This is a genomic window from Lysinibacillus cavernae, from assembly GCF_009724685.1.
Lineage (GTDB): Bacteria > Bacillota > Bacilli > Bacillales_A > Planococcaceae > Lysinibacillus > Lysinibacillus cavernae.
This window is the reverse complement of the sequence record NZ_WMEF01000003.1, coordinates 1-461373: the sequence shown is the minus strand read 5'-3', so window position 1 is coordinate 461373 and position 461373 is coordinate 1. Positions and strand designations below refer to the sequence as shown.

The 461373-nt window shown below is 37.7% G+C and carries 454 protein-coding genes, 1 other RNA gene, 2 pseudogenes, 7 riboswitches and 7 other annotated features (1 of these 471 only partly in view); of the genes and pseudogenes, 369 read left to right on the top strand and 88 right to left on the bottom strand.

The annotated features are described in order from the left end of the window. The 22 genes from GJU32_RS09945 to GJU32_RS09840 form a co-directional block, all read left to right on the top strand. A protein-coding gene (locus GJU32_RS09945; protein ID WP_155591785.1) for a valine--tRNA ligase crosses the window boundary here: on the top strand, positions 1–667 show its 3' portion. It extends 1979 nt beyond the left edge of the window; the window shows 667 of its 2646 coding nt (coding positions 1980–2646); its start codon lies off the left edge, out of view; the stop codon is at positions 665–667. A 255-nt stretch (positions 668–922) separates the two neighbouring features. Beyond that, positions 923–1321: a hypothetical protein gene (locus GJU32_RS09940; protein ID WP_155591784.1), complete on the top strand. Its 399-nt coding sequence runs from the start codon at positions 923–925 to the stop codon at positions 1319–1321. Positions 1322–1462: 141 nt separating this feature from the next. Continuing rightward, positions 1463–2743 (top strand): bifunctional folylpolyglutamate synthase/dihydrofolate synthase, encoded by a 1281-nt coding sequence (locus GJU32_RS09935; RefSeq protein WP_196426642.1) that lies wholly within the window; start codon positions 1463–1465, stop codon positions 2741–2743. Further along, a complete protein-coding gene (locus GJU32_RS09930; RefSeq protein ID WP_155591782.1) occupies positions 2740–3999 on the top strand; it encodes a bifunctional folylpolyglutamate synthase/dihydrofolate synthase in 1260 nt (419 codons plus the stop codon). Before GJU32_RS09935 ends, GJU32_RS09930 begins: the two co-directional genes overlap by 4 nt. Positions 4000–4190: 191 nt before the next feature. Continuing rightward, entirely contained in the window at positions 4191–4835 is a 645-nt protein-coding gene (locus GJU32_RS09925) for a hypothetical protein (protein ID WP_155591781.1), read from the top strand. A gap of 98 nt (positions 4836–4933) precedes the next feature. Further along, positions 4934–5527 carry a Maf family protein gene (locus tag GJU32_RS09920; RefSeq protein ID WP_155591780.1) on the top strand — a complete coding sequence of 198 codons (594 nt, stop codon included), beginning with the start codon at positions 4934–4936 and terminating at the stop codon, positions 5525–5527. Positions 5528–5561: 34 nt separating this feature from the next. Next, positions 5562–6233, top strand: a complete 672-nt coding sequence (radC, locus tag GJU32_RS09915; protein ID WP_196426657.1) for a RadC family protein — start codon at positions 5562–5564, stop codon at positions 6231–6233. Between the two features lie 639 nt (positions 6234–6872). Then, positions 6873–7892: a rod shape-determining protein gene (locus GJU32_RS09910; RefSeq protein WP_155591778.1), complete on the top strand. Its 1020-nt coding sequence runs from the start codon at positions 6873–6875 to the stop codon at positions 7890–7892. 12 nt (positions 7893–7904) lie between these two features. After that, on the top strand, positions 7905–8819 hold the full coding sequence (gene mreC / locus GJU32_RS09905) for a rod shape-determining protein MreC (protein ID WP_155591777.1): 915 nt from the start codon (positions 7905–7907) through the stop codon (positions 8817–8819). Then, entirely contained in the window at positions 8819–9343 is a 525-nt protein-coding gene (gene mreD / locus GJU32_RS09900) for a rod shape-determining protein MreD (RefSeq protein ID WP_155591776.1), read from the top strand. Before mreC ends, mreD begins: the two co-directional genes overlap by 1 nt. A gap of 27 nt (positions 9344–9370) precedes the next feature. Continuing rightward, the gene (minC, locus tag GJU32_RS09895) at positions 9371–10039 is read left to right on the top strand and encodes a septum site-determining protein MinC (RefSeq protein ID WP_155591775.1); all 669 of its coding nucleotides are present in this window, start codon (positions 9371–9373) and stop codon (positions 10037–10039) included. Between the two features lies 1 nt (position 10040). Continuing rightward, positions 10041–10838 (top strand): septum site-determining protein MinD, encoded by a 798-nt coding sequence (minD, locus tag GJU32_RS09890; RefSeq protein ID WP_155591774.1) that lies wholly within the window; start codon positions 10041–10043, stop codon positions 10836–10838. A gap of 93 nt (positions 10839–10931) precedes the next feature. Next, on the top strand, positions 10932–11486 hold the full coding sequence (locus GJU32_RS09885; RefSeq protein WP_155591773.1) for a peptidoglycan DD-metalloendopeptidase family protein: 555 nt from the start codon (positions 10932–10934) through the stop codon (positions 11484–11486). Beyond that, entirely contained in the window at positions 11476–12087 is a 612-nt protein-coding gene (locus GJU32_RS09880) for a zinc metalloprotease (RefSeq protein WP_155591772.1), read from the top strand. The genes GJU32_RS09885 and GJU32_RS09880 overlap by 11 nt, the downstream gene beginning before the upstream one ends. A 45-nt stretch (positions 12088–12132) precedes the next feature. Continuing rightward, positions 12133–12210 (top strand) — a sequence feature (ribosomal protein L21 leader region). A 14-nt stretch (positions 12211–12224) separates the two neighbouring features. Further along, positions 12225–12533, top strand: a complete 309-nt coding sequence (rplU, locus tag GJU32_RS09875) for a 50S ribosomal protein L21 (RefSeq protein WP_012295462.1) — start codon at positions 12225–12227, stop codon at positions 12531–12533. A 16-nt stretch (positions 12534–12549) separates the two neighbouring features. Continuing rightward, entirely contained in the window at positions 12550–12906 is a 357-nt protein-coding gene (locus tag GJU32_RS09870; protein ID WP_155591771.1) for a ribosomal-processing cysteine protease Prp, read from the top strand. Further along, entirely contained in the window at positions 12903–13202 is a 300-nt protein-coding gene (gene rpmA / locus GJU32_RS09865) for a 50S ribosomal protein L27 (protein ID WP_016991892.1), read from the top strand. Before GJU32_RS09870 ends, rpmA begins: the two co-directional genes overlap by 4 nt. A gap of 156 nt (positions 13203–13358) precedes the next feature. Next, positions 13359–13886 (top strand): Spo0B domain-containing protein, encoded by a 528-nt coding sequence (locus GJU32_RS09860; RefSeq protein ID WP_155591770.1) that lies wholly within the window; start codon positions 13359–13361, stop codon positions 13884–13886. Positions 13887–13891: 5 nt separating this feature from the next. Continuing rightward, the gene (gene obgE / locus GJU32_RS09855; protein ID WP_155591769.1) at positions 13892–15181 is read left to right on the top strand and encodes a GTPase ObgE; all 1290 of its coding nucleotides are present in this window, start codon (positions 13892–13894) and stop codon (positions 15179–15181) included. Positions 15182–15205: 24 nt separating this feature from the next. Continuing rightward, entirely contained in the window at positions 15206–15661 is a 456-nt protein-coding gene (locus GJU32_RS09850; protein ID WP_004226679.1) for an ACT domain-containing protein, read from the top strand. A gap of 166 nt (positions 15662–15827) precedes the next feature. Continuing rightward, a complete protein-coding gene (pheA, locus tag GJU32_RS09845) occupies positions 15828–16706 on the top strand; it encodes a prephenate dehydratase (RefSeq protein WP_155591768.1) in 879 nt (292 codons plus the stop codon). Positions 16707–16724: 18 nt separating this feature from the next. Continuing rightward, positions 16725–17117 (top strand): thiol-disulfide oxidoreductase DCC family protein, encoded by a 393-nt coding sequence (locus tag GJU32_RS09840; protein WP_155591767.1) that lies wholly within the window; start codon positions 16725–16727, stop codon positions 17115–17117. Between the two features lie 92 nt (positions 17118–17209). Here GJU32_RS09840 and GJU32_RS09835 read toward each other — a convergent pair whose 3' ends face one another. Beyond that, positions 17210–17743 (bottom strand): transcription repressor NadR, encoded by a 534-nt coding sequence (locus GJU32_RS09835; RefSeq protein WP_155591766.1) that lies wholly within the window; start codon positions 17741–17743, stop codon positions 17210–17212. A 141-nt stretch (positions 17744–17884) separates the two neighbouring features. Between GJU32_RS09835 and GJU32_RS23585 the strand changes: the two genes are divergently transcribed. The 8 genes from GJU32_RS23585 to GJU32_RS09795 all read left to right on the top strand — a co-directional run bounded on the left by GJU32_RS23585 (position 17885) and on the right by GJU32_RS09795 (position 25338). Continuing rightward, positions 17885–18922, top strand: a complete 1038-nt coding sequence (locus GJU32_RS23585) for a LysM peptidoglycan-binding domain-containing protein (protein ID WP_155591765.1) — start codon at positions 17885–17887, stop codon at positions 18920–18922. A 13-nt stretch (positions 18923–18935) separates the two neighbouring features. Continuing rightward, positions 18936–19790: a phosphotransferase gene (locus tag GJU32_RS09825; RefSeq protein ID WP_230875000.1), complete on the top strand. Its 855-nt coding sequence runs from the start codon at positions 18936–18938 to the stop codon at positions 19788–19790. A 112-nt stretch (positions 19791–19902) separates the two neighbouring features. After that, the gene (gene ruvA / locus GJU32_RS09820) at positions 19903–20523 is read left to right on the top strand and encodes a Holliday junction branch migration protein RuvA (protein ID WP_155591764.1); all 621 of its coding nucleotides are present in this window, start codon (positions 19903–19905) and stop codon (positions 20521–20523) included. Between the two features lie 18 nt (positions 20524–20541). Next, positions 20542–21546: a Holliday junction branch migration DNA helicase RuvB gene (gene ruvB / locus GJU32_RS09815; protein WP_155591763.1), complete on the top strand. Its 1005-nt coding sequence runs from the start codon at positions 20542–20544 to the stop codon at positions 21544–21546. Positions 21547–21563: 17 nt separating this feature from the next. Further along, a complete protein-coding gene (gene queA, locus GJU32_RS09810) occupies positions 21564–22604 on the top strand; it encodes a tRNA preQ1(34) S-adenosylmethionine ribosyltransferase-isomerase QueA (protein ID WP_155591762.1) in 1041 nt (346 codons plus the stop codon). A 57-nt stretch (positions 22605–22661) separates the two neighbouring features. Continuing rightward, positions 22662–23807, top strand: a complete 1146-nt coding sequence (tgt, locus tag GJU32_RS09805) for a tRNA guanosine(34) transglycosylase Tgt (protein WP_155591761.1) — start codon at positions 22662–22664, stop codon at positions 23805–23807. A 323-nt stretch (positions 23808–24130) separates the two neighbouring features. Next, complete coding sequence (yajC, locus tag GJU32_RS09800; protein WP_155591760.1) at positions 24131–24394, top strand: preprotein translocase subunit YajC; 264 nt, start codon at positions 24131–24133, stop codon at positions 24392–24394. A 308-nt stretch (positions 24395–24702) separates the two neighbouring features. Then, positions 24703–25338, top strand: a complete 636-nt coding sequence (locus GJU32_RS09795; RefSeq protein ID WP_155591759.1) for a DUF421 domain-containing protein — start codon at positions 24703–24705, stop codon at positions 25336–25338. Here the strand turns inward: GJU32_RS09795 and GJU32_RS09790 are convergent. Further along, entirely contained in the window at positions 25335–26852 is a 1518-nt protein-coding gene (locus GJU32_RS09790; protein WP_155591758.1) for a putative polysaccharide biosynthesis protein, read from the bottom strand. The two genes, GJU32_RS09795 and GJU32_RS09790, sit on opposite strands and share 4 nt — an antisense overlap. A 93-nt stretch (positions 26853–26945) precedes the next feature. On the opposite strand from GJU32_RS09790, the gene GJU32_RS09785 reads away from it, so the two are divergent. Then, positions 26946–27254, top strand: coding sequence for a post-transcriptional regulator (locus GJU32_RS09785; protein WP_155591757.1), 309 nt, complete (start codon positions 26946–26948; stop codon positions 27252–27254). Between the two features lie 345 nt (positions 27255–27599). Further along, positions 27600–29867 carry a protein translocase subunit SecDF gene (gene secDF / locus GJU32_RS09780; RefSeq protein WP_155591756.1) on the top strand — a complete coding sequence of 756 codons (2268 nt, stop codon included), beginning with the start codon at positions 27600–27602 and terminating at the stop codon, positions 29865–29867. Between the two features lie 99 nt (positions 29868–29966). Here the strand turns inward: secDF and GJU32_RS09775 are convergent, their stop codons facing one another. Next, positions 29967–31655, bottom strand: coding sequence for a methyl-accepting chemotaxis protein (locus GJU32_RS09775; RefSeq protein WP_155591755.1), 1689 nt, complete (start codon positions 31653–31655; stop codon positions 29967–29969). Positions 31656–31975: 320 nt separating this feature from the next. Beyond that, positions 31976–32224: a binding site (T-box leader), on the top strand. A gap of 116 nt (positions 32225–32340) precedes the next feature. On the opposite strand from GJU32_RS09775, the gene GJU32_RS09770 reads away from it, so the two are divergent. From GJU32_RS09770 to GJU32_RS09735, 8 genes are all read left to right on the top strand, one after another. Further along, on the top strand, positions 32341–33705 hold the full coding sequence (locus tag GJU32_RS09770) for a chorismate-binding protein (RefSeq protein WP_155591754.1): 1365 nt from the start codon (positions 32341–32343) through the stop codon (positions 33703–33705). Then, complete coding sequence (gene trpD, locus GJU32_RS09765) at positions 33705–34736, top strand: anthranilate phosphoribosyltransferase (RefSeq protein ID WP_155591753.1); 1032 nt, start codon at positions 33705–33707, stop codon at positions 34734–34736. The genes GJU32_RS09770 and trpD overlap by 1 nt, the downstream gene beginning before the upstream one ends. After that, positions 34733–35524, top strand: coding sequence for an indole-3-glycerol phosphate synthase TrpC (gene trpC, locus GJU32_RS09760; RefSeq protein WP_155591752.1), 792 nt, complete (start codon positions 34733–34735; stop codon positions 35522–35524). The genes trpD and trpC overlap by 4 nt, the downstream gene beginning before the upstream one ends. Further along, positions 35521–36135 carry a phosphoribosylanthranilate isomerase gene (locus GJU32_RS09755; protein ID WP_155591751.1) on the top strand — a complete coding sequence of 205 codons (615 nt, stop codon included), beginning with the start codon at positions 35521–35523 and terminating at the stop codon, positions 36133–36135. Before trpC ends, GJU32_RS09755 begins: the two co-directional genes overlap by 4 nt. Further along, a complete protein-coding gene (trpB, locus tag GJU32_RS09750; protein ID WP_155591750.1) occupies positions 36135–37346 on the top strand; it encodes a tryptophan synthase subunit beta in 1212 nt (403 codons plus the stop codon). The genes GJU32_RS09755 and trpB overlap by 1 nt, the downstream gene beginning before the upstream one ends. After that, complete coding sequence (gene trpA, locus GJU32_RS09745; protein ID WP_155591749.1) at positions 37343–38134, top strand: tryptophan synthase subunit alpha; 792 nt, start codon at positions 37343–37345, stop codon at positions 38132–38134. Before trpB ends, trpA begins: the two co-directional genes overlap by 4 nt. A gap of 166 nt (positions 38135–38300) precedes the next feature. Then, the gene (gene recJ, locus GJU32_RS09740; protein ID WP_155591748.1) at positions 38301–40619 is read left to right on the top strand and encodes a single-stranded-DNA-specific exonuclease RecJ; all 2319 of its coding nucleotides are present in this window, start codon (positions 38301–38303) and stop codon (positions 40617–40619) included. A 34-nt stretch (positions 40620–40653) separates the two neighbouring features. Beyond that, entirely contained in the window at positions 40654–41166 is a 513-nt protein-coding gene (locus tag GJU32_RS09735) for an adenine phosphoribosyltransferase (RefSeq protein ID WP_155591747.1), read from the top strand. Positions 41167–41224: 58 nt separating this feature from the next. On the opposite strand, the gene GJU32_RS09730 is transcribed toward GJU32_RS09735, so the two are convergent. Beyond that, entirely contained in the window at positions 41225–41683 is a 459-nt protein-coding gene (locus GJU32_RS09730) for a MarR family winged helix-turn-helix transcriptional regulator (RefSeq protein ID WP_155591746.1), read from the bottom strand. A gap of 189 nt (positions 41684–41872) precedes the next feature. On the opposite strand from GJU32_RS09730, the gene GJU32_RS09725 reads away from it, so the two are divergent. The 8 genes from GJU32_RS09725 to GJU32_RS09690 all read left to right on the top strand — a co-directional run bounded on the left by GJU32_RS09725 (position 41873) and on the right by GJU32_RS09690 (position 51362). Then, positions 41873–43123 (top strand): MFS transporter, encoded by a 1251-nt coding sequence (locus GJU32_RS09725; protein WP_155591745.1) that lies wholly within the window; start codon positions 41873–41875, stop codon positions 43121–43123. Between the two features lie 122 nt (positions 43124–43245). Then, positions 43246–44337: a carbohydrate kinase gene (locus tag GJU32_RS09720; protein ID WP_155591744.1), complete on the top strand. Its 1092-nt coding sequence runs from the start codon at positions 43246–43248 to the stop codon at positions 44335–44337. Between the two features lie 4 nt (positions 44338–44341). After that, a complete protein-coding gene (locus tag GJU32_RS09715; protein WP_155591743.1) occupies positions 44342–45256 on the top strand; it encodes a pseudouridine-5'-phosphate glycosidase in 915 nt (304 codons plus the stop codon). Positions 45257–45461: 205 nt separating this feature from the next. Then, entirely contained in the window at positions 45462–47657 is a 2196-nt protein-coding gene (locus GJU32_RS09710) for a RelA/SpoT family protein (protein WP_155591742.1), read from the top strand. 31 nt (positions 47658–47688) lie between these two features. Beyond that, complete coding sequence (gene dtd / locus GJU32_RS09705; protein WP_155591741.1) at positions 47689–48129, top strand: D-aminoacyl-tRNA deacylase; 441 nt, start codon at positions 47689–47691, stop codon at positions 48127–48129. Positions 48130–48200: 71 nt separating this feature from the next. Further along, positions 48201–48416 carry a DUF2642 domain-containing protein gene (locus GJU32_RS09700; protein ID WP_155591740.1) on the top strand — a complete coding sequence of 72 codons (216 nt, stop codon included), beginning with the start codon at positions 48201–48203 and terminating at the stop codon, positions 48414–48416. A 112-nt stretch (positions 48417–48528) separates the two neighbouring features. Continuing rightward, positions 48529–49836: a MarR family transcriptional regulator gene (locus GJU32_RS09695; protein ID WP_230874999.1), complete on the top strand. Its 1308-nt coding sequence runs from the start codon at positions 48529–48531 to the stop codon at positions 49834–49836. 119 nt (positions 49837–49955) lie between these two features. Continuing rightward, the gene (locus GJU32_RS09690) at positions 49956–51362 is read left to right on the top strand and encodes a YfcC family protein (protein ID WP_155591738.1); all 1407 of its coding nucleotides are present in this window, start codon (positions 49956–49958) and stop codon (positions 51360–51362) included. A gap of 433 nt (positions 51363–51795) precedes the next feature. On the opposite strand, the gene GJU32_RS09685 is transcribed toward GJU32_RS09690, so the two are convergent. After that, on the bottom strand, positions 51796–52914 hold the full coding sequence (locus GJU32_RS09685) for a Gfo/Idh/MocA family protein (RefSeq protein WP_155591737.1): 1119 nt from the start codon (positions 52912–52914) through the stop codon (positions 51796–51798). A gap of 108 nt (positions 52915–53022) precedes the next feature. Here GJU32_RS09685 and GJU32_RS09680 point away from each other — a divergent pair, with 108 nt between their 5' ends. Then, positions 53023–53895, top strand: coding sequence for a LysR family transcriptional regulator (locus GJU32_RS09680; RefSeq protein WP_230874998.1), 873 nt, complete (start codon positions 53023–53025; stop codon positions 53893–53895). A 370-nt stretch (positions 53896–54265) separates the two neighbouring features. Here GJU32_RS09680 and GJU32_RS09675 read toward each other — a convergent pair whose 3' ends face one another. Continuing rightward, positions 54266–55852, bottom strand: coding sequence for an N-acetylmuramoyl-L-alanine amidase family protein (locus GJU32_RS09675; RefSeq protein ID WP_155591735.1), 1587 nt, complete (start codon positions 55850–55852; stop codon positions 54266–54268). A 164-nt stretch (positions 55853–56016) separates the two neighbouring features. Further along, positions 56017–56264, top strand: a binding site (T-box leader). Between the two features lie 210 nt (positions 56265–56474). Here GJU32_RS09675 and hisS point away from each other — a divergent pair. The 18 genes from hisS to GJU32_RS09585 all read left to right on the top strand — a co-directional run bounded on the left by hisS (position 56475) and on the right by GJU32_RS09585 (position 72422). After that, a complete protein-coding gene (gene hisS, locus GJU32_RS09670; protein WP_155591734.1) occupies positions 56475–57743 on the top strand; it encodes a histidine--tRNA ligase in 1269 nt (422 codons plus the stop codon). Positions 57744–57843: 100 nt separating this feature from the next. Next, positions 57844–59613 carry an aspartate--tRNA ligase gene (gene aspS / locus GJU32_RS09665; RefSeq protein ID WP_155591733.1) on the top strand — a complete coding sequence of 590 codons (1770 nt, stop codon included), beginning with the start codon at positions 57844–57846 and terminating at the stop codon, positions 59611–59613. A 139-nt stretch (positions 59614–59752) separates the two neighbouring features. Next, a non-coding RNA gene (gene ssrS / locus GJU32_RS09660) (6S RNA) lies at positions 59753–59952 on the top strand. 46 nt (positions 59953–59998) lie between these two features. Beyond that, positions 59999–60559, top strand: a complete 561-nt coding sequence (locus GJU32_RS09655; RefSeq protein WP_338016790.1) for a GrpB family protein — start codon at positions 59999–60001, stop codon at positions 60557–60559. 127 nt (positions 60560–60686) lie between these two features. Then, a complete protein-coding gene (gene nagA / locus GJU32_RS09650) occupies positions 60687–61847 on the top strand; it encodes an N-acetylglucosamine-6-phosphate deacetylase (protein WP_230874997.1) in 1161 nt (386 codons plus the stop codon). A gap of 25 nt (positions 61848–61872) precedes the next feature. Then, complete coding sequence (locus GJU32_RS09645; protein WP_155591730.1) at positions 61873–62595, top strand: GntR family transcriptional regulator; 723 nt, start codon at positions 61873–61875, stop codon at positions 62593–62595. Between the two features lie 4 nt (positions 62596–62599). After that, positions 62600–63319, top strand: a complete 720-nt coding sequence (locus tag GJU32_RS09640) for a sugar isomerase domain-containing protein (RefSeq protein ID WP_155591729.1) — start codon at positions 62600–62602, stop codon at positions 63317–63319. A gap of 18 nt (positions 63320–63337) precedes the next feature. After that, the gene (locus GJU32_RS09635) at positions 63338–63607 is read left to right on the top strand and encodes an HPr family phosphocarrier protein (RefSeq protein WP_155591728.1); all 270 of its coding nucleotides are present in this window, start codon (positions 63338–63340) and stop codon (positions 63605–63607) included. A 115-nt stretch (positions 63608–63722) separates the two neighbouring features. Further along, positions 63723–64898, top strand: a complete 1176-nt coding sequence (locus GJU32_RS09630) for a GNAT family N-acetyltransferase (RefSeq protein WP_155591727.1) — start codon at positions 63723–63725, stop codon at positions 64896–64898. 227 nt (positions 64899–65125) lie between these two features. Then, positions 65126–65437, top strand: a complete 312-nt coding sequence (locus tag GJU32_RS09625) for a PTS sugar transporter subunit IIB (RefSeq protein WP_155591726.1) — start codon at positions 65126–65128, stop codon at positions 65435–65437. Between the two features lie 16 nt (positions 65438–65453). Beyond that, entirely contained in the window at positions 65454–65774 is a 321-nt protein-coding gene (locus GJU32_RS09620; RefSeq protein ID WP_155591725.1) for a PTS sugar transporter subunit IIA, read from the top strand. 46 nt (positions 65775–65820) lie between these two features. Further along, positions 65821–67149, top strand: coding sequence for a PTS sugar transporter subunit IIC (locus tag GJU32_RS09615; RefSeq protein ID WP_155591724.1), 1329 nt, complete (start codon positions 65821–65823; stop codon positions 67147–67149). Between the two features lie 24 nt (positions 67150–67173). Further along, positions 67174–68256: a DUF871 domain-containing protein gene (locus tag GJU32_RS09610; RefSeq protein ID WP_155591723.1), complete on the top strand. Its 1083-nt coding sequence runs from the start codon at positions 67174–67176 to the stop codon at positions 68254–68256. A 67-nt stretch (positions 68257–68323) separates the two neighbouring features. Further along, positions 68324–69292: an N-acetylglucosamine kinase gene (locus GJU32_RS09605; RefSeq protein WP_155591722.1), complete on the top strand. Its 969-nt coding sequence runs from the start codon at positions 68324–68326 to the stop codon at positions 69290–69292. Positions 69293–69477: 185 nt separating this feature from the next. Then, complete coding sequence (locus GJU32_RS09600; RefSeq protein ID WP_155591721.1) at positions 69478–70239, top strand: tRNA threonylcarbamoyladenosine dehydratase; 762 nt, start codon at positions 69478–69480, stop codon at positions 70237–70239. A 139-nt stretch (positions 70240–70378) separates the two neighbouring features. Beyond that, on the top strand, positions 70379–70762 hold the full coding sequence (locus GJU32_RS09595; RefSeq protein WP_155591720.1) for a hypothetical protein: 384 nt from the start codon (positions 70379–70381) through the stop codon (positions 70760–70762). A gap of 143 nt (positions 70763–70905) precedes the next feature. Then, entirely contained in the window at positions 70906–71424 is a 519-nt protein-coding gene (locus GJU32_RS09590; RefSeq protein WP_155591719.1) for a hypothetical protein, read from the top strand. Positions 71425–71708: 284 nt separating this feature from the next. Further along, entirely contained in the window at positions 71709–72422 is a 714-nt protein-coding gene (locus tag GJU32_RS09585; RefSeq protein WP_155591718.1) for a hypothetical protein, read from the top strand. An 82-nt stretch (positions 72423–72504) separates the two neighbouring features. Here GJU32_RS09585 and GJU32_RS09580 read toward each other — a convergent pair whose 3' ends face one another. After that, the gene (locus tag GJU32_RS09580) at positions 72505–73794 is read right to left on the bottom strand and encodes a replication-associated recombination protein A (RefSeq protein WP_155591717.1); all 1290 of its coding nucleotides are present in this window, start codon (positions 73792–73794) and stop codon (positions 72505–72507) included. Positions 73795–73997: 203 nt separating this feature from the next. Here GJU32_RS09580 and cymR point away from each other — a divergent pair, with 203 nt between their 5' ends. The 5 genes from cymR to GJU32_RS09555 all read left to right on the top strand — a co-directional run bounded on the left by cymR (position 73998) and on the right by GJU32_RS09555 (position 79249). After that, positions 73998–74417, top strand: coding sequence for a cysteine metabolism transcriptional regulator CymR (gene cymR / locus GJU32_RS09575; protein ID WP_008181126.1), 420 nt, complete (start codon positions 73998–74000; stop codon positions 74415–74417). 110 nt (positions 74418–74527) lie between these two features. Further along, a complete protein-coding gene (locus tag GJU32_RS09570; protein WP_155591716.1) occupies positions 74528–75676 on the top strand; it encodes a cysteine desulfurase family protein in 1149 nt (382 codons plus the stop codon). Between the two features lie 76 nt (positions 75677–75752). Beyond that, complete coding sequence (mnmA, locus tag GJU32_RS09565) at positions 75753–76877, top strand: tRNA 2-thiouridine(34) synthase MnmA (protein ID WP_155591715.1); 1125 nt, start codon at positions 75753–75755, stop codon at positions 76875–76877. A gap of 74 nt (positions 76878–76951) precedes the next feature. Further along, entirely contained in the window at positions 76952–77611 is a 660-nt protein-coding gene (locus tag GJU32_RS09560; protein WP_155591714.1) for a tetratricopeptide repeat protein, read from the top strand. Between the two features lie 192 nt (positions 77612–77803). Beyond that, positions 77804–79249 carry a DHA2 family efflux MFS transporter permease subunit gene (locus GJU32_RS09555; RefSeq protein WP_155591713.1) on the top strand — a complete coding sequence of 482 codons (1446 nt, stop codon included), beginning with the start codon at positions 77804–77806 and terminating at the stop codon, positions 79247–79249. A gap of 109 nt (positions 79250–79358) precedes the next feature. Here the strand turns inward: GJU32_RS09555 and GJU32_RS09550 are convergent, their stop codons facing one another. The 3 genes from GJU32_RS09550 to hisA form a co-directional block, all read right to left on the bottom strand. Next, a complete protein-coding gene (locus GJU32_RS09550) occupies positions 79359–80084 on the bottom strand; it encodes a GTP pyrophosphokinase (protein WP_155591712.1) in 726 nt (241 codons plus the stop codon). A gap of 484 nt (positions 80085–80568) precedes the next feature. After that, positions 80569–80856 (bottom strand): hypothetical protein, encoded by a 288-nt coding sequence (locus tag GJU32_RS09545; RefSeq protein ID WP_155591711.1) that lies wholly within the window; start codon positions 80854–80856, stop codon positions 80569–80571. Beyond that, positions 80853–81620 carry a phosphoribosylformimino-5-aminoimidazole carboxamide ribotide isomerase gene (gene hisA, locus GJU32_RS09540; protein WP_155591710.1) on the bottom strand — a complete coding sequence of 256 codons (768 nt, stop codon included), beginning with the start codon at positions 81618–81620 and terminating at the stop codon, positions 80853–80855. The genes GJU32_RS09545 and hisA overlap by 4 nt, the downstream gene beginning before the upstream one ends. Positions 81621–81809: 189 nt before the next feature. On the opposite strand from hisA, the gene recD2 reads away from it, so the two are divergent. The 16 genes from recD2 to mtnN all read left to right on the top strand — a co-directional run bounded on the left by recD2 (position 81810) and on the right by mtnN (position 99490). Continuing rightward, positions 81810–84242 (top strand): SF1B family DNA helicase RecD2, encoded by a 2433-nt coding sequence (gene recD2, locus GJU32_RS09535; RefSeq protein WP_155591709.1) that lies wholly within the window; start codon positions 81810–81812, stop codon positions 84240–84242. 127 nt (positions 84243–84369) lie between these two features. After that, complete coding sequence (gene hpaB / locus GJU32_RS09530) at positions 84370–85803, top strand: 4-hydroxyphenylacetate 3-monooxygenase, oxygenase component (RefSeq protein ID WP_155591708.1); 1434 nt, start codon at positions 84370–84372, stop codon at positions 85801–85803. Between the two features lie 56 nt (positions 85804–85859). Further along, a riboswitch (M-box (ykoK) riboswitch) is annotated at positions 85860–86025 on the top strand. Between the two features lie 235 nt (positions 86026–86260). Beyond that, a complete protein-coding gene (locus tag GJU32_RS09525; protein WP_155591707.1) occupies positions 86261–87226 on the top strand; it encodes a magnesium transporter CorA family protein in 966 nt (321 codons plus the stop codon). A gap of 68 nt (positions 87227–87294) precedes the next feature. Then, positions 87295–87511: a binding site (T-box leader), on the top strand. A 159-nt stretch (positions 87512–87670) separates the two neighbouring features. After that, on the top strand, positions 87671–90331 hold the full coding sequence (gene alaS, locus GJU32_RS09520; RefSeq protein ID WP_155591706.1) for an alanine--tRNA ligase: 2661 nt from the start codon (positions 87671–87673) through the stop codon (positions 90329–90331). An 88-nt stretch (positions 90332–90419) separates the two neighbouring features. Further along, a complete protein-coding gene (locus GJU32_RS09515; RefSeq protein WP_004226839.1) occupies positions 90420–90686 on the top strand; it encodes an IreB family regulatory phosphoprotein in 267 nt (88 codons plus the stop codon). Positions 90687–90688: 2 nt separating this feature from the next. Beyond that, positions 90689–91105 (top strand): Holliday junction resolvase RuvX, encoded by a 417-nt coding sequence (gene ruvX, locus GJU32_RS09510; protein ID WP_142508949.1) that lies wholly within the window; start codon positions 90689–90691, stop codon positions 91103–91105. Between the two features lie 18 nt (positions 91106–91123). Beyond that, positions 91124–91432, top strand: coding sequence for a DUF1292 domain-containing protein (locus GJU32_RS09505; protein ID WP_155591705.1), 309 nt, complete (start codon positions 91124–91126; stop codon positions 91430–91432). Positions 91433–91640: 208 nt separating this feature from the next. Then, entirely contained in the window at positions 91641–92168 is a 528-nt protein-coding gene (locus tag GJU32_RS09500) for a DUF1292 domain-containing protein (protein WP_155591704.1), read from the top strand. A gap of 150 nt (positions 92169–92318) precedes the next feature. Next, positions 92319–93446 carry an endolytic transglycosylase MltG gene (gene mltG / locus GJU32_RS09495; protein ID WP_155591703.1) on the top strand — a complete coding sequence of 376 codons (1128 nt, stop codon included), beginning with the start codon at positions 92319–92321 and terminating at the stop codon, positions 93444–93446. Positions 93447–93733: 287 nt separating this feature from the next. Beyond that, positions 93734–94366 (top strand): O-methyltransferase, encoded by a 633-nt coding sequence (locus tag GJU32_RS09490; protein ID WP_155591702.1) that lies wholly within the window; start codon positions 93734–93736, stop codon positions 94364–94366. 5 nt (positions 94367–94371) lie between these two features. Further along, positions 94372–95304 (top strand): peptidase U32 family protein, encoded by a 933-nt coding sequence (locus tag GJU32_RS09485; protein ID WP_155591701.1) that lies wholly within the window; start codon positions 94372–94374, stop codon positions 95302–95304. Between the two features lie 14 nt (positions 95305–95318). Then, positions 95319–96599, top strand: coding sequence for a peptidase U32 family protein (locus GJU32_RS09480; RefSeq protein ID WP_155591700.1), 1281 nt, complete (start codon positions 95319–95321; stop codon positions 96597–96599). After that, positions 96599–97237 carry a uridine kinase gene (gene udk, locus GJU32_RS09475; RefSeq protein WP_155591699.1) on the top strand — a complete coding sequence of 213 codons (639 nt, stop codon included), beginning with the start codon at positions 96599–96601 and terminating at the stop codon, positions 97235–97237. Before GJU32_RS09480 ends, udk begins: the two co-directional genes overlap by 1 nt. 175 nt (positions 97238–97412) lie before the next feature. Next, positions 97413–97901, top strand: coding sequence for a transcription elongation factor GreA (gene greA / locus GJU32_RS09470; RefSeq protein ID WP_155591698.1), 489 nt, complete (start codon positions 97413–97415; stop codon positions 97899–97901). 156 nt (positions 97902–98057) lie between these two features. Then, positions 98058–98738 (top strand): YrrS family protein, encoded by a 681-nt coding sequence (locus GJU32_RS09465; RefSeq protein WP_155591697.1) that lies wholly within the window; start codon positions 98058–98060, stop codon positions 98736–98738. 59 nt (positions 98739–98797) lie between these two features. Next, positions 98798–99490 (top strand): 5'-methylthioadenosine/S-adenosylhomocysteine nucleosidase, encoded by a 693-nt coding sequence (mtnN, locus tag GJU32_RS09460; protein ID WP_155591696.1) that lies wholly within the window; start codon positions 98798–98800, stop codon positions 99488–99490. Between the two features lie 330 nt (positions 99491–99820). Here mtnN and sigK read toward each other — a convergent pair whose 3' ends face one another. Next, positions 99821–100528, bottom strand: coding sequence for an RNA polymerase sporulation sigma factor SigK (gene sigK, locus GJU32_RS09450; protein WP_155591695.1), 708 nt, complete (start codon positions 100526–100528; stop codon positions 99821–99823). 86 nt (positions 100529–100614) lie between these two features. Then, positions 100615–101115, bottom strand: a complete 501-nt coding sequence (gene pssA / locus GJU32_RS09445) for a CDP-diacylglycerol--serine O-phosphatidyltransferase (RefSeq protein WP_155591928.1) — start codon at positions 101113–101115, stop codon at positions 100615–100617. A gap of 136 nt (positions 101116–101251) precedes the next feature. Between pssA and GJU32_RS09440 the strand changes: the two genes are divergently transcribed. From GJU32_RS09440 to GJU32_RS09385, 12 genes are all read left to right on the top strand, one after another. Next, positions 101252–102034, top strand: coding sequence for a phosphatidylserine decarboxylase (locus GJU32_RS09440; protein WP_155591694.1), 783 nt, complete (start codon positions 101252–101254; stop codon positions 102032–102034). Between the two features lie 36 nt (positions 102035–102070). After that, positions 102071–102592: a YqeG family HAD IIIA-type phosphatase gene (locus GJU32_RS09435; protein ID WP_155591693.1), complete on the top strand. Its 522-nt coding sequence runs from the start codon at positions 102071–102073 to the stop codon at positions 102590–102592. After that, positions 102589–103692: a ribosome biogenesis GTPase YqeH gene (yqeH, locus tag GJU32_RS09430; protein WP_155591692.1), complete on the top strand. Its 1104-nt coding sequence runs from the start codon at positions 102589–102591 to the stop codon at positions 103690–103692. The genes GJU32_RS09435 and yqeH overlap by 4 nt, the downstream gene beginning before the upstream one ends. Positions 103693–103724: 32 nt before the next feature. Further along, on the top strand, positions 103725–104555 hold the full coding sequence (aroE, locus tag GJU32_RS09425; protein WP_155591691.1) for a shikimate dehydrogenase: 831 nt from the start codon (positions 103725–103727) through the stop codon (positions 104553–104555). Between the two features lie 5 nt (positions 104556–104560). Continuing rightward, on the top strand, positions 104561–104863 hold the full coding sequence (gene yhbY, locus GJU32_RS09420) for a ribosome assembly RNA-binding protein YhbY (RefSeq protein ID WP_155591690.1): 303 nt from the start codon (positions 104561–104563) through the stop codon (positions 104861–104863). A 9-nt stretch (positions 104864–104872) separates the two neighbouring features. Next, positions 104873–105463, top strand: coding sequence for a nicotinate-nucleotide adenylyltransferase (locus GJU32_RS09415; RefSeq protein WP_155591689.1), 591 nt, complete (start codon positions 104873–104875; stop codon positions 105461–105463). Beyond that, positions 105432–106004 carry a bis(5'-nucleosyl)-tetraphosphatase (symmetrical) YqeK gene (gene yqeK, locus GJU32_RS09410; RefSeq protein WP_155591688.1) on the top strand — a complete coding sequence of 191 codons (573 nt, stop codon included), beginning with the start codon at positions 105432–105434 and terminating at the stop codon, positions 106002–106004. Before GJU32_RS09415 ends, yqeK begins: the two co-directional genes overlap by 32 nt. Continuing rightward, positions 106001–106345, top strand: a complete 345-nt coding sequence (gene rsfS / locus GJU32_RS09405) for a ribosome silencing factor (RefSeq protein ID WP_155591687.1) — start codon at positions 106001–106003, stop codon at positions 106343–106345. The genes yqeK and rsfS overlap by 4 nt, the downstream gene beginning before the upstream one ends. Next, the gene (locus GJU32_RS09400; RefSeq protein WP_155591686.1) at positions 106346–107086 is read left to right on the top strand and encodes a class I SAM-dependent DNA methyltransferase; all 741 of its coding nucleotides are present in this window, start codon (positions 106346–106348) and stop codon (positions 107084–107086) included. It abuts the gene before it with no gap. A gap of 222 nt (positions 107087–107308) precedes the next feature. Further along, positions 107309–107938, top strand: a complete 630-nt coding sequence (locus GJU32_RS09395; RefSeq protein WP_155591685.1) for a helix-hairpin-helix domain-containing protein — start codon at positions 107309–107311, stop codon at positions 107936–107938. Between the two features lie 106 nt (positions 107939–108044). Continuing rightward, positions 108045–108614, top strand: coding sequence for a ComE operon protein 2 (locus tag GJU32_RS09390; RefSeq protein ID WP_155591684.1), 570 nt, complete (start codon positions 108045–108047; stop codon positions 108612–108614). Positions 108615–108709: 95 nt separating this feature from the next. Beyond that, positions 108710–110905, top strand: a complete 2196-nt coding sequence (locus GJU32_RS09385) for a DNA internalization-related competence protein ComEC/Rec2 (protein ID WP_230874996.1) — start codon at positions 108710–108712, stop codon at positions 110903–110905. Positions 110906–110933: 28 nt separating this feature from the next. On the opposite strand, the gene GJU32_RS09380 is transcribed toward GJU32_RS09385, so the two are convergent. Beyond that, on the bottom strand, positions 110934–111071 hold the full coding sequence (locus GJU32_RS09380; protein ID WP_004226902.1) for a YqzM family protein: 138 nt from the start codon (positions 111069–111071) through the stop codon (positions 110934–110936). A gap of 234 nt (positions 111072–111305) precedes the next feature. Between GJU32_RS09380 and holA the strand changes: the two genes are divergently transcribed. Further along, positions 111306–112316, top strand: coding sequence for a DNA polymerase III subunit delta (holA, locus tag GJU32_RS09375; protein WP_155591682.1), 1011 nt, complete (start codon positions 111306–111308; stop codon positions 112314–112316). A gap of 97 nt (positions 112317–112413) precedes the next feature. On the opposite strand, the gene rpsT is transcribed toward holA, so the two are convergent. Beyond that, complete coding sequence (gene rpsT, locus GJU32_RS09370) at positions 112414–112662, bottom strand: 30S ribosomal protein S20 (protein ID WP_155591681.1); 249 nt, start codon at positions 112660–112662, stop codon at positions 112414–112416. A gap of 163 nt (positions 112663–112825) precedes the next feature. Between rpsT and gpr the strand changes: the two genes are divergently transcribed. The 4 genes from gpr (at position 112826) to lepA (ending at position 119458) form a co-directional block, all read left to right on the top strand. After that, positions 112826–113842 (top strand): GPR endopeptidase, encoded by a 1017-nt coding sequence (gene gpr, locus GJU32_RS09365; RefSeq protein WP_155591680.1) that lies wholly within the window; start codon positions 112826–112828, stop codon positions 113840–113842. 109 nt (positions 113843–113951) lie between these two features. Further along, complete coding sequence (gene spoIIP / locus GJU32_RS09360) at positions 113952–114800, top strand: stage II sporulation protein P (protein WP_230874995.1); 849 nt, start codon at positions 113952–113954, stop codon at positions 114798–114800. 567 nt (positions 114801–115367) lie between these two features. Then, complete coding sequence (locus GJU32_RS09355; protein WP_155591678.1) at positions 115368–117266, top strand: acyltransferase family protein; 1899 nt, start codon at positions 115368–115370, stop codon at positions 117264–117266. 365 nt (positions 117267–117631) lie between these two features. Then, positions 117632–119458: a translation elongation factor 4 gene (lepA, locus tag GJU32_RS09350; RefSeq protein WP_155591677.1), complete on the top strand. Its 1827-nt coding sequence runs from the start codon at positions 117632–117634 to the stop codon at positions 119456–119458. Positions 119459–120251: 793 nt separating this feature from the next. Here lepA and GJU32_RS09345 read toward each other — a convergent pair. After that, complete coding sequence (locus tag GJU32_RS09345; RefSeq protein WP_196426656.1) at positions 120252–120848, bottom strand: Ltp family lipoprotein; 597 nt, start codon at positions 120846–120848, stop codon at positions 120252–120254. An 808-nt stretch (positions 120849–121656) separates the two neighbouring features. On the opposite strand from GJU32_RS09345, the gene GJU32_RS09340 reads away from it, so the two are divergent. The 3 genes from GJU32_RS09340 to GJU32_RS09330 all read left to right on the top strand — a co-directional run bounded on the left by GJU32_RS09340 (position 121657) and on the right by GJU32_RS09330 (position 125436). Continuing rightward, positions 121657–122301: a GntR family transcriptional regulator gene (locus tag GJU32_RS09340; RefSeq protein WP_196426640.1), complete on the top strand. Its 645-nt coding sequence runs from the start codon at positions 121657–121659 to the stop codon at positions 122299–122301. A 507-nt stretch (positions 122302–122808) separates the two neighbouring features. Continuing rightward, positions 122809–124230 carry an amino acid permease gene (locus tag GJU32_RS09335; protein WP_155591675.1) on the top strand — a complete coding sequence of 474 codons (1422 nt, stop codon included), beginning with the start codon at positions 122809–122811 and terminating at the stop codon, positions 124228–124230. 90 nt (positions 124231–124320) lie between these two features. Then, positions 124321–125436, top strand: a complete 1116-nt coding sequence (locus tag GJU32_RS09330; protein ID WP_155591674.1) for a M20 metallopeptidase family protein — start codon at positions 124321–124323, stop codon at positions 125434–125436. Between the two features lie 251 nt (positions 125437–125687). On the opposite strand, the gene GJU32_RS23580 is transcribed toward GJU32_RS09330, so the two are convergent. The 4 genes from GJU32_RS23580 to GJU32_RS09315 all read right to left on the bottom strand — a co-directional run bounded on the left by GJU32_RS23580 (position 125688) and on the right by GJU32_RS09315 (position 127348). Beyond that, on the bottom strand, positions 125688–125822 hold the full coding sequence (locus GJU32_RS23580; protein WP_274381812.1) for a hypothetical protein: 135 nt from the start codon (positions 125820–125822) through the stop codon (positions 125688–125690). Between the two features lie 172 nt (positions 125823–125994). Beyond that, on the bottom strand, positions 125995–126429 hold the full coding sequence (locus tag GJU32_RS09325; protein WP_155591673.1) for a GNAT family N-acetyltransferase: 435 nt from the start codon (positions 126427–126429) through the stop codon (positions 125995–125997). Between the two features lie 4 nt (positions 126430–126433). Next, positions 126434–126985 (bottom strand): GNAT family N-acetyltransferase, encoded by a 552-nt coding sequence (locus GJU32_RS09320; RefSeq protein ID WP_155591672.1) that lies wholly within the window; start codon positions 126983–126985, stop codon positions 126434–126436. A 24-nt stretch (positions 126986–127009) separates the two neighbouring features. Continuing rightward, the gene (locus GJU32_RS09315) at positions 127010–127348 is read right to left on the bottom strand and encodes a hypothetical protein (RefSeq protein ID WP_155591671.1); all 339 of its coding nucleotides are present in this window, start codon (positions 127346–127348) and stop codon (positions 127010–127012) included. 153 nt (positions 127349–127501) lie between these two features. Between GJU32_RS09315 and GJU32_RS09310 the strand changes: the two genes are divergently transcribed. The 5 genes from GJU32_RS09310 to GJU32_RS09290 all read left to right on the top strand — a co-directional run bounded on the left by GJU32_RS09310 (position 127502) and on the right by GJU32_RS09290 (position 131109). Further along, positions 127502–128266: an SMI1/KNR4 family protein gene (locus tag GJU32_RS09310; protein ID WP_155591670.1), complete on the top strand. Its 765-nt coding sequence runs from the start codon at positions 127502–127504 to the stop codon at positions 128264–128266. A gap of 121 nt (positions 128267–128387) precedes the next feature. Further along, on the top strand, positions 128388–129080 hold the full coding sequence (locus GJU32_RS09305) for a VOC family protein (RefSeq protein WP_155591669.1): 693 nt from the start codon (positions 128388–128390) through the stop codon (positions 129078–129080). Between the two features lie 63 nt (positions 129081–129143). Then, positions 129144–129551 carry a GNAT family N-acetyltransferase gene (locus GJU32_RS09300; protein ID WP_155591668.1) on the top strand — a complete coding sequence of 136 codons (408 nt, stop codon included), beginning with the start codon at positions 129144–129146 and terminating at the stop codon, positions 129549–129551. A 21-nt stretch (positions 129552–129572) separates the two neighbouring features. Next, positions 129573–130562 carry a zinc-dependent alcohol dehydrogenase family protein gene (locus GJU32_RS09295; protein WP_155591667.1) on the top strand — a complete coding sequence of 330 codons (990 nt, stop codon included), beginning with the start codon at positions 129573–129575 and terminating at the stop codon, positions 130560–130562. Between the two features lie 118 nt (positions 130563–130680). Next, a complete protein-coding gene (locus GJU32_RS09290) occupies positions 130681–131109 on the top strand; it encodes a GatB/YqeY domain-containing protein (protein WP_155591666.1) in 429 nt (142 codons plus the stop codon). An 81-nt stretch (positions 131110–131190) separates the two neighbouring features. Here the strand turns inward: GJU32_RS09290 and GJU32_RS09285 are convergent, their stop codons facing one another. The 3 genes from GJU32_RS09285 to GJU32_RS09275 form a co-directional block, all read right to left on the bottom strand. Further along, positions 131191–132888 (bottom strand): methyl-accepting chemotaxis protein, encoded by a 1698-nt coding sequence (locus GJU32_RS09285; protein WP_155591665.1) that lies wholly within the window; start codon positions 132886–132888, stop codon positions 131191–131193. Further along, positions 132872–134515 carry a pyridoxal phosphate-dependent decarboxylase family protein gene (locus tag GJU32_RS09280; RefSeq protein ID WP_155591926.1) on the bottom strand — a complete coding sequence of 548 codons (1644 nt, stop codon included), beginning with the start codon at positions 134513–134515 and terminating at the stop codon, positions 132872–132874. Before GJU32_RS09280 ends, GJU32_RS09285 begins: the two co-directional genes overlap by 17 nt. A 379-nt stretch (positions 134516–134894) precedes the next feature. Beyond that, the gene (locus GJU32_RS09275) at positions 134895–135599 is read right to left on the bottom strand and encodes a polysaccharide deacetylase family protein (RefSeq protein ID WP_155591664.1); all 705 of its coding nucleotides are present in this window, start codon (positions 135597–135599) and stop codon (positions 134895–134897) included. Between the two features lie 228 nt (positions 135600–135827). Here GJU32_RS09275 and GJU32_RS09270 point away from each other — a divergent pair, with 228 nt between their 5' ends. From GJU32_RS09270 to deoC, 14 genes and pseudogenes are all read left to right on the top strand, one after another. Beyond that, positions 135828–136718, top strand: a complete 891-nt coding sequence (locus tag GJU32_RS09270) for a PhzF family phenazine biosynthesis isomerase (RefSeq protein WP_155591663.1) — start codon at positions 135828–135830, stop codon at positions 136716–136718. A 293-nt stretch (positions 136719–137011) separates the two neighbouring features. Next, positions 137012–138211: a DHH family phosphoesterase gene (locus GJU32_RS09265; RefSeq protein WP_155591662.1), complete on the top strand. Its 1200-nt coding sequence runs from the start codon at positions 137012–137014 to the stop codon at positions 138209–138211. Between the two features lie 101 nt (positions 138212–138312). Further along, positions 138313–139164: a DUF4179 domain-containing protein gene (locus tag GJU32_RS09260; RefSeq protein WP_230874994.1), complete on the top strand. Its 852-nt coding sequence runs from the start codon at positions 138313–138315 to the stop codon at positions 139162–139164. Positions 139165–139212: 48 nt separating this feature from the next. Continuing rightward, positions 139213–140415, top strand: a pseudogene (gene chrA, locus GJU32_RS09255) (chromate efflux transporter). A gap of 249 nt (positions 140416–140664) precedes the next feature. Next, complete coding sequence (gene hemW / locus GJU32_RS09250) at positions 140665–141810, top strand: radical SAM family heme chaperone HemW (RefSeq protein ID WP_155591661.1); 1146 nt, start codon at positions 140665–140667, stop codon at positions 141808–141810. 89 nt (positions 141811–141899) lie between these two features. Further along, on the top strand, positions 141900–142928 hold the full coding sequence (gene hrcA / locus GJU32_RS09245) for a heat-inducible transcriptional repressor HrcA (protein WP_155591660.1): 1029 nt from the start codon (positions 141900–141902) through the stop codon (positions 142926–142928). A gap of 17 nt (positions 142929–142945) precedes the next feature. Beyond that, entirely contained in the window at positions 142946–143518 is a 573-nt protein-coding gene (gene grpE, locus GJU32_RS09240; RefSeq protein WP_155591659.1) for a nucleotide exchange factor GrpE, read from the top strand. Positions 143519–143594: 76 nt separating this feature from the next. Next, positions 143595–145436, top strand: a complete 1842-nt coding sequence (gene dnaK, locus GJU32_RS09235) for a molecular chaperone DnaK (RefSeq protein WP_155591658.1) — start codon at positions 143595–143597, stop codon at positions 145434–145436. Between the two features lie 227 nt (positions 145437–145663). After that, positions 145664–146782 (top strand): molecular chaperone DnaJ, encoded by a 1119-nt coding sequence (dnaJ, locus tag GJU32_RS09230; protein WP_155591657.1) that lies wholly within the window; start codon positions 145664–145666, stop codon positions 146780–146782. 21 nt (positions 146783–146803) lie between these two features. After that, complete coding sequence (gene prmA / locus GJU32_RS09225; protein WP_155591656.1) at positions 146804–147745, top strand: 50S ribosomal protein L11 methyltransferase; 942 nt, start codon at positions 146804–146806, stop codon at positions 147743–147745. 81 nt (positions 147746–147826) lie between these two features. After that, positions 147827–148564: a 16S rRNA (uracil(1498)-N(3))-methyltransferase gene (locus GJU32_RS09220; protein ID WP_155591655.1), complete on the top strand. Its 738-nt coding sequence runs from the start codon at positions 147827–147829 to the stop codon at positions 148562–148564. Positions 148565–148579: 15 nt separating this feature from the next. Next, positions 148580–149914, top strand: coding sequence for a tRNA (N(6)-L-threonylcarbamoyladenosine(37)-C(2))-methylthiotransferase MtaB (gene mtaB, locus GJU32_RS09215; RefSeq protein WP_155591654.1), 1335 nt, complete (start codon positions 148580–148582; stop codon positions 149912–149914). Positions 149915–150020: 106 nt separating this feature from the next. Next, complete coding sequence (locus tag GJU32_RS09210) at positions 150021–150782, top strand: hypothetical protein (protein WP_155591653.1); 762 nt, start codon at positions 150021–150023, stop codon at positions 150780–150782. Between the two features lie 104 nt (positions 150783–150886). Continuing rightward, positions 150887–151558 carry a deoxyribose-phosphate aldolase gene (gene deoC / locus GJU32_RS09205; RefSeq protein ID WP_155591652.1) on the top strand — a complete coding sequence of 224 codons (672 nt, stop codon included), beginning with the start codon at positions 150887–150889 and terminating at the stop codon, positions 151556–151558. 201 nt (positions 151559–151759) lie between these two features. Here deoC and GJU32_RS09200 read toward each other — a convergent pair whose 3' ends face one another. Together GJU32_RS09200 and GJU32_RS09195 are read right to left on the bottom strand one after the other, a co-directional pair. Continuing rightward, entirely contained in the window at positions 151760–152416 is a 657-nt protein-coding gene (locus tag GJU32_RS09200; RefSeq protein WP_155591651.1) for a potassium channel family protein, read from the bottom strand. Between the two features lie 27 nt (positions 152417–152443). Beyond that, entirely contained in the window at positions 152444–153781 is a 1338-nt protein-coding gene (locus GJU32_RS09195) for a TrkH family potassium uptake protein (protein WP_155591650.1), read from the bottom strand. 101 nt (positions 153782–153882) lie between these two features. Beyond that, positions 153883–154021, bottom strand: a riboswitch (cyclic di-AMP (ydaO/yuaA leader). A 250-nt stretch (positions 154022–154271) separates the two neighbouring features. Here GJU32_RS09195 and rpsU point away from each other — a divergent pair. The 14 genes from rpsU (at position 154272) to GJU32_RS09125 (ending at position 168201) form a co-directional block, all read left to right on the top strand. After that, positions 154272–154445: a 30S ribosomal protein S21 gene (gene rpsU / locus GJU32_RS09190; protein ID WP_004227078.1), complete on the top strand. Its 174-nt coding sequence runs from the start codon at positions 154272–154274 to the stop codon at positions 154443–154445. Positions 154446–154746: 301 nt separating this feature from the next. Further along, a complete protein-coding gene (locus GJU32_RS09185) occupies positions 154747–156075 on the top strand; it encodes an NfeD family protein (RefSeq protein ID WP_155591649.1) in 1329 nt (442 codons plus the stop codon). Between the two features lie 3 nt (positions 156076–156078). Then, positions 156079–157083: a flotillin-like protein FloA gene (gene floA / locus GJU32_RS09180; RefSeq protein WP_155591648.1), complete on the top strand. Its 1005-nt coding sequence runs from the start codon at positions 156079–156081 to the stop codon at positions 157081–157083. A 25-nt stretch (positions 157084–157108) separates the two neighbouring features. Beyond that, the gene (locus GJU32_RS09175; protein WP_155591647.1) at positions 157109–157588 is read left to right on the top strand and encodes a hypothetical protein; all 480 of its coding nucleotides are present in this window, start codon (positions 157109–157111) and stop codon (positions 157586–157588) included. Positions 157589–157642: 54 nt separating this feature from the next. After that, positions 157643–157891, top strand: coding sequence for a hypothetical protein (locus GJU32_RS09170; protein WP_155591646.1), 249 nt, complete (start codon positions 157643–157645; stop codon positions 157889–157891). Position 157892: 1 nt separating this feature from the next. Beyond that, on the top strand, positions 157893–159005 hold the full coding sequence (locus GJU32_RS09165) for a sporulation protein YqfD (RefSeq protein WP_155591645.1): 1113 nt from the start codon (positions 157893–157895) through the stop codon (positions 159003–159005). A 2-nt stretch (positions 159006–159007) separates the two neighbouring features. Then, a complete protein-coding gene (locus tag GJU32_RS09160) occupies positions 159008–159964 on the top strand; it encodes a PhoH family protein (protein ID WP_155591644.1) in 957 nt (318 codons plus the stop codon). A gap of 409 nt (positions 159965–160373) precedes the next feature. After that, positions 160374–162494 carry an HD family phosphohydrolase gene (locus GJU32_RS09155; RefSeq protein ID WP_155591643.1) on the top strand — a complete coding sequence of 707 codons (2121 nt, stop codon included), beginning with the start codon at positions 160374–160376 and terminating at the stop codon, positions 162492–162494. Positions 162495–162502: 8 nt separating this feature from the next. Further along, complete coding sequence (gene ybeY / locus GJU32_RS09150) at positions 162503–162976, top strand: rRNA maturation RNase YbeY (RefSeq protein WP_155591642.1); 474 nt, start codon at positions 162503–162505, stop codon at positions 162974–162976. Next, positions 162977–163327 carry a diacylglycerol kinase family protein gene (locus GJU32_RS09145; RefSeq protein ID WP_155591641.1) on the top strand — a complete coding sequence of 117 codons (351 nt, stop codon included), beginning with the start codon at positions 162977–162979 and terminating at the stop codon, positions 163325–163327. Positions 163328–163384: 57 nt separating this feature from the next. Next, entirely contained in the window at positions 163385–163798 is a 414-nt protein-coding gene (locus GJU32_RS09140; RefSeq protein WP_155591640.1) for a cytidine deaminase, read from the top strand. Beyond that, positions 163785–164702 carry a GTPase Era gene (gene era / locus GJU32_RS09135; RefSeq protein ID WP_155591639.1) on the top strand — a complete coding sequence of 306 codons (918 nt, stop codon included), beginning with the start codon at positions 163785–163787 and terminating at the stop codon, positions 164700–164702. The genes GJU32_RS09140 and era overlap by 14 nt, the downstream gene beginning before the upstream one ends. Positions 164703–164881: 179 nt before the next feature. Continuing rightward, positions 164882–165667, top strand: coding sequence for a DNA repair protein RecO (gene recO / locus GJU32_RS09130; RefSeq protein ID WP_155591638.1), 786 nt, complete (start codon positions 164882–164884; stop codon positions 165665–165667). A 797-nt stretch (positions 165668–166464) separates the two neighbouring features. Then, a complete protein-coding gene (locus tag GJU32_RS09125) occupies positions 166465–168201 on the top strand; it encodes an HD-GYP domain-containing protein (RefSeq protein ID WP_230874993.1) in 1737 nt (578 codons plus the stop codon). Between the two features lie 52 nt (positions 168202–168253). Here GJU32_RS09125 and GJU32_RS09120 read toward each other — a convergent pair whose 3' ends face one another. Next, entirely contained in the window at positions 168254–169639 is a 1386-nt protein-coding gene (locus GJU32_RS09120; RefSeq protein ID WP_155591636.1) for a glycine--tRNA ligase, read from the bottom strand. 113 nt (positions 169640–169752) lie between these two features. Continuing rightward, positions 169753–169930, bottom strand: a binding site (T-box leader). A gap of 137 nt (positions 169931–170067) precedes the next feature. Here GJU32_RS09120 and ccpN point away from each other — a divergent pair. The 11 genes from ccpN (at position 170068) to GJU32_RS09065 (ending at position 179806) form a co-directional block, all read left to right on the top strand. After that, positions 170068–170700 carry a transcriptional regulator CcpN gene (gene ccpN, locus GJU32_RS09115; protein ID WP_155591635.1) on the top strand — a complete coding sequence of 211 codons (633 nt, stop codon included), beginning with the start codon at positions 170068–170070 and terminating at the stop codon, positions 170698–170700. Between the two features lie 17 nt (positions 170701–170717). Further along, the gene (locus GJU32_RS09110) at positions 170718–171530 is read left to right on the top strand and encodes a pyruvate, water dikinase regulatory protein (RefSeq protein WP_155591634.1); all 813 of its coding nucleotides are present in this window, start codon (positions 170718–170720) and stop codon (positions 171528–171530) included. Positions 171531–171737: 207 nt separating this feature from the next. After that, positions 171738–173570, top strand: coding sequence for a DNA primase (gene dnaG, locus GJU32_RS09105; protein ID WP_155591924.1), 1833 nt, complete (start codon positions 171738–171740; stop codon positions 173568–173570). Between the two features lie 32 nt (positions 173571–173602). Continuing rightward, positions 173603–174730, top strand: coding sequence for an RNA polymerase sigma factor RpoD (rpoD, locus tag GJU32_RS09100; RefSeq protein WP_155591633.1), 1128 nt, complete (start codon positions 173603–173605; stop codon positions 174728–174730). Between the two features lie 232 nt (positions 174731–174962). Further along, complete coding sequence (locus GJU32_RS09095) at positions 174963–175529, top strand: hypothetical protein (RefSeq protein WP_155591632.1); 567 nt, start codon at positions 174963–174965, stop codon at positions 175527–175529. 390 nt (positions 175530–175919) lie between these two features. Further along, on the top strand, positions 175920–176279 hold the full coding sequence (cccA, locus tag GJU32_RS09090) for a cytochrome c550 (RefSeq protein WP_155591631.1): 360 nt from the start codon (positions 175920–175922) through the stop codon (positions 176277–176279). A 353-nt stretch (positions 176280–176632) separates the two neighbouring features. Beyond that, positions 176633–177325 carry a tRNA (adenine(22)-N(1))-methyltransferase gene (locus GJU32_RS09085; RefSeq protein WP_155591630.1) on the top strand — a complete coding sequence of 231 codons (693 nt, stop codon included), beginning with the start codon at positions 176633–176635 and terminating at the stop codon, positions 177323–177325. Position 177326: 1 nt separating this feature from the next. Beyond that, positions 177327–178448, top strand: a complete 1122-nt coding sequence (locus GJU32_RS09080) for a Nif3-like dinuclear metal center hexameric protein (protein WP_155591629.1) — start codon at positions 177327–177329, stop codon at positions 178446–178448. 15 nt (positions 178449–178463) lie between these two features. Further along, entirely contained in the window at positions 178464–178688 is a 225-nt protein-coding gene (locus tag GJU32_RS09075; protein ID WP_155591628.1) for a hypothetical protein, read from the top strand. Between the two features lie 114 nt (positions 178689–178802). Then, on the top strand, positions 178803–179051 hold the full coding sequence (locus tag GJU32_RS09070; RefSeq protein ID WP_155591627.1) for a DUF2164 domain-containing protein: 249 nt from the start codon (positions 178803–178805) through the stop codon (positions 179049–179051). Positions 179052–179266: 215 nt separating this feature from the next. Then, positions 179267–179806 (top strand): NADPH-dependent FMN reductase, encoded by a 540-nt coding sequence (locus tag GJU32_RS09065; RefSeq protein ID WP_155591626.1) that lies wholly within the window; start codon positions 179267–179269, stop codon positions 179804–179806. A 112-nt stretch (positions 179807–179918) separates the two neighbouring features. Here the strand turns inward: GJU32_RS09065 and GJU32_RS09060 are convergent, their stop codons facing one another. Further along, positions 179919–180098, bottom strand: coding sequence for a hypothetical protein (locus tag GJU32_RS09060; protein WP_155591625.1), 180 nt, complete (start codon positions 180096–180098; stop codon positions 179919–179921). 232 nt (positions 180099–180330) lie between these two features. On the opposite strand from GJU32_RS09060, the gene GJU32_RS09055 reads away from it, so the two are divergent. Continuing rightward, positions 180331–180957 (top strand): hypothetical protein, encoded by a 627-nt coding sequence (locus GJU32_RS09055; protein WP_155591624.1) that lies wholly within the window; start codon positions 180331–180333, stop codon positions 180955–180957. Positions 180958–181013: 56 nt separating this feature from the next. Here GJU32_RS09055 and GJU32_RS09050 read toward each other — a convergent pair whose 3' ends face one another. The 3 genes from GJU32_RS09050 to GJU32_RS09040 form a co-directional block, all read right to left on the bottom strand. After that, a complete protein-coding gene (locus GJU32_RS09050; protein ID WP_155591623.1) occupies positions 181014–181550 on the bottom strand; it encodes a tubby C-terminal domain-like protein in 537 nt (178 codons plus the stop codon). Positions 181551–181939: 389 nt separating this feature from the next. Continuing rightward, entirely contained in the window at positions 181940–183199 is a 1260-nt protein-coding gene (locus tag GJU32_RS09045) for a dicarboxylate/amino acid:cation symporter (protein WP_155591622.1), read from the bottom strand. A 265-nt stretch (positions 183200–183464) separates the two neighbouring features. Then, entirely contained in the window at positions 183465–184514 is a 1050-nt protein-coding gene (locus GJU32_RS09040) for a TRAP transporter substrate-binding protein (protein ID WP_155591621.1), read from the bottom strand. 112 nt (positions 184515–184626) lie between these two features. On the opposite strand from GJU32_RS09040, the gene GJU32_RS09035 reads away from it, so the two are divergent. Together GJU32_RS09035 and GJU32_RS09030 are read left to right on the top strand one after the other, a co-directional pair. Further along, positions 184627–186207, top strand: coding sequence for an ATP-binding protein (locus tag GJU32_RS09035; protein ID WP_476638808.1), 1581 nt, complete (start codon positions 184627–184629; stop codon positions 186205–186207). 18 nt (positions 186208–186225) lie between these two features. Further along, positions 186226–186927, top strand: coding sequence for a response regulator (locus GJU32_RS09030; protein ID WP_155591619.1), 702 nt, complete (start codon positions 186226–186228; stop codon positions 186925–186927). Positions 186928–186972: 45 nt separating this feature from the next. Here GJU32_RS09030 and GJU32_RS09025 read toward each other — a convergent pair whose 3' ends face one another. The 4 genes from GJU32_RS09025 to GJU32_RS09010 all read right to left on the bottom strand — a co-directional run bounded on the left by GJU32_RS09025 (position 186973) and on the right by GJU32_RS09010 (position 192105). Next, on the bottom strand, positions 186973–187944 hold the full coding sequence (locus GJU32_RS09025; protein ID WP_155591618.1) for a 4-hydroxy-3-methylbut-2-enyl diphosphate reductase: 972 nt from the start codon (positions 187942–187944) through the stop codon (positions 186973–186975). A 73-nt stretch (positions 187945–188017) separates the two neighbouring features. After that, positions 188018–188521: a VrrA/YqfQ family protein gene (vrrA, locus tag GJU32_RS09020; protein WP_155591617.1), complete on the bottom strand. Its 504-nt coding sequence runs from the start codon at positions 188519–188521 to the stop codon at positions 188018–188020. Positions 188522–188699: 178 nt separating this feature from the next. Then, entirely contained in the window at positions 188700–189404 is a 705-nt protein-coding gene (locus tag GJU32_RS09015; protein WP_155591616.1) for a response regulator, read from the bottom strand. After that, the gene (locus GJU32_RS09010) at positions 189397–192105 is read right to left on the bottom strand and encodes a sensor histidine kinase (RefSeq protein ID WP_155591615.1); all 2709 of its coding nucleotides are present in this window, start codon (positions 192103–192105) and stop codon (positions 189397–189399) included. The genes GJU32_RS09015 and GJU32_RS09010 overlap by 8 nt, the downstream gene beginning before the upstream one ends. 375 nt (positions 192106–192480) lie before the next feature. Between GJU32_RS09010 and kdpA the strand changes: the two genes are divergently transcribed. The 3 genes from kdpA to kdpC are packed head-to-tail and all read left to right on the top strand — an operon-like array spanning position 192481 to position 196913. Beyond that, on the top strand, positions 192481–194175 hold the full coding sequence (gene kdpA, locus GJU32_RS09005; protein ID WP_155591614.1) for a potassium-transporting ATPase subunit KdpA: 1695 nt from the start codon (positions 192481–192483) through the stop codon (positions 194173–194175). 15 nt (positions 194176–194190) lie between these two features. Further along, a complete protein-coding gene (gene kdpB / locus GJU32_RS09000) occupies positions 194191–196254 on the top strand; it encodes a potassium-transporting ATPase subunit KdpB (RefSeq protein ID WP_155591613.1) in 2064 nt (687 codons plus the stop codon). 11 nt (positions 196255–196265) lie between these two features. Continuing rightward, a complete protein-coding gene (gene kdpC, locus GJU32_RS08995; protein ID WP_155591612.1) occupies positions 196266–196913 on the top strand; it encodes a K(+)-transporting ATPase subunit C in 648 nt (215 codons plus the stop codon). A 44-nt stretch (positions 196914–196957) separates the two neighbouring features. Here kdpC and GJU32_RS08990 read toward each other — a convergent pair whose 3' ends face one another. After that, positions 196958–198013, bottom strand: a complete 1056-nt coding sequence (locus GJU32_RS08990) for a 2,3-butanediol dehydrogenase (protein ID WP_155591611.1) — start codon at positions 198011–198013, stop codon at positions 196958–196960. 293 nt (positions 198014–198306) lie between these two features. Between GJU32_RS08990 and GJU32_RS08985 the strand changes: the two genes are divergently transcribed. Both GJU32_RS08985 and GJU32_RS08980 read left to right on the top strand, forming a co-directional pair. Continuing rightward, on the top strand, positions 198307–199608 hold the full coding sequence (locus GJU32_RS08985; RefSeq protein WP_155591610.1) for a DEAD/DEAH box helicase: 1302 nt from the start codon (positions 198307–198309) through the stop codon (positions 199606–199608). A 13-nt stretch (positions 199609–199621) separates the two neighbouring features. After that, positions 199622–200515, top strand: coding sequence for a deoxyribonuclease IV (locus GJU32_RS08980; protein ID WP_155591609.1), 894 nt, complete (start codon positions 199622–199624; stop codon positions 200513–200515). Positions 200516–200565: 50 nt separating this feature from the next. On the opposite strand, the gene GJU32_RS08975 is transcribed toward GJU32_RS08980, so the two are convergent. Beyond that, the gene (locus GJU32_RS08975; protein ID WP_155591608.1) at positions 200566–200802 is read right to left on the bottom strand and encodes a Nif11 family protein; all 237 of its coding nucleotides are present in this window, start codon (positions 200800–200802) and stop codon (positions 200566–200568) included. A 165-nt stretch (positions 200803–200967) separates the two neighbouring features. Here GJU32_RS08975 and GJU32_RS08970 point away from each other — a divergent pair, with 165 nt between their 5' ends. From GJU32_RS08970 to GJU32_RS08960, 3 genes are read left to right on the top strand one after another with little or no spacing between them, the layout of a single operon-like run. After that, entirely contained in the window at positions 200968–201714 is a 747-nt protein-coding gene (locus GJU32_RS08970) for a metal ABC transporter ATP-binding protein (protein WP_155591607.1), read from the top strand. A gap of 15 nt (positions 201715–201729) precedes the next feature. Next, positions 201730–202590: a metal ABC transporter permease gene (locus GJU32_RS08965; protein WP_155591606.1), complete on the top strand. Its 861-nt coding sequence runs from the start codon at positions 201730–201732 to the stop codon at positions 202588–202590. Next, positions 202590–203018 (top strand): Fur family transcriptional regulator, encoded by a 429-nt coding sequence (locus GJU32_RS08960; protein WP_155591605.1) that lies wholly within the window; start codon positions 202590–202592, stop codon positions 203016–203018. The genes GJU32_RS08965 and GJU32_RS08960 overlap by 1 nt, the downstream gene beginning before the upstream one ends. 60 nt (positions 203019–203078) lie before the next feature. On the opposite strand, the gene GJU32_RS08955 is transcribed toward GJU32_RS08960, so the two are convergent. Both GJU32_RS08955 and serC read right to left on the bottom strand, forming a co-directional pair. Continuing rightward, positions 203079–203468, bottom strand: coding sequence for a hypothetical protein (locus GJU32_RS08955; RefSeq protein ID WP_155591604.1), 390 nt, complete (start codon positions 203466–203468; stop codon positions 203079–203081). A 276-nt stretch (positions 203469–203744) separates the two neighbouring features. Then, positions 203745–204833: a 3-phosphoserine/phosphohydroxythreonine transaminase gene (gene serC / locus GJU32_RS08950; protein WP_155591603.1), complete on the bottom strand. Its 1089-nt coding sequence runs from the start codon at positions 204831–204833 to the stop codon at positions 203745–203747. A 391-nt stretch (positions 204834–205224) separates the two neighbouring features. Between serC and GJU32_RS08945 the strand changes: the two genes are divergently transcribed. The 15 genes from GJU32_RS08945 to GJU32_RS08875 all read left to right on the top strand — a co-directional run bounded on the left by GJU32_RS08945 (position 205225) and on the right by GJU32_RS08875 (position 219302). After that, entirely contained in the window at positions 205225–205761 is a 537-nt protein-coding gene (locus GJU32_RS08945; protein WP_155591602.1) for a hydrolase, read from the top strand. A 269-nt stretch (positions 205762–206030) separates the two neighbouring features. Next, positions 206031–207101, top strand: a complete 1071-nt coding sequence (locus tag GJU32_RS08940; RefSeq protein ID WP_155591601.1) for a glycosyl hydrolase family 8 — start codon at positions 206031–206033, stop codon at positions 207099–207101. Further along, complete coding sequence (locus GJU32_RS08935) at positions 207094–207939, top strand: diguanylate cyclase domain-containing protein (RefSeq protein ID WP_230874992.1); 846 nt, start codon at positions 207094–207096, stop codon at positions 207937–207939. Before GJU32_RS08940 ends, GJU32_RS08935 begins: the two co-directional genes overlap by 8 nt. Then, entirely contained in the window at positions 207929–209371 is a 1443-nt protein-coding gene (locus tag GJU32_RS08930) for a DUF2334 domain-containing protein (protein WP_155591599.1), read from the top strand. Before GJU32_RS08935 ends, GJU32_RS08930 begins: the two co-directional genes overlap by 11 nt. After that, positions 209364–210635, top strand: a complete 1272-nt coding sequence (locus GJU32_RS08925; protein WP_155591598.1) for a glycosyltransferase family 2 protein — start codon at positions 209364–209366, stop codon at positions 210633–210635. The genes GJU32_RS08930 and GJU32_RS08925 overlap by 8 nt, the downstream gene beginning before the upstream one ends. Beyond that, positions 210635–212677 (top strand): cellulose biosynthesis cyclic di-GMP-binding regulatory protein BcsB, encoded by a 2043-nt coding sequence (locus GJU32_RS08920; protein ID WP_155591597.1) that lies wholly within the window; start codon positions 210635–210637, stop codon positions 212675–212677. Before GJU32_RS08925 ends, GJU32_RS08920 begins: the two co-directional genes overlap by 1 nt. A gap of 281 nt (positions 212678–212958) precedes the next feature. Continuing rightward, on the top strand, positions 212959–213672 hold the full coding sequence (locus GJU32_RS08915; RefSeq protein WP_155591596.1) for an MraY family glycosyltransferase: 714 nt from the start codon (positions 212959–212961) through the stop codon (positions 213670–213672). A 133-nt stretch (positions 213673–213805) separates the two neighbouring features. Next, on the top strand, positions 213806–214207 hold the full coding sequence (locus GJU32_RS08910; protein ID WP_155591595.1) for a hypothetical protein: 402 nt from the start codon (positions 213806–213808) through the stop codon (positions 214205–214207). Positions 214208–214234: 27 nt separating this feature from the next. Beyond that, positions 214235–214498: a CPCC family cysteine-rich protein gene (locus GJU32_RS08905; protein WP_155591594.1), complete on the top strand. Its 264-nt coding sequence runs from the start codon at positions 214235–214237 to the stop codon at positions 214496–214498. Positions 214499–214632: 134 nt separating this feature from the next. Next, positions 214633–215352 (top strand): GNAT family N-acetyltransferase, encoded by a 720-nt coding sequence (locus GJU32_RS08900; protein ID WP_155591593.1) that lies wholly within the window; start codon positions 214633–214635, stop codon positions 215350–215352. A gap of 145 nt (positions 215353–215497) precedes the next feature. Then, positions 215498–215986 (top strand): CDI toxin immunity protein, encoded by a 489-nt coding sequence (locus tag GJU32_RS08895; RefSeq protein ID WP_155591592.1) that lies wholly within the window; start codon positions 215498–215500, stop codon positions 215984–215986. A gap of 290 nt (positions 215987–216276) precedes the next feature. Then, entirely contained in the window at positions 216277–217293 is a 1017-nt protein-coding gene (locus GJU32_RS08890) for a S66 family peptidase (RefSeq protein WP_155591923.1), read from the top strand. A 135-nt stretch (positions 217294–217428) separates the two neighbouring features. Further along, entirely contained in the window at positions 217429–217665 is a 237-nt protein-coding gene (locus GJU32_RS08885; protein WP_155591591.1) for a hypothetical protein, read from the top strand. Positions 217666–217771: 106 nt separating this feature from the next. Then, complete coding sequence (locus GJU32_RS08880; RefSeq protein WP_155591590.1) at positions 217772–218152, top strand: hypothetical protein; 381 nt, start codon at positions 217772–217774, stop codon at positions 218150–218152. A gap of 190 nt (positions 218153–218342) precedes the next feature. Then, positions 218343–219302 (top strand): serine hydrolase domain-containing protein, encoded by a 960-nt coding sequence (locus GJU32_RS08875; RefSeq protein ID WP_155591589.1) that lies wholly within the window; start codon positions 218343–218345, stop codon positions 219300–219302. Between the two features lie 370 nt (positions 219303–219672). Here the strand turns inward: GJU32_RS08875 and GJU32_RS08870 are convergent, their stop codons facing one another. Both GJU32_RS08870 and GJU32_RS08865 read right to left on the bottom strand, forming a co-directional pair. Then, positions 219673–220179: a PCYCGC motif-containing (lipo)protein gene (locus GJU32_RS08870; protein ID WP_155591588.1), complete on the bottom strand. Its 507-nt coding sequence runs from the start codon at positions 220177–220179 to the stop codon at positions 219673–219675. Between the two features lie 80 nt (positions 220180–220259). Beyond that, positions 220260–222554 carry a YhgE/Pip domain-containing protein gene (locus tag GJU32_RS08865; protein ID WP_155591587.1) on the bottom strand — a complete coding sequence of 765 codons (2295 nt, stop codon included), beginning with the start codon at positions 222552–222554 and terminating at the stop codon, positions 220260–220262. 194 nt (positions 222555–222748) lie between these two features. Between GJU32_RS08865 and GJU32_RS08860 the strand changes: the two genes are divergently transcribed. The 5 genes from GJU32_RS08860 (at position 222749) to cyoE (ending at position 226681) form a co-directional block, all read left to right on the top strand. After that, on the top strand, positions 222749–223228 hold the full coding sequence (locus tag GJU32_RS08860; protein WP_155591586.1) for a thioredoxin family protein: 480 nt from the start codon (positions 222749–222751) through the stop codon (positions 223226–223228). 101 nt (positions 223229–223329) lie between these two features. Then, on the top strand, positions 223330–224031 hold the full coding sequence (locus GJU32_RS08855) for a tetratricopeptide repeat protein (protein ID WP_155591585.1): 702 nt from the start codon (positions 223330–223332) through the stop codon (positions 224029–224031). Positions 224032–224171: 140 nt separating this feature from the next. Then, positions 224172–224729: a hypothetical protein gene (locus tag GJU32_RS08850; protein ID WP_155591584.1), complete on the top strand. Its 558-nt coding sequence runs from the start codon at positions 224172–224174 to the stop codon at positions 224727–224729. 35 nt (positions 224730–224764) lie between these two features. Continuing rightward, on the top strand, positions 224765–225418 hold the full coding sequence (locus GJU32_RS08845; RefSeq protein ID WP_155591583.1) for an alpha/beta hydrolase: 654 nt from the start codon (positions 224765–224767) through the stop codon (positions 225416–225418). A gap of 312 nt (positions 225419–225730) precedes the next feature. After that, positions 225731–226681, top strand: coding sequence for a heme o synthase (gene cyoE, locus GJU32_RS08840; RefSeq protein ID WP_155591582.1), 951 nt, complete (start codon positions 225731–225733; stop codon positions 226679–226681). 107 nt (positions 226682–226788) lie between these two features. On the opposite strand, the gene GJU32_RS08835 is transcribed toward cyoE, so the two are convergent. The 6 genes from GJU32_RS08835 to GJU32_RS08810 form a co-directional block, all read right to left on the bottom strand. Then, positions 226789–227523, bottom strand: a complete 735-nt coding sequence (locus GJU32_RS08835) for a metallophosphoesterase (protein WP_155591581.1) — start codon at positions 227521–227523, stop codon at positions 226789–226791. 289 nt (positions 227524–227812) lie between these two features. Then, complete coding sequence (locus tag GJU32_RS08830) at positions 227813–228262, bottom strand: helix-turn-helix transcriptional regulator (protein ID WP_155591580.1); 450 nt, start codon at positions 228260–228262, stop codon at positions 227813–227815. A 132-nt stretch (positions 228263–228394) separates the two neighbouring features. Continuing rightward, positions 228395–228799, bottom strand: coding sequence for a hypothetical protein (locus tag GJU32_RS08825; protein ID WP_155591579.1), 405 nt, complete (start codon positions 228797–228799; stop codon positions 228395–228397). 92 nt (positions 228800–228891) lie between these two features. After that, on the bottom strand, positions 228892–230226 hold the full coding sequence (locus GJU32_RS08820; protein WP_155591578.1) for a hemolysin family protein: 1335 nt from the start codon (positions 230224–230226) through the stop codon (positions 228892–228894). Positions 230227–230258: 32 nt separating this feature from the next. Next, positions 230259–230642, bottom strand: coding sequence for a MerR family transcriptional regulator (locus GJU32_RS08815; RefSeq protein ID WP_155591577.1), 384 nt, complete (start codon positions 230640–230642; stop codon positions 230259–230261). A gap of 173 nt (positions 230643–230815) precedes the next feature. Further along, entirely contained in the window at positions 230816–231301 is a 486-nt protein-coding gene (locus tag GJU32_RS08810; protein WP_230875012.1) for a hypothetical protein, read from the bottom strand. 198 nt (positions 231302–231499) lie between these two features. On the opposite strand from GJU32_RS08810, the gene GJU32_RS23575 reads away from it, so the two are divergent. Further along, entirely contained in the window at positions 231500–231628 is a 129-nt protein-coding gene (locus GJU32_RS23575) for a hypothetical protein (protein ID WP_255313805.1), read from the top strand. A 50-nt stretch (positions 231629–231678) separates the two neighbouring features. Here GJU32_RS23575 and GJU32_RS08805 read toward each other — a convergent pair whose 3' ends face one another. The 4 genes from GJU32_RS08805 to GJU32_RS08790 form a co-directional block, all read right to left on the bottom strand. Then, positions 231679–232251, bottom strand: coding sequence for a 5' nucleotidase, NT5C type (locus GJU32_RS08805; protein WP_155591575.1), 573 nt, complete (start codon positions 232249–232251; stop codon positions 231679–231681). 12 nt (positions 232252–232263) lie between these two features. Continuing rightward, complete coding sequence (gene ispG / locus GJU32_RS08800) at positions 232264–233379, bottom strand: flavodoxin-dependent (E)-4-hydroxy-3-methylbut-2-enyl-diphosphate synthase (RefSeq protein WP_155591574.1); 1116 nt, start codon at positions 233377–233379, stop codon at positions 232264–232266. A 96-nt stretch (positions 233380–233475) separates the two neighbouring features. Continuing rightward, positions 233476–233820, bottom strand: a complete 345-nt coding sequence (locus GJU32_RS08795; protein WP_155591573.1) for a hypothetical protein — start codon at positions 233818–233820, stop codon at positions 233476–233478. A gap of 52 nt (positions 233821–233872) precedes the next feature. Further along, positions 233873–234391, bottom strand: a complete 519-nt coding sequence (locus tag GJU32_RS08790; protein ID WP_155591572.1) for a DUF1189 family protein — start codon at positions 234389–234391, stop codon at positions 233873–233875. A gap of 193 nt (positions 234392–234584) precedes the next feature. Between GJU32_RS08790 and GJU32_RS08785 the strand changes: the two genes are divergently transcribed. The 4 genes from GJU32_RS08785 to GJU32_RS08770 all read left to right on the top strand — a co-directional run bounded on the left by GJU32_RS08785 (position 234585) and on the right by GJU32_RS08770 (position 239987). Beyond that, positions 234585–236216 carry a Na/Pi cotransporter family protein gene (locus GJU32_RS08785; RefSeq protein WP_155591571.1) on the top strand — a complete coding sequence of 544 codons (1632 nt, stop codon included), beginning with the start codon at positions 234585–234587 and terminating at the stop codon, positions 236214–236216. A 67-nt stretch (positions 236217–236283) separates the two neighbouring features. Then, positions 236284–236763: a DUF456 domain-containing protein gene (locus GJU32_RS08780; RefSeq protein ID WP_155591570.1), complete on the top strand. Its 480-nt coding sequence runs from the start codon at positions 236284–236286 to the stop codon at positions 236761–236763. Between the two features lie 175 nt (positions 236764–236938). Next, positions 236939–237544, top strand: coding sequence for a superoxide dismutase (locus GJU32_RS08775; protein ID WP_155591569.1), 606 nt, complete (start codon positions 236939–236941; stop codon positions 237542–237544). Positions 237545–237782: 238 nt separating this feature from the next. Beyond that, positions 237783–239987, top strand: a complete 2205-nt coding sequence (locus GJU32_RS08770) for a peptidoglycan D,D-transpeptidase FtsI family protein (protein WP_155591568.1) — start codon at positions 237783–237785, stop codon at positions 239985–239987. Between the two features lie 55 nt (positions 239988–240042). On the opposite strand, the gene GJU32_RS08765 is transcribed toward GJU32_RS08770, so the two are convergent. Further along, on the bottom strand, positions 240043–240261 hold the full coding sequence (locus GJU32_RS08765; RefSeq protein WP_230874991.1) for a hypothetical protein: 219 nt from the start codon (positions 240259–240261) through the stop codon (positions 240043–240045). 580 nt (positions 240262–240841) lie between these two features. Here GJU32_RS08765 and GJU32_RS08760 point away from each other — a divergent pair. The 9 genes from GJU32_RS08760 to GJU32_RS08720 all read left to right on the top strand — a co-directional run bounded on the left by GJU32_RS08760 (position 240842) and on the right by GJU32_RS08720 (position 250261). Further along, complete coding sequence (locus tag GJU32_RS08760; protein WP_155591567.1) at positions 240842–241816, top strand: PstS family phosphate ABC transporter substrate-binding protein; 975 nt, start codon at positions 240842–240844, stop codon at positions 241814–241816. Between the two features lie 64 nt (positions 241817–241880). Continuing rightward, positions 241881–242828, top strand: coding sequence for a phosphate ABC transporter permease subunit PstC (gene pstC, locus GJU32_RS08755; RefSeq protein ID WP_155591566.1), 948 nt, complete (start codon positions 241881–241883; stop codon positions 242826–242828). 1 nt (position 242829) lies between these two features. After that, a complete protein-coding gene (gene pstA / locus GJU32_RS08750; RefSeq protein ID WP_155591565.1) occupies positions 242830–243708 on the top strand; it encodes a phosphate ABC transporter permease PstA in 879 nt (292 codons plus the stop codon). Positions 243709–243720: 12 nt separating this feature from the next. Continuing rightward, on the top strand, positions 243721–244554 hold the full coding sequence (pstB, locus tag GJU32_RS08745; RefSeq protein WP_155591564.1) for a phosphate ABC transporter ATP-binding protein PstB: 834 nt from the start codon (positions 243721–243723) through the stop codon (positions 244552–244554). Positions 244555–244567: 13 nt separating this feature from the next. Further along, positions 244568–245227, top strand: coding sequence for a phosphate signaling complex protein PhoU (gene phoU, locus GJU32_RS08740; protein WP_155591563.1), 660 nt, complete (start codon positions 244568–244570; stop codon positions 245225–245227). Positions 245228–245970: 743 nt separating this feature from the next. Continuing rightward, positions 245971–246843 carry a vWA domain-containing protein gene (locus tag GJU32_RS08735; protein WP_155591562.1) on the top strand — a complete coding sequence of 291 codons (873 nt, stop codon included), beginning with the start codon at positions 245971–245973 and terminating at the stop codon, positions 246841–246843. A 75-nt stretch (positions 246844–246918) separates the two neighbouring features. Beyond that, complete coding sequence (locus GJU32_RS08730) at positions 246919–247989, top strand: mechanosensitive ion channel family protein (RefSeq protein WP_155591561.1); 1071 nt, start codon at positions 246919–246921, stop codon at positions 247987–247989. Positions 247990–248028: 39 nt separating this feature from the next. Further along, positions 248029–248240: a binding site (T-box leader), on the top strand. A 66-nt stretch (positions 248241–248306) separates the two neighbouring features. Beyond that, complete coding sequence (gene trpE, locus GJU32_RS08725; protein WP_155591560.1) at positions 248307–249692, top strand: anthranilate synthase component I; 1386 nt, start codon at positions 248307–248309, stop codon at positions 249690–249692. Beyond that, positions 249689–250261 carry an anthranilate synthase component II gene (locus GJU32_RS08720; protein WP_155591559.1) on the top strand — a complete coding sequence of 191 codons (573 nt, stop codon included), beginning with the start codon at positions 249689–249691 and terminating at the stop codon, positions 250259–250261. The genes trpE and GJU32_RS08720 overlap by 4 nt, the downstream gene beginning before the upstream one ends. A gap of 54 nt (positions 250262–250315) precedes the next feature. Here GJU32_RS08720 and GJU32_RS08715 read toward each other — a convergent pair whose 3' ends face one another. Next, complete coding sequence (locus GJU32_RS08715) at positions 250316–250795, bottom strand: hypothetical protein (RefSeq protein WP_155591558.1); 480 nt, start codon at positions 250793–250795, stop codon at positions 250316–250318. Positions 250796–250798: 3 nt separating this feature from the next. Further along, positions 250799–251215 carry a hypothetical protein gene (locus tag GJU32_RS08710; protein ID WP_230874990.1) on the bottom strand — a complete coding sequence of 139 codons (417 nt, stop codon included), beginning with the start codon at positions 251213–251215 and terminating at the stop codon, positions 250799–250801. A gap of 180 nt (positions 251216–251395) precedes the next feature. Between GJU32_RS08710 and rpmG the strand changes: the two genes are divergently transcribed. From rpmG to tyrS, 5 genes are all read left to right on the top strand, one after another. After that, positions 251396–251545, top strand: a complete 150-nt coding sequence (rpmG, locus tag GJU32_RS08705; RefSeq protein ID WP_008408521.1) for a 50S ribosomal protein L33 — start codon at positions 251396–251398, stop codon at positions 251543–251545. Between the two features lie 105 nt (positions 251546–251650). Then, complete coding sequence (locus GJU32_RS08700; protein WP_155591556.1) at positions 251651–252244, top strand: 5-formyltetrahydrofolate cyclo-ligase; 594 nt, start codon at positions 251651–251653, stop codon at positions 252242–252244. Then, positions 252237–252446 carry a YqgQ family protein gene (locus tag GJU32_RS08695; protein WP_155591555.1) on the top strand — a complete coding sequence of 70 codons (210 nt, stop codon included), beginning with the start codon at positions 252237–252239 and terminating at the stop codon, positions 252444–252446. Before GJU32_RS08700 ends, GJU32_RS08695 begins: the two co-directional genes overlap by 8 nt. Before the next feature lie 279 nt (positions 252447–252725). Further along, positions 252726–254621 carry an LTA synthase family protein gene (locus GJU32_RS08690; RefSeq protein WP_155591554.1) on the top strand — a complete coding sequence of 632 codons (1896 nt, stop codon included), beginning with the start codon at positions 252726–252728 and terminating at the stop codon, positions 254619–254621. A gap of 348 nt (positions 254622–254969) precedes the next feature. Further along, positions 254970–255210 (top strand) — a binding site (T-box leader). Between the two features lie 126 nt (positions 255211–255336). Next, positions 255337–256551 carry a tyrosine--tRNA ligase gene (tyrS, locus tag GJU32_RS08685; protein WP_155591553.1) on the top strand — a complete coding sequence of 405 codons (1215 nt, stop codon included), beginning with the start codon at positions 255337–255339 and terminating at the stop codon, positions 256549–256551. 57 nt (positions 256552–256608) lie between these two features. On the opposite strand, the gene GJU32_RS08680 is transcribed toward tyrS, so the two are convergent. Next, a complete protein-coding gene (locus GJU32_RS08680; protein ID WP_004231029.1) occupies positions 256609–256788 on the bottom strand; it encodes a DUF2759 domain-containing protein in 180 nt (59 codons plus the stop codon). Between the two features lie 169 nt (positions 256789–256957). Here GJU32_RS08680 and GJU32_RS08675 point away from each other — a divergent pair, with 169 nt between their 5' ends. Next, positions 256958–257602, top strand: a complete 645-nt coding sequence (locus GJU32_RS08675) for an MBL fold metallo-hydrolase (RefSeq protein ID WP_155591552.1) — start codon at positions 256958–256960, stop codon at positions 257600–257602. Positions 257603–257662: 60 nt separating this feature from the next. On the opposite strand, the gene GJU32_RS08670 is transcribed toward GJU32_RS08675, so the two are convergent. Together GJU32_RS08670 and GJU32_RS08665 are read right to left on the bottom strand one after the other, a co-directional pair. Beyond that, entirely contained in the window at positions 257663–257905 is a 243-nt protein-coding gene (locus tag GJU32_RS08670) for a DUF2626 family protein (protein WP_004231035.1), read from the bottom strand. A gap of 118 nt (positions 257906–258023) precedes the next feature. Further along, complete coding sequence (locus GJU32_RS08665) at positions 258024–258734, bottom strand: helix-turn-helix transcriptional regulator (protein ID WP_155591551.1); 711 nt, start codon at positions 258732–258734, stop codon at positions 258024–258026. Between the two features lie 327 nt (positions 258735–259061). On the opposite strand from GJU32_RS08665, the gene comGA reads away from it, so the two are divergent. From comGA to GJU32_RS08495, 33 genes are all read left to right on the top strand, one after another. Next, the gene (gene comGA, locus GJU32_RS08660; protein WP_155591550.1) at positions 259062–260081 is read left to right on the top strand and encodes a competence type IV pilus ATPase ComGA; all 1020 of its coding nucleotides are present in this window, start codon (positions 259062–259064) and stop codon (positions 260079–260081) included. Then, complete coding sequence (gene comGB, locus GJU32_RS08655; RefSeq protein ID WP_155591549.1) at positions 260056–261129, top strand: competence type IV pilus assembly protein ComGB; 1074 nt, start codon at positions 260056–260058, stop codon at positions 261127–261129. The genes comGA and comGB overlap by 26 nt, the downstream gene beginning before the upstream one ends. 10 nt (positions 261130–261139) lie before the next feature. Then, positions 261140–261478, top strand: coding sequence for a competence type IV pilus major pilin ComGC (gene comGC, locus GJU32_RS08650; RefSeq protein WP_155591548.1), 339 nt, complete (start codon positions 261140–261142; stop codon positions 261476–261478). Next, the gene (gene comGD, locus GJU32_RS08645; protein WP_155591547.1) at positions 261447–261914 is read left to right on the top strand and encodes a competence type IV pilus minor pilin ComGD; all 468 of its coding nucleotides are present in this window, start codon (positions 261447–261449) and stop codon (positions 261912–261914) included. The genes comGC and comGD overlap by 32 nt, the downstream gene beginning before the upstream one ends. Beyond that, the gene (locus GJU32_RS08640) at positions 261907–262224 is read left to right on the top strand and encodes a hypothetical protein (protein ID WP_155591546.1); all 318 of its coding nucleotides are present in this window, start codon (positions 261907–261909) and stop codon (positions 262222–262224) included. Before comGD ends, GJU32_RS08640 begins: the two co-directional genes overlap by 8 nt. After that, positions 262217–262642 (top strand): competence type IV pilus minor pilin ComGF, encoded by a 426-nt coding sequence (comGF, locus tag GJU32_RS08635; RefSeq protein ID WP_155591545.1) that lies wholly within the window; start codon positions 262217–262219, stop codon positions 262640–262642. The genes GJU32_RS08640 and comGF overlap by 8 nt, the downstream gene beginning before the upstream one ends. Before the next feature lie 198 nt (positions 262643–262840). Continuing rightward, a complete protein-coding gene (locus tag GJU32_RS08625) occupies positions 262841–263356 on the top strand; it encodes a shikimate kinase (protein ID WP_155591543.1) in 516 nt (171 codons plus the stop codon). 144 nt (positions 263357–263500) lie between these two features. Next, a riboswitch (glycine riboswitch) is annotated at positions 263501–263593 on the top strand. A 260-nt stretch (positions 263594–263853) separates the two neighbouring features. Further along, on the top strand, positions 263854–264957 hold the full coding sequence (gcvT, locus tag GJU32_RS08620; RefSeq protein WP_155591542.1) for a glycine cleavage system aminomethyltransferase GcvT: 1104 nt from the start codon (positions 263854–263856) through the stop codon (positions 264955–264957). Positions 264958–264982: 25 nt separating this feature from the next. Further along, positions 264983–266329: an aminomethyl-transferring glycine dehydrogenase subunit GcvPA gene (gene gcvPA, locus GJU32_RS08615; RefSeq protein WP_155591541.1), complete on the top strand. Its 1347-nt coding sequence runs from the start codon at positions 264983–264985 to the stop codon at positions 266327–266329. After that, complete coding sequence (gene gcvPB, locus GJU32_RS08610; RefSeq protein ID WP_155591540.1) at positions 266322–267785, top strand: aminomethyl-transferring glycine dehydrogenase subunit GcvPB; 1464 nt, start codon at positions 266322–266324, stop codon at positions 267783–267785. The genes gcvPA and gcvPB overlap by 8 nt, the downstream gene beginning before the upstream one ends. A gap of 149 nt (positions 267786–267934) precedes the next feature. Then, positions 267935–268867, top strand: a complete 933-nt coding sequence (locus GJU32_RS08605) for a serine/threonine protein kinase (RefSeq protein WP_155591539.1) — start codon at positions 267935–267937, stop codon at positions 268865–268867. A 528-nt stretch (positions 268868–269395) separates the two neighbouring features. After that, on the top strand, positions 269396–271564 hold the full coding sequence (locus tag GJU32_RS08600; RefSeq protein WP_155591538.1) for a transcriptional regulator: 2169 nt from the start codon (positions 269396–269398) through the stop codon (positions 271562–271564). 232 nt (positions 271565–271796) lie between these two features. Further along, positions 271797–272222: a membrane-associated protease 1 gene (locus tag GJU32_RS08595; protein ID WP_155591537.1), complete on the top strand. Its 426-nt coding sequence runs from the start codon at positions 271797–271799 to the stop codon at positions 272220–272222. A 91-nt stretch (positions 272223–272313) separates the two neighbouring features. After that, on the top strand, positions 272314–272748 hold the full coding sequence (locus GJU32_RS08590) for a J domain-containing protein (protein ID WP_155591536.1): 435 nt from the start codon (positions 272314–272316) through the stop codon (positions 272746–272748). Between the two features lie 28 nt (positions 272749–272776). Continuing rightward, positions 272777–273352 (top strand): FHA domain-containing protein, encoded by a 576-nt coding sequence (locus GJU32_RS08585; protein ID WP_155591535.1) that lies wholly within the window; start codon positions 272777–272779, stop codon positions 273350–273352. A 36-nt stretch (positions 273353–273388) separates the two neighbouring features. Then, the gene (locus GJU32_RS08580) at positions 273389–273916 is read left to right on the top strand and encodes an FHA domain-containing protein (protein WP_155591534.1); all 528 of its coding nucleotides are present in this window, start codon (positions 273389–273391) and stop codon (positions 273914–273916) included. A 6-nt stretch (positions 273917–273922) separates the two neighbouring features. After that, positions 273923–274762, top strand: a complete 840-nt coding sequence (locus GJU32_RS08575; RefSeq protein WP_155591533.1) for a PP2C family protein-serine/threonine phosphatase — start codon at positions 273923–273925, stop codon at positions 274760–274762. Positions 274763–274794: 32 nt separating this feature from the next. Further along, positions 274795–276405 (top strand): serine/threonine protein phosphatase, encoded by a 1611-nt coding sequence (locus tag GJU32_RS08570; protein WP_230874989.1) that lies wholly within the window; start codon positions 274795–274797, stop codon positions 276403–276405. Positions 276406–276441: 36 nt separating this feature from the next. Beyond that, positions 276442–277713 carry a normocyte-binding protein gene (locus tag GJU32_RS08565; RefSeq protein WP_230874988.1) on the top strand — a complete coding sequence of 424 codons (1272 nt, stop codon included), beginning with the start codon at positions 276442–276444 and terminating at the stop codon, positions 277711–277713. Continuing rightward, positions 277704–278399, top strand: a complete 696-nt coding sequence (locus tag GJU32_RS08560) for an iron-dependent peroxidase (protein WP_155591532.1) — start codon at positions 277704–277706, stop codon at positions 278397–278399. Before GJU32_RS08565 ends, GJU32_RS08560 begins: the two co-directional genes overlap by 10 nt. A gap of 79 nt (positions 278400–278478) precedes the next feature. Beyond that, positions 278479–281067 (top strand): acetate and sugar kinases/Hsc70/actin family protein, encoded by a 2589-nt coding sequence (locus GJU32_RS08555; protein ID WP_155591919.1) that lies wholly within the window; start codon positions 278479–278481, stop codon positions 281065–281067. Between the two features lie 38 nt (positions 281068–281105). Next, on the top strand, positions 281106–281879 hold the full coding sequence (locus GJU32_RS08550) for a DNA and RNA helicase (protein WP_155591531.1): 774 nt from the start codon (positions 281106–281108) through the stop codon (positions 281877–281879). A gap of 48 nt (positions 281880–281927) precedes the next feature. Beyond that, complete coding sequence (locus tag GJU32_RS08545; protein ID WP_230874987.1) at positions 281928–282614, top strand: hypothetical protein; 687 nt, start codon at positions 281928–281930, stop codon at positions 282612–282614. Continuing rightward, the gene (locus tag GJU32_RS08540) at positions 282611–284035 is read left to right on the top strand and encodes a hypothetical protein (RefSeq protein WP_155591529.1); all 1425 of its coding nucleotides are present in this window, start codon (positions 282611–282613) and stop codon (positions 284033–284035) included. The genes GJU32_RS08545 and GJU32_RS08540 overlap by 4 nt, the downstream gene beginning before the upstream one ends. 35 nt (positions 284036–284070) lie before the next feature. After that, positions 284071–285201, top strand: a complete 1131-nt coding sequence (locus GJU32_RS08535) for a pentapeptide repeat-containing protein (RefSeq protein WP_155591528.1) — start codon at positions 284071–284073, stop codon at positions 285199–285201. A gap of 24 nt (positions 285202–285225) precedes the next feature. Then, positions 285226–285783, top strand: a complete 558-nt coding sequence (locus tag GJU32_RS08530) for a serine protease (RefSeq protein ID WP_155591527.1) — start codon at positions 285226–285228, stop codon at positions 285781–285783. A gap of 225 nt (positions 285784–286008) precedes the next feature. Beyond that, a complete protein-coding gene (locus tag GJU32_RS08525) occupies positions 286009–286416 on the top strand; it encodes a DUF4280 domain-containing protein (RefSeq protein WP_155591526.1) in 408 nt (135 codons plus the stop codon). Positions 286417–286449: 33 nt separating this feature from the next. Next, positions 286450–287976 (top strand): contractile injection system protein, VgrG/Pvc8 family, encoded by a 1527-nt coding sequence (locus tag GJU32_RS08520; RefSeq protein WP_155591525.1) that lies wholly within the window; start codon positions 286450–286452, stop codon positions 287974–287976. Further along, on the top strand, positions 287976–289466 hold the full coding sequence (locus GJU32_RS08515) for a hypothetical protein (protein ID WP_155591524.1): 1491 nt from the start codon (positions 287976–287978) through the stop codon (positions 289464–289466). The genes GJU32_RS08520 and GJU32_RS08515 overlap by 1 nt, the downstream gene beginning before the upstream one ends. Before the next feature lie 18 nt (positions 289467–289484). After that, positions 289485–289937 carry an SUKH-3 domain-containing protein gene (locus GJU32_RS08510; protein ID WP_155591523.1) on the top strand — a complete coding sequence of 151 codons (453 nt, stop codon included), beginning with the start codon at positions 289485–289487 and terminating at the stop codon, positions 289935–289937. A gap of 1066 nt (positions 289938–291003) precedes the next feature. Further along, positions 291004–291222 (top strand): hypothetical protein, encoded by a 219-nt coding sequence (locus GJU32_RS08505; protein WP_036127004.1) that lies wholly within the window; start codon positions 291004–291006, stop codon positions 291220–291222. Between the two features lie 8 nt (positions 291223–291230). After that, positions 291231–291740 (top strand): hypothetical protein, encoded by a 510-nt coding sequence (locus GJU32_RS08500; protein WP_155591522.1) that lies wholly within the window; start codon positions 291231–291233, stop codon positions 291738–291740. Positions 291741–292146: 406 nt separating this feature from the next. Further along, entirely contained in the window at positions 292147–292968 is an 822-nt protein-coding gene (locus GJU32_RS08495; RefSeq protein WP_155591521.1) for a replication initiation protein, read from the top strand. Here GJU32_RS08495 and GJU32_RS08490 read toward each other — a convergent pair. Then, positions 292965–293180, bottom strand: a complete 216-nt coding sequence (locus GJU32_RS08490) for a helix-turn-helix domain-containing protein (RefSeq protein WP_081977956.1) — start codon at positions 293178–293180, stop codon at positions 292965–292967. The two genes, GJU32_RS08495 and GJU32_RS08490, sit on opposite strands and share 4 nt — an antisense overlap. A 206-nt stretch (positions 293181–293386) precedes the next feature. Here GJU32_RS08490 and GJU32_RS08485 point away from each other — a divergent pair, with 206 nt between their 5' ends. From GJU32_RS08485 to GJU32_RS08430, 12 genes and pseudogenes are all read left to right on the top strand, one after another. Further along, on the top strand, positions 293387–294169 hold the full coding sequence (locus tag GJU32_RS08485; protein ID WP_155591918.1) for a recombinase family protein: 783 nt from the start codon (positions 293387–293389) through the stop codon (positions 294167–294169). Between the two features lie 148 nt (positions 294170–294317). After that, positions 294318–295553, top strand: a pseudogene (locus tag GJU32_RS08480) (IS110 family RNA-guided transposase). Positions 295554–295703: 150 nt separating this feature from the next. Further along, positions 295704–295862, top strand: a complete 159-nt coding sequence (locus tag GJU32_RS23350) for a hypothetical protein (RefSeq protein WP_230874986.1) — start codon at positions 295704–295706, stop codon at positions 295860–295862. Between the two features lie 287 nt (positions 295863–296149). Next, positions 296150–296806: an SMI1/KNR4 family protein gene (locus tag GJU32_RS08470; protein WP_155591520.1), complete on the top strand. Its 657-nt coding sequence runs from the start codon at positions 296150–296152 to the stop codon at positions 296804–296806. Between the two features lie 548 nt (positions 296807–297354). Next, positions 297355–297513 (top strand): competence pheromone ComX, encoded by a 159-nt coding sequence (gene comX, locus GJU32_RS08465; protein ID WP_155591519.1) that lies wholly within the window; start codon positions 297355–297357, stop codon positions 297511–297513. After that, positions 297486–299840 (top strand): sensor histidine kinase, encoded by a 2355-nt coding sequence (locus GJU32_RS08460; protein ID WP_155591518.1) that lies wholly within the window; start codon positions 297486–297488, stop codon positions 299838–299840. Before comX ends, GJU32_RS08460 begins: the two co-directional genes overlap by 28 nt. A 240-nt stretch (positions 299841–300080) precedes the next feature. Continuing rightward, positions 300081–303140, top strand: coding sequence for a hypothetical protein (locus GJU32_RS08455; protein ID WP_155591517.1), 3060 nt, complete (start codon positions 300081–300083; stop codon positions 303138–303140). A gap of 180 nt (positions 303141–303320) precedes the next feature. Then, on the top strand, positions 303321–306194 hold the full coding sequence (locus tag GJU32_RS08450) for a hypothetical protein (RefSeq protein ID WP_155591516.1): 2874 nt from the start codon (positions 303321–303323) through the stop codon (positions 306192–306194). A gap of 163 nt (positions 306195–306357) precedes the next feature. Further along, the gene (locus tag GJU32_RS08445; protein WP_155591515.1) at positions 306358–307659 is read left to right on the top strand and encodes a hypothetical protein; all 1302 of its coding nucleotides are present in this window, start codon (positions 306358–306360) and stop codon (positions 307657–307659) included. Positions 307660–307988: 329 nt separating this feature from the next. After that, entirely contained in the window at positions 307989–309212 is a 1224-nt protein-coding gene (locus GJU32_RS08440) for an MFS transporter (RefSeq protein ID WP_155591514.1), read from the top strand. Positions 309213–309231: 19 nt separating this feature from the next. Then, positions 309232–310647, top strand: coding sequence for a M20 family metallopeptidase (locus GJU32_RS08435; RefSeq protein WP_155591513.1), 1416 nt, complete (start codon positions 309232–309234; stop codon positions 310645–310647). An 86-nt stretch (positions 310648–310733) separates the two neighbouring features. Further along, the gene (locus GJU32_RS08430) at positions 310734–311699 is read left to right on the top strand and encodes a glutaminase (protein WP_155591512.1); all 966 of its coding nucleotides are present in this window, start codon (positions 310734–310736) and stop codon (positions 311697–311699) included. A gap of 46 nt (positions 311700–311745) precedes the next feature. Here GJU32_RS08430 and GJU32_RS08425 read toward each other — a convergent pair whose 3' ends face one another. Beyond that, entirely contained in the window at positions 311746–313086 is a 1341-nt protein-coding gene (locus GJU32_RS08425; RefSeq protein ID WP_155591511.1) for an amino acid permease, read from the bottom strand. Between the two features lie 162 nt (positions 313087–313248). Continuing rightward, a riboswitch (glycine riboswitch) is annotated at positions 313249–313325 on the bottom strand. A gap of 331 nt (positions 313326–313656) precedes the next feature. Further along, positions 313657–314043 (bottom strand): rhodanese-like domain-containing protein, encoded by a 387-nt coding sequence (locus GJU32_RS08420; protein WP_004231073.1) that lies wholly within the window; start codon positions 314041–314043, stop codon positions 313657–313659. A gap of 213 nt (positions 314044–314256) precedes the next feature. Between GJU32_RS08420 and GJU32_RS08415 the strand changes: the two genes are divergently transcribed. The 13 genes from GJU32_RS08415 to GJU32_RS08355 all read left to right on the top strand — a co-directional run bounded on the left by GJU32_RS08415 (position 314257) and on the right by GJU32_RS08355 (position 326565). Further along, positions 314257–315087 (top strand): lipoate--protein ligase family protein, encoded by an 831-nt coding sequence (locus GJU32_RS08415; RefSeq protein ID WP_196426639.1) that lies wholly within the window; start codon positions 314257–314259, stop codon positions 315085–315087. Between the two features lie 200 nt (positions 315088–315287). After that, the gene (locus tag GJU32_RS08410; protein WP_155591510.1) at positions 315288–317858 is read left to right on the top strand and encodes a vitamin B12-dependent ribonucleotide reductase; all 2571 of its coding nucleotides are present in this window, start codon (positions 315288–315290) and stop codon (positions 317856–317858) included. 107 nt (positions 317859–317965) lie between these two features. Continuing rightward, on the top strand, positions 317966–318811 hold the full coding sequence (locus tag GJU32_RS08405) for a DUF2785 domain-containing protein (RefSeq protein ID WP_155591916.1): 846 nt from the start codon (positions 317966–317968) through the stop codon (positions 318809–318811). Between the two features lie 249 nt (positions 318812–319060). Continuing rightward, positions 319061–320101 carry a phosphotransferase gene (locus GJU32_RS08400; protein WP_230874985.1) on the top strand — a complete coding sequence of 347 codons (1041 nt, stop codon included), beginning with the start codon at positions 319061–319063 and terminating at the stop codon, positions 320099–320101. Between the two features lie 331 nt (positions 320102–320432). After that, on the top strand, positions 320433–320750 hold the full coding sequence (locus GJU32_RS08395; RefSeq protein WP_155591509.1) for a hypothetical protein: 318 nt from the start codon (positions 320433–320435) through the stop codon (positions 320748–320750). Positions 320751–320884: 134 nt separating this feature from the next. Beyond that, complete coding sequence (locus GJU32_RS08390; RefSeq protein ID WP_155591508.1) at positions 320885–321361, top strand: hypothetical protein; 477 nt, start codon at positions 320885–320887, stop codon at positions 321359–321361. Positions 321362–322042: 681 nt separating this feature from the next. Next, complete coding sequence (locus GJU32_RS08385) at positions 322043–322981, top strand: alpha/beta hydrolase fold domain-containing protein (RefSeq protein WP_155591507.1); 939 nt, start codon at positions 322043–322045, stop codon at positions 322979–322981. A gap of 298 nt (positions 322982–323279) precedes the next feature. Beyond that, positions 323280–323486, top strand: a complete 207-nt coding sequence (locus GJU32_RS08380) for a helix-turn-helix transcriptional regulator (RefSeq protein ID WP_155591506.1) — start codon at positions 323280–323282, stop codon at positions 323484–323486. After that, positions 323486–323977 (top strand): hypothetical protein, encoded by a 492-nt coding sequence (locus tag GJU32_RS08375; RefSeq protein WP_155591914.1) that lies wholly within the window; start codon positions 323486–323488, stop codon positions 323975–323977. Before GJU32_RS08380 ends, GJU32_RS08375 begins: the two co-directional genes overlap by 1 nt. Positions 323978–324206: 229 nt before the next feature. Further along, positions 324207–324647: a LytTR family DNA-binding domain-containing protein gene (locus tag GJU32_RS08370; RefSeq protein ID WP_155591505.1), complete on the top strand. Its 441-nt coding sequence runs from the start codon at positions 324207–324209 to the stop codon at positions 324645–324647. A gap of 10 nt (positions 324648–324657) precedes the next feature. After that, positions 324658–325125, top strand: coding sequence for a DUF3021 domain-containing protein (locus tag GJU32_RS08365; RefSeq protein WP_155591504.1), 468 nt, complete (start codon positions 324658–324660; stop codon positions 325123–325125). Further along, positions 325115–325840 carry an ABC transporter ATP-binding protein gene (locus GJU32_RS08360; protein WP_155591503.1) on the top strand — a complete coding sequence of 242 codons (726 nt, stop codon included), beginning with the start codon at positions 325115–325117 and terminating at the stop codon, positions 325838–325840. Before GJU32_RS08365 ends, GJU32_RS08360 begins: the two co-directional genes overlap by 11 nt. Further along, positions 325837–326565: an ABC transporter permease gene (locus GJU32_RS08355; RefSeq protein ID WP_155591502.1), complete on the top strand. Its 729-nt coding sequence runs from the start codon at positions 325837–325839 to the stop codon at positions 326563–326565. Before GJU32_RS08360 ends, GJU32_RS08355 begins: the two co-directional genes overlap by 4 nt. Positions 326566–326633: 68 nt before the next feature. On the opposite strand, the gene GJU32_RS08350 is transcribed toward GJU32_RS08355, so the two are convergent. Further along, on the bottom strand, positions 326634–327605 hold the full coding sequence (locus tag GJU32_RS08350; RefSeq protein ID WP_196426638.1) for a DUF1385 domain-containing protein: 972 nt from the start codon (positions 327603–327605) through the stop codon (positions 326634–326636). A 111-nt stretch (positions 327606–327716) separates the two neighbouring features. Between GJU32_RS08350 and GJU32_RS08345 the strand changes: the two genes are divergently transcribed. The 12 genes from GJU32_RS08345 to accC all read left to right on the top strand — a co-directional run bounded on the left by GJU32_RS08345 (position 327717) and on the right by accC (position 336419). Then, positions 327717–328142 (top strand): hypothetical protein, encoded by a 426-nt coding sequence (locus tag GJU32_RS08345; protein ID WP_155591500.1) that lies wholly within the window; start codon positions 327717–327719, stop codon positions 328140–328142. A gap of 121 nt (positions 328143–328263) precedes the next feature. Next, the gene (gene aroQ / locus GJU32_RS08340) at positions 328264–328698 is read left to right on the top strand and encodes a type II 3-dehydroquinate dehydratase (protein WP_004231111.1); all 435 of its coding nucleotides are present in this window, start codon (positions 328264–328266) and stop codon (positions 328696–328698) included. A 2-nt stretch (positions 328699–328700) separates the two neighbouring features. Continuing rightward, positions 328701–329762, top strand: a complete 1062-nt coding sequence (locus tag GJU32_RS08335; protein ID WP_155591499.1) for a M24 family metallopeptidase — start codon at positions 328701–328703, stop codon at positions 329760–329762. A 17-nt stretch (positions 329763–329779) separates the two neighbouring features. Further along, positions 329780–330337, top strand: a complete 558-nt coding sequence (efp, locus tag GJU32_RS08330; RefSeq protein ID WP_155591498.1) for an elongation factor P — start codon at positions 329780–329782, stop codon at positions 330335–330337. Positions 330338–330540: 203 nt separating this feature from the next. Beyond that, a complete protein-coding gene (locus tag GJU32_RS08325) occupies positions 330541–331548 on the top strand; it encodes an NAD(P)H-dependent flavin oxidoreductase (RefSeq protein WP_155591497.1) in 1008 nt (335 codons plus the stop codon). 89 nt (positions 331549–331637) lie between these two features. Continuing rightward, positions 331638–331847: a hypothetical protein gene (locus GJU32_RS08320; RefSeq protein ID WP_012295089.1), complete on the top strand. Its 210-nt coding sequence runs from the start codon at positions 331638–331640 to the stop codon at positions 331845–331847. A 5-nt stretch (positions 331848–331852) separates the two neighbouring features. Then, on the top strand, positions 331853–332230 hold the full coding sequence (locus tag GJU32_RS08315; protein WP_155591496.1) for a hypothetical protein: 378 nt from the start codon (positions 331853–331855) through the stop codon (positions 332228–332230). 12 nt (positions 332231–332242) lie between these two features. Further along, a complete protein-coding gene (locus tag GJU32_RS08310; protein WP_155591495.1) occupies positions 332243–333154 on the top strand; it encodes a stage III sporulation protein AE in 912 nt (303 codons plus the stop codon). A gap of 207 nt (positions 333155–333361) precedes the next feature. Then, positions 333362–333781, top strand: a complete 420-nt coding sequence (locus GJU32_RS08305; RefSeq protein ID WP_155591494.1) for a hypothetical protein — start codon at positions 333362–333364, stop codon at positions 333779–333781. After that, positions 333782–334336: a SpoIIIAH-like family protein gene (locus GJU32_RS08300; RefSeq protein ID WP_155591493.1), complete on the top strand. Its 555-nt coding sequence runs from the start codon at positions 333782–333784 to the stop codon at positions 334334–334336. A 200-nt stretch (positions 334337–334536) separates the two neighbouring features. Beyond that, a complete protein-coding gene (gene accB / locus GJU32_RS08295; RefSeq protein ID WP_155591492.1) occupies positions 334537–335037 on the top strand; it encodes an acetyl-CoA carboxylase biotin carboxyl carrier protein in 501 nt (166 codons plus the stop codon). 14 nt (positions 335038–335051) lie between these two features. Beyond that, complete coding sequence (gene accC, locus GJU32_RS08290; protein ID WP_155591491.1) at positions 335052–336419, top strand: acetyl-CoA carboxylase biotin carboxylase subunit; 1368 nt, start codon at positions 335052–335054, stop codon at positions 336417–336419. 1249 nt (positions 336420–337668) lie between these two features. On the opposite strand, the gene GJU32_RS08285 is transcribed toward accC, so the two are convergent. Then, the gene (locus GJU32_RS08285) at positions 337669–338046 is read right to left on the bottom strand and encodes a hypothetical protein (protein ID WP_155591490.1); all 378 of its coding nucleotides are present in this window, start codon (positions 338044–338046) and stop codon (positions 337669–337671) included. A 114-nt stretch (positions 338047–338160) separates the two neighbouring features. Here GJU32_RS08285 and GJU32_RS08280 point away from each other — a divergent pair, with 114 nt between their 5' ends. Together GJU32_RS08280 and GJU32_RS08275 are read left to right on the top strand one after the other, a co-directional pair. Continuing rightward, complete coding sequence (locus GJU32_RS08280) at positions 338161–338970, top strand: alpha/beta fold hydrolase (protein WP_155591489.1); 810 nt, start codon at positions 338161–338163, stop codon at positions 338968–338970. Positions 338971–339610: 640 nt separating this feature from the next. Continuing rightward, a complete protein-coding gene (locus GJU32_RS08275) occupies positions 339611–340192 on the top strand; it encodes a hypothetical protein (protein WP_155591488.1) in 582 nt (193 codons plus the stop codon). Between the two features lie 144 nt (positions 340193–340336). Here the strand turns inward: GJU32_RS08275 and GJU32_RS08270 are convergent, their stop codons facing one another. Beyond that, positions 340337–340744 carry a hypothetical protein gene (locus tag GJU32_RS08270; protein WP_155591487.1) on the bottom strand — a complete coding sequence of 136 codons (408 nt, stop codon included), beginning with the start codon at positions 340742–340744 and terminating at the stop codon, positions 340337–340339. 105 nt (positions 340745–340849) lie between these two features. On the opposite strand from GJU32_RS08270, the gene GJU32_RS08265 reads away from it, so the two are divergent. Together GJU32_RS08265 and GJU32_RS08260 are read left to right on the top strand one after the other, a co-directional pair. Further along, positions 340850–341176: a nucleoside triphosphate pyrophosphohydrolase gene (locus GJU32_RS08265; protein WP_155591486.1), complete on the top strand. Its 327-nt coding sequence runs from the start codon at positions 340850–340852 to the stop codon at positions 341174–341176. Positions 341177–341301: 125 nt separating this feature from the next. Then, positions 341302–341712 (top strand): Asp23/Gls24 family envelope stress response protein, encoded by a 411-nt coding sequence (locus tag GJU32_RS08260; protein ID WP_155591485.1) that lies wholly within the window; start codon positions 341302–341304, stop codon positions 341710–341712. 95 nt (positions 341713–341807) lie between these two features. On the opposite strand, the gene GJU32_RS08255 is transcribed toward GJU32_RS08260, so the two are convergent. Next, positions 341808–342977 (bottom strand): MFS transporter, encoded by a 1170-nt coding sequence (locus tag GJU32_RS08255; protein WP_155591484.1) that lies wholly within the window; start codon positions 342975–342977, stop codon positions 341808–341810. A gap of 126 nt (positions 342978–343103) precedes the next feature. Then, the gene (locus GJU32_RS08250; protein ID WP_155591483.1) at positions 343104–344006 is read right to left on the bottom strand and encodes a MerR family transcriptional regulator; all 903 of its coding nucleotides are present in this window, start codon (positions 344004–344006) and stop codon (positions 343104–343106) included. Between the two features lie 398 nt (positions 344007–344404). Here GJU32_RS08250 and nusB point away from each other — a divergent pair, with 398 nt between their 5' ends. The 13 genes from nusB (at position 344405) to GJU32_RS08185 (ending at position 357128) form a co-directional block, all read left to right on the top strand. Next, positions 344405–344788 (top strand): transcription antitermination factor NusB, encoded by a 384-nt coding sequence (gene nusB / locus GJU32_RS08245; protein ID WP_155591482.1) that lies wholly within the window; start codon positions 344405–344407, stop codon positions 344786–344788. Positions 344789–344819: 31 nt separating this feature from the next. Then, positions 344820–345674 carry a bifunctional methylenetetrahydrofolate dehydrogenase/methenyltetrahydrofolate cyclohydrolase FolD gene (gene folD, locus GJU32_RS08240; protein WP_155591481.1) on the top strand — a complete coding sequence of 285 codons (855 nt, stop codon included), beginning with the start codon at positions 344820–344822 and terminating at the stop codon, positions 345672–345674. Positions 345675–345802: 128 nt separating this feature from the next. Then, a complete protein-coding gene (locus tag GJU32_RS08235) occupies positions 345803–346618 on the top strand; it encodes an undecaprenyl-diphosphate phosphatase (protein WP_155591480.1) in 816 nt (271 codons plus the stop codon). A 231-nt stretch (positions 346619–346849) separates the two neighbouring features. Then, positions 346850–348208: an exodeoxyribonuclease VII large subunit gene (gene xseA / locus GJU32_RS08230; protein ID WP_155591479.1), complete on the top strand. Its 1359-nt coding sequence runs from the start codon at positions 346850–346852 to the stop codon at positions 348206–348208. Beyond that, a complete protein-coding gene (xseB, locus tag GJU32_RS08225) occupies positions 348205–348438 on the top strand; it encodes an exodeoxyribonuclease VII small subunit (protein ID WP_155591478.1) in 234 nt (77 codons plus the stop codon). The genes xseA and xseB overlap by 4 nt, the downstream gene beginning before the upstream one ends. A 3-nt stretch (positions 348439–348441) precedes the next feature. Beyond that, positions 348442–349323, top strand: a complete 882-nt coding sequence (locus GJU32_RS08220; RefSeq protein ID WP_155591477.1) for a polyprenyl synthetase family protein — start codon at positions 348442–348444, stop codon at positions 349321–349323. Positions 349324–349486: 163 nt separating this feature from the next. Then, a complete protein-coding gene (gene dxs / locus GJU32_RS08215) occupies positions 349487–351388 on the top strand; it encodes a 1-deoxy-D-xylulose-5-phosphate synthase (protein ID WP_155591476.1) in 1902 nt (633 codons plus the stop codon). Continuing rightward, positions 351388–352206 (top strand): TlyA family RNA methyltransferase, encoded by an 819-nt coding sequence (locus GJU32_RS08210; RefSeq protein ID WP_155591475.1) that lies wholly within the window; start codon positions 351388–351390, stop codon positions 352204–352206. The genes dxs and GJU32_RS08210 overlap by 1 nt, the downstream gene beginning before the upstream one ends. Before the next feature lie 100 nt (positions 352207–352306). After that, positions 352307–352756, top strand: coding sequence for a transcriptional regulator AhrC/ArgR (ahrC, locus tag GJU32_RS08205; RefSeq protein WP_155591474.1), 450 nt, complete (start codon positions 352307–352309; stop codon positions 352754–352756). Positions 352757–352789: 33 nt separating this feature from the next. Next, positions 352790–354481 (top strand): DNA repair protein RecN, encoded by a 1692-nt coding sequence (recN, locus tag GJU32_RS08200; RefSeq protein ID WP_155591473.1) that lies wholly within the window; start codon positions 352790–352792, stop codon positions 354479–354481. A gap of 122 nt (positions 354482–354603) precedes the next feature. Continuing rightward, positions 354604–355551 carry a SpoIVB peptidase S55 domain-containing protein gene (locus GJU32_RS08195; RefSeq protein WP_155591472.1) on the top strand — a complete coding sequence of 316 codons (948 nt, stop codon included), beginning with the start codon at positions 354604–354606 and terminating at the stop codon, positions 355549–355551. A 393-nt stretch (positions 355552–355944) separates the two neighbouring features. Next, on the top strand, positions 355945–356736 hold the full coding sequence (gene spo0A, locus GJU32_RS08190) for a sporulation transcription factor Spo0A (protein WP_016993890.1): 792 nt from the start codon (positions 355945–355947) through the stop codon (positions 356734–356736). Positions 356737–356924: 188 nt separating this feature from the next. Then, the gene (locus GJU32_RS08185) at positions 356925–357128 is read left to right on the top strand and encodes a hypothetical protein (protein WP_155591471.1); all 204 of its coding nucleotides are present in this window, start codon (positions 356925–356927) and stop codon (positions 357126–357128) included. 286 nt (positions 357129–357414) lie between these two features. Here the strand turns inward: GJU32_RS08185 and GJU32_RS08180 are convergent, their stop codons facing one another. Then, positions 357415–357942: a putative periplasmic lipoprotein gene (locus GJU32_RS08180; RefSeq protein ID WP_155591470.1), complete on the bottom strand. Its 528-nt coding sequence runs from the start codon at positions 357940–357942 to the stop codon at positions 357415–357417. A 254-nt stretch (positions 357943–358196) separates the two neighbouring features. Here GJU32_RS08180 and GJU32_RS08175 point away from each other — a divergent pair, with 254 nt between their 5' ends. The 3 genes from GJU32_RS08175 (at position 358197) to GJU32_RS08165 (ending at position 361008) form a co-directional block, all read left to right on the top strand. After that, a complete protein-coding gene (locus tag GJU32_RS08175; protein WP_155591469.1) occupies positions 358197–358382 on the top strand; it encodes a hypothetical protein in 186 nt (61 codons plus the stop codon). Positions 358383–358715: 333 nt separating this feature from the next. Next, on the top strand, positions 358716–360287 hold the full coding sequence (locus tag GJU32_RS08170; protein ID WP_155591468.1) for a DUF342 domain-containing protein: 1572 nt from the start codon (positions 358716–358718) through the stop codon (positions 360285–360287). Then, complete coding sequence (locus GJU32_RS08165) at positions 360280–361008, top strand: glycerophosphodiester phosphodiesterase (RefSeq protein WP_155591467.1); 729 nt, start codon at positions 360280–360282, stop codon at positions 361006–361008. The genes GJU32_RS08170 and GJU32_RS08165 overlap by 8 nt, the downstream gene beginning before the upstream one ends. Before the next feature lie 47 nt (positions 361009–361055). Here the strand turns inward: GJU32_RS08165 and GJU32_RS08160 are convergent, their stop codons facing one another. Next, a complete protein-coding gene (locus GJU32_RS08160; RefSeq protein WP_155591466.1) occupies positions 361056–361292 on the bottom strand; it encodes a DUF2627 domain-containing protein in 237 nt (78 codons plus the stop codon). Between the two features lie 387 nt (positions 361293–361679). Here GJU32_RS08160 and GJU32_RS08155 point away from each other — a divergent pair, with 387 nt between their 5' ends. The 10 genes from GJU32_RS08155 to GJU32_RS08110 all read left to right on the top strand — a co-directional run bounded on the left by GJU32_RS08155 (position 361680) and on the right by GJU32_RS08110 (position 374811). Further along, complete coding sequence (locus GJU32_RS08155) at positions 361680–362774, top strand: Leu/Phe/Val dehydrogenase (RefSeq protein ID WP_155591465.1); 1095 nt, start codon at positions 361680–361682, stop codon at positions 362772–362774. A 181-nt stretch (positions 362775–362955) separates the two neighbouring features. Continuing rightward, positions 362956–364383 carry a dihydrolipoyl dehydrogenase gene (lpdA, locus tag GJU32_RS08150; RefSeq protein ID WP_155591464.1) on the top strand — a complete coding sequence of 476 codons (1428 nt, stop codon included), beginning with the start codon at positions 362956–362958 and terminating at the stop codon, positions 364381–364383. 86 nt (positions 364384–364469) lie between these two features. Then, positions 364470–365486 (top strand): thiamine pyrophosphate-dependent dehydrogenase E1 component subunit alpha, encoded by a 1017-nt coding sequence (locus GJU32_RS08145; RefSeq protein ID WP_155591463.1) that lies wholly within the window; start codon positions 364470–364472, stop codon positions 365484–365486. After that, complete coding sequence (locus tag GJU32_RS08140) at positions 365486–366469, top strand: alpha-ketoacid dehydrogenase subunit beta (protein ID WP_155591462.1); 984 nt, start codon at positions 365486–365488, stop codon at positions 366467–366469. The genes GJU32_RS08145 and GJU32_RS08140 overlap by 1 nt, the downstream gene beginning before the upstream one ends. Before the next feature lie 170 nt (positions 366470–366639). After that, a complete protein-coding gene (locus GJU32_RS08135; RefSeq protein WP_155591461.1) occupies positions 366640–367983 on the top strand; it encodes a dihydrolipoamide acetyltransferase family protein in 1344 nt (447 codons plus the stop codon). 133 nt (positions 367984–368116) lie between these two features. Next, complete coding sequence (locus GJU32_RS08130) at positions 368117–369808, top strand: methylmalonyl-CoA mutase family protein (protein WP_230874984.1); 1692 nt, start codon at positions 368117–368119, stop codon at positions 369806–369808. Continuing rightward, positions 369805–371958, top strand: coding sequence for a methylmalonyl-CoA mutase (gene scpA / locus GJU32_RS08125; RefSeq protein WP_155591459.1), 2154 nt, complete (start codon positions 369805–369807; stop codon positions 371956–371958). Before GJU32_RS08130 ends, scpA begins: the two co-directional genes overlap by 4 nt. Continuing rightward, positions 371958–373052, top strand: a complete 1095-nt coding sequence (meaB, locus tag GJU32_RS08120) for a methylmalonyl Co-A mutase-associated GTPase MeaB (RefSeq protein WP_155591458.1) — start codon at positions 371958–371960, stop codon at positions 373050–373052. Before scpA ends, meaB begins: the two co-directional genes overlap by 1 nt. A gap of 156 nt (positions 373053–373208) precedes the next feature. Further along, positions 373209–373649, top strand: a complete 441-nt coding sequence (locus tag GJU32_RS08115; protein ID WP_155591457.1) for a BrxA/BrxB family bacilliredoxin — start codon at positions 373209–373211, stop codon at positions 373647–373649. Between the two features lie 151 nt (positions 373650–373800). After that, on the top strand, positions 373801–374811 hold the full coding sequence (locus tag GJU32_RS08110) for an aromatic acid exporter family protein (RefSeq protein WP_155591456.1): 1011 nt from the start codon (positions 373801–373803) through the stop codon (positions 374809–374811). Positions 374812–374833: 22 nt separating this feature from the next. Here GJU32_RS08110 and prli42 read toward each other — a convergent pair whose 3' ends face one another. Then, positions 374834–374929, bottom strand: a complete 96-nt coding sequence (gene prli42 / locus GJU32_RS08105; protein ID WP_155591455.1) for a stressosome-associated protein Prli42 — start codon at positions 374927–374929, stop codon at positions 374834–374836. Between the two features lie 125 nt (positions 374930–375054). On the opposite strand from prli42, the gene mce reads away from it, so the two are divergent. From mce to GJU32_RS08075, 6 genes are all read left to right on the top strand, one after another. Then, positions 375055–375468 carry a methylmalonyl-CoA epimerase gene (gene mce, locus GJU32_RS08100; protein ID WP_155591454.1) on the top strand — a complete coding sequence of 138 codons (414 nt, stop codon included), beginning with the start codon at positions 375055–375057 and terminating at the stop codon, positions 375466–375468. Positions 375469–375473: 5 nt separating this feature from the next. Then, positions 375474–377021: an acyl-CoA carboxylase subunit beta gene (locus GJU32_RS08095; protein WP_155591453.1), complete on the top strand. Its 1548-nt coding sequence runs from the start codon at positions 375474–375476 to the stop codon at positions 377019–377021. A 107-nt stretch (positions 377022–377128) separates the two neighbouring features. Beyond that, the gene (locus tag GJU32_RS08090) at positions 377129–378082 is read left to right on the top strand and encodes a coiled-coil domain-containing protein (protein ID WP_155591452.1); all 954 of its coding nucleotides are present in this window, start codon (positions 377129–377131) and stop codon (positions 378080–378082) included. Between the two features lie 136 nt (positions 378083–378218). Beyond that, positions 378219–379334 (top strand): M20/M25/M40 family metallo-hydrolase, encoded by a 1116-nt coding sequence (locus GJU32_RS08085; protein ID WP_155591451.1) that lies wholly within the window; start codon positions 378219–378221, stop codon positions 379332–379334. A gap of 25 nt (positions 379335–379359) precedes the next feature. After that, positions 379360–379848, top strand: a complete 489-nt coding sequence (locus GJU32_RS08080) for a chemotaxis protein CheW (protein WP_155591450.1) — start codon at positions 379360–379362, stop codon at positions 379846–379848. Positions 379849–379987: 139 nt separating this feature from the next. Then, a riboswitch (cyclic di-GMP riboswitch) is annotated at positions 379988–380077 on the top strand. A gap of 45 nt (positions 380078–380122) precedes the next feature. Further along, a complete protein-coding gene (locus GJU32_RS08075; protein WP_155591449.1) occupies positions 380123–381010 on the top strand; it encodes an amidase in 888 nt (295 codons plus the stop codon). Positions 381011–381055: 45 nt separating this feature from the next. On the opposite strand, the gene nspC is transcribed toward GJU32_RS08075, so the two are convergent. The 4 genes from nspC to GJU32_RS08060 form a co-directional block, all read right to left on the bottom strand. Then, positions 381056–382195, bottom strand: coding sequence for a carboxynorspermidine decarboxylase (nspC, locus tag GJU32_RS08070; RefSeq protein WP_155591448.1), 1140 nt, complete (start codon positions 382193–382195; stop codon positions 381056–381058). Continuing rightward, positions 382192–383421 carry a saccharopine dehydrogenase family protein gene (locus tag GJU32_RS08065; RefSeq protein WP_155591447.1) on the bottom strand — a complete coding sequence of 410 codons (1230 nt, stop codon included), beginning with the start codon at positions 383419–383421 and terminating at the stop codon, positions 382192–382194. The genes nspC and GJU32_RS08065 overlap by 4 nt, the downstream gene beginning before the upstream one ends. 119 nt (positions 383422–383540) lie before the next feature. Then, positions 383541–384020, bottom strand: coding sequence for a CDI toxin immunity protein (locus tag GJU32_RS23745; RefSeq protein WP_420798377.1), 480 nt, complete (start codon positions 384018–384020; stop codon positions 383541–383543). A gap of 241 nt (positions 384021–384261) precedes the next feature. Continuing rightward, positions 384262–384468, bottom strand: coding sequence for a hypothetical protein (locus GJU32_RS08060; RefSeq protein WP_155591446.1), 207 nt, complete (start codon positions 384466–384468; stop codon positions 384262–384264). Positions 384469–384798: 330 nt separating this feature from the next. On the opposite strand from GJU32_RS08060, the gene GJU32_RS08055 reads away from it, so the two are divergent. From GJU32_RS08055 to GJU32_RS08045, 3 genes are all read left to right on the top strand, one after another. Continuing rightward, positions 384799–386514: a methyl-accepting chemotaxis protein gene (locus tag GJU32_RS08055; protein WP_155591445.1), complete on the top strand. Its 1716-nt coding sequence runs from the start codon at positions 384799–384801 to the stop codon at positions 386512–386514. 85 nt (positions 386515–386599) lie between these two features. Next, positions 386600–387343: a tetratricopeptide repeat protein gene (locus GJU32_RS08050; protein WP_155591444.1), complete on the top strand. Its 744-nt coding sequence runs from the start codon at positions 386600–386602 to the stop codon at positions 387341–387343. A gap of 118 nt (positions 387344–387461) precedes the next feature. Next, positions 387462–388094 carry a LysE family translocator gene (locus tag GJU32_RS08045; protein WP_155591443.1) on the top strand — a complete coding sequence of 211 codons (633 nt, stop codon included), beginning with the start codon at positions 387462–387464 and terminating at the stop codon, positions 388092–388094. A 29-nt stretch (positions 388095–388123) separates the two neighbouring features. Here the strand turns inward: GJU32_RS08045 and GJU32_RS08040 are convergent, their stop codons facing one another. After that, a complete protein-coding gene (locus tag GJU32_RS08040) occupies positions 388124–389173 on the bottom strand; it encodes a Cj0069 family protein (RefSeq protein WP_155591442.1) in 1050 nt (349 codons plus the stop codon). 152 nt (positions 389174–389325) lie between these two features. Next, positions 389326–390252, bottom strand: coding sequence for a DMT family transporter (locus GJU32_RS08035; RefSeq protein ID WP_155591441.1), 927 nt, complete (start codon positions 390250–390252; stop codon positions 389326–389328). Between the two features lie 107 nt (positions 390253–390359). On the opposite strand from GJU32_RS08035, the gene GJU32_RS08030 reads away from it, so the two are divergent. Further along, complete coding sequence (locus GJU32_RS08030; protein WP_155591440.1) at positions 390360–391253, top strand: AraC family transcriptional regulator; 894 nt, start codon at positions 390360–390362, stop codon at positions 391251–391253. Positions 391254–391351: 98 nt separating this feature from the next. After that, entirely contained in the window at positions 391352–392392 is a 1041-nt protein-coding gene (locus GJU32_RS08025; RefSeq protein ID WP_155591439.1) for a beta-carotene 15,15'-monooxygenase, read from the top strand. A 65-nt stretch (positions 392393–392457) separates the two neighbouring features. Here the strand turns inward: GJU32_RS08025 and GJU32_RS08020 are convergent, their stop codons facing one another. Next, on the bottom strand, positions 392458–392922 hold the full coding sequence (locus tag GJU32_RS08020; protein ID WP_155591438.1) for a hypothetical protein: 465 nt from the start codon (positions 392920–392922) through the stop codon (positions 392458–392460). Between the two features lie 261 nt (positions 392923–393183). Between GJU32_RS08020 and bioD the strand changes: the two genes are divergently transcribed. From bioD to GJU32_RS23570, 5 genes are all read left to right on the top strand, one after another. Continuing rightward, entirely contained in the window at positions 393184–393888 is a 705-nt protein-coding gene (gene bioD, locus GJU32_RS08015) for a dethiobiotin synthase (RefSeq protein WP_155591437.1), read from the top strand. Then, positions 393869–395245, top strand: coding sequence for an adenosylmethionine--8-amino-7-oxononanoate transaminase (gene bioA / locus GJU32_RS08010; RefSeq protein ID WP_155591436.1), 1377 nt, complete (start codon positions 393869–393871; stop codon positions 395243–395245). The genes bioD and bioA overlap by 20 nt, the downstream gene beginning before the upstream one ends. Next, positions 395238–395831: a biotin transporter BioY gene (locus tag GJU32_RS08005; RefSeq protein ID WP_155591435.1), complete on the top strand. Its 594-nt coding sequence runs from the start codon at positions 395238–395240 to the stop codon at positions 395829–395831. Before bioA ends, GJU32_RS08005 begins: the two co-directional genes overlap by 8 nt. Then, entirely contained in the window at positions 395828–396823 is a 996-nt protein-coding gene (gene bioB, locus GJU32_RS08000) for a biotin synthase BioB (RefSeq protein ID WP_155591434.1), read from the top strand. Before GJU32_RS08005 ends, bioB begins: the two co-directional genes overlap by 4 nt. 350 nt (positions 396824–397173) lie before the next feature. Beyond that, positions 397174–397296 carry a hypothetical protein gene (locus GJU32_RS23570; protein ID WP_274381811.1) on the top strand — a complete coding sequence of 41 codons (123 nt, stop codon included), beginning with the start codon at positions 397174–397176 and terminating at the stop codon, positions 397294–397296. A 43-nt stretch (positions 397297–397339) separates the two neighbouring features. Here the strand turns inward: GJU32_RS23570 and GJU32_RS07995 are convergent, their stop codons facing one another. Beyond that, positions 397340–397927, bottom strand: a complete 588-nt coding sequence (locus GJU32_RS07995) for a LysE family transporter (RefSeq protein ID WP_155591433.1) — start codon at positions 397925–397927, stop codon at positions 397340–397342. A 113-nt stretch (positions 397928–398040) separates the two neighbouring features. Here GJU32_RS07995 and GJU32_RS07990 point away from each other — a divergent pair, with 113 nt between their 5' ends. Next, positions 398041–398595 carry a helix-turn-helix domain-containing protein gene (locus GJU32_RS07990; RefSeq protein ID WP_155591432.1) on the top strand — a complete coding sequence of 185 codons (555 nt, stop codon included), beginning with the start codon at positions 398041–398043 and terminating at the stop codon, positions 398593–398595. A 45-nt stretch (positions 398596–398640) separates the two neighbouring features. On the opposite strand, the gene GJU32_RS07985 is transcribed toward GJU32_RS07990, so the two are convergent. After that, entirely contained in the window at positions 398641–399804 is a 1164-nt protein-coding gene (locus GJU32_RS07985; RefSeq protein WP_155591431.1) for an aminotransferase-like domain-containing protein, read from the bottom strand. Between the two features lie 129 nt (positions 399805–399933). Here GJU32_RS07985 and GJU32_RS07980 point away from each other — a divergent pair, with 129 nt between their 5' ends. From GJU32_RS07980 to GJU32_RS07970, 3 genes are read left to right on the top strand one after another with little or no spacing between them, the layout of a single operon-like run. Continuing rightward, positions 399934–401331, top strand: a complete 1398-nt coding sequence (locus GJU32_RS07980) for an aminotransferase-like domain-containing protein (RefSeq protein WP_155591430.1) — start codon at positions 399934–399936, stop codon at positions 401329–401331. A gap of 48 nt (positions 401332–401379) precedes the next feature. Then, positions 401380–402618: a DNA polymerase IV gene (locus GJU32_RS07975; RefSeq protein ID WP_155591429.1), complete on the top strand. Its 1239-nt coding sequence runs from the start codon at positions 401380–401382 to the stop codon at positions 402616–402618. Between the two features lie 24 nt (positions 402619–402642). Continuing rightward, positions 402643–403395, top strand: coding sequence for an alpha/beta fold hydrolase (locus GJU32_RS07970; RefSeq protein WP_155591428.1), 753 nt, complete (start codon positions 402643–402645; stop codon positions 403393–403395). Positions 403396–403452: 57 nt separating this feature from the next. On the opposite strand, the gene GJU32_RS07965 is transcribed toward GJU32_RS07970, so the two are convergent. Genes GJU32_RS07965 through GJU32_RS07955 form a run of 3 tightly spaced genes read right to left on the bottom strand, consistent with a single transcriptional unit; the run spans position 403453 to position 405969 of the window. Further along, complete coding sequence (locus GJU32_RS07965; RefSeq protein ID WP_155591427.1) at positions 403453–404310, bottom strand: SDR family oxidoreductase; 858 nt, start codon at positions 404308–404310, stop codon at positions 403453–403455. Continuing rightward, positions 404307–405335 (bottom strand): polysaccharide biosynthesis protein, encoded by a 1029-nt coding sequence (locus GJU32_RS07960; RefSeq protein ID WP_155591913.1) that lies wholly within the window; start codon positions 405333–405335, stop codon positions 404307–404309. The genes GJU32_RS07965 and GJU32_RS07960 overlap by 4 nt, the downstream gene beginning before the upstream one ends. A 34-nt stretch (positions 405336–405369) precedes the next feature. Continuing rightward, positions 405370–405969 carry a glycosyltransferase family 2 protein gene (locus GJU32_RS07955; protein ID WP_155591426.1) on the bottom strand — a complete coding sequence of 200 codons (600 nt, stop codon included), beginning with the start codon at positions 405967–405969 and terminating at the stop codon, positions 405370–405372. Positions 405970–406225: 256 nt separating this feature from the next. On the opposite strand from GJU32_RS07955, the gene GJU32_RS07950 reads away from it, so the two are divergent. Together GJU32_RS07950 and GJU32_RS07945 are read left to right on the top strand one after the other, a co-directional pair. After that, on the top strand, positions 406226–407314 hold the full coding sequence (locus GJU32_RS07950; protein ID WP_155591425.1) for a glycosyltransferase family 4 protein: 1089 nt from the start codon (positions 406226–406228) through the stop codon (positions 407312–407314). Positions 407315–407432: 118 nt separating this feature from the next. After that, positions 407433–407873 carry a GNAT family N-acetyltransferase gene (locus GJU32_RS07945; protein WP_155591424.1) on the top strand — a complete coding sequence of 147 codons (441 nt, stop codon included), beginning with the start codon at positions 407433–407435 and terminating at the stop codon, positions 407871–407873. 96 nt (positions 407874–407969) lie between these two features. On the opposite strand, the gene GJU32_RS07940 is transcribed toward GJU32_RS07945, so the two are convergent. From GJU32_RS07940 to GJU32_RS07920, 5 genes are all read right to left on the bottom strand, one after another. After that, a complete protein-coding gene (locus GJU32_RS07940) occupies positions 407970–411464 on the bottom strand; it encodes a S8 family serine peptidase (protein WP_155591423.1) in 3495 nt (1164 codons plus the stop codon). Positions 411465–411618: 154 nt separating this feature from the next. Beyond that, on the bottom strand, positions 411619–412455 hold the full coding sequence (locus GJU32_RS07935; protein ID WP_155591422.1) for an energy-coupling factor ABC transporter ATP-binding protein: 837 nt from the start codon (positions 412453–412455) through the stop codon (positions 411619–411621). After that, complete coding sequence (gene cbiQ / locus GJU32_RS07930) at positions 412452–413225, bottom strand: cobalt ECF transporter T component CbiQ (RefSeq protein ID WP_155591421.1); 774 nt, start codon at positions 413223–413225, stop codon at positions 412452–412454. The genes GJU32_RS07935 and cbiQ overlap by 4 nt, the downstream gene beginning before the upstream one ends. 5 nt (positions 413226–413230) lie before the next feature. Continuing rightward, entirely contained in the window at positions 413231–413503 is a 273-nt protein-coding gene (locus tag GJU32_RS07925; RefSeq protein ID WP_058844510.1) for an energy-coupling factor ABC transporter substrate-binding protein, read from the bottom strand. Positions 413504–413505: 2 nt separating this feature from the next. Continuing rightward, complete coding sequence (locus tag GJU32_RS07920) at positions 413506–414252, bottom strand: energy-coupling factor ABC transporter permease (RefSeq protein WP_155591420.1); 747 nt, start codon at positions 414250–414252, stop codon at positions 413506–413508. Between the two features lie 144 nt (positions 414253–414396). Beyond that, positions 414397–414582: riboswitch (cobalamin riboswitch) on the bottom strand. A 259-nt stretch (positions 414583–414841) separates the two neighbouring features. Further along, a riboswitch (cobalamin riboswitch) is annotated at positions 414842–415023 on the top strand. Positions 415024–415167: 144 nt separating this feature from the next. Here GJU32_RS07920 and GJU32_RS07915 point away from each other — a divergent pair. From GJU32_RS07915 to GJU32_RS07790, 26 genes are all read left to right on the top strand, one after another. Further along, positions 415168–415539 (top strand): (2Fe-2S) ferredoxin domain-containing protein, encoded by a 372-nt coding sequence (locus GJU32_RS07915; RefSeq protein ID WP_155591419.1) that lies wholly within the window; start codon positions 415168–415170, stop codon positions 415537–415539. A gap of 4 nt (positions 415540–415543) precedes the next feature. After that, on the top strand, positions 415544–417211 hold the full coding sequence (gene cobJ / locus GJU32_RS07910) for a precorrin-3B C(17)-methyltransferase (protein WP_155591418.1): 1668 nt from the start codon (positions 415544–415546) through the stop codon (positions 417209–417211). Positions 417212–417224: 13 nt separating this feature from the next. Then, positions 417225–418121: a sirohydrochlorin chelatase gene (locus tag GJU32_RS07905; RefSeq protein WP_155591417.1), complete on the top strand. Its 897-nt coding sequence runs from the start codon at positions 417225–417227 to the stop codon at positions 418119–418121. After that, positions 418118–418879 carry a precorrin-6A reductase gene (cobK, locus tag GJU32_RS07900; RefSeq protein ID WP_155591416.1) on the top strand — a complete coding sequence of 254 codons (762 nt, stop codon included), beginning with the start codon at positions 418118–418120 and terminating at the stop codon, positions 418877–418879. Before GJU32_RS07905 ends, cobK begins: the two co-directional genes overlap by 4 nt. Before the next feature lie 12 nt (positions 418880–418891). After that, on the top strand, positions 418892–419551 hold the full coding sequence (locus tag GJU32_RS07895; protein ID WP_054610530.1) for a precorrin-8X methylmutase: 660 nt from the start codon (positions 418892–418894) through the stop codon (positions 419549–419551). Continuing rightward, positions 419551–420684 (top strand): cobalt-precorrin-5B (C(1))-methyltransferase, encoded by a 1134-nt coding sequence (locus tag GJU32_RS07890; protein ID WP_155591415.1) that lies wholly within the window; start codon positions 419551–419553, stop codon positions 420682–420684. Before GJU32_RS07895 ends, GJU32_RS07890 begins: the two co-directional genes overlap by 1 nt. Continuing rightward, on the top strand, positions 420659–421861 hold the full coding sequence (cbiE, locus tag GJU32_RS07885; RefSeq protein ID WP_230874983.1) for a precorrin-6y C5,15-methyltransferase (decarboxylating) subunit CbiE: 1203 nt from the start codon (positions 420659–420661) through the stop codon (positions 421859–421861). The genes GJU32_RS07890 and cbiE overlap by 26 nt, the downstream gene beginning before the upstream one ends. Further along, complete coding sequence (cobI, locus tag GJU32_RS07880; protein WP_155591413.1) at positions 421854–422561, top strand: precorrin-2 C(20)-methyltransferase; 708 nt, start codon at positions 421854–421856, stop codon at positions 422559–422561. Before cbiE ends, cobI begins: the two co-directional genes overlap by 8 nt. Continuing rightward, positions 422561–423346 carry a precorrin-4 C(11)-methyltransferase gene (gene cobM, locus GJU32_RS07875; RefSeq protein WP_155591412.1) on the top strand — a complete coding sequence of 262 codons (786 nt, stop codon included), beginning with the start codon at positions 422561–422563 and terminating at the stop codon, positions 423344–423346. Before cobI ends, cobM begins: the two co-directional genes overlap by 1 nt. Continuing rightward, positions 423339–424460: a cobalt-precorrin 5A hydrolase gene (locus GJU32_RS07870; protein WP_155591411.1), complete on the top strand. Its 1122-nt coding sequence runs from the start codon at positions 423339–423341 to the stop codon at positions 424458–424460. Before cobM ends, GJU32_RS07870 begins: the two co-directional genes overlap by 8 nt. Before the next feature lie 11 nt (positions 424461–424471). Further along, entirely contained in the window at positions 424472–425839 is a 1368-nt protein-coding gene (locus tag GJU32_RS07865; RefSeq protein WP_155591410.1) for a cobyrinic acid a,c-diamide synthase CobB, read from the top strand. Continuing rightward, complete coding sequence (locus GJU32_RS07860; RefSeq protein WP_155591409.1) at positions 425832–426470, top strand: precorrin-2 dehydrogenase/sirohydrochlorin ferrochelatase family protein; 639 nt, start codon at positions 425832–425834, stop codon at positions 426468–426470. The genes GJU32_RS07865 and GJU32_RS07860 overlap by 8 nt, the downstream gene beginning before the upstream one ends. Continuing rightward, positions 426467–427234, top strand: coding sequence for a uroporphyrinogen-III C-methyltransferase (gene cobA, locus GJU32_RS07855; RefSeq protein ID WP_155591408.1), 768 nt, complete (start codon positions 426467–426469; stop codon positions 427232–427234). The genes GJU32_RS07860 and cobA overlap by 4 nt, the downstream gene beginning before the upstream one ends. Positions 427235–427268: 34 nt before the next feature. Continuing rightward, positions 427269–427829 carry a nitroreductase family protein gene (locus GJU32_RS07850; protein ID WP_155591407.1) on the top strand — a complete coding sequence of 187 codons (561 nt, stop codon included), beginning with the start codon at positions 427269–427271 and terminating at the stop codon, positions 427827–427829. A gap of 13 nt (positions 427830–427842) precedes the next feature. Then, positions 427843–428379, top strand: coding sequence for a cob(I)yrinic acid a,c-diamide adenosyltransferase (locus GJU32_RS07845; protein WP_155591406.1), 537 nt, complete (start codon positions 427843–427845; stop codon positions 428377–428379). A gap of 355 nt (positions 428380–428734) precedes the next feature. Further along, positions 428735–430237: a cobyric acid synthase gene (locus GJU32_RS07840; protein WP_155591405.1), complete on the top strand. Its 1503-nt coding sequence runs from the start codon at positions 428735–428737 to the stop codon at positions 430235–430237. Further along, positions 430234–431070, top strand: a complete 837-nt coding sequence (locus GJU32_RS07835) for a class I SAM-dependent methyltransferase (RefSeq protein WP_155591404.1) — start codon at positions 430234–430236, stop codon at positions 431068–431070. The genes GJU32_RS07840 and GJU32_RS07835 overlap by 4 nt, the downstream gene beginning before the upstream one ends. 98 nt (positions 431071–431168) lie before the next feature. After that, positions 431169–432101: a ribonuclease Z gene (rnz, locus tag GJU32_RS07830; protein WP_155591403.1), complete on the top strand. Its 933-nt coding sequence runs from the start codon at positions 431169–431171 to the stop codon at positions 432099–432101. 268 nt (positions 432102–432369) lie between these two features. After that, positions 432370–432600 (top strand): acyl-phosphate glycerol 3-phosphate acyltransferase, encoded by a 231-nt coding sequence (locus GJU32_RS07825; protein WP_155591402.1) that lies wholly within the window; start codon positions 432370–432372, stop codon positions 432598–432600. A gap of 117 nt (positions 432601–432717) precedes the next feature. Beyond that, complete coding sequence (locus GJU32_RS07820; RefSeq protein ID WP_155591401.1) at positions 432718–433299, top strand: TetR/AcrR family transcriptional regulator; 582 nt, start codon at positions 432718–432720, stop codon at positions 433297–433299. Positions 433300–433378: 79 nt separating this feature from the next. Continuing rightward, entirely contained in the window at positions 433379–434758 is a 1380-nt protein-coding gene (locus GJU32_RS07815) for a DHA2 family efflux MFS transporter permease subunit (RefSeq protein WP_155591400.1), read from the top strand. Between the two features lie 100 nt (positions 434759–434858). Beyond that, positions 434859–435479, top strand: coding sequence for a sporulation-specific diadenylate cyclase CdaS (gene cdaS / locus GJU32_RS07810; protein WP_155591399.1), 621 nt, complete (start codon positions 434859–434861; stop codon positions 435477–435479). A gap of 98 nt (positions 435480–435577) precedes the next feature. Next, positions 435578–436021: a MarR family winged helix-turn-helix transcriptional regulator gene (locus GJU32_RS07805; protein ID WP_155591398.1), complete on the top strand. Its 444-nt coding sequence runs from the start codon at positions 435578–435580 to the stop codon at positions 436019–436021. Positions 436022–436080: 59 nt separating this feature from the next. After that, complete coding sequence (locus tag GJU32_RS07800) at positions 436081–437022, top strand: ring-cleaving dioxygenase (protein WP_155591397.1); 942 nt, start codon at positions 436081–436083, stop codon at positions 437020–437022. A gap of 14 nt (positions 437023–437036) precedes the next feature. After that, positions 437037–438092, top strand: a complete 1056-nt coding sequence (locus GJU32_RS07795; RefSeq protein ID WP_155591396.1) for an LLM class flavin-dependent oxidoreductase — start codon at positions 437037–437039, stop codon at positions 438090–438092. 13 nt (positions 438093–438105) lie between these two features. Beyond that, positions 438106–438672, top strand: a complete 567-nt coding sequence (locus GJU32_RS07790; protein ID WP_155591395.1) for an NADPH-dependent FMN reductase — start codon at positions 438106–438108, stop codon at positions 438670–438672. Positions 438673–438729: 57 nt separating this feature from the next. Here the strand turns inward: GJU32_RS07790 and GJU32_RS07785 are convergent, their stop codons facing one another. Next, positions 438730–439755: a DUF2332 domain-containing protein gene (locus tag GJU32_RS07785; protein WP_155591394.1), complete on the bottom strand. Its 1026-nt coding sequence runs from the start codon at positions 439753–439755 to the stop codon at positions 438730–438732. A 124-nt stretch (positions 439756–439879) separates the two neighbouring features. Here GJU32_RS07785 and GJU32_RS07780 point away from each other — a divergent pair, with 124 nt between their 5' ends. Both GJU32_RS07780 and GJU32_RS07775 read left to right on the top strand, forming a co-directional pair. Continuing rightward, positions 439880–440761 (top strand): LysR family transcriptional regulator, encoded by an 882-nt coding sequence (locus GJU32_RS07780; protein WP_196426636.1) that lies wholly within the window; start codon positions 439880–439882, stop codon positions 440759–440761. Positions 440762–440874: 113 nt separating this feature from the next. After that, positions 440875–441153: a YuzB family protein gene (locus GJU32_RS07775; protein WP_155591392.1), complete on the top strand. Its 279-nt coding sequence runs from the start codon at positions 440875–440877 to the stop codon at positions 441151–441153. Between the two features lie 97 nt (positions 441154–441250). On the opposite strand, the gene namA is transcribed toward GJU32_RS07775, so the two are convergent. Beyond that, the gene (gene namA / locus GJU32_RS07770; protein ID WP_155591391.1) at positions 441251–442261 is read right to left on the bottom strand and encodes an NADPH dehydrogenase NamA; all 1011 of its coding nucleotides are present in this window, start codon (positions 442259–442261) and stop codon (positions 441251–441253) included. A 48-nt stretch (positions 442262–442309) separates the two neighbouring features. Next, complete coding sequence (proC, locus tag GJU32_RS07765) at positions 442310–443113, bottom strand: pyrroline-5-carboxylate reductase (protein WP_155591390.1); 804 nt, start codon at positions 443111–443113, stop codon at positions 442310–442312. 389 nt (positions 443114–443502) lie between these two features. On the opposite strand from proC, the gene GJU32_RS07760 reads away from it, so the two are divergent. The 16 genes from GJU32_RS07760 (at position 443503) to GJU32_RS07680 (ending at position 458399) form a co-directional block, all read left to right on the top strand. Continuing rightward, entirely contained in the window at positions 443503–444450 is a 948-nt protein-coding gene (locus tag GJU32_RS07760) for an MBL fold metallo-hydrolase (RefSeq protein ID WP_155591389.1), read from the top strand. 8 nt (positions 444451–444458) lie between these two features. Further along, positions 444459–445214 (top strand): SDR family NAD(P)-dependent oxidoreductase, encoded by a 756-nt coding sequence (locus GJU32_RS07755; RefSeq protein WP_155591388.1) that lies wholly within the window; start codon positions 444459–444461, stop codon positions 445212–445214. A gap of 109 nt (positions 445215–445323) precedes the next feature. Continuing rightward, positions 445324–446130, top strand: coding sequence for a MerR family transcriptional regulator (locus GJU32_RS07750; RefSeq protein WP_155591387.1), 807 nt, complete (start codon positions 445324–445326; stop codon positions 446128–446130). Between the two features lie 58 nt (positions 446131–446188). Then, positions 446189–446986 carry a CPBP family intramembrane glutamic endopeptidase gene (locus GJU32_RS07745; RefSeq protein ID WP_155591386.1) on the top strand — a complete coding sequence of 266 codons (798 nt, stop codon included), beginning with the start codon at positions 446189–446191 and terminating at the stop codon, positions 446984–446986. 288 nt (positions 446987–447274) lie between these two features. Then, complete coding sequence (locus GJU32_RS07740; RefSeq protein ID WP_155591385.1) at positions 447275–448468, top strand: argininosuccinate synthase; 1194 nt, start codon at positions 447275–447277, stop codon at positions 448466–448468. 80 nt (positions 448469–448548) lie between these two features. Next, positions 448549–449928, top strand: a complete 1380-nt coding sequence (gene argH / locus GJU32_RS07735) for an argininosuccinate lyase (protein WP_155591384.1) — start codon at positions 448549–448551, stop codon at positions 449926–449928. A 201-nt stretch (positions 449929–450129) separates the two neighbouring features. Beyond that, the gene (locus GJU32_RS07730; RefSeq protein ID WP_155591383.1) at positions 450130–450507 is read left to right on the top strand and encodes a carboxymuconolactone decarboxylase family protein; all 378 of its coding nucleotides are present in this window, start codon (positions 450130–450132) and stop codon (positions 450505–450507) included. A 426-nt stretch (positions 450508–450933) separates the two neighbouring features. Further along, a complete protein-coding gene (locus GJU32_RS07725; protein ID WP_155591382.1) occupies positions 450934–451311 on the top strand; it encodes a GntR family transcriptional regulator in 378 nt (125 codons plus the stop codon). A 7-nt stretch (positions 451312–451318) separates the two neighbouring features. Then, positions 451319–452398, top strand: a complete 1080-nt coding sequence (locus GJU32_RS07720; RefSeq protein WP_155591381.1) for a DUF1648 domain-containing protein — start codon at positions 451319–451321, stop codon at positions 452396–452398. Positions 452399–452411: 13 nt separating this feature from the next. Further along, positions 452412–453695: an alpha/beta hydrolase gene (locus GJU32_RS07715; RefSeq protein ID WP_155591380.1), complete on the top strand. Its 1284-nt coding sequence runs from the start codon at positions 452412–452414 to the stop codon at positions 453693–453695. 11 nt (positions 453696–453706) lie between these two features. Beyond that, positions 453707–454021, top strand: coding sequence for a DUF3784 domain-containing protein (locus tag GJU32_RS07710; protein WP_155591379.1), 315 nt, complete (start codon positions 453707–453709; stop codon positions 454019–454021). A gap of 130 nt (positions 454022–454151) precedes the next feature. After that, positions 454152–456134, top strand: coding sequence for an AraC family transcriptional regulator (locus GJU32_RS07705; protein ID WP_196426635.1), 1983 nt, complete (start codon positions 454152–454154; stop codon positions 456132–456134). Positions 456135–456351: 217 nt separating this feature from the next. Further along, positions 456352–456504, top strand: a complete 153-nt coding sequence (locus tag GJU32_RS07700) for a YpzG family protein (RefSeq protein ID WP_082389415.1) — start codon at positions 456352–456354, stop codon at positions 456502–456504. Positions 456505–456638: 134 nt separating this feature from the next. Further along, positions 456639–457175, top strand: a complete 537-nt coding sequence (locus tag GJU32_RS07695; protein WP_155591378.1) for a hypothetical protein — start codon at positions 456639–456641, stop codon at positions 457173–457175. A gap of 22 nt (positions 457176–457197) precedes the next feature. Beyond that, positions 457198–457536, top strand: a complete 339-nt coding sequence (locus GJU32_RS07690; protein WP_155591377.1) for a cupin — start codon at positions 457198–457200, stop codon at positions 457534–457536. Positions 457537–457970: 434 nt separating this feature from the next. After that, entirely contained in the window at positions 457971–458399 is a 429-nt protein-coding gene (locus GJU32_RS07680; protein ID WP_155591376.1) for an NUDIX hydrolase, read from the top strand. A gap of 58 nt (positions 458400–458457) precedes the next feature. Here GJU32_RS07680 and GJU32_RS07675 read toward each other — a convergent pair whose 3' ends face one another. Both GJU32_RS07675 and GJU32_RS07670 read right to left on the bottom strand, forming a co-directional pair. After that, a complete protein-coding gene (locus tag GJU32_RS07675; protein ID WP_155591375.1) occupies positions 458458–459618 on the bottom strand; it encodes an aminotransferase class I/II-fold pyridoxal phosphate-dependent enzyme in 1161 nt (386 codons plus the stop codon). Between the two features lie 3 nt (positions 459619–459621). Continuing rightward, on the bottom strand, positions 459622–460737 hold the full coding sequence (locus GJU32_RS07670; RefSeq protein ID WP_155591374.1) for a methionine biosynthesis PLP-dependent protein: 1116 nt from the start codon (positions 460735–460737) through the stop codon (positions 459622–459624). Between the last annotated feature and the right edge of the window lie 636 nt (positions 460738–461373).

The window sequence follows — 461373 nt, the reverse complement described above, 5'->3', positions numbered from 1 at the left end:
TGAGAATGAAGATGCTAAAAAGACAACTCGTTCTATTTTAGCTTACGTACTAGATCAAACAATGCGTCTATTACATCCATTTATGCCATTCATTACAGAAGAAATTTGGCAACATTTACCGCATTATGGTGAATCTATTACAGTGGCTGCATGGCCAACAGTACGCACGGATCTTCATTTTGCTGATGAAGCGGATAATATGAAGCTCCTAATGGATATTATACGTTCAGTACGTAATATTCGTGCGGAAGTGAACACACCAATGAGCAAAAAAGTACCGTTGTTTATTTCAGCAAAAGACACTGCTACAGTGGCTGTACTCGAAGCAAATAAAGCGTATTTAGAAAAATTCTGTAATCCTGATACACTAACAATTGGTGAGAACTTAGAGGCTCCAGGTCAATCGATGACTGCTGTTGTTACAGGTGCGCAAGTTTTCCTACCTCTTGTTGGACTTATTAACCTAGAGGAAGAAATTGCTCGACTTGAAAAAGAGTTAGAGAAATGGGCAAAAGAAGTGAAGCTAGTTACAGGTAAGCTATCAAATGAGAAGTTCGTATCGAAAGCACCTGAAGCGTTAGTAAATGTAGAACGTGAAAAATTAGCAGATTATGAAAGTAAGCATGCGATTGTTTTAAAACGTTTAGAAGAATTAAAAAATATGTAAGAATGAAGCAATGGATGGCAATAAAGTCATCCATTGCTTTTTTTATGGAGCAAAAGATATGTATTGTATTAGGAAAAAATATATAGTAACATTTAAAATAATTAGTCTTATGGAATTGTTTTATCATTGGTTTAGTAGGGGATAAAACCTAGTGTGGTAAATCCCTTAAATTCGAAAACGTTGTGTGAATGGTATGACTATTCTATATGAATGGTCTTTTTTTTGTAGTAAATGTGATCAATGGAGGTGTTGAGGATGACTGGAAACATTGCAACAATTGTCACGAAAGTCAACAAGTCATGTGATGATTTAGATTTTGTAAGTGCAAGGGTTTTGATAGAAACAAATTTATTAAAATTATCGGAAGCAAGATATTATCGTTTATTAAATACAAGTGGTCGTGTACTAATTAAGCACGTATTAGCAAATGCTCATAGGCAGACGGATAATACTAAATTATCACGCACAGATTTATTAACGATTAATAAGATTAACGAGTATTGCTCGAACTTCGATATTTCTATGTTAAAAAGAACGTTAAAAAACTCTTTTGAATTAGTACAACGTCCAGATGTTCTCCCATTGTTAAATAGTGATGCAAAAATTATTTTAGACAATATGGGTGCTTTATTAGGTGCTCACAAGGTACATTAATTGAAAAATAGATGGTCTATCACGGAGCTGCTAGCTGCGTGTTTTTTTATAGTGTTTTATAAGAAAGCTATGTTATTAAACCCCACTTGTACTAAAATAGAGGTATTGCAGTAAGAGGGAGTGTTTCTTTTGTTTAACACAATGAACGAATGTACGAATTTTATCTTTACACTAAAAGCAGTTGATCATAAACGTGCGCCACTTGTACTCATGCGAGAAGCACTAGCACATTTAGATCATCCTCACAACAAACTACGCGCTATTCATGTGGCTGGTTCAAATGGCAAAGGCTCAACGGTGAACGCACTAAGGGAAATGTTACAACATGCTGGTTACAAAGTAGGGTCATTTACGTCCCCTCATTTAGAGAGAGTCAATGAACGTATGACCATTAACGGCAAACAAATTTCTGATGAACAATTTTTATACTATTTCAATAAACTAGCAAAAATTATAGAAGAGCAATTCAATGGAGACTTTCCAAGCTTTTTTGAAGTTGTCACATTGATAATGTTTCAATATTTTGCAGATCAAGGGGTAGATATAGCACTTATCGAAACGGGGCTTGGAGGACGTCTTGACGCAACAAATGTCGTGACACCACTACTATCCATTATTACAACAATTTCGCTTGAGCATACAGCATTTTTAGGTGATACATTCGCGAAGGTTGCCTCTGAAAAAGCAGGAATAATAAAAGAAGGTGTACCTGTTGTTGTAGGAGTTAGTAATGAGGAAGCATTGGCTGTTATAAAAGCGATGGCTGATGAACGACATGCACCGTGCTTCGTTTTGGGACAAGATTTTACTGTGTCCAATATTTTGCAACGTACCGATTATCAGCAATTTACATATGAAATGGAACATGTCGTGATGACTGATGTACCATTAAAAATGGCAGGCACTCACCAAATAAATAATGCAAGTCTTGCTATTACGGGAATGCTAACTCTACGTGAAGAAGGGGCTATTGCCATTGCTGATCAATCAATCCGTCAAGGTCTACAAAGTGCACAATGGGCAGGTCGTTTCGAACAATGGCCAACTAATATTGTACTAGATGGTGCCCATAACTCAGAAGGTACAGCCGCCCTTATCAAAACACTAAAAGGTGTATATCCCAAGAATAAGTACCGATTTATATATGCAGCATTAGCAGATAAGGATCATGCGAACAGTATAAAAATAATGGATGAGGTTGCCGCCTCAATCGCTTTTACACAAATAAATTTACCAAATGTAATGCTTGCAGAAAGCTTAGCGATGTTATCAACAAATGCTCATAAATCGTTTCATGTGGAGTGGCTAGAAACCGTTCAAACTGTACTCCATGAAAGAAACGAAGAGGATGTTGTTGTGATTACAGGCTCTTTATACTTTATTGCAGAAGTTCGGCAGTGGCTACAGGGGGAAAGATCATGATTCCAAACTTTGATCATTATAAAGAAAAATGGCATGTCGACAGTGATGATGTGATTAAACCCGGCCTAGTAGCGATCAAAGAAGCTTTGTCTCTAGTTGGTAACCCTGAGCAAACACTGCATGTCGTACATTTTGCTGGCACAAATGGGAAAGGGTCAACTTTAACATTTCTGGAGGCTATTGCCCAAGAACATGGATTACGAGTGGGCAAATTTATGTCACCATGTATAGTCGATGTGCACGACCAAATTCAAATAGATGGTCAACCTATTGCAGAAGCTGAAATGGATCGAGTTTTTCAACAAATGCAAGAAGCCGGACTAAGTGGCAAACTAACAGATTTTGAACTACTGACTGTAGCTACATTTTTACATTTTATAAATGGAAAGGTAGATATTGCACTAATTGAGGCGGGCATGGGTGGATTACTGGATAGCACGAATGTGGTAACACCAATGGTATCAATTATCCCTAGTATAGCTTTAGAACATACAAAATTTTTAGGGGACACGCTTGAAAGTATAGCAACTCATAAAGCGGGCATTATTAAACAACAACGCCCAGTCATTATTGGAGATTTGCCAGATGAAGCGAAGCGTGTTGTATACGAGGAAGCTTCGCAAAAAAATGCGATTGTTTTTGAATTAGACCATCATTTTTCTGTCAAGCAAACGACTGAAGGAGAATGCTATACAAATGAAGCGCAACATTTCCAACTATCCACGTTAACACGTTCCATGAAGGGGGCCCATCAAGCGAATAATATGGCGCTTGCCATCACAGCATTTTTTGAAGTGGCATCCGTATTAGATGTGCCTATGAGTAAAACAGCCATTCGTCAAGCGGTGAAAAAAGCCTCTATTTTAGGGCGTTTTGAAGAAATAATGCCATTTGTTATTTTGGATGGTGCACATAATCCAGCAAGTGCAGAAAAATTAGTAGATACGATTAAGTGTGAGTTTCCAGGCGAACCAATAACATGTGTCATCGGCATACTAGCAGATAAGGACGTTCAGCAAATTCTTCACCTTTTAGAGCAGGTTAGTGATGATTTTTATTTCGTTGATTTTGACAATCCACGAGCAATGGCTGCTCAAAAAATGCTCGAGCTGTCCAATGCAACATCTAAAACCGTCATATTCGATTACGCTCCATTTTTACAGGCACAATCAGAAAGCAAGCAAAGAACAATTGTATCAGGCTCGTTATATTTATTAACAGCTGTTCGTAATAGATTAAACCAATTAAATGACTAGGGCTCTTGATAGGGAGCCCTAGTTTTTTTATAGATATAAGCCACTTTTTTATGGCACCTAGTTACTAATCAAATCACAATAAATTCGCATTTACACTTCGTAACCTACATATACTTATATCGTATTGAATTATAGTATGTTTGAAACGTTACTAGTCATTTAGATAGGTGGAAGGATGAGGTGATAGATGAATGAAAATTGTAGGTCGTGTGATGAAAAAACAAATATTTCGAGCGATGATTATTGGTGGATTTGTTGGTCTATTAGGTGTAGGAATTTTTTTGGGCGTTTTACAAGCAAGTACACAGCTACCTTTAAAGAAAAATGGTAGTGAAGTGGCAAATAATCAATCAGAAACAGAGACGATTCCAACTGCCGGTGAGACAACCAATACATCTAATGCATCTATGTTTTTTGCCAGCCAAGCAGGCGTGTATTCAAATTATGAGAGTGCCAGTTCATTTGTTGCGGAATACCCTGCATTAAAAGAGAGCGCAATTGTTCAGGTCGATGGGAAATTTTATGTATGGACAAGCATGGTAACGGAAGAAAGTCAGCTTGAATTTTTACAGGAACCTGCAACATTTAAAAAAGCATTTAGTGTCAGTGGCGACAGTTGTAAAGAACCCACACTTGCGGAACTGCCGGCTGTCTTAGTAGACAAAAATGCTAAAAAATTAAATTTTAAGGAAAAAGGAAAGGATTCAACACTACCAGAGGATTGGCAATCAATTGGAACGGCAGCCTCTACTATTTCCAACGATATCAACATCATCCGTTTGCATGTTTTTGCGCATTATCAATCTAAAAATACTTGCCTTCAAGTAAAATTTTAAGCATGAAAGATAGTGAAATAATCATTATCTAGATTTTTTGAAAATTTTCAAATAGTACATTCTCCGGTATCATAAAGATAGGGAGGAATGGTCAGATAATGTTGAAAACAAATTATAAACTTATACTTGCTTCTGCTTCACCAAGACGAAAGGAATTGCTTGACATGTTAGCACTTCCGTTTGAGGTTATGACAAGTGAGGTTGAAGAAACTAGTGTACAAGCAGACACAATGCAGGATTATGTAAAAGGCGTAGCTCTTTTAAAGACTCGTGATGTAGCCAAAAAAGCATCAAATGCCACGATTATTGGTGCTGATACAATCGTAGTTTACAATCATGAGCTACTACATAAGCCGACGTCTCGTGAGGAGGCTATTTCTCACTTATCACGTTTATCAGGCAACAAGCATGTTGTTATGACAGCGGTAGCTATAATCGACTCTGAAGGAAAGGAAACCATCTTTGTGGAAGAAACCACAGTTGTTTTTCACCATCTATCACAGGAACTAATCGAAGCCTATGTGGGTTCGGGAGATCCATTTGATAAAGCTGGCGGTTATGGCATTCAGACAATAGGTACACTATTAGTAAAACGAATTGAAGGAGATTATAACAATGTTGTAGGTCTACCACTTGCAGCTTTGTTTTCGCAATTGGTGGACCTACAGATAGTCCAATTTGCGAAGGAGTGAATATTTTTTGCTTGAAGAGGTTTTACCAACATTGATGATACGTGACGTCAATATGGAAGATCGTCCTCGTGAACGATTGTTACGGCAAGGTGCGGAAAGCTTATCCAATCAAGAGCTACTCGCCATTTTATTGAGGACAGGCACGAAGGAAGAATCTGTACTTGTCCTTGCAAATAGAGTATTAAATGTTTTTGAACGACTACATCATTTGAAACACGCAACCATCGAGGAAATGGTGGCTATTAAAGGAATAGGAGAGGTGAAAGCCATCCAAATAATAGCAGCCATTGAACTTGGTAGACGACTGGCTCAGAAACATAATGATGAGAAATTTACTATACGTTCTCCGCAAGATGCAGCTACCTATTTAATGCCTGATATGACTTCGCTGAACCAAGAACACTTTGTCGTTCTTTTTTTAAACATCAAAAATCAAATTATTCATAAACAGACAATTTTTATCGGTAGTTTAAACGCCTCGATTGTGCACCCAAGAGAAATTTTTCGAGAAGCTGTCAAGCGGTCTGCTGCTTCTATTATTTGTGCACATAATCATCCTAGTGGGGTACCGACCCCAAGTACAGAGGATATTGAAGTAACGAAGCGAATTGTTGAAGCTGGTTATATTATCGGCATTGAATTAATCGACCATGTCATTATTGGTGATCATCAATATATTAGTTTGAAGGAAAAAGGATATTTTTAACTCTGCATGGAATGTGCAGAGTTTTTTAACTTTATTCAGCAAATGTTTTTTTATCGAATGGGGCAGATACAGAAGACTCCTGCCTCTATAGTGGAGAACTTTTCGAGCAAGCTCGAAAAATCTTGGCGCAAGTAAGCCGAGGCGTAATTAATATGCCCCATAAAATTTTTGTATTTTTTTGTGGTTTATTGGCGAACCTTTTTCCTTACAAATCGTTAATGTATTCATACAATCTCTATTATCTTCACAAAAATTGGTAGCCTGATACACATTGTCTTATGAGAATAAAAATTATATGCTAATCTATACGTACTATTTTTAGTTTAAGAGGGAATTAAAATAGTATCTTTTCTGTGAGATGAAGTATGTGACACTATAAATTCTTGCGTTTTTCCGTTATAATGAACGGTATTGAATTTTATCTTTATTCAGGGAAGACTCCCATCGAAAATGATGGTGAGGTGAACGAGTGTGTAGTTTTTCTCTTGGTGTAACACCAACTGATGAAGATAAAAGCTTTGACAGGTGTTAAGGACTTTGAGAGGAGTTGCACAATTCAATTTCCTAAACATTGTTGTCAAAGGTAATGGATGTCAAATGTCAACGAAAGTATGGCTAAATAGAAAGGGAGTACACAAATTGTTTGGACTAGGAAGCAAAGATGTCGGGATTGACCTCGGCACAGCGAATACATTAGTGTTTATTAAAGGAAAGGGTATCGTATTACGTGAGCCCTCAGTAGTAGCAAAGAATACAAAAACAGGGGATATCGTTGCAGTTGGTAATGATGCGAAAAATATGATTGGTCGTACACCTGGCTCAATTGTAGCAATTCGTCCAATGAAAGATGGCGTTATTGCTGATTTCGATATTACGACAGCAATGATCGAGTATTATTTAAAAGAAGCATGTAAAAACTCCGGAGGCAATTGGAAAAAACCAAATGTAATGATTTGTGTGCCTTATGGTATTACTTCTGTAGAACAACGTGCAGTAATTGACGCTGCACGACAAGCAGGTGCAAAAGAGGCTTTCACAATCGAAGAGCCATTTGCAGCAGCAATCGGTTCAAATCTTCCTGTATGGGATCCTACTGGGTCAATGGTTGTTGATATCGGTGGAGGTACAACAGAGGTTGCCGTTATTTCTTTAGGTGGTATTGTAACGAGTGAATCTGTACGTGTTGGTGGGGATGCTATGGATCAATCCATCATTTCGTATATTCGTAAAACGTATAATTTAACAATTGGTGAACGTACAGCAGAAGCTATAAAAATGGAAATTGGTACTGCTTTGGCAGAAGGTCCAGAGGAAAAGATGGATATTAGAGGACGTGACCTGTTAACAGGTTTACCGAAAACAATCGAAATTTCTTCACAGGAAATTTCTGAATCATTGCGTGAAGCTGTTGCCTCTATTATTGATGGCGTTCGAAAAACATTAGAACAAACACCTCCTGAATTATCTGCTGACGTAATGGAGCGCGGTATCGTGTTAACTGGTGGTGGTGCACTATTAACGAACTTAGACAAAGTTATTAGCCAAGAAACAAACATGCCAGTGTTTATCGCAGAAGATCCTTTAGACTGTGTAGCAATTGGTACAGGTAAGGCATTAGATCATATCGACTTAATTCGTCAACAACAAGTTAAAGGATAAGGAGGTTTAGCAATGCCACACTTTTTTTTCAATAAGAAAATAATTTTGCTGCTCGTAAGCATGGTTTTTCTTGTGGCATTGATTGGCTTCTCATTACGTGATCGGACGAATGCAACTTTACCAGAGCAAATTATTAAAGATACTGTCGGCGTCGCACAATCGCTTGTTGCGAAGCCGGCGAATTATGTTAATGGTATTTTTAATAGTATTGACTCCCTCTTAAACACGTACGAAGAAAATAAACGTTTAAAAGCACGCTTAGAAGATTTTGCAGTTGTACAAGCTGAGGCTACGGATTTAAAATCAGAGAATAACAAACTCCGAGAGCTATTAAATAAAACGGAGAGCTTGAAGACATATAATCCAATTCATGCAACAGTGATTGCTAGAAATCCTGACCAGTGGGAAGAGAAAATCATTTTAGACAAAGGGTCTTCTCATGGTGTTCAAAAAAACATGGCAGTTATGACCGCGAAAGGGCTAGTCGGTAAAATTACACTAGTAACACCTTTCACATCTGAAGTAGAGCTTTTATATACAAATAATCCAAACTATCGTGTGTCTGCGATGGTGTTAGGAGAAAAAGAAGCATACGGTTTAATCGAGGGCTTTGATGAAGAACGTAATGAACTCATTATGAAGCGAATCGATTCCAGCTCGAAGGTTAAAGAAGGCGAGCAGGTAGTTTCTTCAGGTCTTGGTGGCATTTTCCCTAAGGGAGTCCCAATTGGAGAAATTACAGAGGTTAGTACGGATGATCATGGCTTAACAAAAATGGCTTATGTCAAACCATCTGCTGATTTTTCAATTTTAGAGCATGTTGTCATTGCAAAGCGTACGTCTACAGTAATTGACGGCTCAGATGGCAACGCAACGAATGAGGATTTATCGAATCCGCAAGAGGCGAGTGAAGAGGAGGCGGAGTGATGGTTCGATTTCTCATCCCCTCTGTGGCGGTTTTACTATTCTTATTAGAACCAGAGTTTGCTATGCTTTCCCCGATTGAAATAAAAGGGGAAGTCTATTATCTGGTACCACGTTTTTTAATCTTATATTTAATCTTTATATCCATCTATTACAGCCGTCAACGTGCGGTAATGTATGGACTTTTTTTTGGTGTCTTGTATGATGTGTTTTACATTGATATTATTGGATTATACTCAGTACTTTATCCACTTATTTGTTTTTTAGCAGGGTCTATCGTGAAAGTTATACATCAGCACTTAGTCGTAACAACGACAATTTCAGTTATTCTAGTAGCTATTTTAGAATTTATACTCTATCAATTCTTTTTCCTAATCGATTTTACAGCAATACCTTTAGCGGATTTCTTACGTTCACGACTACTACCAACAATCATTGCGAATGCTTTATTTTTAATGATTCTTGGTTGGGCCTTCAAATATTTAATTAATGCGCGTGTCTTACAGAGAGCACGTGAAGTTTCTTAACAAAGAACAACGTGAGGTGAGGCATTCATGAAAAAACAGTTAGTTAATATGAAGGGAACGAAGGACGGTTTTGTACTGCGTCTAGACGATCAATGTTCATACGGTGAATTAGTAGAAGAGTTAAAGAAAAAGGTTCTAGAGGGCGGTATCGATGGAAAAGTAGATGTACAATTATACTTAGGCTATCGATACTGTACCGAAGAACAGATGAATGAACTTATAAAAATTGTAGAAGAAACCGAGCAACTTTTTGTATCGAAGGTGCAAAGTGAAGTACTGACTATCCATGAAAGCAACCAGAAAATGATTGAAAGCCAACAAGATACATATATAGGTGTGGTCAGGTCAGGACAAGTTTTACGTTCGTCAGGTGACATTATCATCGTAGGAAATGTAAATCCAAACGGTCGTGTAGAGGCTGGTGGTAATGTATATATCCTAGGCAGACTCAAAGGGATTGTACATGCTGGTGTGCAAGGCAATAAAGAAGCAATCATTGCAGCATCTAGATTTGAAGCCACCCATATCATGATTGCCGATCAAGTTCAAGCAATGTCGGATGAACATGTAAAAGCGGTTAATCAAGCAGAAATGACTTGTGCATTTATTGGCTACGATGGACGCATTACGTACGATCAAATTCATGCCTTAAAAAATATTCGACCATTGTTAAATGTGTCTAAGGGAGGAAGCTAGTGTGGGAGAAGCGATCGTCATAACTTCAGGTAAAGGCGGTGTCGGTAAAACAACGACAACGGCTAACCTTGGGACTGCATTGGCTCTACAAGGTAAAAAAATATGTTTAGTTGATACAGATATAGGCCTGCGTAATTTAGATGTAATTTTAGGCCTAGAAAATCGTATCATTTATGACCTAGTTGATGTGGTGGAAGGACGCTGTAAAATCCATCAAGCATTGATTAAGGATAAGCGCGTAGATGAGAAACTATTTTTATTACCTGCTGCTCAAACAACAGACAAAAACGCTGTTACCCCTGAGCAAATGAAGAGCTTAGTAGAGGAATTGAAAAGGGATTATGATTATGTATTAATTGATTGCCCTGCTGGTATTGAACAAGGCTATCGTAATGCTGTAGCTGGTGCAGATCATGCGATTGTTGTGACAACACCTGAAATTTCAGCTGTTCGTGATGCAGATCGTATTATCGGCTTACTTGAGCAGGAAGAGATTACAGCACCTAAACTCATCATTAATCGTATTCGACAACATATGATGAAAAGCGGTGACACATTGGATGTGAATGAAATCACTACCCATCTATCTATTGATCTATTAGGGATTATTGTAGATAGTGAAGGCGTCATCTCATCTTCCAATAAAGGTGAACCAATCGTCATGGATCCTTCCAATAAAGCATCATTAGGCTATCGAAATATTGCGCGTCGTATTCTTGGTGAGTCGGTGCCACTGATGGCTATTCAAGACGAACAAAGAGGTATGTTTTCAAAACTTAAAGCGTTATTCTCAAGATAAATTAAAACCTTTTCGTGCAATTGTACGAGAAGGTTTTTTCTTGTGCATGTTTGGACATGCAATCTCATATAGTGTGGAAAAAAGGATGAGAGCTTGTTTAAAAAATGGAAATGGTTCGTCACGATACTACTTGTGGCAGCGATCATGCTTGTAATTCGTTTAGAGGATCAAGGCGTAGTGGATACGCCTGTTCGAAAGCTTGTGACAACCTCTGCAGATTTAACGTATTTAAGTGAGCTCGGACAAAGTTGGTTTGAAAAAGAAAAAGAGACTATCATGGTATCGAGTGATGTAGGGCAAGCAGATCTTTTAACTTTTGCTAATGCTCAAGTTTTTAAAGAAGGCTACTTATTGCAGTATGATGTTGGTTTACCGATTTATGCTGGTCAAAATGGGTTAGTTGTTTTTACTGGCCATACAAAGTATACGGGTAAGACCATGACCATCAGTTATGAGGATGGTACAACCGTATCGTATGGTATGTTGGATAGCTTAGCTCAGCTACCTTATACTTCAATTCAAGCAAATGATTTAATTGGCATGAAAGAAGCTGGTCAACTTTATATGTCCATTGAAAATGGAGATACTCATTATGATTTAGAGCAAATCGTACAATGGCTTGAAACGATGGAGACCAATGAGGATTAAATTACATCTTCTGTGCATCCCTCTTGTATTTGTCATGATTTTCAGTGGACAATTAGCTTATTATGCCATCATTTTATTTTCACTATTGTGGCACGAGGTAGGTCACTTAGTAGCTGCAGTACTGTGTGGAGTAAAGGTGAAATCATGCGTTATTACGCCATATGGGGGAGAAATTCAATTTGAAAATCCAGCGGTTGTGCAAGCGTCGTCACTCCTATGGATTGCATTAGGAGGACCAATCGCTACCACTATTGGGATTGGCCTCGCTTTTTTTATGCCTGGACTACTGTCCACTAAGCTTATTAGTGTACAACTAGTGTTACTGGCTGTAAATATAGTGCCCATCATACCGTTAGATGGTGGAAGGATATTTTTAGCCTGGTTATTTTTAAACTATCCGAGAGCGCAAGTGATCGAGATTTATTATTGGCTGTCCTTCATCATTGCCACTATACTATTGCTCGTCACTTTCAATTTTTTACCGCAATCTATTTTTTTAGCAATCATTAATTTATTTATTTGGCTTCAAGCATTGAAAGAATGGCGTTATCGAAAATATCGAATAGCTTTTGAAAAATATGTTATGAATAGATTGACTTAAAAAAAACGGTGTGGTAATATTTTAATGTTATTGTTTGTAGCACCCGTGCTACTACAACCGCTCTGGGAAGGTTTAAGTATCTAATAAGATCACCTTATTAAACAGGCGAGTCTGAGTCTAAGAGGAGGTGCAGTAAAATGTACGCAATTATTGAAACTGGTGGTAAACAAATCAAAGTAGAAGCTGGTCAAGAAATCTATGTTGAAAAATTAGGTGTAGAAGCTGACGAGGTTGTAACTTTTGATAAAGTTTTATTCGTAGGTGGCGAAAACGTTAAAGTTGGAGCTCCATTCGTAGATGGCGCTACTGTAACAGCTAAAGTTGTTAAAGAAGGCCGTGCGAAAAAAATCGTTGTTTTCAAATTGAAAGCTAAAAAGAACTACCGTCGTAAACAAGGTCACCGTCAACCTTACACAAAATTAGTTGTTGAAGCAATCAACGCTTAATTGTGAGGTGTAGCGAATGATACAAGTTACGATTCATCACGATGAAAATAGACATGTGTCAGCATTCGAATATTCAGGACATGCTGGTTACGATGAATCTGGTAAAGATTTAGTATGTGCTGGAGCATCTACTATTGCCATTGGTACAGTAAATGCTATCTATGCATTATTACAAATTCAACCAGAAATCGAACAAGCTGCTGAAGGTGGAGGCTATCTTAAGGTAGATTTACCATCAGATTTAGAGCCTGAGGTAGATGCAAAACTACAGTTAATTGTCCAAGTAATGACTGCCCAAGTGTATTCTATGGTGCAAAATTATGGACAATACATCCAAATCAACTACAACCAAGTAGGAGGTGGAACTCGATGAAATTATTATTAGCATTAGATCTTCAACTTTTTGCATCGAAAAAAGGGGTAGGTTCTACAAAAAACGGACGTGACTCAGAGTCTAAACGTCTTGGTGCTAAACGTGCTGATGGCCAATTCGTAACTGGTGGTTCAATTCTTTACCGTCAACGCGGTACAAAAATTTACCCTGGTACAAACGTAGGTCGCGGTGGTGACGATACACTATTTGCTAAAGTTGACGGCGTTGTTAAATTCGAACGCTTAGGTCGCGATCGCAAACAAGTATCTGTATACCCAACAACACAAGAAGCTTAATCTTTTATAAGATAACATAAAGCGGAGGACTGCATTTATTGCAGTCCTTTTTTTGGCTAAATTAATTACGCCTCGGCATAATTGATTAAAGAATTAAGGGAAAAATAGAGCAAAACTTGTTATACTAGTAAGGATAACTTTATTGGAGTGAATGGGATGAACAATCAATCACTAACCATTAGTGAAGTATTACGTTTTGCAAATCATGATTATGTGAATCAACTGCAACTGATTCGCATGAATTTAGATTTAGGTAGAATTGATGAATCAAAGAAACTTATTCAACATTATTCAGAACAATTACGAGTGTTTTCTATTCTCAATCGACTACAACTACCACAAACAATTGAATGGTTACAAACAGCAGGATGGCGTTATCCATCATTAGAATGGAAACTAAGCTGTGAGATAAAGAAGCCTATGATCCACGATATTGATCAGGAAATTGTAGATTATTTAAACAAAACAGTTATGCATGTTTATGATACATTAGATCCATTTACAGAGCAGGTCCTAACGCTTGATGTACGTGTTGACGATCATACATTTGCCGTGACATTCACGCTAAATGGGTTATGGAGTGCTGATGCATTCACCGAAAAAGGTTTGAAACAATTCGACATTCAAACAATTGAGCAGACGAATACATGCTGGCAATATGTCTTGAGTGCAAATAGGGAGTGAACTAAATGTTTGTCGATCACGTGAAGATTTATGTAAAAGGTGGCGACGGTGGCGACGGGATGGTTGCCTTCCGCCGAGAAAAATATGTACCAAATGGTGGTCCAGCTGGTGGAGATGGCGGACATGGAGGTAACGTAGTATTTGAAGTAGAAGAGGGTTTACGTACGTTAATGGATTTCCGCTATAAACGCCATTTTAAAGCACCTCGTGGTGAGCATGGTATGAGTAAAGGCATGCATGGTAAAAATGCGGAGGATTTAATTGTTAAAGTACCACCAGGCACAGTGGTGATGAATGAAGAAACAAATGCAGTTATTGCCGACTTAGTAGAACATGGTCAAAGAGCAGTTATTGCGAAAGCAGGCCGAGGTGGACGAGGAAATTCTCGTTTTGCCACTCCAGCAAACCCAGCGCCAGAACTTTCTGAAAAAGGTGAGCCAGGACAAGATTTAAATGTTATATTAGAGTTAAAAGTTTTAGCAGATGTAGGGTTAGTAGGTTTCCCAAGTGTTGGTAAATCGACGCTATTATCTGTTGTTTCTGCTGCCAAGCCAAAAATTGGTGCTTATCATTTTACAACAATCGTGCCGAATTTAGGGATGATTGAAACGGATGACCATCGTAGTTTTGCAATGGCGGATTTACCTGGGCTTATTGAAGGGGCTCATGAAGGGGTAGGATTAGGTCATCAGTTTTTACGACATATTGAACGTACACGCGTTATCGTCCATGTCATTGATATGTCAGGAATGGAAGGCCGTGATCCATACGAAGATTATTTAACAATTAATGAAGAGTTAAAACAATATAATCTTCGTTTAACAGAGCGACCACAAATTATTGTAGCTAATAAAATGGATATGCCAGATGCACAAGAAAACTTAGAGGAATTCCGCAAAAAAGTGGGAGAAGATATACAGATTTTCCCGATTTCTGCAGTTTCACGCCAAGGTTTAAAAGAGTTACTGTTTGCCATTGCTGATTTACTAGAAGTAACACCTGAATTCCTTCTATATGATGATGTAGAGGAGCAATCAGACGCAACAGTAATGTACAAACATGAAGCGAAAGGCGAAGAATTTGAAATTACTCGTGATGATGATGGTACATTTATCATTAGTGGTTATGCAATTGAACGCCTATTTAAAATGACAGACTTTAGCCGTGAGGATGGTATTCGTCGTTTCGCTCGTCAATTGCGTGCTATGGGCGTGGACGAGGCTCTCCGTGAACGTGGAGCGCAGGATGGCGATACAGTACGTCTACAAGAGTTTGAATTTGAATTTGTCGATTAAGACATGAGTTTTAGGGGGAAGCGTATGAAGAATGTTGCGAATCAGCGATATTATTTAGTTCGTGAGGATGTTTTAACGGATGCAATGCAAAAAACTTTGGAAGCGAAACACTTACTATCAAGTGGTTCAGTATCTTCCATTTGGGATGCGGTAAAGCAGGTGGATTTATCGCGAAGTGCGTTTTACAAATATCGTGATGCTGTATTTCCTTTTCATTCAATTGTGCAGGAACGCATTTTAACAGTCTTTTTACAGCTTCAAGACAGAAAAGGAACACTTGCTAAGCTTTTAGAAACTGTGACCATTACACATTGTAATGTATTGACGATTCATCAAACAATCCCTATTCAGGGACGTGCCAATGTCACATTATCATTAGATGTAACAAGCATGACGTGTGATCTTGATGACCTCATCCAGCAATTAAAGCGCTTAGATTTTGTAGAATCAGCGGAAGTAATTAGTTCGGGTGCGTTATAGTCACAGCGTAGTGTTCAATCCTTTAATTTTTGACAAAAATGACAATCATCGTGTTTCATAGGCCCAATGGGTATGAATGCGGTAACAAAGCTCAAAAAAGGAGCTGTCCCAACAGTGAACTAACACGAGGGACTGCTCCTTATTGTGCATAAAGGAGGTATTTGCAATGACAAAGCAACTATGGGAAAATCGAATTGCCTATTTAGGACCAGAAGCATCATTTACATATTTAGCAACAAAGGCTACTTTTCCAAATGAGTGGCTTGTACCGTGTGCAACGATTCCAGAATGTATTGAAGCAGTAGCAGAGGGAAAAGTAGATCTAGCCGTTGTACCGCTAGAAAATGCGTTAGAAGGTTCTGTAACGTTAACATTAGATTACTTATTCCATGAGGCAACACTTTATGTGACAGGTGAACTATTGCTTAAAATTCAACAGCATTTAATGGTCAATAAAGCACAAAAGGATCATTGGCAGTCAATCGAAGGTGTTTATTCCCATCCACATGCGCTAGCTCAATGTCACAAATATTTATTTTATCGTTTCAGTCATGTGCCATTACATCAAACAACTTCAACAGCAGCTGCGGCGAAATATGTATCAGAAAATCCAGAAGAATGTATAGCGGCAGTCGGAAATGCAGCCGCAGCCGAAAAATACGGACTTGACATAGTTGAGTCGAATATACATGATTTTCATTTTAACCATACACGTTTCTTTGTGCTGTCCAAGCAAAATAAACGATTGCCACAAGAGCTATCAGAAGGGCAAGCCAAAACAACATTTATGATTACATTACCGACTGATCGTTCAGGTGCTTTACATCAGGTGCTTTCTGTTTTTGCATGGCGCCAACTGAATTTAAGTAAAATTGAATCACGCCCACTTAAAACAGGATTAGGTGATTATTTCTTTATGATTGATGTATTAGCAGATGAAAAAGAACCGATGATGCGTGGAGCAATGGAAGAATTAGCTGCGCTAGGTTACAAGGTAAAGTCACTTGGTACATACTTTACTTATCTAACACCTGACGAGGGATAACTGTAAGGAGGTATTGTGATGGGTGGAATCATATTATTTGATGGCGTCTGTAATTTTTGTGATAGCACTGTTCAATTTATTATCAAACATGATCGAGCTGGTTATTTTCAATTTGCATCACTTCAAAGTGATGTCGGCCAAGCACTCCTCGCACAGTACAATATACCAAAGAATATAGATAGTGTGATTCTCATTGAACAAGGGAAAGCATCGATTGAATCTGCTGCAGCATTAAAAATATGCAGGAAATTGGATAGGCTGTGGCCTTGCTTCTATGTCCTCATCCTTGTGCCTCCATTTATCCGTAATGCGCTCTATCGACAATTTGCCAAGCACCGCTATCGTTTATTTGGTCAGAAACAACAATGTCTATTGCCTACACCTTCACAACGGCAAAGGTTTCTCTCCTGATAAGATAGAATTACTTGCGCTTGAGGGCACAATACTCGTAACAGACAACAAAGCACCGTATGGAGTTATTTTTCTTACGGTGCTTTTGTTATTTATTGGTCTGTCACTAAATAGCCCTTTTTGTGTAAAGCTTGCTCAATTAACGTTAATACCTCTACAGAAGGTGCCGTGATCACATGCAGATGGATGCCACCAGTGAGAGCGGATAAATAATTTGCCTGTGTATCATTGACACGTTCGATAAATTGTTTCACCTCATGGCGGTTTGACACCATGATAGAAGCAGTTAGTTCACCGTATATAGGATGCTCAACAATGACATTTTTCACTGTACCACCGCAATCTACAATCGTCATTAATTCGTCTTCAGTTTGATCTGAGGTATGCAAGCAAGGTAGTGTGCGTTCAACAGTTTGCTGTAATTGTTCCTGATGCATGTAAAGGTAACCTTGGCTTGTTGCAATAATGGGCTCATTTCTTGCCTTTAATAAAGTCATATCATTGACGATAACTTGTCTAGAAACATTGGCGAATTTAGCCAAATCTGTTCCGGTTATAGGTGCTTTATTTTTTTTTAATTGCGCTAATAGTTGCAGTCGGCGTTCTTCGCCTAACATTTTTTTCATAAGAGTTCACCCCTGCTCGTAATAAAGGAATCCGTATTCCTTATAAATTAGTGTACCATGAAGCATTTCTAACTTGCTGAAATTTTTGTATCCAAATGAAACATTGAACATATGATACGTAGAGAGGAAGGGAGGAAAAAATTGCGTATTCATATTGTTCAAAAGGGAGACACATTGTGGAAGATTGCGAAAGAGTACGGCATCTCGTTTGAAGATTTGAAGCGGCTCAATGTCCATCTTGCCAACCCAGATTATATTGTCCCAGGCATGGAAATTATATTGCCTGAAAAAATAAACAAAGAGCCGCATAGAGAGTCACATAAAGAAATGCCGAAAAAGGAAACACAAGTGCATAAGGAGACACCGACAAAGGAAAGCCCTAAAAAAGAGGTGCAGCGACCGATGCCACCACCGCAAATTGTACCACCAGCTCCTATGCCAATGCCAGAACCACAAATGATTCCGATACCAATACCGATGCCAATGCCGATGCAGATGCCACAACAACCGATGTGGGTACCGCAGCCTGTGGAAATGAATTGGCACCAACAAGTGGTCATGCCACAAATAGAACAAACAGTCACACCACCACCAGTGCAAATACAACCAGCACCGCCACCACCACCACCACCTGTAGCTAAACCGAAGCCAATGCCAATGCCACACCCAGCACCACAACAACCACCAATGCATATCATGCCACAAATGCCTGTTGTACCACATTGCTCTAGTTGCCACCAGCCGATCTATCATCATCAAATGTGGTGGCCAATGCCAATGCAACCACAGGTCGAGCATTATACGATGCCACAACAACCAATGTCCTGTGATATGCCGGATCATAAAGTTGGAGGGATGGAAGACTTTTTAGAGTCCACATCACCGTTCTTCCATACACATGATCATCAAATGAAGCCACAATATGATATGATGCCTGATATGAACATGGGTCAATCATGTGGCTGTGGTACACAACCGATGATGATGCCTGACATGAACATGGGTCAATCATGTGGCTGTAATACACAACCAATGATGATGCCAACTTGGCAAATGGATCCTTGTCATTGTCCGCCGCCCCCATGTCCGACACATTGTCCACCACCATGTCCATCGAATGTAGGACCATGGATGTCACCGCACTATTTCCCAGGCGGGATGACGCCTTATCGATGGTGAAAAAGCGTATATTGTGGAAGAGGTAAAGTCAAATATTTGGAAATATAAGTATCAATCGAATCATTATTTTGTCAAACGAGCGAAGCAAGTGGAAATTGCGGAGAAGGTGAGAACTATTCATCGCCAGTTAGGACGTATGGAGCCTTCTCTTATCTTACCTTTAGTCCAGAGTGATGATGAGCAGTTAATTGTGCAAGTATGGCAAGAAGGAAGCCACGGTGCTAACTTTGCACATAAAAAAGATCGCAAGGAATCTCTGGAGTTATTAATAGCTTTACATGACACACATAAAAAAATTGCTTGGCAGCGAGTGTCGGGCTTGCATACCTATTCACAGCTTTTAAAATGGCAAATGCGTCATATGCGTTTTAAAAGTAGAAGAAATGAGATTCGAACATTTTTAACGAAAGAGGAAATCGATCAAATCGTGCATTATAGTGAAAAATCACTACAGCTGATTGCGATGGAGGATGCACCAGAAAAAGAGATTACACTATTACATGGGGATGTTGTTCATCATAACTTTTTATGGTGCTCTGATGGATTATTACGTTTAATAGATTTTGATTTAGCGCACCTTGGTGAAGCAGATGACGAATATATTTTATGGTTGCATCGCGTATTGCCTGCTGTCGATTATGATATTGGCAAGGTTTTCGCAGAGTTACCTGAGCTAAAGCGATTGGATAAAAGAAAACTCCATCGTTTGAAATATCCGAATGAGTTATTACGTGAATGGCTTTTTGCAGTGGATTTACCATTAGAGCAACAGCTAGTATTTTTAGATTATTTAGTGCCATTTACAAAACGAGCCCTCACCTATTGGCCAAAACTGTGGTACGATATTGATAGATTTGTAAAGAAATGACCGTCATTTGACGGTCATTTTTGTCTGTGAACGCTGCATTTGACTTTACTTTTTGTCGAGCATTCGTTCGCTATATGCTATAATCGAAGACGATGATTGTGAGGGAATATAGATGTATGATTATTTAAAAGGACAAATTACTCGTATTACACCTGAATTTATTGTGCTAGAACAACAGGGCATTGGCTGGCAACTAAATACACCCAATCCGTTTGCGTTTCGAACATCTGCCCTTGGACAACAGATTTATGTTCATTTGCATGTACGAGAGGATGCCCAAGTATTATATGGTTTCCCTAATTTAGATCAACGTGAGCTATTCCGTAAGCTAATTTTAGTGTCTGGAATAGGACCAAAAGGGGCACTAGCAATTTTAGCTACTGGCAACCCGCAACAGGTTATTAGTGCAATCGAACGGGAAGACGAAGCGTTTCTAGTAAAGTTCCCTGGAGTCGGAAAAAAAACCGCTCGTCAAATGATACTAGATTTGAAGGGCAAGCTAGGCTCGTTATTAGATACAATTGAGTTACCTAGTACAGAAGATGAGCTACCGTTGTTCGGTGTTAACCCATATAAACATGAACTAGAAGAAGCAATACTTGCCTTAATGGCACTTGGTTATTCTGAAAAAGAGCTCGGAAAAATTCGTCCACAACTTGAAGACAATGATAAGCTTGAAACGACAGATGCCTTTATGAAACAAGCACTGCAACTACTTCTAAAATTAAAATAAGGAAAGGAGGGAAGGTGCATGTCTGAACGTATGATGGCAAGTGAGGCAGGTAGCTATGATGAGCAATTTGAATTATCTTTACGTCCTCAAAGGTTAGCGCAGTATATTGGGCAACATAAAGTAAAGGAAAATTTACAAATATTCATTGAAGCAGCAAAGCTTCGTCAAGAAAGTTTAGATCATGTGCTGTTATATGGACCTCCGGGACTTGGTAAAACGACATTAGCTGCTGTTATAGCTAATGAGATGAATGTCAATGTGCGCATGACAAGTGGTCCTGCGATTGAACGTCCAGGAGATTTAGCAGCTATTTTAAGTTCACTAGAGCCTGGAGACGTTTTATTTATTGATGAAATTCATCGACTCCCCCGTGCCATAGAAGAAGTGTTATATCCAGCAATGGAGGACTTCTGTTTAGATATTGTGGTTGGGAAAGGTCCTGAAGCACGTTCTGTCCGACTTGATTTGCCTCCCTTTACCCTTGTAGGTGCTACAACAAGAGCTGGCGCCTTATCAGCCCCTTTAAGGGATCGCTTTGGTGTTTTACTACGTTTAGAGTATTATGATGATCGTTCACTGGCTGAAATTGTTGTTCGAAGTGCCCAGTTATTTGATGTAGAAATTGAGCAAGTAGCCGCACAGGAAATAGCAAGACGTTCACGTGGAACACCTCGAATAGCTAATCGTCTATTGAAACGAGTACGAGATTATGCACAAGTGCTTGGAGATGGTATGATAACGGAGGGTCTTGCACAGCAAGCGTTAGAACTGTTACAAGTCGACCCTAGAGGACTTGATCATATTGACCATAAACTTGTAACCAACATGATTGAGCGCTTCCAAGGAGGTCCAGTGGGCTTAGATACACTTGCTGCATCGATTGGTGAGGAACGGGTTACGATAGAGGATGTATACGAGCCTTATTTGATGCAAATTGGCCTTATTCAACGTACACCACGAGGAAGAGTAGCCACACATTTAGCCTACGAACATTTTGGATATGAGTATCCCCAACAAACATAAAGAAGGAAGTTTTTTTCATGCGTGTAGAAGATTTTGATTTTGAATTACCAGAGGAGCTTATTGCTCAAACGCCGCTAGTCGATCGTACTGCGAGTCGATTAATGGTCGTGACACCTGGCTCCAATGAAGTAGAGCACCACCATTTTGCTCATGTTTTAGATGAGCTACATGCTGGGGATTGTCTTGTACTTAATGATACAAGAGTCTTACCTGCTCGCTTAATGGGTGTGAAAGAAGAAACAGGCGCACATATAGAAGTATTGTTATTAAAGCAATTAGCTGGTACAGATGAGTGGGAAACACTTGTAAAACCAGCAAAGCGTGTCAAAGTAGGGACAGTCATCACATTTGGTGATGGTTTATTAACAGCTACTTGTACAGGTGAGCTTGAACATGGAGGACGTACATTCGAATTTCATTACGATGGAATTTTTTATGAAATATTAGAGCAACTTGGTGAAATGCCTTTACCTCCGTATATTCGTGAAAAACTAGAGGACAAGGATCGCTACCAAACGGTTTATGCCAAAGAGCGTGGCTCAGCTGCAGCTCCAACAGCAGGACTGCATTTCACGGAGCAATTATTAGAGCAGGTAAAAGCTAAAGGTGTTGAAGTGGTCTTTATCACATTACATGTGGGTCTTGGCACTTTCCGCCCTGTCAGTGTAGATTCTATTGAAAACCACGAAATGCATGCTGAATTCTATAGTGTTACTGAAGAAGCAGCAGATACGATTAATCGAGTAAAGCGTAACGGTGGTAAGGTGATAGCTGTTGGAACAACCTCTACACGTACTTTGGAGACGATTGGCTCTAAATATGAGGGTGAGGTGCGAGCGGAACAAGGGTGGACGTCTATTTTTATTTATCCAGGCTACAACTTTACAGTGGTGGATGGTTTAATCACAAACTTCCATTTACCAAAATCAACCCTTGTGATGCTTGTTAGTACGCTAGCTACGCGAGAATCAATTTTAAGCGCCTATCAGCAAGCTGTAGAGGAAAAATATCGCTTCTTTAGTTTTGGCGATGCGATGTTTATACGTCCGAAAAAATAATAGAGGATAAAATCGGAGTACTGTTTTTACTTCAGATAAGAGAGGATTTTTAAGTTTATGACACAACCAGCAATTCGCTATGAATTACTTCATACTTGTAAACAAACAGGAGCGCGTCTTGGCATCGTGCATACACCGCACGGCTCCTTTGAAACACCAGCATTTATGCCTGTTGGGACACAAGCAACGGTTAAAACGATGTCACCAGAGGAATTAAAAGAAATGAATGCAGGTATCATTCTGTCCAATACGTACCATTTATGGCTTCGTCCGGGCAATGATATTGTCAAGGAAGCAGGCGGACTGCATAAATTTATGAACTGGGATCGTCCCATTTTAACGGATTCAGGTGGTTTCCAAGTATTCTCACTAAGTCATTTCCGTAAAATTGAGGAAGAAGGCGTTCATTTCCGTAATCATCTAAATGGGGATAAATTATTTTTAAGTCCAGAAAAGGCAATGGAAATTCAAAATGATTTAGGTTCTGACATTATGATGGCGTTCGATGAATGTCCACCATATCCAGCGACGTATGACTATATGCTGCAATCAGTAGATCGTACAACACGTTGGGCAAAACGCTGTAAAGAAGCACATAAACGTACAGAAGAGCAAGGGTTATTTGGTATCATCCAAGGCGGAGAATACGAGGAATTACGCCGTCGTTCAGCAGAAGCATTAGTGGAGTTAGATTTCCCAGGCTACGCTATTGGAGGACTATCTGTTGGTGAACCGAAAGATGTAATGAACCGAGTTTTAGAATTCACGACGCCTATGATGCCTGCAGATAAACCACGTTATTTAATGGGTGTTGGCTCACCGGATTCTTTAATCGATGGGGCAATTCGTGGCATTGATATGTTTGACTGTGTGTTGCCAACACGTATTGCACGTAATGGTACACTGATGACATCTGAAGGACGTCTAGTAGTGAAGAATGCAAAATATGCCCGTGACTTTGGTCCAATCGATCCAAATTGTGATTGCTATACATGTAAAAACTATTCACGTGCCTATATTCGTCACCTTATTCGCACGGAAGAAACGTTCGGAATTCGTTTAACATCTTACCATAACCTACACTTCCTATTGAAGCTAATGGAGCAAGTACGTGAGGCAATTCGTCAAGACCGCCTTGGTGATTTCAAAGAAGAATTTTTCGAAAAATATGGCTTCAATGGACCAAACGCAAAGAACTTCTAATCATTACGCATCGGCGTCATTGCAGCTGACATTTTGCTTTCGCGCAAATAAACAATGCGTACAGGTTTTTTCGAGAATGCTTTAACAGTTCCTTTTCAAAGATAAAAAAGGACATTTGGCACTCCCTAATGTCCTTTTACAATGGCAATAGCTTTGCAAAAACATTCAAATCTTTGTAAAAAGTGAATATTTCTAGCAAAATATTGTCAATCATAGAAAAAATAATTAGCAATAGAGAAAATTTTTGGGCTTGCCCATCGCTTTTTATTGCTGGAATGGTCTATACTAAAAAAGTGAGATTTGGAAAGGGGGCAAGATGTATTATGGATCAATTATTAGGATTAGCACCAATATTATTAATGTTCGTTGCAATGTGGTTTATCTTAATCCGCCCAGCTAAAAAAAGACAGCAGCAAACACAAAATATGCAAAGTAGTTTGCAACGTGGAGATAAAGTCATTACAATCGGTGGTCTACATGGTGTCATTGATGCTATTGAGGACACTGCAATAACATTGAAAATCGCTGACAATGTTCGTGTGAAATTTGATCGTCAAGCAATTGGACGAGTTGTCAATGACAATTAGTAACTAAAGAGAAAAGGCTTACAATAGGCAATAGCTATGTTGTAAGTCTTTTTCAATTTTCGATGAAAGCAGTAAGAGAAACATTACCTCTTCATTGATGTTACTTTCGAGCTTACCTTTTTTATTTTTATGAATGAACTCCGTACCAGTATTAAGTCCGCTTACAGTAGGTCACAGTTTAGCATTTGCTCTTTGTTATTGTGTACGAACAAGTAGAGACTATTCCTTTAATGAGCGGAATGTTGTTGGCAACATATTGTATAAAAAACAATAAGTAAGGTCACCTTGATAGTATGGGGGTGTTTTTTATGGAAGAATATTTCCATATAATTTTTAGAACTTGTTTTTTATATGTGTTTATCATCATCGTATTCCGCTTAATGGGTAAACGAGAAGTAGGTGAATTATCGGTCATCGATTTGGTTGTTTTCGTGTTAATTGCAGAAGTTGCTGCTTTTGCGCTAGATGATTTTAAAAATCCTCTCTTTAATGCCATACTACCCATTATCATTTTGCTCTTTATTCAAATATTAAGTGCTTTTTTATCGTTGAAGTACAAGAGAATACGTGATTTAGTCGATGGTGACCCAGCTTTATTAGTAAAAGACGGTGTTATTTTAGAGAGTGAAATGCGAAAACACCGCTATAATTTAGATGATTTATGTCAGCAATTACGAGAAAATGGCATTGCCTCTGTGACAGATGTTGCATTTGCATATTTAGAGCCGTCAGGCAATCTTTCCGTCTACAAAAAAGATGAAAAAGCCTTTGTCTATCCACTGATTATCGACGGTGATATTCAGGAAAGGCATTTAATAACCATGCATAAAGATGTGGAATGGTTAATGGGTGAGCTTGCTAAAAATAATATTACTAACAGTGAAACGGTATTTTTTTGTATTTGGGAAGACAATAAGCTACACATCCAATTAAAAGAATCTTAAACCTTCTTCGCTAATTTTTTAATGTAGCGGAAATCTGTGATTCGTAGCTGATTGGTAACTAATAAAAATGAAAAAAGTAAAAATAATGTGACACAGCTGCTCAAAATAAATGGTAGTGACAGTATGGGCATGAGAAAATACTGTGCTACGCAAACAGCGATAAAGCAACTATAAGGTACGACAAACATTCTGAAGCCTGCACGCAAGTTTTTCCGTTGTCTAACTGTTGCGATATGCAAGAAGGATGTCAGTAAAACGCCAAAGCCGATTGCTACAACAGCTCCTTTTTCCTGTATGCCAGGTTGAGAGGCTAGTACAAACATCACAAATAATTTACCGAGTCCACCATAGATGGAGTTCATCATAGCCGCTCTAGCTTCACCAATTGCCTGCAATATGGAGTGAAGAGGGCTTTGAATATAATAAAAATAAAAAATAGGGGCTAAAATTTTTACGTACCCACGATTTTCATCTAAATGGAAGAGCTTCATGGCTAATTCATCACCATGTACAAAGAAATACGTAGCAGCAAAGCACCCTACTAAGGAAGATAATCTTAAGGAGACCGAAATTCGCTCCTGTAACAGCGGGATGTGCTGCCGAGCGACGGCATCACTAACAGCTGGAATTAGCACAATTGATAAGGCTGTTGACACAAACGCTGGAAATAACAGTAATGGCACTAAAACACCAGAGATGACACCATATAAAATAGTAGCAGCAGAAGCGGTTAAACCTGCCACTGTTAAAGCTTTTAAAAAGATAATAGGTTCTAAAAACCAAGTGAAAGAACCAAAAAGCTTACTGCCCGCAGAGGGAAGGGCAATACGCAGCATGGGCGATGCAGGGTAGCTTTCGATTTTCGTTTTACGCGTCAATAGTCTCTTCTTCGAAACGAAATAATGCAGCCATAAATAGAGGAATGCTACAACTTCTGCAAGAAGGGTAATACCCATTGCAGCAGCGGCTGTAACCGCAGCGTTATTATAGTTTGCCACATAAGGAAGCATTAATGTAATGAAGCTAATACGTACAACTTGCTCAATCATTTGTGCCCAAGCAGTTGGTGTAATTTTAGCCACACCTTGTAAATAAGCGCGTAATAGACCAGATCCAACTGACACTGGTACAGCGAAGAGTGCAATCCATAGCGTAAATGTTGTCTGTTCATTATGTAATAGCGTCGTCGAAATATATGGTATTGTGAGTGCAACAAGTGGCATAAAAACGATCATGCCAATGAAAGACCAAAGAATGGCAGTACGCATGACACCAAAGATACCATCACGTTTATTTTTTGCTAGTAATTCAGCCACTATTTTAGCTACAGCGATAGGTAGTCCAAGTTGAATGAGTGAGATGAAGAAAATAAAAGCTGGATAGACGGTCATATAAATGCCGACAGCCTCTTCACCAGCAATACGCATAAATTGCATTCTATAAAAGAAGCCAAAAAGTTTAGATAAAAAAATCACAAACATTAAAAATAATGTACCTCGTACAAAAGAACTCATGCCATCCGTCCCTTCTCAAGCCGCAAAAATTCATTTACACTATTTGTATGCAAACATGTCTTACGTTACGACTTTGATTGGAGATGATTCAAAATGAGTATGCAATATGAGCAACTATTTGAAAAAATTCGTCCGGCAATTGATAGTAAGATAGCAGAGTTCAGGCATTTTCAATACGATGCTATTACAGCGGAGGAACTTTGGCGCTACTGTATTGAAAAAAAATGGCGTAAAAAGAAAATCGAACAGCTACGTTTACACGAAGTTATTTCTACCATTTTTGCGGTATCACCATCAGATATCGTCTCATTTAATCAAGTAGAGTTTTTACAAAGTAATAATTGGTTTGAAGAAGTTAATACTGAAGAATTGCAATTACTCCTTGGTCCAGTCAGAACGTAATGAATAATGTGTCAAATTTTACAAGAATTCAAAGAATCCTATATGTGTTGAATTGACACCAAGCGCAACCTGTTTCATAATAAGTGTGTTGCGCTTTTTTTATTTTGAATGAGTTCTTACTTACATAAGTCTCCTATGCTTTTACTGGAGCTTGGAAGACTAGTACCTTATAATACAAAGATAAACTTGCGCGTTATGAACGATTGAAATAAGTAGAGCAACCTTTTTGGAACACAAGTAACACGATTCTAAAGGAAAAGGAGGATAAACGTTTCAAAAGGTATTGCTAGTTACTTGTTTGGCGTGTAAGGACAACCCTTACACCAATTCGAGGAGGATTTATTGATGAAACTAAAAAGTCGTATAGTTGCGTTCCTATTAATTCTAGTGCTTTTTGCAGCAGGAATTAGTACGACTGTAAGCGGCGTCTTAAAGGACATTAAGCTTGGTCTTGACTTACAAGGCGGGTTTGAAGTGCTTTACGAGGTAAAAGAATTAAAAGAAGGACAAAAAATCACACCAGAAATTGTCACTGCAACATCCACTGCACTTGGTGAACGTGTAAATACTATGGGGGTAAGTGAACCGAGTATTCAGGTTGAGGATAAAAATCGTATTCGAGTGCAATTAGCTGGTGTCGAGGATCAGGAATCAGCACGTGAGTTATTGTCAACTTCTGCGAATTTAACATTCCGTGATGTTGATGATAATTTATTATTGGATGGAGACGATTTGAAAGCAAACGGTGCTAAAGACTCCTTTGACCAACAAAATCGTCCAATTGTATCATTAACTTTAAAAGATGCGAAAAAATTTGCTGACATAACAAGTAAAATTGCTGCGAAACCTGCAGGGCAAAATTTACTGGTTGTATGGTTAGACTTTGAAGAGGGTGTCGATTCCTATAAAGCAGAGTCACAAAAAGCGAAGCCTCGCTATGCATCTGCAGCAACTGTTAATCAAACATTAAATACAACAGATGTTATGATTAGCGGTAATTTCTCTGTTGAAGAAACAAAAAATTTAGCAGATATTTTAAATGCTGGGGCATTACCTGTTAAACTTGATGAAATCTACTCAACTTCTGTGGGTGCTCAGTTTGGTGATGCAGCACTGAAAAGTACCATTTTTGCTGGTATTGTCGGCGTAGTAATTATTTTCTTATTTATGCTATTCTACTATCGTTTACCAGGCTTTATTTCCATCATTACACTGGCTGTTTTCACATTCCTAGTATTGGTGGTCTTTGACTGGATTAATGCGGTATTAACGCTTCCAGGTATTGCGGCCATTGTGCTTGGTATAGGGATGGCTGTAGATGCCAATATTCTAGCGGCAGAACGTATTCGTGAAGAGCTTCGAGTAGGCTATTCTGCTAAACAAGCCTTCCAAATTGGTTCTAAACAATCTTTATCAGCGATTATCGATGCACAGTTGACAACTTTATTAGCTGCAGCAGTACTGTTTCAATGGGGAACAAGCTCTGTTAAAGGTTTTGCGACAACATTAATTATTAGTATTTTATTGAGTTTCTTAACAGCAGTTTGGGGTTCTCGTGTCCTATTAGGGCTACTTGTTAATAGTGGCTATTTCAATAATCCAGCATGGTATGGTATTGCAAAATCAAAACAACATAATCTGGATGAAAATATTGGTGCATTAGATTTATCAACGAAATTTGATCGATTTGATTTTGTTCACAACCGTAAAAAATTCTATACGTTCTCATTAGCCATTTTAGTGGCTGGTTTAGTTGTTCTTGGTATTTTCCGTCTAAACCTAGGTATTGATTTCTCAAGCGGTACTCGTGTCCAAATTGAATCTGACCAAACCTTAACACAAGAAGAAGTATCCAAATATCTAGATAGCATCGACTTTTCATCAGAAGATATCATACTCTCAGGTGAGAAAAGTAATATAGCAGTTATTCGCTATAAAGATGACCTATCACAAGCAGATATTATAAAATTCAAAAAAGAAGCTGGCGAAAAATATGGCCATGAACCGGCTGTAAGTACCGTATCACCTACAGTTGGTAAGGAACTTGTGAAAAATGCCATTAAGGCATTGTCTCTCGCAGCAATAGGGATTATCATCTATGTGGCAATTCGCTTTGAATGGCGCATGGGTATTGGTGCAATCGTTTCATTATTGCATGACGTATTCCTAATTGTTGCTGTCTTTAGCTTCATGCGTTTAGAAGTGGATATTACGTTTATTGCGGCTGTTTTAACCATTGTTGGTTACTCCATCAATGATACGATTGTTACCTTTGACCGTATGCGTGAAAACTTAGATCGTTATGATACCATTAATGACCGTGAAGTATTGGCTAATATTGTGAATAAATCGTTACGCCAAACAATGGGACGTTCTGTTAATACAGTATTAACTGTTATTATCGTTGTTGTAGCCCTATTAATTTTTGGCGCACCATCTATTCAAAACTTCTCCATCGCTTTATTGATTGGTTTAATTACAGGTATGTATTCTTCAATCTGTATTGCAGCTCAAATTTGGTATTCATTAAAAATTCGTGAAATGAAAAAATCAGATGGACAGCTACACAAGAAAGAGAAAAAACAATGGGGTACAGACGAACCTACTGTATAATTTAATAGCAGGGGTAGAAAACGAATTGTTTTCTACCCCTGCTTTTTATATTGCAAAAAAATCTGCTAGCTTTTATAAAAAGCAGCAGATTTTCTTATTTTATAATTTAAATTGCTGAAGTAATGCTTGTAGTTGCTGAGCATTCTGACTTAGTTCCTCAGCGACTGCGTTTACTTGCTGCATTGTCGCAACCTGTTCGTCGACAGATTCTGCAATGATTTGTGAGTTGCTAGCTGATTGATTCGAGACATTGGCTATTTCAGTGACTGAAGCTGCGACTTGCTCTGCACTTGCTGAAATCTCTTCTGATGTGGCAGAAATTTCTTCAATTTGCTCCGTAAAGACTGCAACTGCTGAGGTGATGGAGTAGAACGCATCTCCTGCCTCATGTATTTTAGTCACACCGTCCTGTACAGAAGCTAAGCCGTTATCGACAGCAGCTGCAACATTGCGAGTATCTGTCAGGATGTCTTTTGTTATCGCTACAATTTGACTAGCGGATTGATTTGATTCCTCTGCAAGTTTACGTACTTCATCAGCTACTACCGCAAAGCCCTTACCGTGTTCTCCAGCTCTTGCTGCTTCAATTGCAGCATTGAGTGCCAGTAGATTTGTTTGTTCTGAAATAGCTGTAATGACTGTTGTAATTTGCCCGATTTCCTCAGATTGCTTACTTAGTTTTTGAGTCAAAGTAGCAATTTCCGAAGTAGCCACTGAAATCATATCCATTTGTTCTTTCGCTGTTGTGATCGTTGTTCCTCCTGTATGGGCAAGCTGTGTCATGCTCTCGGCATTGTGAGATAGACTTTGTGTCGCCTCTGCAATACGTTGGACACCTGCAGCCGTTTCATCCATAGCTACAGCACTTTGCTGAGAGGCACTAGCGGATGAGGTGATGTGTGTTGCGTTTTCTTGAATTCGTTGTGCAATATCATCGGATGTCGCAGTCACTTCCTCCGTACTTGCAGAAAGCTCTTCAGAGACAGCTGATAGGTGAGAAGCACTATCTTGGATGTTTGTTATTAATCCAGTAAGATTTTGTTTTAATGTATTGACCGCCACGGCAAGTGTGCCAATCTCATCCTTTGATCGATGTTCAAGTTCATCGAACGATAAATCCCCTTGTGCTAATGTATCTGCTGCACCAATTACCTTACGTAATGGCTGAACAATGGATCTTTTAACAAAATACATAAAGTATACTCCGACAACTACACTAGCAATGAGTAGACTAATGGAAATAAAGATAGCTCGTGAAACCGTTTGATTCACTTCCTGATCAACCTTTTTAAGCTGTTCATCATGGTAATTTAATAAATCAGTCGTCAACGTGAAAATTTCCTTATTATATTTTGTTACGTCATTATTTATGTAAGTGAGTGCTTCATCAACATTGCCATTATTAAATGCTTGAATGGCATTCTCTGAACTAGTGAGTAATTGGTTTTGTAATTCAGAGATCTGCTGCATAATACTTTTTGTATAATCAGAACGAACAATAGTAGAAAGCTCCTCGACCGTTTCTGGTAAAAGCTTTTCATAGCGCTCTAAATTTGCTTTAGTTGTTTCATCTTTACTATTTAAAATATAGGAGCGTAAAAATAAACCTTGCGACGCTAGCTCCTGTTGTATTTGCTCTGTTAATTGGATTTGCCCGATGCGATGGTTCAGCACTTCTTCCAAATCATTTTGGGTTGCTTTGAATTGAAGAAAGGACACAATACTTGAGATGAAGAGTAAACATGTTAAAGAAATGAAGCCGAGATTTAATTTTTTGCGAACGGACATATACGTTCCTACTTTCTTTAATTATATGGAAAAAATTAATGTTCTGAAATTACTATAACTTGATATATTTACATGGTCAATACTCAAGAAATATTCAATTGTAAGGAATCTATTTCCCTTTTAAGGTTTATTAAAAGGATAATATACCTAATTGCAATGTTTCTAAAAAAATATGAACTTCAACTTTTTCTTCAGAATTGATTGACAATTATATTGGTTTGGCATAGAATTAAGGCTAACTTTTTGTTCGGTCAAGGTAGAAGGCCTCGGGAGCGAGGTCAGCCTAAGAACAGATGAGCTGAGTTTAGATGAGAATAGCTGAGAAATTGTTGAATAAGAGTAGTAGCATAAGTGTGTAATTTAGAGAGTCAGTGGACGGTGTGAACTGATTTACAGCTTGTGTGAATGGACTTATGAGAGTCGCTAATAAAAGCGAACGTGATTCCCCACGTTATAGGGGTGCTTTCGATGTGCGGTCCAAGATCCAGAAGGTCAGTCGCATCGAAGGCACAAAAGTGAGAGCATATGCTCTAATATGAGGTGGCAACGCGGTCATGATCGTCCTCTGCAATTAGGAATAATCCTTTTTGCAGAGGGCTTTTTTTATTTTCATTCAACGGAACCATTCCTTCGCATTCGTCTAGACATTAGCTAAAGAAATCTTTGGAAAAGGAGATTGAAAGCTATGGAAACAACGAGTTCAAGAACAAAAATGAAAACCATCAATGGCGATTCTTTAACACCTATTTTAATTTTTAGACGTTTACAGGGGACACATAAATTTTTGCTGGAGAGCTCCGCTCAGCATGAGGGAGCAGGACGGTTTTCATTTATTGGTGCCAATCCACGAAAAACGTATAAAGGAACGGGTCAAGAGATTCAGGAGGTTTCCTATAAAACAGGAAAAACATATGTGCATAAAGGAGAGCTCTTCGTCCTACTTAAACGACTCATGCCACGCATCTCCAATACGACACAATTTCCTTTCTCAGGCGGTGCTGTCGGTTATATAGGTCATGGCAGAACGACGATGTTCAACGACGATGAAATAGAACTTCCTGATGTTCATTTTCATATATACGAAACAATCATTGTTTTTGATCATCTTACAGATGAGGTGACATTGATCCATACAAATATTGATGCGGAAAAACAACAACCCGATCTAGAGGAAATGGCACAACAGTTGTTGAACGATCATGTCCGTGACGAAGCAAACTATCGTTATCATGCGCTTGATACGACAGCCAATGAACAATTTGCAACTGCTTTACAGACTATGCAAGCCAACTTGAATAATGGCATAGCAAGAGTAGTATTGCCAAAGCGTTATGTAGCCAACTTTCAAGGCGATGCATTCTCCTTGTACAGACAGCTACGCAAAAAGAGGCCAGCCGCCTATATGTATTATATAGAATTTGAAGATCATGTTGTGTTAGGAACTTCTCCTGAAAGTTTAATACGAGTAAAAGGAGAGAGAGTCATAGCAACCCCAACAGAGGGAATTTATCCACGGGGTGAAACAAAAAGTGAAGATCTAGCAAATGAACGCAAATTATACGATCATACGGGCATTAGAAAATCACATGCGACACTCGTTAGTGCAGTTCAGCAAGAATTACAGTCTGTTTGTTTTAGAGACTCTGTTCAGGTCATTGATGGCATGCGAATTGAGAGGTCAAAACAGGCATTGCACATGACGTCAAGGATAGAAGGTCAGCTTTTACCAATGCTTCATGCTCTTGACGTACTTAAAGCGACATTGCCACCATTGTCAGCTACGGATATACCAAAGAAACAGGCGACACGTTATGTAAAAAAATGGCCTCACACGGCTGCCATTTTTGGTGGTGCTCTCGGTTTTATTGGATTTAACGGACATTTGGATTTTGCTTTAACAGGTCAATCCATTGTGGTTGAACATGAATCCATGCATATGCAATCAACAATAACCGTTACTAAATATACAAATGTGCAGAACGTTTTACATCAAGTACAAGGGGAAGAATGTGCTTTTTTACAGTTATTGGCTAATGGAGGGCGAAACTAATGGAACATTTACACAGGAAAGTGCTACAAGGAGAGCATCTGATGTATGAGGAAATGCTGAAGGCAGCGCAATGGCTATTTCAGGATGATACAAGTAAAGACGAAATCGCAAGCTTTTTAACGGCTTTATCTGTGAAGGGAGAAACAGCACATGAGGTAGCAGCATTAGCAACAATTATGCGTTCTTTTGCTCGTAACGTGGCAGTAAAAGAAGGGGACTATATGGATAATTGTGGAACTGGTGGTGATGGTCTTCATACCTTTAATATCAGCACAGCTTCTGCTTTCGTGTTAGCTGGAGCGGGCGTCAAAATTGCCAAGCATGGAAACCGTAAAATCTCATCATCCTCTGGTAGCTCAGATGTTTTGGAGGCATTAGGCATTCATACAAATATTACTATTCCGCAAACCATTGAGTTGTTAGAAAAGGCAGGTATCACTTTTATTTATGCTCCGAATGTTCATCCGAAGTTAAAGAGAATCGGAGAAGTTCGTCGTTCCCTTGGGAAACCAACAATCTTTAATCTTGTGGGGCCTTTAACAAATCCAGTGCCACTATCCACACAATTTACGGGCATTAATCGACCTAATTTTGTCATGGAATATGCCTCGGTCTTACAAATACTTGGACGTGAGCGAGCCATTGTCGTTTCAGGACCACAGGGCTTAGACGAGGCATCGTTAGCAGGGCAAAATACGTTGGTCTTAGTAGATAAAGGGGATTTAATTCCCTTTTCCTTAACAGCTGAGGATGTCGGTCTTCCTTCTGCGCCAATGGAGACTATTCGAGGTGGCAACGCAGATGAGAATGCAGTAATTATGAAAAAAATATTGGCTGGGGAGCAGAGTGCGTATTTAGATACAGTGTTATTAAATGCAGGTATTGGCTTATTCGGATATGGTCAAACAGAAACCATTAAAGAAGGGGTAGCCATGGCAAAGGATAGTATTTTCAGCAGGCGAGCTCTACAAAAACTGGAAGCGGTTGTTTCCTACAGCGAGCAAATAAAACAAGTGGAGGTCGAGCAATGAATATACTCAATAAAATTCTTCAACAAAAGAGGATAGAGGTAGTTGCTTTATTAGAGCAGCCCGATCCTTTAGCAAATTTTTCAGAAAAGCCACGTCCATCGTTATTTGAATCGTTGCATAAAGCACATACACTACAGGTCATTGCTGAAATGAAGCGTGCTTCCCCTTCCAAGGGGCTAATCGCTGGAGGGGCAGATCCAATTGCTCAAGCACAAGTCTATGCACAGGCAGGAGCAGCAGCTATTTCTGTTTTAACTGATAAGGAATTTTTTAAAGGCTCCTTTCAAGATTTAGCAGCAGTTGCTAGAACTGTGGAAATACCTCTTCTTTGTAAGGATTTCATGATTGATCGGGTGCAGATACGCTTTGCGAAGGCTGCAGGTGCATCGATTATCTTATTAATTGTTGCGGCCTTAACAGATGAAGCTTTACGTGACTTATATAGCTATGCAACAGGTTTAGGCTTAGAGGTTTTAGTGGAAGTACACGATCGTGAAGAACTCCAACGTGCCCTTGCAGTAGATGCTAAGCTCATTGGTGTTAATAATCGAGATTTGCGTAGCTTTGAAGTCAGCCTACAACGCACAAGAGAAATTGCTGAAGCATTTCCATTTGATGAGGAACGTGTATTAATCAGTGAAAGTGGTATTTGGTCGCAAGAAGATGCGAATCAAGTAGCGATGATGGGTGCTAGTGGCGTTCTTGTAGGTGAAGCATTAATGCGCAGTGGAGATGCGGGGCAAGCACTACAACATTTACAAGTTCGAAAGGAGGGGACTTCCGTATGACAAAGGTTAAAATTTGTGGATTACAAGAACAAGAACATGTTATGACAGCTATTCACGCTGGCGCAGATGCCATTGGTTTTGTTTTCGCACCGAGTAAACGTCGTGTATCCATTGAGCAAGCACAGCTCTTAGCCAAGCAAGTACCACAAGGTGTTTTGAAAATTGGTGTCTTTGTCAATCCAACGCCAGCTGAGGTAAAGGAAGCGGTGGAGCGTGTACCTTTAGACTATGTACAATATCATGGAGAAGAAACGCCAGCATTTATTCAGGAACAAGGTTATCCAGCTATTAAAGCCTTGTCGGTACATGGAAGAGAGGATGTTGAAGCTGCTGCTGATTATCAGGTGGATTATTACTTATTTGATGCTCCTGGTACCGATTTTAAAGGTGGCAGTGGTCAAAGTTTCGATTGGGCACTTCTAGAGAAAATAGGTATCCCTCGTGAGAAATTACTATTAGCTGGTGGTCTCAACATAGACAATATTGATGCGGCTATCACAAGTGTAGCCCCTTTTATGGTAGATGTGTCGAGTGGTGTGGAAATTGATGGGATAAAGGATCATACAAAAATACAGGTATTTATAAATGCAGTAAAAAGGAGGAACATATAATGGGAATTTCGATTGCAAATAGTGTACCGACAAAGGATGGACGTTTCGGACAATTTGGCGGACAATTTGTGCCAGAAACATTAATGACAGCCTTGTTAGAACTAGAAGCAGCCTATGAGGAAGCAATAAAAGAACCAACGTTTACAGAGGAGCTAGCCTATTTTTTAGAAGAGTATGTTGGACGAGAAACCCCTCTCTATTACGCAGAAAATTTAACAAAGGAACTAGGTGGGGCAAAGATTTATTTAAAGCGCGAAGATTTGAATCATACAGGCGCTCATAAAATAAATAATGCGATCGGGCAAGCGCTTCTTGCCAAACGCATGGGTAAAAAGAAAATAGTTGCAGAAACAGGTGCCGGTCAGCATGGTGTGGCAACGGCTACTGCTTGCGCACTATTAAATCTAGAATGTGTTGTTTTTATGGGAGCAGAAGATATTAAACGTCAACAGCTAAACGTTTTTCGCATGGAGTTGCTCGGCACAAAAGTCCAATCGGTAGAAAGTGGATCAAAAACATTAAAGGATGCTGTGAATGCGGCACTGCGCTATTGGGTGACAAATGTTGAAGATACGCATTATATTTTAGGTTCTGCATTGGGTCCCCACCCATTCCCAAAAATTGTTCGAGACTTTCAGCGTGTCATCGGCGTTGAAACTAGAAAGCAAATTTTGCAAAAAGAGAGACGTTTACCAGATGCAGTTGTTGCTTGTATCGGGGGTGGCAGTAATGCGATAGGCATGTTTCATCCATTTGTTGATGATGAAACGGTTGCCTTATATGGCATTGAGGCGGCAGGGAACGGTCTTGAGTCTGGGCAACATGCTGCGGCAATTGCAGGTGGTCAGCTAGGTGTTTTACATGGTGCTTACATGTATCTATTGCAGGATGAAAACGGCTTTGTCCAAGAAGCACATTCTATTTCAGCAGGATTAGATTATCCAGGAAAAGGGCCGGAGCATTGTTATTTACACGATATTGGTCGAGCGCAGTTTGACTCAATCACAGATAATGAAGCATTAGAGGGCTTGCAATTGTTAAGTCGAACAGAGGGCATACTTCCAGCACTTGAAAGTTCCCATGCTATTGCTTATACGGCAAAGCTTGCTAAAACGATGCCGAAAGACAACATTATTGTTGTGTGTTTATCTGGTCGAGGCGATAAAGATGTACACACGGTTCGAGCAGCACTAGGAGGAGATGTCAAATGACAACATTACAACAAGCTGTTGAACAAGCGAAAGTTGCGGGGAATAAAGCTTTTATACCTTATATAATGGCAGGTGATGGAGGGCTAGAAACGATCAAACCAACTATCCTCACACTGCAACAGCTAGGTGTGACGGCTATTGAAGTAGGTATTCCCTTTACAGATCCTGTTGCAGATGGTCCTACAATTGAGCGAGCAGGTGAACGAGCGCTCGCAGTTGGTGTGACATTGAGAAAAGTGTTGCAAACCCTCGCTTCCTTTAGAGAAGAAATAACGGTACCTTTAGTAATAATGACTTATTTAAATCCTGTGTTAGCGTACGGCTTAGAGGCTTTTGCCCAAGCTTGTGTAGCAGGGGGAGTGAAAGGGTTAATCGTTCCAGATGTTCCATTAGAGGAAAGTGCGATGTTACGTGAGGCATTAAATCCTCATAACATTGATGTTGTTCAACTAGTCTCTTTAACGAGTCCTCCTGAGCGGATTGCAAGCATTGCAGCTGCGAGTCAAGGCTTTGTATATGCAGTTACCGTCAATGGGATTACAGGAGTACGGTCAAGTTTTGCCAATAATTTAGACCATCATTTTGCACGATTACGGCAAGCAAGTCCAATTCCTGTGCTTGCAGGATTTGGTATCTCAACGTCTGAGCAAATAAAAAAGATGGGAGCACTAGCGGATGGTGTTATCGTCGGTAGTGCCATTGTAACAGCATTGCATGAAGGAGATATGGCAACAGTTGAAGAATTGGTTGCCGCTTCAAAAGGTGTGATAGCAAAGTCTACTCTATAGCAGAGTAGACTTTTTTGCTGTGAGATGGATAGAAGGATTGAACTGACGGATAGATAAGGAAAAGAGATGGATAGAATTTTAAATTGATGGATAAAACTATCAATCTAACGGATAGTGCGCATTATATAGAATTTCGGTATAATAGCTTTCGTAAGGAAGTGAGAAGATGATTCTATCAAAAAAAAGATGGCAGGTGGAGCGTCCAGACGCAACACTTGTACAAACGTTACAAAATGACTTACAACTTTCCGCGATTGCAGCAAAAATTTTAGCAGCACGAGGCTGTGAAACAACCGCTGACGCAGAAAGCTTATTAAATATGACCGAAGCAAATGTCCATGATCCTTTTCTCATGCATGGTATGACTGAAGCAGTGGCACGAATTGAGCAAGCACTAGAAAATGGTGAGAAAATTTTAGTTTATGGTGATTATGACGCCGATGGTGTGACAAGCACGACTGTCATGCTAAATGTTTTACTGGATCTTGGAGCGGATGCATCATTTAAAATCCCGAATCGTTTTATCCATGGCTACGGCCCACACGAAGCGCTATTTCGTGAAGCGTATGATGAGGGTGTACAGTTAATTATTACAGTGGATAATGGGATATCTGGTATCGAACCTATTCGTGTAGCCAAGGAGCTTGGTATGGATGTCATCGTGACAGATCACCATGAGCCAGGTGAGGAGCTGCCGCCAGCAGATATTATACTGCATCCTCGTCTACCAGAAGGGCATTATCCATTTGGTGAATTAGCAGGAGTGGGCGTAGCCTTTAAGCTAGCACATGCTTTATATAGAGAACTACCAATTCATTTAATTGAATTGGTTGCGATCGGAACTGTAGCAGATTTAGTCCCTTTAGTGGATGAAAATCGCTATCTTGTTAAACGCGGCATACAGGAACTGCGTCGTTCCCTTAGTCCATGGGTGCAAGCTATGTGTGACATAGCTAGTACAGAGCAGGCAAAAATTACGGAAGAAACAATTGGTTTTTATTTTGGCCCGCGATTAAACGCTGTTGGTCGACTCGGTGAAGCTGCTCCTGGAGTAGAGTTATTAATGGCTGAGGATAGTACAAGAGCAACTGCACTGGCAAAACAGCTAAATACCTGCAATACAGAGCGCAAAGATATTGTGAAAAGTATTACAGATGAAGCCATTGCGCTTATCGAAGCAGATGAAAAGATTGGCGATTCTTTAGTCCTTGTTGTGGCAGGGGAAGGCTGGAATGCAGGGGTTGTGGGGATTGTTGCTTCACGTTTGGTTGAGCAATACTACCGTCCAACCATTGTACTCTCACTCGATCCTGAAAAAGGCACAGCAAAAGGTTCTGCTCGAAGCATCGAAGGCTTCCATTTATATAATGAGCTAGCGAAAAATCGGGATATCTTACCGCATTTTGGTGGACATCCTATGGCGGCAGGTATGACTTTATCATTAGAGCATGTGGATGAACTACGCACACGCTTGGATGCTCAGGCAAGAGCTTGTTTAACAGAGGAGCAATTAACGCCGATTGTCCATATTGATATTCCGTTAAACATTGACGAAATATCAGCAGATGCTATTGAAGAAATTTCAACACTAGGCCCATTCGGTACAGATTTTCCAAAGCCCGTTTATGTACTAGAGGAAGTTGAAATTTCATCCATGCGTAAAATTGGAGCGGCTGAGAATCATATTAAAATGGAATTAACGAATGGCTATGACAAATTAGATAGTGTCGGTTTTAATAAAGGGCATTTACATGATGAATTAACGTATGGTATAAAAGTGTCCTTTATCGGCGATTTGCAAATTAACGAATGGCAAGGGCGTAAAAAGGCTCAATTTATGATCGAGGATGTTCAGACAACAGAATGGCAACTTTTTGATATTCGTGGCATCCGTCAAACCGCTCGCTGGCTCAATACGGTGCCGAAGGACGAGGCGAAGTTTATAGCATTTCGTCCAGAAACGATGGTTTATTATCAATCATTAATTGGTGTACCTATAACAGTAGTTGACCCTGCACTTTCAAATGTTGAACAAAGTGAATATATAGTCCTTCTCGATTTGCCACAACATGTTCAAAAGCTAGAAGAGGTTTTACAGAAAACGACGCCTTCACGTATTTATGCGCACTTCTATATGCCAGATTCACAATACTTCAGTGGCTTACCTACTCGTGAGCAATTTTCTTGGTATTATAAATTCTTGAAAAATCGACCAGCCTTTCCGCTTGATATGCATATTGCAGATTTAGCAAAGCATACTGGGTGGCCATTAGATACATTAAAATTTATGACACAGGTGTTTTTTGAGCTTGGTTTTGTTAAAATGGAGAGTGGACTGACGACTGTCAACGTGAATGCCCCAAAACAAGGACTAACAGAGGCACCGTCTTACAAACAACGTTCAGAACAGATTGAAATGGAGCAAAAGCTTGTCTATGCCCCTTATATAGAATTAAAACAATGGTTTGATGAACGATTACATTAATAGACGAAAAACGTTTCGTAGGAGGAGCAATAACATGGATTTAAAGCAATACGTCACAACAGTTGAAAACTGGCCGAAAGAGGGCATTACCTTCAGAGATATTACAACAATTATGGATAACGGATCTGCATACAAATATGCAACAGATCAAATCGTAGAATACGCAAAAGAAGTAGGAGCTGAAATTGTAGTTGGCCCTGAGGCTCGTGGCTTTATTATCGGTTGCCCAGTTGCCTATGCACTTGAAATTGGCTTCGCTCCTGTTCGTAAACCTGGTAAATTACCACGTGAGGTCATTAGTGCAGACTATGGTCTTGAGTACGGCAAAGATACATTAACAATGCATCATGATGCAATTAAACCTGGTCAGAAAGTTTTAATCTGTGACGATTTACTTGCAACTGGTGGTACAGTTGAAGCAACTGTTCGCTTAGTGGAACAATTAGGTGGTCAGGTAGTAGGTTGTGCATTCCTAATCGAACTTTTAGAATTAAATGGTCGTGCAAAACTTGGCGATTTAGCTATTAAAACACTTATTCAATATTAAGATCATTGGAAAAAGCGCCCTAATATGAGACACCCCGCAAACTTTTACGGGGTGTCTTTTACTCTTCATCATATGATTGTATGATTTTTTGCATTGTTCGCAACGTATCGTAGAAATCTGCATATTTTTCAATACCGACATCATCAATTATTCTATCTTGAATTTCTTGCCAAATGGGGGCAGCTTCCTGCAACTTCTCTAACCCTTTCTCAGTGAGCGTTATATTTTTAGTACGGGCATCGTGTGCGTCTCTGTTTAATTCTACATAGCCATTTTGCTTTAATAGCGTAATATTACGTGTCACCGTAGTTTGATCGAGTAGCAAAATTTCACCTAAACGGCTAATTGAGACGGCTTGCTGAAGGTCAATATGGGCAAGCATGGAATATTGTGTAACTTTTAAACCAGTGGGGTGTAGCAACTTATCGTATAATTGCGTTACAACTCTTGTTTTTTTTCTAAGATTTGCACAAACACAGATTTGTGTATAATCGACATTTTTTAGATGATTCATCATGGCTCAGTACTCCTTTTAGGGGATTCTACTAATTTTAAGTATACACCTAAGCGCTGGAAATTACTTCTTGACAGCTATCATAACGGTTACTATCATTATATATGTATATACATGCAAAGGAAACAAATAGACTACAAAACATGTATATACATGTTTTGTAGGCAATCTCACAAGAAAGTAGGTGTTAGGATGAAACGTGTTCATTACAGTTGGGTAATTTTAATCATCACATTTTTCTCGATTATTGTAGCAGGAATTACGATGTCGTCATCTGGCGTTTTTATTGATCCCCTCGAAAAGGAGTTCCAATGGGATCGCTCGACGATTGCCTTAGCATTCGCAGTAAGTTTGTTCTTATATGGCATATCCGGCCCATTTATGGCAGCGCTGCTTGAAGTCATTGGCTTAAAGAAAATGATGCTTAGTGCAATGGCAACTTTAGTTGGAGGGATATCTTTAACATTTTTCATGAGTCAATCATGGCAGTTAATCGTTATTTGGGGAGGCATTATTGGTCTCGGTGCGAGCCTCTTTTTAACTGTGCTCAGTCCTTATGTAGCCAACCATTGGTTTGTGAAACGTAGGGGGTTAGCGGTTGGTATTCTAACAGCTAGTACAGCCACAGGTCAATTAATATTACTACCGGTTCTAGCTATTATCATTGAACACTATTCTTGGAGATGGGCAATTGGTTTAATCCTGCTCCTTAGTACGATTATGTTCATCATGATTGCTATATTTATTAAAAACAAGCCGCAAGATTTAGGTTTAACCCCTTATGGACAACAAGAGATTATAAAAGAGCAGCAAGTTCATATTAAAAAGAATCCAATTAGTATGGCCTTTCATGGCTTACTAGAGGCAGTTAAGGTCAAAGCTTTTTGGCTATTAGCAGGAAGCTTTTTCATTTGTGGGCTATCAACGAGCGGATTAATCGGCACTCATTTTGTTTCTTATTGTATTACCTTTGGTGTTCCTTTAGTAACTGCTGCATCACTCCTTTCCTTTATGGGCGTCTTTAATTTACTAGGCACCACAGTATCTGGCTGGCTGTCAGATCGCTTTGATAATCGTTGGTTATTATTTTGGTATTACTTGTTAAGAGGAGCTTCTCTACTATTGCTTCCTTATGCACTTACTCAAGGATCCTTTGTGTTACTGACGATATTTACTATCTTTTATGGACTGGATTGGATTGCCACAGTGCCACCAACTATCAGTATTACACGACAAATCTTTGGCATGCAAAAAAGCAGTATTATTTACGGATGGATATTTGCCTCACATCAAGCAGGAGCGGCAGTTGCTGCGTATGGTGGAGGGTTAATTTATAAGTTTTTCAATTCTTACACGTGGGCTTTTTTCCTTGCTGGCCTATTCTGTGCATTGGCAAGCTTATTCGTTATCATTGTAAAAAAACAAACGCCTCAGCAAGGATAAACACTCGATTGAAAAAAAATTGAACCTCAACAGAAAGAGGTTCAACTTTTTTATCAATATTTTTTTTGACATTCAATAAACAAAAGTTTATAATATAAACAAATATAATAAAAGGTGATGCTATGAATGAAAGAGAACAGGCGGTGCTTGCTTTAATTCGCCAGAATCCGTTTATGTCTCAGCAAGAGATGGCCGATACAATGAATCTGTCTCGTCCTGTACTTGCTAATTTAGTGTCTAGTTTAACGAAGCAAGGAAAAATTGTAGGTCGTGCTTATATTTTACCCGAGGAAAATGAAATTATTTGTATCGGTGGAGCCAATCTAGACCGAAAATTCCATGTGAAGGGCAATGTTCAATTTGGGACATCCAACCCTGCCAGCTCTTCTTTTAGTGTAGGTGGTGTTGGTCGAAATATTGCTGAAAACTTAGGCAGATTAAACCATCAAGTGACGTTACTGACAACGGCTGGTAAAGATGCTGATTGGCAAGTAATTCAAGAAGCTTCAGAATCCTTTATGAATCTACGTTATGTGGAGCAACTACCAGAAGCTTCTACTGGTTCCTATACAGCTGTTATGGATGAACAAGGTGAGCTAGCACTAGCTGTAGCCAATATGGAGGTTTATGACCTTCTATTGCCAAGCTTGTTAAAAAAGCATGAAACAATGCTTGTTAACGCTGGTTGCTTTATTTTGGATTTAAATTGTCCGAAAGAAACAGTGGCTTATATCCAGCAAGTAGCCATTGCACGTGATATTCCACTTGTCATTGTGCCAGTATCTTCGCCTAAAATGAATCGACTACCTGAAACATTACAAGGCGTAACTTGGTTTATTTGTAACACGGATGAAGCGGAAACAATTGTTGGACATAAAATTGAAAACGCTACCCATTATGAAAAAGCTTTACTACAGCTCCTACATCTAGGCGCTGAACATGTCATTATCACGGCTGGCAGCAAGGGTGTGTATGCAGCATCCACAACGATTTCGCCTAGTCATTTTGCTGCAAAAGTGATTGACAAAATTGAAGATGTTACGGGTGCAGGAGATGCCTTTGTTAGCGCTGTTATTCACAGTTGGTTGACAGGACAATCTTTTGCGACATGTGTTGATGCGGGGTTAACGAATGCTAAAAATACATTGGCATCTCCGTATACAGTAAGACCTGAATTATCAGTAGATTTGTTAAAAAGTGAAATGGAGGAATAATAACATGAAAGAATTCATCGTATTATCAGAAGAAGTAAAAGCAGGACAAGCAAAAGGTCTACCAATCGTTGCTTTGGAATCAACAATTATTTCACATGGTATGCCCTATCCACAAAACGTGCAAACTGCGCGTGAAGTAGAGCAAATTATTCGTGACAATGGCGCAGTACCTGCAACAATTGCGTTAATTGATGGAAAAATTAAAATTGGTTTATCAGATGAAGAGCTAGAAATGTTCGGTAATGCACAAGGTGTTGCTAAAGCTTCACGTCGTGACTTAGGCTACTTACTAGCAACGAAAAAATTAGGCGCTACAACAGTTGCCGCTACAATGATCTGTGCAGAGCTTGCAGACATTGAAATCTTTGTAACAGGTGGTATCGGTGGTGTACACCGCGGAGCTGAAACAACAATGGATATCTCTGCTGACTTAGAAGAATTAGCAGAAACAAAAGTTGCAGTTATCTGTGCTGGAGCAAAATCTATTTTAGACATCGGTCTTACACTAGAATACCTTGAAACAAAAGGTGTACCAGTTGTAGGTTACCGTACAGATGAACTACCAGCATTCTATACACGCCAAAGTGGTTTCGATGTAAACTTCCAACTTGATACACCAGAGGAAATTGCAGAAATGCTACGTGCGAAATGGCAATTAGGCTTAAAAGGCGGCGCTGTCATTGCAAATCCAATTCCTGAAGTGGAAGCACTTGAACACGCATTTATTACAAACATTATAGAAAAAGCTTTAGTAGAAGCTGAAGAGAATGGTATTCAAGGTAAAAACGTTACACCATTCTTACTAGGCAAAGTAAAAGAATTGACAGAAGGTAAAAGTCTTGATGCGAACATTGCATTAGTGAAAAACAATGCAGTAGTTGGCGCGAAAATTGCCGTAGCTTACAATCAATTACACTAATCCATTTGTCGAAACAAGGACTCTTTGTGACATGTCGTCGCAGAGGGTCTTTTTCATTAAAAAGAAGAATATTTTTTCCATTTTTCAAACTGTTCACGAGATTAACTAAACTAAATGACACAGTCTCTTTACAATAGGCTACAAAATTTTATACAATTAAGTTTATATCTAATCTGAAAAATTTGACGAGCAAGGTGGACATGTTATGGCGAAAGAGCAAATTTTGACTCCTGAGGACGTTTTTGAGTTAGTCAAATCCTACATGAATGATGAAAATGTCGCATTCGTGAAAAAAGCATATGAATTAGCAAGGGATGCCCATATTGAGCAATTCCGTAGCTCTGGTGAACCGTATATTATTCACCCAGTACAAGTGGCAGGTATTCTAGCTGAATTACAAATGGACCCGGAAACTGTAGCGGCAGGTTTTTTACATGATGTTGTCGAAGATACGGATTTTACGCGGGATGATTTGGTACGGGAATTTGGCGAAGAAGTAGCAGTGCTTGTTGATGGTGTTACAAAACTAGGGAAAATTAAATATTTATCAAAAGAGGCACAACAAGCAGAGAATCATCGAAAAATGTTTGTAGCCATGGCGCAGGATATCCGTGTCATCTTAATTAAGCTAGCAGACCGTCTCCACAATATGCGTACGCTAAAGCATTTGCCTGCTGAAAAGCAACGACGTATTTCCAAAGAGACACTAGAGATTTTTGCACCACTTGCACATCGTCTTGGAATTTCGACTGTAAAATGGGAGCTTGAAGATACAGCACTTCGCTATTTAAACCCACAGCAATATTATCGTATTGTTAGTTTGATGAAGAAAAAGCGAGATGAACGTGAGGCTTATTTAGAGAATGTCATGGCTGAGATGAAATCACAGTTGAATGAGGTTGAAATTGAAGCTGACGTATATGGCCGACCAAAACATATTTACAGTATTTATCGAAAAATGGTGCTACAAAAGAAACAGTTTAATGAAATTTATGATTTACTGGCCATTCGTGTACTTGTAGATAGTATTAAAGATTGCTATGCCGTTTTAGGGATTGTGCATACATTATGGAAACCGATGCCAGGGCGCTTTAAAGATTATATTGCTATGCCGAAACAAAACCTCTATCAATCCTTACACACGACTGTTATTGGTCCTTATGGTGATCCATTAGAGGTACAGATTCGTACAAAGGAAATGCATAAAATTGCAGAGTACGGGATTGCGGCACACTGGGCTTATAAGGAAGGTAAAAACGTAGATCATCAAAAGCAAAATGTCGATCAAAAATTAACGTGGTTCCGTGAAATTTTAGAGTTCCAAAATGAATCTTCTAACGCTGAAGAATTTATGGAATCCTTAAAATTTGATTTGTTTTCTGATATGGTTTACGTCTTTACACCTGAAGGTGATGTGATTGAATTGCCAGCGGGTTCCGTTTCAATTGATTTTGCTTATCGTGTCCATTCGGAAGTCGGAAATCGTACGATTGGGGCAAAAATCAATGGGAAAATGGTGCCACTTGATACACCACTGAAAACGGGCGATATCATTGAAATTTTAACATCTAAGCAATCCTTTGGTCCTAGCCGAGATTGGTTAAAAATAGCGCAATCCTCGCAGGCAAAGAATAAGATCAAGCAATTCTTTAAACGACATCTGCGTGAAGAAAATATTGTCAAAGGTAAAGAAATGATTGAAAAGGAAATTCGCGCTCAGGATTTTGATTTAAAGGAAACCATGTCACCAGAAAACCTTAAACGAGTGTGTGATAAATTTAACTATACGAATGAGGAAGATTTGTATGCGGCAGTTGGTGTGAATGGAATTACTGCACAGCAAGTGGTTAATCGTTTAGCAGAAAAACGCCGTAAAGAGCGTGAGCAGGAAGAAGCTTTAGAGAAAATCGAACAAAAAATGAAAAATCCAATTCCACAAAAACGTACGGAATCGGGTGTCATTGTAAAAGGCATTGATAATATGCTTATTCGACTTTCTCGCTGCTGTACGCCTGTGCCTGGAGATGATATTGTGGGCTTTATTACAAAGGGGAGAGGTGTTTCTGTACACCGTGCCGACTGTCCAAATATTCAAATCGAGGATGAGCAGGAACGTTTAATTGAAGTGGAATGGGAACATGGTGTCATCCCTGAGAAAAAAGAATACCCAGTTGATATCGAAGTATCAGCCTTTGATAGACCTGGTATTTTAAATGAGATCATGCAAATTGTTAGCGAAACAAAAACGAATATTTTAGCAGTTAGTGGTCGTGCTGATCGTGATAAAATGGCGACAATTCATTTGACGATTTCGATTTCAAACATTTCACATTTGCATAAAGTTGTCGAACGAATTAAACAAACACCAGATATTTATTCGGTGCAGCGTGTCATCAATTAGTGATAAGCAACTAGAATTGGGGTTTTAATGCATGAAAGTAGTATTACAGCGCAGTAAAGCTGCCTCTGTAACAGTGGACGGAATTGTTACAGGAGCAATTGATCGTGGTTATGTTCTTCTGGTAGGCATTACACATGAAGATACCCAGGAGGATGTAGCCTATTTAGCGAAGAAAGTAGCTAATTTACGCCTTTGGGAAGATGGTGATGGAAAAATGAATCATTCCATTATCGAGCATGGAGGCGCTATTTTGTCCGTTTCACAATTTACATTGTATGGGGATGCAAAAAAGGGAAATCGTCCAAGTTTCATAAGTGCAGCTAGACCTGAGGTAGCAGAACCGCTGTGGGAAGCATTTAATCAAGCACTGCGTGAACACGGTTTACATGTGGAAATAGGTATTTTTGGTGCAATGATGGATGTTGCATTAATTAACGATGGTCCAGTAACAATACTTCTAGAGTCAAAATAATGGAACATTTCCTATAGTTCCTTCATATACTAAAAAGTATGTTTAGTTTTATAGGAAGGGGTGTCTTGAACATGACGCAGATAGGAAGTATATCCAATCCATATTTATACGAAACTCTTAAAATGATGATTGGTCAGGCAGTTGTAGTGCAAACAGAAAATACTCTTCAGCAAGGTATTTTATTATCAATACTACCTGACCATATGATTTTAGAAATTAGTCGTACGCCTTTCTTCATTCGGATGGAGGAAATTGTATGGGTTACATTGGAAACTACAAAAAAATGAGTAAGTATGAACCTTCGAATCACAATAGAATAGAAGGTTCTTTTTTTTATGTATTTATGGTTTAATAAATAGAATTATTAGAATAATATGTTTAGTAAAGGGGTTGAAAATAATGCAAACAATTGCGATTCTCGGTTCATTGTTTTTCTGGAATAATATAAAGCAACATTTCACAATGTTTCCCAAAGCACAATTTATTCATTTTCCTTACACTTCACCTAAGCAGTGTGTAGATCTCATTGATGAAGCGGCATCATGTTCAGATATTGTACTATTTGCTGGGTCGATTCCTTATTTTTATTGCTATGAGAAAATACAAGCGTCTCAAATACAAGCAACATATATTCCTTTTGATGAATTAACATTAACGCTTTCGCTATTATCTCTACAACATAATGAAAGGGTAGAACTACCTCAACTTTCGATAGATGTACCAAGAAAGGATAGCTTCTATCAAGTAATGAAAGAGGCTGGTATTTCATCTACAGATGTATATGTAATGGATTACGCATGGGTTTATGAACAACCTGAAAAAATAGCTGAACTCAATATTTCTGATTATGTCCGCTATCATAAGGAATTATTTGAAACGGGAAAAACGTCATTGGCACTTACTAGCTTACACGCAGTTTATATTGAGTTACAAAAATTAGGGGTCCCTGCGAAGTATATGGTTGAAAGCAAACAAACATTTACAATGACGATTAATACAGCACTAGATGCTTATAAACATACATTGTTGTCTGCCTCGCAGATTGCAGTTGTCTCTATTTGTAGCAAGCAAAATTTATTGGTGAATCACCAAGCGTTTCTACATAATTTAGAAAAGATTTGCAAGCGTTTTCAAGCGAGAGTAACACAGTCACAACAAGAGCCTTATGTAATCATTTCCACTAGAGGTGTGATTGAAAAGCTTGAACCTAATTATTTAAGTTCCATAATCGAGCAATGTGAACGACAATTTGAAACCTTTTTTACGATTGGTATTGGCTATGGGTATTCATTACATGAAGCAGAAGTGCATTCTTCCCAAGCTTTATTTTTCACGTCCAAATGGAAAGATTCCTCGACAGTGATGTGCTTGGTAGATGCGGATAATCGGTTACATGGACCATTATTTGAGAATAATAAAGAAATCTCATTAAGTAGCAATAATAAAGAAATTTTAGAGATCGCTGAGAAGGTAAAAATGAGTGCCAAAAATTTAAATGTAATGAAGCAATTTATTTCAGTCACTAATAACCGCCCCTTTTCAGCAGCTGAATTAGCGCAATACATGAATTTGTCACGTAGATCTGCTGAGCGCATTATTATTCGGTTAATCGAGCAAGACTATTTTATGTTAGCGGGGGAGGAGCAACCTTATCTCCAAGGCCGTCCTAGAAAGCTTTATAAAGCAACAACCAAATGGACTTTCTGAAATGATAGAAAATTAATACTTTACAAAAAAATCGAACTCATGTATATTTATTTTCAATTAACGACATATAGCGACAATAGTTTGCTAGTGTTTAAATCTATTAAAAGGAGGGTGATGTTATGGCAAATGAACAAAGTGTAAAAAAGAAAAGTTGGCTGAAAGTACCTCATACATATACCATTATTTTTGCTATTATTTTTCTAGCAGGTATCGCAAGCTACATTATTCCAGCAGGAGAGTTTGAACGTGTAGAGGATAAGGATGGACGAATGCTCGTTGTGGATGGAAGCTACCATCAAATTGAGAGTGATCCAGTATCATTTTTCGAAATGTTTACTGCCATTCCAATGGGTCTTGAAAAAGGGGCTCAGATTATTTTCTATATTTTCTTAGTCAGTGGTGTATTTGGCATTATTCGTTCCACAGGTGCCATTGAGGCTGGTGTTTATAAAGGGGTAAAAGCTTTAGAGGGAAGGGAAAAATTACTCATTCCTTTATCGATGATTTTATTCTCTGTTGGTGGTTTTACAATGGGGATGGCTGAAGAAACGATTATTTTCGTACCGATTGGTGTAGCAATTGCCCGTGCTATGGGCTTTGATGCTGTGACAGGGACTGCCATGATCACACTTGGTGCTGCCAGTGGCTTTTTTGGAGGAATGCTTAATCCCTTTACAGTGGGGGTTGCGCAATCATTAGCAGATGTACCCTTATTTTCAGGGATTGGTTTCCGGGCAGTAGTCTATATTCTTGTTTTAGGTTTTGCTATTTTCTACGTGTCTCGCTATGCCTTCAAGGTGAAAAAGGACCCACAGGCAAGTGTTATTTATGATATCGAGCAAAAGGCTAAATCCAATGTGTCTGCGATTGACATTCCTACATTAACAGGGAAGCATAAAGTCGTATTTATTGTCATGGCTTGTGGGATTGGCTTTAATATTTATGGCGTATTTAATTGGGGTTGGTTCTTAACACAGTTAACAGCATCCTTTTTAATTATGGGATTAATTGCTGGTCTCATTGGGGGATTGAAGCCTGCCACTATTTTTGACTCCTTTATTGATGGGGCAAAGGCTGTAACCTTTGGTGCATTAATCGTAGGTTTTGCCCGTGCGATCACGGTTGTTTTAGAGCAAGGGAAAATTATTGATACAATCGTTTATGCAGCATCAGAAACTATTGGACATTTACCACACGCTATCAGTGCAATCGGCATGTTAGTTATCCAAGCACTTTTGAATTTATTTATTTCATCCGGTAGTGGACAGGCAGCCGCAACAATGCCGATTATGATTCCGATTACCGATCTATTAGGTTTAGAACGACAAGTTGCTGTTTTAGCCTTCCAATATGGAGATTCATTAACAAACTCAATTATCCCTACTTCATCGGCCTTAATGGCTTATCTAGCCGTTGCAGGTATCCCATATGAAAAGTGGATAAAATTCATTTGGAAGATGATTCTAGGCTGGGCAGTAATCGCATGTCTTGCGTTAATTGCTGCAGTAGCACTAGGGATTTCTTAAAATGTGGAAAAAGCTGTGGGCTACTCTGTAAAATTGAAGACAAGTGAATGTATTATAAATCTGTAATATTAAGAGATTGTCTTTAACGTCGCACAGTATATTAAATAATTAGTACATCACTTCTATGTAGTGGTGTACTTTTTTGTTTATTAGACCGTCAAATGACCTCATAGACTATCACAACAACCCTAAGGATAAAAATATTTACAGTAGATAAACGTTGTGAGGAAATAAAATGTACACTCTATTTGGGGAAGATAGCCTGAAGAAATGGCTGAATTTGTCCAAAGACTGATTCAAACTGAACGATAAATTGCAAAAAATGAAAACAACTAGGTTTATTCCTAATTTGTAACGTTAAGAGACAGCAATTGCTGTCTCTTATTCCACAATCTATCCCGATAATGGAAGATCATTATTGTATAGTTATAACTTAATTTGTTAGGACAATTTTTTTACCTCTCTTTGCAGATTCTCTAACTGCATCTAACAATTGGTGTAGCTTAACAGCGTCATTAAAATTAGGAATTTTACTTTTATGTTCAAATATGTCTTTCGCCAGAATAGTATAAGCACGGTCAACATACCTTCTTGGACCATCATTTTTTACTGAGGATACGTTTACTTCTTCAATGTAAACATCATCTGTTGCAGTATTTAAAGATGCATAATCAGGATGTGTAATCTTTTCGACTTTGAGATTACCAAATTGAACATGACCTGAAGAATTATTTTGTGTTAAACGAAAAATACCCTTTTCCCCTCTAATCTCCAAATTAAAATTTGGATATACGCCAGCTTGAATATGAACAGATGTTGAAGTACCATCAACGAGTGTTCCATGTATTAATATTTGATCAGCAGTATTTTTAGATGTTTTAGTTCCAGTTTCTTTTATAATTGCTTCTGTATAATTTATATTCATAGTAGCTGTTAATTCTTTAAAATCACCTAGAATATAGCAAAGAATATCGAGAGAATGCCCTCCATGAATGGTTAGTAAGTTAGCTCCATTCTCCTTTTTTAGTAGATACGCGCTTCTTTGGTCAGTCATTCTCCCCTTAGATTGAGTAGCTACTTGCATAGTGCAGGATAGTACTTTCCCTATTTCTCCCTTCTCTATCGCCTGCTTTAAATAATTAACTTCTGGAGATTGCCTAGCTTGTAGACCAATAGCATGGTGAATATTCGCTTGATTAGCTAATTTTTTCAACTCTTTAGCTTGTACAGTATCTACACCTAAAGGCCATTCACAGTAGAGATGTTTATTTTCCTCAATGGCGGCTATACAAGCTTCGTAGTGGAAAGGAACTTTTATACTAACTACTACTAAGTCAACATCTTTAGATTTAGCTAATTCCTCATAATCTGTAAAAGCCAAGGTAGCATTAACCTTTATGGCACTTTTTTTTGCAGTTTCCATTCTAGAAGTTCCAATAGCTGTGATTCTATAAGAAGGATTTTCTATAAGAGCTGGAATATGTGTTTTACTAGCCCACTGATTATTTAATGATCCACCTATAATTCCTACATTAATTACTTGTTCCTCCATCGATTATCCCTCCAAAATTTTATAGTAGTGATTATCTCTAAAGTTAGTATAATTAAAATAAAACATCATTAATAATGTTGATTTATGATGTTTATATCACTTTTTTTGATGGGAGAAGAAAATAAAGTGGATATAGAAAACATGAAAGCATTTGTTACAGTGGCAGAGTTAGAAAGCATTTCAGGTGCTGCAATTGAGCTAAATCACCTTCAATCCAATATGACTGCAAAAATAAAAAAGATTGAATCTTATTATAATCAAGAACTGTTTATCAGAAATTCAAAGGGAGTAAAATTAACAAGATATGGAGAAAAATTATATCATCAATTTAAAAAAATACTATTTCTTTGGGAAGAAACAGAAAATAAGATGAAAAAGAATGAGGAAAAAATCCGTATTGGTACGATGATATCAGGCGGTGGGATGCAATTCTCGAGTGCGTTAAATAAATTATTTGAAACCTACCCTGATTTATCGATAAACTTAAAAACTGGTTCAACAGAATATATTGAAGAACAAGTCCTTCTTGGAAATATTGATATTGCTTATACGATTGGCTCTCTAAACAATAAGCAAATAAATTATAAAAAAGTAGGACTTGAAGAAATGGTTATAATCGGGAATGCTATAGAATCAAACATGAACTTTGATGCGTATGTAAGTGGGAAAAACATACTTGTATTATCTGATAGGTGTTTGTATCTCTCCATATTAAATAGTATTTTCACAGGCTTAAATATTAAATACGGTGAAATCATTGAAGTGGGAGAACTTGAAACCTTAGTACAGTTCGCAATGATGGGTATGGGAATATCCTTAGTACCCAAGCGCATAGCAAAACGTTATAAAATCAATAATTATTTAGAAGTCCCATCATCGTATAGATACATCGACTTTTATCTAATTACTCGTCTAAGTCATGAATTACCTTTAGAAAAACAGTTTATTGAGTTAAATAACTCACTTATAAACAATATTTAATAAATATACTTCGTTGTTAAAATCCCTTATTCCATTAAATGGCCAGATTGTTGGACACAATTAAATAACATTCTTCAACTAACTTGAACCTTTAGCTGTAGAAGAAACAAGGTCATAACTAAAAGTAAAAGAACTTACCACATATTTAAATCTATTTGAATTACCACAATAAATGATTGTTGAAGGGGAGAATTAGTTGTTGTGTGAAATAGGGACATTTGTAGTATAAAAAGAGGATAGATAGAGCAAATTCCTCAAGCTCTCCTATCCTCCTTTTAATGTCTATACATATAATGTGTGACATTAAATAAGAATGCACTATTTAAAATGGTTTCAGATTATTTAAAAGATATCAACCACAGCTTTTTGTTTATTCTTCTTGCTCATTAAAGTAGTTAAGAATACCTTGATAAATACCGAGAGTCGCCTGTTCACGGAATTTTGCCGTTGTGATGACGCGCTCCTCACTTGAATTACTTAAAAATCCTAACTCGATAAGGACTGCTTTCTGACGATTTTCTCGTAGTACTAAGTAGTTACCTTGTTGTGTTCCACGATCTCTCAAATCTATTTTACTGGATAGCCCATCATGAATTGATTCAGCAAGCCCTTTCTGAGTACTATTCATATAATAGGACGTGAAGCCGTTAATAGAGCTATCGTCTGTTGCATCATAATGAAGACTAATAAAGGCATCTGCCTCATATTGATGGGCAATCGATACACGCTTACGCAATGCCACATATTCATCTGATTCCCTCGTCATGACCACGTTTGCGCCTGCAGCACTTAACTTGGAAGCAAGGAGAGTGGCTGTTTTCAAGGTAATGCCTTTTTCCTCTGTACCACGTTGACCTGTTGTACCATGGTCATTCCCACCATGACCAGCATCGACAACAATCGTCAGTCCGTTTAATGTACCTTTTTTACGAGGTTCTTCTTTTACTTTTTGTGGGGTCGTCGCTTTGTTGGAACTTGTTGTCACAACCCAGTTCGCAACAAATGCTGTCTTTTCGCCATCTAATTGTATTTCATAAAAATCATTTTTTACGCCAACAATCGGGTAATTTAGGCCAGCATCTACACGCTCGACAACTTCAGCCGCCGTTGAGGCATCAGTTCGTAGGTTTGTCCCATTATAGATAATCGTAACGGATTCCAACTCTTTGGAAGAGGAAGTTTTTGATGTACTCTTTACTTTATTGGAGAATGTGCCGTAAAAACTATAGACCCATCCAGTTTTTTTATTATTGTACTGAATTTGTACCCAGTTATGCTCATGAGCTAGTACTTTAAATGTTTCACCTTTTGTAACAGTACCGATTTTTTTAGCATTCAAGTCTGGTTTTTTACGAATGTTTAGGTTATCCACTAAAATAGTAAAGGTTGTATCTTTGTTAACAGGTGTTGTAGTTGTTGTAGTCACTTCTACAGCATTTTCTATAGGTTCTGTTTCTTTTTTTGGACTATCGTTAATCGTGACATAATCCTTCGAAACCCATCCCGTTAGTCCATTCCAATCAACTTTTGCCCATTCACCATTTTCTTCAATGAGGTTTACTTGGTTGCCCGTAGAAAGTTGACCCAGAACAGCTGAAGAAATATCAGGCTCTGTTCGAATATTTAAACGATCAACTTGTGAGATGACGGTTTTATCTATGGCTTGTTTAGCGTTTGTAGGAGCTGTCAGCCAAGAGGCAACCCATCCTTCGTAGTTCCCTGCTTTTACTTGAATCCAATCACCTTCACGACCAATAGAGGTTAAAGGATCGCCTTCTTCTAAAGTCGTAATAATTGGATAAGATAATCCAGGACCCTCACGCAAATGAAGAATCGTTCCAGCGACTTTTAGATCACTGGTGTCAGCGGAAGCTTTTTGAACAAAGTTCTTATTTGGCATCGCAATCGTTACCATTAGTACGAAGATGATTATACTATGTAAAATTGTTGTCCTCATCAGATTCCTCCTATTCCTTGTGCTATTTTACCATGCTTTTGTCATAAAATTCGTGGTAAAAAGGTAATGGAATTTGTTATTTTCTTAACAGTCTTATGAAAAATACAAAAATAGTTGACATTGTCTTGGCTAGTGACTAACATAAAGGGTAATCGAAAAATGATTAATCGCTTATGACCAAGCAAGTAGCGTATACCTCTATTGGAGAAGAGAGGGAAAGACTTAGGCTGCAATCTTTCCTACAAAAATGTAACACGCGAATAACACTTGAGAGGCTTTTTTCTGAAAAGCATTGCTTAGCTTAGTAGGAAAAAACGGAATCGGCCGTTATCCGATTACGAGGAGGACACATGTAGTAATTTGTGTCAACTAGGGTGGAACCGCGGAAGCTTATACAGCTCTCGTCCCTTGCTATGGCAAGGTGACGGGGGCTTTTTTGTTGTCCAAAAAGCTAGTGGTTTTTCTGGAGATATTGTTCGATCAATAGTGAGTGAGTATTTTATAAAAGTTGGTGAGATCCGCTCAAACCGAAGTGAAACCACGCGCCGAAGAGGTGAGACCCCTCACACAATGTGGAACGAAACCTGTTCAATCATAAGCAATCAATATAGGAGGGAATTACATGAGTTTTAAAGTACCACGAGGGACACAAGATATTTTGCCTGGTCAATCTGAAAAATGGCAAAAGGTTGAAGCGATTATTCGTGATATATGTCGTGTTTATCGCTATAACGAAATTCGTACACCGATTTTCGAACAAACTGATTTATTTGCACGTGGTGTTGGTGAAACAACAGATGTTGTGCAAAAGGAAATGTATACATTTGAGGATCGAGGGGGCCGTTCGTTAACATTACGTCCTGAAAATACAGCTGGTGTCGTGCGTGCCTATGTGGAACATAAAATGTTTGGTGCACCTGATCAGCCAGTCAAGCTTTCTTACTTAGGACCAATGTTCCGCTATGAACGTCAACAAGCTGGTCGTTATCGTCAATTTGTGCAGTTTGGTGTAGAGGCAATTGGTTCAGCAGATCCTGCAATCGATGCAGAAGTCATTGCTCTTGCGATGGACGTCTATGAATCAGCAGGATTAAAGGATTTAAAATTGGTGATCAATTCATTGGGTGACAAAGTAACACGTGATACACACCGTACAGCATTATTACAACATTTTGAGTCACATATTCATGAGTTTTGCTCAGATTGTCAAAATCGTTTGCAAAAAAACCCATTACGTATTTTAGATTGTAAGGTGGATCGTGAGCACCCATTAATGCAAACGGCACCGGCATTAACAGATTTTCTTACTGAAGAATCCGCTGCTTATTTTGCACAGGTGAAAACGTATTTAGATACATTGGGTATTTCTTATGAGGTTGATCCAAATCTTGTGCGTGGGCTTGATTATTACAATCACACAACGTTTGAAATTATGTCTACAGCATCTGGCTTTGGTTCGATTACAACACTATGTGGTGGTGGACGCTACAATGGCCTAGTGCAAGAAATTGGCGGCCCAGATGTACCAGGTATTGGTTTCGCATTAAGTATTGAACGTTTGTTATTAGCGCTTGAAGCAGAGGGCGTTGAATTAGATACAGCTTCAGGGTTAGATGTTTATATTATTGCAATGGGCGATGAAGCGAAGCAAAAGGCTGTAGAACTTACTAGTACTTTCCGTGCGAAGGGGCTAGCAACAGAGATGGATTATTTAGATCGTAAAATGAAAGCCCAAATGAAATCAGCTGATCGCCTTGGTGCAAACTATACGATTGTCCTTGGTGAAACAGAGCTTGAAGAGCAAGCGGCTGCTGTCAAGCATATGGAATCTGGTGAGCAACACAAAGTGGCATTTTCAGAGCTAGTGAACTATTTATCACAACAATCATAAAACAGGCAGTAGTTATCTTGACCTATCCTAGATAACTACTGCAAAGTCACATAGCATTTTTATGCTACATAAATTGAAGATATTTTGGAGGAATTTAACAATGGCTACAAGAACACATGCTAGTAACGAGCTTTCAGAAGCGTTACAAGGCGAAAAAGTCGTATTAAAAGGTTGGGTGCAGCGTCGTCGTGACCTTGGGGGTTTGATTTTTATTGATTTGCGTGACCGTACAGGTATTACACAAGTCGTTTTTAGTCCAGACGTTGCAGAGGCACATGCATTAGCGGATAAAGTGCGTAGTGAATACGTGATTGAAGTGGAAGGTATGGTTATCCTTCGTACAGAAGATCAAATTAACCCGAATGTACCAAACGGTAAAATCGAGGTAGAAGCAACAAAATTAGTCGTGATTAATACGGCAAAAACAACACCATTCCAAATCGAAGATCGCACAGACGTATCTGAAGACCTACGTTTAAAATATCGTTATCTTGACTTACGCCGTCCGGTGATGTTCGATACATTCAAAATGCGTTCGGACGTTACACGTACAATTCGTAACTTCTTACAAAATGAAGGCTTCTTAGAAGTAGAAACACCGATTTTAACTAAATCAACGCCAGAGGGTGCTCGTGACTATTTAGTGCCATCACGTGTACATGAAGGTGAATTTTATGCATTACCACAATCACCTCAGTTGTTTAAACAATTATTAATGGTTGCTGGATTCGAGAAATATTTCCAAATTGCACGTTGCTTCCGTGATGAAGACTTACGAGCTGACCGTCAGCCAGAGTTTACACAGGTGGACATTGAAACAAGTTTCTTAACACAAGAAGAAGTATTAGAAATGAACGAGCGCTTAATCCAAGCAGTTATGAAAGAAGTGAAAGGAATCGATATTCCTGCACCATTCCAGCGCATGAAATACCAAGAAGCAATGAATCGCTATGGTTCAGATAAACCAGACGTACGTTTTGGATTAGAATTAGTAGCGTTAAATGATATTTTTGAAGGCTGTAATTTCAAAGTATTTGCGGATACTGTTGCACAAGGGAAACAAGTGAAGAGTATCAATATTAAAGGGGCAGCAGACAACTATTCTCGTAAAGACATGGATGAATTAACAAAATTTGTTGGTATTTACGGTGCAAAAGGTCTTGCTTGGTTAAAGGTTACAGAAGAAGGCTTAAATGGCCCGATCGCGAAATTCTTTGATGAAGCGTTAGCGGCAGCATTAATCGAACGAATGGGAGCTGAAGTTGGCGATATTCTTGTATTCGTAGCAGATAAAGCATCTGTTGTAGCTGCTTCTTTAGGGGCACTTCGTACGAAATTAGGACAAGATTTAAACTTAATCGACGAATCACAATTTGCCTTCCTATGGATTACAGATTGGCCACTATTTGAATACTCTGAGGAAGATGGACGTTATTATGCAGCACACCATCCATTCACACGTCCGTTTGATGAAGATATTGCATTAATGGATACTGACCCTTCAGCTGTTCGAGCGCAAGCGTATGATATCGTATTAAACGGCTATGAGCTTGGTGGTGGTTCATTGCGTATTTATGAACGTGACCTACAAGAAAAAATGTTTGAATTACTTGGCTTCTCAGAAGAAGAGGCACAAGCACAATTCGGCTTCTTATTAGAAGCATTTGAATATGGTGTGCCACCGCATGCTGGTCTTGCATTTGGTCTTGATCGCTTTGTCATGCTATTAGCGGGTCGTCACAATTTACGTGATACCATTGCATTTCCGAAAACAGCAAGTGCAAGCTGCTTAATGACAGAAGCACCAAGTGAAGTATCATCTGAGCAATTAAGCGAGTTAAGCTTAGCCATCAAACCATTCAAAAAATAATAAATAATGCAAAATACCTGGATTTTCTAGCAAATACTGTTGGAAATCTAGGTATTTTTTGCGTTTTTTAAAGAAACTATAGATTATTAGATAAAATAGTTTGAATTATCAGAAAATCAATGATAAGATAACTGTAATACGAATCCTGATGTGTTTGTCTAACTGCTAACTGTACTTCACAGTTTTGACCGAACACTATCGAATCGGGAGCCTTCATTTTGTGGTCGCAAACATGCCCCTAAGGGAGCGGGACGTTTAAAGCTGCAAAGCGGGCACCCCCCTGCAAATTGCGGGTTCAAAACGAATGTTTCTTGGCATTACGGCACAATTGGGATTCGTCCAATACATAGGAGTGAAAAGAAGCTAGTGAATAGCTTCTTTTTTTATGCAACTATTGAAGGGAGATTTGCACATGCAACTTGGATTAAAGGGAAATGAAGTCAAACTCGTGCCATATGATCAGGAGTGGAAGTGTGAATTTCAACGAGTTCGGGCTAACATCATGGAACAATCAACTATTGAATCTGACCGTATTCAACACATTGGTAGTACATCCATTGAGGGAATACAAGCTAAACCAATAGTGGATATTTTAATCGGCGTAGATAACCTAGAGCAATCATCCGAGTCATTGTTGAAAAAATTAAGAAACATAGGTTTTTACAGATTACGTGTAAAAAGACCAAATGAAATCGTATGTGCAAAATTTACAGACGATACATTTGAAGTTAAGACACATTTTATTCATATCGTAAATTTTCAAGGGGAAAAGTGGCATGATTTATTGTTCTTTAGAGATTTTTTAAATAACAATGACTCAGTAAAAAAACAGTACGAAACATTGAAAGCATCCTTCCTTAAAAATCAATTAAATGGAATAGAAGAATATACATTGTATAAAGAACAATTTGTGCAGTCCATTGTGAATAAAAGACATTTTTTATAGAAAAATTTAGAAAATATAAAAAAATCACTTTTTAATTTTGGTAAATCAGCATATAATTGGTATAGACAACTATACCTTTTTGGATGCTGGCATAATGGCTCCTAAAAACAGGATGGGGGTAAAGCGTTTGAAGGATACACTATTAATCTCTAATGTCACAATGATTAACCCTGATGGTCAGCCATTTGAAGGTGATCTCTATTTGGAAGATGGTAAGATTATTCAAATAGGGCAAGGGTTATCCATGGAGGCAGAACAATACATTAATGGGCAAAATAAAGATTGGTTACTGCTCCCTGGTTATATTGATATGCACATTCATGGTTCAGCTGGACATGATACGATGGATGCTACTCAACTAGCCCTGCATGAAATGGCACAGTCTTTAGTACGAGAAGGTGTTACGGGTTTCCTTGCAACGACAATGACACAATTAATAGCCGAAATTGAAAGCGCTTTAGTGAATGTTGCACACTATGAACGTAGAGATGGAGAAGCCGATTTACTAGGTATACATGTGGAAGGCCCATTTGTATCGAAAAAACGTGCTGGTGCGCAACCAGTAGAGTACATGATTAGTCCGACAATTGAACAATTTGCTTATTGGCAAAAAATAAGCAACCATCGTATAAGACAGATAACTGTTGCTCCAGAAATAGAAGGTGGATTTTCATTTCTGGAAGCATTAAAGAACTTCAATGTAATCCCATCTATTGGTCATTCAGATGCTACAATAGAGGAAGTCAATAAGGCTGTAACATTAGGCATAAGCCAAGCTACTCATTTATATAATCAAATGCGTCCATTTCATCATCGAGATCCAGGTGTCGTCGGTGGTGTATTGTTGGAAGACAAGATTAAAGTTGAATTGATAGTAGATTTTGTGCATAGTCATCCTCACTCGGTCAAACTAGCCTATCGAACAAAAGGTGCGAAAGGCATCATTCTCATTACTGATGCGATGCGAGCGAAAGGCTTGCAGAATGGTGAGTATGATCTAGGTGGGCAAACTGTGCAAGTAAGTGAAAAAGGTGCTCATTTAGCGAACGGTTCCTTAGCTGGAAGCGTCTTAACTATGGAACAAGCAGTGAAAAATATGAAGGCCATTACGAATTGTTCATTACAAGAAATTGTGGCTATGTCCTCGACAAATGCCGCTGAACAATTACAGCTTTCCAAGAAGGGCCGAATTGAAGAAGGCTTTGATGCAGATTTTGTAGTGCTCGATCGACAATTAAATGTGCAAAAAACTATTTGTCGAGGTAAAGTTGTATTTGAGAAATCATAAATCGGCGATAAGGAAGGTGCAAGATTTGGTAGAGAAAAACTCTCATATACCTATTTATATACAAATAGAAGAGATTATTAAACAAAGAATTTATTTAGAAGAATACAGAATCGGTGAAACAATACCATCAGAAAGAGAGCTTTCTGCACAATTTGATGTTAGTAGAATGACTGTACGTCAATCCATTACTAATCTAGTAAATAGCGGTCTATTATACCGGGAAAAAGGGAGGGGAACTTATGTTGCCAACCCGAAATTAGAGCAACCGTTAAAGGGATTAACGAGTTTTACTGAAGATATGCGAGCCAGAGGTATGGAACCAAGCAGTAAAGTATTAAGATTTGAGAAAATCATACCACCAGTGGATATTGCCAGAGATTTAATGATAGAGCCTGGAGATGAGGTGTTCTTTGTAGTGCGAATTAGGAATGCCGATTCTCAGCCAATGGCAATTGAAAGAACGTATATCCCTGTCAAAATATACCCAGAGTTGGATGAGAAGCAAATAATGGGCTCACTCTATGCCTTAATCGAAGCAAAATTCCATCAAAAAATTGGAAATGCCGTACAGCAAATGGAAGCAGCTATTGTATCAAAAGAAGATAGTAAATTTCTACAGATTAATCAAACAGCACCTGTTTTAATTATTAAACGTACGAGTTATTTATCGGATGGAAAACCTTTTGAGCTTGTACGCAGTACCTATCGAGCTGATCGCTACAAATTTATAAGTGAAATAAAAAGGTGATTTTATGCATGCATATTTTTCTGAAATCGAAAAGTTAATCCAGGTTGTGAAGGAACAGGAGACTGCGCGAATAAATGAAGCGGCGCAAATCATTGTGCAACGCCTTCAGAGAGGGGGTATCATCCAATTATTTGGTTGCGGTCATTCTCAGCTATTAGCACAGGAGGCGTTTTATCGTGCTGGAGGTTTGGTACCTGTACGTCCTATCTTTATTGAACCTCTAGCATTACATGCTGGAGCTTTAGCCTCCTCTATTAACGAGAAGGATCCAACTATTATTTACCAACATAAGGAACAGTTTGACTTTCATGAAAATGACATTTGCATTGTGATTTCAACTTCAGGGAGAAATGCAGCACCTATTGACGCAGCTTTATTAGCTAAGGATGCTGGGGTATTCGTTGTATCCCTCCAATCGCTTGTCTATAGGGAACAGGCTACACGCCATCACAGTGGGCTACGGCTAGAAGAAGTGGTAGATTTCGTGATCAATACTCATATACCTATTGGTGATGGTGTTCTGCATATACATGAAATGCAGTATGCGCCAGCATCAACTGTTATAGGTTCACTGCTATTAAATGCTTTATTCAGTGAAATCATTGAAGCAATAGCAAAGACGTCAAAAGAGATACCCATTTTTGTAAGTAATAATGTTGATTCAGATTGGTCGCATAATGAGGCTATGATTGCCAAATATCAACATCGGATAGATTTTACATGAAAAATGGAGGCATTGTGAATGAAGAAAATGTATAAAATTACTTCACCTGAAGGCATACATGCAAGACCTGCTGCGTTACTCGTAACCGCAGTTACACCGTTCGAAAGTGATATTGAATTAATATACAATGAAAAGTATGTTAATTTAAAGTCCATTATGGGTGTCATGTCACTGGGAGTACCACCAGGTAGCCTAGTAGAAATTTCAGCAACTGGACCCGATGTTGAAAAAGTATTTCAAACAGTAACAGAAGTCATGGTGTCTAAAGAAATAGGAGAAGAATGTTAAGAGGGAAATAGATTCTTGCAGTGGTTGTTTTCATACCACTGCAAGAATGATACCCATTAAAAAGCATATTGGTAAAATAAATATCTGACTATTCTGATTTAATAGAGGTGATTACATGAACATTAACATCGTCTCGCCAAATGATTATTGGCAGGTTCATCAATTAAGGGATTATTGTTTCCCAAATAAATACACAGGAGCTCGTCGAGAGGATTTTCATTATTGGATTGAGCAAAGTACAACGCTAGGTGCCTATGATCTTAAAAAACTTGTTGGTCAGCTTTTAATATTACCGCTTAATATGGCCGTACACGGTGTTCATTACAAAATGGGAGGAATAGGTTTTGTTGCTACATATCCTGAGTATCGGCAACAGGGTATTATCAAAAGGCTAATGACAGATGCACTTCAACAAATGCGTGACAATGGGCAAACCATCTCTGTTTTAGCACCCTTTTCTGTGTCCTTCTATCGGCATTTTGGGTGGGAATTATTTTTTGAGAAGCTACATTATACGATTCCACAAGCGCTATTTCCGTCTTTAGGGAAACAACTGGATGATGTTAAAAGAATGAGCTTCGAATGGATTGATCCCGAGCTTTTTAAAGTGATTAAGGATTTTCATAATGCAATGGCCGTCGTTAATAATGGTGGCATGGTACGTGATGATGCTTGGTGGAAGAGAATTGAGAGAAGGAGCCCTGATAGTCATTTTGCAGCCTACTTTAAAGAGGATAACGTAGAGGGCTATATTCGATATACGATACAGCATGGTACGTTTGAAATTCAAGATTTTATTGTAGCTAATCACTTAGCTGAACAAGCGATATGGCGTTATATTACGTCTCATGCGGCAAGTGTCAGTAGCATTACAGGCGTTACTACCAATCATTATCCATTCGGCTTTTATTTCAAAGAGCCACAATTTAAAAAGGAAGTTGTTCAGGATGTGATGGTTAGAGTGGTAGACGTTTATGCATTCATGCAGCAATATCCATGGAGGACTATTCATGAAACGATATTTATTCGTATTGAAGATCAGTTTTGTCATTGGAATGAGCATGTCTATCAAATAAATAAAAATGGTCATGTATCAATAATTGAGACAAATTCGGTCTCTGACATGCATATGTTAACACTACCAATTAATCTTTTTTCAGCAATGATGGTAGGCTATCTTTCCGTAAAAGAGGCTGTCGTCTATGCTAATCAACCTATGGAGGAAAAGATTATTCAACATTGGCAATGGGCATTACCTACTGAAAAACCAGCATTTTATGAGTATTTTTAGGACTCGAATGGTTGGAAAATTTAAAAAATTTTTGGATTTTTTTCTGGACTATACCAGTTAGGCGGAATTGTCTATTTTGCTATAAAACAGTAATAGCCCAATTTTGTAAATACTTATATCTATAGAAAATTAATGTAAAAATTGTATTGTGGTATATACCAATAGGTGCTATTCTCAAAATAAGTAAGCGATTACACTGTTGAGAAAACAAAGGAGGAGTGTTTTATATGAAAAACATCATGTTAGTGTGTGTAGCAGGTATGAGTACTAGTTTATTAGTATCAAAGATGCAAAAAGCTGCCCAAGAGCAAAATATTGAAGCAGATATTTATGCCATTGCAGAAGGCGAGGTTGAAAAAGTATTAGCTACTAAGAAAGCTGATGTGCTTTTATTAGGGCCTCAGGTTCGCTATTTAAAGGGGTCATTTGAAAAAAAATACAAGGATAGAGGCTTTCCAATCGATGTCATTAATATGGCGGATTACGGCATGATGAATGGGGAGAATGTTCTGAAGCAAGCACTACAATTAATTGGATGAAAGAGGGTCAAGGGGAATGGGTGAAACAGCATTAATGGAATCCATTATGGGTCTTATTGTGCATAGTGGCAATACAAAAAGTGAGTGTATGGAAGCCATTCAGTTAGCAAAAAAGGGGCAGATTGAAGAAGCTAGGGAAAAAATCAATTTAGCAAATGAGTCATTAATTGAAGCACATCATTCTCAAACGGGGTTACTGTCACAAGAAGCAAGGGGAGAAAAAGTAGAGGTTTCGATGTTATTAATTCATGCACAGGATCATTTAATGAACGCTATTACATTTCGCGATTTAGCGCAAGAAATGATTGAGTTATATGAACGAATCAAAGGGGAGTAACATCAAATTTTGATGTCACAATAAAAAGCAAAGGGAGTGTATGTGAATGTTCCGTTTTTTAGAAGAAAAATTTGTACCGGTTGCTGCAAGAGTTGGAAATCAGCGTCATTTAGTTGCCATTCGTGATGGATTTATTACGATCATGCCTTTGACGATTGTTGGATCACTTGCTGTACTTATTAACAATTTGCCAATCGAATTTTATCAAAATGCACTCGATGCCATTTGGAAGCATGAGACATGGACACAATTTGGTGGTAATGTTTGGGGCGCGACATTTGGAATCATCTCATTATTATTAGCCTTTACGGTTGCCTATCATTTGACGAAAAGTTATGACAAGGATGCATTATCTGGTGGAGTAATAGGGCTTGCGAGTTATATGACATTTGGTACGTTTGGTGAAGGTGGGTTAACGGGATTAACGACAGGTACAGGAGGAATATTTGTTGCCCTCATTACTGCTTTAATTTCCGCAGAACTGTTTTCTCGTTTATCTGGCAATCCAAAGCTATTAATTAAAATGCCAAATGGTGTACCACCAGCTGTTTCAAAATCTTTTGCAGCGTTACTACCTGCCATTATTACCATTGGATTATTTGCTCTTGTTCGTACAATTATTTCGGCAGGCTTCGATATACCAGATATTATTGGTTCATTCTATACGGCTATTCAAGAGCCATTTATGGGTCTAACAAATACATGGCTTGCGGCATTAATTTTAGCATTCATTCCTACGTTTTTATGGACACTGGGCGTTCATGGAGCAAATATCATCGAACCATTTATGCAAACAATAAATTTACCAGCTATTAACGAAAACGTTGCAGCCATTTCTGCGGGTAAAGTAGCACCTTATATCGTAAATAAACCATTCTTCGACGCTTTTATTAATATGGGTGGGTCTGGTACGACAATAGCACTTATTATTGCTATTTTCATATTTGCTAGAAAGAATAAGCAATATAATACAGTTGGGAAATTATCAGCAGCACCTGGTATTTTCAATATTAATGAACCATTACTTTTTGGTTTACCGATTGTCTTAAACCCAGTTTTATTCGTTCCATTTATTTTAACGCCAATGATTAATGTAACAATTGCTTTCTTTGCAACGAAGTGGGGGTGGGTGCCAGCTGCTACAGTTGCACCACCATGGACAACACCACCGATTATTAACGGATTTTTAGCAACTCAATCTTGGCGTGGTGCTGTCTTGAGTATTGTCTTAATTGTTATCGCTGTTTGTATTTATCTTCCATTTATTTCTATGGCAAACCGTATGGCGAAGCAGAATGAACAAAAAGCTGCTTTAGCGGCACAGAGTGAAGAATCGGCTGATGTCGAATCAAAAGGGCAAAAAGTAGAAGTATAAGAGTTTACTAAATGGAGGTTTGAAGTGAGAAGATTAGGTATTTCGCTATATCCACAGCATAGTTCACTAGACGAAATGAAGCGCTATGTACAGTTTGCGCATGACAATGGCTTTGATCGTATTTTCACATGTCTGATGTCATTAAAACAGGATGAGGAACGCCAAAAATTACAGCAGATTAATCAATTTGCACAGCAGCTCGGCTTTGATATTTCAGCGGATATCGCGCCAGCAGTCTTTCAAGAATTGAATTTAACCTATAGAGATATTGGGTACTTGAAAGAGCAGTATCATTTGGCTGCCTTACGTTTAGATATGGGATTTTCAGGACAGGAAGAAGCGGCGATGTCACTTGATGCAAGTGATCTAAAAATAGAATTAAATATTAGTAATGGTACAAAGTATGTAGACAATATTTTATCTTACCAGCCCAATAAAGAGAACATTATTGGATGTCATAATTTTTATCCAAGGCGCTTCACGGGGTTATCTCGTCAGCACTTTTTACAGACATCACAACACTTTAAAGCACACAACATTCGTACTGCAGCGATGATCTCCTCACTGCATGGTAAATTTGGGCCTTGGGAGCAAACGGAGTACGGTTTACCGACATTAGAGGAACATCGGCATTTGCCAATTACTGTACAGGCGAAAGATTTTTGGCATACAGGGCTTATTGATGATTGTATTATTGGCAATATGTATGCTTCTGAAGAAGAGATTCGTGCGTTAGGTCAATTAAATCGCAATATGCTTGAGTTAAAGGTTGTTCAATCCGCAGACACTAGTATTTTAGAGGAGACAATTCTTTTAAAGGAGCCACATTTTAATCGAGGTGATGTTTCTGAATACGTGATTCGTAGTACACAATCTCGTGTTAAATATAAAAATGGAGATTTTCCTGTACATGATACACGTCCATTAAAAAAAGGTGATGTCACAATCGATAATAATCTGGATGTTCGTTATAAGGGTGAGCTACAAATTATTCTAAAGGAAATACCGAATGCTGGATCTAGTAACGTTGTCGCTAGTGTTGTCGAGGAAGAACAATTTTTATTAGCTCACATTCAACCATGGGCATCTTTTGGTTTTACGAAATAAAGATGGAAGAGGAAGGGATTGAACCATCAATCTCTTTTTCTTTCTTTTTGGGGAAGGGAACGATGTTATGTATGTTTTAGCGATTGATGGCGGAGGCACAAAAACGACAGCCGTTATTTGTGACAATAAAGGCAACATCTATGCTCAAGTAGCAACGACACGAAGCAACCCAACAGCAATGGATAGACAATATTTTGAGGCGACTATCCATTCAATCATGCAAAATCTACAACAGCAAAATCCACAAGTAGTTGCAGAAGTTGTTAGCTGTTTTGCTGGTATGGCAGGAGTTCAGGAGCTTCAAGCAGGGGAGGTTGTTGAAGCTATTTTACGGCAATATGTTGATAGCACAGCGACAATTAAGGTGGACAATGATGCGTTGATTGCTCTTTATGCTGGTACCCTTGGAAAGGAGGGTATTGTCCAAATTGCTGGAACTGGTGCCATTACGATGGGTTACGATCTTCAGCAAGGCTGTCATCGAGTAGGTGGCTGGGGCTATCTCTTTGATGATGAAGGGGGTGGTTATGATTTGGGTGTTCAGCTACTAAAGGCCGTATTCCAAAGCTATGATGGAAGAGCAATTCCAACTAGATTAACAGAAGTAGTGCTGCAGCATTTTGCTGTGGAAAATGTACCGAAATTAATAGCATGTATTTATGGTGAAGAGCATCCACGTACAGTGATCGCCCCACTGAGTACATATATTTTTGAAGCAGCTGACAAAGGGGATATCGTAGCGAAACGAATCATTGAGGATGCTTGTAAAAACTATTTTAAGGCAATTAAAGCATGCTACTCGAGTATGAATTGGGGGAAAGAAGAAGTGCCTGTTGTCTTAGTAGGTGGTGTTTTTACCAATGAAACCTATTTTGTACCAAGGCTTCAGGCTATGGCTCTGGAGGAGACATTACGATTCCGATTTACGACGCCTGTTTTACCGCCAATTGGAGGGGCGGTTATTGCGGCCTTTCAACAAATAAATGTACAGCTTAAAGGTTGTTTTGTAGAAATTTTTCACAATCATTATAGGTAATGAAGCGCGGAGCAATTGAAAACGATTCAATTGCTCTTTTTTATGGTTTCGAGTAGGCATCCTTTATTTTTTTCTTTATAATTTTATCTTGAAGAATACCATGATAAAATGTAAGATAGTGTTTGAATTTATCTTAGTATATAACTAGGTTTACTAATAAAATTTCATAGATGGAGAGTGTCAGGATGTTACATCAATTTTCGCGTAACGAGCTCGCTATAGGAACAGAGGGTCTCGAGAAATTAAAAAATACAACAGTTGCCGTACTTGGTGTAGGCGGTGTTGGTTCATTTGCTGCTGAAGCATGTGCAAGAAGTGGAATCGGTCGAATTATTTTAGTCGATAAGGATAATGTAGATATCACAAATGTGAATAGACAATTAGTGGCCTATCTATCTACAGTTGGCAAATCTAAATCAGCAATTATGAAACAGCGCATTGCAGATATTAATCCAGATTGTGAAGTCATTGATATGCATATGTTTTACACGGAAGAAACGTATGAAGAATTTTTCGCACAAGGTATTGATTATGTGATTGATGCAAGCGATACAGTGATGTATAAAATTCATATTATGAAGGAATGTTTAAAGCGTAATATTCCTATAATTTCAAGTATGGGTGCAGCAAATAAAATGGACCCTACTCGCTTCCAAATTGCTGATATATCAAAAACACACACAGATCCATTAGCTAAAATCATTCGTACAAAGCTACGTAAGGAAGGAATTCATAAAGGTGTTACCGTTGTCTTTTCAGATGAAAGCCCAATTGTTGTACGACCAGATGTTGTAGAGCATGTAGGTAAACCTGATGCGGCAATCCGTAAAGCAAAAATGCCACCTTCTTCCAATGCCTTTGTTCCGTCAGTTGCAGGTTTAATTGCTGCAAGCTGGGTAGTCAATACCATTTTAAAAGATGTGAAAATTACGCGCGTACAAGGTTAATGCCTTCCACAGGCTTGGGTAATTTTCAAAAAACAGCATAATTGATCATTTTCGTAGAAGTAGCTGCCTTCATTGTTTTGAGAGGTAGCTACTTTTTCTATGTTACAATTAGACCGTGAAAAAAAGGAGACTTATACAGATGGAAAAAATTTATCAAATGGAATATAGAGGTTTAAATCTTTTCGATGAAATTAGCACTGTAGAGTTAGCTATAGATGAAGCAAAGCAGACCATCCATATTTTTGATGTTGGACAGGTTGTCAGCCCCATTTTTAATTTTGATGTATCGGCTTATGAATTGTCAGATGGTTTTTACAAAATGGCTGATGTTTTAAGGCACAAGAAAATATTAACAAATCAACAAGCAGGTAGTGAAACATTAAGCGAATGGCTAATTAAGAACAATGCTTATTTTTATATACCTAAAAAGCGTATTAAAAAATATATGCAGGGGAGTATTATCGAAATTATTGATCAAGCAAAGGAACAATGGTTATTTGATGATTATGTACAAAGGGTATAATTTTACCAAAATAGTTCGTATTATGTACATAAAATGCTATTAATTCACGAAATTGTCTTATTTTTTTCATGTCCACACTACTTCATATAGTTTATTGCTATAATTTGAATAATCCAATAGACAACATATGGGAGAGTGGGAAAATGGAAATTCAAGTAATTCGTGATCATTTAGATATTGTCAAACTTCAAGAGAAAATGAATGCCGTTGTATTTGACTATTTGGATACCTCTAACAATTACCCGAAAGCGATGAAAGAATTAAACCCTCTATATATACAAGTAACAGCTTATTATAAGGAGTATATTGAAAATCGGTCAGGGGAATTACCAAGTGCAAATACGTATTGGCATTTGTTTATCGACTGTTGTGCAAAACTATGTTATTTTTTAGCTGCATCGACGTACTTTTCTTCGAATGCCTTGCAAAAAACACCTGAAGAAGTGGAGCAATTATTAAAAATAGCAGCTTATTCCTTACCTAGTATTGAACAGGAAGAGAATGAACTATTATTAACAGAAATCCTTGCTCTATTAACTGAAGTTCTAGCAGATGAAGAAAAAGTGACAACAATACGCAATGAAGTGCTTGCACAAAAAGGTGATGTGAAGCAGTGTCTTCAGCAATTTAAATTATTTGTTGATCAAGAACTGCTTGTATAGACAATAAAAAACTGTCTATTGTCTGAAAATAGCATATGCGACAAGAATCTACGTAACTTCTGAAATTAATTCTTGTTTTTTCTGCAATGTTTGTTGTTTGAAAAGACAGATTTAATTGATTATTTAGTTTCGTGGGTTCTTTTTTGTTCCACGGAAAGTAAAAAGACATATTTTCTTAAAAAGGTATTTATGATTTTTTGTCGAATTATAGTTTTAAAAAAATTGGTCATACATGTGCTCACTGTCTTCAACGTTGTAAGAACTTATTGGAAGGGGGCTAGGCAATGATTATAAATGGTATTGAGATAGATTTAGTAAATTTGGAAAAACCACTTTTACTAGTTAGTGAGGAAGATGAGCTATTATTTCAACGACTTATCCAGCCAACGATTGAGCATAAGCTGATTCAATGTCAATTAGCTCTCTCTACAAGGAAATCTATCTCATTGGTCAAAGATATTTGGTTGGCCATGTATAGAGATCGGGAACAATTATACATCAATAGCGACCATGCGATGCTGTATCCAATTCGTTTAATTCTTTTTGAATTAGTTACACAAGCAGAATATTTTCAACGCTTAGCAAAAAAATCACGTGGTGATGAATGTCTTTCCCTTATTTATGCAGTTATTCTTTTACAATTCGTCTTACAGTGGTTGAAAGATCGGTTTAGTGATAATCAAGAGGTATACGGTGCATTAAAGCTGTTGTATAGAGTGACGGATGATGAATTAAGTGAACGAACATCTGAAACAAGGGAACAAAAAATTGCGCAAGCAGTTGCTGTCAAGGCTATTCGCTTTGAAGTGCGAGAAAACAGTCAAGATTTCGCGAGTTTGTTGTATCAATCCTATAATTTAATTGTATTTTTGCATAGTAAGGAATGCGGGGAAAGTGAGAAGAAATCCATTTTGCCATTACTTCGAAACCTATCAGAATCATTCAATCATTTTTACAAAGAGCGATACATTTCAAACAATCCTAGCTTTACAGGATGATTGCCAGAGTAGTCAATCCTGTCTTTTTGGATAAAAAGTAAAGTCACTTTTAATACTTGAAGAGTGACTTTACTTTTGGTTATTACTTTTTATGTTGATGAAAAGATTTAAGCTTTTCGTAGATTCCAGCCATTCGCTTTTCATCACCAGCAATAACAGGTTTATAAAATTCTGTTCCGACAAGTTCGCTTGGCAAATATTGCTGATCTACCCAACCACCAAAAGTACCAATTGGCGTATTATGTGGATATTGATAGCCGACATGTCCTAGCTCTTTCGCGCCCTCGTAATGAGCATCTTTTAAATGATTTGGAATATCGCCTGTTTTCCCTTCATGAATAGCCGCGATGGCGGCGTCAATTGCAGCAATGGCAGAATTGGATTTGGAGGTTAGACACATCTCAATGACGGCACTTGCGAGTGGAATACGTGCTTCTGGTAATCCTAGACGTTCTGCTGCTTGTACTGCGGCCAACATATGTGGGCCTACATCGGGATTGGCAAGGCCGATATCTTCATAGGCCATAACAAGTAGTCGTCTGCTGACAGCTACTAAGTCGCCTGTTTCCAATAAATGCGCTAAGTAATACAATGCAGCATTGGTATCACTGCCACGTACAGATTTTTGCAAGGCAGAAAGTAAATTATAAAAATGGGAGCCTTTCTTATCCCCATAAACACCGATTCGGCTAATGAGATGCTCGATGATATGATCCTCTGCAATCGTTTGCCCATCAACCTCATCACTTGCATAATAGATGGACTCTAGCAAAGTCAATGCCTTTCGCGCATCACCGTTCGCTGCTCCTGCGATTTGTTCAACTTGAGATTTTGTTAATGCAAAATGATATTTACCTAGTCCACGTTTTTCATCAGCTAGTGCTTTTTCAATAAGCTCGATTAAATTTTCTTTAGTTAGTCTTTTTAGTTGATAAATTTCGCCACAGCGTGAACGAATAGCAGGATTGACGTCATGGTAAGGGTTTTCTGTTGTTGCACCAATTAATACAATAGAGCCATTTTCAACATGTGGTAACAAAGCATCCTGCTGTAATTTATTGAAACGATGAATCTCATCCAAAAAAAGTAATACTTTTCCTGATATTCGGGCTTCTTGTACAATATCTTCAACATCCTTTTTACCGGCTCGTGTCGCATTGAGTGCAAAGAAAGGGAGGTTGGAGCTTCCTGCAATTGCATTGGCAATAGATGTTTTGCCGATTCCGGGTTCTCCATATAGCAACATGGACGGCACATGCCCATTTTGAATCATTTTATAAAGGGCCGTGTTCGGACCGATGAAATCCTGATGACCAACAATTTCATCAAGAGTTAAAGGGCGCATTCGAAAAGCAAGTGGTTCATTGTGCAAAATAATTCCCCCTTTCATTCGTTATCATATTTGATTCGTCCAAGTTCTGGCGCTAAAATATAGCGCTGATGTAGATGTCTGAACGACTTTGAATCGCATTTATTAGTATATCATATCCTTCTAGGTGTATTTCCGAGTTCATCAAGAGGAGATTATGATATACTGTTGGTAGTATTTTGACTAGACTAATTGAGGGTGATAAAATGAAAATTTCAACAAAAGGCCGTTACGGGCTTACAATTATGATTGAATTAGCAAAGCATTATGGCGAAGGACCTATTCCTTTGCGTAAGATCGCTGCTGAAAAGGAGCTTTCTGAAGCCTATTTAGAGCAATTAGTTTCTCCGCTTCGTAATTCAGGCTTAGTAAAAAGTGTACGTGGTGCTTATGGTGGTTATATGTTAGCGAATCCACCTAGCGAAATTTCTGCAGCTCATGTTATTAGTGTCCTAGAGGGACCAATTCAACCAGTTGAGGGTATTGAAAATGAGGAAGCACCACAACGTGAGTTATGGTTACGCATTCGCGATGCTGTAAAAAATGTGTTAGATACAACGACAATTGAAGATTTAGCACAATATACAGAAGAAAATGTAGCGGAAGGCTATATGTTCTATATTTAAAATGTTCACGCTAAAGCACTGCTCCCACATCAGCATCATTCTTTTGAAAAGTTGTGAAATAAGATGAGTGATGTGGGTTTTGCGCTTTTTATCAAAAAGGAGTTTTCAACATGAATTCATATATCTATCTCGATCATGCGGCCACATCACCAATGAATGGCCAAGTAATAGAAGCGATGACGACTGCTATGCATCAGGTGTTTGGCAACGCTTCAAGTATTCATGGAGCAGGTCGAGACGCACGTAAATATTTAGACGACGCTCGTGATATATTAGCTAAATCTATCGGTGCTAAAGCAGGGGAAATCATTTTCACAAGTGGTGGTACAGAAGCCGATAATACGGCCATTTTAGGAACTGTCTATGCCCGTGCTAAAGAAGGAAAACACATCATTACAACTCAAGTCGAACATCATGCGGTGTTACATACTTGTGAAAAACTTGAACGTGATGGCTTTGAGGTGACCTATTTACCAGTTGATGACAAGGGACGTGTAGCACCTGAGGATGTTCAAAAAGCCCTGCGCAAAGATACGATTTTAGTGACAATTATGTTCGGTAATAATGAAGTTGGTACAATTCAGCCGATTGCTGAAATTGGTAAATTATTACGTGAACATAGTGCCACTTTCCATACAGATGCGGTTCAAGCTTATGGCTTAGAGAAAATAGATGTAAACCAATTACAAGTTGATTTATTGAGTGTTTCTGCTCATAAAATTAATGGTCCTAAAGGGATTGGGTACCTTTACCAAAAGACGGGAACACCTTTAGCTAGCTACGCTCTAGGTGGCGCACAAGAGAAAAAACGTCGTGCCGGTACTGAAAATATACCTGCCATTATCGGTTTTGCAACTGCTGTGCAAGTTGCAAATGAGTTGCGTGAAGAAAAGCGTTCACTATACAATCACTTTAAGCAAATAATGCTAGATGTTTTTTCACAGGAAACGTTGGCGTTCCATGTTAATGGTGATGAGGAACATTCATTGCCTCATGTATTAAATATTAGCTTTGAGGGCATGGAAGTAGAATCATTTTTAGTAAATCTTGATATGGCAGGGATTTGTGTATCAAGTGGTTCAGCATGTACGGCTGGGTCGATTGATCCATCACATGTGTTAGTAGCGATGTTCGGACAAGGCGCAGAAGAATTACGAAACTCCATTCGATTTAGCTTTGGTCAGGATTTAACGGAAAAAGATATACGAGACGCAGCGGAAAAAACGGCTCAAATTGTGCAAAAACTAGCAAAAAAATAATTTGCGAAAAATACTGTTATGTTTCACAACTTTTTGAAACATCAACTGGAATTAGATAAAAGAAAAGGTGACCACTATGAAAGAAACACGTGACCCCTCACAAATTCGCGTAGTTGTCGGCATGTCAGGTGGGGTAGATTCGTCGGTGGCTGCATACTTGTTAAAACAACAAGGTTATGAAGTAATCGGAATCTTTATGAAAAACTGGGATGATACTGACGAAAACGGTGTTTGTACAGCAACAGAAGATTATGATGATGTGATTAAAGTATGTAATCAAATTGGTATCCCCTACTACGCTGTTAATTTTGAGAAGCAATATTGGGATAAAGTTTTCACATACTTTTTAGAAGAATATAAAGCAGGACGTACACCAAACCCTGATGTTATGTGCAATAAGGAAATTAAATTCAAAGCATTTTTAGAGCATGCCATGAACCTTGGTGCTGATTACTTAGCGACAGGTCACTATGCACGTATTGATCGCAGTGGTGATGGTGAAGTGAAAATGTTACGCGGTGTAGACGAAAACAAGGATCAAACGTATTTTTTAAACCAACTATCACAAGAGCAATTAGCACATGTAATGTTCCCAATTGGCGATATTGAGAAAAAAGAAGTACGTAAAATTGCTGAGGAAGCTGGACTTGCAACTGCTAAGAAAAAGGATTCGACAGGTATTTGTTTTATTGGAGAACGTAATTTCAAAGGGTTTTTAAGTCAATTTTTACCAGCTCAACCTGGTAAAATGGAGACAATGGATGGTGTTGTCATGGGACAGCATGATGGTTTAATGTACTATACACTTGGGCAACGACACGGTCTTGGCATTGGAGGAGACGGTGAGCCATGGTTTGTACTAGGAAAAGATTTAGAGCGTAATGTGCTACTTGTTGGGCAAGGATTTGATAATGATTATTCATACTCTACGTCATTGACTGCTGTTAAGATGAACTATACTTCGACAAAAAAATTGCCTGGGAAATTTTCTTGTACAGCGAAATTCCGCTATCGTCAAACAGATACACCAGTAGAAGTTGAAATTTTACCAGATGGTCGTGCTCATATAACATTTACAGAGCCTGTTCGTGCTATTACACCAGGACAAGCTGTGGTTCTCTATAATGGAGAAGAATGTCTAGGTGGCGGAACAATTGATGAAGTCTTTAAAAGTAATGAAAAACTAACATATGTTGGATAACTTGCGTTAAGACTGCTTTTTACGGCCTCTTGGCTTCACAAAAGTAGTCTTTCGCTACATAGAGGTGAAAAATAATGAATTATAATGAACAGGGTATTCAAGCGTTTCAAGAAAAGCGTTATGAAGAGGCTGCCCAACTATTTACAAAGGCAATAGAAGCAGAGCCTGAAAATGCCATTGGGTATGTAAACTTTGGCAATTTATTAGCCGTGTTAGAGGATACAGAACGTGCAGAGCGTTTTTTCCAAAAGGCCATCACTGTGGATGAAACAACGGCTACAGCTTATTACGGTTTAGCAAATCTTTATTACAATGCGGAACGCTATGCTGAAGCGGTGAAGCTGTATGAACTAGCACTAAAACATCAAATTGAAGGTGCCGATGTCTATTATATGATGGGGAAATGCTTTGAACGTATGGAAAATCCAAAGTTAGCGTTGCCCTATTTCCAGCGTGCCGTAGAACTTGCTCCCGAGGATACTCAGATTCGTTTGGCCTACGCAATCGTGCTTTGTGCGCTAGAAATGTTTGAGGAAGGGAAAAAGGAACTGGATCACTTAATCGAGCAGGATTGGAATAATGCAGATGCCCACTATAATTTAGGTGTATTGTATGCCGTATCCACAGAACAAACAGAAGATGCGATGTATCATTTAAAACAAGCCTTTACATTACAGCCTGAATATGATCAAGCGCGTTATATTTACGATATGATAGCCCAACGATTTAACTGATAGATGAAAAGCAGCAGCAAGTGCCAATTTGCGAACTTGCTGTTTTTTTTATTGAAAGGGAACAGAAATACAATAGATCGCAAGTCAATCTATTAGTATAGTTTGTTAATTTCCATAAATTAATCCTTTCCTTTTTTATTTTCAGTTCAAACTTGGTAATGTATGTCATGCAGGAAAGGAAAAGGTGACAAGATGAATAAAGTTTTTATTGCACTCTTACTTGTAACAGCACTTGCTGCAATTGAAGGAACGATTGTTAGTACTGCTATTCCAAGTATTACAGCTGATTTATTAGGTGTAGACTTAATAAGCTGGATTTATTCTGCTTATTTACTAGCTTCTGCCATTGCTGCGATTATTTTTGGGAAGTTAGCCGATATATTTGGGCGCAAACGGATGATTATTACAGGTATTATTATTTTTTTATTAGGTTCTATGTTATGTGGTTTAGCACAATCGATGGAACAATTAATTGTCTTTCGTGCGATCCAAGGTATTGGCGCAGGTTCGATTTTACCAATTACATTAACGATGGTTGGTGAACTGTTTAAGACCGAAAAAGCACGTGCTAAAGGACAAAGCTATTTAAGTATGGTATGGGGCGTGTCTGGCGTAATTGGACCGTTATTTGGAGGATTTATTGTTGACCAAGTGTCATGGCACTTTATCTTTTTCATTAATGTACCATTTGGCTTAGCTTCTATTTATTTAATTGCTAAACATTATAAAGAACAGGTAGAAGCAGTGAAGCGTAAAATTGATTACCTAGGTGCTGGGTTATTTACGATTGGAATGGTGGCATTGTTATATGTCATTATCGAAAACAGTAAAACACAGGCTTGGTTATCGAGTCAGTCGCTACTAATGTATGGTGTTGCAGTTGTATTTTTAAGTATTTTTATCTGGGTTGAGTTACGAGCAGAAGAGCCAATTATTCCATTAACACTATTTAAAAATGGTCGTCTAATGGTCATTAATGCATTAACATTAAGTGCGATGTCTATTGTAATTGGTGTGTCGGTTTATATTCCGATATTTGCACAAAGTGTTCTTGGTAAAAATGCCACACAAGCAGGCCTATTATTAACACCAATGTCTATTTTCTGGACAGTGAACTCCATTATGGCAGGTTACTTAATTGGGCGTTTAACGAATAAAAGAATTATCCAAATGGGGACGATTTTACTGATTACTGGTACACTATTGCTTGCAAGACTATCTTCAGATTCTAGCGATTTCAGCGCGTATTTCGGTTCATCATTAATCGGACTAGGAATGGGCTTAATCATGCCTATGTTGATGATTTCCATTCAAAGGGTGGCAGATCCGAAGCAACTTGGTATTTCAATCGGTCTGAACTCTTTTACTAATACATTTAGTCAAGCGGTTGGTGCTGCACTATTTGGCATGATTTTTAACCTTGCAACGAGTGAAAAAATGGCTTCATTAGGAAAAGGTGAAATTCAATTAAACGGTGAATTTGCAAAAGATGGCTTTAGTATAAAAGAAGTAAGCTTTTTAAAGGAAATCATTGCTAATGGTGTTAGCTATGTCTATGTAGCTACCTTTGTTTTATCAATTTGTGCTCTTATTCTCTCCTTCTTTATAGCAACGAAAGCCAAAGAGAAGGCACAATAAGTTAAAAAGGTTTAAACAGCAAAAATCCACTTCACTTTCTGTGAGAAGGCACAATGGACGCTTAAGGTCCTTTGCTTTTTTCGCAGGAAGCTATGTGGATTTTTTAACATTATTTTTCATTGATAGGTAATGCTGTTAAGTATTTAGCTAGTAACGAGATAGGTGTATTATCCAGCAATGAAGGCTCGGTTTCATTTTCTTTTAAAATATTGATTTCTTTATTTAGACGCTCCATTTTTCGATCTAACTCAGCTGCTTGTAGCGCGGCTTCTTTTAATTCAACACGAATATGTTCGGGTACGGCTTTGTTGTACTTATAATAAATTTTATGTTCCAAGCTTGCCCAGAAATCCATAGCTATTGTACGGATTTGAATCTCTGTATAAACCTTTTCCATATGATCTGACATGAAAATAGGGATTTTTATAATGAGGTGTAAGCTTTGGTAACCGTTTTCTTTAGGATGGGCAATATAATCTTTAACCTCTACAACCTCAATGTCATGCTGTGCCTGTAGCATGGCGCTTACTTTATAAATATCTTCCACAAAAGAGCAAGTAATACGGGCCCCTGCTATATCACGAATGTTTTCACGAACGTCTTCCATTGATGGGAGAAGCTCTTTTTTCATCATCTTAGCTAAAATACTTTTCGGCGATTTTACACGTGTGGAAATATGCTCTATTGGATTATACTCATGAATAAGCTTAAATTCTTCTTGTAAAATATTAATTTTCGTCTCCACTTCTTGTAGAGCAAATTTATAGGCTAAAAAGAACCGTGTTAAATCAGTTTGAAATGATTTTAGAGAGTTTACTTCTAGTTCTGTTGTCATATTTTGTAAATCCTTTCTTCGTGCTTTGTTCGATTTGTATTTTCTATTACAATGAGACAGCTAATATTTTCCTAGCCTTCTGATAAAGAATGAATAGTTTATAAATAGGAGGATTACGATACCTAAAAATAAGCAAATTGATAATTTGCTCTACATATAGTACAGGAGCGAATTAATCGATAAAAATCCAAGGTGCGACTACAAACGCTGTTAATACGATTAAGATACTATATTTCACTTTAGGGTGGTCACCTATCTATCTACAAAATAAATGTGAGGCAACCTAATAGGAAGATAATGAATCCTGTTACATATTTCAGTTAACTTTCACCAATGTTTTGAAGTTTAGCCATGTGAGCCTCCTACACCTTACGCTATATAATATAGAACTCACATTACTAATAAAAGGTTTCGGAAATACTAGAATTGATTAGAGGAAAAGAAGTGAGGAGTCAAACAAAGGGGAACTAGCTGCCCCCTTTTTTTAACTAATAATTTCAGCATTTAAGTTATAACGCTTATTAAACTCATCCACAAAAACTTGTAAATCAATATATGTCCCGATATAAGGCTCTGTTTCTTGATCACGAAGGAGGCCACAAGTTGCTTTTAATGATTTTGAAAACTCGAGTAACATTTGTTCGTTGTCAAGTTGTACGTGGATCGCAAGAGAATGATCTTTTTTGTTGACTTTGAAATATTTACCATCAATAATGCGCTCTAAATTTGTTTCTTGGAAAGGAAAAACATAATCTTTATAAATTAGTTTCACATGATCCCGCCTTTTTCACAATATTTTACTACATTAGTATAAGGTAAATCTCCACCAAAAATAGAGAGCGCACTCCCTATGGTTACATGAAGTTTTCCGTTGGATAGTTCGTTAAATTTTTTTAAATCATCAATTGAACGAACGCCACCTGCATAGGTGGTTGGTATTGAAGTCCAGGTAGCTAAATCTCTTACCAAACTTTCCTGCATGCCACCTTTTTTTCCTTCTACATCAACTGCATGAATTAAAAGTTCATCACAAAAATGTTCAATATAGGCAATGGATTTCGCATTGACTTCGAAATTACTAAATTTGGTCCATTTATCTGTCACAACAAACCACTTTCCATCACGCATCTTGCAGCTGAGATCTATGACAAGATGTTTCTTGCCAATTAATTGGTTTAAATGTTCTAAACGTGATAAATCTAGCTGACCATCATGAAAAATATAGGATGTGACAATGACATGCGAAGCGCCTGCATCAATATATCTTTGTGCATTATCAGCAGTGATGCCACCACCAATTTGTAAACCTCGAGGATAGGCTGCTAAAGCTGCTAAGGCGGCTTCTTCATTTCCTGGACCAAGCATGATGACGTGTCCACCTGTTAAGTGATCGTTCGCAAACATTTGTGCATAGTAGCTAGCGTCATGATGAGAAATAAAATTTTCAACGACTGCTTGATTCGTGTACCCTAAAGTACTTCCTACAATTTGTTTTACTTTGCCATCGTGTAAATCGATGCAGGGTCTAAATTCCAATAACTTCACAATCCTTCCGTGCAACTTATTCTTATTTATCATAGCATGGAACGAATGATTAAAGCAGAGAATTATCAATTATTGAAATAGTTCGTAATTAAAGAAGGGAAAACATTTTTGTCAACGATATTTTCATAAGGCTATGGTAAAATAAAAAGATTGAAAACAATAAGAAAGGACGGACCGAACATGACAGATAGTCTAGATTTATTTGAACTCAATAAGTTTTTTATACTCGGACGTCCAATCGTCTCCATCTTTCATAATGCACAAAATATGTATTCGATTGTTCGTGTGAAAATTCAAGAGACGAACTTACAATATGAAGATAAAGAAATTATCGTTGTTGGTTATTTTCCACCATTACAAATGGATGAACAATATCGTTTTACAGGTATTTTAAAACAGCATCCTAAATATGGTGCTCAATTTCAAATTGAAACATTTACGAAAGAGGTACCTGCAACTGAGCAAGGAATTATTCATTACTTATCTAGTGACTTATTCGTAGGAATCGGAAAAAAAACGGCTGAAACCATCGTTGAAAAACTAGGTGCTAATGCACTCCGTCTTATTTTAGAAGATCCGAGTGCACTGGACGCTGTTCCACGTTTATCCGCTGAAAAAAAAGAAGTCATTCATCGTACCATCGAGCAAAATTTAGGTTTAGAGCGAGTCATGATTCAACTGAATGAGTGGGGCTTTGGTCCACAGCTCGGTATGAAAATTTATCAAACCTATCGAACGGAAGCCATTGAATTACTAACGGAAAACCCATTCCGTTTGATAGAAGATGTTGAAGGGGTAGGCTTCTTTCGAGCTGACGAGCTAGGTGCGAAATTAGGTATTACCGGCAAACATCCTGATCGAGTCAAAGCAGCGATTTTACATAGTTTAAATACTGCCGCTTTATCTGATGGACATGTATATCTAGATGCGGAACATGTATTACCACTCGTAAAGGACATGCTTGAACAAAGCCAACATCAAGACATACCATTCGAGGACATTTCTAAGGCATGTATCGAACTGCGTGAAGAAGGCAAACTTTGTGGGGAAGAAACAAGGCTATATATGCCATCACTATATTTTTCTGAGGTAGGCATTGCATCCAAAATATTGTCACTTATTGAACGAAATAACAAGGCTGAGCATTTTAGTAAAGATGAAATTCGAAAAGCTGTTGGTGAAACAGAGGAATTGCTTCATGTCACATATGCGGAGACACAAGCGAATGCCATTGAGCAGGCTTTAAATTCAGCTGTTATGATTTTAACTGGTGGCCCTGGTACGGGGAAAACGACTGTTGTACGTGGAGTCGTTGAAGTGTATGCAAAGCTACATGGCTTGTCATTAAATCCAAAAGAATATGCACAAAAAGAGGAACCTTTCCCCATCATCCTTTGTGCACCAACTGGGCGTGCAGCCAAGCGATTAGCCGAATCAACAGAGCTTCCTGCAATGACCATTCATCGTCTGCTTGGCTTTACAGGGCAAGAAAAAGAGGAAGAGACTGAGCGTGAGGTGACAGGTAAACTGATTATTGTTGATGAAATGTCTATGGTTGATACATGGCTTGCTCATCAGTTATTAAAAGCTTTACATGAGGATGTACAGGTTGTCTTTGTTGGCGATCAGGATCAGCTCCCACCAGTAGGTCCAGGACAGGTGTTAAAAGATTTATTGGCATCGAAGCAACTTCCAACTGTTGAATTAACAGATGTTTACCGACAAGCAGAAGGTTCAACTATCATTGAACTAGCCCATCAAATTAAAAAAGGAACGATTCCAAATGATTTAACAGCTAAAACATCTGATCGTTCGTTTATAAAATCTTCAGCTGATCAAGTCGCTAATGTCGTCACACAGGTTGTGAAAAGTGCTGTCGCAAAAGGCCAAGAAATTCGCAATATTCAAGTGCTTGCACCTATGTATAAAGGACCAGCCGGCATTGATAATTTAAATAAGATGATTCAAGGGCTTATTAACCCGAATGATACGGGCACAAGAAAAGAACTTGTTTTTGGTGATGTAACTTATCGAATAAAAGATAAAGTGCTTCAGTTAGTCAATCAACCTGAAAGTAATGTTTTTAATGGTGACATGGGAGAGGTCATTAGTATTATTAAGGCAAAAGAAACGATAGAAAAACAAGATTTACTAATCGTTTCCTTTGATGGTATCGAAGTGACCTATCAACGTAGTGATCTTAATCAATTGACATTAGCCTATTGTTGCTCCATCCATAAATCTCAGGGCTCTGAGTTTCAAACAGTTATTATGCCTGTTGTCAGAGGGTATTCAAAAATGTTGCGTCGCAATCTTTTATACACAGGGATTACACGAGCAAAAAACTTCCTGATTTTGTGTGGTGAACCTGATGTGCTTGCGGATGGCTTACAGCGTACAGATGATCTTCAGCGTTTCACCTCTTTACGTGCAAGACTCAATCCAATGGAAAACAATGAAGAGCTTGTTGAAGTAGAGGCGGTTTCGCTAGAGGATGAAGTGATGAACAAGCCGATATTCATTGAACAAAAGCTAACTGTAGAAACAGCTCCTTATGTTCATCCAATGATTGGTATGGATGATGTCTCACCTTATGATTTTTTGAATGACTAAAGCGTTTTAACCGATTGGACTGTCGTTCTAATCGGTTTATTCTAATTCGCCATTTCGTCACCTAATATTTGGACATTTCATATACTAGATGAGTACAAAAACATAGGAAATGTATAGGGGTGACAGCATGCCAATAATGACAGGGCAGCAGTACATTGAGCGTATTGATGCTTTAAAAACGTATATTTCGATTGATGGGGAAGTCGTGACAGGAAAGGTATCAGAACATCCTGCGTTTAAAGGGATTATGCAGAGTCAAGCGAAACTTTTTGATTTACAACATCAAGGGGCACTTCTTGAAAAAATGACTTATGAATCGCCAACTAGCAAACAGAGAGTCGGCATGTCATTTCTTCAAGTAATGACTCCAGAAGATCTTGTGAAAAGACGCCATGCGGCAAGGGAATGGGCATTGTCTTCCCATGGTTTTATGGGGAGAAGCCCAGATTACATGAATACGACATTAATGGCCTTAGCATCCGCGTCAGAATTTTTAAAAGATAAGCCAAATTGTTTTCCAGAACATTTGCTGAAGTTTTATGAGTACGCCCGTGAGAATGATATTACAATGACACATACCTTTATCGAGCCACAAGTAAATCGCAAGCGTTATTACTATGAGGATGAAGAGGTAACAATCGCTGCCAAAATTGTTGGTAAAAAGAGTGAAGGGTTAGTCATTAAAGGGGCAAGATTACTAGCAACACAGGGTGGCATAACAGATGAACTGCTCGTTTTATCAACAAATGGCTATGATGAAGGAAAAGGTTTCGGCTTTTCGATACCGAGTAACACAAAAGGCTTAAAGTTTTTATGTCGGCAATCTTTTGTAGGTGGAGACTCTACTTTTGATTATCCGTTAAGTGCTCGTTTTGAAGAAATGGATGCAATCGTTGTTTTTGATGATGTAGTTGTCCCGTGGGAACGCATTTTTTACTACGAAAATGTGGAAGTGGCCAATCAATTTATGAATGTCAGTGGCTTCCAAGCTTACAGTTTGCATCAAGTGCTTTCTCGCCAAATAGCGAAGACCGAATTTGTGCTAGGAGTAGTGCAGTCGATTGTGGACACAATTAATATTGGCGACTATCAACATGTACAACAAAAAGTGGTAGATGTGATTGTGACGTTAGAAACAATGAAAGCATTGCTGTTAAAATCAGAAATAGATGCAAAGAAGGATATATTTGGCTTTATTCGCCCAGACATTTCAACTTTACAAGTGGCTATTCAAGTCTTCCCGAAAGTTTATCCTACATTTACAGAGATTATCCAGCAACTTGGTGCAAGCGGCTTAATGTCCATTCCGAGTGCCAGAGCATTTGCTGCAGACGATGGCGATCTTAATCATTACTTGCAATCATTCCAAGACAAAGGCGAGGAGCGAGTGAAAAAATTCCGTTTAGCTTGGGACCTAACAATGAGTAATTTTGGCACAAGGCAAACACTGTATGAACGCTTTTTCTTTGGTGATCCTGTGCGTCTATCAAGTCTTCTCTATCAGTCGTATAAGCGGGAGCATTTCGTGCAAAGAGTAGAAGACTTTTTGAAAAATGATTGATTTATAGTTTGACAGTTGTGATACGATTCGATATGATTTGTAAGAATAAAAAAATAACATCCCTTCGTTAGGTGAGGCTCCTATGCTGGAGAAACGCTACTACCCAAAAATGTCGAGAGACGCCAATGGGTCAACAGAAATCATCGAAATAAGGTGTTTTTTAACGTAGCTGGACATATTCCTATGCCGCATAGTGCTAAAACTCAACGTCTGAAGGTAACAAGTATGCAAAAAATTTTTATTGCTATTTTTTGATATGTGTATTCAACACGCCTTCATTCGTAGAAGGCGTGTTTTTGTTATGAAAGGAAGGTGATGAGAAATGGATAGTAGCCCTGAACCGGATAAGCAATATTTAGGCAGAAAGCGTCGTCGATTTCTGATCACCGACGATGGCAAAAGGTGATAACGATTGACCTTTTGTTTCCTTCTATAACAAAACACGAGGTGAAGTATAATGATTAAAATAGACTATTTTGATAGTATTAGCAAGACAATCCAACATAATATCACTATGAATGAATTACAACTACCCATTCGTAGTGAGGATTTATTATGGGTGGATTTATATGCGTATAGTTATAACGAATTAAATAATATAGCAGATATATTTGGCTTTCATCCATTAGCAGTTGAAGATTGCTTACATGAAGGCTCACGCCCGAAAATGGATAGTTATGGTGAGTATAAATTTTTTGTTTTACATGCACCAATTTACAATGAAAAAAGCAACAATGAAATCACAATGGTTGAGTTAAATATTTTTATGGGACCAAACTATATTGTCACTGTTCACAAACGGAAATTGCAATGGCTTGGTCATATGGAAAATGTTTGTTTCAATAGTTCAAAATATATGGAGAAGGGCACTGATTTTTTATTGCACACCATTATTGATGGAATTACAGATGAGTATTTTCCTGTACTAGAGCGTATTCGAACTCGTGTAGATGAATTGGAAGAAGAAATTTATGATTTTCAACCTAAAGAGGTTACAGAAGAATTCCTTGCGCTAAAACGAACAATTATTTTAATTCGTCAGGCCATCATGCCACAAAGAAGAATTTTTTCAACAACGAATGGCCAGTGGCATTTTGATATACAAGAAGAAAATATCCCATTCTATAAAGATTTAAATGATCATTTAGAAAGAATTGTCGATTCTACCGAGACTTATCGAGATTTAGTCAACAGTACGCTTGACACGTATTTTTCAATTATTAGTGGTAAATCTATTGAAAAGCTGAATTTATTAACGGTCATTTCAACGATCATGTTGCCATTGTCTGTGATTACTAGCTTTTTTGGCATGAATGTACCTTTACCCTATCAAGATTCTCCAATCACAACGATCACAATTAGTGCCTTTTTAGTCCTCTTTACTTGGGGAATGTGGGCATATTTCAAAAAAATGATTGCTTAGTTAGGATTAGCAATACTAGTGCTAATTGACAGCAGGACATATTTTTTTTATAATTTTCGATAGAAAAAGTAAAAACGATGATGGAAAAAGTACGTATTTGTGCGTGGATAAGAAAGGGATTTCTAGGCTGAAAAAATCCTCACGACAATAAATACCGAAAGCTACTCCAGAGTGCAGCTAATCCCTGCCGTTCACTGACGTTACAAGTGCTAAAGAGGTAAGTAAGATCTTTTACTTACAACTAGGGTGGTACCGCGAGACAAATGACTAGTCCTCGTCCCTTTTTTGGGATGAGGGCTTTTTGTATTTTCTTTTTGTAGACCACGTCCACCTCTACATGTGGTGATTGTGATTCCCAAACGCCACAGAATGCATGGTGTAATGGATGTAAATCGCAGGATTCGTATCGTGATTTTACAATATAAATTAGGAGGAATTTATCCAATGAAAGCAGTAGATATTCGCCGTATGTATTTGGAATTTTTTAAAGAAAAGGGGCATCACCACGAGCCATCAGCACCACTTGTGCCAATAAATGACCCATCACTACTTTGGATTAACTCAGGTGTTGCAACACTTAAACCATATTTCGATGGTCGTATTATTCCTGACAATCCACGTATTACAAATGCACAAAAATCAATTCGTACCAACGATATTGAGAATGTAGGGAAAACAGCTCGCCACCATACTTTCTTTGAAATGTTAGGGAACTTCTCTATTGGGGACTACTTTAAAAAAGAAGCTATCCATTATGCTTGGGAGTTTTTGACTGATAAAAAGTGGATGGGCTTTGATCCAGCGTTATTATCTATCACTATTCACCCTGAAGATCAAGAAGCATATGATGTTTGGCATCAAGAAATTGGTATTCCAGAAGAACGTCTAATTCGTTTAGAAGGGAATTTCTGGGATATTGGTGAAGGTCCATCTGGTCCAAACTCAGAGATTTTTTATGATCGTGGAGTAGAATATGGCTCAGATGAAAATGATCCAGAAATGTATCCAGGTGGGGAGAACGAACGTTATCTTGAAGTTTGGAACCTAGTGTTCTCTCAATTCAACCACAATCCTGATGGCACCTATACACCACTACCAAAGCAAAATATTGATACAGGTATGGGGTTAGAGCGTATTGTATCGGTTGTTCAAAATGTACCAACAAACTTTGATACAGATTTATTTATGCCAATCATTGAAAAAATCGAGGAATTTGCCAACCGTAAATACAAGCGTCCAGGTGAAGTAAACTTAAATGAAATCTTCGGCTCAGAAGAAGATATTAATACACCATTTAAAGTCATTGCAGATCATATTCGTACAGTAGCATTTGCTATTGGTGATGGTGCACTTCCTTCAAACGAAGGTCGAGGTTATGTATTACGTCGTTTATTACGTCGTGCTGTTCGTTATGCAAAACAAATCGGCATTGAAAAACCATTTATGTTTGAATTAGTACCAACTGTAGGCAAAATCATGGAAGACTTTTATACAGAAGTAACGGAAAAATGTGAATTTATTCAACGTGTTATTAAAAATGAAGAAATTCGTTTCCATGAAACATTAGATGGTGGTCTATCAATCTTTAATGAAGTGGTTGAATCACAAAAAGAAGCAGGACATGATTATATTCCTGGTGCAGATGCCTTCCGTTTATATGATACTTATGGCTTCCCAATCGAATTAACAGAGGAATATGCTGAAGAAGTAGGCATGAAGGTTGATCATGAAGGCTTCGAGACTGCAATGGAAGAACAACGTGAGCGTGCACGTTCAGCTCGTCAAGATGTTGATTCCATGCAAGTACAAAATGAAGTATTAGCAAACTTAACTGTTGCAAGTGAATTTGTTGGTTATGATACGCTAACAGCCGATACTGAAATCGCTGCAATGATTGTCAATGGTCAAGTAGCAAAAGTAGCTTCTGAGGGGCAAGAAGCATTAGTTATTCTAGCTAAAACACCTTTCTACACTGAAATGGGTGGTCAAATTGCTGATAGTGGTACTATTTCAAATGATAGCTTTACAGCTGTAGTTAAAGATGTTCAAAAGGCACCAAATGGGCAACCGCTTCATACTGTAGTAGTTGAATCAGGTGAAATGCATGTCGAAGATGCTGTGCAAGCAGTTGTTAATCGTGATGACCGCAATTTAATTATTAAAAACCATACAGCGACACATATTATGCAACGTGCATTAAAGGATGTTCTAGGCGATCACGTTAACCAAGCTGGTTCATATGTAGGTCCTGACCGTTTACGTTTTGACTTCTCGCACTTTGGTCAAGTCACAAAAGAAGAATTACAACAAATAGAACGTATTGTAAATGAAAAAGTGTGGGATGATATAGAGGTCGTTATTGAAGAAAAAGGCATCGATGAAGCAAAAGTAATGGGTGCAATGGCATTATTCGGTGAAAAATATGGCGATGTTGTACGCGTAGTTTCAATCGGAGATTATTCTATTGAACTATGTGGTGGTATCCATGTAAAACGCTCTTCTGAAATTGGTTTCTTCAAAATTGTTTCAGAAGGTGGTATCGGTGCAGGTACACGCCGTATCGAAGCTGTTACAGGGAAAGTTGCTTATGAAGCAGTAAAAGAAGAAGAAGCTTTATTAAATGATGCAGCGGCATTATTAAAAGCAAATTCTAAAGATATTGTGACAAAAGTACAGGCATTACAAGCTGACTATAAAGAATTACAACGTGAAAATGAGGCATTATCACAAAAAATTGCAAATGCTCAAGCAGGGGCAATTGTTGATGCAGCACAAACAATTGGAGATGTAACGGTTCTATCTACAAAAGTGGAAGCGAAGGATAATAATCAATTACGTCAAATGATGGATGACCTAAAAGCAAAAATTCCAAAAGCGATTATTGTTCTTGGAGCGGTTGATGGCGAAAAAGTCATGTTATGTGCAGGGGTATCAAAAGATTTAGTTGGTGGCAATTACCATGCGGGGAATATTGTGAAAATGGTTGCAGAAGCATGTGGTGGTAAAGGTGGCGGTCGTCCAGACATGGCGATGGCAGGTGCAAAAGATGCATCAAAACTTGATGAAGCACTACTTTCTGTGTATGATTATGTTAAATCCATTTAATTAATTCACCAAAACATGTTATAATAAAGAGAAATTGGAGATGAGCTTGTTTGCACATCTCCTTATTTCTGAAAGCGAGGTGCTGGTCATGAGTTCATTTGATCAAACGATGAAATTTAATTTTCCAGAAGAATCAATGGAACAGGAAGTCAAGCAGGTAATGTTGAAAGTACATTCTTCATTAGAGGAAAAGGGATATAATCCTATCAATCAGATTGTTGGTTACTTACTTTCTGGTGATCCGGCGTATATTCCTCGCCATCAGGATGCTCGTAATTTAATTCGCAAGCTTGAGCGTGATGAAATTCTAGAGGAGCTTGTTAAATTTTATATCAAAAAGAATAACGAGGACTAGAAATGAGAATTATGGGATTAGACGTTGGGTCGAAAACCGTTGGTGTCGCTGTCAGTGATGCACTAGGGTGGACTGCCCAAGGTATTGAAACCGTAAAAATTGATGAAGCTAACGGTGAGTTCGGCATTGACCGCATCGCCGAGCTAGTAAAGGAATATGCTATAACAGAATTTGTTGTAGGGTACCCTAAAAACATGAATAATACGGTGGGACCGCGTGGCGAAGCTTCTGAAAACTATAAAAAGTTATTGGAAGAAACATTTTCACTACCGGTTAAGTTATGGGATGAGCGTTTAACAACGATGGCTGCTGAACGCATGCTGATCGAAGCGGACGTGAGTCGCAAAAAACGCAAGCAGGTCATTGATAAAATGGCTGCTGTGATGATTTTACAAGGCTACTTAGATAGCAAAAATTAATTGATGAGGTGACTATACATGGCACACGAGCATAACCATGAAGAAGAATTACACGTTCAACACATTACAGTGATTGACGAAAACGGAAACGAGCAGCTTTGTGAAGTGATTCACGTTCATGAATCTCCAGAGTTTGGAAAATCATACGTATTTTACTCAATGGTAGGCGCAGAAGAAGATGAAGATGGCTCAGTTGAAATTTTCGTATCTTCATTCGTACCATCTGAAAATGGTGAAGATGGTGAATTAACACCAATCGAAACTGAAGCAGAGTGGGATATGGTAGAGAACGTTTTAAACGCTTTAGAGGATGAATCCGAAGAATAATCTTCTTACTTAAAGCTTGGAACAAGGATCGCGGCTTGCAGTCCTTGTTCCTTTTTTTTTGAGACTCTATCTTCTTCTTAGGAGAGGAACATTCATAATTTTGGTATGAAAATGATCAAATACTATGGGAACCCACTGGAAGAACTCACACAACAAAAAGTAGGAAAATAAAAAAATGACATCAAATTGTCAAAAAGGAGGAAATCAAATGAATGAAGAAACGCAAGAATTTATCATAATCGGAGAAGATGGTAAGGAACAACATTGCCATGTGGTCTTTACATTTGATGCAGAGGACAAGTCTTATGTGCTATTTTCAATGGTAGATGAAAATGGTCAAGAAATCCCAGGGGATCTTTCGGCGATGACATTCGATTACGATGATAATAGTGGTGAGATGACAAATTTACAGCCTGTTGAATCAGACGCTGAATGGGAAATGATCAATGAGGTGGTGTTAACCCTTCTTGATGAATTTGAGGAAGAGCCACAGCTTATTACAGTGACAGACGAAGATGGAACAGATCAAGTTTGTGAGGTAGTTCATACGTTTTCATCTGAGCAATTTAGTAAATCCTATGTTTTATATGTTCCAGCGACAGACGAGCCTATCGACGAACGAGATATTTTTGCTGCCCAATATATTGCGGGTAATGATGGTACTATTGAACAATTATTACCGATTGAATCGGAAGAAGAGTGGGAGTTTGTCGAAGAAGTATTAAACACGTTATAGTTTGAATTAATTCAATTAAAGCTCAAAAATCTGCTAATGAAAGTTGTTGGCAGATTTTTTACATATGCAATTTCTCCTGAATTGTCGATTTCTGTTTGTCGTGAAAGTTGATTTCTAGTATGATATTGATTAGTGATAGGGGGGAAACCCGTGGATAACGGTTCTAAAAAACAGGAAATGTTTACAAAAATGCAAGAAAGAAAATCTGAGGTAAAAATCGTGAGAAAAGTTGTTGCAATTATAGCAATTGTTTTCGTGCTAATCATAGCTGTTGTTGGTTTACTTGGATACAATTATGTAAAGGGTGCATTAAAGCCACTAGATCCTAATGCAACGAAGGCAATTGCGGTGGAAGTACCAATTGGTTCTAGTTTGTCTTCCATTTCAACGCTACTAGAGAAAAAAGATGTCATAAAAGATGCGCGTGTTTTTAAATACTATGCAAAATTTAAAAATGAATCTCAATTCCAAGCAGGAAATTATGATTTAACACAAGCAATGACATTTGATGAACTCATTGAAAGCTTAAAAACAGGGAAAGTATACCGTAAGCCTGTCTTTACGATGACGGTTCCAGAAGGCTTAACACTTGAACAAATTGGTAAAGTGATTGAAAAGAAAACACCATATACAGAAAAAGAATTTATGGATCTTGTGACGAGTGACACATTTGTACAGCAAATGATGGCAAATTATCCTGAGCTTGTAACGGAGGCTGTTTTAGCTGACAACATTCGTTATGATTTAGAGGGTTATTTATATCCAGCTACTTACTCTTATTATGAAGAGAAACCATCTTTACAAGCGATTGTAGAAGAGATGATAGCGGCTATGAATAACGTAGTTAAGAACTATAGTGATGTTTTAGCAGAAAAACAAATGTCAGTACATCAGCTATTAACATTCTCGTCATTACTGGAAGAAGAAGCGACTGCTCAAACAGATCGAGAGACAATCGCGAGTGTCTTCTATAATCGAATAAATGAAGGTATGCCACTACAAACAGACCCAACTGTTTTATATGCACTTGGTGATCATAAAGATCGTGTCCTGTTTGAAGATTTAGAAGTTGATAATGCTTACAATACTTACAAAAATAAAGGCTTACCACCAGGTCCAATTGCAGGTGCAGGAAAAACTTCGATTGAGGCATCATTAAATCCAAGTAAAACAGATTATTTCTATTTCTTAGCAGATAAAGAGGGTGTAAACCACTTCTCGAAAACATATGATGAGCATTTACAGAAAATAGCAAAATATTTACAAAAAGTAGAGTAAGCGTATGTGAAGAGCAAAAAGCATATAGCAAACATATGGATAGAAGGAAAGAAAAATAGCTTTCCTTCTATTTTCATGCTATTATAAAGTGTGATTTTTGATCAATCCGTTCATTTATGCGGGACAAATATGCGTGGTGGCAATTGTTTGAGCATATCTAAAACAATTGCTCATTTTTGTATGGCAAAGTACCAAGACATCACGTTTGGTCTTTTTCTTTTTGTTGATAAATGATGAAGTACAGACAACGGCAAAGTGCTCGTTGCCTTTTAAATGAGGGTGAAACAATGGAATTATCAGATGCATATATACAATCATTTATACAGCCACGTAACGAATTGCTTTTAGAAATGGAAGCGTATGCGGAGGACAATCATGTACCGATTATGCAACTATCAGGTATTGATGCATTAAATCAATTGTTGCGTATTCAAAATCCGTCAAAAATTTTAGAGATAGGTACAGCAATTGGTTATTCTGCTATTCGAATGGCAGAGGCATTGCCTCAGGTCCATATTGTTACAATTGAACGTGATCAAGAGCGTGTAACAAGGGCTAAAGCCTATATCGAACGTTCAACCGTATCAAATCGAATTACGGTCATTGAAGGTGACGCTTTAGAGGTGGACGATGAGGCCATCCACACTGCATTCGATGCAGTTTTTATCGATGCTGCAAAAGGACAATATCAACGCTTTTTTGAAAAATACGCCCCTTTAGTGAAATCAGGTGGGGTTTTGTATATCGATAATATGTACATGCATGGCTTGTCTGACTTAGAGTTGAAGGATGTTCCACGTCGTAAGCGTACAATGATTCGCAATTTAAAAAACTTCACGGAATGGATAATGCAGCACCCAGATTATACAAGTGCTTTTTTACCAGTCGGTGATGGTTTATTACTATGTTTGAAGAGGTGACTACTATGAAAAAACCAGAATTGCTTGTGACACCACAATCATTAGAACATATAAAAGCACTATTAGAAGCTGGAGCGGATGCTTTTATTATTGGTGAACAACAATTTGGTCTACGTCTAGCAGGAGAATTTTCTGTTAATGAAGTGGAAGAAGCAACAAAGCTTATTCACGCAGCAGGAAAAAAAGTTTATGTTGCAGTCAATGCACTTTTCCATAATGAAAAAATAGAGGCACTTGCGGACTATTTAAAAGAAATGCAACGTATTGGTGTGGATCGTTTAATTTACGGTGATCCAGCGGTATTAATTATTCGTCGAGAGCAGGGCGTAACGATCCCATTACATTGGAATCCAGAAACGACTGCTACAAACTGGTTTACAGCTAATTATTGGGGGAAACGTGGTGCGACTCGTGCCGTGTTAGCGCGTGAGCTTTCTCTTGACGAAGTATTAGAAATTAAAGAAAATACCGAAATGGAAATTGAAGTACAAGTCCACGGTATGACATGTATGTTCCAATCAAAACGCTCGTTACTTGGTCATTATTTCTTATATCAAGATAAAGTAATGGCTATTGAAAATCGTACTGAAAATCGTAACATGTTCCTTCATGACGATGAGCGAAATAATAAATATCCTATATATGAGGATGTCAATGGTACACATATTTTTAGTCCAAATGATATGTGTATAATAGATGAGCTTGGCGAATTATTTGAAGGTGGCATTGATGCCCTTAAAATTGAGGGCGTACTACAATCACTAGATTATGTGGTAACTGTAACAGAGGCATATCGCAAAGCCATCGATACGTATTTTGATGAGTCGGAAGAAGCCTATGAAGAGATAAAAGATGATTTATTAGCAAAAATTGAAGATATTCAGCCAGCCATTAGACCATTAGATACAGGCTTTATCTTCAAGGAAACGGTTTACTAGGAGGAGGCAATACCATGGCATTAGCGTTAGAACAAAATGACAAAATCCGTGAGATTGTCGACGGTAAACGTGTCATTACTAAAAAACCAGAGCTACTTGCCCCAGCAGGTAGCTTAGAGAAATTAAAAGTAGCTGTTCATTACGGAGCAGATGCAGTATTTATCGGTGGACGTGAGTTTGGTCTACGTTCCAATGCGGATAACTTCTCGATTGATGATATGCGTGAAGGTGTAGAGTTTGCGAATCGATATGGTGCGAAAATTTATGTTACTACAAATATCTTTGCCCACAATGAAAATATGGATGGCTTAGAGCGGTACTTAAAGGATATTGAATCCGCTGGCGTAACAGGCATTATCGTAGCAGACCCACTCATTATTGAAACATGCCGTACAGCAGCACCGAAGCTTGAAATTCACCTGTCTACACAGCAATCACTGTCCAATTGGAAAGCAGTGCAGTACTGGAAAGAAGAAGGCTTACATCGTGTTGTTTTAGCACGTGAAGTAGGCGGAGAAGAAATGAAGCTCATGAAGGAAAAGGTCGATATTGAAATCGAGGCCTTCGTTCATGGTGCAATGTGTATTGCTTATTCTGGTCGTTGTGTTCTGTCTAATCATATGACTGCTCGTGACTCGAACCGTGGAGGTTGTTGCCAATCATGTCGTTGGGACTACGATTTATATGAATTAGAAGATGGAGAGGAAAAAGCGCTTTTCGATGACAACCATGCCCCTTTTGCTATGAGTCCAAAAGATTTAAAATTAATTGAAGCGATTCCTCATATGATTGAGCTTGGTATCGACTCTTTAAAAGTGGAAGGTCGTATGAAATCCATTCACTATGTTGCGACAGTTGTTTCTGTGTACCGTAAAGTGATTGATGCTTACTGTGCGGATCCAGATAACTTTAAAATTAAACGTGAATGGCTAGAGGAGCTAGACAAATGTGCAAATCGTGATACGGCTGAAGCATTCTTCCATGATGCACCTGGTTTTGGAGAACAGATGTTTGGTGTGCATGGTCGTAAAACAACGTATGAATTTGCTGGGCTAATTTTAGAGCATAATCCAGAAACAAAAATAGTAACGATGCAACAACGAAATTATTTTAAAACTGGTGACGTAGTAGAGTTCTTTGGTCCTGAAATCGAAAATTTCCGTTTGACAATGGGAGAAATTTGGGATGAGGATGGCAATAGTCTAGATGCAGCTCGCCATCCATTACAAATTGTTAAATTTAAATGTGACACACCGTTAAAACCGCATAACATGATGCGAAAGGAGAATAACTAATGGCAGTGAAGCGTCCAGTTGTCATCGGAATCGCTGGTGGCTCATGCTCGGGTAAAACGAGTGTGACGCGCGCCATTTATGAAGTTTTCCGTGAGCATTCAGTTGTTGTGATTGAACAAGATTTTTATTACAAAGATCAAAGTCATTTAACATTCGAAGAACGCTTAGGAACAAACTATGATCATCCGTTAGCATTCGATAATGATTTATTAATTGAGCACATAAAAAAACTATTAGTGCGTCAACCAATTGAGAAGCCTGTTTATGATTACGTGCAGCATACGAGAGCAAAAGAAGTCATCCATGTTGAACCAGTAGATGTTATTATACTGGAAGGTATTCTTGTGTTAGAGGATGCTGACTTACGTGATTTAATGGATATCAAATTATTTGTGGATACAGATTCAGACTTACGTATTATCCGTCGTATCATGCGTGATATTAAAGAGCGTGGACGTACAACTGATTCTGTTATCGAGCAGTATTTAACAGCGGTTCGACCTATGCATAATTTATTTATTGAACCAACAAAACGTTATGCTGATATCATTATTCCTGAAGGTGGGGATAATGAGGTGGCAATTGATTTAATGGTAACGAAAATTAAAACTATTCTTGAAACCGACAACGTATTGTAATAAGATAGAGTGGTATTGACAATATTTTCATGCATATTTTAAAAAGGTATGCATACTATTAGGTCAAAGCGTAATTTGAAAACGTTTAAAAATAATAAAATTCGATTAAATGCATTTTCCATGCATTTAATCGAGTTTTATGTTTTTATATTGAAGAAACAAGGAGTGAAGGACTTTGGCAAATGAAAAACAGTACCCTATGACAGCTGAGGGAAAACGTAAATTAGAAGAAGAATTAGTGAAATTAGAAACTGAAACACGTAAAGAGATTGTGGAGCGTATTAAAATAGCACGTGATTTTGGTGATCTTTCTGAAAACGCTGAGTATGATTCTGCAAAAGAAGAGCAAGCCTTTTTAGAAGGTCGTATTTCTACATTAAAATCAATGATTCGTAATGCGGTCATTATTTCTGAGGATGAGACGGATAACAGTGTAGTTTCACTTGGGAAAACGGTTACATTTGTAGAAATCATTAATGGTAAACCATCAACTGAACAAGAATCTTATACAATTGTAGGTTCAGCTGAGGCAGACCCTATGGAGTTCCGTATTTCAAATGAATCACCAATTGCAAAAGGTTTACTTGGTCGTGCTGAAGGCGAAGAAGTAGCCGTACAAACTCCTGGTGGCGAAATGAAAGTGAAAATTCTTTCAATTAAATAAAGTGTAAGTGTACAAGCAGTTAGCTTTTCTGTTAAAGAAAGGCTGGCTGCTTTTACCATTTGTAGATTGAAAAGCTTTCAACGTAAAATAGTGAGTATATTTATTTGCAAGTGCTGTCGAACTTGATAGAATATTTGCTAGAGAGGGGGAGATATTATGGGTGATCGACAAACTCGAAGTAGTCGTCATTTGCAGCCATCTCGTAATAAAAAATTCGATAAACTATTGAATGTTTTAATTGGTGTAGTTGTAGTACTAATTATTATCACAGCAACCTATGTGTTTAAATGGCAAGATGATGCAGATCAAGCAGTGAAAGATGAACCAGCTCAAGAGGAAAAGAGCGGTGATAAAGAAAAAGAAGTAGATAAAGAAAAAGAAGACGGAGATAAAGAACCTACGAAAGAAGAAGATAAAGATCTCGCTGTAGAAGAAGACAAACCTTCAGAGGAAGTATCAGAACCAGAGACATCTCAGGAAGAACAAGGTACACCAGAAGAATCAACATCAGATAATCCAATTGTTGATAAGGTCATTACGAATAAAAATTGGCAGCCAACACCTACAACACAAACAGGTCAGCATGTGTCTTCATATGATGACAAGTCTGTTGACTGGGCTGAGAAGGTAGCAACCGTAACAAGTGCTACAGGCATCGATCAAAACAATATGATTATCTGGCGTATGCAAAATAACGGTGGTCCTAATTCTGCAATTGCTACGGTTTCAACAAATGATAAATCCCAAATGTACCGTGTAAGCATGGAATGGGTTGATAATGAAGGATGGATGCCTGTGAAGGTAGAGCAACTGAACACATTAGAGGGCGCCTATTGACGAATATCACTCTTTTTATTATTTTTAATAGAGTTGATAAAGAAGGGAAGTAACATTACATGAAAATTGCAGTAATTGGCGCAATGGAAGAGGAAGTAGAGCTACTAAGAGCAGCATTAGATAATGCACAAAGTACAACGATTGCAGGTAGTGAGTATACAACAGGAACATATGAAGGTAAGGAAATCGTGTTATTAAAAAGTGGGATTGGTAAAGTTAATGCTGCTATGTCTACTACAATCCTTTTACATGAGTTTAAGCCAGATGTAGTCATTAATACAGGATCTGCAGGTGGATATGATGAAGCCCTTGAGGTAGGTGCTGTAGTTATTTCTGATGAAGTTCGCCACCATGATGTAGATGTCACTATTTTTGGCTATGAAATCGGACAAATGGCTGGAATGCCAGCAGCTTATAAATCCGATGAGAAATTGATGAAAGTAGCTGAGGAGGCTGTTAAGGCAGTTGGAGAGCATCAATATGGCATTGGTTTAATTTGCTCTGGAGATGCTTTTATGAATGATCCTGAACGCGTTGAAGCTGTTCGTCATCATTTCCCTCAAATGAAGGCTGTAGAAATGGAAGCAGCTGCGGTTGCGCAAGTTTGCTATCAATTTGGTACACCTTTTGTTGTCATTCGCGCATTATCAGATATTGCAGGTAAAGAATCGAACATAAGCTTTGATGAGTTTTTACCAGTTGCAGCAAAGCATTCTACACAAGTAGTATTAAAAGCAATTGCATCTCTTTAAATTACACAAATTGGTCAAAATGTGCTGTTCATTATGTGAGAAAAATCACAGTTAATACATGGGACAAATGCTACACTGTCATTAATAAATCTCTTCATAATAAAAGGGAGGCATTCATGATGTTATTATTAACAGTAGGTGTAGTGATGATTACAACGCTAATAGGTACGCTGATTTCAGCAGAACTATCGGAATCAGCACATTAGTATGACTTAGAAAAGCTCCTTTGCGACATAGCGATGTCGCAAGGGGCTTTTTTGTATGCCATGAAATAGGCACATCTTCCGCCAAAGATGCATTGAATTTTTCTATCGTACATTTTACAATATACTACTCAACAGATTTTTGGTCTCGTTTGTACAGTTGATAGAGTTTAATAAGTGCGCGTTTTTCAATGCGAGATACATAACTACGAGAAATATTTAATCGGGCTGCAATTTCTTTTTGTGTAAGTGCGTCGTGTTGATTTAATCCATAACGGAGTGTCACAATCTCGAGTTCACGTTCATCAAGCATATGCAAATAATGATATAACTGCGCAACATGCTCCTTATGCTCTAACTTTTCTGTTGCACTTTCTTCATCGCACTGAAGTAAATCTCTAATCTGTAGCGCATTACCATCTTTATCCGTTCCGATTGGCTCAAACAAAGAAACATCTTTTTGCACTTTTTTTTGTGTTCGCAGATGCATTAATATTTCATTTTCAATACAACGAGCTGCATATGTGGCAAGTCTTGTTTTTTTGTCAGGAGTATAGCTCTCTACAGCTTTCATTAGACCGATTGTTCCAATGGAAATATAATCATCGAGTTGCTCATGTTTTGGATGGAATTTTTTAACGACATGCGCGACAAGCCTCATGTTGCGTTCTATCAGGTCAAGACGCGCTTGTTCATCGCCACCTAAAAATCGTTCAATACAAGCAGCTTCCTCTTCTTTTGAAAAGGGTTTATGGAATGTTTGCCCCTTTAAATAGCCAAGCAACGCAGGGATCTCAAGCCATAACTGCAACATTGATGTAAAAATTCCGCTCATTGAATGATTTCATCCTTTCCCCATTTTTCGACAGTATATGTTTAAAAACTGAGGGAAATGAAAAAAGTGCAACAGCAAATGTGCTGCTACACTTTTTTTAGCGTAAATGTACTAATCATGAGTAAAGCTAAAATGGGGAAAAGGAAAAGATAAAATGCCGGATGGAACGTATTAGCGCCGAAATACGTTAAAGTTAAGAACGTACCTGCAGCTGTAATTGGTAAACCTGTGAAATAACCATTCGTTTCACTAATGTTGAAGCGAGCTAAACGCATCGCACCACAGACGATAAATAATACGGCCATCATCATGCCGGCAAAACCAAAATCAACTAGAACAACTTCATACATTAATAATGCAGGAGCCACACCAAATGATATAATATCACTCATAGAATCTAATTGTTTACCTAACTCAGACACTTGTCCGAGCGCTCTCGCTACCTTACCGTCGTAGCGATCTAGAAGAGCTGCAATAAAGATAAACAAGACACTATAGCTATAATATTCATGTAAAGTGGCCATAATAGCCGCGCCTCCAAAGGACATATTACTAATTGTTATGAAGTTAGCTGCGTGCGATTTCATTTTCTTAACCGTGGTATCCACCAACTTGTGATAAAAAAACAAGGGGGATCACTCCTTTGCACTTAAGATATTGTACCATTATACTTCGAATGCGAAAAAATTGACAGTCTAAATTAATGGATAGGGGTTTTACTGTATGAAAGAAAAACTATATCAACGCTTGATAGAACTAACGAATGGCAAGCAATCTTCCCATCTTTTGCAGGCATTTGCAAAAGCGAAGTGGAGTAAACGTATAATTCCAAGCTACATGAAGTTATACGATATTAACATTGAAGAAGTTTCAAAAAAACAGCAACAATTTTCATGTTTACATGAATTTTTTACAAGAGAGCTTTTAGAGGATGCTCGACCTATTGAAAAAAACCCAACTATTTATGCAAGTCCTGTGGATGCCAAAGTAGAATCTTTTGGACGTATTGAATGGGATATGACATTTCTTGTGAAAGGTAAGCCTTATGCATTACAAGATTTACTCGGTAATACAGAACGAGCAGCACAATATGCGGATGGACATTTTATTGTATTTTATTTAAGCCCTGCTGATTATCATCGTATCCACAGCCCAATAGATGGAGAAGTGTTACGACAATATACACTTGGTCAGAAATCTTATCCTGTAAATCAGCTAGGTCTTACATACGGTAAAAAACCAATTTCTCATAATTATCGTTTAGTGACAGAGTTGAAAGCAAAAAATAATCAGCATGTAGCTTTTATTAAAGTGGGTGCGACCTTTGTGAACTCCATTGTGCTTACGAATACAACAACTAAATGGCGTAAGGGGCAGGAAGTTGGTTATTTTTCATTTGGTTCTACAGTAGTTATGCTGTTCGAAAAGGGTGCTATTGAATTTACGGATAATGTTGTTAAAGGGAGCCCAATTCGAATGGGTGAAGCTTTTGCAAATATGCTATAATGGTCGAATAATACGTTAAGATTAGGGGTCGCTATTTTGTATAATTTTTTATTACCGAACGAATTTGTGACGAATATTTTTGAAATTACGCCAGAAAAGCTGCAAGAATTAGGTATTAGAGGCATCATTACGGATTTAGATAATACGCTTGTTGAATGGGATCGTGCAGATGCAACAGAAGAGTTGATTATTTGGTTACGCATTATGAAGGAATCCGGTATTCGTGTTATTATTGCGTCAAATAACAATGAAGTACGTGTGAAACATTTTGCTGAACCATTAGGTATTCCGTATATTCACAAGGCAAAAAAGCCACTTCGTAATGCTTTTTATAATGCACTAATTCAACTAGGTTTGCGCCCAAACGAAGTAGTAATGGTAGGAGATCAACTTCTTACTGATGTGATGGGCGCGAATCGCTTAGGCTTGCATACAGTGTTAGTAAAGCCTGTTGCGCAATCAGATGGGCTTGTAACAAAATTAAATCGTTTCATTGAACGTCGCGTATTCAATGATTTGAAACGAAAAGGAATTATAACTTGGGAGGAACAAGAATGATTGAAATGCCAAATTGTATTGGCTGTGGTACAACAATTCAAACAGAAGATAAAACAGCAGTTGGGTATGCACCCTCATCATCATTAGAAAAGGATGCGGTCATTTGCCAACGTTGCTTCCGTTTGAAAAATTACAATGAAATTCAACCAGTGTCATTAACAGATGACGATTTTTTACGTATTTTAAATGGTCTTGGCACACAGCAAGGCTTAATCGTAAAAATTGTTGATATTTTTGACTTCAATGGGAGCTGGCTACCTGGGCTACACCGTTTTGTAGGGAAGAATCCTGTGCTATTGGTCGCTAACAAGGCAGATTTATTACCAAAATCGGTGAAACCAAAAAAAGTAATCAACTGGCTTAAACGTGAAGCAAAGGCTCTTGGACTTCAGCCAGTCGATGTCCTGTTAGTAAGTGCTCATAAAGGCAAAGGAATGGCAGAAGCAATGGAAGCCATCGACGAGTATCGTGAAGGGCAAAATGTGTACGTTGTTGGTTGTACGAATGTTGGGAAATCTACTTTCATTAACCGTATTATTAAGCAGGCAACAGGTGAAGGTGAAGTCATTACTACTTCTCATTTCCCAGGGACAACTTTAGACATGATTGAAATTCCATTGGATGATGGTAGTGCATTATATGATACGCCAGGTATTATTAATCACCACCAAATGGCTCATCATATCGATTCAAGTGAATTAAAATATATTATGCCCAAGAAAGAAATTAAGCCGAAAGTCTACCAGCAAAATGCTGGACAAACCTTATTTATTGGAGCATTGGCGAGATTTGATTTTATTCAGGGAGACCGTTCTGCTTTTACGATCCATGTGGCAAATGATTTACCGATTCATCGTACAAAGATGGAAAAGGCAGATACATTGTATGCAGAACATAAAGGAGAACTTCTGGCACCACCAACAGCGGAATTTATCGACCAATTACCGCCATTGGTTCGTCATGAGTTTTCAATTAAAGAAGCGAAAACAGATGTTGTATTCTCTGGGCTAGGCTGGATTACAGTACAGCATGCCAATGTAGTAGTAGCAGCATACGCGCCAAAAGGTGTACAAGTTTCAATTCGTCCTTCACTTATTTAAATGAAGGATACAGTAGAGAGAGGGACTAGAAAATGAAGAAGTGGTTTGCAGTTATGGGTGATCCAATTGAACATTCAAAATCACCAGCCATGCATAATGCTTGGTTTGAGGGCATGTCAATCGATGCGACATACATTCCTTTACATGTAACCTCTGATCAATTAGAGTCAGCAGTTGCTGGTTTGAAAACATTAGGAGCAAGTGGCTGGAACGTTACAATTCCTCATAAAACAGCAATCCTTCCATATTTAGATGAGCTAGATGAGCTGGCGCAAAAAATGGGCGCAGTGAATACAGTAGTTAAAACAAAAGAAGGCAAGCTGAAAGGCTATAATACAGACGGTATCGGGTTTGTTCGTTCACTAGAAGAAGCAGTAGGTTTGTCTCATAAAGACAAGCCTGTGCTACTCATAGGTGCTGGTGGAGCTGCTCGTGGCATTGCCTTTGCCATGCAGCAACAAGGCTATCACCATTTAACCATTGCCAATCGTACTGTGGCGAATGCACAAACGATTATCGATGAAATGGGTATTGGTCATGCGATTTCATTACAAGAAGCGGAAGAGACATTAGCTGATTTCAGCATCATTGTGCAAATGACATCGGCTGGTCTTGCTACGGGCAATTTTTCTATGCCATTTTCATTAGATCGGCTTACGAAAGGAGCAATTGTTGCGGATATTGTGTATAATCCATTAATGACGCCTTTTTTACAAGCGGCTGAAGAAAAAGGGGCAACGATTGTTACAGGCTTAGGGATGTTTGTGCATCAAGGAGCCATTGCTTTTGAACACTGGTTAGGCAACTATCCAAATACAAATTCAATGATTGCGCAGCTTAAGGCGCAATTAGGAGGAAACTAATTTTTATGTTAACAGGTAAACAGAAACGTTTTTTACGTGCAGAAGCACACCATTTGACACCAATTTTCCAAGTAGGAAAAGGTGGCGTTAATGACGAAATGACAAAACAAATTCGTGAGGCATTAGAAGTACGTGAACTGATTAAAGTGCGTATTTTAGATAATTGTGAAGAGGATAAACATGAAGTCGCTGAAGCACTGGCAAAAGGTGCACATGCAGAGCTTGTACAATTGATTGGCCTAACAGTTGTTTTATATAAAGAGTCACGCAATCATAAAAAGATTGTATTACCAAAAGCAACGAAATAAGGTGAGACGATGAAAAGGGTCGGTTTACTAGGGGGCACATTTAATCCACCTCATATGGGACATTTAATGATGGCGAATGAAATTTTTCATGCGTTAGAGCTCGATGAAATCCGCTTTATGCCTAATGCCATACCACCACATAAGCATGCACGTTTTGATGCCAGTAATGTTGAACGACTTGAAATGGTCAAGCGTGCGATTCATCCATTTTCTTATTTTTCAGTGGAGTCGTATGAGGTAGAGAAGGGTGGCGTATCCTATTCCTATGAGACACTATCCGCATTATGTAGAAGAGAACCTAATGTAAAATTTTACTTTATCATTGGTGGCGATATGATTGATTCGTTACATACATGGCATTGTATAGATGACTTAGTGAGACTTGTGCAATTTGTAGGAGTAAAGCGTCCAGGAACAGCGGCTAAAACAGAGTACCCTATATGTATGGTGGAAGTGCCTCAAATCGATTTATCGTCAACACTGATTCGTGAACGCCTTGCGACTGGAGGAACGGTGACATTTTTACTACCAGAAGCGGTAGAGTCGTTCATACGAGAGGAAGGTCTTTATGGAACGCGAACAGTATTTAGCGACGATTAAGACAAGAATGCCTGAAAAACGTTATATTCATACACTTGGTGTAATGGAAACAGCCATCAACTTAGCACAAAAGTATGGCGAGGATGTGAAAAAAGCTGAAACAGCAGCAATCCTTCATGATATTGCTAAATATGCAGATATTGAGTGGATGGAGAGCATCGTTCGTGATGAAAATCTAGATCCACGACTGGTGGGCTGGGGTAGTGAATTACTACATGGACCAGTTGGTGCATATATAGCAGAAAGTGAGTTTGGCATCACAGATGAAGAGTTGTTGAATGCTATTCGTTTCCATACAACAGGACGTGCTAGTATGAGCCGTTTAGAAAAAATCATTTTTGTTGCTGATATGATTGAACCGAATCGTCAATTTGACGGTGTAGACCGTCTAAGAAAAAATGCGCAAAAAAATTTGGATAAGGCAATGATTGCATGTGTACGCCATACATTGGCATTTTTAATTGACACAAAGCAACCAATTTATCCTTTATCAATAGAATGTTATAACGATATGATGAACAGAGAGGATAGTGAAGGATGACTTCAACTTTATTACAAGCAGCTTACAAAGCAATCGACGACAAACATGGTGAGGATATTGTCGTTTTAAATATGCAAGGAATTTCCCTTTTAGCGGATTATTTTATCATAGCTCACGGTAACTCAGATCGCCAAGTGCAAGCTATCGCGCGCGAGTTACAGGATATAGCTGAAAAAGAGGGATATGAAATCCGCCGTGTCGAAGGTTTCGATGCAGCTCGTTGGGTTCTTGTAGACTTAGGAGATGTAGTAGCACACGTATTCCATAAGGATGAGCGTGCTTATTATAATTTAGAGCGTCTATGGGGCGATGCTCCTCAACTAGACATACCAGAGGCTTAAGTGAGTAGTTACGAACGCTTTGCCCATGTCTATGATGAGCTACAAACGGATATTCCTTACAATCTTTATGTAGATTGGGTTGTACAGCATGCACCAAGCAGCCAATACCCGACACTATTAGATATTGGTTGTGGCACTGGTGTGCTTAGCTTGTTATTTGCACAGGCTGGCTACAATGTCAGTGGAATTGATTTATCAGAAGAGATGCTATCCATTGCAGCAGAACGCTTTGCTGGTGCAGGATACCATGCCCCATTATATTGTATGTCCATGGACGAACTAGACGGCTTTGAGGCATTGGATGTTATTACTATTACCATTGATTCTCTTAATTATGTTGTAAAGGACCAAGCTGTCTATACAACATTAGAACGTATCCATCACGCTTTACGTGATGGGGGTCAGCTGTTTTTTGATGTTCACTCGTTATTTAAAATGGAAGTTATCTTTTTAGATGGGCCGTTTACGTATGATGATGGTGATATAAGTTATATATGGCATACAGAGCCTGCTGACTTCGAGCATTCTGTGACCCATCAAATGACCTTTTATGTGCGAGATGCCGCAAGTGGTTTATATGAACGTTTTGATGAGGAGCATGTTCAACGTACTTTCTCTATCGAGCAGTATATAACTTGGCTTCGTGCAATTGGCTTTAGCGATGTGGAAATCACAGCAGATTTTACGGACGAAGCACCTGAAAATGAAAGTGAACGCATCTTTATTCGTGCGGTGAAATAATGAAGAAAGGAGCCACACTGTCCAAATAGGCAGTGTGGCTCTTCTGCTGGTAGTGACGGATAGCGTGCTTAAATCGCTAGATAGAAAGGCTAAAGTGACGGATAGTTCTTTTAAACAAGTAAATAAAACTCCTGATACTTTTTATCATTTTCAATCAACCAGTCATAGTGTATGATGTAGATAACTCCATATGATGACCTTTTGCAAGGAAAGGATGGTGCTATGCTCCAATCTTTATGGCAAAAGTATAAAAAAAGTATGTTATTCCCCAGCATACTGGTAGTCAGTGGACTTTGTTACTTCTATTTTTCGAGTTCAGACTCTTCACCTCCCCAAGAAGAGCTCTTCGAGACAATCCAACCTAAGAAAGAAATAAATACGATTGAATCTGCTGAGGAGGCGGTTATCCAGCAGGTATTTGTTGATATAAAGGGTGCTGTGGTGTATCCAGGCGTTTATGAACTCCAGCAAGACCAACGCATTAAAGATGCTGTACAGCTTGCAGGTGGCTATACAGAGCATGCAGACACACAGCTCATCAATCATGCGCAAAAAGTGCAGGACGAAATGGTGATTTATATTCCTATAAAGGGTGAACTACTAGACGAAGGATCTACTAATCTTTTCATGATGCCTTCTGAAAGTAGTCAACAAGAACAAAAGATTAACATCAATAAAGCTGATATCGAAACGCTGTCAACATTGCCAGGTATCGGTCCCTCTAAAGCGCAAAGCATCCTTACTTATCGAGAGGAAAATGGACACTTTCAAACAATTGATGATTTAAAAAATGTTAGTGGTATTGGTGACAAAACGTTTGAGAAGCTGAAAGACGCTATTACTGCAAACTAAACGCTTTTATATTTTGTAATATTGACGCCCCTTTTCTAAAAGGGCTACACTATAGTAGAAAAGTAAGAGAAATATAATTTGTAAGGCATATTTTGGAGGTAGTCATATGGAGCGAATTACTTGGGATCAATTTTTTATGGCACAAAGCCATCTACTCGCATTACGCAGTACATGTACAAGACTAGCAGTAGGCGCAACCGTTGTGCGTGATAAACGCATCATTGCAGGTGGTTATAACGGTTCAATTATAGGAGACGAACATTGTATCGAAAATGGTTGCTATGTTGTAGACAACCATTGTGTACGTACCGTGCATGCTGAAATGAATGCATTGCTACAATGTGCTAAATATGGAACACCGACAAGAGGTGCTGATTTATATGTGACACATTTCCCGTGTTTACCATGTACAAAGTCCATTATTCAAGCAGGTATTGAACGTGTGTATTATGCAACAGATTATAAAAACAGCCCATATGCTCAGGAATTATTTGCAAAAGCAGGAGTGGAAGTCGTTCATGTACCGTTTGATGAACGTAAGATTGATTTTTTAAGAAATGAAAAATTAGCCTTGTACACAGAGATGCTTCATGAGCTTCGCGAGAGTGGGATGCCAGTAGAAAAATTGCTCCCATACGAACAGAAGGTGAGCGCATTATTCGGCATAAAGCTTTAAAGCATAAATGGATCATTGTAGCGCTTGCTGTACTTGTAGCTTCCATTGCGGCACACAAGACAGCATGGCTACTCCTTTTTTTACTTTTATTAGCCATGTGGCTCATCATAAAAGGTGAGTCACATGCCCTTGCAACGTTTGTGATGACTAGTGGTTTATTATCGTATTTTTTTATCTCCACCTATCAACTGACAGACCCTTCCCCTTTACCGTCAACTTTCCCTTTAACATGGTCAAATGAATACAAAATAAATGGTCAAAAACTCCGTGGTTTTGCTACAACAACGAATGGTCAAAAGCTTTACGTAGTTTATACATTTTCTTCTGAGCAAGAAAAAATCCTTTATGAAAAAACATCATTAACTGGAATGACTTATTTTGCACAAGGTGAGCTTGTGGCACCATCTCCTCCTGCCCATACTTTTGCATTTTCAATGGCAGACTACTTAACAAGTAAAGGAGCAATAGGCATTGTTGAAATTACCAATTGGACGTATGTTGAAAAACGAAACTCACTCGGGACATTTCTTGCCAAGCAAAGACACAGCATGAAAAAGCATATTGAGACGACCTTTCCAAAATCCCTTGTAGCAGAAGCACAGGCGCTTCTAATCGGGGTACAAGATCAGGTGGATGAAGAACTTCAGCGTGCCTATCAAAAGCTCGGTATAACCCATTTATTTGCGATTTCTGGTTTACATGTTGCGCTGATGTCTTGGCTATTTTTTGAAGGATTCTTGCGAGTAGGCATCCGCAAAGAAATGGGTACTATCGTTTTACTGATTTTATTACCGATTTACGGAGTCATTGCAGGAGGCGCACCTTCTGTATGGCGCGCAGTTTCTCTAGTCGAATTAATGATGCTGCTACGTTTTTTGAAGTGGACTCTTTCGATGGATGATGCACTTGCGATTAGCTTTATAGGCTTTGTTTTGCTTGAACCAGGAGTTATTTTTCAAATTGGCTTTCAACTGTCCTATTTAGCAGCTGTAGCTCTTGTTTATTCTGGTATCATTTTTAAACAGGCGAGGAATTGGCTAAGTCGTTCTTTTTTTATCACATTTGTGTGCCAGCTCCTTGTTTACCCTCTATTACTGCATCATTTTTATGAACTCTCCTTGTCCTCGTTTATCGTAAATATTATCTTTGTACCATTGTTTTCCTTTGTTATATTACCTTTTAACATGGTGGTATTAGTTCTAACCTATATCTCAATACCACTAGCAAACAGGCTATTTGCTATGTACGAACCGCTTCGTAATTGGCTGACCGATGTGATTTTTTATATGCAGGAGCTGCCTTTACAACTATGGTCACCAGGTAAACCACCTATTTGGCTTAGTTGTCTAGCGATGTTAAGTGTTCTAGTAAGCTTTTATTTCTTAGAAACAAGACGTTTTAGAAAAGCTACTGCGGTACTTATAATACCGGTACTTTGGATTCAGCTGTTACCAATATTATATAACGAAACAAAGATAACGTTCTTAAATGTGGGACAGGGAGACAGTATCGTAATTGAATTACCATTTAGGAAGGCTGTGTATGTCATTGATGCTGGGGGCTTGTTGCGCTTTGAGCAGGAGCAATGGAAGAAAACAAATCGTCCTTATGAGGTAGGGAAGCAAGTTGTAGTGCCATTTTTAAAAGGCAAGGGCATACGAACAATCGACCTTTTTATTGCCACTCATGCAGACGCAGACCATGTAGAAGGCGCAGAGGAAGTTTTACAAGAGATTAAGATGAAGGAAATTCATGTTACACCTGGTTCTTCTGATCAGCCAATGATGAGGGAATTATTGACAGAAGCAAACAAGCGCAATGTTCCTGTCAAAGAAAAAATGAAGGGGACAGCATGGCAAATAGGAGAGACTTATTTTTATTATTTATGGCCTCATGACACCTTTTATGAAGGAAACAATGATTCGCTTGTTTTGTACATGCAGCAGAAAGAGTTTACAGCGCTTTTTACAGGTGATTTGGAGCATGATGGAGAACAACAGCTGATCAATCGTTATGGACATTTATTAGCCAATCTAACGCTGCTGAAGGCAGGTCACCATGGTAGTAAAACATCTAGTATTGAATCATTTGTTGAGCTGCTCCAGCCCCGATTAACGGTATTCAGTGCAGGTCTCCATAATCGGTATGGTCATCCACATGAAGAAGTAGTACAACGTTTTGTCAGCCGGAATTTAGCGACGTTAACAACAGGGGGGGATGGGACAATCGAAATTCGTATTCGAGGAAATAGTTGGACAACTGCAGTAAATGAAAAAGGCCTTGTCCAATGACCAAGGCCCTTTTCCTGCATAAGTCCAATTACTGTGATACGAATTCTACTATAGTTGCAATAATAAACATAAGTGTGAAAACGCCAAATGATACACCGAAACCAACTCCAGAATCGATAGCATCGTTACGTCGACATTGTATGTTTTTTCCTTCAAATGGATTCATTGTTATCCCTCCAATTCTGTTATTTATTATAAGACAACATGTTCATAAAAGCTATATCGAAAAGGAGAATTCCCCGTCTGGCAAGGAATCGACACATTTCGGTCAAAGACACGAAGTCATTCTAATTAGCAGAAATAGAATCTCATTCATCTCCCCATTAACGAAGTGGGAGTCTTCTGCTATATCAAGATAAAATCATGTATACTAATAGTATTGCTAGATGGAGGGAAAATTATGATTTCAACGGTTTGGAATACAATAAAAAAAGGTGAGCTGGCACCAGTATATTTACTTGTTGGTGAAGAAAGCTATTTTATAGATGAGACCATTAGGCGTTTAAAAGAAGCAATGGGCTCGGAAGAAGAGCTGGAGATGATGGCATTCGATTTGGATGAGGTGCCTGTAGATGCTGTCATGGATGAGGCAGATACAATCCCTTTTTTCTCGGAACGCAAATTGATTATTGCTAAAAATGCTTCATTTTTAAAGGCAACAGAAAAGGGGAAGGAAAAAATCGATCATGATGTAAAGCGTTTGGAAACGTGGTTAGCCAATCCATCCGATTTTTCTGTCACTGTTTTTATTGCCCCTTATGAAAAATTAGATGAACGTAAAAAAGTGACTAAAATGATGAAAGAGCATGCGCTACTTGTACAAGCAGAAACACCGAAAGAGCAAGATTTAGTCGTATGGATTAAAAGTATTGTCAAGGCACAAGGCACCAGTATTACACAAGATGCTATTGAACTGCTTGTTACGATGGTCGGAGCCAACATGCTACAATTACAAATGGAAATTGACAAGCTAACCCTTTATTTAGGTGAGGGTGGTGAAATTACGGCTTCATTAGTGGAGGATTTAGTGGCCAAAACATTGGAGCAGGATGCCTTTAAAATGCTCAATGCTTATTTGGCAAATGATTCTGTCGGAGCCTTGACCATCTATCATGATTTATTACGACAAAAGCAAGAGCCCATTATGTTAGTTGGATTGCTCGCTTCCAATGTTCGTACTATGTCGAATGTTTTTTATTTGTTGAAGAAAGGATACCACCCACAACAAATTGCTAAAAATTTAAAAATCCATCCATATCGTGTCAAACTAATGGTTGAACAGCGTAATCGACCTTCGGAGGAAAGTTTGTTGAGGGCATTGTATCAGTTAGCTGAAGTTGATTTACAGCTGAAATCGACTGGTGGTAATCGAGAGCGTTATTTAGAACTATTTTTATTACGTCAACTTTAATAAAACAAGCTGTCCCAATAAAGGACAGCTTGTTGTATTATCTATCAAAATTAAAAAGATCAGCTACTCCTAATAGAGTACCTGATCCTTTAAACAATTACGCTTTTTTAGCAAGGCGAGACTTTTTACGAGCCGCCGCGTTTTTGTGGATAAGTCCTTTTGAAGCTGCTTTATCTAAAGATTTGAAAGCTGCTTGTAAAAGTTCTTGTTTGTTTTCAGCGTTTTCAACAACAGCGTTTTCAGCTTTTTTCACTGTAGTACGCATTGCAGATTTAGCTTGAGAATTAGCAAGGTTTGCTTTTTCGTTAACTTTTACGCGTTTAATCGCAGATTTAATGTTTGGCATATATTTCACCTCCTAAATTAGGTACGAGATGATATCTTCTCATTGATTTCTTGTGTTAATACAACAAAAATCATTTTAACAAACGCTTGACCAAATTGCAATAGATAAATGCAAAGAATATTTACTTGACAGTTTGAACAAACTACAGCTTGAGGTGAATTGTATGCAAAATTTTAATTGGCAACGAACAGATTTAATTGATGAATCGGAAGAGGTAGTTGTCCATCAGACGAGAGAGCAAAAAGAAAAACTAGAACAATCGAATGGCGTTCAAATTGAAGATCGGAATGCTGGTCGAGTAAAAATCACGGATGTTCTTGTAGATGGTAAAGGTGAAAAGCAAATTGGTAAAAAAGAAGGGCAGTATATTACACTTTCTGTACCTACACTGACTTTAGAGGATCAAGATGGATTTGCACAATTGGAGCAAGAATTGCTTTTGAATTTCAAAAAAATGCATGAATCACTTTCTTGGCAAGAAGACGATAAAATTTTGATAGTAGGTTTAGGAAATCGTACCATTACACCCGATGCGATTGGTCCATATTTAATCGATCATCTGCATAGTTTAGATGTAATTGATGAAAAATTTGTCATGTATGCTCCAGGTGTAACAGGACAAACTGGCTACGAAACAGGAGAATTTGTGGCTGCCATTGCTGAGCGTCTACAGCCAAAATTAATCATTGTGGTTGACGCACTTGCTACAAGAGCGAGTAATCGACTTTGTAAAACGATTCAGTTAACAAATACGGGCATACATCCTGGCTCAGGCGTAGGCAATCAGCGGCAAGAAATTTCCTATGAAATGCTTGGTATTCCAGTAACAGCAATTGGTGTTCCGACAGTGGTGGATGCACCAGTATTAATTGCTGACGCCGTAGAAACAATGCTTCGTTCGATAGCAGCTCGTGTGTCTGAGCGAAGTAAACCATCATCGAAGTTATCGTTATCCTCCTGGCAACCAGATATCAATAAAGAACTTGATATGTCTTTAGTACAACCTATTTTCGGAGAATGGGCGACTTGGACGAAGGAGGAACGCCAGCAGCTTTTTGAAGAAACATTTGCAGGCTCACATACACAATTGATGGTAACGCCAAAAGAAGCAGACTATTGGATTGATCGCTATGCTAAATTAGTGGCTTCTATGCTCATGAATTGGGCAGATGATTTATAAAAATTAGGGCGTTATAGGCCTCCCGAAACACGACAATTTATGCGAAAAACAAGTAAAATTTTTTCGTTCTAAAAGACACACCCCCTCCATACGATATGGGGAGGAGGGTGTGACTTTGCTAAAAAAACTACAATGGTCATTTGGTATATTATTGTTCTTTTTCGTATTACCTGTCATTGCTGGGCAACTTCCGTTCAACAAGCAAGCATCGACTCCGATTAAACAACCAGAAGATAAGCAAGTCGTGTTTGCTGCTACCAATTTAGCTGAACAAAGTGTACTTGAACAAACGAAAGAGCCTGAACCAGACCCAGATCCAGATCCTTATAAAGTGTTAGTGTTATTTACTCATTCCCATGAAGCATACGAACCGATGGTGAAAGCTGTGAGTGGTAAGGTAGCGACTTCTCATGAATCGGTCAATATTATGAGTATGAAGGATAAGATTATTAATCATTTTAATGTAAATGGCTTGAAGACTGATGTTCTTGATGTAGATATTATGAAGAAATTACAAGTAGAGGGTAAGGGGTATCACGAATCCTATAATGTGATGAGACCTTATCTAAGTAAGCATTTAGAATCCAATAATTATGATTTAATTCTAGATTTACATCGCGATTCATTAAAACATGATCTTACAACGATCTCATATAATGGGGAAAACTATGCGAAAATCGCTATCGTTGTTGGGGCAGAGCATGCTAATTTCCGCTGGAATACAGCCTATGCAGAAAGTTTATCATCAACATTAAATGCACTTGTTCCGAAAATATCAAAAGGCGTTATTTCTAAAAGTGGTGATGGTGTCGATGGACGTTACAATCAAGATTTAGCAAAACAAATGATGATTATTGAAATTGGTGGAATTGGCAATACTGAAGATGAGGTTAATCGTACAATTGCTGTAATAGGTAAGGCCATATCAAAAGCATTTGTAAATGATTCGAAAAAATAAAGAAAATGATTAAAAAGTGAGACTCTTGTAGGCTCACTTTTTTAATATTTTATTATAATAAAATTTCCAGAAAAAAATCTAATTATTTGTCTTTCCATTGATCCATTCTTGTCTTATAATTTTCAAGTTGGCTCATGATTTTAATGATAAAACGTTAATGAAGGCATATGCAAGTAAGGCAAAACATACTTTTGAAGCATCTACCATTTATGGAAATGCCTTTTTAAAGACTATAGCAAACATACATATGAATTTTATAAAAGACAAAAAAGTGATAACGTTCCACTTTTCTCTAAAACTTTTATCGTATCTCAAACGTCAAACATATAAGTGCACAAACAGAAAAAATTAAAGGAAGGAGATGATTTCCAATCGAAGTGTGCTGTTATTCGACAGCAAAGCGTCGAGGATGTCACAGATTTTTAAGTAAGGCCTGCACGATGCAGTTTAGTTAAACGTTGTCACAGGACGTGACGGCTTTAGGTTAACTTCTACTCGTCAGCTCGAAAAATTCTAGACTCAATGACGTCGAGGCGTCATAGATAGATTATTGAAGGAAGGAATAGTATGTCAGGCAAGTCATTAAATCATCGTTATATTCCTGGACTAGACGGGATTCGAGCATTAGCAGTATTAGCAGTTATTGCTTACCATTTTAACTTCAGCTGGGCTAGAGGTGGCTTTTTAGGAGTAGATATCTTTTTTGTGTTATCAGGCTATTTAATCACCTCTACCATCTTACCTTTAAGGGGCAACCAATTAACAGTCAGTCTTAAGAAATTTTGGATTGGACGTTTTAGACGTTTACTACCAGCTGCCTACGTTATGATTGTTACAACTTTTGTTTGGGTAATGCTTTTTCAAAAAGAACTTCTCCATACATTACGTGGAGATGCGGTGTCCTCTATTTTTTATTCAAGTAATTGGTGGTTCATTTTTCATAAACTTTCTTATTTTGATAGTTTCGGTTCACCATCGCCAATAAAAAATTTATGGTCATTAGCCATTGAAGAGCAATTTTATATTATATGGCCATTACTTTTAATGATTGGATTATTTGTTGTCCAAAAACAAAGTAAACTTGCAATGGTTGTCTTTATAGGTGCCATTTGTTCAGCACTATTAATGGCGATGCTTTACCAGCCAGGAGCTGATCCGAGTCGTGTTTATTATGGAACGGATACACGCTGTTTTGAATTATTAATTGGCTGTTGGCTAGCGCTTGTTTGGCCAATGAAAAGACTATCTTCACAAAAATTATCGACAAATCACGTGAAGAAACTAAATAGTATAAGTTTCATCACTTTTACTGTTTTTATAATCAGTATTATTTATGTCGATGAATATCAAACGTTCCTCTATAGAGGGGGCATGTTCCTATTTTGCTTAAACGCAGCGGTTTTAATTGCGTGTATTTGTCATCCAGTAAGTATTTTAGGGAAAATACTATCGTGGAAGCCACTTTGTTGGGTTGGTTCACGATCCTATGGCATTTATCTATGGCACTATCCTGTCATGGTGTTAGGTACTCCTACTCACGAAATTGGTAACCCCTCCTATTGGCGAATTGTACTTCAAATCGTATTAATCTTGACAATTGCTGAGCTATCCTATCGCTTTATTGAAATGCCCATCCGTAAAGAAGGATTCAGCGCCTATTATAAAAAGCATTTTGTCTTCAATAAAAATAAATGGGGAAGTTACTCATTCCAACGCAAACTATCAACGGTAATGGTTCCACTTTCTCTTCTTGTGTTTTTCACTGGGATTACAGGAGTCGTGGGTGAAGGACAGCAAAGTTCATCGGATTTGTATCCATCAACCATAAAAATTAATGGTGATGAGCCTACAGTAAATCAAAACGAGCATGACAGGCAGCCAGACACATCAATTAATGATCCTTCGATTAAGAAGAAAGAGGAAGTAGAAGATGTTCCGCCTATAGAAACGCCTAAACAAGAGGAAAATGAATCAAGTGTAGTGCCTGAAAAAGATGAATTTTATAGTGGCATACTAGCTATTGGAGATTCGGTAATGATCGATATTGCACCAAGCTTACATAATATTTATCCAAATATTACAATCGATGGAAAAATAGGTCGCCAGGTTTCACAAGCTGTTAAGTTAGCGCCAAATTATGCGAGTTTTAACCAACCCAATAATGCAGTCATTATCCAATTGGGGACAAACGGTTACTTTACGCACGACCAAATGGACACCCTCCTTAGCGCATTTTCAAATGCGGACATTTATTTAGTAAATACACGTGTACCGCGTTCATGGGAAGCGAAAGTAAATGAAGCTTTACTTCAAAAAGCGCAGGAACATGAGCATATTACACTGATTGACTGGCATACAGCAGCACTCAAGCATCCAGAATACTTCGCCCCAGATGGTGTTCATTTAGAGAAAAAAGGGGTAGAAGTTTTAACAAACCTTATTCAACAATCCCTAAATAATAATTGAAATGACTAGAAAAAGTCAGTATGCACAGCTTAGATTGGCTGCGTATCTGACTTTTTTTATGCACTATAATTTTAAAATGGGGAGATTTCTATGAAAGACTGCTTTATTGCAATAAACATGCGGGGAATATGGAGACTTCTAGCATGATGACTTATGAAGATGAATACGTTTATGTGAATTATTATTACCTCACCATTACCTGCTTTCGTCACTTCACTACATTTATATACTTAATACTGTAAAATTTAATAACGGATAGTAAACACTGAAAGTATTGATAGTATAGGCTTTCTAGTCTAGTTGCTGTTGTACTTTGCGTAACGTTCATAGTATAATTCATTATAGTTTAATTAGGAGTGGAAAAGATGAACCGAGAAGCACGTTTAAAACGACAAGAGAATATTCGAAATTTCTCTATTATTGCACATATTGACCATGGGAAATCAACGCTTGCTGACCGTATTTTAGAGCAAACAAAGTCTTTAACTTCCCGTGAAATGAAAGCACAGCTCCTCGACTCAATGGATTTAGAGCGTGAGCGAGGTATTACAATCAAATTAAATGCAGTTCAATTAAAGTACGAAGCAAAAGACGGCGAAGTGTATACATTCCATTTAATCGACACACCAGGACATGTCGATTTCACATATGAAGTATCCCGTAGTTTAGCTGCTTGTGAGGGTGCCATTTTAGTTGTGGACGCTGCACAAGGTATTGAAGCGCAAACACTAGCAAATGTTTACTTAGCACTTGATAATGATTTAGAAATTTTACCTGTTATTAATAAAATTGATTTACCTGCAGCTGATCCTGAACGCGTACGTCAAGAAGTAGAGGATGTAATCGGATTAGATGCATCTGAAGCGGTATTAGCTTCCGCTAAAGCAGGTATAGGTATTGAGGATATTTTAGAGCAAATCGTTGAGAAGGTGCCAGCACCAACAGGCGATCCTGATGCACCACTACAAGCTCTAATTTTTGACTCTGTGTACGATGCCTATAAAGGTGTCATCATTTCAATTCGTGTGATCAATGGTACTGTAAAACCTGGCGATAAAATTCGTATGATGGCAACCGGAGCGGAATTTGAAGTTATTGAAGTTGGGGTACATACACCGAAAGTTGTACCACAGACTGAATTAACAGTCGGTGATGTAGGCTATTTAACAGCCTCCATTAAAAATGTCGGTGATACGCGTGTAGGGGATACAGTAACATATGCCAATCGTCCAGCTGCTGAACCATTAGCGGGTTATCGTCGCTTGAACCCAATGGTTTATTGTGGTTTATACCCAATTGATACAGCAAAATATAATGATTTACGTGATGCGTTAGAAAAACTAGAGTTAAATGACTCTGCTCTACAATATGAGCCTGAGACATCTCAAGCACTTGGTTTTGGTTTCCGTTGTGGTTTCTTAGGATTACTACATATGGAAATTATTCAGGAACGTATTGAGCGTGAATTTAACATTGATTTAATTACAACAGCACCTTCTGTAATTTACAATGTTCATATGACAGATGGCACTGACCTTAAAGTAGATAACCCATCCTTTATGCCAGACCCACAAAAAATTGAACGTGTCGAGGAACCATATGTAAAAGCAACAATCATGGTGCCAAACGATTACGTAGGGGCTGTTATGGAGCTTTGTCAAATGAAACGTGGTAATTTCATGACAATGGATTATATTGATACATCTCGTGTAAGTATTATTTATGAAATGCCTTTATCAGAAATTGTCTATGATTTCTTTGATTATTTAAAATCAAATACGAAGGGCTATGCATCATTCGACTATGAACTCATCGGTTACCAGACATCTAAATTAGTAAAAATGGATATTTTACTAAATGGTGAGCAAGTCGATGCACTTAGCTTCATCGTTCACCGTGACTTTGCTTACGAGCGTGGTAAAGTAATCGTAGAAAAACTAAAAGAATTAATCCCTCGTCAACAATTCGAAGTACCAATTCAAGCAGCAATTGGTCAAAAAATTGTAGCACGTTCAACAATTAAATCAATGGGTAAAAACGTACTTGCAAAATGTTACGGTGGTGACATTTCGCGTAAACGTAAATTACTTGAAAAACAAAAAGCGGGTAAGAAACGTATGAAACAAGTAGGTTCGGTTGAAGTACCACAAGAAGCATTCATGGCTGTACTGAAAATGGATGATACGAAGTAAGGTTGATGTAAAAGCGTTTATAGGGTTTTAAGCAAATAGTTTTGTATAAATTGGGTGTAGATTGAGACCGATTTGCCACCGCATTGAAATTGTGCAGCAATTTATAAAACTTTAGCGATGGAATCAATGATATCGGCAGCATCTTGTTTACCTTCAGACCCTACAAAAGTTTTAAGCGTAACAGTACAAGTTGCACCATAATCTTATTATTTTTTTATTCAATGGTTAGGGGACACGTCATTATGATATGTCCTTTTTCCTTTGCATTCCACAGGATAATTGTGGAGGGCTATTTTTATACAACAAGACCTAAGCAATACACTGTGCCGAGCGTTGTTATTTTTATTGGTGAGGTGTTGACATGGACAGTCAAACAGTAGCTTTAATCGGTATTAGGTGCCATTAACGTTGTACTTACAACAACCATAATCGTGACAAAGATGTAAAAAACGACGCATCTGATTCGGCTGTAATACGCACGAAATTAGACAATATTAATGCTGGGGTAGAATCGATTCGGATTGATATTAAAGCACAAGAGATGCGTGTTACAGGTTTATCAGAGAGTGTAATTCGTGAGAGGAATCAAGTAAACAAGCTCATAAAGGTTTATATAAATGGAGGGAATTACACATGAAAATTAACTGGGAAGTACGTTTAAAACATCATATCTACATACTTGAGTAAAAGATATTTTGTTTTATTTTCCTGTTTAGATAAAAATTTTCATTAAAAAAGCCACTCGCCTGAGTGACCTTGATGTGCCTCCCACAGAGATATTGTGGGGTTTCGTTTATTTTAAATTATCAATAGCAAATTGCGCTTCTTCAGGAGTAAATTTTTCTCCGTACTCTGAAACCAATTGCTCGTAAATAGCCGAATCTGACATGCTCATCATTTCCGCGTATGATTGGGCTTTTTTCAACGCGTTTTCTTTCCAATCAAATACAATGTTATCAATAGCATATTGAGCGGCTTCTGCTGGGAATTTCTCACCGTATTCAGATGTTAATTGGTCATAAATACCTGCCTTAGACATTTGCATAGTTTTCGCATATTGTTCTGCTTTTTTTAATGCAGATTTATATTCTCTTGGGACACTTTCCTCTTTAGCCTTAGCTTCGGCTTTAGCTTTGGCTTCTGCATCTGCTTTAGCTTTCGCCTCCGCTTTTTCTTTTGCTTTCTGTTCTGCTACCACTTTTTCCTCAGCCTCTTTAGCTTCACGTGTAGCCTTTTCTTCAGGTGTTTCTTCTACCTTCTCTTCAACTTTAGATACAGTTTCTACTTTTTCTTTATCCTTGTTTGATGTTTCTGTAGGTTCAAAAGTAGCTCCAACACCTATAGTCATAACAATTATGGCAGCAAAAGAAATACCGCTAAATTTCAGCATTTTTTTACCTTTCAATCCATCTTTTCTTACAAAAGCAATAACTGAACTAATGACAAACACAAATAAAGCCAACAAGCTAACTAACAATAAAATCATAAATAAATCATCCATATACAAATCTCCCTTCATATCCATTGTAGGAAATTCTAACCATTTTGTACATACAAAAAACAGACAACCTTATTAAGTTATCTGTTTTATTAATGATATAAACAAATTTATCTAATTTTAATTAAGGGAAAATTATTTTTAACCATATTATAAAGTATTTTCCAACTAGATGGGTGGTTACAGTCGTATATTAAAGACTTACAAGCGATAAAATTTAATAGGAAATAAGTTACTTAATACTGTTAGATTTTGGTATATGCATTAATAATAATGTTAACATCTTTTAAATTATTATATTTACTAAAAAGTTTGTTGATAATCTTTTGATTGCCAAATTAAAATTGTTTATATAGATTTGAATTGGCATTTATACATCATGCCTTACAATGTTGTCCGACCGTGAAAAGGTTGAAAAGCCTTGAGAGTGAATTTGCCCTCCACAATCTGAAGACCTAGCATCTAGTTCGATTAATTTTTAAGTTCTAACTTCTTTGAATCGTTTATTATTTACCAAATGAATGGGATTAGCTTTTTAGTTTTCTTTTCAGTAATAGCTCAACGGCTATGTCCTTTTCATTTTGTACATAAAACTTTATAAATTGGCGTAATGATTTAATTGAGAAAAATTAGGTAATATTATAAAATCAATTTATAAATACAATATATTGTATTAAATGACGGTATTGGAGAATTAATGATGGAGTATTTATCGCTAAAAGATCATGTTTATAATTATATTGTGGAACAAATTAACAATGGGAGCTTACTTGCAGGTAAGAAGGTGAATGAAAATCATATTAGTGAAAGCCTCAATGTGAGTAGAACGCCAGTGAGGGAAGCGCTTATTCAGCTTACATCTGAGGGCTTACTTGAGAACATCCCACGTAAAGGATTCGTGATTAAAAGCCTAACGAAGGAAGAAGCGAAAGAAACTTATTTTATTATTGGTGCTTTAGACGGTTTAGCTGCTTCCCTTGCCTTGCCATTTTTAACGGAAAAAGATTTGAAGGAAATGGAGTTTTATATTCAAAGTATTGATTTGGCTATTAATACAGAGAATTACAGAATGTATGATAAAATGCAGGAAGCATTTCATGGCGTTTATCATAAGCTATGTCCGAATAAGAGTCTGATTGAACTTTTACTACAGTTAGAAAAAAAATTTATGAAAAATATAGGTGAAAACGATTCGTCAGATCGCGTAAAGGAGACGTTAACGGAGCTTAACGATGAACACAGAGAAATATTAGCCTTTTTCAAAAATGGAGAGGGTGTTGAATTGGAAAAATTCCTGAAGGAAGTACACTGGAATATGGAAAGAGCAGAGAAAGTTTTGTTATAAACACTAGAAAAAATGGAAAAAGTAAGAATCTGTTTCGTATAGAGCAGATTCTTTTTTTGTTGACATATAAAATAAAATATATAATATATAGAATAAAAGACTGAATATTATATATTGTCTTTTAACAGAGAAGAAAGGGGATTTATCTTGATTCAGTGGAAGCTCCCTTCTCTAAAGAGGGAGAAGAATATTTTTTGGGCTTTTTACAGCGGATGTTCAAACGGTCAATGAAATAAGGGAACGTTGTCAAAAGCGCCTCATCCTACAGTAATGATGGTGTGATTAACACCAAATAGGCTCACAACTATCGGCGGATGTTACAGGTTTTAAGAGCGGCCTGCACGACACAGGTCAGATAACCGTTGTCACAGGACGTGACGGTGTCAGCTCGAAAAAATCTGGACGCATTGTTTATCTGTGGGAAAGCGTAGCATCAGTGGCAATTACGCCGAGGCATAGTGAATTGAGTAGAAAGCTTATGATTTGAAAGGTTTAGGGGGATTTACAGTGGAGAATAATGAATACGATTTACATCGTGGGTTAAAACGCAGACATCTTACAATGATCTCGATTGGCGGAACAATTGGGACAGGATTATTTCTTGCTTCTGGGAATGTCGTTTCAAATGCTGGAGCTCTTGGGGGTCCAATAGCATTTTTAGTGATAGGTATTTTAGTGTTTGTTTTAATGAAAGGTCTTGGGGAAATGTCAACCTTTATGCCGATTCCTGGTGCATATACCACCTATTCCGGATTATTTGTACATCCAGTGTTAGGCTTTATGGTTGGTTGGAATTTGTATATTAATGGATTTCTTGGACTTGGTGCTGAAATTGTCGGAGGCGGGATGATCCTTAATCAATTTTTCCCAAATACGCCTACTTTTATGTTTTGTATTGTCATTTCAGCGATTGTCCTGTTTTTGAACTTAATCGATGTGAAGTCCTATGGAGAAGCAGAGTATTGGTTTGCAGGCATTAAAGTACTTGCCATCATCGTATTTCTAATCGTTGGTGTTCTTATGGTATTTGGTGTTATTGGGGAACAAGGATTTATCGGTTTTTCAAATTGGAACAGTGAATCGATGTTTCCAAATGGTCTTTCAGCGGTAATCATTATGATGACAGGGGTTATATGGTCATATCTAGGTGTGGAAACAGTTGTTTCAGCTGCAGGTGAAGCTGAAAATCCGCAGAAAAACGTACCTAGAGCAATTAATACGATTTTTCTACGTATTTTAATTTTCTATGTTGGATCCATTACAATCATCGGTTTAGTTGTGCCATATCAAAATGTAAGCGTTCTAAGTAATGGCTATGCGGGTCTTTTAGGATTAGCAGGAATTCCTGGCGCGGCAACGATTATGAATATTATTATTCTGACATCATTGGTGTCAGCAGCTAACTCGATTGTCTATTTTTTAAGTAGAACACTGATTGCACTATCAAAAGAAGGAAAAGCACCAAAAGCATTAGGGAAGGTCAATAAACGTGGTATTCCAATGAATGCGGTTATCTTAACGTTATTCCTTGGACAAGTTTCTCTTATTACAAACTTTATTTCACCAGATAAAGTATTCATTTGGTTAACATCCATTGCAGGTTTTAATACATTACTTGGATGGTTCGGTAGCTATCTTTCTCATTATAAATTTAGAAAATGGTTAGTGAAAAATGGTGGATCTGTAGACAAGCTAAAATTCAAAATGCGGACATATCCAATCCCGACTCTTCTTTGTCTTGCAGCATTAATAGCGATTGCGATATACACAGCCTATAGTCCAGATACGAGATTTTCATTCTATATTGGCGTTCCGATGTTAATAATGTACTTCATTATCGGTACATATTTGCATAAAAAAGGGAAAATACATGACCCTAGTTACAAACCATTTTTAGAAGCACATATAAATGATAAAGAAATAAAATAGTCAACTCATGTATAGTTGATTGCATCCATTTTTCTAGTAAACAATCAGCGTGTTGAGAGATTTGCGATGAGTCAAAGGAGATACAGAATAATGGAAAATAAAAATTTACAATTGGTCGTTCAATTGCGACATGAATTACATGCGCATCCTGAATTATCAAATAATGAAATTTGGACAAAACAACATTTGATGAACTTTCTTAAAGCACATACAAAACTTGAAATTGTAGACAGAGGCCGTTGGTTTTATGCTGTTTATCATTCCAAAGTAGGCACAAGGAATATAGCTTTTCGAGCTGATTTTGATGCACTTCCGATTGAAGAAACAATTGATCTTCCGTACGGCTCAAAATGCCCTGGCGTTTCTCATAAATGTGGTCATGATGGACATTCTGCAACTTTGTGCGGCTTTGCCCTTGAAATAGATCAAAAGGGTTCTGACAATAATATATACTTTTTATTTCAGCATGCTGAAGAAACAGGTGATGGTGCTACTGAATGTGCTGTTCTGATTGAAGAAAAGAACATTGATGAGATTTTTGGTTGGCATAACATGAGCGGTATTCAAGAGAAAACGGTCTATGTCATCAATGGAACAGCGCAGTATGCATCAAAAGGGATGTCTATCTATATGGAGGGAACACCTTCACATGCAAGTGAACCAGAAAAAGGCATAAATCCAGCCTTTGCAATAGCAAAAATAATCGATAGCATTCCTAATTTTACGCATTCAGCAGTTAATAGAGGCAATGTTTTATGCACTGTCGTTCAAGTAGATATCGGTACAAAAGCATTTGGTGTCAATGCCAGTAAAGGTACACTAAGAATGACGATTCGAGCACTTTATGAAGAAGAGATGGATAGACTTCAACATAACTTAGAAAAATTAGCTCAAGCAGAGGCACAAAAGTATGGATTGAAGGTCCGCTTCGACTATCAAGATGAATTCCCAGAAACCTCAAATCATACAGAAAGCTCCGATAAAATACGTCAAGTTTGTGCGGAAAAAAATATGCCCATGATAGAGTTAGAAGAGGCATTCCGCGCTTCTGAAGATTTTGGCCATTACACAAAAATGACAAAAGGTTCTTACTGTTATATAGGGAATGGAGAAGATTATCCTAACATACATACCATTGAGTATGATTTTAAAGATGATTTGATTGAAACAGGAGTCGAACTGTTTAAAGGGCTAGCAGAGTTGTAAAGTAAAGTAATCTTGTTGAGCGAATTTCATAGAAAATGGTTAGGATTTGCAAGCAAAAGTTTGTAGTATCCTAACCATTTTTATTTATGCACAGGGATGAATAGATGGATATATTAATACTATGCAATTAATAAATAATATAAAATTAGCGATATAGCATAGTTTCTTTGAGAAACAACAATGTCAGCCTTCACATTATTACGTCTCGAGCTGCTGTTGAATGTTAAAAGTCCTTTTATCTTGTGTGATATTTAGAGAAACAGTTGGAACAGCTTAGCCAATAAAAAGAGAGGGACACCTACCATTATTACGCCTGCAAAGAAATAACAAAATAACATAAAAACATCGAAAATCGCACCGGCTAAATCATCAATGAATTTTAACATTTCATTTCCCTCCAAACCTAAGAAGTATTGGCCCTACTATAACTATTATTTATTTTTTGAAAAGCATTAAAACATAGTGTATCAAACCTATGGAATAGGCCCTCCAAAATCAGGTTTTAAAGATACTGACCAATAATACTTGTTTATTAAAGACTTTCATATTATCGCCACTTTAAAGATCATATCGTAAAGTCTTTTTTAAAAAGAAATGTTTAAAATCTCTTCCTACATTATCCAGTGTCCCATAAATTTCGTAATCATGATTTTCATAAAATGGTAACGCTTGAAAGCTAAGTGTGTCAACTTTAATGAAATCACACTTATTGTCCAAAGCAATTTGTTCAATCGATTTCAACAGTTTTGAGCCATATCCTAAACCATGAAGCTTTTCGTCGACCATCAGTGTATGGATTTCTAACCAGTTCCAACAAATTTCCCCGAGTACACCACCATAAACTTGACCGTTGTGATCGGTTAGAAATAAATTAATTTCCTGATATCGTCCTTGTAAATCCTTAGGAAAGTGCTTTACATTATATTCATAAAGCATGTTATTGACAAAAGATCTGTTTGTGGTATTTAGTTGTTGTGTTATTTGATAGGTCATTTTTTTACTCCTTTAATCGAAATGGTAATTGTCGGTTCCAAATCATATGGTGATTATTTGTTCCCCAATAATGTTCAAGTATAAAGTCAGGCTGTCCCAATTTTTTCTGCCAAATGATTTGTGCTTGTTTATATCCACTATCTAAACAAAAGCAGTGCATACTTTGCTTTTCCAACGTCATTAAGATTTTTTGCAGAAGCAACGTGCCAATACCACGATTTTGGTAGTTTGGATGAACAAAAACAGTACCGATTTCTGGACAATTGGTTAGGTCTTCTTTTACTGTTTGTTGAATCAATTCATTCGCCTCACCATATTCGATTGTACCAATGATTTCATTTGTTTCTTCGTCCACAGCTAACCAAAAATATCTTTTTTCCCCTTGACTTTCTAAATCCATTGCTAAATACTGTTTTTTCGTTTCCCATTCAAGCTTTTGATCGCTTACTAGCTCTGCAAGTCCTTCTTTTGCATAAGTATCCTGAATGACATGCAAAAAGAACTGATGTAACGCTTGTATATCCGATTGCTTTGGACGTCGTATAATTAATTTCAAATTGGTCTGCTCCTCTTAGCCCTTTCACAATGAATGTTGTATTTGTTTTAACAAGGAACGAGCTTTTTGTACGTCAACTTCTACTGAATGTTTCGAATCTGCTTGCACTTTGCTAAATCGATTAATCGCAAGCTGCAGCCAATGTTTGGAGGCATCATATTTTTCAATATGCCACAGTAAATCCCCATAGCAAATCGCCGCTCGGATAAAAGTTGTTTGGTCATCAGCCATATTTGCTAATTGAATAGCTAGTTTAAGACATTTTCCCCCTTGTGCTACCTTGCCATAGTCCAAATAGTGAAGAGCTTTTAAAAATTCCATTTTGGCCTGATTTATTGTCTGTTCGTTCGCATGATGTGACATGACAGATCGCTCCCATCCGTTTTTTCTGTGCACTTTATGCATACTACCAGTCTATTTAAATAATTATAACATGTTCTCCTTAAAATTGGTTAATGATGGAATGTGATAAAATGCAAAGACAGGAACTTAGTGATGAAAGGGAGAGTGAAATAATTGAATGCTTCACAAAGAGAGCTAGATGCTGTAATAGAGAAAATGCGTAGTTTTATTCAAGAGATACAAAAGCAAGATCCAGATTTTTATAATGCATATCCGGTGGTTTTTCACAATCATATAGAAGATGAAATTAGCCATTTTGTGGATTGTCATTGGCGTTTACCAGAAGAATATTTATATTTTTTACAGCGGTATATTGTTGAAGGTGTTACATGGAACACAGGCGACTATATTAATCTACAAATATATGGAGCAAAGGATTTAGTGCGAGGACAGGAAGGTTACAACTATAATCCTGTGACAGATGAGGTCATTTTAGAATGGCCGCATGATTATTTGGTCATTGCGACAGATGAGGGTGATCCTTATTGTCTCGATTTATCAAGAGGAGATACCGCTATTTTTAGCGCATATCACGGGACAGGGAGTTGGAATTTTTCAATGGCTTACGATAACCTCGTCATGTTTCTTGAAAGTGTACTGATTCCACCTGGATTGGATGAAGAACTATCCGTAGATAGTTCATCCGAGTACTATGAACTGTATATTACCGGCAAGGGGAAGGATAAGATAAAGACTTTATTGCTGCTTAAAAAAATACTATCCTGTGATTATTCACAAGCAAAAATGTCTTTAGAACAAGCGCCGTTATTAGTTTATAGGGGAGTTGAGACAGGTGCCTTACGATTAGAAGGCGAATTACAGCGTATCAGTGCAGACTATGAAAAAACGAAAATCAGCTTGGCTGAATTTTTAAAGTAGTATGAGACTGTCCTGGGGGGCGAGCATTGCTTAAATAGTCGAAACTGAACTTCATTCTTTAGGATGAAGCAATAGTTGCCATTCGCTTGTATAGTGGGGATAAGTAAAGGGGTGCTTAAAAATGCAAATTACGAAGGCCAAATTATTTATTCACGATATGAAAGAGATGCAGGAATTTTATTGCAATCAGTTAGGATTTACATTATTAGAGAAAACAGATGATTATTTTACAATTGCGGTTGGCGAAAGTGCGATGACTTTTGAAAGGGTTCCTTCTAGTATAAATAAGCAGTATCATTTTGCACTCAATATACCTAGTAATTTATTTCAACAGGCAAAAATTTGGGCAAAGGAGCGTGTAGGCTTACTGGAATCAGAGGGACAGGATGAGGTCTATTTTGAATTTTTAAAGGCGTACTCATGTTATTTTTACGATCCTGAAGGCAATATATTGGAATTAATAGCAAGACAGGAAGTAAATCAACAACATCATCATACAGCGATTTTTTCTATTGAGCATGTGTTACATATAGGTGAGATCAATTTAACGACAGATGAAATTTCAACAGTAGCTAAACAGTTAAATGAATATGCTATAAAGCCTATTGAAAACAAAGAGCTTCAACCGGATGCCCTTAATTTTCTAGGTAACTATGAAGACGGAGCCAATATTCTTTTAGGGCCAAGTAAACGACTTTGGTATTTTTCTGATAAGAAAGCAATAATCAGTCCAATTTGCATTGAAATAGATGAAGTTTTACAAATAATTATGGATGAAAAAGGTCAGCTGACAATTGTACAAAAAATATCCTAAATTTACGGTTGAATAACTAACCTTTATTTTGTATGTTTATACAAAAATAAGGAGGAGTATTGGATGGACATAATAAGGGATTTAAATCCAACATTGGAGCAATATAAAGCGCTACATCAAACAACTGGCTGGAATGCAAAAGGACTTTATACGTATGAACAATTATACAATGCCATTTGTAATAGTTGGTTCAGCACATCCATTTATCATGATGGGGATTTAATTGGATATGGCCGAATTATTTCCGATGGTATTTATCAAACCTTTATCTGCGATGTCATGGTACATCCTGATTATCAACGAAAAGGAATTGGCTCGATGGTGATGGAAAATTTGTTAACACATTGTCAAAAAGAAAATATAAAGTGGGTACAATTATTTTGTGCTAAAGGGAAACAATCTTTTTATCAAAAGCTTGGGTTTAATGAACGTGCAGCTGATGCCCCAGGTATGATGTTGTTTTATACCTAATCAATAAAGGAGCTAGAATCGTTGAAAGCAAAATGTCTTAGAATTTATGAATTTGGAAATCCGACAGAGGTGTTAAGGATTGAAAATAAAACGATCGTACCGCCACAAGGTCAAGAAATTCTTGTTCGCATGTTAGCAAGACCTATCAACCCTTCTGATTTAATACCGATATGGGGGAAATATGCCCATCGAATCACTTTACCGACAGTTCCTGGTTATGAGGGCGTTGGGATTGTAGAAGAAGTAGGACCACTTGTTTCTCCTGGGCTTATTGGACAGCGCGTATTGCCTTTAAGAGGAGAGGGAACATGGCAGGAAGTGGTGAAAACGCAGACTGAATTTGCGGTACCTATTCCTTCCACAATGGATGATTTTACTGCAGCACAAATGTATATTAATCCGATAACAGCCTTCATAACCTGTACAGAGGTCCTCAAATTGCGAGCAACTGATGTTTTATTAGTCAATGCATGCGGCTCTGCTATTGGACATATCTATGCTCAATTATCAAAATTGTTAGGGTTTCAGCTTATTGCTGTTACACGAAGTAGTAAGCATACAAAAGAATTACAACAACTTGGAGCAGACCTTGTTATTGATGCTTCTCAAATGCCACTCAATGAAACGGTGAAGGCAATAACAAATGGTAGAGGTGCCGACGCAGCCATTGATTCCATTGGAGGGGATGCTGGTAATCAACTTGCTTATTGCGTGAAGCCTGGTGGAAAATTTTTAGCTATTGGTCTTTTATCCGGTGTACAGGTAAATTGGACAAACATTGTGAAGGAAGCGAAAGTACAAGCCACATTGTTTCACTTACGTCACTGGCAGCGTCAAACGCCAATAAAAAAATGGCAGCAAATTATGCAACAGCTCATAAACCTTGTACAAAACGATTCGTTAAAAATGATGAAGGTAAATGCCGGTTTTCCATTACTAGATTTTCATAAGGCGATAGATGCTGTTGAATCATCCAAAAAAGGAAAACTTTTTTTAACAAGCTATGAATAACAAACTTACTAACATTGATTGTACAAACAATAGCCTTCGTTTGAGCTACACATGCAACGAACCTTAATCCTCAATGATTTTTTTATGTTATAATCTTTTTTGATAAGGAGTGAGATCAATGTTAAAAACAGAAGTATTTGAACAATTAAAAACAGCAATGAGAGAGAAGGATACTTTAGCAAAGGGTGTATTATCTCTATTAAAAGCAGCCTTAGATTCAGCTGAAAAAGAAAAGGGAGAGGCTCTAACATCTGAAGAAGAAATGGGTATTATTAATCGAGAGGTCAAACAAACGAATCAGGCTCTTGAAGGTGCTCAAACTGCAGGGCGAGCAGACTTGATTGAAAAAGAGGAAGCAAAGTTAATACTCTTAAAATCATTTTTACCAAAGCAATTATCAGAAGAAGAGATTGCTGAGAAGTTAATGGCAGCGGGTGTTGGAAAAGGAATGAACATGGGTGAAGCCATGAAAATTGCTAAACCACTGCTTACTGGTCAAGCTGAAGGCGCAGTTATTTCAAAAGTTGTGAAAAGTATTATTGCCTAATCTTCTATCACTTTGGTAGGAGATTTTTTTTGAAAAGAAAAATCCGCTAGGCTTGTTTAAAGCATAGCGGATTTGTTCAATTTATAGCTTGAATTTTTGAGTGATATTACGAAGTTGCTGTGCCATTTCAGCTAAGTTATTCGAGGAAGCGGTGATTTCTTCGATACTTGCAGATTGTTCCTCAGAGGCAGCAGCTACGTTTTGAATGTTGCCAGAAGCTTGAACTGCTACAACGCCAACTTGTTCAACAGAGATAGCTATACTGCTAACACCCTCATTGATATTGGACATAATATTATGAACATGGTCCATTTCCTTCGTAAGTGCAGTGACATGACTATAGATGTCAGCAAATGCCTCTCCTGAAGCATTAAACGTTGTTGAACTTTCGGCAAGGTTACTACTACTGATAGCCATTGATTTTACGGCTTGTGCCGACTCCTCTTTAATGGTTTCAATGCGAGTACGAATACTGTTTGTTGCATCTAAAGACTGATCTGCCAGTTTACGTACTTCTTCAGCAACAACTGCAAAGCCCTTACCATGTTCGCCTGCGCGAGCTGCCTCAATAGAAGCATTTAAAGCAAGTAAGTTGGTTTGATCCGTAATCTGGGTAATCAATGTTACAATATCCCCGATTTCATTTGTGTATGTGCTTAAACGCTCCACGACAGTTGCAGACTCTTGAATAGCTTTAGATGTTACGGCCATTTTTTCTGTGGCATCTTGAATCGTTGTATTGCCTTTTTCTGAAATCGCAGATGCCTGGAATGCTTTACCTGTCACATCGGTTACGCTTGTTACAACCTCTGTCATTTTGCTAGAGATGGTTGTAATATGACTTTCCACTTCTTCAATCGAAGAGGTTTGTTTTTCTGAGCCTGCTGCAACCTCTTGCATAGAAGATGTAATTTGCTGAATGGACGCACTTGTCTGCTCGGAGCTTGCAGTAAGTTCCTCTGACATCGCAGCCACTTGCTCAGCGTTTTGAGCTATTTGTTGAATCAATGAACGTAAATCTTCTGTCATATTTTCAATACCTGATGACAGCTGGGCAATTTCATTGGAACCTTTTATTTGTAGCGGTTCTACTGCTAAATCACCCTGCGCTACCTGACCAACATAGTGAGTCATTTTTTTTATTGGTTTCGTAATGCCCACACTAATAAAGTAGGCAACGATAGTACCAAGAATCACAAAAACAACTGTTAGAATAATGCAAATCCATAGTGTTTCCGTTTGTAGCTTAGAGATGAAGGATGCATCCATATCTAAACCGAAAATAATATCAGTATCTTTAAATGGGATGAAAATGGATTTATGGATACCATATTCATCTTTGTATATATCACTTGTTTGAATGGTCTCTGTGTCGACGGCTTTTCGCATTTCATCGCTAAACTCGTAGTCTTGCTGATGATTGTCGGTATTACTTAACGCCACGATATGCTCCTTACCATTGGCTGTTGAAAGCACATAGGCATTTTCTACATCAAACTTTTTAACCGTTGCATTCAATTGATCTAATAATTTTTTATATTTGTCAGGACTGCCGTTATCCGCTGCTTTTACATCATTTTTCTCAATATCTTCGAAAATAGTAGTCGAAGTAATTTCTAAAGTAGATTCGAATTGTTTAATAACAAAATTGTCAATAATGCGATAAGAAACCGCGAATAAAACAATACTAAATAGCAATGAAATAATGACTATTGGAATAGTAAAGCTAGCAATTAATTTATAGAGTAAAGAACTTTTAAACTTAGTGACGATACGCAATGTGTGACGCCTCCAGTACTTTAAGCTTGTGCTGTAGGAAATGAATCATATCAAGGATATGGTCTGTCTCCGTATAAGGTGAAATAGAGAAGAATTTTGCTGCTGCAACCGGTACATGTTGTGTTGTATCGCTCGTGCTTACCGTGCAGACACGCGTTGTGTCACCAAAGAATACTTCGTCTCGACCTTCTCCAATAATTTCAAAGAATGAAGCATTGAGTCCATTAATATGTTCAATTTGATCTTGCGTATAGCGACCAGCTTGTTCAGCTTGCCAATTTAAGCCATCAGGATACAAACGGAATGCTGTAACAGGACCAATATTTGCTTCATTAACCACTTGTAGCATTGGCGTTTTCTCAGCTAATTGTGCACGGAATGCTAAATTAACACGTACATAATTGGCTAGTATTTGCTGATAGCCTTCCTTACCAAACGCTTGTAATGCTGCAAAAATAGCAATAGAGCTACCCATACGAGAGCACTCTAGTGTATAGCCCGTGTGATAAGAGCCATACCCACGATTGCCAACATAAGGTGTATCAAAGTCCTCGATATCTAACAACTGTAAACTTTTACCGTCTTTAATTAAGAATAAGCTTGTTAAATAAGGTGTTTGACCGAGTTTTTGGAAATCAAAGCACATGCTATCTGCAAGTGCTAGATGCTGCATACGTTCATGGATTTGTACTAAACCTTGTAAGACATTGTCTTCAAATTGAAGTGGATTTTTCTTGAAATCATAATCATTAAAGAAAGCATAAAAACCGCCTAAAGCCGAATCAGCATGGATATGTACTGGCTGTAAGTCATACTTTTTCTCAAGAGTTGTTGTGATTTCCTTGATGGCTTGAACATCATCAATACCAAATTGATCAGTAGCACCTGTTGTTGCTACTACGTACACTGGAATACCGCCGTTTTCAATAACTTCCGTCATACGAATACGTAAGTCTTCCACATCCATTGAATGATCTTTCCCAGCTTTTACACGTACTAAATGTTTACTACCGATACCCACTGCTTCTACAGATTTTAAAAGGCTGTAATGGGCGTTTTCTGAAGCAAAGCAATATAAATTATTAGGAACACCATCTTCCTTTGCATGTGGGAATTGCTTTGCAATGGCAAGACGTAGTCCGCTGAAAACAGCACCTTGCCCACCCCATGTTGTATAGCCAAAGCTTTTTGTATAATCATAGCCTACTAATTTAGACATCATCGCTACTACTTTTACTTCACACTCAGCAGCAGCAGGGCCATATACATCCCATAAATTATTGCCATTCAGTAGAGCATTTGTAAACTGACCTAATACACCAGGAATACTTGCCATCGGTAAAACATTGGTAACAAAGTTATGTGTATGATAAGGATGTCCTTGCATCAATTGTGTTAATTCTTCGACCACTTGATCGAGCCCAACTCCTGTAGATGGCACTTGATGCTCTTGCATAAGCTCTTGATAAAAATTAGCAGAACGTTCTTTCATTGGACCAAGTGTTGTTTTGTTAGGATCCTTTAACTCATCTAGTGAGGAAACAATTTTCTCTAATAGGGATAAAAAATTCTCTCTTTGTTGAATATTTCCATCTTCACTCTGGAATAATTGTTGGATATTTTGCATCATCATCATCCTTCTTTAGTTCATATTTCCTCTATTTTCAGTTAAATGAAAATAGGTCCTTATACTAAAAGTATAATAGCATATTTTAGCAGAGATGGTGATTATATTTTACTGAAAAAATATTTATTAACATTTCTGAAGAATCTAACTTCGGTTGGCGAAATTTAACTATGTTGTATTTTTGTTTAAAATAGGAAGAATAGTCTATTTTTAATGTGTATAATACGGAGAAATGACGATTGGAAGGGGATTTTAAAGTTATACTAATCATAATGATAATGTTATATGAATAGCGTGAATAATTATTACTTTATAACTATCGTGATATGTAAGAGAATCTGCACGAAGGAAGGTGCAGATTCTTGACGACATGTCAAGGTTACTTTTGAAATTTTAGAAGTTCATCCACCGTAACCATTGCATAGCCTTCGTCAGTAAGAGTCTGTAAAATACCTGCTATGGCCTGTAATTCATTGTCAGTTTGATCGTACATAGGATGCATTAAAATGATGGAACCTGGTTGAATATTTTCTTTTACGTAATTGATTTTTTCATCTACTTTTGTAAAATACGTATCTGGCTCTAAGTTCCATGTAATGGTCTTACGTTGATGTTTATTTAAGTAATAAGGAAAACCAATTAATTTTTTACCATATGGTGGTCTAACCATTGGGGTTTCTTGATAGCCAATACGTGCAATAAGCGCATCAGTTTTTTCTATTTCTTTTTTGATAAAGGATGTGCTTTTCAATACCATACGCTTGTGCGAATACGTATGATTGCCAATTTGATGTCCTGCTTCCGCAATCTTTTTAGCCTCCTCAGGATTTTCCTCAATGTCCTTACCAATTAGAAAAAATGTTGCTTTTACTTGGTAGTCGTCTAGTAACGATAGAAGAGCGTCAGTATTTTCAGTTGGTCCATCATCGAATGTTAGGGCAACAACCTTTTCGTGTGTTTCAACATGAGAGGTAATGTTACCAAATAATTGATAGTTGCGAGCATTCATTAATTTATAAGCTGAAAATGCTAAGACAAAAAACAATAGGACGCCAATTCCGATATAAGCTAATTTCTTTTTCATTGACAGACCCCTCTCTTTATAGATAACGATGTTTTTTTAAAAATGTATGTTATCAGGTTTCATCATAATATAGTTGTTAAAAAAATAAGCCGCTACTTCAAAATGAATAGTGTCGGCTCTTTTCATTTACGATACAATATATAGTAATAATTTTCATTCAATAAAAGAATTGATTTTCTAATAGGTAAAACAAGGCATGATTTTTACGATTAAAGGGGGGTACGTATTTTGGCAAAGGTAAGTATAAAGCACATTGATGCGTTTAGTTCCATTCCAGAGAAAGGGAATCCAGCTGGTGTCGTATTGAACGGCGAGGATTATACAGAAATACAAATGCGCACTATTGCTGCAGCAGTTGGATTTAATGAAACAGCTTTTGTTGTTCCTTCGAATGTTGCTGATTTTCGCATTCGTTACTTTACACCCGGACATGAAATGAATTTATGTGGTCATGCGACAATGGGAACGATTTATGCTCTAAGAATGAATGGATCATTAGAAAAATCAGCTTTTACAATTGAAACAAATGCAGGTGTATTGCCGATACAGATTCGTGAAGAAAATAATCAATTACTTATAACTATGCAACATGCGAAACCACAGTTTCAATCATTTGGTGGTTCAAAGTCTGATTTAGCAGCTTCCATTGGATTACGAGAAGAAGATTTACATTCAGAATATCCGGTTGTATATGGAAGTACAGGTATTTGGACCTTAATTATCCCAATTAAAGAGTTATCAAGCTTTTCAAAAATGACACCAAACACCGAAGAATTTCCGAAGGTTTTATTAGAGATGCCAAAAGCTTCTATACACCCAATCTGTTTTGAAGTGCGCGATCATGAAAACGATCTGCATGCTCGTCATTTTTCATCTCCTTATTCGGGAACTATTGAAGATGCAATTACAGGAACAGCTTCAGGCGTGATGGGAGCGTATTATAAAAAGTATGTAAATAAAGATATTAGTTTACCTACGACACTTATTGTTGAGCAAGGACATGAAATCAATAAAGATGGACGAGTATATGTGCATGTAAAAGAAGAAAAAGAGCAACTAGACATCTCTATTTCAGGTACTGCTGTTTTTGTGAAGAATATTGAGATTGAAATAGAATAATTCTACATTTGGGGCATTCTTTAAAGATTTACCTACCAAATAAACAACTTTATTATCCATTTTGGAATAGCCACGTTTCAATAGATTGAAATTTAAAAAACTTTAAAGAGCCTTTCTACAATTTTATGTAGGAAGGCTCTAACTTCTTAAGTCGAAAACTAAACGACTTTATTATCTTGATACATTATCTCGAAGACAATATCAACGACGCAATGTCTACGTCTCAACTATTTTAATGTTATTTATCTGTTTGAAAAACAAAAAAATAACCATACTACGTTTGAGGTGAAGATATGTATAAATTATTATCACATAACGATTTAGATGGAGTAGGGTGTGGGATTTTAGCAAAGCTTGCTTTTAACGATAAGGTGAAGATACGCTACAATTCTATTAATGCACTTGACCGCGAAATAGAGTTCTTTTTAGAGAATGACCAACAAAAAACATTTTTGTTTATTACCGATCTTTCTCCAAATGAAGTAAATGAAGAAAGAATTAATGATTATTATCAAGCAACTGGTAATGTGCAATTGCTAGACCATCATAAAACAGCACTTCATTTAAACCAGTATGAATGGGGTAAGGTTTTAATTGAAAATGAGCAAGGCTTTTTAACGTCAGCGACATCTTTATTTTATCAGTACCTTGTGACACATGGGTTAATAGAAAAAACAGAGGCCATTTCACAATTTGTAGAGTTGGTGAGACAGTACGATACATGGGAATGGGAAAAGAACGGAAATTTTCAGGCACAACGATTAAATGCGCTCTTTTTTTTAGTGTCCATTGAAGAATTTGAAGAGAAAATGCTTGATCGATTAAAAACAAATGATCATTTTGATTTTGATGAATTCGAAAAGAAAATTTTAAGTATGGAAGAAGAAAAAATAGAGCGTTACATTCGTCGAAAAAAACGAGAGTTAGTGCAAACAAATTTGGGTGATTTCTATGCTGGCGTCGTCTATGCGGAATCCTATCATTCTGAGCTTGGCAATGAATTAGGTAAGGAAAATGTCCATCTTGATTATATTGCGATGATGAATATGGGAAGCAAAAAGATTTCCTTTCGGACAATTCATGACCATATCGATGTGTCATCCATTGCAGGGTTATATGGTGGAGGAGGGCATCAAAAGGCTGCTGGCTGCTCTTTAACAGAGGAAGCATACAAACAGTTTGTGTTAAAAACATTCCCTATAGAACCTATTCCTGAGGATGCGAAAAGAAATCGCTATAACATAAAGGGCTCATCATTTGGAACTTTCTATAAAAATCAGCAAGATGAATTGTTTATTATTTATTCAAGCGACGAAATTGACTGGCTGATTGAAAAAAATAACACACCATTGGAACATATCTTTCAAAGTTTTAATAATGCGGAGTGGTTTTTGAAACGAAATTATCAAGCATGGCTAGTAAGGGATGATGTCTTTGTAGACTATTTAATGCAGGAAGCCAATAAAGTTCGTCATCAAAATAAAGGAATGTAATGATTCCTTTTATACATAATGAACCTTACTTTCAATCAAGGTTATATAATGCATCGTCACTAACTACAATAAAACATAACTATTTTTAAAATGAGGTGTACATGTTGTCCGGTGATATGCTTCGTGTTGTGGATTTGAATAAGGAAAAACGAGGGCGTAACAAGTGGGGTATTTTTGTCTTCCTTTTATTGATGGTAGGTAGTGGATTAGTGGTGCTGTATTTGTGGTGGGATAAGGATGTGGATTTTGAAGCCTATAAAACAGAGGTAGGGAAAACAGCTAACAATAGTTTAGGACGTTTAACGTTAAATGAAGTGATTATTGATGACAATCAAATTTTACTAAAAGCAACCTTCGAGCCTGTGAAAGAGTTTACGCCAGATCATCAAGTATTTTTCTTTCCGCAAATACTTGTCAATGGCAAAGACTATATGGTCCGTAATGGAGGTCAGTCCATTGCACAGTCTGCCAATGTTTATACCATATACAATAGCATAAAAATGGATGATTTCCCGACAGACAAAAATGTAGCATTAGATATCCGTTATAAGGATTGGAACGTGGAGACACCAATTGACAAGCCATGGGAATTTCAACTTGAGGCTTCCCAAGAGCAATTACAAGAAGACCGAGAAGTCTTTACTGTAGATAAAAAAATGAAACATGTCGATCAGCAGGAAATAATGATAGACAAAGTTGTGTCAACACCCATCTCGACAACGATTTATTTTCATTCTGAACAACGTATTGTTAATGATGCTTTGCATTTTAAAATCCAGTCAAAATCTGGAAAATTATGGAGCTTTGAAACACCTTATCCATTAAATAAAGAGGGTACAAAATGGGGAAGTCGAGTAGACGCGCTTTATTTAACAGAGAGAAATTATAAGTTAATCCCTGTTAATCGTGACGGTCGTAAACTAGGTGCTGCTATTACAATGAAGAAAGATTAATGATGAGGTAAACTTTACAAACTCTTAATCTGAAAAAATCTCTTTTTCATGTATGATGAAAAAAAGATATGGAAAGTAGTTGAGAGTTTGCGAACGCTGTGGGAAATTTTTATCGTTGCTTTAAAACTAGGCTGTACCTCATTTGGGGGACCAACAGCTCATTTAGGTTATTTTCAACAAGAATATGTACAAAAACGTTAATGGCTGTCTGCGCATGACTATGGTCAGCTTGTTATCTTAAGCCAATTTTTACCTGGACCAGCATCAAGTCAGGTGGGGATGGGGATAGGTTTACTTAGAGGTGGACTAGTAGGAAGTGTGGTATCATTCCTTGGTTTTACATTACCATCCGTAGTAATACTCATGGTTTTTGCCTATCTCTCGATATATACAGAACTAAAAATGGATTGGATTCATGGTTTGAAGTTAGTGGCAGTTGCAATCGTTGCGAATGCTATTATTGATATGAGCAAAAAATTACTTCCTTCAAAAATTTATTGGTTTATTGCCTTGTTGGCGCTAATTATTGTGTTGTTTTGGGTGCATCCGCTTGCACAGATTATGGCAATTATCGTGGCAGCTTTTATTGGGTTTCAATGGATAAGAAACAGCGACGAGGGCAATATGTCAATAACGTTCAATATACCGATATCTAAAACAACCGGCATTGTTTTATTAATAATTTTTTTGTTATTGCTCCTCGGCTTACCGATGATAAGTGTTTTATGGGATCATGAATGGTTAACCATGATTGAAAAATTTTATTTTGCGGGTGCTTTAGTATTTGGCGGCGGCCATGTTGTTTTACCTTTACTGGAGACACAGTTTGTTCAAAGTGGCCAAATAAGTACATCAGATTTTTTAGCGGGCTATGGGATGACACAGGCAGTTCCTGGGCCATTATTTACCTTCGCAGCTTATATCGGTATGGTCATAGCTGGCATTCCGGGAGCAGTTATTGCCACTTTAGCGATTTTTCTACCGGCATTTTTGCTAGTGATAGGGGCTCTTCCATTTTGGTTCAGTCTTAGTCGAATTTCTAAGCTCAAAGGTGCAATGGCAGGAGCCAATGCTGCAGTCGTTGGTATGTTAGCTGCTGCCTTTATCCATCCTATTGTGACAGAAACCATTCAAAGTGGGTTAGATATTTTCATCATCGCTCTATTTTTATGGTGCTTAATGCGCTGGAAAATGCAGCCATATTTGCTTGTACTTCTTGGTATTGCAGTAGGTTTTATTGGATATACATGAGAAAATCAAAACCAATATTTGATGGTTTTGATTTTTTTAGGCCATTATATAGGTTAGTTCTTCGAGATTCTAAGTATATAAGGCTAAGTGAACGAGTATGCTAGTAGTTTTTTTCTAGCGTACTCATTTTTGTTTATAGAAAGAGTTCAAAAACATATGTTTATTCTATTATAGGGTTTCATAGCGTTCCTTCTATTGATTCGCTATAATGTAGAAATGAAAAGACTTAACGAGAAAGAAGGGATTGCTATGGCACGAGGTGTTTACATTCATATTCCTTTCTGTCATCAAATCTGTAATTATTGTGATTTCAATAAATTTTACTTTAAAAATCAACCAGTGGATGAGTATATAGAAGCACTTGGCAAGGAGATGGAACTTGCTACAAAAAAATATCCAGCAAGTTTTAGCCAAGTTGAAACAATTTTTCTTGGTGGCGGTACACCGACAGCATTATCGGCACTGCAATTAGAAAAACTTCTTACATTGATTCGTACGTATATTCCAATGCATAGTGAGAAAGAATTTACATCAGAGGCTAATCCAGATGAATTGTCTGCTGCAAAATTGCAAGTGTTGTTTGATGGCGGTGTCAATCGTCTTAGCATGGGTGTGCAATCTTTTGACCAAGGGCTGCTACAGAAAATTGGTCGTACGCATAGTAACGAACATGTCTATGAAACAATCGCTTTGGCTAAAAAAATTGGCTTTCAAAATATTAGCATTGATTTAATGTATGGCTTACCGGGTCAAACGATGGCACAATGGGAGGATTCATTAGAAAAAGCTTTTGCTCTTGATTTGCCACATTTTTCAGCATACTCCCTTATAGTGGAGCCAAAAACGATTTTTTATAATCAGTACACAAAAGGAAACCTACATTTACCAACGGAAGATCTAGAGGCAGATATGTATGATGTGCTGATGCGCCAGATGGCGATACATGGTCTTCAACAATACGAAATTAGTAATTTTGCAAAACCAGGTTATCATTCAGAGCATAACAAGATTTATTGGGATAATGATGAATATGCGGGGTTTGGTGCAGGTGCTCATGGTTATCTAGCTGGTATACGTTATTCCAATCATGGCCCATTAAAAAAGTATATGGACACCGTTTTAGCTAATGAGCTACCAATTGTTCATGAACATGAAGTATCACAAGCTGAAAAAAGAGAAGAACAAATGTTTTTAGGTCTGCGAAAAACAGAGGGTGTTATGCACACTATATATGAAGAAAAATTTAAAGCACCAATGTCTGCTCATTATGAAGTGGTTTTAAAAGATTTAGTTTCAAAGGATCTTTTAGAACAAGATGAGGTTGGTGTTCGCCTGACTAGAAAAGGACGTTTTGTGGGCAATGAGGTATTTCAACAATTTTTGCTAGAAGATTGAGCGATATCGTTGACATAAAATGTGGGATTTGATAACTTAATAATAGTATTAGCACTCCTCTTAGTCGAGTGCTAACAGAGGTGATAATCATGCTAACAAATCGGCAGTTACAGATATTGCAAGTCATTGTAGACGACTTTATTGTGTCTGCACAGCCGGTAGGTTCTCGCCAAATCTCCAAAAAACAAGGGATTACATTTAGTCCAGCCACTATTCGAAATGAAATGGCGGATTTAGAGGAATTAGGTTTTTTAGAAAAAACGCACACTTCCTCTGGTCGAGTGCCTTCAGAAAAGGGTTACAGATTTTATGTAGATCATTTGCTGAGTCCGCAAGGCATTAATTCCAAGGACATTCAGCAAATCCAATCAATTTTTAATGATCGTTTAGTAGAGGTAGAGCATATTATCCGAAAGTCAGCCAATATTTTATCGGAGCTGACATCGTATACTTCCATACTTTTAGGACCTGATGTCCAAAGACATCGTGTTAAACGTTTTTCGATTGTACCACTTTCTAGCGATACAGCAGTAGCGATTATCGTGACGAATAATGGTCATGTAGAAAATCGAATGTTCAACTTACCGCCGGATTTTACGGCTTCTGATTTAGAAAAAATGGTCAATATCTTAAATGATCGTTTAATTGGTGTGTCATTAGAGGATCTTCATAAAAGCCTTGAAGCTGAAGTGCTGGCAGTGTTACAGCAACATATTCGATCAGCGGATGATTTTATTCACGCACTCGTGACCGCAACAATGCATAATTCAGAAAGTAAAATTTTCTATGGTGGGAAAACGAATATGTTCAACCAACCTGAATTCCATGATTTAAATAAAGTCCGCATGATTTTGGACTTAATGGAGACGACTAGCCAAGTGCAGTCCCTTTTCCATCCGAACGAAGCAGGTATTCACATTCGGATAGGTTCAGAAAATAAACAGTTAGAAATGGAAAATTGCAGTGTCATTACCACTACCTATTCCATTGGTGATGATCAACAGGGAGCCATTGCTATTATTGGCCCAACACGCATGGATTATAAGCGTGTCGTGGCTTTATTAGACGTAATGCGCTTGGATTTAACACAGGCCTTTACGAAGAATCGTAGTGAGTGATAATGAGGAGGATTCAAGTGACGGAAACAACTGAAAACAAAGATCTAGTACAAGAAGATGTACAAGCTGAGACGACAACAGAGGAAGTAGCACAATCAGAAGTTCAAGAAAAAGTTGAATTATCAATTGAAGAACAATACGAGGCGAAGCTTGCTGACCTACAAGCAAAACTTGCTGACGAGGAGAATCGTCATCTTCGCTTACGTGCTGACTTCGATAATATGCGTCGTCGTCATCAGCTAGACCGTGAGGCTGCTGAAAAGTACCGTGCGCAAAACTTACTTTCTGATTTATTGCCAGTCCTTGATAATTTTGAGCGTGCTCTACAAGTAGAGACAACTTCTGAAGAGACTGCATCGATCATCAAAGGAATTGAAATGGTGTACCGCTCTTTAATTGAAGCGACAGAAAAAGAAGGACTGCAAGTGATTAAAGCAGAAGGTGAGACATTTGATCCAACTATTCACCAAGCTGTAATGCAGGAACAGGATAGTGAAAAAGAAAATGGTGTTGTCTTACGCGAGCTACAAAAAGGGTATATCTTAAAGGATCGTGTACTACGCCCAACAATGGTATCTGTGAACGAATAGTCCATGCACTATTTAATCAATTAAAAATTAGTTAGAAAACGCATCCCTTGCGTTGAAATAATAGGAGGAAATTTTAATGAGCAAAATTATTGGTATTGACTTAGGAACAACAAACTCTTGCGTTTCTGTACTTGAAGGTGGAGAACCAAAAGTAATTCCAAACCCAGAAGGTAACCGTACGACACCATCTGTAGTGGCATTTAAAAATGGTGAACGTCAAGTTGGTGAAGTGGCGAAACGTCAATCAGTAACAAACCCTAACACAATCATCTCTATTAAATCAAAAATAGGTACAGCTGAGAAAGTAACTGTGGAAGATAAAGAATACACGCCACAAGAAGTATCTGCTATGATTCTTCAATACTTAAAAGGCTATGCAGAAGATTACTTAGGGGAAAAAGTAACAAAAGCAGTTATTACAGTTCCTGCATACTTCAATGATGCTCAACGCCAAGCGACAAAAGATGCTGGTAAAATCGCAGGCCTTGAAGTAGAGCGTATCATCAACGAACCAACTGCTGCTGCACTTGCTTATGGTTTAGACAAACAAGACCAAGACCAAAAAGTATTAGTATTTGACCTTGGTGGTGGTACGTTTGACGTATCTATCCTTGAGTTAGGTGACGGTGTCTTTGAAGTATTAGCTACAGCTGGTGATAACAAACTAGGTGGGGATGATTTCGATGACGCAGTTATCGAATATCTAGTAGCTGAATTCAAAAAAGAAAACGGTATTGATTTATCAAAAGATAAAATGGCGATGCAACGTTTAAAAGATGCAGCTGAAAAAGCGAAAAAAGATTTATCTGGTGTAACATCAACACAAATCTCTTTACCATTCATTACAGCTGGTGAAGCAGGTCCTTTACACTTAGAAATTTCTTTAACTCGTGCAAAATTCGACGAAATTACATTATCATTAGTAAATCGTACAGTTGGACCAGTACGTCAAGCATTATCTGATGCAGGTCTTTCAACGTCTGAAATCGACCAAGTTATTTTAGTTGGTGGTTCTACACGTATTCCAGCAGTACAAGAAGCAGTACGTAAAGAAACTGGTAAAGAGCCTCACCGTGGTGTAAACCCTGACGAAGTAGTAGCTATGGGTGCTGCTGTACAAGGTGGCGTATTAACAGGTGATGTAAAAGACGTTGTATTACTTGACGTAACACCACTTTCACTTGGTATCGAAACAATGGGTGGCGTGTTCACAAAATTAATTGACCGTAACACAACAATTCCTACTTCAAAATCACAAGTATTCTCTACAGCAGCTGATAACCAACCAGCAGTAGATATTCATGTTCTACAAGGTGAGCGTTCAATGGCAGCTGACAATAAAACATTAGGTCGCTTCCAATTAGCAGATATTCCACCAGCACCACGTGGTGTACCTCAAATCGAAGTAACATTCGATATTGATAAAAACGGTATCGTATCTGTAAAAGCGAAAGACCTTGGTACAAACAAAGAGCAAACAATTGTGATTCAATCTGATTCTGGTTTATCAGAGGAAGAAATTGAACGTATGGTAAAAGACGCAGAGTCTAATGCTGAAGCGGATGCTAAACGTAAAGAAGAAGCAGATCTTCGCAACGAAGCAGACCAATTAGTATTCCAAGTGGATAAAACGATTGCTGACTTAGGTGAGCAAATTACAGAAGACGAGAAAAAAACTGTTGAAGATGCTCGTGATGAATTGAAAAAAGCGCTTGAAGCAGGTGAATTAGAAGGCATTAAAGCAGCAAAAGAAAAATTAGAAGGCGTATTACAACCATTAGTGATGAAAGTTTATGAACAAGCGGCAGCAGCTGCTCAAGCAGCTCAAGGTGGCGATGCAGGTGCAGACGCTGGAGCTGATAAAAAAGATGATGGTGTTGTAGACGCTGAATTCGAAGAAGTAAAAGACGATAAATAAGAATTAACACAGTTTAGTGAAAAAGCCAAAGACCGCTTGCGGCTTTGGCTTTTGTCATGATGTAAGGTCACTTCACGTAAAAAGGCACCGTTTGTGGAATGGATGCATACGTTAGCTGCTAGGAAGTGAAAACCTCAATTTTATGAAATGATTAATCGAAAAAATGAAGCAGTTTTATCAACTGCATGTTACAATAGATTTTATGCAAACAGAGCGGAGTGTGAATCATGGAGAAACGCGATTATTACGAGGTGCTTGGTTTAACAAAATCGGCAACGAAAGATGAGATTAAAAAAGCATACCGTAAATTATCAAAACAATATCACCCTGACATTAATAAAGAGCCGGGTTCAGATGAAAAATTCAAAGAAATCGCAGAAGCATATGAAGTATTAAGTGACGACCAGAAAAAAGCACGTTATGACCAATTCGGTCATGAAGATCCAAATGCAGGCTTTGGTGGTGGTTTTGGAGGCGGTGGCTTTGGCGGCTTCGAGGATATTTTCAGCTCATTTTTTGGCGGTGGTGGACGTCGTCAAGATCCAAATGCGCCACGCAAAGGTGATGATCTGCAATATCGCATGAATATCAAATTTGAGGAAGCTATTTTTGGGAAAGAGACAGAAATTGAAATTCCTAAAGATGAAACTTGTGATACGTGTCATGGCTCAGGAGCGAAACCAGGTACGCAACCTGAAACATGTTCGACATGTAAAGGTGCTGGACAAATCAATCAGGCAGTGGATACACCATTTGGTCGTATGATGAACCGACGTGCATGTTCGACATGTCATGGTACAGGTAAGATCATCCAAGAAAAATGTTCAACTTGTCGTGGAGAAGGAAAAGTTCAAAAACGCAAGAAAATTAAAGTGACAATTCCAGCAGGTGTTGATGATGGACAACAAATTCGTGTATCTGGTCAAGGTGAACCAGGTATAAACGGTGGGCCTGCAGGGGATTTATATATTATGTTCCGTGTTCAAGGTCACAATGATTTTGAACGTGATGGGGATGATATTTACTATGAACTGAGACTAACATTCCCACAAGCGGCGCTTGGCGATGAAATTGAAGTACCAACCGTTCACGGTAAAGTTAAGCTTCGTATCCCAGCCGGGACACAGTCAGGTGCTCAATTCCGTCTAAAGGATAAAGGTGTTAAAAATGTTCATGGTTATGGTATGGGTAATCAGTATGTAACGGTGAAAGTCATGACACCAGAAAAATTAACTGAAAGACAAAAGCAATTATTACGAGAGTTTGCCGAAATTAGTGGAGATATCCCTGAAGAACAAGGTAGTTCACTATTCGATAAAATTAAGAAAAAATTTCAAGGTGAATAATTAGAGGAGCTGAAGAGCTACGTGAAGTGGTCAGAATTATCCATTCATACAAAAAATGAAGCGGTAGAAGCAATTTCGAATATTTTGCATGAAGCAGGTGCAAGTGGTGTTGTCATTGAAGATTCCGCAGAATTTGCGAAGCCACGTGAAGATCAATATGGTGAAATTTATGCACTAAATGAAGATGATTTTCCGAAAGATGGCGTTATTGTTAAAGCTTATTTATCGGAGTCTAGCTTTTTAAATGAAACAGTCGAAGAAATTAAAGCAGCCATTACAAATCTAACGAATTTTAACATTGATATTGGTGAAAATGTCGTATCCATTGTTGAAGTCAATGAGGAAGATTGGGCAACTGCCTGGAAGCAATACTACCATCCTGTCAAGATTTCCGAACGCTTTACGATTGTTCCGACATGGGAGGACTATACACCCGTCTCAACAGATGAATTGATTATCGAATTAGATCCTGGTATGGCATTCGGTACAGGTACACACCCAACTACTGTAATGTGTTTACAAGGACTTGAAAAGGTCATCAAAGAAGGAGATACGGTTGTCGATATAGGCACAGGCTCAGGTGTATTGTCTATTGGTGCAGCATTACTCGGTGCCAAAAATGTGCATGCTCTCGATTTAGATGAGGTAGCTGTTCGTTCAGCACAAGAAAATGTTGCATTAAATAAAGTGGAAGACAAAGTAGCTGTATTCCATGGCAACTTATTGGATACTGTAAAAGAACCAGCGGATGTGGTTGTAGCTAATATTTTGGCAGAAATCATTATGTCTTTCACTGACGACGCGTATACAATTGTGAAACCAGGTGGATTATATGTCACTTCAGGCATCATTGGGGCGAAACGCGATGATGTTAAAGCAGCACTGGAAGCTTCAGGCTTTGTGATTGAAGAAGTATTATTAATGGAAGATTGGGTAGCTATCATTGCCCGTCGTCCACTATAACTTGACTGAGGAAGCGCCAAGTCGTGAGCCGTGTGCTTGTGATTTGGCGTTTTCTATTCCTACAAGAAAGGACTGTGTAACTTGCAACGTTATTTTATTGAAACAGCCATAGAAAATGCACGTATTAGTGGAGAAGATGCACGGCATATTGAGCGAGTGATGCGCATGAAGCAGGGCGACAAAATCGTTGTTGTTGCACAAAACACCGCTCATATTTGCACAATTGAAGCATTTGAAGGTGATGAGGTAGTGATTGAGGCAACAGGACAAACCATCCCTTCACCAGAGCTACCTATTCAAGTAACGGTAGCTTGTGGCTTGCCCAAGGGTGATAAGCTTGAGCTGATAACACAAAAAGCGACAGAGCTTGGAATGTTTGCCTTACTGCCATTTGAAGCTGAGCGTTCTATTGTAAAATGGGACAAGAAAAAAGGGGCGAAAAAGCAAGAGAGATTACAAAAAATTGCCAAAGAGGCAGCCGAACAAGCCCATCGCACACATATTCCTAAAATTTATGAGCCAGTTACATGTAAACAGTTGTTACAACAAATAGATCATTTCGATGCCGTTTTTATTGCAGATGAAGAGGATGCAAAGGCAGAAAAACGCACAAGGTTTGCGGAGAAGCTAAAAAACGTGTATGATAAGAAGTCGAAATCAATGCTTATTATCTTTGGTCCAGAGGGGGGCATTTCTCGTCAAGAGTCAGAGGCTCTGCTACAAGCAGGCGCTCAAACGATGTCATTAGGACCAAGAATTTTACGAGCAGAAACAGCGCCACTCTATGCGCTATCTGCCATATCCTATGAATTTGAATGAAAGAGGTGTTCAGCCTTGTCAAAAGTGGCTTTTCACACACTTGGCTGTAAAGTAAATCATTACGAAACAGAAGCAATCTGGCAACTGTTCAAGGAAGAAGGCTATGATCGTACAGAATTTGATCATCAAGCAGACGTTTATGTCATTAATACTTGTACAGTTACCAATACTGGAGATAAGAAATCACGTCAGGTGATTCGTCGTGCAATTCGTCAAAATCCTGATGCAGTTATTTGTGTAACGGGATGCTATGCACAGACATCCCCTGCGGAAATTATGGCGATTCCTGGAGTTGATATTGTTGTAGGCACGCAGGATCGTACAAAATTACTTGGTTTTATCGATGAATATCGTACAGAGCGTCAACCAATTAATGCTGTACGTAATATAATGAAAAATCGTGTATATGAAGAATTAGATGTACCCGCATTTACAGACCGTACACGTGCTTCATTAAAAATACAAGAAGGCTGTAACAACTTCTGTACATTTTGTATTATTCCATGGGCACGAGGCTTAATGCGTTCTCGTGATCCACAAGAAGTATTACATCAAGCACAGCAACTAGTAGACGCTGGTTATCTTGAAATAGTATTAACAGGTATTCATACAGGTGGTTATGGACAAGACTTAAAAGATTATAATCTTGCCCAGTTACTACGCGATTTAGAGGCTAATGTAAAAGGCTTAAAACGTCTTCGTATTTCGTCCATTGAGGCAAGTCAATTGACGGATGAAGTCATTGAAGTACTACGTGAATCGAAAATTGTCGTTAACCATTTACACATTCCGATTCAATCTGGTTCTGATACGGTGTTAAAACGTATGCGTCGTAAATATACAATGGAATTTTTCGGTGAACGTTTAACGAAATTACATGAAGCATTACCTGATTTAGCTGTAACATCTGACGTCATTGTTGGCTTCCCAGGTGAGACAGAGGAAGAGTTTATGGAAACATACAACTTTATTCGTGATCATAAATTCTCGGAGCTACATGTTTTCCCATTCTCTCCACGCACAGGCACACCAGCTGCACGTATGGAGGATCAAATTGATGAAGACATTAAAAACGAGCGCGTACATCGACTTATCTCTTTAAACGATCAACTGGCAAAAGAATATGCCTCTCGTTTTGAAGATCGAGTATTAGAAGTGATCCCTGAAGAATTTGTCCAAGATGGCAGTGAAGAGGAAGGTCTTCTAACGGGCTATACAGATAATTACTTAAAAATAGTGTTTGAAGGTCCAGAAAGTCTGATTGGACAGCTTGTAAAGGTAAAAATAACGCAAGCAGGTTATCCACATTCACAAGGACAATTTGTACGAGTTTTAGAAACAGTTAATTAATATGAAAAAGGGTTGCCTGCTTTTGTAGGCAACCTTTTTTGTTGGATGATAGTTCCAATTTCAATGTTATAATAATGAGACAAAAAAAGTCAGAAGGTGACAGAGTATGAAGCAAATTTTTGCCTATGAAACTAGAGAGGAAATGGAACAGAACATACCAGCTATTGATCAACTTACTGAACGATTAAAGGAGTACAAGAAAATATTGGAAGAAAACTATGGATTAACGGAACTTCCAAAAGCTATTATATGGACATCAAAAGAAATAGCTACCAATATTTTTTCAAGTATTTCAATCCCTGCTTACACAAACAAAGATGTTATTTACATGAGTCCAAATGTAAATGAATGGCGCCAATTTTATTTAAAACAATTGGATGGTAAACAAAATAAAAGGGTAGAACAATATTACAGGTCAATTGATATTGAGCACATTTCATGTATTTTAGCGCATGAATTAACCCATCACTCAGATTTATTTATAGATGAGTTTGGAGATGAAAGAAATGATAGTATTTGGTTTGAAGAAGGTATGTGTGAATATTTATCTAAAAAGTTACTATTGTCTCCCAAACAATTCAATGAAGAGCTTGAGATAGAGCGTGAGATGATCAACCTGTATAAAAAACAATATGGTAACTACTCACTAGATGATTTTGGTGCAGCGAGTTACTTAGAAAAGAGTTTAACTGCCGTTATGTTTGATTATTGGCGTAGCTTACAATGCATCTACTATCTAGTTGAAAGGTGTCATAATGGCGACATCCATACCGTTTTTCATCTTTATCACCAGTGGCATAAAGATGGGCGAAAAAAGCCATTAACAGCGTATTTTAATTTAGCTGAGTTTCTAAGAACGTTATCATAGCATTTCATAAATGTTTATCGAAGAAAGAAATTAGACGCCAACGTGAAAAAATGGTATGATTCGAAGAGGTACGTACATCTTGCTTGGAGAAGGAGCGTTTAACAATGGAACAAAATTTTGCGCGTATGATTGATCATACATTATTAAAGGCTGAAACAACAAAGGAACAAATTGAAAAACTATGTGCTGAAGCAAAACAATTTAACTTTGCTTCTGTTTGTGTAAATCCAACATGGGTGAAGCGCAGTAGCGAGTTATTACAAGGTTCAGACGTTTTAGTTTGTACGGTTATTGGTTTCCCACTTGGTGCTAACACGCCAGCATTGAAAGCATTTGAAGTAAAAGATGCGATTGCTAACGGTGCACAAGAAGTAGATATGGTTATTAATATCGGTGCCTTAAAAGATAAAAACTATGAACTTGTACAAGCAGATATTGCGGCAGTAGTGGAAGCAGCTAAAGGTAGCGCACTTGTCAAAGTCATTATTGAAGCATGCTTATTAACAGACGAAGAAAAAGTGAAAGCATGTGAGTTGGCTGTGGCAGCAGGTGCTGACTATGTGAAAACATCTACTGGTTTTTCTACTGGTGGGGCAACAGCAGAAGATATTTCCCTTATGCGTAAAACAGTAGGTCCTGAGCTTGGTGTAAAAGCTTCAGGTGGCGTTCGTAGCTTAGAGGACATGAAAAAAATGGTTGAAGCTGGTGCCACTCGTATTGGAGCAAGCTCTGGCGTTGCTATTATGAATGGTTTAATTGCTGATTCTAATTATTAAATATTGACTTAACTTTAGAAGCCATCCGCTCAAGCAATGATTTGCATGAGCGGATGGCTTCTTTATGTCGAATCAGAATAAAAATGTGAATACAGAAAGGAGGATGCTACGTTTACACAATATAAGTATTGAAAGCCTATTAGTGGATTCGACCCCTGTAATCGATTTATAATAGACTGAAGTTTTTATACCTTTTTGTTGTTATTGTAAATTTGAAAATAAATTAAGATCTTTTCGGTGACCAATCATCACTAATAAATCTTCCTTTTCAATATTCTGCTCAGGAGAAGGAGAAATAATAATTTCACCTTCACGTACAATGGCAATCACACTGACGTTATATTTTGCACGCAAATCTAAATCTCGAAGATTATGCCCAGCCATATTGCTAGGAATCATAATTTCTTCAATACTATATTCCTTAGATAATTCGATATAATTCAGCATATTTGGGGACAGTAGCTGATTTGCCACACGCTCTCCCATATCTCGCTCAGGATAAATTATCCAATCAGCACCTACTTTATCTAACACTTGCCCATGTCTTTTACCTAGTGCCTTAGCAATAACTTTTTTAATACCTAGCTCTTTTAATAAGGATACAGTTAAAATACTAGACTGCATATCGTTACCTATGGCCACGATGACACAATCAAAATTACCAATACCTAATGAAGTTAATGCTTTTTCTTCTGTTGTGTCAGCTACCACTGCATGGGTCACATAGGGCTCTGCATCCTCCACTCTCTCTTCATTAATGTCAATTCCCAATATTTCCTGTCCAGCTTCATGCAATCTGCGAGCGACACTTGTTCCAAATCTTCCTAAACCTATTACAGCATATTGTTTGATAGCCATGGTGTATAGCACACTCCTTTAATTTGGTTACCCAATCATTATATTTCCTTTTGGATGGCGGAAAGCCTCTTTTTTTCGTCGTTTTGTTATGGCAAAAGCAATGGTTAGTGGCCCAACTCTTCCTGCGAACATTGTTAAAATAATGAGAAGACGACCAGCAGATGATAGCTCTGGAGTCAGTCCCATCGAAAGACCGACAGTCCCAAATGCAGAAGTAGCCTCAAATAAATACATCATGAAGCTATGATGTTGTTCCGTAATGCTAAGAAGAATCGTCACGACAACAACGATCATTCCCCCACACATTGTAACCGTCAACGCTTTTAAAATGGTTTCATTGACCATTCTACGTTTAAATAGAACGACATCTTCTTTCCCTCTGATTTGTGACCACATTGTAGCAACTAATACAGCGAAGGTCGTTATTTTAATACCACCAGCAGTAGAACCAGATCCAGCTCCAATAAACATTAAGAGAATGATCAAAAATAATGTGGAATGTGTTAAGTCACCAATAGCAAGTGTATTGGAACCAGCTGTTCTTGGTGTAACAGCTTGGTAAAGAGAACCTAACACTTTACCCCATTCTGATAATGGGCCGAGTGTTTTATGATTGCCATATTCAAACATAAATATCAAAATCGTGGCACTAACAGTTAATAATAATGTTGTGGCTAAGACAATTTTTGTATGAACGGAAAGCCGTTTTGTCACTCGATATTCATACAATTCATTCATCACAATAAATCCTAGGCCACCCAATGTAATGAGAGCACAAATTGTGAAAACAACAAATGGGTCATCTACATAGGCTGTCATTCCGTTAAAGCCACCCATTAAATCAAAGCCTGCATTGTTGAAATTGGAAATGGCATGAAAAAACCCAAAATAAATGGCTTTTCCCATAGGCATATCAAAGGAAAAACGAATCGACAAGATTAGACCACCGATTATTTCAATAAATGCTGTAAAGAGCAATATTCTCTTCACTAATTTCACAAGACCAGCAATGGAGATATTATTGAATGCTTCTTTTAACAACAATCTCTCTTTTAAAGAAATTTTCTTTCCAAGAAGTAAAAATAAAAATGTTGCAAACGTCATAAATCCTAAACCGCCAATTTGGATTAATGATAAAATGACTACTTCTCCAAAAACAGTAAATGTATCACCTGTATCGACAACAATTAACCCTGTCACACAAGTTGCTGACGTAGCGGTGAATAATGCATCTAAAAACGATAGTCCCTTCCCGTCTTCCGTGGCAAGAGGCATCGTTAAAAGAAATGTCCCGATTACAATAATTAGTGCAAAACCAAGTACGAGAATTTTGGGAGGATTTAATGTGTTTCTAATTGTGTTCATTTTGTTCTCCTCTATGTAGATAATAAATGGCATAATAAAAAGACCTACTTTACAAGCATACAATGGCATAGAAAATATGCTTAACATGGTGGTCTATTTATGACCTCCTTCGCTTTAGCCGACGAAGTTAGCTGACGGGTAGGATGGCGAAAGAGATTCTCATCCTTTCTGCAATTGCAGAATTAACCCCAAAAATTGGGTCCTCCGTTCTCAACGTTTGAGATTTGGCCGATATAAAATTGGATGTGATTATTCTACGCCCATATTCTATTTTTTGTAAACCCCTTAATTAATAGGAAAATGTAATTGTTTTAGTGTGAGCTAATTGTGCTTAAATAATTCAATTAAAATAAAACCAAAAATTCACTTGATAATTTCGCACACTTTCTATTGACCATTATTAGACAATACGATATAATTTTTTAGTACACAACAGAAGGTAATTTGCCTAATTGTGTATTGACGTGTGTTCGGAGGGAGGGAAAGAGAGATGTCAAAAACTGTCGTTCGCAAAAACGAATCGCTTGAAGATGCTCTTCGCCGCTTCAAACGTACTGTATCAAAAAGTGGTACAATTCAAGAAGTTAGAAAGCGCGAGTTCTACGAAAAACCTAGCGTTAAACGTAAAAAGAAATCAGAAGCTGCACGTAAACGTAAGTGGTAATTTAATTTCCCATTAAAAATCCCTACGTTCATAACACGCAATTGTATGATTCACTGAGCAGACAAAATTATACCTGAAATTAATCACATTATGGATTAATTTCAGGTATTTTACATTGCTCACACTTACGTACATATGAAAAAGCCGAATGGTATCTTTGATTCATTCGGCTTTTTTGCACATACTAATAGTCGGTAATGAGATTGACCATGAAATCTTAAAAAATTATAAGATTTGTGAAACTTTTCGCATGATCGTCCGTATATACAAGGGAGAAGCATGTTAGAAGGGAGGGAAAAAGGTGCGAAAACGGAGAATCCTCAGCTATTTACTAGTAATATGGATGACTTTTTTGTTAGCGTTTCCATTAACTTCGGCGTTTGCAAGCAGTAAGGTCTATCATGTTCCTATTCAAAATGAAGTAGAACGAGGACTTCATGCATTTTTAGAACGAGCTTTTAAAGAGGCTGAAGAAAACAATGCAGAGGCGATTATCTTAGATATACATACGCCTGGCGGTTTCGTGAATGCTGCAAGTGATATCGCCATGCTTATGGATGCGACGAATATACGTACGATTGCTTATATTAATAAGGATGCGCATTCAGCAGGTGCTTTTTTAGCCTTACATGCGGATGAAATCTACATGGTGCCAAATGGAACAATCGGTGCAGCAGCAGTCATTGATTCGGCAGGTAATGCAGCTGATTTAAAAGCTAATAGTGCCTGGCTTGCTCAAATGAAGGCAGCGGCAGAAACATCAGGTCGTGACCCTAAGTATGCATTGGCAATGGCTGATACCAATTATGAACTACCTGAATACCGTGCAGGTGGAAAGAACCTGTTAACCTTATCAGCATCAGAGGCATTTAAGGTTCACTATTCTGAAGGGACAGTTAATAATTTTCAGGAGCTATTAAAGCTAACAAACCTAAATGGTAGTGATGTTGTTCCAATCGAACCAACTTTTTCTGAAAAATTAGCTCGTTTCATTACGAATCCAATCATTGTACCCATTTTATTGTCCATAGCAAGTCTAGGGCTTGTCATGGAGCTATATTCGCCAGGATTTGGCGTTCCAGGTATAATGGGGTTATCAGCACTTGGTTTATTTTTCTTTGGACATATGGTTGCAGGTTTTGCTGGTTATGAAACATTATTGTTATTTATTATTGGTCTAGCCCTTGTAATTGCAGAGTTTTTTGTCCCCGGTGGGATTGTTGGTATTTTAGGTGGCTTATTAATAGTACTAAGTCTGATACTGGCAGGTGCGAATATGATGCAAATGATAATAGCAATTCTCATTGCGCTTGTAATAGCGATTATAGGAATGGTGATTCTGATGAAATTTTTCGGAAAAAAACTGCATGTCTTAAACAGGCTTGTGTTGATGGATGCAACTTCTACAGAAGAAGGGTATGTGTCCAATGTTAATCGTACAGAACTGTTAGGAAAAGTGGGGAAAACGCTTACACCACTACGTCCGTCAGGTACAATGGTATTTGGTAGTGAACGCATTGATGTTGTTTCAGAAGGTGGCTATATTGATGTGAATCGACATGTAGAAATTATTAAAGTTGAAGGCTCACGCATTGTTGTGAGACAAACAGATAAAGAGATGGAGGAATAGGAAATGGGTTTTGATTTAGCTTTAATTGGTCCTATAGCTGGACTGGTTATTTTATTCATTGTTCTCGCGGTATTCTTTACCTTTGTACCAGTAGCACTGTGGATTTCTGCACTTGCTGCAGGCGTTCGTGTTAGTATTTTCACATTAATTGGGATGCGTTTACGTCGTGTAATTCCTTCTCGAATTGTTAATCCGTTAATTAAAGCACATAAAGCAGGTTTACCTGTTACGATTAACCAATTAGAGAGTCACTACTTAGCAGGTGGTAATGTAGACCGCGTTGTCAATGCATTAATAGCGGCTCACCGTGCTAATATTGAGCTTTCGTTTGAACGTTGTGCTGCGATTGATTTAGCTGGGCGAGATGTATTAGAAGCGGTTCAAATGTCTGTTAATCCAAAAGTAATTGAAACACCGTTTATTTCAGGTGTAGCGATGAACGGGATTGAGGTTAAAGCAAAGGCACGTATTACGGTACGTGCAAATATCGAACGTTTAGTCGGTGGTGCTGGTGAAGAAACAGTTATTGCCCGTGTAGGTGAAGGGATCGTTTCTACAATCGGTTCGGCTGTTCACCATACAGAAGTATTAGAAAATCCTGATATGATTTCACAAACAGTATTATCAAAAGGCCTGGATTCAGGAACAGCCTTTGAAATCTTATCCATCGATATTGCCGACGTAGATATCGGTAAAAACATTGGTGCAGAATTACAAATTGAACAAGCGCAAGCCGATAAAAACATTGCTCAAGCAAAAGCTGAGGAACGCCGTGCGATGGCTGTTGCGAATGAGCAGGAAATGATTGCTCGTGTTCAAGAAATGAAAGCGAAAGTAGTAGAAGCAGAGGCAGAAGTACCACAAGCAATGGCTGAAGCGTTACGTTCTGGTAATCTTGGGATTATGGATTACATGAATTATCGTAACATTCAAGCTGATACTGCTATGCGCGACTCGATTTCAAAAGTAGGCACTGATAAGTCTGAAAAAAATGAACCAAATGCCTAAAAACGGAAAGGAGCAGAACTAACATATGGAACAATTAATTATCTTTGTCATAATTGCCATAGTCAGCTCTATTTTCGGAAAATCAAAAAATAAAAAGCCACAGAAGCAAATGCCTCCTTTTAATAAAGATACAGCGGTAGAGCCCCCAGTAATGGAGGGAACAACGCCGAATCGTACAGGAAGAGCGCAAAGTTTTGAAGATTTTGCACGAGAGTTTATAGGTGATTGGATTCCTGAAAATGAGAAAGTCGAAGAGTCTAAAAAGTTTATCGAAGAACAGGTAAAGAAGGAAATACCGAGCTATATTGCTCCGCCAGTCATTCCAGCTGATGTTTCTAGCCGTTCTTCTAATCGAGAAAGTAGAGGACGTCTAGCTGCTGGGAAAAAAGAAGTGGAAACAGTCGCCACTACATCGACTTTTCAACTACCTCAATCAAAAAATGATCTCATGCAAGCAATCGTAGTGGCTGAAATATTAGGACCACCGAAAACAAAAAGAAAATAACTAGCATGTCCTCCTTTTTCGATGCATATATTGCCGAAGAAGGAGGCATTTTTTATGAAAAAATTATTTCAATTAACGCCACTACTTGAATTGTTAGAATATGAATCATTAAAAATAATCGGACCCTATCGTTTTATCCATGCAGATGCTACGACATGTTCCTTTGCTTATGCAGATTATCATATTACTGTATGTGCAGATTCAGTGAAGATAAACGCTCTTAAAGAAGAGATGCTTCATCTCACTGTTGATAATTTACAGGAGCTTCATATGAAAAAGATAAAGAATATGGGTGTGAGCTAAGATGTGGAATAATCGGCCAATTGTTATACGTATAAAGCGCCATGAAAATGTTCATCCTTTTATTCAAGCATTGCACGCTCAACAAATTCCGTTAAAGCGTGTTGTCTTTCGTGAGCAAGAAGTTTCTTTTGAAACGACTATGCATTATTTATCAAAAATTCGCCGTATTCGTCGCCGTTTTCACTTAAAAATGGCTGTTTTTTATGGAGATGAACAGCAAGTTTTTCGAGCACAGCTTTGGACTTTACTTGGATTAGCTTTAATGGTCGTCATCCCCATCATATGTGCTCAAGTAATTTGGCGAGTGGACATTGAAGCAGCGACGCCGGAGTTAGAAGAACGGCTCGGTAAGACATTTCAAGATACTTTTCAATTAGAAACACCACTCTCTAAAAAAAAATTACCTTCTAATACCATCATCAGACAAAAGCTATTAGAGCAGCACCGAGAGCTCTCATGGGTGCATATTGATAAACATGGCGGACGAGTGATACTGAGACCACAGGAGTCGCCAAAACAAACGGAGCAATCAAATGAAAAATTAGCTTCGCATCTAGTGGCTACAAAAAGCGGAGTCATTACCCACTTTAATATACAAAATGGTGAACGGAAAATTTCAGTAAACGATACGGCCTATGAAGGGGATGTCCTTGTCAGTGGCGTTATTGAAAGTGGTACTGATCAAGTCTTTGTTGGAGCAAAAGGAGAGGTCTTTGCGGATTATTGGCTTGAATGTTCGTTTAAAATTCCAACAAAAATTACGATGGAAACAGTGCAGCAAAAGCAATGGCGAGTATTGGTAAAGGGTATTCATCAAGAAAAAGTGGATTATGTACAAAAGAAAGATTTATCGAATTGGTTAGACCCCTATGTTTCAATTGTGGAGGAACAGCAGACGAAAACCATGCAAGTAGAGCTTGATGAATCGAAAATAGAGTCATTACTTATCCCTCTACTACACGAGAAAGTATTACGTTCGTTACCTGCAAAATCTATTATAAAAAAAGAAAACCTTTTACAGGTAAAGTGGGGGAATGGTACAGTTGAAGGGAAAGTTCTATTTCTAGTCAATGAAAACATTGCAAGTCCAATACAAGGCCTACAAGGAGAATGATTATGTCAGAACAGTTAACTGTATTACAAGTGGATAATCCAAACGAAGCGGTTATGCTACTTGGTATTTCAGATGCAAATATGAAATTAGTTGAAGAGGCACTAAATGTTCATATCATTACACGTGGGGAACAAATTCAACTTGCAGGTGAGGAAAATGCTAAGGAACAGGCAACATTTCTTCTGCATGCATTATTGAAGGTCATTCGTAAAGGAATTAATATTGATCAACGTGATGTCTCAACAGCTATTGAAATGACACAAAAAGGAACAATTGAATATTTTGCAGAACTTTATGATGAAGAAATAGCACGCACGACGAAAGGCAAGCCGATTCGTGCAAAAACAATTGGTCAACGAGAATACATACAAGCAATCCGTCATAAAGACGTTGTTTTTGGTATTGGTCCAGCCGGTACTGGAAAAACGTATTTAGCGGTAGTCATGGCAACACAAGCACTTAAAAATGGGCAAGTTAAACGTATAATTTTAACCCGTCCTGCTGTCGAAGCAGGAGAATCTCTAGGATTCCTTCCAGGTGATTTGAAGGAAAAGGTTGATCCTTACTTAAGACCTCTCTACGACGCTTTAAATGATATTTACGGGACAGAACAGACGCAACGACTGATTGAACGCGGAACAATTGAAATCGCTCCATTAGCCTATATGCGTGGTCGTACACTAGATGATGCCTTTGTTATTTTAGATGAAGCTCAAAATACAACTCATCAACAAATGAAAATGTTTTTAACGCGTCTAGGCTTTGGTTCTAAAATGGTCATTACTGGTGATAAAACGCAAATCGATTTACCTAAAAATACGGAATCCGGCTTGATTGTAGCGGAACGTACATTAAAATATGTGAAATCTATACATTTCCAAGTGTTAGAACAAGGCGATGTCGTAAGGCACCCAATAGTAGCCAAAATCATCCAAGCCTACGAAGAACAGCAACTTTAGAATTGCGAAGCAATTCTAAAGTCTGCCCCGAAAGCGAAGCGGCAGGGGCAACGGGTTTAAAGAAGTCTGCCCCGAAAGCGAAGCGGCAGGGGCAACGAGGTTTTAAAATTCTGCCCCGAAAGCGAAGCGATAGGGGCAACGGGTTTAAAAAAGTCTGCGCCGAAAGCGAAGCGACAGGGGCAACGAGGTTTTAAAATTCTGCCCCGAAAGCAAAGCGGCAGGGGCAACGGGTTTAAGGAAGTCTGCCCCGAAAGCAAAGCATAGTTTTAAGTTTAAAAATTAACCGAAATATGTAAAACAATGTGACAGCTATGCAAAATTGTATAGCTGTTTTTTGCTTTCTTATACATTTTTCGAGAAAAATGTATGTTGAATTGGTATGATAGAAGGTAGATAGAGGAGGTGCCAGATGGAGAAACAACTTCGGAAATTTACAGAGCTTATCGGTTTTCGCTACTTTATTATCATCATTCTCATTTTAACAGGCGGCCTGCAATTTGCGTTTATGTATGGCAATGTTAAAGGAGTTACATATGATTTCAAACCATTACAGCTTGCGCCTGAAACCGTACGATCTACTAAAACAATCGAAGACACTTATAAGACACAGCAAGAGCGGGAAAAAGCCGCCAATGCAGTGGATTCGGTCTATCAATTTTCGGAGGATGTCGCCAAGCAAAGAGCAGCGATCGTCACATCGTTATTTGATTATGTCCTTGAAGTGAAAGCGGAAGTTGCAAACAGTAAGGAACCTATTCCGATTGCCGACCAGGTTGCACAGCTTCGCAAAAAATTTGAATCCATAGACGAGGACCAGATGCCATTAATCTTTACAGATTCGCAGCTAGAAGGTCTATTAGTGCAAAGTGAAGATGATTTAAATAGAACAAGTACACAGTTATCCAAATTTGTAGAGGAATATTTACAAAAATCCATCAGACCCGAAAATGTCTTTGTGGCTCAAAATGATTTTGAGACAAAGATTCGAGGTCAACGTGGGTATCCAGATAAAATATTCAATACAGTCGTTTTAATAGGACGAACGAGTATTATTGAAAACGAAACAATCAACGAAGAACAAACGAAAATTAGAAAAGAGCAGGCGAAGGAAAGTGTAGAGCCTACACGAATTTTACAAGGACAGATCATTGTACAGGAAGGTCAAATTATTGATACTGAAGCATATCGACAATTAGAGCTATTAGGGATGGTTAGTAATAAAGCTTCCTTGAAGCCGATTGCAGGACTTATTATTCTAACGCTACTGCAAATGATATTTATGTATATTTTATTTGAGCGTTGGAACGCGGACGAACGAAAAAAACGAAATGCCCTATTAGTGACAGTAATTGTATATAGTTTGTCTATCCTGCTAATGAAATTTATTAGCTTAGTTTCTGGTGGCTTTGATGTGACAATTGCCTTTCTATTCCCAACTGCATTGGCTACGATGCTTGTGCGATTGTTAGCGGATGATCGCGCTGCTGTTTTGGTTACAGTCATGACTGCTGCTTCAGCTGGTGTTATTTTTCAAGAAGGCTATTCGTCTGTCATGCAAATGGAAATTACGCTTTATATCATCTTTGGAGGATTTGCGAGCCTTTTCTTTTTAGGTAGTGTTGAAAAGCGCTCACATATTTTACATGCAGTTGGCGTGATTTCCCTTGTTAACATGGCTTTTATCGCCTTTTATTTATTAATGACACAATCATCCTATGGTTTACCAGAATTAGTGTTTTACTTTATTGCAGCTATGTTGTCTGCCTTGCTTTCAGGGGCATTAACAATGGGGCTGTTACCATTCTTTGAATCAGCATTTAGCTTATTATCGTCTTTACGTTTAATAGAGTTATCCAATCCAAATCATCCATTGTTAAAAAAATTACTAATGGAAGCACCAGGCACATATCATCATAGTGTGATGGTAGCGAACTTAGCAGAAGCTGCATGTGAAGAAATCGGAGCAGATGGTTTATTAGCGCGTGTTGGATGCTACTATCATGATATAGGTAAAACGAAACGTCCTGCCTTTTTCATTGAAAACCAGATGTCAGGTATTAATCCGCATGATTCATTACCACCCGAAACAAGTGCAGACATTATTATTGCTCATACGACAGACGGAGCCGATATGCTAAAACGCTATAAAATGCCTCAAGAAATTATTGATATCTCTTTACAGCATCATGGAACTAGTTTATTAAAATTTTTCTTGTATAAAGCGAAGGAAGAAGGAAAAAGCATTGATGAGGCAAAATTCCGATATCCTGGTCCAAAACCGCAAACAAAGGAAGCGGCCATAATTAGTGTTGCAGACAGTGTAGAGGCGGCTGTACGTTCAATGAAAGAGCCAAACGCTGAGAAAATTCATAAGCTAGTACGAGCAATCATTGATGATCGAGTACAGGATAATCAGTTTGATGAATGCGATATTTCAATAAAAGAGTTAAAATGTATAGAGAGAGTACTTTGCGAAACGTTGAATGGGATTTTCCACTCACGTATTGAATATCCAAAGGCAGATAAGTAGGAGGATCTATGATTTTAACAATTGATTTTACAGATGAAACAAATGAAGTTTCAGCACAACATACTGAGCTTGTTGAAAAGCTATTACAGCATGCTGCGAGTATAGAAAACATTGAGCCAGAAACAGAGGTTTCTGTGACGTTTGTAACAAACGAGACAATTCAAGACATTAACCGTGAGTATCGTGGCAAGGATCAGCCAACCGATGTGATTTCCTTTGCGCTAGAGGAGCTAGGTGAAGGGGAAATAGAAGTAACTTTTGAAGGAATGCCACGAGTACTAGGCGATATTATTATTTCAACCGATCGTGCAAAAGAGCAGGCTGAAGAATTCAATCATTCCTTCGAGAGAGAACTAGGTTTTTTAGCTGTTCATGGTTTTTTACATTTACTTGGCTATGACCATATGGAGCAAGAAGACGAGAAAGTGATGTTTACAAAGCAAGATGAAATATTACAAACTTTCGGTTTAGGACGAGACTAAATGAATTTGCGCAAATACTTGCGATCTTTTGGCTATGCTTTTGAAGGCATCATAACGGCAAGTAAAGAACAAAATCTTATCTCACATGTATTAAGTGCAATCATTGTCATACTAGCAGGTTATTTCACAGGTTTAACTCGTATGGAATGGTATATTGTGCTACTATTAATAGCACTAATGTTTGCACTGGAAATGATCAATACAGCTATCGAACGGGTTGTCGATTTAGCTTCCCCAGAGATACACCCACTTGCTAAGCAGGCGAAAGATATTGCTGCGGGTGCAGTGCTTGTATTTGCGCTATTCAGTGCTATAATCGGATTACTCATCTTTCTACCAAAATGGTTTTAATGGGAATGAGTGTCTTCAATGAAAATAAACCATAGACGTGAGGGAGAATTAGTATAGATGACAGTGGATATGCAAGCTTTATTAGAAGAATCAAAAAAAGCACGTGAAAAAGCCTATGTTCCTTATTCGAAATTTAAAGTAGGAGCAGCTCTTTTAACGAAAGATGGAGAGGTTATTCACGGCTGTAATATTGAAAATGCAGGCTATAGTATGACGAATTGTGCGGAGCGTACAGCATTTTTTAAGGCAGTGTCAGAGGGCATTTACGAATTCGAAGCCATTGCTATTGTTGCTGATACGGAAGGGCCATGTGCACCATGTGGAGCATGTCGTCAGGTGATGATGGAGTTTTGCGCTCCGACTATGCCCGTTTATTTAACGAATTTAAAAGGTGATGTTACGGTAACGTCAGTGGGCGAATTACTACCGTTTGCATTTACAACGGAGGATTTAGAGAATGCAGGAAACTAACAATGGCTACAAGTCAGGCTTTATCTCCATTATTGGTCGTCCAAACGTTGGCAAATCGACATTTTTAAATCGTGTCATTGGCCAAAAAATTGCGATCATGAGTGATAAGCCGCAAACAACACGAAATAAAGTACAAGGTGTACTGACAACAAATGATAGCCAAATGATTTTTATTGATACACCAGGTATCCACAAACCAAAACATAAACTTGGCGATTTCATGCTAAAGGTTTCTAAAAACACATTGCGTGAAGTGGACGTTATTATGTTCATGGTCAATGCCGAGCAGAAACTGGGTAAAGGCGATGAATTCATTCTAGAAATGTTAGAAGGAAATACGACGCCTGTTTTCCTGGTCATCAATAAAATCGATGCCATTCATCCAGATGAACTCATAGGGATTATTGAGAGCTACAAAGATCGTTATAACTTTGCAGAAATTGTACCGATTTCGGCTCTACAAGGCAATAATGTAGAAAATTTATTAGCGACATTAGGAAAATATTTACCTGAAGGACCACAATATTATCCAGCAGACCAAGTGACAGATCACCCTGAACGATTCATCATTTCAGAGCTTATTCGTGAAAAAGTGTTACATTTAACACGTGAAGAAATTCCTCATTCTATCGCGGTAGTGATTGATAAAATTCGTCGGGATGAAGAAAATAATGATAAAATTCGTGTGGCCGCAACAATTATTGTGGAACGTGATTCACAAAAAGGCATTGTCATCGGTAAACGTGGTGCTTTATTGAAAGAAGTAGGGACACGTGCACGAAAGGATATCGAAATGCTGTTAGGTTCTAAAGTCTATTTAGAGCTTTGGGTAAAGGTACAAAAAGATTGGCGCAATAAATCAACACATTTACGTGATTTCGGATTCCGTGATGATGAATATTAAGATGCATTTAAGTTGATTCAGCAAATGTTTTTTGTACCGAAAGCGAAGTGTTAGGTACAGAAGACGTCCTCCTCTATTGGGGAGATGGGTCCGTAATTGATAGTCTTACTATTGAGCTTTCCAAAACATTTTGGAGAGCTCTATTTTCATGGACAGCTTTTAAAGAAAGGAGGAGGACTATGCTTCATAAATGGGAAGGCATTGTTTTAAAGGTGCGGGCTTATGGTGAATCCAATAAAATTGTCATTTTGCTGACACGTGAGGCTGGTAAGGTGGCTACGATGGCTCGAGGGGCAAAAAAGCCATCTAGTAGATTGGCGTCGGTAACACAACCCTTTACCTATGGCATGTTTATGGTACAGCATCATACAGGCATGGGGACACTGCAACAAGGAGAACATTTGAATTCGATGCGTCATATTCGTGAGGATATAATGGCCACTGCCTATGCTAGCTATATCATGGAGCTAGTGGAACGAGTTGTGGAGGAAGGGAAACCTGAGCCATTTGCTTTTGATGTATTACTACAAGCATTACAAGCAATAGAGGAGGGCTATGATCCTGAAGCCATAACACTCTTTGTTGAATGGAAGATGTTGCCCTATACAGGTGTACAACCTATTTTACATGCATGTGCAGCCTGTGGTGCTGTAGATGGTGAATTTGCTTTTTCCTTTGCACAAGGAGGATTTTTATGCCATCGCTGTTATCAGCATGACCCCTACATCATTCGCTTAACACCAACACAACTTAAACTTATTCGTATGTTCTATACTGTTCCAATCGATCAAATAGGAAAAATAGAACTGAAAAAGGAAACAAAATATTTTATCAAAAAAATCATTACAACCATCTATGAAGAACAAACAGGTATTCGTTTTAAAACCCGGAAATTTATTGAGCAGCTAGAGCGAACTCCTGAATTGCAAATACGTTCTAAAGAAGAAATGCCAGAAGATCTATAATGTTCTTCTGGCATTTTGCGCTATTTAAAATTCATCCTCATATAAGAAACCCCATTGGCCAGCAATTTTTTACTTTCAATATAAAGGTAGGCCGTTTCCTCTAACAGCAATGCTAACTATAATACCTTATTTATACCAACAGTTGGGACTGTGAAAAGAGGAAATTTCATCCCCCATCAAGACAACCTAGAGTAATTGCACTAACGCTTTGCTTTCGCGTATTTCGTCACGTATAGTGGGGAAGATCTATACCTCAAGCGTTACTTTCCGTACAAACAAATTTGCTGAACGATACATTCATAGAGTTATTCCATTAACTTTATTGAATCTAAGGGGTGTGCTGTAAATGAATAAAATTTCAATTTTTACAAAATAAAATTATCATATAAAATTTACTTTATTTAATAAATATATATTTCAATAATTTATTTCGAGAGTCAAAATACCTTGTTATATCATTTGATTCTGTATATGTATATTATTTTATAGGTAAAAAGATTTGTATTTTTGTTTAGTTTTCAATATATAAATGGTAGAAACTAATCACCTGAGTCCCATATACTAGTTGAAAAGGCATTTTAACCTATGATATTGTAATTGATATAGATAATCGTATTTATATTTTTTATAGATAATTTAGTCGTTTAATCCCCGTCAAGACAAATGGACGCTAGATAAAATTTAGACATACCTATGAAATGAAAAAAGCCTCTATCAGCAAAACGTATTTTTATACGTTTATCAGAATAACGCAGTCCTATGGAAGAAGGAGGGAGTCACATCTTACTTAGTACATTGTGGATGTGGCAGAAAATATGCTACGAAAAGTAACCTTAAGTATTCATGAAGTTGAAGCAAATGATATATTAGCAGAGGATATTTTCTCAGAGTATCGTTTATTGGCTAAAAAAGATTTAGTTTTAACTGAACGGATTATTGCCTTACTTAAGCTTCGTAAAGTAGATGAATTATCGGTCTATTTACCAGCTGGTTCAGTTCGCGTTGTGCATGATTTAAGTGCTCAACGGACAAGAGAATATGAAGATCTTTTCGCCCCATTAATTGAAAAAAGAGATCCAGTAGATGAATATAAAGAAACAGTTAGTCAGTTGTTTATGACAACGCTAGAGAATGTCGTACATGAATTACGATATGGACAAATACTGAAAAGCACGCAGGATACCGCCTATGTACGAGGTGTTTTTGAAAAGATTTTAGAACAAAAACATCGCTATGAGTTACTGATGCGTTTAAAGGAATGGGATGAATATTCATTTGTCCATTCATTTGATGTATTTGTATTAGGGACAATCTTTGCCAGATACCTAGGTTTAACAGACATCGAAACATTAGCAAGGGGTTATTTGTTCCACGATATTGGGAAGGTCTTTATCCCGCGGGAAATATTAAATTTAAAGCGTAAACTCTCTGAAGATGAATTTGAAATCGTGAAAACGCACACAACAAAAGGTTATGACTTACTAATAGAACATCAGGAGGAAGACATCGCCTATTTAGCACGAGATCATCATGAACGCTTTGCGGGCAAGGGCTATCCAAATCAACTTTGTGCGGATGATATGAGTGAGGGTGTACAATTATTACAAATTATAGATGTGTATTCAGCAATGACCTCCAAGAGAGTCTACCACGCTGGCTACGGTGCTACAGATGCATTAGCTGTTTTATACAGGGATCGTCATTTATATAATGAGAACTTTATGCATAAATTTGTAGAATGCTTAGGGATTTACCCAGTCAACTCGGTTGTGATGTTATCGGATAATCGTAGTGCTCAAGTAGAGCTTGTCTATGATTTATTTCCTACATTGCCAAAAGTGAGATTGCTAGATGAGCAAAAATCAATGAACTTACCTTTGAATTATAGTGTGAAAATTACGAAAATGATTGACTATCGGGCGAATAGCTTTGAAGAGATTTTTAACTTATTTGTAGAACAATTAATTCGCTGTGACGAAGAAAATCTGAGAATTCATTTTAATAAATTAATTGACCATTTACATCCTAAAGAAATTGTCTTGAAAATTTTCTTACCCGCATTTCGCATATTGCGTTTATTAACGAGAGAAATTCAAACGGATATGACGAAATATAGAAACTCTATTAAAATATTAAAAAACCTATTAGAAGAGCAATTAAATGTTTTATACATGGATTATCAGCATGAACAAACGACCATATTAGTAGTGGAAACATCACTTCGCGAGAACTTCTTCATTAAACTTGTGCAAAGTATTTTGTATATAGATAAAATCGTGCCATTTTTCATAAATCCAGATGATGAGCAACGTATTACACAATTGATGGGACATTGTGATGTTAATGTCGCCTATTTTATTGAAGATGAACAAACTGTTGACAAAAGGGTTCGTCCAATGCGAGAAGGCGCATTTCTTTATTATTCTCTAGCAGATATTGAAGAAATACTTGTGAGCTTAATTGGTATGAGTATGAAAAAGTTTTCGTTCGAGGAAAAAATGCAAGAGCGTTTATTTTCATTATATAAAGCATAAGGAAGAGGGAGCTGCCATATTGGCGTCTCCCTCTTTTTGGTCATCAAAACGATTAGAATTGAAGATGTTTTTCAATATATGCTTTTACTTCTGCAATCGGCATACGAACTTGCGTCATAGAATCACGATGACGTACTGTTACTTGGCCATCCTCTTTTGAATCAAAATCATATGTGATACAGAATGGTGTACCAATTTCATCTTGGCGACGGTAACGTTTACCGATTGATTGTGATTCGTCAAAATCAACAGGGAACGCTTTGCGAAGCTCTGCCCATACATCTGTTGCTTCATCAGATAATTTTTTAGAAAGTGGTAGAACGGCAGCTTTAAATGGTGCTAGTGCAGGGTGGAAACGTAAAACCGTACGTTTATCGTCACCTTCCAGCTCCTCTTCATCATAAGCATCACATAGGAATGCTAGTGTTACACGATCAGCTCCTAATGATGGTTCGATGCAATAAGGAACATAGCGTTCATTTGAAACAGGGTCGATATAAGTGAAATCTTCACCTGAATGTTCCATATGTTGTTTTAAGTCGTAATCCGTTCGATCAGCTACGCCCCAAAGCTCTCCCCAACCAAATGGGAATTTGAATTCGATATCTGTTGTAGCGTTAGAGTAGTGAGATAGTTCATCATCTTCATGATCACGAAGACGCATAGAGTCTTCTTTCATGCCTAAGTTTAGTAACCAATTCTTACAGAATTCTTTCCAGTATGCATGCCATTCAAGGTCTTCACCAGGTTTACAGAAGAATTCAAGCTCCATTTGTTCAAATTCACGAGTACGGAATGTGAAGTTACCAGGAGTGATTTCATTACGGAAAGATTTACCGATTTGTGCGATACCAAATGGTGTACGTTTGCGCATTGAACGTTGAACGTTTTTAAAGTTTACGAAAATACCTTGGGCAGTTTCTGGACGTAAATAAATTTCGTTTGTTGAAGACTCCGTTACACCTTGGAATGTTTTAAACATTAAGTTGAATTGGCGAATGTCTGTGAAATCCGCTTTTCCACAATCAGGGCAAACTACGTCGTATTTAATCATTGTTTCTTTCATTTGATTGAATGTCATACCATCAACAATGATTTCATCACCCTTTGCTAATGCAGCATCTTCGATAATTTTATCTGCACGATGGCGAGCTTTACACGATTTACAGTCAATCATTGGGTCATTGAAGTTACCAACGTGACCAGAAGCAACCCAAGCTTTTGGATTCATTAAGATAGCGGCATCGATACCTACATTGTACTCTGATTCTTGGACGAACTTTAGCCACCATGCTTTTTTAATATTGTTTTTTAATTCAACACCTAATGGACCATAATCCCACGTGTTCGCTAGTCCTCCATAAATTTCAGAACCAGGGAAGACAAAGCCTCGATGTTTTGCTAATGATACGATGGTTTCCATTGATTTGTTAGCCATAAAATAGCCTCCTTCAAGTTTTTCATATTGTTCTTTTAGCGGTAAAACGCCAAAGTTTTTTCATTCAGTTAAAACTAAATGAAAATAGCACCCGTCTCCGGGCACAATGTATGCCCAGGGACGAGTGCTAATACCCGCGGTTCCACCCTGATTGTTTTAAACGATATGTTTAAAACCTCTTTTAAAAAAGTTAGCTCAGGGAGTGCCTTTTCTCTGTTGCTTTGTAGACTTTCACCATCTTCTACTCGCTATTAAATGGAACAGATACTTTTTTCCCATCATCGCCTGTATAACGCAATTTTGCTCGAAAATACAGATAGAGCAAGCGTATGTGTCAATATTGTAGCATGTAGTTCTTTAATTCGCAATAATTATTAAAATAGTATATAATAATTGAGCATAAGTATAACACTATTAGATTTGAGGCGGTGAGTCCAATCGAACTCAATAAACGTCAGGAAGACATTTTACAAATTGTGAAAGAAAACGGCCCTATTACTGGGGAACATATTGCAGAACGTCTCAATCTGACAAGAGCAACTTTAAGACCAGATTTAGCGATCCTAACAATGGCAGGATTTTTAGATGCAAGACCGAGAGTAGGTTATTTTTATTCAGGTAAAAAGACATCCGTTACATTAATGGATAGTATTCACAATTTAAAAGTGAAAGATTTTCATTCAGGCCCTGTCGTTGTCCCAGAAACAATGACGGTTTATGATGCAATTTGCTTTATGTTTTCGGAAGATGTTGGTACACTCTTTGTCGTAGATAAGAATGAGTTTTTGACAGGCGTACTATCTCGCAAAGATTTACTACGTACAAGTATTGGTACGCAGGATTTAAATAAAATTCCAGTACATATTATTATGACACGTATGCCAAATATTTCGTACTGTGAAAGGTCAGATTCTTTAGTTGTTGCAGCGAACAAACTCATTGATAGAGAAGTTGATTCGCTACCAGTAGTTGAACCGCAAGAGGGTGGTTTGACCATTGTAGGTCGTCTTACAAAAACAACGATTACACGAGCTTTCTTATCTCTTGTACAAAATGACTAAATTTGAAGGAGAGCTGTATGAAAAGACTACGCGTATTTGTTGTTTCTGATTCTGTCGGTGAAACTGGTGATCAAGTTGCGAAAGCAGTTATTAGCCAGTTTCGACCAGGTCTTGAAAATACTGTGATTCGTCGATTTCCACATATTCAATCAGAGGAGCTTATTCGTAAAATTGTTTTCCTTGCAGCGCAACAGCAAGCATTTATCGTTTATACGCTTGTTCGTCAAGAAATGCGAAAATTATTACATGATTTATGTGAACAAGAAAAAATTCATGCTGTGGATATTTTAGGGTCGGCTTTACAATCCATGGCAACCTTTATGGAAGAAAACCCATTAGAAACACCAGGAATTGTACACATGCTTGATGATGATTATTTTAAAAAAATTGAAGCGATTGAATTTGCAGTAAAATATGATGATGGTAGAGATCCACGTGGATTATTACAGGCGGATATTATACTCGTAGGTGTATCAAGAACGTCCAAAACACCACTTTCACAATATTTAGCCCATAAAAAATATAAGGTGGCGAATGTACCTTTAGTTCCAGAAGTAGAACCACCAGAAGAACTTTTACAGCTAAATCCAAAAAAATGTTTTGGCTTAATCATCACTCCTGAAAAGTTAAATTCTATAAGGAAAGAAAGATTAATGTCTCTCGGATTAAATGATGATGCCATCTATGCGCAGCATGAACGGATTTTAGAAGAGATACAACACTTTGAAAAAATTGTTGGTAAAATTGGCTGTCGGGTGATTGATGTGACAAATAAAGCTGTCGAAGAGACAGCAAATACAATCATTGAACATATTTTGACCTGTAAATAAGCATGTAATTTTAAACCACCTCGGTTAGTAGAGGCGGTTTTTTTTGAGTGGATTTTGAAAATAGTATAGATAAAAACTAATTTTTGTTTTATAATAATAAAATTGTGGTAAAAATATTTATAAGAGAAAAATCCTAATTTTTTGTCGAGAAATAAAGGAATTTTAAAACGAATAGCGAATTGTGTTTCTAGAACGCAAAAATTAAAGATGGTGATGGATTTGGCAGGGAAGATTCCAGAAGAAGTAATTGAACAGATTCGTACACAATCGGATATCGTTGATGTTATTAGTGAATACATGCAGCTTACCAAGCGTGGGCGAAATTGGTTTGGCCTCTGTCCATTCCATGGAGAACAAACACCGTCTTTTTCAGTATCAACAGACAAGCAAATTTTTCATTGCTTTGGTTGTGGCGCGGGGGGAAATGCCATTACTTTTGTAATGGATATGGAAGGCATATCTTTTCCTGATGCAGTTGTGAAACTTGGAGAACGTGTTGGCATACATTTAGATGTTGAGCCAAGTTTTCCTGGGGGAACAAAAAAGATATCTAAAGCAGAAGAAAGGATGAAAGAAGCACACGCTTTTGCAGCAGATTTTTTTCACCATTTACTGTTGAATACAGAGGATGGCGAAGAACCTTTAAATTATTTGCTAGAAAGAGGATTTACAAGGGAACTTATAGAATCTAATAACATTGGTTGGTCTCTCCCAAGCTTTGATGCATTAACAATATTGCTTGAAAGAAAAGGTTATAACTTACAAGAAATTGCGGAAAGTGGCCTAATCATTAAGCGAGATGGAGAGGAACGTTATTTTGATCGTTTTAGAGGACGTATCATGTTTCCGATTCGAGATGAGAATGGTAAAATTATTGCCTTCTCAGGACGAATACTTTCATCAACGGGTGAGGAAGCGAAATATTTAAATAGTCCAGAATCACCAATCTTTCAAAAAAGTGAAGTGCTTTATAACCTAGATAAAGCACGAACTTCTATCAGAAAAAATCGTCAAGTAGTATTGATGGAAGGTTTTATGGATGTTTTAGCGGCCAACTCTGTAGGTGTAATGAATGTCGTTGCGACAATGGGTACTTCGCTAACAAATCAGCATATCACAAAGCTAAAACGCTTAGTAGAGCAGATTACGATTTGCTATGATGGTGATAATGCTGGATTTGATGCGGCGAAACGAGCGGCTCAATTACTACATACGGAGCGCATGAAAGTCAATATTGCTGTGTTGCCAGAAAAATTAGATCCTGATGAATACATTCACACTTTAGGTGGACAAGCGTTTAAGGAACAAATTTTGGAAAACCCTCATGCGTATATTGCTTTTATGATGATGCATGCTAGACGCAATAAGAACTTTCAATTTGAAAATGATACGCTTCAATATATTCAAGAAGTTCTTGAGCAACTCGTAGGTAGATCTTCACCGGTTGAACGAGATTTGTATATACGACAGCTGTCAAAAGAAACAAATATTTCGGAAGATGCCATTTATGCCCAATTCCGAAAACTGGAGGCCAATCAGGTACGTTCTACAAAAGTAGAAATGCCTACACAGACGCCTTCAATGCCAGTCACGCAGCAACAAAAGCCTATGGACGCAGCCGAACGTGCCGAACGTTTATTACTGGCTCATATGCTTCATAATATAGATGTAGTGGACAGGGTATTACGTAGTGAGCAAAAAGAGCCATTTGTACGAGATGCTTATATGGCTGTTTTTGTTCGCTTAGTAGGATTTTATGAGGAATATGGTCATCCTGATTATCAACGCTTCGTGGAAATTTTAGAAGATGCCGAATTACGGAAAATTGTCATGGAAGCGGCTTTAGTCGAGCGAGATCCTGATCAATCAGAAGCAGAGGTTATGGACTCCATCCGTCAGCTTCAAAAATATAGAATTGAGCAAGAAATTTATCAAAAGATGCATGAGTCAAAGGAAGCGGAGAAGATGCATGAGTATGCACGTGCACTTGAAATCGCCCAACAGATTATTCATTTAAGAAAATCGTTATCGGCGATTTAACCCGATTCGGTTGTTTAGAAGGAGGAAGGTTTATGGCGGACAAGTCAGAACGTTCAAAAGAGATAGAAGTAGAAATTACATTAGATGATGCAAAAAAATTCCTACAAGAAAAAGCAAAAACAGAAGGTGAAATTTCAATGAAAGAAATTTCAGAGAAACTAACACCTTATGAATTGGAAAATGAAGAAATTTTCCATTTTGCAGAGGATCTTGAAAAGAATAAAGATATTCAAATCATTGGAAAAGAAGAGTTTGAAGAAGAAAGTCTAATGAAGGAAGAAGCGAGCGAAGAGACTTTCGACTTAAATGATTTGAGTGTGCCACCAGGTGTTAAAATCAATGACCCTGTACGTATGTATTTAAAGGAAATCGGTCGAGTAGATCTACTATCTGCTGAGCAAGAAATTGCTCTTGCTGAGCGTATTGAGCAAGGAGACGAAGAAGCACGTAAACGTCTTGCAGAAGCAAATTTACGTCTTGTAGTATCGATTGCGAAGCGTTATGTTGGTCGTGGAATGCTTTTCCTTGATTTAATTCAAGAAGGAAATATGGGTCTTATTAAGGCCGTTGAAAAGTTTGATTACCGTAAAGGGTTTAAATTCTCGACTTACGCTACATGGTGGATTCGTCAGGCGATTACGCGTGCAATTGCTGACCAAGCTCGTACGATTCGTATTCCTGTTCATATGGTTGAAACCATAAATAAATTAATACGTGTACAACGTCAACTTTTACAAGATTTAGGCCGTGAACCTTCTCCAGAAGAAATTGGAGAAGAAATGGATTTAACACCTGAAAAAGTACGTGAAATTCTAAAAATTGCACAAGAACCAGTATCTCTTGAAACACCAATTGGAGAAGAAGATGATTCACATTTGGGAGACTTTATCGAAGACTCAGAAGCACAATCTCCATCCGACCATGCAGCCTATGAACTGTTAAAAGAGCAATTGGAAGATGTACTTGATACTTTAACAGACCGTGAAGAAAACGTACTTCGTTTACGTTTTGGTTTAGATGACGGTCGTACAAGAACATTAGAAGAGGTAGGAAAAGTTTTTGGCGTAACACGTGAACGTATTCGTCAAATTGAAGCGAAAGCACTTAGAAAATTACGCCATCCTTCTCGCAGTAAACGTTTAAAAGACTTCTTAGAATAATTTTAAATAGATGGAGCTATTCCAATAGGGTGAAATACCTAGCTGGTATAGCTCCTTTTTTATATATTCCAAAGGTAAATAAGCCCAGCTTTTCGCACATCGATTTTCGACAATAATAGATAATTAGAATGAAGGAAAAGAGAGATTTGCTACTTTATACAGATGTGTTTTCAAATAGTGTGAGATAAAATTGTAATACAACCATTATTAAGCAATGTTTGGAGCAAACTCTATGACAAATCCTCGAAAAAAAATAATCCTTAATGAAATTTTGTTTTGGAAGCAAAATAAACTTTTACCAGAGCACTATTGTGACTTTTTAGCAGCTCTTTATACAGAGGGAGCTGATATAGAGGAGTTAGAACCAGTGCAACATCCTAAACAAGCGATCTTGCCATCAGAAAAAAGAAGAATGGTCCTGTTAGTAGTGGGTCTATGTATCGCCATAATGGCTGTTTTGGTTATCTATTTTACAATAAAATCTTTAACATTGATTTTAACAGTTGCTGTGGGAATAGGTGCTTGTATGTTATTCATCACTGCATGGCAAATGGCACGAAATAAACATCTACTAGCGCCTATTTTTCATTTACTAGCAGCTATCCTGCTATTTAGTATGTCTATTCGCATTTGTACTACATATTTTAGTGGAAATAATATCGTTTTGTTTTGCTTGATTGCAGCAAATTGTATGATTTGGCTATGGTCAGGTATAAAAATGAAGCTGTTCTATTTCACTATCTCAGGTGCTTTAGGGTTACTGGCACTGATTGGGTATTATATCATAAGTTTATCTTGATACAGCAGATATACAAACTTCTGTTGAATGAAAGGTACATCGTTTAAAATAGCTAAGTTCTGTGTCAATTTACCTTGTAGGATAATAAAAATCTGTACGCTGAAACTAGCATACAGATTTTTTTATTTTTTCGGTATATGAATGTTTGCAAAGGGTATGATAACAACATAAACGTAATAAAACATAGAGGTTAAAGAGGATAAAAGTGACCAAATTTTGGTGTTTGCAAGACATATTTTATCCAATAGATACAGAAATGTCGAATTTGTTACAAACAAAGGAAAACTTAGCGAATAGGCTTTTCGTTTCTTTGTTAATGAAGTACAATATTAGATGTTGACTGATTCTATATTATAATAGAAGTAGACTTAAAATGAGGAGGGGAATCTTATGAAAAACAATCCAGTCGTTCCTTACATCTTAATTCTGGCATTTGGTATTGGTCTTATTTTCTTCATGTCTTTACAAGGTGCAGATAACAAGAAAGAAATTGCTGCTGAACATGAGGGCGGTGGCGAAACTACTGAAACTACAGACGCAAATGCTGATGGTTCAGCGCTAGTACAATCTTGTATCGGTTGTCACGGTGGTGATTTAACTGGAGGTATGGGTCCAAATCTACATGGCTTAGATGAAGCACATATCGTAGAAGTTTTAACAAAGGGTATCGAAGGTACTCCAATGCAACCGAACATGAAAACTGAAGATGAAGCAAAAGCGATCGCTGAATACATTTCTACTTTAGAATAGTATGACTGACAAGTAGCTGTACTGACATAGTACAGCTACTTTTATCTTGATTCAACAAATGTTATTTTGTATTCAAAGCGAAGTATCAGGTACAATAGACTCCCTTTTCTATCGGGGGAAGAGAAATACTTGTTTTACCTTTTTTCATGGGGTATTCAAATGCCTGCTGAAGTAGGGAAACACCGTCTAAGAAGCGCCAACATCCTATGGCAATGACGATAAGGCGTAATAGATCTGCAAGTACATAATAAAAATGGGGTTGTCCACATAGATATGTGAGACGACTCCATTTGTTTTTTTTCACAACATCATCCATACTATTAATGGACTCTATTTAAGATAGGCGGTATAAAATGAACGCACAAAAACTTTCAAAGCGATTAGAAACAGTAGCAAATTTTGTTCCAACAGGAGCTATAATGGCGGATATTGGTAGTGACCATGCCTATTTACCATGCTATTTAATTCATAAAGGGACAGCCTCTTCTGCAATAGCAGGAGAAGTGGTAAAAGGCCCTTATGAATCAGCGGTAGGACAAGTACAAAAGGAAGGCTTAACTGAAAAGATAACAGTACGTCTTGCTGATGGATTAGCAGCAATAGAAATGACTGACCATGTGGATACGGTGACAATAGCTGGAATGGGAGGACCTTTGATTGTTTCCATCCTAGAGAATCACCCAGAAAAACTTCAAGGTGTCACGCGTCTTATCTTACAACCAAATATTCATGCCAAGGTCATTCGTGAATGGGCTTTAGCACATCAGTGGGCTATTCTTGATGAAGAGATTTTAGAGGAAGATGATAAAATCTATGAAATTCTTGTGCTGCAAAGAGGCCAAATGAAGCTTTCTACTACAGAGATTTTATTTGGACCTAAATTGAGCCCACGTAAATCACCAGCATTTATTAAAAAATGGATGCGTGAAAAAGAGAACTGGCAACGTGTACTACAATCCATTGAAGATGCAGAACAAACACCAGAAATTGAAGAAAAACGTGCAGAATTGATGGCTCTTATTCATTTAGTGGAAGGAGTTTTATAAGATGAAAACCGTAAATGGTCAAGAAATCATTCAAGTGTTCGAATCTTGGTCGCCCAAAAAACTAGCTTGTATGGAAAATGACCCAATTGGTTTAGCTATTGGTACACTAAACAAACCTGTTAGTAAAGTGTTGGTGACATTGGATGTCAATGAAGCCGTTGCGAACGAGGCAATTGAAAAAGGCTGTGAACTAATCATTGCCCATCACCCACCAATTTTTAGACGCCTAGCGAATATCCGCACGGATCATCCAGCAGGGCGTTTATATGAAAAGCTTATCAAACATGATATTGCTGTTTACGCGGCTCATACAAATTTAGATGTAGCTGAAGGTGGAGTCAATGACTTACTAGCAGATGCCCTTCAGCTAAAAAATCGTACATTATTAGAAGAAACGTATGCAGAAAATCTGTTAAAGCTTACTGTCTTTATACCAACTGCAAATGCAGAGAATTTACGTGAGGCGCTTGCAAAGGCTGGGGCGGGCCGTATTGGTGACTATGAAGCCTGTAGTTATACGACTACTGGAGAAGGACGTTTCCGTGCATTAGCGGGTGCAAATCCGTTCGTGGGCTCTGTTGGCGAGTTACATGTTGAGGAAGAAGTAAAGGTAGAGGTCGTATTTCCTGAATCCATGAAAAACCGAGTGTTAAAGGTGATGCTCAATAGTCATCCCTATGAGGAGCCTGCCTATGATGTCATACGTCTTGAACAGCAAACAAATGTAATGGGATTAGGGCGTGTAGGTTACTTATCAGAAGAGATGACCTTACACCAATTTGCTGAGTTTGTTAAGCGGCAGTTAGATGTACCTGCAGTTCGTGTAGTTGGTGATTTACAGTCGAAAATCAGCAAGGTGGCGCTTGTTGGTGGGGACGGTAATAAATATATTTATGCGGCGAAGCGTGCTGGAGCAGATGTCTTTTTAACAGGCGATATGTATTTCCATACAGCACAGGATGCACAGACCATTGATTTGCAAATTATAGATCCTGGTCATCACGTAGAAAAGGTGATGATAGCGGGTGTAGCAAAAAAAATGGCTAAATTGTGTGAGGATAAAAAATATCTTGTTGAATTTGTACAATCAACAATCAATACAGAACCATTTTTATTTGTATAAGCGAGGGGAACGAATATGGCGAATGAAAGACCTGCTGGAAATAAAGCAGGTAAGTTATGGATTATAATAGGTTTATTCATCGCTGTGTTTGGCATTGGTATGACTTTCATGACGAATACGATCAATGATAAGAAAATAGATGCTATGACACAACAATGTGAAGATGATGGTGGACAAGCAATTGTATCAAAGGAAAAAAACTTTTTATCCACTAGTTATTCATTTGAGTGTAAACAATAATAGACAGGCTGAATACTAGTAAAACTAGTGTTCAGCCTTTTTAAATATGCAAAGAATCAACTGTTAGTGATAAGATGGATGGGAAATCAAAGAGTAGAAATGAGGAGATTTGACTTGTTTATTCGATTATCAAAAGATCAGCAAGAAATGATTGTTGCTGATATTCAACGATTTTTCTATAATCAACGTGATGAAGACATTAGTGAATTTGATGCAGAGCGTGTGTTAGATTTTATCAAGGAGTACATTGCACCGCATATTTATAATGCAGCACTTACTGATGCCAAATATGTAGTGGAAAGACAATATGCCTCTATTGAGGAAGAACTTGAGGCATTGGAGCAACCCATTAAAATGAAATAACCCTCTTTACCCCTATAGTCCGAATAATTGACAGAAAATAAAGAATTGTGGTAATTTAATCTTGAATTAAAGATGATTTAATTCTTACTATTCTTAGCTACATGGCTAGCGATGAATAAAGGGGTATCTTACTGACCAAAATGGTTAGGAGTGGCGATCGCGTACAGTGAACGATGATGGAGTCACACAGAATGGATGAAACGAGGAGGCGTCATATGTTAAAAATCGGTATTATTTTAGGAAGTACGCGAGAAGGTCGTGTTAGCCCGCAAGTTGGAACATGGGTAAAGGAAGTTGCTGAGAAACGTCGTGATGCAGAATATGAAATAATTGATATCGTTGATTTTAAATTACCCTTTTTAGGTGAGCCAGGTGGAGATACTTCTGGAGTAGCTGCATGGTCAGAAAAAGTAGCAGCATGTGACGGTTTTGTCTTTATTGTTGCTGAATACAATCACTCCATTACAGGTGCGTTAAAAAATGCATTAGATTTTTTACGGGTTGAATGGAACAATAAAGCTGCTGGTATCGTCTCCTATGGTTCAGTTGGTGGAGCACGTGCAGCAGAGCATTTACGTGGTATTCTAGGAGAATTACTAGTCGCAGACGTTCGAGTTCATCCAGCACTTTCATTATTTACAGATTTTGAAAACGGCTCTGTCTTTAAACCAAAAGAGGTGCAAGCAGATTCGGTTCATCAAATGTTAGATCAGCTAGTGCCTTGGGCAACCGCTTTAAAAACAATTCGATCATAATTTTATAGCAATAGGCACTCTCTTAGGTGCATATTGTTTTTGTTTTAGTCGACCGCTTTCAAAGGTATTATCAACATGGAAGCGGTCGAATTGTTTGATGAGACAACTACCATTAATGTTTGATTTCTTCAATGACTTTTTCTTTTAAATCAGCATCCATAGCAGATAGTTTTACCGTGTTTGTGAGACGTTCTTTTAATTCCTTTTCTGTCATAATGCCACGTTCCTTTAAAATTTGCACCAGTAGATTTAACGTCATCATATTTTTAATTTCTGTTGCTTTTGCATCCATATAAAACCCTCCAAAATGATAGAATTACTACCTTTTTAGTGTACTCCTTTTTGAGAAGCGTAACATAGAATGGACAAAACAAAGCAAATTTATTTCGTGTTCCGGAATATGTGAGGAAAAGTAAGCGATACAATGATAAGCTCTTCGATGAGGTAGCTTCTGATAGAATAGGTACATAAAAAAGTGAATATTGTTGTGAAAAGGGTCATACCCTCGTATCAGGAGGGATTAAATGGTCAAACGGATGGGGCTTGTTATAGGATTATCATTGGTGATCATATCCGTAATAATCCTGTTTGATAAATTAGTAGAAGATAACATTTCGGAAGAAAATAAAGAGGCACAACCGCTTATTACGAATGAAGAGTTGACTCTATCTCGATTGAAGGATAAGCTCCTTGAAAAGTATATCGGCATTGACGTCAAAACGACTGAAGAGAAAGAGCTGGTGATTCAAGTTGTTGGAGAGGAAGACTATTTTCAATCTGTAAAAAAAGAGATGGAATCCATCGCCAAGAGTGCTACAAAATCTTCTACATTAAAGGACTACCCAATTGTTTTTGAAAGGTGGGAGTTTACATCGTTGCTTGATGGTAACAAAATGATGGGCAGTGACATCAACCTTTTGATTGAAGATCTAATCAAAGGTTTACAAGCTTTTGATGTATACGAATATTTAGTAATTGAAAATCGAACAACCATTACGATTCAAACAACTATAAAGGGCTCCAATAGTGAAGCACTGAAGTTAGCAACTAGGATGGAAGAAACAATCAATAAAATTGTCCAAACGAATGCATTTCAAAATCAATCGTATGTTATTAATGTATTAAATGCTCAGCGAGAAAAAATAAATTAGACAAGCAATAGTAAAAGCATCGAGATATTTATGCTCGATGCTTTGTCATGTTGTAGTTATGTATTTATTGCGAATAGTGCTTGATAAAGTGTTGCGAGGATTGCAACAAAGTGCATATCATCTGCATGGAAAAGTTTAAACATTATCCCTGTGCGTACTAATTCATTTTCTATAGGACTTGCACTAGCAATTTTTTCATCATTACAATATAAATAAGCGGTAGAAGTAAAATCCTTCTCAAAACGAAAGTTTAAATCATCCATGATAAATGAGTAGGAGGATTCTAATAACTGGACAGTCTTCCGCTGAATCGGTATACAGCTACTATCTGGCATAATAATTTGATAGTCGACTCCCTTTGTAAAAAGTGTAGATTGTACTTGAAAAAGCGGTGCGCCTAATATTGTTCGTGTTTCATAACGATAGGGTAATGTTTGCTGTGCTGCTACTAACATGACAGCATTTAGTACTTTGCCGGCTGAGGAACGCTCTACCTTTTGAAGCACACATACTGTTTCATTGTAGTCATTCACAATTGGAATAGTAGTAAAGCTTTTAAAGCCTTTTGGATAGGTAAGTGTAAATGTTGTCATAAAGAAACCTCCAGTCAGTATCTATACGAGTAAGTAGTCGGAGAGGTTTCACGAAAATAACAGTAAATGGGGAAATGTTATGTAGGACAATTGCATAGGAGCAAGTACAAGGTATAACGTATAACTGGCATTATGAAGATGTCTATTCCTTTTATGATAGGGAAGCTGAAATGAAGAATTGGTCTCTTTTTTTAGTATTACGCCTGTAGCTAAACGAACATTGCCTAACAAATTATCAACTGTTATCACATCGAATCAACGAGTAGCCAAGCTTCATTGAAAAGGAAGGTTCAAGCAACAAATGATAGTGTAATTCTATTTCTAAAAATGAACTATACAAAAAGGCTGCTGAAAAGGCGAGTATCTCGCTTTCAGCAGCCTTTCTATTTTTATGGCATTGTAGTATGCCCCGAAAGTGCACGTTTTTCCTGTTCGGTATCGAATTCTTTCTCCATCTTTGACACGACCACTGTAGCCACGCCATTACCAATAAGGTTTGTGACAGCACGTGCCTCTGACATAAAGCGGTCTACTCCGATTAATAGGGCAATCCCTTCTACCGGGATCATCGGGAATGCTGCCAATGTTGCAGCAAGTGTAATAAAGCCAGAGCCGGTTACACCAGCCGCTCCTTTAGAAGTCAGCATTAAGATGGCTAGTAACGTAATTTGATGCCAAACATCTAAATCCACGCCATAAGCTTGTGCAATAAAGATAGCAGCCATTGATAAATAAATAGACGTTCCATCTAAATTAAACGAATAACCAGTTGGTACAACGAGGCCTACTACTTGCTTAGAACAACCATAGTTTTCGAGCTTACGCATCATGGAAGGTAATGCAGATTCAGATGAAGATGTCCCAATAACGATAAAAATTTCATCCTTAATGTATTTAATAAATTTCAAAATACTAAAGCCGAAGTAACGTGTAATTAATCCTAAAATCACAACAATAAAAATAAACATTGTCGTATAGACAGATAACATTAAAAATCCTAAGTTTCCAAGTGATTTTAGTCCAAAGTTTCCGATTGTATAACTCATGGCACCGAACGCACCAATAGGTGAAATTTTCATTACCATATTAACGATTTTAAAGAAAATATCTGCCACCTGTTCGAAAAATTTAATAACAGGTTTTGCTGGTTCTCCGATTGCCGCTGCAGCTAACCCAAATAAAACAGCTGAGAATAAGACAGGTAATAATTCACCATTTGCTAATGCACCTACCACATTTTCAGGTATAATTTGCATAATAAATGCACCTAAGCCATGTTCTGCAGCCGCAGCATCTGTATATTGTGAAACATCAGCTCCGCTGGCAGCATCTGTGTCAAAGCCTTTACCTGGTTGAACAATATTGACAACAATTAAGCCAATAGCAAGAGCAAAAGTTGAAACAATTTCAAAGTAAATTAAAGCCTTCCCACCAATTTTCCCAACTTTTTTGACATCCCCCATGCTACCAATGCCAATTACAACTGTTAAGAAGATAATTGGTGCAATTAACATTTTAATTAGTTTAATAAATATATCCGCTAATATTTTTAGCTTTGCACCGAATTCAGGGAATGTTGCACCAACGATGATCCCTAGTACGATGGCAATCAATACTTGTACCGTTAAGTTTTTAAAGTTTATACGCATATAGTTCTCCCCCCTACAACATCAATGAATATTGTGTGAACGCTTTCATGAGGTAATCATAGCTGAAATTTTCCGACAATAGTTTTTATGACCGTAATGTTTGTATTGTTCATTTTGTTCAATTTTCAGATGGAGGGGAGACAATGCTAGTAATAACAAGGATTTGTAGCTGTTTTATAGTAGTTTTAAGAATGTGGAATCTATTATAATACAAAAGAAAAAATCCTTACGATTCGTAAGGATCTATCATTAATGAACAAAAATATTATGGAGCAACAATTTTTTCAATCTCTGCTAAGACATCATCATTTTGGATATGGGCTCTATAAAAGTCGTAGACAGGTGCGAGCTGCTCCTTAAAGCGTTGTCTTTCATATGGGCTCATTGTATACACATCAAAATCATCTTGCTGTTTAAGTTTTTGCATATCTGTTTCATTCATGAGCGCAGCCTGTTCAAATTGCCAATCTGTTGTTTCTTTCATAGCCGCTAGCAATTGATGTTGAATTTTCACAGGTAAGGAATTCCAAAAGGTTTCGTTCATTAACACAGCATAGCCCAAAATACCATGTTGGGTGATGGTCATATGTTTCTGTACTTTGTAAAAACCTTTTGAGTAAATATTTGAGGCGGTATTTTCCTGTGCATCAATCGCATGTTTCTCTAAATCTGAAAAAACCTCGCTAAAAGAAATTGGGAAAGAGGTTGCTTTGACAACTTCAAATTGCTTTTCTAATGTTTTACTTGGCATTGTTCGAACACGTAAACCCTGTAAGTCCTCGAATGTATGAATGGGTTGATCGACTGTAGTCAAATGTTTAAAACCATTGTACCAAAAGCCAAGTCCCTTAATATGGAACGGTTCTAGCTCGTTTACTAATTGTTCGCCAATTGAACCTGTCAGAACTTCCTTTACTTCCTCATCTGTATTAAACAGATAGGGTAAATCAAGCACTTGCCAATTAGGAACATAAGCTGTCATCTTCGAAAAAGTAGGGATAATCATTTCTACATCTCCCTTTTGTAAAGCTTGAAACTCATTTTCATCATTGAATAATGAGGAATTTGAGTAGACATGCACTTTGACTTTCCCGTTCGTTTTTTCTTCTACTAACTCAGCAAATTTATTGGCAGCCTGCCCTTTAGGGGTATTTTCAGCTACTACATGACTTAAATGAATCGTAATTTGTGTGTCTAAGCCCTTTTGCTCATCATCATACGGAAGCGGCTTGGCGAAGAGTAAGCCTTGCTGAACACTGATTGTTACAATTAAAACAAAAACAGTTATGATCGTTCCAATTATAAATTTTTTCATTGAATACACCCAATTAATTCGTATTTTCTGATGTTTTTGTTATTCTAACATATGGAGTAAGTTAAAATATAGTAGGAGGGAGGCGGTCATCTTGAAATTTCAGAAGTTATCAATGCAGAGAAAAATCATGTCTCTGACTTTTTTTATTCTTATGCTGTCCTTTAGTATTGGTGGCACTTTTTTGTTAGGGTTCGTGATGAATGAACAAAAGGTCAAACTAAGTGATCAAGCATTACTTGTGGCAAAAACCGTCTCACAGCTTCCTGAAATAAAAACTTTTATTGCTCATGAAAATATTCATGAGGCGATACAACATATTAATCCTGTAGTAGAAGAAATCCGTGATATAAATGGTGCTCAGTATATTGTTGTTCTCGACATGCAGAGACGGAAATATTCTCACCCCAATAGTGAGGAACTAGGTCAAATATCGCAATCTGGTGATTTAAATGCTGCTTTTTCAGAGCATTATTATACGTCGATAGCACATGGGGAACATGGGGATATGGTTCGCGCATTTGTACCGATTATGAATAATGAGGGACGACAAATAGGTGTTACAGTAGTTGGCTATAGTGTTCTTACGGTAGTGGAAATACTACAATCGATGCAAAAAGAGCTGATGATTACAGTTATATTATCATTAATTTTTAGTGCATGGGGTGCTCGAACATTAGGGCTCCATATGAAAAAGCAAATGTTTGGATTAGAGCCACATGAAATTGCCAAAATGTATGTGGAACGAACGGAAACGTTTAATGCGATGCATGAAGGAATTATTGCCATCGACAATGATTTGACCATTACGATTTTTAATGAAAAAGCCTGTGATATATTAGGTGTACATGAAAAATCCTCAGCATTGATAGGGCAAAAAATCTTTCATGTCTTGCCCGATACACGACTTCCAGAAATTTTGGAGCTAGATCAACCATTGTTCAATCGAGAGCTATATATTAATAATCATAGTATTATGAGTAACCGTATTCCCATACAAGTCAATGGAGAAACCGTGGGAGCTGTGGCTATGTTTAAAGATCGTACAGAAGTGAAAAAGCTTGCTGAAGAACTAACAGGTGTAAGGGCATTTGTCCAAGCACTTCGCGTGCAGACACATGAGCATAAAAATAAACTGCATACGATAGCTGGACTTTTACAGCTAGGTCACCATGAACAGGCACTATCCTATTTAACACAAGTGAAGGAAGAACACGATGAAATTACCAACTTTTTAAATGAGCGTATAAAAAATGAAAATATATCTGGGCTATTGCTCAGCAAAATTTCATATGCCAAGGAACAAGGAATTCGACTGGAAATTGACCGTGAAAGTCGATTAACATCATTTCCACCTAATTTGGATCATCATGATTTCGTCATTCTCTTTGGTAATTTAATTGAAAATGCTTTTGATGCGTTAAAGGATGCACAGATTGAGGAGAAAGTGATTCATGTTTCAGTAGATGAAGATGCTGATGTTCTAGCCATTTTAGTTACGGATAACGGTGTTGGCATGACCAATGAGGTAAAGATGCATATTTTTGACAATGGCTATTCAACAAAAGAGAAGAACTATCGAGGAATAGGGCTCTTTTTAATTAAGGAAATTGTTGAAAAAGGACAGGGTGACATTGAAGTCATCAGTGAACCAAAGAAAGGTACTAGTTTTTTAATAACCTTTTATTATTCTTAATAGGATGGAGGGCTGTCGGTGGCACAGGTAAAGGTATTATTAATTGAGGATGATCCAATGGTACGAGAGGTAAATCGTCAATTTATTGAAAAAGTAGAGCATTTTGAAGTAGTTGGACAGGCATCAAATGGCTTAGAAGGGATATCGCAAATTCGTCTTCAACAGCCTGATTTGGTCTTTATGGACCTTTTCATGCCCGAGCAAGATGGCATTACGAGTCTACGCAAAATACGTGAGCTTGACCTGCCAGTGGATGTTATCACAGTAACGGCTGCAAATGATATGGAGACTGTGAAACAGGTGCTACATCTAGGTGTCTTTGATTACATTATGAAGCCATTTTCGTTTGAACGTGTCAAAGGGACGCTTGAAAATTATTTGCGCTTTAAAAAGCAAACGCAAACAAAACGTGAGCTCACACAAGGAGAATTAGATCAAATATTCCATTATCGTGATGAGCAAAACAACGTGGACCAACCGAATATAGTACGATCAGAGAAAAATCTTCCGAAAGGCTTTAATCGTACAACACTTGAGAAGGTTGTGCACTTTTTACAATCGGTAGATGGTGCATCTGCTGAAGAAGTCGCAAGTGGAATAGGGATTGCTCGAGTAACAGCAAGAAGATATTTAGATTATTTAGAGAAACAAGAGGAGATTACAATGGACGTCCATTATGGTGGAGTTGGTCGTCCGATAAACTATTATTTTAGTAAATAAAGAAAATCCTGATTGTCATGATGGCAACCAGGATTTTTTATATGTTCATTCATAAGGCATAATTTTATCAACCGGTGTCGGTGTTTTAATCTTAGGCAGAATTTTATCTAATGTCACCGTACGTTTGATGGCATGTGTAGAAGGGTCATTTTCATCAAATTCATTAAGGAAGGAAATAACCTCTTTTACAATCGGTGTTGGCGTAGAAGCACCTGCTGTTACTGCCACAATGTTAATGCCTTTTAACCATTCTACTTTAAGCTCTGAAACATCGGCAATACGGTAGGATGGCGTCCCTGCGATTTCTACAGAAACTTGTGTTAAGCGGTTTGAGTTATTTGACTTAGGATCACCTACAACAATGAGTAGATCCGCTTCGCCTGCTTGCTGAGCGACTGCTTCTTGACGGACCTGTGTAGCTAAACAAATTTCTTTGTGTACCTCAATACGTGGGAATTTTTCTTTTAAACTATCCATTAAATGGGCAACATCCCATTGACTCATTGTCGTTTGATTTGTGACAAGTAATTTATCATTCGTTAAATTTAACGCATCAATATCGTTAGATGACTGTACTAAGTGGACATGATCAGGCGCAACGCCAATAGCACCCTCTGGTTCGGGATGTCCCTTTTTTCCAATATAAATAATATCATAGCCTTCTGCAGATTTTTCACGAATTAAATCGTGGGTAACTGTTACATCAGGACATGTAGCATCAATGGACACTAAGCCTTTTCGCTTCGCAATCTCACGAATTTCCGGTGAAACACCATGGGCTGTGAAAATGACAGTACCTGTTTCAACTTGTTCAATAATTTCGAGGCGGTTATCACCATCTAATGTGATGATGCCATCCTCTTCAAACGCATCTGTGACATGTTTATTATGCACAATCATCCCTAAAATGTAGATAGGTCTTGGTAATGTTTTATCAAGTGCGGCGTTTCGTGCGATCACCATCGCATCAACAACACCGTAGCAATAGCCACGTGGATTAATTTTCAATACTTGCATGGTTGTGACTCCTTTCAAGCTTACCTATCTACATTATAACGGACAGGGACCTCGAATTCAAAGAAACGTACATTTACATAGGTGGTTGGAAAATACGTGGTTTAGATGGAAGTGGTTCAGGTGGTGTAAATGATGCGTTTTGCCTTGATGATCGTTTGCTTCCAGTAGCGGCCTTACTCCCGCTTCCTGCTTTTTCAGCTGCACCAGCCTCAGCTCCAGTGGAAGGAAGTCCTTGGAATCCTTTGTATAATTTTAAAAGTGATGGAATATTTTTCACCATTGGCATTGCTTGTTGAATATAAGGGGTATACGTTTTGGCCGTATTGAATAAACTGTTTGCTTGCTGTAAAAATGAACCTACTTTCGAAGGCTCTTGCACAGGTGGCATCTGCATTTGCCCTCCGAAAGAACCTATTCCATTAGCCATTGGAAAGCCGCCTGGAATTCGTGGTTGACCAGGGAAGCCTCCAGGCGGAAAAAAGGACTGTGGCGGCATCTGTGAAGGTGTTGGCATGGGCATGGGCATTCTCATGCCACCTGGATACATAGGGTATGGATAAGGTTGTCGAAATACCATAATGATCTCCTTTCTACTTGTTTTTCATTGATGACATACCTGACTATAGCTATGATATGCAAAGGCTAATTGGAGGGTTCGATATGGACAAATAAATCCAACATGTATGAGGGGGAAATAGATCAAAGTTAGAGCAGAAGTCTAGAGGCAACTTCTGCTACTTAACTGCTTTAGATTCTTACTCGTCTTCATGATAGCGTAGCATTCGATAGCCGACACGTACATGTGTCTGAATAAGTTTAGGCTGTGCTGGATTATCTTCTATTTTCTTTCGAAGTGTTGCCATAAATACTCGTAAGCTAGGAACATCTGATTGAAGAGCATGATGCCAAATTTCCTTTAAAATATAATTATGTGTTAGAACTTTTCCAACATTCTTAGATAAAACAACTAAAAGTTTATATTCAATAGGCGTCACATGTATTTCTTTTCCATTCACAAAAACGGTATTATCTACATAATTAATTTGAAGATTACCATTTATAAAAATGGGGTTTTCTTTTTCTAGCGGATGATCATAGGACATTCTTCTCAGTGCAACACGAATTCTTGCTAATAATTCTTCAACGCTAAATGGCTTTGTTACGTAATCATCTGCACCTGCATCTAAAGCATTAATTTTATCGTGTTCTTCCCCACGCGCACTGACCACTATAATTGGTGTTTGGGTCCAACTTCTAATTTTCATGATAAGCTCTACACCATCAATGTCTGGTAGTCCCAAATCCAAAATAAAAACATCTGGTTTCATAGTAAGAGCCTTTTGTAGTGCACTATTACCATCATGCACAATGTCGAATTCATAATGCTGTGTAGCTAAAGTCATTTTAATTAAATTGGCAATGGCTACATCATCTTCTACTACTAGAATTCGTTTACTCATCAAATTTCATTACTCCTTTTTTCAGTGAAAAGTTAAAAATCGTTCCTTGAGGTTTATTGTCTGAAACGGTTATGTCACTTCCATGTAATTTTAAAATGGTTTGGCAGAGGGCTAAACCTAATCCTAAACCTCGTCTACTATCACTACGTTGTACTTTTCCGGTTGTAAATGGCTCAAACAAGCTACTTTTTAAAGCATCATCGATTCCTGGTCCATTATCAGAAATACTAAAACATACGAATCCATCAGATTCTTTCACTGTGATTGTAATAGCACTACCTGGTGGTGTATAAGTTAAAGCGTTATCAATAATATTAATGAAAACTTGAATGATCAGTCTAGCGTCCATTAAAGCAAATAAAAACTCCGGTTCGATGTGATAGGATATTTTATGTGTATTGTTCTGACTAACAACATGGGAAAAAGCCTCTTGAATAATATCTTCAACAAGTTCAATTTGCATCTCTAACGCAAATTGTCCATCCTCTAACTTAGAAACAGCCAATAAGTTTTCAACCATTTGTACAAGCCATTTAGAATTTTTATAAATATCTTCATATAATTTATTTTTTTCAACATCTGGTATTAACGGTGCATTGTTCAGCAATATATCTGCATTGCCGGAAATAGCAGTGAGCGGTGTTCTAAGGTCATGAGAAATTGCACGTAAAAGGTTAGCGCGCATTTGTTCCATTTCAGCTTCTCGTGCTACTTCTTCATTGAGTTTCTGTAAATACCATTTATCCAATGCGAATGAAAAATCATTGATAATAGCATGCAAAATATTGCGTTCAAATGCGGGTAAAGGTGATAGTTTAGACAGTGCGATACCAATAACACCCTTAACATTGCTGTTAGAAATAACCGGAATATAATAGCCATTTACTTCAGGAAATACATCGGTGGATACACCTGCTACATGCTTATTATTCGTTACCCAGCTTACAACACCATGCTCATTTGGATTATCGAAAAGTGCAGCTATATTTTTATTTTCTGTACTAGACATTTTCTCCGTACGGAAAAATGTAGATTTCACAATCACTTGCTGTTCGATCTCAAAAAATTGCACAGGCTTTTCAACTAATTTAACAATTTGAGACATGCCTTCCGTAATAATTTCTTCAATTGACTTCGCGTGTTGAAGCCTACGGTTTGTTTCAAGGAGCACCTCCATTCGATACGATTTACGAATGGCCATAATGGTTTGCTCCTTGATTTTTTTTGTTAAGCTACTTGTAATTACGCCCGAAAGAAACATGATAAAAAAAGTCATCGGATAGTCACGATGATAAGCATCAAATGAAAACCGCGGCTCTGTAAAAAAATAATTAAACAGCAAGACGGCAACGCTGGAGCTAATAATGCTCATTATCCACCCTGACGACCAAATGGAAAGAATCAGGACGCCTAAAATATAAATGGTAATGATGTTTGACTCACTTATACCAATTGTATACAAATATAAACCGACAACTGATATTATGCCAAATACGATAAACATTTTTAGTAAATCAAGCCATTCAAATGTTAGTCCTCTATTTTTTATACTAGGAAAGTAGAATTGTTCGTTTTCTTGATCTGGCACTATGTGTATAGCTAAATTTGGTACAAATTCGTTAAGGCGATCGCTGATTTTTGTACCTGGTCGCCACCATTTTTTTCGCATGCTCGTTCGACCGATGACAAGTTTCGTGACACCACTAATTTGTGCGTAGTTGGCAAGAGCTGCTGCAACATCGTCTTCTTGAACAATTACCACATGACCACCAAGTTGTTCAACAAGTTTGATGTGCTGTTGTAAACGTTCTGAATCGGCATTATTCCTTTTATGCTCCTGCATGTTTTGGACATACAGAGCGGTAAATTTACCGTGTAATGCTTGTGCAAGTCTTGCGGTAGTTCGAATAACTTTTGCGTTCGTAGGCGAACTACTAATACCAACAAGTAAATGTTCTTCGATTTGTACAGGATGTTTGACAGATTCGGTGCTGTTTATTTGTTTATAGTTGATCGTATCTGCTGCTCTACGTAAGGCAATTTCACGTAGTGATACTAAATTTTGTTTGCGAAAAAAAGAATGCAGAGCTTTTTCGGCTTGTTGTTTTCCGTAAACCTTGCCTTCTTGTAGGCGTTGAATTAACTCATCTGGTTCAATGTCGACAACTTTTATTAGTGCTGCTTGATCAATTAAGTAATCAGGGATACGTTCTCTTACCTTAATGTCAGTAATCTCTTCTACTAAATCATGTAGGCTTTCAATATGTTGAATATTTACGGTTGTATAAACATGAATCCCCTTGGCAAGTAGTTCTTCTACATCTCCAAAACGCTTCTTATGCCGCATTGTTGGGACATTGGAATGTGCCAATTCATCGATAAGGACAATTTCTGGTTTGCGCTGCAGCACGGCATCGATATCTAATTCTTGGAAAACCTTTCCTTTATAGATTATCTTTTTTGTATGAATTTGCTCAAGCCCTTCCAGTAAAGCTAACGTTTCTGGGCGAGGATGCGGTTCTACATAACCAACTACCACATCTTTACCAAGCTTTTGTGCCTGATGTGCTGCATCTAACATAGCGTAAGTTTTACCTACCCCTGCAGCATAGCCAAGAAAAATCTTTAGTTTCCCTACGCATTGCTCCTCCTGTTGAAGCCTCGCTAAAAACGTCTCAGGAGTTGGACGTGTATTTTCCATCCTCTTTCACCTCATTTGTATTATAGCGCTAACTCCCATTAAGAAAGTGTAAAGATTTTGCCTCTTTATGTTTTCTTAATAGAAAAAAAGATTTCCTAACACTACATTAATTTGAAAGTGAGTATGATGAGAACATCCTAATTGAAGGAGGGGTGTTACGCTTGATGGATTTTTATATGATTGGCTTATTAATCATAAGCTTTGCATGTGTTTTTGCTTTAACCGCATGGTGCTTCAAACTAGTGGGAGAGAACTAAGGAGGATATGAATATGTGGATATTTATGGGGATTGTACTTGTATTCCTGTTCGGTTATCTAGGGCATGCATTACTCTATCCTGAAAACTATTAATAGATTGGTAGGAGGTACTTCAGTATGTGGCAAATAGCCATTGTGATCATTATTTATTTACCACTCGTTATCTTGACTGGTCATTATCTATTTCGGGTAACGTTGCAACAAAAAACATGGCTTGATCCTTTGTTGGATAAAGTCGACGCAGCTATTTATAAAATTTGCGGCATTAAAAAAGTAGATATGACTGGCAAAGAATATGTTCTGTCATTAATACTTTCAAATGCCATTATGGTTTTAATTGGATATATTCTATTACGTATTCAAGCTTCACTGTTTTTAAATCCAAATAATATTAGCAACATGGAAGCTACACTTTCTTTTAACACGATTATTTCTTTTATGACGAATACAAATCTTCAACATTATAGTGGTGAATCAGGACTTAGTTACTTATCTCAGATGGTAGTCATAATATTTATGATGTTTACATCTGCAGCTACTGGTTATGCAGCTTGTATGGCATTCTGTCGTCGTCTGGTTGCTAAAACAGATACTTTAGGGAATTTCTTTATTGATTTTGTACGTGTTACTACTCGTATCTTAATGCCTATTTCCATTGTAGTAGCCATTATTCTAGTATTTCAAGGTTCACCACAAACGTTAAGTGCGAATAAAACAGTACAAACAATAGAAGGTAAATTGCAAGACATAGCGCTTGGGCCTGTAGCTTCACTTGAATCTATTAAACATATAGGTACGAATGGTGGCGGTTTTAACGGAGCGAATTCAACAACACCTTTTGAAAATCCAACCGTCCTCTCCAATATAGTTGAAATGTTATCTATGATGCTGTTACCTGGTGCTTGTGTAGTCGCTTTTAGTTTGATGGTTGCCTATAGAAAAAAGAAAACCATTTTCGGGAAACAAGGCTTAGCTATTTTTGCGGCAATGAGTATATTGTTCCTAGTTGGATTAGTGACTGTGTACATAGCGGAGAAGGCTGGTAATCCAATTATTAGTGAACTCGGTATTACACAGGAGCTTGGGAGTATGGAAGGAAAGGAAATGCGTTTCGGGGTAGCGCAATCAGCCTTATTTACGACCGTCACTACTGCTTTTACAACGGGTTCTATAAACAATATGCATGATACATTAACGCCTATCGGTGGTTTAGTGCCAATGTTTAATATGATGCTAAATGTTGTATTTGGAGGTAAAGGTGTTGGTTTGATGAACATGATGATGTATGTACTGCTGACTATTTTCATTGCATGTCTCATGATTGGTCGAACACCTCAATTTTTAGGTAAAAAAATTGAAGAGAAAGAAATGAAATTAATTGCCCTCTGTATTCTAATTCATCCTGCTATTATTTTGCTATTCTCAGCACTTGCAGTTGCAACATCATCAGGGATAGCAGGAATAACGAATCCAGGAGCTCATGGATTATCACAAGTTCTGTATGAATTTGCATCTGCCTCCGCAAACAACGGCTCTGGTTTTGAAGGATTAGCGGATAATTCAACATTTTGGAATGTAACAACAGGGCTGGCTATGTTTTTTGGACGTTATTTAACAATTATTATTCAACTAGCAATAGCGTCTTTACTTGCTAAAAAAGTCTGGCACAGTGATTCAGTCGGAACATTAAAAACAGATAATACTACGTTTACTTTTTTACTTGTTGCGATCGTTTTAATGATTGGCGCACTGACATTTTTACCAGCGTTAGCACTTGGTCCAATTACAGAGCATTTACAACTTTATTCTTAAGAAGGAGAGACACATATGGATACAGCAAGAAAGAAATTTATGACTGGCAACATGGTAAAAAGTGCTTTGCTAGACGCTTTAAAGAAGTTCAGCCCCATTTACATGCTGAAAAACCCAGTTATGTTTGTCGTAGAGGTAGGGTTTCTCTTTGTACTATTACTTGTTCTTTTTCCAACTATGTTTGGTAGTGAAGTGGGAGAACATGCTCGATTATACAATGGTATAGTTGCTACCATACTTTTTGTAACGATTTTATTTGCAAATTTTGCAGAGTCAATTGCAGAAGGTCGAGGCAAAGCACAGGTTCAAACATTAAAAAAGACGAAAACAGTGACACAGGCTCGTGTTTTGCTTCAAGATGGTACTGAAGTTCTTAAACAGGCACATGAACTAAAAAAAGGCGATATGGTATTAGTGCAGGCTGGGGAGGTAATTCCAAATGACGGAGAAGTCATTGACGGAATTGCAACTGTGGATGAATCGGCAATAACAGGTGAATCTGCACCTGTTGTAAAAGAACGAGGTGGCGATTTCTCATCCGTTACGGGTGGTACGACGGTTACAAGTGATTGGCTGGTGATAGAAATCACTTCCATGCCTGGTGAATCATTTTTAGATAAAATGATTACGCTCATTGAAGGAGCTAGTCGTAAAAAAACACCAAATGAGATAGCACTTAATACGCTTCTAGTAAGTTTAACGATGATTTTCTTGTTAGTTGTCGTATCACTCTATCCAATGACCACATATTTGAATGTGCCAATTTCGATTGCAACGTTAATTGCACTAACCGTTTGTTTAATTCCTACAACGATTGGTGGATTACTATCCGCAATTGGTATTGCTGGCATGGATAGAGTTACGCAATTTAATGTTATTGCGATGTCTGGTAGAGCTGTAGAGGCATGTGGAGATGTAGATACATTAATTTTAGATAAGACGGGAACGATTACGTATGGAAATCGCATGGCAGCAGAATTCCTACCAGTAAAAGGTGTTCGCAAGGAAGAATTAATGCAAGCTGCATGGCTTAGTTCCTTAAGTGATGATACACCTGAGGGAAAATCAATCATTTCGCTAGCTTGCGAATTAGGGGTAAATACTGACGATGAAGAAAATATTATCAAGTCTAGTAAACATATTCCCTTTACAGCACAGACGCGAATGAGTGGTTTGGATAAGGTAGATGGTACAAAAGTTCGAAAAGGGGCTTATGATACGATAAAAAGAGAAAGTATGAAGGCAGGAAATAGCGTTCCTTCCGATTTAGAGCAACTGATTCAACAAATATCTTCAGTTGGTGGGACACCACTTGTCGTAACGGGTAACGATAAAATTTTAGGTGTCATTTATTTAAAGGATGTCGTTAAGGCTGGACTAAAAGAACGTTTTGAACTGCTTCGCGCGATGGGGATTAAAACCATAATGTGTACGGGAGATAATCCACTTACTGCGGCAGCCATCGCGAAGGAAGCGGGAGTCGATAGCTTTATTGCAGAAAGTAAACCAGAAGATAAGATTCAAGTTATTAAAGATGAGCAGGCACAAGGAAAAGTAGTAGCTATGACTGGTGATGGTACAAATGATGCACCAGCGTTGGCACAGGCTAATGTTGGGCTTGCAATGAATTCAGGTACAAATGCAGCAAAGGAAGCTGCTAACATGGTTGATTTAGATTCAAATCCAACTAAAATTATTGAAGTTGTAGAAATTGGAAAGCAGTTACTAATGACCCGTGGCGCGTTAACAACATTTAGTATTGCAAACGATGTAGCAAAATACTTTGCTATTATACCTGCTATGTTAATGGTTGCTGTACCAGAAATGAGCGCATTGAATTTGATGAAGCTTGATTCTCCATCAAGTGCGATTATTTCAGCATTAATTTTTAATGCGATCATCATTCCATTGTTAATCCCAGTTGCAATGAAGGGTGTAAAGTATAAACCGATGAGTGCTGCAAAATTATTAAATAAAAATTTACTTGTTTATGGTGTAGGTGGTATTATAGTTCCTTTTATTGGAATAAAGTTGATTGACTTACTAGTTGGGCCGCTATTCCGCACGTTTGGATTATAGGAGGAAGGTACATGAGAAAATTTTTTATAAACATAAAGCAAGCGTTGTTCATTACCATAACAATGTTTGTATTATGTGGGTTAATATATCCATTTGCCGTAACGGCTTTAGCTCAAGGGCTATTTCCTCATCAAGCAAATGGTAGTTTGCTAGAAATCGATGGAAAAGAAGTTGGTTCAGAATTAATTGGTCAATCATTTTCGGCACCAGAGTATTTCTGGGGACGTGTCTCATCCATTAATTACAATGTTTATACAGAAAAGGATACAATTCCAGACAAAGATGGTCAGTTGAACTATAGTGGTGTGAGCTCTGGAACGTTTAATTATGCACCATCAAATCCAGAACTGAAAAAGCGAATTGAAGCTGATATTAAGAAGTTTCTACTAGCAAATCCCACTGTAGAACGCCAAGACATTCCAGCAGATTTAATGACTGCTTCGGGTTCAGGTATGGATCCACATATTAGTGTGAAGGCTGCGCAAATACAAGTCGATCGTATTGCTCAAGCAAGTGGTCTTTCGAAGGAAGAGATTGAAAAAATCATAAATGAAAATACGGAGACACGTGAGCTAGGTATTTTTGGAGAAAATAAAGTGAACGTCCTAAAGGCTAATCTAACTATCAAGAAAACAATGGAGAAAACACAAGGAGAATAAAAAAATCAGGTAGAGAAACAAGTTGTTCTCTACCTGACAGTATTTTATGCTTGAGAATTAACAAGAATTTTAATGTGATTACGTTCCTTCATTAATGCTTCAAAACCTTCTGTTACCACTTCATCAAGCCCAATTCGTTTTGTAACAAGCTTGTCAGCAGGGAAGTAACCTTGTATCATCAGTTCCATGACTGCTGGGAAAATATCGCGGTAAGCAATAATTCCTTTTACAGTTCGCTCTGATAGAACAAGATTATTTGGTTGAATGGAAGCTGTAGACTCCCAAATGGAGACGATAATCGTTTCTCCCTCAAACGTCGTTGAATCGATAGCTTGCTGTAACACCACAGGTACACCTGTTACTTCAAAGGCAACATCTACGCCACCATTTGTTAATTCGTGGAGACGCGCAACGGCATCCTCATCCTTAGGGTTAATTACAGCTGTTGCACCTAGCTCTAAAGCTTTTGCAGCACGTTCTGCTGAAAGCTCTACAGCATAGATTTCTGCTGCGCCTGCTGCACGTAATGCTTCAATGACAAGAAGTCCGATTGGACCTGTACCAAAGACAGCTGCTTTATCACCAGCTTTTAATTTACTTTGACGTACGGCATGTAATGCTACTGCCGCTGGTTCTACGAGTGCCCCTTGCTCATAAGAAAGGCCTTCTGGCATTTTGTGAACCATTTTTTCATCTACCATTGTATATTCAGAAAATCCTCCGCCACCGCCTGAAAGACCGTGGAAACCTAGGTGTGTACAAATATTGTATTTCCCTTTTTTACAAGCAGCACATTCGCCACATGCAAGGATCGGTTCAACTACAACAGGATCTCCAACTTTGACTGTTGTAACACCGTCACCAATTTCACTAACTTCTCCTGAGAACTCATGTCCCATAACGATTGGCGCGATGTCTTGACTTACATAGTGAGGTTGTTCAACTGGAATAAAGATTGGTCCAGCTGCGTATTCATGTAAATCACTGCCACAAATCCCTGTCCAATGTACCTTTATTTTTACTTTTCCAGGTGCGATTATTGGTTCTTCAATGCTTTCTACACGGATGTCTTTTGCTTTATACCATCTTGCTGCTTTCATAATCTATCAACCTCCTATAATATCTTACAGCTCTATCATAACATGTGGGAAATCTGCTATTCATTAGTTCCCTATAAATTGACATAAAAATTACATATTACTAGCGTTTTCGAACATTGTTGCAGCGCATTTTTGATTGCATATTATTGATATTTAAAGTACCTTTGATAAGGGCTTTATTACGATGATAGTTAAAACGATAAAATTATGTTTATGCTAGTGATATTAGGACGTAAATATACCTTAAAGTTCGAATCATGGTACAATGGGAAAGATGTTAGGAGGAACGAATTATGTCAAAATATACTGATTATAATTTTCAGCCATTTTTGCAGGACGCCATTGCAAAATTAGGCTTCACAGAACCAACGCCAATTCAAAAAGAAATTATTCCCCTTTTACTAAAAGGGAAGAGTGCAATTGGACAGGCGCATACAGGGACAGGGAAGACACATAGTTTTTTAATTCCAATTGTTCAACGTATTAATGTAGAGAAACAAGAAGTGCAAGCCATCATTACTTCACCTACACGTGAGCTTGCTCAACAGATTTTTGATGCTTTAAACCAATTAATAGAAGGAACAGCGATTCAAGCCAAACTATTTATTGGGGGTACGGACAAACAACGCTCTATTGATAAGTTAAAAACACAGCCACAAATTGTTGTAGGTACACCAGGACGTATTCGTGATCTTGTTTCAGAGCAAGCGTTATTTGTGCATACGGCGCCAATTTTAGTTGTAGACGAAGCGGACTTGGCTTTCGATATGGGCTTTATAGAAGAGATTGATGGATTTGCTTCACAGATGCCAGAAAAGCTTGAAATGTATGTTTTCTCTGCAACGATTCCAGAAAAACTTCAGCCATTTTTAAAGAAATATATGGAAGCACCAACGCACATCCATATGAATGATAAACGCCCTGTTGCAGAAGGTATAGATTTTGTGCTTGTCCCAGTACGCTCTAAATCTCGTAACAAACGTTTATTAGATGTCATTGAAGGCATTAACCCGTTTTTAGCTGTTATTTTTACCAATACACGAAAAACAGCGGAGCATGTTGCTGGTTATCTAAATGAGCATGGCATCCGTTGTGGACAAATCCATGGAGATTTAAGCCCACGTGATCGCAAAAAGATGATGAAGCAAATACGTGATTTGGAATATCAATACATTGTAGCTACAGATCTTGCAGCACGTGGTATCGATATTCAAGGAATTTCTCATGTCATAAACTACGAAATTCCTGAGGACTTAGAATTCTTTATTCACCGTGTTGGACGTACAGCACGTGCAGGCAATAAAGGAACAGCTATTACTTTATTTGAACCATCAGATGAAGATGCAGTAGTGCGTGTAGAGAAAATGGGTATCCCGTTTGTACAAAAAGACATAAAAGATGGAGAATGGTCTGAGTTAAAAGATCGTCACGCTCGTAAAAATCGCGTAAAGCAAGAGAATGAGATTGACGTGAAAGCCAAAGCATTAGTGCGTAAGCCTAAAAAAGTTAAACCAGGCTATAAACGTAATATGAAATGGGAAATGGAAAAAATTAAAAAACGTGAACGTCGCCTAAAAGCGCGAGGAAAAAAATAAGGGGGCTTTTTACATGCTACTTGGCTCACATGTTTCAATGAGTGGGAAAGAAATGTTACTTGGCTCTAGTAAAGAGGCACTGTCATACGGAGCAAATACCTTTATGATTTATACAGGGGCACCGCAAAATACGCGTCGTAAAGCCATTGCTGACTTGAATATCATGAATGGTCTCCTGCACATGAAAGAGCATGGCATGACTAACATTGTTGTGCATGCACCCTATATTATCAATATCGCTAATACGGAAAAGCCGGAAACATTTCGTCTAGGGGTAGATTTTCTACAATTGGAAATTGAACGCACAGCAGCACTGGAAGCAACCCAGATTGTCTTGCACCCTGGTGCCCATGTAGGTGCTGGTGCTGATGCTGGGATTGCTAAGATTATTGAAGGTTTGAATGAGGTATTATCACAAGATTACCCCGTCCAAATTGCTTTAGAAACAATGGCAGGGAAAGGGACAGAATGTGGGCGTTCCTTTGAAGAACTGGCTAAAATAATTGATGGTGTAACACACAACGATCGTCTATCTGTGTGCTTTGATACTTGCCATACACATGATGCTGGCTATAATATTGTGGAAGATTTTGATGGTGTATTAAACGAATTTGATAAAATAATTGGTGTGGAACGCATCAAAGTATTGCATATCAATGATTCAAAAAATGTGCGAGGTGCTGGTAAAGACCGCCATGAAAATATTGGCTTTGGGCATATTGGCTTTGACGCACTAAACTATGTCGTACACCATCCACAATTAATGGATATTCCTAAAATATTAGAGACGCCATTTGTTCCTCTGAATAGTGATGCTAAATCAAAAGTGGCACCGTATAAAGTTGAAATTGACATGTTACGCAACAGTACATTTAATCCTGCGCATATTGAAGCGTTAAAAGGCTAACAATCAATAGCCCGAAATCAGATTACAGTTCTGATTTCGGGCTTCTTTTGTTATTTTGTAAACAATGCGATAAGTTGACGAGAGCGCTTTCTTCCTAATACTGCCTCAACTTCTACAAGAATGTCTTTAGGAATACCTAAAAATAGCCAAGAAAATGAGAATTGCTCCAAATAAGGTCGAAGTTTTTTTACTTCAGAAGTCGTAATGTTAAAACCTTCTTCACGAGCAATCGCGACAATTTCCTTATCAGTGCTTTGTGCCAATTGCTGTAAAAATTGAATACTCAAAGTCAATCCTCCTTTGTTATATTTATATTTTTTACGAAATCATGTACTCACTTGCAAACAGCCAATTCGAAAAGCCATCTTCTTTTCTTTACAAAAACTGCACTTTCCTTTATACTTACAATTTGTAAATCGTAATGATTTTGAATTAGAAAGAAGCGATCATGCATGAAAACAACACTTATTGACATTGAAAATGTGTCATTTCAATATGACTATACGCAAGTTTTAAAAAACATTTCTTTTCGTGTAGAAGAGGGTGATTTTTTAGCACTTCTCGGTCCGAATGGTTCGGGAAAATCAACATTATTAAAAATTATTTTAGGTTTATTGAAGCCTCTATCTGGGGAAATAAAATTATTTGGCGAACCAAGTGCAACCTTTAAGCATCGTGAATGGATTGGCTATGTCTCGCAAAAATCAAATGCCTTTAATTCCGGATTTCCAGCAACCGTGCAAGAGGTAGTGAAAAGTGGATTAACGAAAAAATTAGGGCTCTTTAAAAGACCTGGACGAGATGCTAAAGGGAAAGTCCAAGAAGCATTAAAGTCAGTTGGCATGGATGCTTTTATACATCGGAATATTGGGGAATTATCTGGTGGTCAACAACAACGTGTCTTTATTGCAAGAGCTTTAGTGAGTAATCCCAAATTACTTATCTTAGATGAACCTACTGTCGGCATTGATCACGAGAATGTCCAGTCATTTTATGATATGCTGGCGAAATTAAATCGGGAACAAGGAATTACAATGATTCTTGTCACACATGATGTCGATACCGTATCTAATCGTATCAGCCATGTGGCCTGTTTAAATCAAACGATTCACTTCCACGGCTATAAAAATGAATTTGATACTATTTCTCAGGATGCGCTTGACGCTTGGTACGGTCATTCCGTGAGAAAGATTCATTAAAAAGGAGAAGGCACTATGATTGAAGCAATTTTACACTATGAATTTTTACAAAATGCCTTTTTCTCTGGATTATTAATAGGCATCCTTGCACCTTTATTAGGTGTGTTTATTGTTGTACGCAGGCTATCATTGATTGCGGATGCTTTGTCGCATGTAACACTTGCCGGAATAGCTGGAAGCTTATATATCAGTCAATCTGTAACAGCCTTAGCTATGCTCAATCCTATTTATCTAGGGATACTAGCCTCTGTTAGTGGCTCTATTTTAATTGAGCGTCTAAGACGTTTGTATAAGCATTATGAGGAACTTGCCATTCCAATCATTATGTCAGGTGGTATTGGTATTAGTGCTATCTTTATCTCACTTGCCAGTGGCTTTAGCACAGATTTAATGAGTTATTTATTTGGCTCAGTATCTGCTGTGTCACGCCAAGACTTATGGGTAGTAACTGGAATTGCTGCTGTTGTCGTCCTCTTTTTGTTTTTATTTTTTAAAGAATTATTTGTTTTATCTTTTGATGAGGAATATGCAAAAGCTAGTGGATTACCTGCACGTTGGGTTCATCTTTTATTTATGATTGTGACAGCTCTTGTCATCGCGGCGAGCATGCGCATCGTAGGTATTTTACTTGTATCATCGCTGATGACATTACCTGTCGCGGCTGCGATGCGACTTGCAAAGGGCTTTAAGCAAACAATCATCTATGCAATCGTTTTTGGAGAAACAGCTGTATTAATTGGTCTAATCAGTGCCTTTTATTTGGATTTAGCGCCTGGAGGTACGATTGTTGTCACTTCGATTTTCATATTGCTACTTGTCATCCTAGGAAAGAAAGTAGCATTTAAAATGGCTGCAAAGCAGGGGGAGGTAGCGTAATGAATGTTTCAAGAGCGTGGGAAATATTAAAAGAAAATGGTTATAAAAAAACAGATAAACGAGAGTTACTATTAGATATGTTTGCAGCAACAGATAAATATCTAACGGCCCGTGATTTATTGGACGTTTTGAAAAAGGATTTTCCAGGGATGAGTTTTGATACCATTTATCGCAACCTTGCTACCTTTGTGAAGCTTGGGATATTAGAAGAAACCGAGCTATCTGGAGAACGTAATTTCCGTATGCATTGTGAATCAGCGCATCACCACCATCATTTCATCTGCATGGATTGCGGGAACGTCAAAGAGCTCCATCTTTGTCCAATGGAAATGCTAGGTGAAAAATTACCTGACTATGAAATTGAGAATCATAAGTTCGAAATATATGGTAAATGTCCGGATTGCAAGCATGAAACTCTGTCAAATTAATTGACAGAGTTTTTCTATGTAAAAGAGGGGAGCTCTATACAGGGCTACCCTCTAAATTTATTAAGCTACTGCCACTCTACGGATCGCAACAATTTTATTGCAATCTACAATTAAAGGTGAAGCAGGTGCAGCATCTGGCTCAAGGAAGTATGCACAACAGTTGCGAGGGTCGAAGGAAATGAAAGTCACGCCTAAGAAGCTAATACCTCCAGATAAGAAGATATCTAGTGTAGTAGCAAGCTCTAATTTTCTTAATTGGTGACAAATACAACCTCTACAGTTACCGCTCATTCTTGGCGTGCATTTTTCTTCTTTGTGACAAGAACATTTTTCTTCTCTTTCTTTATGACAAGAACATTTATCAACTTTGTGATGACAGCATTTTTCCTCTTTTTTAGGACATTTACAGCCTTGCCAGTTCGTGTGTGTCATATATCGTTTGTCTTCCATCGTCAAGACCTCCCTTCTTCTAGTTTCGTAAGGGTAACCCTTACAGTAATAATCTATGTTTGGTGAATAAAAGGAGGCTGGCAATATGTCCGATAGGCAACTTGAAAATCTATATTTTTCTCAAAATCTTTCGCATAGTATAAAGCCCTAAATTTTAAAATTGCTATAAAAAATCTAATCATGATATTTGGATGGGATAGATTTATTTGTCCCCTCGATAAACAAAAAAACGACGAGTCATTACAGAAACGTAAAACTTCGTCGTTTATCTTATAATTATTGGTGTTTTTGTTGGAAATCTACCATGAAGTCTCGTAAAGCTTCGCAAGCCTCTAGTGGTACAGCATTGTAAGTTGAAGCACGACAGCCACCTACAGATCGATGTCCATTTAGCCCTACAAATCCTGCTGCTTTTGCCTCAGCAAGGAATTGTTTTTCAAGCTCTTCATCCGTAACACGGAATGTGATGTTCATGAATGAACGGCTATCAGGTGTAGCATGTCCTTTGTAGAAACCATTACTATTGTCAATGGCATCATAAATGACATTAGCCTTGCGTTCATTATGTTTTTCAATTTCAGCTACGCCACCTTTAGCTTCTACCCATTTCAACACTTCGCCTAACATATAAATACCAAATGTCGGTGGTGTGTTATAAAGAGAATTACTATCAGCATGTGTCGTGAATTTCAGCATAGTTGGAATATTTTTATTTGCTTTTTCAAGTAAATCTTTACGAATAATCACGACCGTTACACCTGAAGGGCCAAGGTTTTTTTGAGCTCCTGCATAGATGATTCCGAACTTTGCAATATCAACTGGTTTTGACAAAATATCACTAGACATATCGGCAACTAATGGAACATTTCCTGTATCAGGATAATTTGTCCACTGTGTACCGTAAATTGTGTTATTTGAAGTGATATGCACATAGGCATCATCCTCATTGAAATGAATGTCTTCTAAAGCAGGAATATTGCGGTATTGGTTCTCTTTTGTGCTTGCAGCTTCAACGGGTGTACCAAACAATTTAGCTTCCTTGAAAGCTTTCTCAGACCATGAGCCTGATAATACATAGCTAGCTTTTTGACCAGTTGTTAAGAAGTTCATTGGTACCATTGTAAACTGGAGGCTCGCTCCACCTTGTAAGAATAGTACCTCATAGTTTTCTGGAATGGCATAAAGCTTTTTTAATAAAGCGATGGCTTCGTTATGTACTTCGTCGAAAATGGCACTACGGTGGCTCATTTCCATAATGGACATACCTGAATCACGGAAGTTTACTAATTGCTGTTGAGCTTTTTCTAATACTTCTTGTGGTAGTGCAGATGGACCTGCGTTGAAATTGTATGCACGTTGTGTCAAAGTGGTACACTCCTTGTTTGGTTAATAACAGAACTTTACTGGATTATACCCTAATTTTCAAGAGAAAAAATAAAATTCTTACTATTTGAGCAGAATAGCGACAGGCTCGCAACAAAATGTACACATTTAAGCATGTTTTTTAAACAAAACACGAACGAATTGAAGGTTGGTTTTTAAAAATAAAGTTATATTTTAGTGATTTAAACTTATTTATCTTGAATTCAAACGATAATGTTCGTGTTTATATTGTGCGAAATATTCTGTTATTTCGAAAGGAAGAACAGTATGCGATAAAATTTATTTTCTAGGAGAAAAAGGTTAGATTACTTTACGACATGTAAAGCAGATTTTTTGTATAATACTATTAGAGAAACGAAAAGGGGTGTTCATGATGTTTACAGTAGAGAAAACATGTTTAGTTGTCGTTGACGTGCAAGGAAAGTTAGCAACGATTGTTGATGATAGCGAAGTGGTGATTGACAATGTAGCAAAGTTGGTACAAGCAATGCAAGCACTTGAAGTACCTATTTTATGGCTAGAACAAAATCCAAGTCGTTTAGGTGGAACAGCACTTGATATAGCTCAGCATATAAAAGGACAACCCATTGCTAAAATGGCCTTCAGTGCGTGTCAGGAAGAGGCATTTGTAGAGGCAATGAAGGAAAGTGGACGTACCCAATTTATTGTCACAGGCATTGAAGCGCATATTTGTGTGTATCAAACAGCAAGACAACTGAAGGAACAAGGATTTGAAGTGGAGGTTGTGGTAGACGCTGTATCTTCTCGAACAAAGGCAAATAAAGAAATTGGACTGAATAAGATGAATGCACTCGGTATTTATCCAACTAGTACAGAAATGATTTTATATGAGCTTTTACAACGTGCTGATCATCCACAATTTAAAACGATTTTACAGCTTGTTAAGTAAAGCCAATCTAAATTGAAGCAATTGGTATATACCAAAAATTCTTTGTAATAACAATTTTTGTTTTTAATATAAATTTATAAAAATATATTAATTTCATCTAATTAACCAGAGGTGTTTGGTGGGTCTATAGACCTTAATCAGACATCTTTTTTTATTGAGTTTGGATAATATAGGACTCTACTCATGTAAAAGTTTAGCCAATCTATCTGATGTATACTATAATATAAAATCGGGATTTCATTATAGAAAGATAACGATTGTTGAGGATGATGACTTTGAAAAAAATTGTAAAATTCAAATGGTTTCTGTTAATCAGTAGTGTAGTCCTTCTTTCAATTAGTTGTACGGGTAAAAAAGTAGCTTTGCCAAAAGAACCTCTTTCACCGACGGAGCAATTTGTCATTCAAGATTTAATGAATGATAAAGGGTTGTTAAGCACAGATTTAACTAACCAAAATGATCTATATTTATCTGAGTCCATAGGGTTATGGCTTGCTTACTTATTAGAAAAAGATGATCAGACTCGTTTCAATGATCAAATGAGCGTCATGAAGTCCTTTTTTTTAACAAATGACTTTATTGTCTGGCGAATAGAAGGCTCAAAAAAAGCTTCTGTTAATGCATTGATTGATGATTTACGAATCATTCGTGTTTTACTAGAAGCTGGTGAAAAATGGCAGGATTCAACTTATGTACAATTGGGTAAAAAAATTGGAGATAATTTGGTTCAATATGGGATGAATCAGGAACTATTTGTAGATTTTGTAGATATTCATAGCCATCACCAAGCGAACACGTTAACAATGAGCTATATTATGCCATCAGCCTTCCAGCAGATGGAGAAACACGGACTGTTATCACAACAACAAGTTCAGCAGCAAGTAGATATTTTACAAAATGCTCCAATAGCGGAAGAAGGATTCTTTCCGAAATATTATGATATTCCCTCTAAACAATATGTGTTTGACGAAGAACTGCACATGATTGATCAATTATATACAGCTTATCATCTAGCTTCTACGAAAAGTGACACAGTACCATTTAAAGACTGGCTGTTAAATCTTCTGAAAAGAGACGGGAAATTATATGGTCGTTATAATGCACAAACGAATCAACCGACCGTTAGCTATGAGTCACCGGCCGTTTATGCAATGGCAGCGCGATATATGCTTGCAATAGGCGAGCGACAAATGGCACAGCAGTTCATTGGCAAAATGGCAGACTTGAAAGATGCTTCAACAGGCTATGTCGATAAAAATACACAGTCCACACATAGTTTTGATAATTTACTACCACTATTAGCAGAAAGGGAGGTAGAAAATGCGTACAACAATGACTAGAAATAGAGCTATTTTTGTTTACGGAACCTTACTCATTTTATTGTTACAAATACCTGCATATTTTTTACTGCGTCAAGATGTGGATGGTTTATTACTATACATTTTTTTAATGCTTTTAATTGTCCTCACACTTTGGAAAGGGACCGTGATTGGGCTAATAAGTAGCTTAGTATTTATTTTTATTACAGGTACAACCTTACTCTATACTGGCATATCCGGAACAGTGACATTTTTAAGCCCTTCCTTTTCCATGCAGATGTTTTTCGCATACGGAATTTTGTTATTGTTATTAATTCTTTGTGCAGGGAAGGTACATGAATTAATGAAGGAACAGGAAAACTATTTAAGAAAATTGCAAGCAGATGTAAGGAACTATATAGCCATTGATGTTGAAACCGGGTTTGATAATGAAACACGTATGCGAATAAGTGTCAATGAAGAGATGCGTAGGGCAGATCGTCATAAGCATACTTTTGTCTTTGTGCTATTGAAGCTTGAGAATTATGATAAATTCCAAAAGCTTTATGGGGCTAAAGAAGCGCAGCATTTATGGCAACAGCTTTCACTGAAAATTCAACAGACAGTCAGACAAACAGATAAAAAATTTCGATTTCGTGAAAATTATATTGGGTTACTGCTAATTGATACGACAGACCTCCATATGGAAGTTATTTATGACAAATTGGACCAAGCATTAAAAAATCACCAATTGTTAAACGGGAGATGGGTTACGTTAAGTTATAAAACTAGCTTCTTTACCTATCATCCACTTATGGAATCCACGTTTGATGAACGTTTAGCAGAACTGGAAAGAGAGATGAAAACAAGTGCGCTCTAAATATAGCTTTTGGCTCGCCATTGGATTGCTTTGTTTTTATACTTTCGTAAAAAGTGAAACAGTACATGCAGCAGAAGCTGAGAAGGACATTGCGTTGATCTTCGCCACAAGTACCCAACAGCCAAATAATGATGTACGAGCATTACAAGAGATACTTCAGGTCTATACGTCAGTAGATGTTTTCTCGATAGAGGAAGTAAACCAACAGATGCTTCAACCATATAAACGTATGGTCGTTTTAAATACTTATCCAACCAACATTCCACAAAATGCAAGCTCTGCAGTGGATCAATTTCAAGGGCCAGCAGTGATGATTGGTGAAAATGCTCTCCAGTTTTCCCCTTTTTCCAAATGGCAGGTAGGTCCAATCGTGGAACTTCGAGCTATAGGTGAAGAAGGTTTAAACAGTCCTGTTCAGTGGAAAAGTGTAAAACCATCTGTGGATTATGAAGTAGTAAAGATGGCTTCATCTTTAAATCAGTCCTATCCTTTTATCATGAAAAAGCACAATTGGTCTTATATCGGAGATTTCATAAATAGCGACACAATGCAGTATCAATGGCCAGCTATTATAGGTGAGCTTTTGCAATTACCAAAGCCACAAATACATCCTGCCTTTATTGTTTTAACAGATATTAATATGAAGACAGATGTACAAACGTTACAAGAGGTGGTGATGGAATTTTCTGAAAAAAGAATTCCGATTGCTCTTGAAGTAACGCCAATCCTATTGGATGAAAGTGAAAACAAATCATATTATTTACACGATAACAAAAAATTATTGAGCTATTTACAAAAATTACAAAAAGAAGGTTATCCATTCATCCTTTCTTCTGCCATTTCAACTGAAAAAAGTCTTAATTATTTAGTTCTTCGTAAAATCATTCCTACAATAAATCGTGGGGATAGTTCCCTATTTAAAGGGAATATCCAACAAGGAGATCAACAACTATATCTTTCGCAATTAGAACATCACACAATATATCCGATGACGGTGGGAACGATTGTGGATAGGGATATCTATCCTTTATATCCTGTGAAACAGAAAATAGACCTTTTATTAAAAGTTCCTAGGTCTGTCATTGGCATTCAATATCCAGCTTATCTGAATGCGACCTATGTAAAGGGTCTTGTAGATTATTTAAGTGAACATCCACAAATTGAGCTATTCAATTTCCGACAAACGAAACAACAAGTAAAATCAGAAAATATTTCCATCGTACAACATGAAAATGGTGAACAAACCATTCATCTATCGTTTTCTAAAATAGAACGTTTAAAAATTTTATTTGATGAACGACCATTTGAATTAATCTTATGGGTACTAGTCTTGATTGTTTCCATGTTTGTTACATTATTTTTTATAAGTACCTTGCGTTTACGTATTACTTTACGTAAGAGATTATTTGAGGAGAGGAAAACCAATGGCTAATACATTATTCTTTATTTCACTTTTCCTCATTTGGATAATGCTGCTATACCATATGTTTTTAATGGAAGGTGGTTATTTACACTTTCGTTCATTTGAAAAGCCCATTGATGATTGGTCTAAAAAAATGGACAAGGTTCCCTCAGTCAGTGTTTTTATACCCGCTCACAATGAAGCGATTGTGATTGAACAAACACTAAGGGCCATGTCTCGCTTATATTATCCAAAAGATCAATTAGAGGTCATTGTCATTAATGATAACTCCTCAGATGAAACTGGTGAAATCGCCTTAAAATACGCTGAAAAATTTTCATTTATTCGTGTCATTGAAACCGTAGAGCCTAACAAAGGTAAAGGTAAATCCTCGGCATTAAATTCAGCTTTAGCCGATTCTACAGGGGATATTGTAGTGGTCTATGATGCTGATAATACACCTGAGCGAATGGCAGTTTGGTATTTAGTAATGGGGCTAATGAATGATCCTAAAGCAGCTGCAACAGTAGGGAAATTTCGTGTCATCAATGCAGCTGAAACATGGTTAACACGATTTATCAATATTGAAACGATATGTTTCCAGTGGATGGCTCAAGGGGGACGTTGGAAATGGTTTAAGGTGGCAACCATTCCGGGGACCAATTTTGCTATTAGACGCTCCGTATTAGAGCGGTTAGGTGGATGGGATGTAAAAGCATTAGCCGAAGATACAGAACTGACCATTCGTGTCTATAATTTAGGCTACCACATTCGCTTTTTCCCAAAAGCTATTACTTGGGAGCAGGAGCCAGAAACTTTAAAAGTATGGTGGAAGCAACGAACAAGGTGGGCAAGGGGCAATCAATATGTAGTCCTGAAGTTTTTAAGCCAATTTTTCACACTAAAAAGAAAAAGTATTATTTTTGATTTATTTTACTTCTTCTTTACTTATTTCTTATTTTTCTTTGGCGTTATTTTATCCAATGCCTTATTTATTATTAATTTATTTTATGATATCGGCTTGACCGTTGGCGACATTGCCCTTGTTTTATGGGTTTTAGCCTTTTTACTATTCCTAGGTGAAGTGATGATTACTTTAAGTATTGAAAAAACAGAAATGAATCGAAAAAATTTCTTCTATGTCATACTTATGTATTTTACTTATTCACAAATGTGGATCGTACTAGTCGTTTGGTCATTACTGTTAGAAATAAAACGCATGTTTACTGGACAAGAAGTTCAATGGTATAAAACAGAGCGATTTTCAAAGCAATCAGATAAAGGAGCGGAATAATGAGAGCCAAATTCTTCTATTTACTTTTATTTTTTATTGGTTTTTTATGTTTAGCTAACGATGCAGTTGCGGCTACCATTACCGTGGATGACAAAACAATTGCAATTGAAGGCAATCAACAGCAGAACAAGCCTTTATTAGCACAACCAATAGAATTACAGGGACCTTCTTCGTCCAGAGATTTTTATTACAATCTAACCGAGGATGTACCGTCAAATAACCAACAAGTTACATTTCACATCCAACATTCAGAACTATTAATAGCACCATCCTCCTTCACAGTGAAAGTGGATGATGTTGCGCTCAAAACAGTACCGTTGAAAGCAGATTTACTAAAACAGACTGTTACAGTCAACCTTCCAAAAGAAGCACTCCTACAAGGTTCTCATAAAATTACAGCAAGTTTTTATGGAATTCTTAAAGAAGGGATTTGTGTTCCTCCTGGTAATGCTGGTAATTGGTTGCGGATTGAAATACTGTCATCTATTTCAGCATTTAATGAGGAACGCCAAGCCTGGTCATTAAATAGTTACCCTACAGCATTTTTGGGCTATGAGGGATATACAACAACGGTTATTTTACCAAAGCAAGCTTCTGAAGCCACTTTAAATAGTGGATACCAGCTTTCAGCCTATCTATCAGAACATGGTAACACAGATGTTCAGATTAAACGTGAAGATGCTGTTAATAAGGTGTCTGGGCCAATCGTACTCGTAGGTGCAAAAAATGAATTTAGTACAAACCTATTTAAAATTATATTAGAAAAGGTAAATGTTACAGATGATTCGATGACACTTACAATGCAAGAACTACTGAATACAGACTCTAATCAAAAGGTACCACTTTTAGCTGTGACTTCTTCACGTGCACAGACTATTCAAGATCGACTATCCTTTTTAACAGAAGCTAGACTGTTCGAGCAATTAATTGGTGATACTATAGCAATTAAAGATGTACCGAAATTAGAACATACATCTGATACAATCATTCCATTCAAACAATTTGGCTTTGAGGACAGACTTTTGTCTAGTCAAGCTACAATGACACCTCATTATTATGTTTCCTTGCCACAATTAGAGGCAAATAAAGAAGCAGTTATGCAATTGGTATTAAAAAAATCAGCTACTATACCAAGCAGTGAAGAGGATGAGGATCGAAAACTCGAATTAATTGTCTATATCAATAATGTCCCACATTCGGTAGATTTACGAAAATTAGAACAAACGACAGCAGATATGTATGAGGTAGCGATACCAATTCAAACCAATGTGTTAAATAAACAATCAATGACAGATATCCGATTTGAGGTAACGGGTTTCCAATTAGAAGATCCATGTGAAACGACCAATGAAAGATATTGGCTGTATATTGATAGTGACAGCTCGTTATCCATTACAAAAGATGCAGCCGAGCCGACCTTTACCTTACGCGATTTTCCCAATGCCTTTCATGAAAATACGTTAGTGGTTATTCCTGATAATGAAACGATTCAAGATGCCACAATGGTATCTATGTATAAAGCATTGATGATGAATGGAAAAATGGCGCAAATCACACTGAAGAAGGACAGGGATGTCTCAGAGAAAGAATTACAAAAACATGCAGTAATATTTATGGGAGATATTAATCATCTGACATGGCTTTCACAACATGCTGCAACTATTCCTCATACATCAGAACAGTTAATCCAACAAGGATTTTTACCTGAGGCGATTAATCAATATGCTTATGTGTCGAAGAACTTCTGGCAATCGAAACAACCTTTATTATGGATTCAATCGTTAGATGAGACTTCCGTAAAAGGAGATTTTTATGCACATTTAAAAGAAACTGATACACCGACAGCTGCTGCGATAGAAACGAAAGAAGGACAATTTGTAGTGGCAGTGGATCAAAACGATAATAATAGTGATGTGAAAGTGGATAAAAAAGGAGAAATATCATTTGTCTTAATTGCGGAATTTATAGGGCTTATTATGGTCATCGCAGTTATTCTATACATCATCCTTCGTAAAAGGAAGAAAAATCAATTGAAACAATAAAAAGTCGCGTGCTTTTATAAAATTCAACAATGAGTTACACAGCATTTAAATAAAGATAGAATCACAATTCGTTGTTGATTCTATCTTTTTATTTTTAAGTTATTTGGTGGGATAAGGTGAAACGAACATTGTAAAATTTCTTGTAAAAAATGTACTTATACGAACGATGTAGGATTAATTTAATAAGAATAGCCATGGTATTTGTGTTATTTTTTTACATATAATGTATAATTTAATTAAGAATATGTATTTGCTAAAGAATTATTTGAGGAGGGTAAAATTTGTTATATGTAGCTTTGTTTATTGGTATCTTTTTAATTGTAATTTCAGATAAGCTTACTCAAGCTTTTAAATTATCAAGCATTTGGGGGTTGCTTGGTGAAATTTGTGCGTCACTTGTCATAATAATGGTCGGAAAACTCGAGGTTAGTCATATTAGTTTAGGTAGTGCTATCGAATTAGGCTATTTGACGATTCCATTTACTTTACTATTTCTTGTAGGTTTTACAAATGTAATGAATATAGAAAGAGCGCAAAATCCTTCTATTTTGCTATTGCCATTCGTTTCTGTCGTTTGTTTCTCAATAGCAGCTTTCTTCATAGGCCATTCATTTGTTTTAATAACAGGAATTTGTGTTAGTTTAACGATTATGTTTATTCTGCTATACGGCTATTTTTCAGGTAAAGTACTTGTAGGAAGAATACTTACTACGTCAATAGGTTTCATAATTGCAGTGCTTTCAATAGCCCTCATAAAAATATCTATTGTAACAATTTATATTCCGGTATTTACTTTAGCACTACCATTCACGTTATATTATTTTAGTAAAGATAAATTTACGAGTGTACAAGCTATTACAGTCAGTACTTTAACAGCTATATTATTTAGTTTATTACTATTCATAGTACCTTTTAAAATAATATGGTATCTCGTTGTTGGGTTAACGATTATTTTGGTGATCATGCAATCTTCACGTAAATATCGCTTTATTTAGAAACTAAAGTTCTTCAATTAATGGGGCTTTTCGTAATATCATGAGGTTGCAGAGGTAGCACCTTTTTTATTGTTAAGCGTAATTTTAAAATGAAAAAATAAATAGTGTAAAAAGATTTTAAGGAGATAGATGATTGAAATACAATTTAAAGGACCCTTCAAAAAAATATATTGAAGTGGTAGAACAGGCTAATTCTTTCTCTGGTTTGTTTTCGAGGAAGAAAAAAATAAGAGCGATAGAGTTTATTAAAAGTAAATTAAATGATGAAGATTTCGAAGTAGAAGAGTTAGCTAGTGGATTTATATCAATAGGCTATTTATATCAAGAAATTAAAGATTATGAATCTGCAGCATTGTACTTTAATAAAGGTTTAAACTTAGGTAAAGACATCCTATTTCCTTATAATTCTAATTTTAAAAAAGTATTAAAAACTTTTCTAAAAGCAAGCCGAAAAGATTTATATGATTATTGGCGTTCAGATTTTTTAAAGCGAAGTCTTTACGACAAAAAGTTTAACAACTTGATGAATTCTTAACGCCTCTTATTCAATTGGAGAAATTATATGAAATATACTTGTCCTTGTTGTGGATATAGAACATTAGACGAAGAACCACCAGGAACTTATGCTATTTGCAAAATTTGTTTTTGGGAAGACGATGGAGTTCAATTTGATGACCCTGAATGTATAGGAGGGGCTAATATTCCATCCTTAAGGCAAGCACAAAAAAACTTTATTGTATTTGGAGCTTGTGAAGAAAGGTGTATTGAGTTTGTAAGAAAACCTAATGAAAAAGACGAGAAAGATCCTGATTGGGAACGGTTATGATAGAGGAGAGTGATTCAACAAATCAAGGGCGATTGTTCAATAGAGCAGTCGCTTTTTTTATAAAACGGAGCAGGATAGTGGAAGAAGGAAGTTGATGTAATTGAAGAATATAAAAATTAAAAGGGGTGAAATTCGTGGATAAACTGCTTCAAGATTTACAAAAAGTAGGCATACAATACCTAAAAAGTGATCGTGTAATTATTTTAGAAATTTTAGAGAATAAACTCCATCTTGCTTCCGAAATAGATGTGCTTATAAATGAACTTTTAGATGAATTACATAGTAGTAGACTGAAAAAAGTTAGGTTTGAGTGTCCAAAAATTCTATTAGATAGCTTACATTGGACTAGGACTAAAATGGATAGTATTGGTGAAAGAGTTATATATCAGAGATCTTTAATGACACCATTAAATGTTTCAATACCAGATTATGAAGTATGGTCATATTTTGAGAATAACTCTATCTTTTTTTTATCAGAAGTGATGGGTACAAGTTTTGTTGATGCAGAGAAGTTTTTAACAGGGATGGCGACCGAACTCCCCTCACAAGTAGAGGAAATGTTTACAGTATATAAAGTTAACAATGAACCTGTTGGTGTAGTTTTTCCCCATATAGAGCCCAATAGGGACAATGAAGGACGCATTTTTTGGATAGGCATTCATCCTAATTTTCTGGGAACAGGATTGGGAAAGAACTTACATTCAATAGGATTATACAGATTGAAAAAACAATTTAAAGCTATGTCTTATGTAGGGATGACTCAAGTGGACAATATACCAATGAGAAATATAATGGTTTCAAACGGATGCATTCAAAATAAAAATACAGTAATTTCGTTACAATATTCTATTTAGGAATAACTTTATTCGTTAAGTAAAATAAGTATCGTCTATTATTGTTACGATGTTTGATTTTTTATATTCAGAGATTCTTTTAGGGGGCGGGTTAGTAAAGTAATGGGATTGATATATAACTCATATAATAGTTAGGATGAATAGAGTGAAGGATAGAAAAGAACGTTTAAAAGAGTTACTAGACGAGCAAAAACAAAAAGGAAGAGAAGAAGAGGAAAAAAGAGACTACGAAACTGTTTTAGAGGAAGTTAATGAGTTATTTCCGAAATCTGAAGAAAAAGTAGAAATTTTATCAAAAGAAGAATCTAAAAAAATCATAGATGAATTATATGGAGAATTTCCATTTTGTAATAATGGAATTGAATGGACACGTATGTATTACAAAACTATATTTTCTAACTTTATTGACTATGAAAGTGCATTAGCAGAACTAGTAATTAAAAATCATAAAGTAAATAATGAAATATGTTATATTATTGACCTTAACTTTCAACATATAATTAAAACAAAACTGATTAGAATTATTCACAGAGTTGAAGAAGTTAGAAATTGGGACAGATTTATTTATTCACCACAAATTAAATTGGTTATTGAATTTACTTCCAATGATATTGCAGTAGGATGGAAGATATAATGTCTACAGCCTAAGAATGTGAATGTTTATTCTTAATCTAAAGGGAAGGATAGTGGAATAAGGAATATTTATAAAAACCAATCAAAGATTAAATGCTGATTAGAAGAGATTCTTTATAAAAGTGAATATTTTTTTAAATGAAAAAGGAAATTAACTCAATAAAATCTTTATCTTTAAGTGATGGAATGAAAGCTGAAAATATTGATGATAGTTACTATATTATGATTATGTTTGACCAAGATTTTTTAAATTCTATTTCAGAAGAGTTAACCACAATAAGGGGGATACATATGATTAAATATCCGTTTTTAGAAAGAGATGCAACTATAGGAGTCACGGCACCTTCATCTGGGGTACAAGTTGAGTTACATGGTATGTTTAAACAATCATGTGAGCGTTTGAAATCTAAAGGATTTAAAATCATTTGTGGTGATACGGTCTGGACTCAAGAAAAAGCCAAATCCGCACCTACCGAAAAACGTGCAGATGAGTTTAATGAAATGATGCGTGATGATAATATAAAAATCATTATTCCTCCATGGGGTGGAGAACTGTTAATTGAAATACTTGAAAAAATTGATTTTGAAAATATAAAAAATAAATGGGTATTAGGTTATTCAGATATAAGTGCATTATTATTAGCGATCACATTAAAAACAGGTATAGCTACTGCTCATGGTACAAATCTTGTAGATTTAAGAGGGGAATATTCAGATGACACCACTGCAATGTGGCAGTCTGTATTATCGACAAATAGTGGAGAATCTGTCCTTCAACATTCATCAGCTAAATATCAAAAAGAATGGCAACACAATTCTCCATCTCCATGTGTTTTTAATTTAACAGAACAAACCTATTGGAAAACTGTGTCAAATCAAAAAGTTAAGATACAGGGTCGTTTACTTGGTGGATGCATAGACGTGATAAGACATTTGATTGGTACACCTTATGGTGATGTACAAAACTTTAGAAAACAATATATCAGTGGAGAGCCTGTATTATGGTATTTAGAAAATTGCGAATTGAACACAACAGATTTAAGAAGGTCATTAGTACAAATGAAGTTAGCTGGTTGGTTTGAACAATGTTCAGGTATTATGTTTGGTCGAAGTGATGCGAATACGCCTGTAAATAACTACACAGTTGAAGATGTGTATAAAGACCTTTTTGATGAGCTTGGGATACCTATTATTTATGACGTGGATTGCGGTCATGTTCCACCACAAATCACTTTCATAAATGGTGCTTATGCTGAAGTAGAAGTAGAAGAAGGTAAAGGTGTTGTTTTACAATTCTTCAATCAATAAATAGATACATTTTCCTTGTTGGACTAACGGGGTGCGATTGTTCAATAGAGCAGTCGCTTTTTTTAACGAAACAGGTAGTTGAAGAAGAATGCTAAAGTAAATTTAAAGTATAGTCGCTAAATTGGAGAGAGAAACATGAAAGATTTAATCCTTTGTTTTATAAAGGCTGTTATGTTTTTTTGTGTTTGGTTGTTTGCTTCTGTTTTTCTGTCGACAGGGGATGAATGGTGGTCCTTATACATGTTAAATATGGAGGAAATGTCTCCTTTTAATGTAGATATATCTTGGTTAAAAGCCTTTATTTTCGGATTCATTTCTTTAGTAATTTCTTATTTTCTTGTAAAGATATGCTCAGAAAAGAAGAAGTTTTAATAACTTCGTCCTTCTTCAACTAACAGGGCTTTAGAAAAAAATAGTAGGGTTGCTTTAGGCAATATTTATTTCTTTTTCAAAACAACGCAGCTTTTTGGGGGGAGACATGACAATATCTATTCACGATGGTGTGATAATGGGGTACTCAGTGAATTTTCTAGAAAATGAATTAACTTTAACGATTGAAACGGTGGCAGATGAGATTGTAACGATTACATTCGAGAATTATTTAGTACATGTTTTTCATCATGTAATGGCGGGAAGTATTTTGTTGGATATTGATGAAGTCGATTTGAATGCATTTTTTGTAGAGAACAGAGAACAATTTGAGAACGATAAATTATATGCTTGGCCGATTTGGTACAGTAACACGAATGAACTCGAACAAGACTTACAAAAAGATAATTATAAATGCTATGTCATTAGCGCTTCGCTAGGATTAACAGGTTATGTATTTGCTAAAGCCCTTAAAATCAAAAGGAAATGAGAAGTTGGCTGAGACTAAACCTAAAGCAATCAATATTCTGAAAAAAGTGATTTTCCACATATATGTAAAAAAAGAATTGAAAATAATTTTATAATAAATTATTCTTTTTTACATCAATATTGATTAATCATTTTAACGAAAGGGATGATTGATATATTTGACGTCAATGTATCAATAAAAAAAGGTAAGAATGACTAATAATCCAATTTCCAACTTTGAAGAGTTAATAAAACAAGAATATTCTAATATAGCAGGCATTGTAATTAGAAAAGATGAAAGTTTGATTTATGAAAAATATTTTGATGGGTACACCAAAGATGATGTATTGCATATAGCATCTGTAACAAAAAGTATAATATCAGTTCTAATTGGTATTGCAATAGATAAAGGACATATTAAAAATATGGAGCAGAAAGTATTAGAATTTTTTCCAGAATACACAATTAGGCGTGGCGAAAAAACAATACAAAATGTCACTATAAAAAATTTGATGACAATGACTGCGCCCTATAAATACAAGTCAGAGCCATATACAAAGATTTATACAAGTGATGACTGGGTAAAAGCTACATTAGATTTGCTAGGGGGAAAAGGCGATTTTGGGAAGTTTAACTATACTACCGTTGGCACACACATTTTAGCAGGTGTTCTTACAAATGCAACTGGTCAATCTGTGATTGATTTCGCTACAGAGAGCTTGTTTAAACCTCTTGACATCAACGCTCCTAAAAATGTATCGATACGAAATAAAGAAGAACATTTCGCTTTTCTGAAGGATAAATATGTAACTGGTTGGATAGTAGACCCTAAAGGTGTAAACACCGGTGGTTGGGGACTTACTTTAACGCCACGGGATATGGCGAAAATAGGTCAGTTATATTTAAATGGTGGTGTATGGAACAGTAATCAAATTCTTTCTCCCAAATGGATAGAGGACAGCACAAAGGAAAAAAGTCGATGGGGCGAGTTGTCATATGGTTACTTGTGGTGGATTGTTGATGATTGCTATGCAGCTTTGGGGGATGGTGGAAATGTAATTTTCATAAACCCTAATAAGGAAATGGTAATTACTATTGCTTCTCGCTTTATGCCACGTGCCAAGGATAGAATTGAATTGATTAGAAAGCATATTATGCCATTGTTCGAATAGAGTCAAGAGATGGTGAAGGTTTCTACTTAAACTCTCATTGAACCTAATCATCTTTCATTTTCTATAGTGAAGTGTTGTTTATTAATCGTTAAAGAAGTAGAGGACTTGTATTCATGAATGATTTTCATGAATGCAAATCCTTTCCTCAATCACTCCTGTAATACCCAACAATACTTATAGCTTCAATCAAACTGTGGAACGAAAGTAATTTGTTGTGTCTTTTAAAACTTCTAAGAATTCAATTTGAACAAAATTAAAATGTACACCACTAAAATTGAAATTAGTCATGTACATTTTTTATCAAGTGTGCAACATTAAAAAAATCATGTCCAATTAATGGCCTCTAACGTGACAGAATAGACTTTGCTCTTTATGCAGGCATATCAGTTGGTGTTGGTTTTGCATAGCCTTCTTTATAAGTGTCATCAATCACTTGACGAATTTCTTTTAGGCTTTTTCCATCTTTATGCATTTGTGCTGATTGAACCGCAATCTCTAAGCAAACTAGACAACGTGTGCCATGATCATCCCAGACGATTGTTCCGTCCTCACGTTTTTCCTCAATAAAGCAGTTTAAATTACTTTTATGTCCAGCTGATTCACCACAACCACAATAGCAAGGCATCCATTCAAGGATCTCAGTTGATTGTCCAGCGATTTGATAGACTAAGCGAATATTTTCCTGTTGGCCCTCTAAAAAGGATGGTAGGACGTCAGCCGAAGCGGTTTCTTCCTGAATATCGCCTGAAGCATGCGTATGGCCTTCATGAGAAGTGTCATTCGCTTCTTGGGTTGTTTTAACACTTTTCTTATCTTCACCACACGCACTTAATAACATTAACGCAAAAACAACAAAAATAGAAATTGTTTTCTTCAAAAATAGCGCCTCCTACATGTTTACAATACTGCCATTATAACATCGTTTTCATAAACATTTACAGGCAGCCTCGTTGAAAATCAATGAAATATATCTAATCCACGTGTTTTGTTCATGAAATGTTCTATTTTCTCGCTCAATAATTTTTTTAAAAAAAAGCCGAACAGGATAAATAGTAACCAGAAACCTGCTAAGAAGATAAGGTCCGTCCAGACAGTTGCCCAAATAATCCCGCCAACTGCTTCGCGCATCATTTCAATTGCATACGTAAAAGGCAAAAATGGATTAATCATTTGGAAGAACCTCGGTAATAACTCGACTGGATATGTTCCACCAGAGCCAGCAATTTGTAACACTAGCATAACAATGGCTAAAGCTTTACCTACATTCCCAAAGACGGAGACCAGTGTATACACTACGGTTACAAATATGATGCTAATGAAAAGACCGAATAAGATAAAGAAAGCAGGTGCCTGAATGGAGCCATCTACTAAAAAAATATCCCCGATTGTAATGATAAGTGTTTGAATAAAAGAAAAAGTCGCAAATGTTAATAGTCGGCCAAAGTAAATTTCACGAATACTGTAAGAAGTATCCCCATGGAGATTAACGGATAATAATGAGATTAACAATAAACATCCGACCCAAATGGATAGTACTGTGTAAAAGGGTGTCATGGCCGTTCCGTAGTTCGCAATAGGGAATAATCTATGCTCATTTAGTTTAATGGGCTCCTCAAAGAAATCACGTTCGGCATTGACATCATTTTTTAGTAATTGCACAATCCCTGCAATATCAGCTTCATCTTCTAATGTTCGAAGTTTATTGGCTAATTCTTTAATTTTTGCGCTTAAAGTCGGAAACGCTGTTTGTATTTTCTGAATAGCACTATTAGCTGTTTCTAGCGTGTTTTTTGCCTGCGTCAATTTATCGGTAGCCTGAGGAATAATTTGTTTTACATCCGTCAGCATAGCAGAAGCACTTGTTAATGTATTTTTAGCACTAGACAAGGTTGAACGTATTTGCGGCTCAAGACTATCGTTATAGTACGAAAGAAACTTCTGTAAATGGGTCGTTGCATCTTGTGCGATCGTTTGGATTGCTGCGATATCTTGTTTGATTACTTCTTTATCTATAGGCTTTAATTGTTCCATTTTTTTTAGTATATCATCATGTAAAATATTCAATTGTTGTAACGCGTTAAGAGCATTTGATGTTGAATCGGTGAGGCTAGGACTATTCTGAAAGGTTTCACGGATAGCTATAAGCTGTTCAATGATTTGTTGATTCTCTTCGGTATTTCTTTGCTGTAAAGTATCGATGAGATTTGTTAGGGAATCATCTAATTGCTTACGAGTCAAAGCATCTGCTTGAATTAATTTTTGGAGTGCTTCAAGTGTTTGAATACTATTGGTAACGTTGTCTTTGGTCGACGACAACTGATTTTTTAGTGCTTCTTTTGTTTGGTTGAAAGACGTTGGGTCATTGTTGAGACTATTTAGTTTGTTAATTATAGCAGTGAAGTGCTGTGCAATATTTTGAACAGTTGCTACATCCTTTTTTATGACAGGAGAGAGCTCATTAAACAGAGCGTCCGCTTCATTAACTAGGTCTAAGCCTTTCTGAATGGTCGTTAAACCGTTTGTTGTGAGTAGTTCCACTTGGGGAACTTGTGTGATGGCCCGATTGAGTAATTGATCCGCATCTTTTCCTTGACTAGAGGCTTGCGTCAAAAATGAATTGATATCAGGTAGATGCTGTTCTATTGTAAAGACATAGTTTTCAAATTTGCGAAAATCAGGAATATCACGCTCCATCTCAATCCCAATCGTATTAAAAATCGAAAAAAGAGTGCCATTGACAGTTGACACAAACTCACTCGAGACCTGCTGTGTAAGTACACTTGCACCTTTACTTGTAATTTTAGGGGCAATAGGGTTCTTTTTTTCGTTTACATAATAATCGATATGGGCTTGCGTTGGTTGATCTGTAAGAATGGAGGTCAGCTTTTGCGAGAAATCATGGGGAATAACAAGCATGGCAAAATAGTCCCCATCTTTTAAATGCTGCATCGCTTGTTTTTCGTTTTCTAGCTCCCAAGTAAAGCTGTCGTTGGTACGTAAATTCTCTATTACCTCATTCCCGACATTGACCGCTTCATCTCTAACAGTGGTTCCTGTATCTTCGTTGACAATGGCAATCTTCATATTGGCTGTGTGGGCGTATGGGTCCATGGAGGCATAAATATTCAACCATGCATAAAGAGAAGGAAGGAAAATAAGTCCGCCTATAATGACAGCTACGACCCAGTTTGTGACAATGTTACGGATATCTTTTGAATAAATTTGAAAAACATGCTGTAAAGATTTTTTCATCTAATCACCCCACATTCAAATTTCGCATGATCTCTCATTATGTATGTTCCCAAATATACTTAAAATTATGTTATAAATGTGAAATATCTTCATTTAAAGGCAAATTAGTTTACTAGGTTTTCAAAACACTTTATAATCAATCGCGAATGCACTAAAACTAGGCTTTTAGTGTAAAAAAGGAGGTCACTACTCTAGTGAAAAAATTATTAATTATTGGTTCCGTTATTGTTGTTTTATTTGCAGCAATTATTGTGCTTACCAATGTCTCAAACAAAAGTAAATTAGAAAGCGGAAACAACCCTTATGGCGATAAAAAGCTAAAACAAGAAACAATTGATCAATTAGACGATAAAAACTATCAAAACATTATGTTACCAGATGAACTAGAAGCTAAAATTGAAGCTGGTGAAGCGGTTAATGCTTACTTCTTCAGTCCAATTTGTGTTCACTGTCAAGCATTCACACCAGTATTAATGCCAGTTGCCGATGAACTAGGCGTTGATGTTGCACAATTGAATGTCTATGAATATGAAGATTTATGGAATAAATATAATATTGAAGCAACGCCAACATTTATTCGTTTCGAAGGTGGTAAAGAAGTAAATCGTTTTGTAGGAGCTCTTAAAGAAGAGGATTTACGTACTTTTTTAAATACGGTTGTGTTAAATAAATAGAGAAGTGTGAGACTGTATCGAAAGTTATTTTGATACAGTCTCTTTCGTTTTTGTAGTGTATACTAAAAATACTGAAAAGTTGTACACTGGAGGAATCGTAAATGTCATTGGATGATTATTTTTATAATGGTGAACTGATGAAATGCTATAAATTAGCGAAGATGGATACAAACGAAGAGGAAAAAGCATTGGCACAAAAATATATCACTTTACTAGAAGAATATGAGTTTGATCGCTATCCAAAGTCAACAGCTGATGTAGAAATCCAGCATATGGAACGAGCTAATGAAAGCTATCCAGAATCTGATTTAGTTGTAGAAATTCGTGCAATTAAAGACGAAGAGACATTTGCGAATCGTATTAAGCAATTGGAAGAAGTAGCGAAAACAGGTACGCCATCTGATAAGGCGCAATCCTTTTTTACACAAGGGGAGCTGTTCTTATTTGCCCATCATTACAAGGAGAGTGTTCACTGCTTTCAACAAGCGGTAAAGGAAAATCCAAATAAGGCTGTGTATTGGGGCATAACAGGTCAAACCATGCATCGATTTGGCTGGATGCCTTTCGATGCACTTGGCTATTTAGAGCAGGCAATTGATTTAGATTCAACAAACCCTCGTTGGAAATGGAATAAAGCACTTGTGCTTATTCAATTGGCTAAGGATTTGCAAATGGCCCTATTTATGGCGAATGCCGCACTCGCATTAGAGGAGGCTCTTGCTTCTTGTGGTGAACAACAGCGATCATTAAAAGAGGCTATTCAAAATACAATTGATAATATGGATAGCTATGTTTTTTCTTAAGTTATTTTTGATGTCTCCAAATGCAATTGGAGACATCATTTTTATTGGTAAATGTATTAAGAGGGGTTCGTTGCCATATTCCACAATCATGGTATGATAAGTAAGAAAATGATTTGTAGATATAAAGGACGGATTTTTTTATGGCACAAGAAGCGGCAAATAAATTTATTGAAAACGTATGTAATCATTTAGTTCGTAATATGAATATTTCAAAGGTGGAAAAACACTTTAAAGAAACAATTGCGATGCAGCGAGATTCAGCAGCAACTTCATTTGAATTTTGGGATATGCTGATGATCAATATGCTTTATTTTACTGAAAATGAACAGGCGTGGGAGCAAGAATTTCTGAAAATGCTTCAGGCGAAAAAGTGGGTGAAGCCAGCAGCTCTTGAAGAGGAATTATTAATGCATCAGATGCGAGTTCGTCAACAGGTTGCAGAGCAAATGGATGCAGCAAAGGACTTATTCCATAGTCAATATGAAACAGAAGGCATGACAGAGGAAAATATCATTTATGATTATGCATATAGCTCTGCTGGGCATTCTATGCGTATGGATTTATTAACAGTTCTTGTATCAACGCCAGAGCAATCGAAAGTACTCTTTGACGCAGATCCTCAAGAAACGATTCGTATAGTCAATGGATATATTGCTTACCATACAGATGGATTGATTAATAAAACAAAATTACTATAACTTTGTTAAGATTTACTTGAAAGGAAATTAAATACATGAATACACCATTTACTTTTAAACATACGCAACCTACAAATATGGACCCTACGAAAAAATACCCTGCCATTTTTTTATTGCATGGTATGGGCAGTCATGAAGATGATTTACCACAATTAGTACAGGATTTTCAAGAGCAATGTCATATATTTAGCTTACGAGGGCCGATTACACAGAAACCAGGTTATGCTTTTTTCACGATTCAAGAGATAGGGCAACCGGATCGTGCAATCTTTGATAAAGTGTTAGTAGCGCTACAAAGGTTTATATTAGAGGCCGTAGATGAATATCAAATCGATCCTCATAAAGTATTTGTATTAGGCTTTAGCCAAGGTGCCGTATTAGCACAATCACTTGCTTTTGTGATGGGTAATTTAGTGACAGGAATCGTTGCATTAAGTGGTTATACACCAAAGTTTGTGACAGAGGAATATGCTATCCGCTCAGTAGAACATTTACATGCTTTTATTTCCCACGGTGATTATGATTACGTCATTCCTTCTCAATGGAGTGTAGAAAGCAGAGAAATGTTCGAACAATTTGGTGCAACTGTGACATTTAAACAATATCAGGATGGACACGGTGTAACACCTGACAATATGCGTGATCTTGTGGCATTTTTAGCACAGCAATTACAGGAAGATAGTCAATAATAGGTATACCGAGGCAAAAAATTGTCTCGGTTTTTTTGGCTACATAAGGCTATTTTTTTACCAAATTATTTTTCTTGAATAGTGATTGGAAGAATCGAGGCAAGAAGGTTCAAATTCATGCCAGTCGGTGGTATCATAGAAGATGTTGTGAATGAACGTGCTTTGTTAGATGAAAACATGTACTTTATGTGAACATAGAGACAGAACAGATCTAAAAGGGGTAAAATAATAATTTGATGTGCTAGATGCAAATTTTGTCGCTTTCTATCGACGAAAGCGAGTAGAAATTATGGAGAAAAGGAATTAAGATGAATGGAACAAAATCTGAAAACGGAGCATAAACCACAATCCTCCGAAAAATCAAGAGGGAAGTCATCACGCTCTACTATTTTAGCGCAAACAGTCAAAACAGGAATTATCAAATCAAATTTAATCCCTATGTGGGCTGGTTTAACGCTAGGAATGTACAAAAATAAAATGACGTTTATAGACAACATACCAGAAATCATTTTTTCAACAATCGGTTCTGCCCTTGTAATTGGAGCAGCAGGGGCCTTTAATAATGTCTATGACCGTGATATTGATGCGATTATGCCCCGTACAAAAAACAGACCAACTGTAACAGGGGAAATGTCAGCAAAATCGACTTTATCGTTAGCGGTTGCTTTGTTAATTATAGGGGTAGCAGTGTTGGCACTTGCCTCGCCACTAGCAGCTGCATTTGGTTTATTAGGTGTATTTTTATATGTAGTCCCTTATACAATGTGGACAAAACGTCGCACAATTTATAATACAGAAATTGGAAGTATTAGTGGTGCAGTACCTCCATTAATTGGTTGGTCAGCGGTGTCTACTGATATTACCCACCCTGCGATACTTGGTCTATTTTTTGTCATGGTTATTTGGCAAATGCCTCATTTTTATGCCATTGCTATTCGTAAACGAGTAGACTATGAAGCAGCTAGTGTGCCAATGCTTCCAGTTGTCAAAGGGATGCGTCGTACGTATTATCAAACTAATTTTTATTTGATTTTATTGATTCTATCAAGCTTTCTATTTGGCTCTATAAGTGTTGGTATTATGCTTGTTGCATTGATTTTAAGTGTTGCCTGGCTCGTGATGAGTATTTATGGCTATCATAGTAATACCGATCAAGTGAAATGGGCTACAAAAATGTTTGTCTTTTCATTGTTCCATATGACCATATTATTCTCAACAGTCATTGTGTACTCGCTAGTAGGGGTTATCTTTAAGCTATATTAATAGCACCCCCGCCTAGCTTGCTTGAAAAAAGCATGCAACTCCGCTCTGTAAATGGAGAAACTTACTTACCTCGTTACAAAACAATTGCTAAAATAAAACCAACAAGTTTACTCGTTACTTGTTGGTTTTTTATTATCCACTGAAATGATTTGGCGACTTGGCCACTCAAATGCATGTAACTTTCCGCCAAAAACAGCGCCACCATCAATGCCGATAATATTATTTTCTCCGAAGTAGACACGATAATCAGTTGGGTCATGATGTAGATTATGCGTAGGGGTATGACCAAAAATGACCGTTTTTTCCCCTCGATAGCCTGCATGAAATTCCTCGCGAATCCAAATTAACTTCATAGGGTCAGTGTCAGCCATGGCAACACCTGGTACGACACCGCCATGGACGAAAATAGCATCCTCTAATTCAATATATATTTCAAAGGTTTCAATCAACTGCAAATGTTCTTCAAGCTTTGGTAATGATTTTATAAAGCTAGGCAAGGTATTGCTTTGAATAGCCTCCTCAAAATCTGCTAATTGGTAGCCATAGCTTGCGAGTGTTGCCTCTCCACCACAAAGTCCTACCCAATGGTTCCAAGACTTAGCAAGGCCAGAACGGCAAGCCTTGAGCATAATAGCTTCGTGATTACCAAGCAAAACGCGTGCACCCTTCTCTTGTAATTCGCTAACTAAATTTAATACACCACTAGAGGCGGGGCCTCTGTCGATGTAATCACCTAGTAAAAAAAGCTGATCGTTCATTGGATCGTAGTTTGCTTTTATTAGTAATTCTTCTAAAAGCCTTAGTTCTCCATGTATATCACTGATTGCTAGTATTCGCTTCATGTACGAGCATCCTTTCTAATAGTACAGCTTCACTATTTAGTATAGAGAATTATTATACAAATTTCGACTTTTCTAGCTTCTACTGGCCTATTTGTGTAGAATTTTCGAAGAAACAATTCTCTTATTACTATTTTTTTCTTTATCATATGTGAGAGGATTTCATTTCTTTATTCATTTGTCTAGAGTGTGGAGGTTGTGGAAGAGGAAAGAGAGGGGGGTAACACATTACAGCAGAAGCAAATAGTGATGCTCCTACTGTTAGTGCGTTGGAAAGTAGCTAGCAATTACATTAAACCTTAAGTTTTTCCCATACTTGCTTAGCTATTTGTTCATCAAATGTTGAAATAAGGCGAAAGTTATTGTTGTCTAAAATGCGGAAATGCTGACTAATGACGTTTTGTTGTAGTCGAAAACCAGCAATCTCCTGTAAGTTTTTCCACCATATGTATCCACCCAGCGTTTTTTCTTTTGGCTGCAATGTTCCATTATTCGCTATTAAATCTACAACCTCTAATGGATCACCACCAAGCTCATGTTGTAAAATTGTACTGTCACGACACAAAGTGCAAATGGCAACAGTGGTTGTCCAACCAGCTAGTATACGACCTTTTTCAATTTGGACAAGTGTTTTTTTTGATAGCCCTAGTAAATCACTCATTTGATCCTGTGTAAAAGCTTTTTCTGTACGGATTAATTTCAGTTTTTCTGAAATGAGTGTGATTAATTGTTCACGATTCATCCTAAACACCCCTTTTTTCAGATTGTTATGTTTCATTATACATGAAAGTAGAAATGCGTGTTTTTGTTTCAATAGGGGGAAGGGAATTGTATAAAAAAACAGACCGCCCAAATTGGAACAGCCTGTTCGATGTTAAATTTCATATTTTTTCGTATCAGAAATGACACGGAAATGGATGCCTTTAATCTGTGCGCTTACTTTATGGCGAAGTGTATCAATATCTACGAGCTCTTCTTTATTTTTGACACACTCAGCAATCTCCTGTAATAGCTGTGTAAAAGCCTCTTTAAATAAGGAGCGCATATTATCAAAATCTAGACTACGAAAACTTCCATCAATATCGAATGCTTCAACTGAATTTAATTGCTTAGAAGCTCCTGCAAAACGGTCATCGTAAACTGTATAGTTTTCATCTGTCACTACGATAATATAGAGAACTTCTCCTGTAGTTGTTTTTAATTCAATATTTGTTTTGTGTTTTTTTACGTCGGAAATAATGTGAATACCATCTGAATGATATAGCTTAAACAATGTCATCTATATTGCCCCCTGAAACTAGAATCATATTTCTCTATTCATTATATAGCGGAATGGCTAATAATGGAATAAGGAATACCTGTTTCAGACAATTACGATTGAACTTCTGATATGACAGGAGCGCTTTTTCGTAGAGGACGAACCTCGATATAATGAATTTGATGACCTTGTTGCTCATAGACGCTAAAGATATTGGAGTCAAGCTCAATATTTTTAGATGCTTTGATGCCATTATTCACAGTTAAGAACCAACCACCTAATGTTTCCACTTCTTCAGCTTCCAGTGTAATATTTAATAGTTTTTCAACATCTTCCACAAGCATTTTTGCATTTAATATATAATGGTTATCTGTGATTTTTCGAATATCAGCAATTTCATCATCATCGAACTCATCTCGAATTTCACCAACAATTTCTTCTAAAATATCCTCAACGGTTACAAGACCGGATGTACCACCATATTCATCCATTAAAATGGCCATATGGATACGCTCTTTTTGCATGCGTACAAGTAATTCTTGAATCGGAATTGTTTCAATTACTCGAATAACAGGATTAATATAATCCTCCAGAACTAACGTTTCGTCTGTAAGTTGTTCAAGTAAGCCATGAGTAAATAGTTCCTTGGCATTGATGAAGCCTAAAATATTGTCGCGGTCACCGTCATAAATAGGGTAGCGCGTATATTTTTCAGCAGCAATGTAATGAATGATATTTGTAAACGATTCATTTCGTTCTATCCCAACAATTTCTGTTCTGGGAACCATGATTTCACGAGCAATACGTTCGTCAAATTCAAAGACGTTATTCACATATTTGAGCTCAGATTTATTGATTTCACCACTTTTAAAGCTTTCAGACAGCAATAATCGCAATTCTTCCTCTGTATGAGAAAGTTCATGTTCACTAGCGGGCTTCATTCCGAATAAACCAACCAAAACTCGTGCAGAGCCGTTCAAGAACCAAATAAACGGGTACATGATTTTATAGAAAAACATAATCGGCTTTGCGAAAAGAAGAGTAATTTTTTCCGCCTTTTGAATAGCAGCAGTTTTTGGGGCTAGTTCGCCGACAACTACGTGTAAAAATGTCGCAATGGCAAAGGCCGAACCAATAGTAAAGATCGTCATGTATTTATCCGAAATGCCGACCATGTCAAATAGTGGGTGAAGCATGAATTCAAACGTTTTTTCACCAACCATCCCGATACCAAGAGCTGTTACCGTGATGCCTAATTGACAGGCAGATAAGTATTCGTCTAAATGATTCACAACATGCTTAGCAGCAATCGCTTTTTTATTGCCCTCTGCAACCAATTGATCGAGTCTTGATGAACGTACCTTTACAATAGCGAATTCTGTTGCTACGAAAAAGCCTGTTAAAGCTAATAAAATGGTGAAAATCGATAGGTTTATTATGGTCTCCAAATAGTCGTTCTGTAAAAACAGAACGTCACCTCCTAATTATGAATGAGTAATAGTAAGGATTGCATTAAAGCAATACTTTCCGGTGAAACGTTTTTCTTAATCGTTTCAATTTTTTTATGATCTTGACTGTTTAGTTGTTCTATCAGAGAAGTTACATCATGCTCTAGGTCTTGCATCTTTAAACGAAGCATTTGTACATCGATTTCTTCAAATGGTGTGATGTTTAATTCATGCTGGATTTCCACGAGTGAAAGCCCCTGTTGTTTGCGCTGTTCAATAAATTGAAGTCGTCCAATCATGGCAGAATGATAATAGCGATAATTTGTTGCAGAACGTTCTGCATCCAACAAACCAATGTTTGTATAATAATCGATTGTTCGTTTTGTAATGCCTGTTTTTTCTGCAAGTTCGCCAATTTTTAATTTCTCTGTCCCAATGCAAACACCTCCAAACCATCACGTGATACTTTGATTATAACGTGTTGGTTTTAGTTTATTCAAATGTTAGCCCCTTATATTTCAAAATTGTAAGTTTTTTTTAAAAAAAATAACGTTTCTGCCATGGATGAATGGTAGAAACGTTAAGAGGTTTAGGGAAGTAAATAGGTATCATATAGGTGATGGAGTGCTTCCTCACCACTTTTTTGTAAGATCATTTCCTCGTTGTATGTAAGTGTTACGTTCGTGTGCTTGCTATCGATTTCATCATCAATTAATTTACAGGTAATGTTCACAATGCCTGTTTCAGCAAGCTTTTCTTTCATCTCGTCATTCCAAGGCTGGTCAGAAAATAGTGGGGTTTTCCAAGTACCTCTCACATGTAGCTCATTTTTATCAGGGTCATAATCCCAGCGTATGTCACGTAAAATAGTTTTAAATAGGTCATTAACCGTAAAAGATGTATCTTTATAGTTAATGTCTATAGCACGTATAGCATGTACATCTCGACTCACCGCACTAGCTGCGGAATTTGCCGCTGAATTGATGCCTGAAGCAGCATCTTTAATTTCAGATAATCGATCACCGCAGCCCGACAGTAGTACGCAGATGCATGCCATACAAGCTACTTTTGTCATCCATTTCACAAGTAGTCCCTCCAGTCTAGTAAGTTGTTATTACTATCTTAACGAAAAGAAAAATACGAAGAAAGGGCATGAAGGCGGCAGATTGTGACGGTTTAGCAACGATGCGACCTCCACTCGATTGTTCGGCATTTGGGAAATATAGAAGTCTGAAGATTTAGTAAAGTACAAGAGGAAAGGGAGCGGTTTGTGGTGAAAATTAATGATGAAATACTTGATCGATTAGGAACTTATTTTGTCTATCATGCTGTCTATGATAATTATGGTATTACCTTTGAAAACTTTGTGGAACGTTGGTTACGAGGGATACTTGAGGTCTAGTACTTAAATATATGAAAGAGTCGTGCTCTATATTTGAACACGACTCTCTGTTATTTGAAATAATTTGTGATAAATTGATTGGCTTCCTGCCAGTTATAAACCCGTACAACATTGTCAGGAACAGCGAGACGGTTATATGGTGTATCAAATAACACAACAGGTATTTTTAGCTCCTCTGCCAGCATAACAGCATTATCATGCTTATCCTCAAAGAAAGCTTCTACATGATGTTTTTTAGCGGCTGCTAATTTATCATGGCTACCTAGAAGTTCGATATAATCGTACGGAATAGCTTGCGTTTCAAACCAATTGACAGTGATGTCTGCTACATTTTCACCTCGTGCAGAGATATAATACAGCTCGAAATTATTTTTCCAAGCAGTTAGAATATTTTTTGCATCTTTTGCCACTTCAGAGACTTCGTACATATAAGGCTCATTTTCCTTAAACCAAGTATTAAATATACCTCGGTCAACAGGGTGAGGAAAGGCCGATAAAAAATCATACTCACAAACATCATCGAGCGTAATATTTACATCGTATTGTTTATTAATATGGGGAATAAGTGTACTTGGACAAGTCACAGTCCCATCAATATCAATACCAAAGCGAGGTTTCTTCATGCTAGCACCTCCTTAGGCATTCGCTTTTTGTGCTTCTTCCGCTGCTCGCTTTTCTTCCATTTCTGCTGCTAATTTATCAATTTCTTTTTTCAGCTCTTCAACCATTGTTTCTTCAGGGACTTTACGAACAGTTTTCCCCTTCATGAAGAGTAAGCCTTCTCCACGAGCGCCAGCAATACCGATATCTGCTTCCCGTGCCTCACCAGGACCATTTACCGCACAGCCTAGAACAGCTACTTTTAAAGGTACACTCAATTTTGAAATATATTCTTCTACTTCATTTGCAATGGAAATTAAATCAATTTCAATGCGTCCACATGTTGGACAAGAAATCAGTGTGGCCATATTAGAAGCTAAGCCAAATGATTTTAAAAGTTCTCGTGCTACTTTTATCTCTTCTACAGGGTCAGCAGAAAGTGAGATACGCAATGTGTTACCAATTCCTTTTGATAGGATGGCGCCAAGCCCTGCTGCTGATTTTACTGTACCAGCAAAAAGTGTACCTGATTCTGTAATCCCTAAATGTAATGGATAGTTAAAGGCTTTAGCCGCTTTTTCATAGGCTTCAATAGCAAGATTAACGTCAGATGCCTTCATTGACACAATAATATCGTGGAAATCCAAGTCTTCCAAAATTTTAATATGGTGTAGAGCAGACTCAACCATACCATCGGCAGTAGGATAGCCGTATTTTTCTAAAATATGACGTTCTAATGAACCGGCATTTACACCAATACGAATGGGGATACCCTTTGCTTTCGCTGCGTTCACAACAGCTTCCACTTTTTCTTTACGTCCGATATTACCTGGGTTAATACGTACTTTATCAATACCATTTTCAATGGCTTTTAATGCTAATCTATAGTCAAAATGAATATCAGCTACTAATGGAATATGAATACGTTTTTTAATTTCGGCAATCGCATCCGCTGCACGTTCATCTGGTACAGCTACACGAACAATCTGACAGCCCGCTTCCTCAAGACGAAGAATTTCTGCAACTGTTGCTTCTACATCATGTGTTTTGGTTGTACACATACTTTGAATGAATAATTCATTACTACCACCAATTGTTAAGTTACCGACACGCACGGGACGTGTATTTGAACGGTGACAAATTTCACTCATTAACTTTCTCTCCTTTTCGGGCCACTATTTTCAGCCGTCACTGTCATTTATTTTAGCAGTGTAAGAAAATAAGGACAAGGAAGAAACGCTAACTTTTCATTTTCCGCATTTGTTTTCAAGTTCAAACGAGAGAGGAAGCTTGATATTTTCACCTGGAATCAGTGCTTGTAATTGTAAGTGTGGGTTTAAGTTATAAAAAAGTTGTAAACGTTCCGGAAAGGTCATGGGTACTTTTGCAGGGTGCAGGGCAAATAAGCTATGAATGGTATCACCTTCAATTGTTTGTACCGTAATATAATTTGGCTCACGCTGTTTCTCACAAAGTTCATTTCCAGTGTTTTTTGTGGATAAGGCCGCAAGTGGAATGGATCCTTCTGTTAAATCTACTTTCACAATAAAGGCAATGACAATGATGATGGCTGTTAAGATGAATGCACGCAAAAAATCCCCTCCTTTTCTACACTATATTTAGAAGAGTGGGGATTCATGCACATTATTTTGAGATTGGTTGTTTTGGATATTTTGTAAATGCCACAATTAATAGAGTAATGGTTAAAAATAAAGAGAATACAGAGATAATGGTACTGCTAATTGGTAAATAGTCTGCTAGCATCGATAGTAAGGTTGCCCAAGTGATGGCAAAAGTAGTAGTCCTCCATATGTGGCGATATTCACCACGACGCTTCATGACTTTTAAGATAAATAAACCAGCTAAAGCATAAAGGGCAATTTGTGCAAATATAAGCATTGTTGTTACGACAAAGAGCATCAGAAAGGTGAATGGATATAAGAGCCATTTAATGCCTTCTATGTATTCCGTTAAACCATTTAAACTGTCCATATCAAACGAATCAATAGACATACCTGCTGCAAAGCGACCTAAAGAAAATACGGACACTACGGTAATGAGTAGGAAAGTATATTGAATAACTTTTCCAATAGGTAATAAACGATAGGCTGCTAGTTTTTTAGGATGAATGAGACTATCGATAAAAAGCTGTGAGTGTTTCATGCTATATCTCCTCCAATCGATAGTTTAACATGTTCGAAGCGGACAAGATATGAAAGAAGTATATTGATGAGGGGGTAGATGATAAAATGTTAACATTATGTAAAGAAGTTAAAGGATTTCTTTACTTTTTGTTTGTAATCATTTAATGATTAGAACTAGATTAGTAGAGATGTAGGAATTGGAGCGAAAACAAGTGACAATAGATTGGCAAAGCATACTCTTTCAGTTTTTAGGTGGGTTAGGAGTCTTTTTATTTTCCATTAAATTCATGGGAGATGGGCTTCAGAAATCAGCGGATGATCGATTACGTGAATGGCTAAATCGCTTTACAACAAACCCAATTATGGGCGTCTTAGTGGGCATATTTGTAACGATTTGCATTCAGTCAAGTTCTGCAACAACAGTCATAACTGTAGGGTTAGTGAGTGCCGGTTTTTTAACATTACGTCAAGCAATCGGCGTAATCATGGGGGCAAATATCGGTACAACCATTACAGCATTTATTATTGGCATCAATATTGGCATTTATTTTTATCCATTGCTAGCCATTGGTGCAGTATTTTTATTTTTCTTAAAAAAAGCAACATATCAACATATTGGTCAGATTCTATTTGGTTTTGGCGGCTTATTTTTAGGGCTAGAGTTGATGGGTGCTAGTATGCAGTCACTACACCAATTGGCAGATTTTGCATCATTAACGCTTCATTTAAGTAATCAACCGATACTAGGCATATTTTTAGGTACTATTTTCACATTACTTGTACAAAGCTCAACAGCAACGGTTGGTGTGCTTCAAGGTCTATATGCAGAACATTTAATTGGTTTAAATAGTGCTTTACCGATTTTGTTTGGCGAAAATATTGGCACGACCATTACTGCTGTATTAGCTTCACTCGGTGCTTCTATTTATGCGAAGCGTGCAGCTGCAGCACATGTACTCTTTAATGTCATTGGTACGATCATTTTCATGCTATTATTTACACCATTTATGCGATATGTACAGTGGGTGAGCGAGTTATTTCAATTAGAGCCGCGCATGCAAATTGCCTTTGCACATGGTTCTTTCAATGTCTTTAATATGATGATTCAACTTCCTTTTATAGCTGGGCTTGCAGCATTGGTTACGAAATTACTACCAGGATATGACGGCAATATAAATGTCACAACAAAGCATTTAGATCCATCTTTTATTGATTCATCTCCAGCTATTGCACTTGGTCAAGCCAAGGAGGAAGTTCTACGAATGGGTGAACACGCTTTACGTGGGTTGGAAGAAACATTTTCATATATGAAGACGGGAGAAGCGGAACATATCCCTACTGTTCTGCAATTAGAGGTCGGCCTCAACCATCTTGATAACGAAATTACTGATTATTTAGTGATGGTGTCTAAGCAGCCTCTATCACGTGCAGACTCTGTAAGACATCATACATTACTAACAAATGTGCGAGATTTCGAACGGATCGGTGACCATTTTGAAAATATATTAGAGCTCCTACAATACAAGGATCATCATGAAGTGAGCTTAAGCAAATCAGCACGACAAGATTTAATCGGGATGTTTAGTTTAGCCATAGAGGCAGTACGGAAAAGTATAGAGGCGTTGGATACGGCGAGTTTAAGTTTAGCTCAAGAAGTTACGGAGCTAGAAAGCTTGATAGACGATATGGAAGATAAACTCCGCCAAAAACATATTGCACGTTTGAATACCAATGAATGTAGTGGAGCTGCGGGAATCGTCTATATGGATATCGTTAGTAATCTAGAGCGTATTGGCGATCATGCGGTAAACATTGCTGACTCTATTTTAGGCATTCGGCATTAACAAGATGAAACTTTTCGCTTTGTTATTCCGTATGAAAGGCAATGCAAGATAAAAGGAGAGAAACTTTATGGAAGTTGTTGGCTGGATTTTAGTAATAGCCTGCTTTATTATTTCGTTTATTGGTTTAGTGTATCCGATCATCCCAGGTGTCCTGTTTATAGTCGGCGGATTTTTACTGTATGGCGTATTTTTCTCATTCGCAGAGCTAAGCTGGTGGTTCTGGGTTATTGAAATACTATTTGTAGTACTGTTGTTTGGTGCCGATACAGTGGCAAATGCTTTTGGAATAAAGAAATTTGGTGGTTCCAACGCAGGTATGTGGGGAAGTACCATAGGCTTATTGATTGGCCCATTTGTTATCCCGGTGGCAGGGATCTTAATTGGTCCATTTTTAGGTGCAATCATTGCTGAATTACTAGTTGAAAAACGCACATTTAATGAGGCCGTTAAGAGTGGTATAGGTTCCTTAATTGGCTTTTTAACCTCTACTATTGCGAAGGCTGTTATTCAAATTGTGATGATTATTGTATTTTTTATCGCGATTTAATGCTTAGCTTTTGAGGTTTAGTGTACGTGACGATAGGGTAAGATAGTAAACGTATCAGTATTTCGGTCAAAAGGCTGAAATCTTCAAATTGAAGTATTTTTCGTTGAATGGTTTGACCAATTTTGATAATCTAAGAATGTACTAAATATTTCTTATTTTAGGGAGGAACTTAACAATGGCTTTTGAATTACCACAATTAACTTACGCATATGACGCATTAGAACCACATATCGATGCAAAAACAATGGAAATTCACCATTCTAAACACCACAATACTTATGTAACAAACTTAAATGCAGCAGTAGAAGGTACTGAATTTGCAGAAAAAGATATTAACGATTTAATCGCAAACCTTGATGCTCTTCCAGCTGACAAACAAACTGCTGTACGCAACAACGGTGGCGGACATGCTAACCATACATTATTCTGGGAAGTAATCGCACCAGGCGGTTCAAATACTCCAGTTGGTGAAGTAGCAAAAGCAATCGATGCTAAATTTGGTTCTTTCGATGCTTTCAAAGAAGAATTTGCAAAAGCTGCTACAACTCGCTTCGGTTCAGGCTGGGCTTGGTTAATCGTTGATGGTGACTCAGTGGCTGTTACGTCTACTCCTAACCAAGACTCTCCAGTAATGGAAGGTAAAACGCCAGTTCTAGGCTTAGATGTTTGGGAACATGCATACTACTTAAACTACCAAAACCGTCGTCCAGATTACATCGGTGCTTTCTGGAACGTAGTAAACTGGGATGTAGTAGAAGCTAAATTCCAAGCTGCAAAATAATTACGAATGATCGGCTATGCCAAAGGTGAGCAATCACTAAGGCATAGCCTTTTTTGTTGGATAAAAAAAGTAAAAGTGAGAGAAAGTATAAAAGAAAGCAACCTTTCCTCAAAAAGTACCGTCAAATAAATGATGTTATCCATAAGAATTCGCAAGTGCATGCTTTTCTGTCATACATTCGAATGGTATACTAAATATCGTGTATTAAAATGAACTGAAGATGAGGAGGGGAATACATATGCGCAAAGCACCAGGGAAAAATCGCGCGGCGAGTGTTAAAGCAAAACATCATTCTAATTTAACATTTCGTATGAATATCCTTTTCTTTGCAATATTTATCGTATTTTCAATGTTAATTTTTAGACTTGGCTATATGCAAATCGTTAAAGGGGAAGATTATGTACGTATTTTAGAGCGTACAGAGGAAGTACCTGTTAACACAAGTGTGCCAAGGGGACGCATGTATGATCGCTATGGGCGTATTTTAGTGGATAATCACCCGGAAAATGCCATTACTTATACGAAAATGCAAACGACAACATCAGAGGAAATGCTCAATATCGCGAGAAAGTTGGCACAATTAATTGAACAGCCAACGAAGCGTGTCACGTTACGTGATAAACAGGATTTTTGGATACTACAAAATCATGATGCTGCCTATGAAAAGGTTACACAGGCAGAAGAAAATAAGATTCGAACAAAGGAAAATATTACAACAAGTCAAATCAATGCAGAGATTGATAAACTGGTACGTGAGCGTATTACGAATGATGAGCTTTTACAATTGACGGAGGCAGATTTGGAAGTATTAGCTATTTATCGAGAAATGGTGTCTGGCTATAATTTATCTCCTCAAATTATTAAAAGTGAAAATGTATCCGCGGATGAATTTGCTCGTGTATCTGAGCGTTTAACGGAATTACCAGGCGTGAATACGACAACAGACTGGAAACGTGTAAAATTGTCGTCTTTATCAATTCTAGGTCGTACAACTTTACCGACAAAAGGGATACCGAAAGAAAAGCTAAATTATTATTTAGCCCGTGACTATTCACGTAATGACCGTGTAGGGGAAAGTTATATTGAAGCACAATATGAAGAATTACTACAAGGTCAAAAAACAGTCGTCAAAAATATTACCAATAAAAAAGGACAGGTAGTCGATACGGTAACAACCTATGAAGGTGAACCAGGTAAAGATTTAATCCTGTCACTGGATAGTGAATTACAGGCGGAAACAGAGAAAATTGTGGAAGAAGAACTGCTGAACCTAAAAGCACTTCCAGGCTCGTATTTACTAGATCGTGCCTTCTTAATCATGATGGATCCTAATACAGGAGATGTCCTGTCCATGGTTGGTAAGAAAATAGAGAAAAATCCTGAAACAGGGAAAAATGAAATAGTTGACTATGCATATGGATCATTTACAACGGCTTATGAGGCAGGTTCATCTGTAAAGGCAGCAACAGTTCTTACTGGATATAATCAAGATGTTATATCGATGGGTACTTCAATGGGGGATGAACCTATTGTATTAGCTGGTACAGACCCTAAAACTTCTATTTTTAACCGCAGTGGCTATATTCCAATGAATGATTTATTGGCATTAGAACGGTCTTCCAACTCCTATATGTTTAAAATTGCGTTAATGATGAATGGAACACCTTATAGCTATGGTATGCCATTACGCTTAAAGGACGATACGTTCCCAAGAATGCGTAATAATTTTGCACAATTTGGATTGGGTGTGAAAACAGGCATTGACTTACCAAATGAATTTAGTGGGGTGCGTGGTCCATCAGGTCCAACAATGGGCGGTAAAACACTAGACTTAGCGATTGGTCAGTATGACACGTATACAACTCTGCAATTAGCACAATATATTTCAACAGTTGCCAATGGTGGTTATCGTATTCAGCCACATGTTGTGAAAGAGGTTCGTGATCCATCTCAAGATGGCAAACAATTAGGTCAGTTAGTGACAGAAGTAGGGCCAACCATTTTGAATCAAATTGACAATCCTAAAGAAGAAATCGATTATGTAAAACAAGGTCTACGCCGTGTTTATACGGGTTCACAAGGTACGGCTACAAGACAATTTGGGGATGCTCCATATACTGCGGCAGGGAAAACAGGGACGGCAGAGGTAGTGTACTATGGTCCATTACGTGAGCACTTCGGTACAAACACGATTAACTTAACACATGTCGGCTTTGCACCATATGACAACCCTGAAATTGCCTATGCAGTTGTTATCCCATGGGTGAATACAAATTTAAATACACACTACGCACATAATAATGTCATTGCTAGACGTTCCTTAGATAAATATTTTGAATTAAAAGCAAAATACCAAACTGAAAAAGTGACAGATAGCAATGTAAAACAACCAATTTTACCAGCCATTACACAAGAGAAAATTGGTGAGGATGAGCAACAATAAGAAAACCGCTAGGCACCCAGTGCCTAGCGGTTTTTCTATTGTAGAAAGATAGCCTTTACGCAGATAACTGCTGTATAGCTAATTCAAATTGTTCCTTTGGTTTTACTCCATATAGTTCTATATTGTTATAGAAATAAGAAGCCACCATAAAATCAATCGCCTCTTGAAGTGTAAATTCCCGATGTTCCATTATTAGTGATAGATAAGTTTTAAAATAATCGGCATTTTGTACGTTTGCATGTTTCATGACAAAGGTCAAACTCTCCTCATTCATTATGCCTCCACGTGATTGCCCAGATGCTTCGCTTTGGTGCAAAAAAACAATGCGTCCAAATTTTTTCGTACTTGCCTATCTGTGACAATCGCCAGAAGCTTGATTTCGATACAGTGGACGTTTGAACATCCACTGAAAAAACAAAACAAGCATTGATTTCCCTCTATAAATAAGGAAGCCTTCAACTGCATCAATATAACATTCCTGACACAAGAGCTTATTATAGCATCTTTCTAATAGGAAGCAAGTGTTAGCTTCATGCAGAAAAAGACTCGCCCCTTAAGATAATGAAAGGAATGGGGGGGGTCCCTTTTCATTGGGTGTCCAATCATCTACTGAATGCAATAAAGCCTTCGGGGGATGTCACGGATTTTGAAAGGCACAATTCAAAATCCTGACGCGATTACGCCAAGGCGAAAAATTGATTGCAATTGTAAATGCATCTTTACAATCATTTACAAAGCATTACATTCCTTTACATCTCTTTTACGAACCGTTTATACGACTTCAACAATCAGTCATTATAGTAAAGATTGTAAGACAAATAACTATAAAACAGTTAGCGACGGAGGCAAATGAGATGAAAAAGTGGAAGTACTTAACGATGACAGCAGTAATGGGTTCTGCATTAATGCTTGGTGCATGTGGTAGCGATTCTGCACAAAATGGAAACAATGCAGAAACGAACGCACCAGCAAGTTCAGGGCAAGAAGCTGCTGATGAAAAGCTACAAGGAACTGTAGCTGGAGATGGCTCATCAACAGTGGCACCAATCATTGAAGCAGTTGTTGAAGAGTATGCAGGTACACAACCAGATGTCAAAGTATCAGTGGGGGTTTCTGGTACTGGTGGTGGTTTTGAAAAATTCATCGCAGGTGAAACAGACTTTTCAAATGCGTCTCGTAATATAAAAGATGAAGAGAAAACTAAATTAGAAGAAGCGGGCATTGATTTTACAGAGCTAGCTATAGCATATGATGGTTTATCTGTAGTGGTTAACCCAGAAAATGATTGGGCGAAGGATTTAACGGTAGAACAACTACAAAAAATTTGGATTGAAGATGGTACTGAGAAAAAATGGTCTGACATTGACCCATCTTGGCCAGATGAAAAAATCGTTTACTATTCACCAGGTACTGACTCAGGCACATACGATTACTTCGATGAAGTTATCTTAGACGGTGCAGATCTAGTAAGCGCAGCGACATTATCAGAGGATGATAATATGCTAGTTCAAGGTGTTTCTGGTGACAAAAACGCTATCGGTTTCTTCGGTTATGCTTACTACTTAGAAAATAAAGATAAATTAAACATTGTAAAAGTGAATGGTGTAGAACCAACAAATGAAACAATTGAAGGAGGCGAATATACGCCACTTTCACGCCCACTATTCACATACGTGAAAAATAGTGCAATGAAAGATAATGAAGCAGCATACGATTTCATCAAATTTACACTTGAAAACGCAGGAGATATGGCTGAGGCAGTTGGCTATGTTAGCTTACCTGAAGAAAAATATACTGAAGGCTTAAAAACTTTAGAAGGCTTAAAATAAGTAGACATGCATAGAGGGAAAGAGATGTATGCTCTTTCCCTCACTTATTTGAAAGGAGCTCCCAATGGTTTCTCAAAAAGAAAATAAGACATCATCTGTGCAGCAATTAATTGCAAATTCGCGCAATCAAAAAACAAAGAAAATAGTGGAAAAAGCAATGCCAGCTCTATTATTTTCTGCAGCTATTATCTCGATTTTAACAACATTTGGCATTGTTTTCACCCTTATTTTTGAAACGTTTGAGTTCTTTAAACGTGTATCGATAACGGATTTCCTTTTTGGTACGAAGTGGTTACCGTTTTCAGGGAATGAACCGTTATTTGGAATTTTGCCATTAATCGCAGGTACATTAAAAGTGACACTTATTGCAGTTGTAGTAGCCGTACCATTTGGAATTGCTTCAGCGATCTATTTAAGTGAATATGCAAGTGAGAAAACGAGACGTACAGTGAAACCTATTTTAGAGGTATTAGCAGGTGTACCAACGATCGTTTATGGTTTCTTTGCTTTAACATTTGTCACACCTTTATTACAAGAAATTGTACCTGGACTAAAATTATTTAATGCATTAAGTCCTGGGATTGTTGTAGGAATTATGATTTTACCAATGATTACATCTTTATCAGAGGATGCTATGTCATCTGTACCAAATAGTATGCGTGAAGGAGCTTTAGCTCTAGGTGCGACGAAATTTGAGGTAGCTATCAAAGTAGTATTACCAGCTGCACTATCTGGAATTGTTGCTTCAGTCGTGTTAGCTATTTCCCGGGCAATTGGAGAAACAATGATTGTTTCGCTTGCTGGTGGATCTACACCGAAATTTGATCTCAATGTAACAGACTCTATTCAAACAATGACTGCGTACATTGTTCAAGTTTCAACAGGTGATGCAGGCTATGGAACAACGATTTATTACTCTATCTATTCAGTAGGATTTACGTTATTTATCTTTACGCTAGTAATGAATTTACTTGCTCACTATATTTCGAAACGCTTCAGGGAGGTTTACTAGCATGCGCTATATGGATGACACAGCCGTCATGAAACGAATGACAAAGCGTATTACATTTAATAAAGTTTGGAAAACCTTATTTTTCTTAGCTACTATGTTTGCGCTTGTTACATTAGCAATTTTGCTTTACCGCATTGTGACTCAGGGGATTGATTATTTAAATATCGATTTCTTAACTAACTTTGCATCACGATTTGCGGATAAGGCAGGTATCAAAGCTGCCTTAATCGGTTCGCTTTGGTTGATGGCAGTTGTTGCGCCAGTATCCATTATTTTAGGCGTAGGTACTGCAATTTATTTAGAGGAATATGCCAAGAAAAATAGAATCAACGACTTTATTCGAATGAATATATCAAATCTAGCAGGTGTACCTTCCATCGTTTTTGGATTACTTGGGTTAACAATTTTTGTACGCATGATGGGCCTAGGTAAAAGTATTTTAGCTGCTGGTTTAACAATGAGTTTATTAATTTTGCCTGTTATCATTGTGGCTGCACAGGAGGCCATTCGAGCAGTGCCAAATGAGCAACGAGAAGCTTCATATGGCATGGGTGCAACAAAATGGCAGACGATTTTGCGTGTTGTGCTACCAGCTGCAATCCCAGGAATTTTAACAGGAAGTATTTTAGCCTTGTCTCGTGCAATTGGAGAAACAGCGCCACTAGTTGTTATTGGGATTCCAGTTATCCTACAGTTTTTACCGAATGGATTATTGAGTCAATTCACAGCGTTACCGATGCAAATCTATGACTGGGCTAAACGACCACAAGAAGCATTTCAGTATGTAGCTTCAGCAGGTATTTTAGTGCTCATGACTGTTCTGTTGTTAATGAACTCTATTGCCATCTATATTCGAAATAAATTCCAAAAACGTTATTAATGAGGTGACCTTATGGTACTAGATTTAAAAGAGGAAAAAACAATTGTCAAACTGAATCAAGCGACGACTAAGTCTTCCGTTGATGTGGCGAAAAACATTGTTTATGATACAAGAAACTTAAATTTATGGTATGGCGATCACCATGGTTTAAAAGATATTAACTTAAGTATCTATGAAAATGAAGTAACGGCTATTATTGGACCATCTGGCTGTGGTAAATCAACGTATTTAAAAACATTAAACAGAATGGTAGAGCTTGTACCAAGTGTTCGTACATCAGGTGAAATTTTCTATCGCGAGCGTAATATTTTAGATAAAAACTATACGGTTGAGGAATTAAGAACACGCGTAGGGATGGTGTTCCAAAAGCCAAATCCGTTTCCAAAATCTATTTATGATAATATTGCCTATGGTCCAAGAATCCACGGCATAAAAAATAAGAAAATTCTAGATGAAATTGTGGAGAAGTCACTAAGAGGTGCAGCGATTTGGGATGAAGTAAAAGATCGTTTAAATCAAAATGCCTATGGTTTATCGGGTGGTCAGCAACAACGTATTTGTATTGCACGTTGCTTAGCGATTGAACCAGATGTCATCTTAATGGATGAGCCAACATCTGCATTAGACCCAATTTCTACGTTGAAAGTGGAAGAGCTTGTGCAAGAGCTGAAAAAAGATTATTCCATTGTTATCGTGACACATAATATGCAACAAGCGGCACGTATTTCGGATCGTACAGCATTCTTCCTTAGTGGAGAAGTTGTTGAATACGATAAAACAGATATTATCTTCCAAACACCATCAGATCAACGCACAGAAGACTATATTTCAGGACGTTTCGGTTAAGGAGGAGCAATAAATGATAGTACGTGAGCGTTTTGAACAAGAGTTAAAAGAGGTACAGGGGCAATTTATTAAACTTGCCAACAGCAGTATATTGGCACTGAAAACGGCTTTCGAAGCATTAGTTGAGCAAGATTTAGAAAAAGCCTTAAAAATTTTAGAAGATGATTTAGTCATTAATCGCCTTGAAGAGGAAATTAATGACCACGTGATTTTAATGATTGCCAAACAACAGCCAGTGGCAACGGATTTGCGACGTCTCATGGTCCTTGTAAAAGCTGCTTCAGATATGGAGAGAGTAGGCGACTATGCAGTCAATATCGCCAAGGAAGCTATTCGAATTGGCAAAGAGCCAATGGTGTTTCCGATAACAAATCTACAGACGATGTGTACTAAAACAATAGAAATGTTAGAGAGCATCATGAAGGCCTTTACAGAGGAAGATACAGTACGTGCAAAAGAAATCGCAGAATTAGATGATTATGTAGACGATTTATATGGGGCAACGATTACACTTTTGCTACGTGCAGGTGTAGAAAATCCGGCACACATATCGCAGATTACGCATCTAACATTTATTTGCCGATATTTAGAACGTTCTGCTGATCATGCCACAAATATTGCAGAGCATCTATTTTACTTAGTCAAAGGCAAACATTATGAATTAAATAATTAAGAGAGAAGAGCTACTTTTTAGCTCTTTTTTCATGTTGTTGAAAAAGTGATGTCACTAGCAGAAAAAGACCTTTTAGCAAAGCGAGGGATTGATTTCCGTTCCGCCAGCGTCCTTTCCAGGGGGCGCCCGATGAGCCGCTAAATCCCCTAAGAGTGACGCTGACTCCACTCCAATCAACCATGTGCAAAAGTATTTTTCCCTTATCTTTCATAGTAGCCGTAGTAAACAAAATGGCCCATTATTTGTATTATTAGAGAAAGGATAGGCTCTTATTTTCAATATGGAGAAGTTATTTGTTACGACACCCCTCCATACATAAAATGAGTAGTGAACACCTTTGATAAAAAGTTAGTGGATTGGAGTGGAAGGCTACTTGACTCCCGTGGAATAGCGAGACAGACGAGCCCCTGCACGGAGCGGTAGCGGAGGAAGCGGCTCGGCACTCGCCCACAGGAAGCCTTGCTCTACGCGAAAGCGAAGCGTCAGCGACAAAGCAAGTAGCCTGCAACGGAAATCCATTTTCACCTTTCACAAAAATTCTATGGATGGTTTTGTTTTTCAACGCTATGGGAGAGCTGCTTTTTAGCTCTTTTTTTCATTTGGACAAAAAAATCTCTTGAAGCAGCAACATTGTCTTTTTTCGTGGCGTCATTAGAAGAGAGCGATTTTGTATTGTCAAAAAAATTTTTTGGTTATACTATAGACATTATCCAAAAAATGTAGTGCTTAGGAGGTGCTGCTACGTGAAAGACGCAATCGAATCACTCTTAGCGAAATTTGATATACAGATGACGCTAGATCAACTTGATTATTTACATTTTCTATATGAAAACTTACACCTTGAGGAATTAAGCGACAAGGAGCAACATTATTTTATCGACTATTTTTTCAAGAGTGAACCATTACGTAATATGGCAGCATTTGCACTAGAATTGGCAGATATTATACATGAAATTCGGGAAAATATCCCTGCTATTGAGAAAGCTGAGCGCTTAGCTAATGGCAATGAACAAGGCTTGTATTATGAACGAAAATGGGCAGAGCTGAGACGTCAAAAGCTCAAGCAGCAAACAATGAAAAGTGGTAATATTTTTTATGTTCCTTTTCATGATTATAAACAAGAGCCTGGTCCGATGATTATTTGTTTAGAGCAAACTACGGGAATGGCAGCTTACTCTGAGCTTTGTAAAAGTATGATATTGCCGTTATTTATGAATGCACATCGTGAAAGTCGCGATTTATATATTGTCCCATATGATCAACAAATTCATGTTCACTATCGCTTTGAAAATGGTCATTTAAATTTAGCTGATTTTAAAAGTTTTATCGAATATAAGGCAAAGGGAGAGGCTGCTATCCTGCCAGTTTTACAATTTGTTAAAGCATTACTACAGGAAAATCAACTAGGCTCTGACGCAGAAGTTATTATTTTTACAGAAGGAACGCCTATTGATGGTCAGTATCTAGTCGGCAAGCAGGCGAAAACGATGTTAGAGGAAATGAAGCGGAAATACCACGCTGAATTTTCAGTGATTGCCATGCATGAACATAATTTTAATAAACAGCAATTTTGGTTTGCTAACAAGGCTTTTTTTGCGGATGATGCGATACAATAACAGGAAGGGGCTAACCGTTACTGAAGGTCGGCTCCTTTTTGATGGAGATACATAGGTTTTTAAAAGGAGAAATACATGAATTCATTACATTGGTTGTTACCTAAATTTACAGTCCCAACTTGGATAGACGTCTTGATTGCCGTCATGATCTGTTTGGTTGGTTGGCTTATTCAACGATTTGTTATTAAAAAAATTATTCATCGTGTTGTGACATTTTTAAGAGATCGACAGCAGAATTTTCAAGCAAATGTACTGGCACAATTTAGTAATGCCATTGGCTATGCATTTATGACTACGGTCATTGTACTAAGCTTATCCTATTTAATAGAAGTCCCTTTATTCACGCATAAATCAACGGGAAATTTTGTATTGTCTATTATGGTGTTTTTTGCCTTTAAAGGCGTATACGACGTTTTAAATTTTTATACGAAACAGCCCTTACAACTGACTAATGAAGAGGATCAAAATGTTTTATTACCGTTTTTTCTACGAATCGGTAAAGTACTCATCATGATTTTCGCGATGTTCACAATTGCTTCATTTTGGAATTTTAATCTCAATGGCTTTTTAACTGGGATTGGTTTAACGGGTGTAGCAATTGCCTTTGGGATTCGTGATACATTAGCCCATGTGTTTGGTGGTATGTCCGTAGCGTTAGATAATCCATTCCAAATAGGCGATTGGATAGCGACTGAGGATCAAAAGATTGAAGGAACGATTGAAGATATCAATCTACGAAGTACCTTAATTCAAACAGGAGATAAAGGACTTGTTTATGTGCCAAATTCCTATTTAGTCAATCGTCCCATTTATAATTTGTCGAGACGAGAAAAACGTAAATGCGAACAATTTTTATATGTCGCTTCCGACAATGATGAGGACAATTTACGTAGCGCTTTAACGGCCATTCATAAGGAAATTTACTTACATGCCAAAACCGAGAAAGACATGATTCATGTATTTATTGATGAATTTCATCATGATGCGTATCGTGTGCTTGTCCGATTCTTTGTTGCTACGAATGATACAGCGGTTATGCTGGAAGTGAGACAGGATATTTTATTTGCCATTCGTCAAATACTCGAGGAATTAGCGATTACGTTGACTACTCCTAATGAAGATGACAGTCCACGGAACAAAAAATAAATTGAATTGTGAGATAGTTTGCTTTACAATATTACCTAGAAATCAGCAATGATGAAGAATAGTAGCTATGATGATTTGTTACAGAGAGCTAGTGGTTGGTGGAAACTAGTACAAATGAATGGTGAATGGACTTCGGAGCTCTAATCCTGAATAACAGTACGGATTAGCGTATGCCCACGTTATAGGGCTTCGAGTGGGTCTTCTAAATAGGAGACCAATGAAGGTGGCACCACGGCTTTTCCGTCCTTTTGTGATGGAAAGGCCTTTTTATATATATTTGGTGTAGAAGAGCAGAGCTTAGAGAAGGAGAGAAGAGTATGACAGTTGAGCTTAGGAAGTATGCTATGAAAGTATTACAAGGGGATATGATGACCCCTATCTCTGTGTATCAATCACTTAGAGGGCAGCATAAAATGTTGTTCGAATCATCTGCCAAGCATGAGGAAAGTGGGCGCTATTCCTTTATCGCTATGAATCCAGTGGCTGAATTAAAAGGAAATCAGAGTGAATTTATTTTTTCGAAAGGAATGGAAAATAACAAGGCGAGTGGGAATGTGCTTGATCAATTAAAGCATGTGATGCCCTTTCATAAAGATAACTATCCATTTGCTTTTTTTGGCGGGGTTATTGGTTTATTTGGCTATGAAACAGCTTTTTATACAGAAAAAATCGGAGACTATTTACAGGATGATTTAGACATGCCTGACGTTCATGTTTTTTTCTATGATACATTTATTGTTTTTGATCATTTAACACAGGAAATTACATTAGCTTCAATTGATCTATTTCTGGAGGGTCGTTCATTAGAGGAGATGGAGGCAGAGATCGCGAACATGGAGCGACAGCTTTATGCAGGTACAACATTTGATGAAACGAAAGTAGATAAGCTAGATTTTAAACCTATGATTTCAAAGGAGCAGTTTGTCTCTTTAGTGGAGCGTGCTAAGCAGCATATTTTGAGAGGGGATATTTTTCAAATTGTGTTATCACAACGCTTCTCAGCACCATTTACAGGTTCACCATTTGCGCTGTACCGTCAATTACGCACATCTAACCCGTCACCCTATATGTTTTATATGGATTTTGGGTCCTATATCATTTTAGGAACATCTCCTGAAAGTCTTGTGAAGGTAAAAAATCGAATGGTTACAACAAACCCAATTGCAGGCACTAAGCCTCGAGGTGAGACAGTTGAGCAAGACCAATTGATTGCAAATGCTTTATTAGAGGATGAAAAAGAAATTGCGGAGCATCGTATGTTGGTGGATTTAGGCCGCAATGATCTAGGCCGAATTGCCAAAGTCGGTTCCGTAAAGATAATGAAATACATGAATATTGAACGCTATAAATATGTCATGCATATTGTATCAGAGGTAATTGCAGAGTTACGAGATGACCTCCATGTTTTGGATGTACTTCGTGCATGTTTACCTGCTGGAACGGTGTCTGGAGCGCCTAAAATTCGTGCCATGCAACTTATTAATGAATTAGAACCAGTAAAACGTGGCGTGTATGCTGGGGCGGTGGGCTATATTTCAACGACAGGCGATATGGACTTGGCACTTGCTATTCGTACAATGATCATTAAGGACCAGCAAGCACACGTACAGGCAGGTGCGGGTATTGTTTACGATTCCATACCGATGTCGGAGTATGAAGAAACGCTCAATAAAGCCCGTGCGCTATTGGAGGTAAAAAAATGATTTTATTAATTGATAATTATGATTCCTTTACCTATAATCTATTTCAACAAATCAGTATGCTTGGGAAAAACGTCAAAGTCGTACGAAATGATGCCATTACAATAGAAGAAATTCAAGAAATGATGCCAGAAGCTATTATTTTATCCCCTGGACCAGGAACACCTACTGAAGCGGGCATTACTGTAGATGTTATCAAGGAGCTGTATCAAAAATTTCCTATTTTAGGAATATGTCTTGGGCATCAATCAATAGGGCAGGCCTTTGGGGCAAGTATCGTGCAAGCCAAAAACATTATGCATGGCAAGCTGTCACCATTACAATACGCTCAAACGGGTTTATTTGCGCAATTAACTGGGGACATACAAGTAATGCGTTATCATTCCCTCATTATTGAAGAACAAACTTTGCACAAGGATTTTAACATTGTCGCAACAGCTGAGGACGATGGGGAGATTATGGCCATTCAACATAAGAAATATCCTCTTTATGGTCTGCAGTTTCATCCTGAATCAATCGGCACAAAAGAAGGAAGTATAATGATGCATGCCTTCCTAGAAAGTATAGCCTAATACACATAAAAAAGCTGTCGTCTAATCATATGGATTTGGCGACAGCTTTTTAAGTTATTGTTTTTTGCCTGTAATTAGCTTAGCAATTTCTTCTAGTGTCATGGAAGAATCGACCTCATAGGAGCCAATTTGTAAGCTTCGAGCATATTTTGCATTGGCCAGTAGTAATTCCATCTCAACACTATTGGTAATAATACCGCCATCTTCAAGCTTTTGTGCAACAATATACGGCGTAATACCACTGTATATTTGCAGTGTCATCGTTGTGGCATCAGAGCTTGTTTCTTCAACGGGCTGTTCAGAAGAAGCTGTTGTAGAAGTTTCTTCAGTATGTATTTGGTTTAATTGTTTCTTTAAAGAGGCAATCTCTTTATTTGCCTGCTTTAACTTATTTTGCAGTTCTTCTACATGATCCTGATTGGAAGATTCTTGAGTAGGGAGACCAATATTCACATCAAAGCGATGTGCGAGTGCTAGCAAAGCCCCAACGAGAAAAATAGCAATGCCAAATGCGCGGATGGCTGATTTGTTCATAACTTATCGCCCCCCGTTTGCAATCACTTGACGAACTTGCTCTTCTGTTAAATTTGAACGAATACTGATATCAGCTACAGAAAGACCCTGTTTATTTAATTCAAGCACCTGACTAACGATAATTTGATGGATTGGCTTTGTTTGTGTTGTCGTTTGTGCAATCTTTGAAGTTTGTGCAGCCTGTTGGACAGCTTGCATAACTTGTTGAACTTTAGGGTTTTGTACATTAGTTACTGATTTTGATTTCACTTGAAACTCAGGCTCTAATAAAAGTTCTTCCTCTACCATTTTTAGGCGACGTTTTAAATTATTCGTTTCTTGAAATATGGAGATGGATAATTCTTCGACATCTTTTTCGATTTTTTTCGAGCTATTTTTGAAAAATCCCGATACAATGATCAAAAAAATCCCGATACTCATTAATAGGATGGATAAATCCAATAGTTTCACCTCGATGTAGTATGTAATTATAAGATATTTTACCATATGCAAACTTAATATGAAATGAAGGTAGATTTTTTTTCAGTTTATGTTATAATAGGTTAGTCGTATAAATCATGCTCAAATTTAAATTCTTGATATAGAGTGGGAGGGTTAATGATGCGCGTAAACATTACTTTAGCTTGCACAGATTGCGGCGAACGTAACTACATTTCTAAAAAGAACAAGCGTAACAATCCAGAGCGTCTTGAACTTAAAAAATATTGCTCTCGCGAGAAGAAATACACTCTTCACCGTGAAACTAAGTAATCGCTCATTAAGCCAAAACCACAAGTGGTTTTGGCTTTCTACATTTTTGCAAACATTTCGTTGTAACTGTAGATACGAAGTTTTACTATATAGGAGGTAGCCTGGATGGATAAAACAACATTACGAAACAAGGTCCGAGATGCTCTCGCGATAATGAAGGAAGATTCATATCGTGGACAATCATTAGCTGTAATAAATAAAGTGCTACAGGAACCATATATAATAGAAGCAAATATAATTGGCATGACCATTTCAAATAAGCCAGAAATCGACACAATTCTCTTAATAGAAGAATTATGGAAATGTGGTAAAAAGGTCGCTGTTCCAAAATGCCATCCAAAAACAAGAGAAATGTCATTTTATGCCATTGAATCATTTGCTCAACTTGAAACTGTATATATGCATTTGCGTGAGCCTATTCCAGAAAAATGTGAGTTTGTTGACGCAAGTGAGATGGATGTCATCCTTGTGCCAGGTGTTGTTTTTGATCCCTATGGCTATCGAATCGGCTATGGCGGTGGTTATTATGACCGCTATGTATTAAACTATAAAAAGGGTAAACTGATGTCTCTGCTCTTTGATGAGCAAATCATTGATCGTGTTCCTACCGAAGAGCATGATTGCCCAGTAGACATCATTGTGACACCGACAAAACGTATTGACTGTCGAGTACAACGAGGAGCGAACGAAAATGGATAAAATGTTAGATATTTATGAACTCTTGAAAAAATATGGTACTTATATTTATACACGTGATCCGATTGGCGATTTAATGTTAATGGAGGATGAAATGCGTGAGCTCTATAAAGCAAATGTACTAGACATAAAAGACTACCAAATGGCGTTGTTACTCATTCGACAAGAAACAACAAGACTTCGTATAGAAGAGAATAAAAAGTAATGTTTGAAATATAATGTAATTGGGTATTGTAAAATTAATGTAACATGTATGTAATATTCTGAAAAACAGTGGGTTTCCGCTGTTTTTATGTTTTTGCGAAACTTTTTACAATACAAAACGTATATATAGATATCTGGTGCATAGAAGAGCGAGGAGAAAAAAATTTCCAAAAGATATGTGTTGATTATCTGTTAAAAAAGGATTAAGATATATTTTGTTTCCGTAACAAAATGTAAAAAATTATTATTTTTTTGTAAGGAAGTAGGGAGGATGTTAGGAATGAAATCAATAAAGTGGCCTAAACATTCATTTATGATACTAGCAATTATAGCAACATGGATCAAAACGGTCATTGTTTACCACACTAGCTTTGAGATGAAAATTGAAAATGCAATGCAACAATTTATTTTGTTTATTAACCCATTAAGCTTTTTGCTGTTTACGTATGGTTTATCACTATTCTTTAAATCAGCAAAGGCTAGAAATCGTTATTTGATTACGCTGAGCATAATCTTATCAATTGTCCTGTACGGGAATGTAGCGTTCTATCGATTCTATAATGACTTTATTACACTACCGGTATTATTCCAGACAAGTAATTTTGGTGATTTAGGAACTTCAATAGCAGCGATTGTTGAGCCTTGGGATGTATTATATTTCATTGATGTTCTTATTTTAATCTTAGCGAATAAGTTTTTACCAAGAATGAAAGAAGCGTTCAAAGTGAATATTGAATTCCGTCGTGCATTCTTTGTACTGGCGATTGCTATGACATTCTTAAACTTAGGATTAGCAGAAACAGAACGTCCACAATTACTAACGCGTAGTTTTGACCGTGAATTATTAGTAAAGAACATCGGTACGTACAACTACCATTTGTATGATATTTATATTCAATCTAAATCATCTGCACAGCGTGCGTTAGCGGATGGTAGTGAACTTGTAGAAGTGAACAACTATATTCGCTCTAATCAGGCAGCAGTTAACCCAGAGATGTTTGGGAAATATAAAGATCGCAACTTAATTGTTGTGTCTATGGAGTCTTTACAAAACTTTGTCATTAACAACGACATGAATGGTCATGAAATTACGCCATTCTTAAACTCTTTAACAAAAGATAAAGATACGTATTATTTCAATAACTTCTATCACCAAACGGGCCTAGGAAAAACATCTGACTCAGAGTTTATTGTAGAAAACTCATTGTTTGGATTAGGTCGAGGCGCTGTGTTCTTCACTCATGGAGGAAATACGTATAATTCAATGGCTGAACGCCTTGGAGAAAATGGATACTTTACAAATGTCATGCACCCTAATAATAAATCATTCTGGAACCGTGACATGATGTATCAATCGTTAAAAATAAATAAATTCTACGATATAGATTCATATACTGTTGAAGAAGGGCAAGCTGTAAACTGGGGAATGAAAGATACTCCATTCTTAGAGCAATCGGCTGCTTTAATGAAAGATATGCCACAGCCATTCTATTCAAGACTGATTACATTAACGAACCATTATCCATTTACATTGGACCCAGAAGATATCATGATTCCTGAATATGATTCAAACTCAGGTACATTAAATCGTTACTTCCAAACGGTACGTTATATGGATGAAGCCTTAAAAGACTTCTTCCAACAGCTAAAGGATCAAGGTGTTTATGATAACTCTATTATCGTTATGTACGGTGACCACTATGGTATTTCTGAAAACCATAATAAAGCGATGGCACAATATTTAGGAAAAGATGAAATTACACCAATGGATAATGCAATACTTCAAGAAGTACCTTTATTCATCCACATCCCAGGAGATGGAGATGGTAAAGAAATGGAAGAGATTTCAGGGCAAATGGATTTACGTCCAACAATCTTACACCTTCTTGGTATTGAAACATCAAAAGACATGCAAATGGGTGCAGATTTATTCTCTCCTGAGCATGAGGACTTTGTTGTCTTCCGTGATGGACGCTTTATCACAGATAAATATGTCTATGCTGGTGAAGCTTGCTATGACAAGGCAACAGGTGAAGAAATAGACGGTGAGCCATGTCAAACATACGCTGATCGCGCAACAATGGAACTAGAAAATTCCGATGCTATTATTAATGGAGATCTGCTTCGCTTCTATGATGAAAAGACAGGTAATTTAAAGCAGGATTCAGTCAAATAACAAAAGGGAGATCTCATTACGAGATCTCTCTTTTCATAGTGTTGAAAAACAAAACTATCCATAGAATTTTTGTGAAAGGTGAAAATGGCTTCCCGTTGCAGGCTACTGGCTTTGTCGCTGACGCTTCGCTTTCGCGTAGAGCAAGGCTTCCTGTGGGCGAGCGTCGAGCTTTCCCCCTTGGAAAGGACGCTGGTGGAACGGAAATCAACCCCACACATTGCCAAAGGTTCTTTTTCTACTATTGACATCATCTTTTCTTTTTTTGATTGACAAATTGCCATAAGCAATTATAATAAGTGTAAATATCTGCATAACGAAGATTTGTTTTCACATTTCGGAGTATAAGAGTCAAAGGCATGGAAAAGAACGAGTAACTTTAATCGAACTGACAGAGAGTAGCCGGTTGCTGAGAGGCGCAAGGAACATTAAAGTGAATACATCTTGGAGCTGCGTACCGAATTATTAGTAGGCTACGACGGGGTTGCAGCCGTAATCATTGCAAAAGTATCGCTTCGGCTGTACTTCTTGAGGAGCGCTATGTGAATAGCTCTCAAAAAAAGGTGGTAACACGTTCATCAACGTCCTTTAGGATCATTCCTAAGGGCGTTTTTTTTTATGCCTTAATAGCAACGGTGTAAATATCTTTACATCATAATCAAATACCTCTTATAGAGCTTGCCATATTAATATTTAATATTACAAGGAGATGTTTTGTATGTTTTTAACACCAAAGGAGCAATTAGCGATTATTAAGAAAGGTGCTGACAAAATCGTAGATGAGCAGGAATTACTCGAAAAATTAGAGCGATCATATAAGGAACAGAAGCCTTTAACAATTAAATTAGGGCTTGATCCATCCGCACCAGATATTCATCTAGGTCATGCAGTCGTTCTACGGAAAATAAAGCAAATGCAGGATTTAGGGCATCATGCTGTCATTGTTATAGGAGATTTCACGGGACGTATTGGTGATCCTACTGGCAAAGCCAAAGGACGTGTAGCGTTAAGTGATGACGTTGTGAAGAAAAATGCCAAAACCTACTGCGAACAAATTTTTAAAGTGTTAGATGAGAAGAAGACGACAGTTCGTTTCAATAGTGAGTGGCTAGCAAAATTAACTTTTGAAGAAGTCATTCAGCTGGCAGCTACGACATCTGTTGCTCGTATTTTAGAACGCGAAGACTTCCAAAAACGTCACCACCAACAAATACCAATTGGGATTCATGAATTTTTCTACCCGCTTATGCAAGCGTATGATTCGGTTGAGCTAGAGGCAGACATAGAGTTAGGTGGAACGGATCAAACATTCAATATTTTAATGGGACGCACCTTACAAAAGCATCGAGGGGTAGAAAAACAAATTGCTATTTTTATGCCATTACTCGAAGGGTTAGATGGCGTTGAAAAAATGAGTAAGAGCTTAGGCAATTATATTGGTGTGAATGAAGCGCCTGAGGTCATGTTTAAAAAAGTAATGGAAGTACCAGATGCTTTAATCGTAAAATATTTTGAATTAGCAACAGATGAGCATCCACAACTAGTGCAGGCAATTCAAGAAAAGCTTCAAATGGGAGAAAATCCCCGTGATCTAAAATTACAATTAGCAGAGATTATTACAGCTTTATACCATGGACATGTCGCAATGGAGGAAGCAAAATTCTATTTTGAAGCAGCTTTTCAAAGAAAGGAAATACCAAAAAATATTCCCATACTGCTCTTAGAAATTGATAAGGAAAGAATAGAGGATATTATTCCACAATTAGTGGCAATTGATTTTATTCAAAGTAAAAGTGAGTTTTTACGGTTAATCAAGCAAAATGGGGTATCCTTGAATGGAGAAAAAATAGCTATCGATGATCTATCTCAAGTATTAATGAACGATGATGTGATACAAATTGGCAAGAAACGATTCCTTAGATTAAATAAGTAGTGAAAAACAAAAAAAGAGCAATCTCCAAGGAGACTGCTCTTTTTTTTTGTCTAAATTTTAGTGTAATTTTGGTGGATAACCGCTATGAACAATTGTCATGATGACGAACCATCCGAATACGGCAGCACTTAATAAGTTGAAAACAACGCTTAATAGGTTCTTTTCTTTAATTGCTTGGAATGTACCAAATACAGCTAAAATCGCTACTAGACCAAAAATAACCATTAATAAGTTCATTAAAAATAGACACTCCTTTCGACATCAGAAAATGAATGTCGTAAACAATATTCCTCCTTAATTGTAAACGTTGTATTTGTTTTTGTCGAGAACTAATATAGCGCAAACTATGAACATTTATCGTCAAATTGTGGCAAAGCCTGTATAATAGGAAGTTGAGGTGATAGTTATGATGAACGTACGAAGTTATTCTCTTGGCCCCGTCCAAACGAATTGCTATATCGTATCGAATAAAGAAAAAGAATGTATCGTATTTGATCCAGGTGAGGAAGCGGAACGTCTAATTAAAACAATCCGTAGTAATGGCTTAAAACCATTGGCCATCTTTTTAACCCATGCACATTTTGATCATATAGGGGCTGTGGATGCCTTACGTGAAATATTTGATGTTCCTGTATGGATTCACGAAAAGGAAGTTAGTTGGCTAGGAGATCCAATTAAGAATGGTTCTAGTAAATATGCCGCTTTACCTGATTATCGGGTTGCTACACCAGCACAAGACACAATCATCAAAAAAGAACAACTATTTGAAATCAGCAATTTTGTTTTTCAAGCTGTTTTTACACCAGGCCATTCACCTGGTAGTATCTCCTATCTATTTGAAAATGATGGTTTTGCCATTGTTGGGGATACGTTATTTGAGCAAGGTGTAGGACGGACAGATTTATTAGGCGGATCAACAAAAATATTATTAGAGTCTATCCATAATAAATTGCTGACATTGCCTGAGGATACTATTATCTACCCTGGACATGGTAATTATACAACCGTAGGCGCAGAAATGGAGACAAATCCTTTTTTAAATGGATTTTAAGCTGTGATAGCACATAAAAAAGCGTATCTCAACAGTAGTGAGATACGCGATTTTTTTGTATTAATGACCGCCACCAGGTACGTGAATGAATGTTGTATAGTACGTGAAGCCAGCGAAGAATACAGTTAAATATGCTCCGAAAATGTACATGTACATACGTTCTGAAAGGTTTAAGAAGCCTAATAATAAGAACAAACCTGTATTACCTAAGAATAATAGCGATACCTCGTTCATACCACCAAGGTAGAACATAACGGCAAAAATACCTGTCCAGAATGCCATAACTTTATACATATTATCCATGAAGATTTCCCCTCCTTTTGCCCACGACACAATAATCTCTTACTCATTATAAATGATATGAAAGGTGTCTGTAAACTGGAACTTCTCCGTCTTTGTGACAAACAAATGGATTTTTAATCTAGCTTTCGATTTCTGTCACGTTTATTTCATATTTACATAAATCACAATTATGTATCATACTTTCAATTTGCACAAATTCATTATTAGAAAACAATGCATCTAATTGTCCTTTTAAATAGGATTCATGTAATGAACAAACAATATCAGAATGCGCAGTAAGTTGCTCCTGGAATGGACAATTGAAAATGGAGAAGATCACTTTTTTGCCATGTTCTGTTTGCTGAATTTGTGGAATATAGCCAATTAATGCGGCATTGTCAGTTAATAGCTGAAGTTTCTCATCGAAGGAAAGGGAGTTATTTAACGTCAATTCAGCACTGATATAATTTTTCATTTGCTGGTATCCGTCTTGATAGCTAATTTCCTGACATTTAGTTAACGCAGATGGTCCAAAGTCTTGAATTAATTGAATCGTCCATTTTAATAAACGATCTTCATCACGTCTTGGGAAAGTTAGTGATACGCCTTTTTCTGAAGCTTTATAAACACGTCCAGGTCTACCACCTTTACCTGTTTTCATATAGTCAGCAGAAATAATATTTATTTCAGAAAGCTTTGTTAAATGAAGTCGAGCAACGTTAGGGTGGATGCCAAATTTATCAGCTATATGTTGTACTGTGACTGTTTTTTTCTCTTGCAATATGTACTCATAAATAGAGTATCTTGTTTCATCGGCTAATGTACTAGTAATTTTCAATGGATGGATCATGTGCTTCACCTCTTTTAATTTTTTTAAAAATTATGTTCGTCTACCAAGTGTTAGGAAAATAATCATGTTTATTCTATTATATTGTATTATTGAAAAAGATACAGTTCATTTCGACATAAATATTAATTTTTTCATGTATTTATGTTCTTTTTTAGTGGAAAATTGCACTTTATCCACATTTTTATAGCAAAAATAATTTTTGGTAGGAAATTGTATGACAAGTTTTTATTTTCAAAAAAGGGCTTTTCTCGTGTCAACTTCCTATTTATACTAGGAAATAACGAATAGAGCGGTCATATTCGAATGAACTAGAAATGAGGTGCATGTATGCAGAGTTTTGAAACAGTTGTTGAACAAAAATGTGAGCAACTTTTACTAAAAGCTTATCATTTTGGTGCATCCGATTTATTGCTGGTTCCAGGCAACATGAAATATCGGATATTTTTTAGAAAATACGATAAGCTTCTCCAAGCTGGAGAACTGCCAAATGATCTCGCTGAAAGAGTGATTTCCTATTATAAATTTCTTGCAGAATTAGACATTAGTGAGCGTCGTAAACCTCAAAGCGGCTCCTTCCAAAAAGCAATGGAGCAAAATCCTTACGCCTTTCGAGTATCCACACTGCCTTCCGTATTTTTAAAAGAAAGCTTGATAATCCGTTTACTTCTCCAAAATCATGCATTCCCACTAACTTCCTTAAGCTTTTCCAAAAGTGCAGCACATAAATTAATGGAGCTTGTGCAAAAACGACAAGGTCTACTGTTTTTTACAGGAGCAACAGGCTCTGGCAAGTCTACCTCACTCTATTCCTTAATCCACTACTGTTCCACTGAATTAAATCGTCATGTGATTTCATTAGAAGACCCTGTAGAGAATAACCAAGCAAATTTACTTCAAATCCAAGTAAACGAACGTGCAGGCGTTACATATGCTACAGGGCTAAAAGCCATTTTACGTCACTCACCTGACGTGATTATGATTGGTGAAATTCGAGATAATGAAACTGCTAAAATCGCAATCCAAGCATCCTTAACAGGGCATTTAGTTGTCTCAACGATTCATGCAAAAGATTCAATTAGTTGTCTTTATCGTTTAATGGACTTAGGTGTGTCGATAGAGGAGCTTCGCCAAACTGTTATTGGTATTGTGGCGCAAAAACTTTTTCAGATTTCTGCTGTCCATGATGAGCGTCGAGCGGTCTATGAAATTTTATATGATGTTCATCTGGCAAGAGCTATTACTGCTATTAAGGAAAAGGGAGACTATGAACTTCCCTATGACTTAACATTAATGGGACAAAAAGAATTAGTGGAGAGCCATTATGCAGCTACAAATATACATCGATAAACTAGTTCATTCTTACAACAAAGCTACAAAATGGCGTGTAAAGGAAAAAGCTCAATTTTTTAATCGATTATGTGTGCTTATGCAGGAGGGTTATTTATTCCCGCAAGCCCTTTCAATGCTACTACCACATCATATTGAGGCACACGAGGAAATACAGCAGCAAATCGATGAAAAACTAAGACAAGGAGTAGGTGTAACAGGGATACTTGAAACATTACAGCTGGCTAAGCATTATTTAATGGCGGTTACGGTGGCAGAAAACAATGGCCATATGATAGAAGCTTTGAGAGGTGTCGCTAAGCAGATAACGGTAAGTGAAAAGACTAGGAAAAAGCTTATAAAGCTACTTATTTATCCCGTCACACTAATTATATTTTTGTTGTTGTTATTTTTTGTGTTTCGAACAATTTTTTTACCAAACATAGAAAGATTGGTAGCCACTCGTACCAATGAATCAGAGGAGACAAGTATTGCTTTGTCTAACATGTTATTACATGTTCCAGATGTAGTCATCCTGACAGCTTTCATCGTAATCGCAAGTATTTTAATTTTCCATCTTTATCTCAAACGACAGCCCACTGCTCATCAACTCACAATATTATTAAAGATCCCCTTTATTCAACTCTTTATTAGACTATCATTGACAAGACAATTTGCTGCTTATTTGGGGAGCTTACTTCAAAGTGGCTTTTCATTACAAGCTAGCCTCCAACTATTAGAGGAACAGGAACTTCAACCTTTTCTACAAGTACTTTCCCAGCGTATAAAAGAAAGGGTCATTTTTGGTGAATCATTGGCACGAGCGATAACAATGATGGCTGTTTTTCAGAAGGATTTTTCAATTTTTGTAGAGCATGGCGAGCAGAGCGGATATTTAGGAAAAGAATTAGCTTTATATAGTGAATTATTAATGGAAAAACAGGAGCAACTTTTTCAAAAAGTACTGGCGTTTGTGCAACCTAGCTTCTTTATCCTCATTGCCATCTGTATAGTAGCTGCCTATGTCAGTTTATTATTACCAATTTATCACATGATTGAATTAGTTTAGGAGGAAAAGTATGAAACGTATCACACAACAAGATGGGTTTACGCTGATAGAAATGTTAATCGTTTTACTAATCATATCGATTCTTATTTTGATTACAATTCCAAATGTGACGAAGCATTTTGCCACAATAGATGAGAAGGGTTGTACGGCTTATGTAAGCATGGTGCAAGGTCAGGTAGAGGCATATCGAGTGGATTTTATGGTATATCCAACTTTAGACGATTTAGTTGCTGAAGGTTATTTGAAAGAAAATGAAACGACATGTCCTAATAAAGAAGAAATAGTGATTACGAAAGAAGGAGAGGTACGTCTAGCCAATGCCAAATTGGAGACAGGTTCAGATAACTGATAAACGTAATAAAAATGGTGGTTTTACGATTCTTGAACTGCTTATCGTCTTATTTCTTGTTATGAGTTTAACAGCGATTGTTAGCAAATTCACATTCAAAATAGCAGAAACCAAAGAATTACAACGCTTTTTTACGCAAATGCAACTAGATATTCAGTATCTTCAAACCTATAGCATGAATGAACGGCAATATATAGCGATGAAAATAATAAGTCCCACTAATCGTTATGTTATTCAAAAGGATTTTTATACAAATTTATATGAACGTCCTTTTCCAAAGGGCGTTGAATTTTTGAACGCAGAAAGCTCGATTCATACACTCATTTATAATTACAATGGCAATGTTATGTCAGCTGGAACCTTTGCATTTAAAACACCTCAGGGAAAGAAGAAAGTAATCATAACATTAGGACGAGGGAGAGCTAGGGTTGAATGAATCGGGCTATTCTTTTGTAGAAACCATTTTAGCCATGGGCATTTTAATGTTACTTTGTACTTCATTGTCACCCATTACCTATACGATGAAAACAAATCTTTCAAATAAAAAACAGGAGATGATAGCGGCTGAAACAGCATATGAGGGCTTAAAACGATATCATATTGGACGACAAACAGAGGGATCTAGGACAATTGATCAAGTTGATTATCAATGGGTGTTTGATGGCCAAGAAGTTTGTGTACGTTTTCATAATACATGTGAACTGCGCAAAAAATGTATCCAGCTTATAGGTGAAGTACATGAATAACAAGGGCTACACATTATTAGAAGCCATGTTTCAGTTAGTCGTTTTTGTGCTTGTTTCACATCTTTTTGTCCTATTGATGCTTTGGTTTGCTGAAATGAGGTCTACCATGCTAACGGATGAGCAAACAAAGTGGGAACTTTTTGTTTACGATTTAAATCACTATCTAAAAGACCTTTCCGCATTTTCTATGCGTGAAGATCAAAAAAGGATTACGCTCCAAACAGCGGGTATACTTCGTCATATCGATTGCTATTCTAATGTTATTCGTGAGCAAGTAAATGGTGGACATGTCCCCATGCTGATAGGGGTCCATAAATGTCGATTTAACTATACAGAAAACACGCTGACGGTAGCTGTCGAAATGACTAACGGTGTTCAAAGGGAGCGGAGCTTCTATGTGCCAATTATTGAAAAATGATAGAGGGGCTATTTTTTTGATCGCAATTGCATTATTATTTTTTGTAACTACTTTTGTTCTTGCGTATTGTATGTCTTATGAAATGCAGTTTCGAACATATGATGGGCTAGAAAAATTGAATGTTCGAGCTACGATAAATTTATTGGGACAAATTTTGTCAGACAGTGTAGAATCGTAGTTATAAGAAGGTGATCCGAATTGCGAAAAATATATTTAGTTGGCTTTATGGGCAGCGGTAAAAGTGCGTTAGGAAGACGTTTAAGTTATTTATTAAAGATGCCATATTATGATATGGATCATGAGATTGTGCGACAGCAGGGAATGACAATTCCACAGATTTTTGAAAAATACGGGGAGGCCCATTTTCGAGAAATAGAAACAGAATTTTTGAAAAAATTCAGGGACGAGGCTTGTATTATTTCTACAGGTGGTGGGGTTGCTATTAATGCTGAGAATCGAAAAATTATGAGACGCAGTGGATTAGTGTTTTTTTTAGATGCGGCGTTTGAAGATATTTATAAACGAGTTCAGCACGATCCAAATAGACCTATTGTACAGAGCTCTACGAAGGAGGAACTAGAGAGTCTGTATCATTACAGAAGAAAATTCTATCGTGAAGTAGGACATATCCAGGTACTGACAGAAGGTAGAACCATTCGTCAAATTCTAGAGTATTTAGTATTTCAAGTGAAAAGATTAAAAAACGAACGATGAAACCAATAATATCATTGAATGTTCGCCTTTTATTATCTTTTAAAAAATGATTGCCTTTTCAATGCATTTAATGTTAGGATATAGACAAATAAGTAACTAAATGTTCATTGAATACTAAATAGTACCAAGATGTATCTTGGGCGGATGATTGTGCGGGGAGAGCGCGTGTAGACGCCACCGAAGGAGCAAGTAGCAATGGGCTATGAATCTCTCAGGTAAAAGGACTCGTACAAGACGCAACTCTGGAGAGAGCTGTAGTATAACAATAGCAGCCACCAAAGGGGAAAGCCGACTGATTGGCAGTGTAAAAATTTGCGAGCCAGTCTGGTGTAACTTTCAGGTGCAAGGACAGAGAATCCCGAAAAGGGGTTCGTCTGTCTTTTTTTATGTCAACAAGTACTTGATGTGAGCAATGGCAAGCATGGACTGTACTAATACAAAAAGCAGACGAACTACTACCAGTAAACATGTAATGAACAATAAGGGGGCAAAAAACAATGACGAATGAATTAAAACGTACACCTCTATTTGAAGAATATGCGAATTACGGTGCTAAAACGGTTGACTTCGGTGGATGGGAATTACCAGTTCAATTCTCTTCTATTAAAGAAGAACATGATGCAGTGCGTAATCGTGCAGGTTTATTTGATGTATCACATATGGGAGAAATTTTAGTAACTGGTCCCGATGCATTAAATTTTTTACAAAATCTTTTGTCTAACGATGTGTCAAAAATAGTTGAAGGTCAAGCGCAATACACAGCGATGTGCTATGAAGATGGTGGCGTTGTTGATGATTTATTAACATATAAACTAGCGGACAATCACTATTTACTATGCGTCAATGCAGCAAATATTGAAAAAGACTATGATTGGATGATGGAAAATCAACATCAATATGATGTGACGATTGATAACCAGTCTGATGCATATGCTCAAATCGCACTTCAAGGACCATTAGCGGAAGAAGTTCTTCAATCTTTAACTTCGACTGATGTAAGTGCTATTAAATTCTTCCGTTTCCAAGAGGGCGTTGAGGTTGCAGGTCATAAAGTCTTAGTTTCTCGTAGTGGTTACACAGGAGAAGATGGCTTTGAATTATATGGCGCTCCAGAAGATATTAAAGCACTATGGGTTAAAATTTTAGAGGTAGGTCAAGACAAGGGCGTTGTCCCTGCAGGTCTAGGATGCCGTGATACACTGCGTTTTGAAGCGGGTCTACCACTTTACGGACAAGAGCTATCAGCAACGATTTCTCCACTTGAGGCGGGTATTGGCTTTGCTGTGAAACTAAATAAAGAAGACTTTATTGGTCATGAAGCATTAGTAGCACAGAAGGAAAATGGTCTTCCACGCAAACTTGTAGGAATTGAAATGATCGATAAAGGAATTCCACGCCATGGCTACAAAGTGTTTAAAGATGGTAAGGAAATCGGTGAAGTAACAACTGGAACACAGCTTCCTTCATCTAAACGTAATGTTGGTCACGCATTAATTGACAGTCAATTCACAACAATCGGAACTGAGTTAGAAATCGAAATTCGTGGGAAGCACTTAAAGGTAATTACAGTAGAAACACCGTTTTACAAGCGTTCAAAATAATAGTTGAAAAGAGGGACCTACATTTATGAAACATCGTTATTTACCAATGACGGAGCAAGATCAAAAAGAAATGTTAGACGTAATCGGTGTATCCTCAGTAGATGAATTATTCGAGGATATTCCTGAGAAAGTCCGTTTTAAAGGCCTTTATGACATTAAGGAAGCAAAATCAGAATCGGCTTTATTAAAAGAATTATCGGCACTTGCTGCTAAAAATAAGGACACAAATGCTAATGTATCGTTTTTAGGTGCAGGCGTCTACAACCACTATAAACCAGTGATCGTGGACCATGTGATTTCTCGTTCAGAGTTCTATACAGCATATACACCATATCAACCAGAGATTTCACAAGGTGAGCTACAAGCAATCTTTGAATTCCAAACAATGATTGCAGAGCTAACGGGTATGGATCTTGCAAACTCTTCTATGTATGACGGTGGTACGGCATTAGCAGAGGCAGGTATGTTGGCAGCTGGACATACGCGTCGTAAGAAAATTTTAGTGTCTGAAACAGTGCACCCAGAATATCGCGATGTTGTTGCTACATATGCCTATGGTCAATCCATTGAAATCGTGACGATTCCTCACAAAGATGGTGTAACAGATGTGGATGCATTAAAAGAGTTAATCGATGACAACACTGCAGCTGTTATTGCTCAATATCCAAACTTCTTTGGTCAAGTAGAGGATATTCAAGTTATCGCGGATATTGCACATGAAGCGAAAAGCTTATTCGTTGTGTCTTCAAACCCACTTGCATTAGGGATATTAACGCCTCCTGGTAAACTCGGTGCTGATATTTGTGTAGGTGATGCCCAAGTATTCGGTATCTCTGAAGCATTCGGTGGTCCACACTGTGGTTTCTTTGCTGTTACAACGAAATTAATGCGTAAGGTTCCAGGTCGTCTTGTTGGTGAAACTGTGGATGGCGAAGGTCGTCGTGGTTATGTATTAACATTACAAGCGCGTGAACAACATATTCGTCGTGATAAAGCAACATCTAACATTTGTTCGAACCAAGCACTTCTTGCACTTGCAGCATCTGTAGCAATGACAGCTCTAGGTAAACAAGGTATTCGTGAAATGGCTACACACAATATTACGAAAACACGTTATGCAAAAAATGCCTTTGAAGCAGCAGGATTTACAGTAGCATTCCAAGGTGCACACTTTAACGAAATCGTTATTAAAACGAATAAATGTGTGAAGGAAATCAACAAAGGCTTAATTGAAAAAGGGATTATCGGTGGATATCCTTTAGGTCAAACTTATGACTCTCTTAAAAATCATGTGCTAATCGCAGTAACTGAATTACGCACAAAAGAAGAAATTGATGCACTTGTTGCAGAAATGGGGGCTCTTCATGCATAACGAAAATCAATCACTCATTTTTGAAATTACAAAAGAAGGTCGCGTTGGCTATAGCTTAGAAGCGCTTGACGTACCTGAAGTGGATCTAGCAGATTTATTACCTTCAAACTTAGTACGTACAGAGGCTGCCGAATTGCCAGAAGTGTCTGAGCTTGATATTATGCGTCATTACACGGCACTTTCTCGTAGAAACCATGGAGTAGACTCTGGCTTCTATCCCCTTGGCTCTTGTACGATGAAATATAATCCAAAAATTAACGAAGCGGTTGCACGACTTTCTGGTTTTGCAAATGTTCACCCATTACAGGATGAATCAACTGCACAAGGTGCAATGGAGCTTCTGTATGATCTACAAACGTCTTTAGTAGAAATTACAGGAATGGATGAAGTGACATTACAACCAGCAGCGGGTGCTCATGGTGAATGGACAGCATTAATGATGATTCGTGCATTCCATGAAGCGAATGGAGAAGGACACCGTAATAAAGTGATCGTTCCTGACTCAGCTCACGGTACAAACCCAGCATCAGCAACAGTAGCAGGCTTTGAAACAATCACTGTTAAATCTGATGAAAATGGCTTAGTAGATATCGAAGACCTGCGCAAAGTAGTAGGCTCTGATACAGCTGCTTTAATGCTAACAAACCCGAATACACTTGGTTTATTTGAAGAAAACATTATCGAAATGGCGGAGCTTATCCACTCTGTAGGCGGTAAAGTGTACTATGATGGTGCGAACTTAAATGCCGTTATGAGTAAAGCACGTCCTGGCGATATGGGCTTTGACTGTGTGCATTTAAATCTACACAAAACATTTACTGGTCCACACGGTGGTGGCGGTCCAGGTTCAGGTCCAGTAGGCGTAAAAGCCGATTTAATTCCATTCCTACCAAAACCAGTACTAGTGAGAACGGAAGACGGAACATACCACTTCGATTACGACCGTCCGCAATCAATTGGTCGCGTAAAACCTTACTATGGTAACTTTGGTATCAATGTTCGCGCATATACGTACATTCGTACAATGGGTCCAGATGGCTTAAAAGCTGTTACAGAATATGCTGTATTAAACGCTAACTATATGATGCGTCGTTTAGAGCCATTCTACGATCTACCATATAACCGTCACTGTAAACACGAATTTGTCTTATCAGGTCGTCGTCAAAAGAAATTGGGCGTTCGTACATTAGATATTGCAAAACGTCTATTAGACTTTGGCTACCATCCACCAACAACGTACTTCCCATTAAATGTGGAAGAGGCGTTAATGATTGAGCCAACAGAAACAGAATCAAAAGAAACATTAGACGCATTCTGCGATATCATGATTCAAATTGCTAAAGAAGCAGAAGAAAATCCATCTATCGTGCAAGAAGCACCACATACAACAGTCGTAACTCGTCTAGACGAAACACGCGCTGCTCGTACACCTGTACTGCGCTATCAAAAAGCATAATGTACAAAAACCGTTCACGTTATGGTGAACGGTTTTTTTATGCGAGTTTACATGTATTACAAACTATACATAAAAATATAGTAATTGATATAATGACATTAATTTGTAAATAATTATATTGTACATTCGATTTTCGAAGGGAGATTACCATGCAGGCCACAATATCTGAATTGAGCTTACCAGCAAACAGTCTATTACATAATACATATAAAATAATACGAGTTCTTGCCACTAGTAAATTATCCTTTGTCTATATTTCTGAACATATAAAAACGGGAGAGCGATTAATCATTAAGGAATTTTTCCCTATGGAACTAGCGCTACGGGATTTGGATAACAAGGCTGTAATCAATCGTTTACCTTCTACAAAGGAAAAATTTGAGGAATTAAAGGAGAGATTTCTATGTGAAGCATTCATGATCCAGCATTTACACCATCAAAATATAGTGAAGTATAGACATCATTTTATTGAAAATGGTTCTATTTATATGATTACAGATTATTATGATGGGGTATTATTGGACCAATATATACATAGATATACTATTCATGAAAGGCATCATCTATATGAAGAAATATTCCTACCGTTAATTGATGCTATCTCGTATTTACATAGTAAGGGTATTATTCATCGGGATATAAAGCCGAATAATATTATCATCGATGCGCAAGGGAAACCTCGCTTATTGGATTTTGGTTCAGCTATTTATTATAAAAAAGTCAAAGAATATCAAATATTTACTACTCCAGGGTACTCACCGATTGAGCAGTATTCCATTAAAGGGGAGCAAGGCATTTATACAGATATTTATAGTTTAACGGCAACTTTATATTACGCATTAACGAACGAAATTCCACTAGATGTTTCTCAAAGGTTAATCGAGGATAAACTTGTGAATGTGAGAAAATATAATACAAAAGTGAGTATTCCTATGTCGATAACTATTTTGTGGGGCTTGCAAGTGCAGCGTAATAAAAGATGCTCGTCCCTTTCTTTTATTAAATACATGATTATTTTGGAAGAAAAGTTCAAATGTCTAAAGAACTATTTAAAACAAATTAATTCTAAAAGACCAAAATAACTATTGGAATAATACTTTTTATCCATTTTTCTGCATAAGGTGATAAACGAAGAAAGCAGCTTTAGGCCTACTAATAATTGGACCTTTAGTTGTTTTTTTTATAAAAAAATAGGATTAATTCATTATTTACCTAAAAAATATCATAAATATTACCATGTAATATTTTTATTAATAGGACCTTAAAATGTTTTTATTTACAATATATTCTATTGTAAATATTGACATTAATTTTAGGTATTGTATAGTTACGTTTGTGATACATAAAACCATTAGTGAATTTTGTATAAAAAATGCATAAAGCTGAATTCGAGTTTCTCGTACATAAAATTAGTACATTATTGTTTTTATTGTAAAATTTTTTCTTAAATGTTTATATTATCTTAATTTAAGTGTAGGAATGTCTTTTTAGATGCTCGAATCTAGTAGTTTTACAATTCTAATCCTGTATTTTTTACTCACTAATGTTTATGCTTACTCGAAATTCGTTATCTAAAGGAGGGATGGCTGTAGAAATATACAGCCAAATGAATGGAGATTATTAGTCAAACAAACCGAACAATGCTCTTTGAAGAAATAAACCCAGAGAAATTGGATTTAATTACGCTTGTTGGCGATGTAAAAGGAATCGACAGTCTAAGTGATGAAAAGATCAAGGAAATTAGTCAACATCTTCTTGTAAAAAGCTTCGACGAATTTTTAGATAAGTTTTCTCCTACTGTTTATTCATTTTATAATGCGGCAAACCAAAAGGTTATGTATACCTTAAAAAAACCTGAAGGCATTCAAGATGATTGTATATCTGAAATAGCAATCGATCAAAATAACGATTTTTTAAAGATGCTATTTACGCTCATTGATACAAAAAGAAGCCAAGGCATCACGAATGTAGATTTTAAATTTGAAAATTTACTAGACATGATTTCTCCTAAAAAAGTCATGGATGATATTCGCCAAGTTCGTAAGGAAATTCATTACCTATACGGTGAATATGACAAGCTAGATGAGGGAGATCCGAAAAAATTAGATACGGGTGACAAGCTAAATCTTATGTTTGAAGTAGCAAGTAGAAACTACAACAATGTAATGGCGATGTTACCATTAGCAATCGAAGATATTAAAACAAGATTATTATTAGGTGCTAGTCAAGATGAGGATGAGTCAGAAAAATTACAAATCGGTACACTTACTATTGGTGATAATGGCGAATTAAAAATTATTGAGGCACCTCAAACGAATAGTTCTGAACTGATGGTCATTGAAGAAAATAGTAACTACGGCTTGAGTACTGTTTTCGAAGAAGACTATGAAGCAATTACGGAAACGCCATCTTCCTATGTGAAAGATTTAGTTGTGAGAACGTTCTCGCCTTTACCAGCTGTAATTGCCGAATTTGATGTAGAAACGGAAGTTCAAAATTACAATACATACCTTGAGTTCTATAAGGATGCAAAGGATGAATTTGTGAAAACGGTTAAGCCTTTAGTCGAAAAGCTATTAGGCGTCAAAATGTACTTCGATCAATATGCTACGAAAAATAAAGGAATGCAGCCTTCATTACTAGTTACAAACACGAAGCTCGATATGCTCGTGAAAAGTAATAACCTGCCAAGATTACGCACGTATTTAAATACGGTTAACGCTAAAAATGATTTTACAGATACAGTATGGTATGGCATTGTACCTGCTTTAGAATTAGAATCTTCTGGAAATATGAAAGTTAGCCGATCAAGATTCAAAGGGAATGAAAAGGTTACAAAGCAAGAGGGTAACACAATGGAATCTTTATCAATCCTCTTAGATACGGTAAAAGATTACAAGGTGCAAATTTTCTTCAACTTTATGGCTGAAGAAGAAACAACATTCAACGGAATCGCAACTGCCGGGATTGATCGCCTGATCGATAAATGCTCCATTCTTGTCAGAAAAGATTTTAGTGAGTTCGCAATACCATGTTTACCAAACTTTACGATTATTCCAAAAGATAAATCAGGTGTTGTCATTGATACGAGAATGCATACTACCGAAAATGGCGCTCGTTTATCGAAAGAAAAGGAAGATATTTTAAAGCTATGGATCGAAGGAGTCTATGTAGGTGCTAGTTATGTAGCAGCAGGAATCGTTTCCGCCTACCAATGTCCAGAGTATTTAAAGGAATCATTTAGAAATGTAAAACGCAATTATCCTGGCGTTCGTTTTGATATTGAAGCTGGAGACAACTCACTTAGAGCAGTAACTACGATGGCAAAAGAAATTTCAGGTTTTACGAATAATATTAAAGACGCTATTAACAGCAGAAGCTTCGGTTTTGTATTCTCTTCCGAAAATGCCCAACTACAGGATAAAGATATAAGACGAATCACTGTATATAAAGCAAGAAGTCTAGCGATGGAAGAAGATGGATTTGATTCAATCTATAAAACGCAAGTTAGTACGTATATTGAAAGAATACTTCGTTTCCAATCTGGTGACTTTAAGCACGAGAATATCGTTCGCTTCTTTAGTAATAATCCAAGTAGTCAAAAAAGTAAGTGGCTGAATGATAAAGGTCATGTCAACTCTATTATTCATGATGGAGATGATATCGGCTACATCATTGATGAGAAAACAAGCTTATGTCAGATTGATCTTGTGTTTAACGGTAATGTTAAAAATCTTGAGGTCACGATTACTAAAGGGACAAGTGCTGTTAAAGCCTAACAATTTATTTATCTCAATTTTCAAGTATTTTAGACGGATGTTTAAGATTTATCATGTATAAATCTTTTAACATAAATATGAATTGAACGACTAATTGCTACTAATGAAAAATATTACATATTTCATAGTGCCAGGATAAAATATGGCACTGTGAAATGGATAGCTGTACTTAAATTTATTTCATTAGAACAGTTAGAAGTCACGATTCAACAAATTTTAGGAGGTACTAAAAATGGGTTTTGTATTAAAAGTAGAAGGATCAGAAGCAATTGAATTAGGCTTAGAAAGCATCATGACTGTCGAATATGAGACAGATACACCGAATGATTCTAACGCTCGCTCTACAGATGTAGGTGCAACTTTAAAAGTAAAAGGTAAAATTTTAACTGCCACTGATGGTGATAATTCTGATGATACGATGAAATTAGGATTATGGTCATTAATACCAGCTGAAAAAGCTGATTGCTACCGCAAAGTAACACTTGAAGTTATTTCAGCTGATCAAGTAGTAAGAAAAATTCATTTCCCAAATGCTTTCGTAGTGGATTATACAGAAAGATATGGTGACACAGAAGGTATTGGTGAGTTCTTCTTATTTATTAAGCAAAAGAAAGACAAAACAGACTTGGCAAAAATCGAGGGTGGCTACGCTGTCTAAGATTGCAGCAGGATAAAACACTACCAATTATCTAAGGAACTTTTATAGTTCCTTAGATTATTTTTAATAATCCTAAAATGGGGTTGAAAACATGAAAACGCATTATGAAACATTAGGTATAGACCGAAATGCAACACAAGAACAAATAAAATTAGCTTACCGAAAGCTCTCTAAAACACATCACCCTGATGTGAGTGGTGGAAATCAACAATCAGAGAAGATTTTTTTAGAGGTTCAAGAGGCCTATAAGGTGCTTAAAGATCCAGCGTTGAAAGAGACGTACGATGCTCGTCTCGATGGTACAGGTACGAGCTGGCAAAATGAACAAAAGAATGAAAAGCAGTCAAACGGACATCAATCTGCAGAGAAAAAGCCAGATTTTAATATGAATAATATTGAAAAAAACTTTGAACATTTCTTTGGTTTCAATCCAAAAACAAAGGAGATGTCCTCGACTCTTCATAAAAAAACGAAGAAAAATCCATTGGATACTACGGATTTATTCGAACGCTTTTTTAATAAATAAGCCATGAAAAAGAGAGGAGCGTGATTAGATGCATGAGCCATTTTCAGCTGAAGCTTACAGTGGAAATACACGGAAAAAAATGTTTATAAAAATTATCGATATCATTATTGTCACAATCGCCTTCTTTTACATTTTATATGTTTTTGTGATGAATCAGGATGTCCTTTTGAAATTCGTTATTGGGACGGTAATGGTCATACTTGCCATTATTTACGTCTCACTCAAATACGAAGCGAAGGCAATCACACAAGTGATGGCAAAGAAGGACATTTCCAAGCTTGTTCTCCTTAATGAACGTGGAGTAGAAATCGATGAATGGGAACTTGGCGATCAAATTTCTTTACTTATTGGTAAAAGTTCAGCTGAACACAAGGCAGATATTGATTTAAGTGGAACAGAGTATGAATCACTTGTGAATTATGAGCATGCTGTACTTAATTGTGTAGCTGGTATTTGGTATGTAGAGGATATCGATTCGGTTAATGGTGTTGGCTTAAAAAAAGCAAATAAGCGCGTAAAAAATAGATTACAACATGAGATTCCTTACCCATTAGGTAATGGAGACACAATATACATAGCGAATACACGAATTTTGGTTAAATAGAGAAAAAAATTCGTAACGAAGATGGGGGATATCGAAATGAGTTTGATTAGATGTACAAATGGTCACATGTTTAGTTCAAGAAGACATCGCAATATTTGTCCATACTGTAACGTGATGGTGGAGCAGGAGCAAAGACAAAATAGTCCTTCCTTACCTGTCGTTGAAGCAGATGATAAAACATTGCCCTACTTAGGAGAAATGGATGGAATAGATCCTGTAACAGGATGGTTAGTTTGCATTGAAGGACCACAAATGGGTAGAGATTATCGCATTTTATCTGAAAAGAATTTCATAGGTAGAGCAGAAGATATGCATATCCGTATTGCTGGAGACAATTCAATTTCTAAGCGTAATCATGCAGTCATTGTGTATGATCCTAAAAAACGTAATTTTTACTTACTGCCAGGAGATGCATCAGGATTAGCTTATTTGAATAATGAGGCAGTTTATACACCAACGGAATTAGCAGCCTATGATGTGATACAGCTTGGGAGAAGCATATTTTTATTTATTCCACTTTGTGGCGTTCACTTTGAATGGGAAAACAATCAAAGTGAGGAATGATGACATATGGACCAAAAGTTAATGCCGTACATAATTACATTCATCTTTATCATTGTACTCATCTTGTTACTCCTAATAAGAGGTATACTTGCGCAAAAAATGGATAAAGGAAAAATCTATATTGGGAATGGTCAAACAATTGGAAGACGTGATGAACAGGATGATTATTTCTCAACGGTCGAAACGACGTGTGGCACAATCGCGGTGCTTGCAGATGGAATTAGTGGTTTAGCCAATGGTCGGATGGCCAGCACGATCGCAGTAACAACCTTCATTGAAGAATTTAAAAAGCTGAGTAGCTTAAGTAATCTACCAAAGTTTTTTAAGGAAACTGCTATGGCAAGTAATCATATGATTGTGGAAAACTTAAATGGCTCAAATGGAGGAACAACACTAGTCACGGCCATTATTGATAGCGAAGGCTATCTTCATTGGGGAGCCGTAGGGGATAGCGTTCTCACGATCTTTAGAAATGGTGAGTTTTTAGCGATTAACCAAAAACATATTTTTGAATCAGTTCTAACCGAACGATATATTGCGGGTGAACTATCGCAACTTGAGGTTCAGGAAAATCCTCTCAAAAAGAGATTAATCAATTATTTAGGATATGCAGGCTTTAAAAATCTAGATACAGGTAATAATCCGATTCAGCTAAATAGAGGGGACAAGGTATGTCTTTTCAGTGATGGAATCTATGATGCTATAACGGAGGTTGAAATGGAAAAAATTCTCTCTCAGCAAGCTCCACCCTATGATTTAGCACAAAGCATGATCAAAGCCGTTGAACAAAAACGCTTAAAAAATCAAGATAATGCTACCATCGTGATTTTAGAAAAAACGTGGTGACGATGAATAGGGAATAGAGAAGGAGGAGACGTATGAGAAAGGAAAATTGCGACTTTAAAACTAGCTTTTTATCTGAAGCAGGGTCCTTTCTGCAAAATAAAGACTACTTTGCCTATACAGAACTAGACGATGTAGCCTGTTGGGTAGCTGTAAAGGGCTTGGATGCAGATCAGGAAATTAGTAGTGCAGAGCTTGCTGTAAAGGCTATTTTAGAAAAATTTATGGAAAAGCCAGCTATGTCAAGAAGAGCGATCAATAAATATCTTAAGCATGCACAAAATGTACTACAAGCGCAAAGCTTACGCGTAAGATTGAAGGCTAGTATCGTCATAGTTGTTTCGGATTACTCAAAAATGATTGTTGGTGTAGCGGGTAATTCGCGATTGTATCACTTCCGTAACGGTACATTATCCTACAAAAGTACAGATCAAAGTTTAGCGCAGGAAATAGTAAACAGCCAAAGCCGTTCATTAGATATTAGCCAGCATGAAGAAAGAGGGAATTTGTTGAATTACCTTGGCAAACCAAACAAATTTCAACCCTTTGTGTCTAAAAAAATGAAGCTTACTGATGGTGATGCCCTATTACTTTGTACAGCTGGCTTTTGGGAAGATGTCAGTGAGATTGAGATGGCTGACGCGTTGGAAGGTGTTAAGGATTCTGAACAATATACAGATTTATTGGAAGAAATATTGTTGAGTAGACAGAGAAAAGTGGTCGAAAATTATACGGTTGCTGCCATATTTGTTAACAAGGTATATCAGGAAACGAACAAAAACAAGATGAAGTATATAAAAATGATTGCAGCTGCATTAGTTTTAGCCTTGGTTGTAGGTGGCGGCACAATTTTTTATCAAGTAAAACAAGCAAAAAAATTAGCAGAGTTAACTGTCGAGATGAAGGACCATGAAAAAAGTGGCAATGTTTACTTTCAAGACGGAAATTATGATGAAGCGTTACTTGCATATAGTGAGGGAAGAAATGCGGCAAAAAAATTAAAAGATCCTATACATAGAAATTTATTAGCTAGAAAGTTAAGGGTGACCCAACTGATCATCAATGGAGATAAATCAGCGGAGACAGGGGAATTTACAGAGGCATTGACGCATTATGAAAAAGCTAAAAAAGAGGGCAAGCTTATTAATGGGTTTGGTAAGGAAGAAGTAGAGCAAAGAATTGCAAACATGGATTCCGTTGTTGACATTGTTGATGCAATAAAGGATGCAGATTTTCGTTTTGAGGCAGAGGACTACAATGGTGCTTTAGCACAGTATGAAAAAGCTAGAAAAAAAGCACTTGCCATTTCATTTACTGGAGAGGCGCAAATTAAAACAAAAATTGAAGACACAGAAGAAAAAATAAATGAATTGAAAAAGGCTCAAAAAGAATTAAAGGCAGAAGGGTTAGAGAAAAATGGGGATCAGAGCTATGCCCGTCAGGAATACGTCCAAGCGATAGAATCCTATACGCTTGCGCAGGAGATTTATCAAGAAACGGAGTTACTGGCAAAAGTTCTTGGCCTAGAGAGAAAGATTATGAATGCAAATGATAAATTAAACCCTGTTCCACAAGGGCAAGCAGCAGATAATGCAGTACCTAATGAAACAGAGCCACCAATAGATGAGGTCACTGATGCCAGTTAGCATTCAAATTCTGAGTCATGAAAGAAGGAAAGTAAATTGTTAAAAGAACTCATGTTTGAACGTTTACGAAAAATAGAAAATCTCGAGCAACGTCAATTACTAAAGGATATTGTAAGTGGCGTTTTTGTAAATTTAATCGATTATCAAGAGGACATGAACAACAAGCTTGAAGAACGTATTTTCAATGAAATCGATGATTATGAGAATAGATATGATATTTACACAACGCTTAGCGCACGAGAAGAGGTTGATCCCATTCATGATTGTTTGTTTCCGATATGTCCAACAGATTTAGAAGATACAAACATAAACATGGAGAATTTGCTTGAAGCCATTAAAAATAATGAACCTGCAATGCTCATGACATTATTTTTAGCGTGTGATTCTATCGAAATTCAACATTTACTGGCACAACAACGAATTTTCAATGGTCATCTAGCTACATCGCAAGGATTGGTCGAAGTAAAGCTAAGTCTTACTAGGAATAATCGTTATTTGCAAAAAATTAAAGACCTTTATTCAATTTTCCAAATAAATGGTCTTCCTTGGAAAACAATCAATCATCCATTTGTCAATAAGTTCTTTGATGTCATACTTGTAGGCTGTCCCCCATTACATGAGGATGTAGAAGTTTTCGAAGTTACGATTGATTTAGAGGAATATGAGCAGCAAAAACGATTACATATGGTTCCACTTTGGAATATTCAACGGCACGAGGTTAAGAATAGTGGTTTTCCATTTCCAGCCATCGATAAAATTAATTATGAGCATGTCTTATCGTTACGAAAAACGGGCACTCAACATGGTTATCTCGTTGAGACGGAAGAAGAGACAATCACCTATATAAAACGTTCAGACAGTGAATTAACTATTGTTTCACCTCAGGATCAGTCAGGCGTATGGCAGCTACTTAAAATTGCTAAAGTAGAAAAAGAACAAATAGGCAAATTAACTTATGAACTAGTGTCGAATCGGCGAAATGAGCACTTTATGCACAAGCTCTCTAGTAAATATAATGTCAATGTTTCAACAAAGGGAGAAATAATTCGACTAATAAACTCCTTTGAGGCAGCAGACAATCTTGAGCTTTTGAGAATAGATATTTTGGAGGGGCATGTAAATAATCATGATTTGGTGCATCCATTTTTAAAAGACGTAACAGAAGATGCCAGCCATAAGAAGACGATGCTATTACAATTTCTATCAAAACAAGATCGAGATTTTATTACAAATGATGTCCTGAGCTTTCTCCTTGCTGAAGTTCAAAGACATTTCACTGAATATAAATGTGTAGGTAAATGGTTATGAACTATATTTGGGATTTACTTATCCAAGCCGAAGAAGAGGGCTTTTTAACAAAGGATACTTACTTTCACCTTGCCAAAACCTATTCACCCTATATGGAGCTCAGCCCACAACTATTAAATTCACAGGTAATAGAGCAACATGTGGAAGTCAATCCCTATTATCGTTACTTTCATATTTTTAAAGACCTCTTTCAACCAGATCATACGACTGATGAGGCCTTTAGAGACGCTTTATTAGACATTACATTGCACTTTTTAGCTGAAATTGATCGCATGCACGGCTTGAATAAAAAGGAATATTATATTCGCTTTATGCTGAGAGACATTGAAGCAAATGTCTTTGGGAAACTGGCTCGAGACAAAATCCAGTCTTTCTCAAAGAAAGAGCAAGAGATGATTGCGCTCAATATGCTTAGACTCTATCAAACTGGAGAGGCATTATATCTGATAAAGGACACGCTGAAAAATATATTTAAAAATTGTTTTATTTATGTGAAATCAGAGGAAAAGGATGAATTACTGCTTTACATTCATCAAAAAAAGACAATAGAAACGATCAATAAAGTGCAACTAATCCAAGAAATTTTTCTACCTGTTGGCTTTCATATGGAAGTTTACTGGCAATATCATTTTGGCATTATTGACGTAGAAGAGACCATGAAGCTAGACCAAATAGCTCTTTATTAAAAAGTGGGGAGGGTATAAATTGACAACTAAATATTCATATAAGCTTTATGCGAATAAGCGTTATACAGAAAAGAAATATATGACCTATACACGTGTAGAGTTGATGGAGATGACCACTTTTCAGCTTAGAAATATTTGTTATAAAGAAAAACTCATAACAGGCTTAATTAATACGCTGACAAGGGATGAACTAATCGAAAAGATTTTACGCTATCGAGGCGCTGAAGAACATCTTTTGATTAAAGAGCAACAAGATGGGGGCTTTGAAAGAGTCGAAGAGGCGCTACAAAAATATTTAAAAACACCACTTTCTGATAATGGTGAAATTAAAATACCTGCCAAAATGAATCTCTATAAAGGCATGAAAATAGAGAAGCCAGATCAATACCTCATTGAAACAGGTGGTTTTCTTGTCGAATCTAATGTGCTGCTAGTCAATGAGCATTTAGAATTATGTGGCATTCTATCTATTGTAAAAGACGATGAAAAAGTAAATTGCTATTACCTGGTGGCAGATCAAGCGCTAGGAATACGCGAGACAAAAAATAAAAATTATAGCTTTATTTTTTTGCGAAAGCAAGATTCAGAGTACATCTATAAAACATATTATCAGGAGACGCCGCTCCCACCAACCAATCTACATTACTACAAAGTGCCGATACCAGATTTAGAGATGAAACAAGTAGAGACAACCAATGCCATTCTTGCCATTGATTTTGGGACGACTAATACAACAGCTGGTGTATTTTTGGATAGCGATTATGTCCCATCACCTTGTAGTCATGATCTTTTAAACAAGAGAATTGCGCTCAATACTATCAATTTTGTTCAATTCCCAGACCCACTCCACCAAAACGAATGGATCGAAGTTGTGCCCACAATGGTTGCAGTTGCAGATTGCTCGAACGCCGATCATATAAACTATCATTTCGGCTATGAAGCCTTGAAGGCTATGAAAAAAAATAGTTATACATCGTTAGCCACTAAATTTCAAGGCATTAAACGCTGGGTGAGTAATTATGAAAAATTGGAGGAAGTAATGGATGCGAATGGGAATACAGCGATTATCCCACGCAGTCAAATACTAAGAGAATTTTTACTTTATATCATTCGCATGGCTGAGCATCAATTTAAATGTCGCTTCAAACATTTGCATATTTCAAGCCCTGTTAAGCTGAAAACTCAATTCTTAAATATGTTTCATGCTATTTTACCTGAATATCAAATTGAAATTGAGCACGCTCTCGATGAAGGAATGGCAGTGCTCTATAATACGATAGCCAATCAAATAGAGAATCAGAGCTTTATGGATGGCAAGGAATACAAGGCTCTCGTAATCGATTGTGGAGGGGGAACGACAGACCTCTCATCCTGTAAGTTTCGAATAGAGGACGGGCATATTTCCTACAAAATTGATATTCATACAACCTATGAAAATGGGGATACCAATTTTGGTGGTAATAATATTACCTATCGAATTTTTCAATTTATGAAAATTGTCTTTGCGAATTATTATAGTCGTGGAAAAAATGCCTATGACATCGATGCGTTAATAGATATTCCAGGGAAAGACATTTATCGGTATGTTGATGATTATGGCGTCGAAGCCGTTTACAAGCAATTTGAAAAGGCTTTTGAGGATGCTGAATCGATTATCCCTACACGTTTTAAAGAATATGAAAATCGTACGCGTGATGAATATTTAAGAGTTCGTAATAATCATTATTTCTTATGGGAAATGGCAGAGGAAATGAAGAAGGAGTTTTTCCGAAAAACTGGTATTCTTAGGAGTCGTTTTTACTCAGAAAGCGATTTACAGCAAGATAGTGATTTGAATATTACAACGGTAGATCGCTGGTGTTTATCGCTAGTAGAAAACCACCAATTTAAAGATGTCTATGACTATCCAAACGTTTATTTCAATATTAAAGAAATTAACCACCTAATCAAAGCGGATATTTATGATATTGTACGTGAGTTTTTAGAGGATTTTTATGAAAGTGGCATGCTTGGCGAATATTCCATCATTAAGCTAACAGGACAATCCTGTAGAATTGACGCTTTTCGAGAGGCATTAAAGGAATTTGTGCCAGGTCGTAGCATTGAATTTAGACAAAAGGCTGAAAATATTGGAAAAGTGCCAGAATTAAAGCTCGCCTGTTTAAGAGGCGCATTGCGCTACTTAAATGCGAAAAAGATTGGCATGATCGAAACGGCAGTAACGAATGATGCACCTATTGTCCCGTATACGGTTAGTGCATTTACACATAATCGTCAGGAAAAGCTACTTATTAGTAGCCTAGAGAGACTGAATCAAATTCACGGAACTATTTCGCGTCCATGGGGCGTCACAGAGGTTGAATTTTTCCTAACGGGAAGCGATGCTCAAACAGCCCATAAGTATACTTATATTAATCGTCAAGAAAATTTTGTCCCTGTGCTATATGAGCATATCGCGTCAAACTATGCTAATAAAATTCCGCAGGACGAAACAGATTCAATCGTTAATGGAGAGGTTAAATTCTTTGTCTTTGCAGGAGAGGATCATTGGGGCTTCCATGTCGTGCCGGTAGCTAGAAAAGAGGAGCAGCTACTAATTGGTAGCAAGGAATTCTTTGCCTTTGAAACAGATTTATCAGAGCTTGATTTCTTTGATGGATTAAAGTAAGTAGGCATCTGCCAAAAAATAAAAGAGGTGAGTGACAGATGTTTGCCAATCAATATCCACATTTTCAAAAGGGTAGAATTTTAAAAAGAGAAATGCTGGAGAACTTGCGAGATTATCCAAGGGAATTTTTAGATTTATATTTCCAGGATTATTCAAATGGTATTATCGCAGGTGCCAATATTACGATAGCGGATTCTATTATCCATATTACAAAAGGAATCGTTAAACATAATAATCAACTTTATTTGCTTCATAACAGCTATGAACTTCCATATGAGGCAACAGGACAAGAAACCATTATCAAAATAAAATTTGCTGAAGCAGTGAATAGATTAGATTTCACGGATTTTACAGCTACTATTTTTCTCGATGAGTCTCTAAATCTTGCCCTAAACGAATTAGAAATAGCTCGCTTTAAATTAAAGACTGGAGCAAGGCTGCGATCTGAGCCAAATGATTTTTTAGATTTTGCCACGGAATACAATACAGTGAATTATCTTCACTGTCAGTATGCAGGCATACAAGATAGCACGTATCACCCTAAAGTTTTACAGTATTACGCAAAGGAATTATTAAAAAATCGCCCAACTAATGTATATGATATTACCTTTGCTTTCGAGTGTTTAAATCAGGAGCGGGTACAGCGAGATGTCATTGAAATATACATTTGCAATCGATTAGAGTTAGAATTTCAAGCGTTTTCCAATAGTCAAATTCATAAATATTTGTACCGTATTTTATCTGAATCAAAGAGTGGTGGTCGTCACGTAGGACATAGTCCAGGTCGATCAAAGCGAATGATAGTCGATTAATTAAAATTCAGTTGGTGAACAACGTTTAAGAAACGGAAGGTGAGTGGGATGAAATTTTTAGATGAAAAGATTATTGCACTTAGAAATGAAATGAGAGAGCAGGAGCAACATGAGTTAGCTCAGCAAGAAGCAGCGTTAAAAAAAGAACAGGAGCCAGAGCAAGCCTCTGAGCAGGAGGAACAGGATCTACAAAAAGTAAATATTTATCGAGATTACATAATAATTGAGGATGAGAAGGTGGAAGTGATTGGGCAATCATTATTGGATGGCAAAATGTCGATTCGTATGCCAAATCTATTTTCCGTGATGTCTACTGAATTAGCATCCTTAAAGTATCCATCAGAGCGTAGACCGAATCTTATTTATACAGATGAATCATCCACGATTAATCTTGCCTTCAATCTGACCCCACATCGATTAGTGGAGGAGGGAGTCGCTGCATTTCAAGAAAATATGATTGACATTCTTGAACAAGCGCAGCCTTCAGCCGATTGGTTAGACACGGATGTCCTGACGATTGACGAAAAGACGATTGGCTTTTTAGAGATCATTACACCAGCTATTGATGGCGATATTTTTAATTTAATGTTCTTCGTCTCTATTGAAGAACTAGCACTTATTGGAACCTTTAATTGTATGGAGGACGATCTTGAAACTTGGCGTCCGATTGCGAGAGCTATGATGGAATCCTTACAATTTGCTTCAAATAGAAGGAATGGAGGGGCAGTGCTATGAGTGGGGTAGTGACAGCTTATCATAATATACAAATTAAACCTTTCGAGCTTATTAGTATTCAAGATCTTACCCTTGTAAAAAAAATGAACGAACATGCTACATTGCGTTTTACTGGTATTGTGCCTGAAGAGGCTAGAGATACATATGTAGAATTGACCGAGGTACGCTCTGCCATTGAGGTGAATCAGCTTAGTCAACTTGGTGTCCCTACGCCACTTTTTAAAGGTGTTATTTTGGATATCAAGGTAAGTTCCGTTCGCGGCATTTATTATATTGAGGTAGAGGCAGCCTCTAATACCTACCAGTTAGACATTAAAAAGAACAATCGTTCCTATCAGGATAAGGAAATGACCTACTCGTCTCTTTTTAAAATCATGAAACCCTCTTATCCCGGTCTAGATATTATAGATGAAGCTACTAAAGGAGGAAAGTTAGGAAAATTCACCCTCCAATATTTTGAAACGGATTGGCAATTTCTAAAGAGACTTGCCTCTCGCTTTCATACCGGACTAGTTCCTGCTGTAACCTTCGATAAGCCAAAGTTTCATTTTGGTGTGCCTGCTGGTAGAGCTAAAGGAAAACTAGAAGATTATCATTATACGACCCGAAAAAAACTAGCAGACTACCTGTTGTATACAGAAAATGGTAATGAAGGCATGGGTGAGCATGATTTCCTCTACTATGAGGTGGAAACCGATAAAGTACTGGAGATAGGAGATCATGTCACCTTTAATAAACAAACCCTTTATATTTTTGAAGCAGCTACATCTATGAAGGACGGATTGCTGAAACATTGCTATACGCTGTCAACGAAAAATGGCATGAATAAAAGTGAACTATTTAACCATGCAATATCGGGTTTGTCACTTGAAGGAAAAGTGCTAGAAGTCGCAAAAGATCATATAAAGGTGCATTTAGCTATTGATGATAAGCAGGATAAAGGCAAGGCGCATTGGTTTCTATATGCTACAGGCTATACAGCAGAGGGACATAGTGGCTGGTACTGTATGCCTGAAATCAATGACTTTGTTCATGTTTATTTCCCTTCACATCGTGAGGAGGAAGGGATATCTAGCAGTTCTATACGAAAAAACTTAAATACATCGGCAACTAACAAGCTTGATGACCCTTCAACGAAATATTATCGTACAGCTTTCGGTAAAGAAATTAAAATGAGTCCAACTGAGGTTGTTATTACTGCGCAAGATGGCGATATTTTTATTCGGTTAAATGAAGCGAATGGTATTGAAATATTTAGTAAAAAAGACATTAAACTCATCTCGGAGGCAGATATTTCAGTTAATGCCAGTAAGAAAATTCTGTTGTCTGCAGAGGAAGAAATTTCTTTACAATGCAAAGAAAGTAAAATAACGATGAATGGTAGTGTGCAAATTTTTGGGAAAGAAGTAAAGGCAAATTAGCATGATTGTCTCAAAAGAAAAGGAAGGAGTCTTATATGCAGACACAGGGAGTTTTACAGCATTTTTATGACGCAGAAGTAGAAAAAAGAAGGTTAAAATATCTTTTGATGCTCGAGGATTTTTTCCAAGCCTCCAAAGATAAGCTTGCCGAGGAATTTAGAAAATCCTTTCAAACAGTATGTCAGCAGCTAGGACAGCAGCAATTGCTTCAACAGAAAGGGTCGATTGCACATATCACATTTTCCATGCTACGCACAGAGCTGCTGGAGAGGAATCCTCTCTATTTAGTGGAAGCTACAGATGATGAATGGTTTTTTGATCTTCATCCCCTTTTAACTACGTATGATGCTGGCTGGGCTCATCATTTTTTAGAGCAATATATCGAAGAGTTAAGTTTGTATAGCAAAACATTTATGGGTGCCATTACCCAAGCAGATATAGAGCGTATAAAGCTTCAGGATGCCCATCATTTTCATCAATATGTCTTAAGCCTTGCTAGATATGCGCTACCAGACATTATAAGATGTCCGGAATATTTAGCTCTGGAGCGGGATGTGGCTGTCGAAATACGTGTAGGTGAGTTTATGGATATCAATGAGGTAGTGTATAGCGAGGATTTCGCATCGAAGGATAATGAAGAAATAAAAGCATGGCTAGAAGAAAAATTAGAGGGTGAATATCCATATGAGGTATTTAGCCATTTAAATTTAGCTGATGGGCATTATGGTGAGTTAGATATGCGTTATGCCTTTTTCCAGAAAACAAATTTAACAAACTGTTATATGCGTGACTGTCTGCTAATTGGTGCCAATTTTCGCGATAGTCAGCTCATAGATACCGATTTGAGTTTTAGCTCTATCCATGAGGTAGATTTTAGCAATAGTCAGTTACAAGGGGCAAATTTTCAACAGGTACAAGGAGCGAGTGGTCTACTCGATCGTCAAAAGTGGGACATACCAGGCTATTTGCCAGTCCGCTTTACAGATGCAAATTTAGAAGGTACTAATTTCGAGCTTGCGAATTTAAGAGGGGCCAGCTTTATTGGGGCAAATGTAAGGAATACGAATTTTGCAGGAGCTAATTTAGAAAAGGCTATTTTCTCTATGGAGGCAAAGGAGTATTTAAAGCTAGACCCATTTCAGACAGCAAGTATTATTTGGAAGTAGATGTGGTGAAAAGGAGACGCAAAGATGAACTATTTTATTTTATCTCAGGATGAGCGAATCTCAAATGCTGTTGAACCAGTTGGTATAGCTCAAATAATTAAAAAAGAGTTGTTAACATTGGATAGAATGGAAGAATTAGAGGAACTAGAGCGCCAATTTCCAGTACTAGAAAAGAACGACTTGCTATATATCGATTTTATAGAAAAGCCAATAGCGCTCTTTTCGGATGCTGTTAAACAGTTAGTAGAAAAATATGTGCCGAGTATGCCATTTAAAGCGGTCGTACTCACGGATATGCCTAAATTAATGCAAACATTATACTGGCTTGTGATTCCACCAAAAGTTCCCTGTCTTTCATCCCAGACCGAATTCCATCTGGATGGAACGTTGAAGAAGCTTGTTATAGACGAGACAATAGCCGCCCCTTATTCCTTCTTTCAAATAGAGGGCATTAAAGAAAACTATATCGTGATTAATATTGAATTAGCAGAGAGTATTCTTCGCAGAGCATTTCAGGGGATACGATTACACAAGGTACAAACGGCAGGAGGATGGCATGAAATACTTCCTATAAGTAAATAGAATCGATGAGGACTTGTTCATGACGTTATTCGTAGTAGGTTGTGGGTCAGCTGAAGCTGAAAATAGTGAGTATTTAGACGGAACTATTTGAAGAAGAACATGAAAAGAGCAAGAGAACATTATTTTTTTTGGAATAAGGTGTTGAGCTTACATGCTTGTTGCTGACTGACGCTGTTTAAACAGAGAAATTGCACAAATCTTATGTATGGAAAGGATGGTTGTTCTATGTCAGAAGAAATGCAGACAAAGGGCGGCGACCAACGGAGCTATGTTGTAGCTGGTGCCAAATTATCATGCTCGCAAGGAGATCAAACGAGTATTTTAAAAATGCCAGTTAGTCATGGTGTTTATACGAAAAATAAAGCGCAAATGAATACGATGGATTATAAGCCAAATATCAATATTCAGCCATTTGGCTTATGTCAAACATTAGCGAACCCTATCGTTGCAGCAGCAACAGCCGCCAATAATGGAGTCTTAAAGCCAATGCCCTGTACCCCTGTGATCACGATGCCATGGATTAATGGCAAGGATGATCAATTAATTGAAAACCATCCAGCGTTAATTAGTCAATCAATTAATATGTGTATGTATTGTGGAACAATAAAAGTAGAAGATGATGGACAAGAATAAGCCATTATCCCTTGAGGAAAGAAGGGAATTCATGTGAACACGTACGAGGAAGTAATCGGATACGGTGAGCTTGAACTCGTATCCCCCTATGAAATTCAGACATTGCATCATCTCACGTTAACCCAAACAGTGAACGACCATGCAAGGTTATCAATAACGGGATTTATTCCGGCAGAAAAGAAAGATAGTTGTATGCAGCTTGCCAGCACAACAGATCGAATAGTGCTCTTTCAAAAACGTAAAGGGCAACGGCTGCGTGCACTTTTTAAAGGACAGGTAACTGAAATGGCTGTTCGAATGGTAAGGGGTGTATATCAAATTGAGCTAGAAGCTGTTTCATCTACATTCACCATGGATTGTAAACAAAAATACCGCTCTTTCCAACATAATAAGATGACTTATCAGGCGATGTTAAAAAAGGTACTAAAAGATTATTCAGGTGCAGATGTTATTGATACTGTATCGAAGGCTACTCCTCTCAAGCAATTTATATTACAATATAATGAGACGGATTGGCAATTTTTACAACGTATGGCATCCCATTTTCGTGCCGTGTTAGTCGCAGCTGTGGATGCTGATAAACCAAAGTTCTGGTTCGGCCTCCCTGAAGGGCAAATGGAAAAGCTGGCGGTGGCAAATTATACGATCTTAAAGGATCGCTCTAAGTTTTTACATAGTAAGCACAATGACATCGAGCGGCCAATTAAGGAACGAGATACAGTCGCCTATGTGATAGAGTCTAGAAAAACATTGAAGATTGGTGATCGTGTTCAGCTCCAAGGCAAGGAGCTTGTAGTAGCCAAGTCCATTGCAAGCATGAAGCAAGGCATCCTTACGTATGAATATCATCTGCTGTTCGAAAAAGGCATACGTCAAGACAGACGAAGTATTCCGTTCCTGCCAGGCACAGCAATTGAAGGCAAGGTACTAGAGGTCAAAAAGGATCAAGTAAGAGTCCATCTCAGCATTGATGAGACGCAAAAAAAGGATGAGGCCACCTGGTTCTCACTGGCTACGCCTTATACAGCAGAAGGCCATAGCGGATTTTACAGTCCGCCAGAGGTGGGGGATAGTGTCCACCTTGCCTTCCCAACACATCGAGAGGAAGCTGCGATTGTTCGTCATAGTGTACGAAAAGGCGGCGAGGCCAATCCAAAAACAGCCGATCCGAAAACGTCTTACTGGGGTACGCCAAAAGGGACGGAAATGAAGCTAGATCCAAAATCCGTGACATTTACAGCCAAGGATGGAGCCGTATTTCTACAGCTCCATCAGGACAGCGGCATCACTGTGCATAGTAAGCCATCCCTGCTAGTCAAAGCGAATGACACAATCACCTTTGCTGGAAAACGTGTGTCCATGATTGCAGCTGAATCAATGCGCTTCACATGCGGCTCCAGTAGTCTTGTGTTTGATGGCATTACGGATATCCAGGGGCAGGTTGTCACGATGGAAGGCTCCATTAAAGCGCCTGTGTCAGTCGCTTCACAGGAAGAAGCAGACCTCGAGTCAGCCTTAGACATGATGGGGATGATCCCTGTTGGTGGGGGTGATGCCTAATGGGTCTATTAGGACTAGCCGGAAGCTTACTAGGGATGATTCCAAAAGTAGGCTCTCCAAGTGGAAAGAAAAAAGGAAAGAGCGGAGGATCGAAAGGAAAGAGCGCCAAGAAATCCTCCAAAAAGAAGGGCTCCTCGAAAAAGAAACAACGGAAGTCCAATAAAAAGAAAAAGAAAAAACGCAAGAAGAAAAAGAAGAAGTGGGGCAAATTCTTTACCAAAGCCCGCAAGCTGAAAAATAGTTTATCCAAGAGTAAATTGGTCAAACGGGCGAAGAAGGCCATTAAAAAAGCTGTCCTGACCACGAAAAAGGTTGTGAAAAAAACAAAGGCGGCTGTGTCAAAAGCCAAGCAACAGGTAAAGGCCGCTGTCAAACAGACGAAGCAGGTAGTCAAGGAAAAAGTACTGCCAGTTGTGAAAAAAGCTGCACAAGCAACGACCAAAGCAGTGAAAAATGCTGTAAAACCTAAAAATCTGTTGAATACGCTACAAGTAGGATTAGATATAGTCGGGATGGTCCCAGTTGTAGGAGAAATAGCGGATGGCGTGAATGGTATTATTTATGCGGCAAGAGGTGACAAGGTCAATGCGGCCCTCTCCTTTGGTGCGATGATTCCAGTAGTGGGCAATGCGGCAACTGCTGGTAAATGGATCAATAAAGGTGCCAAGACAGCGAAGGGTATCAGTGAAAGTGCTCAAAAAGCGAATAAAGGTCTCATAGGCAATGTAAAAGATAAAGTCAACAAGCAAGTCTCAAACGTGAAAACGCAGATCCAATCCAAAGTAGACGAAGTCAAACAGCAACTGCGTCAGCTGGGATCACCACAGCTGGAGTTAGCAGGTGTAAACGTTGGACGAATAAAGGATACTGGAACAGTAGGAAGAAACACAACAACTCCAAGTCCGAAACCATCTAATACCCAACCATCACAAAATGGCTCGAATAAAAAGCCTGATGAGAATAAGGGTACGGGTAAAGGTGTACCTAAACCGGTTAGCATAGATGAAGCTAAGGGCATTGCTAGAACCAAGATTGCACAAGAGAGGAATGAATTATTAGAAGGAAAATATATTGATCCAAATACTGGAGATATTTATATTCCACATGTTATGACTGCAGCAGTTAATCTTAAAACAGGCAGGGCATATATTGGGTATAATGGCAAAGGTGTTGACTTTAGAACGGGTAATGAAAGGTTTAATCCGACTGTTTCTGAATTGGATGACGAGGTAGTAATGTTGGTTGAAAAAACTAAAAACAGGGCATTAGAGGCCAGTAAGCAAGCAGGTGGGGAAGTCAAGGATAGCTTTGAAAAATGGACTGTAGATAATTGTGCTGAAGTTCAGGCAGTAAATCAAGCAGTGAAAGATGGTGCTAAAGTAGAAGATATCTTGCTAAGTACCATTGAAGTTTTGCCAAATAAGTATAAAAAAGTATGTAAAAATTGTAAGGAAACTTTTGAAAACTTTTTTATTGATAATTTTAAATGAAAGTAGAGCGAGGAAAATATGGATAACTTTTCGGAAAAAACTTATAAAATTTTGAATGAGGCAGGATGGTACCAAAATAGAAAAATAGATATAAGTTCGACAGTCTTATTTTTAGAGAGTAAGGGCTTTCGAGTGGGTTCTGTTGTAAAAGAGGCATTAGAGCAATTCGGTGGATTGGAATATAAGTTTTCTGATGGGAATGATTTTGAAAATTTCATTATTATTCCAGAAGAGCAAATAGGAGATGGTGTTCAGAAAATACATTTCAAAAGGTATGATACCTTAATTGGAGAGTATTTGATAGTGATTGGTTCCGTATTTAGAAATAATGCAATACTGTTTATGTCGGAATCGGGAAAAGTTTATGGAGCACATGATGATTACTATATTTGGGAATTTGGAAGCGATATCTATGAAGCAATTAATAATCTATGTGATTGTAAAAAATTCAAATTGATACACGAACAATAGATTATTACAGCATATTGAAATATAGTTAGGTGATATTTTTTAATGATGAATACGCCACAATACAAGCTAACTGCCGTGTTGTGGTTTCTTTTTATTTCCGTCTTAACGCTAAAACGTAATCAAGCGTTTAGTAGCGTCTCCTAAAAAACACACTTAAAGACGAGCGAATCATTCATAATATGTTAAATCGTTGATAGGATCACGTAATTGTTGCGTGGTCTTTTTTCTTTTTACGCAGACGATATGCGAAATTTAGCGAGGTATTATCTAGACGCACTAATAACTATTGAAATTTCGCAGGAACGCTCAAACGAAATCAAACGGCCATTGCTAGTAAGCGTTGGGGCGTTTCTTGCGAGGGAGTGGCATACGCGTTGATGTACGAATACGCATCGCTTTAGTGAAATAAAGTGTTATTGTATATAGATTAAACTATTTTCCATTTCTCGTAAATAAGACGTTTTAATACGCAATAAAAGGGGGGGCAAATATATTTTCACGGAAAAACGGACGAAATTAAAAACTATGGAAGATGGGGTCATGGGTGGTGACATTACCACTTTCAAAAAAGTCAAGGTTTGCGTTGGTACTGGATTGTAGTGGTCGAATATTTCATGGTGTGTACCGAAGTACAGAGATTTAACGTCAAATTCGGTCGAAGTAGCATCTCCAACGACGTAACACTCGAATATGTTCAAAACGTTGGACCATTTAGTAGTGTTTACGTGGTATCTGATGACACCGCAAATAAACGTACCTACGCTTCTTGCGACGGAGGGAGGTTAAATATTGATGTTTAATTGTGAAGCTAAGGCGTAATAACGAATCACTGTATATGGACTTAACGATTATCTGCTTGGCATTTTGGCACGCATAAATATTTTTTCGCGGAAAAACGGACGAAAGTTCACGAAGTCGGGAGGTAAACATTATAAGAGCAATTGCAACAAAGCAATAAAATCAGATAGGAAAATTGAAGGAAGCGTTAATTGTCTACGTTGAAAGGAGAGGAAATTAAACCTTAAGGGATTTAGGCGTTCCAGTTAAAAAAGGGGATAAAGAAGGGATGAAAGAGTTCGTTTCATCAATCGTAAATGACTCAAAAAATCTCGCTAATTCGAAGCCTTTTCAGTGGAATACGGTCGACTCTGTAGACGCTTTTGTTAAGGGAGATGCAGTTGTTTTAGTTAATAGAAATACAAACGAAATATTGACTTTTTTAAATAAAAAAGGAGATCGCTTATCAAGTAAGTTGAAATCCGATTTAGATTTGATTAGAGAGTGAGGATGACTATGAATAACTATATAATATCTTTTACCAAAAAGTTTGGTTATTTTTTCGATAAAAAAGAAATCTCAAATATTATTTATTTACATGATGAGGATGATAATGAGAGATTAGACCATGTCCTTTTCTTCGAGAAAGATAATGGTGATGTTATAGGCTTGTATATAAGAGGTATGAATCCGTTAATCTCAGTGAATAGAGTCTACGATTTAGATGACTTTAATTTATTTTCTAGTTATGAAGGATTAATTGAATGCAAGGAAAATATAAAACTCAAAATAGAGTATATAGGTTTGTTTTTTAGCACTCAATACAACGAACTATTGGGTTTCTATCTAGCGAATAACGATGCATCGAGTTCTATATTTATATTATTTTTACAAGATGAAATTTATATGGAAAAGGATTGTAGTAAATACGAGGCTAGTAGGATACTTGAAAACAAATTTTCGACTGAAGGTTTTATAACTTACGAAAAAACATGTGAGACCGACTGGAGACAATTAAACTTTTAAGAATTTGAATTAAAAACTCATGAAGGCTAGACCATCAAGGAGTGCTATTTTAACAATAAAGCAATAAGAGCGAGAATAGGCGAGATGACAATTTATTTACAAGGACCACTTATGGATGGCATAATCAACAAACACACGAGATTAAACAAGCTAAAGGGTTTAAACGTTACACTTGCCAAGTAGTATAAAAGATGTCATACTGTCTATATAAAAATAACTTATAAAACTTGCAAATATTAATAAACTTAGAAAATATATGAACTTAAAGCACTTGATTGTCTATAACAGGCGACAAGTGCTTTTTGGCATGTTTAAATACGTAAATTGAAAAGATTACGATTATTTAATTAGTGTACTAAGTGTTAAATTTTATACGAGTACTATCATACAAGGGGAAGAACAGGCGATGGAAATAGAGGTTTCGATAGATAAGTTCGTTATAGATTATAAGGATGTACCACATTCAGCATTTTTACGTGTTTATATGTTGGGGGTGAAGAAATATAAAGTGAAAATGAAGATATATAGTGGAACATATAGCTATGAATTGCACATGCGGAAAAGTGACGATGTATACATTCATATGTATTTTAAAAACTTTAGAGAAACAGAAGGTCACTTACATACCCTAAGGATTGAAACAAGGCCAGAGCATTACTCACATTTCAGAGAAATACTAGAGATGATAGGGAAGCGGGCAAGTCGAGTAGAATTTGTGAGCTGTGATGTTGCGTATGATATACAAACGGGGTTAGAAAATATAGTGGTGATACCGACAGATATACGGAGGAATATAACACACTTTGATACAACACGGTATTTTGGTAGAAGCGACCAACGTAAACGGAATGGTTTCTGTAGGATTTATGATAAACGGCTAGAACTAGCAAGGAATAAAGGAATTTATTTAGCACATGAATTAAGCCGAATAGAAGTGGTGTACAAGGTAAATGAGCAAGTGTTGCTTAAAGACCTAATGAAACATCCACCAAAACAGAATGAACATTATTTTGCGGCTGTAGTAACAGAGTGGCAAATACTTAAGAAGAAGCAACGAGAACGGGTAGCTAGCATGCGAGATGGAATAGATATGTATACGCAGTATATACGGAGGGAAATAAAAAAGACCCTTACGAATCAGTATCGATTGGACTTCGACGAATTAGCAAGGGTGGAATGGAAAAGGTTGATAGAAGAACCAAGTTCAATTGTTCTTCGAGTGAGTTAATCGTTTATCTCCAATACAAGTAGGTCTTGGATAGAGACATGTAATGTGTCGCACAAAGCTGAAAGGGTACTTATATGCAGACGTTGTATGGGTTGTGTACATAAATCATTGACGGTATTTGGACGTAATGAGGTTTGCTTGGCCAATTGCCGACGGCTCATTTGTTTTTCAATTAAAATTTCATTGAGACGTAAACGAATAGTAGAAGACATAATAAAAACACCTCTTTGTTAGATTGTAACGGTTACTTATAGTGTACGACCATACTAGAGAAAAAACGACTGTAAAATAAAGGGTTGTGTAAAATTTGGGTAAGGTCGTACAGTATGTTGTAACGGTTAGACGTTACACACAAGTTATCCGCAAAAAACGGGTAAGTGTTACAGGGACTTTAATTGCTGTAACGATAGGGGGCATTATGAAAGAAAAAGTAGTTGGTTATGTACGAGTTTCAACAGAAGGGCAAGTACGTGAAGGATATAGCTTAGCGTATCAAGTAGAAGAGATTGAAAGGTATTGTGACGATAATAAGCTACAACTACTTCACATATATGAAGATAGAGGACTCAGCGGAGCGACAGTTGATGAGGATGGATTAACTATTGAGCGAGAAGGCTTGCAAGAGCTATTGGCAGATATAGAATACCATCAAGTGAGCCAAGTAATTGTATTAAATACGTCTCGTTTGTGGCGCTCTGATATGGCAAAAGTATTGATACAACGAGAGTTGAAAAAATATAACGCAGATGTGAAAGCGATTGAGCAGCCAAATTACAGCATCTACACACATGAACCAAATGATTTTTTAGTGAATGGCATGTTAGAGCTGTTAGATCAATATCAAAGGCTCGAAATTGCATTAAAGTTGAGTAGAGGCAGAAAGAAAAAAGCAGAACAAGGTGGCTATGCAGGTGGGGGAGTCATGTTTGGTTATACAGTACAGAAAGGGCGAAAAGTATTAGAAGTGGATACAGAGAAAGCGATCGTTGTACGGAGGTTATTTGAATTAAGACATTTTTTAAAACATTGGTCACTATCTCAATTGGCAGAACAGCTCAACATAGAAGGCCATCGAACAGAGAAAGGGAAACGATTTACAAAAGTACAAGTGAAGCGCATTTTAGACCGTGAGAGCTTTTATCGGGGGACTTATACATACGGACAAATACAAGCAAATGGCAAACATGAGGCTATAATTTAAAAAGTTACTTAAAAAAGGGGCTCATTTACTTATATAACCTCATATAAGGGTGAAAATGGATAGGCTTTCGTACCAATGCGCACCGGAAGGTGAACGCTCGAACTAAGGTTGCCGGCATTTTCATTCCATTGAATAGGAGGATAAGTTAATGCACGAACGACAGAAACATTTTTATGTGGGAGTAGACTTACATAAGCAACACCATGTAGCGGTTATTATTAATTGTTGGCAAGAAAAACTAGATGAAATAAAGTTTGAAAATAAACCGTCTGCTTTTTCAACGTTTTTACGGGATATTTATAAACATATGGACGATGGTTTGACACCCATTTTTGGTTTAGAAGATGTTGGGGGTTATGGGAGAGCGTTAGCTAAATATTTAGCAGACCATGAACAAATTGTAAAAGAAGTGAACCCAGCTCTTTCATATGCCGAACGCAAAAGTCACATGACCACACAAAAAAGTGATAGCTGGGATGCAGAATGTGTAGCCAGAATTTTGGTGAACAAACTAGAGCAGTTACCAGACGCTAAACCACATGATTTATATTGGTCGATACAACAGCTGGTCAGTAGAAGAAATGCATTAGTAAAGGCACAAAGTGCTTTAAAGAACCAACTACATATTTAATTAAGTCACCACTATCCAAGCTATAAAAAGTTTTTTTCAGAGGTAGATGGAAAAACAGCATTGGCATTTTGGGAACGATACCCGTCTCCACCGTGTTTAGAGGGGTTAAGTGTAAAGCAATTGACCATATTTTTATTAGAAGCCAGTAGCAATACATGTTCGGTGAAAAAAGCGAGTGAGATTTTAAAGTTGGTGAAAGAGGATGGAAACACAATAAGAGAACACCAAGAAACACGAGACTTTTTAGTAAAGAGCATCGTCCGAGACATTTCATTTAAGAAACAGGAAATGCGCTATGTGGAGCGAGAATTAAAAGGGTTAATGAGTTTACTAGACTTTCAACTAGAAACGATGCCTGGCATAGATCTCGTTACAGCTTCGGCTTTAATTGCAGAAATAGGTGATGTACGCCGTTTTCCAAATGCCAACAAATTAGCACGATTTGCGGGCATTGCGCCTATTTACTTTGGTTCTGGTGGGAAAGGAAGGGAACAAAAAAGCAAGCAGGGAAATCGGGCGCTACACGCTTTATTTTACAACTTAGCCGTACAGCAAGTACAAGTGGCAAAAGGAAGTAAGCTGCCAAGGAATCCAGTATTTCATGCATACTATCAACGGAAACTAAAAGAAGGTAAAACAAAGGGACAAGCATTGGTTTGTATCATGAGACGGCTTGTAAACATTATTTACGGCATGATGAAGCACAAAACAGCCTATGAATTGCCGATAGTAAAAGAGGAAGAAGTAGTTTAATAAGGTTTAAGATAGGTTGTTTTTTTATTAGCGAATTTTAAGATTACAACATAGGATACTGGTGAAGTTGGGACATCACCTCGATATGGTGATAGGCAAATATCAGACGAAGAATATGATATGTTAAGGGGGCAGACACCAACACAAAAATTGAGAGATAAAGTAAATGAAGGGCACGATAAAAAAACAGTAACCAATGATGAAGTCCTTCCTGGCAAAACATTTAAGGGTGCATTAGAAGCTGATCATATTGTTTCAATGGATAGAATTGCTAAGATGGATGGTTTCGGGAATTTAACAGATTCCTAAAAGTCGGAAATATTAAATAATTCAGAAAACTTCACGGGATTAAGTAAATCTGCAAATACCTCAAAGCAATCTAAATCGTATGAAGAGTGGACACACTATAAGAAAGGGAAACCAGGAGAAATCGAGGTTAATCCTGAATTTAGGCAAAAAATGATGGTCAAAGAAAAAGAACTTGAAAGAAAGATACAGAAACAGATTGATGATTTTAATGATTTAAATAAAAAGGGAGATGATTAGTAGATGAACCAAAAACTTACTTATTTAAAAAGTACAATGAAAATGTCCGCATATTAACAGTTGATGAAATTAGTAATCTTAATGATAATGAAATTCCAATTGAATGGAGAAAACTCTTTTATAATGACGATATTAAAGGAAGTATTGATTTACTTCTGAAAATATGGGAAAAAAATGTAGGGATTGAACTACGGAACACGATCTCTTATCTAAATGAACATCTTATAAACATTGAAATTATGGATGTAGAAGGTGAATATTCTGTTTTATACACTATAAAAAATTCCAAAGGAGACATATTATATTACGAAGGGCGTAATCCTCAAAAGGGACAAAAAAACGTAGAATTAGAGGGATTGTGGGATAAAACACCTTCTTCTATTCAAAGATTTTATGAAAATGTTCATGATGGTTTTTATTACTATGCGAGTGAATCAATGGGCTTAGTTCCACTTGAATCCGTTACATATCTTGGAGACGAGGATATTGAATGGAGTATTATTGATGATTTAGAAGAACCTATAAAAATTAACCTAGATTCATCTTTTGGCTTTTTCTCTAATGGAATGGGGAGTTATATTGCCATAGATTATACAAATTGTGTTGATAACAATGCTACCTTTTGGTCTGCAAAATTAAAGCCTAAATATAATATCAGTTTTTGGAGTTATGTAGATGAATGGGTTGTGATTGGATTTGAAAATTAACTTTGTAAAGGTAATTTAACAAAAAGTATAGTAGGGTTTACAAATTTATAGTAACCTAAAATTATTATAAATTTAGAAAAATAATTACTTAAAGCACTTGATTGTCTATAACAGACGGCAAGTGCTTTTTCGTATTTTGATATTCATAGAAGAAAGGGAGGATGCTCAAGTTTTTGCATTGAATTGCGGCGATATGAATCCCAGCACGCTACGTTAATCACGTCATACTTCACCAAGTAGCTTCAAGATGGCTGTCAGTTAGAAATAGTATAGCTATGCAACTATGAGTAGCTTATTCCTGCTAGTGGGAATAGGCTTTTTATTAGATTTTATGTCTATTCTTGGAGAATTAGATTTAGGAAATAAAGCAAATTTATTACATATTCTATTAATTTTTCGTACTTTTTAGAATATTGTGTTGAATTATTGGGAATGGGTAGTATAATAAAGATATAGTTACATATATGGTTAATAATTACTTTTAAAAGGATTTATTAACAAATGTTTGTAACTATAATAATAAAACTAATAGAAATGAGGCGATTTTAATGATTAACGTGATTCAGTATTTAGAGCAAAATCCGTCGTTGGTAACATTGTTAAAAGAAAAAAAAGCTTCTCTTATTGGTATTTCAGCACTTGAACAAAAGGCAATTTTGGATTCGTTTGATGAAGATGTATGTTTAGAAAACCGAGTTTGGTATTAAAAATTAATAAAATAAATTGGTTTGGGCCTGCTATAGGTATCTATTTAATTTTAGGAATGTATCTTCTTTATGTTTCTTATAGCACGCCCTTTTTAAATATTGAGTTAGAAAAAATAAATGACAATTGGACAATAACGGATTCTTATTATAAAGATTGGGCAACAAAGCATCAGATTGTACCTGGAGATATTGTTTTAAATGTTGATGATGTAAAAATAAGAAATATATCTTATATTTCCTTTGATTCAGCAATTAGGGCAGCAAAAGAATTAACAATCCAAAAGCCTGATGGAAAAATAATCTTAGTACAGATAAAAAATCTAGATATCCCTCAGCAGTTTTACTATTTATTGATAATACCGGCATGTTATTATGTCTTGACATTATTTATTACTATATATTTATATTTTAAAAAAATTAATCAACAACTAACTAATTTACTAATACTATTTATACTAAGTGTTTCTTTAGCATATGTAAGTATTGGTGCTTCTGGTCGTTTAGATAGTATAGGTATAATTATAAATCGTAGTAGCATGTTATTATGTTTAGTATTTTTGTTATATTTTTTGAAAAATTATTTTTCATTTTTAAATATAAAATGGATTTTCATAAAAAATTTAAAAGTATTCTTTTTTGTACCTATGTTAGCAATTGCGTTAAGCTTTTTCAGTATTTATTATCCATCATTTAACCCTATTTTGTCAGAAATCATACTATGGCTATTTTTCCTATTATTAATAATAAATCTTGGAATATTAATTGTAGGATATTTTAAGTATAAATTATCTCAACTAAAGATATTATTAATGAGTATCATCATACCATTTTTACCCTTTCTACTTTTTTATGCATTACCACAAATTCTATTTAATAAACGATTATTATCAGCTGATGTTTGTTCACTTTTCTTAATGCTTATTCCGTTCAGCTTCATTTTCACACAACTAACTGAACGTATTTTCGATATGGAGTATTTCATTTCTCGATTACGTTATTATTTTAATTTTTCCTTTGGCTTTACAATTTGGTTGTTAGGCGGCTTATATTTATTGGCCGATCTATCCATTACACGCATGACGGAGATTTTCTTTTTTGCCTTTCTCTCATTAATGGCATTGTTTTATATGAAAGAGCGGGTTGATTATCGTAAGCGGAAAATTTTATTTTCTACTAAAGGGGATTATATCCACCGCTTGTATACAACCGTTGATAGTATTGGGCGAGTTGTCAAAATTGAGGATTTATTGGAGAAATTTGTGCAGGAAGTTGTGCTCCAACTTGAAATGGAAAATGTTTATGTTTTAACCTATGATTTTCAAACACATCAGGTGACGTTAACGAACAAATCCAAGGAATACACCCAGCATCAGATTGATGAAGTACTGCTCGAACGATTAGGATTAGGAGACATTAAAAAAACAGATCATTTCTACATAGCCTTTATTCATCAAGATGTCAATTATAAAAGAATACTCGTAGTAGACCATAATAAATCTATTTATCTGAAAGATGAGGAATTGTTATGGCTCGAATTGTTATTGTTATATTTAAATAATTTTATTGAAAACACAAAAATGGTTGAGGAACTTTTAGAGCAGTTAAAGCATATGAAAGAGGCTGATAATAAACAATTGCCATGGCTCAATAAATTACTTTGGCTACGTTTTGAGGAAGAAAAATATCAGTTAGCCCAAGAGCTTCATGATACGATTCTCCAAGAGCAGCTTCATATCGCGCGAGAAATGGATGTCCTCATGCATACAAAGGAAAAAGAGGGGATACCGACAAAACTTGTAAAGCTTCATGAACATATGATTATCTCATTGAATGATTTAAGAGGCTATTGTGAAAATTTAAAGCCGCCGCTCTTAGATACACTGGGTTTAAATGCAGCACTCGAAAAGCTTATACAAAAAATTCGTAAACGAGCTGATTTTGTATTGAACTATACGATTGACCGTCTTTATTTAGAGGATGAGCGTTTAAATTTAATGATTTTTCGATTGTTCCAAGAAATATTAAACAATGCTTTAAAGCATTCGTATGCCCATACAGTAGAAATAAATTTATTAGGCACCAAAGATGGCTTTGAAATTTTGTATACTGATGATGGGGTGGGCTGTCATATAGATGACATACTACTTGCCGATTCTATGGGCATTCAAGGTATGCAAGAGCGTGTTCACGCTTTTAATGGAAAATTCACCTTAGATAGCAAAGTAGGAGAAGGGATGACCATTCGTATTATCGTAAGTGAAACTAATCATACACATCCTTATACGTATAGTACCCTGAACAGTCCAACATATATGATTCGAGGATAACCAAATGAAGCGGCAGCACATCGGCATACTTTTTTACACCTTCTAATCTCTTCGTAGACGCTACGAATATGGATTAGAAGGCTTTTGTTTGTCCGCAACATTTGTTACTTGTGCCATCTTTAATTTGAGCGTAAATAGTTAGTTGTTTTAATGAGCCTATTATTTGACGTGTCATTGCTAGTAGGTGGAAAGTATTGCTATAATATGTGATATCTACATAATGTAAGGAGCGGATTTTGAATGACCAAGACAAAATTCTTACTAATGGCAGTAGCCCCAGCAGCTATTATTATGCCTATTGATGCACATGCTGCTTCAGAGCAAGTAACGATTGAAGGAAGTGGTATAGTCGGGACAGAACTAAAAGCGGATATCACCTCCTTACCAAAGGATTCTAATTACCAGTACGAATGGTACTTTGTCAATGCGAGCGTAGAGGAACCTATATCTTCGCAAACGAGCCATTCCTATTTAATACCCGCAGAGGCAATAGGAAAATCCATTATTGTTAAGGTCACGGATGATCGTGGGAAAATTTATGAAAGTAAAAAAATTGTTGTCAAAGGAACTCTTCCAATTGAAGGCAATGATTATGTGAATGGTCAGTTGGTCGCTAAAATTGAGGGTTTATCAAGTAGTACAGATAAACCAACTGTTTTTACCAATTTTCAATGGTATGTCGTAGAAGATAACAAGGCGAAACCAATAGCAAATGAAACGAAATTAGAGCTCGTTATACCGCCTTTAGCTGCTGATAAATCGATCTTTTTTGAAGCCAAAACAGAAGATGGTTTGATTTATGTAAGTCCAAACAAAAAAATTCAGAAGCTGAATTTAAATATTGAGGCAATAGAATTTGAAGGCTTCACAGGTGGAGATTTTGTCGTACCTGGGGATACGCTTAAAGTGAAAATTCCTGTCGTTACAACAGAAACGAATACTTCTCAGAAAATCACGTTAGCGTCGAAACAAGTTTCGTTTACATATCAATGGCTTTATAAAATAGGAAGTAGTTATTCTATCATTCCCAATGCAACAACGCCTTCCTACATGATTCCTAAAGATACACAGGAATCAGCAATGAAGGATATTGTGGTGAAGGTCACTGCAAAAGTAGGGGATCAAGTTGTTTCTGCTATTGCATTAACGCCTATCAGTATTTCAGACGATCATATTCAAGCGATTGAAAAACAAATTGGCACGCTGCTCACCGTAGATAGCCATAAACGCGTTGTCTATACAAATGATATACAATCTGTAATAGCTCAGATAGAAAATCAATATCAAAAATTAACATCAGCAGCAAAATCACAGGTGACAAACTATTCGATATTGCAGCGTGCTGTAGCCGATATGGCCAAAGTGGAGCGTATTGCAGAGAAAATTAAAGCATTAGATGAAAAGACTAGCTTACAAACGCTTCAACAACTAAAGGCTGAGTATGATCAACTAGATTATTTACAAAGAAGCTTAGATACAGGTAATAGTTATCAGCAATTATTGAAGTTATTGTTGGAAAATCCGGATAGTCAAAAGGAGCTTGTAAAGCTAGGTGAAATCAATGGACTGATTACAGCGTTATTGGGGGACGTGATAGATCCGATCCAACAATATGCTCCAGAAAATACGAACGTCTTAGCGGAAAAAATTGCAGAGATAGACGTAAAAATTAATGCGCTTTTACCGGGGTATAAAATGGTTGTGCAAAATCAAGCCATTTTAACAATGGCAAAAGCTGATTTGAAAAGTGCACAAAAATTTGAAAAGCTATTTGATAAATTGCAAGGGCAGACGTCTAAACAAAAGGTGGCAACAGCTAAAAGCATTCGGTCCGCGTATTTAAAACTGAACTTACGTCAACAAGCATTGGTAGAGTATAGGCTATCACTTTTAGAGGAAGCTGAAAACGCAGAGGCTACTGAATTGGACACGATAGCTCAACTGATTCAAGAAGTAGAAAATACGGATGCTTCAAAAGAGACGTGGGACAAACTGTTGGCAAATGTAAAAACCATTATCTCGCTGCAAAAAAGTTTAAAGTCCTATAATGATGTGGCGAAAACAAACGAAATGATTCAGATGCAAAAGGATTTAAAGGCAGCTGAAAAAGTCATTAGCCAATTAGAAAAATATAATTCTGTATTTACAACTGAAACGAAATATAACAAAATACAGTCTGCCTTCAATTCCGCATTAAAAGCGTATAACAAATTAACAATAACTCAGCAAAAATATGTTTATAATGCAAATATTTTAGATAAAATTCCTATAAATTCTGAGACTCCTAGTGAGACAAACGATGATGCAACAGCAGGTAAGAAATTCAGTGATGACATTAATACTGCTATTAAAGATTCATCTAACTTTGAAAATTATGCTAGATCTGTGGACGAGTTGGTCAATAAATACAAAGAGTTGTCTAAAGGTGTAAAGAAATATGTGACGAATTATGCTGATTTAAAAGCTGCTGAAGCGAATGTAAAAGCGGTTAGATCATTTGAAAAGAAGGTCAATGATGCATTAAATGAGGCAGATTCTAATAAACAATATTCGAAGATGCAGGCTGTTCTCAAAGCGTACAGCAAATTAAATGCAATACAGCAAAAATTAGCTGAAGCTTTGTATAACCAAATTAATGAAAAGATTATGGAGCATACAACAGGTTATAACGACCTAAATGAAGAGTTAGTGGACGCAAATGGCTATATCTTCTCGTTAAATGCAGTAAAGGACAAGATTAATAAGTACAATGCCCTTTTCTCTACTGAGAAAAAACTAATTACAAATGCACAAGACATTAAACAAGCAATACATGATGTCAAAGCTGTAGAGTCCTTTATTAAGAAATTCCAAACCAACTTAGAAAAAAATCCATCGGCGATTATAAAAGATTTTCGAAAGCTCACAACGCTACAAGTTAGTTTATTAAAGGGCTATGAGGTCGAGGTTAATGGACAGCTAACTAGTTTATTGGAAGAGATTAATAAAATGGAAACAAGTGAGCAAACAGCCAATGATCTCGTAGTAGAGATGATTGATTTAATTAATGAATTACAAAAAGATGGATATTATGTGTCCGATATAGAAAGTCGATTGATGGAGATAAGGAACAAATATAATAGCTTAACAGCTATGCAACAAAAGCTTGTCAAAAATTATAGCAAGCTCACACAAGCTGAAAGTGATGTGCAAAAAGTGAAGGAAGTAAAATTACTTGAAGGTGATGAGGAAGCATGGCAAAAGGCATATAACAAATTTTCCAAGAAATTAGAACAGCTCTATGAAGTGATAAATCCATAATAAACAGGAATCTAGCAGAAAAACTCTGCTAGATTTTTTATCATTTAATCAAATTATTATTATCATCTCAATATTAAATGAGGAGAAAATACACTTTTTAGAATTCTTTTTGCAGAATAAAGGAAATTATGGCATTGGGACCGATATAACTCATGAGAAGGATTGAGGAGGTAAATCGATTTGAACAAGAAATTATTTTTAACAGCAGCAGCTATTCCTGTAGCACTTATTGTACCAACTGTAGCAGGTGCAGCAGAAACGGTTACCATTACTGGACAAAATATGGTCAATGAAACATTAAAAGTTGATAAATTGCCAGAAAATATAGTTGTTAATGCCTATCAATGGTATTATTTAGAAAAAATTGATAGTGCAGATGGTTCGAACACTACTACGAATAAGCCCATTTCTGGTGCTACATCTTCATCGTTAAAAGTACCTGTCGAAGCAGCTGGAAAAACAATTTTCGTGGAGGCAACTACAACTGACGGTAAAAAATTTCAAAGTGAAACACGTAAAATTAATCAGTTAGACCTTGAGATAACCGCTCCAACGTTGGAAGGCTATTCTACTACTGATTTTGTCGCACCTGGGGAGACCGTGAAAGTAGCTGGTGCTACGGTAACGGATAAGGCAGGCGTGACATTACAGAGTGGTCAAATTACATATAGTTATCAATGGTTTTATAAACTAGGGGATAGCTCCTTTACGATTATTGAGGGAGCCACTGGTAGCACATATACTATACCAAAGGATGCTATTGAAAAGGGCATCAAGAATATAAGCGTCACAGTAAAAGCAAAAGTAGGCCTTTCTTTTGTGGAATCTAAATTATCGGGTGCAATTACAGTATCTAAAGAACCTACTGATACGTTAACTAACGAGATTAAGACTTTACTAGTAAACGACAATAAATACAATGTAACAGACGTAGAGTCATTCAAGGCACGTGTCACAGAATTAGAAAGTAAATATCAAGCTTTATCAGCACCAGCTAAAGGTAATGTGTCCAATTATGATGTCCTGAAGCGAGCGCTTGCTGATGTGGGACTAGTAAGTAAATTAGAAGAAAAAGTGGATAAACTAAAGGACGTTAATGAAAAAGACCGACCTAAATATATTCAAGAAATAGAAGATGCGTATAATAAGCTTGATCAATTACAACGTAGCTTAGATGTAAATGATACTTTATATACGAACATTAAAAACCTATTAAATGAGCCAAATGATCTAAAGGAAATAACAGAAGTACGAAGACTAAATCAAGCGATTGTTCATTTACTATCCTACGAGAATTCTCTCGCACACTATGTACCTTCTGATAAGGATGCCCTACAAGCGCTAGTTACTAGCATTGAAGCGGATATTGCAAAGCTATCCCAAAATTACCGAGGCGCTATTCAAAATCAAACTATTTTAACGGAAGCCAAAGCGGATATTAAAAAAGTTGAGCAATTTATCAAGTCATTTGATAAATTATCACCAAATAATACACCTAATAAGCAAGTTACGGCTGCCAAGTCAATTCGTTCTGCCTATGAAAAATTAACGTATAAGCAATTAAAATTAGTATCTGATACGTATTTGCAGCGCTTAACGGTGGCGGAAAGTGCTGAAGAAAGTCAAATTGCGTCATTAAATCATGATATAGATAGCTATATTGACGATGGTATCTATCCAATCAATCCATCAGCTAGTTCATGGCAAAGTCATGTCAATAATGTTAATCGAATGATTAAAGAATATAAGAGCTTAACAAAAGCCTCAGCAGCACAAATTGTTGGATATGACGCCCTTGTTACGCTTCAAAAGGATTTAAAAACAGCTGAAAAAGTGATTAAAGATATGGATGCTTATCAAAAGTTATCTGTAACAACAGGTGTTACGGAAAGTAAGCTTAATTCAAGCTATACGAGTGCCTTAAAAGATTATAATAAGCTTACGACATTGCAACAGTCACTTATTTATAATGCAAATGAGTTTTTACTAAATACGCCAAAGGTTTCAGTTGATGGTAATGGTAAAGTACCCGCTGATAAAGCTGCTGCTGAGGCATTAAAGGCTGATATTGCCAAATTTGCAGATATCACTAAATTTACATTCAAACAATTAGAATCCTCTGTAGATACAGCGTCAGAATCGTATAAGGCTTTATCTTCGGGTGCGAGAAAGTATGTGACAAATTATCATTTATTAACAGCTGCTAAGAAGGACATTTCAGGTGTGAAATCCTTCCATAAAAAAGTACAGACAGCTAGAGAAGAAACGGATGCAGCGAAACAAAGTAAAAAAATTGAATCCGTGCAAAAAGCTTATGCTAAATTACCTGCAAACCAGCAGCATTTAGCGAAAGAACAATATGAAGCTTTATTAAATAATCAAATTATCGATGAAAATGCACCGAATATCACACAGCTAAATAATGAAATTGCTACAATCGTTTCAAATGATCTCTATACAGTTTCGATGGAAAAAATTAATAATCTTTCGAAGCAATATAGTAGCCTCAGCTCAAGTGATAAAAAATTGATTACGAATTATGATATTTTAAAAGCTGCAATAGCTGATGTGAAAAAAGTAGAGTCCTTTATGAAGACCTATGACAAATCGTTTAGCAATAATCCGAGCACAGTCATTAAGGCATTTGAGAAGCTGACAACCAAACAAGTAAGTCTTATTGATGCAGGGACTAGACAATTAATAATTGACAAGCAAAAAGGGCAACAACAAACGAATGAAAATGCTTTGTCGTTAATTGAATCTATTAATTCCTTACTCGTAAAAGGCGAGTATATTGATGGCTTAGAGGAAGAAGTAAAAAAAATCCGTACAGCGTATGATGCATTGAGTGCTGCCGATAAAAAGGTCGTTAAAAATTATTCGAAGCTAACTCAAGCTGAAGGTGATTTGAAAAAGGTTGCGGATGTCCATGCTTTATACGTTCCAGCAGTGGATGGCAATGAGACGGCTCGCAAAGCTTGGCAAACCGCTTTTAGCAAGCTTTCCAAAAAATTAGAATTACTTTATACAAAAATGTATACGACAGATATATAAAAATACTTCAAGCAAGCCCCGAATGATTCTTCGGGGCTTTTCTTTATACAAAAAAACTATTTTTATTTGTCTAGTAATTTGGTTGTCCGCTATACTATGTACAGCAGAGGAAGAAATTTTTTACATAACGATTGTAGTTTCACAAAGAAGGTAGGAACGAAAGATGTATAAAATAGGTGTTGTTGGTCCTGTCAAATCTGTTGAAAGAATTATTGGGTTAGCCCGAGAGATTGAGCAGGATATGGAATTTAGTCCGTATATTTATGGAGTGGCAACTGAAACAAGGCATATTATAGAGACGCATGATCAAGATGTAGATTTCTGGCTATTTTCTGGCTACATCCCCTATAAAATTGCCTGTCAAACGAGTGTTTCCCAGGATAAATTGGCGCATATTATTTTTTCGGAGGCGGCCATTTATAGAGGGTTTTTAGAACAGTCCTATCAACAAAAAAAGTTTATTGAAAATATCAGTATCGATATCATACCATCACCTTCTCATATGGCTTCAGAAAGTCTTGCGGAGATTCAGAAAAATGTAAATAACATGTATTTAAAGGAATTTGATGTGGCGATTGATCCAAAAGAGTTATTTGATTTCCATTATAGTCTTTGGCATGAGGGGAAAATTGATTTTGCGATTACTTGCTATCCTTCTGTTGATGAAGAATTGAAGAAGCGAGGAGTCCCCTCCTATTGGGTTTCCCCAACAAAAACAGAAATTTACCATACAGTTCAGCTTTTTACAGAAAAGATTAAAACGTCCTACTATAAAGAAACACAAATTGGTGCAGTCATGCTTGAAATAAAGGACTTTGATTCATTAAAAGAGCGCATGAAGCAAGGCTATCGCATTCAATATTTAGAATTGCGCACGAAGGAAAATCTGCTACAGCTTTGTGAACAGATTGATGGTTCGCTCATTGAAGAGGGCAACGGAAAATATACCATTTTTAGTACAAGGGGAGCCATTGAAAGACAAATACAATTTTTACAGGAAAAAATGGTTCAGCTGTCGATCGAAATGGAAGCGAAGGTGACGGCAGGCATTGGTTTTGCTCAAACGGTATTCAATGCCGAATTACATGCTCATCGGGGGTTAAGACAGACCAAGGAAAATGAAGCGGTTGATATTGTGATGATTCAAGATGATGGCACGATTATTGAGTCTGTTGGGAATGTAGAAGAACTTTCTTATTCCTACCGAGCAGAAGACCCTGATATTTTAGAAAAACTCAAAAAAGGTAATATTAGTATCAAAACGTACATGAAAATACATGCACTAGTGCAGAAAATGCGCTGGAAGCATTTTACGACAAAGGATTTAGCGACACAGCTTCAAATGAGTGAAAGAAATGCCCAGCGCATCGTCGCAGATTTATGTAGTGTAGATTTAGCGAGAATTTGTGGAGAGGAATTGCAATATACTCGTGGAAGACCAATAAAAATGTATCAGCTAGTTTAGGTACTTGCAAAAATGTCCCATACCAATGATTGGTTATGGGGCATTTTTTTATGGGATTTTGTTGTGGTGTTTTTTCAAAAACATCGATAAATCTGTGCTTTGTGAGCATTTATAGGTAAATAATAGACATTTACAAAGACGATTATCTATTAAAAATTTTCAAAAAAATATTGTCTTTTCATAGAAATTTGATTATTATACGAATATATAACGAAAATGTCGGTATATAAAGGGGTTTTGAGCGAGGGGGCAAAGATCAGAAAGGACAACAATAGCAGTGAAACAATACTGCAATGAGAAAAAGGTTCTGATACATGGGAGGGATATGAATGTCAACAAATGAAATAACGAAAAAATCTAGAAATGTCATCCTTGCACTATTATTTTTAGGATGGTCTTTAGGGAACTTAGACCGCTACATTATGAACTATGCAGTCGTTTCGATTACGGGCGATTTGCAATTGGATGCCTCTTCAACGGGTATTATTTTAAGCGCTTTCTTTTTAGGCTATGCCATTATGCAAATACCAGGTGGCTGGCTTGCGGATAAATTTGGAGCAAAAAAAATCCTACTGATGGCTGTTATTGTGTGGTCCATTTTTACTGGTCTAACAGCTATTGCTTGGTCTTTAACGGCAATGATTGTTATTCGCTTTTTATTTGGCATTGGCGAGGGAGGATTTCAACCGTCAAGTTCTAAGATTATTGCAACAATCTTCCCTAAAGAAGAAAGAGGAAGAGCCATGTCGATTATGCTTACTTCCGGTGGGATTGTCTCACTCATCGTGCCACTGCTAGCGGCATATTTATTAGGTACGATTGGCTGGCGTATGATGTTTGTCATTATTGGGGCGATTGGAGCAATTATTGCCTTTTTATACTGGAAATACATTAAACTTCCGGAAGCGGAAACAGCAGATTCAGATGGGACAGATCGTGGCACGAGCAAGGTAAATTTTAAAGAATTATTGAAAACACCACTTATGTGGAATTTGATCGTTGCTTATTTTTGTATTTATGCAGTGAACTGGGGCTTGGTTTCTTGGATTCCAACGTATCTTCAAAAAAATCGCGGACTAGATTTAATGTCTATTGGATGGGCTCAAACGATTCCTGCTATCACTACGATTATTGGTGTGTATGGTAGCGGTTATATTATTGACAAGCTGCCAAAAGGAATGGAAAAAGTGTTAGGTTCAATCTCCTGTGCTGTTATCGGCATTTTATTGTATTTAATGTTTACAGCCAAAACAGTGACGCTATTTATCGGCTATCAAACAGTTGTTTCTCTATTTATAGCGTTTGTCATTACATTATTACCTGTTATCGTACTAAAGAAATTACCATCATCTATCACAGGTTCGGCAATGGGCGTTGCGAATACAGGGGGACAACTAGCAGGATTTGTCACACCGATGGCTATTGGGTTTATGGTCGATGCTTTTAATGGTTCCTTCGATGCGGCCTTTTGGATGTTAATAGGGTTTGCGCTCATTTGTATTGTGTCGCTTGTCACGCTAAACGACGAAAAAGGAACACTGTTGAGAGCATAATGAAATTGGGGGGACAATAATGAGTTTTCATGAAAAAATTTCTACATTAATTGAAGCAAAACAAGACGTAAGCGTAGCATTAAGTGATGCTATATGGGCTGTGCCTGAACTTCATTTTAAAGAAAAAAAATCAATGCAGTATATGAAAGAGGCGCTAGAAAAAGAGGGTTTTCAAACAGAGGTAGGGGTTGCTGAGCTTGAAACAGCACTTGTTGGAACTTATGGCTCTGGAAAGCCTGTTATTGCTTTCTTAGGTGAATATGATGCACTCCCAGGTTTGAGTCAAAAAGGCGGAGCTACACAACATGAGCCTCTCGAAAATGGTGGAAGTGGGCATGGCTGTGGACATAACTTATTAGGAACAGGAGCATTCGCAGCCGCTGTTGCCGTAAAGGATTTTTTAGAGCAAAATCATCAATCTGCAACGATTCGTTATTACGGCTGTCCTGCGGAGGAAAACGGTTCTGGTAAAGCTTATATGGCGAATGCCGGTCTGTTCAAAGATGTTGATATTGCGATTTCCTGGCATCCAGGTGCATTTTCAACAGTGATGACTTGTAGCTCTCTCGCAAACTATGCTGCTACTTTTAAGTTTACTGGAAAAAGTGCGCATGCCGCAGCTGCACCACATCTTGGACGAAGTGCTTTAGACGCTGTTGAGCTTATGAATGTTGGGGTAAACTACTTACGAGAGCATATCATTCCTGAAGCTCGTGTGCATTATGCGATTACTAACTCAGGTGGAACCTCTCCGAATGTAGTACAACCATATGCAGAGGTAACATATTTAGTAAGAGCACCTAAAAAGCAACAAGTGCAAGAGATTTATCAGCGCGTTGAAAATATCGCAAAGGGTGCAACGCTTATGACAGGCACATCACTGGACATCGAATTTGAGGGTGCTGCTTCTAATCTGATTACAAATAAGACACTTTATGATGTGATGTACAAACAAATACTTGAAATTGGCATGCCAGACTATACAATAGAGGATGAACAATATGCTCAGGCTATTTTCAATACGTTTACTCCTGAAGTACAAGCCTCTTCATTAGTGGGTCTGCGTAAAGAAGATGTTAAACAATTACAAGGAAAAGTGATTGCTGATCATGTTCCAAATATACTCCCTGAATTTATCATGGGTGGCTCTACAGATGTTGGAGATGTCAGCTGGAATGTACCGACAGTACAATGTACAACGGTATGTATGGCATTAGGGACACCACTGCATACATGGCAGGTCGTTTCTCAGGGTGTCATGCCAATCGCTCATAAAGGAATGCTACAAGCCGCCAAGATAATGGCTTGTACAGCGATTGAGTTACTTGATCATCCAGCGTTAATTGAGGAAGCTAAAAAAGAATGGCAAGAACGTCTTGATGGCGAGACATATGTATCGTTAATTCCGGAGGGAACACAGCCTCCTAAGCTATAAGTGGATAGCGAAAGTTTAGATAGAGTCTTCATAGGACAACTATGGAGGCTCTGTTTTTGCCTCATGTTTGAAAGGAGACAGTAGAAATGTCAACACAATCTAATCATTATGATCACCATATGGCCCAATGGGTAACACAGTTTCGTGCAGCTGCCAAAGAGGGGCAATGTGCTAACTATATCCCTGCTTTGGCTAAAAAAGATCCAAATCAGCTAGCGATTGCTGTTATTGGATCGGATGGTCACACCATCAAAGCAGGGGATACTGAAGAACTGTTTACGCTTCAAAGTGTTTCCAAAGTCATTACATTTATTTTAGCCTGTATGGATCGAGGATTGCCTTATGTATTAGAAAGAGTAGATGTCGAACCGACAGGGGATACCTTCAACTCTATTATTCGCTTAGAAAGCCATCAACCAGGGAAACCTTTTAATCCAATGATTAATGCAGGGGCAATTACAGTGTCTTCTATGCTGACAGGAAATTCACCACACGAGAAGGTCACAAAAATTCTGCAATTTTTAGAACAGATCATCGGCAAGAGAGTAAATGTTAACGAGGAAGTATTTCAATCGGAATGGCAAACCGCTAATCGAAATCGGGCATTGGCCTACTATTTAATGGATTCTGGTTTTCTAGATTGCCCCGTAGAGGCAGCACTTGAGGTTTATTTAAAGCAGTGTGCGATTGAGGTCAATGTATCAGATTTAGCCATGATTGGCTTAGTCATCGCCAATGATGGCTATCATCCATTGTTAAAGAAGCAGCTATTTCCTAAGCAAGTGGCAAAATTAGCAAAGGCTTTGATGGTGACGTGTGGTATGTACAATGCATCAGGTAAATTTGCAGCATTTATCGGCCTGCCTGCTAAAAGTGGTGTTTCAGGTGCAATTCTTACTGCTGTTCCAGGGCATGCAGGCTTCAATTCACCGTTTCCTGCTGGCTGTGGTATAGGTATTTATGGGCCTGCCATCGATCCAATAGGAAATAGTGTCGCAGGCGTGCAATTGCTGAAGCATTTAGCTACTGAATGGGATATGTCTATTTTTTAACTAGTTGAAGATGACTTCAGATATTGGTCTGAAGTCATCTTTTTTATCATTTTTTACTTTTCAAATTATACATAATAAATAAGGCGATAAACCAAATTGGCGTTAACAATAATGCTGTACGGGTAGCTTCAGAAATAAACATCACGATTAATAGGAATGCGAAGAACGCAAGAATTACATAGTTGATAAAAGGTGTCAATGGGGCTTTAAATTTTGACGCCTCATGTAAGGCACGATTTTTTCGTTTATAGATTATGTGAGAAATGACGATAATGCTCCACACCCATATGAAGCAGATTGCGCTAACAGTTGTCACAACACTAAAAGCATTCTCGGGCATTAGCTTACTTAGCAGTGCACCGGCAGATACGACAACAGCAGAAACAACCAATGCGTTACTTGGAACACTATTTTTGTTGAGTTTTGCAAACTTCGGTGAGGCCTGTTTATTGTTACCAAGATTAAAGAGCATCCGACTTGTTGAGAATAAACCACTGTTACCAGCTGAAGCAGCCGAAGTGAGCACAACAAAATTGATAATACCAGCAGCAATCGGAATACCAGCTAATGTAAAGACTTGTACAAAGGGACTGCTTGAGGCAGACATTTCATACCAAGGATTAATACATAAAATGACAAATAAAGCCCCTACATAAAACAGTAAAATACGAACTGGAATTTTATTAATGGCAGAAGGAATATTTTTTTGAGGATCTGCTGTTTCAGCAGCCGAAACCCCTACTAATTCCACACCAACAAAAGCAAAAACGACCATTTGGAAGGCCATTAAAAAGCCGTATAATCCATTAGGGAACAAGCCACCGTGTGCCCAAAGATTTTCTACTGATACCGTACCAGAGCTTGTTTGAAACCCTGTGACTAACATGATAAGTCCAATGATGATGAGAGCCACAATGGTAATAACTTTAATGATGGCAAACCAAAATTCTAACTCACCAAAAAGTTTAACCGTTAATAAATTTAGTAGTAATAATAATACTAAGCAACCAATGGCTGGCATCCACTGTGGGATATCAAACCAATATTGTGCATAAACTCCCACCGCGATAATGTCCGCCATGGCCGTCATGATCCAACAGAACCAGTATGTCCAGCCTGTCACATAACCTGCCCAAGGACCAATGTATTCCGATGCAAAATCCGTAAATGATGTGTAGCCTGCATTGGATAGTAATAGTTCGCCTAATGCACGCATAACAAAAAATAGCGCAATCCCGACAATTAAATAGGCAAGGATGATAGACGGTCCTGCTAGTGCAATGGCTTTCCCAGAGCCTAAGAATAAACCGGTCCCAATTGTTCCACCGATGGCAATAAGCTGCACATGGCGATTTTTTAAATCACGTTTTAATTGTTGCTGTTCCACGTTAATCCCCCTCAAAGATGCATAAAAACTATGACTGGAAATAAAAAAAGAGACTAGTAGTGACACTAGTCTCGGGAAACGTCAGAATAACAAATACCATTTTATCGCAGATGTCTCATCGAATCGTTTTAACATTCGTGTGGCATCGCTTATAAAAGCTGTTATTACTCCTCTGTCCTTTTGCCTGAGATAGTGAACCCTTCGGCGACGCAACTTGCGCTCTCTCCAGAACTGCTCCTGCTATAGTTTGATCCATAGCATTCATAGCTTATTAACTTCATAATCAATTATTATTGTAAGATATTATACATCCTATCAGTGCTGCTAAAATTATTCAACAATTAATTTTGACTATTTTCAGAAAAATAGAAGAATTAGGTTCATATATGGTAATTCCCTGACGAAAATAGTATTTTTGGACATAGAAAGTAGGATTCGCTTAAAGCTAGTGGTGAGGAGGTCAATTAGAACATAATCATTTGCAATAGATATAATATAGTAGAAACTCTGAATTTTATAAAAAAGAAGCCGCCTCATAGTTCTTTGAGACGACTTTTTTTCATGCGAATATTAATATTTTTTTGCTTTTATTTTACCAGTCCAAGTTTTGAAACCGCCTTGAAGTTGGTAAATTTGGTTGTACCCACGTTTTTTAAGAAATAGTGCAGCACGTGAGCTACGGCCTGTATTTTGACAGTATAGATATACTGGTAAATCTGGGCGGATTTCTTTATAACGTTGACGTAATGTTGTGGAAGGAACATTTCGTGCACCAAGAATGTGACCAGCATCAAATTCCTTTTGCTCACGAACATCGATTAGCTGTGCTTTACGATAGCCTTCTATGAATTGCTCTTGTGTTAAGTTGGTTACGGCCTTTTTGAGTCGTAGTGCATTAATACCGATATATGCAATTGTGACTACTAAAACGACACCGATTGTGATAAGTATGTCCAAGATTTTCTTACCCCTTTCTATCTTCTTTATTATTATAAAAGATGCGCTAGCGATAGTCCAATGAGTTTGATAAAATTAACTAGGTTGTGGCGAATTCGTCTATTTCGTTACAAAAGCACATAGTTAACAACTTGAACTGTAGAGTAATCTTCGTTAAGGTTGAACCACAGGTGGGGCCTGAGGTATCATTTTATAATTGTAGGAGATGAACATATGACAACTTGGTATTTTTTAAATTCAGGGAAATGTAGTCCTTCTTTTAATATGGCGCTAGATGAAGCATTACTTGATTGGCATAGTGAGGGGCTAATTCCACCAGTAATTCGTTTTTATGAGTGGGAGCCTGCAACACTGTCGATTGGCTATTTTCAACAAGCCAAAAGAGACATTAATTTAGATGCTGTACGTGAACAAGGCTTAGGTTTCGTGCGTCGACCAACTGGTGGACGAGCTGTGTTGCATGAACATGAACTAACATATAGTGTCATCGTTACTGAAAGCTATCCTGATATGCCAGATTCTGTGACAGAGGCATATCGTGTGTTAAGTGAGGGAATCTTGCAAGGTTTCCATAACCTAGGTATGGATGCCTATTTTAGTGTGCCTGATACAGAAGAAAAACGAGCTGACTTAAAGAGTCCAAAAAGTGCTGTTTGTTTTGATGCGCCAAGCTGGTATGAACTTGTCGTTGAAGGGAAAAAAGTAGCGGGTAGTGCGCAAACACGTCAAAAAGGTGTCATTTTGCAGCACGGTGCCATTTTATTAGATTTAGACCAAGAAAAATTATTATCTGTATTCAATTTCTCGAGTGAAGAAGCGAAGAATCGTATGCGTAGAAAGCTGCCAGAAAAGGCAGTTGCGATAAATAGTCTTATAAAAGAGCCTGTGACAGTTGAACAATGTGTGACAGCTTTTCGAGATGGGTTTGCTAAATCGTTGCAAATTGAATTAAAACCATTTACACTTTCTGAGGAGCAATTAGAATATGTCCGTGCATTAGAAGAAAAAAAATATGCATGTGATGAGTGGAATTTTAAAAAGTAAAAAATGGTATAAAAAAATATTTTTTTAACGTCCAATCCTTGTTATTACAAGTAGTTCTGATTCTATTTAAAAAAGCAAGAGTTGAATTAAAAAACTATATATAGTATCTTTTTTAAAGACATATACACAATATGTGGTGTTTAACAACACGAGATATTGTGTATTTATTTTGGAATGAAGAAAACAAGGGAGGCAAAACGATGGTACTCACAAATCATCAACCCGAATTAAACAATCAATTTGAACAGTTAAACAAAGATATCGAACAATTCCCACAGGTACACCCGGTAACATCTGATATGCACATCACACACAAAGGCGTATCAAGACTTGTAATGATCGATCGCTACTCGTTTAAAGACACAGAAAAGAAAACACTAAAAGCTGGTGATTTTGTTGTTTTAACAGTAAAAGCTGATCCAAAATTCCCTGCACGTGGTTTAGGGACAATTCAAAAGCTGGACATGTCTACAAAAACAGCAGATATTTTGATTGAGGAAGATTACCGTAGTGTATTAGACGATCCGCAAGAGCAAGAAACGGGTGTAATTACGCGTTCAATTGACGTGCTAGAAAAGCCTCTTGAAATTTTTTATGAACAAATCGCAAAACGAAATGCCACAGGCCTTTCTGCTGTTGAAAAAACGCCAGAAAAACGCCAAGAATGGTTTGAGAAATTTTATGACCAATTAGTATCTTTAAAATTCATTCCAGCAGGACGAGTAATCTATGGGGCTGGATCTGAAACAGATGTAACCTTCTTCAACTGTTACGTTATGCCATTCGTAGCGGATTCACGTGAAGGCATCAGTGATCATCGTAAGCAAGTAATGGAAATTATGAGCCGTGGTGGCGGTGTAGGAACGAATGGTTCAACTCTACGTCCACGCAACACACTTGCACGTGGTGTAAACGGTAAATCATCTGGCTCTGTATCCTGGTTAGATGATATTGCTAAATTGACACATCTTGTGGAGCAAGGCGGGTCACGTCGTGGAGCACAAATGATTATGCTAGCCGATTGGCATCCCGATATTGTGGAATTTATTATCTCGAAAATGCAAAATCCTCGTATTTTGCGTTACCTCATTGAAAATACAACGGATGAAACAATCATTCGTCTAGCAAAAGAAAAATTAAACTTTAAGCCACTGTCTATGCAAGAGGAAGCGATGTATCAAGGCATCGTGAACTACAAAAGCATTGAAGGTCTAGGTGGATTTGATACAGCTATTATTCGTGAAGCTGAAAATAAATTACGAGATGGTGGCACATATACGGTTCATAACCCAGAGTTTTTAACGGGTGCAAATATTTCTGTGACATTAACAAAAGAATTCATGGAAGCTGTAGAAAATGACGCTGACTTCGAGCTTCGTTTCCCAGCTGTTGAAGAATATACAAAAGAAGAAATGAGCGTTTACAACACGAAATGGCATGAAGTTGGTGACGTTCGTGAATGGGAGAAAATGGGCTATAAAGTCCGCACATACCGTACAATTAAAGCAAAAGAATTATGGAATTTAATTAACGTATGTGCAACTTACTCAGCAGAACCAGGTATTTTCTTCATCGACAATGCCAATGACATGACAAATGCCAAGGCATATGGTCAAAGTGTTGTAGCGACAAATCCATGTGGTGAGCAACCACTCGCACCATACTCTGTGTGCAACTTAGCAGCTGTGAACCTTGCGCAGTTTGCCAATAAAGACAATCAAACTGTTGATTTCGAAGCACTACGTGAAACAGTGCGCGTTGGTGTTCGTATGCAGGATAATGTAATTGATGCGACACCGTACTTCTTAGAAGAAAACCGTGTACAAGCTCTTGGTGAGCGTCGTGTTGGTTTAGGCGTTATGGGCTTAGCAGATTTACTCATTTACTGTGAGAAAGAATATGGTTCAGAAGCAGGAAATGCTTTAGTTGATGAAATCTTTAAAACAATTGCTGAAACAGCGTATGAGGCTTCTACAGAGCTTGCTAAAGAACGAGGTAGCTTCCCATTCTTAGTAGGTGCTACAGACGAAGAAACAGCTCGTTTACGTAAAGCTTTCACTGAGACAGGCTTTATGCAGAAAATGCCTGCTCATATCAAAGAGCAAATTTTAGCGACGGGTATCCGTAACTCGCATTTATTAACTGTTGCCCCAACAGGTTCAACAGGAACAATGGTAGGCGTAGCGACAGGTCTTGAGCCTTACTTCTCCTTCACGTACTACCGTTCTGGTCGTTTAGGTAAATTCATTGAAGTAAAAGCTGAAATTGTAAAAGAATATTTAGATCGTCATCCAGAAGTGAATGAGCAAGAGCTTCCTGAATGGTTTGTAACAGCAATGGAGCTAAAACCATCAGCACATGCCGATGTTCAATGTATTATTCAAAAATGGATTGATTCATCCATTTCTAAAACAGTGAATGCTCCAAAAGGCTATACAGTACAACAAGTAGAAAAAGTATACGAGCGCCTATATAAAGGTGGTGCTAAGGGTGGTACGGTTTATGTGGATGGTAGCCGTGACTCACAAGTTCTTACACTAAAAGCGGAAGAAAATGATATGGATCAACTATCATTTGAAGAAGAATTAGTAGAAGAGCATACAAAACGTCCAGTTGTATTAGTAGATACAATCCAAGCATTAGAGTCTACAACAGTTATCGGCTCAGATGTAGGGAATACATGTCCAGTTTGTCGTAAAGGAACTGTTGAAGAAATGGGCGGCTGTAATACATGTACAAACTGTGGCGCACAGTTAAAATGTGGTTTGTAAAAAATGAAAATTGTCTATCTTGTAAACTTGAACTAAATTTGCACCATTTTACCCCTTTAGATATGATTAGCTAAAGGGGTGTTTTTATGTCGAAAAGAACAAGTACAATTGAAGATACTAGGACCAAATTGATGTTGGATTTGCAAAGAATTGAGAAGGATGACTATCAGTTACGCAAAGAGGAGCAGCATCAAGATTTCTTACCTTTGTTACTTCAATACATTGGAGATCCGCAGCCAGAATTACGGGATAACCTGATTTATCCGATGTTTTATATGTGGATTAAGGAAGAGAATCGATTCAGTGGAGAGGAGTTGCGTAGTCTCTTAACTGTTCTGACTGATGAGAACCATCTGTTCTATCATATTGGCAGCGAGAATGATCAATCAGTTTTTACAAGGACGTTCTCTGCCTTGCCTATCGCTTTGATTGTGCAACGCCACAGACAAAATCCATTTTTCAATCAAGCGGAAATGGAGCAATTAATGCAAGTAATGCTCCGCTATTATAAAGAGGAAAAGGATTTGCGAGGTTACCTTTCAGTAGGGGGCTGGGCTCACAGCGTGTCTCACGGTGCGGATGTATTTGTTGAGCTGATACAGTGCAAGGAGAGCAGCGTCACAAAGCTGCGTGAGGTTCTTGTCGCTATTTCTGGCGTGTTACATAATGATAGACACATTTTTAGCGATGAGGATGATGAGCGGTTGGTCAACATCGTGGATACGATGATTGACAAAGAGTTACTTCCCCATCAAGAAATCGCTGATTGGATTAGCGGCTTAGCGCAATGCTGTAATTTGCCGAGTAGTCGTAGTCAGGTGATTGCTCGCGTGAACAGCAAGAATTTTTTACGCAGTCTCTATTTCAGAAGGAGACAAGATAGTCGAGGGAATGAGCTAAATACTGTCATGCTTATTACTGAGGCAAAATTGAACAGGTTTTCGATCAGTTAAAGGATTAGAGGGTAGTCCCAAAAACCATGAAAAATGGCTGAGGGACTACCTCTTTTATGGTAATAAAAACAACAGAAACCATCCTTTTGTAAAATGGAAGTACCACCCGTAAAGGGCGCTATATCATCTTAAACAAAACTCGATTATTTATCATAAAGTTTCAGTAAAAGTCCTGTATGAATCTGCAGGATTTTTTTATTCAACAATCCGTCCATTTAATGGAATAATATCAGGATAAATTGGATATTTATGTTAAAATATAAAGTGGATATTGTAAAAGGGTTATCTGAGAGAATATCTTGCAGCTTTCATGCTTTTAATCCTCGGCAACCGGATACTTTAGAAAAAATTAATAGGTGGTTAAAAATGATGAATGGAAAAGAGATTTTAACTATATTTGGATTTGAAGTTAGTGAAGAGCCTAAAAGCATTTATCCATATTCACCAGTATACCGAGTAAAATATGGTGATAAGGATGTTGTTGTAAAACGTACCCAAAGAAGAGCAAAGAATGTCATGTCTTATATTACTATGCTAAAAGATAAAGGGATAAATGTTGTAACACCAGTTAAGTTACAAGTAGATAACCCACAAAAGTATGAGGATACAAATTTTGTTGTTTATCCATTTATAGAAGGCAAGAAATACTCAGGCAAAGAAAAAGAAATCTATGAAGCTGGAAAGTTGTTAGGACAAATTCATAGTTTTTCACCTGCTTCAAATGCCTATAATCTACTTGACTACGATGTTTATGATTTTAATGAACAAGAAGTAGAAGAGAGTATGGAAGCAATTATACAACATGCAAACAACGCTAGAGTTGAAATTGATACAGGGTTAAAAACAAAGTTACTAGAAAGTGTTGCAAGTCAACAGGAACTCTACCATGCAGGTTTACCACATGTTGCTACGCCGCATGATTTTAAAGCAAATAATTTGGTTTTAATCCCAGAACCATATCTAATTGATCCGGATAATGCTGCTTGGATACCAAGGATCTTTGACCTAGCTCTGGCATTACTACTTTTTCATAATGAGCATGAAGAAGCCCCAGACCAGATTTTCACAATAGATGAATGGGCATTATTTTTATCAGGCTATAAAGAATATATTGATTTAACCGATCATGAAAAAAGTTTTTGGGACCAGGCGAAACAGCACGTCTTTCTCGATGAAGTAATGTGGTTAATGGCTGAGTATGAAGAGGATTGGCAAAATTCTTCTCAGCAAAAATTGTTCAATAGCTTAATTCGTGTTGTGATGGATAATGCTGCCTATAAACTAATATAAGAAGTGTGAAAAGAAACCTAACTATTTATCCCGCTTCTTCAACAATCGGGCGCAATTGTCGGGCAACACGATGAAGAAATGATCAAGCTGTTGATTTAATAAAATATAGTAAAAGCGTGTTTTGATTAATCTTTTTTTAAACACGCTCATTCTTATTGATTGTTCAAGGATTTGTAATAAATTTACCTCTTTAATTGAGGTGATTTTTTGATGTCTTATGATAAATTTTACTTAAACGAACGGAGTAGTTTAAAAAATTAGTTAATTTTGAAGTTGTAGCATAAATTGTTTATTACTAGTATGAACTACAAAAATCAAAGAGGTGAGTTACTTGAGTAAAAGTAAGTTATTCGTAATCTTTTTATTATTCATTTTTGTAGGATTATTTGCAGCTGGTTTCTATACTTTTAATGATGCTCTGATTGAAAAAACAGTTAAAATAGATGAACAAAATATTGTAGAAAAAAACGGTGAATACTTTCTTTTAATTGATGAGCGTGAGTTAATTTTATCAAAGAATTTTTACGATAAAATCGAATTAGAAAAATACAACGAATACAAAATTAAATATGTATACAATCGGTTGAAAAAAAATGATGGTGAAGTCGTAATGCTAAAAAGATATGGTGAACAGCCGTGGGGTAAATAACAGCGTATTTAGAAAGGTTGATTCTCCTTTTTTTAGTCTTTCACACAATATTTTCCTATAGAACATTCTTCAACTAACCCAGTGTGTTTGTTGAAGTGCATTCGTAAATTGAAATACGCTTAAGGAGATCATAGATGACTTTATATTCCGTACTTGTGGCGAAAATTCCTTTACAAACAATCGATTGTACAGGAATTGCTGAAGTGACAGTTAGAGAAATGAAAAAAATGTATCCAATTACAGAGAGTACATCAGCGCAACCTTGGCATTTGATGGATGATGATGCACGTATTTTACATGCGCCGGATGAATCGGCTTTTGGTCAATTAAATATATTTGAATGGAATAATCCACCGTACGATTTAGAATTTTATAATGAAAAACCATTTGTATACGGCATCGAGGGAAATTGGGGTCCTCAATTTTTAGAGGACCTTTTAATTTATTTGAAGGAACATATTATACCAGAGCAAAGTGCTGAATTAATTAGGTTTTGGGCAGAAGATTACGACCGAAAACTAAAAAGCCGTCGTATCATTATTAATGACATCGAATTGCATCATCTTGAAAGCTTAAAGAACGAGGAATACATACGTATCGTTTTTGTATAGCTATATTTAGTTTAAGAACTTATCGAACAAATAATGAAACTACAACCTTATTTACACAGGAGTCGTTTTATTTCTAGGAGTGATTTTATATCCTTTTATCTGAACTGACCTGATGCAAACAACAGTAGGTGAAATGTATTCAAACTAATGGGGCGTTAATGAAAGTTCGGTGAGTGGCAAATGAAACGGAGAGGAATTATTTATGCTTTTATTTGTCGTACCGTTATTAGGCGTTTTATGGTATTTAAATTTTACAACTTTTTTGAAGAACTTAAAGAATGGAAAAAGCACGCATAACCAAAATATTTTAGGCGTAGTATTAACTTTTATTTTTATCTTTGCTGTCATGTACTGCTATGCTGGAACCCACTGACATTTTGAACAATCTTTATTTAAATGCCAACACCATCTCCCCCTAAATAGCAAATAGACATTTTTTATTTTCATTTAGCGAGTTTCGTAATTTTGGAAGGAGAATACTTCAAAATGTGGAATTAACATAAAGTCGGATCATTTGTAATAATGTTTGACTAAAAGATCTAATTTGTAAAAGACTTCTTTTTTCAACCATGAATCCATATAATTGGTTTGATGTGGAAAAAATGTTAGCCATCACTTAATTCAAGACCTGTTAACCAGCTTGTTAAACATAGGTAACAATATGTTAAAGGGGAGAATAAAATGAGTGTAGAAATTATTAACAGAGATCGTTCTGAAGAAAGTGTTCAATTTGAAAAATTGTTATTTGTACAAAGTAATAAAAAGAGTTTTTCTAGTATTGAAAATGCTAAACAGTTTATTAAGCAGAGGGGAACTGAAAATATTCAGCCCTATGTTATAGGGGAAGATGTTCAATTTTTAGGCGATATAGAGGAGCAAACCTTCGAGGCTATGCAGGTCTTCACTTTAAATGACCAAAAGTCCTTGAAACAAAACGTTATTCTCTATATACATGGTGGTGCTTGGACGAATCAACCTTTAAGTTTACATTGGCTTTTCATGGATAAAATAGCACAATCGTTAAATGCGAAAATTATTGCTCCCATTTATCCGAAAGTACCTCATTTTAACCATAATGATACCTACCCAAAAATGCTCAACTTATATAAAGAAATGCTAAAAACGGTTGAAAGCTTTGATCAATTGACTATTATCGGAGATTCGGCAGGTGGAAATATAGCACTTGGTCTGATCCAACTTTTGAAGCGGAACCATCTACCTCAACCGCAAAATATTATTTTACTATCCGCATGTGTTGATTTGAGTTTAGAAAATCCTCAGATACTTGCATATGAAGAAAAGGACCCCATGTTAGCTAGTGAAGGAATGGAAGTCATTACAAAGATCTGGGCAGCGGATAAAGATATAAAGGACCCATTGATTAGTCCCATTTACGGTGACTTTGAGGGACTTGGGAAGATTACTCATTTTATTGGAACACATGAAAGTTTATATCCAGATGCCATAAAATTTGATGAACAACTAACCGAACAAGGAATTGACATCACTACCTTTGTTTATCCTCAAATGAACCATGTGTTTGTTGTGATGCCTATCCCTGAAGCTCTAGACGCTCAACAGAAAATTATAAATATCATTCGTAACAAAGTGTTAAAATAGGGCAGGTTAGCGTTAAGTGAAAAGGTGCATAAAGAGTGTGTTTTGATAATTCAAAACATGCTTTTTTTATTTCCCTTTTTGGCAAGGTTTATAAAGCTTTCTTCCTCGATGTTTCGGTGGCACACTCTTACTCGAAGTAAAGATCGTCGAGTAGTATCTTTCACCTGAAATCTCATCATAAGAATTCCTTTATTTCGATAATCAAATTGTAAAGTTAACTTGACATGGAAAAGGATGTAAAGTAAACTTTACTTATTAACGAATGTACAGTTTACTTTACATTTTTAAAGGAGGCTTTATGAAAAATAGAATTCGTGAATTGCGGAAATCGAAGAAGATTACGCAGGAGGAATTGTCTAAAGTAGTTGGTGTCTCACGACAATCAATCATTGCAATTGAATCGGGCAAATTCAATCCATCTCTAGAACTTGCCTATAATATTTCAAAAGCTTTCAACTGCACGATTGAAGAAGTGTTTATATTCGAAGAGGAGGGAATGGATTGATGGAGATTTCTATCGGAGGGGTTCTTGGATTGTATGGGGGAATGACTTGTGGGATTCTAGGCTGGTGGTTAGGAAGGCGAAAAGCGAGAAAAAACAGAGGCTTAGATGAGTTACACGACCACATTTGGCAAAAGGCAAGATCTTTTTCATGGTATGTGACATTAGGCGTAATTTATGTTTTATTTTCGTTAATCATGTTTGGCATTGAATTAAGCACTGCAATGGTTTTAGGTATCCTTCTTTTAGCACACTTAGGAAGTTGGGGGATTATAGGGGTCTTTTTAACCATCAGCATGTCAAGTTCCGTTCCGTTTCAGCTTACTCCTGTGAATGTAGGTATAGGCATCAATGTAGCGTCGCTTATTACTTTTACGATAATCTCGATCATGACGAATAATTGGTTGTTTTTATTATTCAGTATCCTTCCTAATATGATGGGTATATTTACTGCACTCACTGCACTTAGACTAAATAGGAATGATTCCGAATAAAACTAGATAAAAATAAAGTGGTCACGTTTCACTCCTTTGGATATGGTTGTCTAAAGGAGTGTTTTTGTCATGCAAAGGAAAACAACATCTGTAATCCATCTTTTTTACAAAAGTACCAAGGCGTAATTGAATCAACCACTTATCCCTTGATAACGACCAGTCGTCGAAAATTCATTTACAATGTGTGTGGAAAATTTTATAGTGAGGCGTAAGAAAGGACGGTGATGATATGAAAGTAGAAGTATCGATTGACCCTACATACAAAGAACCTAAAGTCATGATTCTCACAGATAAAATGACTGATGATATAGAACATCTCGTGCGAAGTATTACTGCGACAGCTGGAAGCACCTTATCGGTTTTCTCTCATAAAGGGGTTGAGTTAATCGACAGTAAGGATATCGTGCGTATTTATACAGAGCAAAAAAAGGTTTTTGTACAAACAACCAAGGGGGTTTATACGGTCCGTTATCGTCTTTACGAATTGGAGGAAAAGCTCAATCCTCAAATGTTTATCCGTATTTCAAATGCCGAAATGGTCAATCGGCATATGATTAAGCATATGGACATTAGTAAAACAGGAACGATCGGAGTTGAATTAACGGGCGGCACGAAAACGTACGCATCGAGGCGTTATGTAACTAAAATAAAGAAACATTTAGGAATTTGAGGTGGAAAACATGCGAAAAGAATTATTCACACGTGTTATTGGCGGGTTTGTTATAGGCGTGGCGCTCGGGCAAATTGTGCAATTCTTTATATCCATGGGAATAGGGCAAGGGGATTATGTTTGGGTAGTTCCTGAATTTCGGGCCATTTTTACAAATGAAGGGACTGCAATTATTACCCAAGTCTTGTTAACGGGTGTCATTGGGCTAACATTTGCGCTTGCTGCTCTCATCTTTGAAATGGCTAGATGGGGAATGTTGAAACAATATATCATCCATTTTTTTGTAACGGCAATAATCTGGATACCAATTGTAACCCTATTATGGATGCCAAAAACGATGGCTAACGTTATTTCACTATTAGCGAGCTTTTTAGGGACTTATATCATTACATGGGTCTTACAATATAAATTTTCACAACGGGACATTGAAAAAATTAATGCCGTACTTTCCAATGGAGGTGAAGATTATGACGATTAATATAAAAGGTTTAACAAAACGTTATAAGGAGCGCGTAGCTGTTGATCAATTGACGTTACATATACAACAAGGCGAATTTTTTGCTCTTTTAGGCCAAAATGCTGCTGGAAAAACAACAACAATCAAAATGTTGTGTGGGCTATTAACTCCTTCTGAGGGGGATGCCATAGTAGACGGTAAAAGCATTGTAGAAAATCCGAAGGCTGTTAAACAAATTCTCAATATTTCACCGCAGGAAACGGCTGTTGCACCTAATTTAACTGTATACGAAAATTTACTGCTAATCGGTCAAATTTATGGGTATAAAAAAGTGCAAGCGCAGCACCAAGCACAGGTACAGATGGATTTGTTTGGCTTAACACCACGTCAACGTGACAAGGCTAAGACACTATCAGGAGGTTATCAGCGCCGTTTAAGTGTTGCGATGGCTATGATGACGAATCCTAAAGTACTGTTCCTTGATGAACCTACTTTAGGGATGGATGTAAGAGCAAGGAATGATTTGTGGAACATATTGAAGCAATTAAAAGGAAAAATAACCATCATTTTAACTTCTCATTATTTAGACGAGGTAGAGGCGTTGGCTGATCGTATAGGAATTATGCATCATGGACAGCTACATGCACTTGGCACCTTACAACAATTGTTAATTGAAACAGGCAAAAGGACTTTAGAAGAAGTATTTTTAGAAAAAACAGAGGAGGCGTTGTCGTGAGGGCTATTGTATTTGCAGCAAGAAATCAAAAAGAAATTGTCCGTGATCCAGTAACTTTATTGTTTGGAATCGGCTTACCAATCGTATTATTAGGCTTGTTTTCTGTTATGCAAAAAAATATGCCGTTTGCTTTATATGAAATGAACAATCTAACACCAGGTGTCATTGTATTTGGTTTTTCTTTTCTTACACTTTTTTCAGGAATGCTACTTGGAAAAGATAAGAGTTCATCGTTATTAATGCGTATTTTTGCATCTCCTATGTCTGCAACTGATTACATTTTAGGGTATATGCTGCCTTTACTACCTATAGCCTTGCTACAAATCTTTATATGTTTGGTTACTGCCATCTTTTTAGGCTTGTCATTTGATAAATCCATCCTTTTAATGGTTCTTGTACTCATGATTATTTCTCTACTATATATTGGAATTGGTTTATTGTTTGGGACGTTATTTACAGATAAGCAGGTAGGAGGAATCTTTGCGATATTTGTCAATGTCACAACTTGGTTAAGTGGGACGTGGTTTGAGTTAGATATGGTTGGTGGTACATTTCAATCCATTGCACAATTGTTACCATTCGTACATGCTGTTAATGCAGCTAAAGCTACAATTGATGGAGCATATGGGGATATGCTTCAATCACTATCTATCGTAATTGGTTATACAGTCTTTATTACGAGTATCTCTATTATTGTCTTTAGGCGTAAAATGCAAGCTAATTAAGCATTTGGTTCACGGGTACTATGAAAAAAAGGGCAGCTCCAACGTTTATGTTGGGCTGCCCGTTCCTGTTAATCATGATTTAAGGTTGCTGCAATTTCTGGTTGTTGCTCTACTTGACGTAGCATGTTGAAGGAAGCAATGGCTACTTCCACTTGATCGTCCTTTGGCTCACGTGTTGTCAGTAATTGGAGCCATAAACCAGGGTAGCCAAGGAAACGTAACACTGGGATATTACGGCAAGCGTTTGTCGCTTGTAATACTTCAAATGAGATACCAAGTACAACAGGAATTAATAGAATACGATCTAAAATACGAAGCCACAGCGGGTCAGTTGGCACAAAGAAATATAAAAACATGCCGACAAAGACAGTGAATAAAATGAAGCTACTGCCACAACGATAGTGCAGACGTGATTGAGCTTGTACGTTTTTAACTGTGATGTCCAAACCGGCTTCATGGCAATTAATAACTTTATGCTCAGCACCGTGGTACTGAAATACTCGTTTAATCAGAGGCGTTAACGAGATAAAATATAAATAGGTCAACAGTAAAATTAGTTTAATGCCACTTTCCAGTAGAATTTGTCCCGTTTTTCCTTCAATCCATGTGGAGAAAAAATCAGCTATAAAAACAGGAATTAATGTAAAGGCAAATTTTCCGAATAAAAAGGAAAGAATACCTACCACAGCAACTCCAAGTATCATTTGAAGTTTAGAGCCTTCTTCTTTATGATCTTCTTCTTCGCCAGGTGTCACGTCATAACGATCCCCTGCAAATTGCATGTGACGAGAGCCTAAGCCAGCAGATTCAATGAGCGCGACAACGCCTCGTACAAATGGGATTTTTTTAAGCTTTTGTAAAATAGGTTTTTGTACTTTTTTAAAATGATAATAATCAATGGAATCATCGTTACGACGAATGGCTGTAACTGTATGTTCCTTTCCTCCGAACATCACACCCTCTAATTGTGCTTGTCCCCCGTATACAGGTGAATTGCTCAAGGCTAACACCACTCTCTTTATATATTTCAACTGTACCATTGTACTAAATTTAGTGAAAAACCTCTACAGTTACGCATAGTAAATTTTCTATATGGCTACACTAATCGTACATTTCAGGGAATGTTTAGTGTGTATGAAGGAGGTTTTAGGATGAAAATAGCAGCGATTACAGCACTGGTAAATGCGTTTGTTTTAGCATTGTGTTTAAAGGGTTTACATTATTTCCATCTCATTAAATGGCATCCGATTGGGTTTTATAAGAAGTGGGATTGGTTTGAAGAAAGCTCCAAATTATTTCAATGGACCTTTTTTATTTTTCTTCTATTTATTTTCGGCTTATTTTTATATATGACAATGCGTTATGTGTATATCATTCCAGCTGTTTTTTCTTCACTTTTACTAGGGCTTTTCGTGACCATCACGTTAGAGTGGACTGTGTTAGATTTACCATTACAACTTACTTCCTTCAAAAAACTTTCGATTCCATTTATAGTGATTGTCGTTTGCCTATTACGTTTCTTGCTGGAAACGGCCAATTTTCATCAGAAGGAGCATACAGCACAAAAGAGAAGTTAGTGTATAAAATATCCCCTTCATTTGAGGGGATATATATGCAACTGCTAATTGAAATTAGTTGCTGAATGCACCGTGTATGATAAAATAAATGGCAAGTACATAGAAAGAGGCGAATAGAAGCGTGAAGTTATTATGTTTGAATGGACCTAATTTAAATCGACTTGGTAAACGAGAGCCACATATTTATGGACATGAAACATTGGATGATGTTAGAGAAAATGTTCAAAATCTTGCGGCTTCTTTAGGTGCTACAGTTGAATTTCGTCAATCCAATCACGAAGGGGTACTAGTAGATTGGGTGCATGAAGCAGAGGACGAAAAATATGATGGTATTATCTTTAATCCCGGTGCATATACCCATACAAGCATCGCGTTGCATGATGCGATTGCAGGAATTTCTGTGCCGGTTATCGAAGTACATATTTCTAATATCCACAAACGTGAGGCTTTTCGTCATCATTCCTATCTTGCTCCGGCCTGCCTTGGTCAAATTTGTGGACTAGGCACGAAAGGCTATGAACTGGCACTACGTACATTTATCGAGAGGGAGAATTGATTATGTTGAAATTACAAAAGCTACGTAAAGCACTACAAGAACAAAGCATCGATGGCGTTTTAATCACTAATGGGTATAACCGTCGTTATATGACAGGTTTTACAGGGACAGCGGGCGTAGCAATTGTTTCTCAAAATGATGCTGTGTTTATTACAGATTTCCGTTATACAGAGCAGGCTGCTGCGCAAATTCAGGACTTCCGAATTGTTCAACATGAAGCCACAATTATTGAAGAAATTGCTACACAAGTAAACAATATGGGCATCAAATTATTGGGCTTTGAGAAAGATACTGTAAGCTATGGCACATATGAACTGTATAAATCGAACATTCAAGCTGATTTAGTGCCGATTTCTGGGCTAATTGAAAAAATTCGCTTGATTAAGACGGAACAAGAGATTAATATTATTAAGGCTGCGTGTGAAATTGCAGATCACGCATTTACACATATTTTAGGCTTCATCAAGCCTGGTAAAACAGAGCTTGAGGTTTCGAATGAATTAGAATTTTTCATGCGTAAACAAGGAGCAACTCAGTCTTCGTTTGACATAATTGTTGCGTCTGGTCTTCGTTCAGCATTACCACATGGTGTGGCAACAAATAAAGTGATTGAAAAAGGCGACTTTGTTACATTAGACTTTGGTGCGCTATACAATGGCTATATTTCGGATATCACACGTACTGTGGCAGTTGGAGAGCCATCTGAAAAATTAGTAGATATGTACAATGCAGTCCTTGCTTCTCAACTGTTAGCACTTGAAAAAGTGGGTCCTGGATTAACAGGCATTCAAGCGGACGCTATTGCACGTGACTACTTAAAAGAAAAAGGATATGGCGAAGCATTTGGTCATTCTTTAGGACATGGTATTGGTCTTGAAGTACATGAAGGCCCTGGCTTATCGATGCGTTCTGAAACAGTGCTAGAGCCAGGTATGGCCGTGACGATTGAACCAGGTGTTTATTTACCGGGAATCGGTGGTGTCCGTATTGAAGATGATATTTTAATCACAGAAACGGGTAATGAACTACTGACACATTCGTCAAAAGAACTCATTATTTTATAAACTTTGGAGGAACACAAATGATCTCAGTAAACGATTTCCGTACAGGTCTCACAATTATTGTGGATGGCCAATTATACCGCGTGTTAGATTTCCAACACGTTAAACCAGGTAAAGGTGCTGCATTCGTACGTTCTAAACTACGTAACCTACGTAACGGTTCAGTGAATGAAAAAACATTCCGTGCTGGTGAAAAAGTAGAGAAAGCACAAATCGATAATCGTAAAATGCAATACCTATATGCACAAGGTGACGAGCATGTATTCATGGACTTAGAATCTTACGAGCAAAGCGAACTTGCTTCAGCTGCTATTGAATATGAATTAAAATTCCTAAAAGAAAACATGGAAATTCATATTCAATCCTACCAAGGTGAAGTGCTAGGTATTGAATTACCAAACACTGTTCAATTAGAAGTAACAGAAACAGAACCAGGTATTAAAGGTGACACAGCTTCAGGCGGTACAAAACCTGCTACGCTAGAAACAGGTCTGATCGTTCAAGTACCATTCTTCGTTAACCAAGGTGACGTTTTAATCGTTAACACAGAAGAAGGCTCTTACGTTTCTCGTGCATAATGAAATAATTGCCAACCTACTCTTTTGTTTAAAAGGGTAGGTTTTTATTTTATTCTTATACATATCCTGTGAAACATCTTGGTTATTGAGACAATGGATAGAAGAACAAATCCTTTTTTACATAGAATCTATCAAGTTTCTATCATCAGATAGATGGTCATTGCTGGTAGAAATGTTTACAATAATAGTAAGGAGTGAAAGATATGCTACATACAACATTTGCTATTCAATATCCAATTATTCAGGCGCCGATGGCAGGCGTGACATCACCTAAATTTGTGGCAGCTAGTGCTGAGGCAGGGCTATTAGGCTCCATTGGTGCGGGCTACTTAGATGGTGAACAAACAAAGCATTTTATTCAAGAAGTGAAAAAATTAACGACAAAGCCTTTTGCAGTCAATTTATTTGTACAAGAGGAACCTCAAATTGATATTGAGGTCTTACAACAAGCGCGTATGGCACTACAACCCTTTTACGATGAGCTAGGATTATCGCCAGTACAGAGTGTTGTTTCGAAGGAAGTTTTTGCAGGTCAAGTTCAAGCAGTTATTGACGAAAAGGTAGCAATTTGCTCATTTACATTCGGCATTCCAACTGCAGAGGTGCTTAAACAATTAAAAGACAATGGTGTCTATACGATTGGTACAGCTACAACATTAGAGGAAGCTATACTAGTGGAGCAGGCTGGCATGGATGCTGTCGTTCTACAAGGTGGAGAGGCTGGTGGTCATCGTGGATCCTTTACTGCCCCCATGCAATTAATTCCTTTACATGAGCTACTGCAGCAGGTAGTGGGGAAAATTACTATTCCGATCATAGCTGCGGGTGGACTAGTGGCAAAAGAAGATATTCAGAAGGCACTAGAGGCAGGAGCGCAGGCAGTTCAAATTGGTACAGTTTTACTAGTGGCAGATGAATGCGAAATTTCGCCACTCTATAAAAAAGCTGTGTTAGCATCGAAAGAACAGCAAACAACAGTTACACTCGCATTTACGGGTAAACCGGCAAGAGGCTTAGCAAATGATTTTACAAAACGGATGAAGGATGCAACAGTAGCGCCTTATCCATTACAAAACTATTTAACGGCAACCATTCGTAAGGAAAGTGCAGAGCAAGGCAATGCCGAGTATTTATCCATGTGGATGGGCGAAAATAGTTATCTTGTACAGAAGACTGGCACTGTCAGAAGTATTGTGGAAAAACTCCTATAAATTTTATTTGATAAAGATCTCTATACAACAGTATAGAGGTCTTTTTTTTTATAGAGCGACATATATTGCTGTACACGAGGGGGCGTAGGATGGAATTACAAGACGTATTAAGAGTTGCTGGAGTGGGACTAGTAGTTGCGCTTCTTCATGTTTTCTTTGATCAAACAGGGAAGAAGGAGTTTTCATTTTTCCTATTTTTCATTGCCTACTTATATATGACAGCAGAATTACTTCGATTTTTACGTCTATTTTTTAATGAGATTTTAACATTCTTCCAATGGCTTACATCTTCCGGGTAATGTAGATGGAAATTGTGATCGTCGCTGTTGTCATGCTGCTTTTATTATTGCTGATAAAAGAAGTTATACAGCCACTCCACGGGCTAATAAGTGTGATGTTTTCGTTTTTGCTTTTTGGCATGTTGTTCTCGACACTTTTACTGCCTTTCGTCAAGCAACTTTTAGAAATGCTTGCCTTTTTACCGTATGCGAAAGCTATTTTAATCAGTGCAAGTATGTTCTATGTCGGGCAGTGGGTGTCATTGCTACTGGCAGAACATAATTATAAAGTGCTCGGGAACATCGTTTTTGCTGCAGTTAAAATTGTGATTTTGTTGTATTGGTTCAAAGAATTTTTGGCTGTTTTACAGGAGGTGTCGGCCATTTTAAAAAGGCTAAACTAAGGAGCGAAGCCATTGCAGGAGCAAATACTATCGTTTTTAATCGACCCATTCTTTCTCTTGCTAAAGATGACGCTCATGCTATGTAGCTACGTCATCATTATTTTGATTGTGAACATGGTACTACCAGAATTTGAAAAAGGGACAAGGATACTCTTTTTTCTTATTGTTTTAGCAACGATTGGTCCTGTTGTTGTCAAATCCTTTACATTAATTGACGAAATCGCACAAGGACTAGCCCATCTATTTACGGCATTTTATCCGATTCTTACTTCAAGCTTTCTTCTATCAAGTAGTATTACAGCAATTGCTTCCTGGCAGCCTTTTTTACTGTTTTTTGTACAAGTCCTCACCATTATTAGTAGTAAGTGGCTTATTCCAGGCGTGCTTTTGGCCATTGTCTTTGATGTATGTAGTGTCATTGTCAAGGAGATTTCTTTTACAAGAATTGCAGATTTGATTCGTTTTACAATTATGAGTATCGTTTCGGCCTCTGTCATTTGCTATATTCTTTTGATGACCGCAAGTGGCGTGGCAGCATTTAGTGTAAGTGCGGCTGTAGCGGAGCCTGTCAAAAAGTTAATTGAAGAAAATATTCCAGTTGTTGGTTCTTTTATTGTGGATAGTTTTTCGATGTTTCAGCATATGACACAATTCACATCTTCTCTTACAAGCATTAGTGCCTTTATCGCAGTAATTACTGTGTCATTTATCCCGACAGTTCAGCTTGTTGTCAGTGCTTATTCGTTAAAAATGCTCGCCGCTATTTTAGAACCGATTGCCTTTGATGATATTTGTAGACTACTAGATCAAATTAGTAAATCGCTATTTACCTTATGTGCTGTATCATTTCTAATTGCTTTTTCATTTATGTTTTCTTGTTTCTTCCTCATTGTGTTCGTACAAGTTATGGCAGGGGGGAGATAGATTGATTCTTTTGTTGGCATTGCTCTTTGTATGTCAGATATTTGTGTTTCTAACGGATGATAAAGAAATAATTTCACTAACAAAATTGGTCATCACGTTAGTATTTTTGCAATTGCTATTAAAGATTCCATTTATCAATTCATAGGAAGAAACAAGCGTACATACACTTGAAAAAGAGAAGATGAAAGGAGGCAATGTACAAGTGATGTGGAAAAGACACGAAAAAAAACAACGTCATTAATGGTTTTAATTTTGATAGCTGCCTCCGTGGGAATATTCATCATTTTACCTATGTATCAAACGAATTCAACAAACGACAAAGGTTCACCGCTCACTAATGAAGAAAAACTTGAGCAGACACTGAAGGCAATGCAAGGTGTTGGGGAGGTTAAAGTCTATTTTTATTATGGAGAGATGACAAATGATCAAGATGCCAATAAACTATTCAGCCAATATTTTCGAGGGACTGAGCAAAGCGCGAAAAACGTAACAGGAATGCTAGTTGTTTCAGAAGGTGCATCCGATATCTTTGTGAAAAATGAAATTCGTGCAGTCGTCAGTCAAGTGATGCAGTTGCCGATTCATCGAATTATTATCGTTCCAATGGAAAATAAGGAGGAAAAGTAAATGCGCGTACGTAGAAGAACAGTTTGGTTTATGACATTATTAAGTTTAGTAGCAGTCATTTCAGTGTATTATTTGGTTGATCCAGCAAAACAGTTTAATGGACTTACTATTTTTACAGATGATACACTACAACAGACAGCTGTAACAGGTGTTACAGATCAGGAAGCTACAAATGATATAACGCAAGAAGTATCATCACCGAGTCACTTATTCGAAGAGATGCGTATGCAAGTTAGTGATGAGAGAAGCCAGCTTCGTGAACAGTTAACACAAAAAATTGCCTCAGAAGACTCTTCCGCTGAAGAAAAAAATGAAGCATTTAATGAAATGGATGGTCTTATTAAACAAGAATCAGCGGAAGCAATGCTAGAAATGCTAATTAAATCATTAGGCTATTCAGATGCGTTTGTTCGCGCTGAGGGAGAAAAAGTTTCTGTCACAGTGATGGCAGAAGAACTGTCAAAATCGCAAGCAAACGAAATTATTTATCTGGTAAGAACAGAAATGGAAGGCGCTAATGACGTGCAAGTTAAGTTTAGCGCGAATAATTATTAAAAAATAAAGAAAAAAACAAATATTTAGTTTATTCACAAAAGGTTGTTATATATCAGCGTCATGAAAAGGCTTTCGTTTAGTAAAGGAAAGCCTTTTATTTTGTTCATATTTACTTAATTTTCATTTAACTATTTCAAATTGATTCGAAAAAATATAGAATAGTTATTGTAGTAGATTTTATTTCATAAGGAGAGTTAGAAATGTTCAAAATTCAAGAAATTCGCGAAATTATTAAATTAGTAGATTCTTCTTCAATTGACGAGTTTGTGTATGAAGTAGATGGCGCAAAAGTAAAACTAAAAAAGAATAATGTTGTTGTTACAGAAACTGTAGCACCTAAAAAAGAAGTAGTAGCCCCTGTTGTACAACAATCTGCACCAGCAGAAGCTCCAGCAGTAACATCTGCATCAGCTAAAGAAGAAACGCCAGCACCAGCGGCACCAGCAACTAACGACCCTTCGTTACATAAAATTGTATCTCCAATGGTCGGTACCTTCTATCAATCACCAAACCCAGATTCTCCAGCTTACGTAAAATCGGGTGATAAAGTTGGAAACGAAACAATTGTATGTATCGTAGAAGCAATGAAATTATTCAACGAAATCGAAGCAGAAGTGCAAGGGGAAATCGTTGAAGTACTTGTGAAAGATGGCGAATTAGTAGAATACGGCCAACCATTATTCCTTGTAAAAGCTGAGTAAGGAGTGCAAAACAAATGAAAAAAGTTTTAATTGCAAACCGCGGTGAAATCGCTGTGCGTATTATTCGTGCTTGTAAAGAGTTAGACATTCAATCGGTTGCTGTATACTCTGAAGCAGATGCAGACGCTTTACATGTGAAATTAGCAGACGAAGCCTATTGTATCGGACCGAAGCTATCGAAAGATTCTTATCTTAGCTTCCCAGCTCTACTTAGTGTAGCTGAAAAAACAGGTGCAGATGGTATCCACCCAGGTTATGGCTTTGTTTCGGAAAACGCTGATTTTGCTGAAGCTTGTGAAAACGCTGGCATTAAATTTATCGGTCCATCATCTGATTCAATTAAAATCATGGGAATCAAGGATGTTGCACGTACAACTATGGAAGCAGCGGGTGTTCCACTTGTTCCTGGTACTGGTATTGTGCCAGATATCGAAACAGGCAAGGAATGGGCTGCGAAAATTGGATACCCTGTAATCATCAAAGCAACTGCTGGTGGTGGCGGTAAAGGGATTCGTGTAGCACGTACAGAAGAAGATCTTGTAAAAGGTATCGAAATTACGCAAAAAGAGGCTGCTGCAGCATTCGGTAACCCTGGCGTATATTTAGAGAAATTCATCGAGTACTTCCGTCACTGTGAAATCCAAATTTTAGCAGATGGCTACGGCAACGTTGTGCATTTAGGCGAACGTGACTGTACGGTTCAACGTCGTATGCAGAAGTTAGTAGAGGAAGCTCCATCTCCAGCTCTATCTTCTGAACGTCGTGCTGAAATGGGTGCGGCTGCAGTAAAAGCGGCACAAGCATGTAGTTACGAAGGTGCTGGAACGATCGAGTTCATTTATGACTATCAAGAGGACAAGTTCTACTTCATGGAAATGAATACTCGTATTCAAGTTGAGCACCCAGTAACAGAAATGATTTCTGGTGTAGATCTTGTACAACAACAATTAAAAATTGCATCTGGTGAGAAACTTCCATTCACTCAAGATGATATTCAATTAAATGGTTGGGCTATTGAATGCCGTATTAACGCAGAAAATGCTTATAAAAACTTCATGCCTTCAGCAGGAACTGTGGATACGTATGTAACGCCAGGTGGCTATGGTGTACGTATTGATTCTGCTGTTTATGCAGGCTATACAATCCCACCATATTACGATTCAATGGTAGCAAAACTAATTGTTCATGCGAATACACGTGAAGAAGCGATTGCGAAAATGAACCGCGCGCTAAGTGAATTCGAAGTATCTGGTCCTGGAATCAATACAACCATTCCATTCCACCAAGCACTAATGAACAATGACGTCTTCAAATCAGCGCAATTCAATACGAAGTTCCTTGAAGAGAATGATGTATTAGGTGTAGCTGGAAAAGCGAAGTAAGACATAGCTTGATTTATTCTAACCGTTCATAGAGCGGTGAAGGTTTCGAAACCTAATTACCGATATTTGTTCGACTGTGGAATAGAATTAAGAATAAAACAAAACGGAATATCGTATATGTTTACCCTCTAACTAATATTCGTTAGGGGGTTTTTTGCGTGGTTAGAAAAGGTCAACGTTCGGGTGTTTTCGATTTAGAGTATTCACGGCCTATTAAATTGGTCAAGCAATCGCAAGAAGATATTACCGATTCGATAGGAAATGCTATAACCGTGAAATATGATTGATGTTAATGCAACAAATCTAACAAAATAATCGCATTAGTGCGCGTACAACGTTCTTAATCGTTAAAGAACAGATGTGTCTTGCAAATATTAGGTAGCAGACGATTAAAGAGTATGGATACGTTTATAATCGACTACTGAAAGAGATGCAAATTAACTATTTAAACGAGATAACACTCGAAAGTTTATACAGTTTTTTAAAAGTGTTAGGTGACGTGAAGATGTGAATTTCCATTTGATGATGAATTGGATTCGTTCTTTAAACGGTTGATTAAGCAGAACGATATTATTCACAAACATTATCGTAAACAAAACGAATATTTATTTGTAAGCAAATTCAGTGATAGTATTTTTTCTGAAAATACCCCTAACGCAATTACAAAACGACTCCTTACTATGAGAAATGATTTGGCTTAGAGCAAATAAATTCTCACGCAATCAGACGATTGTATGCGGTCAATCCATTAAAGAAAGGTGCAAATGTCGCTTTAATTAGCAAGGCATTATTTCATAAGTCACTTGTTACAACAACCGTTTTTTTATCTCGGATTTACGACAGACGAGGTTGCGAACAACTTACGGGACTACCTGTAAACAGAAAAAAGCCGCTAGTGTTGATGCACTAACGACTTCTTAAACGATTTAACACTGATTTGCCGCCAGCATAAGTGTTTCACTCACAACTAAATATGAGCGATTAAATATGACTTCATTTTACTTGAAAAAAAAGATAACATGCAAAGGCTCACTGAAAAATCGGGTTCGCTTATTAAGCGATAATCTATGATAAATAATGATATTTTTGGTTATTGGAGCATAAAGTGTAGCACGCTTTACAATCGTTGAGTGAATCAAATATTAAACTAAAGCAACCCAATAGTTTAAATTTATACAACTGATTCTCTTTTACCAGAAATATAATATATCAGATACCCAATAACATTGAATAACGCAAAAACTAGTATCTAGCCAATATTGAATCGTTTATGATGATAAGCATTAATTGTTGCCCATATTGTAAAGAGTGTAAGGTATATAGCAATCCCAGAAAACAAAATTATAGCCATCAATTCGCCAATATGTCTTGTTTCCATAACAACATACCACTGTTTCCCATCACCTTGTCCAAAAGTGAAGAAATCCGCTTTAAGCCATGTAGGATTCCACACTTTTTGTTCATATTGATAATCAGGTTTGACATCCCTAACATAATCCAAAATCAAATTATTATTTGCAACATCACTTACATTATAAATTGCAACTTTCGAAATTTGATCAGCTTCTTGAACCAAACTTTTTATTTCTTCTTCCATATCTTTTGAAATTGCTGGTTTTTCTTTCATTAAAATAAATGGTGGTTTAGTTGAAGAAGGAACAGACTATGTTATACTCGATTTAACCAAAAATAACCATATTATTTTCCTATTCTAAAACGAGTATTGAAAAGGGTGAAAAGTATGCCAAAAGTAAAAGTCAATGATATAGAAATGAACTATGAAGTTAGAGGCGAAGGTGAACCAATTATCTTCATTCATGGAAGTGGGTCTTCATGGAAAATGTGGAAACCGCAAATAGAACAGTTTTCAAAAAAGTACAAGATGATTATGATTGATATGAGAGGGCATGGTGAATCATCAAGACATTTTCCTAATGATGAGTATTCAATGAAGGTTATTGCTCAAGACTTGAAGCATTTTTTGGATACTTTAGGCATAGAAAAAACTCATATTGTAGGTCTATCACAAGGTTCTGTGGTTGCCCAACTATTTTCTATTCAAAACAGTGGATATGTTAATAAACTTGTACTATCTAATGGGTATAGTGAAGTTCCTACAAGAATGTCCAAATGGGTATTGCATATAAGTAACATAGTTTTTAAATTAATACCCTATGATACAATAATCAATTTAATGTTAAAAGTATATAAAGATGATGAATTTACAAAAAAAGTATTAAGGGACTCGTTTTCAATTGATAAAGAGATGTTACTGAAAATGAAAACAAGTGAATTCCCAACTCATACAGATGAATTACATAATATTACTTGTCCAACTTTAGTTATGGGAGGGGATATGAAAATAATGGGTGTAGATGAGAGAAAGGCTTCTAAGAATATTTATGAACATATTACAAATGCTAAACTTGCATTATTCAAAAATGCTTTTGACCCTTTGAGCACCATGAAATGTGCAATTTTTAATGAAATGATTTTAGACTTTTTAGAGGGAAAAGAATTTAAACAATACGAAGGTGTTACAATATCCTAGTATGAGAAATAACTATAAATTTTGTTTGACTAATGGGCATAGTTATTAAAGTGGTGATATTCAAATAAATATTCGTATAATTCTTGGCCTGTAAGGGTTTTTGAGCTTTGTTAAGGAACGACCATTCCATTCCACCAAGCACTAATGAACAATGCCGTCTTCAAATCAGCGCAATTCAATACGAAGTTCCTTGAAGAGAATGATGTATTAGGTGTAGCTGGAAAAGCGAAGTAAGCGTTCGCAATTAAACCTTAAACCTTAAACCTTCTAACTTTTATTAGTTAGGAGGTTTTTTGATGTCTAGTCAGAAATAATTCTATCATGAAAGGTTAACAGAAATGTGTTTAGATACTAACGTTTGTAAGACTTACAAAGTTAGAATAGACTCTTAATGTGAAGGAATACAACGATAACAAAGCAGTTGGTTAATCGTTAAGCCGTTTAAAAATTTATGACTCTCAAACCCCTTATTCGTCTGGGGTTTCTAGTGCTGGAACCTTGCAGCGTCTTTTTGTTTTTTGAAATAATGGATGTTTTTTAAATAAATTGGTAATATTCAAATGATGGTGTGTATGTCTATGGAATAAAGTTAGTAACATCGTTTTTTTATTTAGTAGTTCAATAAATAATGGAGGTTATTATGGATTACTTTAAAAGTATGGCATTTGAGAAACATAGAAAAAATATATATAGCATATTGGAACAAATACCCTATGCTAAAAGCCCAGTTGGTTGGACTTTTAAGGGTAGTTTTAGTATTGGTGGTTTTGAATATTTCGGGTTTGATGAATCATCCGATTTATTACTTGTCGTATCTAGTAATGGTAGAGGAATTATAGATTTAGCAAAAGTAGAAAAAATCTCTCGAGATTATACAGATGACTTTGAGATAGATGAAACCATGTTAATTTGTGAAGGCTTCGACGTTTTAAAAGATAAATCAATTAAATTGGCAGGCAAATATGGAGGGAGTATACTACCTACCAGTAATAAATTCGGTGATTGTTTACAAAGAGTCTCTCCTCTTTACCCTTGTGAAGACATCATTTATCAACCTAAATTTGAGGACTGTTTAGTTGAAGGACGTAATAAAAATTGTGTTCGCATTTATAGAGGCTTTTTGTATTGCTATGGTTTTTCATATAGTGGCAATTATTTTGTAATTGCAGATGATGGTGGTATTTTATTTTGGGAGAGAAATTTAGACCTACCATTTATATGATGTACGTCGATACAATGGTCTAACTTTAATATCTCTAGGACAAGGCAAAGACAAGCTGGTCCAATATTTAAAAAGTGTGAGAAATCGAGTAGGAACATTGATTTCTTGCATTTATTTGAAAAAGAATTTACATATTTCATACTGCTATTCAATATACAGAAGGTCGCTCTCAGGTGTCAGCATCCCCCCCTTAGTTGTGTAGTCTCCAACTTTTCTGTAAAGTACTGCTGTTTTTATAGCATGACCTTCTTTAGCAAATACAAGAAGAAAAATATCTTCTCGTACATCTATTCCGCTAGTGCTACCCTTAAATTGAATGTCCATTGTTTTTTCAATAACATCTCTCGTTGTATAAGGTCCATAAACTTGTGCTTTTTCCCAATCAAAAGTGGTCAATTGATTTAGGGAAACGGCTGTTGAGCCACTATTAGCTTGCTCCATTATGTTCTTTGCAAGCAATGTATTTTCGGTAGCTCTATTCCCCATAAATAAAATAAGCATTGTCATAATGATGACAGCCCCACCGATACCGAACAGCCATTTTTGTAACATCCTACACCTCTATCCTGAAATAATTACTATATTATAGAAATGATACTATAGGATAGAAGGTAGTGGTAGTACAATCCTTCTGGATGGAAAGGAGCTAATCACTAGATGCCTGTATACAATAAGCTTGTAAGAGATAAGATTTTAGACATTATTCAAGCAAAGGGTTTAAATTATCATGCGCGAACCCTAGAACCTAGCGAGTTATTAAAGGCAATAAAAGCTAAGATGATAGAAGAAGCATCAGAATTTCAAGAAGCGAACGATAGACAAGAAAACATGGAGGAGTTAGCAGATATACTCGAACTTATTCATACGGCCATAAGTGTGTTAGGTGTAAGCTATGAAGAGCTAGATGCAATTCGTGAACGCAAGAAAATAATTCGTGGTGGATTTGAAAATGGGATTTACCTAATAGATGTCGGGGATCAATAACTCAAATTCAACGATTCTATCTATAAATTAAAACGGCTTTCGACAGCCAAACCTTCCTTTTTATAGTATAATGAACGTAAGTACAGCACTTGTTTGTGATGTGTAAGGGAAAGGATGATATTTGTATGGCAGAGAAAGTAGGACAATCTTTCGTACAACCAACACCTTCTGGAAAAGAAGAGCTTGGAAAAATTGAGGTAGCGGCAGAGGTAATCGAAGTTGTAGCTGGGATTGCTGTTAATGAGATTGAAGGCATTGCTGCAACTCGTGGAAATATTGCGACGGGTGTCGTGGAACGTTTCGGTAAAAAAGTACACAATAAAGGCATTAAATCAGGTGTAACAGAAACTGGTGAGATTGCAATTGATGTATTTTGCTCTGTAAAATATGGATATGCCATTCCTAAGGTAGCCAAGGAAGTTCAAACGCAAATTCGCCAAGCTATTTTGAATATGACAGCACTCGAAACAGCAGAAGTGAATGTGCATATTACAGGAATCCACTTCGAAAAAGAAGAAACTGCAGTACATGAATAAAAAAGGGTTGCCCAACGATGATTTGTTCATCAAAGGGCAATCCTTTTTTTGAGGATTCTCTAGGATTCATTTGTCTAAATGTGTATCGTTATTTTTTATAATTCAATATGCTTTGGCTTTCTCCAGAATAATGCAAGGATGACGCCAAGCGCTAAGACGATTGTAGCAAAATAGTATGGATAGTTCAGATTCACATCGAACAATATACCACCTAAGATAGGGCCAAAAATATTACCGAGACTTGTAAACATGGAGTTCATGCCACCAACAAATCCTTGTTCATTTCCAGCAATTTTTGATAAATAGGAAGTAACAGCAGGGCGAATTAAATCGAAGCCTACGAAAATAAAGAATGTAACAAATAAAATGGCAAAATAATGACTCACTATCGTCATCGCGAATGTTAATACGGCTGAAAGTATTAGCGAGTAACGAATAACATTGATTTCGCCCATTTTCTTTGTCAGCCAATCAAATAGTATTAATTGAGCCAGTGCGCCTACAATACCACTTCCTGTAATGATAATGGCGATATCAGATGGTGTAAACGCAAATTTGTGATCGACGAATAAGCTAAATAGCGATTCGAATGCAGCGAGGCCAAATGACAGAACGAAAATAAGAATGAATGGTATGAAGTAAAGCGGACTAAAAACTCGCTTGACACTACCAACGATAGATGGTGCCACTTCTGCATCGTCTGTAGCGCGTGGCGGTTCTTTTAAAAACATCAATGACAGAATAGCCGCGAAAAGACCAAGTACCCCAGCTGCATAGAACGGGACACGTGTACCATATTCTGCTAAAAATCCACCGATACCAGGACCTATAATAAACCCTGTGCTAATGGCTGCACTCATATAACCAAGTGCTTTTGGACGCTGTGCCAATGTTGTAATATCGGCTATATAGGCGGTTACGGCTGGCATGATGAAAGCTGCACTCACGCCACCTAGCATACGGGAGACAAAGAGGATTTCAACAGAACGACCAAAACCGAATAAAAACTCTGAAAGTCCAAAAATAAAAAGACCTGCAACAATCATAATTTTGCGGCCAATAGTATCGACAAGTTTACCAGCAATTGGTGATGCGATTAATTGTGTAATGGCAAAGGCTGCCACCATATAACCAACAACAGAGCCCGAAATATTAAGCTCATTCATAATTGTTGGTAATACAGGGATGACTAAACCAATCCCTAAAAAGGCAATGAAAAGATTAGACAATAAAATGGCTAAAGTTATATTTTGTTTCTTACTCATAAAGTTCTCCTTCTATTAGTTCACGATACATGTGTTTTAAATCTACTAGAATATTTCCATGTAATACGATAAACCCTATAGTAACTATAGGGTCAAAAGATTTGTTTTCATTTTTTTAAGTTTTTATTAGTTTGGAAGGTGTGAGGGGGAGTTATACGAATCCGGAGCTACTTTTTTTGGAGAAATCACCGTTTCTTGTTTTTGCCTAATCTTTAATTCTACAATAAATTTCTTTTCTTTCTCCATTGTCAAAGTTGCTGGCATATAGAGCTCATACACTTGTGATTCAAAAATGTCATGCCGAGCCAACACATGCTTTCTCAATTTTTCATAAAACGAAAAATAAGTATCTGGGTCGTAAATAAAGGCAATGCATACATACTTACCAGCAGGGATGCTAGTTTGCTGTACATTAGGTGAAAGCTTCGAAAATGTGCGCTCCGATAAAAGGGGAGTGAAGACAGCATCATAGATAATATCATTGACATCTTTATAGGGCTCAAGAGGAAACGTACAGCCATATCGACTATTTAAGACACTGCCTTCCTTTTCAATGATTTTCGTTAATGTTGCATAGTATGTATTGGTGCTCGATGTTGGTGTTAATTCAGTTGTTGTCACTTGAAGAACGGGCATGGCTTCTTCTACCTGCACATAGACCTCCCCAAAAATCGGGATATCAATTTGGTCTTGTAATTGCTTTTTCGTTTTCAGTAACGTATTTTTGGCGTCGTTTAATCGTGAAATTTTTTCATTTATGCGTAGCTCTTGTTGTGCTAAAAAAGCAAGCAATTCTTCAGAAGTTAATGTCAGTGCTTTTTTTATATCTTCGAGCGAAACGCCGATATATTTAAGCGATTTGATAATGTCTAAATAAAATAGCTGATTGCCTTTATAATAGCGATAATGGGTGTAGGGATCGGTATAAGCAGGCTTAAATAAATCAATTTGATCATAGTAACGCAACGTCTGAATCGATAAATTTGAAAGTTTGGCTACCTCACCAATGGTGTAATCATGTTCCTTCATAGAATGGCCTCCACTAGTAAAAGAAGTTCTGAATGGCATCAAAACGAATTTAAGCTTGCAATCCTCGCAGTAAAATAGGCGATTTCCGTTCTTTCATTTACTAACCGTCCATCAATTTAAATGGTTTTTTACAGCTCGTTCTTACAGCTTCATCGTGCATTGTAAATACCTCTGAAGATTCTTTTCATTTTCTTTAGTATACCATTATAGGAAAAAAACCATCATTTTTGAATAACAATATTCGGTTATAGGAGAGCTGTAATCGATTGCAAGGAAAAATGAAGCAAAAAGTCCCTTGAAAAAGGTTTCAGATTATTGAAAACTTGTTTGAAATCGTGTTTCTCACGCGATTTTATGCTATTATAAATCTTAATGCCACTTAAGAAGGAGAGCTTTACATGAAACGACATGAAGCACGCGAAAAAGCGTTGCAAGTTTTGTTTCAGCTAGACAATACAGATCTAACAGTTGAAGAAGCAATGGGTCATATTAAAGGTCAACCTACCAATGCCTTCTACGAAAAGATTGTGAATGGAACAGCTGAACATTTGGAGGAAATCGATGCTACATTAGAACAGCATCTTGAAAAGTGGTCACTTGCCCGTCTACCCAAAATTGAAAGAACGGTATTACGCCTAGCTGTATACGAATTGTTATACATGCCAGAAACACCAAAAAGAGTAGTACTAAACGAAGCAATCGAGTTATGTAAAACATTTGGCGATGATAAGTCATCTAAATTCGTCAATGGTGTACTTTCTAAATTTACAGAACAAGAATAATGTGTTGAATTGGAAGGAGTAACGAAGGTTTATGTCAAGTGCAATTATTAATGGTAAAGAGATTGGTCAAGAAATTCGTAATGCTGTAGCAGAGCGTGTCATTCGTTTAAAAGAGCGAGGGTTAACACCTGGTTTAGCGGTTGTATTAGTTGGAGACAACCAAGCTTCAGCTACATATGTGAAAAATAAACAAAAATCTTGTGAAGCAATTGGTATGTTCTCAGAACTCATTAAATTACCAGAAGAAACAACGCAAGAGGAATTATTAGCACAAATTGAACTTTTAAATCATCGTGAGGATATTCACGGTATTTTAGTACAATTACCACTCCCAAAACATATTGATGAGGACACTGTTATTGCGACAATCGCTGTCGAGAAGGATGTCGATGGTTTCTCACCTATCAGTGTTGGGAAAATGATGCTTGGCCAAGAAACATTTTTACCTTGTACACCGTTTGGCGTAATGAAACTTCTTGAGTATTCAGGAATTGAAATCGCAGGAAAACACGCAGTCATTGTAGGGCGTAGTCATATCGTTGGTAAACCAATGGGACAACTATTGTTGCAAAAGGATGCAACGGTGACTTATACACATTCTAAAACGCCAGATTTACCTTCATTTACAAAACAAGCAGATATTTTAATTGCTGCTGTTGGACGTGCAAACTTTATTACGAAAGAGCATGTGAAAGAAGGGGCTGTTGTCATTGATGTGGGTATTAACCGCGATGACAACAATAAATTATGTGGCGACGTAAACTTTGCAGAAGTGGATGGCATTGCGTCACATATCACTCCTGTACCAGGCGGAGTTGGACCAATGACAATTACCATGTTACTATTCAACACAGTACAAGCAGCTGAAAATAAGCTTGCTAAATAAAAACGAACTAAAAGAGTCATCTCAACATGCTTTGAGATGGCTTTTTTTGTTGAGCAATTTCAGAACTTTTAAGCTGTTTTGACGTCTAATGTAACGTTTGGGACATACATACTTAAAAGGAGGTTATTATGGAAAACATCGATGTTGTGTTACTTGTTAAGCATATCATTATCGGTCTTGTTCAAGGTTTTACAGAACCAATCCCGGTATCGTCGAGTGGACATGTGATGATTGTCAGTGAAATACTTGGGCTTGGTGCACAAGGTTTTACTTTCGCCATTTTAACAAATACAGCTTCACTACTTGCGATTATGTATATTTATCGAGAGGATATTGTTCGTCTCATTACCCATTTTTTTCTTTATTTGAAGACAGGGGAAAAGCGTTACAACGCTGATTTTCGTTTTGCTTTGTATATCGTGATTGGTTCTATCCCTGCAGGCGTTTTAGGGGTGTTATTAAGTGATGTCATTGCTGACAATGTGAGTATGACGACGATTGCGCTAATGCTATTTGTCACGGGGATTGCATTATGGTTAATTCGTAATATACATGGAAAGAAGAAAGATGCAGATTTACGTGCTAGGGACGCCATTATTGTAGGATTAGGGCAAGCGGTCGCTTTAACACCAGGCATTAGTCGTTCAGGAGCCACTATTATTTCAGCCATAGCAGTAGGAATGAAGCAAGATACAGCCTTACGTTTCTCCTTTATGTTGTATATTCCTGTAAGCTTGGGTGGAGTTGTCCTTGGGATTAAAGATTTTTTAGACGAGCCTAATAAAGGAGCATTAGCGCTTCCCTATGCAGCCACTTTCATTGCCACACTTGTCATGACTTATTTTGCTATGCGTTGGTTTATGGGTATTATGAAAAGTGGTAAGCTTAGCTATTTTACGTACTATTGTTTTATTGTAGGAACCCTTTTATTACTATTCTATTAAAATAGAAAGTCTTATAACAAATGTTGTTATGAGGCTTTGTTTTGTTATTCAATACAATATACGGTTTCTAATAGTTAGAACGTGTGTGAATGTGTTATAGTTGTTTTTCGGTAGATGAAAGCAGTCCTTTTTTCTAACGAAAACTGCATTTTAGCACGTCAAGGACAGTAAAAAATGTTATGATAGGTGTAGTTTTGTGAAAAACTTGATTTTAGTAAAGGAGCCGAAAACATGTCCTCTGCTTCTTATTTAACTGTAAAAGCGTTAACGAAATATATTAAACGAAAATTTGATGCCGATCCACATTTGCGTGAAGTATATGTAAAAGGTGAACTATCGAATGTTAAAATTCATCAATCAGGCCATATTTACTTTACGTTAAAGGATGATGGAGCGAGAATTGCGGCTACGATGTTTAAAACAGCTGCCACGAAATTAGCTTTTGAGCCAAAGGAAGGTATGCAAGTATTTATTCGTGGTGATGTAAACGTTTACGAAGGCTATGGAACCTATCAGCTATACGTGCAGGAAATGCAACCTGATGGAATTGGTAGCTTATTTGTTGCCTTTAATCAATTAAAAGAGCAATTACAAAAAGAAGGCCTTTTTAAACCAGAGTGGAAACAACCGATTCCCAAGTTTCCTGAAAAAATTGGTGTGTTAACGTCGACAACGGGTGCTGCAATTCGAGATATTTGTACGACGTTAAAAAGACGGTACCCACTTGCTGAGATTTTGATTTATCCTACACTCGTTCAAGGAGCACAAGCAGCACCAAATATTGTGCAAAATATTCAACATGCTAATCAAGGTGCGAGCTGTGACGTGTTGATTGTTGGGCGAGGGGGAGGCTCTATCGAGGATTTATGGGCATTTAATGAAGAAATAGTAGCACGAGCTATTTTCGAAAGTCGAATTCCTATTATTAGCGCAGTCGGTCATGAAACAGATACGACGATTGCAGATTATGTAGCTGATTTACGTGCCCCTACACCAACAGCAGCCGCTGAGATGGCTGTACCGGATCAGTCGGAACTATATCAACGAGTGCTTTCGAAAAAATCACAACTTCATCAAATGGTTAGGTCGCAACTTATGACTGAACGACAACGTCTAAATAAGCTCCAACAGTCTTACCCATTATCAATGCCAGAAAGACTTTATCGTCCATTCACTGAAAGATTAGCTCAGCTTGAGTCTGGATTGCAGAAATCGATGCAGGTGGATTTGATGAAGAAAGCCGCCCAGCTACAACATTTACATAGTACGGTGGAGCAGCATTCACCAAAAAAGGCACTTGCTTTCCATCAACGGGAGCTTGCGGCGCGCATCCAACAATTATCACGTGCTACAACGTATTATGTGGCGAAGCAACAACAACAATTCGAGGCAACTGTTAGAACGTTAGAAGCTTTGAATCCATTATCTATTCTAACCAGAGGCTTTACAGTAGCATATAAAGATCAACAAATGATCAAATCATCCACTGAGGTGCAAAAGCAGGATCAGCTGACACTGTCCTTCTATGATGGGAAGGTTGTGGCTGAAGTAACGAATATCTTGCCAAAGAATGAGGGGGAATCGTTGTGACAGAAAAACAACAAACGTTTGCAGAAGCCATGACGGCACTGGAAGAAATAGTTCGCCAGCTTGAGCAAGGCGATGTGCCATTGGAAAATGCGATCGATTTATACAAGCAAGGAATGGAGCTATCAAATTTTTGCCATAGTAAGCTGCAAAATGCTGAGGAGCAGCTCGTATCAATTGTCCAAGAGACTGGTGAAACAACAGCATTTGATCCACTAAAGGGAGAGAATTAGGAAATGAATGAGCCATTAAAGTACTTTATCGAAAGCAACATACCACAAATTGAAGAAACCATGTTTGCACTTGTTAAACAAACTGAGGCACCTGCAGATTTAAAAGAATCTATGCTTTATTCATTAAAGGCAGGTGGTAAACGGATTCGTCCACTTTTTGTGCTAGCTGTACTCGAGCTATACCGTAAAGATTTACAGCATGGTTTGATTGTTGGTTCTGTGATTGAAATCATTCATACGTATTCTTTAATCCATGACGATTTACCGAGCATGGATAATGATGATTTTAGACGAGGGAAGCCAACAAATCATAAAGTTTATGGTGAAGCACTTGCGACACTTGCTGGAGATGCGCTAAATACACTGGCATTTGGTATTTTAGCACGTATGGAAGTGTCAGCTGAAAAACGCATTGAACTGGTCCAATTGTTAAGCGTTGCAGCAGGAGCAGAAGGCATGGTTGGTGGTCAAGTACTTGATATGGAAGGAGAACAACGTCAGCTCAATTTAGCTGAACTTGAACAGGTCCATGTCAATAAAACAGGTGCTTTATTACGATTTAGTATTGAAGCGGGGGCAGTATTAGCAGATGTGTCAGCTGAGGATCGTGCTACATTAAAGGAATATGCACATCACATTGGTCTAGCTTTCCAAATTCAAGACGATATTTTAGATATTGAAGGAACAACGGAAGAACTAGGGAAAACAGCTGGGAAAGATGTCGCTAGTGATAAAAGCACATATCCAGCACTTTTAACGGTAGAGGGAGCGAAAGAAAAGCTTGCTGAGCATTATCAACATGCCATTAACGCACTAAACCAATTACCAATAGATGCCAGCTTATTATGTGACTTTGCGGCATATATTGTTCATCGTAAAAACTAAGAGAAAATCAAGGCGTTGTAGGAAAAGAATATGCTAGAATAGGTGGGAACGTTTGCAATATGCAAACAATGAAGTGTTCGTGCTTTTAGCATATTGATAACACTGTTATAATGGTGGAAACACAAATGCAGTGAATATTTTATTGAAAAGGTGTGTGAGAAAGGTGGATTTAAATAAAATAACTAGTCCAGCCTTTTTAAAAAACTTAAATAAGAAGGAGCTTGAGCAGCTTGCTCAAGAAATTCGTACCTTCTTAATCGAAAAATGTTCTGTCACAGGTGGGCATATCGGGCCGAATCTAGGTGTAGTCGAGCTGACGATGATGCTGCATAAAATGTTTGACAGTCCAAAAGATAAGTTTTTGTGGGATGTTGGCCACCAAGCTTACGTGCATAAAATTTTAACAGGTCGTGCGAGTCAATTTGACACACTTCGTCAGTTCAAAGGGCTTTGTGGTTTTCCAAAGCGCGTGGAGAGTGAACATGATGAGTGGGAAACAGGTCATAGCTCGACTTCCTTATCAGCAGCCATGGGTATGGCAGCAGCACGTGATATTAAAAAAGAACATAACTATGTCATTCCGATTATTGGAGATGGTGCTTTAACAGGTGGTATGGCACTTGAAGCGTTAAATCATATTGGTCATGAGAAAACGAATATGATGGTCATACTAAATGATAATGAAATGTCGATTGCGCCAAATGTTGGTGCATTACACAGTGTTTTAGGGCGTCTACGTACAGCCAAAGAATACTCAAAAGCTAAGGAAGAGTTAGAGTCACTCATTAATAAGATTCCTGTGTTAGGTGGGAAGCTTGCGTCTACTGCGGAGCGCCTCAAGGATAGCTTGAAATATTTAGTGGTGTCTGGTGTGTTTTTTGAAGAGCTAGGTTTTAAATATCTTGGTCCAATTGATGGTCATGATTTCGAGGCACTTGAAATGACTTTATCACATGCGAAGAAAGTTAAAGGGCCAGTTCTTGTTCATGTCATTACGAAAAAAGGAAAAGGTTATAAACCTGCTGAAGACGATACAATTGGTAATTGGCATGGGACAGGTCCTTATAAAATAGACAACGGTGCTTTTGTTAAATCAGAGGTCAAAGGTCCAGCCTGGAGTAGTTTAATTGCAGAGACGGTTCGTAAAATTGCCCATGAGAATGAACGAGTAGTGACGATTACGCCTGCAATGCCTGTAGGCTCAAAGCTACAAGGAATTCAAAAAGATTTTCCAAATCGTTTCTTTGATGTAGGAATTGCTGAACAGCATGCGGCCACAATGGCAGCAGGGCTAGCGACACAAAACATGAAGCCGTTTTTAGCGATTTATTCTACGTTCTTGCAACGTGCATATGATCAAGTATTACATGATATCGCTCGTCCAAATTTAAATGTCTTTATTGGTATCGATCGTGCTGGTTTAGTTGGAGCAGATGGAGAAACGCACCAAGGCGTATTTGATATTGCTTTCCTTCGCCATATTCCAAATATGACGATTATGATGCCAAAGGATGAAAACGAAGGGCAGCATATGGTAAAAACAGCGATTGATTACGATGGTGGCCCAATTGCACTACGTTATCCACGTGGCAATGGGATTGGCGTATCGCTAGATGACGAGCTTGTCGCTTTACCAATTGGTAGCTGGGAAGTCCTTCGTGAGGGGAAAGACGCATCTATTTTGACATTTGGCACAACCATTCCAATGGCAATGGCAGCGGCAGAAATGTTAGCACAGCAAGGTATCGACATTGAAGTTGTCAATGCTCGCTTTATCAAACCAATGGATGAAGAGATGCTGCATCGCATATTATCCAGCCAAAAGCCAATTTTAACAATTGAAGAAGCTGTTCTACAAGGTGGGTTCGGTAGTGGTGTATTAGAGTTTGCTCACGACCATGGCTATCTAAATGCGCTAATTGATCGTATGGGTATCCCAGATCAATATATCGAGCATGGCAACGTAGACCAGCTACTCGCAGAAATTCATATGACAGCAGAGGATACCGTGGCACGTATGCAAGTATTACTTCAACAAAAAGAGCAAGTAGGTTTGAATAAATAATGACAAAACAACCAAAAGAACGAGTAGATATTTTACTTGTAGAGCGTGGACTATGTGAAACAAGAGAAAAAGCAAAACGTTCCATTATGGCGGGACTTGTTTTTTCAAATGAAATACGTATTGATAAGGCAGGCGAGAAAATTGCCATCGATGCACCTCTACAAGTGAAGGGCTCGGATTTAAAATATGTTAGTCGTGGTGGCCTGAAGCTAGAAAAGGCCCTACAAATTTTTGACATGTCTGTAGAAGGGAAGCTAATGCTTGACATTGGCTCCTCTACAGGGGGCTTTACAGATTGTGCCTTACAACATGGAGCAAGACATTGCTATGCATTGGATGTTGGCTCAAACCAGTTAGCTTGGAAAATTCGTTCAGATGAACGTGTCACAGTAATGGAGAAAACAAATTTTCGCTATACAACAGCAGCTGATTTAACAGAAGGTTTACCTAATTTTGCAACAATTGATGTTAGTTTTATCTCATTATCGCTCATTTTACCAGTATTAAAAACGGTGTTGCTGCCAGGTGGCGATGTCATGGCATTGGTAAAACCTCAGTTTGAAGCGGGGAAAGATAAAGTTGGTAAAAAAGGTATTGTTCGCGATAAAAAAGTACATCTAGAAGTATTAGAAAAAACAGCTGGTATGGCAACAGAACTTGGTTTTGTTGTTAAAGATGCTTCTTTCTCTCCTATAACAGGTGGGGAAGGAAATATTGAATTTTTATTCCATTTAGTGAATCCTATTGGAGAAGAAGATATTCCGGCATATACAGCTTTTAATGCACTCGTTGAAGAAGCGCATAATTCTTTAAAATAACACGTGCTCGCTTATTGAGCCGTGTTTTTTCTTGTGCTTTTTTGTTGAAAATGGTAGTGTGATTATACACATATACAATTATTTATAAGAGGTGGCTACAATGAATAAGGGACAACGACATATACGGATTCGGGATATTATCGCCAATCATGAAATCGAAACACAAGATGATTTAGTCGATTTTTTAAAAGAAGCAGGCTACAATGTGACACAGGCTACGGTATCACGAGATATAAAAGAGCTGCATTTGGTGAAAGTACCATTACAGGATGGTCGCTATAAATATAGCTTGCCCGCAGATCAACGTTTCAACCCAGTACAAAAATTACACCGTGCATTAGCAGATGCTTTTATAAGTATTGATGGCGCATCACACTTTTTAGTGATGAAAGCTCTTCCGGGAAATGCGAATGCGATTGCATCCTTACTTGACCATTTAGATTGGCCAGAAATTTTAGGTACAATTTCTGGAGATGATACCATTTTAATTATTTGTCGAGATGAAAATGAGCGTGAAAATACAAAAAATCGCTTATTAGACATGCTTTAAAAAATGGGGAATTTGATTCAGAGGTGACATTTTGTGTTAAAAGAGCTTAGTATTCGAAACTTTGCCATCATTGAGGATTTGACTGTGAGCTTTTCAGAAGGGCTAACAGTGCTCACTGGGGAAACGGGTGCTGGAAAATCCATTATCATTGATGCTGTGCATTTACTTGCAGGTGGTCGAGGTAACACTGAATTTATCCGTCATGGCGCAAGAAAAGCAGAATTAGGTGGCTTATTTCACATTTCGAGTTCAGTTCATCCTGTTCTAAAAAAATTAGAAGAAGCAGGCATTGAAATAGAAGAAGATACAGTTATTTTGCGTCGTGATTTAAATGATAATGGTAAAAGTATTTGCCGTGTAAATGGTAAACTTGTGCCATTATCGGTACTAAGAGACATTGGTGCCAGTCTTATTGATATTCATGGTCAACATGAAAATCAAGAGCTAATGGATGAAAAACAGCATATCAATTTGCTCGATCAGTTTGCAGAAGAAGAACTCATGCCTATTCAAAAATCATACAGTGAACAATATGAAGAATATCGATTACTGAAAAAGGACTTAGCTTCTATATCAATCGATGAGCAGTTAATGGCACAACGCATTGACTTGTATCAATTTCAAATAAAAGAACTAGAGGAAGCTAATTTAAAGTTAGGTGAGGAAGACGAGCTTCTAGATGAACGCCGTCGTCTGATGAATTTTAATAAAATATTTGAACGCTCTAATGCAGCCTATGAGGCCATTCAAGGCGAATCAAAGGGTCTTGACTGGATCGGTAATGCCATGGGTGCTTTAGACGATGCTGCAACGGTTGACGAGCAATTCAAAGAAGCGTCCGAGGCAGTGACATCTGCCTTTTATGCACTACAGGATGCAGCCTATCAGGTAAAAAATGTGTTAGATGAATTAGAGTTCGACCCAGCTCGTTTAAACGAGGTTGAGCAGCGTTTAGCGTTATTGCAAAATTTGAAGCGCAAGTACGGCTCGACAGTAGAGGACATCTTAGCGTATTATGAAAAAATTAAGACAGAGCTAAATGAGCTGTTGAATCGTGATGAAATTTTGCAGGTAAAAGAACGACGAGTACTAGAAATGGAAACAGTACTAAATGAGCTTGCTGCAGAACTTTCAAAGGTCCGTAAAATTGCTGCCCATCAATTAAGTGAAGCGATTATGGCAGAATTACGTGAATTACATATGGAAAAAGCAAAATTTATTGTTAATTTCGATGAATTACCCTATTTCGATGCCAATGGGAAAGACCAAATCATTTTCTACATCTCCACAAATGTTGGAGAACCGCCCAAGTCTTTACCGAAAATTGCTTCCGGTGGAGAATTATCGCGAATGATGCTTGCATTGAAAACCATTTTTTCTTCCTCAAATGGCATCACATCGATTATTTTTGATGAGGTAGATACAGGTGTTAGTGGTCGTGTGGCACAAGCCATTGCAGAAAAAATCGCTGCGGTTTCAGTTAATTCTCAAGTTTTATGTATTTCACATTTACCTCAAGTTGCTGCCATGGCTGATCATCATTACTTTATCAAAAAAGAAGTGGAGCATGATCGAACATTTACTTCTTTATCAGAGATTGATCAAGATGCTCGAATTGAAGAAGTTAGCCGTATGATGTCTGGAACAGAAATTACAGCTTTAACACTACAACATGCAACGGAGCTTTTAAAAATGGCGGATGAACGAAAAAAACAAATGCGATAACCTTCATTCCAGAAACAGTATCATCTGTTTCTGGGTTTTTTCATTTTGCGCAAATATTTACCGCTTATAAGAATGCCACAAAAACACATAGTAAAAGGACAAAAATGAAAAGGAGGTGTCGTATGAATCGTCATTGGCGTCAATTAGTCATTTTGCCTATGCTCATCTTTTTGTTAGTGCTACCTATACAAGCTTTAGCCGCCAAAAAGCTTATACCCATGGGCGAAGCAATTGGAATCCAACTTCAATTATCACATGTATTTGTAGCACATGATGTACTATTAGCTTCCAATCAGTGGATGAAAGGAGGCGCTGTTATTGAAAAAATAAATGATATACCTGTAAAATCTCTTGCTGATGCCAAACAAGCTGTGGCTAAAGATGGCCAACAGAAATGGACGATTAATAGTGAAGGCAAACAAATTACATTGGAATTACAAAATCAAGAAGCAGAGCATGTCATTTCCTTTTTAAAAGATGAAACAGATGGAGTAGGAACACTGACTTATATTGATCCAGAGACAAAAAATTACGGTGCACTAGGTCATCAAATTGTTGATTCAACCCTACAAGAAGCCCCTGTTTTTAGAGCTGGCTCCATTTTTTTAGCTTCTATCCAACAAATTCGTAAAAGCACACCGGGCCAACCAGGCTATAAAATATCCTCTATTGAAAAGCATCAAGAACGACTGGGTAGTATAGATAAAAATACTATTTATGGTATATTTGGCCGTTGGGAAGACGGTTATCAACAAAGATTACCCAAAGCCATTGAAATTATGCATGAAAAAGATATAAAAACTGGGAAAGCTGAAATCTTTACCGCCATTGAAGGCAGTAAGGTGGAATCCTTTTCAATTGAAATTACAAAAGTTGAAAATGAACGTCTTGAATTTATAGTATCAGACGAAAAGCTCATTGAAAAAACAGGTGGTATTTTACAGGGAATGAGTGGCAGTCCTATCATTCAAGATGGTCGTTTTGTCGGTGCTGTGACACATATGTTTGTGGAAGAGCCGAAAAAAGGAGCAGCGTTAACTGTAGCAGAAATGTTAAGAAGATCTTCTTAAAGGGGTATTAATGAATGGTAAGAATCCGCTTCACTTTCCACGGGCAGTGCGCCGTAGGAAACTACGCGGATTTTTACCTTTATTTCTAAAAACATAAGGGAATTCAACAAGTATTTCTAATAACTTCCTGAAGGAGTCACGATATTTAAAAAAACTGTAGTTTTATCTAGTATTTTTATCTAAAATAAATAATAAAAGCATTCGATAGGTTGCAACTATTTATCGTAACTTGTCGATATAAAAGGAAAGTATCGGACTACATACTCATTTTTGGAAATGAAAAAGGTTTTTAAAACAAAAATGTCGAAAATTCCACAGTGTGCCAAAAACGGCATTTAGGGGTTAGGTTAATGCTTTGAAGTGTTCAAAGCAAGTCCAGAAGGAGGAATTGAAATGACAAAGGTAAAAGTAGCGATTGCAGATGATAATCGTGAGTTATTAAAAACAATGGAGCAGTATTTTCAAGGACATGCCGAAATAGAAATTATTGCAACTGCTTCAAATGGTAAAGTTTGTCTACAAATGCTTGAGGAATTTACACCTGATATTTTACTTCTAGATATAATAATGCCTCATCTTGACGGTTTAGCAGTATTAGAGTCCATGTATCAAAACGAAAAAATGTCATCGATCCAAGTCATTATGTTAACAGCTTTTGGTCAGGAAGATGTCATGAAGCAGGCAGTAGATTTAGGGGCTTCCTATTTCATGCTGAAACCGTTTGAATTTGATCAATTAGTGCAAAAAATTCTACATTGTGCTGGACAGAAGGCCACACTTCCGAAAAAGACAAGCGTGTTACAACCGACAGTACCTCAAAAATTAAATCAACATCAATTAGACAGTACGATTACTGCCATTATTAAAGAAATCGGTGTACCAGCACATATTAAAGGGTACTCTTATTTACGCGAAGCCATTCAAATGGTATTTGAGGATATTGAATTATTAGGATCTGTGACGAAAATTTTATATCCAGAAATCGCGAAAAAATTCAATACAACACCATCACGTGTGGAACGTGCCATCCGACATGCCATCGAGGTTGCATGGAATCGTGGCAATTATGAATCCATTTCGTCGATGTTTGGCTATACAGTGCATCACTTAAAATCCAAGCCTACGAATAGCGAATTCATTGCCATGATCGCAGACAAAATCCGCATCGACATGATGGCTAGCTAAAAACATAGATATAAACGCTTTGTAAACGTCAGGCTGAGCGTAAAATGACAGATAAACTTATTTTTATAGCAATTATACTGTGAATTATTATAACGCCTTTTTAAACAGTTTATGTCGACTGTTTAGATGGGCGTATTTTTTGTGTTTATTAATAATGGATTGTTCCGCAAAATAGCACGAGGTATCTTTTGGATAAATTAAAAATAGATATTGTTAAAACTCGTCAAGAAAGAGCATATACGCGCTTACATTCGTTATTCGAAGAAAGAGCTAAGTTTTTGTTAAGTGCTGCAGAAACGCCTGTAAACTACCCAGAACGACGCAATGATTTTGGCAAGCCAGTTAGTAAAACGACAATTGCGAATTATGTACTTAACATAAAAATATTTTAATCGCACTTATTTTCAGAGCAACTTAATGATAGCATCCCTTGAAGATAATGAATTAAAACAGATTTTTCGTTCTTTCGACGATACGAAAATCAATCAATACCATGAATGGGTAATAGTTTTTTGATACTGGCGCAAGAATAGGAGAATTGTTGGGAAGTTGTGGCATCTGATTTAGATTTGCGAGGGAATGTAATGCTATTACGCAAGACAAAGACCAGCAAGCAACAACTGGATAATTATTTCGGCTAAGCTGTATTGTGAGTTAAATAGCGAGTAAATGTTTCGTTTATTTCAGAGAATCAATAGTTTGAAAAATTCTTGAATACAACTCTTGGATGTTTGTGTCGTTCTCTTTATGATCTTTAAGCTCATATCTCCAAGTTTCATATTTGATTTCGTTGTCAGTTGAAGTGTTTAAATAACCAGTTGCATAACTCAAAGGTTGGATGTCAATAAATGTATCATAATCCACTCCTTTATTGACAAAAGGAACGTGTGCCTTAGTGGATTGCATAAAGAATGTCGGAATCTCTAATTCATTATAAACAGTAACATATTGCTCATCATCTGCTTCAGAAAGAAATTCTTTTGTTATAATAACAGCATCAAAGTCATTTGAAATTTTTTCTGTGCTTTCTTTCAAATCATCCAAAGTTATTTTCTCAAAGACAACGTTTTCTTCACTGATATTAGGAAATGGGCCGATAACGCCAACTGTTAAATCATTCCCCTTATACATTTGGTTAGTTGACCTAGTATCACAGCCGACTAATAGCAAGAGGGTACCTAATATAATAGATAGTATTTTTTTCATGGAACTGCCTCCAATACTAATAAAAAATGGGTTAGTAACCTAAAACATCTCATTATGTTAGACCTGTTGTTAATGATACATAAAAAACAGAGTAGGATGCAGTGAAAATGTTTTCAACCTATACTGTACTAGTATAAGTGATTGAGGTTGAATTGTGTAAATTTCCATCGGTAAGCAAAAATAAGAGCATAACTTGGATAAATAGAAAGTAAGATGGCAAATTAAAAGAAAACTATAATGGACAGGTGATTAAGATGAAAAGTATTAATTTTCAATTAGATGGAATGGATTCAATAGAAATTACACAAATAGAGGAACATTTATTTGAAGTACGTCTGGTGTTAAATGGTAAAATAAGTGTGCAATATATGGCAAAGGAGCAATTAGAACAATTAGGTTCTACGTACCAAATTGGAAGTAGTAAGCGTTATTTTGAATAAAGAGACTTAATTCTCTATATTTTAATAGTTCTAAAGACCTGTTATTATTCATTTTTTATGATAATCCTACACTGTAATATCTATCTATGGAATACTATTTGTTCAAATTATCCTAATAGAATAACTTTGTAATTAAGGGTGATTTTATTAAAAAAATAAAAAAACAAACAATTTATTAGTTTTAAATACCTAATTGTATTTATTGGTAATAAAATATAGTTGGATATTTTAATGATTAAGTAGTACTATTTTCTTTCTCGGTAGTGACAATGGTCTCTAAACAAATGTAAGTGGATTGTATATACTTACATGTAGAGGGAAGGAGGAGGTAGCTTGATTCTAGTTCGAAACGAAAACTTCGAAATTTCTGAAGAAAATGGCAAGGTATTTATGCTTACTTTTAGTGCCGGTTTCCCATTAAAAGATTTTGATAGCATCCTACGTAGTCATCCGCGACTTAAATTATCTAATTTTTCAATTTTAAAAAACGTGTTGTCAACTCAGAACACAAGCCCGGTTGAAATTGGACGCTGGCTTCCAAATGTTGAAGCAGAAATAGCACGTGATAAAATGTCAGCCTCTATTTTTATATATGAAACGCACGAATATATTCAAAATAATAAAGAAAAATTAACTCAACAAATACGCGAAACACTTGAAGAAACAGGCATTCGTCACGGAATCTTAGATTTTGATATTGCGAAGGCTGAACCAGGAAAAGCATTTTTAATTGCTCAAGGTGAACAACCTATAGCAGGAATGGATGCGCAAATTACATACTTACCTAAACCAGAGAGAAAACCGGTCATTCGCGAAGACGGTAAAGCAGATTATTATGATATGAATTTTATTTCAGAAATTTCAGAAGGCTCATGGCTAGGTGAAAAAATTCCTGCGACATTAGGTAAAGCGGGAAAAAATGTGCTAGGTGATGTGGTTGCTGCTGTACCAGGGCGAGATTTTCCTATAAAATACGATACAAAATCGGCCTATGAAGTGGAAGAGGACGGAAAAATCGTGATTCGCTCGAAAATTGCAGGTGTTTTAGATGATGTGAAGGGTATGATAGGTGTAAACAGACACCTACCTATAAATGGCGATGTTGGAGTAGAAACAGGTAACTTAGAATTTAATGGCTCACTGAGTATTAAAGGAACAGTGACGAATGGTTATACGGTTATTGCGACTGGAGATATTTCCATTGAGGGTGCTGAAGGTGTAAGCGGTGCCAAGCTCATTAAATCTATTGAGGGCGATGTTTATATTCGTGGAGGAATTTTTGGACTTGGTTCAACAGTAGTGGAAGCAGGTGGGAATATCTTTGTTAAGCATGTGAATGAAGCGAATTTATTTGCGGGTGATAGTATTCATATTGGTTCTTATGCGCTTGGATCACAGCTTTCTGCCCACTCCATATATGTTGACGAACGAAAAGGCAAAATTATAGGGGGGCGTGCGGTAGCTAAAAATACCATCGTCACTGCCATTTCAGGGAACCGATTAGAGCGTCGAACAGATTTACTGATTGAAAGCATCAATAAGCAGGAAAATAATTCTATTATGCAAGAAAAGGCTACACAGCTTAAACAATTGCAATCAGAAATTTCAACAAATGAGTCCAAAATGAAAAGCTTATTACCATTCCTCAAACAAATGTCTAAAGAACAGACGGCAATATTTGAAGAGACAAAGCAAACTTTAACAAAATTAAAAGCCGAAGCGATAACATTAGATCGTGAAATAAAACTATTAATGGATGAAATGCGTCATGCTGGGAAAGAAGAGATTGTTGTGACGAAAGAGGCGTATCCTGGTACGTATATTCAAATCGGCAGAAAATCATCGCTGCTTAGCAAAATGACCAATGGTAAATTCCTGCTAGAATTCGGTGAGCTAAATGTCTAACCAATTAAGCATTCCTGTTTTTGCACATCGTGGTGCTTCTGCTTATGCATTGGAGAACACCTTTAAAGCTTTCGAAAAGGCATTGGAGCTTGGGGCTGATGGGATTGAATTAGACATTCAATTTTCAAAAGAGGGGCTATCTGTTGTGTATCACGATCCACAGTTATCAAGACTCGTAGGCATCAATAAACTTGTGAGCGATTGTACGATGGAGGAGCTTCTGCGATTTAAACTAGGCAAGCCATGGCGACGTCTATTTTCCTCGTATAAAATGCCAGCTTTTGATGCGGTTTTAGCATGGGCAAATATCCACCAGTTGCCATTGAATATTGAATTAAAATCAACCATCCTGGACAATCCAGGTGGTCTGATTGACTTTCTACGAGGCGTAATTCTGCCAGCAGGTAGTCATTTTTCATCATTTCACTATGAGCTATTGGAGATTGTGAAAAAGCATAGACCTGAATATGAAACGGCTCTGATTGCCACTAAAAAACTAAAATGGGATTTGCTTTCAGATTATAAAGCAGCTGATAGTGTGCATATGCATAAAAGGTACTACAAACCAAGATACTTGGAGGCTTGTGTCACAAGTGAGAAAGCATGTCGTTTTTATGCAATTGACGGCACTGAACCTTTCTTAACGAATCCACATCCTGCTGTTATTGGTTGGATTACGGATTATCCAGATAAAGTCATAACTGCACAACAACGTGTATAAAAATAGCTATCCATTAAGTCAGGTGTGACTTATTTGGATAGCTTTTTTTATTTTTTTTGGAAGCGTGGTGCTACTTTTCCATTTTTTCGGTCGCGATGTAGTAAAAATCCTGCGAAAAAACCAAAGCCTATAACGAAGAAAATGACACCTATAACGAATTGTACCCATAAAAATGGGAATGGTGAAATAAGCTTACCAAATAATGTATCACGCATAAATTTAATGCCACCTGCAGCCATAAGACCTGGAATAAGCATTACAATAAATGCAGCTAAACGGGCCATGCATACCCCTCCTTATTCCTATGATTAATTGTACCTGTGGATGGTGGAATGTCAAGGAAGGTAGAATCCAATATAATATTTTTGCATAAAAACGAGGAGGTGCATAAAGTAGCGATTGTTACTGAATGTTTAGAAAATTCTTACTTAAATAAGAATATGTAATAATAGTTGCGAAATTGTGAATTTGTCAGTATTGTAAAAATAAGTGGAGCAATATTATCCATTACTAAACAATTTTTTCTTCATGTATTGGGGTCAAAACACCTACTGAATAAGAGGGACTCAGCACGTGCTGGGATGGGGACCCTAAGGAGAAGAGATAGTTAGATTAAACTTGATTGGATGGGCATTTGGGGATGCACTTTCCAAAGCAAAGGGGCGAGTTTCATGGAAATCTTCAAGTATATGGAAAAGTATGATTATGAACAATTGGTATTTTGCCAAGATGAAGCATCAGGGTTAAAAGCGGTTATCGCTATCCATGATACAACACTTGGACCAGCACTAGGTGGAGCACGTATGTGGACGTATGCATCCGAAGAAAATGCAATTGAAGATGCATTACGTTTAGCACGAGGAATGACTTACAAAAATGCTGCAGCTGGTTTAAACCTTGGCGGTGGAAAAACGGTCATTATTGGTGACCCATTTAAAGATAAAAACGAAGAAATGTTTCGTGCGTTAGGTCGTTTCATCCATGGATTGAATGGCCGTTATATTACAGCTGAGGACGTAGGTACAACGGTATCTGATATGGATTTAATCCATGAGGAAACAAATTATGTAACAGGGATTTCTCCTGCATTCGGTTCTTCAGGTAACCCATCTCCAGTCACAGCTTATGGCGTTTACCGTGGTATGAAAGCCGCTGCAAAAGAAGCATTCGGTTCAGATTCATTAGAAGGATTAAAAATTTCTGTACAAGGTCTAGGAAATGTAGCCTACAAGCTTTGCGAGTATCTACATAATGAAGGGGCAAAACTTGTTGTAACAGATATCAATCAGGCAGCAATTGATCGAGTGGTTAATGACTTTGATGCAATTGCCGTGTCACCAGATGAAATCTACGCACAGGAAGTTGATATTTTCTCACCTTGTGCATTAGGCGCTATTTTAAATGATGAGACAATTCCACAATTAAAAGCGAAAGTGATTGCTGGATCTGCAAATAACCAGTTAAAAGATTCACGTCATGGTGACTACCTACATGAATTAGGTATCGCATATGCACCAGACTATGTAATCAATGCTGGTGGTGTTATTAACGTTGCGGATGAATTATATGGTTACAATCGTGAACGTGCAATGAAACGCGTTGATGGAATTTATGATAGTATTGAAAAAATCTTTGCTATTTCAAAACGAGATGGCATTCCAACATATGTGGCAGCGAACCGTTTAGCTGAAGAGCGTATCGCTCGCGTTGCGAAATCTCGCAGCCAATTCTTAAAAAATGAAAAAAATATTTTACACGGTCGCTAATAGACACAGTTGATACATTATGAGAAGTCGCATTGTCGACTTCTTCTAATTTTCAACAATAAAAAGTCTATGAAGTAAAGCTAAAGCTCTTGTTAAGCAAAAACGGACCGTTAAAAAATTGACAAGGTGTTTGTTTAATAGAAAGAATACTTTAGCACTTTTCTCAAAAGGGGGAATAAACATGGCTCAAAATTATGATGTTGTCATTTTAGGTGGAGGTACAGGCGGATATGTTGCAGCCATCCGATCTGCGCAGCTAGGCTTGAAAACAGCTATCGTGGAGCGTGAGCGTTTAGGTGGTACTTGCTTGCATAAAGGCTGTATTCCAAGTAAAGCATTACTTCGAAGTGCGGAAGTATATCGAATGGCCAATAAAACAGCTAGTGAGTATGGTGTTGAGATTGAAGGCGTGACCTTGCAATTTGACAAAGTTCAGGCTAGAAAACAAGCAATCGTTGAGCAATTAAGTCAAGGTGTGAATACACTGATGAAAAAAGGCAAAATAGATGTTTATCATGGTACAGGTCGAATTTTAGGGCCATCTATTTTCTCACCTATGCCCGGCACAATATCTGTAGAAATGGCCAATGGTGATGAAAATGAAATGCTTGTTCCTACAAATGTTGTTATTGCAACTGGTTCAAAGCCAAGAGGTATGGCAGGACTAACAGTTGATGGACAATATGTGCTGAATTCTGATCATGCTTTAGAGTTAGAAAATTTACCAAAATCACTGTTAATCGTTGGTGGCGGTGTTATCGGAATTGAGTGGGCATCTATGCTATGTGATTTTGGAGTATATGTAACGGTTGTAGAATATGGTCCAACTATTTTACCAGCAGAAGATGCAGATATTGTTAAAGAAGTGACAAAGCAGCTTGAAAAACGAGGTGTTCGCATCGTTACGAATGCTCGACTAGACTCAAATACATTCAAAATTGAAAATGATAACGTTTTCATTTCGGCAAAAGTGAATGATCAGGAAGAAATCTTTGAGGCTGATAAATTATTACTTTGTGTAGGACGTGAAGCGAATACGCAAGGTATTGGATTAGAAAATACGGAAATCGAAGTAGAAAACGGCTTTATTAAAGTGAATGATTCTTACCAAACAAAAGAATCACATATGTATGCTATTGGGGATGTAATTGGTGGCTTACAGTTAGCACACGTTGCTTCTCATGAAGGGCTATCAGCTATTGAACATATAGCAACAGGTAAAACAGAGAAATTGGATGTTTTGAAAGTACCAAAATGTGTTTATTCATATCCAGAGGTTGCTAGCATTGGCTTAACAGAAAGTGCTGCAAAAGAGCATGGTTACTCATTAAAAATTGGGAAGTTCCCGTTCAAGGCAATTGGTAAAGCATTAGTAAATGGAGAGTCGGATGGCTTTGTGAAAATTATTGCTGATGAAGAAACAGATGATATTTTGGGTATTCATATGGTAGGGCCACATGTGACGGATTTAATTGGAGAAGCATCATTAGCGAAAGTGTTAGATGCAACACCATGGGAAATTAGTCAGGCCGTTCATCCGCATCCATCCTTAAATGAGGTTTTAGTGGAATCAGCTTTAGCAGTTGATGATCGTGCTATCCATTTTTAATTTTCTGAATTCAATAACTAGCATATCCAAATGTGGGGATATAGGATAAGATAGTTATTTCTCTATAATACGAAAGGGGTGTTCGTATGCAAGATGTTCAAATCAAACATGAAGATTTAGGTTTGTCAAATGAAGATGTACTTGCTATGTTCGAAACAATGTTAATGGCCAGAAGATTAGATGAGCGTATGTGGTTATTAAACCGTTCTGGTAAAATTCCGTTTGTTATTTCTTGTCAAGGACAGGAGGCAGCACAAGTTGGAGCAGCCTTCGCACTCGATAAAAATAAGGATTATATTGCACCATATTATCGTGATATGGGTGTTGTTTTACATTTTGGTATGACGCCAAGAGAACTGATGTTGTCTGCATTTGCTAAAGCAGAAGATCCAAACTCTGGTGGTCGTCAAATGCCTGGTCACTTTGGTCAAAAGAAAAATCGTATTTTAACAGGATCATCTCCTGTTACAACGCAAGTTCCACACGCAGTTGGCGTTGCACTTGCGGGACGTCTACAAAAAGAAGACTTTGTTTCTTTCGTTACACTTGGTGAAGGTTCCTCTAACCAAGGAGACTTCCATGAAGGAGCAAATTTTGCGGGTGTACACAAGTTACCAGTCATTATTATGGTAGAAAACAATCAATACGCTATTTCAGTGCCAGTTGAACGTCAATTAGGCTGTGCAAAAGTATCTGATCGTGGGATTGGCTATGGTATGCCAGGTGTGACGGTTGATGGTAAATGTCCATTACAAGTATATAAAGTTGTGAAAGAGGCAGCAGACCGTGCACGTAATGGAGAAGGTCCAAGCTTAATTGAAACGGTGACATATCGTTTGACAGCCCATTCTTCAGATGATGATGACCGTCAATATCGTACGGCTGAAGACATTGCAGAAGGCAAGGCAAAAGATCCGATTCTATTATTTGAAAAGTATTTAATGGATGCTGGCGTAATGACAGAAACAATCCGTACTGAAATCGAAGAGCGTATAATGGCGGAAGTAAATGAAGCAACAGATTATGCAGAAGCTGCTCCATATGCACAACCAGAGGATGCATTGAAATACGTTTATGCACCAGTAGACGGAGGTGATTTGTAATGGCAGTAATGTCCTATATTGATGCGATTACATTAGCAATGAAAGAAGAGATGGAACGTGATGAACGAGTTTTCATTTTAGGGGAGGACGTTGGTCGTAAGGGTGGTGTGTTTAAAGCAACTACGGGTCTATACGATCAATTTGGTGAATACCGTGTGCTTGATACGCCTCTAGCAGAAAGTGCCATTGCAGGAGTTGGTATTGGGGCTGCAATGTATGGCATGCGTCCAATCGCTGAAATGCAATTTGCTGATTTCATTATGCCTGCTGTCAATCAAATCGTCTCTGAGGCAGCTAAAATTCGTTACCGTTCCAATAACGACTGGACTTGTCCAATGGTCATCCGCGCACCTTTCGGCGGAGGTATTCACGGTGCGCTTTATCACTCTCAATCCGTTGAAGCACTTTTTGCAGGTACACCGGGTTTGAAAATTGTCATTCCATCAACACCATATGATGCAAAAGGTTTGCTAAAAGCAGCTATTCGTGATGAAGATCCAGTATTATTTTTCGAACATAAACGTGCTTACCGCTTAATTAAAGGTGAGGTACCATTAGATGATTACACATTGCCAATCGGTAAAGCAGATGTGAAGCGTGAAGGTGACGATGTAACAGTCATTACCTACGGTTTAGCTGTACACTTTGCCTTACAAGCGGCAGAGCGCCTTGCGGCAGATGGTATTTCCGCTCATATTCTTGATTTACGTACGGTTTATCCGCTTGATAAAGAAGCAATTATTGAAGCAGCAAGTAAGACAGGAAAAGTATTACTTGTCACAGAGGATAATAAAGAGGGCAGTATTATGAGTGAGGTTGCTGCAATTATTGCAGAACATTGTTTATTTGAGCTTGATGCACCAATTCAACGTTTAGCAGGACCTGATGTACCAGCAATGCCATATGCACCAACAATGGAGAAATATTTTATGATTAATCCTGATAAAGTTGAACGTGCAATGCGAGAACTTGCGGCGTATTAACAAATCACAACAAGGCTGAGTGAAAAAAGCGAAAGCCTCAGACGAAAGAGCAGATTTTGACTTGATCGTAAGAAAGTCAAAATCTGCCTAAACGCCTATCTATGTTTAATGATTTTAGCGCTGCATCAGGTTCAATGATGCCTAGGCTTAATTGATGGGAGGAATATAGGATGTCGGTTCAAAATATTACAATGCCACAGCTCGGCGAAAGTGTAACAGAAGGTACAATTGAAAAATGGCTTGTAAAGCCTGGAGATACAGTTAAAAAATATGATTCATTAGCAGAGGTTGTTACAGACAAAGTAAATGCTGAAATTCCATCGTCGTTTGAAGGGGTTATTACAGAGCTTCTTGCCCAAGAAGGTCAAACATTACCGGTTGGGGCAGTTGTATGCTCCATTGAAATAGCGGGAGATAGTGAATTACCACCACCGCCTCCAGAAAAAAAATCAGCGGTAAGTACAGCGATTCTAAATGCGGGTGTTCAAAAGAAACAGGAGTCACCACAACAAGTGTCAACTCCAACAGCTACACCAAAAGAGGAGCGCAAGGATAAAGTACGCTACTCACCAGCAGTTCTTCGGCTTGCTCAGGAGCACGATATTGCACTTGATCTAGTAACAGGAACTGGTGAAGGTGGACGCATTACAAGAAAAGACCTGTTAAAGCTAATTGAATCTGGTACGATCCCTACTGCAAATGATATGGCAACGTCACCATCAGCAACTCAAACAACTTCTGAACCAGCTCCAGCACCTGTTCAACAGCAACAAGTGGAAAAAGCAGCTGCACCGGTACAACCTATTCATCCAGGAGATGTTGAAATCCCAGTGACGAAAGTGCGTCGTGCGATTGCTAACAATATGGTAAAAAGTGTACACGAAGCGCCACATGCTTGGATGATGATGGAAGTGGATGTAACAGATTTAGTTGCTTATCGAGATAGCTTAAAAAATGAATTTAAGCAAAAAGAAGGCTTTAACCTTACATATTTCGCCTTCTTTGTAAAAGCAGTTGCCCAAGCATTAAAGGAATTCCCAATGCTGAATTCTATGTGGGCTGAGGATAAAATTATCCAAAAACATGACATCAATATTTCGATTGCAGTTGCAACGGACGATGCTCTATTTGTGCCTGTTATAAAACACGCAGATGAGAAATCCATTAAAGGAATTGCTAAAGAAATTAATGAGCTTGCAGTAAAAGTGAGAACAGGGAAATTGGCAATGAATGATATCACTGGTGGTACATTTACAGTCAATAATACAGGAGCATTTGGCTCTGTACAGTCGATGGGTATCATTAATTACCCACAAGCAGCTATTCTTCAAGTGGAAAGTATTGTGAAAAAACCGGTAGTTTTACCAGGTGGAATGTTCGCTGCACGCGATATTGTGAATTTATGTTTATCTTTAGATCATCGTGTGCTGGATGGACTTGTATGTGGCAAATTCCTAAATAGAGTAAAAGAAATACTCGAAAATACAAATAAATCTTCAACGTCAGTCTACTGATGACTCGTCGGAAACCTGTTGTATAAAGGTTTCCGATTTTTTTTATGCTTTTCGAGTCGCAATTTGTCATGTAGAATAACAAATAGAAACTACTAAGGGGGGAAGCTGATTAAGCGTCCGCATGTCAAACAACATGAAAAATATTGAATTTGAGATACCAGCCTATTCAGACTGGCAAGATGCAGCAATCAAAGCTTTAAAAGGGAAACCATTCGAGTCACTATTCTCGAAAACAAATGAGGGTGTTACATTACAGCCACTTTACACGCAAGGAAGTTTAGTAGCTAAGCTTGGAGAAGAGCTTGATTTACAAGTTGCCACGATCCGTTCCCTACAAAATAGTCATGTGTTTCAGGTGGCACAGCAAGTTCATGCTGATACAAGCGAAGCATTTTTTACACAGCTTGAAGATAGTTTAGCTCGAGGCAATGAAGTCATTACAATAGATAGTCGTGTTAATTTTGAATGGACGGAAGATGGTCTAGTCAAATTAGCATCATATTTCTCAGAATATTCGTTTAAAATTACTATAGAAAATGCAAAAGACCCATTATTAGCGGTGTTCGATAATATTGCAGATGACAAAAAAGAAACAGTTAAAGGTTTCATCGTTTCAAAAGACCCGATCTCTTTAAACGCATTTCCGAGCGTGCGCTCAGTCAGTGCTGACACAACGGTTTATCATAATGAAGGTGCCAACGCTGTTCAAGAATTAGCTTATGCACTAGCATTAGCGGCAAAATTTGCACAACAGGAAGAAAGCTTTGAAGCATTTTCGAAGAAGTTTTTTGTGTCCTTTGCCATCGATACACAATTCTTTACAGAGATTGCAAAACTTCGAGCTTTTAAAGTACTTTGGAAAGCGTTCTCATCAGCATTTGGAAATACAGACAACATAAAAATTCCAACTGTTGCTGAAACATCATTAAGAAGCTTCTCTAAATTAGATGTCTATGTAAATTTATTACGTTCTTCAAATGAAGCGCTTTCTGGATTAATCGGTGGTGCTGATCTCTTTACTGTACATCCACATGATGTGTTAACGAAGCCTACGGAACAATCTATTCGTATTGCTCGTAATGTGTCGTTAATTTTAAAAGAAGAAACAAATGTCTTGAAAGTGACAGATCCAGCAGGTGGCTCATACTTTATTGAGTCATTAACGGCTGACTTTGTTAAAGAAGCTTGGGCGTTATTTTTAGAAATAGAGGCAGCGGGGGGGATAGATGCATATACAGCATCTGGAAAGCTTGCTGAGGAAGTGAAAACATCCTATCTAACACGGCTAAAAACTGCTCAGACACGTAAGCAATCATTAATTGGAACAAATATTTATGCTAATCCAGCTGATATGCTTGAACTTGAAACTAATCCATTATTTGCTGATATTAAGCGTACCGCTGCTCCATTTGAGCATTTGCGTGCTGAAATGACGGCAGCCAATATGAAGACAGGTATTTTAGCATTAGGTACGTTAAAAAGCTCTAAGCCACGTGCAGATTTTGTAGCTGGATTTTTAAATACAGTTGGTCTCGTTCCAGAAAAAAGTGAGCCAGTGGCAACTGCTGAAGATGCATTATCTTGGCTGAAGGCAACTGAGGCAAAATATGTTGTGATTGCAGGCAGTGATGATGACACGAAGGCTCTTGTATCAACCATTTTAGCTGATAAACCAGCGGATGTGATTGTAGATGTGGCTGGTAAATTTAAAGACGAAGAAGAAGCATGGTTAGTAGATGGCTTAAACGGCTTTATTTTCGCAGGACAGAACATCATTGAAAAATTACAGTCCGTGTTTGCGAGCATGAAGGAGGTCCAACGATGAGCAAGCCAAATTTTAATGCAGTAGAAATAGAAAAGGTTTTATCAACTGAAGCACCTCAAGCGTCTGACGACAAGTTTATGACGAATGAAGGTATTGAAATTAAAGATATTTACACAAAAGAAGATATTAAGGATGCTAAACACTTAAATGATGTAGCAGGTATTGCACCAAATACTCGTGGACCATACCCTACTATGTATGTAGCACGTCCATGGACTGTTCGACAATACGCTGGTTTCTCAACTGCTGAAGAATCCAATGCCTTTTACAAACGAAACTTAGCAATGGGGCAAAAAGGTCTTTCTGTAGCGTTTGACTTAGCTACTCACCGAGGCTATGATTCCGATCACCCACGTGTAACAGGGGATGTAGGGAAAGCGGGTGTTGCCATTGACTCTGTAGAGGATATGAAAATTCTTTTCGATCAAATCCCGTTAGACCAAATGTCCGTTTCTATGACAATGAACGGTGCAGTATTACCAGTTCTTGCATTTTATATTGTTGCAGCGGAAGAGCAAGGGGTAACACCAGATAAATTAGCAGGTACCATTCAAAATGATATTTTAAAAGAATATATGGTGCGTAATACATATATTTACCCACCAGCTATGTCGATGAAGATCATTGCGGATATTTTTGAATATACAGCGAAGTTTATGCCAAAATTTAACTCTATTTCTATTTCTGGTTACCATATTCAAGAAGCGGGTGCAACAAATGACATTGAGCTTGCGTATACATTAGCGGATGGCTTGGAATATGTCCGTACAGGATTAAAAGCAGGGATCGATATTGATGCATTTGCGCCTCGTCTATCGTTCTTCTGGGCAATTGGTATGAACTATTACATGGAAGTTGCCAAAATGCGTGCAGCACGACGTATATGGGCACAAATGATGTCAAAGTTTAATCCGAAAAATCCGAAAACATTAGCATTACGTACACATTCACAAACATCTGGCTGGTCTTTAACTGAGCAAGATCCATTTAACAATGTGGCACGTACATTAATCGAAGCGAATGCCTCATCTATGGGTCATACTCAATCACTTCATACGAATGCGTTGGATGAAGCGATTGCACTACCAACAGATTTCTCGGCACGTATCGCACGTAATACACAGTTATTTTTACAAGAGGAAACAGCGATGACGAAAGTGATTGATCCATGGGGTGGTTCATACTACGTGGAAAAATTAACAGAAGAAATCACGAAATCTGCTTGGGAATTAATTGAAGAGATTGAAGCACTCGGAGGTATGGCGAAAGCGATTGAAACAGGACTTCCGAAAATGAAGGTCGAAGAAGCTGCAGCCAAACGTCAAGCTAAAATTGACTCTAAAACAGAGACCATTGTAGGTGTAAATAAATATAGACTATCAAAAGAAGAGCCAATTGACATTCTTGATATTGATAATACAATTGTTCGACAAAAGCAAATTGAACGTTTAGAAGCGATGAAAGAAGCTCGTGATGAAGCTGAGGTTCAACAACATTTAGCTCGTTTAACGAAAGCAGCTCAAGATGGTGAGGAAAACTTATTAGCTGTAGCAGTTGATGCAGCCCGTGCTCGTGCCTCATTAGGTGAAATTTCAGATGCCATCGAAGCGGTTTCTGGTCGTCATAAGGCTGTGATTCGTTCGATCTCAGGCGTTTACTCTGCTAACTTCTCTGATGCGGAGCAAATTACAGAAGTGAAGCAAATGACAGAAGAGTTCCTTGAAAATGAAGGTCGTCGCCCACGTATTTTAGTAGCAAAAATGGGACAAGATGGACATGACCGTGGTGCCAAAGTTGTCGCAACAGGCTATGCTGATTTAGGCTTTGACGTAGATATTTCACCATTATTTATGACACCTGCTGAGGCAGCGCAAATGGCTGTTGAAAATGATGTCCATGTAATCGGTGTATCTTCTTTAGCAGCTGGTCATAAAACATTAGTGCCAGAATTGGTTGCAGAATTAGAAAAATTAGGTCGTGAAGATATTATCATTATTGTGGGTGGTGTTATACCAGCACAAGATTATGAATTCCTTTATAACGCTGGCGCAGTAGCCATTTTTGGACCAGGTACAGTCATCCCTGTATCCGCACAGAAAATTATTGAAGAAATTTACAAACGTTTAGGCTATGAGGAAGTGTCTGAATAATGGACAACAAAGGAATGGAAGACAGTGCGCTATTTGTCATGGACGGAGTCGAGGCAACTCACGACGGTATGCATTATGGGACACCCAAAAAATTCCGAAAGAAAAAGGCAGACAATGTGAATATAGGGGAGCTTGCACAACAAGTACGTGCGGGCTCTCGCACACATTTGTCAAAAGCGATTACCCTTATTGAAAGTTCCAATGCTACCCATAAAGTGCAAGCACAAGAACTATTACAGGAGCTTCTTGCTCATACAGGAAATAGTATTCGAATCGGTATTACCGGTGTTCCAGGAGCAGGGAAAAGCTCGTTCATCGAGGCTTTTGGAACAATGCTTTGTAACATGGGGAAACGAGTAGCTGTACTTGCGATTGATCCAAGCTCTTCTTTATCAGGAGGGAGTATTTTAGGTGATAAAACGCGTATGGAGGAGCTCGTCAAGAAGCCTACTGCATTTGTCCGCCCATCCCCATCGGCAGGTACCCTAGGGGGTGTTCATAAAAAGACACGTGAAACGATGTTAGTATGTGAGGCAGCAGGCTATGATGTGATTTTAATTGAAACCGTTGGTGTCGGGCAAAGTGAAACCTATGTCCGTGGTATGGTTGATTTCTTCTTGCTACTCGTTTTAACAGGGGCTGGCGATGAGCTACAGGGCATGAAAAAAGGCATCATGGAATTAGCGGATGCAATTGTGGTGCATAAAGCGGATGGGGATAATGTTCGTTTAGCTAAAAAAACAGTTGCGGAATATAAACAAATTTTGCATTTTTTACAGCCTGCCACACCTGGATGGATGTCGACTTCGATGCCTGTTAGTTCATTAGAAAAACGAGGTCTTGATAAGGTTTGGGGTACAATTGAGGAATTCAAACAAATTGTTGAAACGAATAACTATTGGTCTACTCGACGTCAAAGTCAAACAAGAGAGTGGTTCCAATCCATGATAACTGATCATTTAATTGATATGTTTTATGGTAATCCACAGCGTAAAGCACAGGTACAGCTTCTTGAACGCCAAATTTTAAGTGGACAATTGACTGTCACACAAGGTGTAGATCGCTTATTTAGCGAAGAGCAGACTGACAAGTAAACTAGTCTTATTGAAATCTTAGTCAATTCAACTGAATTGCTTTGAGCAAGTAGGTGCACAAATTCGTTGCAAACTGCTATGATAAGAGATGTATGAGCGTCATCAATCTACTATATGAAGTTAAATTGACGCGAACTTGAAAGGAGCTATCGCTATATGAATATGGATTACGATTTATTTATGCAGGAAATTTTAAAAACAGCACGTGCTGAAATTGAGGCAGCTGGTTATGAACAATTAAAAACACCAGAGGCTGTTGAAGAGGCGTTTGCTCGTCCAGGAACTACTTTAGTAATGGTGAACTCAGTATGTGGTTGTGCGGGTGGTATCGCTCGTCCAGCAGCAGCACAATGCGTACATTATGATAAACGTCCTGATCATTTAGTAACAGTATTTGCAGGGCAAGATAAAGAAGCTACTGCAGCGGCACGTTATCATTTTGGGGAAGATCACTTACCTTCTTCACCATCATTCGTTCTATTAAAAGATGGACAAGTAGTAGCAGAAGTTGGGCGCTATGAAATTGAAGGACATGACCCAATGTCAGTCGTGACAAACATACAAGCAAACTTTGAAGAGTATTGTGACGAACTTTAATTCAATTCTTGCATAAGAAAAATCATTTAAATTAAGTAGAAAAGCCTCATGGATAACACTATCTATGTAGGCTTGCTACTTACCATCATGTATAGGTAGTTTCGTTATTATTAAAATTTTTGTAATATTGGCTAAATAAATTGCTGAATGAGTGATGAGTACAAAAGGATGGGAGGCAGTCGGCCTGAAGAAATTTTCAATCGGCTATCGAACTTTAAAAACAGCAATCGGTGCTGCAATCGCTATCGCCATTGCTCAGTATTTTGATTTAGCCTCGTATGCATCTGCCGGTATTCTAACAATATTATGTGTGCAGCCAACGAAAAAGAAATCCCTTTATGCAGCCTATACACGATTGTTCGCAAGTATTGTTGCTATGATTTTTGCCTTTGTGAGCTTTGAACTTTTTGCCTATCATCCGCTTACATTAGCAGGCATGCTTATACTTTTTATTCCAACTATTGTGTCATTAAAGGTTGCAGACGGATTTATCTCCAGTGTCGTAATTATTATGCATATATACGCTGCTGAAGGTTTTTCATTGGCACTTGTTTATAATGAATTAGCATTGATGGCTATCGGTTATGGGACGGGGATCGCCATTAATATGTATATGCCAGACATTCAAAAGGAATTAAATTACTACAGAGTTAAAATTGAGGAACTATATAGTAAGATTTTTTTAGAAATTGCTAGCTATTTACGACAAGGAGACACACTTTGGAATGGGCATGAGATTATTGAAGCGATTAGAACGCTTGAAGAGGCAAAATCTTTGGCGTTTAAAGATGTAGAAAACCATTTTATGAGACGCAAAAATGATTACTATGTCTATTTTGATATGCGTGAGCAGCAACTAGAAATTATTGAAAGAGTATTACCCAAAATTACGACATTACCTGTTATAGTACAAGAGGCTGAAATTGTGGCAGATTTTTTACAAGACCTTGGTGAGCATGTTCATTCGGGGAATACGGCAAGTCATTTTCGAGAGAAATTAGAACATGTTAAACGTGATTTTTCTCAGCTCCCTTTACCACAAAACCATGAGCAGTTTATCGCTCAAGCAGCACTCTATCAGTTTATTGAGGAGATGGACAGGTACTTAGAAATAAAGCAATCATTTAAGGGTTTAAAGACCAAAAAAGAGCGCCCACAGTAGTGTGGACGCCTTGTGCGTTGTTTTAAACTAACATAGATAAACCGAATGCTAGAGATGAGATTAGCATAATCGCGATCATAGTATAAACAACGATTTTTTGAAATTTTTTATTACTCATATGCTCGTTCGCTCCTTCTTTTCTTATAAATAGTTTAGCAAAACTGAAAAATTTCTCAAGTAGTAGAGTTTTGACGAAAAAGTCTGTAAAATAGAGTATGTACCATAACAGAAGGAGATGTCACCATGGAGAAAGTAGACCATATTGGGATTGCGGTGCGCGATCTTGATGAACGCATTACATATTATACAGAAACTTTAGGCTTAAAGTTGATAAAAGTCGAAGAAGTAGAATCTCAACAGGTTCGTGTAGCATTTATCGATGCAGGTAACGTGAAAATTGAGCTATTAGAACCGATGAGTGAAAAAAGTGCCATTCATGGATTTATTGAAAAACGTGGAGAAGGGATTCACCATGTTGCTTTCGGTGTGACAGGAATTCGTGAGCGTATGGCAGAGCTTCGTGAAAAAGGTGTACGTCTATTATCCGAAGAGCCTGGACCAGGTGCTGGAGGCGCAGAGGTTGCGTTCATGCATCCTAAATCTTCGTTCGGGGTGTTATATGAATTATGTGATAAAAGTGGAAAAGGGGATAAGTGATCAATATGGATATGTTCGACAAAATCAATGACTTGTATGACCGTAAGACGGTAATTGAACTTGGTGGTGGCTATGAGCGCATCGAAAAACAACATGAAAAAGGGAAATTAACAGCTCGTGAACGTATTGATTTGTTACTAGATGAAGGTACATTTTTTGAAATCAACCCATTTATTACCCACCGTACAGTAGACTTCGGAATGGACAAAATGGAAGGTCCTGGTGATGGTGTTGTAACTGGTTTCGGTAAAATTAATGGACGTCCAGTATACTTATTCTCTCAAGATTTTACCGTGTTTGGTGGAGCTCTTGGTGAAATGCACGCGAAAAAAATGGCAACAGTAATGGACCTAGCTGCTAAAAATGGCACACCATTTATCGGTATCAATGATTCAGGTGGCGCACGTATCCAAGAAGGTGTACTTTCTTTAGATGGCTATGGCCATATTTTCTACCGCAATGCGATTTACTCTGGTGTTATTCCGCAAATCTCCGTTATTATGGGACCATGTGCTGGTGGTGCAGTATATTCCCCAGCTATTACAGACTTTATCTTAATGGTGGATAAAACATCTCAAATGTTCATAACAGGACCTAAAGTAATCGAAACCGTAACAGGTGAAAAAATCTCTGCTGAAGATTTAGGTGGTTCAAAAGTAAATAATGCAGTAAGTGGTAACGCTCATTTCCGCGCACCATCTGAAGAAGAGGCAATTGAAGAAATTAAAAAACTATTAAGCTATTTACCACAAAACAATAAAGAAAAGGCGCCTCGACAAGCTCGACCTGAAGGGGATGACTATCGTCCAGAAATTGTGGATACAGTACCAATTGAAACAACGCGACCATATGATGTACGTAGAGTTGTAGAGCAAATTGTGGATGAAGGTTCATTCATGGAAGTGCACGCAGAGTTTGCGAAAAACGTTGTAGTTGGTTTTGCACGTATTGCTGGTGAATCAGTTGGTCTTGTTTGTAACCAACCAAAAGTACTTGCTGGAGGATTAGATATTGATTCTTCCGATAAAGCGGCTCGTTTTATCCGTACTTGCGATGCTTACAATATTCCAATCATTACATTTGAAGACGTATCTGGCTTCTTCCCAGGCGTTAAGCAAGAGCATGGTGGAATCATTCGTCATGGTGCGAAAATTCTTTATGCTTATTCAGAGGCGACTGTACCAAAAATCACAGTGATTTTACGTAAAGCTTATGGAGGCGCTTACGTTGCCTTAAACTCTAAATCAATCGGCGCTGACCTTGTATTTGCTTGGCCAAATGCTGAGATTGCTGTTATGGGAGCTGCTGGAGCTGCAAACATCATTTTTGCTCGTGAAATGGCGAAATCAGATGACCCAGAAGCAACACGTGCAGCAAAAATTGAAGAATATAAAGAAAAATTCGCGAACCCATATGTTGCAGCATCTCGAGGAATGGTAGACGATGTCATCGATCCACGAGATACACGTATTAAGCTGATTCAGGGTCTTGATATGTTGTCTAACAAACACGAAACACGTCCTGAGAAAAAACACGGTAATATTCCACTATAAAATTAAGTACAAGCCTAGCAGCTATTTGGTTGCTAGGTTTTTCATTTGCAAAAAATGAAACGTTTTTTCATTTCATCCGTACTGATATATAAGGGGAGTTGAGATGAATGGAATGGAAGCAATTACAAAAAGAGCAGGAAAAGATTCATGCACAACTAAGAAAAGCATCAAGATTAAACGAGCAAAGCCTTTTAATTGATAGACAGATTAAACATACACAACAAGAAATAGACAATCATACGACAGCACTCAATCAAATTCGGTCCAAACTTGATAAATTGGATGGTTTCTCATTTATGAATATGATCCGTACATGGACGGGACGGCAAGATGAACTTCGTGCAGAAAAAATTGATAAAGCAGCTGTTCTCGAATTAAAGATTAATGAAGCGAAAAAAATGCAGAAGGATTTAACAGAAGATCGGGTTCAATTAACCAATAAACTAGCTCAAATTGATGAAGCGGTGTTACAACAAGCACTTAGACAAATCAATGCGAAAAAGAAGGGTTATTTACAGATTCATGATCCTGAACAGGCAGAAAGACTAGAGCATTTAGCACATGAAGAAATAATAACAAAACAACTCATAACAGAAATTCAAGAAGCTGAGGAAGCTGGAGAAGTAGCTCTAACAAAGCTAGGGCAAGCAGCAGCGTCTTTACATTCAGCAAATGGATACTCCGCGTGGGATACTTTTTTTGGTGGCGGACTTATAGCTACTCACTTAAAGCATGATGCACTCGATCAGTCAGAAAACTATTTACACAGTGCTCAAATTGCATTGCAACGTTTCCGTAATGAATTATTGGATGTTCATGAGATGTCAACGAAATCGCTACATGTAGAAACAGATGGTTTTGTAAAATTTGCAGATTACTTCTTTGATGATATTTTTTCAGCTTGGTCTGTCCATTCTAAAATTTCAACAGCAAGAGAACAGGTATCACGTGTCCAAGATGATGTACATAATACAATTTTACGTTTACAGGATAAACATAATAAAGCAGCGAACTATCTACAATCAATAGAAAATGAACAAGGGGCTATTTTCAATGCCTGAGATGAGTCTGAGCATTTTTTCTCAGACTTTTTATTTTGATAGGATTGTTCAATGATTTCAACTCTTCTGACGTTGTGCTAAAATAATACGTATACTATAACGTGGAAAAACACGTAAACTAAGGGAGTTTTACAACATGACAAGTCGTTTAGTAGAAGAGTTTTTTGAGCTCGTTCAAATTGATTCAGAAACAAAGCATGAACAACTAATTGCACCAATTCTTGTAGATAAGTTAACTGCACTTGGATTTACAGTTGTCCAAGATGATGCCCATACGCGTAACGGACATGGGGCAGGTAATATTATCGCCACATTAAAAGGCACATTGGATGTGGAGCCAATCTATTTTACGTCGCATATGGATACAGTTGTTCCAGGGAAAGGCATCAAACCTTCCTTACGTGAAGATGGCTATATCGTGTCGGATGGTACAACCATTTTAGGTGCTGATGATAAGGCTGGATTAGCAGCGCTATTCGAAATGGTGAAACGCTTAAAAGAGCAAAATATAGAGCACGGAGATATTGAGTTTATTATTACCGCTGGTGAAGAGAGTGGTCTTGTAGGTGCTAAAGAGTTAGATCCGACTAACATTAAGGCGAAATATGGCTTTGCAGTAGACAGTGATGGAAAAGTAGGAGGCATCGTGACAGCAGCACCATTCCAAGCGAAAATTTTCGTAAAAATCATTGGCAAAACGGCGCATGCAGGCGTTGCTCCAGAAAAAGGTATTTCAGCCATTACGGTTGCATCAAAATGTATTGCACAAATGAAGCTAGGACGCTTAGATGAAGAAACGACAGCCAATATTGGTCGTTTTGAAGGCGGGCAAGCGACGAATATTGTTTGCGATGAAGTTACTATTGTAGCTGAAGCACGTTCCATTGACCAAACTAAACTAGATGCACAAACAAAGCATATGCAGGAAACTTTTGAACAAGTATCCGCTTCACTTGGCGCACGAGCTGAAGTGGAAGTGAAGCTTATGTATCCAGGATTCCGTGTAACAGAAACAGATAAAGTAGTTCAAGTAGCCATGGCTGCAGCAAGTAATATTGACCGTACACCGACACTTGGCATTTCAGGTGGAGGATCGGATGCGAATGTTATCGCAGGTTTCGGCATTCCTACAGTTAACTTATCAGTTGGGTACGAGGATATCCATACTACTAATGAGAAAATACCAGTAGAAGAATTAGAGAAATTAGCTGATTTACTTGTAGAAATCGTGAAAGAATCTGCGCAAAAATAACAGTTGTATAGAAGGATGTGACCGCATGGAAAGTGTAAAAGCAGTCGTTTTTGCTTGTGGGACAGAGGAATACGCAGTACCTGTGGAGCAAGCAATTTCAATTGAAAAATTAGAGCATGTAACACCTATTCCTCATTTACCTAACTATCTTTTAGGCTTTACAAGAATTCGTGGTGAGCTTGTACCTGTTCTTGATTTTGAACGAATACTGTACAACCGTTCATCCAATCCAGCAACTGCTCGTATTATTGTTTTAAATACAGATGTTGTTAACTACGGATTACTTGTCACAGAGGCTCGTGAAATTCTTGATTTCGATGATTCAGTACTTCAACAGTTAGGTCTAGTCAATTATAGTAAAACGCGCTACTTTACAGCTGTAGCTAATCTCGAAAACCGTATGATTACTTATGTTGACCCGAAAATACTTGTCAATTCGTTAGATGGCATTCGTGAGATTATCGATTATTTACACAAAATGCTCGAAAATGAAAAGGAAAACGTAGAGGCTTAAGCGCTCTACGTTTTTTCTTATGTTTGACTAGTAAATTAAACCTGTATATTATCAATTTTACTTTATCAACCATGTGATAATTATGCATTATACCTACAGACATATTTTTTATAACAGCGTATGATAATGGATAAGAAAACAACTGTAAAGGCAAACTTCACCGAAAGGGAAGGACGCAAAGCCATGAGTCTAAACACTATATTTAGTGTATGATTGTCAGGTTGCCAGGTTCTGTTCTAGGGGCCGCGGCGCATAGAATGGAGTTTTATTTAGTATGAAAAAACAGCTAGTCGTAAAAGTATGGACAGCATTAGTGGTAATCATTGTGAATACCTTTGGTTTATGGAGTGGAAAGGTTGATGCAATGGAAGTAGAGGACAAAGCTACTTGGCTATGGGATACATCCATCATCTTAGAAGATCAAGAAAAAATTTTATTATTTTTAGAAAACAACCATGTCAATAAAGTGTATTTGCAAATTAATCAAGACATAGCAAGCAATGCATATAGGCATTTTATTAGCAAAGCTACGGAAAAGGGTATACGTATTTTTGCATTGGATGGCGCAGCAAGCTGGGTTTCGGCGGATAGCATTCAAAGTCAGGATGAGTTTTTCCATTGGTTACATACATATAATGAGAATTCAGCTTTATCGGAGCAATTTTCTGGGATTCATCTTGATGTAGAACCATATTTAAATAGTGGTTGGAGCTTACATCAAGCACAAACAATTGAATCTTATCAAGCCCTTATGGTGAAAGCAAGGGAGAAGGCTACTCAATTACAACTTTCTTTAGAAGTAGATTTGCCATTTTGGTTTGATGAAATCCGTTATAATAATCAATTTGGCAAAGGGTTATTAGCTGATTGGGTCATTGACCAAGTGGACAGTGTTACAATTATGGCGTATCGCGATGCTGCAAAAGATATTATTTCTATTGTGGAACATGAAATCGCTTATGCAACAACAGTTGATAAATCGATTGTGATTGGCGTGGAAACGGGTGCTTCAGAAGAAGGGCGAAATATAACGTTTTATGATAACGGAGAAGCCTATATGAATAAACAACTCACACTTGTTCAGCAACATTATAATAAATACACCGCTTTTCAAGGGATAGCTATCCATTATGTTGAGAATTGGATGAAAATGCGGCCATAAAAAAGCCCTTCCAGCTTTATACTGGAAGGGCTTTTTTCATGTCATTTAGGACAGACGACCACTGTAATCCTCGAATTTAAATTCACGAATGACTTTAATGCCTTCTTCATCATTATAAGAAACGATAGAAGGTAAGTTGACACCATTAAACATATGGTTTTTCACCATGGAATAATGAGCCATATCCGTAAATACAAGACGATCACCTGGTTTTAATGGCTGTTCAAATGAATAATCGCCAATTATATCACCAGCAAGACATGTTAGTCCACCTAAGCGATATGTGTGTGCTAATTCATTTGCTTTTCCAGAACCGATAATCATTGGACGGTATGGCATTTCAAGTACGTCAGGCATATGACAAGTAGCTGACGAATCTAAAATAGCAAGATCCATTCCATTCTTTTGGATATCCAGCACGGTAGCGACTAAATAACCAGTATTGAGTGCTACTGCTTCACCTGGCTCTAAATAAACAAGCAGGTTATACTTTTCTTGCATATAATTAATGATGTTCACAAGCTTTTCTACATCATAATCTTCACGCGTAATATGGTGACCACCACCAAAATTTAACCATTTCATTTGATGTAAAACATCACCAAATTTTTCTTCCACTACTTCGATAATACGCTCTAACGTGTCTGAGTTTTGTTCACACATTGCATGGAAGTGTAAGCCATCAATGCCGTCAAGCTGTGATTTATCGAAGTTCGCCAAAGTTGTACCAAGGCGAGAATTCGTGTAGCAAGGATCGTAAAGAGCTGTTTCAATTTCAGAGTACTCAGGATTCACACGAATACCACATTCAATTGTTTTTCCAGCAGATTTCACTTTATCCTTAAACTGAGCCCATTGGTTAAATGAGTTAAACACGATGTGATCCACATAGCCTAGAAGCTCGTCCATTTCATGCTCAATATAAGCAGGAGCATAAACGTGTACTTCCTTGCCCATTTTTTCATAGCCAAGTCGTGCTTCATGCAATGAGCTAGCTGTAATGCCTGTCAAATATTCCCCAACCAAAGGAAATGTTGAATGCATTGAAAAACCTTTAAGGGCAAGTAAAATACGGCAACCTGTACGATCTTGAATTGATTTTAAAAGCTCAAGATTTTTTGTTAATAATCGTTCATCCACTACATAAGAAGGAGATGGAACTTTTGAAAAATCAATTGGTTTCATCGGCTTAATTCCTTTGCATCTAAATCAAGGTCAAGTAATTCTGGGTTATGGCTTTCTTGCCATGGTAGACCCCATTTATTTAGTGCATCCATGAATGGGTCTGGATTGAAATCTTCTACGTTCCAAACACCTGGTTTACGCCATTCACCATTCATCACAAGCATAGCGCCGATCATAGCTGGTACGCCAGTTGTGTAAGAAATTGCCTGTGAACCAACCTCGTTATAGCATTCTTCATGGTCACATACGTTATACACATAATATGTTTTTTCTTTGCCATCTTTTAGACCGCGAATGATACAACCGATATTTGTTTTACCTTTTGTACGAGGTCCAAGAGAAGCTGGATCTGGTAATACAGCTTTAAGGAAGTGGATTGGTTGAATCATTTGACCTTCAAATTCGATAGGTTCGATTGATGTCATACCTACGTTTTCTAATACTTTTAAGTGTGTTAAGTATTTTTCAGAGAACGTCATCCAGAAGCGGATTTGTTTTAAACCTTTGATATTTTTTGCAAGTGATTCAAGCTCTTCATGGTATAGAAGGTAAATATCTTTTGGTCCGATTTCCGGTAGGTTATAAACTTCTTTTTTCTCAAGTGGTGCTGTTTCAACCCACTCGCCTTCTTTCCAGTAACGACCATTCGCTGTAATTTCACGAATGTTGATTTCTGGGTTGAAGTTTGTTGCGAAATGATAACCATGATCTCCCGCATTTGCATCCACGATATCGATATAGTGGATTTCATCAAATTCATGTTTTTGTGCATGAGCTGTGAAAACGCCTGTTACACCTGGGTCAAAACCACTACCAAGTAATGCAGTTAAGCCAGCTTTTTCAAACTTCTCTTTATAAGCCCATTGCCATTTATATTCAAATTTTGCCGTTTCAGGTGGCTCGTAGTTTGCAGTATCCACATAGTGCACACCTGTCGCTAAGCAAGCATCCATAATCGTTAAGTCCTGATAAGGTAGGGCAACGTTAATTACTACATCTGGTCCGAAAGCTTTAATAAGCTCAATAACCTCTTCTGTATTGTCTGCGTCTACCTGTGCAGTATGAATTTTTGTTTTTCCGCCGTCTAGTTTTTCTTTTAGAGCGTCACATTTTGAAACAGTTCTACTTGCGATACAAATTTCCTCAAATACGTCCGAATTCTGAACACACTTGTGTACCACAACACTGGCAACTCCGCCAGCTCCGATAATCAATGCTTTACCCAATTGTCTACCCCCAAGTTCATATAAAGTATTGTCAAACAAGCTGATTATACAGAAAATTGATATACTACTCAATCATTGTTTTAAAATTTTCTACAAAAAATTTTATTTTTCTACAACAATTAGACGTAATCAGAGGGTAATATCTCGAAAAATAAACCTTTTGTGTATAAAATAAATGCGATGAATGAAAAAAATCTAGGGAGCCTATTTTGCCAGAAATTGATTGTTAATCTAAATCCGTCCAATGTTAACGGTATCATCATGAAAGAATTAGGACAATAAATATATAAATCATTTCCTAACCAGACAATTTCCTCAATAGTACTTACTAATTCTTTTGTCAATGTAGTTTTCACACATGGATGGCTATCGTATTCCCGAAAAATGTAAATGGGCATTAAACTATCAAAACCTTTCGTATTCAAAAGTGATGGAATGCTATTAATTTCTTGATCATTTATATTTATTTGATAAATACTATCATGATTCCAGTCAATTCGATTGTAAAAAGCAATTGGGAAATTAGCGCAAAAATCTTCTACAATATAATTACTTTTATGGCTATCTAGAATTTCAAATACGACCTTATCACCGAACACTTCTTGGAGGAGATCCTTTCCTTCAATCTCTTTCGTCTTTCTTCTTGGTTCACTTTATTATTCCACTTCTTCCCACTATATTTTGAAAAGCTTTACTGATCTCAAAGAATGAAGTAAGGGATGCTTTTTATTTAAATTTACATAAAAAAATCCCTTTTACACATAAGGTAGAAAGGGAAAACGCAACAAAAAAATTAAACAGATGAATTAGTCATGTCAAGTGTAGTTGTTGTTAAGCTTCTTATTTCAAAAAACGATTGGGCATTTGTTGCTTTTCGTCCCCCCATATATAAAAGAAGATAACGAGTAATGTACTTAAAAACCCCATCACAAGAGCATACGTACTGAGGGCCACGTGCATTTGACTTTGCATGGCATAAATGAAAATAGCTCCTATTGTTAACAAATTTCCAGTAATAAGCGATACAAAATGAAAACGTTTATTCATAGCAAGCCCTCCTATTAGAAAAATGTCAGTGCTCCAAGATGAAGATAGTCTACTTCAATTATCTCATAATTCAGAACTTTTATCCAATACTTTTATCTTGATTGAGCCCTTGTTTTTGTATCGAAAGCGAAGCGAATACGTGTTTGTTTTTTTAGCAATGACTGTGTGACCAACCTCTTGTTGCCCAAAAGCCTCTAGCAGCAATTACGCATCGGTAATAGATTTTACTAGAATAATTAAAGATGCTTTTTAAATACATCTTTTTATAGTATGATGAGAAGTAAATGGGAATATTCATAGATTATTACAAGAAAGGGGAGGGGATGAATCGTGAAATTACGCAATTCATTAACTTTTCAACTAGGAACGATTATCGCTGGTATTTTAGTGGTCATGCTAGGGATTACTTCGTTCGCTACATACATAACTGCATATAATAAACTATATGATGCTGCTGGTGTCGAGGCCTACGGATGTGCCAACATTACAACGGGTTTGATTAACCCAGAAGAAATGGACAAGGCAATCCATGGAGATCAAACTGCACAGGCGCGTATCGGTAATGATTTAAACTGGACAACAGGTCATAAAGATATCTTTCAAACGCAATATATTTTAGCTCTAGATGGTACATTGTTAGCGCTTGACGATAATTTAGCTGAAAAGGGCTATGCACCTGGCGATCCATTTTATTTAGATAAAGAAGCAATAGATATGCTGCTTACACATAAGCATCCAACATACTCACAGCCTTATACTTTTGCAGGTATGGATCGCTTATCCGGCTATGCACCTATTTTTAAAGATCACGATACTAGTAAAGAAATCATTGCGATTAGTGTCATCGATTTTGACGCCAATATCGTAAAGGAGCGAACTTGGGATGTCGTGCGAAGTGGTATATTAATTAGTATTTTCCCTATGCTTATTGCTTCCATCATTACAGGCTTTTTAATCCGTCGTAAAGTAAAACCCATTAGTGCTCTTATTCAGCAGGCAAAAGAAATTGCGAATGGCAATTTAGCTGTACCAGAAACGAAGATTAACAGCAAAGATGAGGTAGAAGATTTAGCGAATACTTTAAATCGAATGACAGCTAATTTGCAAAGCATGATTATGACAATGCGTTCTACTTCCAATACTTTGGCTAATAATTCAGATGAAACCGCTTCCACATTGAGCGATATGACTAATACGATTCAAGGTGTCGCTAATAATATCGAAGAGGTGACAAGTGCTGTGACAGCAGGTATGCATTATGCTGAAAATGCGACAGATGTTCTTACATCTTTAGCAGAGGACCTTCAAATGATCCAAAGCAATGCCAATGACAGTGCAGATAATGCTCGCCAAACAATGAATCTAGCAACAGAGGGTGAGCGACTAGCGAAGGATATAAGCAATGATATGGCATTGATTCACAGTGGGTCAGGTGAAGTGCGTCAAACAGTAGAAAACTTGGTCACTTCTGCAACCAAAATACAGACTATTACGACGTCTATTGCTAATATAGCCTCGCAAACCAATTTGCTAGCCTTAAACGCTTCAATCGAGGCGGCTAGAGCAGGGGAGCATGGTAACGGCTTTGCCATTGTTGCTGAGGAAGTGCGCAAGCTTGCCGAACAGTCCAATCAAGAGGTTTTACAGGTTGAACAGCTGATTCAGGATATTATGAAACATGTTCAGCAAGTGATGACATCAACAAATGATAATACGCAATATATCGAGAAAGGTACAAAGACTGTGCGTCTGACCGCACAGTCTTTAGGAAATATTTCGACAGCAGTGGCAATTACGGTTGAAGAAATGATTACTATTTCCAATGCAATGACCGCTGAAAATGAAAAATCGGCTCATATCGTTCAAATGATTCAACAATTAACGGAATCTATTAGAGATATTGAAGAAACAATGAACATGATTACCATAGCTGCACAGCAAACAACAGCAAGTATTGATGAGGTAGCACAAAGTTCTAATGAGACAAATCATATGGCCCATACACTAGAACAACATGTCAAAGTGTTTAAGTTAAAAGAATTGTAGAAAGATTAGGACAAGTTGTTTTGCTTACATCGTTAAGATGGTACACTAGCAATAAGATTTTTCTTTTGTGAAGGTGAGGATTTTAATGGTGGTTAAACAAATAGATGAGCAAGTTCAACAAGTCAATGACTTATTTTTGAGTGGGCAAGTAAAGGCAAGCTATGAGCTAGCTAAAGAAATATTGGCCAATCATGTAGGAGTAGAAAATGAAACCTATCAACTCATCCACCAGCATGTTGCAATGCTAGAGGCGAATGGCTATGCAAATTTGCCTACACCTTCTGATGAAAAGGTGAAGCAAAGTGTGGAACGTACAGATGGCTCGTATCCAGAGCGAGATGTTCTCTCGGCTTACATAGGTAGTCAGGATGATGAGCAGTTTGGAAAAGTGGTCGATGAATTATTAGCTGGATCAATTGAGGCACAGGCAAACGCCTACTATTCAATGGCTGAATACTATGTACTTGCAAAAGAACATGAAAAGGCATCAGTACAGTATGCGGAGGCAATCAAATTACAACCCAATAAAGCGCTGTACTGGGGAGCCTTTGCACAGTTTCTAAACCGTTATGAGGGTAGCCCTTATTTAGCACTACGATTAATTGAAGAAGCCATACAGTTAGATGGTATGAATCCTCGTTGGTATTATATTCAAGGCAATATTTTTTTACAGCTCGTGGCAGCTACGAAAAATTTGAGCTATTTACCCGCTTTGGAAGAGGCATGGGAAAGAGCAAAAAAACGCTGTTCGGCAAAGCAAGTGGAATTGAAAATGGATTTGGCGAAATCTAATGACGTTCTAGTACAATGGAAAAAACAAATGCTATAAATCTAGAAAAAATTCACAAAAAGTATTAATAATTATTTCCTTTTGAGTATATTTATGCTATAGTGAATACCATAAACGGACGTATGAAGCTTATCGATGACATGAAAGAAGTGTTTTTTTGAGTTTATATGTAGCGTATGTATTGGTAGGACTTGCCATTGCCATGCCTGTAGGAGCTATTACAGTAGAAATGACAAAGCAAGGACTCAAAAATGGTTTTATGCACGGCTGGGCTGTAGGGCTTGGAGGTATGACCATTGACATTGTATTGGTTTTTGCCTTGTATATGGGACTAGCCTCAATATTGGCTATGCCTTTGATTCAACTTCCAATGTGGATTATTGGAGCGGGCTTTTTATTCTTGTTAGGATATGATTCTATCAAGAATGCAGATCATGATATTACATTGGCAGGAGAAAAAGTAACCAAATCGTTTTTTGCCTCTTACTTTAATGGCTTATTGGTAGCTATTTCACCTGGTAATCTCGTTTTTTGGGTCAATGTATTTGGCGTGGTTTTAGCTAAATCTTATGGACAAGGGGAGCAAACAAACTTTTTAATCATTGCTGCTGGTGTTCTTAGTGGAATTTTACTCCACGATATCGGTTTACTAACCATTGTCTCGGTTACACGGAAAGCCATGAATCGTAAGATGATTAAAACATTTACGATTGTAGCAGGATTCTTATTAATCGGCTTTGCTTGTTATTTTATATATGAATTTATTCAAGGAATTAAGATTTATATATGAAAAGTGCGATCCCAAAGATCGCACTTTTTTTATGGAGCCATTGTCTCGGCACGCTTATGAATACATGCTAATATTTCTTCTGCTACTTTATGAGCGAGTGATAGTTCTGAAGTGAAGCCAACACAGGAACAATTCATTTCACCTAAAATATAGCAATCTTCTCCAGCTTCGTTTGTATCTAACATAAAATCAGCTGTCCAAATAAGAGGTAAGTCATAATTCCCTAATAAGTTTGTCACTTGAGGGAGTTGTGCTAAAAAATTTTGTACAAGCTCTTGCCAATCTTCAGGCTGGTCATAGCGATATTGGGCACCTGAGAATAGTGTTGCACTAAAAGCATCCTCTGTGTCAGCAGGTTTTTTATGTACTACGTGAACAGGGTGATCATGCAACATCAATAAGCGGATTTCGCCCTCAGTAATACGTGGAAGAAATCGCATATCGATCAACATGCCATTGACTCCGGTAATATACTGCTCACAAAATGTCATAAAGTCGCCCAACTGCCAATATTCCACATGATTATCTTTTGCTTCAGTACATTTAATTTGTGCATCAAGCGGTACTTCAATGACACCCTCAGCTAGCGGTTCCACCAATTTTACGCGCCAAATACCTTCACCAGTTGAACCACGGTTTTGCTTAAGAACACGTTCTGTCAAGGCTAAAGAGGTAGGAAATTGCGTTTTAAATGCTTCAATTGTGTAGTAAGCAAATGTATCATCAGGTACTAAATTTGTAGTTGTAAGCTTTGATAATACATCTTTAGAGCCATAGCTAATCATCGCATCTGGATGTGGCATCCCTATAATGCCAATTTGGCAAAGCTCTCGTAGCATTGAGAAATACTCTTCCTCATGCTGTAAGTTCCCAGGATTTATGCGGGATACATACGCTACACCATGCTCTTTCACATAGTCAAAAATTTGCTGTTTTTTTGTGACATCAAAAAAAAGAACCTCTGCATCTTGCCCGCGTTGCTTTAATGCGTCCACCATTGGCATCGTATCTGGGCGATAGCCGTCTGGCCCTTTATCGGTGCCACCTTCAACCTCGAAAATAATCACTTTTTTATCCATAATAATACCTCCTTTTGTCTGCTGTTATGTTCAGTATAGTAGACAAAGAAGGAAAAAAGATAGATGAAATATGTAAATTTTATGTATAAATTCATATATTACTATCTCTATTATAGGAGGTATTTACTATAATAATTTTGAATAATCTGATTTTAATGTGTTTCGGGCTGTTTTTTTTGAAATACTGTGAGATATAAAATCATCAAGAGAATCAGTAATGTCCCTAAAAACTGATAACCGCCAAAGGAAATTTGTAACCACCATACACTGGTGATTACCGCTGTTAATGGTTCTAAGCTGCCTAATAGACTTGATTCCTTTGGAGATAAATAATGCAAGCTTGCAATATAAAACCAAAAGGCAAGCATTGTACCGAAAATAATAATAAAAAGTAAGTAAGCAACGGTGCTGAATGTCCAAGTTGACATATTAATAGCCCATGGTTGATGGAACAAACTCATTACTAAGCCACCAATGATCATGGACCAGCCAACAACTAGTAATGAGTGAAACTGCTGCAACAGTGGAATAGCATATATCGTATAAAAGGCAACTGAAAGCCCTGATAATACGCCCCAAAAAACAGCCATAAAAGGAACTGACAATGTTGAAAATGATCCATTTGTTAGTAATAAAAAGGTTCCTACAAGTGTAAGTGTAACCGCTATACTATCCTGTTTTGTTAATGGATTTTGCTTTGTTAGAAAGTAATAAGCCATAATAAATAGTGGTGCTAAATACTGTAATAATGTGGCTACTGCTGAATTTCCAATTGCAATAGACATCATATAGGTATATTGGACAGCAAGCATGCCGAGTAAACTAAATAAAATTTGTCTGAAAGCGTATTGTTTTGTGCGCCACATGACGAAAATTGATTCATGACGATGCGTTATTTTGTAAAGACCTACTAGTAGTAGACCAGCCAAAAGCAGACGACTTGAAACAAGCCAGCCCACTTCTATATGGTCTTGCTGAAACAGCCTTTGAGCAACAGTACCACCAATCCCCCAAAAACTTGCCCCTAAAATGACAAGTAGTAAACCAAGGCTACGATTTTTTTTAATGATTTGATTCATCTATACACATCTCCTAAACTATCAATATAAGGTGATTATAAAGAGTTAGCATTCGAATAAATAGCGATTTATAATAGTAAAAATATCAATATATTGAGGTGATGATGATGCCGTTAACACATATAAAAATTGCGAAGGATTTACAAGAATTAACATTGCACGGTACAAAAGAATTTCCAGTAGCCTTGTATGAAACAACCATGCGTTTAGAAAGCATGGATTTCCTACCGCTCCATTGGCATAAGGAAATTCAATTCGTCTATGTGAAAAGTGGATGCGCACAATATCGAGTGGGGGCAGAAGTTTTTGTGCTAGAAGAGGGAGAGGGGCTCTATATCAATGCTTGGGGATTACATGAAGCTAAACCCTATCAAATAGAGCAGGCGATTATTTACTGTGTAAATGTGGACCCAATGTTGATTGGAGGGCATGAAGGCAGTATTTTTAATACAAAATATGTACAGCCCTATATTAGGAGTAATCGGCTGCCTTATGTAAAACTTTCAAAGGAATTATCGCAAAAAGTAGCAACTATTGCTAGTTTAATGCATGAGCAAGCCGTATTTTTTGAGCTAAAGGTATGGCAGGAGCTACTATTCATTTGGGAATCATTGCTTACACAATCCTTGCTAACAGAAGAAATAGTGGATTCCGCCATTTATGTGCAACAAGAACGAGCGAAGAATATGTTGGATTTTTTACAGGCACATTATCAGTACAAAATAACATTAGAAGATTTAGCTAGGCATGTTTATTTAAGCCGAGCTGAATGCAGTCGTTTTTTTAAGAAAGTAGTTGGCATATCACCATTTACTTATTTATTACAATATCGACTTCGTAAAAGCATAGAATTATTGCGGGATGACGAGAAATCCATCACTGCGATTGCTTCTTGCACAGGTTTCAGTACTGTCAGTTTCTATATTGAAAAATTTAAAGATTATACAGGCTATTCGCCACATGTTTATCGTAGGAAGTTCTTAAGTGTGAAAAAAAATTGAACTTGAATGGAAAAAGGGTCATCTTTTATGTTTGAAATATATACAAAATTCACCATTTGACATAAAGTTAAATTAACAGTACAAAGGGGGCATATGAAATGATGATTGTAAAAAGAAAGCAAAATATATGGCTAGCCTTTTTATTAGTGGTATTAGCTAGTAATTATACTCTCTATAATACAGGGGTTGGTTCCTCCATTTTACCACTAGAAACAAAAGGGGTCGTCATGGGTTCGTTGATCGATTTTGTTGTGGTCATGCCTGTACTGTTAATGCTTTATAAAGGGAAATTTTCGTTAAAGCAGGCCATACTATTAGCCGCATTTGGCTGTATTGCCGCTCGCTTTATTATTCCTATGGAGCACCTTCAGCCATATGTGGCAGTTACGTGGGCTGGTTTTGCGATTGAGGGAGCGGTTCTATTAGTAGAAATCTTCCTTGTGGCAACGCTTGTACGATACCTACCAAAGATTCTTGTGGATGTTCGTGGCAGTTCTTTGCCAGACTTATTTTCGTTTTCGAAAGCGGTGGATAAACATGTACCGAATCATCCTGTTGTTCAAATGATCTGTATGGATATGTTAGTACTTTATTATGGATTTGCCAGCTGGAAAAGACAAGAACGTCAAGGATTAACTTTGCATAAAAATTCGAGCTATATTGCTTTTCAACTCATGATTATTCATGGAATTGCTATTGAAACGATTGGCATACATTGGTTGCTACATGAAAAGTCACTGGTACTTTCCATCGTTTTGCTCATTTTTAATATCTATTCAGTCATCTTTTTTATAGCGGATATGCAGGCGATCCGATTAAATCCTGTTTACGTAACAGATGATACATTATACTTATCTCTCGGTTTAATGAAACGAACAGAAATCCGCTTCGATAAGATTGAAGCTTTGATAGAAGACAAAGAACAATTAGAAGGAAAATTATCGAAAGATACGATTGATTTTGTAGCACGTGATTTTGGTGAAGCCTATCCTCAATTCATTTTAAGAATGAAAGAGCCAGTGGAAGTAACTTTCATGTTGGGAATAAAAAAGCGCTATCATCAGGTAGCTATTAAAGCCGATCAAGTACAGGAATTTAGACAGATGCTTGAACATGGAATGGCAAAATATCTAGCATAAGAATAGATTAAATAAATAGCCAACGTTTTGATTTAAGGTTGATCAAAACGTTGGCTATTTTTCATTTAATCCAGATTTGCGATCGCATTTAGAATGTCATCGCGGATTGCCTCCCAAAATTGCTGTTGAACTGCGTCACAATACGTATATAGCTCTTTTTGCTGAACATGATCGTATAGAGCTGCGATGTCTTCTTGATGAAAGTATAATCGATGGTTTAATACCTCTCGTTCTTCTTCTATACAAAAAAGTTTATAGATATCGGCTAAACGTTCAAGCTTTGCTAATTTTTGTGTCATCACTTCGTATTGTGTTTGATGAAAGCGTCCAACTGCAGACGTCATCGAAATGTTTGCTCGATGTCCCGCCTGTAATGTGCGAAATTCCTCCTGACGAATAGCTACACGATACCAAAATTCATAACGCATAGGTAATTCTTTTAGTTCGTAGGAAAGTAAAGATTTTAAAATGAAATGCACTTGCTCATATGTATCGACAATCTTTTCTGATTCTTTAAAAATGCCAAACATACAACCACCCCCATATAGTGTAATACTACAAAATTGAATGAAAATCCTTTAAGTTTAGGAGCCATTTATAACCCTATTTTATTTTATGAAAAAGCAGTTTGATTTCGAATGTAATCAACTAATTTTTTATGAAATTATCACAAGATTCGCTATTTTTGAACGAGTTTCTGAAAAATTGGCAGATAAGCATTTACAAAACGAAATTAAATGTGTTAACTTTTAAGTTGTTATAAGTTAACTCAAAAGAGGGGGAGGTTAACGATGCAACATTTTTGGGTTGTAGGTACAGATACGGATGTTGGGAAAACGGTTGTCACCACATTGTTGATGTGTCATTTACAAAGACAGGGTTTGAACGTGACACCATACAAGCCTGTGCAAACAGGAGAGGTTTACGAAAATGGGTATGGTTATTATTACGATACAACCATGTATGAAAAGCATTCCTTACAAAAACTTACACAAGAGCACATCAATAGTTATTCATTTAAAGAAGCTGCATCACCACATTTTGCTGCTCAGCTGGAGGGGCAGCATATAAACGTAGAAACGCTATTACAGCGTATTCAATTATTACAAGAATCCTACGATGTCTTGATATGTGAGGGAGCCGGTGGACTTTTTGTACCTTTTGATGCTCGAAATGGCACGACATTACTTGATGTCATTGTCAGCAGTAAGCTGCCAGTAGTGCTTGTAACAAGGACTACTCTTGGAACAATCAATCACACATTGTTAACAATGGAGGCATTGAAGTCTCGCAAAATCGACGTTCTTGGCATTGTCTTTAATGGTGACAAGGGTAGCATGATGGAACAGGACAATATCCAAACGATTTTACAATACCATCCTGTACCATATGCAATTATCCCGCAGCTACAGGACTTTACACAGCTATTGAATCATTCTGTGACACACACAACATTGTTTGAAAGGCTTTTTCCATATGAATCAAGTATTAACTGACTTACAGGCAAGAGATTTACGGCATGTTTGGCATCCATGCTCACAGATGAAGGATTACGAAATGTTTCCACCTATCGTTATTAAAAAGGGGCAGGGTGTGTGGCTATATGACGAGCACGGTAAGCGTTATTTAGACGCTGTATCATCTTGGTGGGTCAATTTATTTGGACATGCTAATCCACGCATCAGTCAAGCCTTAAGTGAGCAAGCGTTTACATTAGAGCATACGATTTTTGCCAATTTTACACATGAGCCTGCCATAACAGTAGCTGAAAAATTAACAGCTTTAGCACCACAAGGGCTACAAAAAGTATTTTTTGCAGATAATGGATCATCTGCCATAGAAGTGGCATTGAAAATGAGCTTTCAATTTCATATGCAGACAGGCAAAACGGCAAAAAAGCGCTTTCTCGCTTTGACAGATGCTTATCATGGTGAAACCATTGGTGCTTTATCTGTGGGAGGGGTAGATCTTTACAATGAGGTATACCAACCTCTTTTATTAGATACTGTTCGTGCTAAAGGACCAGATTGCTTCCGGTGCCCATTTCACGAGGAGCCGTCAAGTTGCGATGCACCGTGCAGTCAATTTGTAGAAGAACAGCTCAAAGAACATCATGAGGAAATCACCGCTGTTATTATTGAACCGCTTATACAAGCAGCAGCAGGTATGAAAATGTATCCACCTATCTATTTAAAACGCTTACGAACTTTGTGTTCACAATACGCTGTCCATTTAATCGCAGATGAGATTGCTGTTGGTTTTGGTCGAACAGGTACTTTGTTTGCCTGTGAGCAGGCAGGCATTACCCCAGATTTTATGTGTTTATCAAAAGGATTAACAGGAGGGTATTTACCATTATCTGTTGTATTAACGACTGATCAAATCTATAACGCTTTTTATGATGATTATGGAACAATGAAGGCATTTTTACATTCTCATAGTTATTCAGGCAATACATTGGCATGTCGCGTTGCGCTTGAAGTACTGAAGATGTTTGAAGAAGAGCAAGTGCTTGACATGATTCAACACAAGGGACAACGCATGCGAGAGTTAGCGATGGCAGCTTTTCACGATGCACCATATGTGGGTGAATATCGACAAGTTGGTTTAGTGGGGGCTATTGAACTTGTTGTTAACCGAAAGACGAAAGAATCATTTGCGAGTGAGGAACGAATTGGTTATCAAATTTATCAACTTGCTTTAGCAAAAGGCTTATTAATACGACCACTCGGCAATATTTTATATTTTATGCCACCTTATATTATTTCTGAAGAGGAAATGTCTTTCATGATAGACACAACGAAAGAAACAATCGAACAATTTTTCCAGGAGAGGGGGGCTGAAATTGGGTAAGCAGCACAATACATTAGCCCTTGTCATGATTGCCATGTTTGCTGCTCTAACGGCGATTGGGGCGTTTATTAAAATCCCGTTACCTGTCGTACCGTTTACATTACAAATTGTTTTCGTTTTTTTAGCAGGATGTTTACTTGGTAGTCGGAATGGTTTTTATAGTCAGCTGGTCTATATTGGTGTGGGTTTAGTAGGATTACCTGTTTTTACACAGGGAGGCGGCATCACGTATGTGTTACAGCCAACATTTGGTTATCTTATTGGCTTTGCTCTAGCTGCATTTGTCATTGGGCTTATCATCGAAAGGATAGAGGCTCCAAAGAAAAAGCATTTTATTGGGGCAACAATCATAGGGCTTTTCATTATATATGCTGTGGCAGTTCCCTATTTATATGTAGCATTAAATTTCTGGCTAGACATGAAATCAAGCTGGTCACATATTTTCGTTGTCGGCTTTTTAAGCAGTATTGTCGCTGATTTTTGCTTAGCGATTACATCAGCTCTGTTAGCTGAGAAATTGTATAAAGTATTTAAGTCGGCAAGAACTGTGAAAATTTCACATATGGAAAGGGAGAATGTGATATGAATTATTACCAATTAGCGAATGAAGTAATTGCTGGCAAGGTCATCAGCAATGAGGAGGCACTTGCTATTTTACATAGTGAGGATGATGAATTATTACAGCTAATGGATGGCGCTTTTACGATACGCAGGCATTATTACGGTAAGAAAGTAAAGTTGAATATGATTATGAATGCCAAAAGTGGCTATTGCCCTGAGGATTGTGGCTATTGCTCCCAATCTTCTAAATCTACCGCTCCGATTGAAAAGTATCCTTTTATTACAAAAGAAGAAATTCTAGCTGGTGCTAAACGAGCGTTTGACAATAAAATTGGGACGTATTGTATTGTAGCAAGTGGTCGTGGGCCAACACGGAAAGATGTCAATGTGGTGAGCGAGGCAGTCACTGAAATTAAAGAAAAGTATGGTTTGAAGGTTTGTGCCTGTCTTGGCTTATTAAAAGAAGAACAGGCACAGCAATTAAAGGAAGCTGGTGTGGATCGTTACAATCATAATTTGAATACATCCGAGCGTCATCATTCCTTTATCACTACCTCTCATACTTATGAGGATCGTGTCAATACGGTAGAGATTGTGAAAAAACATGGCCTCTCACCTTGCTCTGGTGCCATTATCGGTATGAAGGAAACGCAAGAGGATGTTGTTAATATAGCGCGAGCCCTCCATCAATTAGACGCTGATTCCATTCCTGTGAACTTTTTAAATGCAATTGATGGTACAAAGTTGGAGGGAACAAAGGATTTAAATCCTCGCTACTGTTTAAAGGTTTTAGCGTTATTCCGTTACATCAACCCTACAAAGGAAATTCGCATTTCAGGTGGACGTGAAATTAATTTAGGCTCACTTCAGCCACTAGGTCTCTATGCGGCGAATAGTATTTTTGTAGGGGATTATTTAACAACTGCTGGTCAAGAGGCGAATAGTGATTATCGCATGTTGGAGGATTTAGGCTTTGAAATTGAATTAACACAAAAGCAAGAAGAAGTTTTTTGTTAAGCTTATGAATTGAAAATCTACTACTACAGCAAAACCGTACTTTTGTACGGTTTTTTGCTTGAGAAGGATAGATATAGAAAAACAAGCGGATAGCAATTGAAAAATGTCGGATAGACTTAATATAGTAGGCTGTTTCTATACCTATAAAATAAAGGTTTTCACAAATTGTTCAATGAAAGCGTTTTGAAATTGAACAGTTTGTGAAGACTTTCACATAAAACTTTCTTTTTTAAAAAAACAGCGTAAAATAAGAATCAAGTAAGTGAATGTTATAAAACAGTTGTCAAAAAGTATCACAAATTTTGGTGGTTATTATATTACAAAAATAAATGAAGAAGGGAGCTTTTTGTATGTGGGTTATTACAGTATTTGATAAGAAGGATATTCGAATTTTTGAGTATGCAAATAAAAATGAGGCAACACAAGCCTTGGCAAAATTTAAGAAAAATGCAGTTTTAACGTATACAAAATAAGTTTCTTTTTCCAGCAGCCCTCTGCCAACAGAGGGCTGCTTTTTTAATGAACGACTATCGAAAACGCGCTATAAACTAATAAAAGTGCCATGATGATGTTAAACAGTTGACGATATTGTTGTAGTACTTTTTGAAACACTGAACCACATAATGCCCAACTAAACGTACTTATTACCCCTACTAGAGCTAGAAATAAAGAGAAAAGTAAATAACTTATATAGGAAGAGTAGTAAGGAAGGATGTAAGTTGCGACAACAGTAATACCAAATAAAATACCTTTAGGATTGATAAATTGTACGATTGCTCCTACAAAAAATAAGTTCCTTTTTTCTTCCTCTTTGTCGCTGTCCTGTTGCTCTTTGCTTGTTAAAATTTTATACGCTAAGTACAACATATAGCCTACACCAAAAATGGTTAGGGGTAATTCAATGACAGGCAGAATGTTTAACATTACCATGTTAAAAAAGCTACTCAGACCAATAATCATAAAAAATCCAATCCCTACACCTATACAGAATGGAATGGTTTTCGCTAAGCCATATTGCTTGGCAAATACCATGGCCATAAAATTGTTAGGACCAGGGGTAAAGCTTGTAATCACAATAAAAACTAAAAAGGAAAATACGGGCAAGTCCAATCACCTCTTTCAAAGTGTGTGTTATAATGACCAAAAGGGACATTATAACGTCGTTCGTTTTATTATACATAATGTGCGTTATATTGTACATATAAGGTGGGATTAATATGGAGGAAATTCATCTGGTATTTGCTCGAAATCTAAAAGCAATTCGAGAAAAAGAAAAATTAAGCTTAGAGAAGGTTTCTCAGCTTAGTGGTGTGAGTAAAACGATGATTGGTCAAATCGAAAGAGGAGAGTCGAGTCCAACATTGACAACGATTTGGAAAATAGCCAATGGATTAAAGGTTTCGTTTTCAGAACTCATTCATGAACCGCAGCCAGAGACTGAGGTTATCTTTGGAGAGGATATTCAATTTTTGACAGAGGATCATGGCAAATATATTGTCTACCCTCATTTTCCTTTTCAGAAGGATCGTCGCTTTGAGATTTATAGGATTGAAATTGAGCAGGGTGGTACATTAAATGCTGAGGCACATAGGGAAGGGACAGAGGAATATTTAACTGTTTTTGATGGTGAGCTAATCATTCGTATACAGGATAGGGACTATCGACTATCCAGTGGTGATGCGATACGATTTAAGGCAGATCGTCCCCACACTTACATCAATCCATGTGATACGGTAACACGACTCAGCATGACTATTTACTATCCACGTTAAAAAACCGTATAAACGCTGTACAAAGCGTTTATATGGTTTCATTTTTTATAAAATACTTGCTAAACGTTTAATTCCCTCGCGGATCACTTCAGGTGTTGCATTTGTATAGTTGAGACGCATTGTATTAACGTTTGTTTTCGATGTGTAGAATGGATCACCAGGAACGAAGGCAACTTTTTGTTCCATTGCTTTTTGGAAAACATCAAGTGCTGATGTACCATCTTTCATCGTCGCCCATATAAACATGCCCCCGTCAGGTCGTGTATATTCTACATGTGAAGGGAAAAACTCTTGCATGGCATCGAGCATCGCTTCTGACTGATGTTTATATAAAGCGATAATTTTCTGTACATGCTCCGCATAATCATTACTTGCCAAATAATCGTAAATCACATATTGAGAGAAAATATTTGTATGAAGGTCAGATGCTTGCTTAGCCGTTTCGATATGCTGTAATAGCTCTTTATTTTTCGTAATAATAAAACCAAGGCGCATGCCTGGTGTGACCGTTTTAGAGAAAGAACCTAGTAAAATACTATTTTCTAATTTACCAGCGCCGATATATGGTAGCGGCTCACCTTGGAAACGCAGCTCTCCATATGGATCATCCTCAATTAAAGCAACATCATATTTCGCAACCATTTCGCAAATTTGCTCACGCTTTTCCTTAGAGTATGTGAGCCCTGTAGGATTTTGGAAATTTGGTACAGTATAAATGAATTTTACGTTTGGCTGTTGTAGGGCATGCTCTAATTCCTCTAGGTTAAGCCCATCGTTTTCAAGTGTAACCCCGTGGAAAGTAGGCTCTGTTAATGTAAAGGCTTGAATCGCCCCTAAGTAACCAGGCTCCTCGATGATAATGCCATCACCTTTATTGATTAAAACCTTCCCTATTAGTTCAAGAGCTTGCTGTGAACCTGTTGTAATAAAGACATCGTCGGCATGTACATCAAGTCCATGCATGCGCTGATACTTTGCGGCGATGTACTCACGTAGTGGTGCATAACCCTGTGTTGAAGAATACTGAAATAGACGGCTGCCGTTTTCCGTAATGGCATGGTCAACTGAAGCTCTTAACGCATCAATTGGGAAAGAAATTGGGTTTGGGAGCCCACCTGCAAAGGAAATAACATCCTCTGCATCTGTTACTTTCAAAATATTTCGAATAAATGAGGATGGAGTTTTTAAGATTCTTTCTGAATATTGCATAATTATCGGTCCTTTTTTTCTGATTTTTTAAAAATTATACCATTGTCATTGTTTGCATACAATATTATCATTGTATGCAAGACAATTAAACTATTGTATGCAAATTCATAGAAAGAAGGGGCTGAGTGAATGCCTATTAATTCATTTGACGAGTATCCAATGAGTTGGAAGCCAGATATCAGTACTATTTCGGCTCCATTGTATATAGCCATAGCGCATCAGCTAGAATTAGATATAAAAGATGGAAAGCTTCTACCCGGGACGAAACTTCCTCCACAGCGAGAATTAGCTGATTTTTTAGATGTGAATTTAAGCACAATTACAAGAGCCTTTAAGCTCTGTGGACAAAAGGGATTAATTTATGCCTCGATTGGCAGTGGCACATTTGTTTCAACAGATGCGGCCAGCAATAAAATGTTACTACCTGCTAACCATTCCACATCTATCATTGAAATGGGCTCTGTTTTACCAGACAACTTTGTCAATGAAGACATAACACGTTTTATGAAAAAGATGTTGAATGAACCTAGTTTTAGCAAGCTATTTCAATATGGACGATCTGAGTGTAATGCATGGCAAAATGAAGCCGTGATGAAGCTGTTCGAATTGGTGAACTTTCAAACTGATCAGCCAATTTTGCTCGGAGCTGGGGGACAAAATGCCATTGTGGGAACACTCGCAGCATTATTTCAGCCCGGGGATCGAATCGGTACAGATCCAATTACATATGCAGGCATTAAAACGGCAGCTAATATGCTAGGAATACAGCTTGTGGCTATTCAACAATGTCAGGGCGAAATGACTAGAGAAGGGTTATTGTATGCATGTAAAAATGAACATATCAAAGGACTATACGTCATTCCTGATTTTCATAATCCAACGACACATACGATGTCAGTAGAAACAAGGAAAATGATTGCAGAAGTAGCTAGACAGAAGGATTTAATTGTCATTGAGGATGCTATTTATAGTTTTCTCAAGGAACAGCCGCTCGCACCCATTGCTTCCTATGCACCAGATAAGGTAATTTATATCGCTAGCCTGTCAAAAACATTATCACCTGGGTTACGATTATCCTTCCTTGTAACACCACCAGGTCTTCGAAAAAAAATAATGGAAACTCTCTATAATATCAATATTTCAGTCTCTCCTATTATGCTGGAACTTGCAGCAAGATTGATTCATGAAGGAGTGGCACAAACGATAGTGGAAAAGCACCGAGCATATGCTAAGCAGCAAAATGCACTCGTACATCAGTATTTGGGGGATTATCACATTTTAGGGGATGAAGAATGTATTTTCAAATGGTTACGATTACCTGACAAATTTACGGGTGTTCAATTTGAATTACTTGCCTCAAAAGCCGGTGTACAGGTGTATGCAGCGGAACGTTTTGCTGTAGGAAATGCAAAGCCTGAGAATGCAGTTCGTTTAGCCATTACAGCGCCAGAATCACAGCTGGAGCAAGCCTTAATTATTTTAAAAGATATCCTCGAAAGTAATGGTGATTATACATTTGTTGACTAATGGTTATCAAGCGTATAATAAAGCTAAGATAGGAGAGAGGTGATGTATATGGCTCATAAAGGGCGCGTAATTTTTCATGTGGATATGAACAGTTTCTATGCTTCAGTGGAGCAGGCACATGACCCTAGCTTGAAGGGCAAGCCTATTGCAATCGCAGGCAACCCAAAGGAGCGGCGTGGCATATTAGTAACCTGTTCATATGAAGCAAGAGCGCTTGGCATATACACAACAATGACAGTCCATGAAGCGAAGCGCAAATGTCCTGAATTATTGTTATTGCCTCCAGATTTTCAAAAGTATCGACAAGCATCAAAAGACATGTTCACCATTCTTCGTAGCTATACACCTTTAGTCGAGCCCGTTTCGATTGATGAGGGCTATATGGATATAACAGAGCTTAGCAAGGAAAGACATGCGTTAAGTATTGCCCAGGAAATTCAAGAGCGCATTTTAACGGAGCTTGATTTACCTTGCTCCATCGGTATTGCACCGAATAAATTTTTAGCAAAAACAGCTTCTGACATGAAGAAACCTATGGGGATTACTGTATTACGAATACGTGATATCGAACAAAAGCTTTGGCACCTTGAAGTAGTCAACATGCATGGAATTGGAGCTAGTACGGCTAAAAAATTAAATGACCATGGCCTTTTTACGATTGGTGATTTGGCTAAAACGGAAGAATTTATGATGAAGCAAATTTTAGGAAAGAATGGTGTGCGCCTTCGAGCAAGAGCTAATGGGGTAGATCATCGAGTGGTTGATCCGGAGTCAATTTTTGATACAAAAAGCGTAGGGAATTCAACGACACTACCAGAAGATGTGACAGATGTTCGCACTCTGCATAAAACGATTGAAAGTCTATGTAAAAAAGTAGTAGAGCGACTCGATGCTAAACGGCTAGCAGGTTCCACTGTAAGCATTCAAATACGTGATGCTGACTGGCATAATCATACACGTTCAAAAACAATGTCCAATGTTCTTTATCGCTTTGAGGATATTTATGACATTGCTTGCGCTTTATTTGATAAGCATTGGGACGAGGCTCCTGTAAGATTACTAGGTGTTACGGTTTCCAATGTGGTGGATCGCAAGGATTACTCGCAACAACTTTCAATTTTTAATTTTCAAGAGCATATTAAAGATGAACCTATTCTCAAAATAGTCGATGAAATTGAGGGGCGTTTTGGGAAGGGGATTATAAAACGTGGTGTAGATTTAGGGAAACGTTCATCCTATCAATCACAAACAAGCTTTAGTAAAGATTTTTTAGACGACCATGACTGAAATAGCATGAAAGTGGGTGGGTATATGCATTATGAGGAGTATGGCGATGTCCATAATCATTTGATGATGTTTATTCATGGGGGTGGTGTTGGAGGATGGATGTGGGATCAACAAGTTCAGTATTTTTCCAACTATCACTGTGTTGTACCAGAACTAATGTCACAATCGCCTTTTTCCATTGAGCAATGTGCCAAAGAGCTCTTACTGCTCATTGAAAAAAAAGCCAATGGACAGCCTGTTATAGTTATTGGATTCTCATTAGGAGCACAAATTGCTGTTCAAATGCTAAGTATAAAACCATGGTTAATTGATTTTGCAATTATTAACAGTGCGCTTGTTATACCTTCTCCTACAATGGAAAGAATGCTTCAACCATTCATTCGGTTAACATTTCCGCTCATGAAAAATAAAACATTTGCTAAGCTTCAAGCTAAAGCTTTATATGTAAATGATGATTATTTTGAGCGCTATTATCATGATAGTTCTACGATGAAAGTAGATGCCTTGATTCAGATTTTACGAGAGAATATGACGTTTTCCATCCCCCATGATTTTCACAAAGCGCAAGGAAGAATATTAATTACAGTTGGAGACAAAGAAAAAAGTATTATGAAAAAGTCTGCAAAAGCACTTGTTCGAAGTCATTCAAATAGCAGCGGTGTGATATTGAATAACATTGGTCATGGTGTATCGTTAGCTGACCCTGCTTTTTTCAATCGTTTTGTAGAGAATTGGATTTCACAGGGTCAATTACCTGAGGGTATAGCGATTCAATAGAACAACTCCATTATGAAGAACTATTCTCATAATGGAGTGTACATGAACTGTGAGCAGTTAAGAATGAAAATAGTGAGGATATAAATCTTTATGCAGCAAAATCCACTCTTTCATTTCCAATATCATTTCTTCATAGCTAGGGACAACAAAGGAGAAGTCCTTTCTTGTATTTATTAATGTTTTGTTTACTTTAACAAGCTGATGAGGTAAAATCTCTATTTTATTATCGTTAAAATGTTGATTGCAAAACTGAAGAAGGTCGTATTTTGATATATTCGTAGCGTTAACGAGATGGTAGAGCCCTGTTAAACCTTCTAGGGTAGCCCGCTCAATGGCTTTTGCTAATGTGAGCGTTGTTACACCCGTCCAAAAAGCGCTAGTATAGCCGTGAATCGGGCTTTTTTGTTGCATGAACCAATTGAATAAACCGATACCATTCTTTTTCAGATCAGGGCCAATAATCGAATTCCTAAATGTTAAATGTTTGTTATTATCAATTTCTCCCAAACCTTTTGTGCGGTCATAAAAGGTTTCGCCATCCCGTACACTTGTTTCATAGTAAGGTGCATTTTTTCCTGAAAATACGCAGTCTGTACTTAGATGAATGAGCTTTGTCTGTCGATTATCTAAGAGAGAGACAATAGCGTGCGGTAAATAACTATTTAAAAAAACACTTGGTTCAGGATGAGACTCGCAGTCCTTGTTTAAAACACCAATGCAATTAATGACGGCATCAAAATCATTGTCATGTAGAAGCGACCTTAGAAAATGAATAGCAGTAATATCTCCAATTATATTTTTTCCATAAGGGAAAGTGGTTCTAGTGTAGGTTGTTACATCATGCCCTTGTTCACATAAATAGATCGCAATGGTATGACCTGCCATACCAGTAGCACCGAGCACTAAAAATTTCATGGTTTTCCTCCAGTCCAATGGAGGAGCTCTTCTTGAATAAGAGGTAATTTTAATAATTTATCTTTGATGTCAGCCACGCTTAACATTCGTGTATTATTGGAGTTATATTCATCCGTTAATGTAATTTTAGGAGAGCCCTCATCAAGGTATTTTCCATAATTTAAATCCCGATTATCAGCTGGGATTCGATAAAAATTACCTAAATCAACTGCTTTAGCCGCCTCTTCCTTTGTACATAATACTTCATACATTTTTTCTCCATGCCTTGTTCCAATAATTTGAATCGTATTGTTCGCCTGAAAAATCTCAAGTAATGCTTGTGCTAAATCCTCAATTGTAGCAGCGGGTGATTTTTGCACCATAATATCTCCGTTTTGTGCATAGGAAAAAGCGTATAATACCAATTCAACTGCCTCATCAAGGCTCATCATAAAACGGGTCATTTTAGGATCTGTAATAGTTAAAGGTTTACCCGCTTTTATTTGTTCAATGAATAAAGGAATGACCGAGCCTCTAGAAGCCATGACGTTGCCGTATCTTGTGCCACAAATTAACGTTTGATTAGGCTCAACCATTCGGGATTTAGCTATAAACGTTTTTTCCATCATCGCTTTTGATATACCCATTGCATTGACAGGATAGGCGGCTTTATCTGTCGAGAGACATATAATTTTTTTTACGCCAGCTTGAATGGCAGCAGTTAAGACGTGATCTGTTCCTAAAATGTTTGTTTTGACAGCTTCTAACGGGAAAAATTCGCAGGAAGGAACTTGCTTGAGAGCGGCAGCATGAAACACATAGTCAACGTTATACATAGCCTGGTGGATACTTTGAAGATCACGGACATCACCGACATAAAATTTTATTTTCGGATGCTGATAGAGCTTTCGCATATCATCTTGCTTTTTCTCATCCCGTGAAAAAATACGAATTTCCTTAATACCCGTATCGAGAAATCGCCTTAATACCGCATTGCCAAACGATCCAGTGCCACCAGTAATCAGTAAAATTTTATTTTTAAACATTGTATGTTCTGCATGTTTAGATAGATTCATGATGTTATTTCAATCCTCTTTCATGTAAATCGCATTCAGAATTTTCTCTTGGATAGTTGTACCAGTAAGCAAATTCATTTGTATATTTACTAGTTGGATTTTTATCCATGAGGGCACAATTAAAATCCCAATCCCCAGCAATATCTTTCCGAATTGTAAACTTAGCATCCCCGATAAGACTTCTCCGAATGATTTTAAATTGACCAGGTAATGTGTAGCGGTTGGATTCATCTTTAATAAATCCATATCCATTTTTTATAATCATGTTGTAGTAATAGATATCAAACTCACCATCCACTTGTGCTAGCACATTGCGAATAGCAGGCAAATAATGGTCATCACTATCGATAATTGCTATATAATTGCCTGTTGCCTCTGCGATACAGCGATTGTAAGCGACGCTTGCACCAAGGTTCGTTGGATGGATGATAATTTTTAAAGCTGCACAGTTTTTTTGATAGTCCTGTAAAATGGCTAATGTATTGTCTGTGGAACCATCATCCACAACGATTATTTCATAGGCATATTCTTTAGGAATACTGTCAAGCATCGTTACGATCCATTCTTCGCTATTAAACGCAGGTGATAAAAAACTTATCTTCATTTTATCCCTCCATTCTTTATTAGTTAGTAGAGTCCTTCTATTTTACTGAGCAGATTCTTTAATACAATATGCGTGGACATAGTGCTATTGTAGGCAATTGCTTGTTTTAGGAATTTTTGAGAGAGTAGGTATAAACGGTAACGCTCATTTTTACTAGAGAAATGTCGATATAGGGACAAATATTTACTAAGTTATGCACGTTTGGCAGGCGAGGTCATAAACTAGCTAGAGTGCTTTTTTTAGAAAGAGGGATATTATGTCAAAAAGGATAGCATTTATTTGTAGCGTGGAATCCTATAAACTTTCCGATGCACATATTTTCAAAGATTTATGTCTTGTGCCTATTTTACTAGGGGACTATTTAGGTTATGAAGTGAATATAGTGACGACAGAGATAAATGAAAACCTCCTTCAACAATCTTTTCCTGGGGTAAAATTTGAGCGGGTACCATTTGGAATTGATTATGTAGCGAATATGAACGCCTATTTAGTTAAACATGCAAAGGACATCGATATTGTTTTTGCTATAGGGCCGTATCCATCCTATTTATCCATTCTCCAAACCTATAAGCAATATAATCCTCATGGAAAGATATATATGAAGCTCGACGTTAATCGATTTTGGTTAAATCGACTAAAAAACGATCCGTACTTTTTAGAGTTACTGAAACAATGTGATCTCCTAACTTCTGAATGTGCATCTATTCAATTAGCAATTCGAGAGTTTTCGCAATTGGATATCAAATATATACCAAATGGCTTTTATGAGCATTTTCACACAGAGCCTGTACAGTATCATGAGAAGGAAAATAGAATTCTTACAGTGGGACGCTTAGATGCTCCAGAAAAGCAAACCATACTTACAGTCAAAGCATTTATGGCAGCTCAACTCCCAGACTGGGAACTTCGTCTAGTAGGACCAATGTCTGAATCATTTCAGCAGGAGCTTCAGCTGTTACTGAACGGCCATCCATATTCTGCTCAAGTAACAATCGTAGGACCAATCTATGATAAGGTGCAGTTGGAGGAGGAATATCGGAAAGCTAAAATTTTCTGTTTAACCTCCTTAGTCGAATGCTATGCACACGTTTTTGCAGAAGCTGCTAAAAATGGCTGCTATATTGTGACAACCGATGTGGATGGCGCTGACGATATTACCCAGCAACAACGTTTTGGAACTATTCATCCAACGCATGATTGGGAGAGTATCGGTCGGACGTTACAGCAAGTCACTAAGCAGGAAACTTTGCTTGCAGATACTTGTGTACAGCTTCAAGCGCTTGCGAGACAGGAATTAAACTGGCAGCAGATTGTAAAGAAGGTGGCTGAATATTTGGCTGAATAAGAGTGGGTATTTTCTTGGTTTTAAGGAGTATTCTTTTCTTTATACCATTATTTCCTATATAATAAAAACTAGAGTCATAATGTTAGACAATCATGGGTAGACACAAGGGGAGACAAGAATGGAAATAATGCACGCAACAATGAATGAACTAGAAGACGTATCAAAACTATTTGATGAATATCGTCAATTTTATGGGATTGAGTCAGATGTAAGCAGCGCAAAGGCATTTTTACAACTACGATTAGCCTTGAAAGAGTCCGTCATTTTTATATCGGTGGAAGAGGGTAAGACAGTTGGATTTACACAATTATATCCAACATTTTCTTCCATAGCCTTACAACGTGCCTATATTTTAAATGATATTTATGTTACAGAAGATGCAAGAGGCCTAGGGGTGGGCAAGGCATTGATGGAAAAGGTATTTCAATACTGTGAACAACAAGGTGCTCGCTATGTAACGCTGCAAACGGCAGCTGACAATGTGAATGCTCGTAAACTTTATGAAAAGCTGCATATGAAGCAAGATGAATACTGTAATTATGTGAAATATTTTACGTAAGTGGAACTTGCTAGCATCTCGTCTTAGATGAAGATGCTTTTTTTATGCAATAACAATCCCCTAGATCGTTCATCATCTAGGGGATTGTTTTTTTACTTATTTAATTTCAAGCGTATAAGGTTGAGTACTCGCTTTGCCATAATACTCACTTACTTCAATATAGTATTTACCTGCATCTAGTTCAACTGTACCAACTTCATTATCTCCAGCTCCATAAAGATCTAAAGTTTTGACGGTTTTTCCGTTTGCATCCATCACTCGGATCACGCCATCTAGCGCCTTCTCTGTTTGAAGTGAGAAGATGACTTCACGCTTTTGGTCAATGTTAAATTCAAAATAGTCTTTATCGCCAAATGGAATACCGCCATTTAAATATTGAGTTGCGCTCCATTTATCGTCTTTTTTTGTAAGGGTAGATGGTTTCGTTGGAACACCATTCACTAGTTTGGAATCGACATCTTCGTCTGTACGTTTATGATCGAACATTGTTAACGTATACGGTTGTACGGATACTTGACCAAGGCCCATGCTGTTAACAAGGATAAAATAACCACGATCTTTTTTTGCCTTAAAGGATGTATTTACGTCTGTTGTTCCATTCATTCCAAGTAATAATTCAAGAATATTATCGCTTAGTCCAAATGGAATTTCTGTTTCCATTTCTTTTGGATCAATTTTCTTATTGCCGTTTGTATCTTCGATAATCGAGCCAGCAAATTTCAAGTCTTTTTGTAGCTCTTTTGGTAGTTGAGCTAATTGTTCATTTGTAAACGGAGTAGAAGAAAGAAGCAGGCTCATCACTTCATCATTGCCTTCTTGCTTATAGTAGTAATAATCTACATCATCTTGATAAATAAGATGGTCTTTATAAGTAGTACCTGGTTGAATTTTTAGCGCTTTTGCTTCCTCATGATTGTCTGGATTGTAATCTGCTGGAATGTCACCGATTTTTTTTGTTTTCAACGTATAAGGTTCAGCAGATCGTTCACCAGCATTGACAACAGCAACCACATAGGTTTTGTCTTTTTTTAATGGAATGACCTTTGCTTCGTTTTCATTACCAGCTGATCCAAGCAGTAGTGCGAGGATTCCGAGATCATTTGTTAAGGTAGAAATAGGAATTAATTCTTTTGCTGCCTCATCATATTCAAAAATGGTACCAGCAGGCATTTGGTTTTTACCTTTGATAAAGTCGAAACTATAAAGGGCATCTTCTTTGGATTTAAACAAGAAGTAATCCTCATCATATTCTGTTTGGAAGTAGGCTTTTTGATCTTTACCAATTTCAAAACGGATAGCCTGCTTAATAATTGGATCAATGTTTTCTAAGTTGCCCGACGCCATAGGATTCATTAACATACTCATCAAGCCATCAATTTCATTGCGTTTTTTTGTTTTATTTGGTGTAATCGGTAATTGTTCCTCTGAGAAACTTTCTTCTAGCATAGCTTCATCTAATGGTAGTCCATCTTCATCTGATGGAAGGGTAACCACTTCACCTTTTAATGTATAAGGAATCATAGATTCACTGACCGTTTCCTCTTTTTCAATGCCACCACTAAAGAACATCTCCATTGAAAATTCACTATTGCTCTCATTGGATACACTTAAAACATACTCTTGATCTGGAACAGCATCGATGATCATGCTGACTGCTTCACCTTTCGCTGTACCATAGGCGGTTTGCATTGGATAGGCTTCATCTTCTTCAGCATTTTCAGCTTGATCGACTTCTTCTGGTGGTACAGGATTAAAGTCATCCTTTAAATAAAGCTCCATAGAGGCAGTGACACCTGGAATACCAGATAGATCAAATTTTAATGTCGTAGGCTTTTTAACTGAAAACGTAAAATAATCTTGATCTTGTTGTTGATCTTTTGACAAAAGGGTATAGTTTTTGTCTGCTGTACTATATGGGAACTTTTTGATTGACTCCATAGCAGACTTATCTAATGTATCAAGTGGCAAGTCCTTCGTTGTTTGTGCTGTAAAGATATAAGTAGATTTGCCTTTTAAGCTATAACTACCATTATGATCTTTGACACCAATTAAAAGCGTACCTTTTTGATCTGCTTTAAATAGATAACCTTCTTTTTTTCCTACGCGAACATCATTGACATTGATTGGCTCTACTTCACCATTATGGTTGTTTGGGTAGAAATATAAATCAAAGGCATAATCGTATTTATCTGCGCCTTTTAATGTAAGCTGGGCATATTCATTCGCGTCTAAATCGACTTTGTACCATTTCTTCTCATCTTGCTGCTCAAAAACACCTTGTTCCGTATTCAATTTATTTTTAGCTAGAACTTTAGCGTTTTGGATGCGTTCTTCTTTTGTCTCTGAATAATGTTTAGGCAGTTTATTTAAATCGAACTGTAAAGCTTTGACAGGATCGACTAGTCCATGACCATAAGTAAGATCATAGCCTTTTTCGCCCAAATCTTGTGCCGTCATTTCCAAAATCGCTTCTATTTCATGCGGTTTTAAGGTCGGATATTTTGATTTAAGAAGGGAGGCGATACCTGCTACTACAGGGGATGCCATGGATGTGCCACTAAATTTGACAAAGGATGATCCTTTTTTCTCATCATGTACGGTACTATAAATTTCTTCACCTGGTGCTACAATATCAACAGACGGTCCGTAATTTGAATAGCTTGATAGTTTGTTGCGATCATTCGTTGAACCAACACTAATGACACCTTCGAAAGAAGCGGGGAAGGAGTATTCATCTGTCGATTCATTTCCTGCAGCTGCCACAATCGGTATCCCGCTATCAATGGCTTTCTGAACAGCTTCCTTCATCAACGGAGATTCACCATAGCCTCCAAGACTCATATTAATGACGTCAGCACCTTGCTCAATAGCGTATAAAATCCCCTGTGCAATGATGAAATCATTAGCGCCTTCTTTCCCGTTGAATACATCAATAGGCAGAATCTTTGCTTTCGGATTAACACCATGTCCACCTATACCATTATCTTTTGCTGCACCGATAATACCTGCCACATGTGTTCCATGATCGCCTGGATAAGTAGTATTAGCGGGTGCTGCTGCATTATAGGGTGGGAGTATTTGAGATTTTAGATCGGGGTGTTTAAAATCTACACCAGAATCGATAACAGCAACTGTTACATCATGATCACCAGCTAATTCTAGTGCCTTATCCATTTGCAGTAGGTTTAAATGATACATCTCTTGTTTCTTTGGATCTACTTCTTTATTAAAAGAATGATACATATAGCTAGGAGATACACTCGTAATCCCGCTTTGCTTTAAATAATAAGAAACTGCTTTTTCTATTGTTACTCCTTTATTAAGTTGCACCACATCGTAACCTAATGAAGGGATGGATCGGATGACTTTGGAGCCAATTTTTTTATGTACATTGTTATCAAGACCTGAATGCTTGATAATAATTGTATCCTTACTCATCCATTTTTCTTCATTCTTCTCTGATTGTTTAGAACTGTTCGCCAGCACGTTCTTTGCTTTATGCTGAGGCGCCTCAGCAAAGGCAGAAGCAGCAGGAACCATTAGTGCAGCGGATGCTACAATAGCGACTGATTTTTTAAACCAACTTTTCAATTGTTATCTCTCCTTGGTGTTCTATATTTCTCGACTATACTAATACGGATTAATAATAGAAAAGTTTCGTAAATGAGGAAAAATTTTCTCCTATTTTTGAACTCTTAGTTTGGCATAAAGAAAAAACGAGCAGTAAGCATGGCGATTCAAACGATTAAATCTGTTCTATTAGTGTTTGTAAATCATCCTTCGAACGGGGCATAGGGATGTTCTCTTGCAATAACTTCTTATTTTGTAATGCAATCGCCATGTCAAACACCCACGGACGTTCAAGATGCGCACGTTTTAGTAATTCTTCATCATAAAACAAGGCGATTGGATCCCCGTTATAAATGATTTTGCCTGCCTCCATCACAATGATTTGATCTGCCCATTCATAAGCAAGGGGGATGTCATGAGTAGCAAGTAAAATAGTTCTTTCACCATCTTCTAATTTGGCTAGGTATTGTAAAACTTGTGTAGCATAATAATTATCAAGACCTGCTGTTGGTTCGTCTAATAATAAGACAGATGGTTCCATCGCTAGAACGCCTGCCATCGCTACACGCTTTTTCTGTCCTACGCTTAAAAAGTGAATAGGTTTATTGAGTAACTCTTCCACTTCGGTTTGCGCAACGGCCCACGCCATTTTTTCTTCGATTTTTTTGCTAGACCAACCCAGGTTCAATGGTCCAAACGCTATATCTTGCTTGACAGTGCCTGAAAAAAGTTGATGATCCGCATCTTGAAAGACAATGCCGACTTGCTGTCGAAGTGCTTTCAAAGCTTTTCGATTATATTGAAGCTCGTTCCCATCAAATGAAATAGTGCCAGCAGTGGGTTTTAAAATGCCATTAAGGTGCTGAAATAATGTTGATTTTCCGGCGCCATTATGACCAAGTATGGCGATTTTTCTCCCTTTTGGGATGTGTAAGGTAATGTCTGTCAAAGCTTTTGTACCATCCGCATAGGCATAGGACAAGTGGTTTAGTTCAAAATAAAATGCTGTCATGTGAAGTACCCTCCATATACGATGAGGAATAGAAAAATAGCGGCCATGCCTAACCAATTTTTCTTGCTATAGGAGCTCACATCTTGCCAATAGACGACTTCACCACCACGTGACTGCATAGCATTATTAAGCTCGCGACTACGCTGAAACATTTCAACAAATAGTGCCGCAATCAGCATGGATACGGAGCGTAGCCATTGCATCGGTGAATGGTAGCCAAGCCGCGCCTGCTGGGCTAGATGAATTTTTTGCATGCTCTCTAAAAAAATAAAAATAAAACGATAGGTTAGTTCTACAAGCTCGACCAATAAAGAGGGAAGTCGCCATTGCCGTAGCACATAGCAAATTCCCTGTACAGATGTTGTCAGAATTAAAAAGTATAAACAACTAATACTGCCAAGGACTATAAAGAATAGTTGCTGTGCTGTTAGGACGCTTGCTCTCCCAATGAAAATAGTCCAATTGGTAAACGTAACAGACCAAATGTGTGCAGGTAAATCATTGGTTGATGGTGTGATTGAGATTAAGATGGATATGAGACTTGTTAGTAAGAAAAATCCAGGTAGCAATAATAACTTTACATAGTATGTAAGCGGAATTTTCGCACCTATAATGATAAAAGCACTCATTACAAAAAATGTAATGAGTGAAAGTCGTTCATCTCTCATGATGAGCGTTGATAGAAGTAGTATAAGTGAAAATATCATTTTTTCTAGCGGATGAACGGACGCTAGCTTATTGAGATATGCATACTTATCAATGAGTAACATGATGGTTAACCTTCTTTATGTTTGCCACGCATATAGCCGATGAAGTAGCCAATAAAACCAGCTCCAATAGCTGCTTGTAGCACGAATAATAAACTTTCAATTTCACCACTTGGAGGCTCCCATAAGCTTTCAAACCATGGTTCATATTCTGCATTGATTTCCCCAATGGCTGCTTCCGCTTCACCATCAGCACCACCAAATTCAGCGCCCTTTTGAATGAACAGAGGAATGATCGCTAACAGCACAACAATCGCTAACAGCAATAAATTTCGTTTCATCATTAATGTGCCTCCTTTGTTGAGAAAACACGTAACATTTTTAATTCGCTAACATTGTATTTTTTTAAGAAATTCATCACAATAACCGTTAAAATCCCTTCACTTACAGCTAACGGAATTTGAGTTAAGGCAAAAATACTTGCGAACTTTGTGAAGGATGCCATAAAACCGCCAACCTCAGAAGGAAAGGCCAATGCAAGTTGTACAGAAGTCACAACATATGTACCTAAGTCACCGAGCATAGCTGCAAAGAAGACGGCTAGTGAAAATGACAGCCCGATTTTTTGAGCTCCTTTAAAGATAAAATAAGCAATAAATGGACCTACAATAGCCATAGAAAAGGCATTAGCCCCTAATGTTGTGATACCACCATGTGCTAATAGTAAAGATTGGAATAATAATACGATCGTTCCGATGACACTCATGGCTAGAGGGCCAAAGAGAACGGTTCCAAGTCCAACACCAGTTGGATGAGAACAGCTCCCTGTAACAGAAGGGATTTTTAATGCCGATAGCACAAAGGCAAAGGCACCTGAAAGCCCCAAAAGCATTTTTGTTTCAGGGTTTTCTTCAACTGTTTTTCGAATGGAGCGCAGTCCTAGAATTATAAAAGGTATCGAGATTACCCACCAAAAAATAGCCCATTCGATTGGTAAAAAACCTTCCATAATATGCATGGCAAAGGCACGTTTTGGCACGATTAAAAAGGCCAATAAAAAATAACTAAGTTTCCACCATGAAAGTTTCAAAAGCTTTCCTCCTAACTAACAATAAATTTTTGAATGAAGCGTGCGTAAATAAAAAAAGCACTTCTCCTTGTTGGAAAAGTGCATAGCTAAAAATGCAAATAACATCCTCATCTGCTAAGCCGCACACCTATCCTCGTAGGCTGAAACGATCACATATATTTCGGCAGGTCTCCTGGCTCTAGTTCAACACTTTATAGGTCTTCCCATCCTTTGGACAGTGACATATTCTATAAAGCTCCCTATTACAGTGGCGGGACCGCGCCGGACTTGAACCGGCTTCCCTTTTAAGCAAAATGATAAGCATTTTACACCGAAAAAACATTAAGTTGTGAGATTTCACGACAAAGTGTAACATGAATTTCCATAAATATGCTATACCTTTTTGTGAAAATTTTTTAAATTGAAGGTCAAAAGAGAAAATTCTGATAACTATTTTGTGAGGTAAATTATGGGTATGGTATAAATGTTACACCCGAATCCTGCCTCAAAATTGATAAAATTGTCATAAATTTTTAAAGAAATATTGAAATTTTAAAATAATAAGATATGATAGAGACAGTTTTCTATTCTATAAAGAAGATTATAAATTTCATATAAAACATCGATAAGTGCTCGAATAACTCGAGATAATAGGGAAATTGGTGAAAATCCAATACAGCCCCCGCTACTGTAATAGCTGATGAAATCGCAAAGCCACTAGTGCAAACTTGGGAAGGCGCGACAGTAAAATGAAGCTTAAGTCAGGAAACCTGCTTATTTGATTGTGCATGCAAACTTTTCGGAGGGAGAAGTTGAAGCGAGAGCGAGTACCTGTATTTCAATCTATTCGTTTTTACTTGGCTTCTACAAAACCTTTACTCTTCGTTGAGAGTAAAGGTTTTTCTTTTTTAAAAAGCAAATGAGGGGAGACAGAAGATGACAACGTGGAATTTAGAGGGGATGAAAACGCATCTCTTTATTTGCAATGGCAGCAGCTGTATGAAAAAGGATGGTGAGGAAATTACATTAGCCATTCGAGATGAAATACAGCGACAAGCACTCGATAAAGAAATACATACAACGAGAACGCGCTGTAATGGGCGATGCAAAGATGCTTGTGTGGTAATCGCCTATCCTCAGGGAAATTGGTATCGTGTACCATCAACAGAGCATGCTAGAACACTTGTGCAAGATTTACATCATGAGTCTTTACATAACGAACATGTCTTTACACTTCGTGAAGGTACATTACAGCGTACAGCACAAACGACAGCCATTAAAGGGATCGAAAAGGTGAAAGAGGGGTAACATCATGGCGCAAAAAGGGAAAATTTTCGTAGTAGGCTTTGGACCTGGAGATTTTAAGCATATTACGACACGTGCTGTAGAGGCATTACAACAAAGTGATATGATCATAGGTTACAAAACCTATGTAGAGCTTATTCAAGATTTAGTCAATGCGAAGTCGATTATCAGTACAGGAATGACAGAAGAGGTTTCCCGTGCTCAAGAAGCCGTTCGTCAAGCAGAGGCTGGAAGCATTGTCTCGGTCATTTCGAGTGGTGATGCGGGCGTATATGGCATGGCGGGATTAGTGTATGAGGTGTTAATTGAGCTAGGCTGGACAGAAGCAACTGGTATTGAAGTAGAGATTGTCCCTGGTATTTCCGCAATTAACTCGTGTGCAAGTTTACTTGGTGCACCAATTATGCATGATGCCTGTACGATTAGTTTGAGTGACCATCTCACGCCATGGAATTTGATTGCAAAGCGCGTCGAGGCTGCAGCTATGGCGGATTTTGTCATCGCTTTATACAACCCAAAAAGTGGTCGACGCACAAGACAAATTGTGGAGGCGCAGCGTATTCTCTTAGAGTATCGTTCGCCAGACACACCAGTAGGGCTTGTGAAAAGTGCCTATAGAGATCGTCAAGAAGTGACGATGACCACGTTAGCAGAAATGTTGGAACATGATATCGGTATGCTGACAACTGTGATAATTGGAAATTCGTCTACATTTTTCTATGATAATAAAATGATTACACCACGCGGCTACCAACGTAAATATACACTTGGTGAAGAAAAACAACCATTACGTCCACATCAACGTTTGCGTGAAGAAAATGAACCATGGGCAATGAACCAAGAGACAGGAACTGCACGCAATGATTTTGCAGCAGATCCTAATGCTGGGCGTTTTAATAAACCCAGTATAGCCGCTACGCCAAAGCCGAAAAAAACAGCACTTGAAATGGCTACAGCGGCACTCACAATGGTGAAAGGAACAGGTGCAGTCAAAGTAAAGCCGAAGCTGGTGCAGCAAAAAATAGAATCTATATTTGAATTATCTGTGAGCCCAGGAGTAGCTAATAAGTTTTTTACACCACAGCAAATGATCGCGTTAGCAGAGGTCGTTGGGGAAGATGGGACGATGGAATATACACCAGACCATCAAATCCATTTGAAAATTCCTACCACTGAGCCTGAACGCATCACAGAAAGATTACAGGAAGTGGGCTTTTTATTAGCACCTATCGGTGATGTGCTATCACTGAAGGCTTGTGATTTTTGCTACGGTGAAAAAGCGGACTCGATACCATATGCTGAAGAAATTCAAGCGAAACTAGGCGGTATGTCCTTACCGAAAACATTAAATATTGGCTTTAATGGCTGTGGTATGGCTTGTTATCGGGCTGTATTTGATGATATTGGCATTGTCTACCGTAAAAGCAAATTTGATGTTTTTATTGGGGCGAAGCCAGTCGGTCGGACTGCTCACGCAGCACAGCCTGTAGTAGAAGGCTTGGAGCCTGAACAGCTAATACCGCTTATTACAGACATTATTGAAGAATATAACGCAAATGCTCATCCAAATGAACGTTTGTTTAAATACTTTAAGCGTGTGAAAAAGATACTGCATTTTACGTATCAGGATATGTCTTCCAAAATAAAAGTAGAGCCAGCTCCGTGCGGCGACTAGAAGGAGTAAAGAGATGAAAGCTATTTTATTTGTTGGCCATGGGAGCCGTTTAGCAGCAGGAAATGATGAGGTACGTACATTTATTGAGCAAATGACACCTCGCATTGATGAACAGTTTTTAGTGGAAACATGTTTCCTTGAATTTGCTTCCCCAAACATCGAACAAGGTATTACGAATTGTGTGAAGAAGGGGGCTACAGAGGTTCATGTAATTCCGATCATTTTGCTTCATGCTGGCCATTCAAAACTGCATATTCCAGCAGAAATCGAGCATGCGCGTGAGCACTATCCAACTATTACATTCACATATGGTCAAACAATTGGCATTCATGATGAAATATTTGCAATACTACAAGATCGTTTAGTTGAAATTGGCTTTGATACAGAACAAGAGCAACAGGATACAGCCATTTTATTGATTGCACGAGGTGGCAGTGATCCATATGCAAACGGTGATTTTTATAAAATCACTCGACTTTTATGGGAAAAATTACCTGTTAAATATGTAGAAAGCGCTTTTATGGGTGTAACGGATCCACGTGTTGAGGAAGGGATTGAACGTTGTGTCAAACTTGGTGCTAAAAAAATCATCATGCTCCCATACTTTTTATTCACAGGCATTTTAATGGAACGTATGAATGGAATGTGTGAGAAGTTTAATGAGCAATATCCAGAATGTGCTATTCAAATCGCTAACTATTTTGGTTACCATGAACGTTTACAAAATGTCTTATTAGAGCGTATTGAACAGGCAATTAACGGTACATCAACAGGCATGCAAGATTTAGAAAATTATCGAGCATATGCAGAAGTACATGGACATGCACATCATCACCACCATCACGACCACGATCACGATCATGACCACGACCATCATGAGCATCATCATGAAGAGGAGCCGGTAAAATGATCTTCATGTTAGCAGGGACGAGTGATGCAAGAAATCTAGCTCTCGAATTACAAAAAGCAGGTCATGCTGTCACTGCTACGGTCGTGACCGAATCGGCAGCCTCTAGTCTTGCGGACGTTGGCTTGCAACATTTGATAGGTCGACTGACGGCTGAAGAGATGGCGTCCATAATTTCGGAACAAGGCTTTCAATTAGTGGTGGATGCCTCACATCCATTTGCGGAGGAAGCCTCTAAAAATGCAATGGCAGCGGCGGAACAGGCGAATGTACCTTATATTCGTTATGAACGTGCACATGAACAGTATGCTCATCCACTTATTACAGTTGTGAAAGATTATGAGGAAGCAGCCCAGTTAGCAGCAGAAAAGCGTGGTGTCATTATGCTGACAACAGGCAGTAAAACACTTGCTACATTTACAAAGGTTTTACATAGCTTAGAAAATACAAGGGTCATCGCTCGCATGCTCCCACGACTGGACAATATGGAGAAATGTGAGGCGCTTGGCGTAGCACAAAGAGATATTGTGGCCATTCAAGGTCCGTTTTCGAAGGAATTAAATGAAGCCCTATTTCGTCAATACGGTGTGACTTTGATGATCACGAAAGAAAGCGGTAAAGTCGGCTCAGTTGATGAAAAACTTGAGGCAGCCCTTGCATGTAATATTGAAACGATTCTTATTGCAAGACCAACTATTCAATATGGCCAACAATATTCAACATTTGAAGAAGTTTTACAGGCCGTACAACATACACTTTAGGAGGCATTTTCAATGGATTTTAAAACAGATTTCAAACCATTAACGGTAGACCCAGATAAAATTTATGATTACAGTTTTTCGATTATTGCAGAGGAAATGGGCGAGCATGACTTCTCAGAAGATGAATGGAAGGTTGTGCGTCGTGTTATCCATGCATCGGCTGATTTTGAGCTAGGCCGTAGTGTTATTATTACGCCAGGTGCTATTGAAGCGGGCATTAAGTCTATTCTTGCAGGACACCATGTCATTGCAGATGTCCAAATGATTGAAAGTGGATCTGGTAAAAAGCGTTTCCAAAAGCATGGTGGCGATTTACATTGCTATATTGCGGATGAAGATGTATCAGTAGAAGCGAAAAAACAAAATACAACACGTGCCATCATTTCTATGCAAAAGGCTTCAAAATTACATGAAGGTGGTATTTATGCGATCGGTAATGCACCGACAGCATTACTAGAGTTGATTCGTTTAATTAAAGAAGGCTTAGCAAAACCAGATTTAATTATTGGTATGCCAGTTGGTTTCGTGTCAGCAGCTGAGTCAAAAGAAGAGCTGCTTAAACTTGAGGGTATTCCTTACATTACAAATGTTGGCCGTAAAGGTGGTAGTACAGTGACGGTTGCCGCATTAAATGCCATCTCACTTTTAGCAGACGAACAGGCGAAAAAATAATGGAGCGGAAGCCAAAAAAGGATTCCAAGGACATGCGTCACGGTTATACAACGGGAGCCTGTGCAACTGCGGTATCAAAGGCTGCATTGCTTGCCCTTATTACAAAGGAGGAGCAAGAAACAAGTACAATCCATTTACCTATTGGTCGGGATGCAACCTTTACAATTGAAAAATGCATATTTGAAGAAAATGCTGTCAGCTGCGAAACGATTAAAGATGCTGGTGATGATCCTGATGCTACACATCAGGCACTCATCGTTGGCACAGTGAGCTGGGCAGATACACCTGGTATTCATTTAGATGGAGGGATTGGGGTCGGGCGTGTCACAAAGCCCGGCTTGCCAGTGCCTGTGGGAGAGGCAGCCATTAACCCAGTTCCACGCAAAATGATTCATAGTACTGTTCAAGGTGTACTGGACGAATTTCACATTACACGAGGCGTGAACGTGGTGATTTCCGTGCCTAAGGGAGAGGAAATCGCTAAAAAAACGTTGAATGGAAGACTTGGTATACTTGGAGGCATCTCAATCTTAGGCACAAGGGGAACCGTCGTGCCTTTTTCGAGTTCTGCGTATATGGCAAGTATTGTACAAGCTATTAGTGTGGCCAAAGAGGCTGGCTGTGAGCATGTAGTTGTTACCACGGGTGGTCGTAGCGAAAAATTTGCGATGAAGCAATACCCTCATTTATCAGAAGAGGCTTTTATTGAAATGGGTGACTTTGTGGGCTTTACATTAAAGCATTGTAAGCGGCTCGGCATCAAACAAGTATCCCTAGTCGGAATGATGGGGAAATTTTCTAAAGTGGCACAAGGTGTAATGATGGTGCATTCCAAAAGTGCGCCAATCGACTTTAACTTTTTAGCACAACTTGCAGAGGATATAGGAGCAGATGGAGAAACCATAGCACAAATACATGGGGCTAACACAGCGTCACAAGTAGGTGAAATTATGATGGAAAAGGGCTATGATGCGTTCTTCCATCATTTATGTGAGGCTTGCTGCTATTCCTCCATCCATCATATAAAGGGCGGTTTAACGCTTTCCACATCGATCTATTCGATGCAGGGACAATTATTAGGAAGGGCTGATGACATTGCATCGATCGATGAAATTGATTGGGATCGGGGATAACGGATTAGCAAGCTTATTGCCTCAATACCTACAGTGGATTGAAGACTGTGAGGTACTAGTTGGTGGTGAGCGTGTGCTTGATTTTTTCCCAGACTATACAGGTGAAAAAATTCTCGTTAAAGGAGGTCTTTCAGCACTTGTTGAAAGATTGTCTGATGAAACTAGAAATACGGTTATCCTTGCATCCGGGGATCCATTATTTTATGGCATTGGAGGCTATTTAGCTAAAAAGCTACAAATAGAGGTTTATCCATATATGAGTTCTGTCCAGCTTGCCTTTGCAAAGATGGGAGAAGGCTGGCAGGACGCATATGTAACAAGTATCCATGGACGACCAATGAAAGGCTTGGCACAACGTATCGATGGGAAAAAGAAAGTAGCACTATTAACAGATGCTGATAATAGCCCAAATTCCCTCGCTCATTATTTAAAGCATTTTGGTATGACAGAATATCGTGCGTTTGTAGCAGAAAATTTACAGGGTGAAAACGAAAAATATGGCTGGTACTCGCTTGATGAAATGGAAACCGCTCAGTTTTCTCCTTTAAATGTAGTGATATTAAAACAAACAATTGAACCGAAACGCTACACCCTCGGTATTGCGGATGAAGAATTTTCGCAACGCAAGCCAGATAAAGGGCTTATTACGAAAAAGGAAATACGTGTATTAAGTTTACAGGCGATGCAGCTTCAACAAGATAGTGTTATTTGGGATATTGGCACATGTACGGGGTCTATGGCTATTGAGGCAGGAAAGCTTGCACCTGAAGGACAAGTATTTGCAGTGGAAAAAAATGCACCTGATTTAGAAAATTGTCTCCAAAATCAGCAAAAATTCCGTGTCGATATTACAGCTATTCATAGTAAAGCACCTGAGGGATTAGACAACTTCCCAGATCCTGATGCCATTTTCATCGGTGGCACTGGTGGTGAAATGGTCGAGCTACTACAATTGTGCTGTAATCGTTTGAAGCCTAATGGTCGTATTGTGTTAAATGCTGCGACTATTGAAAATTTATATAAAGCTGTTGAGGCGTTTAAGGCTTGTGGTTTCGCTGTTGATATTTTACAGGCACAGCTTGCACGCAGTAAACCTATTTTAGATATGACACGCTTTGTTCCATTAAATCCAATCTATATTATTTCGGCTTATCGAAAGGAAGAAAATCATGAGTAATTTAGGTGTTTTATACGGCTTGGGCGTTGGTCCTGGCGACCCAGAATTAATTACAGTAAAGGCGTTTCGCGTGATTCAAGAATCACCTGTTATTGCCTATCCGAAAAAACTAAGAGGCAGTAAAAGCTATGCCCATCGTATTGTAGATGTGTATATTAATCCAGACGAAAAAGATATGCTTGGCCTTGTATTCCCAATGACGAAAGATGAGGCTGTCCTTGAACGTGAATGGACAAAGTCAGTTGAACTTGTCTATGAAAAATTACAACAGGGCAAGGATGTGGCGTTTGTCACTGAAGGAGACCCATTATTATATAGTACTTTTATTCATATGATGAAGTTAATGCAGGAAATGCATCCAGATGTAATAATCCATACGGTTCCAGGAATTTCTTCGTTCAATGGTTCTGCATCTCGATTAGGAATCGCGTTAGCTGATGGCGATGACCGTGTCGCAATTATCCCTGCTCATGATGATTATGATGCAATGCGTGAAGCCATTGAAAGTCATGATGCCGTTGTCTTTATTAAAGTGGCAAAAGTGATTGATTTAATGCTTGAGGTATTACGCGATTTAGATTTACTTGATAAAGCATCAGTGGTGACAAAGGTAACATCTGACGAAGAAGTGATTTGGGATGTACGTGAGCTGGATGGTGTCGATTTAGAATATTTAACATTAATGGTGGTGCGTAAATAATGAAGAAAATCTATATTGTCGGCGCTGGTCCAGGAGACCCAGATTTAATTACAGTTAAAGGTTTACATATGTTACAAACAGCAGATGTTGTCATGTATACAGATTCATTAGTGAGTGAAGATCTCATTGCGAAAGCGAGACCAGATGCAGAGGTCATACGTACAGCTGGCATGCATTTAGAGGAAATGGTGGCAGTCATGGTTGATAGAGTCAATGCTGGGAAAATAGTGGCTCGTATGCATACAGGTGATCCAGCGATGTATGGTGCTATTATGGAACAAGTAGCTCTATTAAAAAAGGAAGGCATTGGATACGAAGTCATTCCTGGTGTTAGCTCCGTTTTTGCATCGGCAGCGGCTATCGGAGCCGAGCTAACGATTCCAGATTTAACACAAACACTTATTTTAACGCGTGCTGAAGGGCGTACACCTGTACCAGAATTTGAAAAGCTTCGTGATTTAGCGAGCCATCATTGTACAATTGCGTTATTCTTAAGTGCAACTCTCACTAAGAAAATTGTCAAAGAACTACAAAGTGCTGGTTGGGCAGATGATACGCCAGTAGCGGTTATTCAACGTGCTTCATGGCCAGACCAAAAAATTGTACGTACGACATTAATCGAGTTAGATGAAGCTATGCGCGTAAACGGTATTCGTAAGCATGCTATGATTCTAGCAGGCTGGGCGTTAGACCCGAATATTCATGATAAGGATCAATATCGTTCTAAGTTATATGATGCAACCTTTACACATGGCTTTAGAAAAGGTGTGAAGACAAGTGATTGAGTTACAAGAGGGCGTTTTACCAGAGGTTGATCAACGTAATCCTTATGCGGTCGTAGCGATTACGAAACATGGCGTTCAAATCGGACGTCGTCTCCAGCAAACTTTTGCCGCAAGTGATTTATATTACATGAGTAAATTTGAGCAAGGCGATGAAGAAGAAAAGCATATTCAACTATTTACGGGAACAGTGCGTCTACTATTGCCAGCTTTATTTAAACAATATAAAGGGTTGATTTTAATCATATCATTAGGTGCAGTCGTGCGAATGATTGCACCGATTTTAAAGGATAAAAAGACAGATCCTGGCGTTGTCGTTATTGATGATCGTGGGGAAAACGTGATTAGCGTCTTATCAGGGCATCTTGGTGGTGCCAATGAGCTGACACATGAGGTGGCGGCTGCTCTTGGTGCAAATCCTATTATTACAACAGCTTCGGATGTGCAAAAGACAATCCCTGTTGACTTATTTGGCGCACGCTTTGGTTGGGTATGGGATAGTGCAGATAAATTGACGCCTGTTAGTGCTTCCGTCGTGAACGAGGAGCATGTAGCCATTGTTCAGGAAACGGGTGAACGAGATTGGTGGATGCGTGACACACCGATGCCTGAGCAAATTAAAATATATCCTTCTACACAAGCAGCCATCGAGGCAACCCCTCATGCAACATTGTTAATAACAGACCGAATCATCGAACAAGAAGAAGAGGTTCTTCTAGAAAACGGTGTTATTTACCGACCAAAATCAGTTGTGTTAGGAATGGGCTGTAATCGTGGGACATCTGTGGAAGAAATTGAACAAGTCATTGATGACACCTTGGCAGAGCTAAAGCTTTCGAAAAAAAGTGTGAAAGCATTATGTACGATTGATTTAAAGAAAGATGAGCAATGTTTCCTTGATATTACCCAAAAATATGATTGGGAGTTCGTTACCTATACACCAGCTGAATTAAACGAAATCGAGTTCCCGTCACCCTCTGAAACAGTATTTAAATATACAGGAGCATATGGTGTTAGTGAACCAGCAGCTATGCGTTATGCAAAGGTCAACTCTCTTATTTTAGAAAAGAAAAAATCGGGTAATGCTACGATTTCAGTTGCTAGATACCTATTTTAAGGAGGAAATCCATGCAAACAAATCGTTTTGTACTGGCTGGTACGGGCAGTGGCGTAGGCAAAACTACTTTTACCATCGGGCTGATGAAGGCTCTACAAAATAAAGGAAAAGTGGTGCAGGGCTTTAAATGTGGCCCTGATTATATCGATCCAACTTATCATACAGCTGTAACAGGAAGAATATCTCGCAATATTGATAGCTGGATGTTCTCTCATGAGGCGGTACGTGATATTGTGGCACGTGCAAGTATGGATGCAGATGTCTCCATTATTGAAGGTGTAATGGGCTTCTATGATGGCAAAAGCCCGTTATCGGATGCTGGCTCCGCGGCAGATATTAGTGTAGTGACAGAGAGCCCTGTTATTTTAATTGTTAATTGTGCAAGCATGGCACGCAGTGTTGCAGCAGTTGTAAAGGGTTTTCAATTATTGTCAGATAAACCGAATATCGTTGGCGTTATTGCAAACCAAGTTGGCAGTGTCGGTCATTACGAAATTGCCAAGGCTGCAATTGAACAAGAATGTGGGATTCCTGTTATTGGCTATTTAAAACGTGAGGAAGGGATTGCTATCCCAAGTCGTCATTTAGGGTTAATACCAGCCATTGAAAGAGGCGAACTTGATTCATTTTTTGACAAACTAGGGGAGCTAATGGCAGATACCATTGACTTGGATCAATTGCTCGACTTAACAAAGGCCCCTAAATTACATGAATCAGGTCAATTATTTACAGAGGAGCCTTTGCAGGATATTTGTCTGGCTGTTGCGAAGGATGCGGCTTTTAATTTTTATTATGAAGAAAATTTGGCTTTATTACGTGCGAAAGGTGCGACAATCCGATTTTTCTCGCCACTTGCTAATGAGCCTGTCCCAGCAGAAGCAGATGGCTTGTATATTGGTGGTGGCTTTCCCGAGGAATTCGCGGAGACACTTGCTAAAAATGTAGCCGTTAAGAATTCCATAGTTGAAGCTATTGGTAAGGGATTACCAACATTAGCTGAATGTGGTGGCTTTATGTATTTAACAGAGGCTATTACAGATAGTCATGGTAAGCGTTATGACATGGTAGGTGTAATCCCAGGGGAAGTTGCAATGCAAACAAAGCTAGCAGCACTTGGCTACCGAGAAATTTTTGGCACAGCTGATAATTTTTTAATCGGTGAAGAGGAACAAGGGAAAGGTCATGAATTCCACTATTCCAAATATAGTGGCTCTCATAACACACCAGCCTACGAAACGGTCGGACGTTTTGGCAAAAAGCAAGAAGGCTATCAAGTTGGAAATTTAGTAGCTGGCTACACACATTTTCATTTTGTATCAAACCCAAAGCTTGTTGACAACTGGTTGACAGCTTGTAAGAAGGTGAAGAATGATGACTAATTATTTTCCTATTCATATCAATATTGAATATAAAACGGTTGTTATTGTAGGCGGAGGCCATGTAGCAACACAGAAGGTAGCATCTTTATTACCAGCAAATGCTCATATCGTCATTGTCAGTCCAACCTTACATGACGATTTACAGCCACTTGCTGAATCGGGGCAAATTACTTGGAAGCAAAAAGAGTTTGAACCGCGAGATTTGGATGATGCGATCCTCATTATCGCTGCAACGAATGTGACGGCTGTTAACGAAGCTGTCCAAGAGGCTGCACAGCATTGGCAATTAATCAATCGTACAGACATGCAAAGTGAAAGTGATTTTATTACCCCTGCTTCCGTTCGCCGTGGTCCTTTAGTGTTAACTGTCTCGACATCAGGAGCAAGTCCAGGACTAGCGCGCAAAATCAAAGCAGATTTAGAAGATCAATTCGATCAGGCCTATGAAGATTACGTATGCTTCTTACAGCAAGCACGATTAATGATTGCTGCCAAGTTTGATAAAGGTCCACAAAGACGGGCAGCATTACAAGCCTTACTAGAACCAAACATCCTTGCATGGACACGTCTTGGGGAGATGGATAGGCGTGAAGCATATTTACAACAACTATTGATGGGAGAAGAGCAATGAAGGATGGAATAGTTTATATCGTTGGGGCAGGCCCTGGAGATCCAAAGCTCATTACTGTGTATGGTCTGGAATGTATTCAAAAGGCTGATGTAATCGCCTATGACCGTCTTGTTAACCCTAAATTACTCGATTTTGCAAAAAAGGATGCAGAGCTTGTTTATTGTGGCAAATTACCAGGTAAGCATCACCTGATTCAAGATGAAATTAATGCATTACTTGTTGAGAAGGCACAGCAAGGCAAAGTTGTCACACGTCTTAAAGGTGGCGATCCCTTTGTTTTTGGTCGAGGTGCTGAGGAAGCAGAAATATTAAAAAGTCACGACATTGTTTATGAGATAGTGCCTGGTATAACAGCAGGTATTGCGGCTCCAGCTTATGCTGGGATTCCTGTTACACATAGAGACTTTGCTACAAGCTTTGCTCTTGTGACAGGGCATGGTCGAGAAGAAAAAGGGCAAGATTTTTTAAATTGGCCAGCATTAGCAACAGGTATTGATACCGTCGCTTTTTATATGAGTGTTGGGAATATTGCCTACATTGCCCAAAAGCTAATCGAAAACGGACGTAAGGCAACAACGCCTGTAGCGGTCATTGAGTGGGGAACAACTGCTCAACAACGGACCATAACAGGGCAGCTAGATGAGATAGCGGGCATTATTGAACGTGAAGGGTATCATAATCCTTCCATGATTGTAGTTGGCGAGGTTGTCAATGTACGTGAAAAAATTCAATGGTTTGAAGAGCAGGGACTTACCTTTTCGTAATCATCACATATGAAAAGTATAGGGAGGAAGCAACATGACAGTCATCGAAGCATTAAAAAAGCGTCGAGCAATTCGAAATTACACAACACAACCAGTAGAGAAAGAAAAAATTGAGCAAATTTTGCAAGCAGCTACCTATGCGCCAAATGACCGTATGCGTGAGCCTTGGCATTTTTATGTCATTCAAGATGAAGCGATGCAGCGTTATGAGGAAATGGCGAGTGCCTATTTACAAGAGCGTTTCCCAACCAAGCCAAATCTAGTGGAAAGCTCTTTAAAGGTTGTGCAAACAACACCCGTAGCCATTGTCGTTACTGCAGACATAGTAGAGGGCGATGCTGATGCGACAGCTGATAATGTCTTTGCAGTATGTAGCGCGATTATGTCGATGTGGCTGACAGCAGAAGAACTAGGTCTTGGCTTCGTCTGGCGTACACGTGGTGTCGGACTTGTGCATGATCCACGTATGCATGCGTTTATCGGTGCAAATGCCTCTCAAAAAGTAGTCGGTACGATATTTATTGGCTATCCACAAGAGCAGGAGCTGAACGATAAGAAGCGAACACCATTTGAAGAAAAGACAACATGGCTGTAAGGGGGCTATCAACATGGCAAGAAAAGGCTTGTTTTTAGTATATACAGGCGAAGGAAAGGGCAAAACGACAGCATCACTTGGTGTTACTTTACGTGCGGTTGGTCGTGGTTTAAATGTGCGCTATCTACAGTTCATCAAATCACCAGAGCGTACTTACGGAGAGCAAATTGCTCTTCGTAAGCTTGGTGTGGAAATGGAACAAATGGGTATTGGCTTTACATGGACAAAAACACCTGAGGAGCATCGTGTGGCATTAGCAAAGGCGTGGAAAAAAACGAAGGCAGCCCTGCAGGATGAAAGCATTGATTTATTGGTGCTAGATGAGTTAAACAATGCACTGGCTATTACCAAGTTTCCAATCGATGATGTTCTACCACTAGCAGAAGTCATGGAGGCCATTCAGCAACGCCCGTCGACGATGCATCTGGTTGTCACAGGAAGAAGTGCCAATCCTGCGTTCATTGCATTGGCTGATTTAGTGTCAAACATTGATGCAACAAAACATTACTATGATGAAGGTATTCCAGCGGTGAAAGGGCTTGAATTTTAAAGCATTTTTCATTGTTATTGAGTGAAGTATACTGGCGGAGTGAAGGCGAATACCCGCGGAACAAAGGCGAATACCCGGAGCGAAGGGAAATACCCGCGGAACGAAGAAATACCTGCGGAGCGAAGGGGAATACCCGCGGAACGAAGAAATACCCGCGGAGCAAAGGGAAATACCCGCGACCAGCGCTAGAATACCCGCGGAGCAAAGGGGAATACCCGCGACCAGCGCTAGAATACCCGCGGAGCAAAGGGAAATACCCGCGACCAACGCTAGAATACCCGCAGAACAAAGGCAAATACTTGAGCAATGCGATAGAACACCCACGTCACACCAATAATTACGGAGGAAAATGACTATGCCACCAGCTAAATCAATTATGATTCAAGGAACAGCTTCCGATGTTGGAAAAAGTATGATTTGTACGGCACTCTGTCGTATATTTTCGGATGATGGACTAAATGTCGTGCCGTTTAAATCACAAAATATGGCCCTCAATTCTTTTGTTACAAAGGATGGCGGAGAAATTGGCCGGGCACAAGGGGTACAGGCAGAGGCAGCTCGGGTTGTTGCGACGACCGATATGAATCCCATACTGCTAAAACCCAAGCAAGATATGATGTCAGAGGTCATCGTCCATGGCAAACATTTTTTAAATATGGATGCTAAAAGCTACCGCAATAATTTTGTACAGGAAGCGATGCCCATCGTTGAAAAATCAGTACGAACGCTACAAAATACATATGATGTCATCGTCCTAGAGGGGGCAGGTAGCCCAGCGGAGATTAACTTAAAGGATCGCGATATTGCCAATATGCGCATGGCACATTTAGCAGATGCAGCGGTTGTGCTTGTTGCTGATATTGATCGTGGTGGGGTCTTTGCCTCGATAATTGGCACACTGGCATTGCTTGATGAGGCGGAGCGAGCACGTGTCAAAGGACTAATCATCAATAAATTTAGAGGTATGCGAGAATTACTGGATGATGGTCTTGAATGGGTGGAGCGAGAAACAGGCATCCCTGTGCTTGGCGTTGTACCTTATCTAGATGTCAATATTGAAGCGGAAGATTCACTCGCTTTATCGTCATTACGCTTTAAAAAGCCAAAACCAGGGGAATTCGCCGTAGATGTGGCGATGATTCGTTTACCACGTATTTCAAACTTCACTGATGTCGATCCATTTTTCGACGAACCTGAAGTAGGGGTCCGTTTAATTGGCCATATCAACGAGTTAGGTACACCAGACTTACTCATTTTGCCAGGAACAAAAAGTACAATGGATGATTTAGCTTGGTTAAAGGCACAAGGCTTCGATCAAGCCATAGCCCATTTACGTGAACGAGGTACAAAAATTATCGGCATTTGCGGTGGTTTTCAAATGCTTGGTGAGACATTACTAGACCCAGATGCAGTGGAGGGAAATGGTGAATCGGCACATGGTCTTGGATTATTGCCAATGGAAACGATTTTTGTAGGCAATAAAAAAACGGTGCAAATGACAGGAACAAGAGGGCAGGATAGATTGACAGGCTATGAGATTCATCTAGGACGTACGAAAATTTTACGTGATGAGGTATCACCATTTTTACTGCTAGAGGATGGGCGAGAAGATGGCGCAATCAGTCATGATGAGCAAGTGATTGGTACGTATTTCCATGGTTTGTTCCATAATCGCACCTTTACCCGCCAGCTTGTTAATGAATTACGAGTGAAAAAAGGGTTAACGGCTTTACCAAGTGATGTGAAAAGTGACACAGAACGAAGAGAAGATGCCTATAATATGTTAGCCGAGCATGTTCGATCAAATCTTGATATGAAAAAAATATATGAAATTTTATCTATAGAGGTATCTGTATGACGAGAAAAGGACCATTAGCCATTAATTATGAGGCATTATGGCAGGAAGGCATGAAGGATTGGCATGGGATTATGCCTGAGCGTATGGTGAATGATCAGCTAGAGGAGCAATTTTGGATGCAATCCGTTGCTCGGAAAAAATTGGGTCAAACTGATCCCTATGCCGCACGCATTTTTCAGGAGCTTCAAAAATATATTGATCCTCAGCATTCCGTGTTAGAAATTGGACCTGGATGGGGTAATTATACGTTTCCATTGGCAGATAGAGTGAACAAGTTAACATGTGTGGATAGCTCTGAGAGCATTTTACATTACTTACAAGAGTGTATGCCTCAACAGGAGCACGTTTCATATGTGCATGCAAAATGGGAAAGTCTAGAAAGTGATAAGATCGAGCCACATGATATCGTCTTGGGTGTGAATTGTTTTTACCGTATGTATGAAATCAAAGCGGCCTTATCTCATATGAATCGATTAGCGAAAAAACGTGCCATTATTGGCATGACGACAGGGCCAATCCAGCCTCACTATGAGCGATTATATGAGAAGTATGGCTACGATATCAAATTCCCTCGCAGAGATTATATTGAATTTTTAAATTTACTGTATGAGATGGATATTTACGCAAATTGTGAAATTATACCATTAGAGCGCATTTATGAATATGAAAGCTATGAACAGCTTGTGACTACTCAAAGTAAAAAAATATTAAATAAAAACTTCAAGCAAGCACATGTAGAGGAATCGCTCCTACCGTTTATTGAAGAAAAAGATGGACGTTATTATTATCGACATGATTTTCATGCAGCGCTTGTTTCATGGCAACCAAGATAAATCGAGAAACCTTTGGAGAAAGCTGTTCACCAAAGGTTTTTCTTATTGGGAATGTTAGGGTACAATATAACGATAGAACAAGAAGTGAGGTGGCATATGTGCAGCTACATTTTTTAGGGACAGGCGCAGGCATGCCTTCAAAAGAACGAAATACGAGTGCCTTGATGGTAAAGCTATTAGATGAAGTAAGTGAAATGTGGCTATTTGATTGTGGGGAGGCGACGCAGCATCAAATCTTACACACCTCGTTAAAGCCCCGGAAAGTAACGAAAATTTTTATTACGCATTTGCATGGTGATCATATTTTTGGATTGCCAGGGTTTTTAAGTTCTCGTTCCTTTCAAGGAGGGGACGAACCTCTAACGCTCTTCGGCCCACCAGGTTTACAGCAATGGATTGAACAAACTTTTGCTTTATCCAAAACACATTTAACTTATCCTTTGCACTTTGTAGAAGTGCATGAAGGTATTATTTTTGAGGACGCGCATTTTACAATCCATGCAAAGGAACTGCGTCATGTTGTGCCATGTTATGGGTATCGTATTGAACAAAAGGATTTACCTGGCGAATTATTAATTGACAAAGTACAAGCTCTTGGCGTTCCAAAAGGGCCATTGCTTGGAAAATTAAAAAACGGACATGATATCGTGCTTGAAAATGGAGATGTTATCCAAGCGAAAGACGTTGTTGCACCTGCCAAAAAAGGCTTCACTCTGACGATTTTAGGTGATACTAAATACTGTGAAGAAGCCATTCAACTATCAATGGATGCTGATATCATTGTACATGAAGCAACCTTTGACAGCACAACAACCGATTTAGCAGCCAGCTATGGTCATGCTACAAATGTGGAAGCCGCAAAGGTGGCACAGCGAGCTAACGCACAGTATTTACTATTAAACCATTTAAGTGCCCGCTTTCTGCCACACGATTTACCTCAATTTTTGACAGAAGCACAGGAAATTTTCCCTCAAACGCTACTAACATCGGATCAAGCCATATTTACTTGGCAAAACAATCAATTAATTTAATAACATAACATCTATTATTTGAGCATTCATCTAATAGATGTTTTTTTATTTGTAGGTCTAATCGTGCAAGTACAAGAAGCATAGCAATCCTTTGAAGACATCATAATGAATCTAGCTCAACGACAGAAATTGCTGCTAGCACTGAGGAAGTAAATCCAACAGCCGAAAATCTTCAACTATTAGCAGGCAAATAGAAAGGATAAAAGGAAAAATATAGTACGATAAATCACTTTATTCCCGTATAATTGAAAAAAGGGGTGTGGTTAAAATGAATCAACAAAAAATGCCACCAGCACTATTGCGATTAATCGTCATATTTCCAAATGTGCTGAGCTATTTATTATTAGTTGGTCTAATTATTTTTGTTATAACAAACTATGAAACGTTGAAAGCGACAAATAACTTAACCGTTTGGATTATTTTTATTGTCGTATTAGCACCAGCTGCTACATACACGACTTTTAGTATCGTGAAGAAGATTAGGGCAGGACATATGTAAAAGCATAGACGTGTTATCACTAGAACATTTACTAGAGGTAACACGTTTTTTTTGACAAGTCTAGTCGAGTCGATTATATTTTTGTTAGTCATAACTAACATTTAGGGGGAGTTTAGATTGAAAAAAGATACAAAAGATAAAATTCTTACTGCAGCTACAAGTTTAATGACTGAGAGGGGCTATTCGAATGTCTCTGTAAAAGATATTGCTATAGTAGCTGGTGTTAGTGAAATGACTGTTTTCCGTCATTTCGAAACAAAAATGGGGATCCTTCATGCTGTGCTACATAAACATTCTTATATCCCATACTTCGAACAATTTTTTTCTCAAAACTTATCAGGAGACGTAGCGAATGACTTAAAGCAAATTGCCAACACTTATTTAGCTTTTATGGAAAAAAATAAACCGATTTTTCTTATTACGACACAAGATAGAAGTATGCTACCTGAATTAATGAATACTATTTCTAATAATCAAACCCAACAGTTACAACAATTAGTAGCAGCTTATTTCCAATATCAAATCGAACAAGGCAAGATAAGGGAGATAGATACAAAAGCGCAGGCCATTGTATTTTTAACGAGTCTTTTTGGTTTTTTTGTATCAAATGCTTTATGGGAGCATCATTTTTTAAAAGATCAAAAGGATTCTTTTGTTCAACATTTAGTAGCTACTTTTGTGAGTGGAATCAGTATATAGCTTTCACTCACTTAGCTACACAAAATTTTTTAAGATAAAATGTTAGTTATCACTAACTAACGTATTAGGAGGAATTCATATGCACGAAAAAAGAAGTGTACTAGTAGCTATTTTACTATCCGCAGCATTTGTGTCTATTCTCAATCAAACATTATTACTCATAGCGATGCCGCCAATTATGGAAGATTTCAAGATTGATGCCAATTTAGCTCAATGGCTCACGACTGTGTATTTATTGACGAACGGTATTCTCATACCGATTACAGCTTTTCTAATTGGACGTTTTTCAAATCGTTTGCTGTTACTAGTTGCCCTAACTTTATTTAGTGTCGGTACTTTATTAGGCGCATTTGCACCATCTTTTACAGTTTTACTTGTTGCAAGAGTCATTCAAGCGTCTGGAGCAGGAGTTATTATGCCATTAATGCAAACCATTTTATTAACGATGTATCCGAAAGAAAATCGAGGGTCCATTATGGGATTAGCTGGTCTTGTTACAGGTTTTGCACCAGCAGTTGGTCCAACTTTATCAGGATGGATTTTAGCGCATCTTACATGGCGCCACCTATTTTTTACTGTATTACCTGTCTCGGTCATTGTATTGACACTAGCCACAATTTTCATGAAAAATGTAACGACTAAAAAAGAGGGGCAGCTAGATGGTCTTTCCATCGTGTTTTCTTCGTTAGGGTGGGGAGGCTTGTTATATGGTTTCAGTATAGCAGGAGCCGTTGGATTCCAATCCATGCAAGTTCTCTTACCAATCGTGGTTGGAGGGATTATGTTAGTTCTATTTATTTGCCGTCAGCTTCAATTGCCAATACCGATGCTTGAATTTCGTGTGTTTCAATCTACAATCTTTTCCGTCACAACCTTTTTATCCAGTTTGGTCTATGCGCTTATGGTCGGTACGCAAATACTGTTAACATTTTATATTCAAAACGTTCGTCAACTGTCTGCACTTGAAACAGGGCTGGTGTTATTGATAGGCGCACTTGTGATGGGCTTTATGTCGCCAGTGACAGGTAAAATTTTCGATAAAGTTGGAGGGAAGGGTTTGGCACTAGTTGGATTTACAAGTATTTTACTAGGGTCAAGTATATTAATTGGGCTATCGATGAATACGAAACTTTGGGTCCTTGCAGTGCTGTTTACCATGATTTCCTTTGGTATTTCAATGATCATGATGCCTCTCACAACGGCGGGTATGAACGCTTTACCTACACATTTGATGGCACATGCGACAGCGATGAATAGTACACTGCGTATGGTTGGAGGTGCGTTAGTCACTGCATTATTAGTAACAATCATGAGTACAGTAACTGCTAACCAACAGCAAATGGGTGTAGCTGATGCAATGTTAAACGGGATTCGTTCAGCTTTCATTGCGACAACAATATTGAGTTTCATAGGACTACTATTGTCACTGTATTTGAGAAAGGAACCAAATGTTTCTTAACCATTATGTTCTTCAGTTTCTAATGCGCATAAAATGAGCCTATCTAGAGAAACTAATGGGAGAAGGGTCTTCACTGTTTTATGAAAGAGAGGTGCTTGTTGTGAATCCAATAAATTGTGATTTTTCACCGATGAAAGAAACATTAAAGGAAGAGCTTCTCCAAGTAATTATGTCATTACAGCACAGTGTACAAGAAATGGATACAGATACAAATTGCCTCCTTGGTAATTTTGAAAAAATTAAAGAAAAATTTTTGACAATTGAAATGAAGGCGGCCACGTTTTATTTAAATTGTTATCTTTCCCCGTTTACAGAAAAGTATCCGGAACTATCACATAGTGTTCAAAATATGTCTTCCAGAAGACATGGTGGTTTAATTGTTATTCAACGACAGGATGCGTTAGAGAATCTGATACGACCTGGCATCCATATTGGTGCAGACTTAACTCATTCTTTATTAGAATCTATTTTCTTTCCTGGTAATCCGCTACATGATGGAGCAGTACTCGTAAATCAAAATCAAATTGAATCGGCTGCAAATGTTTTGCCACTGTCAGAGCGTTATACAGGAGAGAAAAAATTAGGAACAAGGCATCGTGCTGCATTAGGATTAAGTGAGTTGAGTGATGCCCTTGTTATGGTTGTATCTGAAGAAACAGGTAGAATTTCTTTTGCTTTTCAAGGCAATTTATATCCCATTTCAACGCATGGCATCATATAGGGACCTTCCCTATGTAAAATATATCTCAAATTCGAGATATTTTCCTTGCGTAGTTGTCACTTGCGTGGTAAAGTGATGATAGAAGGGAGGATGAAGTGATGAGAAATCATACAATAGGCACCTTAACATGGATTCGCATGATGCGCTTTACAACACAAAGCAATCAGTTATCGAATGAATTTTTAAAACGTTTTGATTTAACAACAGCACAATTCGATGTGCTAATCCAAATTAAAACCTATGCACCTATTACGCAGTCACAGTTAGCAGAGAAAGTAACTGTCACGCAAGGTGGTATGTCTCGCATGCTTGTGCGACTTGAAAAAGAGGGACTAATCGAGCGTAAGCAAAATTGGAAGACGAAAACCATCTCATTGACGGTAAAAGGGGAGCAGATGATAGATGCAGCGACACCTAGTCAGCTTCACTTCCAGTCCTCATTTTTTGAAGAAGCATTAACTGAAGAAGAAATGAAAGCTTTATATATAGCGATGACAAAGATTGAAAAGCATAGCCGAGAAAAAAAATTGCCACCAGCGTGATTTTTTTTTAAACATTCACTTGCTTAGTCAAGTGAAAAAATTAAGGAGGAGAATACAAGATGAACAAATTGAGTGGACACCATCATATATCTATGCTAACGAAAAACGGCAAACAAAATAATCATTTTTATACAAAAATTTTAGGATTAAGACGTGTGAAAAAAACAGTGAATCAGGACTCACCATCGATGTATCACTTATTTTATGGTGATTTAACAGGAGCTGCTGGTACAGAATTAACATTTTTTGAAATGCCTGTTGCAGGACGCACAGTGCGAGGGACAAATGCCATTACACGCATTGGCTTACTCGTACCAAGCTATGAAAGCTTACTTTACTGGAAAGAACGTTTTCAACAGCTAGGGGTTGAACATAGTGACATAGCTACTTATGCAGGGAAAGAAGCCTTATTTTTCGAAGATCATGAAGGCTTACGCATGGTGCTGTTAAACCATCGAGGGCAGGAAACGCCTGCTCAATGGCAACCTTGGGATGGCAATGACATTCCTGAAAAACATCGTATTTTAGGTATGGGAACGGTTGAAATGACTGTGCGTTATTTACAACGAACAGTAAATTTACTACAAGATTTATTTGGCTATACAGTTGTTTCAGAAAATGATAAAGAAACCGTTTTGCAATCGATTGAAGGAGAAGTCCTTGGAGAGATTGTCGTCAAAGAATTGGAAGGACCAAGTGAGAAACCAGGGAAGGGCAGTATTCATCACCTTGCCTTACGTGTAGCAAATGCCGAGGAGCTACAGGAATGGGATACAAAAATTAAGGAGCAAGGTTTGGATAGTACAGGTGTCGTTGATCGTTATTATTTCCAAAGTCTTTATTTCAGGGATCGCAACGGCATTTTATTTGAAATGGCAACTGATGGCCCAGGGTTTATTGTGGATTCTACAGTAGAAGAACTTGGAAAAGAACTAGATCTGCCGCCATTTTTAGAAGAGAAACGAGCAGAAATTGAAGCGATTTTAGAACCACTCGATTAAGGAGAGAAAATAAGATGGAAAAATATCGTATTGATCAATCTCAAGGACTTGAATTTGGACTGTATTCTTTAGGGGATCATATTCCTAATCCGTTAACAGGCGAGCGTATTTCTGCTCAGCAACGACTAAAAGAGCTAGTTGAGGCTAGTCAATTAGCGGAACAAGCAGGCATCGATGTATTTGGTGTTGGTGAAAGTCATCAATCTTATTTTACAACACAGGCACATACGGTCGTGTTAGGCGCCATTGCGCAAGCAACATCGAAAATTAAATTATCTAGCTCAGCTACGGTATTAAGTGTCTCAGATCCTGTGCGTGTATATGAGGATTTTGCCACAATTGATTTATTATCAGATGGTCGTGCAGAAATTGTGGCAGGCCGTGGTTCGCGAGTAGGGGCATATCACTTGCTAGGTGTTGATTTACAGGACTATGAGGAAATTTTTGAGGAAAAATTAGAACTACTCATGAAAATAAATGACGAGGAGCTTGTGACGTGGGAAGGTCAATTCCGTCCGCCACTCCATCATGCTCAAATTTTACCGCAGCCGAAAAATGGTTCCTTACCAATTTGGAGAGCTGTCGGTGGACCACCTGCCAGTGCCATCAAAGCAGGGTATATGGGAATCCCGATGATGCTAACGACATTAGGAGGTCCTGCTGTAAACTTTAAGCCATCTGTAGATGCTTATCGAGAAGCAGCAGAGCGAAAAGGCTTTGATCCAAATGAATTACCTGTTGCCACAACGAGCTTATTTTATGTAGCAGACACTACGAAAGAGGCGTTGCAAGGTATGTATCCACATTTAAACGGTGGTTTCCAAGCGATTCGTGGTGGAGGCTATCCAAAACAACAATTTGCTCAGGCTACAGATACACGTGATGCCTTAATGGTCGGTAGTAAAGAACAAATTATTGAGAAATTACTCTATCAATATGAGCTATACGGCATGCAACGTTTTATGGCACAAATCGATTTCGGTGGGGTGCCATTCGATAAAATCATGAAAAACATTGAAATCATCGGCAACGATATACTTCCGGCGATGAAAAAATATACAGCAAAGTAAGGAGTGTTTAGCAGTGAAAATTGTCGCACTTGCCGGTTCCAATGTCGGCTCAAAAACAAGAACAGCCACGCACAAAATGGTGGAAATAGTACAAGAAAAATACCCAGAGCACGAAATAACACTACTGGATTTGGCTGAATACCAGCTTGTATTTAGTGATGGCCGCAATTACTTTGACTATGATGGTGATACAAAATATGTTACTGAAACCATTATGGCTGCAGATGCCATCGTTATTGGCACACCAACATTCCAAGCGTCTATTCCTGCTACATTAAAAAACATCTTTGATCTATTACCAGTTAACGCCTTTCGCGATAAAGTAGTCAGCGTCATTGTCACAGCAGGTACATCGAAGCATTATTTAATGGTGGAGCAGCAATTAAAGCCGATTCTCGCTTATATGAAAGCTCACATCGTTCCTACCTATGTATTTATAGAAGAAAAAGATTTTTTACGCAAAGAAATAGTTAATGATGATGTCCTTTTCCGTTTAGAACGGTTAGCAGAGGATACAGTAATGGTAACAGACGCATTTGCAGAAATTCGTGCGAAAAAAGATGCTGAATACGATTTTTAAAGACTAGTAGAAACGCTGTGTAGTAGTATGACACAGCGTTTCTTTTTGATGTTAATGCTAGCAGTTGGACCACTGAAACCATCGTGCATGCCCATCTGGTCTTTCCATTGTACGAATCGATTCAACGGTGCCGTGATTGATAAAATCTTGATGCAGCTGTAAGTCAAATAAATTGTTATAGCAATGATAGAGAGGGCGTTCCATGCTTATCTCTTTTAATTGCTCGATTAATGCATGACGTGATTCTAATGGCATTTGGTTGGCGACATGTGTATGATAAACAACTAACATTGCCTCCTGTTCTATTGTTTGACTGAGCTCTTTGACTAGTTGAATAGCATCACCTTTTATCAACTGAATATTTAACTTATGGAAGATAGGAAGAGCTTCATTAAACAACAATCGACGTTCATGGTGTTCTGGCCAAATTAAAGCTTGCAGCCATTGACTATCTTCCTCACGACGGAGATCAATTGGATTTAAATCGATACCTATTCTTTTACAAACGACGGGAGAGTTTGTAAGAGAAATAGGAAGTGTTTCACCACGATTTTCTGAGGACAACACGACAGCATTTTTAGTATTGGTAATGGACAATTGTTGATTGTAACAATAATTGTAATGATCCATGCCAAGCTGAAGACCTGCACTTGCGCCAATTTCTATTAAGGCTAATGGTTGTTGGTGTTTGTTGTAAATTTCTGTCATCATTGGGTAGAGATAGGCACAGCGTCGAATTTCGTTGGTTTGCACAAGTTTTTCTTGAAACACTATTTTCAACTCATCTACATGCGCCAATACAAATGCTTTAAAAAAAGGAAATGCCTTCTGTATTGGATGAGGAGTGGCAGTGAAAGATGCATAAAAATTTCTTAAAGGGTCTTTAGAAGAAGCTAACAAATAATGAACCGCTGCTAACAATAAATTTGGCGCAGGTTGATTTTGTGGGATAAAGGTGGCAATGTCTAACAAATCCCAATCATCGGCAATTTTATTGGCTAAATGTTCATATAGCGGACTCGAGCCTTCACATTCATGTTTGGCAAAAATACGAAATTGACGACTTAGTGTAGTGTGCGGCATATAGTTTTCTCTCCTTTGTAGTAACATAATCTAGTTAATTTTCAGTCTATTCTTATTGTATAATTTAGTAAATTAAATATATTTAATGAATTTAATTAAGAATTTTAATCGAAGAGGTGAGATTTTGGAATATAAGTGGATACAGTCTTTTATAGTAGCAGCCCAAACGTGTAATTTTAGAAGTGCAGCGGAACAATTACATTTATCACAACCGAGCATTACGGTTCATATTCAGCAATTAGAGGAATATCTACATGTACAATTATTTAAGCGCGAAAAAAACCGTGTACAATTAACGGACGCTGGGAAGTTATTTCAACTTGAGGCACAGCAAATGATCAATCAGTGGGAACAAAGTATTGAACGTATTCGATTAGCAAGTAAAGGCGTTCAAGAAAAGGTCATTATTGCCATAACTCCTTTAATGGTTGAAACGATTTTGCCTCATGTTTTGTATCAGTTTATCAACGACAACCCCACTCTTGAAATATCAATTTTAGTTGAGGATTCAGCTAAAATTGAAGATTTAGTAAATCAAGATAAAGCACATATCGGTATTTCCTTATTACCAACACGCTATCGACATTGGCATCAAGATTTGCTGATTGATAGTCCTCTAGAGTTAGTGATGCCACTAGATGCGTACGATGATGAAACAGGAACCTATATTGATTTTGAGGAACTATTTCAAACGTACACTTTATTTACGCACCATCATCCAACAATTTGGGGAGAGCTTCTACATAAATTAAGAGAAAAATACGTTTTGACGAAGCAAGTATCCATTTCTCAATCTTATGTGGTAAAAAGATTAATAAAAGATGGGCTAGGTATGTCTTTTCTACCTCGTATGATTGTCAGAAAAGAACGGATGGAGGGGCGGTTTAATATTGTTCCTTTTGAAGATTTCCCATTACCGAGTGTGCCTGTGTACCTTTTTTATAAAGAATCAGCCCAAGTTCCAGCTACATTAATAGAGTTATTGCAGACAAGAAATTATTTATAAGTCACATGATGTTCAAAAATAATAGGATTACTATTCAGTTGATATGTAAGGGTTTTCACTGAAAATAGCTCCTTGTGCTATGATAGATAGTAGAAAGTAAGGGGGCAATGCACATGGTATTTTCTCTTTTTAGAAAAAAGAAAGAGGCACAGCCATTAAAAAATAGAGTGGAATTTTGCATCACAAATTTGTCTTTAGGTGCGGCAGATGCGTATGATGTATTAATGGAACGTGATGATATTGACATAGAGGAATCTGGCTGTACTTCACATTGTGAAATTTGTGAGCAAAGTATTTTTGCAATTGTGAATGGGGAAATTGTCACAGCTGATGATGCTGAGGCGTTAGTACAGGCTATTGATGAAGAATTAAAACATAATCCACTAATCTAAAACAGCTTGATACATGAACTGCCCCGTAAAAGTTAGCTTGATGTTAACTTTTACGAGGCAGATCATACATGGCAAGCTGTTTTTGATTGAGATTAGTTTACCAACCACGAACATATTGTACGGGTGGTTGTATTTCTTCATCTAATTCTTTAGCCGCATGTAATGGCCAGTAAGGTTCACGTAGTAAGACACGAGCTAAGAATATTAAATCAGCACGATTATTTTGGAGGATTTCTTCGGCTTGAATAGCTGTTGTAATTAGGCCAACTGCACCGGTAGGGATGTCAGCTCCATGTTTAATTGCTTCCGCTTGTGGCACCTGATAGCCAGGAAAGACATTGATGGCTGCTGATACAACACCGCCTGTTGACACGTCTACTAAATCAACACCTTGTGATTTCATCCAGCGGCTAAAGACGATAAAGTCTTCCATTGTCGTGCCATCTTCAGCGTAATCTTCCGCAGAGACACGTACTAATAATGGACCATCCCAGACACTACGTACCGCATCGATGACTTGACGAAGAAAACGATAGCGATTTTCCTGTGAGCCACCGTATTGATCATCACGTTTATTCGTAGCCGGTGATAAAAATTCACTGATTAAATAGCCATGTGCGCCATGTATTTCTAGTACATCAAAGCCAGCTTTTGCAGCGCGAACTGCAGCTTGTTTAAATGCTTCTACTACATAGTGAATGTCATCTTCTGTCATTTCTGTTGGGGTTTTATAGTCTTGACTAAAGGCAATGGCAGATGGGGCAAAAATTTCGCCGTCAACTGTTGCTTTACGTCCAGCGTGAGCAAGCTGGATACCTGCTTTAGCACCATATGCTTTCATACCTTCCACTAGTCGATGCAAGCCATCAATGTGTGCGTCGTCCCAAATGCCTAAATCTTTGTTGGAGATACGACCTTCTGGTACAACACCTGTCGCTTCTAAAATAATTAAACCTACTTGACCAGCTGCTCGTGTCGCATAATGGACCAAATGAAAAGGTGTGACCATGCCATCATCCTGAGCAGAGTACATACACATAGGTGCCATGACAACACGATTTTTTAAGGAGATGGATTGCAATTGATATGGTTCGAATAATTTACTCAAAATAAAGCCCCCTAATTCCTAGTAATACACTCTATTTTGCACCTAATGTTATCCATTTGCAAGTGAACGAGATCGCGCCTCCGCTTCTTTAATACAAGCCTCGATCGCTTCATTAAATTGATATTGCTCTAGTGCTTGAATTCCAGCCTCTGTCGTACCACCTGGACTTGTTACTTTTTTACGTAAGACATCCGGTTCATCTACTGATTGCTTCAGCATTTCAGCAGTGCCCGCGAGTGTTTGCGTCATCAGTAGTCGCACCGTATCTTTCGATAGCCCTACCTTCGTACCTACACGTTCAAAGGCCTCCATTAAATAATAAATGTAAGCAGGGCCACTACCTGAAAGGGCTGTTACAGCATGTAACTGATCCTCATCCACCTCTATAACGGAGCCGACAGCCTCTAGCAACTGGAGGAAAATAATGCGCTGTGCAGGGGAAACTTCGTTATTGAATGCAATGCCACTTGCTGACATACCAATTGTGGCAGAAGTATTTGGCATCACACGTGCCACTGGGCGACTCCCTAAAAATTCTGTAATGGTGTCGATGGCGATACCCGCTAGAATTGACAGTATAGCAGATTGCGCTGTAATTTTTGGTTTTAGGTCACGCATCGCAGCAACGGCATCTTTTGGCTTCATCGCTAAAATGATAAGATCTGCCTGTTGATAAATGGCGTGATCAAAAATGCAATGAACGCCATATGTTTCATGTAAGAAATGTAAACGTTCTTTGTCTGAGCGATTGGTGACGTAAATTTCTTGTGGTGTAAATACTTTTTCCTTAATCCAGCCTTGCATCAATGCTTCTGCCATGGAACCTGCACCGATAAATAATATTTTTTTCATGAACAAAACCTCCAGTTCAAAATAAAAAAGCGCTCTCGTCCTTATCTCTAAGGACGAAAACGCTCTCGTTTCCGCGGTACCACCTTTGTTTGCCAAATGTTGGCACAACTCTAAACCCTCTTATCGCAAGGGAAACGGTTATGTTTGCATAACTGCTCAGAAGTAGGTTCGGTAATGGGAGCGGGTGATGTTACTCTCAGCAAATGTAACACTCTCTAACACCTTCACCAGTTACGTACTCGGCTTCGTCAACGCACAAAAATAATTAGATTATTCAAAATTATAGTGAGGAATTAGCAAGCTGTCAACAGGAGGATGACGAAAACAGAAAAAACTTGTAAAATAGAATGAATCAGTATTCACTAGTGCGTTAAAAGGGGGAGACAACTTTGTCTATAGTCAAAATAGAAATACCAACACCCTATGAAGTAGGAGATGTCAATGCATTTGTTGTAAAAGGAGATGCACTCAGCATTTTTGATGTTGGACCAAAAACAATGGAAGCCTATGATGCTTTGAAATGGGGGATTCGAGCAGCTGGCTTTGATATGCGAGATATTGAACAGGTTGTGTTAACCCATCATCATCCTGATCATGCTGGTTGGGTCGATGCCTTTCCACATGCAGAAATTTTAGGGCATGCTTATAATGATAAATGGCTTCGTCATGATGAAGATTTTTTACGCTATCACGAGCAATTTTACAGTGAACGTTTGTTTGAGCATGGTGTACCACAAGAATATATTCTAAGTAGCGTACATGTTCGTCGTGAATTAGAGCTTGTGGGTGAACGTCCATTGACACAAATTTTGGCTGATGGAGATGAAGTGCCTGGTCATCCAGGATTAAAGGCGATTGAAACATTAGGGCATGCACAAAGCCATTTTATTTTTTGGGATGAAAAAACGCATCATGTCATTGGTGGCGATTTATTACTGGAAAAGATCACACCCAACCCATTAATAGAGCCACCATTGGATCGTTCATTGATACGTACTAAAGCGATACTGCAATATAATCAATCACTTGAAATTTTACGCCAATTGCCTGTTAAAATGATGCATACAGGGCATGGGGCAGAGCTAGAGGATATTCCCTATCTAATTGATAAACGATTAGAGCGTCAGCATCAGCAATCATTGAAAGTTTATGAGTTACTTGGAGACGATCAATTAACCGTTGTACAAGTAACAAAACGTTTGTATCCAGCTATTTTCCAGCGTCAGCTTGGTTTAACTTTGTCCAAAACACTTGGTCATTTAGATTATTTAGAGGCCAATGATTATGTTACGTCAACGAAGACGGAAGAAGGTATCTATTTATTTCAAAGGAAGTAGGTTTATGCATGAATAACGATAAAAAGACGATCTTCGTGACAGGTGCAACAAGTGGTGTAGGCTTAAAAATAACAGAATTACTAGTAGCTCAAGGTCATACAGTTTATGCTACAGGTCGCAATGCTGTTGCCCTAAAGGTATTAGAACGTTTAGGAGCCCATGTCATCCAAGCTGATTTAACCAATTTACATACACTAGATGGTGTTTGTGCACAGCTCCCACCGATTGATGTTGCCATTCTTTCAGCCGGTGTAGGAAAGTTTGCTGTTGCCCCTGCTTTGAATGACGAGGATATTGCTCAAATGATTGAATTGAATGTTAGTGTGCCTATCTATCTTGCTAAACGATTAGCTTCTACCATGATGAAACGGAATCATGGCCATCTAATTTTTATTGGCTCACAGGCAGGGAAGGTCGCAACGCCAAAAGCAAGTGTGTATGCTGCCACTAAACATGCCATTGTTGGCTTTACAAATGGGCTACGCATGGAGCTAGCTCCGTATAATGTAAATGTGACTGCCATCCATCCTGGCCCGATTGATACACCATTTTTAGACAAGGCAAGTGATGCAAGTGGCTATCGGGAATCTATAGGTAGATTTTTATTATCAGCTGAAGAAGTTGCACAAGCGACAGTGAAAACGATTGAACGCCCAGTTCGTGAGGTTAATTTACCTAGAATCATGGGATTATCGAGCAAATTGTATGCATTGGCTCCTGCAACCATTGAATTTTTGGGCAAATCCCTTTTCAATAAAAAATAGTAAATAATCAAACTGTAAACATACTCAATGAGCGTGTCTACAGTTTTTTCCTATTTTCGTGAAATTGTTGATATAGTAGTGAAGATGAAGCCGTGAAAAGGAGAAAATAATGTATACAATTGGGCAAGTTGCTAAATTTTTAGGCGTTTCTAGAGATACTTTAAAATTTTATGAGGAAAAGGAATTAGTAAAGCCTCAGCAAAATAGCGAGAACGGATATAGAAAATATAATCATTTTGATATTTATGATATAACAACAGTCAACTTTTATAGAGAGATTGATTTTGAAATTAAAAAAATTCAGGAGTTAAGAAAAGGCAAGAGTATAGATGGCATCCAAGCATTATTAGAAGAGAAAGAACAAGAAGTATTAGAGGAGATCGCTTATAAAAAACGGTTATTAAAAAAACTCCAGATTGTGAAAGAAGATTGCCAAAAAATTAAACAATATTTAGGAACATACACTGTAAAAGAAATGAAACCGTTAGCAATAATGGGCGAAATAGACCATTATACAGCTTATGATGAATATGACACGCTAAAAGACAACACAGATAGTTTAAAAAAAGCAGCAATCCTTACATCATTAAGAAGAGTAATACGCTTTAATGATGATGGTATGGTAGAAGATAAATTTATGATTGTCAGGAAAATAGAAGAAGGTGATAACGCAGTAGAAGGCGAAATTTTATCGCACCCCAAATGTATGTATACAGTCGTTGAAGATGGGAGATGGTCGACGGGTGGCAATAATACTGACGAGAAAGTGGAAGCGAATATAAGAAAGATAGCCAAAGAAAAGGGCTATGAACTTGGAGGGCTTGTTTATATTAATTTATTGCTTGCCACCTATGAGGAAGGGCTTGAACGTATTTTTTTAGAAATGTATGTACCGATTGAAGAGAAACACTATTGACCTGTGAGCAACCCCCAGGTTTATGCTGAAGATAATCGCAACGAAACGGGGGATTTGCATGAGTAAAAACAAAAAGCTAAAAAGACCAGTAGCCAGTTTTATTTTGTTAACCAATGTTATTTTTTGGCCACTTTTTTGTCTTGTAGGAGCCGTCAAGCTGTTAGGTTTTCCTAACTGGGTTTTTGATGTAGTACGCTCTCTATCAGCTTGGTCATCAACCTTTGCCTTTATAATATTGTTCAAAAAAATCTATCCAGGACAGAGCTTTATACACTTTGTGAAACAAAAATTTAAGTATAAGCTTAAATTTTCTGTAATTGCTTCTGTGCTAATCATACAAGCCTCTATCTTTTTGATTATTTTACTTCTTGTCATGAATAATCATGAAACAGACGCTATTTTTACGCTCACATCATGGGGTATGATAAGCTATTATTTTTTTAGAAATCTATCGTCTGGACCACTAGGTGAAGAATTAGGATGGAGAGGCTTTGCGCTGCTAGAGCTTCAAAAGAAGTATTCACCATTACTAGCTGCCATCATCATAGGTTTTTGGTGGGGGTTGTGGCATTTACCCATTTGGTTTACGACAGGGTTTATGGGCATGGCTTTAATCAAATATAGTTTATTCTTTATGATATCGATCATTGCGACAACCATCATGATGGCAGTATTTTACAACATCAATCAGAATTTAATCATTCCCATAATCATTCATCAGTTCTTTAATTTCTTTATTGGTTCCATCAATGGAAACCTAGTTGATTTAATCATGTATAACGCCATTTTATATTCAGTAGTGGTAATACTACTCATCCTGATTAATCCAAAGCAAGTCTTATATGGGAAGCGATAACTAGAAAAGAATCCAGTTTGTATAATGGATTCTTTTTTATTGTCCGTTGCTAAATTTATATAGTATACATTTATGCATATAGTGAAAAAACGTTTTTTTGAGTGAATATTATCGGTTTCCACTATGACTTACTGTATGGTATTACTTCCTTGTGACAATAAAAATAAAAGTCTTTTAATTTATAAAAATACACTTGTATTTATTTTTATAACATGATACTATTCGTGTATAAACTTTTAAATATATGTATAAACATACATATCTATAGAGCAATGGAGGCGCATTTTAATGGCAAATAAAAAAGTTGTATTAGCTTATTCAGGCGGACTTGATACTTCGGTAGCAATTCCATGGTTAAAAGAACAAGGTTGGGACGTTATTGCAGTATGTCTTGACGTTGGTGAAGGGAAAGATCTTGAATTCGTAAAAAATAAAGCTCTACAAGTTGGAGCAATTGAATCATATATGGTTGATGCAAAAGATGAATTTGCAGAAGGATATGCACTTATCTCATTACAAGCGCATACATGGTACGAGCAGAAATATCCATTAGTATCTGCTCTTTCTCGACCACTAATCTCAAAAAAATTAGTAGAGATTGCTAATCAAGTAGGTGCGGACGCTGTTGCTCATGGTTGCACAGGAAAAGGAAATGACCAAGTTCGTTTTGAAGTTTCTATTAAAGCATTAAATCCTGATCTAGAAGTATTAGCACCAGTTCGTGAATGGGGCTGGAGCCGTGATGAGGAAATCGAATATGCGATGAAACACAATGTACCGATTCCAGCAACATTAGATTCTCCATTTTCAATTGACCAAAACTTATGGGGACGTGCCAACGAAGCAGGAATTATGGAAGATCCATGGGTTTCTCCACCAGAAGAAGCTTACGGCTTAACAGTTTCTGTTGAAAATGCACCAGATGAAGCAGAATATGTGGAAATCGAATTTGTTGCTGGTAAACCAGTTACATTAAACGGAAAAGAAATGAAACTTGCTGATTTAATTCAAGAATTAAATGCTGTAGCGGGTGCACATGGCGTAGGGCGTATCGACCACGTGGAAAATCGTCTAGTCGGAATTAAATCTCGTGAGGTTTATGAAATTCCAGGTGCTAAAGTGCTGTTAACAGCTCATAAAGAACTTGAAGATTTAACGCTTGTAAAAGAATTAGCTCACTTCAAGCCAGTGATTGAGAAAAAATTATCGGAATTAATTTACGATGGTTTATGGTTCTCACCTTTACGTGATGCACTTGAAGCATTCCTTGCTGAATCACAACAGTATGTGAATGGGACAGTACGTGTGAAACTATTCAAAGGGCATGCGATTGTAGAAGGACGTAAATCACCGAATTCATTATACAATGAAAAATTAGCAACTTATTCGAAGGAAGATCAATTCAATCACGCTTCCGCTGTAGGCTTTATTGAATTATGGGGTCTACCAACTGTAGTGAATTCATCTGTCAATAAAAAATAATGTTAACAAGCAAGGTGTGGTGGAGCATTTGTGCTTACACTACACCTTTCGATAAGTAATGAAGGAAAAGGTGAGCTGACATGACAAAACTTTGGGGTGGACGTTTCCAAAAATCAGCAGAGGCATGGGTAGATGAGTTCGGCGCATCCATTGGCTTTGACCAGCAACTTGTGCTAGAGGACCTTGAAGGTAGTGTTGCACATGTCACAATGCTTGGTGCAACAGGCATTTTACCAGCGGCTGACGTAGAGACCATACTAAATGGTCTTGCCCAATTAAAGGAAAAGGCATTGGCAGGAGAGCTTGAATTTACTATTGCCAATGAAGATATACACTTAAATTTAGAAAAGATGTTAATTGATTTAATTGGTCCTGTTGGTGGCAAACTACATACAGGTCGTAGCCGTAATGACCAAGTAGCGACTGATATGCATCTCTTCTTGAAAAAGCGTGTGCAGGAAGCAATTGATTTAGTCGTAACGTTCCAGCAAACATTAGTAGAGAAAGCACAGGAGCATATTGAAACAATTGCTCCAGGTTACACACATTTACAACGCGCACAACCAATATCCTTTGCCCATCATTTAATGGCGTATTTTTGGATGTTAGAGCGCGATAAACAACGCTTTACAGAATCCATGAAACGTATTGATATTTTGCCATTAGGGGCAGGGGCAATGGCGGGGACGACCTTCCCAATCGACCGCTTAAAATCAGCGCAATTGCTTGGTTTTAGCGAGGTTTATGCAAACTCGATGGATGCTGTGAGTGACCGTGATTTTATTGTTGAATTTTTAAGCAATTCATCATTACTCATGGCGCATCTATCACGCTTTGCTGAGGAAATTATTATTTGGTCAACAGATGAATTCAAATTTATCGAACTAGATGATGCTTTCTCAACGGGTTCTTCCATTATGCCACAAAAGAAAAATCCTGATATGGCAGAGTTAATTCGAGGTAAAACAGGGCGTGTTTATGGTAACTTAATGGGCTTGTTAACTGTATTAAAGGGCACACCATTAACGTACAACAAAGATATGCAGGAGGACAAAGAAGGCATGTTCGACACGGTGCATACTATTCTTGGTTCACTTAAAATCTTTGAAGGCATGATTCGTACGATGACCGTTAATACGGAGCGTTTGCATCAGGCTGTCCATTCTGACTTCTCGAATGCAACAGAGCTGGCAGATTACCTTGCTACAAAAGGTATGCCATTCCGAGAGGCACATGAGGTAACAGGAAAACTCGTCTTTACATGTATTCAAAAGGGGATTTATTTATTAGATTTACCAATTGAAGATATGAAGCAAGAAAGCGAGCTAATTGAGGCGGATATTTATGATGTGTTAGCGCCAGAAGCGGCCGTTCGTCGCCGTCATTCCTTAGGTGGTACTGGCTTTGAACAAGTAAAAATCCAAATTGAGAAAGCTAAAGCCTGTCTTGTAGAAAGTTAATTATTGCGTGCATGTCCTTGTGACTTTTGCATAGATATTCATTAAAGCTGTCCTGTGAGGCACTATGAAAACCTTATCCTTTTTTGACTGAGCCAGAGGGTGACGCGAAAAAGAGACCCTTACATATGTGAAGGACAATCCCCCATTCTGGAGACGCAGAATTGGGGTTTTTGTAATAAAAACGTGGGAGGGATTAAGTGAATGAACGAACGTTTTACAAAGGGGCTCGAAACGATTCAACAATATGTCACAGAGGAAGAAGCAGCAAGGATGATTGAATCCGAAGCGTTAGCAGATGTGGCACCAGATTTACGCAAAATGATCATTGAATTTGCATATGGTGATGTCTATGCACGACCTGGACTAGATGCAAAAAGCCGTGCACTTGTAGTGATGACAGCAGTGGTCACGCAAGGTGCCGCACCACAAACCAAAACGCATATCCAACGAGGTTTATATGCGGGCTTAACACAGACAGAAATTGTAGAGGCACTTTTACAATTAGTCCCCTACATCGGTTTCCCACGAGTGCAAAATGCGTTAACGATTGCTCAGCAAGTTTTTACAGAAAAAATTTGAACCACGAATAAAACAATGAGAAATGGTTCATAATAATTGAGGAACCACTTATTAATCTAATATGATGGGGAGGATGCAGAATGAGTACAAGTCAAACACCCAAAGACCAGGAATCTCAGGAAAGTCCGCCACAACTGTTTAAGGTTGAAGCTTCTTAAATCTTAAGCATAAAGGTGAGGCAGAAATAATCTGTTTTGCTGTAGTTTAAGATGAAGTGAAACCACGCCAGTTAAAAATCAAATAGAGGCAATAAGTGTCCATGGATCCAGAATTACTCTGGGTCCTTTTTTGATTTAGTGATTTGTAATTAATACGTGAAGAGCCTGTTCGAAAAAAATACCTTCATTTGACATTTAATTAAATCTGTATTACTCTATACATAACAGATTCTGTTTGGTTATTAACGAGACAGATTGGAGGGACGATATGCACATACGGCTAGATCCAAGTAATGAATTGCAGCTTTATAAACAATTAGCCAATCAATTAATTGAATTAATTGCAATAGGAAAGCTGAAAAATGGTGATACATTACCTTCTGTGCGTGCCATGGCTACGGATTTAGGTATCCATGTCAGTACGGTGAGTAAAAGCTATCATGAACTCGAAGAAAAGGGATTAATCGAATTAAAGCCGAAAGCGAAAGCGGTTATTATCGGCGGTCAAAAGCGAGAGCTGGAAGAAACAGAAGTAGAAAAAGTTGAAAATGCCTTAAAGCCTATTATGGCAGAAGCTTTTGCTCGTGGATTAGAAAAAGAGCAAATGACAAGTTTGTTCCAGCGAATTTTAAAACAATGGAAGTAGGGGGAGTATGCTTATCATAGTAGGCATTTTTATCATTGTCGGGATTTTGGAAACCATGACACCACATTTAACAAGAAAAACGAATGTTTTTGGTGTTTCTATACCAGAACCCTATGTTAAACATCCAATATTAAAACAGTGGAAAAAGCGCTATAGCCAAATAATAGCTGCCATTGCAAGTTTATGTTTACTAGCACAAATCGGCTTGTATTTTTCGCCAATGCAGGAGGAAGAGCTGCCTTTAATTTCCTTTATTCTTTTGTATGTCATGCTCCTTTTATCATCTGGTCTGTATATGTATTATCATGTCAAAACAAAAAAAGTAAAAGTACAGGAGCAGTGGGAAACGCAAATAAAGACGGTGTATGTTACAGATTTATCTGTACGTCAAAAAGATGAGACATTACCCCCAATATTTTTTAGCTTACCCATCATCATGACACTAGCATTGATTGCTTTTACGTATATGAACTATGATACGATTCCAGATGTTTTTGCGACTCATTGGAATGCTGCGGGGGAGGCAGACGGTTGGACTGAAAAATCTGGGCTCTCTATCATCAGTATGCCGCTCATATTATTGGCGATACAAATTAGCTTTTTCACCATGAGCCGAGGGATGAAAAGTGCCAAAATACAATTGAGCGCACAAGCCAAGGAAGCGTCGATTCATCGAGAACTGGCTCAGCGTAAATATGGTAGCTGGTATTTAGCAGCGATTAATTTTAGTATGACGATTCTATTTGTTGTTTTACACTACACGACCGTTATTTTACATGACCAAACGGCACCATACTTTTTCCCGTTTTTTATAGTTTTTAATATCGTTACGTTAGGGGGATTATTAGCATTAATTTGGAAGCTAAGTAAAATTAACGAACGCTTTGATGAGGTACATACAAATGAAACAGCTGTCGCAGATGATCGATATTGGAAATGGGGCATTTTTTATTGTAATAAAAACGATCCTTCCTTATTAGTGCAGAAGAAATATGGGATTGGTTGGACCGTCAATTTGGCGAACAAATGGAGTTACATCATAATCGTCATTACATTATTGCCAATTTTATTGGTAATCTTCATATAGAGAGGGAGATTGTATGAAAAAATTGTTATTGTTATGTTGTACGCTTTTACTTTTAGGTGCCTGTGGTCAAAAGGAGGCGACTGCTGAAAATAAAGTGACGAAGGGGGACAGTACGATGAGTGAACAGTTTTTTGGAAAATGGGAAGGAAATATTGAAACACCTAATGGCGCACTGCCGATTATCGTTGATTTACAAAAGGATAGCGGCACATTATCAGTTCCAGCACAAGGCTTATCCAATTTTCCATTTAAAAGTGTGAGCTATACAGGTGATCATGTAAAGGTGTCCATTAATTTAAACGGCTCTGCTATTGAAATAGCTGGTGCATTGAAAAATGAACAAATAGAGGCTACATTCCAACAAAACGGTGGGAAATATCCACTCATTTTAAAGTCTTATAAAGAGCAGCCTATTACCTATGACACACTAAAGATTCCTGGTCAACAGGGTGACTTAACAGTAGCACTGCAAAAGGCTAGCACATCTCCATCGCCAGTTGCACTTATAATTGCGGGCTCTGGGCCAACGGATAAGGATGGCAATTCAGCTTTAGCTGGTAAAAATAACAGCTTAAAAATGCTTGCAGAAGGATTAGCGCAAGAGGGCATTGCCACAGTTCGCTATGATAAGCGAGGACTTGGTGATAATCAAGCGCTCTTAACGAAGGAAGAGGATGGCACGTTTGATCAATACGTTGATGATGCAGTGCAAATACTGCAAACATTGATGGCTGATGAAGCATACTCAAGCGTACATGTCATTGGACATAGCGAAGGTTCACTAATTGGTTTGTTAGCAGCTCAAAAAACAGGGGTTGATTCCTTTATCTCCATCGCAGGGGCCGGGAGACCGTTGGATGAGGTGTTATTGGAACAATTAAAAGGGCAGTTAGCGCCAAAGCTTTTCAACGAATCAACTGACATTTTGACATCTTTAAAACAAGGTGAGCAAGTGAAAAATATTTCGCCGGAGCTGCAAGCCCTCTTCCGTCCATCCGTGCAACCTTTCCTGATTTCATTGCTAAAATATAATCCAGCAGAGGAGCTCGCGAAAGTAAAAAGTCGTGTATTACTAGTACAAGGAACAACCGATTTACAAGTGAAGGAAGCCGATGCAGAGGCATTAAAGAAAAGTAAACACGAGGCAAAGCTGCTTTATATGGAGGGCATGAATCATGTATTGAAAAAAGCTCCAGCAGATCGTGCTGGGAACTTAGCAACCTATGCAGACCCTTCCTTGCCACTGCATGAAGAATTGCTACCCGCGATTCAGCAATTTATTAACAATGGAAAGTAGGATTGTTAACTTTGGGCGTTTTTGTATATTTAATCATTATGATTCCATTTCTCATCTTTGCCATCGTTTTATCGCAAGGTAAAGGAGCCTTTTTACTGGCAGGTTTTAATACGATGTCACAAGAAGAAAAAGAACAATATGATGAGAAAGCACTTGCAAAATATATGGGGAAAATGATGTATGGCTACTGCTTCTGTATACTACTGTGGGTTCTAAATGAACTATTTCATACACAATGGTTATTTAGTATCGGGCTTGTTCTCTTTGTAGCACAAACGATTTTTTTAATGATCTATGTGAACACAGGTAATCGTTTTAAAAAATAATAGATACTAAAATGGGCTTGATCATAACAATGACAAGTCCATTTTTGATTTTTTTATGAGAATCATTATCAATTAGTGGAGTTTCTGTTAAACTAGATACATGAAAATGGTTCGAAGGAGTGCTTAGCTCATGAAATTAAGCGATCATATACTTTTGTGGAATCACGCATACATCAAAATAATGGATGTACGTTTTACGACGATGGAGGAGGAAGAAGAATTTGGCCCTTATCGATTACCGACTAGTGCCTTTCTTTATACTAAAAGAGGAAGTGCCCAAATATGGGTGGATAAAAACAGGCATATGGTACAACCGTTTCATGTTCTGCATGTAGGGAAAGGGGTGTATATAGAGATTGTAGCGGAAAAAGAGTTTGAATATTATATGATTTTCTATAAAGCAATACTTTCGTTACCTAATCGACAAGAGATTGTAGCTTTGCTGGAAAACAATAATCCTTTTCAATATCAATATGCTTTTGCGCCATATAATCCGCTTGCTTTACTTGATAAGGCTGAGCAGATGCATAGGACTTGGCTACAATCCTTTGACAAAGATCTGAAAAATTTACATATTAAATCACTATTTTATCAATATGTCTTTGAATTATTAAGACAAATGCATGCACAGGGGATTCACCCAGTAAAACAAGATATAGTAGCGGAGGCGGTTCGCTATATAGAGGAACATTCTCATAAGCCTCTGACGCTTGATCAGTTAGCACAAGAGTTAGGCTGTAGCATAGGTTATTTATCGAAGCTATTTAAAGAAAAAATGCAAACTAGCCCCATTCATTATTTGGGAGAAATACGTGTAAATAAAGCAGCTAATTTACTAGTGCAAACAGATGCTACGTTGCAGGAAATTGCTGAGCATGTCGGCTATCCCGACGGTCATTCGTTGAGCCGCAGCTTTAAACGACATAAGGGTGTATCTCCAGCTCAGTTTAAAGTCGAATGGAGACAAAAACAACAAGTTGAAGATGAAGAATTGCCACTTTGGAAAAGAAGATATGCTATTCTCCCAAAACAATTCGAGTGGTATATTGATGATGAAATTGAAAATCATTATCAACGAAAGGGAGCAAGCGAAATGTCGAAGTACAAAAATATGAAAGTAAAGGCAATGACGTTGTTTATGTGTCTATCACTGCTGCTAGCGGCATGCTCAAATACAACGAATACGAACGGAGCCTCACCATCAACGACGAAACAAGTGGAAACACAAGCGAATAGTGGACAAGAAGCTTCACAGGAAGGGCAGACAAGAATTGTTTCTACCCCAAGAGGAGATGTAGAAATTCCAGCACAACCACAACGCGTGGCAGCCGACCAATATATGGGACAACTCTTAAAGCTAGGCATTATTCCAGTTGGTGTCCGCGAAGGGATGTTGACAGAAGGCTGGATTAAAAAATCAGGGATTCCTCAAGAAACGATAGATAAAATTGAAAATTTAGGTAACTTCCCAATGAATCCTGAAAAACTTATTATGTTAGAGCCAGATTTAATCATTGGATCGATTGAAAAAAATATTGAGCAATATGAAAAAATCGGTACGACTGTTTTTATTCCTTATTGGGAAGAGCTTTCGACAGCAGGACCATTAGAAAAATTCAGAAAAATTGCTGAAGTATTTGGGAAAGAGCAAGAAGCAGAGCAATGGATAGAAGAATATGAACAGAAGGTAGAAGATGCTCGAAAACAAATAGATGGCATCATTAAGGAAGGCGAAACAGTGTCAGTCGTACAATTAAGCCCTACAGGTTTGTATGTGTTAGCTGCTGAAGGAGGGAATTATGGTAGTAATACCATCTATCAGATGTTGAAATTACCTCCTACAGAACAAGCGTTGAATATGAAAGAAGGCTTTGAAAATATCTCATTAGAGGTGCTACCAGAGTATTTAGGCGATCATGTATTTGTCTATGTGAATTCGCAAGAAGATGCAGAAGAGATTTTGAACAGCCCAATTTGGCAAGGAGCCCCTGCTGTTAAAAAGGGTAATGTTTATATGTATGGTGAGTTCGATGATGAATTCGTGATGGAAGATCCGTACTCTTTGGATCTTCAGCTTGAGAAAATTGTCAAAGTTTTATTGGAGAAACAATAGAGAGCATTCAATACTTAAACTGACTAGCTGAGTGCAGGGCTGTTTTGCACTGGTCATTTTGATATGGATAAAGATGGTTTGCCCATTGGAGTAGAATACTATGTACAATATGCAAATGAATAATGTTCATGAATGATCGTTTGTATAAATTTATCCTAGCTGGTCATAATAACAAAGATTTCACTTATGAAATCTATAATGAGGAGGAGGATGAAAAATGAGTAGGTTTGAACAATTAGACCCAAAATCTCAAAAAATCCACCGCAACTGGTCAAGGATTAAGCGAGCAAAATCGCAAGTAAATGGTGAAACGGAGATTACTCTCCATAACCGTCTCTTGCGAAGTGAAGCAAAGGCCCGTCAGTTTTAATCATGTTAGAAAAGTAAGTGTCATCAAGCCCAGAAAAAATTCTGGGTTTTTCTTTTTGGGTAAAAATAGAAAAAGCGATGTATAATACTGTATAAGGATGCTATTTTATTTAATAGAAAAAGGAGAGGAACGCTATGACCATTCCTATTCCACTATATTTGCAGCCATTTGCAGCAAATGTACAGCAGCTAGATGAGGTCGAGTCGCAAATACAGCTTCGTTCAAGCACAGGGAATGTAAAGTTTGACATTTGGTATTTTGGCAATTTGTTACCCATCAACGGAGAAACACTGCCATTCATTACTGGTTCAACTACTAAAATCGTCGCAAAGGACCCTTTAACAACGGAAGAAATCTTACTTTTTGATGGGACCATACATGGCTATGATGCACTCTTTTGTGATGAATATACGCAAGAGCAACGAGTCAACCGCCCACTTCAGAAATATAACATGCCCTCAACAGAGGTTGTCTTATCATTTTTTTATAATATTGATTATGACGAAGAAGTGGACGACTATGAGGTTGATGAACAAGGAAATGTACAGCTTATAAATGGAGAAACTGCAGACTGGGAAACGATTAAAAGAAATGGCTATGATGCATTTGCTTTTTATTTCAAAAATAAAGATGCAACACTATTAGCGTTTGCACAGGAAGAACTAGCCTAGTATGAAAGGATCGTAGAGTTAGATGCAAATAGTTCATTTTACACAAGATTTAGCGAATCCAATTCATCAATACCAGTCCGTCAATGCGTTTTATAGAAAAATCACGAAAATGGAAGTGCCGACAACTATCGGTTTCATCTATATTGAGCCAGGTGGAGTGGTTGGTATGCATGACGCACCTGTTCCACAGCTATTTATCGTTATACATGGGGAAGGTTGGGTTTGTGGTGAAGATGTAGAAAAAGTTAGTATAAAAACAGGAGAAGGCGTTCTGTGGCAACAAGGACAAGCGCATGAATCTGGCAGTACAACAGGATTAACAGCACTTGTTATCCAAGCTGAGCATATAGATTTGACATAGACAAATGTGTAATGGTTGTTTTAAAGCGCCGTTAATTTTTATGAAATGTGTGTAGGAGGGAAGGTTCTCCATAACCATCTCTTACAAAATGAGGAAATGTCTCTTCCGTTTTAAGTGAGTGTATTAAAAAATATTCTCGTTTTTTTATTTTGGTGATGCTTACCTCAATAGATGAATGCTTATTTTTTCCCTTGTTCAGAGAGTGTATAAACGTTCACTGAATCCAAGATAAAGACTTTGGCAACACACCGTTACACTTTTTATTTTGCTTAACAAGTTTACTATTATTAATAGATGCTTATTCTAGCAATTTCTTGTACAAAAGTAATGTCATTTTCTTGCAACTGTCGTATAATAAGTGTCAACACTTTTCACCTGGTATTCCATTTTTTATCTTTATTGTAAATTCGATTAGTTGAAGGGGGACCACTTTCATGCAAGTAGTTGAAAAAGCATTTGGCTATATTACAAGAAAGCATAAGGAACAACTACAAGTACTCGTTTTTGAACAAAATACAGTAGGGGCAGGTATTCAAGTTCCCAAAGGTACAGTAGAGGAAGGAGAAACACCTTTAGAGGCAGTGAAGCGTGAAATGCTGGAGGAGACTGGTCTAACAACGCTTAGCGTAATGGGGTTAATAGCACAAGACTATTTTAATCATCCATCAGGTGTTTTACAGAAACGCTATTTTTATCATTTAACATCAACTGAAACACGGGATGCATGGCAGCATCATCCAACTGGTTTGAACGAAGAAGATTTACTATTTTCTTTTTATTGGATTTCAGCTGAGCAAGATGCACTGTTAGCGAAGGGGCATGGTGATTATTTATACCGTGTGTTAGCAAAGGTGGAAAATTGAGCGTACAATGGGAAAACCGCGTCATAATATAGGCGCGGTTTTCCCATTGTATATTCGATTAAGCCTTCGCAGCAATCTCTAATGCTTGTGCGAAATCAGCAATTAAATCTTCCACATGTTCTAGCCCCACTGAAAAACGTAACAGTCCATCTGTGATTCCTCGTTTTGCACGTTCCTCAGGCTCCATTGCAGCATGACTCATCTTTGCTGGATAGGAAAGAATCGATTCCACACCTCCAAGAGAGACTGCGAAAACAGGAATGGTCATCGCTTCGACTAATGCTTTTGCGGCTGCATAGCTTGGTAGACGGAAGGATAATACGGCCCCAGCACTTGTACTTTGATTCTGATGGATGTCGTAACCAGGGTGTGAGGCAAGTCCAGGGTAATAGACTTGCTCCACAAGTGGATTACTAGCTAAAAATTCTGCAATTTTTTGAGCAGATTCAGCAGAACGGCTAAAGCGTACATCCGTCGTTTTGATATTCTGTAATAGTGTGAAAGAATCCTGCACACCTAAAATATTACCGAAGGAGTTTTGGATAAAGTATAGATCTTGTCCTAGCTTGTCATCAGCTGTTACTGTTAAGCCTGCAATAATATCAGAATGACCAGATAAAAATTTCGTTGCACTATGGAGGACTACATCAACACCAAGTTCTAATGGGCGTTGGTGTAACGGCGTCATAAATGTATTATCTAAGAATGTGTGGCACTGGTGTTGTTTTGCAAGAGCCACCACCCCTCGAATATCTGTAATACCTAATGTTGGGTTCGATGGTGTTTCCATATAAAGTAATTTCGTAGCTGGTGTGATAGCTGCTTCCACTGCAGCTAAATCTGTGAAATCTACAAACGTATGAGAAATGCCAAAGCGTGGTAACACCTTTGTCACAAAACGATAAGTGCCACCATAAACATCCTCGGTCATGACAATATGGTCACCCTGTGATAACAGCATCAAAGCTGCTGACACGGCGGCAATTCCAGATGAAAATGCATGAGCACGAACACCATCTTCAAGCTCTGCTACAGCCTTTTCTAAAGCATCTCGTGTAGGGTTGCCTGATCGAGCATAATCATATTCTCCAAACTCATCGATACTTTCTTGATGGAAAGTGGAGGAAAGATACATAGGGACATTGACAGCCCCTTTTTTATTTACATAGCCATCACGAACACCTGCATGAATAAGGCTAGTTTCAATTCGTTGCTTCATAAGTTATGCCTCTTTTCTCAGGATATCGAATACTTGTCGTAAGTCGGCAATTAAATCTTCCGCTTCCTCAATACCAACAGAAAAACGAAGTAAGCGATCACAAACCCCACGTTCTACACGCTCTTCATAAGGCATATCTGCATGCGTTTGTGTAGCAGGATACGTAATAAAGCTTTCGACACCCCCAAGACTTTCAGCAAAAGTAATTAACTTTAAGTTACGAAGGAATGGGTCAATCCACTCAGGCTTTTGCAAGCGGAATGACAGCATGCCACCTTTTCCTGTATAAAGTACATCCGTCACTAATGCCTCTTCTTCTAAATAAGAAGCAATGGCTTTCGCATTTGCATCATGTTGTTTCAAACGAAGATGCATTGTTTTTAAACCACGAATAAGCAGCCATGAATCCATTGCCCCTAGCACCATACCACTACCATTATGAATAAAGCCAATGCGTTCAGCTAATTCCGCACCTTTTGCCACGACTAGACCAGCTAAAACATCATTATGACCACCGATGTATTTCGTAGCAGAATGAAGCACAATATCTGCTCCTAATTCGATTGGGCGTTGGAAGTAAGGTGTGTAGAATGTATTATCTACAATTAACAATGCGCCATGTTTATGTGCTAGCTCAGCATACACTTGTAAATCAAACTCCTGCATAAGCGGATTTGTAGGTGTTTCAATGAATAATGCACGTGTATTTTCATTAATTAATGCTTCTACCTGCTCAACAGATTCAAATTTCGAATAGACAGGCTTGATATTATAGGTCTCTTGGAAGAAGTTAAATAGTCGATATGTACCTCCATATAAATCATCTGGCACTACTAATTCATCGCCGGGTTTAAATATGGATAAGACCAATTGAATAGCAGCCATACCAGAGCTACAGGCAAATCCCATATCGCCACCCTCTAAATCAGCAATCCCTTCTTCTAAAAGAGCACGTGTTGGATTTTTTGTACGTGAATAATCAAAGCCAGTAGATTCACCAATTCCAGTATGTTTATAAGCAGTTGATAAATGAATCGGAGGACTAACAGCACCTGTTGTCGGGTCACTTAAATTTCCTAGTTGCACAAGCTTAGTTTCAATACTTCTGTTTAATGTCATGACGTCACTCTTTTCTCCAATATTATTAAAAGCGACAAAAATCGCTTTCAATTTAATAGTATTCTCAATAATTGTTACCAATTTAACATGGATACTAAAGAAGAACAAGGTGATTTCTGAAAATTAGCTAGATTATTTATAGTTAATCACCTAGGAATAGTAGGAGATTAATTAGAAATAAAGCAGTTAGTTTATGAGAAATAATCCCCGGAAGTTTCGAATGGAGCGATTTATTAGCAAGGTTGAGCGTTTTAGAGCTTGAAAAGAAGTAGCTGATAGAACTGGCAAAGTGGTGGATAGAACATGGAAAGTAAAGGATACGTATTAAGTAGTTGGATAGAATGTGGAAAGTAGCGGATAGAACGAGCAAAGTGGTGGATAGAGTATGGAAAGTAGCGGATAGAACGCATAAAGTGGTGGATAGAACATGAAAAGTAAAGGATACGTGTTAAGTAGTTGGATAGAATGTGGAAAGTAGCGGATAGAACGAGCAAAGTGGTGGATAGAGTATGGAAAGTAGCGGATAGAACGCATAAAGTGGTGGATAGAACATGAAAAGTAAAGGATACGTGTTAAGTAGTTGGATAGAATGTGGAAAGTAGCGGATAGAACGAGCAAAGTGGTGGATAGAGTATG

Excerpts from the sequence above, each read along its gene's own strand:
- GJU32_RS09940 (WP_155591784.1), top strand. The coding sequence starts at position 923 with ATGACTGGAAACATTGCAACAATTGTCACGAAAGTCAACAAGTCATGT.
- GJU32_RS09935 (WP_196426642.1), top strand. The coding sequence starts at position 1,463 with ATGAACGAATGTACGAATTTTATCTTTACACTAAAAGCAGTTGATCAT.
- GJU32_RS09930 (WP_155591782.1), top strand. The coding sequence starts at position 2,740 with ATGATTCCAAACTTTGATCATTATAAAGAAAAATGGCATGTCGACAGT.
- GJU32_RS09925 (WP_155591781.1), top strand. The coding sequence starts at position 4,191 with ATGAAAATTGTAGGTCGTGTGATGAAAAAACAAATATTTCGAGCGATG.
- GJU32_RS09920 (WP_155591780.1), top strand. The coding sequence starts at position 4,934 with ATGTTGAAAACAAATTATAAACTTATACTTGCTTCTGCTTCACCAAGA.
- radC (WP_196426657.1), top strand. The coding sequence starts at position 5,562 with ATGATACGTGACGTCAATATGGAAGATCGTCCTCGTGAACGATTGTTA.
- mreC (WP_155591777.1), top strand. The coding sequence starts at position 7,905 with ATGCCACACTTTTTTTTCAATAAGAAAATAATTTTGCTGCTCGTAAGC.
- mreD (WP_155591776.1), top strand. The coding sequence starts at position 8,819 with ATGGTTCGATTTCTCATCCCCTCTGTGGCGGTTTTACTATTCTTATTA.
- minC (WP_155591775.1), top strand. The coding sequence starts at position 9,371 with ATGAAAAAACAGTTAGTTAATATGAAGGGAACGAAGGACGGTTTTGTA.
- GJU32_RS09880 (WP_155591772.1), top strand. The coding sequence starts at position 11,476 with ATGAGGATTAAATTACATCTTCTGTGCATCCCTCTTGTATTTGTCATG.
- rplU (WP_012295462.1), top strand. The coding sequence starts at position 12,225 with ATGTACGCAATTATTGAAACTGGTGGTAAACAAATCAAAGTAGAAGCT.
- GJU32_RS09870 (WP_155591771.1), top strand. The coding sequence starts at position 12,550 with ATGATACAAGTTACGATTCATCACGATGAAAATAGACATGTGTCAGCA.
- rpmA (WP_016991892.1), top strand. The coding sequence starts at position 12,903 with ATGAAATTATTATTAGCATTAGATCTTCAACTTTTTGCATCGAAAAAA.
- GJU32_RS09860 (WP_155591770.1), top strand. The coding sequence starts at position 13,359 with ATGAACAATCAATCACTAACCATTAGTGAAGTATTACGTTTTGCAAAT.
- obgE (WP_155591769.1), top strand. The coding sequence starts at position 13,892 with ATGTTTGTCGATCACGTGAAGATTTATGTAAAAGGTGGCGACGGTGGC.
- GJU32_RS09850 (WP_004226679.1), top strand. The coding sequence starts at position 15,206 with ATGAAGAATGTTGCGAATCAGCGATATTATTTAGTTCGTGAGGATGTT.
- pheA (WP_155591768.1), top strand. The coding sequence starts at position 15,828 with ATGACAAAGCAACTATGGGAAAATCGAATTGCCTATTTAGGACCAGAA.
- GJU32_RS09840 (WP_155591767.1), top strand. The coding sequence starts at position 16,725 with ATGGGTGGAATCATATTATTTGATGGCGTCTGTAATTTTTGTGATAGC.
- GJU32_RS09835 (WP_155591766.1), bottom strand. The coding sequence starts at position 17,743 with ATGAAAAAAATGTTAGGCGAAGAACGCCGACTGCAACTATTAGCGCAA.
- ruvA (WP_155591764.1), top strand. The coding sequence starts at position 19,903 with ATGTATGATTATTTAAAAGGACAAATTACTCGTATTACACCTGAATTT.
- ruvB (WP_155591763.1), top strand. The coding sequence starts at position 20,542 with ATGTCTGAACGTATGATGGCAAGTGAGGCAGGTAGCTATGATGAGCAA.
- queA (WP_155591762.1), top strand. The coding sequence starts at position 21,564 with ATGCGTGTAGAAGATTTTGATTTTGAATTACCAGAGGAGCTTATTGCT.
- tgt (WP_155591761.1), top strand. The coding sequence starts at position 22,662 with ATGACACAACCAGCAATTCGCTATGAATTACTTCATACTTGTAAACAA.
- yajC (WP_155591760.1), top strand. The coding sequence starts at position 24,131 with ATGGATCAATTATTAGGATTAGCACCAATATTATTAATGTTCGTTGCA.
- GJU32_RS09795 (WP_155591759.1), top strand. The coding sequence starts at position 24,703 with ATGGAAGAATATTTCCATATAATTTTTAGAACTTGTTTTTTATATGTG.
- GJU32_RS09790 (WP_155591758.1), bottom strand. The coding sequence starts at position 26,852 with ATGAGTTCTTTTGTACGAGGTACATTATTTTTAATGTTTGTGATTTTT.
- GJU32_RS09785 (WP_155591757.1), top strand. The coding sequence starts at position 26,946 with ATGAGTATGCAATATGAGCAACTATTTGAAAAAATTCGTCCGGCAATT.
- secDF (WP_155591756.1), top strand. The coding sequence starts at position 27,600 with ATGAAACTAAAAAGTCGTATAGTTGCGTTCCTATTAATTCTAGTGCTT.
- GJU32_RS09775 (WP_155591755.1), bottom strand. The coding sequence starts at position 31,655 with ATGTCCGTTCGCAAAAAATTAAATCTCGGCTTCATTTCTTTAACATGT.
- GJU32_RS09770 (WP_155591754.1), top strand. The coding sequence starts at position 32,341 with ATGGAAACAACGAGTTCAAGAACAAAAATGAAAACCATCAATGGCGAT.
- trpD (WP_155591753.1), top strand. The coding sequence starts at position 33,705 with ATGGAACATTTACACAGGAAAGTGCTACAAGGAGAGCATCTGATGTAT.
- trpC (WP_155591752.1), top strand. The coding sequence starts at position 34,733 with ATGAATATACTCAATAAAATTCTTCAACAAAAGAGGATAGAGGTAGTT.
- GJU32_RS09755 (WP_155591751.1), top strand. The coding sequence starts at position 35,521 with ATGACAAAGGTTAAAATTTGTGGATTACAAGAACAAGAACATGTTATG.
- trpB (WP_155591750.1), top strand. The coding sequence starts at position 36,135 with ATGGGAATTTCGATTGCAAATAGTGTACCGACAAAGGATGGACGTTTC.
- trpA (WP_155591749.1), top strand. The coding sequence starts at position 37,343 with ATGACAACATTACAACAAGCTGTTGAACAAGCGAAAGTTGCGGGGAAT.
- recJ (WP_155591748.1), top strand. The coding sequence starts at position 38,301 with ATGATTCTATCAAAAAAAAGATGGCAGGTGGAGCGTCCAGACGCAACA.
- GJU32_RS09735 (WP_155591747.1), top strand. The coding sequence starts at position 40,654 with ATGGATTTAAAGCAATACGTCACAACAGTTGAAAACTGGCCGAAAGAG.
- GJU32_RS09730 (WP_155591746.1), bottom strand. The coding sequence starts at position 41,683 with ATGATGAATCATCTAAAAAATGTCGATTATACACAAATCTGTGTTTGT.
- GJU32_RS09725 (WP_155591745.1), top strand. The coding sequence starts at position 41,873 with ATGAAACGTGTTCATTACAGTTGGGTAATTTTAATCATCACATTTTTC.
- GJU32_RS09720 (WP_155591744.1), top strand. The coding sequence starts at position 43,246 with ATGAATGAAAGAGAACAGGCGGTGCTTGCTTTAATTCGCCAGAATCCG.
- GJU32_RS09715 (WP_155591743.1), top strand. The coding sequence starts at position 44,342 with ATGAAAGAATTCATCGTATTATCAGAAGAAGTAAAAGCAGGACAAGCA.
- GJU32_RS09710 (WP_155591742.1), top strand. The coding sequence starts at position 45,462 with ATGGCGAAAGAGCAAATTTTGACTCCTGAGGACGTTTTTGAGTTAGTC.
- dtd (WP_155591741.1), top strand. The coding sequence starts at position 47,689 with ATGAAAGTAGTATTACAGCGCAGTAAAGCTGCCTCTGTAACAGTGGAC.
- GJU32_RS09700 (WP_155591740.1), top strand. The coding sequence starts at position 48,201 with ATGACGCAGATAGGAAGTATATCCAATCCATATTTATACGAAACTCTT.
- GJU32_RS09695 (WP_230874999.1), top strand. The coding sequence starts at position 48,529 with ATGCAAACAATTGCGATTCTCGGTTCATTGTTTTTCTGGAATAATATA.
- GJU32_RS09690 (WP_155591738.1), top strand. The coding sequence starts at position 49,956 with ATGGCAAATGAACAAAGTGTAAAAAAGAAAAGTTGGCTGAAAGTACCT.
- GJU32_RS09685 (WP_155591737.1), bottom strand. The coding sequence starts at position 52,914 with ATGGAGGAACAAGTAATTAATGTAGGAATTATAGGTGGATCATTAAAT.
- GJU32_RS09680 (WP_230874998.1), top strand. The coding sequence starts at position 53,023 with ATGGGAGAAGAAAATAAAGTGGATATAGAAAACATGAAAGCATTTGTT.
- GJU32_RS09675 (WP_155591735.1), bottom strand. The coding sequence starts at position 55,852 with ATGAGGACAACAATTTTACATAGTATAATCATCTTCGTACTAATGGTA.
- hisS (WP_155591734.1), top strand. The coding sequence starts at position 56,475 with ATGAGTTTTAAAGTACCACGAGGGACACAAGATATTTTGCCTGGTCAA.
- aspS (WP_155591733.1), top strand. The coding sequence starts at position 57,844 with ATGGCTACAAGAACACATGCTAGTAACGAGCTTTCAGAAGCGTTACAA.
- GJU32_RS09655 (WP_338016790.1), top strand. The coding sequence starts at position 59,999 with ATGCAACTATTGAAGGGAGATTTGCACATGCAACTTGGATTAAAGGGA.
- GJU32_RS09640 (WP_155591729.1), top strand. The coding sequence starts at position 62,600 with ATGCATGCATATTTTTCTGAAATCGAAAAGTTAATCCAGGTTGTGAAG.
- GJU32_RS09635 (WP_155591728.1), top strand. The coding sequence starts at position 63,338 with ATGAAGAAAATGTATAAAATTACTTCACCTGAAGGCATACATGCAAGA.
- GJU32_RS09630 (WP_155591727.1), top strand. The coding sequence starts at position 63,723 with ATGAACATTAACATCGTCTCGCCAAATGATTATTGGCAGGTTCATCAA.
- GJU32_RS09625 (WP_155591726.1), top strand. The coding sequence starts at position 65,126 with ATGAAAAACATCATGTTAGTGTGTGTAGCAGGTATGAGTACTAGTTTA.
- GJU32_RS09620 (WP_155591725.1), top strand. The coding sequence starts at position 65,454 with ATGGGTGAAACAGCATTAATGGAATCCATTATGGGTCTTATTGTGCAT.
- GJU32_RS09615 (WP_155591724.1), top strand. The coding sequence starts at position 65,821 with ATGTTCCGTTTTTTAGAAGAAAAATTTGTACCGGTTGCTGCAAGAGTT.
- GJU32_RS09605 (WP_155591722.1), top strand. The coding sequence starts at position 68,324 with ATGTATGTTTTAGCGATTGATGGCGGAGGCACAAAAACGACAGCCGTT.
- GJU32_RS09600 (WP_155591721.1), top strand. The coding sequence starts at position 69,478 with ATGTTACATCAATTTTCGCGTAACGAGCTCGCTATAGGAACAGAGGGT.
- GJU32_RS09595 (WP_155591720.1), top strand. The coding sequence starts at position 70,379 with ATGGAAAAAATTTATCAAATGGAATATAGAGGTTTAAATCTTTTCGAT.
- GJU32_RS09590 (WP_155591719.1), top strand. The coding sequence starts at position 70,906 with ATGGAAATTCAAGTAATTCGTGATCATTTAGATATTGTCAAACTTCAA.
- GJU32_RS09585 (WP_155591718.1), top strand. The coding sequence starts at position 71,709 with ATGATTATAAATGGTATTGAGATAGATTTAGTAAATTTGGAAAAACCA.
- cymR (WP_008181126.1), top strand. The coding sequence starts at position 73,998 with ATGAAAATTTCAACAAAAGGCCGTTACGGGCTTACAATTATGATTGAA.
- GJU32_RS09570 (WP_155591716.1), top strand. The coding sequence starts at position 74,528 with ATGAATTCATATATCTATCTCGATCATGCGGCCACATCACCAATGAAT.
- mnmA (WP_155591715.1), top strand. The coding sequence starts at position 75,753 with ATGAAAGAAACACGTGACCCCTCACAAATTCGCGTAGTTGTCGGCATG.
- GJU32_RS09560 (WP_155591714.1), top strand. The coding sequence starts at position 76,952 with ATGAATTATAATGAACAGGGTATTCAAGCGTTTCAAGAAAAGCGTTAT.
- GJU32_RS09555 (WP_155591713.1), top strand. The coding sequence starts at position 77,804 with ATGAATAAAGTTTTTATTGCACTCTTACTTGTAACAGCACTTGCTGCA.
- GJU32_RS09550 (WP_155591712.1), bottom strand. The coding sequence starts at position 80,084 with ATGACAACAGAACTAGAAGTAAACTCTCTAAAATCATTTCAAACTGAT.
- recD2 (WP_155591709.1), top strand. The coding sequence starts at position 81,810 with ATGACAGATAGTCTAGATTTATTTGAACTCAATAAGTTTTTTATACTC.
- hpaB (WP_155591708.1), top strand. The coding sequence starts at position 84,370 with ATGCCAATAATGACAGGGCAGCAGTACATTGAGCGTATTGATGCTTTA.
- GJU32_RS09525 (WP_155591707.1), top strand. The coding sequence starts at position 86,261 with ATGATTAAAATAGACTATTTTGATAGTATTAGCAAGACAATCCAACAT.
- alaS (WP_155591706.1), top strand. The coding sequence starts at position 87,671 with ATGAAAGCAGTAGATATTCGCCGTATGTATTTGGAATTTTTTAAAGAA.
- GJU32_RS09515 (WP_004226839.1), top strand. The coding sequence starts at position 90,420 with ATGAGTTCATTTGATCAAACGATGAAATTTAATTTTCCAGAAGAATCA.
- ruvX (WP_142508949.1), top strand. The coding sequence starts at position 90,689 with ATGAGAATTATGGGATTAGACGTTGGGTCGAAAACCGTTGGTGTCGCT.
- GJU32_RS09505 (WP_155591705.1), top strand. The coding sequence starts at position 91,124 with ATGGCACACGAGCATAACCATGAAGAAGAATTACACGTTCAACACATT.
- GJU32_RS09500 (WP_155591704.1), top strand. The coding sequence starts at position 91,641 with ATGAATGAAGAAACGCAAGAATTTATCATAATCGGAGAAGATGGTAAG.
- GJU32_RS09490 (WP_155591702.1), top strand. The coding sequence starts at position 93,734 with ATGGAATTATCAGATGCATATATACAATCATTTATACAGCCACGTAAC.
- GJU32_RS09485 (WP_155591701.1), top strand. The coding sequence starts at position 94,372 with ATGAAAAAACCAGAATTGCTTGTGACACCACAATCATTAGAACATATA.
- GJU32_RS09480 (WP_155591700.1), top strand. The coding sequence starts at position 95,319 with ATGGCATTAGCGTTAGAACAAAATGACAAAATCCGTGAGATTGTCGAC.
- udk (WP_155591699.1), top strand. The coding sequence starts at position 96,599 with ATGGCAGTGAAGCGTCCAGTTGTCATCGGAATCGCTGGTGGCTCATGC.
- GJU32_RS09465 (WP_155591697.1), top strand. The coding sequence starts at position 98,058 with ATGGGTGATCGACAAACTCGAAGTAGTCGTCATTTGCAGCCATCTCGT.
- mtnN (WP_155591696.1), top strand. The coding sequence starts at position 98,798 with ATGAAAATTGCAGTAATTGGCGCAATGGAAGAGGAAGTAGAGCTACTA.
- sigK (WP_155591695.1), bottom strand. The coding sequence starts at position 100,528 with ATGAGCGGAATTTTTACATCAATGTTGCAGTTATGGCTTGAGATCCCT.
- pssA (WP_155591928.1), bottom strand. The coding sequence starts at position 101,115 with ATGAAATCGCACGCAGCTAACTTCATAACAATTAGTAATATGTCCTTT.
- GJU32_RS09440 (WP_155591694.1), top strand. The coding sequence starts at position 101,252 with ATGAAAGAAAAACTATATCAACGCTTGATAGAACTAACGAATGGCAAG.
- yqeH (WP_155591692.1), top strand. The coding sequence starts at position 102,589 with ATGATTGAAATGCCAAATTGTATTGGCTGTGGTACAACAATTCAAACA.
- aroE (WP_155591691.1), top strand. The coding sequence starts at position 103,725 with ATGAAGAAGTGGTTTGCAGTTATGGGTGATCCAATTGAACATTCAAAA.
- yhbY (WP_155591690.1), top strand. The coding sequence starts at position 104,561 with ATGTTAACAGGTAAACAGAAACGTTTTTTACGTGCAGAAGCACACCAT.
- GJU32_RS09415 (WP_155591689.1), top strand. The coding sequence starts at position 104,873 with ATGAAAAGGGTCGGTTTACTAGGGGGCACATTTAATCCACCTCATATG.
- yqeK (WP_155591688.1), top strand. The coding sequence starts at position 105,432 with ATGGAACGCGAACAGTATTTAGCGACGATTAAGACAAGAATGCCTGAA.
- rsfS (WP_155591687.1), top strand. The coding sequence starts at position 106,001 with ATGACTTCAACTTTATTACAAGCAGCTTACAAAGCAATCGACGACAAA.
- GJU32_RS09395 (WP_155591685.1), top strand. The coding sequence starts at position 107,309 with ATGCTCCAATCTTTATGGCAAAAGTATAAAAAAAGTATGTTATTCCCC.
- GJU32_RS09390 (WP_155591684.1), top strand. The coding sequence starts at position 108,045 with ATGGAGCGAATTACTTGGGATCAATTTTTTATGGCACAAAGCCATCTA.
- GJU32_RS09385 (WP_230874996.1), top strand. The coding sequence starts at position 108,710 with ATGTGGCTCATCATAAAAGGTGAGTCACATGCCCTTGCAACGTTTGTG.
- GJU32_RS09380 (WP_004226902.1), bottom strand. The coding sequence starts at position 111,071 with ATGAATCCATTTGAAGGAAAAAACATACAATGTCGACGTAACGATGCT.
- holA (WP_155591682.1), top strand. The coding sequence starts at position 111,306 with ATGATTTCAACGGTTTGGAATACAATAAAAAAAGGTGAGCTGGCACCA.
- rpsT (WP_155591681.1), bottom strand. The coding sequence starts at position 112,662 with ATGCCAAACATTAAATCTGCGATTAAACGCGTAAAAGTTAACGAAAAA.
- gpr (WP_155591680.1), top strand. The coding sequence starts at position 112,826 with ATGCAAAATTTTAATTGGCAACGAACAGATTTAATTGATGAATCGGAA.
- GJU32_RS09355 (WP_155591678.1), top strand. The coding sequence starts at position 115,368 with ATGTCAGGCAAGTCATTAAATCATCGTTATATTCCTGGACTAGACGGG.
- lepA (WP_155591677.1), top strand. The coding sequence starts at position 117,632 with ATGAACCGAGAAGCACGTTTAAAACGACAAGAGAATATTCGAAATTTC.
- GJU32_RS09345 (WP_196426656.1), bottom strand. The coding sequence starts at position 120,848 with ATGCTGAAATTTAGCGGTATTTCTTTTGCTGCCATAATTGTTATGACT.
- GJU32_RS09340 (WP_196426640.1), top strand. The coding sequence starts at position 121,657 with ATGGAGTATTTATCGCTAAAAGATCATGTTTATAATTATATTGTGGAA.
- GJU32_RS09330 (WP_155591674.1), top strand. The coding sequence starts at position 124,321 with ATGGAAAATAAAAATTTACAATTGGTCGTTCAATTGCGACATGAATTA.
- GJU32_RS23580 (WP_274381812.1), bottom strand. The coding sequence starts at position 125,822 with ATGTTAAAATTCATTGATGATTTAGCCGGTGCGATTTTCGATGTTTTT.
- GJU32_RS09325 (WP_155591673.1), bottom strand. The coding sequence starts at position 126,429 with ATGACCTATCAAATAACACAACAACTAAATACCACAAACAGATCTTTT.
- GJU32_RS09315 (WP_155591671.1), bottom strand. The coding sequence starts at position 127,348 with ATGTCACATCATGCGAACGAACAGACAATAAATCAGGCCAAAATGGAA.
- GJU32_RS09305 (WP_155591669.1), top strand. The coding sequence starts at position 128,388 with ATGCAAATTACGAAGGCCAAATTATTTATTCACGATATGAAAGAGATG.
- GJU32_RS09300 (WP_155591668.1), top strand. The coding sequence starts at position 129,144 with ATGGACATAATAAGGGATTTAAATCCAACATTGGAGCAATATAAAGCG.
- GJU32_RS09290 (WP_155591666.1), top strand. The coding sequence starts at position 130,681 with ATGTTAAAAACAGAAGTATTTGAACAATTAAAAACAGCAATGAGAGAG.
- GJU32_RS09280 (WP_155591926.1), bottom strand. The coding sequence starts at position 134,515 with ATGCAAAATATCCAACAATTATTCCAGAGTGAAGATGGAAATATTCAA.
- GJU32_RS09275 (WP_155591664.1), bottom strand. The coding sequence starts at position 135,599 with ATGAAAAAGAAATTAGCTTATATCGGAATTGGCGTCCTATTGTTTTTT.
- GJU32_RS09265 (WP_155591662.1), top strand. The coding sequence starts at position 137,012 with ATGTATAAATTATTATCACATAACGATTTAGATGGAGTAGGGTGTGGG.
- GJU32_RS09260 (WP_230874994.1), top strand. The coding sequence starts at position 138,313 with ATGTTGTCCGGTGATATGCTTCGTGTTGTGGATTTGAATAAGGAAAAA.
- hemW (WP_155591661.1), top strand. The coding sequence starts at position 140,665 with ATGGCACGAGGTGTTTACATTCATATTCCTTTCTGTCATCAAATCTGT.
- hrcA (WP_155591660.1), top strand. The coding sequence starts at position 141,900 with ATGCTAACAAATCGGCAGTTACAGATATTGCAAGTCATTGTAGACGAC.
- dnaK (WP_155591658.1), top strand. The coding sequence starts at position 143,595 with ATGAGCAAAATTATTGGTATTGACTTAGGAACAACAAACTCTTGCGTT.
- dnaJ (WP_155591657.1), top strand. The coding sequence starts at position 145,664 with ATGGAGAAACGCGATTATTACGAGGTGCTTGGTTTAACAAAATCGGCA.
- GJU32_RS09210 (WP_155591653.1), top strand. The coding sequence starts at position 150,021 with ATGAAGCAAATTTTTGCCTATGAAACTAGAGAGGAAATGGAACAGAAC.
- deoC (WP_155591652.1), top strand. The coding sequence starts at position 150,887 with ATGGAACAAAATTTTGCGCGTATGATTGATCATACATTATTAAAGGCT.
- GJU32_RS09200 (WP_155591651.1), bottom strand. The coding sequence starts at position 152,416 with ATGGCTATCAAACAATATGCTGTAATAGGTTTAGGAAGATTTGGAACA.
- GJU32_RS09195 (WP_155591650.1), bottom strand. The coding sequence starts at position 153,781 with ATGAACACAATTAGAAACACATTAAATCCTCCCAAAATTCTCGTACTT.
- rpsU (WP_004227078.1), top strand. The coding sequence starts at position 154,272 with ATGTCAAAAACTGTCGTTCGCAAAAACGAATCGCTTGAAGATGCTCTT.
- floA (WP_155591648.1), top strand. The coding sequence starts at position 156,079 with ATGGGTTTTGATTTAGCTTTAATTGGTCCTATAGCTGGACTGGTTATT.
- GJU32_RS09175 (WP_155591647.1), top strand. The coding sequence starts at position 157,109 with ATGGAACAATTAATTATCTTTGTCATAATTGCCATAGTCAGCTCTATT.
- GJU32_RS09170 (WP_155591646.1), top strand. The coding sequence starts at position 157,643 with ATGAAAAAATTATTTCAATTAACGCCACTACTTGAATTGTTAGAATAT.
- GJU32_RS09165 (WP_155591645.1), top strand. The coding sequence starts at position 157,893 with ATGTGGAATAATCGGCCAATTGTTATACGTATAAAGCGCCATGAAAAT.
- GJU32_RS09160 (WP_155591644.1), top strand. The coding sequence starts at position 159,008 with ATGTCAGAACAGTTAACTGTATTACAAGTGGATAATCCAAACGAAGCG.
- GJU32_RS09155 (WP_155591643.1), top strand. The coding sequence starts at position 160,374 with ATGGAGAAACAACTTCGGAAATTTACAGAGCTTATCGGTTTTCGCTAC.
- ybeY (WP_155591642.1), top strand. The coding sequence starts at position 162,503 with ATGATTTTAACAATTGATTTTACAGATGAAACAAATGAAGTTTCAGCA.
- GJU32_RS09145 (WP_155591641.1), top strand. The coding sequence starts at position 162,977 with ATGAATTTGCGCAAATACTTGCGATCTTTTGGCTATGCTTTTGAAGGC.
- GJU32_RS09140 (WP_155591640.1), top strand. The coding sequence starts at position 163,385 with ATGACAGTGGATATGCAAGCTTTATTAGAAGAATCAAAAAAAGCACGT.
- era (WP_155591639.1), top strand. The coding sequence starts at position 163,785 with ATGCAGGAAACTAACAATGGCTACAAGTCAGGCTTTATCTCCATTATT.
- recO (WP_155591638.1), top strand. The coding sequence starts at position 164,882 with ATGCTTCATAAATGGGAAGGCATTGTTTTAAAGGTGCGGGCTTATGGT.
- GJU32_RS09120 (WP_155591636.1), bottom strand. The coding sequence starts at position 169,639 with ATGGCTAACAAATCAATGGAAACCATCGTATCATTAGCAAAACATCGA.
- GJU32_RS09110 (WP_155591634.1), top strand. The coding sequence starts at position 170,718 with ATGAAAAGACTACGCGTATTTGTTGTTTCTGATTCTGTCGGTGAAACT.
- dnaG (WP_155591924.1), top strand. The coding sequence starts at position 171,738 with ATGGTGATGGATTTGGCAGGGAAGATTCCAGAAGAAGTAATTGAACAG.
- rpoD (WP_155591633.1), top strand. The coding sequence starts at position 173,603 with ATGGCGGACAAGTCAGAACGTTCAAAAGAGATAGAAGTAGAAATTACA.
- GJU32_RS09095 (WP_155591632.1), top strand. The coding sequence starts at position 174,963 with ATGACAAATCCTCGAAAAAAAATAATCCTTAATGAAATTTTGTTTTGG.
- cccA (WP_155591631.1), top strand. The coding sequence starts at position 175,920 with ATGAAAAACAATCCAGTCGTTCCTTACATCTTAATTCTGGCATTTGGT.
- GJU32_RS09085 (WP_155591630.1), top strand. The coding sequence starts at position 176,633 with ATGAACGCACAAAAACTTTCAAAGCGATTAGAAACAGTAGCAAATTTT.
- GJU32_RS09080 (WP_155591629.1), top strand. The coding sequence starts at position 177,327 with ATGAAAACCGTAAATGGTCAAGAAATCATTCAAGTGTTCGAATCTTGG.
- GJU32_RS09075 (WP_155591628.1), top strand. The coding sequence starts at position 178,464 with ATGGCGAATGAAAGACCTGCTGGAAATAAAGCAGGTAAGTTATGGATT.
- GJU32_RS09065 (WP_155591626.1), top strand. The coding sequence starts at position 179,267 with ATGTTAAAAATCGGTATTATTTTAGGAAGTACGCGAGAAGGTCGTGTT.
- GJU32_RS09060 (WP_155591625.1), bottom strand. The coding sequence starts at position 180,098 with ATGGATGCAAAAGCAACAGAAATTAAAAATATGATGACGTTAAATCTA.
- GJU32_RS09055 (WP_155591624.1), top strand. The coding sequence starts at position 180,331 with ATGGTCAAACGGATGGGGCTTGTTATAGGATTATCATTGGTGATCATA.
- GJU32_RS09050 (WP_155591623.1), bottom strand. The coding sequence starts at position 181,550 with ATGACAACATTTACACTTACCTATCCAAAAGGCTTTAAAAGCTTTACT.
- GJU32_RS09045 (WP_155591622.1), bottom strand. The coding sequence starts at position 183,199 with ATGCGTATAAACTTTAAAAACTTAACGGTACAAGTATTGATTGCCATC.
- GJU32_RS09040 (WP_155591621.1), bottom strand. The coding sequence starts at position 184,514 with ATGAAAAAATTTATAATTGGAACGATCATAACTGTTTTTGTTTTAATT.
- GJU32_RS09035 (WP_476638808.1), top strand. The coding sequence starts at position 184,627 with ATGCAGAGAAAAATCATGTCTCTGACTTTTTTTATTCTTATGCTGTCC.
- GJU32_RS09025 (WP_155591618.1), bottom strand. The coding sequence starts at position 187,944 with ATGCAAGTATTGAAAATTAATCCACGTGGCTATTGCTACGGTGTTGTT.
- vrrA (WP_155591617.1), bottom strand. The coding sequence starts at position 188,521 with ATGGTATTTCGACAACCTTATCCATACCCTATGTATCCAGGTGGCATG.
- GJU32_RS09015 (WP_155591616.1), bottom strand. The coding sequence starts at position 189,404 with ATGAGTAAACGAATTCTAGTAGTAGAAGATGATGTAGCCATTGCCAAT.
- GJU32_RS09010 (WP_155591615.1), bottom strand. The coding sequence starts at position 192,105 with ATGGAAAATACACGTCCAACTCCTGAGACGTTTTTAGCGAGGCTTCAA.
- kdpA (WP_155591614.1), top strand. The coding sequence starts at position 192,481 with ATGTGGCAAATAGCCATTGTGATCATTATTTATTTACCACTCGTTATC.
- kdpB (WP_155591613.1), top strand. The coding sequence starts at position 194,191 with ATGGATACAGCAAGAAAGAAATTTATGACTGGCAACATGGTAAAAAGT.
- kdpC (WP_155591612.1), top strand. The coding sequence starts at position 196,266 with ATGAGAAAATTTTTTATAAACATAAAGCAAGCGTTGTTCATTACCATA.
- GJU32_RS08990 (WP_155591611.1), bottom strand. The coding sequence starts at position 198,013 with ATGAAAGCAGCAAGATGGTATAAAGCAAAAGACATCCGTGTAGAAAGC.
- GJU32_RS08985 (WP_155591610.1), top strand. The coding sequence starts at position 198,307 with ATGTCAAAATATACTGATTATAATTTTCAGCCATTTTTGCAGGACGCC.
- GJU32_RS08980 (WP_155591609.1), top strand. The coding sequence starts at position 199,622 with ATGCTACTTGGCTCACATGTTTCAATGAGTGGGAAAGAAATGTTACTT.
- GJU32_RS08970 (WP_155591607.1), top strand. The coding sequence starts at position 200,968 with ATGAAAACAACACTTATTGACATTGAAAATGTGTCATTTCAATATGAC.
- GJU32_RS08965 (WP_155591606.1), top strand. The coding sequence starts at position 201,730 with ATGATTGAAGCAATTTTACACTATGAATTTTTACAAAATGCCTTTTTC.
- GJU32_RS08960 (WP_155591605.1), top strand. The coding sequence starts at position 202,590 with ATGAATGTTTCAAGAGCGTGGGAAATATTAAAAGAAAATGGTTATAAA.
- GJU32_RS08955 (WP_155591604.1), bottom strand. The coding sequence starts at position 203,468 with ATGGAAGACAAACGATATATGACACACACGAACTGGCAAGGCTGTAAA.
- GJU32_RS08945 (WP_155591602.1), top strand. The coding sequence starts at position 205,225 with ATGTTTACAGTAGAGAAAACATGTTTAGTTGTCGTTGACGTGCAAGGA.
- GJU32_RS08940 (WP_155591601.1), top strand. The coding sequence starts at position 206,031 with ATGACTTTGAAAAAAATTGTAAAATTCAAATGGTTTCTGTTAATCAGT.
- GJU32_RS08935 (WP_230874992.1), top strand. The coding sequence starts at position 207,094 with ATGACTAGAAATAGAGCTATTTTTGTTTACGGAACCTTACTCATTTTA.
- GJU32_RS08925 (WP_155591598.1), top strand. The coding sequence starts at position 209,364 with ATGGCTAATACATTATTCTTTATTTCACTTTTCCTCATTTGGATAATG.
- GJU32_RS08920 (WP_155591597.1), top strand. The coding sequence starts at position 210,635 with ATGAGAGCCAAATTCTTCTATTTACTTTTATTTTTTATTGGTTTTTTA.
- GJU32_RS08905 (WP_155591594.1), top strand. The coding sequence starts at position 214,235 with ATGAAATATACTTGTCCTTGTTGTGGATATAGAACATTAGACGAAGAA.
- GJU32_RS08890 (WP_155591923.1), top strand. The coding sequence starts at position 216,277 with ATGATTAAATATCCGTTTTTAGAAAGAGATGCAACTATAGGAGTCACG.
- GJU32_RS08885 (WP_155591591.1), top strand. The coding sequence starts at position 217,429 with ATGAAAGATTTAATCCTTTGTTTTATAAAGGCTGTTATGTTTTTTTGT.
- GJU32_RS08880 (WP_155591590.1), top strand. The coding sequence starts at position 217,772 with ATGACAATATCTATTCACGATGGTGTGATAATGGGGTACTCAGTGAAT.
- GJU32_RS08875 (WP_155591589.1), top strand. The coding sequence starts at position 218,343 with ATGACTAATAATCCAATTTCCAACTTTGAAGAGTTAATAAAACAAGAA.
- GJU32_RS08865 (WP_155591587.1), bottom strand. The coding sequence starts at position 222,554 with ATGAAAAAATCTTTACAGCATGTTTTTCAAATTTATTCAAAAGATATC.
- GJU32_RS08855 (WP_155591585.1), top strand. The coding sequence starts at position 223,330 with ATGTCATTGGATGATTATTTTTATAATGGTGAACTGATGAAATGCTAT.
- GJU32_RS08850 (WP_155591584.1), top strand. The coding sequence starts at position 224,172 with ATGGCACAAGAAGCGGCAAATAAATTTATTGAAAACGTATGTAATCAT.
- GJU32_RS08845 (WP_155591583.1), top strand. The coding sequence starts at position 224,765 with ATGAATACACCATTTACTTTTAAACATACGCAACCTACAAATATGGAC.
- cyoE (WP_155591582.1), top strand. The coding sequence starts at position 225,731 with ATGGAACAAAATCTGAAAACGGAGCATAAACCACAATCCTCCGAAAAA.
- GJU32_RS08835 (WP_155591581.1), bottom strand. The coding sequence starts at position 227,523 with ATGAAGCGAATACTAGCAATCAGTGATATACATGGAGAACTAAGGCTT.
- GJU32_RS08830 (WP_155591580.1), bottom strand. The coding sequence starts at position 228,262 with ATGAATCGTGAACAATTAATCACACTCATTTCAGAAAAACTGAAATTA.
- GJU32_RS08825 (WP_155591579.1), bottom strand. The coding sequence starts at position 228,799 with ATGACATTGTTTAAGCTATATCATTCAGATGGTATTCACATTATTTCC.
- GJU32_RS08810 (WP_230875012.1), bottom strand. The coding sequence starts at position 231,301 with ATGACAAAAGTAGCTTGTATGGCATGCATCTGCGTACTACTGTCGGGC.
- GJU32_RS08805 (WP_155591575.1), bottom strand. The coding sequence starts at position 232,251 with ATGAAGAAACCTCGCTTTGGTATTGATATTGATGGGACTGTGACTTGT.
- ispG (WP_155591574.1), bottom strand. The coding sequence starts at position 233,379 with ATGAGTGAAATTTGTCACCGTTCAAATACACGTCCCGTGCGTGTCGGT.
- GJU32_RS08790 (WP_155591572.1), bottom strand. The coding sequence starts at position 234,391 with ATGAAACACTCACAGCTTTTTATCGATAGTCTCATTCATCCTAAAAAA.
- GJU32_RS08780 (WP_155591570.1), top strand. The coding sequence starts at position 236,284 with ATGGAAGTTGTTGGCTGGATTTTAGTAATAGCCTGCTTTATTATTTCG.
- GJU32_RS08775 (WP_155591569.1), top strand. The coding sequence starts at position 236,939 with ATGGCTTTTGAATTACCACAATTAACTTACGCATATGACGCATTAGAA.
- GJU32_RS08770 (WP_155591568.1), top strand. The coding sequence starts at position 237,783 with ATGCGCAAAGCACCAGGGAAAAATCGCGCGGCGAGTGTTAAAGCAAAA.
- GJU32_RS08765 (WP_230874991.1), bottom strand. The coding sequence starts at position 240,261 with ATGAATGAGGAGAGTTTGACCTTTGTCATGAAACATGCAAACGTACAA.
- GJU32_RS08760 (WP_155591567.1), top strand. The coding sequence starts at position 240,842 with ATGAAAAAGTGGAAGTACTTAACGATGACAGCAGTAATGGGTTCTGCA.
- pstC (WP_155591566.1), top strand. The coding sequence starts at position 241,881 with ATGGTTTCTCAAAAAGAAAATAAGACATCATCTGTGCAGCAATTAATT.
- pstA (WP_155591565.1), top strand. The coding sequence starts at position 242,830 with ATGCGCTATATGGATGACACAGCCGTCATGAAACGAATGACAAAGCGT.
- pstB (WP_155591564.1), top strand. The coding sequence starts at position 243,721 with ATGGTACTAGATTTAAAAGAGGAAAAAACAATTGTCAAACTGAATCAA.
- phoU (WP_155591563.1), top strand. The coding sequence starts at position 244,568 with ATGATAGTACGTGAGCGTTTTGAACAAGAGTTAAAAGAGGTACAGGGG.
- GJU32_RS08730 (WP_155591561.1), top strand. The coding sequence starts at position 246,919 with ATGAATTCATTACATTGGTTGTTACCTAAATTTACAGTCCCAACTTGG.
- trpE (WP_155591560.1), top strand. The coding sequence starts at position 248,307 with ATGACAGTTGAGCTTAGGAAGTATGCTATGAAAGTATTACAAGGGGAT.
- GJU32_RS08720 (WP_155591559.1), top strand. The coding sequence starts at position 249,689 with ATGATTTTATTAATTGATAATTATGATTCCTTTACCTATAATCTATTT.
- GJU32_RS08715 (WP_155591558.1), bottom strand. The coding sequence starts at position 250,795 with ATGAACAAATCAGCCATCCGCGCATTTGGCATTGCTATTTTTCTCGTT.
- GJU32_RS08710 (WP_230874990.1), bottom strand. The coding sequence starts at position 251,215 with ATGAGTATCGGGATTTTTTTGATCATTGTATCGGGATTTTTCAAAAAT.
- rpmG (WP_008408521.1), top strand. The coding sequence starts at position 251,396 with ATGCGCGTAAACATTACTTTAGCTTGCACAGATTGCGGCGAACGTAAC.
- GJU32_RS08700 (WP_155591556.1), top strand. The coding sequence starts at position 251,651 with ATGGATAAAACAACATTACGAAACAAGGTCCGAGATGCTCTCGCGATA.
- GJU32_RS08695 (WP_155591555.1), top strand. The coding sequence starts at position 252,237 with ATGGATAAAATGTTAGATATTTATGAACTCTTGAAAAAATATGGTACT.
- GJU32_RS08690 (WP_155591554.1), top strand. The coding sequence starts at position 252,726 with ATGAAATCAATAAAGTGGCCTAAACATTCATTTATGATACTAGCAATT.
- tyrS (WP_155591553.1), top strand. The coding sequence starts at position 255,337 with ATGTTTTTAACACCAAAGGAGCAATTAGCGATTATTAAGAAAGGTGCT.
- GJU32_RS08680 (WP_004231029.1), bottom strand. The coding sequence starts at position 256,788 with ATGAACTTATTAATGGTTATTTTTGGTCTAGTAGCGATTTTAGCTGTA.
- GJU32_RS08675 (WP_155591552.1), top strand. The coding sequence starts at position 256,958 with ATGATGAACGTACGAAGTTATTCTCTTGGCCCCGTCCAAACGAATTGC.
- GJU32_RS08670 (WP_004231035.1), bottom strand. The coding sequence starts at position 257,905 with ATGGATAATATGTATAAAGTTATGGCATTCTGGACAGGTATTTTTGCC.
- GJU32_RS08665 (WP_155591551.1), bottom strand. The coding sequence starts at position 258,734 with ATGATCCATCCATTGAAAATTACTAGTACATTAGCCGATGAAACAAGA.
- comGA (WP_155591550.1), top strand. The coding sequence starts at position 259,062 with ATGCAGAGTTTTGAAACAGTTGTTGAACAAAAATGTGAGCAACTTTTA.
- comGB (WP_155591549.1), top strand. The coding sequence starts at position 260,056 with ATGCAGCTACAAATATACATCGATAAACTAGTTCATTCTTACAACAAA.
- comGC (WP_155591548.1), top strand. The coding sequence starts at position 261,140 with ATGAAACGTATCACACAACAAGATGGGTTTACGCTGATAGAAATGTTA.
- comGD (WP_155591547.1), top strand. The coding sequence starts at position 261,447 with ATGCCAAATTGGAGACAGGTTCAGATAACTGATAAACGTAATAAAAAT.
- comGF (WP_155591545.1), top strand. The coding sequence starts at position 262,217 with ATGAATAACAAGGGCTACACATTATTAGAAGCCATGTTTCAGTTAGTC.
- gcvT (WP_155591542.1), top strand. The coding sequence starts at position 263,854 with ATGACGAATGAATTAAAACGTACACCTCTATTTGAAGAATATGCGAAT.
- gcvPA (WP_155591541.1), top strand. The coding sequence starts at position 264,983 with ATGAAACATCGTTATTTACCAATGACGGAGCAAGATCAAAAAGAAATG.
- gcvPB (WP_155591540.1), top strand. The coding sequence starts at position 266,322 with ATGCATAACGAAAATCAATCACTCATTTTTGAAATTACAAAAGAAGGT.
- GJU32_RS08605 (WP_155591539.1), top strand. The coding sequence starts at position 267,935 with ATGCAGGCCACAATATCTGAATTGAGCTTACCAGCAAACAGTCTATTA.
- GJU32_RS08600 (WP_155591538.1), top strand. The coding sequence starts at position 269,396 with ATGGAGATTATTAGTCAAACAAACCGAACAATGCTCTTTGAAGAAATA.
- GJU32_RS08595 (WP_155591537.1), top strand. The coding sequence starts at position 271,797 with ATGGGTTTTGTATTAAAAGTAGAAGGATCAGAAGCAATTGAATTAGGC.
- GJU32_RS08590 (WP_155591536.1), top strand. The coding sequence starts at position 272,314 with ATGAAAACGCATTATGAAACATTAGGTATAGACCGAAATGCAACACAA.
- GJU32_RS08585 (WP_155591535.1), top strand. The coding sequence starts at position 272,777 with ATGCATGAGCCATTTTCAGCTGAAGCTTACAGTGGAAATACACGGAAA.
- GJU32_RS08580 (WP_155591534.1), top strand. The coding sequence starts at position 273,389 with ATGAGTTTGATTAGATGTACAAATGGTCACATGTTTAGTTCAAGAAGA.
- GJU32_RS08575 (WP_155591533.1), top strand. The coding sequence starts at position 273,923 with ATGGACCAAAAGTTAATGCCGTACATAATTACATTCATCTTTATCATT.
- GJU32_RS08570 (WP_230874989.1), top strand. The coding sequence starts at position 274,795 with ATGAGAAAGGAAAATTGCGACTTTAAAACTAGCTTTTTATCTGAAGCA.
- GJU32_RS08560 (WP_155591532.1), top strand. The coding sequence starts at position 277,704 with ATGGTTATGAACTATATTTGGGATTTACTTATCCAAGCCGAAGAAGAG.
- GJU32_RS08555 (WP_155591919.1), top strand. The coding sequence starts at position 278,479 with ATGACCTATACACGTGTAGAGTTGATGGAGATGACCACTTTTCAGCTT.
- GJU32_RS08550 (WP_155591531.1), top strand. The coding sequence starts at position 281,106 with ATGTTTGCCAATCAATATCCACATTTTCAAAAGGGTAGAATTTTAAAA.
- GJU32_RS08545 (WP_230874987.1), top strand. The coding sequence starts at position 281,928 with ATGAAATTTTTAGATGAAAAGATTATTGCACTTAGAAATGAAATGAGA.
- GJU32_RS08540 (WP_155591529.1), top strand. The coding sequence starts at position 282,611 with ATGAGTGGGGTAGTGACAGCTTATCATAATATACAAATTAAACCTTTC.
- GJU32_RS08535 (WP_155591528.1), top strand. The coding sequence starts at position 284,071 with ATGCAGACACAGGGAGTTTTACAGCATTTTTATGACGCAGAAGTAGAA.
- GJU32_RS08530 (WP_155591527.1), top strand. The coding sequence starts at position 285,226 with ATGAACTATTTTATTTTATCTCAGGATGAGCGAATCTCAAATGCTGTT.
- GJU32_RS08525 (WP_155591526.1), top strand. The coding sequence starts at position 286,009 with ATGTCAGAAGAAATGCAGACAAAGGGCGGCGACCAACGGAGCTATGTT.
- GJU32_RS08515 (WP_155591524.1), top strand. The coding sequence starts at position 287,976 with ATGGGTCTATTAGGACTAGCCGGAAGCTTACTAGGGATGATTCCAAAA.
- GJU32_RS08510 (WP_155591523.1), top strand. The coding sequence starts at position 289,485 with ATGGATAACTTTTCGGAAAAAACTTATAAAATTTTGAATGAGGCAGGA.
- GJU32_RS08505 (WP_036127004.1), top strand. The coding sequence starts at position 291,004 with ATGAAAGAGTTCGTTTCATCAATCGTAAATGACTCAAAAAATCTCGCT.
- GJU32_RS08500 (WP_155591522.1), top strand. The coding sequence starts at position 291,231 with ATGAATAACTATATAATATCTTTTACCAAAAAGTTTGGTTATTTTTTC.
- GJU32_RS08495 (WP_155591521.1), top strand. The coding sequence starts at position 292,147 with ATGGAAATAGAGGTTTCGATAGATAAGTTCGTTATAGATTATAAGGAT.
- GJU32_RS08490 (WP_081977956.1), bottom strand. The coding sequence starts at position 293,180 with ATGTCTTCTACTATTCGTTTACGTCTCAATGAAATTTTAATTGAAAAA.
- GJU32_RS08485 (WP_155591918.1), top strand. The coding sequence starts at position 293,387 with ATGAAAGAAAAAGTAGTTGGTTATGTACGAGTTTCAACAGAAGGGCAA.
- comX (WP_155591519.1), top strand. The coding sequence starts at position 297,355 with ATGATTAACGTGATTCAGTATTTAGAGCAAAATCCGTCGTTGGTAACA.
- GJU32_RS08460 (WP_155591518.1), top strand. The coding sequence starts at position 297,486 with ATGTTTAGAAAACCGAGTTTGGTATTAAAAATTAATAAAATAAATTGG.
- GJU32_RS08455 (WP_155591517.1), top strand. The coding sequence starts at position 300,081 with ATGACCAAGACAAAATTCTTACTAATGGCAGTAGCCCCAGCAGCTATT.
- GJU32_RS08445 (WP_155591515.1), top strand. The coding sequence starts at position 306,358 with ATGTATAAAATAGGTGTTGTTGGTCCTGTCAAATCTGTTGAAAGAATT.
- GJU32_RS08440 (WP_155591514.1), top strand. The coding sequence starts at position 307,989 with ATGTCAACAAATGAAATAACGAAAAAATCTAGAAATGTCATCCTTGCA.
- GJU32_RS08435 (WP_155591513.1), top strand. The coding sequence starts at position 309,232 with ATGAGTTTTCATGAAAAAATTTCTACATTAATTGAAGCAAAACAAGAC.
- GJU32_RS08430 (WP_155591512.1), top strand. The coding sequence starts at position 310,734 with ATGTCAACACAATCTAATCATTATGATCACCATATGGCCCAATGGGTA.
- GJU32_RS08415 (WP_196426639.1), top strand. The coding sequence starts at position 314,257 with ATGACAACTTGGTATTTTTTAAATTCAGGGAAATGTAGTCCTTCTTTT.
- GJU32_RS08410 (WP_155591510.1), top strand. The coding sequence starts at position 315,288 with ATGGTACTCACAAATCATCAACCCGAATTAAACAATCAATTTGAACAG.
- GJU32_RS08400 (WP_230874985.1), top strand. The coding sequence starts at position 319,061 with ATGTTAAAATATAAAGTGGATATTGTAAAAGGGTTATCTGAGAGAATA.
- GJU32_RS08390 (WP_155591508.1), top strand. The coding sequence starts at position 320,885 with ATGACTTTATATTCCGTACTTGTGGCGAAAATTCCTTTACAAACAATC.
- GJU32_RS08385 (WP_155591507.1), top strand. The coding sequence starts at position 322,043 with ATGAGTGTAGAAATTATTAACAGAGATCGTTCTGAAGAAAGTGTTCAA.
- GJU32_RS08380 (WP_155591506.1), top strand. The coding sequence starts at position 323,280 with ATGAAAAATAGAATTCGTGAATTGCGGAAATCGAAGAAGATTACGCAG.
- GJU32_RS08375 (WP_155591914.1), top strand. The coding sequence starts at position 323,486 with ATGGAGATTTCTATCGGAGGGGTTCTTGGATTGTATGGGGGAATGACT.
- GJU32_RS08370 (WP_155591505.1), top strand. The coding sequence starts at position 324,207 with ATGAAAGTAGAAGTATCGATTGACCCTACATACAAAGAACCTAAAGTC.
- GJU32_RS08365 (WP_155591504.1), top strand. The coding sequence starts at position 324,658 with ATGCGAAAAGAATTATTCACACGTGTTATTGGCGGGTTTGTTATAGGC.
- GJU32_RS08360 (WP_155591503.1), top strand. The coding sequence starts at position 325,115 with ATGACGATTAATATAAAAGGTTTAACAAAACGTTATAAGGAGCGCGTA.
- GJU32_RS08350 (WP_196426638.1), bottom strand. The coding sequence starts at position 327,605 with ATGGTACAGTTGAAATATATAAAGAGAGTGGTGTTAGCCTTGAGCAAT.
- GJU32_RS08345 (WP_155591500.1), top strand. The coding sequence starts at position 327,717 with ATGAAAATAGCAGCGATTACAGCACTGGTAAATGCGTTTGTTTTAGCA.
- GJU32_RS08335 (WP_155591499.1), top strand. The coding sequence starts at position 328,701 with ATGTTGAAATTACAAAAGCTACGTAAAGCACTACAAGAACAAAGCATC.
- efp (WP_155591498.1), top strand. The coding sequence starts at position 329,780 with ATGATCTCAGTAAACGATTTCCGTACAGGTCTCACAATTATTGTGGAT.
- GJU32_RS08325 (WP_155591497.1), top strand. The coding sequence starts at position 330,541 with ATGCTACATACAACATTTGCTATTCAATATCCAATTATTCAGGCGCCG.
- GJU32_RS08320 (WP_012295089.1), top strand. The coding sequence starts at position 331,638 with ATGGAATTACAAGACGTATTAAGAGTTGCTGGAGTGGGACTAGTAGTT.
- GJU32_RS08315 (WP_155591496.1), top strand. The coding sequence starts at position 331,853 with ATGGAAATTGTGATCGTCGCTGTTGTCATGCTGCTTTTATTATTGCTG.
- GJU32_RS08300 (WP_155591493.1), top strand. The coding sequence starts at position 333,782 with ATGCGCGTACGTAGAAGAACAGTTTGGTTTATGACATTATTAAGTTTA.
- accB (WP_155591492.1), top strand. The coding sequence starts at position 334,537 with ATGTTCAAAATTCAAGAAATTCGCGAAATTATTAAATTAGTAGATTCT.
- accC (WP_155591491.1), top strand. The coding sequence starts at position 335,052 with ATGAAAAAAGTTTTAATTGCAAACCGCGGTGAAATCGCTGTGCGTATT.
- GJU32_RS08285 (WP_155591490.1), bottom strand. The coding sequence starts at position 338,046 with ATGAAAGAAAAACCAGCAATTTCAAAAGATATGGAAGAAGAAATAAAA.
- GJU32_RS08280 (WP_155591489.1), top strand. The coding sequence starts at position 338,161 with ATGCCAAAAGTAAAAGTCAATGATATAGAAATGAACTATGAAGTTAGA.
- GJU32_RS08275 (WP_155591488.1), top strand. The coding sequence starts at position 339,611 with ATGGATTACTTTAAAAGTATGGCATTTGAGAAACATAGAAAAAATATA.
- GJU32_RS08270 (WP_155591487.1), bottom strand. The coding sequence starts at position 340,744 with ATGTTACAAAAATGGCTGTTCGGTATCGGTGGGGCTGTCATCATTATG.
- GJU32_RS08265 (WP_155591486.1), top strand. The coding sequence starts at position 340,850 with ATGCCTGTATACAATAAGCTTGTAAGAGATAAGATTTTAGACATTATT.
- GJU32_RS08260 (WP_155591485.1), top strand. The coding sequence starts at position 341,302 with ATGGCAGAGAAAGTAGGACAATCTTTCGTACAACCAACACCTTCTGGA.
- GJU32_RS08255 (WP_155591484.1), bottom strand. The coding sequence starts at position 342,977 with ATGAGTAAGAAACAAAATATAACTTTAGCCATTTTATTGTCTAATCTT.
- GJU32_RS08250 (WP_155591483.1), bottom strand. The coding sequence starts at position 344,006 with ATGAAGGAACATGATTACACCATTGGTGAGGTAGCCAAACTTTCAAAT.
- nusB (WP_155591482.1), top strand. The coding sequence starts at position 344,405 with ATGAAACGACATGAAGCACGCGAAAAAGCGTTGCAAGTTTTGTTTCAG.
- folD (WP_155591481.1), top strand. The coding sequence starts at position 344,820 with ATGTCAAGTGCAATTATTAATGGTAAAGAGATTGGTCAAGAAATTCGT.
- GJU32_RS08235 (WP_155591480.1), top strand. The coding sequence starts at position 345,803 with ATGGAAAACATCGATGTTGTGTTACTTGTTAAGCATATCATTATCGGT.
- xseA (WP_155591479.1), top strand. The coding sequence starts at position 346,850 with ATGTCCTCTGCTTCTTATTTAACTGTAAAAGCGTTAACGAAATATATT.
- GJU32_RS08220 (WP_155591477.1), top strand. The coding sequence starts at position 348,442 with ATGAATGAGCCATTAAAGTACTTTATCGAAAGCAACATACCACAAATT.
- GJU32_RS08210 (WP_155591475.1), top strand. The coding sequence starts at position 351,388 with ATGACAAAACAACCAAAAGAACGAGTAGATATTTTACTTGTAGAGCGT.
- ahrC (WP_155591474.1), top strand. The coding sequence starts at position 352,307 with ATGAATAAGGGACAACGACATATACGGATTCGGGATATTATCGCCAAT.
- GJU32_RS08195 (WP_155591472.1), top strand. The coding sequence starts at position 354,604 with ATGAATCGTCATTGGCGTCAATTAGTCATTTTGCCTATGCTCATCTTT.
- spo0A (WP_016993890.1), top strand. The coding sequence starts at position 355,945 with ATGACAAAGGTAAAAGTAGCGATTGCAGATGATAATCGTGAGTTATTA.
- GJU32_RS08180 (WP_155591470.1), bottom strand. The coding sequence starts at position 357,942 with ATGAAAAAAATACTATCTATTATATTAGGTACCCTCTTGCTATTAGTC.
- GJU32_RS08175 (WP_155591469.1), top strand. The coding sequence starts at position 358,197 with ATGAAAAGTATTAATTTTCAATTAGATGGAATGGATTCAATAGAAATT.
- GJU32_RS08165 (WP_155591467.1), top strand. The coding sequence starts at position 360,280 with ATGTCTAACCAATTAAGCATTCCTGTTTTTGCACATCGTGGTGCTTCT.
- GJU32_RS08160 (WP_155591466.1), bottom strand. The coding sequence starts at position 361,292 with ATGGCCCGTTTAGCTGCATTTATTGTAATGCTTATTCCAGGTCTTATG.
- GJU32_RS08155 (WP_155591465.1), top strand. The coding sequence starts at position 361,680 with ATGGAAATCTTCAAGTATATGGAAAAGTATGATTATGAACAATTGGTA.
- lpdA (WP_155591464.1), top strand. The coding sequence starts at position 362,956 with ATGGCTCAAAATTATGATGTTGTCATTTTAGGTGGAGGTACAGGCGGA.
- GJU32_RS08145 (WP_155591463.1), top strand. The coding sequence starts at position 364,470 with ATGCAAGATGTTCAAATCAAACATGAAGATTTAGGTTTGTCAAATGAA.
- GJU32_RS08140 (WP_155591462.1), top strand. The coding sequence starts at position 365,486 with ATGGCAGTAATGTCCTATATTGATGCGATTACATTAGCAATGAAAGAA.
- GJU32_RS08135 (WP_155591461.1), top strand. The coding sequence starts at position 366,640 with ATGTCGGTTCAAAATATTACAATGCCACAGCTCGGCGAAAGTGTAACA.
- GJU32_RS08130 (WP_230874984.1), top strand. The coding sequence starts at position 368,117 with ATGAAAAATATTGAATTTGAGATACCAGCCTATTCAGACTGGCAAGAT.
- scpA (WP_155591459.1), top strand. The coding sequence starts at position 369,805 with ATGAGCAAGCCAAATTTTAATGCAGTAGAAATAGAAAAGGTTTTATCA.
- meaB (WP_155591458.1), top strand. The coding sequence starts at position 371,958 with ATGGACAACAAAGGAATGGAAGACAGTGCGCTATTTGTCATGGACGGA.
- GJU32_RS08115 (WP_155591457.1), top strand. The coding sequence starts at position 373,209 with ATGAATATGGATTACGATTTATTTATGCAGGAAATTTTAAAAACAGCA.
- prli42 (WP_155591455.1), bottom strand. The coding sequence starts at position 374,929 with ATGAGTAATAAAAAATTTCAAAAAATCGTTGTTTATACTATGATCGCG.
- mce (WP_155591454.1), top strand. The coding sequence starts at position 375,055 with ATGGAGAAAGTAGACCATATTGGGATTGCGGTGCGCGATCTTGATGAA.
- GJU32_RS08095 (WP_155591453.1), top strand. The coding sequence starts at position 375,474 with ATGGATATGTTCGACAAAATCAATGACTTGTATGACCGTAAGACGGTA.
- GJU32_RS08090 (WP_155591452.1), top strand. The coding sequence starts at position 377,129 with ATGGAATGGAAGCAATTACAAAAAGAGCAGGAAAAGATTCATGCACAA.
- GJU32_RS08085 (WP_155591451.1), top strand. The coding sequence starts at position 378,219 with ATGACAAGTCGTTTAGTAGAAGAGTTTTTTGAGCTCGTTCAAATTGAT.
- GJU32_RS08080 (WP_155591450.1), top strand. The coding sequence starts at position 379,360 with ATGGAAAGTGTAAAAGCAGTCGTTTTTGCTTGTGGGACAGAGGAATAC.
- GJU32_RS08075 (WP_155591449.1), top strand. The coding sequence starts at position 380,123 with ATGAAAAAACAGCTAGTCGTAAAAGTATGGACAGCATTAGTGGTAATC.
- nspC (WP_155591448.1), bottom strand. The coding sequence starts at position 382,195 with ATGAAACCAATTGATTTTTCAAAAGTTCCATCTCCTTCTTATGTAGTG.
- GJU32_RS08060 (WP_155591446.1), bottom strand. The coding sequence starts at position 384,468 with ATGAATAAACGTTTTCATTTTGTATCGCTTATTACTGGAAATTTGTTA.
- GJU32_RS08050 (WP_155591444.1), top strand. The coding sequence starts at position 386,600 with ATGGTGGTTAAACAAATAGATGAGCAAGTTCAACAAGTCAATGACTTA.
- GJU32_RS08040 (WP_155591442.1), bottom strand. The coding sequence starts at position 389,173 with ATGGATAAAAAAGTGATTATTTTCGAGGTTGAAGGTGGCACCGATAAA.
- GJU32_RS08035 (WP_155591441.1), bottom strand. The coding sequence starts at position 390,252 with ATGAATCAAATCATTAAAAAAAATCGTAGCCTTGGTTTACTACTTGTC.
- GJU32_RS08030 (WP_155591440.1), top strand. The coding sequence starts at position 390,360 with ATGCCGTTAACACATATAAAAATTGCGAAGGATTTACAAGAATTAACA.
- GJU32_RS08025 (WP_155591439.1), top strand. The coding sequence starts at position 391,352 with ATGATGATTGTAAAAAGAAAGCAAAATATATGGCTAGCCTTTTTATTA.
- GJU32_RS08020 (WP_155591438.1), bottom strand. The coding sequence starts at position 392,922 with ATGTTTGGCATTTTTAAAGAATCAGAAAAGATTGTCGATACATATGAG.
- bioD (WP_155591437.1), top strand. The coding sequence starts at position 393,184 with ATGCAACATTTTTGGGTTGTAGGTACAGATACGGATGTTGGGAAAACG.
- bioA (WP_155591436.1), top strand. The coding sequence starts at position 393,869 with ATGAATCAAGTATTAACTGACTTACAGGCAAGAGATTTACGGCATGTT.
- bioB (WP_155591434.1), top strand. The coding sequence starts at position 395,828 with ATGAATTATTACCAATTAGCGAATGAAGTAATTGCTGGCAAGGTCATC.
- GJU32_RS23570 (WP_274381811.1), top strand. The coding sequence starts at position 397,174 with ATGTGGGTTATTACAGTATTTGATAAGAAGGATATTCGAATTTTTGAG.
- GJU32_RS07990 (WP_155591432.1), top strand. The coding sequence starts at position 398,041 with ATGGAGGAAATTCATCTGGTATTTGCTCGAAATCTAAAAGCAATTCGA.
- GJU32_RS07985 (WP_155591431.1), bottom strand. The coding sequence starts at position 399,804 with ATGCAATATTCAGAAAGAATCTTAAAAACTCCATCCTCATTTATTCGA.
- GJU32_RS07980 (WP_155591430.1), top strand. The coding sequence starts at position 399,934 with ATGCCTATTAATTCATTTGACGAGTATCCAATGAGTTGGAAGCCAGAT.
- GJU32_RS07975 (WP_155591429.1), top strand. The coding sequence starts at position 401,380 with ATGGCTCATAAAGGGCGCGTAATTTTTCATGTGGATATGAACAGTTTC.
- GJU32_RS07970 (WP_155591428.1), top strand. The coding sequence starts at position 402,643 with ATGCATTATGAGGAGTATGGCGATGTCCATAATCATTTGATGATGTTT.
- GJU32_RS07965 (WP_155591427.1), bottom strand. The coding sequence starts at position 404,310 with ATGAAATTTTTAGTGCTCGGTGCTACTGGTATGGCAGGTCATACCATT.
- GJU32_RS07960 (WP_155591913.1), bottom strand. The coding sequence starts at position 405,335 with ATGTTTAAAAATAAAATTTTACTGATTACTGGTGGCACTGGATCGTTT.
- GJU32_RS07955 (WP_155591426.1), bottom strand. The coding sequence starts at position 405,969 with ATGAAGATAAGTTTTTTATCACCTGCGTTTAATAGCGAAGAATGGATC.
- GJU32_RS07950 (WP_155591425.1), top strand. The coding sequence starts at position 406,226 with ATGTCAAAAAGGATAGCATTTATTTGTAGCGTGGAATCCTATAAACTT.
- GJU32_RS07945 (WP_155591424.1), top strand. The coding sequence starts at position 407,433 with ATGGAAATAATGCACGCAACAATGAATGAACTAGAAGACGTATCAAAA.
- GJU32_RS07935 (WP_155591422.1), bottom strand. The coding sequence starts at position 412,455 with ATGACAGCATTTTATTTTGAACTAAACCACTTGTCCTATGCCTATGCG.
- cbiQ (WP_155591421.1), bottom strand. The coding sequence starts at position 413,225 with ATGTTACTCATTGATAAGTATGCATATCTCAATAAGCTAGCGTCCGTT.
- GJU32_RS07925 (WP_058844510.1), bottom strand. The coding sequence starts at position 413,503 with ATGAAACGAAATTTATTGCTGTTAGCGATTGTTGTGCTGTTAGCGATC.
- GJU32_RS07915 (WP_155591419.1), top strand. The coding sequence starts at position 415,168 with ATGACAACGTGGAATTTAGAGGGGATGAAAACGCATCTCTTTATTTGC.
- cobJ (WP_155591418.1), top strand. The coding sequence starts at position 415,544 with ATGGCGCAAAAAGGGAAAATTTTCGTAGTAGGCTTTGGACCTGGAGAT.
- GJU32_RS07905 (WP_155591417.1), top strand. The coding sequence starts at position 417,225 with ATGAAAGCTATTTTATTTGTTGGCCATGGGAGCCGTTTAGCAGCAGGA.
- cobK (WP_155591416.1), top strand. The coding sequence starts at position 418,118 with ATGATCTTCATGTTAGCAGGGACGAGTGATGCAAGAAATCTAGCTCTC.
- GJU32_RS07895 (WP_054610530.1), top strand. The coding sequence starts at position 418,892 with ATGGATTTTAAAACAGATTTCAAACCATTAACGGTAGACCCAGATAAA.
- GJU32_RS07890 (WP_155591415.1), top strand. The coding sequence starts at position 419,551 with ATGGAGCGGAAGCCAAAAAAGGATTCCAAGGACATGCGTCACGGTTAT.
- cbiE (WP_230874983.1), top strand. The coding sequence starts at position 420,659 with ATGAAATTGATTGGGATCGGGGATAACGGATTAGCAAGCTTATTGCCT.
- cobI (WP_155591413.1), top strand. The coding sequence starts at position 421,854 with ATGAGTAATTTAGGTGTTTTATACGGCTTGGGCGTTGGTCCTGGCGAC.
- cobM (WP_155591412.1), top strand. The coding sequence starts at position 422,561 with ATGAAGAAAATCTATATTGTCGGCGCTGGTCCAGGAGACCCAGATTTA.
- GJU32_RS07865 (WP_155591410.1), top strand. The coding sequence starts at position 424,472 with ATGCAAACAAATCGTTTTGTACTGGCTGGTACGGGCAGTGGCGTAGGC.
- GJU32_RS07860 (WP_155591409.1), top strand. The coding sequence starts at position 425,832 with ATGACTAATTATTTTCCTATTCATATCAATATTGAATATAAAACGGTT.
- cobA (WP_155591408.1), top strand. The coding sequence starts at position 426,467 with ATGAAGGATGGAATAGTTTATATCGTTGGGGCAGGCCCTGGAGATCCA.
- GJU32_RS07850 (WP_155591407.1), top strand. The coding sequence starts at position 427,269 with ATGACAGTCATCGAAGCATTAAAAAAGCGTCGAGCAATTCGAAATTAC.
- GJU32_RS07845 (WP_155591406.1), top strand. The coding sequence starts at position 427,843 with ATGGCAAGAAAAGGCTTGTTTTTAGTATATACAGGCGAAGGAAAGGGC.
- GJU32_RS07840 (WP_155591405.1), top strand. The coding sequence starts at position 428,735 with ATGCCACCAGCTAAATCAATTATGATTCAAGGAACAGCTTCCGATGTT.
- GJU32_RS07835 (WP_155591404.1), top strand. The coding sequence starts at position 430,234 with ATGACGAGAAAAGGACCATTAGCCATTAATTATGAGGCATTATGGCAG.
- GJU32_RS07825 (WP_155591402.1), top strand. The coding sequence starts at position 432,370 with ATGAATCAACAAAAAATGCCACCAGCACTATTGCGATTAATCGTCATA.
- GJU32_RS07815 (WP_155591400.1), top strand. The coding sequence starts at position 433,379 with ATGCACGAAAAAAGAAGTGTACTAGTAGCTATTTTACTATCCGCAGCA.
- GJU32_RS07805 (WP_155591398.1), top strand. The coding sequence starts at position 435,578 with ATGAGAAATCATACAATAGGCACCTTAACATGGATTCGCATGATGCGC.
- GJU32_RS07800 (WP_155591397.1), top strand. The coding sequence starts at position 436,081 with ATGAACAAATTGAGTGGACACCATCATATATCTATGCTAACGAAAAAC.
- GJU32_RS07795 (WP_155591396.1), top strand. The coding sequence starts at position 437,037 with ATGGAAAAATATCGTATTGATCAATCTCAAGGACTTGAATTTGGACTG.
- GJU32_RS07785 (WP_155591394.1), bottom strand. The coding sequence starts at position 439,755 with ATGCCGCACACTACACTAAGTCGTCAATTTCGTATTTTTGCCAAACAT.
- GJU32_RS07775 (WP_155591392.1), top strand. The coding sequence starts at position 440,875 with ATGGTATTTTCTCTTTTTAGAAAAAAGAAAGAGGCACAGCCATTAAAA.
- proC (WP_155591390.1), bottom strand. The coding sequence starts at position 443,113 with ATGAAAAAAATATTATTTATCGGTGCAGGTTCCATGGCAGAAGCATTG.
- GJU32_RS07755 (WP_155591388.1), top strand. The coding sequence starts at position 444,459 with ATGAATAACGATAAAAAGACGATCTTCGTGACAGGTGCAACAAGTGGT.
- GJU32_RS07750 (WP_155591387.1), top strand. The coding sequence starts at position 445,324 with ATGTATACAATTGGGCAAGTTGCTAAATTTTTAGGCGTTTCTAGAGAT.
- GJU32_RS07745 (WP_155591386.1), top strand. The coding sequence starts at position 446,189 with ATGAGTAAAAACAAAAAGCTAAAAAGACCAGTAGCCAGTTTTATTTTG.
- GJU32_RS07740 (WP_155591385.1), top strand. The coding sequence starts at position 447,275 with ATGGCAAATAAAAAAGTTGTATTAGCTTATTCAGGCGGACTTGATACT.
- argH (WP_155591384.1), top strand. The coding sequence starts at position 448,549 with ATGACAAAACTTTGGGGTGGACGTTTCCAAAAATCAGCAGAGGCATGG.
- GJU32_RS07730 (WP_155591383.1), top strand. The coding sequence starts at position 450,130 with ATGAACGAACGTTTTACAAAGGGGCTCGAAACGATTCAACAATATGTC.
- GJU32_RS07725 (WP_155591382.1), top strand. The coding sequence starts at position 450,934 with ATGCACATACGGCTAGATCCAAGTAATGAATTGCAGCTTTATAAACAA.
- GJU32_RS07720 (WP_155591381.1), top strand. The coding sequence starts at position 451,319 with ATGCTTATCATAGTAGGCATTTTTATCATTGTCGGGATTTTGGAAACC.
- GJU32_RS07715 (WP_155591380.1), top strand. The coding sequence starts at position 452,412 with ATGAAAAAATTGTTATTGTTATGTTGTACGCTTTTACTTTTAGGTGCC.
- GJU32_RS07705 (WP_196426635.1), top strand. The coding sequence starts at position 454,152 with ATGAAATTAAGCGATCATATACTTTTGTGGAATCACGCATACATCAAA.
- GJU32_RS07700 (WP_082389415.1), top strand. The coding sequence starts at position 456,352 with ATGAGTAGGTTTGAACAATTAGACCCAAAATCTCAAAAAATCCACCGC.
- GJU32_RS07695 (WP_155591378.1), top strand. The coding sequence starts at position 456,639 with ATGACCATTCCTATTCCACTATATTTGCAGCCATTTGCAGCAAATGTA.
- GJU32_RS07690 (WP_155591377.1), top strand. The coding sequence starts at position 457,198 with ATGCAAATAGTTCATTTTACACAAGATTTAGCGAATCCAATTCATCAA.
- GJU32_RS07680 (WP_155591376.1), top strand. The coding sequence starts at position 457,971 with ATGCAAGTAGTTGAAAAAGCATTTGGCTATATTACAAGAAAGCATAAG.
- GJU32_RS07675 (WP_155591375.1), bottom strand. The coding sequence starts at position 459,618 with ATGAAGCAACGAATTGAAACTAGCCTTATTCATGCAGGTGTTCGTGAT.
- GJU32_RS07670 (WP_155591374.1), bottom strand. The coding sequence starts at position 460,737 with ATGACATTAAACAGAAGTATTGAAACTAAGCTTGTGCAACTAGGAAAT.